Origin of the sequence: Thiomonas arsenitoxydans, from assembly GCF_000253115.1 — a bacterium.
Taxonomy (GTDB): domain Bacteria; phylum Pseudomonadota; class Gammaproteobacteria; order Burkholderiales; family Burkholderiaceae_C; genus Thiomonas; species Thiomonas arsenitoxydans.
Map to the genome: position 1 here is coordinate 2,218,791 of NC_014145.1, position 461,373 is coordinate 2,680,163.

Sequence of the window (461,373 nt, forward strand, 5' to 3'; positions counted from 1 at the left end):
CAGCACCTCTTCAAGCGGCGCGCGGGTCAGTTCCACCCGCCCGAAGCCTGCTTCGCTCAAGGCGCTGGCGATGCGCGGGTGGATGGCCAGCGCTCGCTGCGGGTGCAGCACGGCTGCGTCCAGCCCGGCCGGTTCGAGCAAGCGCTGCAGGTTATGCACGGCCTCAGTCGAGGAAAACAGCCACCAGCCGCCGCTACCCAGCGCAGTCTGCAGCAACGCCGCGGTCTGCGCGTTGTATTCGGGTGCCAGCCGACTGTAGGCCTCGATGACTTTAACCTTGGCGCCCGCCGCTTCGAGCTTGCGTTGCAGCAGGTCGCGGCCCGGCCCGCCCCGGAAGATCAGCGCATGGCGCCCGGCCCACGGAAAAGACGCCACCGGCCCCGGGGCGAAAGCGAGTTGCAGCGCGTTCCACAAGGCCTCGGAGTCGCCCTCGCCGCCCGGCTCATCGCCTCTCAAGGAAACGCAGGGCCGCCCCCAAGTTTCCTTGACCCCCTCGGGGGGCGGGCTGGGCGAAGCCCGGCCCTGGGGCGCTCTCAAGAAAACTCCGGGCCGCCCCAAGTTTTCTTGACCCCCTCGGGGGGCGGGCTGGGCGAAGCCCTGCCCTGGGGGCGCCGCGCCCGGCGCGATGAGCCGCGGCCACGGTACGTCGTCAGGCTGCGCGGTCAAAGCCCGGCGTACCGCGCGCAAGCTGCCCTCGCCGACGACGCCGATGGCGCAACGTGCGGGCCAGGGCTGGCGCAGCGCCGCGAACACCGCAGCCACCGCCGTAGGGCTGACGGGAATGGCAAGATCGGTCTGTGGCAAAGCGGCCAAGGCAGCGTGAAAACGGGGCAGATCGCCCGGCGGGCCGATGTGTTGCAGTGGAAAGTCGAGCATCTGCACACCGGCTGCGGCCAAAATCTCGTGCGCCCCTCCAGACTGCGAGGACGCCCGGGTGGAGATCAGCGTGGTGTTGAGCATCGTTGCCCCGCTTTGCCTGGAGCCATCAACCGGGAGAACTCAATGCGAACCGAGTTGCGCCAGCAGCGCGTCGGCGCCCTGTTCGCGCAACTGCCGCGCCACCTGCTGCCCCAGCGCCTCGGCCTGCGCCAGATCGGTGACGCGCCCACGCTGCTGCGCGTGCAGCGCCTGGCTGCCATCGGGCAGCCCCAACACGGCGCGCAGATGCATTGCCTCGCCCTCCAATGTGGCATAGGCGCCCATCGGCGTGGTGCAACTACCGCCCAGCCCCCGCGACACCGCGCGCTCAGCATGGGTGCACAAGGCCGTGGGCGGATGGTTGAGCGCAGCCAGCGCCTGCGCCAGATCGGGCCGGTCGGCGCGAATTTCGATACCCAGCGCCGCCTGCCCGACAGCCGGGAGCATGTCTTCAGGTTCGATGACAGCGCGCACCCGCTCGCCTAGACCCAGCCGCTTGAGCCCCGCTGCCGCCAGCAGGATGCCGGCATACTGCCCTTCGTCGAGCTTGCGCAGCCGGGTGTCGAGGTTGCCGCGCAGCGCCTGCACTTTCAGATGCGGATAGCGCGCGCGCAGTTGCGATTCGCGCCGCAAACTGGAGGTGCCGACCACCGCGCCCGCGGGCAGATCGGCCAGATTGGCGTAATGCGGGCTGACCCAGGCGTCTCGCGGGTCTTCACGCTCCATCACCGCGGTGAGCGCGAATCCGGTCGGCAGCACCATGGGCACATCCTTGAGCGAATGCACCGCGAGGTCGGCATGGCCCTGCTCCATGGCCACTTCGAGTTCCTTGACGAACAGCCCCTTGCCGCCGATCTTGGCCAGCGATTTGTCGAGAATCTGGTCGCCCTGCGTGGTCATGCCGAAAATCCGCACATCGCACTGCGGATACAGCCCCTTGAGCAGATCGCGCACATGCTCGGCCTGCCAAAGCGCCAGACGGCTTTCGCGGGTGGCAATGACGAGGGACGGTGGGGGAGTGAAAGTGGAAGTCATCGAATGATTCTAAAGAGCCGGTTCGCGCCGTGGCTGAATTCGGTGCCTGGAAGGCCACAGATCGGGGCATTGCAGTTCGATCGGCCTGCGGCAGCGCAATTCCGGAGTCGGTGCGGGCGCGCATCTTGCTTCGTTTTGTCTGGGCGCTGATAGCATCACTGCGCCCCAATTTCGTGCCCATTCAACCACTCTTCGCCATGTCGACACGCCCCTCAACCGCACGCAACGCCTCCGATCCCGACGCACCTCTGTTCGACGACATCCGCCTGCTCGGGCGTCTGCTGGGCGACCTGATCCGTGAGCAGGAGGGGCAGGAGATGTTCGACATCGTCGAAACCGTGCGCCAGCTCTCGGTGAAGTTTCACCGCGACGGCGACGCCAAGGACCGCCGCGCCCTCGACAAGCTGCTCAGCAGCCTCAGCCGCGACCAGGCGGTCAGCGTGATACGCGCCTTCAGCTACTTTTCCATTCTGGCCAATATCGCCGAAGATCACCATGTGCTGCGCCGCGCCGAGCAGGATGCCGAGCGTGGCGCCCCGCCGCAGCGCGACAGCGTGCGCGCCGCCCTGGAGACGCTCAAGGACTCCGGCGTGGATCGGCAACAACTCCTGCAGTTTTTCGACCAGGCGCTCATTTCCCCGGTGCTCACCGCCCACCCCACCGAGGTGCAGCGCAAGAGCGTGCTCGACGCCGAACGGGCGCTGGCGCGACTGCTGGTCGAACGCGACGCGACCCGTCTGCCGCAAAAGCGCGCCGACATCGAAGACGCCATGCGCGCCCGCGTGGTGCAGCTCTGGCAGACGCGGCTGCTGCGCTACGTCAAGCTGAAAGTGTCGGACGAAATCAAGAACGCGCTGTCGTTTTATGGCGCCACGTTTTTTTCGCAATTCCCGCGCCTGTATCGCAACCTGGAGCGCGACATCGAGGCGCTCTTTCCCGCAGGCGGGCAAGACCTTGCCAAGACCGATCTGCCGGCCTTTTTCCGCATGGGCCACTGGATCGGCGGCGACCGCGACGGCAACCCCTTCGTCACCGCCGACACCCTGAGCTACGCCTTGCGCATGCAGTCGCGCACCGCCATCGAGTTCTACATGGCCGAAGTGCACGCCATCGGCGGCGAGCTGTCGATCTCGGCGCTGCTGGCCAGCGCCAGCCCGGAACTGATGGCCCTGGCCGAGCAGTCGCCCGATCTGTCGGAACACCGCAGCGACGAGCCCTACCGGCGTGCGCTCATCGGCATGTACGCGCGCCTAGCCGCCAACCTGCGCAAGCTCGCCGGGGTGCAGGCCCTGCTGCCCGAAGTGGGCAGCGCCGAGCCCTATGCCAATGCCGACGAGTTCATCGCCGATCTGCGCATCATCCACGACTCGCTGCACCGGCATCATGCCGGGCCGCTGGCGCAGACGCGGCTCGACCCGCTGATCCGCGCCGCCGGGGTGTTCGGCTTTCGCCTGGCCACCATCGACCTGCGGCAAAGCTCGGATCAGCACGAAGCCGTGCTGCGCGAACTGCTCGCCGCCGCTGGCCTGTGCCCCGATTACAGTCATCTTGACGAAGCCGCCAAGCAGGCGCTGCTCATCCGCTGCCTCAACGACCCGCGTCCGCTGCGTCTGCCGCACCACGTCTATTCCGACTGGGCGCGCAGCGAACTGGCCGTGTTCGACCGAGCCTACAGCGCCCGGCGAGACTTCGGCCCACGCGCCATCCGCCAGTACATCATCTCGCACTCCGAGACCGTCAGCGATCTGCTTGAACTGCTGTTGCTGCAAAAGGAGGCGGGGCTGTTCCACGGCACCCTGGGCAGCCACGACAGCTACGCCGAGCTGCTGGTGGCGCCGCTGTTCGAAACCATCGAAGACCTGCGCAACGCCCCGGCCATCATGCGCGACTTCTATGCCCTGCCCGGCATCGCGGGGCTGGTGCAGCGCTCCGGCGGCGAGCAGGAGATCATGCTGGGCTATTCCGACAGCAACAAGGACGGCGGCTTCTTCACCTCCAACTGGGAGCTGTATTGCGCCGAGGTCGCGCTGGCCGAGCAGTTCGAGCAGCTCAAGGCCGAGCATGGCATCACCCTGCGGCTGTTCCACGGCCGTGGCGGCACGGTGGGACGCGGCGGCGGGCCGAGCTTCGACGCCATCCTCGCCCAGCCGCCGGGCACGGTGAATGGCCAGATCCGCCTGACCGAACAGGGCGAGGTCATCACCAGCAAATACGGCAATCCCGAGATCGGGCTGCGCAACCTCGAAACCCTGGTGGCCGCCACGCTGCAGGCCACGCTGCTGCCGCAGACCAAGACCGCGAGCAAGCCCCCGGCGCGCTTTCTCGACGCAGCTGCCGCCCTGTCCGAAGCCTCCATGGCGGCCTACCGCAAGCTGGTGTACGAGACCCCGGAATTCACCGATTACTTCTATAGCGCCACCCCCATTTCCGAGATCGCCGAGCTCAATATCGGCAGCCGTCCGTCCTCGCGCAAGGCCACCCGCGCCATTGCCGATCTGCGCGCCATTCCCTGGGGCTTTTCGTGGGGCCAGTGCCGCGTGGCGCTGCCCGGCTGGTATGGCTTCGGCAGCGGGGTGCAGGCCTTCCTCGACGCCAACCCCGACGGCCTCAAGCTGCTGCAGCGCATGGCCAAGCAGTGGCCCTTCTTCGCCACCCTGCTGTCGAACATCGACATGGTGCTGGCCAAGACCGATCTGCGCGTGGCGCAGCGTTATGCCGAACTGGTGGCCGACTCCAAGACGCGCCAGAAAGTGCTCAAGGCGCTGCTGCGCGAATGGCAACTCACCACCGACATGCTCACCGCGATCACCGGCAACACCGAGCGCCTGGCCGACAACCCCACGCTCAAGCGTTCGATCCGCGCCCGCTTTCCGTATATCGACCCGCTCAATCACCTGCAGATCGAACTCCTGCACCGCTTCCGCGAAGGGCAGACCGACGAGCGCACCAAGCGCGGCATTCACCTGAGCATCAACGGCATCGCTGCGGGGCTGCGCAATACCGGCTGAGGGCAGTTACGGGTTCCAGCCGCGCAGCGCCTGCATCGCCGCGTCGTAGCCGATTTCGATCGATTCTTCGGCGCGGCCGAATTCGAGAAAGCGGATGTCGCCCAGCGGCGGCCGAATGAGCAAGTCGGGCGGCTCGATGCGCAGACGGCTTTCGGTGATGTGCATTTCCATCACATTCACCGAAGCCAGCAGCACCTCGAACACATTGGGCAGCGGTTCCTCGCGGTCGGCCCAGCGCTCGAACTGATCTTTGGCCGGGGCGCTCGGGGCTTGCAGGCGCTGCTTGAGATCGGCCATCACCCGCCGATAGTCGGCCACCCAGCGGCCTGCCGGTTCTTCCACCGAAGTTTCGCTGCGCCGGAGTTTGGGCCGCAGCCGTCGCTTGAGCCGACCGTCCACCACGCCATGATTGAGATCGACCGCAATCACCTGGTCCGCCCCCATGGCACGCACCACGCTGATCGGCACCGGGTTGCTCAAGCCCCCGTCCACCAGCACCCGGCCATGCACGCGCACCGGGGTGAACACGCCCGGCACCGCAATGCTGGCGCGCACCGCCTCGATCACATCGCCTGAGCGCAGCACCACCTCGGCGCCGCTGTGCAGATCGGTGGCAATCGCGGCAAAAGGAATGGACAGCGCCTCGATCTGCGTCGCCGGCAAATGCTCGCGCACCAGCTCGGTGACCTTGGCGCCGTCGATCAGCCCGGAGCGAGGAAACACCACGTCGAAAAACGACAGGGTCTTGCGCCAGTCGAAGGTCTTGAACGTGGCCTCCAGCCCGTCGGTGCGCCCCGCTGCGGCAATGGCGCCAACCAGCGCGCCGATGCTGCACCCGGCGATGAAATCGATGCGCACGCCGGCATCGGCCAAGGCCCGCAGCACACCCAGGTGCGCCATGCCGCGCGCGGCGCCGCCGCCCAGCGCCAAGCCGAGCCGGGGTCTTGGCGCCGAGGTCGAAGGCTTGGAGACAGGCGCTGTTTGCATGGCGAAAGCATAAGTCCAGCGCTATGGGTGCGCTAAGACTGGCTCCCTAGAGTTCTTCTCACGCCAAACCGGCGTTTGTTCAACTTCTTCAGGGAGCTTCATCATGAAAATTCGCCAATCCATCCTCATCGCCACGCTCGCACTCGCTTCGGCGGCAGCCGGGGTCAGCGCTTTCGCCTCGAATGACGGGGGCAACGACGCCCGCATCATCCCCAACGCCAAGATCAGCCTGAGCCAGGCCGTCACCGCAGCCGAGCAGCATGTGGGCGGCACGGCCTCCAAGGCCGAAGTCGAGCAGCACGCGGGCAAGGCGGTGTATGACGTGGAAGTGGTCAAAGGCGCGCAGGTGTTCGACGTGAAGATCAGCCCGGATCAAGGCACGGTCATCGCCTCGACCCAAGACCGTAACGATCACGACGACCACGATCAGCAGGACTGATCGCTGCAACCGCCTCCTTTCATCCGGAAGCCCTCCGGGTGTCGCGGAGGCGGTGTTGTTTTGCAAACCCACTAAAACACCGCCACGCCATGCTGCATTTCCCTGCTTTCTGGAATGACCTCAATCTGGGGCTCTACACCCATTGGGCCGCCCACGGCACAGCGTCACAAGCCAGCATCGACGTGGCGCTGTTCTTTGCGGAATACGCCATCTACGCCGCGCCCCTGCTGTTGATCTGGGGCTGGCTGCGCCACCCGGACGCGCTGCGCCCGCCGCTGCTGCAAGCCGCGGTGGCGGCCCTCGTGGCGCTGGGCATCAATCAACTCATCGGGCTGGTGGTATTCGAGCCGCGCCCCTTCGCCCTCGGCGTCGGCCCTGCGCTGCTGGCGCATGCGCCCGACAGCGGCTTTCCCAGCGATCACCTCACCGTCATCGCTTCGGCCGCGGCGAGCCTGCTCTTCACGCCGACATGGCGCAGAGCCGGTCTGCTGCTGGCACTGCTGGGCCTGCCTGTAGCCTGGGCGCGGGTGTATCTCGGCGTGCATTGGCCGCTGGACATGGCGGGCGCCGCGCTGGTGGGATTGTTGGCCGCGCTCGTCGTCCATCTGGCGCGGCATCGTCTGCTGGAGCCCGCCATGCCCTTGCTCACGGGCCTCTATCGCAAACTGTTCGCACCGGCCATTCGTCAAGGCTGGGTTTTACGATGAAGCAAATTGTCACCCCACAGCCCACTGCCATGACGGTTCCCCATTTATCCCGCAGCGTTTTGCTTGCCGCTCTGCTTCTAGGCGGTTGCGCCAGCTATCACCCCGAGCCGCTGCCGACTTCCGCCGATCTGGCCGCATCGGCGAACAGCCTGGATGTGGCGCGCAGCAAAATCGCGCTGCCCGCGCTGACCCGCTACAACTTCGATACCGCCAAGCCGCTGGACGCCACCGGGCTGGCCATCCTCGCCGTGCTCAACAACCCGCAGCTCAAGGCCGAGCGCGCCCGGTTGGGCGTGGCCCGCGCGCAAGCCTTCGACGCCGGGCTGCTGCCCGATCCGCAACTCGGCCTGTCGCGAGACTTCCCCGGCAACAGCGCGGGAGCAACGACTTCGGCGTACAACCTCGGGCTGTCTTACGACATTGCCGCGCTCATCACTCACCACGCCGCGCAAAGCGCCGCCCAGCACGCCGCAATCCAGGTCAACCTGCAAGTGCTGTGGGCCGAATGGCAGACCGTGGCGCAAGCCCGCCAGCTCTACACCCAGATCACCGGCAACGCTGCGCGGCTGAAACTGCTGGAGCAGGAGCGCGCCTTGTTCGCGCAGCGCCTGCAGCGCAGCCAGGCCGCGCTGGCGCAGGGCAATGTCACCCGGCTCGACGTGGACGCCCAGCTCGTCCCGCTGCAAGCCCTCACCCAGACCATCCAACAGATCGAACGCCAGCAGCTCAGTCTGCAATCTCAGCTCCATGCCCTGCTCGGGCTGCAGGCCGATGTACCGCTGCCGCTGGCCGCGCCCTCTGAACAAGCCGCGCCCACTGCCGCGCAGGTGGCCGCAGCGCTCAAGCAACTGCCGCGCATCCGCCCCGATCTGATGGCGCTGCAGGCTGGCTATGCCGCGCAGGAGCAGAAGGTCTGGCAAGCCGTGCTCGGGCAGTTTCCGGCCTTCAATCTGGGCTTCACCCGCGCGCGCGATACCGCCGGGGTGAACACTGTGGGCTTCGGCGTGAGCATCAGCCTGCCGCTGTTCAACCGCAATCAGGGCGTGATCGCCACGCAGCGCGCCACCCGCGCGCAACTGCTGGCCGACTATCAGGCCCGGCTCGATCAGGCTGACGCCGATGTACGGCAGGCGCAGGCCGACATCGCGCTTCTGCAGCAGCAGCGTCAGACTCTGCAGGACGCGCTGCCCGCGCTGGAATCGGCCGATGCCGCCGCACAGCAGGCGCTGCAGCAGGGCGGCATGAGTCTGCTGGAATTCATCAACCAGCGCACCGCCCTGCTCGACCAGCGCCTGGCGCTGCAAGCCAACGCGCAACAGCGCGCCGAGCAAATTCTGGCCTTGCAATTGCTCACCGGTCTTGGCCCCTACCGTCAGACCGCCGCCCAAGTTTCCCCGTCCAAATCCAACGCCGCACCGCTATGACCTTGCCCACTCGTGCCAGTATCGCCCTTCTTGCCGCGCTGAGTCTGCCCTCGCTTTGCCTGACCCTTGGCAGCCTGCCGCGTGCGTTCGCTGCAGACAGCCCCATCTCCGCACAGGTACAGACCGCGCCGCTGCAACGCGGCGAGCTGCTGCATACCCTGCGCGCCTACGCCGTGGTGCAGGTACCTGCCAGCCAGACTCAAGCCATCACCTTCCAGCATGCCATGCAGGTGCAAACCGTGGCCGTGCATGTCGGCCAGGCCGTGCGCAAGGGTGCGGTGCTGGCCACGCTGCACAGCGACGCCAGCACCGCGTTGGCCTACAGCCAGGCGCAGACCGCCGTTTCTTTTGCGCAGGGCGAGTTGGGCCGCATGACCGCGCTCAAGGCGCAACAACTCGCGACGCAGGCGCAGGTCGATGCGGCGCGCAAGGCCCTGACCGACGCGCAGGCGCAACTGCACAGCCTGCAGCAACAAGGCGCAGGACAGGCGGCAACGCGGCTGCTGGCGCCGCAAGACGGCATCGTGCTGGCGGTAAGCGCCGCGCCGGGTGATCTGCTGGCCGCAGGCAGCCCGTTGCTGCAACTCGGGCGCAGCGGCAGCCTGCAAGCGCTGGCCGGCGTGCCGCCGGAAGACGCGCCGCGCCTGCAGCCCGGCCAAGCCGTGCGGCTGACCTCGGTGTTCGACCCGGCGCAGCACTGGCAGGGCACCATCCGCAGCGTTGGCGCGGCCATCAACCCCAAGACCCAGCGCCTGGACGTGCAGATCGCCCTGTCTGCTCAGGCCGGTCTTCCTCCGGCTGGAGCCAGCGTGCAGGCCGACATGGTGCTCGGCCGCTGGCGCGGCTGGGTGGTGCCGCGCGACGCCGTGTTGCAGGACGAGCGCGGCGCCTTCGTGTTTCAGGACGACCACGGCAAGGCGCTACGCATCCCCGTGCAGATCGCCATTGAAAGCGGCCTGCAAACCGGCATTACGGGCGCCTTGAACCCGGCCATGCCGCTGGTCGTCTCCGGCAACTATGAACTTCGCCCCGGCATGGCGCTGCGCGTGATGGGAGCCCAGCGATGAGCGGCGCCTCGGTCTGGCTGCAACGCCATCGACGCTCCGTCTTGTTTTTGCTCGCGCTGCTGGCGGTCGGCGGAGTGTTTGCCGCGTTCAAGCTGCCGGTGGGGCTGTTTCCCAATGTGGACTTCCCCCGCGTGGTGGTCAGCGCCGATGCGGGCGACCGCCCTGCCAGCCAGATGATGTTGCAAGTCACGCAGCCGCTGGAGCAGGCGGTACGCCGCGTGCCCGGCGTGGTGGATGTGCGCTCGACCACCAGCCGCGGCACCGCCGATATTTCGGTGAGCTTCGACTGGGGCACGCCCATGGCGCTGGCCGCGGTACAGGTCAACGAAGCGGTCACGCAGATGCTGCCGCAACTGCCGCCCGGCACCCAGGTGTCGAGCAAGCGCATGGACCCCACGGTCGACCCGGTCATCGCCTACAGCCTGACCTCCAAAACGCTCACCCCAACTCAGCTCTACGACCTGGCCGAATTCCAGTTGCGACCGCTGCTGTCCAGCATCGGCGGGGTGGCGCGGGTGCAGATTCAGGGGGGTGCGCAGGAGGAATATCACGTCACTCTCGACCCGCTGAAGCTGCAGGCGCTGGGGCTGGCGCTGCAGGATGTGAGCAACGCCGTCAGCGCCGCCAACGGCGTGCAGGCCGTGGGTCATCTGCAAGACCGCTACAAGCTCCTGCTCGCCCTGGCCGACTCGCGCCTGCATGATGCCGCGCAGATCGGCGACATCGTGCTGCGGGTCGGGCCGGACGGCGTCATTCGGCTCAAAGACGTGGCGCACATCTCGCGCAGCACCGTGCCCAAATGGGTGCGCATCACCGCGAACGGGCAGGACGCCGTGCTGCTCAACATCTACCAGCAGCCCGGCGGCAACACCGTGCAGATCGCCCGCCATGTGCGCGAACTGCTCGCCAAAACCCCGCTGCCGCCCGGCGCGCATCTGGCCAGTTGGTACGACCAGAGCACCCTGGTGGTGGACAGCGCGGCCAGCGTGCGCGACGCCATTCTGATCGGCGTGGCGCTGGCCGGGCTGGTGCTGCTGCTGTTTTTGCGCAGTCTGAAAATCACCCTCATCGCCATGATCACCGTGCCCGCCGTGCTGGCCGCCACCGTGGTGCTGCTCTACGCCCTGGGGATGAGTTTCAACATCATGACCCTAGGCGGCATGGCGGCCGCTGTGGGCCTGGTGATCGACGACGCCATCGTGATGAGCGAACACATCGTGCGGCGGTTGAGTGAGGCGCGCCATCGCGGCGAAGCGCAAGCGCGGCACAGCGGCATCCTGCATGCGGCGATGGAGTATTTGCGGCCGCTGGCCGGGTCGAGTGCGTCCACCGTGGTCATCTTCCTGCCGCTGGCCTTCCTATCCGGCGTCACCGGCGCTTTTTTCAAGGCGCTGTCGCTGACCATGGCCGCCGCCCTGGTCATCTCCTTTTTCGTCGCTTGGCTGGCCGTGCCGCTGCTGGCCGACAAGCTGCTCTCACCCAAGGACATCGCGCGCGAAGCGCAGCGTGAAAACGGCCGCTGGCTCTCTGCCGTGCAACGCGGCTATGCGCGGGTGCTGGGCGCCAGCCTGCGCCGCCCGTGGCTGGCCGCGCTGGGACTGGCGCCGCTGCTGCTCGCAGGCTGGCTGGCTTATGGGCAAGTGGGCAGCGGCTTCATGCCGCATATGGACGAAGGCGGTTTTATTCTCGACTACCGCACCCCGCCCGGCACCTCGCTGACCGAGACCGACCGCATCCTCGCGCAAGTGGAACAGATTCTGCGCACCACGCCCGAGGTGCAAACCTGGTCGCGCCGCACCGGGGCGCAGCTCGGCGGCGGCGTGACCGAAGCCAACGAAGGCGACTTTTTCGTGCGTCTCAAGCCCCCGCCGCGCAAGTCAATCGACGTGGTGATGGAGGAGGTGCGCCAGCGCATCGAAACCCAGGTGCCTGGCGTGAAAATCGAACTGGCGCAGTTGATGGAAGACCTGATCGGCGACCTCACCGCCGTGCCGCAGCCCGTGGAGATCAAAATCTTTGACGACAACCCGCAGCAGCTCGCCGAGCTTGCGCACCATACGGCGGCGGCCATCGGCAAGATTGCCGGCATCGTCGATGTGCGCAGCGGCATCAAGCCCGCGGGCGACGCGCTCGACATCCATATCGACCCCACCCGCGCCGCGCTCGAAGGCGTCGATCCGCAGCAGGTGCAGCAGCAGTTGCAAACCTTGATCGGCGGCAGTGTGGTGACGCAAATCCAGCAAGGCCCGAAGATGGTCGGCGTGCGGCTGTGGACCCCGCTGGCGCTGCGTCAAACGACCGACGACATCGCCCGCCTGCCGCTGCGTGCGCCCGACGGCCATGTGTTCACCCTGGGTCGCATCGCCAGCCTCAAGGTGCTCACCGGCCAGCCGGAAATCCACCGCGAAAACCTCAAGGCGATGGCCGCGGTCACCGCGCGCATCAGCGGGCGCGATCTGGGCTCGACCATTGCCGACGTCAAAAAAATCATCGATGCGCCCGGCTACTTTCCGCCCGGCGTCTATGCCCAGCTCGGCGGGCTGTACAAGCAGCAGCAAATCGCGTTTCAAGGCCTGATCAGCGTGCTCGGCGCGGCGGTGCTGCTGGTGTTTTTGCTGCTGCTTTTTTTGTATGAGCGTTTCAAGGTGGCGATCAGCATCCTGGCCATGCCGCTGCTCGCGCTGCCCGCGGTGTTCATTGGCCTGTGGGCGGCAGGCATCGAGCTCAACATCTCGGCCATGATGGGCATGACCATGATCGTGGGCATCGTCACCGAGGTCGCGATTTTCTACTTCAGCGAAGTGCAGTCCTTGCTGCACGAGCACCCTGAGCAGGGCCTGGACGCGGCGCTGGTGGCCGCCGGGCAGAACCGCATGCGCCCAATTGCCATGACCACGCTGGCGGCCATGCTGACGCTTGCGCCGCTGGCCCTCGCGCTGGGGCAAGGCTCGGCCATGCAACAGCCGCTGGCCGTGGCCATCATCGCGGGGCTGGCGGTACAGATGCCGCTGGTGCTGCTGGTCATGCCGGTGCTGTTCAAGCTGATGCGAGGCCGGCTGGACGACGCCAAGGCCGACGACAATCTGCCGCTGTCTGCAGTCTCTCCCCCTACCGAGTGAACCATGCGCATTCTCCTGGTTGAAGACGATCACATGCTGGGCGCCGCCACGCGCGAAGCCCTGCGCGACGCCACCCACGCGGTGGACTGGGTACTCGACGGCGCGTCGGCGCTGAGCGCGGCGCAAGGCGGCGAATACGAGCTGATGCTGCTCGATCTCGGCCTGCCCAAGCGCGACGGTCTGTCGGTGCTGCAGGCGCTGCGGCAGTCAGGCAGCAACCTGCCCATCCTCATCCTCGCTGCGCGCGACGCGCTCGAAGACCGGGTGCGCGGCCTCGACCTGGGCGCAGACGACTATCTGGTCAAACCCTTCGAGAGCGCCGAGCTGCTGGCGCGCATCCGCGCCGTGGCGCGGCGCCAGGGCGGGCAGGCGCAGCCTGTGCTGTCCAACGGTGTGCTCGAACTCGACCCCGTTTCCCGCGAGGTGCGGTTTCAGGGGCAGACGCAGCGTCTGACCGCGCGCGAATACGCCCTGCTCCACGCGCTATTGCTGCGCCCCGGCGCCATTCTGTCGCGCAGCGAACTCGAAGACCGCATCTACGGCTGGAACGAAGAGGTGGAAAGCAACGCGGTGGAGTTTCTCATCCACAGCCTGCGCAAAAAACTCGCGCCGGATGTCATCAAAAACGTGCGCGGGGTGGGCTGGCTGGCGCCGCGCGGCGATACGGACAAGGCGCCATGAATCCCCTGGCCGCACTGCGCCATTGGGGCGCGCAATCGCTGCTGCGTCGACTATGGCTGTGGATGACGGTGAGTGTGGTTGTCGTCGGTCTGGGCACGGCGGCGCTGTCCTACTTTTTCGGCTATCAGGAAGCCAACGAACTGCAGGACGCGCAACTGCGCCAAATCGCCAGCCTGGTGCACCGCTGGGGCCATCTTCCTGACAGCGCGCTCAACCCCGCCGGGGCCGATGTCGATAAAGACGCCCGCATTGTGGTGCAGCGGCTGGGAGCACCCGTGGGTGCGCACGGCCTGCAGCTCTCCAAAGACCTGAGCGACGGCATGCATGTGGTGCAAAGCGGCGACCATGCCTGGCGCGTGTTCGTGCAGCAGGGCGACAAAGGCCGCATCGCCGTGGCGCAGCGCACCGATGTGCGCACCGACGCCGCCATCGACAGCGCGCAGCGCACCCTGTTTCCGCTGCTGGCGCTTATCCCGCTGCTGGCCCTGCTGTCTGCTTGGGTGGTGCAGCGGGCGCTGCGGCCGCTGCGGCAAATGGCGCAGGGCGTGGACGCGCGCAGCGAAGCCGATCTGCAGCCCCTGCCGCAAACCGATGTGCCGCAGGAAATCCTGCCCTTCGTGCACTCCATCAACCGCCTGCTGCAACGTTTGAATGCCTCGATGGAACAGCAACGCCGCTTCGTCGCCGACGCCGCGCACGAACTGCGCACCCCCATCGCCGTGCTCAGCATGCAGGTGGACAACCTCAAACCGCTGCAGCTTGAACCGCAGGCGCGGCAGCGCATCGGCGCGCTGCAAGACGGCCTGCGTCGCGCCCGCACCGTGGTGGAACAATTGCTCAGCCTCGCCCGTTCACAAGGCGAGCAGACGACGCTGCGGCAGATGCTCGACCCGAGCGGGGTGATGCGCGAAGTGATCACCGATCTGCTGCCGCTGGCCGAGAGCCGCGGCATCGACCTGGGCATCGACCGCGCCGAGAAGGTGGAGATCGACACCGATCCCGCCCAGCTCTACACCCTGCTGCGCAACGCGGTGGACAACGCGCTGCGCTACACCCCGGAAGGCGGACGGGTCGATCTGCGGATGCGGGCCGAGGCCGACCGCGCGGTCATCGAAGTGCAGGACAGCGGCCCCGGCATTGCGCCCGAGCAGTTGCAGCGGGTGTTCGACCCCTTCGTGCGCCTGCCGGGCGCGCAAAGCGAAGGCAGCGGGCTGGGCCTGTCCATCATCCGCCAGATCGCGCAGCGCCTGGGCGGCGAGGTGACGCTGCGCAACGCCACCGAGGGCGGACTGATCCTGCGCTACAGCCAGCGCCTCACTTCGGCCAGATCCGGCTGAAGTCGAGGGCGATGCGGCACTTGCCGAGATCGAATTCCAGGGTTTCGTCCGCCACGTCCGCCAGCTTGATGTAGCGCCCCACATGCAGCGAAAAAAGGCGGAGGCCGTGCGGGTACTTATTGATCGGCCACATTGAAGTTTGAGACTGCGCCCCACCCCGACCCTCCCCACACGTGGAGAGGGAGTAAACACGCCCCCCCACGGCGTGGGGGAGGTTGGGAGGGGGAGAGGCCGTTGCATGGCGTTGCCCATGAACCCTTCATGCTTCTTCATTCTGGATCAATAGTCAGCGTCGCCCAGAGACAACAGCGCTTTCACACCGGCTGCAGCCGGTAAATCTTGGCCGACGCGCCGTCTGAAATCAGGTAGATCGCGCCATCCGGCCCCTGGCGCACGTCGCGGATGCGCTCGCCCAGATCGGTGAGCAGCGCCTCGCGCGACACCACCTTGTTGCCGTCGAGTTGCAGCCGCCACAGCGCCTGCCCGGCCAGCGCGCCGACGAACAGGTTGCCGCGCCATTGCGGAAAAACACTGGCGGTGTAGAACGCCATGCCGCAGGGCGCGATGGATGTGGGCACCCAATAGGTCACCGGCTGCTCCATACCGGGCGCGCTGGTGGCGCCGCCCACGGGCGGGCAGTTGCCCACCGGGGCGCCATATTCGCAGCCGTAGGAAATTTTCGGCCAGCCGTAGTTGCGCCCGGCGCGGGTGATGTTGACTTCGTCACCACCCTGCGGGCCGTGTTCGTGCGTCCACAACTCCCCAGTCACCGGATGGAGCGCCGCGCCCTGCACATTACGGTGGCCGTAGCTCCAGATCTCCTCGCGCACCCCGGCGCGGCCGACGAAAGGGTTGTCTTTCGGCACGCTGCCATCCGGGTGAATGCGCACCACTTTGCCCAGGGTGTTGGACAAATCCTGCACCGCGTCGCGTTGGCTGAAACGGTCGCCTAAGGTGATGAACAGGGTGCCGTCTGGCGCGAACACCAGCCGCGAGCCGAAATGCGCGGTGCTGTCGATTTTGGGCGTCTGGCGGAAGATCACCTGCACGTCGCTCAGCCGCGTGCCGTCGTTTGAGAGCACCCCGCGCGCCACTGCGGTGCCGTTGCGCCCGGCCTCGGCTCCCGTACCCGCTTCGGCATAGCTCAAATACACGCGACGATTCGCCGCAAAGGCGGGATCGAGCGCCACGTCGAGCAAGCCGCCCTGCCCGCGCGCGTCCACTGCGGGCACGCCGACAATCGGCGCTGCTGCCTTGCCGTCCAGACCGACGATGCGCAGCGCGCCGGTGCGCTCGGTCACCAGCATGCGGCCATCGGGCAGAAAGGTCAGCGCCCACGTCCGCGACAGACCGCTGACCACAATCACCGCCGCCGCTTTGACCGCGGGCTGCGTATCGATCGGCAACGGACTGGACGCCGCCGAGGCCGGGGTTTCGCCCCACACCAGCACCGCCCCGCCGCCGCAAGCGCCCAGCGCGGTGCTGCCCAGCCCTGCGCCCAGCCAGCGCAGGGTGTGGCGGCGGGTGGGTGAAGTCGGATGCGATGGCGTTTGCATGGTCAGCCTCCTGGGATAGCGATGGGGATGCGGAACAAAAACAGATTCAGGCGCTTTGCTGGGCGTCGGTGTCGTGATCGTCGCCGCCGCCGAACACCCGCTGCCGCAGCAGCCCGAGCTGGTCGCGCACCCGTGCGGCCTGCTCGAATTCGAGATTGCGCGCATGCTCAATCATGCGCTTTTCCAGACGCTTGATCTCACGCGCCACGTCCTGCGCGTTGTCGATCTGCAGTTCCGCAATTTCACGCTCCACGCTGCCCGCGCGCAAGCCCTTGCCCGGCGTCTGCACCACGCCATCGATCAGATCGCGCACCGATTTGTTGAGCGCGGTGGGCGTGATGCCATGTTCGGTGTTGAACGCAATCTGCTTGGCGCGGCGGCGCTCGGTTTCGTCGATGGCACGACGCATGGAGTCGGTAATGCGGTCGCCGTACAAAATGGCCATGCCGTTCACATTGCGCGCCGCGCGGCCGATGGTCTGGATGAGCGAACGGGTGGAGCGCAGAAAGCCCTCCTTGTCCGCATCGAGAATGGCCACCAGCGACACCTCGGGAATGTCCAGCCCCTCGCGCAGCAGGTTGATGCCCACCAGCACGTCGAACACGCCCAGCCGCAGGTCGCGCAGAATTTCCACCCGCTCCACCGTGTCGATGTCGGAGTGCAGATAGCGCACCTTCACGCCGTTTTCGTCGAGATAGTCGGTGAGCTGCTCGGCCATGCGCTTGGTGAGCGTCGTGATCAGCACGCGCTCGCCTTTGTTCACCCGCAGGCGAATCTCACCGAGCACGTCGTCCACCTGGCTGCTGGCCGGCCGCACCTCGATGAGCGGGTCCACCAGCCCGGTGGGCCGCACCACCTGCTCCACCACCTGATCCGCGTGCTGGCTTTCATAGTCTGCCGGGGTGGCGGAGACAAACACGGTCTGCCGCATCTTGCGCTCGAATTCGGCAAACTTGAGCGGCCGGTTGTCCAGCGCCGAAGGCAGCCGAAAGCCGTAGTCCACCAGGGTTTGCTTGCGCGCGCGGTCGCCGTTGTACATGCCGTTGAACTGGCCGATGAGCACATGGCTTTCGTCGAGAAACATGATGGCGTCTGGCGGCAGATAGTCCACCAAGGTAGGCGGCGGCTCGCCCGGCGCGGCGCCCGACAGATGCCTTGAATAGTTCTCGATACCCTTGCAATGGCCGATTTCGGTGAGCATCTCCAGATCGAAGCGAGTGCGCTGCTCCAGCCGCTGCGCCTCCACCAGCTTGCCCATGCCGGTGAGCTCTTTCACCCGCTCGCGCAACTCCTGCTTGATGCCCTCCGCCGCTTCAAGCACCTTTTCTCGCGGCGTGACGTAATGCGAACTGGGGTAGATGGTGAAGCGCGGAATCTTCTGCCGCACCACGCCGGTGAGCGGGTCGAACAGGGAGAGCGACTCGATCTCGTCGTCGAACAGTTCGATGCGCACCGCCAGCTCGGCGTGCTCGGCCGGAAAGACGTCGATCCGGTCACCGCGCACGCGGAAGGTGCCGCGAGTGAAATCGACCTCGTTGCGCTGGTACTGCATGCGCACCAGTTGTGCGATCACGTCGCGCTGGCCCATGCGGTCGCCGGTGCGCACCGTGAGAATCATGGCGTGATAGTCCGACGGATTGCCGATGCCGTAAATCGCGCTCACGCTCGCCACAATCACCACGTCGCGCCGCTCCAGCAGACTTTTGGTGGCCGACAGGCGCATCTGCTCGATGTGCTCGTTGATCGCGCTGTCTTTCTCGATGAACAGATCACGCTGGGGCACATAGGCCTCGGGCTGGTAATAGTCGTAGTAGCTGACGAAATACTCCACCGCGTTCTTTGGAAAAAACTCGCGGAACTCGCTGTAGAGCTGCGCGGCCAGCGTTTTGTTGGGCGCAAACACAATAGCGGGCCGCCCCATGCGGGCGATCACATTGGCCATGGTGTAGGTCTTGCCCGAGCCGGTCACGCCCAGCAGAGTCTGGTAGCTCAAACCGTCGCCCAGCCCCTCGGCCAATTGCGCAATCGCCGTGGGCTGATCACCCGCTGGCGGGTAGGGCTGATACAGGCGGAAGGGCGAGTCGGGATAGCTGACGAACTTGTCCGGGTCGAGCGAGGGAACGGGTTGCGGTGCGGACATGGGCGGAAGGTGGGAATCGAAAAAGCCGTCTGCACGGCGTCATAGCGCGCCTTCAAAGGGCGACGCGGGGCGTAAAATTGCGGTTTTTTGCGGCACCCATTGTCCCGCAAGCCCGGTTTTCCCGTCACCTCACCTCCCATCTCCCATGACCCAGTCGCTTTTTTCCCGCGTGGAAATGGCCCCGCGCGATCCCATCCTCGGCCTGAACGAACAATTTGCTGCTGACCCCAACCCCAACAAGGTCAACCTGGGCATCGGCGTCTATACCGACGCCGACGGCAAGCTGCCGCTGCTGGCCTGCGTGAAAGCGGGAGAAGCGCAGCTCATGCAGGCGCCCAAGCCGCGCGGCTATCTGCCCATCGACGGCATCGCCGCCTACGACAAAGCGGTGCAAGGACTGGTGTTCGGCGCCGACCACGAGGCCGTGACCTCGGGCCGCATCGCCACGGTGCAAGGCCTGGGCGGCACCGGCGGGCTGAAAGTGGGCGCCGACTTCCTCAAGCGCCTCAACCCCAACGCGCAAGTGCTGATCTCCGACCCCAGCTGGGAAAACCACCGCGCGCTCTTCGAAGCCGCGGGCTTCAACGTGGGCACTTATCCCTATTACGACGCCGCCAAGCAGGGCGTGAACTTCGACGCCATGCTCGCCGCGCTCAACGCCGCCGCCGCGGGCACCATCGTCGTGCTGCACGCCTGCTGCCACAACCCCACCGGCTACGACATCAGCCCGGCGCAGTGGGAACAGGTGATCGCCGCCCTCAAGGCGCGCAAGCTCGTGCCCTTCCTCGACATGGCCTACCAGGGCTTCGGCGAAGGCATTGCCGAGGACGGCGCGGTCATCCAGCAATTCCTTGCCGCCGGGCTCGACTTTTTCGTCGCCACCTCCTTCTCCAAGAGCTTCTCGCTCTACGGCGAGCGCGTCGGGGCGCTCAGCGTGGTTTGCGCCAGCAAAGAAGAAGCCGGCCGCGTGCTGTCGCAAATCAAGCGCGTCATCCGCAGCAACTACTCCAACCCGCCCACCCACGGCGCCCAGATCGTCGCCACCGTGCTGGGCTCGCCCGAACTGCGCGCCCAGTGGGAGCAAGAGCTTGCCGGCATGCGCGAGCGCATCCGCGCCATGCGCAGCACCCTGGTGGAAAAACTCGCCGCCGCCGGCGTGAAGGGCGACCTGTCCTACATCACGCGCCAGAAAGGCATGTTCAGCTACTCAGGCCTCTCCGCCGCCCAAATGGAGCGCCTGCGCACCGAATTCGGCGTGTACGGCGTCTCCACCGGCCGCATCTGCGTAGCCGCGATCAATCTGCACAACGTGGACTACGTCGCCAAGTCCATCGCGGCAGTGATGCAGTAAGGGAAACGAAAGTAGCGCGCACCTCTCAGCTCGCGACCCTGATCCAACAATCGGATGGACTTGAGCTCTGGCGTGCTGGAATTTCTGGCCCCGTTAGCACTGATCATAAGATCAGTTCTATGGCAAAACGCCAGCGTTCAAGCGCCGTTACACAACTCCCTTGCTGCCGTGTTAAGGCGACAGCGGCGATGTTAGGGAGACAAGAGCCTGTAACCCTATAACGAGTAAGGCTTCATCAACGACGTGAAAGGTTCATATGAGTCCCGGGTTTAGTGAGCGCACATTTGAGTTTTGCTACAACGCCGAGTACTGCCAGATCAATGCAGCTCTACTCGCCACCCACCCACACATCCCGTCCCAAAGAGCCGAGAGAGACCTTGGCTACGACGTAGAGTTCAGGATCAATAGCGGCCACTACACGAGGTCGCTCTTCCTGCAACACAAGGTTTCGTCGTTTGCGGAGGTCCGGGCGGGTCGGAACGTACAGTTCTACGCCGCTCATGGCCAACCCTACTTCCGCTTTCCTGTCGACAATGAGCAGCACAACGTGCTCTGCGAGTTGAGTAGGACCAGAGGCAATGCGTTCTACTGCGCGCCGAGGTTTCATTTGAGCCACGAACTCGAAACCAACTTCCGCGGTGCGTCGATCGCGCCAAACGCCATCCTCCTTGATCCTTTGGACATAGGAGACATCGCTGACAACGAGCGACACAACATCACGTATGACGCCTTTGGCCAAAATCCAACCCTGCATTCCGAGCCTCGTCGATTTCAACGCGCCTATGGCGGCGGCAAGGAGAACGCCCCTGAACTGAAGCAACAGCCCGTTACGGCTGCGTATGTCGAGGCTCTGAGTGAAGAACTGGTACGTCGAACCAGAGACTCAAAGTTCAGAGCGTCGGTCACGAAGGAGCTTGAACGCGGAAGCCCAACTGAAAGGGCGCAAGTGCTACTCGGCCGGGTCTATCAAGTCACGTGGCTGCTACTGCCGTGAAGCCTAACCATTCGGTCAAGCGGAATTGCCTCCGGCAAGCCCCGGCGCAACCGCAAAGGCCAGGAACTCAAGACCAACGTCACCGACCCCGACAGCGCCAAGATGGCCACTGGTAAAGGCGTGATCCAGGGCTATGCGGCGCAAGCCGCGGTGGACAGTGAGCACCAGATCATCGTGGCCGCCGAAGTGATCGGCTCAGGCTCGGAGCAGGCCATGCTGCTGCCCATGGTCAAAGCCAGCGAAGCGCTGAGAAGGCCGCAGACCCTGATCACCGCCGATGCGGGCTACCACAGCACCGAGAACCTGCAGGCGCTGGCCGAGCAGAACATCGACGCGCTGATCGCGGACAACCAGATGAGGCAACGCGACGAGCGCTTTGAAGCGCAGGGCAAACACAAGGCCAAGGGTGATCCGCTGTACGAGAAGAAGCCCACGGGGTCGCCACAGAAGATGCGGCTGTACCGGCCTGAGGACTTCAAGGTATCCGAGGATCAAAGCCATTGTCTCTGCCCAGCGGGCCGCAAGCTCTACAGCAACGGCAGCGGCTGCACGATCAACGGGCGAAGCTGCCACAAGTACACCGGCAGCAAAAGCGGCTGCGGGCCTTGCGAGCAAAGACACCGATGCCTGCGCCATCCGCAGCGCACGGCGGTGCGGCAGGTGGCGATCTTCAAGAAGAACCAGCGCAGTCCCAACGAGGTTCTCCAGGCGATGAAGCAGCGCATCGGCACGGTGGAGCCGGTGTTTGGCAACATCCGGCACAACAAGCGATTGAACCGGTTCACGCTGCGCGGCCAACACAAGGTGGGGGTGCAGTGGCGGCTGTATTGCCTGGTGCACAACATCGAGAAGCTGGCCGGGTGCGACCTGAAGACATAGTGGGTGGGATACGAGTCCTGTTCGGTGTCAGAATGAGCGCAGAGGCCTGATCAGACGGGTGGATCAACCGAGAACGAAATCAGGAGGGACCCATACCATGGCGATCCAGAAAACTGAACCCATGCGCCAGTCTGCGGCTGGACTTGGGGTTTTTGCACAGCCTCGTTATTCGGAGCAGGCTGCTGAAACTTTGCGGTACCTGGTCAGGTCTGGCCTCGTAGCACTTGTTTCGGTTTGCAGCGCACGCTGTTTGCTCTTTCCCGCCGAGAAGACGGGGTAGCAAAACCCCTGCTGCGCTAGCAGATCTACGCGAGTAAAATTTGTGCATCGCAACAAGAAAAGGTCGGAGTCCATCATGGTGTATGACCTGTATGAAACCCAGCGCTCACTGATGCGGCCGCTGGCTGATTTTGCCGAGGCTGCCGCCAAGTTTTACGCCAACCCGGTGTGGCCTGCGGTGCCGCACAACGTCACCCAGCGTGTCTCAGCCAGCTACGACCTGATGCACCGGTTGCTCAAGGACTACGAAAAACCCGAGTTCGGCATCAATAGCGTGCAGATCGAGGGCAAGACTGTCGCAGTGCAGCAACGGGTCGTGCTGGAAAAGCCTTTCTGTCGTCTGCTGCGGTTCAAGCGGTTTTCTGACGACGTCAGCCTGCTGGGCAAGCTCAAGGATGATCCGACCGTGCTCATCGTGGCGCCGCTGTCGGGCCATCATTCCACCTTGTTGCGCGACACAGTGAAAACCATGCTGCAGGATCACAAGGTGTTCATCACCGACTGGACCGACGCTCGCATGGTGCCCACCGAGCAGGGCCGTTTCAGCCTGGATGACTATGTTGCCTACATCCGCGAGTTCATTGCCACCATCGGCCCCGATGTGCATGTGATGTCGGTCTGCCAGCCCACGGTGCCGGTGCTGGGTGCCATTTCGCTCATGGCCAGTGCGGGCGAGATCGCGCCGCGCAGCATGATCATGATGGGCGGCCCCATCGACGCGCGCAAGTCGCCCACGGCGGTGAACAACCTGGCGATGAACAAGAGCTATGAGTGGTTCGAGAACAATGTGATCTACCGCGTGCCCGCCAACTACCCCGGCGCGGGTCGGCGTGTCTATCCCGGCTTTTTGCAGCACAGCGGTTTCGTGGCGATGAACCCCGACCGCCACCTCACCTCGCACTACGACTACTTTCTCGACCTGATCCGCGGCGACAACGATGATGCCGAGTCGCATCGCCGTTTTTACGACGAGTACAACGCCGTGCTCGACATGGACGCCGATTACTACCTCGACACCATCAAGCTGGTGTTCCAGGACTTCGGACTGGTCAACGGCACCTGGACGGTGGAAGGCGAGACGGTGCGCCCGCAAGACATCCACCGCACGGCGCTGCTCACCATCGAAGGCGAGCTCGACGATATTTCCGGCGCGGGGCAGACCGAGGCGGCGCACGACCTGTGCACCGGCATCGCTTCGGTCAGCCGTCAACATTACGTGGCAGAAGGCGCGGGGCATTACGGCATTTTTGCGGGACGGCGCTGGCGCGAAAAGGTCTATCCCGTCGTGCGCGATTTCATCGCCGCGCATCCTCAAGGGGCTGCGGGCGATCCGCCGCGCAAACCGACGCGATCCCACGCCTCCGCCTGAACCTGTTGACTCATGCCCGTTGCGACCGTCGCCCTGGCCGCGCAAATCGACGCCTTGCTGCCGCAAACGCAGTGCACCCGCTGCGGCTACCCCCACTGTGCCGCCTACGCGCAGGCCATCGCCGAAGGCCAGGCCGACATCAACCGCTGCCCGCCCGGCGGCGCGCAGGGTGTTGAAAAACTTGCTCATCTGCTGCAGCGCCCGGCTACCGCGCTCGACCCATCCTGCGGAACGGAAGGCCCGCGCGAGCGCGCCGTGATCGACCCGGCCCTGTGCATCGGCTGCACCTTGTGCATTCAAGCCTGCCCGGTGGACGCGATCGCCGGTGTTTCCAAGCGCATGCACACCGTCATCGAAGACTGGTGCACCGGCTGCGCCCTGTGCCTGCCGCCCTGCCCGGTCGATTGCATACGCATGGAAGCGCTGACCGACCCCGCTCTGGCCACCCGCAGCGGCTGGAATGCCTGGAGCCCGGCGCAGGCCGACGAAGCGCGCCAGCGCTATGCTCGGCACCTCGAACGTCACCCTCGCCCACTGGCGCAGACTGAGCCACCCGCCGCACCGGCTCCTGCGGCAGACCACAAGACCGCCCTGCTGCAAGCGGCTCTGGAGCGCGCCCGGCAGCGCCAGCGCAGTGCTCCTTGAATTCTGAATTTCAGCCAAATCGCAAGAAAATGACCACAAAACCCAGTAAATCCCTGCAAACCTTCCCAAACCCCGCCCCTGAGCGCGACTATCACATCCACATGCAGGTGCCTGAATTCACATGCCTGTGCCCGCTCACCGGTCAGCCGGATTTCGCCCGATTCGACATCGACTTCATCCCTGACAAGAAGTGCGTCGAGCTCAAAAGCCTCAAGCTCTATATGTGGAGCTATCGCGACGAAGGCGCCTTTCACGAAAAGGTCACCAACGCCATCCTCGACGATCTGGTAAAGGCCATGTCGCCACGCTTCCTGCGCGTGACGGCGCGCTGGTATGTTCGCGGCGGCATTTACACCAATGTGGTGGTCGAGCACCGCAAGCGTGGGTGGAAGCCAACGCCGCGCGTCGATCTGACGCAGTTCGACGCCGCCGAACCCGCAGCGAATTAAGAGGACTTAACGAAACTTGCTCAGGCCTTGAGCAGTTTTGACGGCTGAATGCGCAAAATGGCGTTCAGCCCCGTCACCAGCACCGAGCCATCGGCCAAGGCGAGCACGCCATAAGGTAGATGCAGCTCGGCGGGCAAGGCGCCCGTGGTCACCTTCTCGCCCGCACCGGTTCCGGCCAGGGTGGAAACTTCGCCTTGCGGCGATATGCGGCGCACCCGGTTATTGCCGGTATCGGCCACGATCAAGCTGCCATCTGGAGCGAACGACAGGGTTTGTGGGTGTAAAAACAGAGCCTCCCCCACGTTGCCATCGGCAAAACCGCCCTTGCCGGGTTTGCCTGCAAAGGTCGTTACCGTGCCATCGGGCGTGATTTTGCGAATGACATTGTTGAAGTATTCGCTCACGTAAATCTGCCCTTGCGCGTCCAGCGTCAGCCCGACCGGGGTGTTGAAACGTGCCTGCGCTCCCCGCCCATCGCGCCAGCCGGTATCGCCGGGTGAACCGGCCAGGGTGCTGACCACCCCTTTTGCGCTGATGCGGCGCACCGTGCTGTTGTAGGCATCGGCCACATACACCACGCCTTTTGCGTTCACGTCCAGCCCGACGGGGTGATTGAATCGCGCCTGCTGGCCAGTGCCATCGGCAAAGCCTTCGACCTCCAGCTTGCCAGCCAGAGTGCTCACCCTGCCCTCCCGGCTGATGCGGCGCACCGTATTGCTGCCGGAATCGCTCACAAACAGCGTGCCATCGGTGGCCACCGCCACGCATTCAGGCGAATAAAACCGCGCCTGCAGCGCCGGGCCGTTGCGGGCGTCGCGCTGCTCCACCTGCCCGGCGACAATGCTGACCTGGCCGTCAGTGCCCAGCTTGCGCACCACGCTGTTGACGTAGTCGGCCACAAAGATGTTGCCCTGCGCGTCCAGCGCCATGCCGCGCGGGTCGTGAAACCGCGCCTGGGCGAAGTCGCCGCCGTTGTACATGCCAGGGCCAATGGCACCTGCAAAGACCTCCAGCGTGCCTGCGGCCTGCATGGCAGCAAAAGCGGTTTGACTGATCAAAGGGGACAAGGCCGTGCCCAGCGCCAGGGCTCCGGCCGATTGAATGAAGTGTCGTCGCTGCATAAGAGTTCAGGGTAAGTGCCCGCGACGGTTGCGCGGTTCAGGCTCAAGCTTATGTCAGCAGATTTTTACTTGCAGGCGTGCCACTCAAGTGCCGCGCCGGTCGACCAGCGCCCGGGCGATGGTGCCGAGATCGACATACTCCAGCTCGGCCCCGGCGGGCACGCCGCGCGCCAGGCGGGTAACGCGCAGGCCGCGCGGACGCAGGGTTTCGGCGATGACATGCGCCGTCGCCTCGCCTTCGTTGGTGAAGTTGGTCGCCAGAATCACCTCTTCCACCGCGCCGTCGAGCGCGCGGGTCATCAGCCGGTCGAGGCCGATTTCCTTCGGCCCCAAGCCATCGAGCGGGCTGATGCGGCCCATGAGCACGAAGTACAGGCCGTGGTAGGTGAGCGTCTGCTCTACCGCGGCGAGATCGGCGGGGCTTTCCACCACGCAAAGCTGGCGGGCGTCGCGTCTGGGGTCGGCGCAGATGCTGCAGACCGCGTCTTCGGTGAGGGTGTTGCAGCGCGCGCAGCGTTGCACCGCGCCTAGCGCCGCGTCGAGCGCGCGGGCGATGTGCTGCGCTGCCTCGCGGTCGTGTTCGAGCAGGTGATAGGCCATGCGCGACGCCGACTTCGGCCCGACGCCGGGCAAATGCCGCAGGGCGTCGATCAGCGCGTCGAGCGCGGGCACATGGCCGGGCGCGGCCTCATGCATGACGTGTCGAGGTCAAGTTCGGGGCCACTTCAGTTCAACTTCGCCCGTCGCTCAGAACGGCAGCTTCATGCCGGGCGGCAGGGGCATGCCCGCGGTGGCGGCGCCCATTTTTTCCTGCGACGTGGCCTCGGCCTTGCGCACCGCGTCGTTGAAGGCGGCGGCCACCAGGTCTTCGAGCATGTCGCGGTCTTCGGCCACCAGGCTGGGGTCGATGTTCACGCGCTTGACGCCGTATTTGCAGGTCATCGTCACCTTCACCAAGCCCGCCCCAGACTGGCCTTCGACCTCGATCTGGCCAAGCTCGTCCTGGACGCGCTTGAGGTTGTCTTGCATCTGCTGCGCCTGCTTCATCAGGCCGGAAAGTTGTCCTTTGTTGAACATGGGGTGTCCTTCGATTGAGAAATGAAATCGCCGCGCGTGCAGCAACGCGGCATTGTCGGTCAGGCGGATGTCGGCTGCGCTGACGGGGGCATGGGTTTGAGGCTGCCGGGCACGATTTGCGCGCCCAGATCGTGCATGAGCTGCTGCACCAGCGGATCGTTGCGTATCGCGGCTTCGGCATCGGCCTGCGCCTGGGCCTTGGCGCGCGCGTCGCGCTGCATCACGCTGTCAGTCACTTCGCCGGCCTCGGCGCGCAGCACGATGTCTTGTCCCAAGGCCAGACGCACGGCGGTTTGCAGCTTGTCGAGCGAACCGGCACGGGTGAGCTGTTCGTTGGGCACGCGCAGCAGCCACTCCGTGCCTTGCATGGCCACCAGTTCGCTTTGCTGCGCCAGCGCGCGTGGCAGACCCGCGGGCACTTCCAGCCGCTGCACCAGCGCGGGCCAGTCGGTGTCGGGCGTGATTTGCAGGGGCGGCTTGATGTCGGCGGGGCGGGGTGATGAGGTGGGCTGCGGCGGGGTTTGCGGTTCGGGCTTAGCCGCATAGCTTGTCGCGGGCGCTTCCTCCGCGGCGAGCACGGGAGCGGCGGGCGCCAATGGGGCGCTCAAGGTCGCTGCGGTACGCGGCATGGCCTTGGCTGCGGTTTGCACCGGGGGCGCGGATTTGGTGGCCGGTTGCTCGCGCTGTGCAGCGACCTGCGCCGCAGCCGACTGTGACGGTGGCGAAGCCGGAGCCGCCGCCTTGGGCAGCGCCAGCCCGCCTGGCGGCAAGCTGGGCACGCTGCCCGCGATGACCGGGGCGAAGGCCAGCAGGCGCAGCAGGGTCATGGTGAAGCCGGTGCGGTCGTCCGGGGCGAGCGACAGCTCGTTGCGGCCATGCAGCACCGTGGTGTAGGCCAGTTGCACCAGCTCCGGGCTGAGTTGTGCGGCCAGGGCGACCAGCGCTTCATGCTGCGGGTCGTCGGCATCGGCGGCCTGCGGCACGAGTTGCAGCAGGGCGATGGTTTGCAGCAGCGCGGCCAGCTCTTCCAGCGCCGCGCCGAAAGACAGACCGCGCGCTTCCAACGCATCGGCCTGATGGATGAGCGCCACACCGTCCTGCGTGGCCAGCGCCTGCAAAATAAGCAGCAGATCGCTGCGATCGACCGTGCCCAGCATCTGCTGCACCGCCTCGGTCTCCACCCGCCCGGCGCAGTAGGCCAGCGCCTGGTCAGTGAGCGAGAGCGCATCGCGCATCGAACCGTGCGCGGCGCGGGCGATGAGCCGAAGCGCGGCGTCGTCTGCCGGCACGTTCTCGGCCTGCAGCACCTGCTGCAAATGGCCGACGATGGCGCCCGGCATCATCTGTTTGAGGTTGAACTGCAGGCAGCGCGACAGCACCGTGACCGGCACCTTCTGCGGGTCGGTGGTGGCGAGCACGAACTTCACATAATCGGGCGGCTCTTCCAGCGTCTTCAACATGGCGTTGAAGGCGTGGTTCGAGAGCATGTGCACCTCGTCGATCATGTACACCTTGAAGCGGCCGGCCGTGGGCTTGTAGACCGCCTGCTCCAGCAGCGTGGTCATGTCTTCGACCCCGCGATTGGAGGCGGCGTCGAGCTCGATGTAATCGACAAAGCGCCCGGCGTCGATCTCGGTGCACGCCGGGCACACGCCGCACGGCTGGCTGGTGACGCCGCCCTGCCCATCCGGCCCGGTGCAATTGAGCGCCTTGGCCAGAATGCGCGACACCGTGGTCTTGCCCACCCCGCGCGTGCCGGTAAACAAATAGGCGTGATGCAGACGGTCGTGGTCGAGCGCATGCGTGAGCGCCCGCACCACATGGTCTTGTCCCACGAGGGAGGCGAATGATTTAGGGCGCCACTTGCGCGCCAGCGCGACGGAAGTCATAGGCCGGATTCTAGGAGCCTGCATCATCCCCTCAGGCTGAATCCAAAACCCTCGTGGCGCCGTAGAGAGAACAAACCCCAATCCAAGCAGACCTGCCGCCCGCTGACACCTTGCTCCACGCCCCATGCGCCCTTCATTGCCGACCCTGACCCGACTTTGCCAGCGTCTCGCCCTGGCCTGCCTCGCCCCGCTCATGGTCGCCTGTTCGCCGGTCACCCTGATCAACCGGCTCACCCCGACCGACACCTACACCTTCAGTGGCGACATCGCCTACGGCCCCGCCCCGCGCGAAGCGCTGGACATCTACCGGCCCAACGCTGCCACGCTGCGCAAGCCCCAGCCCGGCGGTGCCCCGGTGGTCGTGTTTTTCTACGGCGGCAGCTGGACCAGCGGCAACCGCGCCATGTACCGTTTCGTCGGCGAGGCGCTGGCTGCGCGCGGCATCGTCACCGTCATTGCCGATTACCGCCTCTATCCCGAAGTGCGCTACCCCGACTTCCTGCGCGACAACGCCCGCGCCGTCGCCTGGACGGCGCAGCACATCGCCCATTGGGGCGGCAACCCGCACCAGATCTACCTGATGGGCCACAGCGCCGGTGCCTACAACGCCGCCATGCTGGCGCTCGACCCGCGCTGGCTGCACGCCGTCGGTCTGCGCCGCGCCGATCTGGCCGGGTGGATCGGGCTGGCCGGGCCCTACGACTTTCTGCCCATCACCGACCGAGAAGTCCAGCCGGTTTTCCACTTCCCCGACTACCCCGCCAGCTGCATGCCCATCGACTACGTTCACGACGCCCGCGTGCCGCGCACCTTCCTCGGCGCAGCGCGCGTCGACAGCCTGGTCAACCCGCAGCGCAACACTGTGCAACTCGCCCAGGCACTGAAGGCCGACGGCGCCCAGGTCACGCTCGACCTCTACCCAGGCGTCAACCACGAAACCCTCATCGGCTCCTTCGCCAGCCCGCTGCGCTGGATGTCGCCCGTGCTCGACGACGTGGTGGATTTCGTGCACCACGCGCCCCAGCCGAGCACGGCAGCTCTTGCTGCCACTCAAGCCACGCCTTGATCGACGGCCTTGCGCCGAGCTGGCGGAGCACCCAAAGTTGTCTTCCGTCCGCACCCGCGGGCGGTTGGGAGATCGCTCATGCCCACCCTCACCCGAGCCCTCGCGACCCGCAGCCCAACTCGCGGCCGCGCTCAGCCTGGCCGCCCCGCTATTCAGTGAGCTTGCCGATGATCTTCACCGCAATACCCCCGCCCGGCACCACCGCACCGGCCAATTCGCAACCCGCGTCGAGCAGCATCTCGCGGGTCATCACCTTGCTCAGCTTGTCCTTGAACCACTGACCGTTCTCACTGACCTCGCCAGTCAGGCCGTTCACCTCGATGACCCCGCGCTTGTCGGCGGTCGACCAGATGAACTCGAATGCGAACACCGGTCGCCAGTAAAGGTGCAGGCGCTCCACCACAATGGCGTCCGACTGGATGTGATGCGCGTTGATGCTGTTGCCGTTGAGCGCGGTGCTGGCGGCCAGCAGCGCCGCTTGCTGCGGCACCGTGGGCTTGATCAGTTCCTCGCGCTCGATCTGCTCGACCTCGGAAAACTTGTATTTGGTGCGATAGCCATCGAGCGTGCCCGGCTTGATGTCGCGCCCAAGACCATCGGAAAACTGGTCGAAAGCCATCTTGCGGTGACACATCTCGGTCACCGCCAGATCGATGCGCGCCTTGTCGCCCTGCCGCGTCACCTCGTATTGCTCGCCGTTGAGTTCAACTTTGTGCGCATAGGGGTTGTGCACCGGCACCGGGTAGGTCATCTGCGTGGTGTAGTCCACGCTGCGCGTGGCCGTCACATGCCAGAACGGCTCCAGCCGGAACTCCTTGCGGCTCAGGCGCACCGTGTCATCGCGCGGACGATTGAGCGGGTTGAACTTGGCCAGCATGCCGAACGCCGAGAGCTTTTTCTTCTCCGCCTGTTCCTCAGCGGCGCGGGCCGGGTACACCTCATCGAACAAATAGATGCGGATGGCGGATTCGTCGAGTTGCAAAGTCTGCTGCGGGAAGCTCATCGCGGGTGGTCCTGAGAGGGTGTCGCCTTGTTGGCGGTCGGGTTTCGGTGTTCAAAGTCTAAGCGCATGCCAGATCGCCAAGCTCACCCCCGCCAGCCCTGCCCTTCGCGCCGGGCGCGGCCCAGGGCTTCGAGGGTTTCGAGGATGCGGGGCAGGCTTTTTTTCCAGGGGCCGCGGCCTTTGAAGCGCGAGGTGAGCGCTTCGAGGTCGAGCGGCTGGGCGCTGGCGGCGAGCAGGTCGGCCACGGCGCGCATCTGTTCGGGCAGGGTGGACGGCCAGGGCTGGGCGGGCGGCTCGGGGCTGCGGGCCGGGTTGGCCGTGCCGATGGGGTGCGCGCCCACGACGCCCATGCCGAGCGTGGCCTGGGTGGGCCGGACGGGGTTGGTCTGCGGGTGCTGGAACGCCGGGCGCAGCCAGCGCACGGTGCCTGCGGCTTCTTCGGCAGCGCGGGCGTGGTTGAGGGCGAGCAGGCGGGTGAGCAGGATGAGGGTGGCAGATTGGGGGGCGACCGCGTCGCCGACCTCCCCTGCCCGGCCCTCCCCACAAGTGGAGAGGGGGCGAGGCGGCGCGGCGAGGTCGCTCCAGCCGTAGGCGGCCAGCACGGCGGCGTCGAGTTCGGCGTGCAGTTCGGCGAGCACGGCGACCAGGCCGAGTTGATGCACCGTGCGCTCCTTTGGGGTGAGGGCGCGGCCTGCGCGCAGGGCGTCGAGCACGTTGTAGAGCGCGGTGAGGGTGAGCGCGCCGGGGTGGGCGGCGAGCACTTGTTTGCGGTGGGCGTCGATGGCTTCGGAGCGTTCGGCGATGCGCTGGCGCAGCGCGGGAGTGAGGCCGGTGTCAGCGTCGGGGAAGGGGAAGGTTTCGAAGCAGCGGGTTTTGACGTAGACCGGACGATCCTCCAGCGTGCTTCCCTGCGCCAGTGCCCAGGTGACATGCGTACTGCTGGACAGCACGCCGAGGTAGAAGGCGTCGTCGAGGGCGATGGCAATCAGTTTGTTGTCGGGCAGGATGGACGCGTCGAGGAACTGGAAGGTGCGGTGCTTGGCGGTTTCGACGGTGGCGATATAGCGCGGCAGGCCGGCGAGTTGTTTGCGCAATTCGCGGCGGGGTTCACCGAAGATCCACCAGTTGTCGCGGTAAGTGGCGCGTTGGTTCTGGTCGCGTTCGGGCTTCACGCGTTCGAGCAGCCATTGATAGATGGCCGGGTAGCGGCTGCGCACTTGCTCGGCGTCGAGGCCGAAGAGGTCGATGACGAGCACGCCGCGCGGGGCGTCGGTGAGGTCGCGGCCGTTGCGGTAGGGGCGCACGATCTCCCCCTCCCAACCTCCCCCACGGGGTGGGGGAGGAGCAAGGCTGGCTGTGTTTGCTCCCTCTCCACTCGTGGGGAGGGCCGGGGTGGGCCTCTCCTTTCCAACATCTCCCCTGCGTGGGAGATGTGTGGTTGCTCCCTCTCCACTTGTGGGGAGGGCCGGGGTGGGGCGCAGCGCAGCGGCCTGCTCGGGGGTGACGATGAATCCAGCGCCAAAGAGTTGCACGCCGCGATTGCTCAAACCCAGATCGGCCCGCAAAGGCTGCGCTGACAACAGGTTCGGCCCCACCGTCAAATCCGCGTGAATCAGCCCGGTCTGCTCGCGCAGTTGCACGGTCATTTCGCCGTGTTCGCCGGGGGTCTCGGCGATGACGGTCTGCAGGCGGCCTTCGCCTGCGCCGGGTGCGGTCACGGTCATGGCGATGCGCACGGCGGCGCCGCTGGCGCTGTCCACCCAGGGGTGGTCGGGGATGGCGTAAACGAGGTGTAAATCTGCGTTGAGGGCGCTTTGCACCACGCGGCGGTTGAAGGTCTGGCGCAGGCTGTTGGTAGTGATGAAGCCGAAGCGCCGCGCCTGGCCCGCGGCCACTTTGCGCGCGGCGGCGTGCCACCAGTACATGACGAAGTCGGCGCTCTCGGGCATGTCGGGCCATACGCTGCGCAGGGCGTCCACATAACCGTCGCCCAGCGCGGCGCGCATGGCGGCGGCGCCGATGAAAGGCGGGTTGCCGACGATGTAGTCGGCCTGCGGCCAGTCGGCGGGGCGGGGCTGGTCGTAGGCCCATTGCGGCACTTGGGCGGCGGGGTCGGGGACAGGCTCGCCGGTGGCGGGGTGGGCGGTGTAGGTGCGGCCGTCCCAGCGGGTGCGGGGCTGGCCCTGGGCGTCGAGCAGGGGGCGCTGGGCGCTCCAGGCGAGCACGGCGTCGCGGCAGACGATGTTGCCGTAGTCGTGCACGACGGGTTCGGCCACGGCGCGGTCGCCGCGGGTGCGGATGTGCCATTGCAGGTAGCCGATCCACAGCACGAGTTCGGCCAGCGCGGCGGCGCGGGCGTTGACTTCGAGGCCGAGAAGCTGCTGCGGGGTGACGGTTTCGCCCTCTAACGCGAGTTTGTTCTGGGTTTCGCCAAGGGCGGCAAGCTGGTTGAGCACTTCGCCTTCGAGGCGCTTGAGGTGTTCGAGGGTGACGTAGAGGAAGTTGCCGCTGCCGCAGGCGGGGTCGAGCACGCGCAGGGTGCACAGGCGGTGATGAAAGCGGCGGAGTTCGGCGCGGGCGGCGTCCATCTTGGCGTCGCGCGGGCGGCCGTCGAGTTCGGCGGCTTCGTGGGCGAGCAGCAGCGCGGCGGCCTGGGCGTCGGCCCATTCGCGGCGCAGGGGTTCCATCACGGTGGGCAGCACGAGGCGTTCGACGTAGGCGCGCGGGGTGTAGTGGGCGCCGAGGGCGTGGCGTTCGGCGGGGTCGAGCGCGCGTTCGAGCAGGGCGCCGAAGATGGCGGGCTCGACTTCGCGCCAGTTGGCGCGGGCGGCGGCGAGCAGCAGATCGACCTGCGCGCGGTTGAGCGGCAGCGAATAAGCGTCGTCGGCCGCGCCTTTGAACAACTTGCCGTTGAAGCGCAGCACGGTCTGCGCCAGGGCGACGGAGAAGCCGCCGCGGTCCATGTCGGCCCAGAGGGCGGCGAGCATGCGCTGCAGGGTGACGGGGTCGTCGCGGTGGCGCTTGAGCAGGGTGACGAAGCCGCCTTGGTCGCCCTGCCCGCCCTGTGCACCTTGGCCACCCTGCCCGCCTTCGCCCGCGCCGGGCAGCAGGCCGACGTCTTCGGCAAACATGGAGAACAGGCAGCGGGTGAGGTAGGCGGCGACAAGCTGCGGCGCGTGGCCGCTGGCTTCGAGCGAGCGGGCCAGTTCGGCCAGTTGCGCGGCGACTTCGCGGGTGACGCGGGCGCTGGCGCGGGCGGGGTCGAGGCCGAGCGGGTCGAGCCAGATGCGGCGCAGGGTGTCGCGCACCTCGGCGAGGGCGAGGTCGGCGAGCGCGATGCGGTGGCTGCGCGGATCGGGAAACGGGGTGTAGGTGGCGCCGCTTCGGGTGAATTCGGCGTAAAGCTCGATCACCTGGCCAACATCGACCACGAGCAGAAATGGCGGACGGCCGCCCGCGGCGAGTTCGGCGGGTTCGAGCGCGCGGGCGTAGCCCTCCGCCTGGGCGCGGGCGCGCAGCAGAGCGTCGTCGAAGCGGCGGGTGTCGGCGCTGGCACGCAGCTTTTTGGCTTCGAGCACGAAGGCGCCGCGCCGGTAGCAGTCGATGCGGCCGGGGCTGCTGCTGCCGTCGCCGTGGCGAAAGGTGATGGGCCGCTCGAACATGTAGTCGAGCTCGGGCGTGGGGTGCGGCACAGGCACGCCGAGCAGCTCGCACAACTCGCGCACGAAGCTCTGCGCGGTGGAGAGTTCGGAGGCGGCAACGCCGCTCCAGCGGGCGATGAAGTCGGCGGCGCGGGCGGCGTCGGGGTGCGCGGCGGCAGTGAGGGCTGCGGAGGGATGATCGGTCATGGCGTGGGCGGCGTTTTGCGCGATGGTAGGGCGGCCGCGCGCTGCCCTTCGGACCGACGTTCGGCGGCTCAGTCGTGCCAGTTCAGCCACTGCAAGCCGGTCACGCGGGAGAATTCGCGTCCGTTGCGCGTAATCAGCGTGGCCTGATGTCGCAAGGCCGTGGCGGCAATCAGGGTGTCGTGCGGGCCGATGGGCGTGCCAGCGGCTTCCAATTCCACACGGATGCGGGCGGCCTGCGCGGCGCATTCGCTATCGAAGGGCAAGATCTGCAGCGGACGCAGCAAGGCGGTCAACGCCGCCAGACGGGGATGCGCCGCTTCTGCGGGCAGGCGCATGAGGCCGTAGCGCAGTTCGTATTCCACAATGGCCGGCACGCCGATGTCTGCCGGGGAAAGCGCCTGCAGACGGGGCACGACCTGCGGGTCGCCGCGAAAGTAATAGCTGATGGTGTTGCTGTCGAGCAAAAGCATGACGCGCGATCAAAAGCCCAGGCGCGGCACATCGGCGGGCTGCACGGAGCCGCCCTCCTCACGCAGCGGAAAATCAGCAAACCGGCCTGCCAGCGCGAGGCAGTCCTGCGGCCATTCCTGCGCGGCATATTTGCGGATGATGTCGGCCACCCAGCGACTTTTCGATACGCCGTTGGCCCGGGCGGCCTGATCGACCAGCGCTTGCGTGGCGTCGTCGAGATAGAGGGTGATTTGTGACATGGCGATCTCCCTACAGTCCGGTAAGTATATGTGGAATTATACTTATTTGAACAGCAGGGAGCGCCCGTTCACTTCAAGCCGCCACAGCCTGCACCGCGCTACGCGCCAGCCAGCGCTGCAGTCCGGCCAGCAGCAGGCCATAGAGCGGCAGCACGCCGAGCACGGCCATTGCCAGCTTGACCGCGTAATCCACCAGCGCGATCTCCACCCAGTGCGCGGCCATGAAGGGGTCGCTGCTGGCGTAGAAGGCGATGGAGAAGAACAGCACGCTGTCCACCAGATTGCCGAACACGCTCGACACCGAGGGCGCCAGCCACCAATGGCGGCTACCGGCCAGCGTGGCGCGCAGGCGCGAGAACACCAAAATGTCGAGCATCTGCCCCACGGCGTAGGCGATGAAGCTGCCCAGGGCGATGCGGAAAACGAACAGGTTGAACCCGCTCAGCGCCGCCCACCCGGCAAACGCGCCGTCGTGAAACAGCACCGAGATGGCGTAGGACAGTACGAGGGCCGGCAGCATCACCCAGCGCACCACGCGCCGCGCCGTGCCCGCCCCGAGCAGCCGGGCGGTGAGATCAGTCGCGACGTACACCAGCGGGAAGCTGAACGCCGCCCAGGTGGTGTGCAGGCCGAACAGGGTGATGGGCAACTGCACCAGATAGTTGCTGGCGATGATGATGGCGATGTGCAGCGCGGCCAGAGCGGCCACGACGGCGCGCTGGCGAGCAGCGCTCAAGTCAAGCGTGAACAACATGGACGACCTTTTTGCTTGGACGGTGGGTAAGGGAACCACCGGCGGCTGGCGCTCTATCGCGCAGCCTAGTTGTGAAAAAACGCAATTTTAAGCCACAGCGTCGTGCGCTCGCCGCGCGCCGCTCGCAAGCAACCCAAGGCCGTCCGAAGTTGGCTTGCCGCCCGCGTTGGCGCTCAGTATCGCCCGAGCACCGATTGACCGAAGCCCTGCAGCGGCCCCAGTGGATTGCGTGTGGTTTCCACCTCCGAGATTTCAGGCTGCCCGCCCCAGAGCTTATAGACCACGCGATCATCCACCACGAGCAAGAGCATGTTGAAACGCCAGCCGGTAGTGACGGTTTCGCGACGGAAGTCGAGAAAGTCGAGCCAGAAATTGCCCACCCGCTTGCGGTCGATATGGCGCTGGTCGATCTCAAAACCACGACAGGCGGTTTGCGCCTGCATGCAGTCGCGGATGCCGGGATCGAGGGCCAAGTCATTGCCCGAGGGCGGCAGCAGCCGCCGCACGATATCGGCGTAGTTCAGGATGGTGATATTGGGCGTGGTCAACGGGTCGATGCCCTCCTGATGCAACTGGGCGGTTGTGGTGCGGTAAGGCGTAATCCGTTCATACGCGGCATGCGCCTGGGAGAAGTTGCTCCAGGGCTTGCTGGTCTGCGCCTCGCCGCGCGGCAGCAATGCGGCGCAACCGCTGAGCGCTCCGGCCAGGCACAGACCAGATACCGCGGCCAAGAGGCCTCGCCAGAGCGAATACCTTGCGGAACGGCTGGAATCGGGACAAGACATTTATTGAGTGTAGAACGTCGCGACGCGCGCCCGTAAAATCGGGCGCTTTGCTTGGGCGTCGCGTCATTTGCCGCGCCCAGCGCATTTCATCCGAACCGCGACATGCCGCCGCGCACCCGCACATTCCCATGACCGAACTCGCCAAATCGTTTGAGCCCCACAACATCGAAGCCCGCTGGACTCAGCGCTGGGAAGAACTGGGCGTGTTCGCCCCCACGCTGGACGCCGCCAAACCGTCGTTCTGCGTGCAACTGCCGCCGCCCAACGTCACGGGCACGCTGCACATGGGCCATGCGTTCAACCAGACGGTGATGGACACCCTAGTGCGCTACCACCGCATGCGCGGCGACAACACCCTGTGGGTGCCGGGCATGGACCATGCGGGCATTGCCACGCAGATCGTGGTGGAGCGGCAATTGCAGGCTGCGGGACTGAGCCGCCACGACCTGGGGCGCGACAAGTTTGTCGAAAAAGTGTGGGAATGGAAGCAGCAGTCGGGCAACACCATCACCGGCCAGATGCGCCGCATGGGCGACTCGGTGAGTTGGGAGCACGAGTACTTCACCATGGACGACAAACTGTCGAAAGCCGTGGTGGAGACCTTCGTGCAGCTTTACGAACAAGGCTTGATCTATCGCGGCAAGCGGCTGGTGAACTGGGACCCGGTGCTCAAGAGCGCGGTGAGCGATCTGGAGGTGGAAAGCCAGGAGCACGACGGCTTCATGTGGCACATCCTCTACCCGTTCAGCGACGGGCCCATCGACGGCGTGCGCGGCATGCACATCGCCACCACCCGGCCCGAAACCATGATGGCCGACGGCGCGCTGGCGGTGCATCCAGAAGATGAACGCTACGCCAAGTTCATCGGCAAGTATGTCGATCTGCCGCTGTGCGACCGCAAGATTCCCATCATCGCCGATGGCTTCGTCGAGCGCGATTTCGGCTCGGGCTGCGTGAAAATCACCGGCGCGCACGACTTCAACGACTACGCCTGCGCGCTGCGCCACGACATTCCGCTGATCACCATCTTCACCGACGACGCCCGCATCAACGAAAACGGCCCTGCCGCGTATCAGGGGCTCGACCGCTACGCCGCGCGCAAGGCGCTGCTCAAAGACCTGGAAGCGCAGGGCTTTCTCGAAAAAGCGGTGCCGCACAAAAACATGGTGCCTGTTTGTGCGCGCACCGGCCAGATCGTCGAGCCCATGCTCACCGATCAATGGTTCGTCGCCACCACCAAGCCCGGCCCGGACGGCAAGAGCATTGCGCAAAAGGCCATCGACGCGGTGGCCGACGGCGAAGTGAAGTTCGTCCCCGAAAACTGGGTGAACACCTACAACCAGTGGATGGCCAATATTCAGGACTGGTGCATTTCGCGCCAGCTCTGGTGGGGCCACCAGATCCCGGCGTGGTACGGCGAAAACGGCGAAATTTTTGTGGCCCGCAGCGAAGCCGAGGCGCGCGACAAGGCGTCCGCCGCGGGCTACAACCGCTCGCTCACCCGCGACCCGGACGTGCTCGACACCTGGTATTCCTCCGCACTGGTGCCCTTCTCCACCCTGGGCTGGCCCGAACCGACGAAGGAGATGGACCTGTTCCTGCCCTCCTCGGTGCTGGTCACGGGCTTCGACATCATTTTCTTCTGGGTCGCCCGGATGATCATGATGACCACGCACTTCACCGGCAAGGTGCCGTTCAAGCACGTTTACATCCACGGTCTGGTGCTCGACGCGCACGGCAAGAAAATGAGCAAGAGCGAGGGCAATGTGCTCGACCCGGTCGATCTGATCGACGGCATCGAACTCGCCCCCCTGCTCGACAAGCGCACCACTGGCCTGCGCAAACCCGAAACCGCACCCGCAGTGCGCAAGGCCACCGAGAAAGAATTCCCGGGCGGCATTCCCGCCTACGGCGCTGACGCCCTGCGCTTCACTTTTGCCTCGATGGCCACGCTGGGCCGCAATATCAACTTCGACACCAAGCGCTGCGAGGGCTACCGCAATTTCTGCAACAAGCTGTGGAACGCCACGCGCTTTGTGCTGATGCAGGTCGATGGACTCGAAGCCTTCGACCGTGGCATGGATCAATGTGGCGGCGACTGCGGCCCCGACGGCTATATGCACTTCAGCGCCGCCGACCGCTGGATCGCCTCGCAACTGCAGCGCACCGAACAGCAGGTGGCGCAGGGCTTTGCCGACTACCGCCTGGACTTCGCCGCCCAGGCCATCTACCAATTCGTCTGGGATGAGTATTGCGACTGGTATCTGGAAATCGCCAAGACCCAGATCGCCCATGGCACGCCGCAGCAACAGCGCGCAGCCCGCCGCACCCTGGTGCGCACGCTGGAAACTGTGCTGCGTCTGGCCCACCCCATCATGCCCTTCATCACCGAAGAACTCTGGCAGACCGTCGCGCCGCTGGCCGGGCGCAGCGGCGCCAGCCTGGCCGTGGCGCCCTACCCGCTGGCGCAGCCCGAAAAGATCGACGCTGCTGCCGAAGCGGAAATCGCCGCCTTCAAGCAACTGGTCGACGCCTGCCGCAATCTACGCGGCGAACTGGGCGTTTCACCGGCGCAGCGTCTGCCGCTGCTGGCCTGCGGCGACGTGAGCTTGATCGAGCGCCACCGCCTCGCCCTGCAAGCCCTGGCCAAAGTGTCGGAGGTCAAGGTGTTCGCCGACGAGGCCGCCTGGAAAGCCGCCACGCAATCCGCGCCCACCACCGCGCTGGGCGCCACGCAGTTCGCCCTGTTCGTCGAGGTGGACGCCGCAGCGGAGCACGCGCGCCTGGGCAAGGAAGTGCAGCGTTTGCAAGCCGAAATCGCCAAGGCGCAAGGCAAGCTCTCCAACGCCAGTTTCGTCGATCGCGCTCCGGCCGCCGTGGTGGCGCAGGAGCAGGAGCGTCTAAGCGATTTCCAGGCGCTGCTGGTCAAGGTGAAAGAGCAGATCGCGCGTTTGCCGACTGCCCCATAAAAAAGTCCCGTGCCCTTCGCAGGGCACGGGACTAGGGTTCAGCCGTCAGAATCGACCGCTAAAGCACGCTCAATCGACGACGTTCTCGGGCTGGTTTCGCCCATCCACCTTGCGCTCTTCGGCCTGGTAATCCACCAGTTCGCGCAGAGTCTTGCCCGGCTTGAAATGCGGGATGCGCTTCTCGGGCACGGCCACCTGCTCGCCCGAGCGCGGATTGCGCCCGATGCGGGCCGAACGATGGCTGACGCTGAAGCTGCCGAAGCCCCGGATTTCGACACGATGCCCGTCATCGAGGGCCTGCGCCAACGCGTCGAGAATGGTCTTCACAGACAGTTCAGCGTCGCGGTGGGTCAGTTGAGGAAACTGAGCGGCCAGGATTTCAACGAGATCAGAGCGAGTCATAAGGGGTACAGGTGAAAACGGCGGCCCCGGTGAACACCGTAGGCCGCCGCACATCAGGACCGCGTAGGGTTTGCGCCGAGTTCGACGCTACCCAACACAGCAGCCCGCACGGGCGAGTCGATCAATGCAAACGAGCAACGCAACTGATCAGGAGCCTTTGTCCATCTTGGCGCGCAGCAGCGCACCGAGGTTGGTGGTACCGGCTTCGCGGGTGTCGCCCGCCAGACGGTCCATGGCTTCCTGCTGTTCGGCGGCGTCTTTCGCCTTGACCGACAACTGGATGTTGCGGGTCTTGCGGTCGATGTTGACGACGACCGCAGAGACTTGATCGCCTTCCTTGAGCACGTTGCGGGCGTCTTCGACGCGCTCGCGCGAGATCTCGGAAGCACGCAAATAGCCTTCGATGTCGCTGCCCAGATCGATGGTGGCGCCCTTGGGGTCCACCGCTTTCACAGTGCCTTCGACGATCTTGCCCTTGTCATTCAGCGCGGCAAACGACATGAACGGATCGTCGAGCATCTGCTTGATGCCCAGCGAAATGCGCTCGCGCTCGATGTCGATGGCCAGCACCACAGCCTCGACGTCCTGGCCCTTCTTGTAGTTGCGCACTTCAGACTCGCCGGTGTCGTTCCAGGACAGGTCGGATAGGTGGATTAGGCCGTCGATGCCACCGGGCAGGCCGATGAACACGCCAAAATCGGTGATCGACTTGACCGGGCCGGCAACCTTGTCGCCGCGCTTGTGGTTGGCGGCGAATTCGTCCCAGGGGTTGGCGCGGCACTGCTTCATGCCCAGGCTGATACGGCGACGGTCTTCGTCGATTTCCAGCACTTGCACTTCGACCTCGTCGCCCAGTTGCACCACTTTGCTCGGAGCGACGTTTTTGTTGGTCCAGTCCATTTCGGAGACGTGAACCAGGCCTTCGATGCCCGGCTCGATCTCGACGAACGCGCCGTACTCGGCGATGTTGGTGATCTTGCCGAACAGACGGGTGCCCGCGGGGTAACGGCGCGAAACGCCATGCCACGGGTCGTCGCCCATCTGCTTGAGGCCCAGGGAAACGCGGCCCTTCTCGGCGTCGAACTTGAGCACTTTGGCCGTGACTTCCTGACCGGGGGTGACCACTTCGCTGGGGTGACGCACACGACGCCAGGCCAGATCGGTGATATGCAGCAGGCCGTCGATGCCGCCGAGGTCGACGAAGGCGCCGTAGTCGGTGATGTTCTTGACCACGCCGGTGACCAGCGAGCCTTCTTGCAGGGTTTCGAGCAGCTTGGCGCGTTCTTCGCCCTGGCTGGCTTCGACCACGGCGCGGCGCGACAGCACCACGTTGTTGCGTTTGCGGTCGAGCTTGATGACCTTGAACTCCATGGTCTTGTTCTCGTACGGCGTGGTGTCCTTCACCGGCCGCGTGTCGAGCAGCGAGCCGGGCAGGAAGGCGCGAATGCCGTTGACCATGACGGTCAGGCCGCCCTTGACCTTGCCGGTCGTGGTGCCTTCGACGAATTCGCCGGTTTCCAGTGCCTTCTCCAGCGACAGCCAGGAGGCCAGGCGCTTGGCCTTGTCGCGCGACAGCACGGTGTCGCCGCGGCCGTTTTCCAGCGCGTCGATGGCAACCGAGACGAAATCGCCGACGTGAACGTCGGCTTCACCCTGATCGTTGTGGAACTCTTCGATGGGGATGTAGGCGTCGGACTTCAGCCCGGCGTTGACCACGACAAAGTTCTGATCGACCGCAACGACTTCGGCGGTAATGACTTCGCCGGTGCGCATGTCGCGTGATTGCAGGGATTCTTCAAACAGTGCGGCAAACGACTCGGTGGAAGCAGCACTTGGGGAGACAGAGGACATTGAGTTAAGACCTTCAAACCACGAAAGACCGTGGGGTTGGAGAGAGAAAAAACTGAGACGCGCAGGGCGCGCGTTCAGACGGATTGACGCCACAAAGCCAACACAGCTTCAACCGTTTGCTCAAGGCTCAGGTCGGTGCTGTCCAGCAGTTGGGCGTCTGGCGCGGGCTTCAGCGCAGCCACGTCACGCTGGGTATCGCGTGCGTCGCGCAGCTCAAGCTCCGCAAAAACGTCGGCAAGTATAGCGGGAATCCCTTGTGAAATCAATTGCTTATACCGGCGCTCGGCGCGACTGTGGGCACTGGCGGTGAGGAAGACCTTGAGGGGCGCGTCTGGAAAGACGACAGTGCCCATGTCTCGACCATCGGCCACGAGCCCCGGCGCGCGGCGAAAGCTGCGCTGCAAGGCAAACAAGGCTTCGCGCACGGAGGGAATGGCGGCGATGGTCGAAGCGGCTTGCCCGACGGCTTCGGTGCGAAGTTGTGCCGCGTCGAAAACGTGTCCGTTCAGAACGATGCCGCCCGCGGCAAAGGTCACGGGCAGATCGGCCGCGAGCCGGGTCAGCGCGTCGCTGTCGTCCAGCGGCACGCCCTGCTGCAATGCCTCCCAGGCGGTGAGGCGGTAGAGCACGCCCGAGTCGAGGCAAACGAAGCCCAGCGCCTCGGCCACGGCGGTGGCGATACTGCCTTTGCCGGAGGCGGTGGGGCCGTCGATGGCGATGACCGGCACGGGCCGGGCGATGCGGGCAAAGTCGTCGAAATAGCCGGGGTAGGTCTTGGCCACACAGCCCGGATCGAGAATGCGGATGTCGGCATGGCCGAAGCTGGCCAGCGAAAAACACATGGCCATGCGGTGATCGTCGTAAGTGGCGATGGCCGCACTGCGCCACTGCACTGCGGGCAAGGGATGCACACGCAGCCAGTCGGGGCCGGATTCGACCTTCGCCCCGAGCTTGGTCAATTCGGTGGCCATGGCGTGGATGCGGTCGGTTTCTTTCACGCGCCAACTGCCGATGGCGGTCAGCGTGGTGGGCGCGTCGGCGAACAGCGCGGTCATCGCCAGGGTCATGGCCGCGTCGGGAATGGCCAGACAGTCGATGTCGCCGCCGCGCAGCGCGGTCAATCCGGCTTGCAGGCCGTCGGTTTCGATAAAGTCGTCGCCCCACCGCACCTGGGCGCCGAGGTCTTCGAGCACGCGTGCAAACGCCACGTCGCCCTGAATGCTGTCGCGCCCCACGCCCTCCACCCGCACCGGCGCGCCCTTGCCGTGCCATTGACCCAGCACACCCGCCGCCAGAAAATAAGAGGCCGACGAAGCATCGCCCTCCACGGCGATGCGGCCAGGGCTGCGCAAACCGCTGCCCGCGGGAATGACAAACCGCTCCCACCCGGTGCGCCGCACCTGCACGCCAAAGCGCCGCAGCAGGTTGAGGGTGATCTCGATATAGGGTTTGGAAATCAGCTCGCCCTGCACCGCAATGGCGATGTCGTGATCGCTCGCCTTGAGCGGCAGCGCCAGCAACAGGGCGGTGAGAAACTGGCTGGAGACATCGCCGCGCACGGCCACGTCGCCATTCAGGCGGAAATGGCTGGCCCCGATGTGCAGCGGCGGATAGCCTTCCTGCCCGGTGTAGCGGATTTCGCAACCGAACTGCCGCAGCGCATCGACCAGATCGCCGATCGGGCGCTCATGCATGCGGGGCACGCCGTGCAGCGCATAGTCACCCCCCAGCAGCGCCAGCGCGGCGGTAAGCGGGCGGATCGCGGTGCCCGCGTTGCCCATGAACAGATCGGCCTGCGCTGCCGGAAAGCGCCCTGCCCCGCCCTGCACATGAGCCGTCTCGCCCTCGCGCCGCACGGCAATGCCCAGCGCTTGCAGCGCAGCGAGCATCACGCGGGTGTCGTCGGAATCGAGCAGGCCAGTGATCTCGGCCTGCCCCTCGGCCAGCGCGGCGAGCAGCAGGACGCGATTGGAAATGCTCTTGGAACCGGGCAGCTTCACCCGTCCGCCCGCGCCGATGAGCGGCGGCAGATCGCGCGCCTCAGACTTCATCATCGGACGACGCCGGAGCGTCCCAGCCCTGCCGCACCTGGCTGGCGCGGCGAATCAGCGCCTCGACCGCGCTCCAGTTGCCCTGCTGAATCTGCGCTTCAAAACCCGCCAGCGCCTGTTTGTAGAGTTGCAGTTGCCGCAGCACTTCGTCGCGATTGGCCTGCAGCACATCGCGCCACATGTGCGGATCGCCCCCGGCGATGCGGCTGAAGTCGCGAAACCCCGGTCCGGCCAGTTGCAAAAAGGCGCTGCCCTGCGGCTGGCTGGAGAGCGCATACACATAGCTGAACGCCAGCAGATGCGGCAGGTGGCTGACGGCGGCAAAGGCCGCATCGTGCTCTTCGGGCGACATCACCGAAACCACGCCGCCGATCGACTCCCACGCCTGGGTGGCGATGTCCACAAAGCTGTCGCTGTTGGCTGCAAGCGGCGTGATGACCACGCGCTTGCCGTCGAACAAACCGGCTTCGGCATGCAGCACCCCGCTCTTTTCCTTACCCGCTATTGGATGGCAGGGCACGAACTGGCTTTGCCGCGCGCCGAGTTGCGACTGCGCCGCCGCCACCACATTGCCCTTGGTGCTGCCGACGTCCATCACCAGGGCGTGGGGCTCCAGCCCGTGCCGCAACTGCTTGAGCAGATCGCCGGTTGACACTACCGGCACGGCCAGCAGCACGAGATCGGCGCCATGCACCGCACGCAGCGCCGAATCAGCCTCCTCGTCGATGATGCCGCGTTCCAGCGCGGTGCGGGTGGTCGTGGGCGACTTGCTGTAGCCCACGACGCGCCGCGCCAGCTTGGCACGACGCGCAGCCAGGGCGAACGAGCCGCCGAGCAGACCGACCCCGAGAATGGCCAGACGCTCGAATTGCACAGAGGCTTCGTCGCCGATCACAGTGTCCATGGCCTCAGCTTGCGGCATAGTGGTCGCGCAGTGCGGCGATGCAGGTAGCGTTTTCCGCCTCGGTACCCACCGAGATGCGCAGCCATTGGGGCAGTCCGTAGTTGTCCACCGGACGGGCGATCACGCCGCGCTGCAACAGCGCCAGATTCAATCGCGCGCCAGCCTTTGCGTCATCGCCCACCTTCACCAGAATGAAGTTGCCTTGCGAGGGGATGTAGCGCAGGCCCAGCGCCTCGAACGCCGCAGCCAGCTGCGCCTGACCGGCCCGGTTGACCGCATAGGCCTGATCGATGAAGGCCAGATCGTCCAGCGCGGCAAGCGCCGCGGCCTGTCCTAGCGTGCTGGTGTTGAAGGCCGAGCGCACCCGGTTGAGCACATCGGTCAGCGCCGGCTGCGACACGCCGTAGCCCATGCGCAGGCCCGCCAGGCCGTAAGCCTTGGAAAAGGTGCGCGAAACAATCAGATTGGGAAATTCGCGCACCCAAGCCATGCTGTCGTAACGCAGCGCGGGTTCGATGTATTCCACATAGGCTTCGTCGAGCACCACGGCGATGTGCGGCGGCACCTTGCGCAGAAAGTCGAGCAACTCGTCAGCCGGCAAAAACGTGCCGGTTGGATTGTTGGGGTTCGCCACGAAGATCAGCTTGGTCTGCGGGGTGATGGCGGCCAGCATGGCGGGCAGGTCGTGACCAAAATCGCGGTCGGGCACGATCTGATGCGTTGCCCCCACGCCCTGCACCGCTTGCGTGTAAACGATGAAGCTGTAGCGCGAATACATGCCGGCATCGGCGTCGGTCAGCAAGGCGCGCGCGGCCATTTCCAGCAGGTCGCTCGAACCATGGCCGAGGGTGATCCACTCGGCCGGCACACTCAGCTTGCTTGCCAGCGCCTGTTTCAGCGCGTAGCCGTCGTTGTCGGGGTAGCGGGTGCTATCGGCCATCGCGGCCAGGATGGCCTCACGCGCCTTGGGCGACATGCCCAACGGGTTTTCATTCGAGGCCAGTTTGACGATGCGCTCAGGCTGCAAACCAAACTGCCGCGCGACTTCAGCGATGGGCTTGCCCCCGACGTAAGGTGAAATGGCCTGGACGTAATCGGCGCCCCAGCGGGCTTGGGTGGCGTGTTGTTCTGACATGTTCAATCTCTCGGGAGATGCGAGCCGTGCTCAGTTGTCGCGTGGTTTTTTATCGATGGGGTAGGAGCCCAGGCACTTGTACATCGCGCACACTCCTTGCAGCTCGCGCAACGCGGTTGCCACCCGGGGTTCGTCTTGGTGCCCTTCGACGTCGATATAAAAAGCGTATTCCCATTCGCCCGAGCGCGCCGGGCGCGACTCGAACCGGGTCATGCTCACCCCATGCGCGGCCAGCGGTTTGAGCAGGTCGTACACCGCACCGGCGCGGTTGGGCACGGAGAGGATGAGGCTGGTGCGGTCGGACCCGGTAGGCTCGGGCTGCGCCGCGCCGAGCACGACAAAGCGCGTGGTGTTCTGCGCCTCATCCTGAATGGCGCGCGCGGCGATGTGCAGGCCGTAAAGCACCGCGGTCGCCTCGGCGGCGATCCCGGCGATGCTGGCGTCTTCCGCAGCCAGCCGGGCGCCCTCGGCATTGCTCGATACGGGACGAATTTCGGCATTGGGCAGATGCGCACGCAGCCAGCCTGCGCACTGGGCCAAAGCTTGAGGATGCGCAGCGACCGTCTGGATGCCCTGTAGATCGGGCATCTGCCGCATCAGGAAATGCCGCACCGGCAAACTGACCTCGCCGCACAGATGCACCGGATGCGCCAGCAGCAGATCCATGCTGCGCGCCACCGCACCTTCGGTACTGTTTTCCACCGGCACGATGGCGAACTCGCTCTCACCACTCAAATAGCTGCGGAACACATCGTCGATGGTCGCGCAGGGAAAGCCTTGCGCACTGGCACCGAAGAACCGCCGCGCCGCCTGCTCGCTGAACGTGCCCGCAGGGCCCAGATACGCCACGCGCTGCGGCGCCTCCAGCGCGCGGCAGGCCGACATGACTTCGCGCCAGATGGCGCTCACGCCGGCATTGCGCAGCGGCCCAGCATTGTGCTCATGCAGCTTTTCGATCACCTGACGTTCACGCTCGGGGCGGAACACGGGCATGTTCAAGCGCTGCTTGATATGGCCGATCTGCTGCGCGGCTTCGGCCCGCTGGTTAAGCAGCGCCAGAATCTGTTTGTCGAGGGCGTCGATCTGGTCACGCCAGGGGCTCAGGTCATCTTGGGAATCTTGGCTCATCGGATTTCAGCCGTGGCGTTTTTCAAAGTCTTGCAAGTAGTTCACCAGCGCCTGCACGCCTTCAAGCGGCATGGCGTTGTAGATCGAGGCCCGCATGCCGCCCACCGACTTGTGCCCCTTGAGTTGCAGCAGCCCCGCCGCCTCGGCGCCTTGCAGGAAAGCGGTGTTCAAAGCGGTATCACGCAGATGAAATGGCACATTCATGCGCGAGCGGCAATCGCGGGCCAGGCGGGTTTCGTAAAGCTGCGAGGCATCGAGCGCGTCGTACAGCAGATGCGCCTTGGCGATATTGCGCGCTTCCACCGCGGCCAACCCTTCAAGTCCATCGAAACGCTGGCGCTTGATCCACTGCAACACCAGTCCGGCGATATAGATCGCGTAAGTGGGCGGCGTGTTGAACATGGAATGGTTGGCCGCCACCACGGCATAGTCGAAGGCGCTGGGGCAATGCGGCAGGGCATGGCCCAGCAGATCGCGGCGAACGATGACCAATGTCAGCCCGGCGGGGCCGATGTTCTTCTGCGCGCCGCCATAGATGCAGGCGTAGCGCGACACCTCCACCGCACGAGACAACAGGTGCGAGGACATATCGGCCACCAGCGGCACGCCGCGGCTGTCGGGCACGAAGTGAAACTCCACCCCGTCGATGGTTTCGTTGGTGCAGACGTGCAGATATTGCGCGTCGGGGCGGATGCTCCAGGCGGCGTTGTCGGGAATGCTGCCGTAGCCTTGATCGTCGTGGGCGCTCGCGCTCAAGTGCACATCGCAGTATTTGCGCGCTTCCTGCTGGCTTTTTTGCGACCAGCTTCCGGTCACCACATAGTCGGCCTTGGCCCCGCGCGATAGATTCAGCGGAACAATGGCGTTCTCCGCAATCGCCCCGCCTTGCATGAACAGCACGGCGTAGTCCTCAGGGATCTGCAGCAACTCGCGCAGATCGGCCTCGGCCTGCGCGATGATGGACTCGAACTGCGGCCCGCGGTGGCTCATTTCCATCACGCTCATGCCGCAGCCGTGCCAGTCGAGCATCTCGGCCGCGGCCTGTTCCAACACCTCTTCAGGAATGGCGGCCGGCCCGGCGGAGAAGTTGTAGGGGCGTTGCTTGACCATCTCGGCTCACTCCGCGGCCGTGTCGGCGCCGCCGTCTTCCGCCGGGGGCAACTCAGTCGGGGGCAGCTCGTCGTCGTCCGCCTCCACCACCGGCTGCACCTGGATGAGATGCGCCTTGGCGTCGAGCGCGATCAGGGTGACGCCCTGCGTCGCCCGGCCCATTTCACGAATCTCTTCCACCCGCGTGCGCACCAGTACACCGGTATCGGTGATCAGCATGATTTCATCGCTGGTGCGCACCAGGCAGGCCGCCACCACCTTGCCGTTGCGCTCCGAAGTCTGGATGGCAATCATGCCCTTGGTACCGCGCCCATGACGGGTGTATTCGGTGATGGACGTGCGCTTGCCGTAGCCGTTTTCCGTGGCGGTGAGCACGCTCTGGGTTTCGTCTTCGGCCACCAGCAAGGCAATGACGGACTGATCGGCTTCAAGCTGCATGCCGCGCACTCCGCGCGCCTCGCGGCCCATCGGGCGCACATCGGCCTCGTCGAAACGCACCGCCTTGCCTGCGTCGGAAAACAGCATGACGTCGTGCTGACCATCCGTAATGGCCGCACCGATGAGGTAGTCGTCCTCGTCCAGCGCCACCGCGATGATGCCCGCAGTGCGCCGGTTGACGAACGCCGTCAGCGGCGTCTTTTTCACCGTGCCGCGCGCGGTCGCCATGAACACATAGTGCTGCTCGTCGAAGGCCTTGACCGGCAGTACGGTGGTGATCTTCTCACCCGCCTGCAACGGAAACAGATTGACCAGAGGTTTGCCGCGCGAGCCGCGTCCGCCCATCGGCGACTCGTATACCTTCATCCAGTACACCCGGCCCCGGTTGGAGAAGCACAGCAGCATGTCGTGGGTGTTGGCCACGAACAGTTGCTCGACCCAGTCGTCTTCCTTGGTGCCCGTGGCCAGCTTGCCCCGGCCGCCGCGGCGCTGCGCACGGTATTCCGCCAGAGGCTGGCTCTTGACGTAGCCCGAGTGCGAGATGGTGACCACCAGGTCTTGCGGGGTGATGAGGTCTTCGACATCGATGTCGTAAGCATTGACCTCGATGTGCGAGCGACGCGCATCGCCGAACTCGGCACGCAGGGCGCTCATTTCGGTGGTGATGATTTCGGTCATGCGCTCAGGCTTGGCAAGGATGTCGAGCAGATCGGCGATCTGTTCCATGACGTCCTTGTATTCGCCGACGATCTTGTCCTGCTCCAGGCCGGTCAGGCGCTGCAGCCGCATCTGCAGGATTTCCTGCGCCTGCGTCTCGCTGAGGTAATAACCGTCGGGTTTGAGGCCGTAACGCGCGTCGAGATCGTCGGGTTGGAACTGGGTGATGTCACCCTCCACGCGCGACAGCATGGCGCGCGCCTCGCCCGGCTCCCAGGCCTGCGCCAGCAGACGCTCTTTCGCCACCGGCGGCGTGGGCGCGGCCTTGATGAGTTCGATCATGCGATCGACATTGGCCAGCGCCACAGCCAGACCTTCGAGCACATGCCCACGTTCACGCGCTTTGCGCAGGTCGAACACCGTGCGGCGGGTGATGATCTCGCGGCGGTGCGACAAAAAGGCCGCGATCATCTGCTGAAGGTTGAGCAAACGCGGCTGACCATCCACCAGCGCCACCATGTTGACGCCAAAGGTGTCTTGCAACTGGGTCTGCTTGTACAGATTATTGAGCACCACTTCAGGCACTTCGCCGCGCTTGAGTTCGATGACCACGCGCATGCCCGACTTGTCAGACTCGTCCTGGATGTGGCTGATGCCTTCGATCTTTTTCTCTTGCACCAACTCGGCGATGCGCTCAAGCAAGGTGCGTTTGTTGACCTGGTACGGCAACTCGTCGACGATGATGGCCTGACGCTGACCCTTTTCAAGATCTTCAAAGTGGCAACGCGCCCGCATCACCACCCGTCCGCGTCCGGTGCGATAGGCGTCTCGCACTCCCGAAGTGCCATAGATGATGCCCGCTGTCGGGAAGTCGGGCGCAGGCACGCGCTCCATCAACTCCTCGATCGTCGCCCCAGGGTTGCGCAGCAAATGCAAACAGGCGTCGAGCACCTCGCCCAGGTTGTGCGGCGGAATATTGGTGGCCATGCCCACCGCAATGCCCGACGAGCCATTGATCAGCAGATTGGGCAGACGCGCAGGCAACAGCAGCGGCTCCTGCTCGGAGCCGTCATAGTTGGGGCCGAAATCGACGGTTTCCTTGTCGATATCGGCCAGCATTTCGTGCGCGATCTTCGACAGCCGGATTTCGGTGTAGCGCATGGCCGCGGCGTTGTCGCCGTCCACCGAGCCGAAGTTGCCCTGTCCGTCCACCAGCATGTAGCGCAAGGAAAAATCCTGCGCCATGCGCACGATGGTGTCGTACACCGACTGGTCACCGTGCGGGTGGTATTTACCGATCACGTCACCCACGATGCGCGCCGACTTTTTGTAAGGCCGATTCCAGGCATTGCTCAATTCGTGCATCGCATACAGCACGCGCCGATGCACCGGCTTGAGGCCATCTCGCACATCGGGAAGTGCACGACCCACGATCACGCTCATCGCGTAATCTAGGTAGGAGCGGCGCATTTCCGTCTCTAGGCTGATCGGCAGGGTTTCTTTGGCAAAAACGGACATGAGTGAGTGCTTCGCAGCAATAGATCAGACGTCGGAGCGACCAGACCGGGCCCGACAAACCGGGCGTCGCCCGTCTAGCAGACGCGCCCCCAGTCAAGCGAACGATGTTAGCAGCCCGTATTTCCTCGCTCGGTTTCAGCGCAGCAGCGAAATGGATGACGGAATGTGGAGCAGAAAAATCAGGCCAATGTTGCGAAACAGCAACGCCGGTATGCGCACCTCGGGGCAGAACGTAAACGAATCGTTTCAGCAATTGAACGTCACAGACGCTGTGGCACAATGTCTTCGGGTTTACTAGTAGTGAATGCGTCAGGTGTCGGGTTCTCGGGCAGTGAACGAGTTCAAGCGGCAATTGCTCACACCCCAAAGCATCCTGGCGCTTATTATGGCAACACGCAGTTCTGGCTGCGATGAACGATCAACGACCGAGAGGAAATAACATGATCCACCCCAAAAAAATCGCAAAATTGTTCGCAGCTGCGGTTCTCGCAACATCTTCGCTGGCGGCTGCCCATGCCGGTGAGGCTCGCAGCATCAACAACTGGCAAGACCCGTACGGTCTGACCTGGATGAACGGCGACAACAAGCTGTGCTGGCAAGACAACTTCTGGACGCCGGCAACCGCCTCCAGCGAAGCTTGTGGCCTGCCTGTCGTGGCCAAGGCTGAACCTGCTCCGGCACCTGCCCCCGCACCTGCTGCCGCGCCTGCGCCCGCCCCCGCCCCCGCTCCGGCCCCTGTGCCTGTGAGCGAAAAGGTCACCTACAACGCCGACGCCTTCTTCCAGTTCAACAAGGCTGTTCTGCTGCCCGCTGGCAAGGAAAAGCTCGATGATCTGGCTGGCAAGATCAAGGCCATCAATCTGGAAGTCGTGATCGCTACCGGCTACACCGACAGCTTCGGCAGCGTGGCTTACAACCAGAAGCTCTCCGTTCGCCGTGCTGAAGCCGTGAAGGCTTATCTGGTGAGCCAGGGTGTCCCGGCTGACAAGATCTACGTCGAAGGCAAGGGCAAGACCGACTTCCGCGTCGATCCCAAGAGCTGCAAGGGTTCCTTCAAGAGCCAAGTGGAATGCCAAGCCCCCAACCGCCGCACGGTGGTCGAGGTTGTCGGTACCCACATGGTCACCAAGTAAGCTGTTTCAAGAAAGCTGCCGACTTAGAGCTGACTGCTTCACCGAAAAAGCCCCGCCCTGCGGGGCTTTTTCTTTTTGGCGCGGTGTCGCTGCTTGACAACGCCTTCGCTATATTTAAGGGGGCACAGACCGAAACATCGGAGCCAAACATATTCCCGTTCACAGGAGAGTTTCATGGATCAAGCCGAACTTCAGCGTTCTGGCGCAATGACCGAGCTACCGTCGATGGACCAGCTCTGGATGCCGTTCACCGCCAACCGGCAGTTCAAGGCCGCCCCCCGATTGCTCGTCAGTGCGCAAGGCATGTATTACCGCTCTCACGACGGACGTCAAATTCTGGACGGCACATCGGGCCTGTGGTGCGTCAACGCGGGCCACGGCCGACCGGAGATCAGCGCGGCCATTGCCCATCAGGCGCAGGAGATGGACTATGCCCCCCCATTCCAGATGGGCCACCCTGTGCAGTTCGAGGCGGCAAATCTGCTGGCCGAAATCGCCCCCGCTGATCTGAAAAAGGTGTTTTTCACCAACTCCGGCTCCGAGTCTGTGGACTCGGCCCTGAAGATCGCCCTGGCCTATCACCGGGCGCGCGGTGACGGAACGCGCACCCTGTTCATCGGGCGTGAGCGCGGCTATCACGGCGTGGGATTCGGGGGCATCTCCGTGGGCGGTATGGTGGCGAATCGCAAGACCTTCCGCGGTTCGCTGCTGCCCAATGTGGATCATCTGCCCCACACTTACGCGCCTAACCATCAGGCGTTTTCGCGGGGCGTACCGGAATGGGGCGGACACCTTGCCGATGAGCTCGAACGCATTGTGGCGCTGCATGATGCGAGCAATATCGCCGCCGTGATCGTCGAGCCCGTCGCTGGGTCAACCGGTGTGCTTGTGCCGCCCAAGGGGTATTTGGAACGGCTGCGCGCGATATGCGACAAATACGGCATTCTGTTGATTTTCGATGAGGTCATCACCGGCTATGGTCGGCTGGGCACGCCGTTTGCCGCACAGTATTTCAAGGTCACGCCCGACATCATCACCACCGCCAAGGCGGTGAACAATGCGGCGGTGCCGCTGGGCGCAGTGTTCGTGCGTAATGGCATTTACGACACGGTCGTGAACGGATCTCCGGACGGCACCGTCGAATTTTTCCACGGTTACACCTATTCGGGCCATCCTCTGGCCATGGCCGCTGCCGTCGCGGCGCAAAAGATTTACAAGCGCGACCAGCTGCTCACCCGCGTGCAGGACGACGGCATTGCACACTACTGGCAGGAAGCGCTGCACGCCCTGCGAGACGTGCGGCACGTCAAAGACCTTCGCAATATCGGGCTGATCGGCGCCATCGAGCTGGAGTCGCGGCCTGCCGGCGTGGGCAAACGGGCCTTTGAAGCGTTTGTCGGCTGCTACGCACGCGGCCTGCTGGTGCGGTACACGGGCGACACCCTTGCGCTGTCGCCGCCGCTCATCATCGAGCGCGGCCAGATCGATCAGATCATGTCGACCCTTCGGGACGTTCTGCGCACCATCGACTGAACGGTTCGCCCACTTTGTCAACCCGGCCTCGCGCCGGGTTTTTCATGTCTTGTCGGCCTCTCGACCTCGAGACTGTCGCCGCGCGTTAAAGTGCGTGTCTTATCGCGAATTGCACTTTCTTTTTTCCCTTCCACACATGGACTCCCTGCTGCGTTGGTTCATACCCTGGGAACTGTCTCCAACGGCCCTCGTCCTGTTGGCGACTGCGGCTGTTCTCTATGTGCGCGGCTGCCGCAGACGGAAGATTTCAGTCTCGCGCCAGGTTCGGTTCTGGCTGGGATGGGTGCTGATGTGGCAGGCCTTCCAAACCCGCTGGGACTACTACGCCGAACATCAGTTCTTCGTGCATATCTCGCAGCAAATTTCGCTGCATGATTTCGCGCCGCTGCTCATGATGTGGAGCTATCCGCTCGCTGTGCTGCGAGCCGGCATTCCCGTGAGCATCAGGGTGCGCTGGCTGAAGCCTTTTCAGCGCAACGCAGTTGTACGGGCGACCAAGCTCGTGCTGTTCAACCCTTACTTTGCCGCGTTATTGTTTGGCGGCATGGCATTGCTCTGGCTGATTCCGTCTTTTCACCCCTTTGTCATGCTCAATGCGCCGACCTACCGGTTGATGAACTGGAGTATGGCGCTTGATGGTCTTTTGTTCTGGTGGCTGGTTCTCGATACCCGTCCCAATCCGCCTGCCCATCTCTCGCCGGGAAAGCGGGTTTTTCTACCTCTGCTGAGCATGCTGCCGACCATGGTATGGGGCGCGATCCTCGCTCTGAGCATGACCGACTACTACCCGATTTATGAAATTTGCGGACGCGCGCTGAGCCTAGACCCATTGACTGACCAACACCTTGGCGGCCTGATCCTGTGGATTCCGGGCTCTTTCCCCATGATCCTGGCCAGCATGATCGCGTTGCGCAGTTGGATGCGGCTTTCAGACCAAGGCCGACTCAAAACGCGGCCCAATAAGCGCGCCGTTGCTTCGGCTGCGCCCGCCGTACCACCCGTCGTTTGAGACTTTGCACCTGTCGAGTTCGAACGGCGCAGGTTGCAAGCGGCTCAGCGGGCCCGTTTGCGCGGGCTGGTCGACTTGCCAGTCTTGCGATCTGCGGACGATTTTCCCTTCGCTGCCTTGCCGTTGGCACTTGGCGCGGCCGCGGTTTTAATCGCGGCCTCCACGGGGCCCCGCTGGCTCTTGCCGCCCGATTTGGCCACTCCTTTGCCCACTCCGTTTGACGACGTCCGGGATTTGCGCACACCAGCCGACATTTGCGGATTCAGCGCAAACACATCTTCGTCGACGCCCTTGATCTCTCCGGAAGTCGGTAAAGGCTTGTTAGACGGGCTGGACTTGCCGCCTTCGCGCACCAGACGGAAGTCAATTTTGCGGCCATCCAGATCGACCCGGCTGACCTGCACGAGCAGACGCCCGCCCAAGGCGTAACGAATACCGGTGCGTTCACCGCGCAACTCGCCACGCGCTTCGTCGTAGCGAAAGTAATCCGCGCCAATTTCCGAGACATGCACTAGGCCTTCGACAAACAGGGCATCGAGTTGCACAAAAAGGCCAAAGCCGGTCACTGCGGTGATCGTGCCCGCGTACTCCTCGCCGAGCTTGTCGCGCATATACCAGCACTTCAACCAGCTCTCGACATCGCGGCTGGCCTCGTCGGCACGACGCTCATTGGACGAGCAATGCACCCCGGCCGCCTCCCAGATCGGCATGTCCTTAGCCTGCTCCTTGGATACCGGAGCAGCCGGAGCCACGCTTGCAAGCTGACGCTGCGGCGCGCGGCGCGCGTTCTGCTCGCCACGATTGAGTTCGATGCGTTCGCTGAACTTCGGGGTGTAATGCGTACCGTGCAGGATGGCCTTGATGCCGCGATGCGTGAGCAGATCGGGATAGCGACGGATCGGGCTGGTGAAATGGGTGTAGGCGGGATAGGCCAGGCCGAAATGCCCGCTGTTGTGCGGCGTATAAATGGCCTGCTGCATGGAACGCAGCAGAAGCGTCTGAATCTGTAGGGCGTCCGGCCGCTCCTCGATGGACTGCGCCAGCGCCTGATAGTCGGCGGGTTCGGGCGCACCTTTGCTGCCCAGCGTGAGCCCGAGATTGCGCAGCAGGGTGCGCAGTGTTTCGAGCTTTTCGGGCGTGGGGCCTTCGTGAACGCGATAGAGCGCAAGCTGTTTGTTGCGTTCCAGAAAATCGGCGGCACACACATTGGCTGCCAGCATGCATTCCTCGATCAGCCGGTGCGCGTCGTTGCGATGTCGCGGCACGATGGCCTCGATCTTGCCCGCGGCATTCACCACAATCTGCGTTTCGGGAATATCGAGATCGAGCGCCCCCCGAACCTGCCGCGACTTGAGCAAGGCGTGAAACACGGCATGCAGATTGAGCAGGTGCGGCACCAGCGGCGCACGCTCGCGCGCTAGCTTTCCTGCCGTGTTCGAAAGGATGTCCGCAACCTCCGTATAGGTCAGTCGCGCCTGCGAACGCATCACCGCCGGATAAAACTGATAGGCCTTGAGCTCACCCTGCGCGGTGATCAGCACGTCGCACACCATGCACAGACGATCCACCTGAGGGTTCAGTGAGCACAGGCCATTGCTCAGCTTTTCCGGCAGCATGGGAATCACGCGCCGCGGAAAATACACCGAGGTCGCACGCTCCAGCGCATCCGCGTCGAGCTCAGTCCCTTCGCGCACGTAATGCGAGACATCGGCAATCGCCACCAGCAAACGCCAGCCCTTGGCGCGACCGATCTTCGCGGGCTCGCAATACACCGCATCGTCGAAATCCCGCGCGTCCTCGCCGTCGATGGTCACCAGCGCCACATCGCGCAAATCGATGCGCCCAGCCGAGTCGGCATCGCGAACCGCGTCAGGCAAAGCCGCACTTTCGCGCGACGCGCCGCTCGAAAATAAATGCGGTACGCCGTATTTGCGCACCGCAATTTCAATCTCCATGCCGGGGTCATCGAGTTCCCCCAACACCTCCAGCACCCGCCCGACCGGCTGCACGTTGGGCAGCGGCGGCTGTGTGATTTCAGCGCTCACCACCTGACCAGCACGCGCCTTGCCAATGGCATCGGGCGATATCAGAATGTCCTGCACATAGCGCTTGTCCTCGGGCGCCAGCAACCACGTTCCGCCCTCTTGCAACAAACGCCCGATGATGGGTCGCGTGCTCCGCTCCAGAATGGCGATGATCTGCCCTTCCGTCCGCCCGCGCCGATCGGGCTTGCCCACACGTACTCGCACCCTGTCCAGATGCAGCACAGTGCGCATCTGCTGCGGCGGAAGATAAACATCGGGGCCGCCATCATCGGGCGTGACAAAGCCATGACCATCGCGATGACCGCGCACGATACCTTCAACAATCACGGAAGATCCTTTTCTTGACTGCAGACCACTGCAGAGTCGCGGCCTTGGTGCCGCATGGAGATGATGCCAAACATTGTTCTGACTACTGCATTATCACCGCGGACCCCGATCAGCCTCAAAAGCGCGGCCCAGTCTTTACAAGCACGAACTTTATGCTAAGATGCCCTGCTTCGTTGCCCAGATGGCGGAATTGGTAGACGCACTAGTTTCAGGTACTAGCGCTGCGAGGCGTGGAGGTTCGAGTCCTCTTCTGGGCACCAAAATTGCAGAAAGTACTGACGGGGGATTTCGATTCCCCGTTTTGCTTTCCGTCAGGCACAAATGCACGAATGCCTGATCTCCCAGCCGGGATGGCGGAATCGGTAGACGCACTGGATTCAAAATCCAGCGCCCTTAAAAGCGTGCGGGTTCGAGTCCCGCTCCCGGCACCAGAAGCACGTTTCAGGCGTTTCCGCAACGTCTCAGCGAAAGTAAAAACAGCCTATAAAATCATCAACTTGCAACGCAAACACGTTGCCTGATGTTGCAGGTCATTCCTTGCATTCTCAAGTGGTCTTCCAGTAACCTTGCCAGTAAGCGCAGCATGCGCGTTACCGGTTACTGGAAATGGCTTCCAACTTACTGTCAGACGCGGCCCTGCGCCGTGCAAAGCCCACAGACAGGCTTCAGCGCCTGCGCGATGGTGACGGGCTGTATCTCCTGCTAAGACCAGATGGCAAGCGCTGGTGGCGCTTTGACTACCGCCATGGTGGCAAGGACAAGACGCTCAGCGTGGGGGTCTATCCTGATGTGACGCTGGCGCGGGCTCGTCAGCGCGCGGATGAAATACGCCAGCAGTTACTGGACGGCATCGATCCCAGCGCCGCACGCAAGTCAAAAGTTACTGGCGTGGTTACTGGCGAAGTCTCCGATTCCTTCGAGATCATCGCCCGAGAGTGGCATGCTGGACGGGCGCCTACGTTGTCCGGCAACACCTCAAAAAATATCCTGCTGCGGCTGCAAAACAACGCATTCCCCTACATCGGCCAGAAGTCCGTGCGTGAACTGCGCGCGCCGGACGTGCTGGACGTCCTGCGCCGCATCGAAGCGCGCGGGCTGGGTGAAACGGCCAGGCGGGTGCATCAACTTATTGCCCAGGTGATGCGCTATGCCGTCGCCACGGGGCGCACGGACGCTGACCCTACTCCCGCCCTGCGCGGGGCGCTCAAGCCCGTCATGGTTCGGCACCATGCTGCGGTCATCGAGCCGGTTGAGCTCGGGGCGATGCTGCGCGCCTTCGAGGGCTACTCGGGCGGCGTGGTGGTACGAACTGCTTTGCAGTTGCAGGTCATGCTGTTCGTCCGCCCCGGCGAGCTGCGTCACATGGAATGGGCAGAACTCGATCTGGACGGCGCGCAGTGGCGCATCCCCGGCGAGAGGATGAAGATGCGCGAACCGCATATCGTGCCGCTACCCCAGCAGGCCGTTGCTCTACTCAAGGACTTGCAGCCGTTCTCCAGCCGCAGCCGGTATGTATTCCCCTCGCCGCGCAGTAAGGATCGCCCCATGAGTGAGAACGCGGTGAACGTCGCCCTACGGGCTTTGGGTTTCGACAGAGACACCGTGACAGGCCACGGCTTCCGCGCCACTGCCCGCACCATCCTCGATGAGCATCTGCGCTACCGGGTCGAGGTCATCGAAATGCAGCTTGCACACGCGGTGCGCGACCCGCTGGGTAGGGCCTACAACCGCACCAAGTACCTGGAGGAGCGCAAGGACATGATGCAGGCCTGGGCGGGCTACCTGGACAAGCTCAAGGCCGGCTGACACTTTCTTTGCCCCCGCCTTTGCCTTGGTGCCGCGCCAGCGGCATGCATTGGCTTTTCGTTCTTCCGCGACACCCCCGCCCCCGTGCCGCCCCGGCGCATATCTATGTGCCGGGTGCGGTTCGCGGATTTCCTGCGTTGCTCCTTTGCCGCGATTCGCGGGTGGTGCCGACGCACCCGGCCCCTTTTTCTGGAGCCAGGTATGCGTCTCATCATCGCCGAAAAACCTTCAGTCGCCCAAGCCATCGCCGGTGTCATCGGCGGTGCCAAACGCAGCGACGGATTCATTGATTGCCCGCAGGCCAAGACCCGCGTCACCTGGTGCTTCGGCCATCTGCTGGAACAGGCCAAGCCCGAGGACTATGTAGACGGCGGCAAGGTGCTGGCGTCGCACTTACCTGTCATCCCCACGACCTGGAAGCTGTCGCCGCGCGACGGTGGTGCAGGCAATCAGGTCAAGGTGATCCGTGATCTGCTCAAAGACGCCACCGAGATGGTCAACGCGGGTGATGCGGATCGCGAGGGGCAATTGCTGGTCGATGAGGTCTTGCTGTTCCTGAACTGGAAGGGTAAGACCTCCCGCCTGTGGCTGTCCAGCCTGGATGATGCCAGTGTGCGCAAAGCGCTCTCCAGCATCAAAGACAACGCCGCTATGCGCCCCGTCTACGAATCCGCCCTGGCGCGACAGCGGGCCGACTGGCTCATGGGCATGAACTGCTCCATCGCCTTGAGCCGCAACCTGCAAGCCTGCGGCATGCCGGGCGCCTGGAGTATCGGCAGGGTGCAGACACCGACCCTGGCGCTGCTGGTGGATCGCCAGCGCGAGATCGGCCACTTCAAGCCTCGCGACTTTTATCAAGTGGTCGCGCTTCTGGACGGCGGCATCAGGGCTGCATGGCAGACGCGGGACGATCTGGTGGATGAAGATGGGCGCCTACTGGACAAGGCTCGCGCTGATGCAACCTCGCATCAGATCACCGGCAAGGCTGCGAGGGTCACCCGATACACCCGCAAGACCGGCGAGCGCTCCGCCCCACTGCCCTACACGCTGGGCGGGCTGCAGAAGGCCGCCAGCAGCCGTCTGGGCCTGTCGGCCAAGGACACGCTGGCGGCGGCGCAGGAACTCTACGAGGCCAAGGTCACCACCTACCCGCGCACCGATTGCCCCTACCTGCCCATTGAGATGCATGGTGGGGCGGCGGGCATTCTGAAAGCCATCGGTGGCACGGACATTGCGGGGATCGACCCCGAGCGCAAGCACGCGGCCTGGAACACCGCCAAGGTCGAGGCGCACCACGGCCTCATTCCGACTGGGCAGAGCCCAGACGCGGCCGGTTTGTCGGCTGACGCCAAGCGGGTGTTCGGCCTGATCCGCGAGTCCTACATCCGCCTGTTCATTCCGCCCGAAAAATTTGAGACTCGCGAAGCGATCTTCGACATCGATGGGCTGACGTTCCGCGCTGCAGCGCGCGTGGTGTTGGATCCCGGCTGGACGAAGCTGGGCGGCAGGGACGAAGACGAGGGGCAAGAGCAAGGCGAAGCTCAAGGCGCGCTGCCCGATCTGCGCGAGGGTGAGGCCCGCACCTGTGAGCGCGGCGAGGTCGTCGCCAAGCGCACCACGCCACCGAAGCCCTACACCGACGGCACGCTGATTGCCGCCATGACTGGCGTGCATAAGCTGGTCACCGACCCGAAACTAAAGGCGCGCCTGAAGGAGACTTCGGGCTTGGGTACTGAGGCCACGCGGGCCTCAATGATTGAGACGCTGATCGCCCGCGAGTACGCCGAGCGCAGCAAGAAGGAAATCCACCCGACCGACCGGGGTGCGCAGTTGATCGACATGCTGCGCAAGGTGGCGCCTGAGGTGGCCGACCCTGGCTATACAGCACTGCAAGAGGATGCGCTGGCGGACATCGCAGCAGGACGAGCGCCGCTGGCTGCGTTCATGCGGGCGCAGGTGGATGCCACGCGGGAGTTTTCGCGGACGCTGCTGGACGGCAGGCTGACAGACCAATCCATCGCCATGCACGCCTGCCCGGCGTGCGGTGGTGCGCGCTGCGCCAAGCTGACCAGCAAAGCGGGGAATGCCTATCACCGTTGCATGGACTGCCAGGCCGCCTTCGGCGATGCCGGCGGCAAGCCGGGCAAGCGGTTCGAGGATAGACCGCAGGGCGATGGCGCACAGAAGACATCGAGCGCCGCCGCCACCGGCCCGAAATGCCCGATTTGCAAAAAGCCGACATTCAAGAACGAAACCAAGACCGGCAAGGCGTACTACCGCTGCGGCGGGTGCAGGGTCGCCTGGTGGCCGGAACGCAAGGATGAAAGCAAACTTGGCACGAAATGGGAGGCAATGAAATGACGCCAGTCACGATGCTTGAGCAATGCGCGCCCCAGATTGCGCCGGTGACGCTGGCGGCAATCGTGCAGCAGGAAAGTGGTGGAAATCCCTTGGCTCTGCACGACAACACCAGCGGCAAGTCCTATCGCCCAGCGACCGCGGCGGAAGCTGCGCGCCTGGCGCGGGAGTTGATCGCGCAAGGGCACTCGGTTGATCTGGGCCTGGCGCAAATCAATAGCAAGAACCTGCCCCGGCTGGGGATGGGCGTCGAGCAGGCTCTCAATCCATGCCAAAACCTGCACGCCGCGCAGGCGGTTCTGATGGAGGAGTGGAAGCGCTCGGGCGATCTACGCGCCACCTTGTCGGCGTACAACACCGGCAAACTCCGCAGCAACCCCATGGGAGCGACCTACGGGGCGCGGGTGTATGAAAAAGCTGGCGTTGTCGTACCGGCAATCCCTGGCGGCAGACTGGCGCAGTGGGTCACTGATGGCGCTGCGCTGCCGCCGCTCCGCCCTGTCGTCGCCTGGACGCCAAAGGCGAGCCCGCTGACGCCCAAGGGCGGCGGGCTCGAAGTGGCGCTGCGTGACGCGGCTGGTCAGGGATTAGACCCCGGCGAGTAGCACATCGCGCAGGCGCGGCATCAAACGCGCAACCTCATCGCCCAGATTTTTTGCTTTTATTGTTGAGAGAATTTCTTTTTTCCGCTGTGTTTTTTTGTTCCGCCAATGCCGCTCCGACGACCCGGTTGTCTCTTTCCATTCTTCCGCGGTGGTATCAAAAAGTGCAAAATCTTTTTCGCCGACCCCAATTTTTTTGAACAGATCCCGTATTGCATCGGCGTGGTCCGATTCGTTATCGTCCGCGACGTCGAAAAATGGGCTGGCGATTCCACCGCTGTCGTCGGCATCATCTTCAACTCCCCCATCCGCATACGCCACACTCGCGGGCGCGCTGTTGGCCTGTATAATGCCATCCAAGCAGTACCGCGCGACCTGATGGAAAAATGTGATTTGGTCGAGGTGGGGTTTTGGCGGCTCTTTTTTGAGCCGGGACAGTACGCGAACGATAATTTCCGCCGAGCGCTCCTCCTGGTTTGCATATAACCCCCCGGACTGCAGGCTCCCGTGGCTTTCGTGGAAAGCCGGGTTATTGCGCCAAAACAGCGCGGTGCGCCTGGCCTCGCGCATCAGGGCCTCTGGCGGCCATGCGTGCAAGGGCGTGGTGGAAAGGTGTTGGGTTGGAGTGTTCATGACCGATCCTTTGGTTGGTTGTAATCAATCCGAAAATGTGGAGAATGCAAATTCCAACTGCCCGCTATCACCGTTTTTTTTATTTCGCGGCGGACGAATGTCGAGCACCTGGGCCACGGCTCGCGCCGCCCACAATCCCAGCATAAAAACAAAATGGATAAAGTCGGCAACGATTTGGCTGCCTGCGGCTTTCGCTTTGCGCGCCAATTTTTCCAGTGCCAGGATTGCGTGCCGCGCGATTATGTAACCATGTGCCGCGCCGCGTGCTGCGGTTTTTTTGTTTTCCGCAGCGAGCATTGCCAGCCGCCTGCCGGCGCGGCCAAGCAACCATGTTTTCAGGAATGCCGTTGGCGAGTTGCAAAGCTCCCGCCAGCCGTACCCTGATTTTTTTTCTGGCAGACCGTTGATAATGTCCTGTGCTCGTTCTTCCGCGGTTTTGCGCATTTTGGTCACCCCTTATATCAAAGTGACCACAATTTTCTTTTCGACACCCATCCGTGTCGAATATCTACGAATAATCAACAAATGCGTCGCAGCCGCAACGCTGGGCTGAGCCTGCCGTCCGCAACTTGCCGCCTCGCGGCATATCCCTGTATCAACCAACAACAAAGGCAAGGGGCAAGAAATGAGCGGAGAACATCAAACATCGCGCGCGCGGCAGACCGAGGCCCTTCGCCGGGCCATGGGGCCTGAAATCCTCACCCCGCTTGACGACCCCAAGGTCGTCGAAATCATGCTCAACCCGGACGGCACGCTCTGGGTGGATCGCCTGGGCGAGGGCATGCGGCAGACCGGGCGCTCGACGCCGTGCGGTCGCTTACCATCGTCAACACCGTGGCGGCCATGCTCGATACCGTGGTGACACCGCAGCAGCCCATCCTCGAATGCGAGCTGCCTCTGGATGGCAGTCGCTTTGAGGCGCTGATCCCTCCCTTGGTCGAGTGTGCGAGCTTTGCGTTGCGCAAGAAAGCGACGCTGGTCTTTACCCTGGATGACTATGTCGCCAAGGGCATCATGACGCACGCCCAGCGCCAAGCACTCGAAGAGGCGGTCGCCGGTCGGCTGAATGTTTTGGTCAGCGGAGGAACCGGCACTGGGAAAACGACGCTAGCCAACGCCATCCTCGACGCCGTGGCCCGGCTTGACGGTGAACACCGCATCGTGGTGATCGAGGACACGCGCGAACTGCAGGTTAACGCTGAAAACGTCTTCTTCCTGCGCACCAGCGACAACTCCGACATGACCCGGCTGTTGCGCGCCACCATGCGGCTGCGCCCGGATCGCATCGTGGTCGGCGAAGTGCGCGACGGCAGCGCCCTGGCCTTGCTCAAAGCCTGGAATACGGGTCACCCCGGCGGGGTCGGAACTGTGCATGCGAACGACGCCAGCGCGACGCTGATCCGCATCGGTCAACTCATTCAAGAAGCTGGCGTGCCGCCCAACCCGGAACTGATCGCCGAAGCGGTAAATGTGGTCGTCTCCATCAAACGCACCGCCGAGGGCCGCCGGGTCGAAGAAGTGGCAGCCGTGCGCGGCTGGTCGGCCAGCGGCGGGTTTCACGTCGAGCGGCTGGCTTGAAAAGGCCGCCTGCTGCAAAATGCACCTATGGACAGCAAACTCGATCTTGCCGTCGGGCATTTGAACGCGGCGACCGGCCCGGTGGTTCGCCCGGCTGATCTTGCGCTTGCGCTGCGCGAAGGCACCGTTGCGCATATCGTTGCCGGACAGAAGACCCGCATCGTTCGGGGACTGCTGCACAGCCTTTTTACGGAAATCGACCCTGCGCTCATCCTGAGCTGCGCCCGCGAAGCGAAGACCGACTGGCGACACGCCCATCAGCTTTACGCCGAAACCCTGGCGGACGGCATGCCGCGTGTCAAGGCGTGGGAGCAACTGGTTGCCGATCGGACATGACCACGCGCGACGACGTGTCTCAGTTCAAGGCCAGCGGCCCGTGGCGCGAACTCGCCCGTGCTGCTGCCGAGATGGTGGCCGATGCGGAGCAACGCGCTGGGTCCAAGATGGACCCCAAGCTGGGTGGTGGAACGCGGCTCATGCTGGCCTTCGAACACCGGATCAGCGATGACATTGACCTGTTTATCCGTGATCCACAGTGGATCGGGTATCTCACTCCCCGGCTGAACGATCGCTTTGAGTCCGTCATGACGGGATATGAAGAGTCCGCCACAGCGCTGAAACTTCGACTCCCTGCCGGGGAAATCGACTTCATCGTGAGCATGTCGCTGCTTGGCTTGCCCGATGAGCATGCGTCCGATGTCGAGGTGCCTTTCGCACTTGAGCCGGTGGATGAAGTCCTCGCAAAGAAATTGTTCTATCGCGGATGGGCATTGACGCCCCGCGACCTGTTTGACTGGCGCGCGGTCGTCGCGCACAGCGCGGCTGGGCACGTCGCGAAGTCCATGCAGGTTTTTTTGCCTGGCGACCGGCTCGATGCGATTCGAGAGTCCTTGCATGCCATGACCACATCACGGGCGGCAGAAGCGGCATGGGATGCGATCCGCGCTCCCGACAAGCCAGCGTTCGATGCATCCATCAAGTGGGCGTTGGAACAGGCCGACCGCTACAACCGCTCAGCAGGCCGCAGCGCCGAGTCCCCGGCAAAACACCGGCAGGATCCAGACATTGTTCGTGCCGAACGAAAATTGACCCACTTTTGAAGGTTATGCCGACGCAAAATTGACCCGGGTGTTCCACCTACCCTGCTGCTTTTTTAGGCACGGGGAGCAGGAGTGATCACCATGGACATGATTGGCAAGATCCGGCGGATGCATTTCCGCCAGAACAAATCCGTTCGAGAGATTGCCCGCAGTACGGGGCTGTCGCGCAACACGGTGCGTACCTGGCTACGCCAGCCGGGCGATGTCGTACCGCGGTACGCGGCGCGGCGAACACAACCCTCGCGCAAGCTCGCGCCCTATGTGGAGTGGCTCCGGCAGGCCGTGGCCATTGATGCGCAGCGTCCTAAAGCGCAGCGGCGCACGGCCAGGGCATTGCATGCCGAGTTGAAGCGACAAGGCTATGACGGCGCCTACAGCCGCGTCACCGATTTACTGCGCGCTTGGCGACAGGCCGATGGCACGAGCGCTGTGCACGCCTTCGTGCCCTTGACGTTTGCGCTGGGCGAAGCCTTCCAGTTCGACTGGAGTGAAGAGAGCATGGTGGTGGGCGGCGTGCCGTACCGCGTGCAGGTTGCCCACGTCAAGCTGTGCGCCAGCCGTGCCTTCTGGCTGGGGGCCTATCCCAGCCAAGGTCACGAGATGCTGTTTGACGCCCATACCCAGGCGTTTGCCGCCTTCGGCGGAGTGCCGCATCGCGGCATCTATGACAACATGAAGACAGCCGTCGACAAAGTGCACCCGCGCAAGAAGCGCGACGTCAACGCGCGCTTTGCGGCGATGTGCAGCCACTACCTGTTCGACCCCGACTTCTGCAACGTCGCTTCCGGTTGGGAGAAGGGGGTGGTGGAGAAGAACGTCCAGGACAGCAGGCGACGTGTGTGGATTGAGGCCCTGTCGACGCCCTGGCGCTCCTTTGCCGAACTCAATGCCTGGCTGGCCATGCGCTGCCGTGGCTTGTGGCAGGAGATCTTCCATCCCGAGTTCAGCCAGTTCACCGTGGCCGAGATGCTCGAGCACGAGCAGCCGCACCTCATGCCCATGCCCACAGCGTTCGACGGCTATGTGGACAACACGGTCAAGGTCAGCAGCACCTGTCTGGTGGCCATGGCTGGCAATCGTTACTCCGTGCCCTGTGAACTCGCCGGGCGGCGGGTGAGCACCCGGGTGTATCCCACCGAGGTGGTCGTGGTGCATGACGGCGTGTGTGTGGCCCGCCATGCGCGGCTGGCCAACCGGGGACAGACCACCTACGACTGGCAGCACTATGTGCCGCTGATTCAACGCAAACCCGGGGCGTTGCGCAACGGCGCGCCGTTTGCCGATCTGCCCCAGCCCTTGCAGCAACTGCGCCAGGCGCTGCTGCGGCAAGACGGGGGCGACCGGCTCATGGCCCAGGTGCTGGCGCTGGTGCCCGCATCCGGGCTGGAGGCGGTCCTGGTGGCCGCTGCGCTGGTGCTGGAAGCCACGGCCCCGTCCGGGCGCATCAGCGTGGAGCATGTGGTCAACGTGATGGGGCGCTTGCAGACCGGCCCCCAGCCCGCCCAAGTGACCACGGCCTTGACGATGGCCGATCCACCCCGCGCCGACACGGCCCGCTATGACCGCCTGCGGGTGACTGACGAGGAGCGAGATCATGCGTGAGGTCATTGCGGAACTCAAGGCGTTGCGGCTGCACGGCATGGCCGGCGCCTGGGCCGATTTGCAAGGTCTGGGGACGAACGCCAGGCTGGATGCCGCGCAGTGGCTCGTCGAGCATTTGCTGCAGGCCGAGCAGGAAGATCGCGCCGTGCGCTCGGTACGCCATCAAATCCTCTCGGCCCGCTTCCCGGTGCACCGCGATCTAGCGGGGTTTGACTTTGATGCCTCAAGGGTTGATCGCACGCTGGTGGGGCAACTCGCCAGCATGGCCTTTACCGAAGCCGCGCACAACGTCGTGCTGGTGGGCGGGCCCGGCACGGGAAAGAGCCATCTGGGCACGGCCATCGGCGTGGCGGGCATCACGCAGCACGGCAAGCGGGTGCGGTTTTACTCCACCGTCGATCTGGTCAACGCGCTGGAGCAGGAGAAGGCGCAGGGCAAAGCCGGGCGGATTGCGGCAAGCCTCTTGCGTATGGACTTGGTCATTCTCGATGAGCTGGGGTATCTGCCCTTCAGTCAGGCGGGCGGGGCTTTGTTGTTCCATCTGCTGTCCAAGCTCTACGAGCACACCAGCGTGCTGATCACGACCAATCTGGCCTTCGGCGAGTGGTCCAGCGTGTTCATCGATGCGAAGATGACCACCGCCTTGCTCGACCGGCTCACACACCACTGCCACATTCTGGAAACCGGGAACGAGAGCTACCGCTTCCGTCACAGCACGGAAACCGCCAAGACCCGCATCAAGGCGCGGGAGCAAAGGCGTTCGGGCACAGCACAGGCACCCCAGCCCGCTGAGCCCGAGACACCGCTTTGACCCCCACAAGCCCTTGGGGCAAGCCGCTCTGGGCTACGCCCGACGCAGCTTGCCCCAAGGATCCAAACCCACCCACCAGGAGCCAACCCCACGCAAAAACCGTAGACTTATCCACACCCGACTGCGACGCAGTCGGCCTTAGACCCCGGGTCAAAATTGAATCGGCACGGTGGGTCAAAATTCCATCGGCACGAACACCCAAAGTTCTGCGGCGTGGTTTTGGCCGCGTTCGCGCAGCCATTGGGCGGGCCACGCATCGCCAAGGGTCTCGCGCAGTTGCCGGATGCGCGCGATGTCGTTTTTGCCGCTGGCCCCGACGAAGGCCAGTTCGGGGCTGGTCAGGCCAAGATCGAACAGACGGCACCCGTCTGGGTGCATGACGTAGTACTGTCGCTTCGGAGTGGCAAAGGCCAGAATCTGGATTTGCCGGGCGTTGAGCCCCACGCCCTCATACAGGGGGCGGATGTTCTCGGTCTCGGCCTCGGGGTTGGGCAGAAAAATTTTGGTCGGACAGGACTCGAAGATCACATCGGCGATGCCCGAGCGCACCAGATCGGTCAGGGACTGCGTGGCGAACACCACGGCGACGTTGGCCTTGCGCAGCACTTTGAGCCACTCGCGGATCTTGGCCTTGAAAGCGGGATGGCTGAGCATGATCCAGGCTTCATCGAGGATCAAAAGAGTGGGCTGCCCATTGAAACGCTGCTCGATACGGTGAAACAGATAGGTCAGCACCGGCAGCACGAGCTTGTCGCCCTTGTTCATCAGGTGCTCCATCTCGAAGACCTGGAACACGTCCTGCCCCAGGCTGTCGGTTTCGGCATCGAGCAGGTGGCCGGCCATGCCGCGCAGGGTGTAGGCCTGCAGGGCTTCGCGCAGGCTCTGATCCTGCAGCAGCACCAGGAAGTTGGTCAGGGTGCGCTGCGCCATCTTCTCGGTCGAGGCACCGAGCTGGGTGATCGCGCGGAACAGCTCCTGGCGATGGTGAGGCAACATCTTGACGCCCTGCAGCTCGCAGAGTTGCTCCAGCCATTCGGCAGCCCACACACGCTCAGCAGGCTCATCGACCCGGCCCAGTGGACAAAAGGCCAGATCACCCTGCTCGCCCGCGATGTCGTAGTGCTCGCCCCCGGCTGCCCAGCACAGCGGCAGCATCGAATAGCCCTTGTCGAAGGCAAAGACCTGTGCGCCTGGATAACGAAATTGCTGCGCCGCCACGAGGGCCAGCAGCGTGCTCTTTCCAGCGCCGGTCGGACCGAGGATGGCAGAGTGGCCCAGATCAGCAGCGTGAAGACAGAGGGTGAAGGGCGTGCCCCCGTCGGTCTTGGCCTGCAGCAGCGGCGGGCTGTTTGGCGGGTAGAACGGACACGGGTTGTGCTCCGGCCCGGCCCAGACGGCGGTCAGCGGCAACAGGTGGGCCAGATTGAGCGTATGAATGATGGGACGGCGCACATTGGCGGCGGTGTTGCCCGGCAACGTGCCCAGATAGGCCTCGACCGCGTTCACGTCCTCCACGCGGGCGCCGAAGCCGCGGTTCTCGATGAGCTTGACCATCTCGCGCGTGGATTCGTCCAGGACTTCCAGGTCTTCATGCGAGAGCAGCAGGACACTGGTGTAGTAGCCGAACAGCACCATGCCGCTGGACGCTTCGGCCAGCGCCTGCACCGCGTCGTTGGCCATGCGATCGGCGTCGGCGTTGATGTGGGTGGCCTGGCCGCCGGCGTTTTCGCGCAGCAGGTTCATCATGCTCTTGCGCTTTTGCGCCCACTTGCTACGGTATTTGTTGAGCGTCTTCTCGGCCTGGCCGGGATCGAGGTAGATGAAGCGGCTGCTCCAGCGGTACGACACCGGCAGCCGCGAGAGCATGTCCAGAATGCCGGGGAAACTCTCAGGCGGCAGACCGGTCAGCGCGATGCAGGACAGGCTGCGACGGTCGATACGGGGGATGAAGCCGGTCGTGAAATCGTGCTGGCCGAGCACAGCGTCCAGGTACATGGGCACTTGCGCCATGCGGAAGGGGCGGCGATCCGGCAACAGGCTCACGCACTGTTCCAGATGGGCCAGCAACGGGCTGGTGAGGACGCCGGTGCGAGGGTCGAAGTTGTCTTTGAGACGGTGGATCTCCAGCAGGGTCGAGAGGCGGGATTCCAGTTCCCGGATCTGTTCATTGAAGCGTTCAAGGTTGCGGCTGGCCGTGGCTTTGACCCGGCCCTCGACAAACAGATCGGCCGTTTTGCTCGCGGCGTCGGGCATGGGGAACCAGGTGACGGTGAGGATGAACCGGCTGCGGTAGCCCACGAAGCTGCGCTCGTGGCTGTTGCGGCGGACGTCGTCGATCAGTCGTGTGGTGCGGTCGGGGAAAGCGCCGGGCGGGACGTAGCCCGGTGCGGGCGCGCGCACCGCATCGCAGTGCAGCACCCAGCCGTCACCCAGCTTCAAGGCCGCGTTGACGCGGGCAGCCATCGCGCCGAGTTCTTCCCGCGTGGAAGAGTCCAGATCAGGGCCGTGGTACTCCCAGGCGGCCATCAGGCCCCCGCCCTTGGTCAGCACGACGCCGTTGTCCACCAGCGCTGCCCAGGGCAGCAGGTCCGTCAAGCCGTAGGCGGCAGAGCGGAACTCCCCCAGCGCCATCATGACCGCACCTCGCGATCCTTGGCGAAGGGGCTGGCCTGTGCCGGGTAGTAGCGGCGATATTTGAGCAAGCGTCCGCCGGTTTTTGACAGGATGGGGTCGTAGGCGGCCGCGCGGGACAGCGCCCACTGGCCGACCATCCACAGCGTGATGCCGATGACAGCGGCCCAGAGCTTGGCCAGCGAGAAGATAAAAATCCCGGCGATGATGGCCAGCAGCAGAACCAGCTGGCGTTCACCGCCCATCATCAGGATGGGGCGATTGAGCGAGTCATGGATCGGGGATTTGGTGTCGTTCATTGCGGAACTCCGGTCACGCGGTCAGTGAATTCAGTGAGGTCGGCCGTGTGGCGCAGCGCCGCCACGATCTGCGGCAACTCCCAGCCCTGCTCAACCAGGGCCTGCACCACGGCGATCAGGACTTCGGGCAGTTGGGGGCGGGGAGTTGCCTCCCCGCCTTGCCCGGCCTGTGAGAGGGCGGGGTGCATCTTCAGAACACCAGGGCGCCGGTCAGTCCGAGCACCTGGAGGAACTTGTTGCCCAGGACGATGAAGGCCACGCCGAGTACGACGTACAAGGCTTTCTTGGCAATGCCCCCGAGTTCTTCGCCGAACACCAGGGCGGCACCCGCAGCCAAAAAGGCAATGACGCTGATGGCTGTGGCCACCGGGCCGGTCAGGTCGTTCTGCAGGGTGCTGACCGCGCTGTCCCACGGCAAGCCGCCCGCGCCGGTGGCGAAGGCGTCGGCCATGGTGGCGGCGAATACGGCAGAGGCGAGCACGAGGCGCCGCACGACCGCAGCGCGCAGACGGTGGTGGATGGAAAGCGTTTTGAGATGTTTCATGAGGATGCCTTTCAGAATGGGGAACGGGACACCTGACGTTGGCGCCCTGCCCGGACTCTGCGGGGTGGGGACAACTGCATCAGCGGGTGATGCGGCGAATGTCATTTCGGGTGATCGGCCCCCAGTAGCGGCTGTCGAAACTCTGGGCGGCCATCGCTGGACGGGCGCCGCTGCCATACATCCAGAACTGATCGGGGCCGAGGGTGAACACGCCGTGCTGGTGAGGCAGATGCACCTCTGGAAAGCTCGGTGAGCCGGGAAGCTGGCCGCTGTGAGGGAGGGTCTTGCCGTTAATGGTCACGGCCTGAGGAGTGACGGTGATGCGGTCGCCGGGCAGACCGACGATCTGCTTGAACATCGGCATGCCGCCGCCCGGGCAGTCGCCTTTCATATAGAAAGGGAAGGCCTGCGGCGTCACCGAGGCCGGGGGACAGAACTCGGCGCGTTCGCCGCGGACGATGCGGGAATTTGCCGTGACGGGGAGCAGGCGATACAGGCCGAGCGGCTCGCTCTCGGTCCAGTTAACCCGCCAGCCGAGCCACCCCAGGAGGTTGATGGCCAGGGCGGTCGTTGCCAGCGCCGCGACGGGGATGAGGAGGCGATGCCAGTGCGGCGCGCGGCGGCGAGCGATCGCCTGTTCGATGGCGTAGGGAATGCTCATGCCAGTCTCCCCGTTGATGCCGCCGCGCCGAGCTTGATGCGCTCGGCCAGCGCTGCGTCTTGGTAATACTTGATTTTCTGGCAGTAAACGGGGGCGTGACCTGCGACGAAGACCAGCTCGTCGTCGGGCGGCAGGCGCATGCACTCGTCGGGGGTCAACAGCGGGCGCTGCACGATCTGCTCATTGGTGTTGACGTTCTGCAGCACCACCGCAAGCCGGTTGCCGCTGTATTGCCGCTGGGTGTGGCTGACGGTGGCCTGACCGGCCATCTTGCTCAGCAGCTCAGCCGTCTCGATCTTGTTCGGGGCATAGGCCACGCGGATGTGGCAGTTGCTGATGATGGATTCATCCTTGCCATAGGCGGCAAAGAGCTGGCTCAAGTCCTGCACGATCAACAGGGCCTTGAGTCCGTAGCCGGCGATGAAGGCAAGCGCCTCCTGGAAGATGTCGAGCTTGCCCAGACTGGGGAATTCGTCGAGCAGCAGCAGGAGACGATGGGGGTAACGACTCTTGCTCGCCCCGCCGGCATCGAAGTCCATGCCCTCAGTCAGTCGCCGCACGACCTGATTGATGACCAGGCGCAGCAGGGGCTTGAGGCGATCCTTGTCGCTGGGCGGCACCACCAGATACAGCGCCGTCTTCCTGGGTTCCGGCTTGCCGTCCACATCAGCGCCGCCCATGATGCTTTCCAGGGTGAAATCGGAGACGCGGGTGTTGTCGGCGACGATGGGGTCGCGGTAGAGGGAGAGAAAGGACAGCGCGGTGGACAGCACGCCCGAGGCTTCGTTCGGCGCCTTGTTCAGGAAGGACTGGCTGGCCTGCGCCACAGCGGCCCAGCCGGTACGTGCATGGGGATCGTCGGTCTGTGCGCCTTTCTCCAGGGCGACATCGCGGATGTAGGTCATCACGGCCTGCGAGCCTTCCATCGGCTCGGCGTCCTCACCTTGATTGCGCTCGGCCGCTTCACGGGCGATGTCGCGGATCGGGCCGCCGTCCGAGAGGATGGCCTGCACGGTATGCAGGCAACGCAGGCGAGCGTCTGGGCTATTGCCGTCCCAGTAGAGCAAGACAAACAGCACCACCCCGGTCATGAGGTCGAAGCCGGTCTTGGCCCAGTGGTCGTTCAGGCCCTTGCCGTCAGGATCGACGATCATGGTGGCGATGTTCTGCACATCCTTGATCAGGTTGCCGTCCATGCGGATTTCCTGCAAGGGGTTGAAGCGGGCGGAGTCGGGAGAGGTCGGGTCGAACTTGATGGCACGCTGCCCCAGCACTTTCTCGCGAAAGCCGCTGGTCAGCGCCCAGTTCTCGCCCTTGATGTCGTGCACCAGGACGGATTGATCCCAGTTCAGCAAGGTGGGGATGACGATGCCCACGCCCTTGCCGGAGCGCGTCGGCGCGAACACCATCATGTGTTCCGGCCCCTTGTGACGCAGATAGCGCACCTGCGGGCCGTCGTTCCAGGCGCCGAACAGCACCCCGCCCTTGTTTTTGTCGTCTGGCAGGATGGCTGTGGCGGCGACTTCCGGGGCTGTAGCCCAGTGCGCCGAGCCGTGCAGATCGTTGCGTTCGGCGTCGGCCTTGCGTGAGCGGCGGTAGGCGATGCCTACGGGCAGCACCAGGGAGAGGAAGCCGCCGACGCCCATGATGAGGTGGGCGCGTTCCAGGATGTCCAGCACGGCCTGGCCGTATTCGATGCGGTTGTATTTGAAGGTCCAGATCAGGATGTCGTAGGGGGCGTAGAGCCACGGCGGGATCATGGGCGCACCCAGTGCCGGGGTGAAACCGAAGGCCCAGGCGGCGTATTCGGTGGCCGCCCAGGTGGACAGCAGCACGATCATGATGAACAGGCCCAGACCCGTCCAGACGAAGCGGGTGATGTCTCTCTGCGCCTTGGGGATGTGGTAGATGGCTTCGGATGCGGTGCTCATGGTCGTGCTGCCTGGAAAGGTTTGGGGGCGGCCCGTGACGTGGGCCAGTCGGCGTGCGCCCCGGCAAGGATCGCCAACAGGGGGGAAGGAATCCGGTCGCGCGCTGCGGCGGTTTTGCGCCACCGGCCGCTGGGCGTGCTGGGTTCAGCGTTCCATCGCCGCGGCCTTGCGGTTCGACTGGCGCAGACGGGGACGGGCTGGGCGCTCGGGTTTGTCAGCCTCGGGCGGTTCGGAGGATTTCTCGGCGGATCGATCGGACGCGTTGGACTTGTCCTTGCCTGCTCCCTGCTCAGCCTGCTTCATCACCTGATACTCGGCTGCCTTGCGGTCCTCCTTGTCGAGAACCTTGCGGTTTTGTTCGGCGAGGATGTCGGCAGCCAGTTTGTCGGCGCCTACGGCGTCGGCGAAGCAGTGGAACGCCAGAGCATCGGCAAGCGCTTTGGGCGACACATCACCCGCCATCTCGCTGTCCAGGATGCGGCGCGCTTCTGGCTCCTTGCCGCCATTCGCAACAAAGTTCTGGACGGCTTTTTCGTAGGCGCTGGGTTCCGTCATCTCCCGGTACTCGGCTGCCTTTCGGTCTTCCTTGGCGAGCATCTGACGATGCTCTTCGATTGCCGGCGCGAACTTCTCTTTCAGATCGGGGTATTCGTCAAGTACCTGCTGAGGCGGCATGCTCTTTGGTTCCATGCCCGGCGGATGAACCGCATCAGGCATGTTGTCGTACAGCGCGTTGTTGACCCGGTTTTTGTGCATCATGCGCAGCGCATCGTTCGCGGTCGGGCCCTCGGCGTAGCCCATCAGTTCGCCGCGCTGCGCGCTGCCGTTGAACACGGCCCATTCCCGCCCATGGTTAGGGCCGAGTTTCTGCGCCGTGGCAACGGTGGCGAACTCGGCAAAGGTCAGTTCGTGAGGCTGCTTGGACAGCAATTCGTTTTCACGCAGAAGTGCCTCCTGCATCCTGTCGTGCGCCGGGGGCTCGGGTTGAACCTCTGGTTCACCCTTGCCGCGAATGGCCGTCACGCCCAGACTTTTTCCATGCTCAGCCATCAGAAGCTGTTTGGCCGCGTGGTCGAGTTCAGCGACGCGCTCCGTGGGCGACAAGCCGTCCATGACGGGGACGGGAATGTCGTCCCATCCCTGTGCAATCACAAACCCGCTGGACTGGGTGTTGACGTTCAGGATTTTCTCGACGGTTCCCTTGCCGTGCGTGAACTCGCCGCCTTTGTTTGGTTCCTTGTCCAGCAGGAAGGTCTTTTCATAGGAACCGCCCTGCGTGCGCTTCCACCCGCTGGCCTCCAGGGCATCATGCAGGGTTGGCGGTTTACCCGTGGGTTTGCCTGCATCTGGATTCAGCCCGCCGTCTACGCTCGGGCCGATGTCTTCGACGGTCTTGAGCTTGCCTTGCGCCGATTCTGGCTGCTGCGCAGGCTCTGCAGCCATCTCCGCTGCCCTTGCAGAAGCCTGTCGCTCCTGCGTGATCTGCAGGGACTGCTCTTTGGCGAGCACATAATCCACCGCCTTGCCCGCTTCCGCTGCGGCCCGGAAGATTTCGTTCTTGTCGTTCTTGAGCACCTTGGCCCAATCCTGAACGTAGGCGGCGTGACGTTCGGCGTCATGCGGGATGCCGGTCTGGGCGGCGGCGAACAGGCTGAACATCTCGGCGCGTAGCTCTTCCTTGGCGTAGCCCTCGGAGCCGAAGCGGTGACCGCCGGTGATTCCTTCACGATTCAGACGGTGCGCTGCGCCGGTGGCATGGCCGATCTCGTGCAGCAGCGTGCCGTAGTAGCGCGCCGCGCCCTCCTCCTTGCCCAACTCGGAATTGAAGGCGCCGCGTGGAGGCAGAACCACCTGGTCACGCTTGGGCGAATAAAAGGCGTGCTCGGGATGCTCGCCGTAGCTGAGTCCATCGCGCGCCATGGCCTCCTTGAGCGACTCGCCTCGCGTCACCGGGTCGAAGGTCGGGGTAGGTGCCAGGGGCTCCAGTTTCAGCCCCTCGCATTGCGCGACGTTGAACACGGTGTGAACGCGTGATGTCCAGGTGTCGAGTTCGCGCGCCTTGTCCCAGCTCAGATGTTGCGGGCCTTGTTCGGTGCGGCGCTGCACGCGCAGATCGGTGGTCTTGACGTGCAGGGTGGCGTCCTTGTCAGTCGGCATGCCGACCGCCGCCCGGCCGTTCTTCTCGCTGAACACCTTCACCCGCATGCCGTTGAGCGTGACGCTGATGTCCTTGCGGGCATAGAAGGGTTGTTCTTTCCACAGCTCGACGGGCAGACCGTGTTCGCCCTTTTTGATGCGCCCGCCCAGGGCGTTGATCTGCTTGACGGTGCCATAGCGCGGATCGGTGTAACCTCGATCGGCTTGCTCCAGCATCAGCATGAGGCGGTTGCCGCCACGGTATTCCCGGCCGGTTTCCATATTGCGCGGCAGACCTGCCCGCAACGCGGCAAAGGGCTTGTCCCAGGGAATCTGTCCCTGCTCCAAGGTCTGAACGAGTTTGTCGGTGAGTTCCTGGCGCAGGTCGCGCGGCGGTTTGACGGGGTGATCGGGTTTGATGTTCTCAGCCATGATCAGCCTCCGTTTGCGTGTCATCTTCGAAGTCCGCGCCGAGCGCTTCGGCCGTGGCGCGGTCAGGGACGAAGATGGACTCAAACTCGGGGGCGCCGTCCGCAGGGACGACGGCTGGGGTTTCGGGGTTTTGCATGACGGGCTCCTGTGAGATAGGCCGTGGCGCACGACGCGCCACGGAGAGACTCTGTGGAGTGGGGACAGGAGGCTCAGCCGCCCAGGCTCATGTCGCGGCTGGGTTGCCGCGGTCGGGAACGGACAGGCGCGCGCTGCGGCGCTTCGACCTCGCGTTCTTCGGCGCGCTCATGGGCGACGACTTCACGTTCCACGGCTTTTTCCTGCGCCTTTTCTTCGGTGCGCTCTTGCTTTTGTTCCTGCGCTTCGCGTTTTTTCAGCTCTTCGTCGATGTTGCGGGTGCGCAGTTGTTGCTGAAGCTGTTCCCGTTCGGTCTCGATCTTGGCCCACATGCGCTCGGTCACGCGCTCGCCCAGCGGGGTGAGGCGATCCTTGTCGTCGATCAGGCGGGTCTGTTCGTCATGGCCCTGCAGTTGGGTGCGCTGCTCTGGCGTGAGGGGCTGATCGCGCGAGGCGCGTTCGAGGGCGTCGAAGCCGTGGATGTCGAGCTTGCCGAGCAAGGCTTCGGCCTGCATGGCTTGTGCATCGACGGTGTAGGCGCGCCTGTCGCCGCCATGATCTGCGCGGGCCGCTTCGACGCTGCCCTTGCCGACTGCTGGCGCGGTGAGTCTTGTGTCTGCACCGAGTTCTTCGCTCTGCAGGGTTTGCAGGCGGCCGAGCTGCCAGGTCTGTTGCAGTTCGGGGTTCTGCACTTTCAGACCCATGCGACCGGCAATCTCGGCGGTGCGCTCCTGGAATTCGCGGCTGCCGTTGAGTTGCAGCCCTTTGTCCATGTCGTACTTCTGCTCGGCAAGACGCAGGGCGGCCTCGATCTCGCGGTCATCGACGTGGTAGAGATCGACCCGCTCGCCGCGGTCTGTCATCACCCGCTCGCCATCGCGCGCATAGTGAACGCACTTCGGCGGTCCGTCCTCGATGTCGTGGGTCAGGCCATCGAGCACTTCGGGTTCCATCGCGGCGGTGCGCCGGCCCCGGATGCTTTGCTGCGCGGGATCGCGGCGTTTTTCTTGTTCGAGCAGACGGGCGGCGGCGGGGTCGTGTTCGGCGCGAGGTTCCAGAAACTCGCGCAGGGTCGGAACGAGAGGTAGGCTGCTGGCCAGGGTCTTGCGCTCGGCGGCCTGCTGTTTCTGCAGATGCTCGATTTGCTTGGCGGCCTCGAACGTCTGCACATCGGGATCGCCCCCATTCTTGACGGTTTCGGCGCGTTGCTGAGCCAGACCGGAAAACAGGGATTCCCGCGCAGCTTGATGCTGCGCGTTCAGGTCATGCCAGGCCTTGGTGCGAATTTCGCGGGCGGGCTGGGCCGCTTCGCGCCAGGCATTCAACAAGGCGGCTTCTTTCTCTGCGTCGCTGACTTCCGCCACTTTTTGCTCTGGCTTCGGCTCCTTTTCGGACTCGACTTGCTCCAGGGCCGCGTTGAGGTCGGCGAACTCCGCTCGCTTCAGGTTCACAGCTTGCTGGAGAGGGGCGAGTTCATCGGGGGCGGGTTTCTGCTGCGGTTCGATTTCAGCTTGTGGTTCCATCGGTTTCTCCTGCTTGAGATAGGGAGTGGGGGACAAGGGCTGACGCCCCTGCCCGGCGGATGGCGCGAGGCCGGGATGGCTGCGCTGGAAAATCCACGGCGGGACCGCGCGATCCAGGGTGGCGCGGATCGCATCCGGGCCGCTGTCGCGGAGTTGGTCGCGGGCGTCGTAGCCGGGGGGTGTGACGCCGGAGATTTTTTCGGGAAGGGCGATAGCGGTGCGGGCGCTGCCGAGGATGCGGGCGGCTTTGAGGGCATTGATCTGTCCTTTGTGGGCAGCACGCTCGCCGTCGTTGTCGGCGTAGAGAGTCATGCGGCCCTGCATTTCGTCATGCAGGGCGCGGGCGACATCGGGCAGGTTTTGCGCCGAGAGCGCGGCAATGACGGGCAGGCCTGTGGCCTGATGGAGGGCCAGCGCGGTGCCGATGCCTTCGCACATCACGACATGCGGGGCGGTTTTGGCGGTCTCGAAGGCGCGCAGTGGCGCTTCGGCGTCCTGACCGTCGATGGGGATGACGGCGAAGGCGCCCTGTGTCGGCGTACCCGCGACGAAGCGTTTGTCGGCAGACTGGCCCGGTTCGGCCCAGGCGATGCGCTGTGTGCCAACCCAGCCGGGTTCACCGGCGGTGAGCTTGAGCATGGGCACGAGCAATTGCGCACTGTGCTGCCGCAGCCCAGCTGTGGGCAGTGCGGGGTTTTGAAGATAGGGAAAGTTCTGCGGCTCATGGCTGGCCTCCCAGCGCGCCAGGCTGTCGGAAATTGCGGCCTTTTGTCGCTCAGCTTGTTGCCGCAGCCAGGCGACGCGTTCGGCTTCAACCTTTTGTTGTTCTACAGGCGTGCGTTCCCGCGCCAGCTCCGGGCGAAAGGCGATGGGTTTGCCCTCGGCCTTGAAGTTGGTCACCCAGCCGGTGCCGTCCTCGCGCAGCAGATAGGCTGCGTCGTTCCTGCCATTCGGGCGGTCGCCCACGTCGGCGCGGTGAATACGGCCATCTACCTGCAGACGCTGCGGGTCGATGTGCACATCCTGCAGACGGGCGAAGTCGAGAAACTGGGTGAGCTGGGTCGTGTCCATGCCCTGACTCTGCAGGGTGGGGACGGATGGTGCGGCGTTTGATCAGACCCGCCGTATTTCCCGCTTCAACCCGTCGTCGCTTTCAATCGAAAGCCGCCACCGGCGGCGGCGTGTCGATCGGACGAGGCGGCGCGCTGGTGTTCGGGGTCGAACCGACTCTTTGGGGGACTGCTGATCGGCCTTAGCGCTCGGTCGGGCCGAGCGAAAGAAAGGCCGCTGTCGGCCATCTAATGCCGTTCGATGATTCTGGTGAGCCGCCATCTGACCATGGCAAACGAACTGCGTGCAGCGGCAGGCTTGAATTTCGGCGCTTTCCAATCGGCTCACGGCAAACCCGGCGCATGGCTCAAATCGGCGTCGGCGCTAATTCCCATCTAGGCGCGCAAGGGAAAGGGCCTCTTCCCATGAACACCCGGAACATCTAGCGCGTGACTTGAACGGTCACGTGGGAAAGATCGGAAAAGCGGGCGAGCAGGCGCTGGTAATGAACACAATCCCTTTCGCCGTCATGATTTTGCACGGCGAGGATCGCGCCCAAGTGGCCCGGGCCCAGGCGCCAGAGGTGCAGATCGCGGATGCTGTCACCCTGCGCCTTCACCAGCGTCGCGATGTCATGGCTAAGCCGACGGTCTGGATTCATGTCGAGCAGAATCGCACCCGTGTCGCGGACTAGGCCGAATGACCAATTGGCGATCACCAATGCCCCGACGATGCCCATGACCGGATCCATGAAATTCAAGCCGAAGAATTTGCCTGCGGCCAAGCCCAGGATCGCAAGGACGGAGACTGCCGCATCCGCCGCAACGTGCACAAACGCTGCACGCATGTTGTGGTCTCGGTGGTGCCCGCCATGTGTATGGGGTATGGGTTCTTCGTAATGCAGCGTGGCGCCGAACGACTCGAAGCGCGCCCCGAGCTTCACGTGCAGGCTGAAATCGTGTGGCTCGGGAATCTCCTCGACTGACTCCCAGCAGTCACCTACGTCACGCAAGGCAAAGCGCTGCTCTTCCCCGCCGGTGCGCACCGTGGTTAGCATGACATCAGCCGCCCAAAGGGGCTGCGCACTCCCTGGCTCTTGGAGAGAGCGCACCCGGAAGCGCGGAGGAACCCCATCCTCGAAGATGCTCAACTGCAGGCGTCCGGCCGGGGTGTCAATAACCTTCGGCTCGTCGTCATGTGCATGACCGGAGTGGTCGTGCGCATGGCCATTGCCGTGGTGGTGACCATGGTCGCCGCCACTGAGCATCCAGGCGCTGACAATGTTTACTATCAGTCCGAGGAAGGCGATCGCGATAGCCTCGTTGAAACCAATGCGCACAGGATGGAGCAGGCGGTCGACGGCCTCATAGCCAATTAGCAGCGCGATCATCGCCAGGATAATCGCGCTGGAAAAACCCGCGAGGTCGCCGACCTTGCCCGTGCCAAAGCTGAAACGCGTGTCGCGCGCATGCCGTCGCGCATAGGTGTAGGCCACGGCCGCAATGAGCATCGCTGCTGCGTGGGTGCTCATGTGCAGGCCGTCGGCGATCAGGGCGAGGGAGCCGAAGTGCAAGCCACCGACGATCTCAATCACCATCACGACGCTGCACAGGGCGATCACCCACCAGGTTTTGTGTGCGTTTCGGTCGTGGCCCTCGCCCAGGAAAACATGCTCGTGGTCTGGTACGGCAAGTTGTGGAATGGCGTTCATTTGAAATAGCTCCTGAACACGTCAGCAAGCTCCTCGGCCGCGTCGGCAGCCATCGGATTCTTGCCCTTCAACGGCTCGACAAGATGGCTCTGGATATGTTCCTGGACAACCTCGCCGAGCAGTCCATTGAGAGCGCCGCGGCAACCGGCGACGACATGCAGCACTTGCTCGCACCCGGCTTCCGACTCAAGTGCGCGCTCGATGGCGTCGACCTGCCCCCGGATACGACGCACCCGGTTCAGCAGCTTGGCTTTCTGGCGGATGGTATGGCTCATATCCCTATGATAGCCTACCCCCCTATCCGATAATGTTTAACGCATGCATCCTTTCCTCACATCAACCGTTCTGGTCGCCCTAGCTGAGATCGGTGACAAGACACAACTCTTGTCCCTGCTGCTGGCGGCCCGCTATCGCGCGCCCATTCCCATCATCCTGGGTATTTTGATCGCGACCCTGGCGAACCATGGGATCGCCGCCGGTGTGGGTGACATGCTCGCCCACACCTTGAAACCGTCGGTTCTGAACTGGGCCGTCGTCCTGTCCTTCGTCGTCATGGGGCTGTGGATACTGGTCCCTGACAAACTGGATGAGGAGAACCTGTCCAAACGCAGCGCGCGCGGCATCTTCCTGACGGCCGCGCTGTCATTTTTCCTCGCCGAGATGGGCGACAAGACCCAGGTGGCGACCGTCGCGCTGGCTGCGCGCTTCAGCGAATGGATTCCAGTGGTGGCTGGTACGACGCTGGGCATGCTGCTGGCGAACGTGCCGGCAGTGCTGTTCGGACACCGATTTGCGGATCGGCTGCCGAGCCGTTGGATCCATGCCGTCGCGGCCGTCATGTTCATCGTTCTAGGTGCACTCGCGTTGCGTACGGCATTACAGGCCCAGTAAGTAGCAGCAAGCTAACTCTCGACTCTACTGGCCGACGATCCGCTTTGACCAAGGTGCGCTTTATCGGTCAGAGCGCTGGACGTTCACTTTACGTAAATACTTGCAGGTGAAACACGAACTGCCCAATAGGCCAGCGTGGATCGACAGCACCTCTACGCTAGAAACGATGGTGGAAATTCGAAGCGTGCACAACACGAATGTCACCTATGTGTGACCTGAGCAGACGTATCGGTGCAATGGTCTGACTGATAGGAGGCTCTGGCCGATTTGCGGACACCCACGGGATCAAGTCCGGCGCATGGCCGGTGTCGGCCCGATACGGTCAATCTGTTGCTTGTTCCTCGAAATTCGAGATGTCGATGTTCTGTGCCCTGACGAGCGCCAGCTCCGATTTGTACCTCGACGAATTCATTGTTTGTGGTGCAAACGCACCTTCTCGACAAGCCAGGCCGTGAGTTTCTTACTGGCTGCCTTTCGCACTTCTTCATCTTGTGCTTCACGGAAGATGGCGTGATAGGACTCAGCCTCTGCTGCCTCAGCGCCGAAGCGGCTCAGATAGGCATTGAGGGGGCACGGTTCTGATCGATGCATTTGGTTCGGAGAGGCTCCGTGGGCGTCCATCCAGTGGTAAGCCAATGCGCCCAATGGCGTGGAAAACTGCAATGGTGCGGGATCCGAGCTGTTCGTTCTCCTGTGCATGGCGTGTTGTACCGCCCAGTCCTGCAACTGCTCACTCGGCATGGGGCGTGCGATGCCGTAGCCTTGACCGAATTTGGCGCCCAGCACCGTCACGGCCTCGATGATCCCGTCATTTTCGACGCCCTCGACCACAACTTCCTTCTCAAAATCTCGCCCGATCTGCACCACGGTGCGCACCAAAGTCAGTGCTTTCACCGGGTCGCGCTCGATGTCGAGAATGATGCCCTGATCGACCTTGATGACATCAAATGGAAGGCTGGCCAGCCGTTTCAGGCTGCTGAAACCAGAGCCAAGGTCATCAATGGCGAACTGAACGCCCAACTGCCCCAGCCTGGATATCGCTTCGTCACGCAAAATCTCATCGACCTCTTGCGATTCCAGCAGTTCCAAGACGAGATGATGCGGCGCGATGGCGTGCTCACGCAAAGATTGCTGGATCCATTGCATACAGTCCGGGTGCAAAAGCGTGGAAGGGGGCAGGTTGATGGACAGATCGATGTCCATATCTTGGGCCCGCCAATGCGCCAGCCGCTCCAAACTCTGGGACAGCCCCATGCGAAACAGCGCGTCCAAGTCGGCATCGCGCAGCGCAGGCAGAAACTGCCCCGGAGCGATGACCTTTCCCTCAGGCGAAACCAGCCGAGCCAGCGCCTCGACCTTGCTCAAACGACCGTCGATCAGATCAACCACGGGTTGCACAAACATCCTCAAACCATCCGCGTAAAGCCATTGGCGGTACTGAGCGGCTTCACGTTGCCCGACAACAGGCGACCGTTTGCGCAGCAGATCGTCAACCAGATTCCAGCGGTTTTGTAGTGCGGCAAGAAAGGTGTGGCCCTGCTGCGTATCGAACTGGTTTGGATAGGCGCCGTAAAGGACCAGTACCGAGTCGGTCTGTCCAGCGCGCATCAGCGGAATCGCCGCCATACTGCGAATATTCAAACGCGCTGCATACTCAACCCAGGGCGCCAAGCCCAAGCTGCTTTCGTAGTTTCTGGCCGTCAGAATCGATTCGTTACGCCATGCTTGCGCGGCCAATCCCATACCCGTTTGACTGTTCGCGTCCAACGATGGTTGCAACCTTGGCGTAGAGAGGACGTCGACGATTGAATTGGCAGCATCTCCTGCACTGCCCTGCGCCTGAAACTTCCCCATCGCATCTGGACGCAACAGGGTGCATCCACGCAAACCTGGTAGGGCCCCCAGGGCTTGAAGCTTGCCTTCTATCACGTCAAACCATGCCTGACCCGGGCGGGGCAACGGGCGGGCCAGATAAGCGTTGTAGGCGTTCTGTACGACCAGCATGGCATCGAGCTGGCTCTGCAGGTCGATTTGGACGCGGGCATCAAAGATCCGCTGCAATCGGCCGCGCTCCCGCGCACCTCTGTCGCTGGCGTCCAAGTGCCAATGCAGCAGGTCGCGATAGAGCTGCATCGAGACACTCAACCAAGACGATGCAACGCCAACCAATGCATGGACAGTGCCAAGATGACTTCCGCGCTCCTGAATCTGCGCAGCCGTCGTCGCTGAGTCCAGCAGGAAACGCAAGTGTGCCGCCTGCCGGGACTTCAGCCGCGCCAACTCTTGGTCGTTCAACGCGGAAAGAATGGCCGCCGTCTCGGCGCGTTGCGCGAGTTCGACATAGAAAGTCTCCACAAAATCTCGCTCGACCAACTCCAGCAGATCGTGGATCGGGTCAAGCAGCATCTGCGCATCGGAGCCAAAGGGGTCAAACGGCGGCTCCGGCGCATCATCCAAATGCTCCAGACTCACAAGCCCCCACCACTGAGTGCGCGAGGATTTGCGAGCTTTGATGCGATACATCGCAGCGTCCGCCAGGCGCAGGAGCGAGTCGGCGTTGCCACTGTCTTTTGGCGCCAGGGCCACCCCCATACTCATACCGACACTGGCAGAGCGTTCCTCCCCAAGGTCGAATGGCGTCTCGACGGTTTGATGGAGTCGCCCAAAAATGACGCTCAACTGCATCATGGCGTCTTCGGGATCAATATCTTCGATGACGAGCACAAACTCGTCGCCGCCCAGCCGGGCAATCAAGTCCGAACCCCGCGTGCACGCCAGAAGGCGCTCGCCGAGTTGTTTGAGCAGAACATCCCCCATCTCATGGCCATAGCGGTCGTTTACGGCCTTGAAGTCATCCAAATCGATCAGGCCGACCGCAACGGCGCAGCCCAATCGCGACGCGCGGTCGATCGCGCGATCCAGATGTTGTTCCAGCGCTCGCCGGTTGGGCAAGCCGGTTAGCGGATCTGCGCGACTGAGTTGTTCCAGTTGCCGCACCAGGTGCTGGCGTTCTGTGACATCAACCACCGTCCACACCACATGGGTTGAATCCCCAGGGTCCGATTCAAGTCGCCGACCGGAGATTGCAATGCAAGCCTGCTGACCATCGAGCCGCAAAATATCGAACGCATCCAGTGTGACTTGTCCCTCCTTGAGTGCCACCCTTGTCGCCTGAACCATGCGGTCGTCCAGCAAAGAGGGAGCGACATCCCCCACTTTGCGCCCCAATAGCTCTCGAACACTGGGGGCGCCGAAAATGCGGGCGACGGCCTCGTTCGCCTCGGCAATGATGGCCCCCGGATAACGAACCATCACCACACCCGCGACCGTATTGCCCAGCAGACTGGCGTGTTGCCGTTGCAGTCTGATCTGGCTGTGGCGCTGGTCAAGTCGATCGAGACCGTTAGACAGATCGTCGGCCAAATCCAGCAAGATCCGCTGCAGATCGGGAGTGACTGCCGCGGAATCCACGAAGTAAAGGTGCAACACCGCCCATACGGTTTTGCTGCGGCGCAAGGGCAGCGCGGCTCCGGCATTCAGGCCGAAGCGTTGCAGGCGTTCACGCCAAGGGCTCAGAGAAGCCGCGTGCTGTGCGTCACTCGTGAAAATCGCCCGATCTTCGCGCCAGGCCACACCCGCACTCCCCTGCCCCTCCGGCACCGAGGCATCGGAACTTAGGGTGAGATCTTTAACGTAATCGACTGCCGCACCGGCCTTGGCCAAAAAAACGAAGCGGCCCTGTGAATCGGGGCGACCAATCCAGGCCAGTGCAATGCCAGCATCGCGTACCGCGAGACGACAGGCTCTTTCCAGCAGATCGGACACATCACTGGCCTGTGCGATTGCTTGATTGATGTGCGCCAATAAGGCGTTGAACCTCGCAAAGCGAGCATTCTTCTCCAAAAGACGCTCTCTGCTGCGCAACAGGCGGCTGATGGCAAACGCCGCAAGAACGAAAAGGCCGAGAACAATGAAGCGCCCAAACAAACGTAACGCCAGCCCCTGGCGATAGAGCTGCCAGACCTTTGCTCTGGGCCAGGCCACCCTCACAAAAAGGGGCAACCCGTTGATGGGCTCCACGACACTGTGATCGCTCCAGTAGGCTGACTGCGGTACAGGCCCTGCCGTCGGACTTTTCATCAGACGACCATCGCGCTGATCCAGCACGCTCATCGTCCAGCCCTGGGGGGACAACCCAGCGAGCAGGGCATCGATGCGATAGGGCGTGCCAATGAAATACAAGGCCTGGCCGTGCGCATCTCGCATGCGATAGCGCATCGACATCACGTCGGCGTGAAAGCGCTTGGCATAGTGGTCTTGTCCCAGAAACTCATCGGGCCGGCCAGGCAGTGCCGTGAAATCCTCCGGGCGAAAGATCGGCTTGGTGGATTGCGCGTAACTCGACCAGGCGATACGTTCGCCATCGGAGGTCAGAACATTGATCGCGAGGATCTCAGGGTGATTTGCAACATAGCGTCGAAGCAGAGCCTGCGCCCGGGAGTTCAGTACTTCTGGCGCTTGTTCGCCCACAATGGCCTTGGCGACAAAGGCCAATTGTTGAAATTGCTGCATCAGCCGCAGTTGGATCACCTGTCCCTCGGCCAAAGCGGCATGCCGGGCTTGCTCGCTCACCACCTCACGCGCTTCCTCGAAATCCAGCCGCTCCTGGTTGATAAACCAGATCACCGTGAAAGCGACGGGCAGCCAGAGCAGCACGCGAACCGCGGTTTTGCGCAAGGACGCCTTCATAGGGGGTTGCTGCGCGTGATGCCTGCGCTGAATGAATGCAGGCCAGTTCGTCGGCCGGAAATGAGAATGCGCTGCATGGATGAAATGAAGGAATGCCCTGCAGGGGCTATCGAGTTGAATTTACGGGAGGCGCGCCGCAGTTTGTAAAGTCGATCACACAATCCTACACAGGCCCTGATCTTGAAGATGTCGCACTCTTGTGATGAATTTCCGGTTCGGCGCAGACTTTGGGGCGATGCTCCTTGATCCGGCAACCACCGCCATTTCATCTTGGAAGCGCCCGCATGACCAATTCGGCCTGAGCAACCAGGCTGCTAAAGCCCTCAAAACCCGCGGGAGTCAGGGGACGGCCAGAAGGTTTTCGGTCGGCATAAAAAAAGCCAACCGCTTTCTGGTCAATGGAGAACGTCCCTGTGAAACAGTCCAGGGTTTCACTGGCACGGGTCAAAAAATCCGGACCTGGCGTGTTGACGTCATGCCAGATGACCATCTGGGGTTTCAGCCAGGATTCCATCTCAGCCCCCCATTCCCATTGGAAGCGCTGCCGCAGGCTGTCTGTTGCGGGTCCAGTGGCCACCCTGGCTTGAAGTCGGGTCCGATCTGGAGACAAGAGGCAAAACACGCAGCGATCGAGACCGACCGCGCGGTACAACCCTTCCAAACAGGTTTCCAGCAATATGGGAAGGTCCTTTCGCGACGTGGCGACATGGCCCATTTCGGTGAGTACCCGCAACTGTTGGTGGATGACGGGCATGTGGAAATAGCCTTTCTCATCTGGGGCGAGTGTGTCCAGAATCTCCTCGCTGTGCTGTAGCTCTGCAGGAATCACTTGAGCCGCTTGGCGAGCTCCGAGTGCGGTCGCCAACGCGGCGGCTTCCGTCGCATTGGCTTGCAGGAATTCCAGCGTTTCGGCGTCCGGGGTTTTGAGCAGCACAGCGATGTCGCGCGTTGTTTGCCGCGTCGCTGAGATCAACCAGCCCTGAGGAGAAACCAGGCTGAGTTGGCGTGCCAAAGCGACTTCGGGGGAATCCTGAAGCACCGATGCCAGGCTCCAGTTTTGCAAAAGCTCGCGCCCCAATTGCGTCAGGGTGATCCCCAAAACCTTCGATTCGGCTTTGGCTGGTGCCGTGCCTGATTGCAGTTCACGCTCGAGCTGATCGGCCATCTCGTTTCCGAAACACCAGAACGCCATTTCACCAATGCCGCTCAGCAAGGCTTCGACGAACAAACGCTCCACGGCGTCCTTGTTCATCTGCTGGCGTCTGCCCAGGTCGCGTGCCTGCACCGCGGCATGCAGTGATCGGCCCAGCGCCTCTTGAACCCGGTGTCCGTACTGGCTTGCAGCGGAGAGTGTTTCAACCGTCAATGCAGAAATGCAGAGTGAGCGAATCGCATTGACCCCCAGAATGACAACCGCCCGGCTGACCGTGACGACCTTGGCATGGCCGCTATGGCCAAGGTGCGCTGCGTTGGCGGCGCGCAGCACCCGCGAGGTCAATGCCGGATCTCGCAGAATCACTTCGGCCATCTGGTGGCCTGACAAGACATCGCTGTCCGCTGCCGTCAATACTTCTTGCAAGGTCAAACCAAAAGCAGGAAGATCTTTTTCTGCGATGGATCGGATCAGGCGCTGGCTGGGTAAGGTTGGAGCTGCGGGCATGGATGGCTAACTTGAACCGTAATAGGGATGCCCCCCAGGTTGAATGGCAAACCTGAAAGTGCAATCGATGGATTGAGTCCGTTTCAACTGAAGAACTTGCCGAGCGCAATCGAGACCGAGGTGGCCCCTGTCAGACCGATGGACGGGTTCTGGTTGCAGACTTCGTCGTAAGGCTGCATGCTGCAAGATTGTTAGACACTCCAAGGCTCAACAAAAAGGTCCTACGGCTCAGCACTGAGTTGTCCAAGTTATCCATCTGTCTCTTCCATTTCCTGCAAGCGCAGTGATTCGAAACGACGCGTCTCGTCTTTTGAATATCGGCACGTTGGGTGAAAACTTGAGAAGGTCTGTGCTGACGCCTTCATCAGAAGCTACCGGGCGTACATGGCTGATCTCGCTGCTCGGCGCTGACCATTCAATCTGACGCGGCTTTTCCGCTTGCGCCAGCGCAGCCATTTCCTCTGATGAGAAAACACGTCCTGGATCCAGCAAAGTGACAAAGCCCACTTTGTCCAGTTTGGCCATGCCGAGAATGAAGTCTGAATGCACGGCCGCTCCGAATGTTGGAGAGGGTTCGATTTCCGCTGCCTCGAGTTCCAATACCGTGTTGACGGCGTCTACCAGGACACCGATCAATTGCGCGTCTTCCTGCCCCTGAGTTTCCATCGGCAACAACTGGTTATTGACCGTCGGCTTCCAGAGCCCGCGAACCAGCGTTCTCATCCTGACCGGCCGCCCGGGCGGCCAGGATTCCGACGGCCGATTTCTGAGCTCTGCAGTCACGAAGAGTCGGGGGCGTCGCAGCCACCGCTTTATGCTAGCGCGACCTCAATGTCGCGCACCAGCACATCGATAGCCTCGAGCGTGGCTGCCAGCTCACGGTCGATGTTTTGCATCAACCCTAACGCCCGGCGTCGGTCGTCGCCATGCAGTAGCGAAGCAAACTCGCGCACGAGGTCGTGCAGGCGGGCGTGCGGCGCTTCCAGCGCTCGGAAACTGGGCATTTGGCCAAGACTCGTCAAACGATTGGCTTCATACCATTCGCCTAAACCGCAGCTATGGTGCGTGGTCAGACCTTCGGGTTTAATCGTCGGCTGCTGGCGCTCCAAATCGCCCTGTACCCTGAAAACAAAGAGTTGATGCCCGCTTTTTGCGGCACGTAGGCTCGAAACATGCGACACGCGTCTCATCTGCATGACATTAGCGGTGGAATGTTCCAAGAGAACATGTGACGACTCGACCGACTGCATCGAGGCATGGCAGGCCGAGGCAATTCCGCTTGATACATCCCGAATTCCGGCAACAAGTTCGGTGATACTTTGTGTCGCAGCTTGTACTCGCTGTGATAACCCCTTGACTTCATCGGCCACGACCGCAAAACCTCGCCCAGCCTCCCCAGCGCGCGCTGCCTCGATGGCGGCGTTCAAGGCAAGCAGATTGGTCTGCGCAGCGATGGCACGGATATTCTGGGCAAGTGACGAAATGGATTTGACGTTATCAACCAGCGAACCCACGTGGTTTCTGTTGTCAATTTCACTCGTTTCTGTGGTGCGCAAGCCCTGCTCGACGCCCTCGATGATTGCAAAGATCTGATCTGCCGTTTGCCCTAGCACACGACCCGATCCGTTGACGATATTGATAACGTCCCGGGTAACAGTCTCTGCAAATCGGCGCGTGGTTAGATCAACAATCTGCATCAAACGCAGGTGTGGCGCGCTGGGCCAAGGCATGACGTGCACGCGGCAGGCGCGCGAACCGATCGTCAGTTCGGTGCTCACAGCCACGCGCGTCTGCTCTCCCAATGGATCACCTTTTGTTCCGGGAGCATCTGTTTCGGCAAGCCAATCTTGACGATTCCGGGACAGATCGATCCCAGCTAAGGCGGCAAAGTCTGCAGCAGCGGCGTTTTGGTCGCTTATACGCCAGCCCCCGCCTTCAATAGGTTCCAGTAAAAAGGTGGGCAGCACCCAGAGCGACAGATCGGGCGGTACTGATTCATGGATACGAGGCGGGGACAATGCGTTCATCAGGCGTGTTCCTTCTGGGTTAGTCGAGTCTGTATCTCTCTATCTCGCAACGCAACGATCTGGCCTACCGGGGGCATGTCCAAGCCGAGATAGGCGACCAAAATAGCGTGCGCTGCATCGCCTTCGCGGATTCCTGGGCGGAAATGTTTAACGATATAGCCGCGCGCCTGCTGTAATGATTGGCCGGGCTGCATCACCCAGCATCGATCTCCCACTTGCAACGGCGTATCGATGAGCACTGTGATCTGATGATCGGGACCTTGCCCAACGAGCTGAGCACGCAAAGGGCGTTGTCCCTCCTGCCCCAGGGGCAGGAGATCAAGTACCCGCTCTGGCTGCGGCGTGCGGGTGCGTTGATTCGACATGTACCGATTCCAGATTTCATAAGCGCCCATCCCCGCGAGCATGAACATGAAAAAAACCAAGCGATCGGGCTGAGCAGTCCCCAGGTTCACCAGTGCCGGCCCCGGGCAGATGCCACTTAGACCCCAGCCGATGCCAAAGATCATGCTGCCAAGGACCAGGCGTAATGTGATCTGAGAGGCCTTGGGCAGCTCCATCGGGCAATGCAGCAACACCGAGTCTTTGCGCCGCATGGCCAAGCGCATCGGAATCGTGTTAACGACAATTGCACCGAGCATCACAAAGGCCAGACTCGGGTCCCAGGAGCCTGCAATATTCAAGAATCCGATGACCTTCTCCGGATCAACCATGCCCGAAATAAGCAGGCCAAAACTGAAAAGCACACCGCAAACCATGGCAATCAGATTCATCATGGCAGGTACCTCAGATGATGTGATGTGTGATGAAGACTGTGAGCATGGCCGTACCGAAAAACAGCGCAACCGCCGCCAGTGAGCGCCGGGACAGGCGCGGAATACCGCACACCCCATGCCCACTGGTACAGCCAGAACCCAGGCGGGTACCAAAGCCGACGGCCAGGCCACCGAATGTGTAACCAAGCCACGGCATGGGCTGGTCGGCTCCGGCTATAGGGCCGAGTAGGCCGATCCATCCAACTGTGCCCAACAACACCCCCAGCAGAAAGGCCCAACGCCATCTCTGTGTGGGCACACCCTCGATCAGATCGTGCAAGTTGCCGCCGGCAATGCCACTGCAGCCCATGATCTTGCCACCCACGAGCGCCATGATGCCAGCAGCCGCTCCGATCAGCACTCCACCGCCCAGTGCGGGCCAGGGTGCGAACAATGCATGGTCGATTTGAAACATCTTCTCCTCCTGTTTGTGTGTTGGTATGGAGTCAGGCAATCTCTGGCCGCCCCCACAGATAACCTTGTCCCCAGTCGATGCCAAGATCGCGCATCAAATCGCTGGTGACCTGGTTTTCGATGCCTTCTGCAATAGTGCAAATGCCCAGCCGGAAAGCCATGGCTTGGATGGACTCGACCATGGCGCGTGCGCGAACATCATCCACGGCCCGACGAACCAGTTCGCCTTCGATCTTGAGATAGCGCACCGGAAGATCAAGCAGATACAGGAAGGATGAATAGCCGCTACCAAAATCGTCCACAGCAAGCTCAAAACCGAAGTCGAGCAAGGGCTGCAGCAACTGCCGTGTTTTTTTCGGATCGCCCAGCAGCTGGCGTTCGGTGACCTCAATAATCACCGGCTTGCTCTTGCCGTGCATCACATCACCGCAGCCTGCACAACTGCGCTGTGCAGTCTCGAGCAGGGTCTCGATGCAACCCGCACGGCCGAGAAAGTCTGCGGAGCAATTGATGAGATGGCGCTGCAGGGACTGGCCCTGGTGGGCGCGTGCCAGGCAATGTGCCAGAGCCTGGCGTGAGACGGCTTCATCGATACGCCATTCCATCCGCAGACGATGCGCGGCGCCAATGAACTCCCCCGCCGCCATGACCGTACCATCGGCCTTAACCAAGCGAGCCAGCGCCTCCTGCGCAACCACTTCACCGCTACGTAGGTCAATCAACGGCTGGTATGCGGCTCGGATCTGCTGGGTCTCCAGCGCCTCTTGAATCTGCGCCCCCAATGACAACGTTTCGCTGCCGCGACCATCGGCTCCACGTACCTGGTTGCGCCCCATGCGTTTAGCGTCATACAAAAACGAATCCAGCCGAGAGATCAACCGGTCCGGGGTGCAACTCTGGCCAGCCCAGGTGATGATGCCAAAGCTGGCAGTGAACTGGATGCGGCGCCCCTCGTGCTTGACATAGGCCGACTCGATCTCAAAGCGCAGACGTTCGGCAGTAGAAAAGACCTGATCGATGGTCTGATGCGGCAAAATGATGAGGAATTCCTCGCCTCCCCAACGTCCGACCCGATCTGTCTCTCGCACATGACGACGGAGCAGGCGAGCTGTTTCTTGCAACACCCGGTCGCCAGCCGGGTGCCCATAGGAATCGTTGATGAGTTTGAATCGATCCAGATCAAGCAGAATCAGGCCAAACCCATCCATGCTGGCGCGGGCGCGAATAAATTCGTCCTGCAGCGCCAGCTCCGTCGCATGTCGGTTGAGCGCGCCGCTCAGCGGATCTAACATATTTTGCAGTTGCAATCGTGAAATCAGCGTGGTTTGATGCGCAGCGACCTGCCCAAGCTTGGCCAACGCGACAAACGGTTGCATGCCGATGTCTTTGAAGTAACCCCGGGCATTGGAATAAAATACGGCTATGCCTTGCTGGCTTTCCGTACCGAGGTCGAACGGGACAGCCAGCATCTCCTCAAATCCATAGTCCGCAGCGGCACGACGCCAGGGTTTGTATGGACTGCGAGGCGAAATCGACATATAGGTCGTGCGGCGCGTCTGCAGGCACTGGAACACCGGGCAATGTGCGGTGAGCCGGGAACGCGAGAGTTGCAAGGTCTCTCCGAATGCGCGGGCCCGACCCGCCACGAATAGCGGGGTAATACTGTTGGCGTCGGTTGGGCCGATCCATACCCAGGCCAGCGCAATATGACTCGACACATGGACGAAGTCTTGGATGAGGCGTTGCATGACGTGATCACGCTCGCTGGAATCGATCAAGCCGCCGAGCGCTCCAGCCAGCGCCACGAGTAGGAGTTCGCGTTCTGGCGCTGCCGCCTGAATGCCCTGCGTGTGTTCGCATGGGAGAGCCAGTACCTGCCAGGTGAATGCCTCATCAAGCTCGCCGGCAATTGGCACGAGACGGATGGGTTCCGCAAAAAGCGGCTGCAATTGTTTCGTCATGGCTGCTCGACTCTCAGGATCTCCTTGATGTCGCCCCGCGGCCAGAAGCGGCGCGAGGGAGTGACGGATATACCCGGGCATACTTGGTGATTGGGCGCCGCCGCCTTGTCACTTTTCGCACGATACCCCCAATGAACGAACACCATGGTTTGCTGCTGAAGGGATCTTTTTTCATTGAGAATTATCAAAATAACAACCTAATAAGTTATTACGAATTGTATTTTCGTCAAATTTCAATCAATCTATCGCTGCTTCAAGATACAGGGCAAGGGTATTTGTCCCGTGGGGCAATAGATTTCTACAAACCCCGTGAAATTGTTCACGGTGGTGCTTGATTTGACAGATTGGGATTGGCGTGCATCAGCGCCCGCAGTCGATGTCTTGTCGCATGCGACGGTCATGCCCACGTTGCTTCAGGGGCGCTGTTGATCTCAGGACGAGTACCACTTGAGCGCCCCAAGGTCGGCTGTACCGGACACGGTATCTGGTTATGCAATTCTTCAGCAAGCTCAAGCAATATCGCAGCGTTGCCACCATCTACGGCAAGAACGCCCGCAACTTCCTCGGTGTTATTCGCTTCGCTGCTAGTGTGTTGTCTCAGTAACAGGTGGACAATGGCGATGCAATTTTTCAAGGATCAAATCGACCGTTGCGGTTAACTTGAAGGTCTGGCAGGTTGTGTTGTCGGCAGCGACGAAGTGGTCGATGCGCCACACGAGTTACTTGACGCTGGTGAACGAGCCGCGGCAGCCTGCGTGGAGGACATCAACTGGCGCGCCAGCCGCGGCCTCGACCGTCACCTCGTGGCCAACCTGGCCGGCGGCGACTGGCTGCGCCAGGCGCACAACGTGCTCATCACCGGCGCCACCGGGTGCGGCAAGACTTGGCTGGGTTGCGCCCTGGCGCATCAGGCCGCGCGTTCAGGCTTCTCGGTGCTCTACACGCGCTCGGCGCGCCTGTTCGGCGAACTGCAGGTCGCCCACGGCGACGGCAGCTATGCGCGGCGTATGACGCAACTGGCCAAGCTGGATTTGCTGCTCATTGACGACTTCGCCATCGCGCCCATGGGCGCTGCCGAGCGCAACGATCTGCTCGAACTGCTCGACGACCGCGTGGGCAGCCGCTCTACGCTGATCACCAGCCAGCTTCCGGTCAAGGCGTGGCACGCCTACCTCGACGACCCCACCCTGGCCGACGCCATCCTCGACCGCATCGTGCACAGCAGCCACAAGATCGAGCTCAAAGGCCCCTCGCTGCGCGAGAAGGACAAAGACCAATGATCCCCCAGAACCGCCGCCACCGCCGCGCCGAACACGCCTTATCCACCGCGGCGGCCGGTCCGTCGCAAGCGCCGTCCGCCGCCGTGGATAAGGCTGCGCAGCAGCCCCTCACCGACCGCTTCGCGACAACCGTTTCAGACGGATCGTGGACGATTGAGATACATTGAAACCCATCGCTTGCGCGCACCCCGGCGCGTCCACGATCACGCTGAAACGCCGTCCACGATCAGACTGAAACAGGCGTCCACGATCACTGAAATGCGCAGTGAGGGTTGTGTTCGCCGCGCCGCGTACTGCGGTACGACATCGCTAGGCTGGCGTAGCCAGGTACGCAGCGTGTCGCGCGACAGCCCCGTACTGCGGGTAATCTCTCGAACGGATTTGTGCTGGCGGAAATGCATTCGCTGAATCTTGCCAATCATGTCCATGGTGATCACTCCTGCCCCCATGCCTAAAAAAGCAGCAGGGTAGGTGAAACACCCGGGTCAATTTTGCGTCGGCATAACCTTCAAAAGGGGGGCAATTTTCGTTCGGCACGAACAGATCGGCGACTGCGCCATCGAAAACACGCTTCGTGTGGCGTCAGGCTTGAATTTCGGCGCGTTCCAACCGGCTTATGGCAAACCCGGCGCATGGCTCAAATCGGCACCGGCGCCAACACAATACCTACATGGCAGGTCGCAGCGATAGAGTTTTCAACCCGCGATAGGCTGGGTTTGCAAACCACTGTGGCTCGGCGCTTGCTAGGCGTAGATCGGGCCACCGGGCAAGCATTTGGCGGAATACCACGTCTGCCTCAATGCGAGTTAACGCGGCGCCGAGGCAGACATGAGGACCGGAGCCGAAAGATAGCGTGCCCCGGTCGGTGCGCCTGACATCCAGTTCCTCTGGATCAGCATGGCGCGCCGGGTCACGATTGGCCGCACCGATGAGGGGCAGAACCAGTTCTCCGCGGCGCAGCAACTGTCCATGGAACAAAAGATCCGAGATTACGCGCCTCCCCGTGTACTGCACCGGGCTGTCGTATCGAAGAATTTCACGGACCGCATCTGGCACCAGATTTGGATCCTTCACCAGAAGCTGCCATTGTTCGGTGTGGCTCAGCAGCGCCTGCATGCCATTGCCAAGGAGGTTTCGCGTAGTCTCATGTCCGGCGAACAACAACATGGCGCACTGAGCCAGTAGTTCAGCATCGTCATGAAGCGTGCCGCGTTCTCGCTGCAGCAGTAACGCGCTCAGTAAGTCATCGCCACGGGCCGTGCGCTTGGTCTCCAGTTGATCCTGAAGAAAGCGCGTCATCGCCAACAGGCTTGACTGAGCACGGCATGCCTGCTCTCGTGTTGGCGTTGGCGCACCGATGAAGTCGGCCAAGTCATCCGACCATATCGTGACCTCTTCGGTGTCCGCTCCAACAATACCGAGAATGTGCGAGATTACCCGCACGGGGAGCGGGCGCGCCACCTGAGCGATGAAATCGAAGGGCCCTACGCCATTCAGAGAGTCCAGAAGTTCATCTGCGATGCGCTCGATCTCGGGCCGCAAGCGCGTCAGCGCATCGGGGCGAAAGGCAGATTGCATCAAGTTGCGCAGGCGTGAGTGATCCGGCGAATCAAGAAAAAGAAGGGCGCGCCCAAACAGCCGCTGGAAGCGACTCAGTTCACCGCGCTCGTGCTCCAAGTCATTGACCCAGCCGCCGGTGCGTTTTGCCGAAAAACGTGCGTCGCGCAGTACCGTCTCGACGTCTTGATGACGTGTGAGGAGCCACGCTCCGCCGAAAAATTCCTCACTCCAATGCAGCGGACCGGCCTCGCGTAACGCCCGATAGGTCGGATACGGATCCGCGAGGAACGCGCGGTCGACGATCGAGCGCCCTAGTACGCACGGCGGCCGAATGGATACTTCATTCATCCGATCGGCTCTCACATTGCGCCGGATGTTCGCTCTGTACGCGCAATCCGAGGCGTGCCAGCAGCGAGCGGTCACGCTGGGTCTGTGGATTGCACGTGGTGAGCAGGCGGTCACCATAGAAAATGGAGTTGGCACCAGCAGCAAAGCACAGAGCTTGAAGTGCGTCGTCCATCTGCTCGCGCCCTGCGGACAGACGAACTTGGGTACGCGGCATGGTGACGCGCGCCACGGCAATGGTGCGCACAAACTCGAATGGATCGAGTGGCGCAGCCCCCTCCAATGGCGTTCCTTTCACGGCCACCAAGTTGTTGATCGGCACCGATTCGGGGTAGGGCTCCAAGTTGGCCAGTTGTGCAATCAATCCAGCGCGTTGTATCCGGCTTTCGCCCATGCCAACGATACCGCCGCAGCAGACGTTGACACCAGCTTCGCGCACGTTGACTAGCGTATCGAGTCGGTCTTGGTAGGTTCGCGTGCTGATGATGCTGCCATAAAATTCCGGCGCACTGTCTAGATTATGGTTGTAGTAGTCAAGGCCCGCATCCTTTAGCTCGCTCGCCTGTTCGGCATCAAGCATGCCCAGAGTCATACAGGTTTCAAGGCCGAGCGCGCGCACTTCACGCACCATCTCGGTCAAACTTTCCATGTCACGCTCTTTCGGACTACGCCACGCGGCCCCCATGCAGAAGCGCGTGGCTCCTTCTGCCTTTGCCGCTCTTGCCGCCTCCAGGACCTCGTCCAAGGGCATTAATTTGCTGGCTTGCACCCCCGCTTCGTGGTGCGCCGATTGCGGACAGTAGCCGCAGTCTTCGCTGCAACCGCCGGTCTTAATGGACAACAGGGTGGACAGTTGAATCATATTTGGGTCGAAGTTCTCCCGATGCACCTGCTGCGCACGGTAAAGCAGATCCATGAAAGGCATGGCGAACAGCGCGTCGACCTGCGCGACACTCCAGCGAGTCGAAGGACTGGGTTCGACGGCAGCGGGAGCGCGCAAGCCTGAGACGTTGATGGCGGTTATGGTGGTCATGTCAGGTCCTTTGGAAACAAGGGCAGTCGGTTCAGATAGGGAACACCCGTTGCAATTCAGCGTCGCTCAGGTGGGCCACTACAGCGGCGGCACTGAGATCGCCCAGCCACGGCACGATGCCGACGCAGTTCGCTTGATGCTGCTGCCACAGGCGCTCGCGCAGGCTGGCAATGGTGGCATCAGCCCAGAGCATGGCGGGGTCGATAGCATTGCCGACCCAGCCAGCCAGTCGAAGGCCGCGCGAGCGCACCACGTCGGCAGTAAGCAGTGCGTGGTTGATGCAGCCTAGGCGTAGGCCCACCACCAGGATCACGGGCAGACCAAGTTCCACGGCCAAGTCGGCAGCATCCCAATCCGGTCCGAGCGGTACCCTGAATCCCCCGACACCCTCCACAATCAATACCTCGGCACGCGCTGCTAAATCGTTCGCTGCTCGCAAAATCACCGTGCGCTCAATGGCGCGGCCCTCCATTGAGGCCGCAACCTGCGGTGCACACGCCGACTCGAACTGATACGGACCGACCTCGTCGTCGGTCAACGGGATCGAGCTGGCTTCGCGCAGTGCACGCACATCTGCGTTGATGTGCGCTCCGTTGATCAGCTCGGTCCCCGCTGCCACCGGCTTGAGGCCGGCACTGCGCCAGCCCTGCTGGGCGCACCAATGCAGCAACGCTGTGCTGACACAGGTTTTGCCGACCTCGGTGTCGGTTCCAGTGACGAAGCAGCCTCGCAATGGTGGCGAACGCATCATGCCAACGCCTTCGCCGCTTGACTCAAACCCGTAATCAGGCACTGCACGTCATCCACACTATGCGTTGCCCTGAGTGTGATGCGAAGCCGAGCCGTGCCGACAGGTACGGTGGGCGGACGGATCGCCGGCACCCACAGGCTCTTCGCGTCGAGAGCAGCGGCCAGCGAAAGCGCCGCAGCGTTGTCGCCTACGATCAGTGGCTGGATTGCGGTTTCTGAGACGCCCAACTTCCAGCCGAGCTCAGAGTGCCCTTCGATCAACGCGGACAGCGCAACACGCAATTGCGCGATGCGCTGCTGCAGATGCACACGGCGTTTTTCCCCTTCCTCACTACGGATCAGCCGCAGGCTCTCGCGCAACGCATGCGCAAGAGCCGGAGGCGTCGCCGTGCTGTAGATATAGGTGCGTGCCGCTTGTATGAGCCAATTGATGATGGTGGGATGCGCAGCGACAAAAGCACCCCCCATACCCGCGGCCTTTCCCATAGTCCCCATGTAGATGATGCGTTCGCTGTAGAGGTCGAAGTGCGCGAGAGTACCTTGACCATAAGGACCCAATACGCCAAAACCGTGCGCATCGTCCACAATCAGATAAGCGTCGTGTTGCTCAGCTAACGTCAACATCCCCGGTAGATCGGCCACATCACCGTCCATGCTGAAGACCGCATCCGTGACGATCAGTTTGATGGGGGTGCGACATGCTTCGAGTTGTTGCGAGAGGACTGTGAGGTCACGGTGCGCGAAACGACGCAAAGGCGCTTTCGACAGCAGCGCACCATCGATCAGGGAAGCATGATTCAGCTTGTCGGAGAAGATGGTGGTCTGCGCATCTGCTAGCGCGGTGAGCAATGCCAGGTTTGCCATGTAGCCTGTGCAAAACGTCAGGGCGCGCGCTCCCGGGATATGCGGTGCTAACCAGGCTGCGAGGTCATCCTCGAGCGCAGCATGCGCGCGCGAATGACCGCTGACCAAGTGGGAGGCGCCGCTGCCTGCGCCAAAAAGGCGTGCACCCTCGGCCAACGATTCAATCAGCACTGGATGATTTGCTAGTCCAAGGTAGTCATTGCTACAGAATCCCAGCAACTCCCGCGCGTTAGTGCCATCTGTTCGATGCCCAACACTGACTTGCTGCCGGGGCTCGCAGGGCGTTTCCGCCGTTCGGCGCTGGCGGCGCAGCCCGCGTGAAACACGGTCATGCAGTTGCTGGTTCAGATGGTCGATCAACATCGAGAAGGGGTCCTTGAAGAACGTCGTCCAGCGTGCTGCTTACCTGCTTTGCCAGCCAGGCCGACATACTGGCGTCAAGGAGATAGGGCGGCATCAGGTAGACGGTGCGACCGATCGGCCGGATCAGCAGTTCTCGAGCGCGGCCTGCCAGGTGGAAGCGCTCAGCAAATCGCGACCCGGCGAAAGCCTCGCGCACGTCAAACGCCCAGATCATCCCGGTTTGACGAAAATGTTGGATGCGTGGATCGTCACGAAGCGGTGTCAGGGCGTCCGAGAGTATGGTAGCACGCTGGCGATTGGCCTGCAGCACTTGGTCTTCTTCGAAGCGGTCAAGCACTGCCAGCGCTGCCCGACACGCCAGGGCGTTGCCCGTATAGGAGTGCGAATGCAAGAAACCGCGCGCCACATCGTCGTCGAGAAACGCGCCATAGACAGCATCTCGCGAGAGCACCAGAGACAGAGGCAGGTAGCCACCGCTAATGCCCTTGGACAAGCACAGCAAGTCGGGCCAAATGGGCATGTCGCCCGGCAATGCGGCCTGCTCAAACGCGAAAAACGTCCCGGTCCGCCCGTATCCCACCGCAATTTCATCAGCGATCAGGTGCACCTGATACTCGTCACACAGCGCGCGCGCAGCGCGAAGGTAGGCTGGATCGTGCATTGCCATGCCGGTGGCGCCTTGTACCAGAGGCTCCAGGATTAGGGCAGCAATCCGGTTGTGGCGTGTTTCGAAGAGGATCTTCAATTCCTGCGCAGCACGCAGCGCCACGTCGGTAGGCGACTCGCCTGGCGCTGCCTGTCGCGCATCCGGCGACATGACTTGATGGGCACGCATAAGCAATGGGTCGTAGACATCGCGAAACACAGCCACATCGGTAACGGCCAGCGCCCCCAGTGTTTCGCCGTGGTAGCTCTGGCGCAAACAAACGAACTCCTGCTTCGCGGGGTGGCCGCTATTGCGCCAGAAATGAAAACTCATCTTCAACGCAATTTCTACTGCTGACGCGCCGTCACTACCGAAGAAGCAGTGGCCCAGCACGCCACCTGTCAGCGTCGACAGGCGTTCAGCAAGTTCAACGGCAGGCGCGTGTGTGCAGCCTGCCAGCATGACGTGCGGCAGTCGGTCGAGTTGGTCCTTGAGCGCTGCGTTGATCCTTGCGTCGGCATGACCGAACAGATTGACCCACCAGGAACTGTTTGCATCGAAGTAACGGTGACCAGATTCGTCAAACAGCCAGGGGCCCTGGCCACTCAGGATTCCAAGCGGAGGATATTGCGCAGCACGCTGCATCTGCGTGCAGGGATGCCAGACAGCACGAAGACTTCGATGGGCAAGATCCACGGACATTCAGCAGTAGTAAGGAGGTCGCGCACTGCCATGCGCCAGCCGTCATGGCGGTCGTGGCGACCCCGATCCGGCAGAGCCAAAAGAGACAGCGCTCAAGAAAACCGCGTACTGTAGTCCATCCCAGGGTACAGAATCCGTCCTGAACAATGCGACCGTCAGACGACCCGTGGCGTTTGAATGACCGGTGCGGCGGCGAAGGCAGCCAACCCGTCCTGCAATGCAGGCCACGATTTGGGCGCAAAGAAGCCGCAGCTTCTTCAACAGCAGGCGAATGTTGTGCCCTGCGCCGCACAGTACGGCATGCAGCGCATCGCCCAGGGCGCCTTTGAGCGGATTACGGCCCAGGCGCCCGTCGGCCTTCATGTGCCCGATACTCGGCTCGATCGCGCTGCGCCGTTTGATCATCAAGTGCAAGGTTCGGGTCAATCCGCGCTTCTGCCCCGAGCGCAGGATGCGCACCCCGTCGATCTCGACGCCGCGGTAGCCCTTGTCGACGATAGCGATCTTCGGCTGGGCGTCGGCGAGGATGCCCACCTGCTCCAGCGTCTCGGCCAGCCCAGCCACCAATCGGGGCGAGAGCGCGGGGCGAGAGCGCGGGGCGACCCTGGCCCGAGTTGAAGTGAACAGCGAAGCGGCGGTGCAAACATAGGCATGGAATGTTCGAACGCAAGTCCGAATGTTTTAGGCAGGTGCCAAGCCAAAAATTGACACCACAGACAATAACAATAAGAATGATTCTTATTTTTGGAGTCTGTTCCATGCGCAATAGGTATTTTCGCGTCATTTTTCTCTTCACCCTGATCGGTTTGGGCTGCGCTCAGCGGGCATCCGCACAGGAATGGAACTGTGATGTGGACGACTACATCACCAAGGCCATCGGCATCGAAGAGCCTTGGCTGGAAAACGCCGGCTATCTGTTCTCACAGGTCACGAACGCGCAACCCGGCTCACTGACGCTGGCACCCGAGGTCGAAGCGAAGCTGAACGATCATGTCGGCATGGAACTCGATCTGCCGACCTACACCGCGAACACTCCCATTGGAAGCGCCCCTGCAACCTTCGGCCCTGCCGCGGCCGGGCTCAAGTTGGCAACCCTGCATACGTGCAATATGAGTCGGGGCATGGCCACGCTGCTCACGTTCGAGATTGAAGGGCAATACTGGGCCGATCCGCGCCGCTCAGTGCTGCCGGGCCAAGGCAATGCAGTGTCGGCGCAGGTGATGTGGGCGCAACTCTGGTATCCCTGGTTCACCCAGGGCGAGGCGGGCTATACCCAGCGGATCGGCACGGGGATCTCCAGCGGCTGGTTTGTCAACACCAGCCTGGGCAGATCAATCAGTACCGCTTACGCCGCCCAGTTGGAGGTCGAGGTGGACAATCAATTGATCCTGGATGACGGCAGACGCGGCATGGAAGGCTCGGTAATGCCGCAGGTCGCCTATCACGTCACCCCCGTTTGGCTACTGGCCGTCGGTGAGCAGGCATCGTTTCAGCAAAGCAGTTCGCAGCCAAAGTGGTCGACCTGGGTGATGGCCGAGCGTGACTTTTAAAGCGTTCTACGATGTCAGTTTGATGCGCCACCTCGATAGCACTTGCCGCCCGCAACTTTGCCCACCCGCCAACATGCCAGACACCACGTCGTCAAACTCCGCACCCGCCCGTGTGATGCTGCGAGCCAAGATTCATCGCGCCACACTCACCGGCGCAGACTTGCATTACGAAGGCTCTTGCGGCATCGACCAGGCGCTGCTTGATGCCTGCGACATCATTGCCGGCGAGCAGATCGAGATTTACAACGTGACCAACGGAGCGCGTCTGAGCACCTATGCCATAGCAGAGCCAAAGGGCAGCGGCAATATAACCTTGAATGGATCAGCCGCGCGCCATGCCGCCATAGGTGACCTGCTCATCATCTGCACCTATAGCCCGATGGCCGATACCACAGCGCGTAAATTTCGCCCGCGCATCGCCCTACTGGATGCCCGCAACGGCATCGCGTCGATGAAGGTATGAGGCAAAGGCGACAGTACCTCGGTTTACATTGCAAAGCGATGGCGCGTTGCCACGGTGATTGTTTTGGCGGATGAACGGTGAGTTGCATAGGGCTACCGACATCTCGGCACCAGTGGCGGCTTTGGATCAGGACGGGTGGCGGTTTCTCGCCGGAATACGCAAAGGTGGCATCAGGCGAGGCGCTCGACGTGGAACCCGCCGCTGGACGACCAGCCGCGTACCGCGGCCACTTCTTCTACCCGGCGGCCATCTGCAGTGCGCTTGATCGAGACGACCACATTCACCGCTTCGGCGATGAGTTCCGGGTTTGGCGGCACGCCAGCTTCTTGAATGAGTTGGCCAATGCGGATCAGCGCAGCGCTGGCATCATTGGCATGCACTGTGCCGACACCGCCAGGATGCCCGGTATTCCAGGCTTTGAGCAACGCCAGAGCGCTACCGTCGCGCACTTCACCGACCACGATTCTGTCTGGCCGCAGCCGCATGGTGGCGCGCAGCAGCCTGGTCATGTCGGTGTTGTCGCTGGTGCGCAGGAAGACGACGTTTTCAGCATTGACCTGCAGCTCGCGTGTGTCCTCGATCACCACGATGCGGTGTTCGCCGTCAAGCCGGGCCACGGCGTCGAGGATGGCGTTGGCCAAGGTGGTCTTGCCTGTGCCGGTGCCGCCGCTGACCAAAACATTCAGCCGGCAGGCGACCGCCTCTTCGAGCGCTTGGCGCTGGGCGTGCGTCATAATGCCCTTGGCAACATAGTCATCCAGGGTAAAGACCAGCGTCGCCTTCTTCCGCAACGCAAAGCTCGCACGCTCGACCAAGGGAGGAATCAGGGCTTCAAAGCGGCTGCCGTCCAGCGGCAGCTCGCATTCGAGGATGGGTTGCTGGGGCGTCACCACGGTATCGAGCATGGCCGCTACTGTGTTGACAATGGTCAGCGCCCGCACGGCGTCGATACGGCCGGTCTGTTGCATGCCTTCCCCCAGTCGATCCACCCACAAGGTGCCGTCCGGGTTGAGCATGATTTCGACAATCTTGGGGTCCTCGAGCGGGGTAAGGATTTCCGTACCCATCGCCCGGCGCAGGGCTTCGGATTGGCGGGCATGGGTGAGCTGTGCATTCACTCGCGCTCCCCGGTGCCGGGTTGATCCTCGAGCTCGGTGACCGTCACGTCGATGGGGCGCACGCCATTGCCGGCCAACTCCAGGATGTCGTCCTGGCTGGCCGGGCGGGTGTTTTCAAGGGTTGACTCGGTGAGGGATCGGATCAGGCCTTTGGCTGCGCCGCGCTGGGTGCACGCGCGCACGAGATAGTCTTTCCCGCCAAAGCCGACGACGTAGAGTTTTCCGGGGGTTGCCATGAATGCTCCAGGGTTGCGGCGCCAGACGTTGGCGCCCTGCCCTGGCTCTGCGGTGTGGGGACGAAAGGGGTGAAACGTTTCACCGCGGCGGCGGTGTAGCCACGACCCATATTCTGATCGAGGCGGTCTACCTGATCAGCGATCCAATCCCTTGGATTTCTTGCTCAGCGGCAAGGCCCGACGCATGCCCTCAATGGTCGAGGGCTCGTTGCCCTTGGCTCGCTCGGGAAGTGGACGTTCGGAGATCGTCTGCCCGAGCAAGCTGATTCGCTGCGTCAAATCTGCGGGCTTGAGCCCGTATTCAGACAGTCGGCTCTGAGGAACCTGCGATGCCCGGCGTTCCAGCTCGTCGTGATGAATCAGTTTGCTCTCCAGCATCACGCCCAGAAATTCCTTGTCCTTCTCTCTCCATGCAACAAGCTTGGAAACTGCCATGTCGGTCGGGTCCAAACAGAAGCCGTCTGCAAGCGTGATGGGATCGCGCACCTGATTGAGACGGTATTGCCACCCGTTAGGCAACACAGCGGTCTCTGGCCCGACCCCTTGTGCGTAGTATCCAAACGTCTCGTGGAACGGGGATCCTTCTCCGATTGATCCGTCGATCAAGTCAGCGAGTTCGGGTGCATCCAGTGGGTAGATGTCGGCTTCCGCGGAGTACCCCAAGACCCCTGGCGGGTCGGGCATGACGCCGACGATCGATTGAGAGCCGACGACGATGAATCGGCCTTGCTTGGTGATCGCCGATGCGGCACGAAGAATGTGCTCAAGCTGCTCCCTGTTCATGTTTCGCTTCCTTCAAGAGCGCCCACCTCTTGCGAGGCGGAACCAGCACGGAAAAGGGAGAGCTTTGCCGCAAACGTGTGGCGTATTCGTCTTCAGACACCATGACCTGCACGACCACAGATTGACCACGGGCAATCAACGACAACCACTCGTCCCAGTCACGGCACGCGTTGATGCCGTTGGACTGCTTCCAGCTCCGCAGAATTGCCTCGGCACGGCCCAACAACGCCTCATCGCGAGCGACTGCCCCCGCTGCCTCTCGATGCAACAGGAGGCTGAACCTGTCGTTTCGCGCATGGCTGTTGATCGCCCTCATCGAAAACAAGCTCCGGTTGGCCCCCCCCTTCAGGGAGGCAATTGAACTTGGGAGAGGCGTAACCTCTTCCGTGTTGTTTCGCCCGGACAGTCCGGGCGCGGATTGAAACGAACGCATGTTATCCCGTACAGAAATGACTATGCAGCCGACGGTTGATCAGTGATCAATCGTGGTTGCGCGACGATCACGATTCACCGGTCATGCCCTATGTCCCGCTGCCTCGCCAACCCGCCCACTTCCCGCATGAAGCCGGCATAGCGCTCGCCCAGCGCCTTGCGGGTGTGCGCGTTCGCTGCGGCGACATCCCCGCTCATTTTCTCGATGCGCTCCATGCCCCGCATCCAGTCCTGCACAGCGGGGGTGCGCGCTGCGTCGGTCTGGGCCTGCTGCCACGCCGTCAGCGCCGCATCGACTGCCCGCATTTCGGGCAGCGCAGCGGCGTCCTGCGGTTTCAAGGACTTGGCCGCATCGGGGGCCGACTTCTCCACAGCCGTTGGGGACAACTGGGGCGGGCGCTGCCTGCGCTGCTGCTCATCCTGCACGATGGCCTGCAAGTCGGCGTCCACGACTTCGATGCCCAGCCGCACCGCCTGCCGCGCCGCCCGTTCCCTGAACTCGGCGCTGCCGGTGATGTCCACCTTGCCGCCGTACTTCTGCGCCGCCATGCGCAGGGCCGCTTCCAGACTGTCATCGCTCTTGTCGTGCATCACGATACGCGGGCCGGTGTCAGTGAACTTGTCCCGCCCCTGTGCATCACGGTACAGCACGAGTTGCCGCTTGTGGTCAATCTGCGCATCCAGTCCGGCCAGGGTGAGCTTGCGCAGCGGATCGAGTTCCTCGCCCTCGATGCCGTCGATCTGCTGGTTTTTGTTGCGCTGCTCGCGATAGCGGATGCCGCGCAGCGCGGCCTGCGCCGCTTCGTCGCCCTGTGCCGCTTCGCGCTCAAGCCACTTGCACCACACGTCCTGTTTGGTCAGCTTGGCCGAGAGCGCCTTGCGCTGCGCCGCCTGACGCTTTTGCAGAGCTTCGCGCTGCTGCGCGGCCTTGAGCGCCCACAAGGACTGCAGCACGGCCAGCGGCTGGCCCTGCTGCCGGGCCTCCATGGTCAGTGCCTTGCGCTCATGGCGCATTTGCGCGGCGAGTTCCTGCCTTTCGCGCTGGTGTTGGCTGCGCAGCTCGGCGCGCTGCTGCGGTCGCTGTGCGCGCCCTGCAGCCTGTTCGGCATCGAAGCGGGCGGCGAGTACGGCGCGGGCGTCGGCCCGGGCTTGCCTGCGCAGGGCGCGGAGGTCGGGGTCACGGGCTGAGTTTTTTGCGGGCTCACGTTCCGGTTTATCGCTTTGGCTGCGGCTTGTCTTGACGTACTCCGCATAGGCGCGTGACGGTGCTGTTTCAGATTGCAGGGCGGCAACGAAGGGGCCGAGGCGCTTTTCCAGTTCGGCCTTGCTGGCCCAGCGTCCCAGCTGGGAGGCCTTGGCGGCCAGGATGCGGCCATCGTCGAGCTGGGTGGTGACGACCAGACCGGAGCCTTTGGACTGAAGGGTGACGCCGTGCTGCGCCAGGGCCTGATGGGCGTCGGCCCAGGTGGCGCCAGAGGTCTGCACGGCGGAGCGCAGGTCTTGGGCGGGCTGGCCGGCGACCCAGGACTGGAAGGAGTCGGCGCCGAGACGGTATTCGGCGGCGGCGGCCCCACGCGTCAAACGTGGCTTGCCCTCCTCCTTCAGCAGCCCTCGCGCGCGTCGTTCCGCACGGCTCATGCGCACGATGGTCGGCCCCTGGTCGGTATCCAGGGTGATGTAGGGGCCATTGGCACGGGCATAGCCGAATTCGAGTTCGAGTTCGCGCATGCAGCGGTCGAGGATGAAATAGTCCTTCTTGAACGGCGGCTGCACAGCGATCAGTTTTTCGGGATGCACGCGGTTGATGACCAGGTGCACATGATCGTTGTCGGTATCTCGGTGGGTGGCCCAGGCGGCCTGATGCGCACTGAAGCCGAGCGCATCCATGACGTGCTTGCAGGCGTGTTCGGCCTGCTGCGCCGTGGGGTGTTCGCCCTCCTGCCAGGTGATGGCGACGTGATAGACGGGGTTGCCTTTGAACCGGCCTTTGCGTTCGCAGTCTCGGACGACGCCGTCGCAGACGCCGGCAAGGTCTTCGGCGTAGGCCAGACGGTGTTCGCCAAGCGTCCAGTAGATCTGATCGTCGTCGATGTTGAAGTGGCCGCCGTCCAGGGTCTGTCCAGGCGGCAATTCTTCATTGCCGCGCATGACGTAGCGCATGACGTGGGCGAATCCCTTGCTGGGCGCGCCCGGTTTGAGTGTGATGACTTTGGCAAGCATCAGGGCGTCCTTCTCAGCATGGCGGCGGTGCGCCGGAGTTCTTCGACCAGTTGCCACCAGCGGCGGCGGTCATCGCCCGATGCCCAGCCCTTGTCTTTGGGGTAGAGATGTTTGAGCAGACGTCCGAGCTGGTCGATGCGCTGCGCGGTGGAGTCGTCGGCGTGGCTGATCACCGCTTGATGCGTGGCACGCAGGCGGATGAGTTCCGACATGCTTTTGTTGGCCGCCTGCGCCTGATTGCGCAGATCGGTGAGCTGGGCGGTGGTGAGGCGCACGCGCACGGTGTGGGGCTTGCGATCTTGAGAGTCCATGCCGTGACTCTGCGAGACAGGGACGGCACGGTCTGTCCGAGGCGTGGCACGTCTCTGATCGGTCGTGAGGCGGTTTGAGGCGGACGTGTGTCAGGCGTGTCTCAAACGTCCGATGCGTAAAAACCTTGCAAGGTAATGTTTCGTGGGACATTTCGGACGCCGCTGGACGCGGCATGCCGACGCCTGGCGGCGCCATGTCACACGAAACGCTTGGTCAGGGCTGCGCCCCGACACCCTCTTGGACAACTCCCGCCGCAGCGCGGACGCCGATGACGGTTCTCCGCGGTTCCCTTGTCGCACCCTGGCCCCGTCTCGCAGAGTCCGGGTAGGGCGCCGATGAAAGGCGCGTGTTCGTGCCGATGGAATTTTGACCCACCGTGCCGATTCAATTTTGACCCGGGGTCTAAGGCCGACTGCGTCGCAGTCGGGTGTGGATAAGTCTACGGTTTTTGCGTGGGGTTGGCTCCTGGTGGGTGGGTTTGGATCCTTGGGGCAAGCTGCGTCGGGCGTAGCCCAGAGCGGCTTGCCCCAAGGGCTTGTGGGGGTCAAAGCGGTGTCTCGGGCTCAGCGGGCTGGGGTGCCTGTGCTGTGCCCGAACGCCTTTGCTCCCGCGCCTTGATGCGGGTCTTGGCGGTTTCCGTGCTGTGACGGAAGCGGTAGCTCTCGTTCCCGGTTTCCAGAATGTGGCAGTGGTGTGTGAGCCGGTCGAGCAAGGCGGTGGTCATCTTCGCATCGATGAACACGCTGGACCACTCGCCGAAGGCCAGATTGGTCGTGATCAGCACGCTGGTGTGCTCGTAGAGCTTGGACAGCAGATGGAACAACAAAGCCCCGCCCGCCTGACTGAAGGGCAGATACCCCAGCTCATCGAGAATGACCAAGTCCATACGCAAGAGGCTTGCCGCAATCCGCCCGGCTTTGCCCTGCGCCTTCTCCTGCTCCAGCGCGTTGACCAGATCGACGGTGGAGTAAAACCGCACCCGCTTGCCGTGCTGCGTGATGCCCGCCACGCCGATGGCCGTGCCCAGATGGCTCTTTCCCGTGCCGGGCCCGCCCACCAGCACGACGTTGTGCGCGGCTTCGGTAAAGGCCATGCTGGCGAGTTGCCCCACCAGCGTGCGATCAACCCTTGAGGCATCAAAGTCAAACCCCGCTAGATCGCGGTGCACCGGGAAGCGGGCCGAGAGGATTTGATGGCGTACCGAGCGCACGGCGCGATCTTCCTGCTCGGCCTGCAGCAAATGCTCGACGAGCCACTGCGCGGCATCCAGCCTGGCGTTCGTCCCCAGACCTTGCAAATCGGCCCAGGCGCCGGCCATGCCGTGCAGCCGCAACGCCTTGAGTTCCGCAATGACCTCACGCATGATCTCGCTCCTCGTCAGTCACCCGCAGGCGGTCATAGCGGGCCGTGTCGGCGCGGGGTGGATCGGCCATCGTCAAGGCCGTGGTCACTTGGGCGGGCTGGGGGCCGGTCTGCAAGCGCCCCATCACGTTGACCACATGCTCCACGCTGATGCGCCCGGACGGGGCCGTGGCTTCCAGCACCAGCGCAGCGGCCACCAGGACCGCCTCCAGCCCGGATGCGGGCACCAGCGCCAGCACCTGGGCCATGAGCCGGTCGCCCCCGTCTTGCCGCAGCAGCGCCTGGCGCAGTTGCTGCAAGGGCTGGGGCAGATCGGCAAACGGCGCGCCGTTGCGCAACGCCCCGGGTTTGCGTTGAATCAGCGGCACATAGTGCTGCCAGTCGTAGGTGGTCTGTCCCCGGTTGGCCAGCCGCGCATGGCGGGCCACACACACGCCGTCATGCACCACGACCACCTCGGTGGGATACACCCGGGTGCTCACCCGCCGCCCGGCGAGTTCACAGGGCACGGAGTAACGATTGCCAGCCATGGCCACCAGACAGGTGCTGCTGACCTTGACCGTGTTGTCCACATAGCCGTCGAACGCTGTGGGCATGGGCATGAGGTGCGGCTGCTCGTGCTCGAGCATCTCGGCCACGGTGAACTGGCTGAACTCGGGATGGAAGATCTCCTGCCACAAGCCACGGCAGCGCATGGCCAGCCAGGCATTGAGTTCGGCAAAGGAGCGCCAGGGCGTCGACAGGGCCTCAATCCACACACGTCGCCTGCTGTCCTGGACGTTCTTCTCCACCACCCCCTTCTCCCAACCGGAAGCGACGTTGCAGAAGTCGGGGTCGAACAGGTAGTGGCTGCACATCGCCGCAAAGCGCGCGTTGACGTCGCGCTTCTTGCGCGGGTGCACTTTGTCGACGGCTGTCTTCATGTTGTCATAGATGCCGCGATGCGGCACTCCGCCGAAGGCGGCAAACGCCTGGGTATGGGCGTCAAACAGCATCTCGTGACCTTGGCTGGGATAGGCCCCCAGCCAGAAGGCACGGCTGGCGCACAGCTTGACGTGGGCAACCTGCACGCGGTACGGCACGCCGCCCACCACCATGCTCTCTTCACTCCAGTCGAACTGGAAGGCTTCGCCCAGCGCAAACGTCAAGGGCACGAAGGCGTGCACAGCGCTCGTGCCATCGGCCTGTCGCCAAGCGCGCAGTAAATCGGTGACGCGGCTGTAGGCGCCGTCATAGCCTTGTCGCTTCAACTCGGCATGCAATGCCCTGGCCGTGCGCCGCTGCGCTTTAGGACGCTGCGCATCAATGGCCACGGCCTGCCGGAGCCACTCCACATAGGGCGCGAGCTTGCGCGAGGGTTGTGTTCGCCGCGCCGCGTACCGCGGTACGACATCGCCCGGCTGGCGTAGCCAGGTACGCACCGTGTTGCGCGACAGCCCCGTACTGCGGGCAATCTCTCGAACGGATTTGTTCTGGCGGAAATGCATCCGCCGGATCTTGCCAATCATGTCCATGGTGATCACTCCTGCTCCCCGTGCCTAAAAAAGCAGCAGGGTAGGTGGAACACCCGGGTCAATTTTGCGTCGGCATAACCTTCAAAAGTGGGTCAATTTTCGTTCGGCACGAACACCTACCTCAACCCAACAGTCAAAGAACAGGCCAAAACCTATGACCCGGCGTGCGACGTAGCCGCCAGCGCTTACTACAAGCGAATGATGAATGCGAAAACCCAGCCGGGCGCGTTCTAACCATCGAGGTCACTCAGATGCAATCCGCCGGAATGACGTTCATCATCGCGATGATTGTTCTCTACGCCCTCTTCCACCTGTTCTGGATGGCGCCGATCTGGGCCAAACTGATCGTCTTGTCTCCCCTCCTCTGGTCGCTGGGGCGTCTGTTGTGGGCGGTCTACAAGCGGCTGGGCTGGGAGATCAAACGCCGTCGCATGGCCACGCGCTCTCAGCGTCTGTGATTGAACAGGAGGATGCCCCGTGCTCAACGATTTGCTCGAACTTCCCCAACGGGTGATCGCGTTCGCGCGCATCGGCCTGCGGACTTCTCCTGCTGACATTGAGGCGGCGATCCGCTGCCTCGATCAGGCGCAGAACAGCATGCGCAGCGCCGGACAGAGCGCGGTCGCGTTGCACCCCGCCCGTGCTGCGCTGGCCTCTTTGCGCTGGGGGCACCTGCCGCATCGGGATGTCTGCATTTCTGCGGTGTCGAGCCTGGGCGCTGTGATGGTCCTCGGTGAGTCGGTGGAGGAAACGTGATGCACCTGGACATCGGACACATGGCCGTCAGCTCTCTGGTGCATGGGCTGGTCTACGACGTGATTTTCAAGGCCACGAGGCATCTGACGGTCATGCAGACGGCTGGGCTGGCGGTTGTGGTGATCGCTGGCCTGTGGCTGGCAGCAAGAATGTTTGGAGGGAAGCGGCGATGACAAAACCACGGGTCTATCTGGCCGGGCCAGACTTGTTCTTTGAGGATCGTGATGCGCGCTATGCGCGCCTGCGTGCGGCTTGCGCAAATGCAGGTCTGGAGGCGGTGGCTCCGACCGACGGCCTCGAAGTGCATACGGAAAGGCCGCTTTCGGTGGCCGAGCAGATTTACCAGCACAACTTGCGTCTGCTGCGCGATTGCGACGGGGTGCTGGTGAATCTCAGCCCATTCCGGGGTGTTGAACCGGATAGCGGGACTGTCTTTGAGGCGGCTTTCGCCACCGCTATCGGCAAACCCGTAGCCGCCTGGATCGGTGACCACTGGAACACCCAAGAACGCTCTGCCGTGCTGCGCAAGGTCTGGCGTGATGCGGATGGCCGGGTGCGCGATAGTCACGACGGCGGACTGGTAGAGGACTTTGGACTGCCCGCCAATCTGATGTTGGCTTGTAGTTTTTCCGTCTCGCCTGCGCCATGGCAAGCGATCGAACGGCTGCTCATGGCTTTGCCGGTTATGGAAGGGGTCTGAAATGAGCTGCTCCGGCACTAGCCCACCAAGTCAACGACCGCGCGGTGGACACCGCCTATGGCTATAAAGGCGACCGCACCGTACTCCATGCGTGGCGTTTTTGTTCAGCCGGTATCAGCGGCTGAACAACCTGCTACCGCCCCTGAAAAAGCAGTATCGACACCGGGTGGTGCCCCAAGTGGTGATATGACCCGATCCGAACTGATCGACTGACTGCTGGAGAGCCACCCTCACCTAGCGCGCAAGGATGCCGAAGAGGCTGGAGAAGTCATTTTGAACGGCATCATGCGAGCGGTGGCCGAGGGAAAGCGGGTGGAAATTCGCAATTTCGGCGTTTTCAGCGCTTCGCTGCGCAAGGCTCATCTGACGCGCAGTCCGAAGACCGCCAAGCCTGTGCCGAAGGCCTCCGCCCGGTTTCCAAAGTTCAGGGCTGACAAACCGCTGCAGGCACTGGAGCCGATTGCCCTGAAGCAAACAGCCCTGAGTCCTGTTGCCCTCGATGCGGCGAGTGCGTCGCCCATTGTGACGTCGTTCTAAAAAGTTCAGCCCCGGCAATCCGGGCCATGCTCGCGCAATTCAGGGGTAGACCTGCTTCGTGATCAACGGCCTGCGCGAAATGGTCGGGGGTTTGACTAGAGGGTCAGAGATGGTGCGCTCGAATTCCGGCTCAAGCCGCGCTGAGCGCCTCGCACAATTCACGACAGAAATCACATACGGCTTTATCTTATTTTGATAATCGTCAATATGCGATCTTCTCGAAAATATTAGAGAAAAATCTCATACTTTATTTTTTGTGAGAAATAAATCACAGAATCAAGTTTTCCGTGTACCCCTGCAATAAGGGGATGGAAATTTCTGCCTGAAACCTGCTTAGGATGTCGTTTGTAAAGTCTGAAATTTACATTTCACCAACCTCCCATCCATGTTTTTCCCGGCGTTTGTTCCTTTGCGCCTGGCCCCTGCGCCGGCTCTGTCTCGCCACTTGAGGCACTTTTGCGTCAAGTTCTTGCATCGGGATAACACGCTTGGCTCGATGCCAGTCGCGCAGCACTGCGTTACCGGTTGACCCAACCCTACCCCGGAGAAAATGATGAGCTGGCTTGACTGGCTGCGCAAACAAGCGACCGCGAACGATCTGGGTCGCCAGACGCCCCACCCAACAACCGCCACGGCATCGTCTGCGGCAGAGGATCATCCATCCGACCTGCCCACGCCCGAAGAAGGCGACGTGCCGTCAGAACTGGCCGGTTTGGATTTCTATTCAGCCATCGCCACGCATCAGCGCTGGAAAAATCGTCTCAAAGATGTGGTCAGAGGGCAATCGCAAGAAACCCTGGACCCCGCCGTGGTGGGACGGTGCGATGTCTGTACCCTCGGCCAATGGCTGACCACGCAGGAGGGCGACCTGCGCATCGCGCCTGAGCTGATGACCCGCCTCAAAGAGGAACACGCGCACTTTCACAAGCTCGCGGCAGAGGTCATCCGCCTGTCTGATCAGGGGCTGCACCAGCAAGCGCTCGATGCCTTGCGCACCGACGCCCCCTATAACCGCTGCTCGCATCGCGTCACCAAGCTGCTGAGCCAAATCTATTTTGAGCTGAGCGAGTTTCATAAGCCCGATTCACGTTCATGACACGCCCATGGCACGCCTATGACAACCTCCAGCCCCTTCTCGATTGCAGTGCAGATGGAAGACCTGCTGCGCCATCTGCCCAGCGCCGTAGTGGCGTTTGATGCGGCAGGCCAGGTGGCGCAAATCAATCCCGCCTGCCTGGAGCTGTTTAGCCTGCGCCGGCATCCGGCAGAACTGATCGGCCTGGGGTGGCGGTCCTTTTTTGATCATCTGGCGCCGGCTTTTGAGGATTCTGAAGCGGAATTGGCCCGCATCAAGACACTGATCCAGCAGGACGCCCCAGACCAGGCGGAACTCCGCCTGCGCGACGGGCGGATTGTCTTACGCCACTACGTCCCTTTTGTGCATGAGGGCGAGATTCAAGGCGCGCTGTGGCAATTGCAGGACGTGACTGCCATCCAGGAGCAGCAAAAGCAGCTTGAATATCTCACTGAACGCGATCCGCTAACCGGGCTGCTGAATCGACGCGGCTTTGACCGTCGGCTCACCATGCTGGAGCGTCATCCATTGGGGCAACATGGCTTCACTCTGGCCTTGATTGATCTGGATGATTTCAAGCGGGTCAACGACACGCTGGGGCATCCTGCCGGAGATGCGGTGCTGGCCGAGGTGGCAGACCGGCTCAAGGCGCTGGTGCGCCTGACCGACATGCCCGCGCGCATCGGCGGAGACGAGTTCGCGCTCCTCATGCCGGAATGCCGCACGGAAGAGCAGGCCGTTCAGATTGGCGAACGCCTGCTGCGCGTGATGGCAAAGCCCATGCAGATCGCCGGAGTCGAACTCTGGCAGTCCTGCTCCATCGGCCTGGCGGTGCAACGGGGCTCGGGGCGCAGTTCGACGCCGATGTTTCAACGCGCCGATCTGGCGCTTTACGACGCCAAAACCGCCGGCCGCAATCGGTTCAAGCTGTTTTCGCAGCGGCTCAAACACCAGCATGACACCCTGCATCATCAAAGAGAGATGTTGCGCGACGCTTTGCAACAAGGCCGACTGCAACTCTTTTACCAGCCCATTCTCACGCTGGAACCGGAGCACAACGGATTTTTTGTCCACAAATTCGAGGCGCTGCTGCGGCTACACGATGAGCAGGACCAGTTGCGGCGCGCGGAAGAATTCGAAACCGCGCTGGCCGATCCGCAGTTGGGCATCGAAGTTGACCGATATGTGCTCGACGCAGCGCTGCAACAGTTGACCTTCTGGAAGCGGCAAGGCTCGCCGCTGCGTCTTGCCATCAACATTTCTCCGCATCATTTTTCGCATCCAGACTTCGTGGGCACGGTGCGCGAGCGCCTTCAGGCCTACCCCGAGGTGAGGCCGCAAGAACTCAGCCTGGAAATCACCGAGCACGGCCCCTCACTGAGTTCGCGCGTGGTGAATGCCACCATTCTTGAATTGCGGCGGCTCGGCCTGTCCATCAGCCTGGATGACTTCGGCACCGGCAACGCGAGTCTGGCGCATCTGCAACAGTTCGATGTCTCGGTCGTCAAAATCGATCGCAGTTTTGTGCGCGATCTGCTGCAGGACGGCATCGATCTGAGTCTGAGCTATGGCATGCTGCGCCTGGCGCGCATGCTGGGTATCAACGCCATTGCTGAAGGGGTGGAAACGCGCGCGCAGTGCGCAGCGTTGTGCCTGATCGGTTTCCGGCACCTGCAAGGCTACGCGTTTGCACGACCCATGCCTGCGGAACAGGTGATGGGCTGGCTCGACTCTTTTGAAACCGAACTGTCCTGGCTGGGCGTCCTGGCCAGACCGCAGGTGCTTGATGCCGAGCGAGCGGTTCAGGCGCTCGTGTCCCACCGCATGCGCGCACGCAAACTGCTCTCTCATACCCTGGATGACGCGGAGATGGCAGAACTGCGGCATCCACAAGCCACGCAGCGCTGCTATCTAGGGCGCTGGCTGGCGTCGCAGACCGATCTGTATGCGCAGCAGCCGCAGTTTCAACGGCTGGTGCAAGCGCATGCGCAGTTCCACCAGAGCTTGAGTGCCGCTATCGTCAAGACCGATGTCGATGTCGATGCCGACATGCAGCTCAGCCAGTGCAGCGATGAAGTGCATGCCGCGTTCTGGGACTGGGTGCTGCACGCGCCGCAATTGCAACCCGCCTGAGCTTGGAGCGGCTGCCATGAATAACAACCCCATGAAGGCTATGTGCAAGGGCCGCAGGCCAAGCGTTCAGCGAGATCACGGCTTCACGCTGATCGAATTGATGATCGTCGTGGCCATCATTGGCATACTCGCCGCCGTGGCCATACCCCAGTATCGCGACTACATGGTGCGCGCCCGAGTAACCGAAGGCATCAACCTGGCCTCCGGCATCAAAACCGCAGTGGCCGAGTATTGGGCCACGCACGGCAGCTTCATTTCTGACTGGCCCAGTACCGATCCCGTGTGCACCGGCGCCACCGCGGATTGCACTCGCGCCTACGGCGCCGAACCACCGTCCGGCACCTACAGCATCAGCGTCCTCGTGGGCTATGGCGGCACCATCATCATCGCCTACAACCAGCTTCTCAACCCCAACCAAGCCACTGGATACACGCTGGTGTTGCAACCGGCGCCCGGTGAAGGCAGCCTGCGCTGGGTGTGTTTTTCCGGGGGGCAGACCACCAAAGGCGGCGTGACCACCTATGCGACACCCACCCTGCCGTCTAAGTATGCCCCGCCACCTTGCCGTTGAATCATGAGCAAAATCCTGATCTTCCTGCCAGACGCAGTCAGCCATGCCATCGCGCTGCGCCAGCCCCGCCTGCACATCGGCCGACACCGCCACAACACCATTGCGCTGCCCGATCCGCATGTCAGCGGCGTCCATGCGGTTCTGCAGCAGACCGACGGTGACTGGTGGATCGAAGACCTCGGCAGCACCAACGGCACCTGGCTCAATGGCAAGCGCATCAACGCCTCGATCCTGCTTCCGCAAGACACGCTGCGCATCGGCGGCTGCACGCTGCGACTGCTGCCCTCCGCCCGCGAAAACCCCGACAAACCCTCCCGAAAAACCAACGATCAGTTCCATGAAGCGCTCACCGTGCCCGCTGATTTCGGGCCGACCGATTTGATGCGGTCGATTTGATGCTGCATGTGACATGAACAAGCGGACCAAACTCCAGCCACACACCAGTTTTCTGTCGCGTATCGCCCGATTCGTGCGTCATCCGACCACGGACTGGGCACAAACGCGGCTTCAGCAGGGTGAGGTTCTCGACAAAGCAAAACAAAAAACGCAACAGCGCGAGGCGCAATGGGCGGCGCAGGCGGCCATCCTGGTTCGCAATCGTGAGTTTGACATCCTGCGCCGCGAAATGCGCAATCGGCATGCCCTCAAGAGCGAGCGGCTCGAAGGACTGTCTTTGCCTTCCACGCTTCCGCCGCCCGCGCCTGCCGCCACCCGACAGCACACCCTGCACAAGATCGATGTCATCGAACGGCAGATGAAGAATGAACAAAGCCGGGAGAGTCGTTCCACCTTGCCCGGCGGCATGATTGAACACAGCGGTCTGGCGCATGTGGGGTTTGCCGCCTCCACGCTTCGTCCGGGTTCGTTGCGCCGCAGTCAGACACCGCGCTGGGCGCAAAGCCAACTCCTGCCTGCCTCCCGGCTGAAAACGTCTTCGGCGCCTGCCACACGACCGCAAGGGTTGTGGGGACAAACCGTGCTGCCCATCCCCGCCGTGATCGAGCTGGCCGCCTTCGATTTCGCCGAGGGGCGAGATGCGCAAGTGGAATCGCATCTCCTGACCAGCTTGCAGACTGAGCAGGAACTGTTTACGGTGCAGCAGCTTTTCCAAGCTTTGCTCGATTTTTACTGGGCCACCGGCCAACAGGACAAACTGCATTCGCGTTCGCTCGATTATGTGCAGCGGTATGGTCAGACGCCCCTGCCTCGGCCCGAACTGGACGCTGTGGCCGCCGCGCCCCTGCAAACCGCGAGCTTTCTCGCTGCCGAGCAGTTCGACATCCTGCAGTTGCACGCCTTCGAGCGTTTCGTGGCGGATCCCGCCCGGCATCTGGTGCTGGACTGGAGCGCGCTGATCGGCATTGCCGAACCGCTGCAGGCGGAGTTGGGCCAAGCGCTGCAAGTCCTCAATGATCGACCGGCCGAACTCGAGCTGCACGGCGAGGACAGGCTATTGGCCGCGACCCGGCTGCAGTCCAGTCCGGCGACTGCGGCGCAGAGTGCGCTGCGCCTGCAAGCCCTGCGGCTGGTCGGCGATGAAGCCGGATTTGCCGATCTTGCCGTGGAGTTGTCCATCGCCTGTGCTTGCTCCCCGGTGGACTGGGTTGCCCCGCGCTTCAAGCGCGTCGGCCCATCCGAGCGCGGCCTCACCACCTTGCACAGCGCGCACCAACCTTCCCGCATGGCCACCCAAGCAGGCGCCCTGGACGCCGGATCGATCCAGACCAGCGTGCGCCTGAGCGGAAAACTCTCCGGCAAAGACGCCACCTTCCTGCGCAATCTGAGAGCGCAGTCCTTGCGGGCCGATACAGTCTATGTGGACCTGCAGGCCGTGCAGCGCGTCGATTTTGCGGCGGCGACTGATTTGCTCAATTGGGTGGAAGCGCAGACACAGCTTGGCAAATCCATCGAGCTGCGCGGCGCGCACACCCTGCTCGTGCCCTTTTTGCAATCGGTCGGTCTGCAGGTGCAGGCTTGATCCACGCCCCTTGGGTTTGTATCTACGCTCATTTTTTCTTTTTTTTGACTGCGTTCCATGTCCATCGAACTCTATAAAGACGCCAACCACGCTTGCGTGCTGTTCACCGATCTCGTCCCCGACGAAGAAGCGGTTCAAGCCAACCAGTTCCTGATCGTTGACCACGGGGAAGGCGTCATCCTCGATCCGGGCGGAAACATGACCTACAACGAGCTCAGCTTGACCATGCGCAAATACATCGCGCCGAGCAAGCTCGACTACATCCTGGCCTCGCATGCCGACCCCGACATCATCGCCTCGCTCGACCGCTGGATGACCTCCACCCAGGCCAAGCTGGTGATTTCCTCCCTCTGGGCCCGGTTTGCCCCGCACTTCTGCAAACTGGGCAAGACCGATAACCGCGTCATCGCCGTCCCCGACGCGGGTGGCAGATTGCGCTACGGCCAGACCAGCCTGTGGCTGCTGCCGGCGCACTTCATGCATTCCGAGGGCAACTTCCAGTTCTATGACCCGGTGAGCAAAATCCTGTTCTCCGGCGATCTGGGCGTGTCGCTGCTCAGCGGGGAGAAAGCCGGGCACGCCCTCACCAGTCTGGACCCCTTTCCGCCGGGCATGGAGGCCTTTCACCGGCGCTATATGGTGAGCAATAAAATCCTCAAGCTCTGGGTGCGCATGGTGCGCCAGCTCGACATCGCCATGATCGCGCCCCAGCATGGCGCGCCGCTGGTCGGCGCGGCCATCGGCCAGTTGCTCGACTGGCTCGACGGCCTGTCCTGCGGCATCGATCTCATGGGGCCGGGGCAGTATCAGATTCCGTCGGGAGATTTGAGTGTTTGAGCGTTGTCCGCGCGCAGGCATCAAGACATCTACCGCGATCCAAACGGCCCATTGCCCGCAGAACATCACGCGCCGCAGCGATTTCCCTCCGCGGAGTCGCGCATGACGCTTCCTCAGCCCCGTCAAATCCTGCGCTGGGCGCTGCTGAGCGGCGCGCTGTTCCTGGGGTATGCCTTGCTGGGCACGCTGCCCGCGCAGATTTTCAGCGGGGTCTCGCCCTTCTGGCCGCCTGCGGCGCTGGCCGTGTTTGCCGCCCTGGTGTGGGGCTGGCGCGCGATGCCAGCGATTTTTCTGGGATCGCTGTGGGTAAACGTCACATTGTTCGACTGGAGTCTGGCGGGCGCGCTTTGGGTGTCCTTGGGCAATGTGCTCGCGCCGATGGTCGCAAACTGGGGTCTGCGACGCAGCACCGAGGTGAAGCCGCAGTTTTGGAACTCGCCTGCGGGCGTCATCTGGTTTTTGCTCTGGATGGGCGCTGTCCAGGGGCTGCTGTCGGGCTTGATCGGCGCGGTCGGACTGGTCGCGTTCGAAGGACAGGGGATGGAGCGACTCCTTCCAACCTGTTTGGGATGGGCCATCGGCGATGCTTCCGCAGCGCTGATGCTGGCGCCCGTGGCGCATTTGCTGTGGCTGCGCCGCGGCACAGGCACGGGCTGGTGGCGTTTGCTGTTGCATGCAGAAGGGCTGGCCGCGCTGGCCTTCAGCCTGATGGTTTGGGGCGTTGCGTTTTTTGCGCCGAGCCTGAGCCTGCCCGCGCGCCTTGGCGTCCTGGGCATGCTGCTGCTGCCGCCCATCTGGTCAGTGTTTCGATTGGATCAGTGGCTTACGCTCTTGCATCTGGCCGTCGCCTTTATTCTGGTTCTCGGCGCGACGATGGCAGGCTATGGCCCTTATGCGGGTTTGCCCATGACTGAGGCCGTCATCGGCGTGGAACTCCTCGGCATGGCGATGTCAGCGGCCATTTTGTTCGCCGGCGCCCTGCAAAGCCAAAGACAGGAGGCCATGACCGCACTGCGCGCGCTCAATAGGGATCTGGAAAGCCGGGCGCAGGAACGTGCCCAGGCCTTGTTTCGCAAGGAGCACAATTTCCGCGACATGATCGAGCGCCTGCCCGCGCCCATCGTGATGACCAGCCCGGACGCCGCGCAGGTGCTCTATGCCAATCCGGCGGCGCGCGAACTGTTTGCCCACGGTCAGACCGACCATTCCAATCTGGCCGACCTGTCCGCCTTGGCGCAATGGCTCGACCCCGACATGCGCCAGCTCCTGCTGGGCGAAGTGCGGCAACACCATGCCGCACAAAACCGTGAAATCGCCTTTCGCCGCCGCGATGGCACGGTGGTGTGGGTGCTCGCCTCGGTGATTCAAACCCAGTTCGACGAAGCGGACGCGCTGCTGTTCGCATTCAAGGACATTTCCGAGCGGATACAGCGTGAGGTGCTGCTGCAGGAGCAGGCCCTGACCGACGCGCTCACCGGCGTGCCCAACCGGCGTCACTTCATGGCGCAGGCCGCCGCGCGGCTGCGCGAACTGGTCGCGCAACAAAAAGCGGCGGCCTTGGTACTGTTCGATCTGGACGACTTCAAACTCGTCAATGACACCCGCGGGCATGCCTGCGGCGATCAGGTGTTGCAGCAAGTGGCCAGTCTGCTGCAGGCCAAGGTCCGGTCACAGGACGTGTTCGCGCGCCTGGGCGGAGAGGAGTTCTGCCTGCTACTGACTGACCTTGACGCGAACCAGGCGCTGCAACGCGCCGACGAGATGCGCCTGGAGATTGACGGCCAGGTGACCCAATGCCCCGATGGCCAAGCGCTGCCGCTGCCAACAAGCAGCATCGGCGTGGCGTGGTGTCCCGCGGCGGCGCTGCAGGGCGTCGATGACGAGACCCGGCTCGCCGTGCTGATGGACTGCGCCGACACGGCGCTGTACGCAGCCAAAGCCCAAGGAAAAAACCGCTGCGTTCTATTCGATGGCCCTCTGCCGACGACGGATGCCGCGCCTGCAGCCCCGCGCCACGGCGTCCCGCGCGCAAACGCACAGGCTTTGCTGCCGCTCTCCTTGTTGCGCTCGCTGGCGCGCGAAGTGCATTTCGGCCGATTCTTCGAACGCGCTGCGCAGGCCGCCGCGCATCTGGTCGGCGCCGATGGCGCGGCCTTCATCGAGCGCGACGACGACTCGCTGAGCTATCGCTTTTTTCACGGCCTGCCCGACGCTTACCAGCAACGATTCGCCGCCTATCGTTTCCCCGTTGAGGCCGGATCAGCAGGACAGGCGATCCGCGAAGGCCGCGAGATTTTCCAGCCGGACTACGCCTCAGACCCCCAAGCCCTGCCGGATTTCGTGGACAGCGGCCTCAAAGCCAATTACCTCGTTCCGGTGCGCGCTGGGAGCCAAACGCTGGCCATTCTGGCGCTGGCCTGGTTTTCTCGCCACCCGGCATACGCACCCGATGCACAGCAGGCCGAGAACGTCCGGCTGCTTGCCGATTTGATGGCAGGCGCGCTGCGGCGAGAACGTCTGGAACGCAAGTTGCGCCAGCGCGCCACCCGCGACGTGCTTACCCAACTGCCCAACCGCGCCGCCCTGGAACTGCATCTGTCGCGCGCCATCAGCCGGGCGCGGCGCCAGCAACAGATTCTGGCCGTGGGCATGCTCGATCTGGACGATTTCAAACCCGTGAACGATCAATGGGGGCACGCTGCAGGCGACGCCTTGCTGCGCGACTTTGCCCAGCGCATCCAGCAGGCTCTGCGCGATACCGATTTCATCGGCCGCCTGGGTGGTGATGAATTCGTTCTCGTGCTGGAAAATTTGACGCAGCAAGCGGATCTGGACACCGTGCTGTCGCGTCTGCACGAGGTGGTGCAAGCGCCGTTCGACTTGCCCGACGGTCAACGCGCCAGCGTAGGTCTGAGCCTGGGACTGGCGCTCTATCCCCAAGATGCCGCCGACGCCGATGCGCTGATTCGCGCCGCAGATGCCGCACTCTATGCCTGCAAGTCCAACAAGAGCGGGCGAGCGCGTTGGTGGCTACTTTATGACGAACTTGGGCAACACCCCGGGCAGGCGCCTGCCGATGCGATCTGGACTGAGGTCGCCTCGGGCGCCGTGCTGCCCTATGGCCCCGAGGCTGGGCGTCTGTTGGGCTTGCTGCAGCCGCAGGTCAGCGCCTTTGCCGCAGGTTTTGTGCAGCGGTTCTATGCTGACATGGCGCAGCAGCCCGACATGCAGGCCGTTTTGCAAACCCTCAGCGAGTCGGAGCTGGCGCATCTGCAGCAGATGCAGCAAACGCATCTGCTGAGCTTTTTCTCGGCGGATCTGGAGGAAGCGTCGCACCGCGAAGACGCCCGCAAACTGGGGCGCGTGCACGCCTTGACGGGAGTGTCCACCACGGCGCTGGTCGACGCCTTCGAGATGTATCTGCAACAGGCGATGACGCTCATCCAGCACAGCCCGCTGCGCGAGGCCGATCGCTTGGCGCTGCAACGCATCGCCACTAGCCGCTTGCGCGTCGAGCTGCGGGCGCAGGCGCAAGGCGAGCAGACCGTGCAGGAACACTACGCGACTTCGGTCCAGTCTCTCTGGCGGTCGCCCCAAGGCTTCACTAACCGCATCGACTTCCTGCGCTGGCTGCTCGACGAACTCACGCATCTGCCCGGCATGGTGGCCGCAGCCTTAGGGCGTCCGGATGAACAAGGGCGCATGGTGGTGGAATTCTCCACGCCACGCTTCGAGACCTATGTCGCGCATTTCCGGCGCCATCAGCAAGACTATCTGCCCGGGGTCGCGGACAGCGATCGTCTGGCGCAAGCCAGTCAAAGTCGCGCCTGGCGCAGCGAGCGCATCGAAACCGTGTTCAGCTTTGCCCGCGATGCGCGCGCCGAACCCTGGCGGGCGGCGGCCCAGGAGGTCGGGTTTCGTAGCGCCGCGTCGATACCCCTGCGCGATGGCGAAGACCGCATGGTCGCCATTCTCAGCGTGTATGGCGCTTATCCCAATCAGTTCGAATCGCACTGGATTCAGCGCCATCTCACGCTACTCGGGCAAGCGGTCGGGCAGGCCTTGGCCGGAATGCGGCAAGCGCCGCGCCAAGTGCTGTCCGATCAGCAGCGCCGACAATGGCGCGCTCGGCTGACGCCCGAGGGCTTGCACATGTGGGCGCAGCCGGTCATCGATTTGCGTCAAGGCTGCATCACGCGCGTCGAGGCGCTGGCACGGTTGCGCGCACCGGATGGACAGTGGGCCATGCCGGCAGCGTTCCTGCCTTGGTTTGGCGCGAGCGAAATCACCCGGCTGTTCACCCTCGGCCTGGACAAGGCGCTGCAACATCTGCGCACCTGGGAAGCTCAAGGCATGCGCACTGCGCTGTCGATCAATCTTCCGCCCGAAGTGCTGCTGCAGCCAGACTGCGCGCGCTGGATCACCCAGGCCCTCGAGCGCGCTGTAGTGCAACCGGGTCGGCTCCATCTTGAACTTCTGGAGAGCGCGGACTTCCCCGATCCACAGGCGCGGGACGCGGCGGTGCGCGCCCTGTCTGACCTTGGCGTGCATCTGGAAATGGACGATCTCGGGTCGGGATACTCCAGCCTGCTGCGCCTGAGGAGTCTGCCCTTCCAGACCGTGAAAATCGACCAGGGACTGGTGCGCGAAGCGGAAAAAGAACCGCGTCGCGTGATCGGCTTCATCGGCTCGCTCATCCGTCTGGCGCATACGCTTGAACTCGATGTGGTGGTCGAGGGGCTGGAATCACCCGGGCTGATCGAGGTGGCTGCCATCCTCGGGGCGGACCAGGGTCAGGGCTTCGCCTTGGCCCATCCCATGCCCGCTGATGGTCTGGCGGAGTGGAGCAAGACCTTCGCGCTGTCCATCGATCCGTTCCAGCCGCAGACCGTGCTGGGCGCTTTGGCGGCGCATTGGCGCTGGGAATACGGAGAACGCGACGCCCATATCACCGTCGCCGCACCAGCGCATGAGCAATGCCTCCTGGGCGGCTATCTGCGCCGCAAAGGTCTCGTGGACAGCGAGATTGGTCGTCTGCACGCGCAATTGCACGTCCTCGCCCGCGAACAAGACATTCATTCGCCGCAATACCGCGCGGCTACCGACCGCATGGTCGACTTGTTGATGAAAGCCGAGCATGAGCCACAAAGACCTTCGTATCTTCCCCTAGTCGGTTCAATTTCTGAAGAAAATGCAGACGTTGAACAGGCCGGTCGGGATGATGCTGGCAAGACTTAGGGCCATGGCGGTTTTGAATTTCAGAGCAGTCTAAGCCCGTGGGTCAGATAAGTGCTCCCGGCCGTTTTTTCGCTTCAACAAGACCGAACGGTAACTTAGGTAGACGCCACCGCCTTTCTGCGCGGCCCGCAAACCCGCATACGAGGAAGGTCCGATGCGATGAACGGAATGACTGACTGCAACTGGGTGGGTATCGATGTCTCCAAAGCCAAACTCGATGTGGCTCGGCTTGATGACAAAGGCAAACTCAAATCCCATGTGTTCAACAACGATGCCATAGGGTTCGCCGCTTTGCTGAACTGGTTGTCTCAACGTGGCTGCACGCAGCCGGACACCCAGATTTGCACCGAGGCCACCGGCCCCTATGGCGAAGCGCTGTGCACCTTTCTTTGTGATGAAGGCTGGACGGTCAGCGTGGTCAACCCCGCCAGGATCAAAGGCTTTGCGCAAAGCGGCATGGTGCGCAACAAGACCGACAAGGCCGATGCCGCCTTGCTGGCCCGGTTTGCCCAAACCATGCACCCCGAGCCCTGGACGCCACCGCCTCCCGAAGTTCGGGAACTGCGTGCTTTGGTGGATCGGCTTCAAGCGCTCAAAGACATGCACCAGCAAGAAGCCAACCGCCTGGAAGCGGCGCTGAATCAACCGAGCATGGTCGCGTTGATCGAAGGGCACATGCAATGGCTCAAAGACAGCATCAAGGAGCTGGAAAACCAGATCGACGACCACATTGATCGCCACCCCAAGCTCAGGGAAGACGCTTCGCTGATCACCAGCATTCCAGGCCTTGGCAACACCACGGCGGCCAAGGTGTTGGCGTATCTGGGCGACGTGAACAGATTCAAGAACGCCAAAGCGCTGGCGGCTTTCGTGGGCGTCACACCGAAGATCAAAGAGTCAGGGAGCTCGGTTAGAGGGCGCAGTGTGATTGCGCGCAGTGGCCACGCAGCTGTACGCCACGCCCTGTACATGCCAGCCATGGTGGCGCTGAGATACAACCCATTGATGAAAGTGTTCGCCGAGCGCCTCAAGAGCGATGGGCTGGCGCCCAAGGCAGTGATCGCGGCTTGCATGCACAAGCTGATCCGCCAGATTTACGGGGTGCTCAAGTCGCGCAACGCGTTTGACGCCACTATCTTGGGCAATCGACTTGACTTTCAAGACGGCATCTGACCCCACGCAGCGCCTCGTCGATGTTGACTGGAACAAACCCGAGCTGCAGGAGTTGCTGCGCAAAACGGCGCATTTGCATCTGGACAACCGCTACCCGGTCAACAAGCGCCCCGTCTTGCTGCGGCAGGGTTGGCATACCAGCGCGCCAGCGCAGGCTGCCATCTGGGTCGATCTCGGCCCCGACGCGGCGCAGCGCGTCCTGCTCACCACCTTTGCGCTGGAGCCCGGGGAACCCATCATGCTCGATCGACGCAAACCGGGCGCTGACGAACCCGACTGGATTTACGCCGAGGTGTCCTCTTGCCGCCAGGGGCAACGCGTCGGTGACGAAGGCCTGTTCGTCGTGACGCTGCGCCTCATCATTCGCCCTCCCGTGCTGGCGGCAAGGCCATAGCCCGCGCCGAGGCCAACGCCGCTCCAAATGCAGCCTGTCATGCTTGATACGCCGTGTGCAGCCCCTGCCGGAACCAGATCGCGCGCACTAAAAGTGGGGTGCGCATTTTTGTGAGACTCTCCTCCAAAATTCGATCTGGCGCAAAGACCGGCGCGGTCTGCGCCGTCAGAATCCAATCGATAGATTTGAGAAGTAGACGCCGCACACGATGAATGCTCACACCTCGCACTCGATTCGGCTGCCGCGAGCAGGCCAGGAGATCGTCCCGCTGCGTTTGCGACACTTCGCCACGCACCTGCTGCACAGTATGCGACGCGCGCAGAAAATCCATGTTGGGTCTTCGCCGCGACCGCCCGAACCCGCCAATCCCCACAGAATTCGCGCCCTTCCCTGCACCCCGCAATCGGCCGAGATGGATTTGCAGGACGTGATCGAAGACCACCAGCAATGGAGCGCCCGTTTGCGTCGATGCGGGTTGGGGGATCTGGGCGAGCGACTAGACGCAGAAACCGCCTGCCATCCCAACCGCTGTGCCTTAGGCCAATGGCTGAACCGCCACCGCCCGTTGGCTGCTGTGCATGCGCAAGATCTAGATCGCCTCCTGCAAGAACACGCTGATTTCCACGCCAAGGCCGCCGTCGTGGTTGCCTTGATTCAAGCCGGCGCAGCAGAGAGCGCCCTGCAATCCGTTCAGCACGGGGACTTTGCACAGATCTCCCAACGCCTCCTGCGCCATCTCACCGCCCTACGCGATGCCTTGGCTGGGTCAAATTCTTCGGACTGACGACGGTCCGCCTGTCCATGCGCCCCGCCCTGCCTGAGTGGCCAGCACCTCGTCGAATGCCCCGCTGGGCTGTTGGCGCCGCGTTCGCCCTGGTCGTGGGTGAACTGACTGCCGCCGTAGTGTGGCAGCATGTTTCCATCCTGGAGACTTTGATCCCGCTGCTGTCCATCCTCTGGGTGGCGGGCATGAAACAGGTTTTTGCGCGCTTGCCGCGTATCCAGGTCGGATTGGCTCTGTGTGTGCTTGTAGGGACGATGTTCCTGATTCACTGGGGGGCTGCACAAGATCCGCAAGCGCTGTTCTTCTTTGACTTCATCTTGCCTTTGGCGGTGACGGCTGTTTTTTGCTCTATCTGGACGCGCAAGCGGTATATCGTGCCGCCATGTGCGCAACGCTTGCGCGCACGGCGCCCCTGAGAGGACCTTTTCAGCAATGCCACCCTATCTTGACGCATCCGTACTGATCTCACGTCTCGAAGCCGCGCAGCGCGTGATAGCGATGGCGCGCCTGGGGCGCAAGCCGACCCGAGATGCGGCAAGGCAAACGCTCGATATGATCGATCTGGCGGAAAATCAACTCAAACGTCACAGCGGATCGGGCGTGTTCGATCTATCCGCCGCTCGCGCTGCGGCAGCGGTCCTCGCGCTGGATCATCTCCCCAATGAAGCGACCTGTATCGGCGCAGTCCGCGTGTTGGGTTGGACGATTTCCCAATTGAGGGAGAATGATCCCGCATGATTGCGTCGTCAGGCCGAGTCAGCGGTGCGGCTCTGCACGAAACCGACTGCGCGGAAAGATCTGCTCGCAGCGGCTCTCGCTGCCAAGGGTGCGCGGTACGCAACATCGCTCTGTTTTCAGCACTCCAAAGCGCAGACTTGGATGACTTGCCTCTGCCGATTGATGATCTGCAGTTCTCCAACGGCCAGGAACTGTTCCAGGAAGGTGATCGCCAAGGATGGCTTTACACCATCAAAATCGGACTGGTGAAACTTGATCGCGCCCCGATTGATGGCGCGCTACGCGTGGCGCGTCTTGCACAGAGGGGCGATCTGATCGGTCTGGAAGCCTGCATTTCCGCTCCCTATTTTTACCGAGCGACGGCGATCAGCTCCGTCCGGGTGTGCCGCATCGGGGTTGAGACCATCCGCCTTCTGGAACGCGATACACCGACATTGCGCCGGGATCTGATTGAGCGCTGGTGCCGTGCGCTGCGCGACACTGATGATTTCTCCACTCTGCTGGGCACGGGAACCCCCACCACGCGCTTGGCGCGCTTGTTGCTCAAAATGGCAGACCCGCTGTTCGGCGAGACGTTTGCCATGCCCAAACGGGAAGATCTTGGCGCGATAGCGGGCATGCGGCTAGAAACGGCCAGCAGGGTAATCGCCGCTTTGCTCCGGGACGGCCTGATCGAGAAAATCGGCCCCCGCTTCTATCGCCTGGATAGAGCGGCGATGGAGTTGCGCCTGTTGCCGCAGCCCGGGATGCGCTCCAAGGGGCGACGCGTGCAGCGCATTGCCCCGACGTCGCAGCACGGCCAAACATTGTGATGAGCCCTTAGAAAAACACGCAGTGAAATTTCCGGTGTTGTTCCCAGCACGGCATCAGCGGGCGACCAGTCGCGTTCAGTGTTCAGAAGCTTATATTAAGCACTATTTGGCGTGTCACTCCGCGTAAAACAAATCCAATTGGTTCTGGCTGCCTGGAAAGCGCACGGCCGACATCGCTCTCGATGGGAAATTTTCCGGTGTTTTCCACCTTTGTTTTTCGATCAGGTTCGATGAGGATCAATCCTCCGACTACAGGGCTTAACGGAACTCTGGATAAGTTATTCATGTCTCAAATATTCCCGAAAATTTTTGAAAGCGCAGACAGAATGACCCATCGAAAACCGCCCGAACTGGGGGTGTGTCACGCCTGCCAGCCCTCAGACGACTCCGCGCGCGGCCGCTCCACCAGAAAGCGCACATCGGGCGGCTGTCCGGCCTGTGGCGCCCGGCCGAAGTACAGCGCGCCTGCTGCGCGCAACACCGCGGCGCTGCGCGCTACCCGCACCACCACGCCAGACAGCCCATATTGCAGCCAGGTGCCGTTGCGGCTGAGGTCGGTCAGCGTGTAGTCGCCGCCGCACCACAGAATGACCGCATGCTGGCGCGATACCCCCTCGCGATCGATGCGCACCTCAGTGCTTGGGGCGCGGCCGATGCGAATCACCTCCCCCGGAGTCACAATCTGCTCGGCTCCCCTTTGGCGGGTTGCAGATGCAGCCACAAGGGATCGGTCGCCCGCGCGTCGTCTGCGGTCAAATCCAACCAGGCTTCGGTCAGGCCGAATTCCGGGTCCACTCGGTGCACATGTTGCAGAGACTGACGCAGCGCAACCGGCAACTGCTGCACCAGCGCCGCATCCAGCAGAATCTGCCCGCCTTCGGCTGCGGCGGCCAGCGTTTGCGCCTGCGTGAGAGTCGGCCCTTCGTAGTCGGGCGGATGGCCGTGGACCAGGCCCCAGCTCAGGCCGATGTCCACATGCACGTCCACCTCCTGCGCAATGGGGCGAACCCAGAGCGCCAGGTCCCGGCGCAAGGCGCGTGCGCAGCGTAAGGCTGCCTCGGCCTGCTCGAACAAGGCCAGCAGACTGGTCGAATCCGCGCGCATCACCATCCCGCCCTGTGCTGCGGCAAGATGCGCCAGACGCTGCACCCCGCGCTGCAGCACCTCCCTGGCTTTGCCCTCTCCCAAGGTCAAAAACAAGGTATGCACCGGCGGCACGTCGGCGCTGAGCGCGACCAGCGGGGGGCTGGAGCGGGCGGATTTTTTCCAGAAAGCGAGCATCAGTCTTGAGGGAAAGCCGTCGGCGCCACGCGCACTGGACTGAGGGTGTTGATCCAACGACGCGCCTCGGCGTCTTCGGGGCGCACGCCTTCGCGAGAGCTGTCGAGCACATAGACCGGTGTTGGCCGATCCGGTGGCCCCGAGACAGCGCGCAGGACGTACTCCACCCCGTCTGCGAGCGGCGCATCGGTGATCAGACGCACCCGGCCCTGCTCATCCTCACCCACCTGCATGACCACCTGCTCAGCGCTGGGGTCCTGCGCCAGGCACAGCAAGACCGGGCGAGGGCAGAACGCGCCGCGGGGATCGCGCAACAGCGCCTCCACCCGCGCCGTAAGCGACGGGGCTGGCGCTTTCGCATCGGGCAGGGAGTTGCTCATCGGGTTGCTTGGCCATGCAGATTCTGTGTGCTTGATGGTAGGCTGCTTGATGGTAGGCTGCTTGTGGCGTGATCTGAACCGAGCCCCGTGCCTGTTTTTTGCCTTTACGTGCACTATTTCACAATCTCGTGGGGTATTTCTTCTGCGGAATCGATGGGGCCGCAGAAGATTCGCTTCATTAAAAATAAATGGCCCGCCTGTACCGCACTCCCCGCTCATGCCCTCCCGTTCTACCGATCCGCTGCAGGCGCTAAAAACAATGCTGGACGACGCTCGCAAGGCGTATCTCGACACACTCCAGGCGTGTGATCGGGCCGTGCGGCGGGGCGACGACAGCGCGCTGGACGCGCTGCAGCGCGACGCCGCAAACCGCTTCGCCGTGCTGCAGCACCTGGCGCAACAGTGGCCGCTGCGTGCGGCCCGGCACACGCCCTGGACGATGCCCGACCCCGCAGCGCATCCCAGCGCGAAACAACCGCCTCATCAGTGAGCGCAGCCCTCCATGCCTCGCACCATAACCCAGTGCGTCCTGCGCTCGCGCTCTCTGCGCGGGGCCGTGTTGCTCCTGCCCTTGCTGTTGTTGCTGGCCTGGATTGGCGGGACAGAATTCAATGCGTATCACGCCACCCGTGACCGCATTCAGCAGCAGGCCCACACCGCCGCCGCCAACCTCGCGGGAGATATCGCCAGCCGGTTGCAGACCCAGTTCACCGAACTGCAATTCGCGGCCGTCGCCCTGCTCGGGCCGGATGCCGATCCCGCGCATCCCGCACCCCATGTGATGCAGACCCTGCGACGCTTCATGGCGTTGCACCCCAGTCTGTACGCCTTCAACATCCAGTCGGCCGACGGCAACACCATTGTGTGGTCGAGCCAGGCGCAAAGCAGCCAACCGATCACTGGGGGGGCGGGCTTTACCTCATTGCCCGGCGATCCTGATTTTCTGCTGGGCCAAGACCATTTTGCCGCGCGCGTCGGCACGCATGTGCTGACCATGCGGTATCGGGTACGCGGCCGCGGCGGCGCGACCCGCTACTTCGTCGGCACCCCGTACCGGCTCGATCAACTCCTGCAGCCGCCAAGCCCGCACGCATCCCACCCCTGGGTGCTTTCGGTGCGCGATACCCGCGATGGCAGCCTGCTGGGCGTGGTGGACCACGGCCAGGTGCGCCTGGCTCAACCCGCTTCGCTTGCGCACCGATCCTCTGATGCGGTGTCCGCGCCCATCGCCGGCTTTCCGCTCAGGGTGCAGGCGAGCTGGCCCGCCGCGCTGGCGTTACAGACTGACGCGCGCGGGGCGAAGCTGCGCTGGGGGTTCGAGCTCGGCTCCTTGCTGTTGCTCATTCTGGCCTGGGCAAGCATCGTGCGGCTGCTGGCGCAGCGAGAGCGGCAGGTCAAGCTGCTGCACCGCATGGGTGACTTGCAGGATTTTCTGGCGCAGGTCAACCAGGTTGCTGCTGAGAGCTTGGACCTGGATGTTTTTTTGCAAACCGTCTGCGACCTGGCGATCAGCCGGGGCCAACTGGCGCTGGCCTTGGTGGCGCGCCCGCAGGAGAGTGGCCTGCTCACGCCCGTCGCGTCAGCAGGCAAGACGGCCTATCTCGAGGGGTTAGTGCTCTGCACAGACCCCGGCATCCCGCAGGGACAGGGGCCGTCCGGACAGGTCTGGCGCCATGGCGGGCCAGTGTTCAATACCTCTTTCGATACGCCCGCCTTGGCCCCGTGGCGCCAGCGTGCGCAGGCTCTGGGGCTGCACGCCAGCGCGACGCTTGCCCTGCATCACCACAGGGCGCGTTTTGGGCTGTTGGTGCTCTACCGCAGTGACGACGTGGCCTTCGACACCCCGATGCAGTCCTTGCTCACTGAACTGGCGGAGGATGTCTCCCGTGGGCTTGATCGCATCGCACAGCGCCGCCAGATCAACCGCCTGAAGCGCCAGTACCAAGCGCTGATGCAGACCGGTGACGTGCTGATTCACGCGCACAACGAGCGCGACCTGCTCGCGCGTTTGTGCCAGCAGATGACCCACGACACCGCATTTCATGCCGTGTGGATCGGCCGCCCCGACGCCCAGCGGCAGATGCAGGTGTTGGCGCAAGTCGGCGAAGGTACTGAGGGTCTCGCTGATCTTCACATCAGGTTGCCGCAAGACGGCAACGGCCCACTGATCGTGCGCGCTTGGTTGACGCAAAGCACCGTGTTCAATAACGATCATCAGGCCGACCCCCAGCTTGCGCCCTGGCTGGAGTTTCTGCAGCGGCATCGCTGGGCAAGCGCCCTGGCGACTCCGGTGCGACGGGGCGGAGCGATCTGGGCCGTCTTGGCATTCGTGTCAGCCGAGCGCGGCGTTTTTGATGCCGATACCGTGACTTTGTGTACCCGGGTGGGCGACCTGCTCGGCCGGGGGCTTGATGCGCTCGATCTGCGTCACCAGTTGGCACAGCAGCAGAGCGACGAAGCCTATCGCGCCCGCCACGACGCGCTGACCGGCTTGCCCAACCGCTTCGCCCTGGAGCAGCACCTCCCCTTGGCGATCGAGCGGGCCCGGCGCCGCGGCACGCATCTGGCCGTGGGCATGATCGATCTGGACGATTTCAAGCCCGTCAACGACACCTTCGGCCATGCGGCGGGCGATGACCTGCTGCGGCAGTTGGCCGCGCGCCTGCGCGCGCAGTTGCGTCGCCCCGATCTGCTCACGCGTCTGGGGGGCGACGAGTTCGTCGTCATCCTCGAAGACCTCGACGCTGAAACCGTCATGGCGCAGTTGCAGACCGCGCTCGACCGTCTGCACACGGCGGTAGAGACGCCCTTCGACCTGGGCGAAGGGTGGCAGGCCACGGTGGGCATGACCCTGGGCGCGGCGCTCTTTCCCGGCGACGGGCAAGATGCCGACAGCCTGCTGCGCCAGGCCGACGCGGCCATGTACGTCGCCAAGGCGCACAAAGGCGACCGTGCCCGCTGGTGGACCCTCGACGCGAGCGCGCTGCAAGCCGCTGCGCCCGATGACGGGCAGCCGCTGGACGCCTACGGGCCGCAGGCGCAGGCGCTGCTGGAGCGTCACCGCGCCTTCTGGGAGGCGACGACCGACCGGTTTGTTGCAAGCTGGTACGCCGACATGGCCGCACATCCCGAGATGGAGGCCATTGTGCAGACCCTTGAGCCCGCGGAGTTCGCGCAGCTCAAGGCGCATCAGACGCAGCATTTGCGCTTCCTGCTCGACCCGGGCACCGCACAACAGGCCATCGTGTCTGCCGCGCAGCACATCGGGCAGGTGCATGCCCTCACCGGGGTGACCGCCTCGATGCTGTTGACCATGATGCGGGCCTATCAGCGCATCTTGGCCGAGCAGTGGCTTCAGTCCCTCTCTCAACCGGCACAGCGGAGTTTGCTGCTGCATCTGCTGCAATCGCGTCTGGACGATGACGTGGGCGCGCAACTCCAGGCGCACACCGACACCCTCAGTGTGCTCCTGGCGCCCTTGACCTCCCCCCTGCCCGATCACAGCACGCCCTGGGCGCAAGTGGTGCGCGACGAAATCAGCATGCTGGCCCGCTTGCCGGGGATCCTCGGGGTGACGCTCGCCCGCCCTGATGCACAGGGCGTGCTGCAACTCACCCATGCCGTGGGCACCGTCCCGATGGATGAGGTGCTGGCCGCGCTGCGTCAAGTAGAACTGATCTCCACGATCGATCCGCAGTCTGCGCGGGGCCAAGCGCTCATGGCGCGCGCCTGGCGCAGCGCCGAGGTGGAGCAGACCGGCGCCGTGTGGCGCGAGCCGGGCCTGCAGCCTTGGACGCAGTTCCATCACACGTATGGGGTGCGCAGTGTGGCCGCGGTGCCGGTCTGCGACGCGCAGGGGCGCAGCCAGGCGGTTCTGGCGCTGTATGGCACCTACCCCAACCAGTTCGCCGCTACCTGGATGCAGCAACTCTTGCAAGGCTTGCGACTGCGCTGGCAGTTGATGGCCAGCCGGGCCGCGTCCCCCACCTTCTTTGTGCCCATTGCGCAGGCCCAGCAGCGGCGTGCAGCGTTGTTTGATGGCGGCTTGCGCATGTGGATGCAACCGATCGTCGATCTGCGCACCGGCCAGGCGGCCAAGGTTGAAGCTTTGGCCCGTCTGCAGATGCCGAGTGGCGAGTGGCTCTCTCCGGGCGAATTCCTGCCGCTTCTGGGTGTGCCGGAACTGCGCCGTTTGTTTCAAGAGGGGCTGCGGCAAAGCCTGCAAGCGGTCAAATCCTGGGAGGATGACGGCCTGATCATCGATGTGTCGGTCAACCTGCCGCCGTCTCTGCTGGCTGAGGACGCCTGGCCCGGCAAGGTGCAGGCGCGACTACAGGACTACGCTCTGGCCCCGCAACGGCTGACGCTGGAATTACTCGAGACGGAAGCGCTGGACAGGCCCGAGCAACAGCAGACCCTGATGCAACTGCATGCCCTGGGGGTGAAGCTGGCGATCGACGATCTGGGCTCGGGCTACAGCAGCCTGACGCGGCTGCGGCAATGGCCGATCTCAACCCTCAAAATCGACCAGAATCTGGTGCGCGATGTGCAGCGCGATCCGTTGCGCGTGCTCTCAATGGTGGCCGCGCTGGTGCGTCTGGGGCGTGACCTGGATACGGAGGTGGTGGTCGAAGGGCTGGAGACGCCGGGATTGATCGAGATGGCCCAGGTGCTGGGCGCGCCGTACGGACAAGGCTATGGCCTGTCCCGGCCCATGCCCAGTGCCGATCTGCCCGCCCGGATACGGAACTTCCAACTGGGCAACGCGCGGCAGGCACTGCAAACGGCGCTGGGCGCGCTGACGTATCACTGGGACTACATGCATCGTGATGACAGCGCGCGCCCCACCGCCTTGTCTGCTTGCCCGTTGACGGCCTATCTGGAGCGCTGCGGCCTGACGGGCAGCGCGCTGGAGCAAGCGCATCGGCAGATTCATGCCGGAATCGATGTGCAGCGCAACAGCGAGGTGCTCCTGCAGGGTTTGCGCGAGCGGGTCAGGCAGGGGGAATGAAACGACCGGAATGGCCCGCACGAACACGCGCCGCAGACACAGGCCACGCGTCAACCAAAGCGGAGGAAATCGCCGGCTTTTCGCGCTGCGCGACTTGGCAACCTCACACGCTTGCGATTGGCGAGGATAATTCGCGCTGTCGATCCAGCCAATCCGCCCACCACTGCATCAGCCCCCGGCGCTGATCGAGATACTGCGCCCGGTTGTACGCCGCGCGAACCGCGTCCGTCTCCCGGTGCGCGAGCTGGCGCTCGATGACATCGTGTGCAAAGCCAGACTGCTCGTTGAGCACGGTGGACGCCAGAGCCCGGAATCCATGCGCCGTCATCCGGCCGCGATAGCCCAGTCGGTAAAGCGCGAACAGGAAAGTATTCTCAGATAGCGGATGCCCCGGGCGCAGGGGCGAATCCAGCACCAGATCGCGATCACCGGTGAACACCCGGAGTTGTTCGAGCACCGCGCGCGACTGCTGTGACAGCGGCACGACGTGCGGCAATCCCGCCTTCATGCGGTCTTCAGGAACCACCCAGACCGCGCCGTCCTCGCGCAGCTCAGCCCACCGCATGCCGCGCATCTCGCCGACGCGCACGAAGGTCAAGGCCAGCAACTGCAATCCCAGGCGGGTAACCGGTTCCTCATAGCCGTCGATCGCCGCGAGCAGCGCACCGGCCTCGTCTGGCGGGATACTGGCCATCGGTTTTTTCACCTTACGCGGCTGCAGCACGCGCACCAGGCCTCCGGCACCGTGGCTCTCGATGTAACCCACGTCCTGAGCGTAGTCGAACACCGCGGCGATGCGCCCGGCTACTCGGTGCGCGGTTTCCACACGGCCACCCTTCTGCACGGCCTGCACCACCTCGACGAGCTTCGTGCGCGGGATCTGGTCGATCGGCAGCGCACCAATCGCGGGGTACGCGAAGCGCTCCAGCGTCCCGGCGACCTGCCCCTGATGCTTGCCGTTGGAGAGGGAGGGCAGTTTGATTTTGAGCCACTGCTCAGCGATCGCCTTGAACGTCGGTGCGACCTTCGCGGCGGGCGTGGCAGCCTCTGCATCGTTTGGTGCGCTCTTGGCCTGCGCATGCGCCGCGCGGGCCTGCGCCAGAGACATGCTCGGGTAGCGGCCATAGGTCCGGGTGCGCTGTTTGCCGTTCTGCGCATAGTTGGCGCGCCAGCTCTTCAGCCCGGTGGGCGCCACAAAGAGCTACAGGCCGCCGCCGTCGGTGAGTTTGTAGGGCCGCTCCTGCGGCTTGGCTGCCTCGACAGCCTTCACGGTGAGACTCATGGTATCGCCCTTCTGGATGCCATGAACGATACCACGATTGGCGGCTGGCTGGCGTGGTATCGCCCCGGATGTCGTGGGACGATTATGGACGCTCTTCCCTATGAAAAAGCCCTGTCACAGAAACTGCGCGGGGCTCTTGGGGACTACTTTGGATCAATTCTGGCGGAGAGAGGGGGATTCGAACCCCCGAAGGGCTATTGACCCTTACACGCTTTCCAGGCGTGCGACTTAAACCGCTCATCCATCTCTCCGGTAACCCACGACTATAGCAGACGAGGGCTCCCGGCTTGGGGGCCTCAGGGTCAATGCGTTTTGCCGAGTTGGTCGAGGATGGCGGGATTTTCGAGCGTAGAGGTATCCTGGGTGACAGCCTCTCCCTTGGCCAGAGAACGCAAGAGGCGACGCATGATCTTGCCGGAGCGCGTCTTGGGCAGGTTGTCGCCGAAGCGAATGTCCTTCGGCTTGGCAATGGGGCCAATTTCCACGCCCACATGGTTGCGCAGTTCGGCCGCGATTTTCAGGGCTTCCTCGCCCTCAGGCCGGGGGCGTTTGAGCACGACGAACGCGCAGATGGCTTCGCCAGTGATGTCATCCGGGCGGCCGACCACGGCGGCTTCGGCCACCAGCGGGTGCGAAACCAGGGCGGATTCGATTTCCATCGTGCCCATGCGGTGGCCGGAGACGTTGAGTACGTCGTCGATGCGGCCGGTGATGGTGAAGTAGCCGTCATTGGCGTCGCGAATGGCGCCATCGCCTGCCAGGTAGTAGCCGCCCAGTTCTTCGGGGTAATAGCTTTTCTTGAAGCGTTCGGGATCGCCCCAGATGTTGCGGATCATGGCTGGCCAGGGCTTTTTGATGACCAGAATGCCACCGGTGCCCCAAGGCACATCGTGGCCGGTTTCGTCCACCACTTCGGCGGTAATGCCGGGCAGTGGCAGGGTGCAGGAACCGGGCACCATGGGCGTCGCGCCAGGCAACGGGGTAATCATGTGGCCGCCGGTCTCGGTCTGCCACCAAGTGTCAACAATGGGGCAGCGACCGCCGCCGATGTGCTCGTAATACCACTCCCAGGCCGCGGGGTTGATGGGCTCGCCGACGGTGCCAAGGATGCGCAGGCTGTCGAGCTTGTAGTTGCGCGGGTGCACGGCGGGGTTGGTCTCTGCAGCCTTGATGAGTGAGCGGATGGCCGTGGGCGCGGTGTAGAAAATGGTGACCTTGTGTTGCTCGATCATTTTCCAGAAGCGTCCGGCGTCTGGAAAGGTCGGCACACCCTCGAACATGATTTCGGTGGCGCCGCAAGCCAGCGGGCCGTAGGCGATGTAGCTGTGCCCGGTCACCCAGCCGATGTCGGCGGTGCACCAGAACAGGTCGTCCGGGCGGATGTCGAAGGTCCAGAGCATGGTCAGCTTGGCCCACAGCAGATAACCCGCGCTGGAATGCTGCACGCCCTTGGGTTTGCCGGTGGAGCCGGAGGTGTAGAGCAGAAACAGGGGATGTTCTGCCTCGACCCAAACCGGCGGGCAATCCGGGCTGTGGGCTGCGGACAGTTCGTGCATCCAGAGATCGCGGGGGGCGGTGAAGGCCACGTTGCCACCAGTTCGCTGATAGACCACGACATGACGGATGGTGTCGCAGCCGCCGAGCGCCAGCGCCTCGTCGACGATGGCTTTGAGCGGCAGCGATTTGCCGCCGCGTCGCTGTTCGTCGGCGGTGATCACCAGCACGGCGCCCGCGTCTTCGATACGGTCGCGCAGCGACTGCGCCGAAAAGCCGCCGAACACGACCGAGTGCGTGGCCCCGATTCGGGCGCAGGCCTGCATGGCCACCACGCCCTCAATCGACATGGGCATATAGATCACCACGCGGTCGCCCTTATTCACCCCGAGCGATTTGAGTGCGTTGGCAAAGCGGCCCACCCTGTCGAGCAATTCGGCGTAACTCACGCGGGTGACGGCGCCGTCATCGGTCTCGAACACGATCGCAGTCTTGTCGCCCTTGCCGGCCTGCACGTGCACATCCAGGCAGTTGAAGGACACATTGAGCCACCCATCATCGAACCATTTGTAGAACGGGGCCTGGCTGTCGTCGAGTGCGTGGGTAAAGGGTTGCTGCCATTGCAGGTTTTCTCGCGCCATGCGCGCCCAGAAGCCGGTGTAATCGCCCTCGGCCTCGGCGCAGAGGGCGCGATAGGCGTCCATGCCGGAAATACGGGCGGACTGCACGGCTTGCTGGGAGGGGTAATAAACTTTGCGTTCGTGCGGGTGTGTGGCGGTGTCGCTCATGACAGTCTCCTTCGTTTTGTGAAATCTCAGCGCAAAGGCGCAGGAAAAAACATTGCTATCTGAATTTTGCGCCCTTACGTAGCCCTGACGGCAGCCCTGACGCTGCACCTCGAGCATAGTGCGCAGCGCTGGCGTGGGGCTGAATTGGAGCGAGACGGTGCCCTTCTAGAATCGCGATTCAATCCCCGTCACCGGAACCGCCATGCCTCGTCCGCCCGACCTGCCGCACGTCCCCTTCATCCCCCGCCTGCTGTTCATGAGCCGCTGGTTGCAGTTGCCGCTTTATGTGGGGCTGATCCTGGCACTCGGGGTGTATGTCTTTCACTTCTGGGTGGAACTCACCGATCTGGTCGGCGCGGCATTCGGCAATCAGGCCTCGCTGGCACACCTGCTCGAAGCCATCGCCGTGCGCAATCCTCTGCCCGTGGAGGATGCGCAGGCTCTGGCGCATGGCGCCGCGCCCAAACTCACCGAGACGACCATCATGCTGGTGGTGCTAAGCCTGATCGACGTGGTGATGATCGCCAATCTGCTCATCATGGTGATCGTGGGCGGATACGAAACTTTCGTGTCGCGCATGTACCTCGAAGATCATCCCGATCAGCCGGAATGGCTGTCGCATGTCAACGCCTCGGTGCTCAAGGTCAAGCTGGCGATGGCCATCATCGGCATTTCTTCTATCCACCTGCTGCGCACCTTCATCAACGCCGACGCCTATAGCGTGAAAGCGTTGGTGGCGCAGACCACTATCCATGTCGTGTTCCTGCTTTCGGCCATGGCGATCGCCTACACCGACCGCATGATGACCCGCACCATGCTGCTGGGCCATGTCAAGGCGGACGAGGCTCATTAGGCCCGCCGCCTGTCAATCCCGGCGCCACCTGTTTCATCCACAACAAACCGTTCACACCATGACCACCGTTATCCGCGCCGCCGATTTGCGCGACAGCATCGCCGCAGCGCTGCAGTTCATCAGTTACTACCACCCGGCCGACTACATCAGCCATCTGGCTAGAGCGTATGAGCGCGAGCAGTCGCCTGCGGCCAAGGACGCCATGGCGCAGATTCTGACCAATAGCCGCATGTGCGCCGAAGGGCATCGCCCGATCTGTCAGGACACGGGCATCGTCAATGTCTTTCTCGACATCGGCCTGAACGTGCGCCTGGAAGGCTTTGACGACGGCCTCGATGCAGTGGTCAACGCCGGGGTACGGCAGGGGTATCTTGACCCCGACAACGTGCTGCGCGCCTCGATCGTGGACGATCCGATTTTCGCCCGCAAGAACACGCGCGACAACACTCCGGCCGTCATCAACATCAACCTCGTGCCCGGCAATACCGTGTCGGTGAAAGTCGCTGCCAAAGGCGGCGGCAGCGAGAACAAGAGCAAGTTCATCATGATGAACCCCAGCGACAACCTGGTCGATTGGGTGCTCGCCACCCTGCCGACCATGGGCGCCGGTTGGTGCCCGCCGGGCATGCTGGGCATCGGGGTAGGCGGCACGGCCGAGAAGGCCATGCTCATGGCCAAGGAAGCCTTGATGGACGATATCGACATGTCCGATCTGCTGGCGCGCGGCCCGCAAAACAAGCTGGAAGAACTGCGCATCGAGTTGTTTGAAAAGGTCAACGCGCTGGGCATCGGTGCTCAAGGTCTCGGCGGCCTGTCCACCGTGCTGGACGTGAAGATCAAGACCTACCCGTGCCACGCGGCCAGCAAGCCGGTGGCCATGATCCCCAACTGCGCCGCCACCCGTCATGCCCACTTCGTGCTCGATGGCAGCGGCCCGGCCTTTCTCGATCCGCCCAGTCTCGACCTCTGGCCCCAAGTGCACTGGCAGCCCGATGCCGCACGCAGCCGCCGCGTCAATCTCGACACCCTGACCCGAGAAGAAGTGGCGAGCTGGAAGCCGGGCGACACCCTGCTGCTCTCGGGCGAACTGCTCACCGGGCGCGATGCCGCGCACAAGCGCATTGCCGACATGCTGGCGCGTGGCGAAACACTGCCCGTCGATTTCACCAACCGGGTGATCTACTACGTCGGCCCGGTCGACCCGGTGCGCGATGAAGTCATGGGCCCGGCCGGCCCGACCACCGCCACCCGCATGGACACATTCACCGAGACCATGCTCGCACAGACCGGGCTGATTGCCATGATCGGCAAAGGCGAACGCGGCCCGGTGGCGATCGAGGCGATCAAAAAGCACCGCAGCGCCTCGCTCATGGCCGTGGGCGGCGCAGCGTATCTGGTGGCCAAAGCCATCAAAGCGGCGCGCGTCGTGGCGTTTGAAGACCTGGGCATGGAGGCGATCTATGCCTTCACCGTGCAGGACATGCCTGTGACCGTGGCGGTGGACGCGCAGGGCATCTCGGTGCATCAGACCGGCCCGGCACAGTGGAAAGCGCGCATCGCGCAAATGCCGCAAATTCCCATCACCTCCACCTAAATGCCCCCGTTGCCCGCAGACCGCCCCGCCTGCGACCCCGCGCGCTGCCCGCTCTGCGGTCAGCCCAATGCGTGCGCGCGGGCCGCGGGGAATGAATCGGCCACTTGCTGGTGCGTCAGCGTGCGCTTTGCGCCGCAAACCCTGGCACGCATTCCGCCCGCGTGCATCGGCCTGGCCTGTATCTGCCCGCAATGCGCGGATGCCGAGCCCGCTCAGCCAAACCGTCGCTCATGAGCCCAACCCCGAAGCTCGGCGTCTTCGATTCCGGCGTGGGCGGCCTCACCGTGCTGCGTGCGCTGCGGGCGCAGTTGCCGCAGGTCAGCCTGATCTATGTCGCCGACTCGGCCCACGCGCCCTACGGCGACCGGCCCGACGATTTTCTGCAGCAGCGCGCACGCCAGATCACCCGCTTTCTGATCGGGCAAGGCGCACGACTCATCGTCGTGGCCTGCAACACCGCCACCGCGGCAGCCATCACCGCTTTGCGCGCGGAATTCGATCTGCCCTTCGTGGGCATCGAGCCCGGCATCAAGCCCGCACTGGCCCGCAGCGATGCGCGGCGCGTCGGCGTGTTGGCCACCCCGTCCACCCTGCGCAGCGCCAAGTTCCGCGCGTTGTTGCACACCCATGCCGCCGCTGCCGAGCCGGTGCTGCAGCCCTGCCCCGGTCTGGCCGACGCGGTGGAGCGTGGTGATCTGCAGGCGCCGCAAGTGCAGCAGTTGATCCGTCAGTTCTGCGCGCCGCTGCGCACAGCCGGCTGCGACACCGTAGTGCTGGGTTGCACGCATTACCCCCTGCTGGCCGAGCAGATTCAGGCCGAGCTCGGCCCCCAAGTGCACCTGCTCGACACCGCCGAGCCCGTGGCGCGGCAAGCCGCGCGTCTGTGGCAACAAACAAGCGCACAGAGGCCCGAACTGCCGCAGATCTACACCAATGGCGATCTCGCCGTGCTGCGTCGCATGGCAGATCTTTGCGGGCTGCAAGACGCCGCCATCCATCGCTGGAACGAAGTCGCCGCTTGATCTCACCGCCCTGCCCTGCAGAAAACCGCTGATGCGGGGACAATGGAACGAGATGTTTTATCCCACGCCAGCCGCCCGTTGCAGCTGCTTGTCAGATTCTTCCGTTCATTGCCTATGTCGTCTCAACTCTTCTCCCCGTTTTCACTCGGCGCCCTCAGCCTGCGCAACCGCATCGTGGTCAGTCCGATGTGCCAATACAGCGCCGTGGAGGGCAATGCCATGCCCTGGCACCGCGTGCATCTTGGCCAGCTGGCGCAAAGCGGCGCCGGCCTGCTGTTCATCGAGGCCACCGCGGTCGAAGCCATCGGCCGCATCACCCCCGGCTGTCTGGGGCTGTATTCAGCCGACAACGTGGCGGCGCTGCGCGCCGTTCTTGACGAGGTGCGCAGCTTCAGCGACATGCCCATCGGCATTCAACTCGGGCACGCGGGGCGCAAGGCATCGAGCGCGCGGCCCTGGGACGGCGGTCAACTCCTACCGGTTTCGCAAGGCGGCTGGCCCACCGTGGCCCCTTCCGCCGTGCCACATGGCGCGCAGGAGGCTGCACCGCAAGCGCTGGACGCCAGCGGCCTGGAGCGCATCCGCAACGCCTTCGTCCAAGCCGCGCGACACGCCGCCGGCCTGGGCCTGCAAGCGGTGGAGCTGCACTGCGCGCACGGCTATCTGCTGCACCAGTTTTTGTCGCCGCTGTCCAATCAGCGCGACGACGGCTACGGCGGCAGCCTGATCCAGCGCATGCGCTATCCGCTGGAAGTGTTCGATGCCGTGCGCGCCGCCTTGCCCGCGAGCATTCCGCTGGGCGTGCGGGTCTCGGCAACCGACTGGGTGGAGGGCGGTTGGGATCTGGAGCAAACCCTTGCCTTCGCGCAAGCGCTCAAGGCGCGAGGTTGCGACTGGATCGACGTGTCTTCCGGCGGTTTGTCCCCCAAGCAGCAAATTCCCATCGGCCCCGGCTATCAGGTGCCATTGGCCCAGGCAGTGCGAGAGGCGACCGGGCTGCCCACGATGGCCGTCGGCCTCATTACCGAAGCGCAACAGGCCGAAGCCATCGTGGCTGAAGGCCGGGCCGATCTGGTCGCGCTGGCCCGCGCCCTGCTGTGGAATCCGCATTGGCCCTGGCAGGCCGCAGCCGCCTTGGGCGCGCAGGTCAAGGTACCGCCGCAATACTGGCGCAGCGAGCCGCGGGACGCCCGCGGCGTGTTTGCCAACGCCGCCATCGGCCAGCGCTGAGCTGCAGCCTCGCATCCAGCCCCCGCAACTGTGGCCCGTCTGCGTCAGATCAAATGAAACCGCGCTGACAGGCCCATGCCCCGGCGCGGATCAACGGTCCGCCCCAGCGAACGCAATTCGCGTAAACCCTGAATTTCTGCGACTTGCGGGCGGTTTGTGACCCCAGTCACTCACACATAGATAAACCTGCAAGTCTCAATTTGCAATTTGCGGTTGATCAAATCCCTACTGAGCTCCGCTCTCGATACTCCTGCCAGTAACAAAGTGTTGTCTTTTGCAACATTGCGGTGCAGGTCGCACCGAGACTAGGAGTCGAGATGGATTGGGTCGGGCTTTATCCCACTTGGTATGAACCGGGTGTGGGCAGTGGCTGGGTCGTCGGCATCATGGCCACCATTCATGTGCTGGCTTCGCACACTTCGGTGGGCGCGGCCATTTTGTTTGCGTATCTGGCGGTGCTCGCCTACCGGCGCAATCAGCCGCAGTTGCTGGATTACATCCGCAAATACGGCATGTTCCTGCTGGTGTTCTCGTATGTCATCGGCTCGATTACCGGGCCGGGCATCTGGTTCACCACCACCGTGGCCAGTCCGCGCGGCATTTCGGCGCTGATCCACAGCTTTGTGTGGAAATGGGCCACCGAATGGGTGTTTTTCGTCATCGAGGTGGTCGGCGTCTATCTGGTGATCTACCTGGTCGGCCGGGTCGATCAGCGCACGCATATGCGCATCGCCGTGATCTTCGGCATGGCGTCTTACACCACCATGCTCATCATCCTGGGCATTCTGTCGTTCATGATGGTGCCGGGCAAGGAGGTCTGGTTCACTGAGGGGGGCTACCTCAACGGCTTCTACGGCAGCAACACCTTCGCCCAGCTCGCCATGCGCACCGCGTTCATGTTCACCATGGCGGCGGTGGTCGGCGGCATCGTCGCGGCGCGTATCACCGATCCGGCGTTCAAGCGTGAGATTTCGCGCAAGCTGGCCTGGCTGGGCATCGTGTCGTCGATCACCGGCGCGGCGCTGTTCCAGTGGTATATCCGCACCCTGCCGGAAACCGCGCATCTGGTGATGGACAACCGCCTGCCGTCCTACTTCCAGCCGGCCATCATCACCGTGCTGCTGGGCATTCTGGCTTACTTCGTGATGACGCTGATTTCCTCGCGCACCCTGGTGGTGTGGGGGGCGTCGGTGGCCACCGTGAGCATTTTGCTGTTCGGGCTGTGGCCGGAGGAAGTGGCGCGCGAGTCCATCCGCAAGCCCTGGGTGGCCGGGCAGTACATCTATTCCAATCAGGTCGTCGGCCGCGATGTGCCGGGCATGAACATCAAGAGCGAGATTCCGCTGCTGGAGACGCATGGCTTTCTCAAGACGCAGGTGTTCGTTCCCAACGAGCTGCGCGTGGTCACGCCGGACAACATGCTCAAAGTGGGCGAGTCACTGGCGCTGACGACCTGCTCCAACTGCCACTCGCTGAGCGATACCGGCATGCGACCGCTGCATCGCTACTTCGGCGGCGCGACCAACGTGACCGAGGTGGAAAACTACCTGCGCGGCGCGCTCTCCACCGGAGCCACGATGTATATGCCGATGATTCCGCTCAAGCCCGAAGAAGCCGAGGCGCTTGCGGTATTCATCGTCAACATGAAGCAGCCGCAGGCCGCCATCGCCCACATCCAGCACAAGGCGGCACTGGCGCAGGCCGACCAAGCCGCTGCGCTGCCCGCAACCCTGACCCAAGAGGTGCGCTGACATGACTTCTGAAATGCTCTATGCCCTGCGCGACGTCGCCGGGGTTCCGTCTCACCCCATCGTCTTTCTGGTGCTGGGCGTGCTGACCTTTGCGCTGCATATCGCGGCGGTACAGGTCATGCTCGGCGGCACGGCGCTGGTGCTCGCCAACGCCTTCAGCCGCAACCCCATGCGCCGCCGCCTGGCCGCGGCCATGACCACCACCGCCAAGATCGCCGTCTCGGTGGCCGTGGTGCTCGGCGTGGCGCCGCTGCTGTTCGTGCAGGTGACCTATGACCCGTTTTGGTACACCAGCAATGTGCTGTCGGCCTGGTGGGTGGTGGGCTTTATCGTGCTGCTCATTGCCGGCTATATGGCGCTGTACTTTTTCTACAGTCGCAATCATCACCTCGACGACCCTCAGCACGACACGCGCTCGGGCTGGAGCCTGGTGGCCGCGCTGGCGCTGTTTCTGGTCGTGGGCTTCATCATGCATGTGCTCACCCAGCAAATGCTCAGCCCCGAGAAGTGGATGAGCTGGTACGCACCGGGCGGGGTGATCGAGCCGCGCGGCCGCACGCTGCACGACTACAACCTGTGGCGCTTCGGCTTTTTCATCGCCCTGGCCGCACCGGTGACGGGGGCTTGGTTGTTCGCCTATCGCCGCTACCTCAGCGCGGGGCAACTGGCCGAAGCGAACTACCTCCAGTGGGTCGGCGCCCTCGCCAGCAAGATGCTCAATGTCGGCGGGGTGATCGCCCTGGTGTTTCTCGGCGGCTGGATGGCCACCCTGCCTGCCAACATCGCCGGGTTTGCCACCTCGCCCATCGTGCTGCTCAGCGTGGCATTGCTGCTGCTCACCGTGGCGCTGCCCACGGTGCTGGGCCAGCGCACGCTGCACACCTCGCTCGGCTACGCCCCCTTCGCCCTCGGCGCAGTGGCGCTGATTGCCGTGGCGGCACTGCGCGAAGTGCTGCGCTGGACGGTGCTCAAGGGCATACACGGCTATGACGTGTTCACCTACCCCGTGCACCTCGACTGGTACAGCAACGTGCTGTTCTTCTCTACCTTCGCCCTCATTGGCGGCAGCACCCTGGCTTACTTTCTCACCATTGCCTGGAAGGTGGGGCAGACGCCCAAGGGCCAAATCTACACCCCATCGGCCGCCATCGACCGCATCGGCACGGTTTCAATGTGGCTGGTCGGCCTCTGGATCGTTCAGTTCTTCGTGGTCGGCTTCGTCGTCTGGGCGCGATAAGGATTTCGTATGCGACTTCATCACCTCACCCTCGTCCTGATCGGGCTCGTGTTCGCCATCGGCCTGCTCGGCGCGAATGCTCCCGCTTTTGCCGCGCCAGCCGCACCTGCAGCGGTCGGTACACCAGCCGCCGCAACCCTGCCGCCCGGGCCCAAAGCACCGCCCAGCGGCGCCGCCATGGCGCAAACCTGCGCCGGTTGCCACGGCACGGACGGACGGCTACACGCTGCCGCCTTCATGCCCCTGGCTGGCATGCCCAAAGCGCAGTTGGCGCAGGCCATGCGCGATTTCCGCGATGGCAAGCGCCCCTCCACGCTGATGGGCCATGTGGCGCAGGGCTTCAGCAATGGCGAAATCGACGCCATGGCGAGCTACTTCGCCGCCGTCAAACCCGAATAAGAGGCACTCCATGAACTCTCGTCGTCAATTTCTGCTCGCCAGTGCCACGGCATTGGGCGCTGTTGCCTTCCCCGCCATCGCCCGCGCCGGTCAGGCGTCTGCTCGCATCGTCATCGTCGGCGGTGGCGTGGGTGGCGCCACGGCGGCCAAATACCTCAAGCTGGCCGATCCCAGCCTGCAGGTCACGGTGATCGAAAAAAACCCGGTCTATATCCGCCCTTACGGATCGAGCGAGGTGCTCAACGCGCACGTCACGATGCAAGACCTGCGGGTGAGCTATGACGCGCTGCGGCACAAGCATGGCGTGGCCTTCGTGTTCGATGCCGCCAAAAGTCTCGACCCGGTGAACAAAACCGTCACCACGGCCAGCGGCAAGGTTTTGGGCTACGACAAACTCATCGTCTCGTCCGGCATCAAGCTGCGCTACGACAGCCTGCCCGGCTACAGCGAACAGTTGGCCGACAGCCAAGTGCCCAGCGGCTGGATTGCCGGGGCGCAGACCGCCCTGCTGGCCAAGCAGTTGCAGAGCATGCGCGACGGCGGCACCTTCGTGCTGGCCGCACCGCCCAACCCCTACCGCTGCCCGCCCGGCCCCTACGAGCGCGCCGCGCTCATGACGGAGTGGTTCAGCAAACACAACCCGCGCGCCAAGGTCATCATCGCCGACCCGAAGGACAGCTTTGTCACCGACGAAACCGCCTTGCTCGGCTGGAACCGGCTCTATGGTTTCCAGCCGCCGCAGGAGTACCGCACCAAGCTCGCGGCCAAACTCCAGCCCTCCACCCAACCCTGCGCGCTGGAGTGGATTCAGGCCAAGGCCGGCGGCACCCCGCATCGTCTGGACGCCAAGACCATGACCCTGCACACTGCGGGCGGCGCCATCAAAGCCGACGTGATCAACATCATCCCGGCCATGGTCGCCGGGCAGATCGCGTTCGACTTCGGCCTCACCAACGACAGCGGCTTTTGCCCGGTGCACCGCACCACGTTTGAATCGACCTTGCACAAAGACGTGTACGTGATCGGCGATTCCAGCATCGCCGATGTCATGCCCAAGTCGGGCTTCTCGGCCAACACCCAGGCCAAATGGGTGGCCCGGGTCATTACCGACGGTCTGGCGGGACGAGACCCCGGCACGCCCGTCTGGGAGAACACCTGCTACGCCCTGGCCGGCAAAGACTACGGTCTGTTCGTCGCCGACGTATTCAAGATCAAGGAAGACGGCAAGATCGGCCGCGTCAACAAAGCCCGCTACCTGCCGCTCGACGCCACGCCCGCGCAAATCCGCCTGTCCGCCGTCTATCAGCAAGCCTGGATTCAGGCCTTCACTCAGGACATCTTCGCATGATCACCGCCGCATTCCCCACTGCGTGGCGCACACTCGCCCTGGCCGCCGCGCTTCTCGCCAGCTCCCTTGCGCAAGCCAGCGAACACAACAAACCCGCGCCCAAGCCCTGGAGCCCCGTCACCCTGCAAACCGCGTTGGGCGATCTGCCCACAGGCAATGCCGCCGCGGGCAAGGCCGTGCACGATTCCATGATGTGCGCCTCTTGCCACGGCGCCGCTGGCAATGCCGCAACGATGAACTGGCCCAGCGTCGCCGGCCAGCGCTACGACTACACCGCCAAGATGCTGCTCGACTATCGCAGCGGCCTGCGCTTTGAGGACGAACGCGCCGGGCTGATGACCAGCATCGCCCGCCTGATGACCCCGCAACAGATCGCGGATGTCTCCGCCTACTACGCCAGCCTGCCCAAGCCCGTGGCGCCGCAGGCCCAGGCCGCCCTCGCAGCGCCCCTAACCGCCGCAGAGCACAAGCGGGTGGAGCAACTCGTGCGCAAAGGCGACGCCAACCGCCTCATCACCGCCTGCGCGTCGTGCCACGGCCTGCACGGCGAAGGCAAGGGCACGACGCCAGCCATCGCGGGTCAGACGACCGACTACTTCATCCGCACCATGCGTCTGTATCACAACGGCGAGCGCCAAAACGATGTGTACAAAGGCATGAGCCAGTTCAGCCAGCGCCTGAGCGACGCCGATACCTTGCTCATTGCGCGCTACTACGCCAGCCAGGGGCAAAGCCAAACCGCGAAAGCGGATTGACGGGCGGACTGAGCTGGTAATACCCCTTAGGCCGCAGCCGGTTCACGGCGCCTGGGTAGGGTCCAGGGCCGCGGCGCGCGCCTTGGCGATTTCAGCCGCCGTGCTGCGATACGCCTCGGGGTGCGGCTGGCCGAGGCGCAACGCGACCTCGATCGCCCCCTGCGCCGCCTTCCAGTCTCCCGCAGCGAGCAAGGCCTGCGCGAGGTTGTTCATCGGATCGCCGTCGGAAGGGTTCGCTCTTGCTGCCTCGGCGAAATGAATCGCAGCCCGCGGATAGTCCTTGCGCGCATAAGCCAGATTGCCCAGCCCCATCATGGCAATCCACGCCTTGGGCCAGCGCTTGAGCGCCGCCTCGTAAGCGGTGCGTGCCGCCTCAGGCGCCACGCCTTCGAGCGGGGCCACGGCGCGCAAATACGTCAATTCATCAATTCCAGGCGGAAACTGCCCCGGCTCGACGGCAATGAACGCCCATCTCCCGCCTGCAGCCCAAGACCGATCAAACTGCTCGATGGAAAGCTGCAGATCACGGGCCGTACTGGAACGCAGAGTCACGCGATCGCCCGGCAAGTCATACGCCACCAGCACGGCATAGTGCCAATCGCGCGCACCCAGCCCGACCTTCTGCAACACCACCACCGGAAAACCGGCAGCCACCTGCTCGAACACAGCGCCGAGCTTGGGAGGTAGAACGACAGGAATGCGCCCTGCCCGGCGCGACGCCCCGAGCAGATCGAATTGCAGGCTTCCTTCCAGACCCGGCGTGAACACCTGCGGGATCAACTGCTTCGGCGTGGTGCGCACCCCGCTGAAGACCAGCACAGAGGCCAGCGAAGCCGGTCCGCAGTAGTGACTGTCATCCGAAAAAAACGGCACTCCAGCCACATTCGCGGAGGCTGGCAAGCCAGCGGGCTCATCCACCAAGCGCCCCTGTTGAAATTGCAGCGGCGCCGTCGAAAAGACCCCAGGCGGCAAGGCGGCGCAACCGCCCAGCAACAGACTGAGCGCAAGAGTCAGTTGCGATGCGACGCGCAGGCGACGACCCGTCATGCACACCCCATCAAAGCGCCAGCACGACCAGAATCGCCACCAGCAGAATGATCACCATTTCCTGAAAACCGAGCGCGCCTGCGGCCGGCATGCTGTTGATCCTGCCAGCCAGCTGCGCCACTTCGGCATTGCTCAGCGCCGCCAGGCGTTGCTGCGTCACCTCTTGGCTCAACCCCATTTGCTCCAGCTTGGCCTGCACATCGGCCCGCGCCATGAAATGGTCAAGCGTCGACCGATCCGCGGCCAGCGTTGCCGCGTCCTGGCCGGACTGCGGCTGGGTGAGCTGCTGCGTGCCAATCAGTTCGGCACGCGCGGCGGGGGCAGCGGCCATCAGGCTCAGGCCCAATGCAGCCACCAGGAATTGACGGGAAATACGAGAAGGAAACATTCGTCGGCCCTTTCAATAAGTGAATTTTTCCAGACTCAACCGCCCGGAAACTGGGAATGTTGGCAGGCGACCAAGTTTAATCGCCTCCGGGTCGATTACCCACCGAACGCAATCAATGCGCCGATAAAAATCAGAAAAATCGAGAACACCCGTTTGAGCGCGTCGCCCGAAATGCGATGCGCCACGCGTACTCCATACGGTGCAAGCACCATCGAAGCGACAGCAGTCGCCGCAGCCGCAGGCAAAAAAACATAGCCAAACGCCCCTGGCGGAAGGGGATGGGCGGGCGCATGAACCGAGATCATGTAACTCAGCGCGCTGGACAGGGCGATGGCCAAGCCGCAAACCGTACTCGTCGCCACCGCCTTGACCGGCTGAACGCCCAGAGCCACCAACAAGGGCACCGTCATCGAACCTCCGCCGATCCCCACGACGGAGGACACAGCCCCGATGCCCACACCTGCCGGCAACAACCAGGGTGAACGCGGAATGTGCTCCTGACCTGGCACTGTCTTTTTGCGTTTACCAGCTGCCATCTGTACCGCCATAACGGCACAGAACCCGGCAATGACATAGCGCAGGACTGGGCCGCTGAGCATCTGCGCCAAATGCGCCCCGATGAAACCCCCGATCACCATACCTGGCGCCAGCCAGCGCCAACTCGGCCACAGCACGCCGCCGCGTCGGATATGCGCCGTGGCAGAGGAAATAAAGGTAAGCACGATACTGGCCATCGACGTCGCCACGGCCACATGAATGACCTCATCGGCTGGAATGCCCAAGGCGGGCAGCGCGAAGCTGAGTGCCGCCACCAGCAGCAAGCCGCCCCCGATGCCCAGCAATCCGCCCAGAAAACCTGCAGAGGCTCCGGCCAACAGAAAAATCGCAATGGAAAGCCACATCATCATTTCTCTTCGAGCGCCAATAACCCCTGGCAGCCTAACTGCTCAGGCCGGGTTCTGCCGCGAAGCAACCGACATGATCCCCACAAAAAAGCCCGCAGACCGTACAGCCTGCGGGCTCGAATGTGCAAGAGGGATCAGTCTTTGCGTTCGGGATGCAGCAAGCGCTCCATGCCGATGAGCTTCATCATGTATTTTTCGTAAATCGGCTCGGAGTTGCCCTTCTTCATCTTGCGGATGAAGTATTTTTCAAACGCGATCTTCGCCAAGTGCACCCACTTGCCTTCGCCGAACCAGTTGACGTTGCGTGGCGGAATCTGCGGAATGGCCACGAACGCCGCGCCGGTATTGCCGAAGTCGGCCAGGCAGATGGCCTGCCAGGTGCCGCGGTGCGAGGGTTGTTTGCCCGCGAGTTCCTCCTCGAGGTTGTGCACGATGGCCGTGACCATCGACTCGATCATGTAACCCGTTTTGGGCACGCCGCAGGCAACCGGCGTCGGGCCGGTCGGTGGAATGGCGATGCACACGCCAGCGGAGTAGATGTTCTTGTATTTCGGGCTGCGCTGATGTTGATCGACGATGACAAAGCCGCGCGGGTTGCACAGCCCCTCCACCGCAGCCACCGCGTCCACACCCTTGAAAGCGGGCAGCATCATGGAGTGCTTGAACGGCAGTTCGTGCTGTTTGACCAGATTGCCCTGCATGTCGAGTTCATCCACGAACATCTTGCCGTCTTCCACCTTGGTGGTCTTGGCATTGGTGATCCAGCGGATGTCATGGCTGCGGAAGGCGCTTTCCATGATGCCCTTGGAGTCGCCCACGCCATCCAGCCCCAGATGGCCGATGTAGGGCTCGGAAGTCACGTAAGTGATGGGCACCTTGTTGCGGATTTTTTTCTTGCGCAGCGCGGTGTCGAGCACCATGGTGTATTCGTAGGCCGGGCCGAAGCAGCTCGCTCCCGGCATTGCGCCCACAATCACCGGCCCCGGATTGGCCACCAGCTTTTCATAGTCGGCATAGCACTTTTCAGCATGGTCGATACTGCAGATCGAGTTGGTATACCCGCCATGCGGGCCGGAACCCGGCACCTCCTCGAAAGACAGCTTCGGCCCGGTGGTGATGATGAGATAGTCGTAATTGACCTTGGCACCGTCCTGCAGGGTCAAGGTATTGCTCTCCGGCTCGATCTTGGTTACCGACTTGGCGATGAAGTCGATCCCCTTTCGCTCCAGATACGGCTTGATCGCAAAGATCACCTCGTCTCGACTGCGCCAGCCCACGGCCACCCAGGGGTTGGAGGGCACAAACTGGAAATAGTCCACGGCATTGATGACCGTGATCTTGTGTGCTTTGCCGAGCGCTTCACGCGCTTCATAGGCGGCGGGCATGCCGCCAATGCCGGCGCCCAATACAACGATATGTGCCATACCCTGGTCTCCTGATGTGCAAGTGAGTGCCCGAATGCGCTCGGGCGGCGTTCAACAAATTCGGCCCCATCCAGCGGCAAGCGAGGGTTCGACTCCTGCAAAACAGTCAGCCTGTTGGTTGAGGATGAGAACCCGCAGCGGTACTGAACGTCACCGCTTCGCCAGCGAGTCTTTGCCTAGGTATTCAAGCATATCTATACAGCCCCTTTCATCTCGGGGATTCCTGTCACGCCCACCAAAAAAGCTTGATTAAACGCAAATTCAATGAGGCCGCATCAGTGTTAGTCCTAGTCTGGAAAAACCCTAATACTCCCGGAAGCATAATGAAATCTTTCCTATACTTGATTTGAGACAAGCTGATCGTTCGATCAGCACGCGGCCACACGCACGGATGTCGCCGCATCACCCCTGGAGGAAGCCTACTCATGCGCAATACACCTCGTCCACTCTGGAACCCCTACGTTGCCGGGGTTTTGTTGGGTTTGGGACTACTGGCCACGTTTCTAGTCACCGGAAATGGTTATGGCGTGACCGGTGCAACCACCCTGGCGACTGCAGCCGTAGCGGGCAAGGTCGATCCCAATACCGTTGCCGCCCACACCTATCTCCACAACCTGTTTGAAGTCGGTCTGAATCGCTGGGTCGTCTGGGAAGTCGTTGGCTTGGCCATCGGCGGCTTGATTGGCAGCGTATTGGCGGGCCGCTTCAAGCTGCAAATCGACGGCCCCACTCAAGCAGGGCGCAGCCTGCGACTCGTCCTCGCAGTCATTGGCGGCATCGCAGCAGGTTTTGGCGCTCGTCTCGCCCTGGGTTGCACCAGCGGCATGGGGCTCTCGGGCTCCGCAACGCTGGCCGCTGCGGGCTTCTTGTTCCTGATCGGATTTTTCATTGCTGGCGCCGTGTTCGGCCAACTCACGAAAGGACTCTGGAAATGAGCTTCCCTCTTGGATACACCGGCCCCGTATCGGGCATCATCCTCGGCCTGATTTTCGGCTACATCCTTGAAAACGCCGGCTTCGGCAGCGGTTGCAAACTCACCGCCCAGTTGCGCTTCAAGGACTGGGCCGTGTTCAAGGTTATGTTCACCGCCATTCTCGTGTCGGCCGGCGGCCTCTATCTGCTGCAAGGCCTTGGCGTGATTGCTGTCGACAATATGTTCGTGCCCTCGGTCTTCCTTTGGGGTAGTTCGCTGGGCGGCGTGCTGATTGGCGTCGGCATGGCCGTCGGCGGTTACTGTCCAGGCACGTCCATCGTGGCCTTGTTCTCCGGCAAGTTGGACGGCTTGATTTTTCTGCTGGGCATCGGCATCGGCACCCTGGGTTTCAACTCTGTGTTCAGTTCCATCGAGGGCTGGGCCTGGAAGCAGGTCGGCCCAGATGGACTGACCTTGCCGCAGTTGCTGCACCTTCCTGCCTGGGCTGTCTGGGGTCTGCTGTTCGCCGTGCTTGTAATTGTGGGCTACCTCACCCGAACCAATGCCTCTGCGCGCAAGACCAGCAACAAATCTTCCGGCTCGTTTGCACCGCAAAACAGCTAAATCGCATTGCGCTGTCAGCGCATGGCCCTGCACGCACGTTGATAGTGCGCAGGGCCGCAAGCAGTTGCCCTGGATTTTTTTCAACCACTCATCAGGAGTTCTACATGGCTAAAGCCCGCATCAAACTCTCGCAAGCCCTTCCCGCCCTGGCCCTTGCTGCGGCTGTAATCGCGCCCATGCCGCAGGCCCTGTCTAGCCTGTCCGCCACCGGCGTTGCGCAGGCTGCGAGCAATCCCTGCGCACCAAGCAATCCTTGCGCTCCGTCCAAGAAGATGGACAAAAAAATGGAAAAGAAGAGCAGCAATCCTTGCGCTCCTTCCAAGAGTAGCAATCCTTGCGCTCCGTCCAAATAAGCTGACTTGAACACATGGCGCAGTCTCTGCACTGCGTCATGTTTATCCATGCTCCAGTCCTCTTCCCTGTTGTCTGGCCACGCGCCCAAAGGTCGACGCTTTACCGCCGATCTTTTGCGCGCATTGCCTCCGCAAGAGCGAAGCGATCTGTATGCCTACGGTCTCAAGGCGCTTGAAGCCACGCAGTCGCTGCTGCAACAGGGCAAAACGGTGATCTCCGAAATCATTGGGAATGCCGCGTATGTCGAGTGGGAGCACTATCCGCAGCGCGATGCAAAAAGCCGCACCGGGGCTTTGTTTTATTACCACGCCCATGCAGCGAGCCAACGAATGTCGGCAGAGCATGGTCACTTCCATGTCTTTGCACCCAACGACCGTGCCGAGTGCCCGTCCGACCAGCGCTACACACATATCGCGGGCTTGTCGGTCGATGCGCGTGGCATGCCACTGCGCGTATTCACGACCAACCAATGGGTCACAGCCGAATGCTGGGAAGATGCCGAGCGCGTCTGCACCCTGGCGCGCCAGACCACGCTCAAAGATGCCAAGCCGCACAGGGTCGGGCAGTGGCTGGATGCCGTGTTTGCCTTTTTTCGGCCGCAGATCGATCTGATCGCCCACATGCGCGACGCGCGCGTCAAGGCGCTGCTGGCCCGCGGGCGCACCCAGTTGCTCGAAGACCGACGCACGCATATCCTGAGCCAGTGCCGTATTGATTTTTCGACGCAGATTTTTGCGTTGGAGGAGTTGGGCGCAGATGCGCCCTGAGTAGGTAGAGTCGGGCGGGTACACGCCCTGAAATGCAGTTACACCAATCCAAACGAGGAGCCAACATGAAACTGAAACACCTGATCGGCATGAGCATCATCGCTGTAGCCGCGGCGCAAACCGCCGGTGCAGCCACGCTGCCCGGCCCGCTGGTCACCCCCCAATGGCTGAATGCCAATAAAGACGCGGTCACCATTATCGACATCCGTGACGAGCCCAAGACCTTCACCGAAGCGCCGAAATTCGAGGTCGACCCCAAGACCAAGGTCAAGACCCTGGTGAAAACGGGCGGGCACATCGAAGGCGCCATTCCGGTGGACTTCGGCAAGATCCGCCAAGAACGCACGGTGGACGGCGTCAAGATCAAGGCCCAGCTGCCGACCGCCGAGTACTTCACCAAGGTCATGGACGACTCGGGCCTGAACAAGACCGACAAGCCCATCGTGATCGTGCCCACCGGCGAGAGCGTCGACTCCATGGACATGGCCACCCGCCTGTACTTCCAGCTGCGCTACTTCGGTGAGCCGCGCGACAAACTCGCCATCCTCAACGGCGGGGTCAACGCCTGGATTCAGGCCGGCTATCCCGTCTCGACCGACAAGGTAACGCCGACCAAGGGCAACTGGGCTGCCGGCGCTGAAGACAAGGCCATTCTGGCCTCGATGCAGCAAGTCAAGGAAGGTCTGCAAGGGGGCAAGGATCAGTTCATCGATGCCCGCCCGACTGCCCAGTTCCTGGGCATTGTGAAAAAGCCGATCAACAAGACCGCCGGTCACCTGCCGGGTGCGCGCTCCTTCCCGACTGACGCCATCGTCAAGCCGGTCGGCGCCGCGCATGAATTCATGAGCGCCGACGATTACAAGAAGATCTACGCCGAGTTCAACATCCAGCCCGACGCGCAGACCATCACCTACTGCAACACCGGCCACCTGGCCTCTGGTGCCTGGTTCGTCTCCCACGAGATTCTGGGCAACAAGAACTCCAAGCTCTACACCGGCTCGATGATCGAGTGGACCAACCTCGGCAATCCGACGGTCGGCCTGCCACAGTAAAGCAAAGCAGCAGCCAGCCGCCCTGTGCGGCTGTCATGACGACGCCCGGGCCTGCCCCGGGCGTCGTCGTTTTAATCCCCCGCGTTCGGGCGGGATAAACAGCTTGATGGATTCGCCCCCCTCTCAGCGCAGTGCGCCCATTCGAGGGGGATGCCCGTGATTCCCGAGGCAGACGTGAGATATTTCACAGGCAAACTCACCACAAAACCGATCAAATGAGGGCTTGAACCTCCTACACTGCCCATCCACAATTCCGTCGTTTTCATCCTTTCTCCGACATTACAGAGGTCGAGCATGTTGATCCGCAATTCCCGATTCAGTCTTTGGCGCATGGCCGCCGCCTCTATGGCAGCCCTCCTGCTTGGCGCCTGCGCCGCGAACAACTACCCGCCCGCGCCGGAAAAAATCACCCAGGGCGCCTATCACTACAAGGTGGGCGCTGGCGACACGCTCAATATCAACGTCTGGCGTAACCCGGATTTGTCTATGTCCATACAGGTCCGTCCGGACGGCAAAATCTCTACTCCGCTGGCGCCTGACGTTCAGGCGGCCGGCAAGACGCCGGGCGAAATCGGCCAGGAAATCGAGGCGCGGCTGTCGAAGTATGTCCGCGATCCGGTGGTGTCCGTGGTCGTGACCGGGTTTCATGGACCGTACAGCCAGCAGATCCGTATCGTCGGTCAGGCCGTGCGCCCCATCGCCATTCCCTACCGCGAAAACATGACCTTGCTCGACGTAATGATCGCCGCCGGTGGCCTGACCGAGTTTGCCGATGGCAATGCCGCTGTGCTGGAGCGCCATGGCAAAACCTACAGCATCAAGCTGGGCAACCTGCTCAAGCGCGGTGAAATGTCGGCCAACGTCCCGGTGGAGCCGGGCGATGTCATCATCATCCCGCAGAGCATGTTCTGACCTTGCCTGTCCTTTCATTCACCCCATCCGAATCCCGCCCCATGCAGACCTCTAGCCGCAAAGTCTTGTTCGCGCTGACCCCGCTGGCCTTTTGTCTTCTGCAGGCGGGATCGGCTTGTGCGCAAGCCATTCCCGGGCTCAATCTCGCCGTGCCCGGCGGTGGGGCACTGCCTCAGCAGCTCGAAGGCGGCGAAACGCAGGGTGGGCTGCTGACACCGCTGGGAACGGCCAGTGCACCGCTCCCAGCGCGTGGCAACTTCGTCCAGCCCTCTGTGGGCATGTCGGTCGTGCAGACCAGCAATGTCTATTTCGGCTCGAACAACCCCGCGCGCTCCGACACCATCGTGAGCGTCACCCCGGGCATTGCGTTTCAAACCCTCGGGCCCGACTTGCGCACTTTCGGCAACTTTGCGCTCAATGCCCAGTATTACGCTCGCAGTAGCTACAGCAACACGGTCCTGCCCTCTGGCACTTTGGGCCTGAATGCCAGGCTGGTCGATCAATGGCTGTATTTCGATGCCGGTATCAACTCGCAACAAAACGCGTTGCTCACCATCCCGGCTCAATCCACCGGCACCGCGACCTACACCACCACCCAATACAGCCTCAGCCCATACATCGACCATCGTTTCAACGATGATCTCCGATTGCGGGCGCGCAGCGAAAACGTCTGGACCCGCATCAGCGGCAATCAAACCGGCGCCGCTTTGAGCAACGGCCGCTATGGGAAGCAGAGCATCCGCCTAGATCGACGTCCCACCCCCCTGGGCTGGGGCCTCGATGCCAAACAAGAGGAAACGGTTTACACCGACAGCGGATCGCTTGCCGTGCGTGACGAAATCGCGCGTGCCCGGGTTCTTTATGCCTTCACGCCGCATTTTGAAGGCGGACTGATTGGCGGCTATGAGCATTACTCCACGGGCTATGCAAGCCTGGGGCACAGCATCTACGGCGCGCAGCTCAACTGGCGACCCAATGTCTTCACCCGCTTCGACGGCGTGGTGGAGCGGCGGTTTTTCGGCACGGGCTGGGATATCAGCGCCTCGCAGCAGATTCAGCGCCTGAGTCTGCGCCTGAACTGGAACCGGGCGCCCTCGTCCTACCTCGCTTCGCTGCAGACCATTCCGTCGGGGGTGAGTTTGTCCACCCTGCTGGGTGGCATGCTCGCCTCGCAGTACCCCGACCCTGCCGCTCGTGCGCAGGCGGTGCAAAACCTGCTGGCCGTCACCGGTCTGCCCGCCACCCTGCCCAACGCTGTCAACTATTACACCCAGTCTGCCACCCTGCAAGACACCCTGACCTTGACCGGGGTCTTGCTCGCGCAGCGCAACAGTTACACCGTCTCGGTGTTTCACACCAAAACGCAAGACCTGATCCTGCCCGGCTCACCCCCTTTGAACAATCTGCTGCTCGCCTCGGCTGACTATGTTCAAAACGGTATCGGCCTGAGCTACGGACGGCGCCTCACCCCGGTGATGAGTCTGAACGTCGGCCTGCTACGTGCTTTGAGCACAGGGTTTGGTCCCAATGAAGGGGTCAGCACCCGCCAGACCACATTCATCGTGCAACTCAGTCGGCGCCTTTCCCCGCAGACCATCCTGGTTCTCGGCGCACGCAGGCAACTGCTCGATACCGCCAATAGCGGCATCCTCAGCGCAAACGAATCGGCGGTTTATGCCGGTGTCACCCATCAGTTTTGAATCAGGCTCATGTACGCAGCGCACTTCGGCCTGAGCGCCCCGCCCTTCCAGCTCAACCCAGACCCCAGCTTTCTGTTCGAGAGCAAGGGACACAACTACGCCCACCAATATCTGCGCTTTGGCGCGATGCAGGGCGAAGGGTTCATCATCGTCACGGGAGAAATCGGCGCGGGCAAAACCACCCTGGTGCGCGCGCTTCTCAATGAGCTTGATCCGACCAAGGTCGCCGCGGCCCAGATCGTCAGCACCCAACTCGAAGCCGAAGATTTACTGCGCGCGGTGGCCAACGCCTTTGGCGTGCCGTCCAAAAACGCGTCCAAGGCCGAGTTGCTGGCCGCGCTCGAAGCGCATTTCACCACCCTGATGCTGCAGAACCGTCGTGCCCTGCTGGTCATCGACGAAGCGCAGAACCTGAATGCGGCGGCCATTGAAGAGTTGCGCATGTTGTCCAACTTCCAGTATGGCAACCGCGCGCTGCTGCAAAGCTATCTCGTCGGGCAACCTGAACTGCGCGAGGTGTTGCGCGCACCCAATCTGGAGCAACTGCGTCAGCGCATCATCGCCAGTTGCCACATCGGCCCGATGGACTCGGACGAAACCCGCGCCTACATCATCCACCGCCTCAAGCGAGTCGGCTGGACGGGGCGCCCGCAATTCGACGATGCCGCTTTCGCTTCGGTACACGACTGGACGGGCGGGTTGCCGCGGCGCATCAATATGTTGTGCAACCGCCTGCTGCTCTCGGCCTTTCTCGACAACACCGACCAGATCGACGCTGCGCGCGTCGACACCGTGGCCCGCGAAATTCGCGAGGAGATCGGCGGCCTGCTGCGCCCTGCCGATCCAACCGAACCGCAGGCCCCCACCATCACCGCGCCGGTACAGCGAACCGCTCCCGCCGCACCTGAGCCGCCCATCCAGACGGACACCGCTTCGAGTCTGCCCGTTTTGCGCGATGTCGCCGAAGCCCTCACCCGCGCACCTGCGCCACCCAAACCGGGCGAGCCCGGCCCGCTGCTCTGCATCGCCCAAACCCTGGAAGATCGCATCGCCCTGCACCCGCTGATGCAAAAAATGCGGGCCTATTCCGGCTTGCCCCAACCCGTGCTGGTCGGGCTGGAACAACTGTCTTCTTCCGCCATCGCCAACGACCCGGCACTGGCCGAAATCGATCTCGCCCTGCTGCCTGACGCGCAGGATGAGCGGCCCAGTCTTGCGGTCTGGGTGAATTGGCTCGATCAGATTTTCACCACCTACCGACCCGCCGCGGTGCTCACGTTCGCAGACAGCGATGCCGCCCTTGCGGCCGGCCTGATGGCCCAGCGCCAAAAGATCTCGCATGCGCATATCGAGTCCGGCCTGCGTCATGGCCAGCGTGCCGATGCGCAAGAAATCGACCGCATCGTCATTGATCAACTGACCGATCTGCATCTGACCCTGGGGACGGGCTGCGCCGATACGCTGACGCATGACGGCATTCCTCCCGCATCCATCCGCGTGGTGGGCAACCTGCGGATCGATGCCGTCGTGCAGGGCCTGGCCAGTGCACCAGACCCCAAGCTGTTCGCCACGGAAATCGGGGTGCCCAAGACCTATCTCTCCAACCCCCAGGGCTATGCGCTGCTGCTGCTCGAAGACGCTGAGTGGGCCACTTCGCGCGACAAGATGATCGACATGCTGGCCAACGCCAAGCGCCTGAGCCGCATCCTTCCTGTCATCTGGCCGATGCCGACCGCCCTGCACAGCCGCCTGCTGCAATACGGTTTGAGCAACTCCCTGCGAGGTTCGCGCGTGGCCTGCGTGCCCGAACAGCCTTTCGGGCAGACGCTGGCCCTACTCAGCAAGGCCACCTGCCTATTGACAGACCGCGCCAATCTGCAGGATGCCAGCTCCTATCTCGCCGTCCCCTGCCTGACCCTGAAAGACTACTGCGCGCGCACCCAAACCCTCAAGCAGGGCAGCAACCAGCTCGTCGGGCGAGATTTCCGTCGCATCTTCCAGGCCATGGGTGACATTCTGGAAGGCGACAAAAAAGCCCGTCCCAACCCGTTCGAGGACGATGGCAAAGCCTCCGAGCGCATCGCTCAGGCGCTTGAAACCTGGCTGATGACTCAGTGGGAAAACCAGGTGCTCGAAACCCTGGAGACCCAGGCATGACGCACATAACGCCACGAGTCCACAGCCGCACTTCACTCTGAAAAGCCACATCATGAACGATTTACTACGTCCCTTGTTCAACCTCCTGCCCGGCATGTGGGACAGGCGCTGGATCGGACTGCTCACCGCGTGGGTCATCATGGCGCTGGGCGGTATCGGCGTGGCCATGTTCCACGAGCGCTATATGGCGTCAGCGCGCGTTTATGTGGACACGCAAACCCTGCTCAAACCGCTGATGCAAGGCCTGACCGTGCAGCCCAATATCGACGATCAGGTCGCGATGGTGGCCCGCACCTTGCTCGCCCGCCCCAATCTGGAGCGGCTGGTGCGTGAAAAACATCTCGCGGTCGATGATGGTCAGCCCGAATCGGTCAACCGCACCGTCGATCAACTGCTCAAGAGCATCAAGCTCGGCATCAACGCGCGGGAGAATCTCTACAGCGTCAGCTATGTCAACAGCGATCCGCAGGTTGCGCTCGGCGTCGTCAAAGATCTGGTGAACATGTTCCTCACCTCGGGCATTGGCGGCAAGCAGCAAGACACCCAGCAGGCGCTCAACTTTCTCGATGCCCAGGTCGCCGACTATGGCCGCCAGCTCAGTGCCGCCGAACAAAAGCTCAAAGACTTCAAGACCCAGCATCCCGGCTATTCCGGTGCGGCGAATGTCGACTACTACACCCGAGTCAACCAGGCCTCCGACCAACTCTCCCAGCTTCAGGGCCAGCTCAGCGCCGCGATTGCCGCGCGCAATGCCATCAGCGGCCAGATGCGCGGCGAATCTCCCACCATCAGCGTGACATCGCCCTATATGGCTGCCGCCGCTGGCCCCGCGGCGCCCGGCGTTCCTGCGTCCGTGCTCGATGTGGACCGGCGCATTCAGGAGCAGCGCGCGCGGCTCGACGATCTATTGCAGCGCTACACCAACGATTATCCCGATGTCATTTCTGCGCGCCAAACCCTGGCCCGGCTGGAAGCGGAAAGAAAATCACGCTTGAAGGCCGCCGCGGAACATCCCGCGCAAGCCGCTGAACAAGCGCCGATGGCTGCCAACACCATCAGCACCGCCAACCCGGCCTACCAGCAGCTGCGCGTGCAGGTCGCACAGGCCGACGCCAACGTGGCCTCGCTTCAAGCCCAGGTGGGCGAGGCTCAGGCACGGTTGGCCGAGCTGCGCAGTCAGGCCAACAAAATGCCCGCGCTCGACCAGCAATATGCCGAACTCATGCGCGGCTACGACGTGATTCGCAAGAGCTACGACGATCTGGTGGCGCGACGTCAGTCTGCCGGGCTGACGCAAAGCGTCGATGCTTCTTCGCAGCTTGCCGTGTTCCGCGTGGTCGATCCCCCGCGTGTGGAGCAGCGTCCGCTGTTCCCGAGCAAGCCCATGCTCATCGCTCTGCTGGTGTTTTTTGCACTGGCCTGCGGAGTGGCGGCAAGTTTCATCGTCTCGCAGATCATGCCGACCTATCACAGCCCGCGCCACCTGCGCGAAACCATCGACCGCCCCGTGCTCGGCAGCATCTCCCTGCTGAACTCGCCCGAAATTCTCAGCCACGACAAACGGAACAATATCAATCTCGCGCTGGGTATCGCCGGACTCGTGCTGATCGGGCTGCTCTGGGCCATCTGGGCCCATTTCACGCGGCAGCCCGGCGTTTAAGGAAACACCATGAGCACCATTGAACAAGCCGTCAAGCGTCTCGAGGAACTCCGCACCGCCGGAGTCGATGTCCTCTGGAAGCCCGAATCCGCCGCTGAAGTCGCCCCAACTGCGCCCTCGCCCTCACCTTTTGCAACCGCGCCCGCTGGCGCCGCGAGTACGCAACCCCATACCGCCCCAACCCAGCCGACCGAGGCCGCCAAACACACGGCGAAGCCACAAGACATGGGCACGCGCTCGAAGCAGGTCGAGATCGACCTGAACAAGCTGGCGGCTCAGGGCTATATCGTGCCGCACGCCACCCGCTCGCTGCTGGTCGATGAGTTCCGCGTAGTCAAGCGGCCGCTGCTTGCCAACGTCACCGGGGCCGCCTCGGCCAAGATCGACCGGCCCAATCTCATCATGGTCACCAGCTCGCTGCCGGGCGAAGGCAAGACCTTCGTGGCGGCCAACCTCGCCATGAGCATCGCCGCCGAGCTGAACCACACGGTGCTGCTGGTCGACGCCGATCCTTCGCGCAGCAGCCTGCTCGAACGCCTGGGCATTCCCCCGGCGCAGGGTTTGATCGACAAACTGCTCAACCCCGAGCTAGATCTGTCCGATCTCATCCTCGCGACCAACGTCCCCAAGCTCGCCGTGCTGCCCGTGGGCACACCCAACGCGCAAGCCACCGAGCTGTTTGCCAGCGCCACCATGGACCTGCTGCTCGAAGAAATGGCGCACCGCTACCGCGACCGCGTCATCATTCTCGACGCACCGCCGCTGCTGCCCTCCGCCGAAGCACGCGCGCTGTCGTTGCACGCCGGGCAGATTCTTTTCGTCGTACAAGCCGGGCGCACCCATCAAGGCACGGTGCAGCAGTCACTCAGTCTGCTGCAAGATCATCCCATGGTCTTCACCCTGCTCAACCAGAGCCGCGGGCCAAAGGCCGGGTCGCCCTACGGGTACTACGCCTATTGATCGCTCGCGATATCCTGCACCGCGCCCCAAGACTCCCTCAGGTCTTGGGGCGTTTTTTTGACCTTCTTTTTTGCCTTTCAGGTGGAAAATTCACGCCTACCGTGATTGATTTCTCGCCCTCCCCTGCTTGGGTACTAGGCAAGCGGGCTCTGGCGCAGTGGAATATCACTCTATGGAAAAGCCTGTCGAACGGGGGGTTCGCGCAGCGTTTCCATTCTTGGTGGAAATCATGCACAGCCCTTCAAACAACGGCAGTCCTCATTCCCGGCTAGGCGATTTGACGGCAATCGTCCCGGAATCGCTGCGCAAACCCTTTCGTCTCGATTTGCCAATACAGGGCCTACCCTCCGAAATCGCGATGGCCGCAGCGGCCATCACACTGCAACGGCTGTGCGGCCCGGGCGCAGGTCTGCTGGTGCTGTCGCGGCAAGCCGCGCCCTTTCTCCTGGCCGCCTTGCCAGATGAGGCAGGCCTGCGCGTCATCGAGCGTGCGGGTGATGAACTCTCCGAGCGTTCCGCCCCACCAGTGCCGGAAGCGGTCGATCTGATCTGGCTCGCCGATCCAGCCGCGGAAGGCGACGCGGCCAGCCGCTACCCCTCCGCACTCATTCTGACTCTCGAACCGCAACAGCACGCCCTGCAGATCCTCTCCTCCGGGCTTTACCCCGAAGAATTCGTCCGGTCGTTACTCCACACCATCGACATCGTGGCGCGCGCTCTCCAAGCCGATCCGACCCAGCACGTCCAGCAGATCGCGCTGCTCGACGACGACCAGCACGCCGAACTCCTGGCGCTTAACCCCGACTTCCGCGCAGCCCCCGCCAGCCCCAGTGTGCAGGCCCGCTTCAGCGAGATGCAAGCCCGGCACCCTGAGGCGACCGCCGTGCGCTGGCATGACGGGCAATGGAGCTACGCCCAACTCAACGCCCAAGCCCGGGCCGTGGCGGCCGCGCTGCAGGGGCAGGGCGTGGCGCCGGGCGATGTCGTCGCGCTCTGTCTTGATCGATCGCCAGTCGCCATCGCCTCGGTGCTCGGCATGCTGATGATCGGGGCCGCCTATCTGCCTATCGACCCGAAATTCCCCCCGGAGCGCGTGGCCTTCATGGTGCAAGACGCGGGAGCGCGGCTCGCCCTGGTCCAGCCCGATACCGCTGCGCCGTTTCCAGCCAAGCTCCAGACCCTCGATCCCCAAGACCTGTTCGGCAACGCCAGCGCGCCTCAGCTGAGCGGCGACGTGCCGAGCGCGCCCGACGCGCTGGCCTATGTGATGTACACCTCCGGCTCCACCGGAGAACCCAAGGGCATCACCATTGCGCACCGCGCCATCCTGCGCCTGGTGGTCGATGCCACGTTCATGCCGCTCGACGCCTCGACCGTCATGCTGCACGCCGCGCCGCTGGGTTTCGATGCCTCCACGCTCGAAATCTGGGGGCCTCTGCTCAATGGCGGCTGCTGCGTGCTGCATGACGAGTCCATTCCCACCGGCCCCGGCATCGCCCGCAGCATCGCGCGTCACGGGGTGCGCAGCGCCTGGCTGACGGCGGCGCTGTTCAACGCCATCGTCGATGACGATCCCCACTGGTTCACCGGTCTGAGCCACCTGCTCACCGGGGGCGAAGCCCTGTCGGTCGCCCACGTTCGCCGTGCGCTCGAAGCACTGCCGCAGACCGCCCTGATCAACGGTTATGGCCCCACCGAGTGCACCACTTTCACGGCCACCTATCGCATTCCGCATGCGCTGCCGCCCGACACCCTGACCATCCCCATCGGCTACCCCATCCAGGACACGTATGTGCTCATCCGCTCGGCCACTGGCGCGCTGCTGCCCCGGGGCATGGTGGGCGAGCTGTGCGTGGGTGGGCGTGGCGTCGCTCGGGGCTATCTCAACCGGGCCGAGCTGAGCGCCGAACGCTTCGTGACCGACCCGCTCGATGCCCAAGGCAGGCTCTATCGCACCGGCGATCTGGTTCGCTGGCGCTCGGATGGCGCGCTGGAGTTCATCGGCCGCGTCGATGGCCAGATCAAGATTCGCGGCTACCGCATCGAGCTCGGCGAAATCGAAGCCGCCCTGGCCGCTCAGCCCGGCGTGCAAGCCTGCGCGGTCGCCCTGCATACCGACCCCGCGCTCGGCCCGCAGCTGGTCGGCTATGTCGTCGCCCAGGGCGGCGCGCCGCTTGATCTCGGCGCGGTACGCCGCGCGCTCGCCGCCCGGCTGCCCGATTACATGACCCCCGCGCACCTGATCGCGCTCGCACGTCTGCCCGTCACCCTCAACGGCAAGCTCGATCGCAAGGCCCTGCCCGCACCGACGCGCGCTGCCAAGGCGGGTACTGCAGCCCCGGCGGAATCACCCGGGGTGACCCAAGAAGTTGCCACGGTCTTCGCCGAGGTGCTGGGTCTGGATCGCGTTAGCCCGTCGGACAATTTCTTCACCCTCGGCGGCAATTCCCTGCTGGTTCTGCGTGCCCTGGCCGCGCTTCGCCAGCGCGGGCACGGCGAACTCAGCGTGGCCGCGTTTTTCGGCGATCCGACGCCGCGCGGCATCGCCGCACACATCGGCGGACAGGTCGGCATCGCGGCCAATCGTCTCACCGCCGCCCACTGCAGTGAACCTCAGGGCGAAACCCTGCGCGACGAGCCCATCGCCATCATCGGCATGGCCGGACGCTTCCCCGGCGCGCCGACGGTGGAGGCCTTCTGGGACATGCTCGACGAAGGCCGCGAGGGCATCCGCTTTTTCCACCCCGACGAACTCGACCCTTCCATTCCCGCCGCGCTGCGCGCCGATACGGCCTACGTCGCCGCGCGCGGCGTGCTGCAGGGCGTGGCCGATTTCGATACCGCCTTCTTCGGCATCAGCCCGCTCGAAGCCGAACTGATGGACCCGCAGCAGCGCGTGTTCCTCGAGCTGTGCTGGGAATGCATGGAGCGAGCGGGCCATGTGCCGGGCCAGACCGCCACGCCCGTGGGCGTGTTTGCCGGCATGTACAACGCTACCTATTTTCAGCGCCATGTCAGCGCCCATCCCGACAAGGTGCAACGCCTGGGCGAGTTCCAGGTCATGCTCGCCAACGAGAAGGACTACATCGCCACCCGCACCGCCAACCGGCTCGATCTCACCGGCCCGGCGGTCAGCGTGCATACCGGCTGCTCCACCTCGCTGGTGGCCATCGGCCAGGCGGTGGACAGCCTGCACAGCGGGCAGTGCGGCATGGCGCTTGCCGGCGGCAGCTCCATCACCTGCCCGCCCAACAGCGGCTATCTCTACCAAGAGGGCTCGATGCTCTCGCCCGACGGCCATACCCGTACCTTCGACGCGCAGGCGCAGGGCACGGTGTTTTCCGACGGCGCCGCCGTGGTGCTGCTCAAACCCCTGAGCGCAGCCCTGGCCGATGGCGACACCATCCACGCCCTGATCCGCAGCGTCGCCATCAACAATGACGGCGGCGGCAAGGCCAGCTTCACCGCGCCTAGCGTGGATGGGCAGGCTGCAGTAGCCGCTTCCGCGCTGGCCGCTGCCAACGTGCAACCCGAAGACATCAGCTACATCGAGACGCACGGCACCGCCACCCCGCTGGGCGACCCGGTGGAGGTGCAGGCTCTCACCCGGGCCTTCCGCCAATCCACCAAGCGCACGCAGTTCTGCCGCATCGGCTCCGGAAAGAGCAATGTCGGCCATACCGTCATCGCCGCCGGCGCCACCGGGGTCATCAAGACCGCGCTGTCGCTGCAGCACGAGCGCATCCCGGCCACCCTGCATTTCCACACGCCCAACCCCAAACTGGGGCTGGAAGACTCGCCCTTCATCGTCAACGACCGCCTCACGCCGTGGCCACGCGGCGCGCAGCCGCGTCTGGCCGGAGTCAACAGTTCGGGCGTGGGCGGCACCAACGCCCACGCCATTCTGGAAGAAGCGCCGCTGCGTACGCCCAGCAGCCCCGCGCAGGGGCCGTTCATCCTGCGCCTGTCCGCTCGCAGCGAAGGCGCCCTCGCCGCCTCCGCCGAGCAACTCGCCGCGCATCTCGCCACTCAGCCCGATACCCCGCTGGGCGATTGCGCCTACACCCTGCGTGTGGGCCGCAAGACTTTTGCCCACCGTCTGATCGTGGTGGCCGACGACGCGGCCGACGCCGCCCGCGCCCTGCGCGATGCGCAAGCCCTGCTGAGCGCGCGGCGCAAAGCGCCCGCCGCGCCGCCGCCTCTGGCCCTGCTGTTTCCCGGTCAGGGCGCGCAATACGCGGCGATGGGCAGTGGCCTTTACGGCTCCCTGCCCGAGTTTCACGACGCGCTCGACGCCGCCCTTGCCGCGTTTGCGCCGCACACCAAGTTCGACCTCAAGGCGCTGCTGTTCGGCGGCGATGCGGCCGCGCTGCAGCCCACCGCCGTCACCCAGCCCGCCACCTTCTGCATCGAATACGCCCTGGCGCAATGGTGGTTGCAGCGCGGTCTGCAGCCCAGCGTACTCATCGGCCACTCCGTGGGCGAGTTCGTCGCCGCCGTGCTGGCGGGGGTGTTCTCGCTCGAAGACGCGGCCGCTTTGGTGTCCTTGCGCGGCCAGCTCATGCAGGCCCGGCCGCTGGGCGCCATGCTGTCGGTGCGGCTCTCGGCCAGCGCGCTGCAGCCCTACCTCACGGACGAGTTCGACCTCGCCGGCGAAAACGGCCCGCAGGCCAGCGTGGTGGCCGGTTCGTTCGAGGCCATCAGCCGCTTGCAGGCCCGGCTCGACGCCGAAGGCCTCGTCAGCCGTCCGCTGCAGACCTCGCACGCTTTCCACTCCGCCATGATGGACGCCGCCGTCGCGCCCTTCGAAGCCGCAGTGCGGCGCGTTGCGCGCCACACCCCGCACCGCGTCATCATTTCCACCCGCACCGGCCAGGCCCTCAGCGCCGAGCAGGCCACCGACCCCGCTTACTGGGCAAGGCATCTGCGTGAAACCGTGCGCTTCTCCAGCGCAGTGAAGACGGCGCTAGGCACCCAGCCCGACCTGGTCTGCATTGAGTGCGGCCCGCGCGGTTCGCTCAGCACCCTGGTTCGACAGCACGCACGCGCAGGCCAGGCCGTGCCCATCGCCCTGCCCAGCCTGCACGACGCCGCAGACAACGAGCTACGCCAACTCGCCAGCGCAGTCGGGCAACTCTGGACGCTGGGGCACGACATCCCCTGGTTCGATGCCGCAGAAAAGCGCCAGCGCATTCTCTTGCCCACCTACCCCTTCGAGCGCAAGCGCTACTGGCTGGACGCCGCCGCGGCGCCCCAAACCAGCCCGCAGTTCAGCCCACACCCCGCCCCCACGCCCGCCGCCGCACCTGCCAGCGCGGCAATCAGCGCCGCCCCTTCCCTTCCCATTACGACGACCGCCGCCATGACCCAAGCCGCCTCTCGCCTGCCGACGCTCATCTCCCGCCTCAACGCCCTGTTCGAAGACAGCTCGGGCGTCGAGCTGGCCGATACCGACCCGACCGCCGCCTTTGTCGAACTGGGGCTCGATTCGCTCACCCTCACCCAGGCCGCGCTGCAGATCAAAAAAGACTTCCGTCTGCCCATCACCTTCCGCGACCTGATGGAACGCTACCGCAGCGTCGACGCCTTGGCCCGTCACATCGACAGCCAGCTCCCGCCCGAAGTGGCACAACCTGCTGCCCAGCCCGCCACTCAGCCAGCAATCGCGCCCCAAGCCGCACCGCAAGCCCCGCTCGCGCAACCCGCAGGAGGTTTCGCCATGACCCAGCCCGTCCCGAGCTTCGTCTCGCAGCCCATACCCGCCCCCTTGGCCCTGGCCGCGAATGCGCCCTTCATGCAGCAACTCATCGCCCAGCAGATGCAGCTCATGACGCAGCAGCTCGCGCTGCTGGGCAGCGCCCCGGCCACGTTCACCGTCCCGGCCGTGGCCGAAGCGCCCGCCGCCCCGCAAAATATTCAAGCCGCAGCGCCTGCGGCCGTTGCCACACCCGCCCCCGCACCAAGCCCTGCCCACGTCGAAGTGGCTGCCCCGACGGTCGACGAAGAAGGCCCGAACGCCAACGCCAAGTACGACGTGAAAAAGGCCTTCGGCGCCATCGCCCGCATCCACACCACGCCCACTGGCGAACTCAGCGCCCGGCAGCAGGCGCGGCTCGACGCCTTCATGCGCCGCTATATCGAGCGCACCAAAGAATCCAAGGCCTACACCGTGCGCCATCGCCCGCATCTGGCCGACCCGCGCGTGGTCAACGGCTTCCGCCCGCAGCTCAAAGAGATCATTTATCAGATCGTCATTGCCCGCTCCACCGGTTGCCATATGTGGGATCTCGACGGCAACGAGTATGTCGACGCCCTCAGCGGCTTCGGCATGAGCCTGTTCGGCTGGCAGCCGCCCTTCATCAATGACGCCGTGCGCAAACAACTCGACGACGGCTACGACATCGGCCCCCAGCACCCGCTGGCCGGCGAAGTGGCCGAACTCATCTGCGAACTCACCGGCGCCGACCGCGCCGCGCTGTGCAACACCGGCTCTGAAGCCGTCATGGGCGCCGTGCGTGTGGCCCGCACCATCACCGGCCGCAGCAAGATCGCCATCTTCGCCGGGGCCTATCACGGCATCTTCGACGAAGTCATCGTGCGCGGCACCAAGAAAGGCCGCTCCATTCCCGCGGCGCCGGGCATCATGCCCAACACTTCCGAAAACGTCGTCGTGTTCGACTACGGCACCCCCGAGACTCTGGCCGCGCTCAAAGAGCGCATGGATGAATTCGCCGCCATCGTGGTCGAACCCGTGCAGAGCCGCCGCCCCGACTTCCAGCCCCGCGAATTCCTCCACGCCCTGCGCGACATCACCGCCCAGGCCGGCACCCTGCTCATCTTCGACGAAGTGGTCACCGGCTTCCGCTCGCACCCCGGTGGCATCCAGGCCCTGTTCGACATCCGCGCCGATCTGGTGAGCTACGGCAAAGTCGTCGGCGGCGGCTTTCCCATCGGCGTCATCGCCGGCAAACGCGAGTACATGGACGCGCTCGACGGCGGCCAATGGCAATACGGCGACGACTCCGTGCCCACCGTGGGCGTCACCTACTTTGCCGGCACCTTCGTGCGCCACCCCCTCGCCCTGGCCGCGGCCAAGGCCGTGCTGCTGCACCTCAAGGCCGCAGGCCCCGAACTGCAGCACACCCTCACCACCTCCACCGCCGCCATGGTGGACGAACTCAATGCCTACTGCCGCGAAGTCGGCGCGCCCATCGTTCTCAAGTCGTTCTCCTCCGTGTGGAAAATCTTCTTCACCGAAGACCACCCCATGCAAGACCTGCTGTTCGCCATGATGCGCAGCCGCGGCGTGCACATCCTCGACAACTTCCCCTGCTTCTTCACCACCGCCCACACCCCGCAAGACATCGCCGTCATCAAGACCGCGTTCAAGGAAGCCGTGGCCGAACTGCAGGAAGCCGACTTCATACCCCGCCACGCCGATGCGGCCCCTGCCGCCTTTGACGCCAGCCACCCGCCCGTACCCGGCGCACGCATCGGCAAAGACCCCGGCGGCAACCCCGCCTGGTTCGTCCCCAACCCTGAGCAGCCCGGCAAGTACCTTCGCCTCGACGCCTAAAAAGCCATGGACACTCCCAACGCCAACGCCACCGCAGTCGATTACGACCCCTTCGCTGACGCTGAGCCCGTCGCCCGCGTCGCCCCCACCACCGAAGCCCAGCGCGAAATCTGGCTGGCCTGCCAGCTAGGCGGCGACGCCACGCTGGCGTACAACGAATCCATCACCCTGCATCTGCGCGGTGCGGTCGATCTGCCAGCGCTCAGCGCTGCGGTGCGCGCCCTGCCGGATCGCCACGACGCGCTGCGCGCCACCCTCAGCGCCGATGGGGAACAGTTGCTCATCGCTGAGCGTTTGAACCTCGACATCCCGCTGAACGACCTGCGCGGCCTGACCTCCGAGCAAGGCGATGACGCCCTGAAGCAAGCCGCCGCGCAAGCCGTCGCCACGCCTTTCGATCTGCAACAAGGGCCGCTGTTTCGCGCACGCCTGCTGCGCCTGGGCGACGATCACATCGCCCTGCTGCTCAGCGCGCACCACATCGTCTGCGACGGCTGGTCGTTCGGCGTCCTGGTGGACGAAATCGGTGCGCTTTACTCGGCCCGCAAAGGCGAAGCCCCTGAGCCCGAGGCGCCCGCGAGCTTCGCTTCGTTTGCGCAAGCGCTTTCCGCGCGACAAGGCACCGCCGAACATCAGGCCGATGAGGCGTACTGGCTGAACCGCTATGCCAGCATTCCCGCCGTGCTGGAGCTACCTTGCGACCACCCCCGCCCCGCCACGCGAGCTTTCGCCTCAAAGCGCATCGACCATGTGCTGCCCGCAAACGTGGTGAGCGCCGTGCGTCAACTCGGCGCCAAGTCCGGCGCCAGCTTGTTCTCCACCCTGCTGTGCAGCTTCGGCGCGTTGCTGCAGCGCCTTTCGGGCAATGATGAAGTGGTGGTCGGCGTACCCGCTGCGGGGCAAACGCTGCCGGGTTTCGAAACTGTCGTCGGCCACGGCGTCAATCTGCTGCCTTTGCGGCTGATGCCCGACGCCGCCGCCCCGCTGGCGCAGTCGCTGCCGGCCGTGCAATCGGCCGTGCTCGATGCCTTCGAACACCAGCATTACACCTTTGGCACTCTGCTGCAAAAGCTGTTGATCGAACGCGATCCATCGCGGGTGCCGCTCGCGCCGGTCATGTTCAATCTCGACCAAGCTATTGATCTGCGCAGCTTTGGCGATCTGCAGGTCAAGGTCGCATCCAACCCACGGCAGGCCGAAAACTTCGAACTGTTCGTCAACGCCGTTCCCCTGGCTGATGGCGGGCTGCAGCTTGAGTGCCAATACGCCACCACGCTGTTCGACGAAGCCACCGTGCGCCGCTGGCTGGCGAGCTACCAAGCCTTGCTGACGCATCTTTGCGCCGCCCCTGACAAGGCGCTCGGCGCCATCGACATCGTCACCGACGCCGACCGGCAGCAACTGGCGCAACTCAATGCCACTTCGTCGCCGCTGCCTCCCGGCCTGCTGCTGCACCAGCTGCTGCATGCGCAGGCCACGCGCACGCCAGATGCCACCGCGCAAATCTGCGGCGCTAGCCCGATGTCCTACGCCCAACTCTGGGCGCAGGCGCATCGCGTCGCCCACACGCTGCGCGCACGCGGCGTGCAGCGCGGCTCTCGCGTTGGCCTGTGCCTGCCCCGCGACGCCGACATGCTGCCCGCTTTGCTGGGCGTTCTGGTCGCCGGTGCAGGCTATGTGCCGCTGGACCCGAGCTTTCCCACCTCGCGACTGGCCGACATGGCCGAAGACGCCGACCTCGCCCTGCTGATCGCCAAGTCCACCTCAGCCGACGCCCTGCCCTGGCCGCGCGCGCAAAGCCTGTGGCTCGACGGCGATGCCTCTGAAGTAACCGCCCAGCCCGACGCGACGCCGGCCGCAGATGCCCAGCGCGACGCCACGCCCGAATCGCTGGCCTACATGATTTACACCTCGGGCTCCACCGGCAAACCCAAGGGCGTCATGCTGCCGCATCGCGCCGTGGTGAACTTTCTGCTCGCGGTCGCCCAACGCCCTGGCCTGACGTCCGGCGACATGCTGCTGGCCGTCACCACGCTCTCGTTCGACATTGCCGTACTCGAACTCCTGCTGCCGCTCGCCGTCGGCGCCACCGTGCTGCTGGCCAGCCGCGAACAAGCCGCCGACGGCTTCGCCCTGCGCGACCTGCTGCAAGCCCACCCGGTCACGGCCCTGCAAGCTACGCCGAGCACCTGGCGCCTGCTGTTCAGCGCAGGCTGGGAAGGCCAAAGCAAGCTCAAAGCCCTGGTCGGCGGCGAACCCCTGCCTGCCGACCTCGCCACCCAGTTGCAGCGCAGTTGCGGCGCGGTGTGGAATATGTACGGCCCTACGGAAACCACCGTGTGGTCCACCTGCTGGCCGGTGCAAGACAGCGCCGCAGGCATCGCCATCGGCACGCCGCTGGCCAACACCCAGGTGTGGGTGCTCGACCCTCGCGGCAATCTTTGCCCCGTTGGCGTGCCCGGCGAAATCCACATCGGCGGGGCCAGCGTTGCCCTGGGCTACTGGCAACGTGAAGCGCTCACGGCTGATCGTTTCGTGCCCGACCCCTTTTCCACCGAACCCGGCACGCACCTCTACCGCACTGGCGACCGTGGCCGCTGGCGCAACGACGGCCAGCTAGAACATCTCGGGCGGCTCGACTTCCAGGTGAAGCTGCGCGGCTTCCGCATCGAGCTGGGCGACATCGAAACCCACCTCACCAACCACCCCGAAGTCGCGCAGGCCGTGGCGATGGTGCGCGAAGACACCCCGGGCGATGCCCGGCTGGTGGCCTATGTCGTCCCCCGATCCGCGCAAGTGGAGTTGGACCCCGCGCAGTTGCGCAAGCATCTGCAGCAAGACCTGCCCGCCTACATGATTCCGCAGCACATCGTTGCGCTGCAGACGCTTCCGCTCTTGCCCAATGGCAAGATCGACCGCAAGCGCCTGCCTTCGCCCACCACCGGCGGCGGGCCGGTCGAGGCCGTGCGCAGACTTCCGCAGACGCCCACCCAAAAGCGGGTGGCCGCAGTGATGGAGCAGGTGCTGCGCCTGCCCGGCTTGGCACTCGATGACGACTTTTTCTCCCTCGGCGGGCATTCGCTGCTGGCGGCGCAGCTCGCGGCGCGACTGCGTGAGCAAACCGGTCTGGATGTGCAAATGCGCACCGTCTTCGATGCGCCCAGCATCGACGGTCTGTCGCGCTGGATCGACACCCACGCCCAGGACGATAGCGCCAAGGTCGAAGCCATTGCGCATCGCAGCGAGCAGACCGTCGCGCCCGCCTCGCTGCAGCAGGGGCGCATCTGGTTCCTCGAACAGCTCGACCCAGGGCTGCCAACCTACAACACCCCTTCCGCGCATCGTCTGCGCGGGGCGTTGGATGTCGTCGCCCTCGAGCGCGTGCTCAACGCCATGGTGGCACGCCAAGCCAGCCTACGCACAGTGATCGTGGAGCAAGACGGCGCGCCGCTGCAGGTCGTCGCCCCCGAACTGACCGTGAAACTGGGCGAGATTCACGACCTCTCCGCCCTGCCCCCTGCCGACCGCGAGGTCGAATTGATGAAAAGGCTGCAGGCCCGCAGCGCCGAGGTCTTCGATCTGAGCGAACTGCCGCTGTTCAAACTGGGGCTCTACCGTCTGGCGGAAGACGACCATGTGCTGTTTTTCATGCCGCACCACATCATCTGGGACGGTTGGTCGTTCGATCTCATTTACGACGAAATGGCGGCGCTCTACCCCGCCTTTGCAGAAGGCCGCGCGCCCGATCTGGCGCCGCTTCCCGTCACCTATGGCGACTACGCCGCCTGGCAGCGGCGATGGCTCGAAACGCCCGATCTTCAGCGCCAGCTCGGCTACTGGCGCGATCAACTCACCCCGTTGCCCGCGCCGCTGAATCTGCCCGCAGACCGCCCCCGCCCCAAGCGCATGACCGGTGGCGGCGACACCTTCTGGTTCAGCCACCCGGCCGATTGGTTTGCCAGCCTGCGCCAATTCGCGCTGCAACAAAACGCCACGCCCTACATGGTGTTGCTCAGCGCCTTCGCGGCGCTGCTGTGGCGGCAATCGGGCCAGACCGATCTGGTCATCGGCACGCCGGTACGCGGGCGGCCCACGGTGGAACTGGAGAAGGTGATGGGCTTTTTCGTCAACGCCTTGCCGCTGCGGATTCGCCCCGACCCGACGCAATCGTTCGCATCCTTGTTGCGTCAAGTGCGCGAAGTCGTACTCGCCGCGTTTGCCGCTCCCGACGCGCCGCTGGAGCAAATGCTGCATTTCTCATCGGTTCAGAGAGACGACAGCAGGAATCCGATCTATCAGGCCTTCTTCTCGTATCAGGATGTGCGACAGCGAAACACCCACTGGGGAACCCTGGAGCAGGAGAATCTCAAGGTCTATCAACCTGCCGCAGCCGAGGACGTTCGCCTGTGGTTCCTCAACACCCCCAGCGGCGTGATGGGTGGGTTGACCTATAACACCGACGTATTCGAGGCCCCTCGCGTGGCGGCGTGGATGGCGCAGTACAGCCAGTTGCTCGTCGACGCCATAGCGCACCCCGAGACCGCGCTCGCGGATTTGCCCGCCTTGCGGGGCACGGTGAGTGTCAGCAGCCCGGCTTCGACCGCATCGCCCGTCGCTTCGCCAAGGGCACCCGCCGCAGCCGCACCTGCTGCAGACCGCCTGCAAACCGAGACGGAGCGACAGCTCGCCGCCCTCTGGGCCGAGCTACTCGCCACCCCGCATATCGAGCCCGACGACAACTTCTTTGATCTGGGCGGCCACTCGCTGCTGGTCATGCAGGCCGTCTCGCGCATGGAGAAATTAACGGGAAAACGCCTCGGCCCCCGTCATTACGTATTCGATTCATTGCGGCAGATCGCCCTCGAATACGACAAAACAGAACAAGCCGCACCCAGTGGCAAAAAGAGTCTCTTCCAGCGCCTGTTCGGGAAAGAGACCAGCAGTTCGACACACTCAGCAAACTGACGCCGCCCAAAGAAGGCTGCCCATCATGCACATTTCCTGGAGTTCAAACCATGCAGCAAGCCACACCGATTGGAGGTGGACCTGATCGCGCACGCGCCCAGCCACTGCAAACCCGCCCGCCCCTCGCCATCGACGTGGTGCGGGCACAGGACCTGCCCTACAACGAGTTCCTGAACGAGTACGTTCGCAAGAATCGGCCCGTTGTCATCGCCGACTCGGTGCGTGAGTGGCCTGCATTGAACCGATGGACGCCCGGTTATTTCCGCGACAAGTTCGGCAACCAAACCGTGCAGGTGTCCTACACCAAACGCATGGCGATGCGCGACTTCGTCGATGCCGTTGAGGCATCGACCGTCGATGCGCCGGGGCCTTACCTCTATCGCCTGTTCATCCACGATCACCTGCCGCAACTGCTGGCCGATCTCCGTCCGCAAAATGCCTACGCCTTTGCGGGTCGCCATGCGAGCCCGCTGATTCCCGAGCGCTGGCGCCGTCCCGACGGCTTTCTCAAACTGCTGATGGGGGGTGTGGGCAGCAAGTTTCCGGTGATGCACTACGACCTGGAACACGCCCACGCGCAGATCACCGAAATCTATGGCGACAAGGAGTTCTATCTCTTTCCACCCGAGGACGGCGACAAGCTCTACCCGCGCCCCGGCCAGAAAAACTGGTCTCAGGTGGAGAACCCGGCCGCGCCGGATCTGAGCCGCTTTCCGCGCATGGCCGAAGCCACGGCTTACCGCGCAGTGCTCAAGCCCGGGCAGACTATTTTCATTCCCATGCTGTGGTGGCATGCAGCCCGGCCATTGTCCATTTCCATCTCGGTCTGCACGGCCTTGATGGATCGCTCTAACTGGCCCGGTTTTGTGGAGGATGTCTGCGACCGATCCAAGAACTCGGCGGCCAAGACGGCGCTCAAGCGCTTCTATCTCAAAGGGGCAGGCAGCGTCATGCAAGTCATGGAGAACCTGCAGACGGCAACACCGCTACTGGCAAAGCGCCTCAAATTCCCGTCGGCCCTTTCACCGGCATCCCCGGACTTCGCCAAAGACCCCTCAGAAACACCGATGAAGTTCCGGCTTTCAGTCGAGTGAATGGGCGTGGCGGCGCAGTGACCTACCCCCGCCCCGCCGCCTCCACGCCCTGGTTCGCCAGGGCGTCGGCCTGTTCGTTGCCGGGGTCGCCGGTGTGGCCGCGCACCCAGGTCCAGCGCAGGGTGTGGGGCGCGGCAGCCTTTTCGAGGCGCTGCCACAGATCGACGTTTTTCACGGGCTTTTTGTCGGCGGTGGTCCAGCCTCGGCGTTTCCAGCCGACGATCCATTCGGTCATGCCTTTGAGCACGTATTGCGAATCGGTGTGCAGCAGCACGTGGCTGGGGCGCTTGAGGGCTTCGAGCGCCATGATGGCGGCCATCAATTCCATGCGGTTGTTGGTGGTCTGCAGCTCGCCGCCGTGCAGGGTTTTTTCATGGGCGCCGCTGCGCAGCACCACGCCCCAGCCGCCGGGGCCGGGGTTGCCTTTGCAGGCGCCGTCGGTGTAGATAATGATCTCGTTGTCGGATTCGCTGGTCATAGGGTTCAGATTTTTGTTTTCGTCTGGCGCTGCGCAATGGGTCGCAGCGCCACGGCGCGACGCTGGGTGCGCATTTCCACCTTGCCGACCAGGCGCATGGCGGCCACGCGCTTGATTGCCGCAAGAAAATACACCGCGCCGAACACGGGCCACCAGCGGTCTCCCGCCTGGTCCATGAAGCGCCAGCGGTGCAGCCACAGCGGCGAGCACAGCGCGGGGCGGTAGCAGCCGAAGCGGCCTTGGGTGACTTCAAAGCTGAGCAGCCGCAGCCAGTCGCGCACGCGGCGCGGGGCGAGAAATTCGCCGTGCTGAGGCAGATACCAGCCGCCGCCCACACGCCCGACCAGTTGTCGCATGCCCCACAGGCTCCAGGTGTTGAAGCCGCTGATGACGATCTGCCCGCCGGGCACCAGCACGCGGTCCACTTCGCGCAGGCAGGCGTGCGGATCGTCCACCCACTCCAGCGTGTGCGGCAGCACGACCAGGTCGAGCGATTGGGCGGGAAACGGCAGCGCGGTGAAGTCGCATTGCAGATGCTCGGTATGAATGGCGTGGGCGTCGGCGGGCTGCGGCTCGGGGGGTAGCTGTGCGTTTTCCGCCGCCACGCCCACGGCGTCCACCAGACCGGGCTCGGCATAGACCGGCTCGCCGCCGTAATGCTCGGGCAACAGGCAGGCCGGGCGCACGCCGGGCAAATCGGGCTGGGCCGACTCGGCGCCGTCGAGCGCCAGCCAGCGATGCGGCATGCGGTTGTGCGCCAGCCCCTGCAAAGCCGGATTGCCGAGTTGCAGCGCGTGATAGCCGAAAATGTCGGTCACCACGCGGTCGATCTGGCTCTGTTCCCAAGCCAGGGCATAGCGACCGGGAGGCGTCTGCAACCAGTGCTGCAGGCTCATCAACGGCCACAGATCGGAGTCACCATGCATACAGAAGCGCTTGCTGCCTTTCGCGATAACTACATCTGGTTGATTAGGCCCGACGCGAACGATCCGCGCACTTTGGTGGTCGACCCGGGCGACGCCGCGCCGGTGATTGGCGCCCTGGAACGGGGCGGCCTGGAACTGCGCGGCATTCTAGTCACCCACCATCACAGCGACCATGTGGGCGGCATTCGCGAACTGCTGCAGTGGTGGCAGGCGAAGCACCCCGCCGATGAGCCGCCCGTCTGGGGGCCAGCCGCCGAGGCCATTCCCGCACGCACGCAGGCCATGCGCCAGGGCGATGGGTTCTCGCCGACGGGCTGGCCCCTGCGTTTGGAGGTGCTGGAAGTGCCGGGCCACACCCTGGGGCATATCGCCTATGTGGCCACCGCGCTGCAGGGTGAGGAGCCGCCGTCGCTGTTCTGCGGCGACACGCTGTTTTCCGCAGGCTGCGGTCGTCTGTTTGAAGGAACTCCGGCCCAGATGCACCATTCTTTAAACAAACTGTCGCAACTCCCTGAAAATACGACAGTAAATTGTGCCCACGAGTACACCCTCTCTAATCTACAATTCGCACGGGCTGCAGATCCCCTGAACGAGGCGGTGGTGGCGCACCAGAAACGGTGCCTGGCCTTGCGCGCCAAAGGGCTGCCCACCTTGCCGAGCCATATCGGCCTGGAGAAGCAGATCAATCCGTTCCTGCGCACCGACCAGCCCGGCGTGCTGCAGGCGCTGGAGCAGCACAAGGGCCAAAAGCCCGGGGACGCGGTGCAGGCGCTGGCCTGGCTGCGAGAGTGGAAAAACGATTTCAAGGGGTGAGAACCGATGCGGCAACTGAGACGACTGCGATTTTGGGCTTTGGGTGCAATGGTCGCAATGGCCGCCGGATGCGCCGCCGTCCCTCCCTCCGAAAAAACCGCCGCCTTGTCTCTAACCTCACCGCCCAGCAGTTCCACCGCCGCCGCTTCCGCAACCGCTGAACCCGGCACACCGCTCAAGGCCGAGGTGGTCGGCGGCGAAGCCATCACTCCCGCAGAGCAAACGGCGCTGCAAGACGACACCAAAGACATCACCCCGCAGTACAACGACATCTGGCAACGCATCCGCGCCGGTTTCGCCATTCCCAATATGGACAGCCCGCTGGTGGCGCAGGCCGCGCAGTGGTACACCACCCGGCCCGACTATGTCGCCCGCATGACCGAGCGCGCGCGCAAATACCTCTACTACACCGTGCAGGAAGTGCAAAAGCGCGGCATGCCCACCGAGCTGGCGCTACTGCCTTTTATCGAGAGCGCCTACAACCCCGACGCGCGCTCGGTGGCCCACGCTGTGGGCATGTGGCAGTTCATACCGTCCACCGGCAAGCACTACAACCTCAAGCAGAACATGTTCCAGGATGATCGCCGCAGCGTGCTGGCCTCGACCAACGCCGCGCTCGACTATCTGCAGAACCTCTACAACATGTTCGGCAACTGGCAGCTCGCCCTGGCCGCCTACAACTGGGGCGAAGGCAGTGTGCAACGCGCCATTGCCTACAACAAGGCGCATAACCTGCCGGTCGATTACCAAGACCTGCGCATGCCCAACGAAACCCGCAACTACTACCCCAAGCTGCAGGCGGTGAAAGACATCATTTCCGATCCGAGCAAGTACGGCATCACCCTGCCCGACATTCCCGATCATCCCTACTTCAAGGCGGTCACCATCACGCGCGATATCGACGTGTCGCTGGCTGCCAAACTGGCCGGGCTGACGCCCGACGAGTTCCGCTCGCTCAACCCCTCCTACACCAAGCCGGTGATCCTGGGGGCGACGAACCCGCGCATTCTCTTGCCCTACGACAACGCCACGCACTTTGCGCAAGCGCTGCAGGCTTACAACGGCCCGCTGTCCACCTGGACGGCCTACACCGTCAAAGCAACTCAGTCGCCGATGCAACTGGCGAGCGACCTCAAGGTCAGCGAAGCCGTGCTGCGCGAGACCAATGACATTCCGGCGCGGCAGCTCATCCGGGCCGGTTCGACCGTGCTGATTCCCAAGGCCGATGACGGCAGCAACAAAAACGTCAGCGCGGCCGTCGCCGAAAATGCGGTGCTGGCCTTTGCGCCCGAAGCCCCGCCGGGGCGTCGCATGGTGCTGCGCGTCGGCCGATATGGCGACTCGGTGCAGGGCGTAGCGCACCGCTATCACCTCAGCCCGCTGCAAGTGGCGCAGTGGAACCGCACGACCGAGCGCGGCATTTTCCGCAAAGGGCAGTTCGTGACCATTTACGTCACGCACACCCCGCGCATTTTCGTGGCTGAGCGCCAGGCGGACGAGCGGCGCATCGTGGCCGAGCGTAAGGTGGTCAAACGGCGCGTGGTGGCCGAACGCAAACCGCAGGTCAAGCGCCGCAACATCGTGCGCCAGCCTGTCAAGGTCGCCGAGCGTCAGCGCAAAGAACTGCACTACAGCGTGCAGACGCGGGACAAGAAGCTGATCGACGTCGCGCAGCAGTAAGCGCGATCACGCGTTCAGACCGCGCCGTCCTGCCGCAACGCGGCGATCTGTCCGGCGTCCAGACCCAGTTCGGCCAGCACCTCATCGGTATGCGCTCCCAGCGCCGGGCCGAGCCAGCGCGTGGCGCCGGGTGTGGCTGACAAGCGAGGCGCGGGCGCGGGCAAATCCACCGGCGTGCCGTCTGCCAGTGCGTGCGGCTCGATCATGCCGCGCGAGCGAAACTGGGCATCGGCCGCCACATCGGCAATGCTGTAGATGCGGGTGGCGGGCACCTCGGCCGCACGCATGGCCTGCACGATGGCTTCGGGCTCTTGTCCCGCAGCCCATTGCTGTATGGCCGCGTCGATCTCGTCGGCGCGCGCCATGCGGCCTGGATTGCGCGCCAGCCCGGCATCCTCGGCCATATCGGCGCGGCCGATGGCCAGCATCAGCCGCTTGAAAATCGCATCGCCATTGCCCGAAATCTGCACCCACTCGCCGCCCTTGCTGCGATAGACGTTGGATGGAGTGATGCCCGGAATGCTCGTTCCCGTGCGCTGCCGCACCGTGCCGTCGTAGCTGTATTCCATTAGCGTGCTTTCCAGCAGATTGAACACGCTCTCGGTCAGCGCCACATCGACCACTTGCCCTTCGCCGCCCTGCTCCCCGTTCCACCGCCCGCCGGTGGCGTCGCGGTGGCGCAGCGCTATGAGCGCGCCCATGGTGGCGTGCAAGGCGGCGATGGAGTCGCCCAGCGACAAATTGGCGCGCATGGGCGGACGATCCGGGTCGCCGGTGACATAGCGCATGCCGCCCATGGCCTCGGCAATGGCCCCGAAACCCGGCTGCAGGCGCATCGGCCCGGTCTGGCCGAAGCCGGAAATGCGCACCATCACCAGACTGGGGTTGACGGCACGCAGGTCGTCCCAACCCAGGCCGAGCTTTTCGAGTGCGCCGGGACGCATGTTCTCCACCACCACATCGGCCCGCGCCGCGAGCTGCAGCACGATGTCGCGGCCCTGCGGGTGTTTGAGATTGACCGTGATGCAGCGTTTGTTGCGCGCCTGCGCGGTCCACCAAAGCGACTCGCCTTTGTGCAGCTTGCGCCAACTGCGCAGCGGGTCGCCGCCCGGATCATCGCCGCGTGCGGGCGACTCGATCTTGATCACGTCCGCGCCGAACTCGGCCATCAGCCGGGTGGCAAACGGCCCGGCAATCAGACTGCCGAGTTCGAGCACGCGCAGGCCGTCGAGCGCACTGCGCGCAGGCTGTGTTGAAGCGACCGGCTTATCCATAGAACGGAGCAAACAACAGGGCGATGTTGACCAGCAGCGCCAGCCCCCACACCGCCGAGCGCAACGAGGCGCGGTCGTTGAGGTAGCACCAGAGATAAACCGCGCGCAACACCAGCCAGGCGACCAGCAGGCCGTTGATCAGTTCCAGCGGCGCTTTCAGATACAGGGCAAACAAGGCCGCCGCAAACAGAAAAGGCAAGGCCTCGAAGCTGTTGGCCTGCGCTGCGTTGGCGCGGCGTCTGCGCGGGTCGGTCTGCCGCTCCAGCCAGAGCCGGGGCTCGTTGTTGTCGTAGCGGTTTTCCTTGGAGCGAAACGTGCCCGACTTGGCCTTGCCCGCCGCGACGATGGGCAGTTGCGAGGCAATGAGCAGCAGGATGGCGGTGAGCAGCATGGGGGATCTCCGGGGTGAGTGCGCAGCATACAAAAACCAAGGGCCGACTGCTGTCGGCCCTTGGCACTACCGTCGCGTTCGGCCGGAATCAAACCTCCGGCGTGCGATCTTCAGGGAGCAGAAACTTGTCTCATGTCGTTAGCCCGCGTAGTCTGCGGCCACGGTTGCATCCTGCTTGTTGGCCATGCCCAAGGCGCCGATGACCAGGGTGGCGACGATGGCGACCACGAAGTTGATCACCAGGGCGTACAAGCCGATGTAAGCCGGAATCACCATGCCCGCAATGTGCAGCCCATAGCCCGAGGCCTTGAAGCCGCTGAGCGACGCCGCCCAGACGCCCCAGACCAGACCCGCCGCCCAACCCAGCAGCAGCGCCTTGGCGTCGAACCAGCGGGTGTAGATGCCTGAGACGATAGCCGGCAGGGTCTGCAAAATCAGAATGCCGCCCAGCAGTTGGAGCTGAATGGCATAGGTCAGCGGCAGGAACACGATGAACAGCAGCGCACCGAACTTGACCAGCAACGATACCAGCTTGGCCATCTCGGTTTCCTTGCGCGTGCTGCAGTTCGGATTGATATAGGGCTTGTAGATATTGCGGGTGAACAGGTTGGCCGCTGCGATCGACATGATGGCCGCGGGCACCAGCGCACCGATCGCCACCGCCGCAAAGCCCACGCCGACAAACCAGCTCGGGAAGTAGTGCAGCAGCAGACCCGGCATGGCGAACTGCGGGCCGTACTGCTTGAAGTAAGGCGCCAGATCAGGCAGCTTGGCAATGCCAGAGGCATAGGCCATATAACCGAGCAGCGCGATGAGGCCGAGCATGAAGGAGTACGCGGGCAGGAACACCCAGTTGCGACGCAGGGTGTTGGGGCCCTTGGCCGAGAGCACGGCCGTGGTGGCGTGCGGGTACAGCATCAGCGCCAGCGCCGAGCCAAAGGCCAAAGTCGGATAGAACGACTGCAGGCCCAGGTTGCCGTCTTTCACCGGCGGCAGCAGCAGATGCCCCTTCGGAATGGCTGCGAAGATGTTGCCGAAACCGCCGAGCTTGTACGGCACCACGATGATGAGCGCGATCACCGTGATGTAGACCAGCAAATCCTTGACCACCGCAATGGACGCCGGGGCGCGCAGCCCGCTGGTATAGGTGAACGCAGCCAGAATGACGAAGGCGATGACCAGCGGCACATCCCCCATCAGCCCCTGCGTGGAAAAACCCAGCCCGCCGATCACCACCTGAATGCCCACGAGCTGCAGCGCGATATAAGGCATGGTGGCGACGATGCCGGTCACGGCGATCGCCAGCGCCAGCGCCGGGCTGCCGTAGCGTCCGGCGACGAAATCGGACGCGGTGATGTAGTTGTGCTTTTTCGCCACGATCCACAGACGCGGCAGGATGGCGAACACCATGGGATACACCAGCACGGTGTAAGGCAGCGCAAAGAAACCCAGCGCCCCGGCACCGAACACCAGCGCGGGCACGGCCACGAAGGTGTAAGCGGTGTAGAGGTCGCCCCCGATGAGGAACCAGGTGATCCAGGTGCCGAAGCGTCGCCCGCCCAACCCCCACTCATGCAGATGATTCATATCCCCCTTGCGCCAATGCGCCGAGGCGAATCCCAGAACCGCGATACCGACAAACAACGCGACAAAAACAACGGTGGCAACGACATTCATGGCGTCAGTCTCCGCTTCCAGACGGCACGACCATCTTGTAGACGATGGCGATGAAAACCCCGGACAGCGGCACCCAGACGAGTTGCCACCAGTAGAAGAAGGGAATGCCGAACACGCTGGGTTCCAGCTTGTTGAAGTAGGGAATGGCGAGCACGGCAACACAGGGAATCGCCAGCAGAATGAACTGCAGCGGCCCCAGTTTTTTGGGTGTGGACATGGAACGGGTCTCCAGGCTCGGATGACGCGCCAGGGGCGGCCAACCTTCGGTTTTTTCACCGGCATCCATCGCCGGTGCGCTGACGTGTCGGAGATTAGCCCAGCCGTTTACAAATGCGGGTATCCGAATGTGTCATTCGCAAGCAGGAGAAAACGAACGAGCGTTCGTGAGGGTTTCTACTGAGAGCGAGCAAAAAAATCAGCGGATTTGTTCGGTCGATTCCCGCTTGATCAGGATGCGCGGAATGATCAGGGCATAACCCTGCTGCTGCCAATAGATCAACTCGGTCATGGCGTTCGGCACGATTTCGATGAAGTCCAGAAAATCCGCCGGGGTGTAGCCGAAATCGTGTGCCGCCTGTCCGCACACCTTGAACTTCACGCCCATCTGCGCGTAATAGCGCATGCGCTCGACGGCTTCACGATAACGGTCCTGATTGCGGATAACGGTGGCGGCAATCTCGGTGCCGTGCAGCACCACGACGGCCTGCACATCTTCGGGCGAAAAGTCATAGGGCGAGGCCTGCACCGTGTTGAACACCGAGCGCACCCAGAACAGCGCATTGGAAAGGGTTGCGGGGTCGTCGAGGTAAAACTCGAACACCACTTTCATCGGCGCCTTGTAGGGCGTTTGCACCACCTGTCCAGCCGCGTTTGCCGCGCCGCTGGCAATCGCGCAGAGCGCTGCGATCAATACCTGTCGTCTTGTGGCTTGCATGACATCCCCTCGCGAACCCAGATGTATCCGGGTGTAATAGATGGGACATCGAGCGCCTAGCGGGTCAACCCGAGGGCAACCCAGGGATGCTCAGCCGGCGTTGTCGGACTCGACGCCCCAACGGCGCAGCGCGGCGTCGTCGGATTCGCGGGCATCGACCCACTGACCGCCCTCGGGCGTGGTTTCCTTCTTCCAGAACGGCGCCTGAGTTTTGAGGTAATCCATCAAAAATTCGCAGGCGGCAAAGGCGGCGGCGCGGTGGGCGCTGGCCACCAGCACCAGCACGATGTCGTCGCCCGGCAGCAGGCGGCCCACGCGGTGAATCACCGTGACACCCAGCAAGGGCCAACGCGCCTGTGCCTCATGCACCATGTCGGCGATGGCGCGCTCGGTCATGCCGGGGTAATGCTCGAGTTCCATCGCCTGCACATGGCCGGGGTCGCAAACGCCCGGATGATGATCGCGGCAAAGCCCGACAAAACTGGCGATCGCGCCCACGTCCAGCCGCCCAGCCCGCAGCGCCTGCAGTTCTGCACCCAGGTCGAACGGCTCGGTCTGGATGCGAATGGTGATCGGCTCCATGCGTTCAGCCCCCGGTGACGGGCGGAAAAAACGCGACTTCGCAGCCGGGCTGCAGCGCTGTGTCGCCGTCGCACATGAGCTGATTGCACGCCATGCGCAGCGGTTTTTCAGCCGCCAGCGCCAGTGCGTAGCGCCCGCCCTGCGCCCGCAGCCAATCGCGCGCCTGCCCCACGGTGAGCACCGCTTCGGGCAGGTCGTGCGTTTCTTGTGACACACCGACGATTTCGCGCACGCTGGCGAAATACCGAATCTGAACGAGCATGGGTCAGCCCTGCAACAAGATGGAGAACGGAAGGTAGCGCAGCACATCGCCACGGGCGATGGGGTGCTGCGGCGGGTTGTCCACCAGGCCGTCGGCCCAGACGGTCGAGGTGAGCACCGCGGAATTCTGCGAGGCAAACAGCTCGGCCTCGCCTTGCGCATTGAGCCGAACGCGCAGATATTCGCGGCGCCTGTCGGGCTTGGGCCAATCGAACGCGGCGCGCACCGGCAGCGTCTGCACGGCGGTTTGCCCTGCGCCCTGCAAGGCGAGCAAAAAAGGCCGCACAAAAAGGAGAAAGGTCACGAAGCTCGACACCGGATTGCCGGGCAGACCGATGAAGGCGGCTTCGCCCTGTTCTTCGCTGCGGCGCAGATGGCCGAAGGCCAGCGGCTTGCCAGGCTTCATGGCGATCTGCCACAGATCGAGCGCGCCTTCGGCCTGCACCGCGGGCTTGACGTGGTCTTCCTCGCCCACCGACATGCCTCCGGTGGACACCACGAGGTCGTGGCCCAGCGCGGCTTGGCGCAGCACGGCGCGGGTGGCCTCGAGCTGATCGGGCACGATGCCGAAATCGGTCACCTCGCATCCCGCGGTTTCCAGCAGGGCGCGGATGACAAAGCGGTTGGAGTTGTAGATGGCGCCGGGGCGCAGCGGCTCGCCGGGCATGGCGAGTTCATCGCCGGTGAACAGCATCGCCACGCGCGGCTTGCGACGCACTCGCAGCGAGGCCACTCCCACGGAAGCGGCCAGCCCGAGATCCTGCGGCCGCAGCCGTTGCCCGGCTGCGAGCACCACACTGCCAGCCGCCACATCCAGGCCGCGTCGCCGCACCCAATCACCGGCCTTGGGCTGCGCGTTGATGCGCACCGCATCACCCTCGGCGGCGCATTGTTCCTGCATCACCACGGCGTCCGCGCCCGGTGGAATGAGCCCGCCGGTAAAAATACGCGCCGCCGTTCCCGGCTGCAGGGGCTGCGGTACGGCGCCGGCCGGAATGCGCTGGCTCACCGGCAGGCGGGCGCCCGCGGCAGACACCTCGGCGCTGCGCACGGCGTAGCCGTCCATCGCGGTGTTGTCAGCCGGGGGCACGTCGATGGTGGAGCGCACCTCTTGCGCCAACACCCGACCGAGAGCGGACGAGAGCGGCAGCGTCTCGGTCTCGCTGATCGCGCTCGCAGCAGCCAGCAGACGCTGCAAAGCGACATCGGGATCGATCAGAGGTGAAGCTGGCGCAGTCATGGCAGGTACTCGAATTTGGGGGCATTGTCCGTCAACCAGTCGGCCACGGCAGCCGGGGCGTTGATGTCGAGGACGGCGGCAGGGGCGGGCTGCGGGAGTTGCTGCGGCGAGTCGGTGGCGATGGCGAGAACCTGCGCATCCTCGGGGTAGCAGAGAGGCCGCCCGGTGCTGGCGCGCCACACTTCAACCTTGGGGAGCCGCGCCTGCTTGAAGCCTTCGACAAACACCCAGTCAGCGGCTGGATCGAGCATGAGCAGAAGCTCGGGCACCCCAAGCTCTTGCGGCTCAGGCAGACGGCGCTGCAGCGTGATCAGGCGGTCGGACGCGGCCAGCACCTCAAACGCGCCGGCCTCGCGGTGCCGCCAGGTGTCTTTGCCCGGATGATCGAACTCGAAGCGGTGATGCGCGTGTTTGAGTACCGACACCCGCAACCCCTTCTGCACGAACCGCTTGACCAGCGCCTCGACCAAGGTGGTCTTGCCGCTGCCGGAAAATCCGGCAAATCCGACGACCTTCATCAGGAGCCCGCCAGCCCCGCGCCGCAGTGCATCGCAATATAGGTCTTCACCGCCTCCACCTCGACCGGCATGACGGCAAAACGCTGCGGGCGGCGTTCGAGGTCTTCGAGTCCGGCCGGGCGCTGCGGGCAGGTACCCACGGCTTCCTGAATCGTTTCGGGGAACTTGGCGGCCAGCGCCGTTTCGAGCACCAGCATGGGCACGCCCGGCTCCAGGTGTTCGCGCGCCACTTTCACGCCGTCGGCGGTATGGGTGTCGATCAACCGTTCGCTGCCCTGCCACACGCTCCGGATGGTGGCGAGCCGGTCGGCATGGGTGCTGCTGCCCGAGGTGAAGCCGTAGTCGGTCGCACTCCTGGCAAACGCCGGGTCGGCCGAGAGGTCGAAAAAGCCCCTGCTCGGCAGTTCGTCCGCGAACAGCGCGTGCACGCGCGAAGCGTCGCGCCCGAGCAGATCGAAGATGAAGCGCTCGAAGTTCGAGGCTTTGGAGATATCCATCGACGGGCTAGAGGTGTGATGTGTTTCCGCCGATTTGCGCGGACGATAGACGCCGGTGCGGAAGAACTCGTCGAGCACGTTGTTTTCGTTGGTGGCCAGCACCAGCTTGCGGATCGGCAGACCCATCATGCGCGCCACATGCCCGGCGCAGATGTTGCCGAAGTTGCCCGACGGCACCGTGAAGCTCACCTGCTCGTCGTTGCTGCGCGTGGCCTGGAAGTAACCGGCGAAGTAATAGACGATCTGCGCCGCAAGCCGCGCCCAGTTGATGGAGTTGACCGTGCCGATGCGCCAGCGGCGCTTGAAGTCGAGGTCGTTGGACACGGCCTTGACCATGTCCTGCGCATCGTCGAACACGCCTTGCACCGCAATGTTGTGGATGTTGGCGTCGGCCAGCGAATACATCTGCGCGGTCTGAAACGCGCTCATCTTGCCGAAGGGCGAGAGCATGAACACGCGAATACCGCGCTTGCCGCGCATGGCATATTCGGCCGCGCTGCCGGTATCGCCCGAGGTCGCGCCGAAAATATTGAGTTCGCTGTGCTGGCGGGCCAGCGCGTACTCGAACAGATTGCCGAGCAACTGCATGGCCATGTCCTTGAACGCCAGCGTCGGCCCTTCGGACAAGCCCAGCAGCGCCATGCCCGGATCGCCTTTCAGCGGTTTGAGCGGCACGATCTCGGCATGGCCGCCGAACACCTCGGGCGTGTAGGTCTTGGCGATCAGCGCGCGCAGATCGTCCGCCGGAATGTCGGTGATGAAACGCGACAGAATCTCAAAAGCCAGATCGGCGTAAGACAGCCCGCGCCATTGCGCCAGCGTGGCGCTATCGATCAGCGGATAGCTTTCGGGCAGATAGAGCCCGCCATCGGGCGCCAGCCCTTCGAGCAGGATGTCGGAAAAACCTCGGGTCGCGGACTCGCCGCGGGTACTCAGATAACGCATCAGCGCAACTCCTCTTTACGAATGCGCACGATGGGCGCGTGCACGCTGGGTAGGGTCTGCATGCGGCCGATGGCCGCATTCATGTGCGCCTCGACGGTGTCATGCGTGAGGATGATGAGATCGGTCTGATGCTCGCCCTCCCCGGCTTCGCGCTGAATGAGACCGTCGATGGAAATACCCTCATCGGCCAGGATGCGCGTGAGGTCGGCCAGCACCCCGGTCTGATCGGCCACGCGCAGGCGCAGGTAATAGGCGGTGACCACCTGATCCATCGGCAGGATGGGCAAGTCGCTCATCGCATCGGGCTGGAAGGCCAGATGCGGTACGCGGTGCTCGGGATCGGCGGTGTGCAGCCGGGTCACGTCCACCAGGTCGGCGATGACGGCGGAGGCCGTCGGCTCGGAGCCCGCCCCCTTGCCGTAATACAAGGTCGGACCTACCGCGTCGCCCTGCACCACCACCGCATTCATCGCGCCTTCGACATTGGCGATCAGACGTGTGGCCGGTATCAGAGTGGGATGCACGCGCAACTCGATGCCCTCACCGGTGTTTTTGGTGATGCCCAGCAGCTTGATGCGGTAGCCGAGTTGCTCGGCGTAACGGATGTCGGCAGCCTGCAGCGCGGTAATGCCCTCGACATAGGCTTTGTCGAATTGCACCGGCACGCCGAACGCGATGGCGCAGAGAATGGTCGCTTTATGCGCCGCGTCCACGCCCTCGATGTCGAAGGTCGGATCGGCCTCGGCATAGCCCAGCGCCTGCGCCTGCTTGAGCACGGTGGCGAAATCCAGCCCCTTGTCGCGCATCTCGGACAGGATGAAATTGGTGGTGCCGTTGATGATGCCCGCGATCCATTCGATGCGGTTGCCCGCCAGCCCTTCGCGCACCGCCTTGATGATGGGAATTCCGCCGGCCACAGCCGCCTCGAAGGCCACGATCACGCCCTTGGCCTGTGCCGCGGCGAAGATTTCGTTGCCGTGAATGGCCAGCAAGGCCTTGTTCGCGGTGACCACATGCTTGCCCGCAGCGATGGCCGCCAGCACCAACTCGCGCGCCGGGCTGATGCCCCCCATGAGTTCGACCACGATGTCGATGTCGGGCCGGGTCGCCAACGCCATGAAGTCCGTTGTGATGGGCAGGGCGTCCCCTAAAGCGGCGCGCGCCTTGTCGGGGTTGCGCGCGGCAATCGCCGCGAGGGCAATGCCGCGCCCGGCGCGACGCTGCAGCTCTTCCTGGTTGCGCGCCAGCACCTTGACCACGCCGCTGGCAACGGTGCCCGCGCCGAGAAGGGCAATCTGTAAAGGTTTCATAGAGAACGGGACAGGAAATCAGGCCGAGGCCGAGGCAACAGCGCGGCTGCGCTTGCGGAGGGTTTCTAGAAAGCGCGCGATGCGGCCGATGGCTTCCGTCAGATCGTCGGCATTGGGCAGAAAAACGAGCCGAAAATGGTCGGGCTGCGGCCAGTTGAAGCCGGTACCCTGCACGATCAACACTTTTTCCTGCGCCAGCAGGTCGTAGGCGAACTGTTGATCGTCGGCGATGGGGTAAATCTCGGGATCGAGCCGCGGGAACATATACAGCGCCGCCTTCGGTTTCACCACGCTGACCCCCGGAATCTGCGTGAGCAGGTCGTAAGCCAGATCACGCTGCTTGGTCAGGCGCCCCTGCGGCGCGACCAGATCCTTGATGCTCTGATAACCGCCCAGCGCAGTTTGAATGGCCAGCTGGCCCGGCGTATTGGCGCACAGGCGCATCGAGGCCAGCATGGTCAGCCCCTCGATGTAGTCGCGCGCACACCGTTTGTTGCCCGACACCACCATCCAGCCCGAGCGGTAGCCGCAGGAGCGGTAGTTTTTCGACAGGCCGTTGAAGGTGATGAACAGCACATCGTCGGCCAGCGAGGCGATGCTGGTGTGGGTGTTGCCGTCGTACAGCGTCTTGTCGTAAATCTCATCAGCGAACACGATGAGTTCATGCTCACGCGCCACTTGCACGATCTCTTCGAGCAATTCGCGCGGGTACAGCGCACCGGTCGGGTTGTTGGGGTTGATCACCACGATGGCCCGGGTGTTGGGCGTGATCTTGCTGCGGATGTCGGCAATGTCCGGATACCAGTCCGACTGCTCGTCGCAGATGTAGTGCACCGGCTTGCCGCCCGAAAGGGCCACCGACGCGGTGTAGAGCGGGTAATCCGGCGCGGGAATCAGCACTTCGTCGCCATTGTTGAGCAGCGCGTTCATGCTCATATTGATGAGCTCGGAGGCGCCGTTGCCGATGAACACATCGTCGATGCTCACCCCCGCAATGCCCTTTTCCTGCGTGTAATGCACGATGGACTTGCGCGGCGCGAACAGGCCCTTGGAATCGGTGTAGCCGGCCGCACTGGGCAGGTTGTGGATCATGTCCTGCACGATCTCATCGGGCGGCTCGAAGCCGAACACGGCCAGATTGCCGATGTTGAGCTTGATGATCCGCTGCCCCTCCTCTTCCATCTGCCGCGCCTTGTCGAGCACGGGACCTCGGATGTCATAGCAGACATCGGCCAATTTGTCGGACTTCCGGAATTCGCGCACAACCACCTCACTCTCTACCTAGAAAAAAGCGTCCGCACAAACACCGTGCGTGCTGCCACCCTGGCCACTCATCCCGATCCTGAGCGCATCTCTTCAGGGTAGGGGATTCAGACCCGCGCCCGCCCGCCATGCGGAGGGCTAACCCTATAATTTACCTTGATCTGCACCTTCAACCCCTGCATTTCCCTCGGTTTGCGCCGTCTTTCCCCCACGCCCGCCCCTGCGCGAGCCTGATGTAGCGGCCCGCACCCGTCCAGTCATGAAACTCCAGCCCGACTTCTCCCCCGATACGCAGATGGTCTCCGCCTACGGGCCGGGCTATGTCGAAGTCAACGGCGTGCGCCACACCAGCGCCTGCGTGTTCGCCCCGCAGCAGGCGCCAAAGCCCTGGGGTGCCGAGCACGTCGGCGCGCTGTTGCCCGCGCACATCGACGCCCTGTTGCTCGATCCGCTGCCCGAGGTGGTGCTCATAGGCACGGGCCGCGAGCAGCATCTGCTGCCCGCCGCCTTGATGCGCCAGCTCATCTCGCGCCGCATCGGCTGGGAAGTCATGGACACCGCCGCCGCCTGTCGCACCTACAACATTCTGGCGGGCGAAGGTCGTCATGTGCTGGCCGCGCTGATGATCGAATGATCGGACCGGCGCGAACCGAGGCAAAACAGCGTGAACCGGCTCTGGTTCGCGCGGCAAGATAAAATAAGGTTTTACGTCCTTCCGTTTCCCTCAGCAGTGTCAACGACTGATCAGAACGAGGAGAAACGATGCAGCAGCCCAGCAGGAGACTTCATGGCTTTGGTCTTGAATAAAGTGGTTCCCGATTTCGAAGCCGCCGCCACCAGTGGCGTGCAGTTCAGCCCGAAAAACTATCTGGGCAAAAAAATTGTTCTCTACTTCTACCCCAAGGACATGACGCCCGGTTGCACCACCGAGTCCATGCACTTTCGCGACAACTTCGAAGCATTCGAGCAGGCCAATGCCGTGATTTTCGGCATCTCGCGCGACAACCTGCTGTCGCACGAAAAGTTCAAGGAGCACCTCGAACTGCCGTTCGACCTGATCGCTGATACGGAAGAAAAGCTCTGCCACATGTTCGGTGTGGTGAAGAACAAGATCATGTATGGCAAGAAGGTCAAGGGCATCGAGCGCAGTACCTTCGTCATCGATGCCGACGGCGTCCTGCGGCAGGAATGGCGCGGGATCAAAGTCGCGGGGCACGTTGACGAAGTGCTCGACGTCATCCAGAAACTCTGAACCCCAATCACCCCAACGCGGCGCTTTGTTTTGAACCTCAGACTCCGCAGCACCCTGGGCACTCAGCGCGGGTTGCGCATGCTCTGCATCGACAGCAGGCGCAGATCTCATCCTGAGGTGGCCAACCATGTGAAAGCCGCTGTACCGTCTCGCGATGGTCAGCGGTTTTTTTGTTGCGTTTTGCTGGTCTAGCCGCCCCTGAATCAGCATCTCCTACTCCATCCCCTTCCCACGTCTGCAAGCCTATCCATACGCCTCATGCCCCTGCCTCCCCCACCCAAGTCCATGGGCAGCCTGCTGACCCAAGCTGCTCCGTCGACCACACAGACGCCCTCCGCTTCGCGAAAAACCACGGCGCTCGACAAGGCCCGCCCAATACCTCAGGAGACCGCGCCGACGGTCGCAGTTGTGTCGGCGGCGACGCGGCCCGCGGCATCCACGCGCCAAACACGCCAGCCGATACCGCGTGAGGTCGCCCCCGCTGCTGCGGATCGCCCCGCCCAGAAGGCGGTGCAGCCCAAGCGGGCACCCATTGCCCAGCAACCCGCCAAGCTGTTCGTCCTCGACACCAATGTGCTGCTGCACGACCCGATGTCGCTCTACCGCTTTGAAGAGCACGACATCTATCTGCCAATGGTCACGCTGGAAGAACTGGACGCGCACAAAAAGGGCCTGTCGGAAGTGGCGCGCAATGGCCGCCAGGTCAGCCGTGAGCTCGATGCTTTGGTGGCCGATACCGGCAGCGGCATCGACCAAGGTATCGCGCTGAATCGCACCGGCCATGCGGAGGCCAAGGGACGCCTGTTCTTCCAGACCCGCGCGCACGATGTCGAACTGCCCATCGCACTGCCTCAGGGCAAGGCGGACAACCAGATCCTGGCGGTGCTGCAGGATCTCACGCACATTCATACCGAGCGGCCTGTGGTGCTGGTGTCCAAGGACATCAATATGCGCGTGAAAGCCCGCGCCCTGGGGCTGCATGCCGAGGATTACGCCAACGACAAGACGCTAGACGACGCCGATCTGCTCTACACCGGCATGATGGTGCTACCGCCCGATTTTTGGGATCGGCAGGCCAAGTCGGTGGAAAGCTGGCAGCAGGGCGGCAACACCTTCTACCGGGTGCAGGGCAAGTTCGTCGCACAGATGCTGGTCAATCAGGCGGTTTATTGGGAGAGCGGCAGCGCCCCGCCGCTCTACGCGCGAGTGAAGGAAATCCGCGCGAACACCGCCGTGCTGCAGGTCATGCGCGACCATACGCACCAGAAAAACGCCATCTGGGGCGTCACGGCGCGCAACCGCGAACAGAACTTCGCCCTCAACCTGCTGATGGACCCGGATGTGGATTTCGTCACATTGGCGGGACAGGCCGGTACCGGCAAGACCCTGCTCGCGCTGGCCGCGGGCCTGTCTCAGGTGCTGGACGCCCGGCGGTACAACGAAATCATCGTGACCCGCGTGACCGTTCCAGTGGGCGAAGACATCGGCTACCTACCGGGCACCGAAGAAGAAAAGATGGGCCCTTGGATGGGCGCGCTCGACGACAACCTCGAAGTGCTCAATCAGAGCGAAGGGGGCAACTCGGGCGGCGAGTGGGGCCGGGCCGCCACGCAAGATCTCATCCGCTCCAAGATCAAGATCAAGAGCATGAACTTCATGCGGGGCCGCACGTTTCTCAACAAATACGTCATCATCGACGAAGCTCAGAACCTCACGCCCAAGCAAATGAAAACCCTGATCACCCGCGCGGGCCCCGGCACCAAGCTGGTGTGCATGGGCAATATCGCGCAGATCGACACGCCCTACCTCACCGAAGGCAGCTCAGGCATGACTTTTGTGGTGGACCGTTTCAAGGGCTGGGGCCACAGTGGTCACGTCACCCTGGCCAGAGGCGAACGCAGCCGCCTGGCCGACTACGCCAGCGAAGTGCTGTAAGCGCGGGAGAAGCTGGCGCGCGATCAGAATTCGCGCGTCAGGTTTTCAAACCGCGTCAGCGGCTTGAGGAAGGCGAGATGCACCACGCCGATCGGCCCGTTACGCTGTTTGCCAATAATGACTTCAGCCACCCCGGCGTCTTTCGAGTCTTTGTTGTAGACCTCGTCGCGGTAGATGAACAGGATCACGTCGGCATCCTGCTCGATAGCGCCCGATTCTCGCAGATCGCTCATCACCGGTCGTTTGTCGGTGCGCTTTTCGAGGTCGCGATTGAGCTGCGACAGGGCAATCACCGGGCAATGCAGTTCCTTGGCCAGAGCCTTGAGCGAGCGTGAAATCTCGGAAATTTCAGTGGCGCGGTTCTCGCCGTCTCGCGACGACGACATAAGCTGCAGGTAATCGACCACGATCAAGCCCAGCCGCCCGCCGAACTGACGGGCCAGACGTCGCGAACGCGCCCGCAGTTCCAGCGGATTGAGCGCCGGGGTTTCATCGATGTGCATGTGCACGTCTTGCAAGCGTTCGATGGTTTCGGGCAGACGCGTCCACTCGTCCTCGGAGAGTTGGCCGGTACGCAGATGGCTCTGGTCGATCCGCCCCATCGAACCCACCACGCGCAACACCAGCTGCGACGCGCCCATTTCCATACTGAACACCGCCACCGGCAGTTGCTCATTGATCGCCACATGTTCGGCAATGTTCAGCGAAAACGCCGTCTTGCCCATGGAAGGACGGCCGGCAACGATGACCAGATCACCAGGCTGCAAACCCGCGGTCATCCGGTCCAGATCGGCAAAACCCGTGGGCACCCCGGTGGTATCAGCGCCGCCGCGCTCGGCCAACTCGCTCACCCGCTTGAGCAACTCACCCAGCAGGCCCTTCATCGACTGGAAGCCCGCGGCGGATTTGGCCCCCTCCTCCGAGATGGCGAAAATACGCGACTCGGCCTCGTCGAGAATTTGCTGCACGCCCCGCCCTTGCGGGTTGAGCGCGTTCTGTGCAATCTCGTCGCTGATGGTCACCAGTTGGCGCAGCACCGCGCGCTCGCGCACGATCTCGGCATATCGGCGAATGTTCGCAGCGCTGGGCACACACTGCGCCAGCGAATTCAGGTAGGGCAGTCCGCCGCATTCCTCGTGCTTGCCGATGGATTGCAGCGCCTCCAGCACGGTGATCACGTCGGCCGGTTTGCTCAGATTGATCAGGTCGGCGATGGCCTGGAAAATCGCCCGGTGCTCGAAGCGGTAAAACTGCGCCGCCACCAGCAGATCGGCCACCTTGTCGAAGGCCTGGTTGTCGAGCAACAGCCCGCCCAGCACCGACTGCTCTGCCTCGATGGAGTGCGGCGGCGTGCGAATGGCGTCTAGGGCTTGGTCTTGCATGGCGGTAGGCGGCAAATGCCATCCAAAAATAAAAAGCGATTTGGCATTGTGCCGCACGCAGCGGCACAAACCAGAAACAAAGCAGAGACAACAAGGGCCGCATTCGCGGCCCTTGTGTCCAGCGCGAAAACCCCGCGATTACATCGCTTCGGCTTTGACCTGCAGGGTGATGTCGGTAACGACATCGGTATGCAGGGCGATCGATACCGGATGCTCACCCGTGGTCTTGACGTGACCCGCCGGGAAGCGAACCTGCGACTTGCTCACTTCAATGCCTTGCTTGGCCAGGGCTTCGGCCACGTCGCCGTGGGTCACGGAGCCGAACAAGCGGCCATCCACACCGGCTTTCTGCACCAGGGTGATGACCAGGCCATTGAGCTTCTCACCGGCGGCTTGCGCCTGCATCAGCTTTTCAGCCGCCAGCTTTTCCATCTCGGCGCGACGCGCCTCGAACTCCGCCATGGCCGCGGCCGTGGCACGGCGCGCCATCTTCTTGGGGATCAGGAAGTTGCGGGCGTAGCCGTCCTTGACCTTGACCACGTCACCCAGATTGCCGACGTTCAGAACTTTTTCGAGAAGAATGATTTGCATGGTGTCGTCCCCGGATTAGCCCTTGTGCAGGTCGGTGTAGGGCAACAGCGCCAGAAAGCGCGCGCGCTTGATGGCGGTGTTGAGCTGGCGCTGGTAGTGCGCGCTGGTGCCGGTCAGGCGGGCGGGAATGATGCGAGCGTTTTCCGCAATCAGATCCTTGAGCACATCGACATCCTTGTAGTCGATCTGCTCAACCTTGGCGACGGTGAAACGGCAGAAGCGCTTGCGCTTGAACAGAGAAGACTGCTGGTTGCGACGAGCGCGCTTCGGGTCGTTCTTTTTGTCGAATTTGCGTGGTGGTGCCATGATTTAAACCTCAATGTATTGTGTGACGTGCAACTTCATCTGGCGCGAGCCGCGACGCGATGCACGCAGGAAACCGGAAACTTGTAACAGGACTCCAGGACTGAGACGGTGCATTTCGTGAGCAATCTTCCCAAACCCGACACAGCCGATCTGAAGCTGCACTTCGCAAGGCATGTCTGCCTCGGACTGGGTCGATTGATGCTGCAACACAAAATCCAGTGCTTCGATTCCGGCCGGCGTGTAGCGGAGTTCGCCCCGCTCGGCCAAAATGCCCTGAAGTTCGAGCCGATTGATCTGGCCGCTATTCAGGCCATTTTTCAGGCTGTTTGCTCCTGTTGGGCCTTGCGAGCCTCGTCGCGCTCGACCTGCTTCATCATGATGGAAGGCGCGGTTTCGGCCTTGTCCGTCTTGATCACCAGGCTGCGCAGCACGGCATCGTTGAACTTGAAGCTGTGCTCGAGTTCGCGCAGGGTTTCCAGGTCGCACTCGATATTCATGCAGGCGTAATGCGCCTTGGCAAGCTTCTGAATGGGATAGGCCAGTTGGCGGCGGCCCCAGTCTTCAACCCGGTGGATCTGGCCCGCCTTGGCGGTCACGGCGCTTTTGTAGCGCTCAATCATCGCGGGCACTTGCTCGCTTTGATCCGGGTGGAAAATCAACACAATCTCATAGTGACGCATGCAGATTCCTTCAAATGCGGCAGGGCGCAGCCCCCCTTAGGGTGAGGCCTACGCGCTGTCCTTGTGGATAGAAGCCGCCCGGAGCGCAAAAAGCGTCAATTCCGGCACAACCGGTGCGGCAAGGAACCAAGCATTATAGACGAATCGTCTTCGAGGCTCTCAATGTTTCGCCAACTGTTGCCAGGTGGCAATCACGGTGTCGGGATTGAGCGAGATCGACGAGATACCCTGCTCCATTAGCCATTGCGCCAAATCGGGGTGATCGGACGGCCCCTGACCGCAGATGCCCACATACTTGCCCTCGGCGCGGCAGGCGGCAATGGCTTGCGCCAGCAGCACCTTCACCGCCGGATCGCGTTCGTCGAAAGCCTGCGCCACCAAGCCGGAGTCACGGTCCAGCCCCAGGGTGAGCTGGGTCAGGTCGTTGGAGCCGATGGAGAAGCCATCGAAATATTGCAGGAACTCCTTGGCCAGCACGGCGTTCGACGGCACTTCGCACATCATGATGATGCGCAGGCCGTTTTCTCCGCGCTTGAGGCCGTGACGACCCAGCAGATTGATGACGCCCTCAGCCTCACCAAGCGTGCGAACGAAGGGCACCATGATCTCGACGTTGTCCAGCCCCATCTGTTCGCGCACCCGTTTGAGGGCGACGCACTCCATCTCGAAACTCTGCGCAAAGTCGGGTGAGACATAACGCGAAGCCCCGCGGAAACCCAGCATGGGGTTTTCTTCGTCCGGCTCATAGCGCGAGCCGCCGATGAGCTTTTTGTACTCGTTGGACTTGAAGTCAGACAAGCGCACGATGACGGGCTTGGGATAGAACGCCGCGGCTATGGTGGCGATTCCTTCGGCCAGTTTGTCCACATAAAACGCACGTGGGCTGACATGGCCGCGCGCCACGCTCTCCACCGCCTTTTTTAGATCGGAGTCGACATTCGGATACTCGAGCACCGCGCGGGGATGCACGCCGATGTTGTTGTTGATGATGAACTCCAAACGCGCCAGACCCACGCCCTGATTGGGCACCTGCGAAAAATCGAAGGCCAGGGTGGGATTGCCCACGTTCATCATGATCTTCGTCGGCACCTCGGGCATGGCGCCGCGGGCGACTTCGGTCACTTCGGTTTCGAGCAGGCCGTCGTAGATCTGGCCGGTATCGCCCTGCGCGCAGGACACCGTGATCAGCATGTCGTCCTTGAGCACGTCGGTCGCATGCCCGCAGCCGACCACAGCGGGAATGCCGAGTTCACGGGCGATGATGGCGGCGTGGCAAGTGCGCCCCCCGCGGTTGGTGACGATGGCCGAGGCCTTTTTCATCACCGGCTCCCAGTTCGGGTCGGTCATGTCGGTAACCAGCACATCACCCGCCTGAACGAGGTGCATATCGGTGATGGAATGCACCACCCGCACCGGTCCGGCGCCGATTTTCTGGCCGATGGCACGACCCGTGACCAGCACGGCACCCTTGCCCTTCAGGGTGTAGCGCTGTTCGGTACGCGTGTGTCCGTTGGACTTCACCGTCTCGGGGCGAGCCTGCAGGATGTAGAGGTGGCCGTCGATGCCGTCCTTGCCCCACTCGATGTCCATCGGACGCTGGTAATGCGCCTCGATGGTCATGGCAAAGCGCGCCAGCTCCTGCGCCTCGGCGTCAGTCAGGCAGTAGCGGTTGCGCAGTTCGGACGGAGTGTCGACCGTCTGCACCAGATGCGGCGAACCCGCGGGTGCAAACTCCATACGAATCAGTTTAGAGCCAAGATTGCGGCGGATCACCGCCTCCTTGCCCGCCTTGAGCGTGGGCTTGAACACGTAAAACTCATCAGGATTCACCGCCCCCTGCACCACCGTCTCGCCCAAGCCGTAGGACGCGGTGATGAACACCACATCCGGAAAGCCCGACTCGGTGTCGAGCGTGAACATCACGCCGGACACTGCCTTGTCGCTGCGCACCATGCGCTGCACACCGGCCGATAGCGCCACATCGCTGTGCACAAAGCCCTTGTGCACCCGGTAGGAAATCGCGCGGTCGTTGTAGAGCGAGGCAAAGACGTGCTTGATTTTTTCCAGCACCGCGTCGATGCCGCTCACGTTCAGATAACTTTCCTGCTGCCCGGCGAATGAAGCGTCGGGCAAATCTTCCGCCGTGGCTGAAGACCGCACCGCGAACGAAGCCTCTGGATTGCCCGCAGTGAGATCGGCATAGGCGCCGCGGATGGCCTGCTCCAGATCGGCCGGGAACGGCGTTTCGATCACCCACTGGCGGATCTGCGCGCCGCAGCGCTCCAGGGCGCGCACATCGTCGGCGTCCAACTCTTTGAGCATCGTCTCGATGCGCTCCCCCAGTCCCCCGGCACGCAGGAATTGCCGGAAGGCGTGCGCCGTGGTGGCGAACCCGCCTGGAACCCGAACCCCGCTGCCGGAGAGCTGGCTGATCATTTCTCCAAGCGACGCATTCTTGCCGCCGACCTGATCGATGTCGCTCATTCGCACATCATCGAGCTGCAAAATGAGCTCATTGCCGCTGTGGGCGGTGTTTTGCTGGGTCATGATGAAAGTCCTTCATAGAATGAAAAAACTGGGCTCGGCGTGATCGTGGCGAAAATGACAGGTCTTGTTCGAGTTGGTATCGCCGTCTTCGCAAGTCACACTGACAATGCGGCTCATTCTAGGTTTTGAACGCTGACACATGCCTAACCGCTCGGTCTTTTTCGTCTCGGACGGCACCGGAATCGCTGCCGAGACCTTCGGCAACTCTGTTCTGGCGCAATTCGACGTGCAGCCCCACCGCATTCGCCTGCCGTTTGTCGACACGGTGGAGAAAGCGGTGCATGCGGTCGAGCGCATCAACGAGGTCGAACGCGCCGAGGGCAAGCCGCCGATTGTGTTCGTCACCCTGGTGCACCCGGACGTGCTCGACATCATTCAGGGCGCACGCGCGCTGGTGCTCGACATGTTCAACAGCTTCGTGCAACCGCTCGAAGTGGCGTTCGGGGCCAAATCCAACCATCGCATCGGACGATTTTCCGATGCGGCCTACAGCCCGCAGTATCACAACCGCATCGACGCGATCAATTTTTCGCTCATGCACGATGATGGCCAGTCCACCCGAAATCTGACCGAGGCTGAAGTCATTCTGGTGGGCGTGTCGCGTTGCGGCAAAACACCCACTTCGCTCTATCTCGCCATGCAGCATGGCGTGAGGGCGGCGAACTATCCGCTCATTCCCGACGATTTCGAGCGCATGCGCCTGCCCGACGGGCTGAACGGTTTGCGGCACAAACTGTTCGGGCTGTCGATCACGCCCGAGCGTCTGAGCGAAATCCGCACCGAGCGGCGGCCCAACAGCCGTTACGCGGCGCTCGACAACTGCCGCTATGAAGTGAGTGAGGCGGAAAAACTCATGCGGCGCGAGGGCATCCGCTGGTTGTCGTCCACGCACAAGTCCATCGAAGAGATCGCCACCACCATCCTGCAGCAGATCCGCCCGGATCGGCTGGAATATTGAGCGCCATCCGCCATGCACGACGACGATAAAAACGCCTACCTACTGGGATTCGCCTCGACCCAACAAAAAATTCCCGAGCGCGAGGAAGCGCTGCCCATCGACCCCGACCGGGCGCAGATTCCGCTCACCGGGTTGATGGTCGATGCGGGCACCGATCTGTCGGGCACGATGGCGGCGGACCGGCGGGTGCGCATTCTGCCGCTGACCATCCAGTGGCCGGGCCGAACGCTGCTGGACAAAGGGACGGCAGAAGTCCGCACCGTTTCGCGCCAGCTCAGCCACGAGCGCATCCGCAGCGCCGAGGTCAGCGCGCCATCCGTCGAGGCGCTGAGCTACCGCATGCACCCGCATCTGGCGCTCAACTTCGACCGGCTGCTGCTGCTGGCCACCCATCCGGCCCTGGTGGAGGCCAGCCGCAGCGTGGAGCAGATGTTCAAAGATCATCAGGACGAAATCACCCACCTGCGCCGCGAACGCCACCTCCGGCCCGACTATGCCCTGGAGGTGATCAACACCCGTTCACTGCTAAGCGGCCCGGCCCTGCAGGCGCGCCTGCTGCTGAACTCTCCCGAGATGCGCATGGGCGATATCCCGGGTCTGCGGCGACTTGCCCAAACGCTGGCCGACCAGACCGAGGTGTGGCTGGCGCCGGGTCATCCCGCCGATGTCGCTTTCACGCTAGGGCGGCTTGAGCATCCCGATCTGTCTCCCTGGGTGCAGGCCTGCAGCACGCGGCTGACGCAAATCATGCACCGCTATCCGGTGCTGAGTTGCAAAGCCGGGGCGTTCGGTCTGGAAGCGCGGACGAGCAAGTGGAAATCGGCAGCGTCGCGGGTGATCGACGCGGCGGCGCAAGCCATCTGGACAAACGCGCTTGCGGCCCCGGTGATTCAGCTCAGCTTCGATGGCAGCATTCGCGAATTGCGCGACTGGCCCGAAATGCAAGCGCTGAAAAAAATGGCCGCTGAAAATGAAGTGAAGCTCCACGTCACCCACATGAGTCTGGGTGGCCGAGTCTGGGCCTCGGCCCAGTCGCTGTCGCTGGCGTTGCTGCGCAAGCCCGCGGGCTAAAACCTAGCTCAGCGTCTTGCTGAACTGAGACTGCCGCACGCCCTCGTAGAGGCAGATCGCCGCCGACGCGGCGACGTTGAGCGACTCCACGCCATCGGCCTGGGGAATGCGCACCAGCGCGGAACACTTGGCGACCAGGGCATCTGAAATCCCCTGTCCTTCGTTGCCGAAGATCCAGGTCACGGGTTCCTTCAAATCGAGTTCGTACAACACCGTGTCAGCCTGCATGTGCGTGGCATAGATCGGGCGCGGCACGATGTTGAGCACCTGCTCCCAGGGCGGATCTTCGAATACCGGAATGACGAAGTGCGCGCCCATGGCCGAGCGCAACACTTTGGGCGACCACACCCCGGCGCAACCCCGCAGCAGATACACCGCGCCGCAGCCCGATGCCGCGGCGGTGCGCAGCATGGTGCCCACATTGCCGGCGTCCTGCACCCGATCGAGGATGAGCGCGCTGCCCGGACGGGGCTTGGACGACTTGGGACGGGCGATCAGCATGCCCACCGGCGGGCCGTTCTCCACCGCAGTGATCCAGTTGAACAGGGCCTGATGCAAGACCACTGTCTGTGTGGTGCCGACGCGCTCGACCAGCGCCGCGATTTCCGGGTCGAGCAGGCCTGTATCGGTGGTGATCAGCGGCTCGGCGGCATGGCCTGCGGCAAGCGCGGCTTCGATGAGATGAATGCCTTCGAGCCAGACCTGGCCGAGCTTGCGCACCGCGCCCGGTTCGGTGGACAGGCTGCGCAGGGTTTTGATTAGCGGGTTTTCAGCCGAGGTAATACGCTTCACGACACGACGTCCTTCAACGTGGGAGGGCGGATAGACTGAGCCAACAGGCGGCGGATAGGGGCAAAGCTGCGGCGGTGTACGGCGCAGGGCCCCAGTGTAAGCAACGCCGCGCGGTGCGCCGCGGTGCCGTAGCCGCTGTGGCGCTCGAAACCATAACCCGGGTAGCGCTGCGCCAGCTCGGTCATCAGGCGATCGCGGTACACCTTGGCGATGATGGAAGCCGCGCTGATCGCAGGCTGCACCGCATCGCCGCCCACGATGGCGCGACAGGGCATGGCCACCTGGGGCGTCTGATTGCCATCGACGAGCAACAGGTCGATCTTGCAGGGCAGCGCCGCCACGGCGCGCTGCATGGCCAGCAGCGTGGCTTGCAGAATATTGCGCTGATCGATTTCTTCGACCGAGCTCTCGGCGATGCTCCAAGCCAGGCTGTACGCCCGGATGTGCGCATCGAGTTCCTCGCGACGGCGAGCGCTCAGCAGCTTGGAGTCGGCCAGCCCGGCAATGGGATGGGCGGGATCGAGCACCACGGCCGCGGCCACCACCGGCCCCGCCCACGGCCCGCGCCCGACTTCGTCGCAGCCGGCAATCAGGGCAACAGGAGCACCGTATTCTGCGGCGAATAAGGTGGCCTGCGTCATGCCGGAATCATGTCGAGAATGGCCTGCGAGGCCAGCGCGGCCGTATCGCGCCGCAAACTCAGGTGCATATCAGTAAAGCGGTCTTGCAGGTGCTGCAATTGCGCCGGGTGCTCCAGCAAGTCGCTGGCCGCATCGGCCAGGGCCAGCGGGGTGCAATCGTGCTGCAACAGCTCGGGCACCAGACGTTTGCCTGCGAGGATGTTGGGCAGCCCGACATCGGGCAGATAACCCCGGCCCGACATCATGCGGTAAGAGAGCGCCGACATGCGATAGCCGATCACCATGGGCCGCTTGAACAAGGCACATTCCAGCGTGGCAGTGCCACTGGCGACCAGGGCGAGATGGCAGGCTGCGAGAACGGTGTGCGACTGGCCGTCGATCAGGTGCAAGGGAAGGTCGGGATGAGCGGCCGCCGCCTGCAACACCATGGGTCGCAGGCCCGCATGAGCAATCGGCACAACCACCCGTGACATCAGGCCGCGCTGCACCAGCAAAGCGGCGGCGGCCAAAAACGGCGCGATGAGATGCTTCACCTCGGCTCGGCGACTCCCTGGCAACACGGCCAGACAACGGCCGTCTGCGGGCAGAGCCAGCGCCCGGCACGCCGCCTCGCGGTCGGGTTCCAGGGGAATGACCTCGGCCAGGGGGTGGCCGATGTAAGTCGCCTTCACGCCCGTATCGGCATAAAGCGCGGGCTCGAAGGGAAAAATACAGAGCATGTGATCCACAGCCTGGCGAATCAGTTCGATGCGCTCGCGCCGCCACGCCCAGATGGACGGGCTCACCAGATGCGCAACCGGTATACCCGCCTGCCGCAGGCGACGTTCCAACTGCAAATTGAAATCCGGCGCGTCCACCCCGACGAACACCGCCGGCGGTTCGGCCAGAAGGCGCCCGCGCAAACGCCGGCGCATCAGCAGCAGTTCGGGCAGGCGCGCCAGCACGTCGGCATAGCCATTCACCGCGAGCCGTTCGCTGGGCCACCAGGCATCGAAACCCGCGGCCTGCATGCGCGGCCCGCCGATGCCCACGCTGCTTAGACCAGGCGCCCGGTCGTGCAGGGCCCTGAGCAAATGCCCGGCCAGCAGATCGCCGGAAGCCTCACCAGCGACGAAGGCCAATGTCGCCGAAGCACGGGCGGTCATCATCCGCTCAGGGCCGGACGATGCCACGCCCAGCCTCGGCCAGGAACGCCTGCAGCGCGTTAACCGCCTCGGCCGCCTGCGGCCGCTCGGCCAGCAGATCGGCCAGCGCGGCGCGCGCCTGCTCCAGCGACAACCCTTGCCGATACAGCACACGGTAGGCGGCGCGCAGCGCGGCGATCTGATCGGGCGAATAGCCTCTGCGCCTCAGCCCTTCGGCATTGATGCCGTGCGGTTTGGCGGGATTGCCTGCCACCAGGGTGTAGGGCGGTACGTCCTGCAGGATGACCGAGCTGATGCCGGTCATCACATGGGCGCCGATGCGCACGAACTGATGCACGCCGGTATAGCCGCCCAGCACGGCCCAGTCGCCCACATGAACATGGCCGGCCAGCTGCGCATTGTTGGCAAAGATGGTGTGGTGGCCCACCTGACAGTCGTGCGCGATATGCACATAGGCCATGATCCAGTTGTCGTCTCCGACCCGGGTGATGCCGCCATCTTGTACCGTGCCGATGTGCAGGGTGCAGTATTCGCGGATCACATTGCGGTCGCCGATCTCCAGCGCCGTATCTTCGCCTTTGTATTTCTTGTCCTGCGGCTCGCCGCCGATCACGCTAAACGGATGCAGCCGGTTGTCGGCGCCAATACGGGTTCGCCCTTCGATGATGACATGCGCGCCCACGCGCGTGCCCGCACCGATGCGCACCTTGGGGCCGACCAGGGCGTAGGGGCCGATCTCGACATCGTCGGCGATTTCCGCGCCCGGATCGACCTGCGCCGTGGAATGAATCTTGGGCATGCTGGCCTTCAGGGCACGCTGCGCTCGGTGCACATCAATTCGGCCTGCGCGACCACGCGGCCCTCGACCGAAGCCTCTGCCGTGAACTTGTAGATGCCCCGCATATTGCGCGTCATCTCAACGTACAGATCGAGCCGGTCGCCCGGAATTACGGGCTGTTTGAAGCGCGCATTGTCGATGCCCACCAAGTAATACAGCGACCCCTGCGCCGGTGTTTTTCCCACCGAACCAAACGCCAGAATGCCCGAAGCCTGCGCCAGCGCCTCAAGAATGAGCACACCAGGCATGATGGGCTTCTGCGGGAAATGACCGGTGAAAAACGGCTCGTTGAAAGTGATGTTCTTGTAGGCCTTGATGTACTTGCCATTCACTTGCTCGACCACGCGATCGACGAGCAGCATGGGGTAACGATGCGGAAGCAGTTCAAGGATTTGCGTGATGTCTTGCGTGGTCGTCATGTCGATGGTTCTGTTTTCAAAGACTCGGTGTGTTGTTCTATATGTTGTTCCAAACGGCGGATGCGGTCTCGCAGTTGATGCAACTGGCGCACGGTCGCCGCATTGCGCTCCCAGTTGGCATGAGTGTCGAGCGGAAAAGCGCCGGTGTACATGCCCGGCTGACGCACGGAGCGCGAAACCAGCGACATGCCGCCGATGACCACGCCATCGGCAATGCTCAAATGCCCCGCAATGCCGACCCCTCCGCCGATAAAGCAGTAGGCGCCGATCTCCGCACTGCCCGATATGCCCACGCAACCCGCCAGCGCGGTATGCGCGCCGATGCGCACGTTGTGAGCAATCTGTACCAGATTGTCGATTTTCACGCCCAAGCCGATTTCGGTATTGTCGAGCGCACCGCGGTCGATGGTGCTGTTCGCTCCCACCTCTACATCGTCTTCCAACACGGCAATGCCGACCTGGGCGATCTTCACTCCGGCGCCGCTGGCATCCCGCGCATAACCAAAGCCATCGCTGCCGACCACCGCGCCCGACTGCAATACGCAACGCGCTCCGAGTCGACACCCCCAGGCCACGCTACTGCGCGGATGCAGCACCGAGCCGGCGCCGATCACGGCATCGCGCCCCACGAAGCAGCCTGCCCCAATATGCGCCGCTTCCCCAATTTGCGCACCCGCCTCGATGGCCGCAAAGGCGTCCACCCGTGCAGCGGGAGAAACCTGAGCCGCAGGATCGATCTGCGCGGTGGCATGACACCCCGGCTCAAACGGCGGCTGCCGCAAGGCCCAGAACCACTGCGACAGGTGTGCGTAATACAAATAAGGATCGCGGGCGACAATCGCATTGCCCGAGCGCGGCAACGCACCGCGAAGCGACTCGGGCAGGATGACCGCACCGGCTGCGGTCTCGGCCAGTTGCGGGCGCAGCTTGTCCCGGTTCAGGAAGGTAATGTCGGTTTCAGAGGCCGAGCCGATAGGCCGCAGGCGCTGAACGACCGCTTGCCCGTTTCCGATGAGTTCGCCGCCAAGCCGGGCTGCAATCTGCTCAAGCGTGAGGCCATCCATAGAGATGCCAGGCGTCGACACAGCCGACTGGCTCACTTGCCCGACTGAGCATCCAGCGCCTTGAGCACCTTGTCGGTGATGTCGATGCGCGGATTGACGTACACCGCTTCCTGGAAAATGATGTCGTAGTGATCTTTCAGGGCGATGTCGCGCACGACCTTGTTGGCCTTGTCGAGCACCGAGGCCAGCGCTTCGTTGCGGCGGGCATTGAGGTCTTCGGAAAACTCACGCTGCTTGCGCTGGAATTCGCGGTTCATGTCCACGAGATTCTGCTGCGCCTTGATGCGATCTGCATCCGACATGACCGGACCGTTCTTTTCCAGGCTCTCGTTGGCCGCCTTGATCTTGGCCGCCATGTCCTGCAGATCCTTATCGCGCTTGGAAAACTCGGCCTCCAGCTTCTGCTGGGCCGCCTTGGCCAGGGTTGAATCTTTCAGCACCCGTTCGGTGTTGATGAAGCCGATCTTGAAGGGTGCGTTGGCCGCCGCACCAGCCGCGGGAGCCGCCGTCTGCGCCATGACAGGCGTGCTGATCAAAAACGCGGTGGCACAAACCGCGGCCAGAAGAGTGCGAGATAGAGATGGGGTGTGGAATTTCATGGAAATTGTATGAGGTTAGAAACCGGCGCCAACCGTGAACTGGAAACTCTGGAGTTTATCGGTGGACTTGTAGCGAACCGCCTTGGCCACACTGAACTTCAACGGGCCAATGGGTGAAATCCAGGACACGCCGATACCAATGGACGAGCGCATATCGCTCAGGCTGACTTTCTGGTTCTCGCCCCACACATAGCCGTTGTCATTGAACACCGACATGCGAAGCGATTTGTCCGCGCCGGTGCCGGGGAAAGGAAACTGATACTCGAAATCGGCAATCAGCATTTTGGCCCCGCCCAGCGCATTGCCCTGAGCATCTTGCGGGCCCAGCGAACTTTGCTGGAAGCCACGCACGGTGCCGATACCGCCGGCGTACAAATTCTTGAACACCGGCAAGGGGCGGCCGTTCAAACCGTGGGCATAACCGATCAAGCCGTTGAACGCGAGATTGGTGGTTCGCGTAAGCGGCAGATACTGTTGGTATTGATAAGTGATGCGGTCGTAGCGCAGGGTGCTGAACGGACTGATCTCGAAGCTCAGGCGCTGATAGCGGCCATCGGTGGGCACCAGGGCGCTGTTGCGGCTGTCGCGCTGCCAGCCGATGGTCAGCGGAATGCCGCTTGATGTCTTGCCGAACTGGTTGACATAGGCGATGTAGGAGGCCGGCGCACCCGGAGAGAGGTCCAGGGTGTAGCGCTCATAACCGGCGCCGAAAAACACCCGGTCTTCTTCGGTGAACGGAATGCCGAACTGAAGGTTGAACCCCGGGGTGACGATCTTGTAATTGCTACCCTGGCTGGTGTATGGCTGGATGGTGCGGTAATACGCATTCACCGTGCGGCTGATGCCGTCTTCGGTGAAGTACGGATTGGTGCTCGACACCGACAGCGTGCGGTAGTAGCTCGACGTGTTGAAGTCGACCGCGAGGTTGTTGCCGCTGCCAAAAATATTGTCTTGGCTGATGCCGGCGTTGAACGACAGTTTGTCCGCACTCGAAAAGCCCACGCCCAGAGACAGACTGCCCGTAGGCTTCTCCTCCACGTTCGTGTCGAGATCGACCTGATCGTTGGTGCCCGGCACTTCACGCGGCTGCAGCGTGACTCCCTTGAAGTAACCCAGACGATCCACCCGATCGCGCGAGAGTTTGATGCGGTCGGAGTCGTACCAGGAGTCTTCGAATTGCCGGAATTCACGGCGAATCACTTCGTCCCGCGTGCGGGTGTTGCCCGCGATATCGATGCGGCGCACATAGATGCGCTTACCCGGATCGGCCGTGATGGTGAAGGAAACCTGATCCGTCTGACGATCGATCACCGGTTTGGCCTCGACCCGGGCGAAGGCATAGCCATACACGCCGAACTGATTGGTGATGGCCTTCACGCTCTCGTTGAGCGCCTGCGCACTGTAAGTCTCGCCCGGCTTGAGTTTGACCAGTGCGCGGAATTCATCGTCCTGCCCGAGATAGTTGCCCGCGAGTTGGTAGCCCGACACGGTGTACTTCGGCCCCTCGTGCACGTTGACGGTGATATAGATGCCGTCTTTATCGGGCGACAGAGCCACCTGCGTGGAGTCGATGCGAAAATCGAGATAGCCCCGGTCTTGGTAGTAGGAGCGCAGGGTCTCCAGATCGGTATTGAGCTTGGCCTTGGAATACTGATCGTCCTTGGTATACCAGCTCAGCCAACCCGGCGTGCTGAGGGTAAACAAGCCCAGCAACGTGCCTTCGCCGAACACCTTGTTGCCCACGACGCGGATGGAACGAATCTTGGCAATCTGCCCTTCGACTACGGTGAACAACACGTTCACCCGGTTGCGCGGCAGCGGCGTGGTCGTGACATTCACCTCGGTGCCATAGAAGCCCTTGGCCAGATATTGCTGCTTGAGTTCCTGCACGGCCTGATCGATGAGCGCTTGGTCGTAAGGCCGGGCTTCGGCAAGCCCCACGGAGGCGAGCGCCGTCGTCAAGGCCTTTTTGTCGAACTCCTTGGTTCCGGCGAACTCAACCCCGGCAATCGTCGGACGCTCCTCGACGATGAGGGTGACCACATCGTTGTCGGTTTCGATGCGAACATTTTTGAACAGCCCGGTGGCGAACAAGGCCCGAATGGCCGCCGCCCCACCCTCGGGCGTGTAGGTTTCACCGACCCGAAACGGCAGATAGCTGAACACGGTACCGGGTTCGGTTCTTTGCAGACCGTCAACGCGGATGTCCTTGATAGTGAACGATTCAGCTGCGTGTGCTTGCACGCCTGCAACAGCGATCACAACCGCCGTCGCACAACGAAGTGCGGGAGAAAACCTCAAATTGACCTCGAGCTGGATTAGTGCATCTGGCCGAGCAAGCGAACCAGATCGTTGTAGAGGGCGATGGCCATCATCATGGCGATGACCGCGAGACCGCCTTGCTGCAGCCTTTCTTGCCAGCGTTGCGAAACGCTGCGACGGGTCAATCCCTCGTACGCATAATACAGGAGATGCCCTCCGTCCAGAATGGGCAAAGGCAGCAGATTGAGCACACCCAGGCTGACGCTGACCACGGCCAGAAAGCTGAGATACGCCATCCAGCCCAGCTCGGCGCTTTTACCCGCGTAATCGGCAATCGTGACCGGGCCGCTCAAGTTTTGCAGCGAAGCCTGGCCGATCACCATGCGCCCGAGGGTCTTGAGGGTCAGGGCCGAAAGATCCCAGGTGCGCTGTACGCCGTCCTGCAAGGCCTGCAGCGGATTGCGCTCGATTTTCACTGTGGGAATTTCGCCGCCCAGCATGGCCTCGATGCGCCAGACTGACTGGCCATTGACCTGCACCGGTTTCGCCTGCAACTGGGTTTGGAAAGTACGGCCATCGCGACGCACCTCAAGCTGCATCGGCTTGCCACCCGATGTTTGAATGGAGCGCATCAGGGCGTCTGCCGTGACGATGGGTTTGCCGTCCACTGCGACGATCCGGTCGCCCGCAAGCAGGCCGCTGCGCTGCGCCGGGCCGCCTGCGGCCACTTCCCGAATCTCGGCCGGCGGGCTCTGCAGATGCAAACCGTAGCTGGTGAGAAACCCGGCGCTCTCCGCCGCTCGCATGCTCGAAGAAAAATCGAGAGCAATTTGGTGCATCGGGCCGTCCGTTTGTCGTTCGACGACGAGCGCGATGCGATCGCCGTTCATCGCAGCATTCAGCAGCGTCCAGCGCAGCCCCGTCCAACTCTGCACGGCTTCCTGCGAGCCGTCATGCACGACCGCCAAGACACGCTCACCGCCCTGCACTCCCGCTGCGGCAGCGGCGGAATGAACCGGCGGCGCGCCCAGTATGGCAACCGGCTCGCGCACGCCAGCGAACGCCACCACGGCAAACAGCAGGGTAGCGAGCAATAGATTGGCCGCCGGCCCTGCTGCAACGATGGCCGCGCGCTTGGACAGACTTTGTCGGTTGAACGCACGCGGCAGTTCGGCCTCGGCCACTTCGCCCTCGCGTTCGTCGAGCATCTTCACATAGCCGCCGAGCGGAATCCAGGCCAGGGTGAATTCAGTTTTGTCGGCGCCTCGCGTCCAGCGCAGCAAGGGTCTGCCGAAGCCGATGGAAAACCGCAGCACCTTGACGCCGCACGCCACGGCCACACGGTAGTGACCGAACTCGTGGATGGTGATGAGCACGCCGAGTGCAAAGGCAAACGCCAGCAGGGTGATGAGCAGGTTCATGGTTTCGCGTCAGGCCAGTTGCGCCGCGCCGCCCCGCCCGGAGGGAGAGAGTTGCGCGACGCGCTGTTGCGCTTGGAGTCGCGTATGGACGTCTAGTTCAGCCAGGGCCTCCAGGGAATCACAGCCCGCGCATTGTGCACTTGCCAGCAAATCCGCATTGATCCGGTGAATATCGGTAAACCGGATGCGCTGATGAAGGAAGGCGTCCACGGCCACTTCGTTGGCGGCATTGAGCACGGCGCAGGCGCCCACCGGCATGCGCAGAGCCTCGAAGGCCAAGGCCAGGCCCGGGAACCGCTGGGGATCGGGTTGTTCGAAATCGAGCCGTCCCACGCGCGCCAGGTCGAGCCACGGCGCGCCCGAGGCCATGCGGGCGGGATAGGACAGGCCGTAGGCAATAGGGGTGCGCATATCGGGCTGCCCGAGTTGGGCAATCACCGAGCCGTCGTGATAGTTGACCATCGAATGCACGATGCTCTGGGGATGGATCAGCACCTCGATCTGTTCGGGCCGCATGCCGAACAGATAGTGCGCCTCGATGACCTCCAGCGCCTTGTTCATCATGGTGGCGGAATCGACCGAGATCTTCGCGCCCATGCTCCAGTTCGGGTGGGCGCAGGCCTCCGTCGGCGTGACCGCCTGCAAGGTGTGCGCGGCACGCTGGCGAAACGGCCCGCCCGAAGCGGTCAGCACGATGTTGCGCACGTCCGCCTGCCAGCGGCTGCGATCATCGGGCAGACTTTGCTGAATGGCGCTGTGTTCGCTGTCGATGGGAATGAGATCGCCGCCGCCTTGCGCCAAGGCCTGCAACAGTAGATCGCCGGCGACGACCAGCGACTCTTTGTTGGCCAGCAGCAGCCGCTTGCCGGCACGGGCCGCGGCGAGGCTGGCCGACAGACCGGCGGCGCCCACGATGGCGGCCATGACCAGATCGACTTCGGGCGCGGCCGCCACGTCGTCGAGCGCCCGGGGGCCGCTCAATACTTCCGTCGGGCAATGCTCGGCGCGCAAACGTTGCTGCAGGCTGCTGGCCGCCTGCGCACTGCCGAGCACGGCGTAGTTCGGGCGAAATTCAAGACACTGAGCAAACAGTTTGTCGGCATTGCTGTGCGCGGCCAGGGCAAACACCCGAAACTGCTCTGGGTGCAGCGCCAGCACGGCCAGCGTATTGGTGCCGATCGAGCCGGTAGAGCCGAGAATGGTGACCGTTTTCATAACGCCAACAGCAGCAAGGCCAAAGGCAACACCGGCAAGAGCGCGTCGATGCGGTCCAGCACGCCGCCATGTCCCGGCAGCAACTTGCCGCTGTCTTTCAGCCCTGCCGCGCGTTTGAGCAAGGACTCGAACAGGTCGCCCGCAATGGCAAATGCCAGCAGCACGATGACCAGAATCGCGAGCCCGAATCCGCCGAACTGCGTGTTGAGTCGCGAAAAATAATTGGGGTATATCGGCGCCAGACTCGCGCAGACTGCAGCGTAGAACAGAGTGGCAGCCAGAGCCGTCCAGGCCCCGGCACGGGTCTTGCCAGGGCTGATCGACGGCGCGAGTTTGCTGCGCCCCCAGGCCCTGCCGCCAAAGTACGCCGCAATATCCGCCACCCAAACCAGCGCCAGCAAAGACAGCATGAAAAGCGCGCCCTGCACGCGCAGTTGGACCAGCGCCAGCCAGGCAGCCTGCAACAGCAAAAAGCCCAATAGAGTGAGCGCCAAAGGATGACGCAGCGCCGCGGGCAGGCGGGCCTTTGGCAGACTCAGCCCCAACGCGAGCAACCATGCCATGCTGCAGGCCAGCCAGAACCAGCGCCAGGCTGAAGCCATCTGCCAGGCCTGCTGTTGCAATAGCCAGAGCAAAGCCGCCGCAATCGCCGCCCAGAGCAAAGCCCAGAAAGACAACGCGCTAAAGCCTTGATAGCCAGCCAGCCGCGCCCACTCGCCCATGCCCACAGCACAAAACGCCAGCGCCAATAGCGCAAATGGCAGGGGATCGTGCCAGAACAAGGTAGGCAGCAAAAGTGCCATCAACACCAGGGCGGTCAGGACGCGCTGTCGCAACATGATGCAGATGCGCCGCTCGCCGCCTCAGGCCGCGGCGGGCGATTTGGCCTCGGGAACGCCACCGAAACGACGCTGGCGGCTGGCAAAATCGGCCAGCGCTGCGTCAAAGGCTTCGGCATTGAAGTCGGGCCAGAGAATATCGCTGAAATAGAGCTCGGTGTAGGCCAGTTGCCAGAGCAGGAAATTGCTGATGCGATGCTCGCCCCCAGTGCGGATCAGCAGATCCGGGTCGGGCGAGTGCGACAGGGCCAGATGCCGCGCCAGCGCTTGCTGCGTGGGGACCTCCTGCGCGGCAAAAAGGGCTTGTGCCGCCTGCGTCACGTCCCAACGCCCGCCATAGTTGAGCGCCACGTTGAGCACGAGCGTGTCATTTTGGCGGGTCAACGCCTCGGACTGGTCGATGAGCGCGCGCATCTCGACAGAAAAGGCCGACAGATCGCCCACCACATGCAACTGCACGCCTTGTCTGGCCAGTTCCGCAGACTCACGCTGTAGCGCCTTGACGAACAGGTCCATCAAGGTCTGCACCTCCTCTGCCGGCCGCGCCCAGTTTTCAGAAGAAAACGCGAACACCGTGAGGTGCTTCACACCGATCTCCGCACAGTGACGCACGATTTTTTTCAGCGCGTCAACACCGAATTTATGCCCGGAGGAACGCGGCAAGAACCTTCGCTGTGCCCAGCGTCCGTTGCCATCCATGACCACCGCCACATGGCGTGGCAGCGTGGAGGGGTCGCGCTTGGCGATGGTTTTCTTGCTCATGCCATCAATATGAGAAACACAGCTTGGAACGCCGATCAGAGCAGCGGAACAATCCGCTGGCTCCCGTCAGACCGCCATGATCTCCGCTTCTTTTTGCGCCAGTTGTTTGTCGATCTCGGCAATGCAGCGGTCGGTAATTTTCTGCACCTCGTCCTGCGCGCGGCGCTCGTCGTCTTCGGAGACTTCTTTCGCTTTGACGAGGTCTTTGAGGCTTTGGTTCGCATCGCGGCGCAAATTGCGCACGGCGACCTTGGCCCCCTCGCCTTCTTGCTTGATGACCTTCACCAGATCGCGGCGGCGCTCTTCGGTCAGCGCGGGCATGGGCACGCGAATGATGTCGCCCTGCGTCTGGGGATTCAGACCCAGATCGGACTCACGAATCGCCTTCTCGACGGCCTGGACCATTTTCTTTTCCCACGGCTGCACGCTGATGGTGCGGGCATCGACCAGATTCATGTTCGCCACCTGATTGATCGCCATCATGGTGCCGTAATAGTCCACCATCACATGGTCGAGCAAGCCGGTATGCGCGCGTCCGGTACGCACCTTGGCCAGATCGAGCTTGAGCGACTCGATCGACTTGTGCATTTTTTCTTCGGTGTTTTTCTTGATCTCTGCGATTCCCATGATGTACTCCAAAAACAGATCGGGAAAAAACAAAACCCGCTGCGCAAAAAGCAGCGCGGCGCGGGCCTCAAAGACTGCGATGGTAATCAGACGTAGACGTCCGTGCCTTCGTCCGCGCCTTGAACCACGCGCATCAGCGCCCCCGGCTTGAAAATGCTGAATACGCGAATCGGCATCTTCTGCTCACGGCACAGTGCAAAAGCCGTCGCGTCCATCACTTGTAAACGCCGCGCGATCGCCTCATCGAAGCTGATCCGCGCATAACGCTCGGCCTGCGGGTCTTTGGCCGGATCGGCGGTGTAGATGCCATCGACCTTGGTCGCCTTGAGCATGACCTCGGCGCCGACCTCGGCTGCACGCAGCGCGGCGGCCGTATCGGTGGTGAAGAACGGATTGCCCGTGCCGCCGGCAAAAATCACCGACTTGCCTTCCTCGAGGTACTGCAGCGCTTTGGGCCGCACATAAGACTCGACGACCTGGTCGATGGCAATGGCCGACATCACGCGCGGATTCAGCCCGGCGTGCTTCATGGCGTCGCTCAGCGCGAGTGAATTCATCACCGTCGCCAACATGCCCATATAGTCCGCCGTCGCCCGGTCCATGCCCACAGCGCCCCCCGCCACTCCGCGGAAGATGTTGCCGCCACCGATGACTATCGCCAGTTGCACGCCAGAATGCACCACCTCGGCGATGTCCCGCACCATGGCCTCGATGGTGACGCGATTGATGCCATAAGCATCATCGCCCATCAGGGCCTCGCCCGAGAGCTTGAGCAGAACACGTTTGTATCCGGACATGGTGACTCCTGGCGAGCGGTAGAAAGGTGAAAAGGCAGAGATGGCGATGCTGCAAAAGCGGGACGACAAGGTGCTAGGCGACCGGGCCCAATCGATCCAATTGGCCCCAATCGGCCCCGGTCAGCCGGGCGACAGCGCTCAACCTTGCTTGGCTGCAGCCATCTGTGCGGCCACCTCTTCCGCAAAATTCTCCGACTTTTTTTCGATGCCCTCACCCACCACGTACAGGGTGAAGCCGTGCACCGTGGTGTTGGCGGATTTCAGCATTTGCTCGACCGTCTGCTTGTCGTTCTTGACGAACACCTGATCGAACAGCGAAACTTCCTTGAGGTATTTCTGCACCGAGCCTTCAACCATCTTGGCGATGATCTCGGCGGGCTTGCCCGACTCGGCCGCTTTTTGCGAGGCGATGGAACGCTCTTTTTCGATCAGCTCAGCAGGCACCTGCGACGACGACAGCGCCACCGGCTTCATCGCGGCGATGTGCATGGCCACATCCTTGGCGGCCACTTCGTCGCCGGTGAACTCGACCATCACGCCGATGCGCGTACCGTGCAGATAGCTCACCAGCTTGTGATCGCCCGCAAAACGCTTGAAGCGGCGAATGGTCATGTTCTCGCCGATCTTGCCGATCAGCTTGCTGCGGCGCGCTTCGATGGTTTCGCCATCGAGCGTCAGTGTCGACAGCGCCGCCACGTCGGCAGGGTTCTGCGCCGCGATCAACTGAGTCAGGTCTTTGCCGAAGGCCAGGAAATCGTCATTTTTGGCCACGAAATCGGTTTCGCAGTTCAGCTCGATCATCGCGCCGGTCGTGCCGTTGATGTAGGCCGCCACGATGCCTTCGGCCGTCACGCGCGAAGCCGCCTTGCTGGCCTTGCTGCCGAGCTTGACGCGCAGGATTTCCTCAGCGCGATCCATATCGCCTTCGGCCTCGGTCAGCGCCTTTTTGCACTCCATCATCGGGGCATCGGTCTTGGCACGCAGTTCTGCCACCATGCTTGCGGTAATTGCCGCCATTGTTGAACTCCTTGAAATCGAAACTAGAAACGCAATTGAAAAAAAGGGGCTGTGTATCGCAGCCCCGGGGTGTTTCAGGCCGGTGAATCGGGCCGTTGCAGCAGGATCATCTTGGCCCCGTCAGGCGGCAGGCGCGTCTTCCTGAACTTCGACGAATTCTTCTTCGCCCTCGGAGACGGCTTGCACGACTTCATTGACCGCGTCGTTCTTGCCTTCCAGGATGGCATCGGCCATGCCCTGCGCGTACAGCATCACGGCTTTGGCCGAGTCGTCGTTGCCCGGAATGATGTGAGTCACGCCCAGCGGGGAATGGTTGGTATCGACCACGCCGATCACCGGAATGCCCAGCGTCTTCGCCTCGGCGATGGCGATCTTGTGGTAGCCCACGTCGATGACAAAAATCGCATCGGGCAGAGCCGCCATGTCTTGAATGCCGCCGATGGACTTTTCCAGCTTATCCATTTCGCGCTGGAAGGTCAGCGCTTCTTTTTTGCTCATCTGCTCGAGCACACCCTCGGCCGCCTGGGCCTGCATGTCCTTGAGCTTCTTGATCGAGGTCTTGACCGTCTTGAAGTTGGTCAGCATGCCGCCGAGCCAGCGCTGGTCGACATAGGGCATGCCGCAACGCTCGGCCTGTTCACGCACGATTTCACCCGCCTGACGCTTGGTGCCGACGAACAGAATGGTGCCGCGGCGCGCAGCAAGCTGGCGGGCGAACTTCGCCGCCTCCAAGTACATCGGCAACGTCTTTTCGAGGTTGACGATATGGATTTTGTTGCGATGGCCGTAAATGTACGGGGCCATCTTGGGATTCCAGAAGCGGGTTTGGTGACCGAAGTGCACCCCGGCTTCCAGCATTTGACGCATTGAGACTGACATGAAGTTTCCAATCCAAGTTGGGTCTGAAATCCGGCTCTGATTGGCACGCCGCCCAAATTCTCCAGTGCAAGCACCGGGTAACTTCGGCAGCGGCTCAACACCTGGTTGAGCCGGTTTGCGGGTGGTTTGCGCCACAGTTTGAGCCACACAATGACCTCGTGCTGAATTTTGAGCGATCCATCAAATCACTCCCTCATTCGCGTTGGTAGCATGGCGCGCTCTGTGCTTCTGTTTTGTGCTGCTTGATGCGGGCTAGTCACTTTTTGTTGCGCTGGCCCGGTGCTTTCTGAACGCTTTTTATGCGTTCATTCCGCACCGCACAAAACCCGAGCATCATAGCAGACTTCCGCCCACCCAGACCGACTGACGGGCTCGGCCCCGTCCTGCGTCCTCCACTCTTTCTTTTTCAGCTCGCCGCTCGTCTCTTATGTCCGAACATCCTTTACGTCAGCAGCTTCACAACGAGATTCACGCCCGCCCGTTCGAGCGAGTAGGTGCGCCGGCGCAGGTCAGCCATCAAGTGATGCTGGTCAGCCCGTCCGAGTCGCAACAGGCGTTCGAACACCTCAGTGAACTGCTCGGCAATCTGCACCTGCCGCCGCCAGCAATGGGCAGCATGTTTCACACGGAGCAGATCGGCCCGGTGCGCCTGCGCTGGGAGCGCCACGGCGAGTTCGTCAGCTACACCTTCATTACGCACGAGGCCCTCGGCCCGGAAGATCCGCTGTTTGAACGCTGCGCCTGCGACCGCGTTTCTGCGGAATGGCTGGCGCGCATTCCGGGGCAACGCCTGTGCGCCAACCACGTCGCCGTCATGCCCGAGGGCGAACTGGGCTGCGACACCCTGCCTGATTTTTCCGCGGTGCTGGACATTGATGCGCTGGTCGGGTCGGACGTGGCCGACGGTCATGCACAGGTCTTCACCGATCTGCGCATCGCACCCGACGGCTTTACCCGCTTCATTGTGTTGAGCAAGGCCATGTCGGCGCGGCGGCGCGGGCGACTGGTGCAGCGCCTGCTCGAAATCGAGACTTATCGCCTGCTGTCTTTGCTGACGCTACCGGTCGCTCGCGAACTCACCCCCCAACTCAACCGATATGAGCAGGATCTGGTGAGCATCATGGACGCCATCGGCAGCAACGGCGGTGCCGAAGACGCCGAGCCGAATCGCGACCACAAAACCCTGGATCGTCTGACTTTGCTGGCGTCTGCCGTGGAAGGCGTCTATGCCGCTTCTCACGGCCGGTTTACCGCGGCGAATGCGTACTACGACTTGGTCAACCGGCGTGTGACTGAACTGCACGAAAAACCGATTTTCGGCCTGCAGACCATCGGGCAATTCCTAGAGCGTCGGCTGGCGCCCGCGATGCAAACCTGCGCCTGGGCGGCACGGCGACAGCAGGCGCTTTCCGAGCGGGTTTCACGCTGCAGCAACCTGCTGCGCACGCGGGTGGAAGTGGCCATGCAGCAGCAAAACCGCAGCTTGCTGGCGTCGATGAACCGTCGGCAGTTCCTGCAACTCCGCCTGCAGCAGACGGTCGAGGGCCTGTCGGTGGCCGCGATCACGTACTACATGGCGTCACTGGTGGGCCATTTGTTCGAAGCGGCCGAACCCTGGCTACACATCAAGCCCAAGCTGGCCGAGGGCATTTCCATCCCGATCATCGCCCTGATTGTCTGGATTGCGCTGCAGCGCATGCATCACCGCTTGGAGCGCGCCAGCGAAGCCCGATAGATCAGGCTCAGGCGCGCCGTTGACGCACGGCCTCGTAAAGACAAACCCCGGCGGCGACGGAGACGTTGAGGCTCTCCACTGCGCCGAGCATGGGAATCTGCAGCAGCTGATCGCAGGTCTCGCGCACCAGACGGCGCATGCCGGCGCCCTCGGCGCCCATCACCAGCACCGCGGGCTGCGTCCAGTTTGCGGCGTAGACATCGTCGGTCGCGGCCTCGTCAGTGCCCATCACCCACAGGCCGCGATCCTGCAATTCGCCCAGGCTGCGCACCAAATTGGTCACCATGAGATAGGGCACGGTTTCCGCCGCGCCGCTGGCCACGCGAGCCACGGTGGGGTTGAGCCCGACCGCGCGATCTTTCGGCGCAATGACCAGATGCACCCCCGCCGCGTCGGCAGTACGAAGGATGGCGCCGAGGTTGTGCGGATCGGTCACGCCATCGAGCGCCAGCACCAGCGGCGCGCCCTCCACGGCATCGAGCACGGCGTGCAGGTCGTGCACAGTCGGCAAGTCATCGACCTGCGCCACCACGCCCTGATGACGGTCGGTGCCCGCCAGCGCAGTCAGGCGCTCGGCGCTGAGGGTTTTCAGCTCCACGCCCGAGGCCTCGACTTTGCGCAGAAACTGCTGCATGCGCGCATCGCGCCGACTGGCATCGACATACACCGCGTGCACCGACGCAGGGGCCGCACGCAGGCGTGCGCCCACCGCGTGAAATCCGTAGAGCGGCTTCATGCAGCCACCGCCTGGGGTTGTTCGGTCAAGTGACCGGCGTGCATGGTGCAAACGCGGTCGCAGCGAGCGGCCAGCGCCGGATCGTGTGTGACCAGTACCAGCGTTGCCTCCATTTCGGCGCGCAGCCGGAACATCAAATCCATGATGCGCTCACCCGTGGCCGCATCGAGATTGCCCGTCGGCTCGTCGGCCAAGACCAGCCGGGGCCGGCCCACGAAGGCGCGGGCCAGGGCAACGCGCTGTTGCTCACCGCCTGACAGCAAGGCCGGGCGATGATGCAGGCGCTCGCCCAGGCCCACGGCGTGCAGCAAGGTCGTTGCGGCGTCCACCGCGCCGTGAGCACGCCCGGAAATTTCCAGAGGCAGCACTACGTTTTCCAGCGCGGTGTAGTGGTCGATGAGCTGAAAATTCTGGAACACGAAGCCGATTTTCTGCGCCCGCAGATCGGCCCGGCCGTTCTCGTCGAGGCTTTCGAGATCAACGCCGTCGATCCACACCTGGCCTGTGCTGGGCCGATCCATGCCGGCGAGCAAAGCCAGCAGCGTGGATTTCCCCGAGCCCGAGGCGCCGGTAATGGCCACGCTCTGTCCCGCAGGAACTCGCAGTTGCACCGCGTGAAGAATGGTCAGGGCGTCGCCGACATCGGAAACAGTCTTGCCCAGATCCTGCGCGACAATCACATCGACCGTCATGGAAGCCTTGTTATGAAAAATGGAAAGCCGTTAATTGTAGAAAGCCCGCCCCCGCTGTCGCGGCGCAAGGTCTTGGGGCTTGTGGTGTCGGCGCTGACGGCGGGCATGGGGCTAGCGGACGCCGCTCGGGCCGCCATACCGCCTGTATCCACGCCCATAGCCACTCTGCTCGTGGTGGGCGACAGCCTGTCTGCCGGATACGGGCTGGAGACGGGAAAAGGCTGGGTCGATCTGCTGCGCCAGCGGCTCGAAGCCAAAGAGCCGCGCTGGACCGTGATCAACGCCAGCATCAGCGGCGACACCACTGCGGGCGGGCTGGCCCGGCTGCCCGCCCTGCTCGCGCGCGACAAGCCGCGCGTGGTCATCATTGAGCTGGGCGGCAACGATGCCCTGCGCGGTCTTTCCTTGCAGCAAACGCAGAACAATCTGAGCCGTATGGTCGCGCTGTGCAAAAAGGCGGGCGCGCATGTTTTGCTGGTCGGTATGCAAATTCCGCCAAACTACGGCCCGGCGTACACCGCGCGTTTTGCGGCCGTGTTTCCGGCGGTTGCAAAATCGCAGCGTGTGGCGCAGGTCCCGTTTCTGCTTTCTGGCGTCGTCGGCCATCCCGATTGGTTTCAGTCCGACAACATTCACCCCACCGCACAAGCGCAACCCACCATGCTCGATACCGTCTGGCCGTACCTCGCCCCTTTGCTGGCCCTGCCTGCCGCGAGATCGGCGCCATGAACCCCCGCGTCATGGATGCCGCTGAAGCACTGCAGAAGCTGCAGTGCTTCAGCGCCGTGATCGACGTGCGCAGCCCCTCAGAATTCGCGCTCGATCACATGCCGGGCGCCCAAAACTGGCCGGTGCTCGACGACGCCGAGCGCGCCGAAGTCGGCACGCTTTACGCCCAGGTCGATCCCTTCGTCGCCAATAAGCGCGGCGCCACGCTGATCGCCCGCAACATCGCCAACCACATCGAGGCGCATGCGGCCGAGTTGCCCAAATCCTGGACGCCTCTGGTGTACTGCTGGCGCGGCGGCAACCGCTCGGGCGCGATGGCCCACATCCTGGCACGCATCGGTTTTTCCGTGGTGCTGGTGCAGGGCGGTTATCGGTCTTTGCGCCGCGCCCTGCGCGCCGATCTGGAGCAACGGTCCGGGCAACTTCAATTTCACGTCATCTGCGGCCGTACCGGCTGCGGCAAGAGCCGTCTGCTTCAATCATTGCGTGAGGTCGGGGCGCAAGTGCTCGATCTCGAGGCGCTGGCACAGCATCGAGGTTCCGTGCTGGGACTGGAGCCGGGTGAAACTCAGCCCTCGCAAAAATTGTTCGAGACCCGCGTGTGGGCTGATCTGCGCCGCTTCGATCCGAACCGCCCGGTATTTGTCGAGGCAGAGAGCAAGAAGATTGGCGCCCTTCACGTCCCAGATGCGCTGATGGAGCAGATGCGACAGGGGCATTGCATCACCCTGGAGCTCGAAACCAGCCTGCGCGTTGCGCTGTTGCTGGCCGACTACGCCCAGTTGTCTGCCGATCGCCCCTTGCTGCTGCAGCGCCTAGCCAGCCTGCGCGCCTTGCGAGGCGCCGAAACCGTCGAACGCTGGCAGGAACTCATCACACAAGGCGAGCTTGCCGCTTTCACTGCAGACATCCTGCAGCACCACTACGACCCGAGCTACACCCGGTCGATGTCCAACCATTTTCGGGCGTTCGACGCCGCGCCTGTCATCGCGCTCAAGGGCATTGACGGAGAGTCTTTCCGCGACGCCGCGCTGAAGGTCGTGGCGCTGTCAACCGCAGAAATCCGTTCAGAATCGCACGCCAGGGCGAGCGTTCAGACGCAAGCCGAAGCCGTTAACGGTTGACCGAGTTGGCCGAGTTGGCTGGGTTGATTGCACTCCATCGCTTCGTCGCCTTCGGCCGACAGGCGGGCGCGTCTGGCAGTCGCGAATAGCTCAGGCACCGACAGCGTGGACAACAAACTCGAATCGCTCAACACTTGCCGCCAGCGACGCCCACCGGGTTGCCCCTTCCACAAATTGAGCATATGCCGGGTGATCGCCTGCGGATGCAAGCCCTTTGCCTTCCACGCCGCAATGTAGGCGCCCATTTGCTCTTCGACGATTTCGCGCTCAGGTGCAGCCGAATCGGCACTCCCCAGAAATTCTCGATCCCAAGTCGCCAGACTCCACGGGTCTTGATAAGCCGCCCGCCCCACCATCACGCCGGAAACCTGCGGCAACCACTCGCCGATCTGCTGCCCCGTCTTGATGCCGCCATTAAGCACGAAGGCAAGTGCTGGAAAGTCACGCCGCAACTGCAAAATAAACTCTGGTCGCAGCGGTGGAATATCGCGGTTTTCCTTCGGGCTGAGGCCATCAAGCCATGCGGAACGGGCATGCACGATAAACGTCTCACAACCGCCTTGCGACACCGTTCCCACAAAATCGCGCACAAAACCGTAACTATCCTCATGGTCGACACCAATGCGGTGCTTGACCGTAACCGGGATCGTGCCGGAAACCGCCTCCACCATGGCAGCAACCGAATCCCGCACCCGCGAGGGTTCAGCCATCAAACAAGCCCCAAATGCCCCACGCTGCACCCGAGGACTGGGGCACCCACAGTTCAGATTGATTTCGTCATAACCCCATTCAAGTGCCAGTCTCGCGCAACAGGCCAGATCAACTGGCTCACTACCGCCTAACTGCAGCGCAACAGGGTGCTCATGCGAACTGTAATCAAGATGCCGCGCCACGTCTCCATATAGCAACGCCCCAGTCGTCACCATTTCCGTGTAAAGCAAAGCTTGCCGTGTAATCAGACGATGAAAATAGCGGCAATGTCGATCCGTCCAATCGAGCATCGGGGCAATGGAAAGCGCTGAAAGCATCAGTGAAAAAATTCAGAAAAAGAACAGAAAAAATAATATCATCAAGATGAATATTAAAATCGTACGCCCAGCACATACAAAAACTTATCGCGCCCTCATCAACTTTGCGACACCTTGTCGCAATAGATTTCGCACCTGCCGGTCAAAAATAATAATCAAAGCACCATACACAAGCGCGCCGACAATAATTTGAGAAAAAATTCGAAAAGCCAGATCCGGCGGATCAATGTAAACCACCACAACATACATTATTAGAGTGAATGATCCATATTTTAATACATCAAACCACGGGATGTTTATTTTTACAACTTTGCGGCCATAATAAGCCGCCATGACAGTGTACAAGATGTAGCTGACCAGGGCAGCAAAAGCAGCTCCCTCAATACCAAATGGGCGAACAAGCAGAAATGTCAGTACAATATTTACGGCAGCGGCCGTCAATACCGAATACATGACGACTTTAGTTAGTTTATTGATGTAGATACCGGCACTAAAAATTGGAGTCCCGCCAGAAACCAGCATGCCCCCAACTATAAATACGATCAATGTTGCACTTACGTCATATTTTGAAGAGGCCAGAAGCCGGAGTAATTCAGGACCTACAGCAGCCATGCCACCCAATACAGGGAGTGCTAGCGCAATATAATATTTGAGGGCTTGTTGAATGAATTCAATAGTTTTCCCGCGTCCCTGTTGCTCCCACATCCTGAAGTACATCGGCACAACCGCCTGCGCAAAGGAAGCAGTCAACACCCCTTGCAAATAATCACTAAAATTAAACGCAGCGGAAAATGCCCCTAAAGGCTCTGGCCCGAGTTGATAATTTATGATGTAGCGCCCACCCATATTCAGCAGCAGCATAGAAAGCTCGCTAGCAAGCAAAGGCAATCCAAACACCAACATCGATATGAAGAGCGGCTTGTCAAACTGCCGCACATCAAAAACGTGCTGCCTCGCATAGTAAAAAATTATCACTGCTACAGCAATAAATTCACCCACCATGGAAGAAATAAAAAACCCTTCCAAAGTGCGTGAAACATAAAAAAGCACAAAAAATATCAAACCCAGCCCAAGATATTTCCTAACCGTGAAGTAGGTGCTGTAAATTCCGCTTTTTTGTTGAGCACGGAGCATGTTGTACATCGCACTATCCACCACACGGATAAAAATCAGTGGCGACGCCAATATAATCAAGTATTTTGTTTGCTCATTTGACAACCAGGCCGTGGGCACAAAACGGATCCCCAAAATACTGAGCAAGGTCACAGCCAACCCAACGACAATCATTCCAAATAATACGGTAGAAAAAAACTGCGTCGCAGTATTTTTCCTCGTCCCCGCCTCAACCTCGCTGTAATAACGTACTACCGAGTGTTGCAGGCCAAGTTTTCCTATTCCTACTAAAAATAGGATCGTAGAGGTAACCAATGCCATTGTTCCATATTCCGCAACCGAAAAAATCCGAGTGAGAATTGGAAAAGAGATGATGCTGGCCAACATAACCAGCACACTACCAATCGAATAATTTGAAGTATGCTGAAAAAGGCGTGCAAGTACTCCACGCTTTTCACCCTTTGCCCTAACCACGGCATCCTTACCGATTTGCATTGATTTTTGCCTTAGTCATTGGATGGCTCAGCGTAGCACTTGGCTGAGTGTAGACAGCTAAAAGCGATTGCATGACCGCTTCAGTAGAAAAGTATTGCTCAACAAATCGCCGGGCAGTTGCGCCCATCTCTTGCCTTAAGCTTGGGTTCTCAGCCAAATGACTAATCGCCGCCGCCAACTCATCGGCATGATTTGGACGCACAAGTAAGCCCGTCACGCCATGAGTGATCACATCTTCATGACCACTGATCTGGGTGGCAACCGTTGGCAGTCCATTTGCCATCGCCTCGAGAACCGCATTGGGTAGACCCTCCTGATGCGAGGCCTGCACGTACAAATTGTGCGAGGACAAAAGTGCCGGCACATCCTGCACCAAACCAGGGAAAGAAACACTGTTCTCAATGCCCAACTGCCGGGAAAGCGTCATCAACCTTTCTCTCTCCGGTCCATCACCGGCAAGAGTCAAGTGTGCATCAGGTGATTGCAAGGATACCCTCACCCAGGACTCCAGTAAGACATCCAGCCCTTTTACCGGGACATGGCGCCCGACAAACACAGCACGAAGTGAAGACTGATCTCTAGTCCCTTTGTATGCAAAGTGCACCAAATCCACTGCATTCGGCAGAAGATGCAGGCGCTCCTTGGCGAAGCCAGCTTCCAGCATGATTTTCACCGTCATCTTGCTGATGCATTGATAGGCATCGAGACGCTGGGCGCCTTTCCGCAAAATCCAGTGAACAGGCTTTGTCATTAATTTTGGGTCGAGAATGCCCCCTTGAAACTCCGCGGCGCCCGAAACTTTGACTATAAGATTTGGCTTCAGCCATCGATTAATCCATCCCGCCGCCCCGGCTAGATTATGCATCATATGAATGTGAATAGCATCAAATTCACCTTGATGCCTCAACAACCAGAGCGCAAAATTTAGATTGAGCAATATCGCACCAAGCCCCTTTATTTTCGGATATCCCAATCTTAGTACCGGAATACCATCGACCCGATCGGCGAACGGGAGCGAGCGGTCCAGCTGCGGCACCAGAACGCGCACCTCGTGACCGGCAGCGGCGAATGACCGACTAAGTAGCCGGGCCTGCATCTCTGCACCACCCGTTGCAGGATAGCGTCCGTCAACAACCATTAATATACGTATTGGGGCATGCATATTGAATGAAATGCCAATTTAGATAAACTGCATAAACTTTAAAAAAGAGAATCAATGACGCGATCTGGCACGTCTCTCAAAATCGAGAATCTCCATGAACAAAAAGTCCTTTAGTCGATTTTTGTGAAATGACCTTCGCAGGAATTCCACCGATAGTTGCATTACCCTCTGGAAAGCTTTTATTGACTACCGCATTGGCGCCCACTGCTGTATTGTCCCCAATCTCTATCGCACCAAAAATTTTTGCCCCTGGTGCAATATAACAATTGTGTCCTATCCTTGGCACTTCGTTTCCTCTGCCAAGCTGCGCTCCGATATTCACGCCTGTATGAATTCTGCAATTCGAACCAATTCTTGCCCCGGAATTCACGACGATCGTGCCGTAGTGCAAAATTGCAAGGCCTGGGCCAAAAACATTGATCGGTATCGAGAACCCTAGCTTGATCGAAAGCTTACGAAAACGATATACCGCAAGGCGGCGCCGAAAAGAATTTTTCTCACAGTTTGTGAGAAATTCGACTTTTCTAAGCAAGCGCTGAAATTGAAAAATTTCGTCAAACAGCCAGGCCCAGCGCGAATTCACCCCCAAAGCGATGCGGTCCGCCTCGAGATACCTTTGGTAGTCTGCGTACGATTTGATCAAGCTGCGCTCCCTTTTGCGATTTCAGTCGGTATCTATTTTTGCACTCAAATGTTGCCTTGCACTCCCCCAACTGAGCGACGCTGATCCAGTGCTGGATGGTGCTGCAAGAAAGCCCAAGCAGACCTGCGGAGGCGTAACGTCGAGCAGATGGGACGCGGCCCTTGCCCCCCCCGGAAAATGGGAGTTCTTGGTCACTACAGGGTCATTGCAGGGACAAATTGATGTCCGAAAGACGAAAAAAAGCCCACAGTGTTAGTGTGGGCCAATCCTGTAAGCTGTTGTTTTTACAGATATTTGGAGGCGGGGGTCGGAATCGAACCGGCATAGACGGCTTTGCAGGCCGCTGCATAACCACTCTGCCACCCCGCCGGGCGACTTGGCTGCGTAAAGATTAGAGATCGTACGCAAAACCGCAGGATGCTGCAGCGCTGACCCCGGCTTGATCTGCCATTGGTCAAACCCTGTGTCGTCACAGGAAAGCGACAACATGCACCGGACACAAAAAAGGGAAGCTTGGCTTCCCTTTTTTGCTGAGAATTTGGAGCGGGAAACGAGACTCGAACTCGCGACCTCAACCTTGGCAAGGTTGCGCTCTACCAACTGAGCTATTCCCGCGTAAAACAATTATTTTCGCAGCGCCTGAACCGCTTGTCAACACTCGCTCGTAAAAAGATTGATCAATGCAAGCCGCGTTCGTCAGGCTCGTCCACTGAGGTGGCGATCACGCTAACCGGGCGGCCCTTGAGACGATGCCACACATAGACGCCATAGCCGGACAATCCATATAGAACAAACAAGCCAAACAACACCAGCGGAGGCTGGTACGCGATCAGACCGATCAACAGCACGATGAGAAAGATGCTGATGAACGGCACGCTGCGGCGAAAGCTCACGTCCTTGAAGCTGTAGAACGGCACGTTGGTCACCATGGTGAGTCCGGCGAAAAGCGTGATGACAAAACTGAACCAGGCGACATGCGCGCCCTGCACACCGGCATCCGTCATGATCCAGAGAAAACCGGCCACCAGCGCGGCAGCTGCCGGACTGGGCAGGCCTTGAAAGTAGCGTTTGTCGATCACCGCAACATTGGTGTTGAAACGCGCAAGCCGCAGAGCCGCCCCTGCGCAATACACAAAGGCGGCCAACCAGCCCAGCTTGCCCAGACCGCGCAGCGACCATTCATAAATGATGAGCGCAGGGGCCGCACCGAACGACACCATGTCGGCGAGCGAGTCGAACTGGGCGCCGAATTCGCTTTGGGTATTGGTCATCCGCGCAACCCGGCCATCTAGGCTGTCGAGCACCATGGCGGCGAAAATGGCCGTGGCCGCGGAGTCGTATCGCCCGCTCATCGCCATCACGATGGCGTAGAAGCCGCAGAACAACGCGGCAGCGGTGAAGGAGTTGGGCAGAAGATAAATGCCGCGCCGACGACGGTGTGCAGGATCGTCGTCAGGCTCAGGCGGCTGATAGGTCATCTCCGGCGACCGAGGCGTATCGGCCTTTGGAGGCGCATCTGTCCGTTCCGTCAAACTGGCCTGCGGGGGAAATTGGGCCACATTTCGCGACATGCTCAACCTCTCTGAACGAATAGACGTCTTAAGAAAAGGACTTCAGGCAGCGAAATCGGCCAGCACGGTGCTGCTGGCGTAAACCTTGTCTCCGATCGAAACGCGCGACTGTGTGTCCAGCGGCAGATAGACATCGACACGCGAACCAAACCGGATGAATCCAAACCGTTGCCCGCGCTGCAGGGCATCGCCCGCCTTGACGTAGCAAAGGATGCGCCGGGCAATCAAGCCGGCGACTTGCACGGCAGTCACCACACGACCATCGCAATCGATCACCAGCGCATTGCGCTCGTTTTGCTCGGAGGCTTTGTCGAGATCGGCGTTCACAAATTTACCCGGGAAATATTGCACATCGCGCAAGGCGCCGTCCACCGGGGCACGGTTTGAATGCACGTTGAACACGTTCATGAACACGCTGATCTTGAGGGCATCGCGCCCGGCGTAAGGGTCGAACGCGTGCGTAATGGCCACGATGCGGCCATCGGCCGGGCTGAGAACGGCGAGCGGATCGCGAGGGATCGGACGGGCGGGATCACGAAAGAACTGCACCACGAAAATCGTCAGCAGCCAGATCGGCAATGACCACCAGAACCCGGCGAGCGCCCAAACGATCACGGAAAGCAGCACGCTGCTGGAAATAAAGGGCCAGCCTTCGCGAGCCAGAATGGGATGGGGATAGGTCATGGGTGGAGTTTAGTCGCCGGAAGGCCCGGCATGAAGCACAACACCCGGCATGGGCCGGGTGTTGTGAAAGTCAAAGGGTCGGAAGATCAGTTCTTCGATTTGTCCACCAGTTTGTTGGCCTTGATCCAAGGCATCATCGCACGCAGCTTCTCACCGACCTGTTCGATCTGATGGTCGGAGGTCAGACGGCGACGCGAGAGCAAGGTCGGCGCACCGGCGCGGTTTTCCAGAATGAAGCTCTTGGCGTATTCACCCGTCTGGATGTCCTTGAGGCACTGACGCATGGCGTTCTTGGTGTCCTCGGTGACGACCTTCGGCCCGGTGACGTACTCGCCGTACTCCGCGTTGTTGGAGATCGAGTAGTTCATGTTGGCAATGCCGCCTTCGTAGATCAGATCGACGATGAGCTTGAGTTCATGCAGACACTCGAAATAGGCCATCTCGGGCGCATAGCCGGCCTCGACCAGGGTCTCGAAACCGGCCTTGATCAGTTCGACCGTACCGCCGCACAGCACGGCTTGCTCACCGAACAGATCGGTCTCGGTCTCTTCGCGGAAGTTGGTTTCGATGATGCCGGCCTTGCCGCCGCCGTTGGCCACAGCGTAAGAAAGCGCCAGATCGCGCGCCTTGCCCGATTTGTCGGCATGCACCGCGATCAGATGCGGCACGCCGCCGCCCTGGGTGTAGGTGCTGCGCACGGTATGGCCGGGCGCCTTGGGGGCGATCATGATGACGTCGAGATCGGCACGCGGCTGAACCTGGCCGTAATGCACGTTGAAGCCGTGCGCAAAGGCCAGTGCAGCCCCCTTCTTCATGTTCGGCTCGACGGCATTGCGATAGACCTCGGCGATGTTCTCGTCGGGCATGAGCATCATCACCACATCGGCGCCTTCAACGGCCTTTTCGACCTCGGCGACCTTCAGGCCGGCTTTTTTGGCCTTGTCCCAGGATGCGCCGTTCTTGCGCAGGCCGACGGTGACCTTCACGCCGCTGTCATTCAGATTTTGGGCATGCGCATGACCCTGCGAGCCGTAACCCACGATGGTGACCTTCTTGCCTTTGATGAGGGAGAGATCGGCGTCTTTGTCGTAATAAACGTTCATATTGGCTCCTGAAGTTGAGGTTTTGTGTTCTTGGCGGGACGCTCCACGCCACAAAGAAAAAATATGCGCCGTCTTGGAATCAGGCGCGCAGGATACGCTCGGCGCGGCCAATTCCGCAGCTGCCGGTTCGCACGGTTTCCAGAATGGCCGTGGGATCGACCGCCTGGATAAAAGCGTCGAGCTTCGCGGCGTCGCCGGTCAGTTCGATGGTGTAGGACTTGTCGGTCACATCGATGATGTGGCCGCGGAAAATGTCGGACATGCGCTTGATCTCTTCGCGCTCCTTGCCCACGGCCCGCAGCTTGATCAACATGAGCTCGCGCTCGATGAAGGAAGCCTCGGTGAGATCGACGACCTTGACTACTTCGATGAGCCGGTTGAGGTGCTTGGTGATCTGCTCGATGACCTCTTCCGAGCCGCTGGTGACGATGGTCATGCGCGACAGCGAGGCGTCTTCCGTGGGCGCCACGACCAGCGATTCGATGTTGTAGCCCCGAGCGGAGAACAAGCCCACCACACGCGACAGGGCACCGGGTTCGTTTTCCAGCAGAACGGCAATGATGTGTTTCATGAATTCACTCCTCTACGCAGGCTTCGTGCGGCGCCGGTAAGCGTCGCCTGGCTGCTGCGAGATTGATGATGGAAGGGTGTGCAGCACTGCCGCACACGATAGGTCAAGGCACTTGCTGCAACTCCGCAGACCGCCGCGTCCGGTGAGACACGACCCCTGCAGAGCCGACAGCATTGCGCCTTTCAAAAATCAGAGATCCTCCGACCCAAGCAACATATCGGTGATCCCCCGACCCGCCTGCACCATGGGCCAGACGTTCTCTGTGGGGTCCACCGAGATGTCGAGGAAGACCGTGCGGTCTTTCATCGCAAACGCCTTCTCCATGGCGGGGCGCAGGTCTTCGGGCTTGTCCACCTTGATGCCCACATGACCATAGGCTTCGGCGAGCTTGACGAAGTCGGGCAAGGAGTCCATGTAGGAATGCGAATAGCGGCCTTCGTACTCGATCTCCTGCCACTGCCGCACCATGCCAAGATAGCGGTTGTTAAGCAGGATGATCTTCACCGCCGTGCCATACTGCAGGCAGGTGGCAAGCTCCTGAATGTTCATCTGGATAGAGCCGTCACCGGTGACGCAAACGGCTTCGGCTTCGGGCTTGGCCAGCTTGATGCCCATGGCGTAGGGCAGACCCACGCCCATGGTGCCGAGACCGCCCGAATTGATCCAGCGCCGCGGCTCGGGAAATTTATAGAGCTGCGCGGCCCACATCTGATGCTGTCCAACGTCGGAGCAGATATAGGTCTCGCGGTCTTTGGTCAGCTCGTACAGCGTGTCGATCACAGCCTGCGGCTTGATGACCTCGGTCGAATGCTCATAGGCGAGACAATCGCGCTTGCGCCACTCGTCGATCTGCGCCCACCAGGCCGCCAGCGCGCCGCCGTCGTTCTTGTTGCCCGCCTTGAAGGACTGTTCGAGCTGATCGATGAGTTCCCGCAGCACCTCGCCGACATCGCCCACGATGGGCACGTCCACCTTCACCCGCTTCGAGATAGAGGAAGGATCGATGTCGATATGCACGATCTTGCGCTGGTTTTGCGCAAAATGCCCCGGATTGCCGATCACCCGGTCGTCGAACCGCACGCCCACCGCGAGCAGCACGTCGCAATGCTGCATCGCCATATTCGCCTCGAAGGTGCCGTGCATGCCAGGCATGCCGAGAAACTTCGGGTCTTCACCGGGCATCGCGCCCAGCCCCATCAGCGTATTGGTGCAGGGATACTTCAGCAAATCGGCCAGCTTGCGCAGTTCGGGAGACGCATTCGCCAGCACCACGCCGCCGCCCGTATAGATGTAGGGCCGCTTGGCCGAGAGCAGCAGTTGCACCGCCTTGCGGATCTGGCCACCGTGGCCCTTGCGCACCGGGTTGTAAGAGCGCATCTCCACGGTCTTGGGATACTCGAACTGAGTGGTATGGCGCGACACATCCTTGGGCACATCCACCACCACCGGGCCCGGCCGACCCGAACGGGCGATGTGGAACGCCTTTTTCATCGTGGCCGCCAGATCGCGCACATCCTTGACCAGGAAATTGTGCTTGACCACCGGGCGGGTGATGCCCACGGTGTCGCATTCCTGAAACGCATCCAGCCCGATGGCCGTCGTCGGCACCTGCCCGGTGACGATCACCATCGGAATCGAGTCCATATACGCGGTGGCGATGCCCGTGATGGCATTGGTCGCCCCCGGCCCGGAGGTCACCAGGGCCACGCCGACCTCGCCCGTCGCGCGGGCATACGCGTCTGCGGCATGAACCGCAGCCGCTTCCTGCCGCACCAGTACATGCTGGATCGAGGTTTGCTTGTAGAGCTCGTCGTAGATGTAGAGCACGGCCCCGCCGGGGTAGCCCCACATGAATTCGACGCCTTCTTCCTGAAGGCATCGCACCAGGATTTCTGCCCCGGTGAGTTCCTGCGCGCTTGCCGCGCAGGATTTTGATGCAGCCGTTGCGGCCGACTTGTGTTCTGTGCGATTCATTTCCATGAGTTCACCTTGTGAATTTCTCTGACGAAAGACTTCAGGTCTCCCTCGGCACCCGCTTGTGGCCGGCCTTTGGGATACACGTGCGATCTGGAACGTTGTGGGCGCGGCAGATGATGCAAATCGCATTTCACCTTGTTGCTGCACTGAGGCTCAGACCAAACGGAGCTTGGCAGTGTAGTGCAGCGCAGCACTGCTGCACATGATCGTGGGGATTTTGGTCTCGCATCAGAACGGACTGACGCCCCAACGTCGCCCCAACGCCGGTCGGCTGGTTGAGCTTCCTGAGCCCGTCCTGTAGCCCATTTGGTGCAACGATGCGCCATTGCATAATGTGCAGTTGCCTCTCATCCTCACGGACCGCACGACGTCCGACTCGATGGCCACCGAACGAGAACTCAACGAATTCCTCGCCAGCATCGACAAGCGCGCTTTTTTGCGCGCCGCGTTCTCGACGCGCGACGACGACGCCGCGATGGATCTGGTGCAGGAGGCGATGATCAGCCTGGCGACCAAATACGCCGACAAACCGCGCCAGGAGTTGCCGCTGCTGTTCCAGCGCATTCTGACCAATGCCATTCTCGACTGGCATCGCAAGCGCAAGGTGCGCAGAGCGCTGTTCAGCAATCTGTCGGATTTTGAATCTCAGGAAAGCGAGGGCGAATTTGACCTGCTCGAAACACTGGAACTCGAAGCACTGAGCGAGCATCTCGAAAGCGCCGAAACCCAGGTTCAGCGCATGCAGATCCTGAAACATCTCGAAACTGAAATTTCGCGTTTGCCCGCACGTCAACGGGAAGCGTTTTTGTTACGTTATTGGGAGGAACTCGACGTTGCCGAAACCGCGCAAGCCATGGGCTGCTCGGAAGGCAGCGTCAAAACGCATTGCTCGCGCGCCATCCATTCGCTGGCACGCGTTTTGAAAGCCCAGGGCTACTCATGAAAAACGACGCAACCGATCCGCTGCGCCCCAAAGTCGAAGCCCGCCTTGCGCAGCAACTCGCCACACGGCTGCAACAGGCCGAGCGGCAGATCACGCCCGAACAGTCCGAGCGCCTCAAGGCCCTGCGGCTGATGGCGGTCGCCCAGATTCAGCCCGTTTCGGCAACTGCTGCCGTCGCGCAGGGCCGCGCCCTTTCGCTGGTGGGTCCCTCGCTCTGGAGGTCGTGGCTGTTTCGTTTCGGCGCCGTTCTGCCGCTGATCGTGCTGGTCGTCGGCCTGCTGGTCTTGCAAGACTATCAACAGGAACGGTTCATCCGCGTCACGGCCGACATCGACACCGCCCTTTTGCTGGGCGATTTGCCGCCAGCGGCCTACGCCGATCCCGGATTTGCCCGCTACCTCAAGCTGGAGCGCTGATGACTTTGCGCCCCTGTCCTCCACGCCTGATGGAGCGCCCCCTCCTGTTTCAGTCGGCTCTGTTTCAGTCCGCCTTGCTGCTGGGCCTGTTCGTGGCCCTGCTGTTCTGCGTCACTCCGACGCATGCGGCTGAAGCGCCGCCGAGCTGGCAACACCTCAGCGCGACGCAGCAGCACATTCTTGCCCCCCTGAAAGCCGATTGGAGCGAGTTCGATCACGACCGCAAGAAAAAATGGCTCGACATCGCCGCCCGCTATCCAGCAATGAGTCCGCAGCAGCAAAAAACCCTGCAGCAGCGGATGAATGAGTGGGCGCACCTCAGTCCGGAAAAACGTCGTCTGGCGCGCGAAAATTTTCTCTCCACCGGCAAGACGCCGCAGCAAAGCCGCCGCGAAGCCTGGGAGGCCTACCAAAAACTGCCTCAGGCCGAACGTGAACGGCTCAAGGAAGAAGCCCGGCATCCCAAACCCCACCCCGGACAGGTGGGCAAATATTTGCAGGAAAAACAGGCTGCTGCAAGCCACGCGCAGCCTGTCAAGCCACCTGTCAAGCCGCCCGTCAAACCCGCGCCCCAGCCGCCTCTCCCGGCATCGGCGCCGATACCCGCCAAAGTCGCTTCCGCCGCCCTGCCTTGTGCGGATGTGCTGCGCTGCCCGGCCCGCTAAGTTCGTACTGCGGGCGCACGTCTTCGCCCAAATCCATGCTTTCTCTAAACGCGCCCCCAATGCGCCGACGCCTGGCCTGTCTGTTCTATGAAGGGCTCATACTGCTGGGCCTGTCCCTAGTCACTGCGGCGGTCACGCTAGGGCTACTGCACTTATTGGGTTTGCCGCAGGCGTCCGCAACACACCGAGTCATCCTCCAAGTCGCAGAATTCGTTGCGCTCACCGGCTATGGCGCCGGGTTCTGGAGTGCAGGTCGACAAACGCTGCCCATGAAGGTCTGGAAAATCGCTCTGGTCACCCCATGCGGGGCGCCGCTCGGTCTTGGGCGGGCACTATGGCGCGCCGTTCTGGCTTGGCTCTGGGTCGTCCCCGCCCTGACCTTGGCTGCGGCCCTGCAACTTTCGCCGGAGGAGACCGGCTGGCTGCTCGCGGCGGGCATTTTGCTGTGGGCCGGCACCAGCCTGCTGCGTAAAGACCGTCAGTATCTGCACGATGTGCTCGCGGGCACGCGCCTGGTGCCCGCAAACGGATAACCGCCCATGAAACTCGACCCTCACGCCCTCTGGTACGCATGGGACGGCTGGAATGCCCGCCTATTCCTCGCCATCAATCACGCCGGAGACAACACGGTGTGGAACAACGCCGCACGCCTGGGCACCGCCTTGGGCGACCATCATCTGCTGCCGGTCTACCTCGGCCTGCTGCTGACCCTCGCGATGCGCTGGCCCCGGCTGATTTCTCTGCGCAGTGTGCTGGTCTATGCCTGGGCCAATCTGCTGTTGTTTGTCTCGATTTACGGCGTACTCCAACCCTGGGCCCACTTTCCGCGACCGCTTGAGGTTTTCGGGCCGCAGATGGTTCATGTACTTGGAGAACCCAAGTTTGCGCACAGCTTTCCCTCGGGTCACGCGGCATTTGCCATGGTGCTCGCCGCAAGTCTGGCCTTTTCGCTGCCCCGCCCCTGGAGCGTCGTGCTGTGGCTGTTCGCGCTTTGGGTGGCATGGTCACGCATCGCCGTCGGCGCGCACTTCCCGGCTGACGTGATCGGCGGGGCGTTCGTGGGCGCCCTGTGCGTCTTGGTGGCGTACGGGCTCGCTAGGTTGTGGATTCGGGGCGCGAAGCCCGCATAAGGCAGACGCCGTCTCATTCATCTGTTTCGCAGGGCGAGTGGCATGCCAAGCTGCAAACACCATCAGACCACCTCCCAGCCAGCCCGGTATCGTCATCTTCTCGCCCAGCAGAGCAACGCCAACCAACACGCCAAACAAAGGCTCGCTACCCATCAACAACGAGACCCGGCTGGGGCTCGTGCGAGACGCCGCATAGTTCTGCGCAAAGAAAGCAAATACGGTGCACAGCAACACCAGAAACGCCATCCCGGCCCAGAAACTGGCCCGCAGGGGAATGGACGGCCAGTGTGGCCCGCGCCAGACCCACACCAGGGCAGCCAACCCCACCGTCACCACGCCCGATTGAACGGCGGTCAAAGTCAGTGCGGGCAAGGCATGACGGGCTGCAAGCCGTCTGGTTTGAGTCACCATCACGGCCCTCAGCAAGGCAGCGAGAAGCACCAGCGCATCGCCCAAGCCCGGGCGGCCGATTCCCGATGTTGCCGACAGCAAGCCCGCTCCGATCACCGACAAACCCGCCGCCTGCCACACGCGCAAGGTGGGCGGCTGCCCCAATAGCGCCCATTCGACCAGTGGCGTCAGCGCGACACAAAGACTGATGAGCAGAGCAGCGTTTGCTGCAGTCGTCAACGTGACGCCGTAGGTTTCGCAGAGAAACACGGCCAGCAGGTTGAGTCCCAGTATCGAGCCGACCGCCAATCCGCCTCGCCATTGCGCCGTAAACAGGGGACGCAAGGTCGGCGACAGGATCAGAAAGGTCAAACCAAAGCGCAGGGCGAGCAAGTCGAGCACCGGCCACTGCTGAGCCAACAATTTGGTCACCCCATAACTGCCACCCCAAACTGCCGCAACCAGTAGAAGCAGCACTTCAGGCACACCCAGGTTGAGCGCATGAAATGCGGGCGCTGAGGCCGCGCGCTTGATAGGCGGATTTGTCATCGAAAGACCTGCATAAGATGGAGCGTTGTCCCATTGTTGGGCGTGCATCCCTGGCAAACCAGACCCTCCACCGGAACAGGACTATTGCGCCGTGAGTACAAATGCGTTTTTGAGCGTTCTGCCTGAAATGGTGACCTTCCTGCGAGTCGCCGAGTCCGGGAGTTTCTCCGCAGCCGCACGGCAGCTTGGCACCACGCCCTCGGCGGTGAGCCGTCAGGTCTCTCGCCTGGAAAAACACCTCGGCGTTCAGCTGATCCTGCGAACAACGCGACAACTCCGTCTGACCGCCGCAGGAGACGCGGCGCGCGTGCGCTGCGGCGAGTTGGTCGCCGCGGCGCACGCCGTCATGCAAGTGCCGCAACAAATAGCCGGAACGCCGAAGGGATCGATCTGCATCAGCGCCCCGAAGGCATTTGCCCGGCATGTGCTGCATCCCTTGCTCTTGCAGTTTCTGGCGCAATGGCCCCAGGTACAACTGCAATTGATCGCCACCGACCATGAGGTCGATCCCTTTCGCGAGGGTGTCGATCTGATGATCCGCGTCACGCGTCATCCGCCCGAAGGCTTTGCCGCGCGCGAACTGATGCAGGTAGAGCAAGTTCTATGCGCAGCGCCCGCGTATCTTGCGGCCCACCCGGCCATTACTCATCCATCCGATCTGGCGGTGCACAGCTGCCTTCCCCTGGGCGAAGATGCTCACGACAGGTGCTGGCGCTTTCGGCAGGGCGACACTGAGACTAAAGTCGTCGTGCAGGGTCGCTATGCCGTGAATCACAGCGCATTGCGGCTGGAGGCCATGCTGGTCGGTCTGGGGCTCTGCACCTTGCCTGACTATGTGGCGCGCCACGCACTGGAGAACAGGTCTGCCGTCCAGGTCTTGCCGGACTGGAATTTCCTGGGAAGTTATGGCGGCCGTGCCTACGCACTCTATCCGCCGAGCCGCTTTGTGTCGCCCACCTTGCGCGCACTGATCGACCATCTTGCCGCCGCCCTGGAATAAAAAAACGCCCCGACTTGCGGGGCGTTTTCATCAGACCACTTCTGCGCACATCAGGTGAATTTGCGCGTGGCCATGAAACGGTCGAACTCGTTGTCCGCAAAGCGGAACCAGAGAATGTCGTCGTTGCGGAACTTGGCCCAGTCGGTGTAGACCTTTTTCCAACGGGGATTGCTCGCTGAAAGCTCGTTATAAAGGTCGTTGGACGCCTTGAACGCCGCTTCCATCACGTCTTTCGGAAAGCCTTGCAGCTTGGCGCCTTTGCCCACCAATTCCTTGAGCGCGGGAGGGTTCTTGGCGTCATACATGGCCTGCATATTGATGTGCGCATGCGAGGCCGCCAGTTCCACCATGGCCTTGTATTCCGCCGACAAAGCGTTGTAGGCCTTCTGGTTCACATACAGGTCGAGCTGCGGGCCGCCTTCCCACCAGCCGGGATACAGGTAGTTTTTCGCCACCTTGTAGAAGCCCAGCTTCAGATCATCGTAAGGGCCGATCCACTCCGCCGCGTCGATGGTGCCCTTCTCCAGCGTGGGATAGATGTCACCGCCCGGAATATTCTGCGGCACCACGCCGATGCGCTCCATCACCTTGCCGCCGAAGCCGCCAATGCGCATTTTCAGGCCCTTCATGTCGGCCAGGCTCTTGATCGGCTTGCGGAACCAGCCGCCCATCTGCGCGCCGGTATTGCCCAAAGGAAAGCTGATGATGTTGTAGTTTGCATAAAACTCGCGCATGAGCTTGAGGCCATTGCCCTGATACATCCAGGCGCTCATCTGGCGGGAGTTCATGCCGAAGGGCACAGCACAGCCCAGGGCGAAGGTCGGGTCCTTGCCGAAGAAGTAGTACGGCGCGGTGTGCGCGCACTCCACCGTACCTTGTTGCACGGCGTCGACCACGCCGAAGGGTGGAACCAGTTCACCGGCAGCATGGATGCTGATTTCGAACTTGCCGCCCGAGGCTTCCTTGACCTTCTGCGCGAAGATGTTGGCCGCACCGAAGATGGTGTCGAGCGAATTGGGAAAACTTGACGCCAGGCGCCAGCGCACGGACTGCTGGGCCATGACAACGGCGGGTGCGCTACCCGCCGCGAGAATACCGGCCAGGCCGGCGTGTTTGACAAATGAACGGCGTTCCATAGGGTCTCCTGGTAAATAAGTCACTCTCGATACAGATGATTCATTTCATATCAAGATGATTCCAATTGTATTGACCCGTCCCAAACGCCCTGAAAAAAGCCCGCTTCGGCGGGCTTTTTTTGGCTAGGGCAGCGCGCTCAGGTGAGCTTGCGTGTGGACATGAAACGGTCGAACTCGTTCTCGGCAAAACGGAACCACAGAATGTCGTCGTTGCGGAATTTCACCCAGTCGGCGTAGACCTTGCGCCAATTCGGATTGTTTGCGGACAGTTCGCTGTAAAGATCGTTGGCCGCCTTGTACGCCGCTTCCATGACGTCTTTGGGGAAGCCTTGCAGCTTGGCACCCTTGCCCACCAGTTCCTTGAGAGCCGGGGGGTTCTTGGCGTCGTAGGCAGCCTGCATATTGACGTGGGCATAGGCCGTCGCGGCATCGACCGCCGCCTTGTAGTCGGCGGGCAGCGCGTTGTAGGCCTTCTGGTTGACGTAGAGATCAAGCTCCAGACCGCCTTCCCACCAGCCGGGGTACAGGTAGTTCTTTGCCACCTTGTAGAAGCCGAGCTTCAGGTCGTCATAGGGCCCGATCCACTCCGCCGCGTCGATGGTGCCTTTTTCCAGCGAGGGGTAGATGTCACCGCCGGGAATGTTCTGCGGCACCACGCCGATGCGCTCGATCACCTTGCCAGCGAAACCGCCGATGCGCATTTTCAGGCCCTTCATGTCGGCCAGGCTCTTGATCGGCTTGCGGAACCAGCCACCCATCTGCGCGCCGGTGTTGCCGCAGGGGAAGTTGAGGAAGTTGTACTGACTGTAGAACTCGCGCATGAGCTTGAGACCGTTGCCCTGGAACATCCAGGCCGTCATCTGGCGCGAGTTGAAGCCGAACGGCACCGTGCCGCCCAGCGCGAAGGTCGGGTCTTTGCCGAAGAAGTAGTACGGCGCGGTGTGGCAGCACTCCACCGTGCCTTGCTGCACGGCGTCGACCACGCCGAACGCCGGCACCAGTTCACCGGCGGCGTGCACCGAGATCTCGAACTTGCCGTTGGTCAGTTCCTTGACCTTTTGTGCGAACACATTGGCGGCGCCATAAATGGTGTCGAGTGAATTGGGAAAGCTGGAGGCCAGACGCCAACGTATCGATTGCTGGGCCATGACGGCCGGGGCGGTACCCGCAGCGAGGATGCCGGCGAGGCCAGCGTGTTTGACAAAGGAGCGACGTTCCATGGAGTCTCCGGAAGGGGAATAAGAAAGGATCGGGATGTGAGTTCTTCTGCTGTCGCGAGACGGCTTGACCCGACGTGACCATCGTAACTTCTGTAACCATTCGCATCATTGCGGGTAAGCGCGAAGGATTCCTGACTCTGGCGCGAATCAGCTTTGACTTGAAGTCACCAATGCGGACGTGCAAACGACAAGGCCGCCCGAAGGCGGCCTTGTGCGAGGGGCTCGGCAAACTCAGCCCGCGCCGCCCACCGTCATGCCGTCGATCAGGATGGAGCCCGTGGTCTTGCTGCCATAGGTGTGCGTATCCGCGCCCACGGCCACCACATTGCGCAGCATGTCGCGCAGATTGCCCGCGATGGTGATTTCCTGCACGGGATAGCGGATTTTTCCGCCCTCCACCCAAAACCCCATGACCCCACGCGAATAGTCGCCCGTCACATAGTTGACGCCGTGGCCCATGAGTTCGATGGCGAACAGCCCGGTGTCGAGCTTGCGCAGCATGGCGCGCAGATCATCCTTTGCCTGCGTGAGGCGGCTTTGCAGCAGCAGGTTGTGCGCGCCGCCGGCGTTGCCGGTGGTCTGCATGCCGAGCTTGCGTGCCGAATAAGTGCCGAGCAGATAGCCTTGCACCACGCCGCCGTCCACCAAACTGCGCTTGTGCGTGGCCACACCTTCGCTGTCGAACGGCGCGCTGCCGCGGCGTTTGGGCAGGGTGGGGTCTTCGATCAGGTCGATGTGATCGGCCCACACCTGCTGTCCCAGACTGTCCTGCAGAAAAGAGGATTTGCGATACAGCGCGCCGCCGCTGATGGCATGGGTGAAGCTGCCGATCAGGCCGGAGGCCAGCGGCGACTCGAACAACACCGGGCACTTGCGCGTGGACAGCTTGCGCGCCTTCAGCCGCGACAACGCTCGCTCTGCGGCGTAACGCCCCACCGCCTCGGGAGAAGCCAGGTCGGCGGGGTCGCATTCGGACGTCCACCAGTAATCGCGCTGCATGTCGTCGCCGCGGCCTGCAATGGGCGCACACGACAGACTATGCGACGAGGTAGCGTAGCCGTCGCAGAAGCCGCGGCTGTTGGCCAATACGAAGTGCGACTCTTGCGCGGATACGCTGGCGCCTTCGCTGTTGCGGATGCGTGGGTCCACGGCGAACGCGGCCTTCTCGGCGCGCAGCGCGATCTTGGCCGCGCTCTGCGGTGTCAGATCCCAGGGGTGATAGAGATCGAGCTGCGGCTGTTGCTGACCGATGGCCAGCATCTCCACCTCGGGCAGCCCGGCGCAGTCGTCTTCGGCGGTGTAGCGGGCGATGTCAAACGCCGCCTGCGCGGTGCGCGCAATGGCCTCTGCCGAAAAGTCCGACGTGCTGGCATGGCCGCGGCGCTGGCCATCGAACACGCTGATGGACAGACTCTTGTCGCGGTTGTGCTCCACGTTCTCGATCTGGCCGTTGCGCACGCCGACCGACATGCCCTGCCCTTCGGAGACTTCCACTTGAGCGTCCGAGGCGCCGACCTTGCGCGCCTGTTCGAGTGCCTGCTGGGCGAGAACCTGAAACTGCGATTTGTTGTAGGCGAAACGTCCCACGATATGGCATTCCTTTTTTGGCGGCCCGGCTCACTGTCCAGGATGGGCAGGTGGCCAAGGCGCGCATGAACTCAACGGATAATAAGAGCCATGAAATTCCCGCATCGCCCCACCGGCCCCGCCTTTGATCCACCCGACGACCGACCGCCGAGCAAAAGCCAGGTCAAACGCGACATGCTTGCGCTGCAAGAATTGGGCGAACAACTGATCAGTCTGCCAGCCCACACCATCCGGCAGGCCGATCTGCCCGAAGCCCTGCGAGATGCCGTGCTAGAAGCACAGCGCATCACCGCGCATGGCGGCCGCAAGCGCCAGACCCTTTATGTGGGCAAACTGATGCGCTCGACCGATGCCGACGCAGTGCGCGCGGTCATTGCCGCAGCCACCCAGGACGACCGCGCCAGCGTGGCCCGCATGCACGCGCTGGAGCGCTGGCGCGACGTTCTGCTGGCCGACGATCAGGCGCAGACCGAATTCCTCGACAAATACCCCAGCACCGACGCGCAACAATTGCGCCAGCTCGTGCGCGGCGCACGCGCCGAAGTCGGTGCCGACAAGCCGCCGCGACTCACCCGTCAACTTTTCCAGTTCGTCAAAGCGGCCATCGCCGCGCACGACACACCTCACCATCCCGCAGACGATGAACCCCTCCCCAGTTTCTGAAACGTCCGCCGCCGACCGTGTGCGCATCGGCCTGGTCTCCATCAGCGACCGCGCCAGCACCGGCATCTACCAGGACAAGGGCCTTCCCGCCTTGCGCGACTGGCTCGGGCGCGCCTTGCTCAACCCGGTGAGCTTTGTTGAACGGCTGATACCCGATGACCGCCTGCAGATCGCCAACACGCTGTGCGAACTGGTGGACTCCGAGCATTGCGACCTGGTGCTGACCACGGGCGGCACCGGCCCCGCTCCGCGCGACGTCACCCCGGAGGCCACGCTGGATGTGGCCGACAAGGAGATGCCCGGCTTCGGTGAACAGATGCGCCGCATCAGCCTGCACTTCGTGCCCACCGCCATTCTGTCGCGGCAGACCGCAGTGATCCGCGCGAAAACGCTGATCATCAATCTGCCGGGCCAGCCCAAGTCGATTGCCGAAACGCTCGAAGGCGTGCACGACGCCGCCGGTCAAAGCGTCGTGCCGGGCCTGTTCGCCGCGGTGCCGTATTGCGTCGATCTGATCGGCGGGCCGTATCTGGAAACCGACCCCGCAGTGTGCGTGGCCTTCCGCCCTAAATCGGCGCAGCGGCCGCCACGGGTTTCGTAACCCGCTGTCACCACCTTGCTTTCTGCGGGCACGACAAACGTCGGCCTTTCGCGTTATGCTCAAAATGCACAACGACAGGAGACTTGCAATGCACCCGATGAAAACACTCCCTCTCACCTTGAGCGCACTGGCGCTGGCAGCCGCCTGCACCACGGCCCAGGCTGAAACCCTGACCGTGTTCGCCGCGGGCACTCTCGGCAAATCGTTCACCACCCTGGCACGCGGCTTCGAGAAGCTGCATCCGGGCGTGACCGTGCAGCCGCAATTCGGCGGCAGCGTCAAAATGGTCAAGCAGGTCACTGTTCTGCACCAGCCGGCTGACGTAGTGGCTGTGGCCGACTATTCGGTCATCCCCAAGTACATGTTCAAGGGCGATGAGGGCAACAAACCCACGGCCGACTGGTCCATCGGCTTTCTGGGCAACGCCATCACCTTCATCTACACCCCCAAGAGCAAGGGCGCGAAGGAGATCAACGCCGACAACTGGTGGAAAATTCTCTCCGAACCCGGCGTGCAGATCGGGCGATCCAACCCCAACACCGATCCCTCGGGCTATCAAACCCTGCAGATGCTCGATCTGGCCGGCCGCTATTACAAACAGCCCGACCTTGAAGCCAAGGTGCTGGCCAACTCGCCCGAGAGCAATATGCGCGATACCGAGACCGATCTGATCTCGGCGCTGCAGCTCGGTCAAATCGACTATCTCGCCATCTACCGCTCCGATGCCGTGCAGCATCACATGGAGTCCATCGACCTGCCGCCGCAGATCAACCTCAGCGATCCCAAGTTCGACGCCGACTACGCCAAGGCCAGCGCCAAGACCAAGAACGGCGAACTTTCCGGCCGTCCCATCATTTACGCGGTCACGATCCCAACGACCGCCCCGCATCCCAAGCTGGCGCAGGAGTTCATCGCCTACCTGCTCGGACCAGCAGGGCAAAAGGTCATTGCGGCCAATGGCTTCATTCCGCTCAAGCAACCCTACGCCATGAACCGCGACAAAGTTCCTGCGGACCTGCGCAAGCTCACAGTGGCCTGGCCAAGATGAGCCCACCCCGAAAGCCTGCGCTACGCTTGGCTCTCCCCTCAAGGGGCGCCACGCCCTTGGGGCGGCCCGGCGGGCGTGTCACTGTGATCACCTCGCCGAGGAACGCAAACTATGTTCAGGCGTGAGGCGCGCAGCCCGATGTTCTGGGTGTTCTGGCTGATCGGCGCGACGCTGCTGGCCTTCATCGCCCTGCCCTTGCTGGCCCTACTGCTGCACCCCACGTTTGGCGATCTGCGGCAGGTGGCGGCGATGGCGGATGTGCGCAGCGCCATTGGCCTGAGTCTGGGCGCGGCGCTGTTTAGCACGGTGCTGGCTGCGATGTTCGCCGTGCCGCTGGCTTATGTGCTGGCTCGGCAGCAGTTTCGTGGCAAGAGCGCGGTGGAAGCGCTGGTCGATCTGCCGCTCACCATTCCGCACACCATTGCGGGCATCGCGCTGCTGCTGGTGTTCAGCCGGGGCGGCTGGCTGGGCGCACCATTGGCCCACATCGGCCTGGAGTTCTGGGGCAAGTTTGCCGGCATCGTGCTGGCGATGAGTTATGTCGGCCTTCCCTATGCGGTGAACGCCGCCCGCGGCGGATTCGAGGCGGTGGACCTGCAGATCGAGCGCGCCGCGCGCATTCAGGGCGCGGCGCCGTGGGAGGTATTTCGCCGCGTCACCCTGCCGCTGGCCCGTCAGGGCATTGGCACCGGGCTGACGCTGTGCTTCGCCCGCGCCATCGGCGAGTTTGCCGCTGTGGTGCTGCTGGCCTATTACCCGATGACCGCGCCGATACGCATCTACGACCTGTTCCTGCAGTCCGGGCTGCGGCAATCCGTGGCGGCTTCGGTGCTGTTTCTGCTGGTGGTCATGGCGCTGTTCTGGGGACTGAGGCTGCTCGCCTCGGTGCGCGCGCCGCAGCCCGCGCAAGACCGGCAAAAGGCATGGCTGCACTGACGCAACGCACCGTCCTGGCAACGCCCGCAGTCACCGGCTCGGCTCATGGCGCGCCCGGCGCCCTGCGTTTACGCGGACTGCAATGGGGCATCGGCGCCTGGCAGTCGGCCGTCGTCGATCTGCAAGTTCCGCGCGGCCAGACCCTGGTTTTGCTGGGCCACAACGGCGCGGGTAAGAGCGCCCTGCTCGACACCCTCGCCGGCTTCCTGCCCGCGCGCGCCGGGCAGGTGCAACTGGGCGCGCAAGACCTCACCGCCCAGCCGCCGGAGAAGCGCCGCATCGGCTATATGTTCCAGCGCGATGCGCTGTTTCCGCACTGGACGATTGCGCGCAATCTGCAGTTCGGCCGAGGCGCACAGACCGATCTCGATCCGCTGCTCGACGCGCTCGATCTACGGCCCTGGTTGAACCAGTACCCGCACCAACTCAGCGGTGGCCAGCGGCAGCGGGTTGCGCTGGCACGGGCGCTGGTCGGTGCGCCCGAATTGCTGCTGCTCGACGAACCCTTCTCGGCCATCGACCCCGAGGCCCGCCCTAGCTTGCGACGCACCCTGGCTGCACTGCTGCGCGAGCGCGCCATCACCACCGTGCTGGTGACGCACGACCCGGTGGACGCACACCTGCTGGGCGACCTCGTGGGCGTGCTCTATGGCGGGCGTCTGCTGCAAGCGGGCACGCCACAACAAGTCTTCGAGCGCCCGCCCGATCTGCCCACGGCGCGACTGGCGGGTGTGGACAATTTGTGGCCGCTTCAAGTGCTGGCACAGTCGCGGCTGGGCGCACAGGACGTGCTCTCGCTCGGCATCGAAGCGCAGCCCGTGCTGGACTGGCGCGGCACGCTGCCTGCTGGCGTCGAGTTGCAACCCGGCGCCCGAGTCACCCTGGCCGTTCGCGCCGAGGCGGTGCATCCCTGCCCGGCTTCGGCCTCGGCTTTAGTGACTCAAGACGACGACAGCCTCACCCTGACGGCCCGCCTGATCGAAGCCCGATGCGAAGGCCCGCTGTGGCGGCTGCGCTGTGCGCTGCCCTGCGGGCTGGAAGCCGAGACCTACGCCCTGCCGACGCTCTGGTGCGAACTCGCGCTGGAGATCGGCGGCACACTTGGCCTGCGTATCCGGCAGGCCAACCTGCATCTGCTGGTCTGAAATTCAGATCATTCAGATCAATTGCTCGCCGCCGCAGAGGAAGCAGTCGGCGCCAGACAAACCCGGTTGCGGCCCAGTCGCTTGGCCTGCAGCAAAGCCTGATCGGCGGCACGGATGAGCGATGCGGCGTCGGCAAAAGCCGCGGCGCCCAGAGCCACCCCCACGCTGACCGACAAGGGCGGCAAATCGGCTTGTGGGACTGCAATGGCGGCGCGGATGCGCTCGGCCACGCGCATCGCGGCCTCTTCGGTCGTTTGCGGGCAGAGCATCAAAAACTCCTCGCCGCCCACCCGCGCAACAAAATCCATGCCGCGCGACTGCTGGCGCAGCACACGCCCCACGGCACGCAAGGCCTGATCTCCCACATCATGGCCCAGCCGGTCGTTGATGCGCTTGAATTCATCGAGGTCGAACATCAGACACGCCAGCGGCTGACCCTCGGCTGCGGCCTGGGCAAAAAGCGGCGGCAAAAAAGCGTCGAGCGCGCGGCGGTTGCCCACGCCGGTCAGCTCGTCGGTACCCGCGGCCTGCAGCAACTCGGCGTTGCGCTGTTCCAGCGTGCGCAGGGTACGCAAGCCGTGGCTGCGCTCGGCCTCGGCAGCGGCGAGCACCCGCGTAGCGCGCGCTCCGGTCTGCACCTTGGCGATCAGCATTTGCGGCAAGACGGGGGCAAAGAGCACGTCGTTCGCGCCGGCATCGAGCGCGTTCAGCACCGCGTGCTGCTCCATATCGCGGGACAGGGCCAGCAAGTAGATACGCGGGCCGCGCTCGGTGCGCAGGCTGCGGCAGAGCGCCGCCGCGCTGTCGCCGTCGGCCCAATCGAGCACGACCACCCGCGGCCCCTGAATCTGCACGATCTCAAACGCCTCGGCCGGGGTGGCGGCTTCGACGACCGCATGGCCAGCCGCTTCGAGCGCCTGCCGCAGGCCAAGACGCAGCGCGGCGTCCTTCGACACAATCAGCACTTCGTCGGCAATGGGTTCGTCGAGCAGCGGCGGAGTGGCCAGAGCGCGGCGCAGACGGTCGAACTCGGCATCCACTTCGGCCTGTTCGAGCTTCATCTCGAATACCGCGGCCATGCCCGCCATGTCTTGCGCGGCGCTGGCGAGCACACCCTGCAGATCGCTTTCGCTGAGATGCAGATGTTCGGCCAGGCTGCGCATCTGCCCGGCATCGGGCGCCACACCATCGGGACGAAGCTGCAGGCTGCGGCTGAGCGCCACGCACTCGCCCAACTGCGCTTCGCGGCTTTCCGCAGCCCCCGGCGTCTGTGGCCGAATACGCACGGCCTGCGCCAGAACGACTGGAAAGCCCCAGTGCGCGAGCAACACTGCACTGGCGTCGCCCTGGTCGTAGCCATAACGCTGCATTTGCACTTGCGGATCTTGCAGCACCTGAACCGAACCCTCGGCGCCGATATAGACCGCCTGCGCGCCCAGACTGACGGCCATCGCGAGTTGTCCCACATCGGCGAGCAGGCCCAGGCTGAAGGCCTCGGCGCTGGGCATCTTGCCCACACGCTGCGACAGATACTGGAACACCAGACCGCGCTGGATCGAGGTCATCCAGAACCGGCGCAGATCGAAACCTTCGATATCCGTGACCTTGCTCGCCTGCATGAGCGACAGCGCAATGGCCAGCCGCGCCAGCCCGCCCGTGCCGATGCGCAGCACCGCCTCTTCAATGGCCACCGCGGGGCGCATGCCCGCGAAGATGGCCGAGTTGGCAAGCTGAATCATGCGCGCCACCAGGGCCGGGTCTTTGCGCGCGATGTTGGCGATGTCGCGCATACCCAGATCGCGCCGCTCCAGCGCGCGCATGAGTTCGAGCGCGACCGCGCTGGGCGACGGCAGGGGCCGGCTTTCGGCGGTCAGGGCTTGAAGAATCTCGGGATCGGTCAGTGGTGAGGCTGGCATGGGAACGATTTTTCTTGGAATGTCAAGTCATGTTACCGACTTGCCCAAGCACCGTCCCTCTGGAAATCTCCGGGTGTTGCGCCGAAGAATCGGAATCTCAACGATTGACCGCCTGCATCCCGGCTTCCGGGTAGCGCTCGCCGCTGGCCGCACCGGGCGGCACCGCCTGATGGATGCGAATGAGATCCGCCGTACTCAAGCGCACCCGCAATGCACCCATGTTTTCCTCCAGATACCGCCGCCGTTTGGTGCCCGGAATGGCGATGACATCATCGCCCTGCGCCAGCAGCCACGCCAGGGCGAACTGCGCCGGGGTGCAGTTTTTCGCCTCGGCCATCTGCCGCACGGTTTCAGCCAGACGCAGATTGCGTGCAAAGGTCTCCGGCTGAAAACGCGGTGAGCGACGGCGCCAGTCGTCTTCGGGCAGATCGTCGAGCGACTTGATCTGCGAGGTGAGAAAACCCCGACCCAGCGGGCTGTAGGCGACGAAAGCGATGCCCAACTCGCGCACCGTGTCGAGCAGCACGCCTTCGGGGTCGCGCGACCAGAGCGAATACTCCGACTGCAGCGCAGAGATCGGATGCACCGCGTGCGCGCGGCGGATGGTGGCCGGCGCGGCCTCGGACAGCCCGAGCCAGCGCACCTTGCCCGCGCGCACCAGATCGGCCATCGCGCCCACCGTCTCCTCGATCGGCACCTCGGGATCGACGCGGTGCTGGTAATACAGATCGATCACGTCCACGCCCAGCCGTTTCAGGCTGGCTTCGCAGCTCTGGCGCACATAATCGGGGCGGCCGTTTACCCCCAGAAACTCGCCATTCGGCCCGCGCATATTGCCGAATTTGGTCGCCAGGAAAACCTCATCGCGACGCCCGTTGATGGCGCGGCCGACTAACACCTCGTTACGTCCTACGCCGTACATGTCGGCCGTATCGAGAAAATTCACGCCGAGATCGAGTGCGCGGCGAAGGGTGGCGATCGATTCAGCGTCGTCGCCCTGCCCGTAAAACTCGGACATCCCCATGCATCCCAAACCGAGAGCCGAGACATCCGGCCCATCAGCGCCCAATTGTCGGTACTGCATCACTATTCCTCCTGCTCACCCAGCAAACATGTGGGCATCAAGACTTAGCCTATCGGTTCGCGCGGGCGTTCGCTGTTACCGTGGGTAAACCGGAAAAAGTTCACGTCAGCCGCAGTTTCCTGTTGTTTCAGCCCGCGCCTGCCTGAAGAACACTTCTTAAAATTTGCATCTCTCGATATCCCCGCACCTCGCCCGCCCATGACCGCCCCCACACTGCAGCCAGGCGAACTCGCCAATATGTTCGAACTCGCGCCGGTTTCGCTCTGGGTCGAGGATTTCAGCGCGGTACGCAGGCTGCTGTCCATGCTGCGCGAGCAGGGCATCACTGACTTCCCCACTTTCCTGCGCGTGCATCCGGAATTCATCGACCGCTGCATGCAGGAAATCCGCGTGCTCGACGTCAACCATCAGACCCTGAGCATGGTGGGCGCCAGCGACAAGCCGCGTCTGCTGCGCAACCTGCAGCATGTGTTCCGCGACGACATGCGGGTGCATCAATAGCGTTAACAGGCCCTGACCTGTGGAACGGCAAGCTCACCCAGCAGCGCGAAGTCATCAACTACAGCCTCAAGGGCCAGCCGATCAACGCCCACATGCAGTTCGCCGTCATGCCCGGGCATGAAGACGACTGGGCGCAGGTGCTGGTCTCGCTCACGGACATCACCGCACGCAAAAAGGCCGAGGCCTATCTCGAATTCCTGGGCAACCACGACGTACTCACCAGCCTGCGCAACCGCACCTTCTATGTCGACGAAATCAACCGCCTCGAACGCAAGGAGGCCTGGCCTGTGAGCGTCATCATGCTCGACCTCAACGGCCTGAAATCCGTCAACGACGAACTCGGCCACGCCGCGGGCGACGGCCTGCTGCGCCGCGCGGGCGAGGTGCTCGCCAAACTGGTGGACAAGCCGCAGGTCGCCGCTCGCGTAGGCGGCGATGAATTCGTGCTGCTGCTGCCCGACGCCGACGCCAGCGCCGCCAAAACGCTAAGCCAGCGCCTGCTCGAACTCGTCGACCTGAACAACCAGTTTCACCAGTCCCCGCGACTGAGCTTTTCCATGGGCATCGCCACCTGCATGCCCGGCGAACGCCTGGAAGCCGCCATCCACCGCGCCGACCAGCAGATGTACGCCGAGAAGCGCGCCTACTACCTGAAGTCAGACATCGACAGGCGACACGATTAGGGCACGATCACGCCATTTCCGCGCCCGAGCCGGGGCGCTTCAGACTGCTGCGCCGCCGCACCGTGTCGAGCCGCGCTCGATGCAACGGCCGCTGAGCAAGAGCTTTCTCGCAGGAAGGTCAGGATTTTTCAGCCTTTCGGACAGCAACTGCATGGCGTTGCGTCCGATGTCGTCTACCGGCTGCTCAATCACGGTCAGGCCCGGCTCCACAATTTCCGTCCAGCTCTCGTTGTCGAATCCCGCCACGGCGATGTCGCGCGCAATCTGCAGTCCGGCATGCCGAACCGCCCGGACCAAGCCCATGAGCAAAAGGCCGTTGCTTGCAATCAGCGCATCAGGCCGCGCCGTTTCGCGCAGCCAGTGCGCAACCGCCTCCTCTGCCGCCAGTGCCTGTGGCGGAACAAACGTGGAGCGCGGCGGCAACCCCAGGCGGAACATCGCCGCGACATAGCCGTCGTGGCGCTCCACGCCGCTGCTGCTGGCGTTGCCGAACACCCCGGCGATACGCCGACAGCCCTGCGCATGTAGGTGCTCAACCAGCAACGCGCTCGCCGCCGCGTTATCCAGCGCCACGGCGTCCTGGCCGCCCCGTGCGCCGACACGATCGATGAGCACGATCGGAAAACTCCAGTCTTGCGCATTGAGCTGATCCGCCGTCTGCCGCGTAGGCGCGAAGATCACGCCCGTCACGCGCTCCTCTTCCATCAGATTGAGGTACATAGCCTCTTTGTCCGGATTTTCATCGGTATTACACAAAATGACTCTCAACCCTGCGCTGTAAGCCGCATCTTCCACCGCGCGGCTGACCGCGGTGAAAAACGGGTTTCGAATGTCCGCGACGATCAGCCCGATGGTGCCCGAGTCTTGCGAACGCAGTCGGCGTGCGGACAGATTCGGGCGATAGCCCGTCTCCCGGATCGCCTGCTGAATGCGTTCGGTGAGCGCAGGGCTGACTGCCGCAGCGCCGCTGAGCGCGCGCGACACCGTCGCCACCGACACACCGGCGACACGTGCGACATCCTTGATGCTTGAACTCATATGTAAACGTCAACAAAATTTTGCGGAAATTCGCCTACCGAACATCGTCGCATCTTACAAAAAACACGCGACACTTGAGTTGAATCAGGGTTTTCACTCGGGAAAACCGCTTGAAGCTGCTGATGTAATCGTTATCATTTATTTCACGAAACGAGGAGATGAGAATGTCTGTCACCACACCGCAGGACCTGCTCACTGACGCACGCATCCGTCTTGGCGCCCGGCCAGAGACCAAAGAGGACGCCATCCGCGAAGCCTGCCAGTTGCTCATTGCCAGCGGTTGCGTCGCACCCGAATTCACTGCCAGCGTGCTGGAGCGAGAAAAAGTGGCCAACACCTTTCTTGGGCACGGTGTGTCGATCCCGCACAGCCTGGGAAAGGATCGCGACCTGATCCTGCGCGACGGCATTGCGGTGCTGCAAGTCCCACAGGGCGTGGACTGGAACCCGGGGCAGACTGCACGGCTGGTAGTGGCGATTGCCGCCAAGTCCGATAGCCACATCGCCATCCTGCGTCGTCTCACACGCCTGATGCAGGATGACATGCGCCTGTCCGCCCTGTTCAGCACCTTGAACCCCTCGGAGCTGGCGAGCGCCCTGAGGGACGACACCGCTTACTCTGCGACATCGCCTGCTGTGGACCTGGCGCAGACCCTGGACTGGGTGCTGCCCTATCCCGCCGGCCTGCATGCCCGTCCCGCCTCCGTCTGGGTGGAGGCCGCCCGCAAATCCGGTGTGCGACTCCAAGTGCGGCATGGCAATGACACGGCAGATCCGCGCAACCTGGTTGCTCTGCTGAGCCTGGGGCTGCGCCAGGGCGACCTGCTGCATCTCTCGGCCGATGGCGAACACGCCCGCGATGCGCTCGACCGCTTCCGCCAGTTGCTTGACAGCCTGACCCTGCAAGAGCGGGCGGATGCACAACGCGCGGCCGTGCAGACCGTCCCCACTGCGGGAGCCTGGGTACCGCCAGGCCAGCCCGTCGCAGTAACCGGCATACCCGCCAGCCCGGGTCTGGCCATCGGGGTACTGCATGTGCTGGCGAAGTCCCATGCGGAGATCCCCGATCTGCCCGTGCCGCTCGACCAGGGAGCAGACCAGCTCAACAACGCACTCATTGCCACCGATCAGCAACTTGCCGCACTGGCCGACGACACGGCGCGCCGCCTCGGTGAAGCCGAAGCACGCATCTTCAAGGCCCAGCGTGAACTTCTCAAGGACAGCGATCTCATCACCCTGGCTTGCCAGATCATGGTCGAAGGCCACGGCGTGGGCTGGTCGTGGAATAGTGCCATCGACCGCATGGCTTGCAAACTGGCCGCCCTGGGCAACCCGGTACTCGCCGGGCGAGCGACCGATCTACGCGATGTGGGCCGCCGCGTCCTGATGCTGCTGGAACCCACGCTACAACTCGGCAGCCTGCAGGATTTGCCCGACGCGCCGTGCATCCTCGTCTCCGACGACCTCAGCCCCTCTGACACCGCCGCCATCGACATGACCCGTGTCGTTGGACTGGCCATCGCGCAGGGCGGACCCACTTCGCATACGGCCATTCTTGCGCGCACCCTCGGGCTTCCCGCCATGGTCGGCGCGGGACCGGCACTGCAAGCTCTGCGCAGCGGCACGCAAGGCGTGATCGATGGTATTGGCGGCAAGCTTTATCTCGATCCGAGCGAGGCCGATCTCGCCTCGGCCCGCTCCTGGATGACCAGTGAGGCTGCGCGACGCGACGCGCAGAAGGCCGAACGCAGCCAGGCTGCGCGCCTGCTGGATGGCCACGTTGTCGCCATCGGAGCCAATGTCAACCTGCCTTCCCAGGTGCCCATGGCCATAGACGAAGGCGCGGAGGGTGTTGGCCTGATGCGCACCGAATTTCTCTTTCTGGAACGTGGCGAAACACCCGATGAGGCGGCGCAATTCGCCATCTACCGCGACATGATCAAAGCATTGGGCAATCGGCCGCTGATCGTGCGCGCACTGGACATTGGCGGCGACAAACAGGTGGCTCATCTGCATCTGCCGCAGGAAGCCAATCCATTTCTCGGTGTACGCGGCGCGCGCTTGCTGCTGCGCCGCGCCGATCTGCTGGAGCCCCAACTGCGCGCACTCTACCGCGCCGCCAAGCTCGGCGCAGACCTGTCCATCATGTTCCCGATGATCACCAGCGTTGACGAAGTATTGACCCTGCGCGCCGTATGCGAGCGCATTCGGGCCGAACTGGACGCGCCGCAAGTCCCGCTAGGCATCATGATCGAAGTCCCCGCAGCCGCCCTCCAGGCCGACGTGCTGGCGGCGCACGTCGATTTTTTCTCCATCGGCACCAACGATCTCACGCAATACACCCTGGCGATGGATCGGCAGAACCCCGAGCTGGCGCCGCAAACCGACAGTCTGCACCCCGCCGTGCTGCGCCTCATTCGCGCCACGGTGGAAGGCGCGGCGCGGCACGGCCGTTGGGTGGGCGTATGCGGCGGCATGGCTGGCGACCCGTTCGGCGCCGCGCTGCTCACCGGCCTGGGCGTGAACGAGCTGTCCATGACTCCGCGCGACATTCCGGCGGTGAAGGCACGGCTACGTGCCAGCGCACTGACAGAACTGCAACAGCTTGCCACGCATGCGCTCGCGGCCGAATCTGCACAGGCGGTACGCGCACTCAATGGGGAGGCTGCATGAACGCCCCTGTCATCACGGTCACGTTCAACCCTGCAATCGACGAGACCATTACTCTCGACGCGCTGCGCCCCGGCGAGGTGCACCGCGCCCGTTCGGTGCGCTTCGATGCGGGAGGCAAGGGTGTGATGGTCGCCGGCTGCCTGGCCGACTGGGGCCAGCCCGTGATCGCCACCGGACTTCTGGGCAGCGACAACACCGCCCTCTTCAACGACCTGTTCGCGGCCAAAGGTATCGAAGACCGTTTCATCCGCCACCCCGGACAGACGCGCACCAACATCAAGCTGCTTGATCCCCACGCCACCACCGACATCAATCTGCCCGGCGCCGACATTCCCGTCGCCCTGACGCGCCAAGTGCGTGAGACTGTGCTGCGCTATGCGGATGCAAAAACGCTTGTGGTGCTGTCTGGCAGCCTGCCCGCCGGATTTCCAGCGGAAACCTATGCAGAGCTGATCGGCGCACTGGCGGAGCATGGCATTCGCACGGTGCTCGACACCAGCGGCGCGCCGCTTGGCGCTGCGCTGCAGGCCCGCGTGCCGAGCGTCATCAAACCCAACCGCGAGGAACTCGAAGCCTGGGCAGGACATGCCTTGCCGACCCGCGGCGACCTGATCCGCACAGCCCAAGGTTTGTTGGCTCGCGGCGTGGAACTGGTAGCCATCTCCATGGGCGCAGAAGGCGCATTGTTTATCTCGCCCACCGCAGCCTTGCATGCCAGCCTGCCTCCCCTGCAGCCCATGAGCACCGTGGGAGCGGGAGATGCGATGGTGGCCGGCATCGTTGCAGCACTCGCAGAGCGCGCCACGCTTGAGCACATCGCCCGGCTGGGCAGCGCGTTCGCCCACAGCAAGCTCGGGCAGATCGGCCCCAATCTCGGTCCGCGCGATCAGGTGCAACACCTCGCGGCACAAGTGCAACTTCAGCTCGAGCGCTGAAAGCACCACACTACAGGAGACCCGTATGAGCCCGTTATTCGCATGTGTGGCGGCGCAAGACCGCACCGTGGCCGGCGTCCTCGCCGCCGAGGCCTTGCGCCTGGCAGCTGCCAAGCGACAGCAAGCCATCGACATTGAAGTCAACACCGCAGAAGGTGTGCTCAACCCGCTGACGCGCACGCAGACTGAGGCGGGCGGCACACTGCTGGCCGTAGGGCCGGTGAACGCCGCCGATCCACGCTTTGCAGGCTTGCGCGTCGTCTCTGCCTCAATTGAAGAGGTGCTTGCCAATGTCAACACGGTGCTGGACCACGCGCTCGCTCCCACCCCACCGGACAAGAGCCGATCCACTACGGCCAGGATCGTCGCGGTCACATCCTGCCCCACTGGCATCGCCCACACTTTCATGGCCGCAGAAGCCATCGAGCAGGCCGCCAAGGCGCTCGGCCACCTGGTGAAGGTCGAAACGCAGGGCTCGGTCGGTTCGCAGAACACCCTCACGGACGACGACATCGCACAGGCTGATGTGGTGCTCATTTCCGCAGACCGGCAGGTTGATTTATCGCGTTTTGCGGGTAAACGGGTACTGCAGGCCAGCACCAAACCCGCCATCCAGGACGGGCAGGCCTTGATCAGGCGCGCACTGGCCGAGGCACAGGTCCTGAGCCCTGCGGGCGATGCCAGCTTCGAAGCGTCTGGCAAGCGCGAAAAGGCCGCGGTGTTGCGCGCCGGGCCATACAAGCATTTGATGACCGGCGTGTCATTCATGCTGCCCTTCATCACGGCGGGCGGCCTGCTCATCGCGCTGTCTTTTGCACTGGGGGGCATCTACGTCTTCAAACCGGAGCACGCTGGCACACTGGGCTACGAACTGTTCCAGATCGGCGCCAAGGCGGCCTTTGCGCTCATCGTTCCCGCGCTTTCGGGCTATATCGCCTACTCCATCGCCGACCGGCCGGGGATCGCGCCGGGAATGATCGGCGGCATGATCGCCTCCTCGATTGGCGCTGGATTTCTTGGCGGAATCGTCTCAGGCTTCATCGCGGGTTACGGCACGGATTGGTTCAACAAGCATCTGAAACTCAATCGGCATGTGGAGGGGCTCAAGCCGGTACTGATCCTGCCTCTACTCGGCACCTTGCTAACCGGCCTGCTGATGATCTATGTGGTTGGCACGCCGGTGGCGCATGCCCTGGCCTGGCTCACCGATTGGCTCAAAAGCATGCAGGGCGCCAGCGCCATCCTGCTCGGTCTGATGCTGGGCGCGATGATGGCATTCGACATGGGCGGCCCGGTGAACAAGGCGGCTTACACCTTCGCCACCGGTCTGCTCGCCAGCCAGATTTTCACCCCCATGGCCGCCGTCATGGCCGCTGGCATGACCCCGCCCCTGGCGCTGGCGTTGGCCACGCGCGTCTTTCCGAGCCGATTCACCTTGGATGAGCGCGAGGCCTGGGGCGCCACCGGGTTGCTGGGCCTGTCCTTCATCACCGAGGGCGCCATTCCCTATGCCGCGCGCGATCCACTACGCGTCATTCCCGCCAACATGATCGGCTCGGCCGTCGCCGGCGCCATTTCGATGGTGGCTGCCGTGCAGTTGCGAGTGCCCCATGGCGGCGTCTTCGTCCTGCCCATTCCCAACGCGGTGTCGCATCTGGGGATGTATGTCCTTGCCATCGTCGCCGGCACTGTGGTCAGTGCGGTGTTGTTGGGCTTGCTCAAAAAACCTGTTGCCTGATCCCTCATCTTTTCCAGGAGACCTCCATGATGCTTTCCACTCTTTTTAAGCCCACCTGCCTGTGCGCTGCACTCTTGCTGATGAGCAGCGCCGCAGCGCAGGCCGCTCAGTCCACGCACACACCGGGCCAGTATGACCTGGGCAATGGCCTGACCTTCTCCGCCAATTACACCGGCGAAGCCGCAGCCAACACCACCGGCGGCCTGCGGCAGGGCTCAGCCTACGCGGGCCAACTCTTCCTGGGCGCGGATCTGGATTTGCAGAAGATGCTGGGGTGGAATGCCACCAGCGTGCACATCGCCGTCACGCAACGCCACGGCCAGAGCTTGTCAAACGAGGCGATTGGCAACAATACCTCGGTGCAGGAGATTTACGGGACGCAAAACCTGCACCTGGCCTACTTCACCGTTGAGAAAAAGTTTTTCGGTGGGCGGCTGGAAATTCAGGGCGGGCGGACGGTGGCGAATATCGACTTCCTCAACTCTCCGCTGTATTGCAACTTCCAGAGCAACTCGGCCTGCGGCAACCCAACTTTCGTTTTCAAGAACAGCAACTTCACTTACTTTCCAGCGTCGAGCTGGGGCGGCTACGCAAAGGGCTGGGTGACCGACAGGTTGTACACCAAAGTTGGAGCGTACGAAGTCAATCCGAACGACAAGCGCCCCAATGATCACGGCATCGACTGGAGCACCAAGGATGCCACTGGCGTCGTCGTGCCCTGGGCGATGGGCTATGCCACGACCTTCGCCAACGACACCCATCCGCGTGACTATGAGATCGGCGGCTGGTTTGATCGCTCCAAGTACACCGATCCCCTACTCGATGCCAATGGCGACTATGCCGTCCTCACGGGACAGCCCTACCGCACCGACCGCAACCGCTCCGGCGCCTATGTGCGGTTCAGCCAGATGGTGTGGCGCCCTGACATGAACTCCCAACGCGGCCTGACCCTTTTTGGCGTGGCGATGACCAATCTCACAGGCCGGGTCAATGAATCCAGCTTTCTGGAACTGGGCGCGGTCATGCAAGGGCCTTTCCCCGGTCGTGAACAAGACACACTTGGCTTTGTCATCAACCAGCAGCGATTCTCCAGCCTGGCCCTGCAGAATATTCGGGTGGCGCGCGCCTCGGTTGGCGCAAGCACCGATATACCGGGGAGCGAGACCATGATGGAACTGGCCTATGGCTATCAACTCAGCCCAGGAATCCGACTCTCCCCCAACCTGCAGTACATCCTCCATCCCGATCAGCAGGCCGAGCCTTTTCGCACCAGCAACATTCCCAACGCCTTTGTCATCGGGCTGAAATTCACGGTGGCACTTTGACCAAGCCGGGGGACGGCCGAATTAAAAACGGCTGCGATTGATCGCAGCCGTTTTTACGTCAACACCCGGCCGCGGGCCGAGAAGCAGAACTAGTGTTCACGCTATGCAATCAGCCGCGCGTCCTGCCAGTCATCGCGATCAGTTCGCGCGCCTCTTCCGGCTCGGGCAAGCCGCTGGCTACGGCGATGGCCATGATGGCGATGCTGATGATGACCACGACGACCATGCCCTGATAGAAGGTCAGCAATCCCGTGCCGCCGATGAGATCCTTCGGACCGAGATAGGTCACCAGCCACATGGCGAAGAAATACGGCGCCAGCCACCACGCGCCCTTCCATTGCAGATGGCTGAGTTTGCCGCCGTGGGTGATGGCCTGACCGATCACGAACAGCACAAAGATGATGGCCAGGCCGCCGAACAGGAAGTTGTCCGTGCCGGCGCCCGACCAGTAGATGATGAAGTTGGCCACGATGAAGGCCAGCGGCGCCCACAGGCTTGCGCCTTTCAAGGTGAAGGGGCGCGGATAAGTGCCCAGCGGCATGCTGCGGCGCAGGGTCATCAGCGCCACCGGGCCGATACCATAACCCAGCACGGTGGCCGACGAGATGAAGGTGACGATCTTCTGCCACGACGGAAACGGCAGGAAGAACAGAATGCCCACGATCCAGGTGATCCACAGCCCGGTGGACGGCGCGCCGTTTTTGTTCAGCTTGGCGAACCAGGGCGTAGACAGACCGTCGCGCCCGGTGGCGTACACCACGCGCGCTGTAGTGCCGCCGTACACCAGGCCGGTGCCCGCAGGCGAGACCACAGCGTCGATGTAGAGCAGGATGGCCAGCCAGCTCATGCCCAGAATCACGGCCAGACCGGCGAACGGACCCGACACCCCGGTGAAGTGAAGCTTGGCCCAGCCCTGCGCGATGTCGGAAGGATTGACCGCGCCGATGAGGGCCACTTCCAGCATGACAAAAATCGCCCCGGCGATCAGCACCGAGCCGATGATGGCAATGGGCACGTCACGCTGCGGGTTGGTCGCCTCGCCCGACAGCTCGATGGCTTGGCGAAAGCCCAGATAGCTGAACACGATGCCCGAGGTGGCGATGGCCGCGATCGTGCCTTTGGCGCCAAACGGGGCGAAGCCCTGCGCGGTGAAATTGCCCACATGAAACGAGGCGAGCATCAGCGCCACGATGGTCAGAATGGGGATGATGAGCTTCCAGATCATCAAGGTATTGCCCAGCCGCAGCAGGGCGCGCACGCCCCAGGCGTTGATGAGGATGAAAGCGCCGAGCAGCAAGATGCTGACGATCATGCCGGTGTCGGTCAGCAGCGAAGTTTTCGCATCGACCATGCCCGGCAGATAGTTGTTGGCGTAAGTCACCACCGCCAACACCTCGGCCGGAGCGACGGTCACGTAGCCGAGAAACACCACCCAGCTCACCACCGCCGCAGCCAGATGGCCGTGGCTCAACTTGGGAAAGGTGATGACCGCGCCCATGCCCGGAAACGAGCTGGTGAGTTCGGCATTCACAAAAGCCAGCACCAGAATGGCCGCGCCGCCGATGGCCCACGAAAGAATGCTGGCCGGCCCGGCCTGCGTGGCCGCCGTAAGCGGCGCGAACAGCCAGCCCGAGCCGATGATGGCCGTCAGGCTGGCGAACAACAGGCTCCAGATGCCAGCAGCCTTGCGGATGTTGCGCCCCGGCGTGCCAGCCGCCGCGGGGGTATCGAGGTGAATGCTTGCCATGATGTGCTCCTCATCGTTTTTTGATGTGAGGGTTTTAGGCGCATTTGCGGCGCAATGCCGTTTGAAAACGTAACGGCTGCGGCGCTGCGAAACATCTCGCGAAACATCCCTTTCCCGTTCAAACCGATTCGCTATGCTTGCCGCATGAACAAACAACGCCTTTTGCGCCATCAGCGCAGCCACCTCACCAACCGCAACTTTCCCAGCGCAGGCGAAGATGCGGCCATCGTCGCCGTCGAGCCCTCGCCCTACGACCAGCCGGGCAGCAGCTACAAACTGGCGTTCACCGACACCGAGTTCATCCTGCGTGAAGAAATGCGCGCGGTGCGCATGCAGCTCGAGCTGCTCAAGCCCGAGCTGATCCAGACCGAGCACGGCATCGAGTCCACCCTGGTGATCTTCGGCAGTGCGCGCATCCTGCCGCGCGACGTGGCGCAACAGCGCCTAGCCGAAGCCATTGCTAAAGGCAACGCCCAGGCCGTCGCGCGGGCGCGCATGCAGCTCGATATGTCGCGCTACTACGAGGAGGCGCGGCGCTTCGCCACCCTCGTCACCCGCGCCACCTGCGATGCCGACGAGCCGCTGGTGGTCGTCACCGGCGGCGGCCCCGGCATCATGGAGGCGGGCAACCGCGGCGCGTTCGAAGCCCAGGGCAAAAGCATCGGCCTGAACATCGTGCTGCAGCACGAACAGCGGCCCAACCCCTACATCACGCCGGAGCTGTGCTTCCAGTTCCACTACTTCGCGCTGCGCAAGATGCACTTTCTCATGCGCTCGGTCGCGCTGGTGTGCTTCCCCGGCGGCTTCGGCACGCTCGACGAGTTGTTCGAGGTGCTCACCCTCACGCAGGCGCGCAAGGTGCGGCAGCGCCCCATCGTGCTGTTCGGCGAGAGTTTCTGGCGCAAGCTGATCAATTTCGACTATCTGGTCGAAACCGGCATGATCGCCGCCGAAGACCTGGATCTGTTTCACTTCGTCGAAACCGCCGAGCAGGCGTGGGACGTGTTGGCGCGGGCCTTCGAGCTGAACGGTGCGGATGTCGGTGCAGAGGGCGACACAGAGGCTGAATCCGAGCCTGTTGCCCCATGAGTGCCAGCCCCGTCATTCATCTCATCGGCGCGCCCACCGACATCGGCGCTGCAGACCGTGGCGCCTCCATGGGGCCGGAAGCGCTGCGCGTGGCCGGCATCGACCGCGCCCTGCGCGCTCAGGGCCTGACGGTGCTCGATACCGGCAATCTCATCGGCCCGCACAACCCTTGGCAGCCGCCGGCCTGCGGCTATCGCCATCTGCCCGAAGTCATCGCCTGGAACACCGCGGTGCATCAGGCCGTGGGCGATGCCTTGCGGGCTCAAGCCCTACCCATCCTGCTGGGCGGCGATCATTGCCTGGCCATCGGCTCGCTCAGCGCAGTGGCGCAGCATTGCCGCGCACAGGGTCGCAAGCTGCGCGTGCTGTGGCTCGACGCCCATGCCGACTTCAACACCCACACCGTCACGCCCACCGGCAACCTCCACGGCATGCCGGTGGCCTGCCTGTGCGGCAAAGGCCCGCAAGCGCTCACCACCCTGGGCGGCCCGGCGCCGCAACTGCAACCCTCCTGCATCCGGCAGATCGGCATCCGCAGCGTGGACGCAGAGGAAAAACGGTTGGTGCATCAGGCCGGGCTCGACGTGTTCGACATGCGTTACATCGACGAATACGGCATGCGCGACGCCATGCGCCGGGCACTCGAAGGCGTGGACGCCGACACTCATCTGCATGTGAGTTTCGACGTCGATTTCCTCGACCCCGACATCGCCCCCGGCGTGGGCACCACCGTGCCCGGCGGCCCCACCTACCGCGAGGCGCAGCTTTGCATGGAAATGATCGCCGACACCGGCCTGCTGGCCTCGCTCGACGTGGTGGAACTCAACCCCGCTTTCGACGAACGCAACCGCACCGCCGAGGTGGCGGTCGATCTCATCGAGAGCCTGTTCGGCAAGTCCACGCTGATGCGCAGGTGAGGCTGTCGGCGCAGCGACAATAGCGTCCATGCCCAAGAAGTTTCCCTCTGCCCTGGACGCGCTGCAACACGTCTGGGGCTACCCCGCGTTCCGCAGTTTGCAAGCCCAGGCCATCGACCATGTGGTCGCGGGCCGCGACGCCCTGGTGCTCATGCCAACGGGTGGCGGCAAGTCGCTGTGCTTCCAGATTCCGGCCCTGCTGCGCGAGGGCGTGGGCATCGTGGTGTCGCCGCTGATCGCGCTGATGCAGGACCAGGTGGCTGCGCTGCGCGAGCTGGGGCTACGCGCCGCCTTTCTCAACTCCACCCTTGACGCCACAGAGGCCAGAGCGGTGCAGCGCGCGGCGCGCCAGGGCGAGCTGGACCTGCTCTACATGGCGCCCGAACGCCTGCTGAGCGAATCCGGCCAGGCTCTGCTCGACGATTTGCGCATCGCCCTGTTCGCCATCGACGAGGCGCATTGCGTCTCGCAATGGGGCCACGATTTCCGCCCGGAATACGGCCAGCTCTCGCTGCTGCGCGAGCGCTGGCCCGAAGTGCCGCGCGTGGCGCTGACCGCCACCGCCGACGAGCCCACGCGGCACGAAATCGTGCAGCGCCTGCTGCACGACGGCGCCGAGTTCGTCTCCAGCTTCGACCGCCCCAACATCCGCTACCGTGTGGTGGAAAAACGCGACGGCCGCGCCCAACTGCTGCAGTTCATCCGCAGCGAACATCCGCATGACTGCGGCGTGGTGTACGCCCTGTCGCGCAACACCGTAGAGGAAGTGGCCGAGATGCTCGCGGGCCACGGCCTGCGCGCCTTGCCCTATCACGCCGGCCTGCCCGCGGCCATACGCACGGCGCACCTGCGGCGTTTTCTCGATGAAGACGGCATCGTCATGGTGGCCACCATCGCCTTCGGCATGGGCATCGACAAGCCCGATGTGCGTTTCGTCGCCCACCTTGACATGCCCAAGTCCATCGAGGGCTATTTTCAGGAAACCGGCCGCGCCGGGCGCGACGGCCTGCCTGCAACCGCATGGATGGCTTACGGCCTGGCCGACGTGGTGCAGCAACGTCGGCTGATCGACCTGTCGGACGCCGACGACGCCTACAAGCGCCTGTCCACCGCCAAGCTCGACGCCATGCTGGCCCTGGCCGAAGCCGCCGACTGCCGCCGCGTGCGCCTGCTGGGCTACTTCGGCGAAGCCAGCGCGCCCTGCGGCAACTGCGACAACTGCCTGAACCCGCCGCAACTCATCGACGCCACCGAGGCCGCGCAAAAGCTGCTATCCACCATCTACCGCTGCCGCCAGGCCAGCGGCACCAGCTTCGCAGCCAGCCATCTCATCGACGTGCTGCGCGGCAAACGCACCGAGAAGACCGAGCGTCACGGCCACCATGCGTTGTCCACCTTCGGCATCGGCGCCGATCTGAGCGAGACCGACTGGCGCTTGCTGCTGCGCCAGCTCGTCGCACAACGACTGGTCGAAGTGGACGCCGCGCATTTCAACGTGCTGCACCTCACCGACGCCAGTCGCGCGGTGCTCAAGGGCGCGCAGCGCATCCACCTCAAGCACCGCGAGCCTGGCGCGGAGCGCCGTCGCCGCAGCACCAACGGCAGCACCACGTCGACCGGCACGCGACCGACCATGCAGGCCATGTCGAGCGCCGATGCCGAGCTGTTCGCCCACCTGCGCACCTGGCGCGCAGCCACCGCCAAAGAGCACGGCGTGCCCGCCTTTGTGGTGTTTCCCGACGCCACGCTGCAGGCCATCGCCCTGGCCCGGCCGGATAGCCTGGATGCGCTACGCGGCATTTCCGGCGTGGGCGACAAAAAGCGCGACACCTACGGCGCCGCGCTGCTCGAAGTCATTGCACAGGCCAGCGAGATGGGCTGATTCAGCACGCGCCGCAGACCCGGCCGCATCAGCCAGGAGATTTTGAACGCCAGACGCAACAGCCAACTTGGCTTGCGACAGGTTTGCTGATCGTCAGCCCCCAGCAGGCCTGCCTTCGCTTGCTGCGCCGCGCGTTTTCCACAACGAGAACAGCACGCCCGCGGCCAGCAGGCCAAAAGTCACGCTCAGGCTGATGGCCGAGGGAATCTTGCCGACCAGCTCGGCCGCGATGATCTTGCCGCCAATGAACACCAGCACCAGCGCCAGCGCGTATTTCAGGTAGGCGAAGCGGTACAGAATGGCTGCCAGCGCGAAGTACAGCGCGCGCAGGCCCAGAATGGCGAAGATATTGCTCGTATAGACCACGAAGGGATCGGCCGTGACCGCGAACACGGCGGGCACGCTGTCCACCGCAAACACCAGATCGGCCAGTTCCACCGTAACCAAGGCCATGAACAACGGGGTGGCGATGCGCCGCACCCGCCCGCGCGCGTCAGGCTGCTTCACCCAGAAGGCCTTGCCGTGCAACCGCTCCGTCACCGGCACCACGCGGCGAATGAGGCGCAGTATTGGGTTGCGCATCGGGTCGGGCGCATGGTCGGCGGCCCACAGCATTTTGATGCCGGTGTAGATCAGGAAAGCGGCGAACAGGTAGAGCACCCCGTGGAATTCCTGCACCAGCGTGGCGCCCGCGCCGATGAGCAGGGCGCGCAGCGCGATCACCCCCAGAATGCCCCAGAACAGCACGCGGTGCTGCAAAGCGCGCGGCACGGCGAAGGCGGTAAACACCAGCGAGATCACGAACACGTTATCGAGCGACAGACTTTTTTCCACCGCATAGGCGGTGAAGTAATCCATGCCCTGCTGGGGTCCCACCTGCCACCACAGCCAGCCGCCAAAAGCCACCGCCACGGCGATATAGCCCGCCGACAGCCACAGGCTTTCCGTCACGCTGATCTCGCCGCCCTCGCGGTGCAACACTCCGAGGTCAAGCGCCAGCAGGGTGACGACCACGCCGCAGAACACCAGCCAGAGCCACAGCGCATAACCCAGAAACGAAGCGTGCAGAAATTCCATGATCGAGTCAAAAAAGCGTAAAGGAAGGCGCAAAAAAGGGGGGCCGCAGCCCCCCAAGAAATGACACGGTTGGAGCGCAGTGTGTCAATCGAAATCAAACAGATCGGACAGCAGCGACTTGCGTTTTTTGTAGGGCTGCTGACCGTAGCGCGGATCGTAGGAACGCTGGCGAAAATCGCTGTCCTCGAAATCCGGCTGGCGGGTCGGCTGGGAGACAACGGGCTGGTGCGAGGTCGCTCGCGGGGCCGCCGCCTGTTCCGCCGCCGCGGCGCGCTCGATGATTTTGTCGAGCTCCCCGCGATCGAGCCACACGCCACGGCACTTCGGGCAGTAATCGATCTCGATGCCGTTGCGCTCGGCCATCACCAGCGTGATCTCTGCACAGTGCGGGCAGTTCATCGGGTGCTCCTTCAGTCGTCGCTGTTCATGAAGCCGAGCAACTGCAGCAAGCTGGTGAACAGGTTGAAGATGCTGACGAACAGGCTCACCGTGGCCAGGATGTAGTTAGTCTCGCCACCGTTCACGATGCGGCTGGTCTCGAACAGAATCATGCCCGACATCAGCAGCACTACCGCGGCCGAAACCGCGAGCGACAAGGCGGGCATCTGGAAGAACACGGCCGCCAATCCGGCCAGCAGCGCCACGATCATGCCGGCAAACAGAAAGCCGCCCATGAAGCTGAAATCGCGCTTGCTGGTGAGCACCCAGGCCGACAGCCCGAAGAAAATCAGCGCCGTGCCGCCGAAGGCCATGCTCACAATCTCGCCACCGCCGGTAATCGCCAGGTAATGATTGACGATGGGCCCCAGCGTGTAGCCCATGAAGCCCGTCAGCGCGAACACCGCGCCCAGACCCCACACGCTGCTGCTCAGCTTGTAAGTGGCGAACAGCAGGCCGAAATAGCCCACCAAGGTGAGAATGATGCCGGGATGCGGCAGCCTGAGCGCGGCGCTCACCGCCGCCACCGCCGCACTGAATGTCAGGGTCAGCGCCAGCAAGGCATAGGTATTGCGCAGCACGCGGTGCGCCGGCATAGAGGCGGAATCAGGAGTGGCAGCCGTGCCGGTGGAATACACCACGGCACTCTTGCCCCAGGCATTGCTCTCGTTCATGTTGAACTCCATAAAAGAATCAAGACAGCACGAACTTTAGAGATGTTGTCACTTCGCGTAAATTCGCATTTTCGACTTTTTTATTTCGACTTATTCGAAGTGATTGGGGATCGCACAAATGAATTTCAAGCACTTGCACTATTTCTGGGTCACAGCCAAGACGGGCGGCATCGTGCGGGCAGGCAAGCAGCTGCACCTCACACCGCAAACGCTCAGCGGGCAGATCAAACTGCTGGAGGAATACTTCAACAAACGGCTGTTGCGCAAAAGTGGCCGCAATCTGGAACTGACCGAGGCCGGCCAACTGGTGTTGCGTTATGCGGAGGAAATCTTCACCCTGGGCGCAGAACTGGAGGCCGCACTGCAACACGACCAACCCGCGCGCCCCACCGCGCCTCTGCGCATCGGCGTGACCGATGCCGTGCCGAAAGCCATTGCCTACCGCCTCATCGAACCCGCCCTGCAAGGCGGCGAGTCACCCCGGCTGGTGTGCGAAGAAGGCGAAATGGACGATCTGCTGGCCGATCTGTCGGTGCACCGACTCGATCTGGTGATCGCCGACGCCCCGCTGCCCGCGCACGTGAATGTGCGGGCGTTCAACCACCGGCTGGGCCGAACCACCTTGAGTTTCTATGCCAGCGCCTCGCTGCTGGAGCGCACCACGCAGCCTTTTCCGCAGTGTCTGTCAGAGCTGCCGCTGCTGCTGCCCGCCACGTCGTCGGCGGTGCGCGCGCAGATCGATCAATGGCTGGGGCAGAACAAAATCGCCGCCCACATCGCCGGGGAATTCGAGGACGGCGCACTGATGACCGCCTTCGGCCGCGAGGGCCGGGGCGCGTTTGCCGCTCCCAGCGTGCTGCAGGCCGACATCGCACGCGAACTCGGCGTGACGCTGCTCGGGCACTGCACCGACATGCACCAGGAGTTCTACGCCATCTCGGTCGAGCGGCGCATCACTCACCACGGCGTGGCGAGAATCACCCGCGTGGCCAAGGATCTGCTGGGCGACTGAAAACCCAGCGGATTACGGAAAAGCGGGAATGTCGTTGTCCATCCCCTCCGAGGCCACGTTCGGGCAGCACTCTTTCATGCGATGCATGACGGACTCCACCTGCTCGTGCGCCACGTCGGCCATCACCAGCACCTGGCCCGATGCGATCGCCTCCTTGAAGCGTTCAAGCCGGGTGCTGCTCACGCTCACCCCCACCATGCTGCTGGCCCAGCTGCCCACCAGCGCTCCTGCCGCGGCCAGCGCAATGACCAGCCCGCCACCGGGAATGATGGCCATGCCCGGGATCGCCACGGCCACCAACCCGGCCACCAGGCCGGTGGCGCCGCCCGCCGCCGCACCGCGCTCGATGGCGGGAATCAGGTCGGATCGCTGAGCCACGCCCGCCTCGGGCAAGTCGCCCATCGGCGTTCCCTCCCGCGCCAACACGTGGATGTGCTTGTCTGGAATACGGGCCAGCAGCAGGCTGTCGACCAAAGCGTGCGCGCTATTTACATCCGGCGCGAGAAAAAAGAGTCTGCGCATAAGTGTCTCCTGATCAATTGACCGCCTGCACCAAAGACGCCACTGTCTCCGTTTGGCTGAACTGACCACAAGCGTAAGGGGGAAATATGAAAACAGACTTAGGGTTTTGTCGTAGTTGGCGATAGTGCACCGCAAACCAGATAGAGCCTCAGGGCGGTCGCAGATCGGCTACAGTTCTAATTGACGTAAACGTCAATCAATCATGCCGCTGCGCCATGCACGCTGCGTCGAAGGAGACCGCGATGACCGACTTGTCCGAGGCCAAAGTGCTGGCCGCCTATTCGCCGCAGCAGCGGCTGCGTTTCGTTACGGCCGCCTCGCTGTTCGACGGCCACGATGCGGCCATCAACATCATGCGGCGCATCCTCATCAGCATGGGGGCCGAGGTCATTCACCTGGGCCACAACCGCTCGGTGGACGAGATCGTCACCGCGGCGATTCAGGAGGACGCGCACGCCATCGCCATTTCCAGCTATCAGGGCGGGCATGTGGAATTTTTCCGCTACATGATCGACCGGCTGCGCGAACAGGGCGCGGGGCATATTCAGGTGTTTGGCGGCGGCGGCGGTGTGATTGTGGCCGACGAAATCGAGGCGCTGCAGCAGTATGGCGTGGCCCGGATCTACAGCCCGGAAGATGGTCAGCGGCTGGGTCTGCAAGGCATGATCGGCGACATGCTGCAACGCGCCGACCGCCCCCTGCCCGCGCTGGACGCAATGCTGGCGACTGCCGCGCTGCCGAATTCGACATCCTTGCTCGCACGCCTGATCACGCAGATTGAAAACGGCACTGCCGACGCGGCGCTGATGCACAGCCTTCGCCAGCAGGCTGAAGGCGCACACGGCGTGGTGCTCGGGGTGACAGGCACCGGCGGCGCAGGCAAGAGCAGTCTGGTGGACGAGCTGATCCGCCGCACCCGGCTCGATCAGGACGACGCGCTGCGCATTGCCGTCATCAGCATCGACCCTTCCCGCCGCAAAAGCGGCGGTGCGCTGCTGGGCGACCGCATCCGCATGAACGCCATCGGGCCGTGGCGCAACAGTAATGAAGTCTTTTTGCGCAGTCTCGCCACCCGGCAATCGGGCGGGGAGATCAGCGCCGCCCTGCCCGAAGTCATCGCCGCGTGCAAGGCGGCGGGCTTCGATCTCATCATCGTCGAAACCTCGGGCATCGGCCAGGGCGATGCGGCCATCGTGCCGCACGCCGACGCCAGCCTGTACGTCATGACGCCGGAATTCGGCGCGGCCAGCCAGTTGGAGAAAATCGACATGCTCGACTTCGCCGACTTCGTCGCCATCAACAAATTCGACCGCAAAGGCGCGATGGACGCGCTGCGCGACGTGGCCAAGCAACTGCAGCGCAACCGCGAAGCCTGGACGGCCAAGCCCGAAGACCTGCCCGTGTTCGGCACCATGGCGGCGCGCTTCAACGACGACGGCGTGACGGCGCTCTTCCAGGCCATCAAACCCCGGCTGGCAGAGCATGGGCTCAAGCTTGCCGAAGGACGACTGCCCCCAGCCGCTACACGCCACAGCACCCATCAGACCCCGATCGTGCCGGCCGCGCGCAGCCGCTACCTGGCGGAAATCGCCGACGCGGTGCGTGGCTATCACCGCAATGTCGAGACGCAAGCGACCCTGGCGCGCGAGGCGCAGCAGTTGCGCGAAAGCGGCCGCATGCTGCACGCGGCCAACCCGCACAAAATCTCCGCAGTGCAGGCCGTGACCGATCTGGCCGAACAGCGCGAAGCCCGCATGCAGCCCGCCGCGCGCAAACTGCTGGCGATGTGGCCCGACATGCAGCGCGCCTACGCCGGTGACGAATATGTGGTGAAAATTCGCGACCGCGAAATCCGCACTCGCCTCACCCACACCACGCTGTCGGGCACCACGCTGCGCAAGGTGGTGCTGCCGCGCTATGCAGACCACGGCGAGGTGCTGCGCTGGCTGATGCGCGACAACGTGCCGGGCAGTTTTCCGTACACCGCGGGCACTTTTGCCTTCAAGCGGGAGAATGAAGATCCCACCCGCATGTTCGCCGGCGAGGGCGATGCCTTTCGCACCAACCGGCGCTTCAAGATGCTGAGCGAGGGCATGACGGCCAAGCGCCTGTCCACCGCGTTCGACTCCGTCACGCTCTACGGCGCCGACCCCGACCGCCGACCCGACATCTACGGCAAGGTGGGCAACTCGGGCGTGAGCATCGCCACCCTCGACGACCTGAAGGCGCTGTACGACGGCTTCGATCTGTGCGACCCCGCCACCAGTGTGAGCATGACCATCAACGGCCCGGCGCCCACGATTCTGGCGATGTTCCTCAACGCCGCCATCGACCAGCAGATGGCCAAATTCGAAGCCGACAACCACCGCCAACCCACCGATGACGAGGCGCAGAAAATCCGCGAATGGGTGCTGGAAAACGTGCGTGGCACGGTGCAGGCCGACATCCTGAAAGAAGACCAGGGACAGAACACCTGCATCTTTTCCACCGAGTTTTCGCTCAAGGTCATGGGCGACATTCAGCAGTATTTTGTGCAGCACCGAGTGCGCAATTTCTACTCGGTGAGCATCAGCGGCTATCACATCGCCGAGGCCGGGGCCAACCCCATCAGCCAGCTTGCCTTCACCCTGAGCAACGGCTTCACTTTCGTGGAGGCCTATCTGGCCCGCGGCATGCATATCGACGATTTCGCGCCCAACCTGAGCTTTTTTTTCAGCAACGGCATGGACCCGGAATACAGCGTGCTCGGCCGCGTGGCGCGGCGCATCTGGGCGGTCGCCATGCGCGACAAGTATGGCGCCAACGAACGCAGTCAGAAGCTCAAGTACCACGTGCAGACCAGTGGCCGCAGCTTGCACGCGCAGGAAATTGCGTTCAACGACATCCGCACCACGCTGCAGGCGCTGATCGCCATTTACGACAACTGCAACAGCCTGCACACCAACGCTTATGACGAAGCCATCACCACGCCCACCGAGGAAAGCGTGCGCCGGGCGATGGCGATTCAGCTCATCATCAACCGCGAGTGGGGGCTGGCGAAGTGCGAAAACCCGAATCAGGGCGCATTCGTCATCGAAGAACTGACCGATCTGGTCGAAGAGGCTGTGCTGAAGGAATTCGAAGCCATTGCCGAGCGCGGCGGGGTATTGGGCGCGATGGAAACCGGCTATCAGCGCAGCAAAATCCAGGAGGAAAGTCTGCACTACGAAATGCTCAAGCACACTGGCGAGTTGCCCATCATCGGGGTGAACACTTTCCGCAATCCGCACGGCGACGCCGCTCCTGCGCATCTCGAACTGGCGCGCTCCACCGAGGCGGAAAAAGAGTCGCAACTGCAGCGTCTGGCCGACTTTCACCATCGCCACGCGGCCGAGGCGCCCGCCCTGCTGCACCGGCTGCAGCAGGCCGTCATTCATAACGAAAATGTGTTTGCCGTGCTGATGGACGCGGTGCGGGTGTGCAGCCTGGGGCAGATCACCGCCGCGCTGTTCGAGGTAGGCGGCCAATACCGGCGCAGCATGTAAGACTTATCATTTCGCCACTCCGCTGCGCAGCGAGTCGTTGCCAATTTCGGTTTCCTGTTCTGCGCGGCGGTTTTTTATTTTCTGTCATGTCCACCTCCCCCGCCTCGCTCCGCGCCAGCGCCTTGATGCTGCTGGCTTCGCTCATCTGGGGCACGGCCTTCGTCGCCCAGACCGCGAGCATCGGCACGGTGGGGCCGTTCTACTACACCGGTCTGCGTTTCATGCTGGGCGCTGCCGTGGTGCTGGCGGTGATGGCCTTGCGTCGCCGTCCCGATCCGGCCGCACATCCTGCCTCAAATCCGCGCAGCCTGCTGCGCGACGGCGGCCTGCTCGGCGGGGTGGTGGCCATCTCCATTTCCCTGCAGCAGATCGGGCTGGAATCGACTACGGTGGCCAACGCCGGTTTCATCAGCTCGCTCTACGTCGTGCTGGTGCCGCTGCTGGGCCTGCTGTGGGGGCGGCGCGTCGGTGCTGGCGTCTGGCTGGGTGCCTTGCTGGCCGCAAGCGGCATGTACTTTCTCAGTGTGCGCCAGGGCTATAGCGTGCGGCATGGCGACTGGCTGGAGTTGGGCGGTGCGCTGTTCATCACCGTGCAGTTGCTGCTGCTGGGCCGCATGGCGCCGCGCCACGACCCGCTGCAACTCGCCGTAGTGCAGTTCGTCGTCTGCGGCCTACTGTGCCTGGGCGCCGGGGTGCTGGTGGAATCGATCAGTCTGGAAGCGCTGCAGCGCGCGGCCTGGACCATTTTCTACGGCGGCGCGCTGTCGGTGGGCGTGGCCTACACCCTGCAAGTGGTGGCGCAGCGGCACGCCGTGCCCGCGCATGCCGCGGTGATTTTCAGCATGGAAGGCGTGTTCGCCGCGCTCGCGGCGTGGCTGGTGCTGCATCAGTCGCTGGACGCGCGCGCCCTGTTCGGTTGCGCGCTGGTGTTCAGCGGCCTGCTGGTCTCGCAACTGCCGCTGCGCGAGCTGGCGAGCGGTTTGTTCACGCTGATGCGGCGCGTCCAGCCGGTTAACCCATAGACCCATGACGCCCAAACCGCGCCCCGCTTCCGTCTGGCCAGGACGGCCGCGCTCTTCCGAACCTGCGCCTCGGCGCAGCGCACCCGCCAAAACGATGGCTGCGCCCGCACCGCAGGGCGATCCCGCCGCCGAAGTGCGCCTGTCCAAGCGCATGTCCGAACTCGGCCTGGCCTCACGGCGCGAAGCAGACGACTGGATCGAGCGCGGCTGGGTGCTGCTCGACGGCACACCCGCGGTGCTCGGCACCAAGGTGGCGGGCAATCTGCCCGCCTCGCGCATCGTCATCCGCAAGGCGGCGCAGCACCGGCAGGCGGCGCAGGTCACCATCTTGCTGCACAAGCCGGTGGGCTATGTCAGCGCGCAGGCCGAGCACGGTTACACCCCGGCGGTCGCGCTCATCAAGGCCGAAAACCGCTGGGCCGAATGCGAAGCGCCGCAGCCGTTTTCACCCGCGCATTTGCGGCATCTGGCCGTGGCGGGTCGGCTCGACATCGACTCCACCGGCCTGCTGGTACTCACCCAAGACGGCCGCATCGCCCGTCAACTCATCGGCGAAGACAGCGCGGTGGAGAAGGAATATCTGGTGCGGGTCAGCCTGACCGATGCGCCAGCCCGCAACGGCGCCGAAGAAGACGTGCAGGCCGCCTTTACCGAGAGCCGCCTCGCCCTGCTGCGCCACGGTCTGAAGCTCGACGATCAGCCGCTGCGGCCGGCGCAGGTGGAATGGATCAACCCGCAGCAATTGCGCTTTGTGCTGCGCGAAGGCAAGAAGCGCCAGATTCGCCGCATGTGCGAGCTCGTCGGCCTGCGAGTTACCGGCCTCAAGCGCGTGCGCATCGGCGGCTTGCGCCTCGGTGCACTGCCGCTGGGGCAATGGCGCTATCTGCGCGAGGACGAAGGGTTTTAAGGCGCGAGCAGGGAAGCGCTCAAGCGTGAACCTGCTCGAACAGATCGAGCGCCTTCTTGACTTCGGCGATATAGGTCATCGCCGGGCCGCCGCCCATGACGATGGCCACCTTGCAGACCTCGACGATTTCGGCGTGGCTCACGCCCGCACGCAACGACTTCTCGACATGGATGCCGATGCAATAGACGCAGCGCGCGGTAATCGCCATGCCCAGGGCGATGAGTTCCTTGGTCTTGGCGTCGAGCACGCCATCGCCCAGGGCCTCGCCCATGAAGGCACCAAACGCCTTCATCGTGCTGGCGGCCTCGCGGTTCATCATGCCCATGCCCATTTTGAAATCGCGCATGGACACGTCCATGCCGTTGTGCACTGAATCGTTCATCTCGTTTTTCTCCCGGATTGATGCCTTCACTGTGAATGGGCGATGTGACGCTCTGATGTCACCACTTGGATTGACACAGGGCCGACACCTGCGCGTGGTAACAAGCGCACATGTCTGCCGTACCCACGCCCTCTCCTCCCCGCCTGCTGTACGACGCGGTCTCCGAATTACGCCGCGCCGCGCTCGCGTATGAGCAAGCCCACCAAGACCGCATCGACGCGCTGCCGCCGCAGCGCCGCGCTAGCGCCCGCAATCTGCTGCACTACATCGCCGTGCGCCAGGCCGATCTGCGGCCGTTGCAGACCCAGTTGGCTCAGATCGGCCTGTCTTCGCTGGGCATGCTGGAAACCCATGTGCTCGCCGCGCTCGACGCGGTGCTCGACCGGCTCGAAGACTTGCTCGGCCATGCCCGCAGCCAGCGCGCTGCGCCCCCCTGCACTTTCGACGAGGGCCTGCAACTGCTGCAGCACAACACCACCGCCCTGCTCAATCCGCCGCGGCCGGAGCGCGAGGTGCGCATCATGGTGACGCTGGCTACTGAAGCCGCGCAAGACGCTGCAGGGCTACGCGCCCTGACCGAGGCCGGCATGGACATCGCCCGCATCAACTGCGCGCACGACGATGCCGCCGTCTGGCAGCGCATGGCCGAGCTTGTTCATGGCACCGACGCTTCGCCGCAGCGCCGTCCGCTGGTGCAGATCGATCTGGCGGGGCCCAAGTCGCGCACGGGCGAGTTGCTGCCGCAGGGCCGCATCCTGCATCTGCGGCCCCGGCACGATGTGCGCGGGCAGATCATCGCCCCCGCGCTGCTGGCGCTATGGTGCGGTGAGGGCCCGCCACCGCAAGCTCCCGAGGGACAAATCCTGCTGCACGCCGGAGCGCTGCATCCGCCCCTGCCCGCACAGTTGCCGTCGTCCGCCCGGCTGCAGGTCACCGATCTGCGCTCGCGCGCGCGGCAAGGCAGACTGATTTCCCGCGAGGGCGCGCTGCTAGTGTTCGCCTTCGAGCGCTCGGCCTATCTGGCCGAAGGCATGCCGTTCAAGCTGACGAACGGCACCACCGAGATGGCCGCAGGCACGCTGCAAGGCATCGCCGAAGTTCCGGGCGAACTGCGGCTGTTCGTCGGCGACCCGCTGGTGCTGCTGCGCGAAGAACGCCCCGGCCATGCTGGGCAGCGCGGCGACGATGGCGCCTTCACCACGCCGCCGCAGGTGCACTGCACGCTCGATGCCGCCTTCACCTCCACGCAGGTCGGGCAAAGCGTGTGGCTGGACGACGGGCGAATTGGCGCGGTCATCGAAACCCGCACGGACGACACCCTGCAACTGCGCATCACCCACGCCGAGCCGAGCGGCAGTCGCCTCAAGGCGGAAAAGGGCATCAATTTCCCCGACACCCGCTTCGACCTTCCCGCGCTCACCGAAAAAGACCGCGACGATCTCGCCGCGATGGCCCGCCATCTCGATCTGGTCGCCCTGTCCTTTTTGCGCAGCCCGCAAGACGTGCGCCAGTTGCGCGCGGAACTCAGCGCACGACAGCGCGACGATGCCGGTGTGGTGCTCAAGATCGAAAACCGCCAAGCCTTCGATCACCTGCCCGCCATCCTGCTCGAAGCCCTGGCGCACCCGCGCCTCGGTGTCATGGTCGCGCGCGGCGATCTGGCGGTGGAACTGGGGTTTGAGCGGTTGTCCGAAGCGCAGGAGGAAATTCTCTGGATGTGCGAGGCCGCCCACCTGCCGGTGATCTGGGCCACCCAGATTCTCGACACCATGGCCCGCAGCGGCCTACCCTCCCGCCCCGAGGTCAGCGATGCCGCCCTGAGCATTCGCGCCGAGTGCGCCATGCTCAACAAAGGGCCGCACATCGTCGAGGCCGTGCGCTTTCTCTCCGGCGTGCTCGAACGCATGGAAGGCCATTACGCCAAGCGCATGACCTTGCGCCGCCCATTGTCGATCGCCGAGCTGCCCAACTGAACCCCAGCCTCACAAACGCCTCCAAGCAACATCGCGCCGCCGGTCGAACGGGTTTCACTTTGTTGCACCGCAGCACTTGCATGATTGATTTTTGTCAACGACAAACGTCCAAATCAGTGAGCGCTTATAGAGGGTTGTCCTAATGTCCAAGCGGTGCCGCGCAGGGAACAATGCGCCATCTTTCGCGGAGTACGGACATGGATTCAAAGCGTCGCACATGGTTGATTGCAACGGGTTGCGCCGGTTGCGTGGCAGCAGGAGGAGCGGCCGTGCCTTTTGTCGATTCGCTCGCGCCTTCCGCGAAGGCCCGCGCCGAAGGCGGGCCGGTGGATGTGGACATCAGCTCGCTGCGTCCGAGTGAAAAAATGACCGTGCTGTGGCGCGGCCAACCCGTGTGGATTTTGCACCGCACCCCGGCCATGCTGGAGTCGCTCAACGAAACCCAACCCCTCGTCGCCGATCCCGACTCCAAGCGCACCGCCTTCCCCACTCCGGCCTGGGCGCAAACGCAGTGGCGCTCGATCAAAAAAGAATATCTCGTGGTCGTGGGCATCTGCACCCATCTGGGCTGCTCACCGGTCGACCGCTTCACGCCGGGGCCGCAACCCTCCCTGCCCTCGGACTGGGATGGCGGCTTTCTCTGCCCCTGCCACGGCTCGATGTTCGATCTGGCGGGTCGCGTGTTCAAGAACATGCCCGCCCCCGACAACCTGGTCGTGCCGCCGTATATGTATGTGACCGACGCCAAGGTGCGCATCGGCGAACACGAGAAAGCCTGACCTCCCGCCCTTCCTCCCGATTTTCCTCCCGCTGCACCCTCCCCACAAAACAAACAGGAGACACCTCAATGGCCGATCAATCGCTGCACGGCGCGCACGCCGCCCCCGAACACGGCGGGCTGCGCGGCTGGGTGGACAAGCGCTTTCCCTTCTCCTCGCTGTGGAGCGCGCACCTGACCGAGTATTACGCGCCGAAAAACCTCAATTTCTGGTACTACTTCGGCTCACTGTCCATCGTGGTGCTGGCCATTCAGATCATCAGCGGCATTTTCCTGGTGATGAACTACAAGCCCGACGCCGCGCTGGCCTTCGGTTCGGTCGAATACATCATGCGCGATGTCAACTGGGGCTGGCTGATTCGCTACATCCACTCCACCGGGGCCTCGGCGTTTTTCATCGTGGTGTATCTGCACATGTTCCGCGGCCTGATTTACGGCTCCTACCGCACCCCGCGCGAACTCATCTGGATTTTCGGCTGCCTGATCTTTCTGAGCCTGATGGCCGAGGCCTTTTTCGGCTACCTGCTGCCGTGGGGGCAGATGTCGTTCTGGGGCGCGCAGGTCATCGTCAACCTGTTCTCCGCCATCCCCTACATCGGCCCCGATCTGGCGGTGTGGATTCGTGGCGATTACGTGGTGAGCGATGTCACGCTCAACCGCTTTTTCGCCTTCCACGTCATCGCCATTCCGCTGCTGCTCATCGGCCTGGTGGGGTCGCACATCATCGCCCTGCACCAGGTCGGCTCGAACAACCCGGACGGCGTCGAAATCAAGGACAACAAAGACGGCCGCGGCATTCCGCGTGACGGCGTGGCGTTCCACCCCTACTACACCGTGCACGATTTGTTCGGGCTGTCCGTGTTCCTGATGATTTTCTGTGCCGTGGTGTTCTTCGCGCCGCAGTTCGGCGGCTACTTCCTGGAGCACAACAACTTCATTCCGGCCAACCCGCTGAAAACCCCGCCGCACATCGCCCCGGTCTGGTACTTCACGCCGTTCTACTCCATCCTGCGCGCGACGACGAGCAACACCGTGCACATCTGGATGGGCGTGGTGGTCGTGGCCACGCTGTTTGCGCTATGGCGCAACCGCGGCAAACCCGGCCGCGCCGTTTCGTTTGCCGTGGGCGGCGGCCTGCTGTTCTGGGCCCTTGCCTCGGTAGACGCCAAGTTCTGGGGGGTGGTCAGCATGGGCGGCGCCGTGATCATCTTTTTCTTCCTGCCCTGGCTCGACAAATCGCCCGTCAAGTCGATCCGTTACCGCCCCACCTGGCACCGCGCCGTTTACACCCTGTTCGCCATCAACTTCGTAGTGCTGGGCTACTTCGGCATCCAGCCGCCCTCGCCCGTGGCCTACGCTGTGGCGCTCACCTGCACCCTGCTTTACTTCGGCTTCTTTTTCCTCATGCCGTGGTGGAGCCGCCTGGGGGAATTCAAACCCGTGCCGCAACGCCTGACCTACAAAGCCCACTGATGCCCGCCACCATGACCTCCTTCCTGCACCCGCTTCTGCGACGTCTGTGCCTGGGGTTGCTACTCGGGCTGATGCTGCAAGGCGCCGCCAGCGCCGCCTCGGAAGAGCAAGAAATTCCGCTCGATCATGCCCCCTACCGGGTCAACAATGTGCTGGCGCTGCAAAACGGCGCCCGCTTGTTCGTCAATTACTGCATCGGCTGCCATTCCGCCAAATACATGCGGTATGAAAGCCTGCGCGGCATCGGCCTTACAGACGACCAGATTCAGCACAACCTGATGTTCGGCGATGCGAAGATTGGCGACACCATGCGTGTGGCCATGACACCCGTTCAGGCGGAAAAGTGGTTCGGCATCGATCCGCCCGATTTGTCCATCATCACCAAGGCGCTGGCCTCTCATCGCGGCAGCGGCACCGACTACCTCTACACCTATCTGCGCACTTTTTACCGCGACGATACGCGGCCGACCGGCTGGAACAATCTGGTCTTCCCCGGCGTGGGCATGCCCAACCCGCTGTGGATGTTGCAGGGCGAGCGCGCCGCCAACTTCCAGGTCGGCCCCGACCCCGCCGATCCGGCCATCAAGCTCAAGACTTTCGTCGGCTACACGCAGCTGACGAAAGGGTCGGAATCGACAACCGAGTATGATTCGACGGTTGCCGACCTCGTCGCCTACATGCAGTGGATGGCCGAACCCGATCAACTGTTCCGCAAGCGCCTTGGCGTCATCGTGCTCATTTTCCTGGGATTGTTCAGCTTCATTACCTGGAAGCTGAAATCCGAATACTGGAAAGATGTCACCTAACTCTGGCTAGCGCCCGCACCCCGGGTGCGCAGCCCAATCCGTATCGCCGGGGTGGCACTGCCACCCCGTTTCGTCTTTCAGGAGTCTGCATTCATGATGGTGCTCTATTCCGGCACGACCTGCCCGTTTTCGCAGCGTTGCCGCTTCGTGCTGTTCGAAAAAGGCATGGATTTCGAAATCCGTGACGTCGACCTGTTCAACAAACCCGAAGACGTCAGCGTCATGAATCCCTACGGACAGGTGCCCATCCTGGTCGAGCGCGATCTCATCCTGTACGAATCCAACATCATCAACGAGTACATCGACGAGCGCTTCCCGCACCCGCAGCTCATGCCCGGCGATCCGGTGGCCCGCGCCCGCGTGCGGCTATTCCTGTTCAATTTTGAGAAGGAACTGTTCGTGCACGTGACGACACTCGAATCGCGCGCCACCAAGTCCAACGAAAAAGCGCTCGAAAAGGCCCGCAGCGCCATTCGCGACCGCCTGACGCAGCTCGCACCCGTATTCCTCAAAAACAAATACATGCTGGGCGAAGACTTTTCCATGCTCGACGTGGCCATCGCCCCGCTGCTGTGGCGCCTCGATCATTACGGCATCGATCTGCCCAAGTCGGCGCTGCCGCTGGCCAAGTATGCCGAGCGCATTTTCCAACGCCCCGCCTACATCGAGGCGCTCACGCCCTCCGAAAAGATCATGCGCAAGTAAGCAGTTCGGTGCACCGTGATGAACAGCGATTCGCAAAACATCGGCTCAACCAAGCCCTACCTCATCCGCGCCCTGTACGAATGGTGCACGGATAACGGCCTGACTCCCTACCTGGCCGTACAGGTTGGAGCTGGTGCGCGGGTACCGATGGAGTTCGTGAAAAACGGTGAAATCGTGCTGAACATCAGCTTTGACGCCACCAGCGCGCTGAACATCGGCAACGATGAAATTCGCTTCAAGGCGCGTTTCGGCGGTGTGGCCAGAGACATTCTTGTCCCCATCGGTCAAGTCTCAGCCATCTATGCACGGGAAAACAGCCAAGGCATGGCCTTTCCGGTCGAAACCGCTGACGAATCAGCCGAGATCGGTGAAGCCAACAACGCGCCCGCCGCAGAAGACCAGGACGAACCGGCTAAAGCCAGCAAGCCCACGCGACTGCAGCCGGTAAAATCCAAAGCATCGGAATCGGAAGAACCTTCCTCCGAACCGCCCCCCGGCGCCCCCCGCCCCGGCGGAGCGCATCTGACCCGCGTGAAGTAGTCCGGCGGCCTCAAGGTCACCGGATAACCGGCCCACGCAACCCGGCGCTCAGCAGCGCCTACGCCGACTTAGCTCAGCTGGTAGAGCAACCGCCTTGTAAGCGGTAGGTCATCCGTTCGATTCGGATAGTCGGCACCAAAAAACACAAGCAAAACAAGCACTTGCTGAACAAGCCCACTCTAATACTGTGGGCTTTTTTGTGCGTTTTGGGGGAACGATTCCCCCACAATTCCCCCAGATTTCCCCCACACCGCCCCGGAACGTCGCTTTGCTGGGCACCCCAGGATTCCCCCCGCAGGGGATGATCAGCGCCCCAACCCTTGCTCGCGCTTGCGCTGCCTCTCGATCAAAGCCATGAAACCGCCAAGGCTGGCGACGGCTCCCTCACCTCGCCGAGTAATCACACGATCCACCACCTCTGCAATCAGCGTGCGGCCGTTGGCTCCTTGGTGCGTGGCGCGGTCGTGTGCGGCGATGAACGCCTTGACCGGCGCGGCACTGCGGTCGCCGTCCAGCCATTGGTCGATTGCTTGATCCATCGCCTGTTTTTCCTGCCGGTGTGGAGGGTCCACGGGCGCCTGCTTTGTAGGCAACGCAGGCCACGCCTGCTCCGGTGCGGCTTTCGCCTGTGCAGTCGTCGGCTTGCCCACAGATTCTGTGGAGAGACCGCGCATGCTCTGCACTTCCGTCTTAGCGGCGCGGGCAAGGATGGCGGCCACGCGCTGCTCTCTCGCTCGGGCTTCCGCCTCGATCTGCTGCTGCGTCGTGCCTCGCAGCACATCCATGACGTGCGGGCGGGGCCGTGCCTGAACGTCCGGCGACACCACCCGGCTCACGGCAGGCACAGGTTGCCGGGGCGGTTGCCTGCGCCGCAGCTCATCCTGCACGATGGCCTGCAAGTCGGCGTTCACGACTTCGATGCCCAGCCGCACCGCCTGCCGCGCCGCCCGCTCCCTGAACTCGGCGCTGCCGGTAATGTCCACCTTGCCGCCGTACTTCTGCGAGGCCATACGCAAGGCGGCTTCCAGACTGTGATCGCTCTTGTCGTGCATCACAATGCGCGGGCCGGTGTCGGTGAACTTGTCCCGCCCCTGCGCATCACGGTACAGCACGAGTTGCCGCCTGCGGTCGATCTGCGTGTTGATTTCCATCCAGAACTGACCCAGTAACCCCCAGGATTTCCATCTAAATCTGACCCACGTACTAACCCTAACCTGCTGCTTTGTTTAGCAGCAGGAGACCAGGAGTGATAGACGTGGCAACACTGAGTGTTATCAGACGCTGGGCCCTGCGCGAGCAGATGTCCATCCGCGAGATCTCCCGCCGCACCGGCCTTTCTCGCAACACCATCCGCAAGTACCTGCGCGCAGGCGAGTCCGAACCGCACTACGCCAAGCGGGTTAGCCCCAGCAAGCTCGATCCTTTCGCTGGCAAACTCGCTGGCTGGCTCAAGGCCGAGGCTGGCCGATCACGCAAGCAGCGGCGCACCGTCAAGCAGATGCACGCGGATCTACAGACCCTGGGCTACCCGGGCTCCTACAACCGCGTCGCGGCCTTCGTCCGGCTTTGGCACGAGGAGCGCCTGGTGGCCCAGCAGACTACGGGCCGTGGCACCTTCGTGCCCCTGACCTTCGGCCCAGGTGAGGCCTTTCAGTTTGACTGGAGTGAGGACTGGGCGGTTATTGCCGGAGTGCGCACCAAGCTGCAGGTGGCGCACTTCAAGCTCAGCCACAGCCGGGCGTTCTACCTGCGCGCCTATCTGCTGCAGACCCACGAGATGCTGTTTGACGCGCACAACCACGCCTTTGCGGTGTTCGGTGGCGTGCCGCGCCGGGGTATCTATGACAACATGCGCACCGCTGTGGATCGGGTTCGCAGGGGTAAGGAACGTGATGTCAACGCACGCTTTGCGGCCATGGCCAGCCACTTCTTGTTCGAGGCCGAGTTCTGCAACCCCGCCTCCGGCTGGGAGAAGGGCCAGGTGGAGAAGAATGTGTGTGATGCGCGCCACCGGCTGTGGCAAGTCGTGCCGGCCTTCCCGGCCCTCGACGATCTCAACGTCTGGCTGGAACAACGCTGCCAGGCGCTATGGCGCGAGATTGCGCATGGCAAGCTGCCGGGTACCGTAGCTCACGTCTGGGCCCAGGAGCGGGCCGCCTTGATGCCGGTGCCACGGCCCTTCGATGGCTTTGTGGAACACACCAAGCGGGTCTCGCCCACCTGCCTGATCCACTTCGAGCGCAACCGCTACAGCGTGCCAGCGCCGTAGGCCAATCGGCCTGTGAGCCTGCGGGTCTACGCGGATCGCCTGGTTGTCGCGGCCGAGGGCCAGATCGTCTGTGAGCATCAGCGCCTGATCGAGCGCAACCACCATGGCGCTGGCCAGACCGTCTACGACTGGCGCCACTACCTGGCGGTGCTGCAGCGCAAGCCCGGGGCCCTGCGCAACGGTGCTCCGTTCCTGGAGCTGCCTGGAGCCTTCAAGCGACTGCAGGCTGCACTCGTGAAACAGCCGGGTGGAGATAGGGAGATGGTGGAGGTTATGGCGCTGGTGCTGCACCACGACGAGCAGGCTGTGCTGGCGGCGGTGGAACTGGCCTTGGAGGCCGGAGCCGCCAGCAAGACCCACATCCTGAATGTCTTGCACCGCTTGCTCGATGGCAAGCCGGCCCCGGCGCCTGTCACCTCTCCCCAGGCACTCAAGCTGTCTGTGGAACCCCAGGCCAACGTGCTTCGCTATGACCAACTGAGGGAGGTCCGCTATGCGTCATGACCCTGCCATCGCTTCCATCGTGATCATGCTGCGCGAGCTCAAGATGCACGGCATGGCCCAGGCGGTCACTGAACTGGCCGAGCAAGGTGCTCCCGCTTTCGAGGCAGCCCAGCCGATCCTGTCGCAGTTACTCAAAGCGGAGACCGCCGAGCGAGAAGTGCGCTCGGTGGCCTACCAGTTGAAGGGGGCAAGATTCCCGGCGTATCGGGACCTGGCAGGCTTTGACTTCTCGCACAGCGAAGTGAACGAAGCCCTGGTGCGCCAGTTGCATCGGTGCGCGTTCCTGGAGGATGCCAACAACGTGGTCCTCGTGGGCGGGCCCGGCACTGGCAAGACCCACATTGCCACAGCCCTCGGTGTGCAGGCCATTGAGCACCATCACCGCAGGGTTCGGTTCTTGTCCACGGTGGAGCTGGTCAATGCATTGGAGCAGGAGAAGGCCAACGGCAAGTCCGGACAGTTGGCCCACCGGCTGGCCTATGCCGATCTGGTGATTCTCGATGAGCTGGGTTACCTGCCGTTCAGCGCTTCAGGCGGTGCCTTGCTGTTTCACCTGCTGTCCAAGCTGTACGAGCGCACCAGTGTCGTGATCACCACCAACCTGAGCTTCAGCGAATGGGCCGGCGTGTTCGGGGATGCCAAAATGACCACGGCACTGCTAGACCGGCTCACGCATCACTGCCATATTCTGGAAACCGGTAACGACAGCTTCCGGTTCAAAAACAGCTCTGCACAGCAACCCCCACAGACGACCAAGAAGGAGAAGATACCCAAGAACTTATCCACAACGTGAGCTTCAAGTTCACAAACAAGGGTGGGTCAGATCGAGATGAAAATAGTGGGTCAGGTTTGCATGGAAATCAACATGCAGGCCGATGAAAGCCGGTCAGGGGAACCGGCACAGTGCGCCGGCGGTATGGCGGCCAAGGTAGCCCTTCAGTCCCCAGTTGAATCCGAGATGCCTCACCTGACTGCGGTCGTATTCGGCTGCGTGATCGATGGCTTGCGCTTCATGCCTGCGACTAGCCAGCGCGACGACGCACCGATCCCCAAAGTCGGAAGGATCCTTCGCTCGCTGTTCCGGATTCCGAGACGCGACGTGCAGGCGACGGCGCTCTCGTCGACTCGGAGGTGAGTATCCTCAGGTAGATCCCCGAATGCCCGGCGCTGTCGCCTCTAACGTTTCGAAAAGTGATCTAAGGAAGGTCTGCACAACCCGACTTATGCTCTTGGCCAACTGGCACTGTCTGAAGAGCGTAGTCCCGACCTCGCACTATTCGTGGAGGACGAGCAGGCTCAACTCATTCTCCAATCCCTTCTACGGCAACTGCTCGACTCAGACTTCCAGGGGTTAGCAAAGCCAGCCGTCGCGGTGGTTCCCGTTGGCGCCATCACGTCCGTGATCGCTTTCCTCCCTCGTGCCTCATCGCTGCTGCCGGACAATGTCCGCAAACACGCACTTCTTGACGAAGATGCGTATGGTGAGTTCGTGCAGCCGTTGCAAAACGCTGGCAATCACATTGAACTTGCCAAAATCCAGAGAGTGCAGGCCCAGATTGGCTTTCTGCCATGGACACCCGAAGTCGGGATGTGTCAGCAACTTGCCAGCGATCAAGATAGCGAGCGGCGTCTACGGGAATACTTTGGCGACACCCGCATCAGTTTTAATGCAACCGACTTCTCAAACCTTCCGACGCAAGCTGGGCCTGCTCAACGCCGGGAGGCAAAGTCGTTGATAGCCATACTGACCCAGCACATTTCCGAAGTGGTTCAGCGGACCCCCGAACGTGTCAAGCAGGATTTGGCTGACTACTTCGCGACGGCGTGTCTGTCGGGTCCGCAAGCAGGCAGCATCCGCGCCCTCCTGCTTCCCCTGTTGCGTTGACGCACCGGCAGAACCCATTCCGGCTGGGGTTGCAATAGTCCTGAGCTGTGACTGATTATCTGCCGGACGGATGAAGCAGTGCGGTCCTCGGGGGTAGTCCAGCAATGAACCTTCGTCACTGCAGTGAGGATGTCGTACCTTTTGCCGGCACTAAGCCGCGCAGCTTTGCTCAGGATCGTTGCTATTGGCCGCTTCCGGCCAATCGCGATCGGTTACCACGAACGTTGGCCAACGTCGGTTACAGGCGATGGCCAACGTTGGCGACCACAACCAGACTGTCCGCCACCCGTCTGAACCGGTCTCTCGGGCGAGGAAACTGAGAGACCGGTTCGGCCGACGAGCTGTCATCAGTCGGTCGAGTTGTACGACCGATCGAATCCGAACCAGCCGATGGAGCTTCAGCAAGCCCAGCGAATATTTCGAGTCGAGAGCACCAGCTCGCAGATCCTGGAGCATGCCATGCTGCCATCGGCTCCTTGAGTTCCTGCCAGCAGTGTTTGTACTTTGATTGGTGTCGTGCGTATTTTGTCAAGCAGCGACGGCCAATTCGCCAAAAGTTGCCTTGGCGCACAAATCGGGAATGTACAGTCCTTCATCCAGATCAGGCCAGTACAAATCATGCCCCGCGCCTTCGACCAGGACATTCGCGCGTTGTGTCGGATCAGCTTTCTCGATGGATGCAGGCAAGAGTGCGAAAGGGATGGCGATCTCCGCCCCATTCTCCAGATCGAGCACAAGGCGCTGCTTGCCGCCATCGACATGCACAGCCACGGCACGAGGCTGGATCAAGTCAAGCGCATTCCCGCGCTGCAGCGCGGATTGGATGGATTGCTCAAAAGTTGCCATGTGTTTCTCTCCAGGCATTGCACAAGCGGGTCAACTCGTTCTCGATTTCACGAACCAATCGCCGCAGGATCGCGGCATCCATGCCCCGAGCATGCTCGGGCACGGCAGGGCCGTCAGGGCAGTTCAGCAGGATTTTCGCTCGCCCCGCGCCTGATACCACATGGACATGTGATGGACGGTGATCCTGCGTGTAGATCATGACGCGCCATGCCCCGATGCGCAATACGGTTCCCATAGCGAATTATCCCAGCTTCTTTGCCAGCTTCTCCGCCTCGACGTGCGTGTACCGCTTGAGCATGGACAGACTCTTATGGCCGGTCATGCTGGCCACTTCCATGACGCCCAGACCCTTCTCAAATAACCGGGAAGTGGCCTCATGGCGCAGGTCATGAAAGTGCAGATCGTCAAGGAAGGGATCGGATCGCAGTTGCCCCCACAGCGCCACAGCGCGAGAGTCGGCTTCTCCAACGCAGGCAAATCAACGCACACGTCCAGCAAGCGCTCCAGTTCGACCTGGATGGCCGCAACGTCCATCACGCTGCAGCGGCATGATGATGGGTGAGATCCCCCACACCGGCAAGCAGCCCCTCGATGGAGATGTCTTCATCGAGTTCTTCCCAATGCAAGCCGCGTGTGCTGATGGTGTAGGCGACGCGTTGCGCGGGTGTGGCATGCAACAGGCGCGGGAACCAGGCCAGCGGTACGCCCAGCACGCGGCCATCGGAGAGACCAACCTGCATGCTGTCTTCGTCGAAAGCAATGGACTGCGCCCTAACCAAAGTGTTCATTCCAGGCCCTTTCGATGTCTTCAACGTGGCTCTCGATCACTTCGACAAGTCCACGCAGGGTTTTGGCATCAAAGCCGTCGTTATAGGCCAGGCGCACCGGGTGAATCCAGAACTTGGCATCGATGCAGTCCTTGACGGCGTGAATGTGCACCGGCTCACGCGGGTTGCCCTCGTTCGAGTAGAACAGAAAGCGAAATCCTTGGTGGCGAAAGACGACGGGCATGTCACGATGCTATCCCAACTTCTGCGCCAGCTTTTCCGCCTCGATGTGCGTGTATCGCTTGAGCATGGACAGGCTTTTGTGGCCGGTCATGCTCGCCACTTCCATGACGCCAAGGCCTTTCTCGAACAGGCGGCTTGTCGCCTCATGGCGCAGATCATGGAAGCGCAGATCGGCCAGGAATGCGGGATCGGGCTTTACCCCTTGCGCGGTGCAGTCGGCTTCGTAGAGCTTGCGCGCGCTGGCCTTGCAGCGCGTCCAGGTCTTTTCGAATGAGTCCGATGCAGCCCAACCAAACACCCGGCCATCAATGCGAAGCGGCAGGCTTTGCAGCGCCGCCACCGCTGCACTGGACAGCGCCACGGTGCGGCTCTCGCCGTTCTTGGTGTCCACCAGATGCGCCGTGCGCCGGGCGAGATCGACCCGCGACCATTCCAGGCCGAGCAGTTCGCCCAGGCGCATGCTGGACTCCACCGCCAGCGTTATGACCTGTGGCAGCCCGCCTATGCGGGCCCGAGCAGCCCGAGCAGCACGCAACAGGTAATCTAGCTCACCGGCAGTCAATCGCCGGTCACGCCCTCTTGGCTTGGCTGGCTTGCGAATCCCCCGCACCGGGTTGCCAACGGGCAGTGTAATGCTCAGTTCCTTCTCGGCGAAAGAGAACAGTCCGGACAGCGCGTTGAGATGGTGAATGACAGACTGCGCAGACAGGCCTTCGGCCAGCAGTTCATCACGCCAGGCCGCTACATCGACCGCGCGAATGGCGGACAGGAACAGCGGCCCGAACCGCGACGCCGCCGCCTGCAAGTAGGTCTTGCCGCTATGCGCGCGCTTGCCCGGCAGCACAGTTACCGCGTATCGCTCGGCCACCTGCGCGAGCGTGGTCTTGCCTGCGTCATCCCGCAGCACGGCGGCATTGCCGCGTTGCAATTCGCGCTCGACTTCGCGCGCCCAAACCTGGGCATCGGCCAGAAGGTCAAACGTCCGACTGATCGACGGCATACCCTTACGCCGAATTTGTGCCCGCCACCCGTTTTTGCGCTGCTCAAAGAAAGCCATGATTGTTCGTGCCGATGGAATTTTGACCCACCGTGCCGATTCAATTTTGACCCGGGGTCTAAGGCCGACTGCGTCGCAGTCGGGTGTGGATAAGTCTACGGTTTTTGCGTGGGGTTGGCTCCTGGTGGGTGGGTTTGGATCCTTGGGGCAAGCTGCGTCGGGCGTAGCCCAGAGCGGCTTGCCCCAAGGGCTTGTGGGGGTCAAAGCGGTGTCTCGGGCTCAGCGGGCTGGGGTGCCTGTGCTGTGCCCGAACGCCTTTGCTCCCGCGCCTTGATGCGGGTCTTGGCGGTTTCCGTGCTGTGACGGAAGCGGTAGCTCTCGTTCCCGGTTTCCAGAATGTGGCAGTGGTGTGTGAGCCGGTCGAGCAAGGCGGTGGTCATCTTCGCATCGATGAACACGCTGGACCACTCGCCGAAGGCCAGATTGGTCGTGATCAGCACGCTGGTGTGCTCGTAGAGCTTGGACAGCAGATGGAACAACAAAGCCCCGCCCGCCTGACTGAAGGGCAGATACCCCAGCTCATCGAGAATGACCAAGTCCATACGCAAGAGGCTTGCCGCAATCCGCCCGGCTTTGCCCTGCGCCTTCTCCTGCTCCAGCGCGTTGACCAGATCGACGGTGGAGTAAAACCGCACCCGCTTGCCGTGCTGCGTGATGCCCGCCACGCCGATGGCCGTGCCCAGATGGCTCTTTCCCGTGCCGGGCCCGCCCACCAGCACGACGTTGTGCGCGGCTTCGGTAAAGGCCATGCTGGCGAGTTGCCCCACCAGCGTGCGATCAACCCTTGAGGCATCAAAGTCAAACCCCGCTAGATCGCGGTGCACCGGGAAGCGGGCCGAGAGGATTTGATGGCGTACCGAGCGCACGGCGCGATCTTCCTGCTCGGCCTGCAGCAAATGCTCGACGAGCCACTGCGCGGCATCCAGCCTGGCGTTCGTCCCCAGACCTTGCAAATCGGCCCAGGCGCCGGCCATGCCGTGCAGCCGCAACGCCTTGAGTTCCGCAATGACCTCACGCATGATCTCGCTCCTCGTCAGTCACCCGCAGGCGGTCATAGCGGGCCGTGTCGGCGCGGGGTGGATCGGCCATCGTCAAGGCCGTGGTCACTTGGGCGGGCTGGGGGCCGGTCTGCAAGCGCCCCATCACGTTGACCACATGCTCCACGCTGATGCGCCCGGACGGGGCCGTGGCTTCCAGCACCAGCGCAGCGGCCACCAGGACCGCCTCCAGCCCGGATGCGGGCACCAGCGCCAGCACCTGGGCCATGAGCCGGTCGCCCCCGTCTTGCCGCAGCAGCGCCTGGCGCAGTTGCTGCAAGGGCTGGGGCAGATCGGCAAACGGCGCGCCGTTGCGCAACGCCCCGGGTTTGCGTTGAATCAGCGGCACATAGTGCTGCCAGTCGTAGGTGGTCTGTCCCCGGTTGGCCAGCCGCGCATGGCGGGCCACACACACGCCGTCATGCACCACGACCACCTCGGTGGGATACACCCGGGTGCTCACCCGCCGCCCGGCGAGTTCACAGGGCACGGAGTAACGATTGCCAGCCATGGCCACCAGACAGGTGCTGCTGACCTTGACCGTGTTGTCCACATAGCCGTCGAACGCTGTGGGCATGGGCATGAGGTGCGGCTGCTCGTGCTCGAGCATCTCGGCCACGGTGAACTGGCTGAACTCGGGATGGAAGATCTCCTGCCACAAGCCACGGCAGCGCATGGCCAGCCAGGCATTGAGTTCGGCAAAGGAGCGCCAGGGCGTCGACAGGGCCTCAATCCACACACGTCGCCTGCTGTCCTGGACGTTCTTCTCCACCACCCCCTTCTCCCAACCGGAAGCGACGTTGCAGAAGTCGGGGTCGAACAGGTAGTGGCTGCACATCGCCGCAAAGCGCGCGTTGACGTCGCGCTTCTTGCGCGGGTGCACTTTGTCGACGGCTGTCTTCATGTTGTCATAGATGCCGCGATGCGGCACTCCGCCGAAGGCGGCAAACGCCTGGGTATGGGCGTCAAACAGCATCTCGTGACCTTGGCTGGGATAGGCCCCCAGCCAGAAGGCACGGCTGGCGCACAGCTTGACGTGGGCAACCTGCACGCGGTACGGCACGCCGCCCACCACCATGCTCTCTTCACTCCAGTCGAACTGGAAGGCTTCGCCCAGCGCAAACGTCAAGGGCACGAAGGCGTGCACAGCGCTCGTGCCATCGGCCTGTCGCCAAGCGCGCAGTAAATCGGTGACGCGGCTGTAGGCGCCGTCATAGCCTTGTCGCTTCAACTCGGCATGCAATGCCCTGGCCGTGCGCCGCTGCGCTTTAGGACGCTGCGCATCAATGGCCACGGCCTGCCGGAGCCACTCCACATAGGGCGCGAGCTTGCGCGAGGGTTGTGTTCGCCGCGCCGCGTACCGCGGTACGACATCGCCCGGCTGGCGTAGCCAGGTACGCACCGTGTTGCGCGACAGCCCCGTACTGCGGGCAATCTCTCGAACGGATTTGTTCTGGCGGAAATGCATCCGCCGGATCTTGCCAATCATGTCCATGGTGATCACTCCTGCTCCCCGTGCCTAAAAAAGCAGCAGGGTAGGTGGAACACCCGGGTCAATTTTGCGTCGGCATAACCTTCAAAAGTGGGTCAATTTTCGTTCGGCACGAACAAGCCATGATTCCCCCTAGATTCCCCCAAATACAGAGTCGAATCTGTAGCTGATCAAGCATTCATGCGGGTTACAGAGGTTTTTATTTTCGCCTTGTAAGCGGTAGGTCATCCGTTCGATTCGGATAGTCGGCGCCAATCTCAATCTCCGTTTGGGATTCCATGCCACGCTGCCTAATGCAGGGCAGTGCGCATGCACGCCTAATTCCAGCATGAACAAGTCGGATAAAAAATTATCTGGACAACTCGTCTCAATTTGTATCAAATGGTGACTGAGCCTTTACTGGCTCTTTCAGGGAGTGTGCAATTCACCCAGGTCGACATCGGCCTGGGTTTTTTTTCGCCTCCGTTTTTCGTCTCTCTCTTTTTCTCTCATCTCTTCCTCACCTGAACCGCCCATGCCTGCCGCAGGGGGCAAATGCTGTTAGCGACTCTGAGAGACAATAGATTTATCTCGGTTCGGTATCTGCTCATGCCCTCTCCCACCCCTCGCACCGATTGGCCTCAGGCCATCGTTCTGCACAAGTTATCTCGCGTGCTCGAACTCACCTATGCCGACGGAACCCAATACCTGCTGCCGTTTGAGTTGATGCGGGTCTTTTCGCCGTCTGCCGAGGTGCGCGGGCACGGGCCTGGGCAGGAAACCTTGCAGACTGGCAAGCGTCTCGTCGAGATCGATAGTGTGATGCAGGTCGGGAACTACGCCATCCAGCCGCACTTCTCGGACGGCCATGACAGCGGCATCTACAGTTGGGACTATTTGCATTTCCTGGGGCAAAACCAGGAGTCGCTCTGGGCCGACTATCTGAACCGCCTACAGGCTGCCGGTGCCGACCGCGACGCGCCCATGCCCGAGGCTACGTCCAACGCACACCACTGCTCGTCTCACTGAGCCTTACTGACCCTCGCATTGAGCTTCCCATGTCCGATACCCAATCCACCTCTACCACCCATTTCGGCTACCAGCAGGTTGCCGAAGATGAAAAAGCTGCGCGCGTGCGGGGTGTGTTCGATTCGGTCGCGTCGCGCTATGACGTGATGAACGATTTGATGAGTGGCGGCCTGCACCGCGTCTGGAAGGCGTTCACCATTGCCCTCTCGGGTGTGCGCCCAGGTCAGCGCGTGCTGGATGTCGCTGCGGGAACCGGCGATCTGTCGCGCGCTTTCGCCCGCAAGGTCGGGCCCACTGGCCTGGTGGTGATGAGCGACATCAATGGCTCCATGCTGCGGGCGGGCCGAGACCGGCTCATCGACTCTGGCGTGCTGGTGCCGACGCTCTTGTGCGATGCCGAAAAGCTGCCCTTCCCGGACGAGCAATTCGATCTGGTGAGCGTGGCATTCGGCCTGCGCAACATGACCCACAAAGATGCGGCGCTGCGCGAGATGCAACGTGTGCTCAAGCCGGGCGGCAAATTGCTCGTGCTGGAGTTTTCCAAGCCCTGGGCGCCGTTGCGCGGGGCCTACGACCTCTACTCGTTCCAGGTTTTGCCGCGCCTGGGCAAGATGGTTGCGGGCGACCCGCAGAGCTACCAATACCTGGCCGAATCCATCCGCATGCACCCGGATCAGGAAACCCTCGCTGGCATGATGCGTGAAGCGGGTTTCGGTCATGTCGATTGGCACAACCTGACAGCTGGCGTCGTTGCGCTACATATCGGGCAGAAATTTTGAGCTGACGCAATGCAAAACGCGCGCATTGAACTTTTCCACCGATCTGGTAACAAAATGTCACTTCTTCTCGACTTTCTGGAAATTGCATGAAAACGACTGGTTTGCTTCGCACCCTTCTGACCTTCGGCCTGACGTTGACTCTCGCTCTGGGTCTCGCGCTGAGCGCTGTCGATGCGCATGCCAAACGTATGGGCGGCGGCAAGAGCATGGGGCGGCAAAGCAATGCCGTTACGCAGCGCGAAGCGGCACCGCCGCAACAAGCCGCGCCCGCCGCCACACGTCAGCAGGCCGCGGCCACACCGCCCGCCAAGCAGCCCAGCCGCTGGGGCGGCATTCTGGGGGGTCTGGCTGCCGGTCTGGGTCTTGCCGCGCTGTTCCACGCACTCGGCTTCGGCGGCGCGCTGGGCTCCTTCCTCGGCTCGGCGCTGATGATCGGTCTGCTCGCGCTGGCCGCGTTCTGGATTTTCAATCTGCTGCGTCGCAAGTCCAGCACTGACAAGTCCGCCCAGCCCATGCAATATGCAGGCGCTTCGCAGGGCTATGCGCAGGCTCCGCTGGGCGTCGAAACGCATATGCCGGCGCAGTGGACGCCTGGTGCCGGTTCGCAAACCGCAAGTGGGGCGGGCATTCCGGCCGATTTTGATCGCGACGGGTTTCTGGCGAGCGCCAAGCAGCACTACATCCGCTTGCAGCAAGCCTGGGATGCGGCTGATCTGAACAGCCTGAAAACCTTCGCCACCGCCGAGATGTACGACGCCCTGGCTGCCGATCTGCAACAACGCGGCATGACACCTAACAAGACGGAAATCGTGACCCTCGAAGCCTCGCTGCTCGCGTTGGAAGAAACCCCGACTGAATACGTTGCCAGTGTCGAGTTCTCCGGTCTGGTGCGCGAAGAAACCTGGGGTGGCGCGAGCCCGGTGCGCGAGGTGTGGAACCTGGTGAAACCTCGCGATGGCTCCAGCGGTTGGCAACTGGCCGGTATTCAGCAGTTGAATTGACGCACCGAATCTACCCTGCTGCGCTTTCACTCTACGCCGCAGCCGCGCAAGCGCTGCGGCGTTTTTCATGCAGCGCTTGCGCGACCAAACCTCTCAACGGAGGTAGGCTCCTAGAATGCGTCATTAAACGCCATTCCTCATGCGCATTCCCGACTTTCAGCCCTTGATTCCCGATCGCACTTCGCTGGTGCGCAGACTGCAATACTTGGTCTTGCCAGCGCTCAATCATCTGCTCGCATCCGACCCACGCGCTCAGGGCAAGCTTGGCGCCCATGCAGGCAAGACGGTGGTATTCACTGCTCTGGGTATTGATTTGCCTTGGGAGATCGAACCGCAAGGCTTGCTGCGCACTGCAACTTCTACAGCGCTCGGTAATGATGAGGCCGACCTGCACGTCACCCTCGATGTGGATGCCTTGCGTGAGGCCATCGCCAAGCGCGCGCCGCTGAATTTGACGGGCGCCCGCATCACCGGGGACGCCGAGCTGGCCCAGACGCTGTCATGGCTGATGGCGCATGTGCGCTGGGATGCTGAAGACGATCTCGCGCAACTCGTCGGCGATATTCCTGCGCACCGCATTTCCCGGGCCGGGCAAAAGCTGGCGGCACAGGGACAGCAAGCCTGGATGCGTACCCACGACGATGCGCGCGACTGGTTTGCCGCGACCCCGCGTGCTTTGGTCAGCCGCGGCGAATTGGCGCAAATGCAAGAACAAGTGCGCGAATTGCGCGATCAAGCCGCACGGCTGGAAAAGCGTCTTGCCCTGTTGCGCAAGCAATCGAGCGCCCGCGAGAACTGAACGACCGATGCGCCGCCTGCTCCGCCTGCTGAAGATTGTTTCCGTCATCCTGCGCCACGGCCTGGATGAAATGGCGCTGTCGAGCTTTCGCCATCCCTGGCTGCGCCGGCTCTCCCGGGTGCTCAGCTTCGGGCGTCCGCTCAATCGTCCACGCGGCGAGCGTTTGCGTCTGGCGCTGGAGAGTCTGGGGCCGATTTTTGTCAAATTCGGCCAAGTGCTTTCAACCCGCCGCGACCTGTTGCCGCCCGACATCGCCGACGAACTCGCCAAGCTTCAGGACAACGTGCCCCCGTTCGACTCCGAGGTCGCCGTGGCCATCATCGAGCGTTCGTTCGGTAGACCCATCGAAACCTTGTTCGCTACCTTCGAGCGCAAGCCGGTGGCCAGCGCCTCGATCGCACAGGTGCATTTCGCCACCTTGCCCTTGCAACAGGGCGGCGCCGAGGTGGCGGTCAAGGTGCTGCGTCCGGGCATGCACAAAGTCATCGATGAAGACCTCGCGCTGATGCACACCATGGCTGCCTGGGTAGACCGGCTGTGGAGTGAGGGCAAGCGACTGAAACCGCGTGAAGTGGTGGCCGAATTCGACAAATACCTGCACGACGAGCTCGACCTGGTCCGCGAGGCGGCCAACGGCACGCAACTGCGGCGCAATATGGCCTCGCTCGACCTGCTGCTGATTCCCGAGATGCACTGGGAGCTGTGCCGCAGCGACGTGATCGTGATGCAGCGCATGTACGGCGTGCCGATCGGCCGTGTCGACGCGCTGCGTGCTGCCGGTGTCGACTTCAAGCAACTGGCCAAGGCCGGGGTGGATATCTTTTTCACCCAGGTGTTCCGCGACGGGTTCTTTCATGCCGACATGCACCCGGGCAACATCATGGTCAGCCTGCAGCCCGAGACGTTCGGCCGCTATATCGCGCTGGACTTCGGCATTGTCGGCACCCTGTCCGACTTCGATAAAGACTATCTGGCGCAGAACTTCATTGCCTTTTTCCGCCGCGATTACAAGCGCGTAGCCGAACTGCATGTGGAGTCGGGCTGGGTGCCGGCCGATGCCCGCATCGACGAACTCGAAGCGGCGGTGCGCAGCGTTTGCGAGCCGCAGTTCGCCCGCCCGCTGAAAGACATTTCGCTCGGCCAGGTGCTGTTGCGGCTGTTTCAGGTTTCGCGCCGCTTCAAGGTGGAAATCCAGCCCCAGCTCGTGCTGCTGCAAAAAACCCTGTTGAACGTCGAAGGGCTGGGTCGCCAGCTCGACCCCGATCTCGATCTCTGGACGACAGCACAGCCCTTTCTCGAAAAATGGATGAAAAGCCAGGTGGGCTGGCCTGCCTTCCGCGACAAGCTCAAGAACGAATCGACCCGCTACGCACAATACCTGCCGGAAATCCCTCGTCTGCTGCATCAGGCCCTGCTGGCGCAGGAAAAGCGCGACGACCCCGTGCTGCGCGAGCTGCTGCAGGAACAGCGGCGGACTAATGCCCTGCTGCAGACGTTGATGGCGTTTGTCGTCGGCTTCATCGTGGCCGTACTGCTGCTCGCCGCGGTGGACAGCCACTGGCTGCAGCTACTGTTTTAAAGCTCTTCTGCCATGCTCATGCCACAACGCACATTACCCGACGGTAGCGCCATCCCCGCACTGGGTCTGGGCACTTGGCGTATGGGCGAACGCGCCGAGGCGCGTGCCGCTGAAATCCTTGCGGTACGCGAAGCGCTGCGCATGGGATACCGCCTGATCGACACCGCCGAGATGTACGGAGAAGGCGGCGCCGAGAGCATGCTGGGCGAAGCGCTGCGACAGGCGTTTGCCGCAGGCGAGGCGCAACGCGAAGACCTCACCATCGTCAGCAAGGTGTACCCGCATCATGCCAGCACCCGCGGGGTGGTCGAAGCCTGCGAACGCAGCCTGCAGCGCTTGAAGCTCGACCGCATCGATCTGTACCTGCTGCATTGGCGCGGCGAGTACGCGCTGGCGGAAACGCTGGCCGGGTTTGCCCAGCTCCAGAGCCGCGGCTTGATCCTTCACTGGGGCGTGAGCAATTTCGATGTGGCTGATCTGGAAGAGCTGTTCGCGCTGCCAGGCGGATCCGCCTGTGCCACCAATCAGGTCTATTACAGCCTGGGCGCTCGGGGCGTGGAATTCGATCTGCTGCCCTGGCAGGCGCGCCACCGGCTGCCGCTCATGGCCTACAGCCCTATTGATCAAGGCGCGCTCGGCGGCCACACCCCGCGTTGCAGACGATCGGCCAGCGGCTCGGCGTCAGCGCGGCTCAGGTGGCGCTGGCCTGGGTGCTGCGCCAGCCCGAGGTCATTGCCATCCCCAAGGCCGTGCGTACCGCGCACCTGCAAGACAATCTGGCCGCCGCCGAGTTGCGACTCTCGGCAAGCGATCTGCAAGCGTTGGACGCCGCCTTTGCCCCGCCGGGCCATAAACAGCCTCTGGCGATGATTTGACCGCTAGGTTTGAGCTGTATGCTTGCCGCGCCTGCCGCGTCTGGGCACAATGCTTTCGTCTCCTGCAATCAACTACATCATGTCTGATATACAAATCCGCGACACCCTGCAGCGCCTGCACACCGTGCTGCAATCGCAGCCCGCCATCGACCCCGAGCTCAAGAGCCTGCTGCAGACCCTGGATCGCGACATTCAGGCCGCACTCGAACGCAAGCAGACTGAATCGGCTCCCGCGCCGAACGACGATCTCGCGGAACAAGCGCAAACCCTGGCCACCCGTTTCGCCGCCGAGCACCCGAATGTCGATCTGGTCCTGCGCGAACTGCGCAGCCTGCTGCTCGGCCTAGGGCTGTAAAGACTCGCACCCGCCGCCGGGCTGAGTCTTTGCACGGCGTTTTTGAGAAAACGCAGAGGCGAGCGGGCCGGAGTGAAGTCCCCCGACAAGCGGCCTTTTTGATGCGCCGCGACAATGGTGTATTCGCAAAATTCACCATGTCTGCAAACGTCTCCGTCGTCGCCCCCCAACTCGCCGCACATCCGTCCCTATCGCGCCACTTCATTGCTTATATGGCGGTGGCCTGTGGGGTGTCGGTCGCCAATATCTACTACGCCCAGCCGCTGCTGGAGCAGTTCGCGCGGCAGTTTCACACCACCGTGGCTGGTGTGGCGGCCGTGCCCTCGGCCACGCAGATCGGCTACGCCGCGGGGCTGATGTTCCTCGGCCCGCTGGGCGACCGGCATGCGCGGCACCGGGTGATTCTCATCATGGCCGCGCTGCTCGTGCCCGCGCTGATCGGCGCTGCGCTGGCGCCCAGCGTGCTGCTGCTCGCCACCGCCTCGTTCGCCATCGGCATGCTATCCAGCATTGCGCAGCAGATCATTCCCATGGTGGCGCACCTCGCGCCGCCGCAGGCGCGCGGCAAGGCCATCGGCCTGGTGATGAGCGGTCTGCTCGTGGGCATTCTGGGGGGTCGGGTGCTGGCCGGCGGCATTGCGGCGCTGCTGAACTGGCAAGCGGTGTTCGCCTTCGCCACGCTGGTGAACATTGGCATGTGGATCATGCTCTGGCGCGTGCTGCCGCGTCTGCCGGTTGATGCCCACGCCACAGACCAGAGCTATGCCGCCCTGCTCGGCTCCACCCTGAAGCAGTTCGCCCTGCATCGCGATCTGCGCTTTGCCGGTATCACCGGCGGGCTGTTTTTCGCCAGCTTCAGCGTGTTCTGGGTGGGTCTCACGCCGCTGCTGCAGAGCCCGGCCTATGGCTTCGGCCCGGCGGTGGTGGGCGCCTTCGGCATTCTGGGCATCATGGGCGCGACGGTGGCGCCGATCTCCGGTCGCTATTCCGACAAGCCGGGCGGGCCGCGCCGCGTGCTGTTTATCGCGCTGGCGCTCACCGTGCTGTCGTGGGCCTTGTTCGCGCCGGGCACGCACGGGCTGTGGTGGCTGATCGCCGGGGTGCTGGTGCTCGACGCCGGGGTGCAGGGTTCGCAGATCGCCAACCAGACCCGCATCTATGCCCTGGACGCCGCCGCGCGCAGCCGCATCAACGCCGTGTACATGACGCTGTATTTCATCGGTGGCTCGGTGGGTTCATTCGTCGCCAGCCATGCGTGGACGGCGGGGGGCTGGCCCGCCGTGACGCTGGCGGGCGCAGGCTTCGCACTGGCGGCGTTGCTGCTGCACGCCGCCAGTGGAAACCGGCGCGGCTTAACCTCAAACGCTTAACGTCCGAGATCGTCGAGCACGGCCAGCGTGGCTTCGGCCTGGTTCAGGGTGTAGAAATGCAGCCCTGGCGCGCCGCTGGCGATGAGTTCTTCGCACAGGCTGCTGACCACCTCGCGGCCGAAGGCGCGGATACTCTCGCGGTCGTCGCCGTAGCTCTGCAGGCGCAGTCTGATCCAGCGTGGAATCTCGGCGCCGCACACTTCAGAGAAGCGCAGCAGCTGGCTGGAATTGGTGATGGGCATGATGCCCGGCACCACGGGCACGTCGAGGCCGAGCGCGCGCACGTCGTCGACAAAACGGCGATAGGCCGCAGCGCTGTAGAAGTACTGCGTGATGGCCGAGTTCGCCCCGGCGCGTACCTTGTCGGCGAAATGCTGCAGATCATCGAGCGGGCTTTTGGCCTGCGGATGCATCTCGGGATAGGCGGCCACTTCGATGTGAAACGCGCTGCCCATTTCGTCGCGGATGAACGCCACCAGATCGCGAGCATGGTGGAACTCGCCGCCGATGCCGTAGCCCGAAGGCAGGTCGCCACGCAACGCCACGAGACGTTTGACGCCCGCGGCCTGAAAGTCGCGCAGATGCCCGCGCACCGAATCACGGCTGGCACCGATGCACGACAGATGGGGCGCGGCGTCCACGCCTTCGGCGAGGATGTCGCGCACCGTCTGCAGCGTGCCTTCCTGCGTGGAGCCGCCGGCGCCGAAGGTCACGGAACAGAACTCGGGCTGACGTGCGTACAGACGTTGCCGCACCGCCCGGAGTTTGTCCGCACCCTCGGGCGTCTTGGGCGGGAAGAACTCGAAGCTCAGATTGACCCGAGGAGAAACCGATTGTGCGGAAGCCATGCGCATCAGTACCGGTAGTGGGCCGGCTTGTACGGACCGTCTTTGGGCACATTGATGTAAGCGGCCTGCTGGTCGCTCAGCGTGGTGAGCTGCACATTGAGGGTGCTGAGCTGCAGACGCGCGACATGCTCGTCGAGGTGCTTGGGCAAGGTGTAGACGCCCACAGGGTATTCGCCGGTCTTGGTGAACAGCTCGATCTGCGCCAGGGTCTGGTTGGCGAAGCTGGAGCTCATAACGTAGCTCGGATGGCCGGTGCCACAGCCCAGATTCACCAGACGGCCCTTGGCCAGCAGGATGATGCGTTTTCCGTCCGGGAAGATGATGTGATCGACCTGCGGCTTGATCTCTTCCCACTGGTACTTCTCGATGCCCGCGACGTCGATCTCGTTGTCGAAGTGACCGATATTGCAGACGATGGCCTGGTTCTTCATGCGGGCCATGTGATCGTGGGTGATGACGTGATAGTTGCCGGTGGCGGTGACGAAAATGTCGGCCTTGTCGGCGGCATAGTCCATGGTCACCACGCGGTAGCCTTCCATTGCGGCTTGCAGGGCGCAGATCGGGTCGATCTCGGTCACCCACACCTGGGCCGACAGCGCGCGCAGCGCCTGTGCTGAGCCCTTGCCCACGTCGCCATAACCGGCGACCACGGCGATCTTGCCGGCGACCATTACATCGGTGGCGCGCTTGATACCGTCCACCAGACTTTCGCGGCAGCCATAGAGGTTGTCGAACTTGCTCTTGGTCACGCTGTCGTTGACGTTGATCGCGGGAAACTTCAGCTCGCCGCGCTGGTGCATCTGGTAGAGACGATGCACGCCGGTCGTCGTTTCCTCGGTCACACCCTTGATCTGCGCCAGGCGGGTGGAATACCACTTGCCGTCCCTCGCCAGCTTGGCCTTGATGGCGGCAAACAGCACGCGCTCTTCTTCGCTGGTGGGATGGTTGAGCACGGCAGCGTCGGTCTCGGCGCGTGCGCCCAGATGCAGCAGCAGGGTGGCATCGCCGCCGTCGTCCAAAATCATGTTGGAGTAGCCGCCATCGGTCCACTCGAAAATGCGGTGGGTGTATTCCCAATAGTCTTCGAGCGACTCGCCCTTCACCGCGAACACCGGCGTGCCGTTGGCGGCAATGGCCGCGGCGGCATGGTCTTGGGTGGAAAAAATATTGCACGACGCCCAGCGCACCTGCGCCCCCAGCGCCTGCAGGGTTTCAATCAGCACGGCCGTCTGGATGGTCATGTGCAGACTGCCGGTGATGCGCGCGCCGCGCAGCGGCTGGCGGGCGGCGTATTCCTCGCGGATGGCCATGAGCGCGGGCATCTCGCTCTCGGCAATGGCGATCTCGCGACGGCCCCAGTCGGCCAGGCCGATGTCGGCAATTACATAATCAGGGGAAATTTTCATATCGACCACAGCGTTCATACAAACTCCGAACAAAGTGGCCGGGAACGGATGCGCACCGCATCCCGCGCCCGGCACGGGTTGGGTGAGCGCCGTTGAAGGAAAGCCGCCAGCAAGGTGTAGCGGCCTGCGATCAAAGACCCGAGCCTGGCGACGGCGGCGAACAACTCGCCCCGTGCGTTGCAACGCTCCTCGGGAAGCTGCGCATTCTATCGGTTTGCCGCAGGTTTGCCACGCGCGCGCCACGGCCCATAAGATGACCACTCCAGCCCCGCGCGCCCTTCGCCCTGCCCCACGCCATGCGTCCTTCGCCACGCCGCTTTCCAGCACCCACTCTCGCTGGGCTGCGCCCGCTGTTGCTGTGTGGCGTGCTGCTGACGAATCTGCCCTGGGCGCAGGCCGAAGCGCCCAGCCCGCCACCCCCGGCTCTGTTGCTGGCCGAAACCGCCTCAAGCCAGCTCGATCCGGCGCCCTACTGGGTGAGCGAAAAACTCGACGGCGTGCGCGCCTTCTGGGACGGTCGGGTGCTGCGTTTTCGCAGCGGCAACCCGGTGCCCGCTCCGGCGTGGTTCACCGCCGCGCTGCCCTCGCAGCCGCTGGACGGCGAGCTGTGGATCGCCCGCGAAAGCTTCGACCAGGTCTCGGGCATCGTTCGCAGCAACCCGCCCAACGACCGCGACTGGAAGCAGGTGCGTTACATGGTGTTCGAGTTGCCCAATGCGCCGGGCAGCTTCACCGAGCGCATCGCCCGCATGCGCACGCTGGTGGAACGGGCGCAGGCACCCTGGCTGCAAATGGTGCCGCAGTTCCGCGTGCCCAACTCCGCCGCGCTCAAGCAGCAGCTCGACAAAATCGTGAAGGCAGGCGGCGAGGGCCTGATGCTGCACCGCGCCGATGCGCCGTATCAAACCGGCCGTCAGGATGTGCTGCTCAAGCTCAAGCCCTGGCAGGACGCCGAAGCCACCGTCATCGGCTACACGCCGGGCAAAGGCAAATATGCGGGGCTGACCGGCGCCCTGAACATGCAGATGCCCGACGGCAAGATCTTTCGCATCGGTTCCGGCCTGAGCGACGCCCTGCGCCGCAACCCGCCGCCCATCGGCGCCCAGATTACCTACCGCTACCAGTCGCTCACGCCCTCGGGCCTTCCACGTTTTGCGCGCTACCTTCGCGTGCGCGAGAAAGAATGAGACAGCCTGGACCGGCCCGCGCTACACCCGCGACGCCAAAGCCAGACGCAGCCCCAGACCGACGAAGACGACGCCGGTCAGCCGCCGCACCCAAAGCGCCAGGCGCTGCATGCGCCCCAGAGGGCGCGCCCGCGCCGCCACCCAGGCCACGCCCAGATTGAATAGCGTGCCATTGACGGTGAACACCACGCCGAGCAACAGAAACGCCCAGCCCTGCCCGCGCGTCGAAGTGCCAACGAACTGCGGCAAAAAGGCCAGAAAAAACAGCACGATCTTCGGGTTGAGCACATTGGTCAGCACGCCTTGCCAGAACACCGCCCGCAAGGGTGCGGCGGCCATGGGCGCTGAAACCGCTGGCGCCTGCGTCCTTGCACGCAGCAGACCCACCCCCAGCCACACCAGGTAGGCCGCTCCCATCCACTTGACCACGTTGAACGCCAGATCCGACGCGGCAATCAGCGCCGACAGCCCCACTGCGGCCGCGGTGACATGCACCAGACAACCCGCCCCAACCCCCAGCGCCGCCATCGTCCCGGCCCTCACCCCCTGCCCAGCACTGCGCGACACGATGAACAACATATCCGCGCCGGGGGTCATATTGAGCAGCAGGCCCGAGAGCAGGAACAAGGCGAAGTGGTGGATGTCGGGCATGGGCGGCAAGCTCTAGTGGCAAAGGCGCAATAGTTTGGGTTTGGGGTGGGGCGAACCCTGGCTACAACCAGCGAGAGCGCTTGAGCCAGTAGTACAGCCCGCCGCACAAACCCAGTGTGAAGACGAGCAATGCCGGGTACGACCAGCGCCAGTCCAACTCCGGCATGTGCCGGAAGTTCATGCCGAACCAGCCGGTGAGCAGCGTGGGCACGGCCAGCAGCGCGGCCCAGCCGGCCAGCCGCTTGACCACCTCGTTCTGCTCCAGCGTCACGAGAGAGACCGAGACGTTCATTGCCGCCGAGAGCATTTCGCGCAGCGCGCCCACCGTATCGTTGATCCGGTTGGCATGGTCGTTCACGTCGCGGAAGTAAGGCCGCATGGCCTCGGGCATCACGTCGCCCGGCAGGCGCTGAAGCTGCGCCAGCACATCCTGCAAAGGCGCCACCGCCAGCCGCAGGCGCGTGAGTTCGCGCTGCATGGCGTACAGCCGCTTGAGCGTGCCGCGCCGCCATTGGCGCGCGAAGATCTCGCCTTCCAGCTCCTCCAGCTCGGCCCGATAGGCCTCGACGATGGGCAGGTACCCGTCGACGATGGCATCGAGCACCGCGTACAGCGCATACCCCGGCCCCTGCGCGAGCAGCGCGGGCGTCTGCTCGACATTGCGACGCACCGTCGCGTAGCCGGTCGAATCCCCATGCCGGATGGTGAGGATGTAGTTGCGGCCCATGAACACATGCGTCTCGCCGAACCGCACATGCGCGCCGCTGCGCGAGGCCGTGCGTGCCACGACAAAAAGCGATTCGCCATAGGCCTCCAACTTGGGGCGCTGGTGCGCCTTGGCGGCGTCTTCCACCGCCAGCGGGTGCAGGCCAAACTCGTGCTGCATCTGCGCCAGCAAGGCCGCATCCGGCTCATACAGCCCCACCCAGACAAACCGGTCGGACAAAGCGAGCATGTCGCTGATCGCCTCCAGCGCGATATCGCCCACCCGCCTCCCGCTGCGGTCATAGGCCACACAGGCGCGAACGGGGTTTTCGGCGTTGGGGGTGTCAGAAAGAGGCATGGGATGGTTTCATTCGTTGGCCTAATGGGGCGAATCGTCAGCGGACAAATGCGCGTGATTTTGCATTGCCGAACGAGCCGACATGCTGGAACGACAGTACCGCCCGTCCTTCCGGCGTCATGCAGCACATTGCCAGCTAAGCAAACTCGGGATGCTGCAAGGCCTGCGCAGGCGTGAGGATGCGCAACCCGATTGGAGGCGGATTCACCCCCAACAGGTCTTGGTCGCCGGTGACCAGCCATAAGGCTTGCGCCACCTCGGCGGCGTGAATAAACGCGTCATCGTCGAGATCGCGGCTGAACATCTGTGCAGCCAGCCCGGGCGGAACATCCACCCAAATCGCTGCGGCGCTCAGATCGTGTAGAAGTTGCTGCCGGACCTCGATGGACAGATACGGGTCGAACTTAGGCTTCCACAAGCGAGTCTCAAGTTCGGCAAAGGTGTGCGTCGTCAGCACGACCAGACCGTGCTGCAGAACGCGGCGCACCACTTGCGCGGGCGCACCCGGCGGTGAAAGCGCGGCGCTGATCCAGACATTGGTGTCGATCACGAAACGCCGCGAATCGCGCTCAACTTTCATCAGCCAAGAGATCGTTCAATGCCTGTTCGGTCAGCCCGCCCTGCTGTGCCAGCGCCGCGCTGTTTTCCAGCGTGTGCTGCAGGCGGTTGGCGTAGAAGGCGCACATGGCCTCGAAGTCTTGCGCGCTGACCATCACCCCCACGACGCGGTCGTGCCGCATGACGCGCACGGGCTCACGTTGCACCCGGTCGAGAAATTCGCCGAAGCGCGTCTTGGCTTCATTCGCGGTGTAGGTCTGCATAGGCACCCCCTTTTCGATCAATGCGGGAATGCCCCATTCTACCGCTCGATTCGTTCGATTCGCGCGGTCTGTGGGGCGAATGGCTCGTCCGCTCACCCAAACACTGTTCGCGCATATCAGGGTTGCGCCCCAGCATGGACCGCTGCGAGCTTAGCCTCGTCCCAAACCCGAGTCCTCGCTGATCTGCTCTCAAAAACAGTCGGAAATCATGCGGAACCTGACAAATAATCAACCCAGTGCATGACTGAACAAATTCGGGTCGATTTGTCCCAATCCCTCAAATACCGGTCGAGAAAAATAGAACCCCTGAAACAAATTGATTCCCATACGCTCAAGGCACAGATATTCCTCTCGCGTTTCTACGCCCTCGGCGATGACCCGGATATTCAGATCTATGCAGGTCTGAATAACCCCACGGATAATTGAGGCCTTGATGCGGTCTTCGTTAACGTTGCGCACCAATGCCATGTCCAGCTTGACAATATCCGTTTGCAATTCGGCAAGCAGATTCAGCCCTGCAAAACCGGCGCCAAAATCATCAATCGCCGTCAGAAAACCTCTGCTTTTATAGTCGTTAATGATGGACTTCAAGTGCCCGACATCTTCAACACGCTCGCTCTCGGTGACCTCAAACAGCAGGCGATCTGGCGGAAAACTGTACTGTTCCGCTGCGGCCAAAGTGGCGCGAATACAGAGCTCAGGTTTGTAAACCGCATTCGGAAGAAAATTGATGCTCAGATAGCCTTTCAATCCCAACCGGGCGGCAAGCGCTACCGCCTTGACGCGGCAAGTCTGATCGAATCGATAGCGATTATCGTCGTTCACCTTCTCAAAGATGGTGCTTGCGGGCTCACCCTGCAAACCACGCGCCAAGGCTTCATGTGCAAAAATTGTTCCGCTGCGTGAATCCACAATGGGCTGAAACGCCATGGTGAAATCAAAATCCAGTGGAGGCGAATCGAAACACAGCTTGCAGCCCGTCGCCGCCAATGAATTGATATTCAAAATAGTTCTCCTCGGGGGATAATCAACCTCATGGTGATAGGGGAGAGAGAAGATCAGGAGTCATGCATGACCAAGAACACAGGCATCTGCTGCCTCACTCCCCCTTCTCCCCTTCCAAACGCAGCATACTCGCGCCCTCGCCCAGCGAAATCAGCCCGGTCTTGGCGTAGATGCCGAGCTTGGCGCGGGTGTCGGTGATGTCGAGGTTGCGCAGGGTCAACTGGCCGATGCGGTCCAGCGGGCTGAACGGTGCGTCTTCCACCTTTTCCATGCTCAGGCGCTCGGGCGCGTAGGTCAGGTTGGGGCTCTCGGTGTTGAGGATGGAGTAGTCGTTGCCGCGGCGCAGTTCCAGCGTGACTTCGCCGGTGACGGCGCGGGCCACCCAGCGCTGGGCGGATTCGCGCAACATCATCGTCTGCGGGTCGAACCAGCGGCCCTGGTACAGCAGGCGGCCGAGCTTGAGGCCGCCCATGCGGTACTGCTCAATGGTGTCTTCGTTGTGGATGCCGGTAACCAGGCGCTCGTAGGCGATGTGCAGCAGCGCCATGCCAGGGGCCTCGTAGATGCCGCGGCTCTTGGCTTCGATGATGCGGTTCTCGATCTGGTCGCTCATGCCCAGGCCGTGGCGGCCGCCGATTTCGTTGGCTTTGAGGAAGAGCGCAACCGCGTCGCTGAAGGTCTGGCCGTTGAGGGCGACCGGCTGGCCTTCCTCGAAACGAATGGTGACTTCTTCGGCTTTGACTTCCACTTCGGGCTTCCAGAACGCCACGCCCATGATGGGGTTGACGATGCGGATGCCACTGCTCAAATGCTCCAGGTCTTTGGCTTCGTGCGTGGCGCCGAGCATATTGCTGTCGGTGCTGTAGGCCTTTTCCACCGACATCTTGTAATCGAAGCCGTTGGCAATGAGAAACTCGCTCATTTCCTTGCGGCCGCCAAGTTCGTCGATGAAGCGCTGATCCAGCCACGGTTTGTAGATTTTCAGCGCGGGGTTGGTGAGCAGGCCGTAGCGGTAGAAGCGCTCGATGTCGTTGCCTTTGAAGGTGGAGCCGTCGCCCCAGATGTTGACGTCGTCTTCTTTCATGGCGGCCACCAGCATGGTGCCGGTGACGGCGCGGCCCAGCGGGGTGGTGTTGAAGTAGGTGACGCCGCCGGTGCTGATGTGAAACGCGCCGCACTGGATGGCGGCAATGCCTTCGTGCGCCAGTTGCACGCGGCAGTCGATCAGGCGGGCCTTTTCAGCGCCAAAGCCCATGGCCTTGCGCGGAATGTCGTCGTAGTCGCTCTCGTCGGGCTGGCCGAGGTTGGCGGTGTAGGCGTAGGGCTGGGCGCCCTTTTTTTTCATCCACAGCAGGGCGGCGGAAGTGTCGAGGCCGCCGGAGAAGGCGATGCCGACTTTTTGCCCGGTGGGCAGGTTTTGCAAAATGGTAGCCATGAGTTTGAGCGCCGATTAGCCGAAATGGCAGATGTAGTGATAGGCGGTTTCGCCTTCCGACACGCGAATCTCGAAGCGGGTATTGCCGGGTACGCTGAAACGCTCGCCCACCCCGGATTTCACCCAAACGTCGCTGCCCGGCAGTTTGTATTCGCAGGCCCCGGCCACGCATTCCATGATTTCCGGCGCGCCGGTGTTGAAGGTCAGCGTGGCGGGCAGGATGACACCGACTGATTTTTTCGTACCGTCAGCCAGGGTGATGCCGTGGCTGACGCATTTGCCGTCGAAGTACACATTGGCCTGCGTGTTGACGGTCACGCCGCCGATCTGGGTGGTGCTCATGGATAGGTTCGGGCAGGGGGAAAAGAGACCCGCTATTCTGCCATTCCCATGAACTTACGCACTTATTACCCACCCATCGAACCCTTCAAAACCGGCGTGCTCGACACCGGCGAAGGTCACCAGATCTACTGGGAACTCTGCGGCAATCCGCAAGGTCGGCCTGCCGTCTTTCTGCACGGCGGACCGGGCTCGGGCTGTTCGCCGGATCATCGCCGGCTGTTCGACCCGCAGCGCTACTGCGTGCTGCTGTTTGACCAGCGCGGCTGCGGACGATCGACCCCGCACGCCTCGCTGGAGAACAACACCACCTGGCATCTGGTGGCCGACATCGAGCGGCTGCGCACCCTGCTGGGCGTGGATCGCTGGCTGGTGTTCGGCGGCTCGTGGGGCAGCACCCTGGCTCTGGCCTATGCCCAGACGCACACCGCGCGAGTGTCGGCGCTGATCCTGCGCGGCATCTTCACCCTGCGGCGGGAGGAGCTGCTGTGGTTCTACCAGGAGGGTGCGTCGTGGCTGTTTCCTGATCTGTGGGAGGGCTTTCTGGCGCCCATTCCCGAAGCGGAGCGCGGCGATCTGATCGGCGCTTATCGCAAACGGCTGACGGGCGCCGACCCGGCAGCGCAACTGGCCTGCGCCCGCGCCTGGAGCGTGTGGGAAGGGCAAACCATCCGTCTGCTGCCCGATGCGGTCAACGCCGCACATCATGCGCAGGATGCGTTCTCGCTGGCCTTCGCTCGCATCGAGAACCACTACTTCGTGCATGAAGGCTGGATGGAGCAAGGCCAGTTGATCCGCGACGCAGGCAAGCTGGCCGAGGTGCCCGGCGTCATCGTGCAAGGCCGGTACGACGTGTGCACCCCGGTACGCAGCGCCTGGGACTTGCACCGCGCCTGGCCGCAAGCCGACTTTCAGCTCGTGCCCGACGCCGGGCACGCCTACAACGAGCCGGGCGTCCTCTCGCGTCTGATCGAGGCGACGGACCGATTTGCGGGGTAAGGGCCCACCCCGAAATCGCCTCTTGCGCGGCGATCTGCCCTCTCCAGGAAACGCAGGTCCGCCCCAAGTTTCCTTGCCCCCCGTGGGGGGCGGGCTGGGCGCAGCCCGGCCCTGGGGGCACTCATGAGGCCGGAAACCCTTGGGGCGGCCCGGCGGGTTTCCTTCAAATGCGCTTACGCCGTGGCTGGGGTGCGCAGTGCGCCCAGTCCGGCGTCGTCGCGCAGCTTGGCGGCTTTGTCGGTGGCCTCCCAGCTGAACTCGGGTTCGTCGCGGCCGAAGTGGCCGTAGGCGGCGGTCTTGGAATAGATGGGGCGACGCAGATCGAGCATTTCGATAATGCCGCGCGGACGCAGATCGAAGTGACGGCGCACCAGTTGTTCCAGCTTGGCGTCGTCGATCACGCCGGTGCCCTGCGTCGTCACCATGATGCTGGTGGGCTGGGCCACGCCGATGGCGTAGGAAATCTGCACCAGGCATTTCTTGGCCAACCCGGCAGCCACGATGTTCTTGGCCACATGGCGCGCAGCGTAGGCGGCCGAACGGTCGACCTTGGTCGGGTCTTTGCCGCTGAAGGCGCCGCCGCCATGCGGGGCCGCGCCACCGTAGGTATCGACGATGATCTTGCGCCCCGTCAGGCCGCAGTCGCCCTGCGGGCCGCCGACGACGAAGCGGCCGGTCGGGTTGATGAGGTACTTCACCTCGCCGCGCATGAACTCCGCGGGCAGCACGGGTTTGATGATGTGCTCGATGACCGCTTCGCGCAGATCGGCCAGCGCGATCTCAGGCGCGTGCTGGGTGGACAGCACCACCGTGTCGATGGCCACGGGATAGCCGTTTTCGTAGCGGAAGGTGATCTGGCTCTTGGCATCCGGGCGCAGCCAGGGCAGACGGCCGTCACGGCGCAACTGGCTTTGGCGCTCGACCAGGCGGTGCGCGTAGTAGATCGGCGCGGGCATGAGCTCGGGGGTTTCGTCGCAGGCGTAGCCGAACATCAGCCCCTGGTCGCCGGCGCCGATGTCGAGTTCGTCGTCGTGCGCCTTGTTCACGCCTTGGGCGATGTCGGGGCTTTGCTTGTCGTAGGCGACGAGCACCGCGCAGCTTTTGTGGTCGATGCCGAAATCGGCGTCGTCGTAACCGATGCGTTTGAGCGTATCGCGCGCGACCTGGATGTAATCGACCACGGCCGTGGTGGTGATCTCACCCGCCAGCACGATCAGGCCAGTGTTGGCCAGGGTTTCGGCGGCAACGCGGGAGGCCGGGTCTTGCGCCAGATTGGCGTCGAGAATGGCGTCGGAAATCTGATCGGCCACCTTGTCGGGATGACCTTCGGAAACGGACTCGGATGTAAACAGGAAGTGGTTTGCCATGACGGACCTTTCTTTGAACGGTTGGATCGACGCCACCGTTTGGGTCTCGCACGGCGACGCTTTAGCGGACATCTACGCAGCCGCCCCGAAGGTCGCCTGCCCCTGCCACCCCGCAAGTTGTCATTAACTCGGTGGCAATGTCATGGATTCTATGCGCGCCCTTTGTTCAGCGGCGCTTCGTAACATGGCACCCTTTGCACCTCAGGGAAATCCTTCATCGTGCTGCTTCGCGTGTTCCGCTGGCTGTCTGTCTTGCCGCTGGGTTTGCTCCAGTCGCTCGGGGCGGCGCTCGGCCTGCTGGTTTATGCCGCCTCAAGCGTGTATCGCCAGCGTCTGCGCGCCAACATGCAACAGGCGGGCTACGCGCCAGAGCAGCTTGCGCGCAAGGCGGCCGCGCAAGCCGGACGCATGGTCGGCGAATTGCCCGTGGTCTGGTTTCGGCGCGGCGCTACGGCGCCCGTGCACCGGGTGCAGGTGATCGGCAAGGAGCATGTCGATGCCGTTCGCGCCCAGGGCATGGGCGTGCTGTATCTCACGCCGCACCTGGGATGCTTTGAAATCTCGGCGCAGGCGGCCGCGCTCTGGAGCCCGATCACGGTGATGTTCCGCCCGCCGCGCAAGGCCGTGCTGCTGCCGCTGGCCCTGGCCTCGCGCCAGCGCCACAATCTGGCCACCGCCCCGGCCAATCTCGCCGGGGTGCGGCAATTGCTGCGCGCCCTGCGCGCGGGGGAGTCCGTCGGTCTGTTGCCCGATCAGGCGCCGGGCAGCGGCGAAGGCGTCTGGGCCGACTTTTTCGGCCGCCCGGCCTACACCATGACTCTGCCCGCGCGCCTAGTGCAACTGGGCAACGCCCGCATCATTCTGGCCTCGGCCCTGCGCCTGCCCGGCGGACGCGGCTACACCCTGACGCTGGAGCCGTTTCCCGAAGCCTTGGACGCCGATCCGCAACGCGCCGCCACGCAGATCAATCGTGCGCTGGAAGGTTTGATCCGGCGCTGTCCCGAGCAATATCTCTGGGCCTACAACCGCTACAAAACCCCCTCGGGCGCACCGCCGCCCCCCGCGCCGACTATCGCCGAGGAAAGCGCGTCATGAAGTCGCTGTTCGCCCGTCTGAGCATCGGCCTTGTCTGGCTGCTGCATCTGCTGCCCTACCCGCTGCTCGCTGCGCTGGGCACGGCGGTGGGCTGGCTGCTGTGGCCGCTGGCCCGCTCGCGTCGGCGCATCACCCTGCGCAATCTGCAACTGTGTTTTCCCGACTGGACGGCTGCGCAGCAGCGCGCCGTGGCGCGGCAGCATTTCGTTTTTGTCGCCCGGGCGTTTCTCGAACGCGGCGTGCTCTGGTACGCCAGCCCGAAGCGCCTGCAGCGCCTGCTGCATCTCGAAGGCCCGGTGGAGGAAGCGCTGAACGGCAGCCGCAACACCCTGCTGCTGGGTTTTCACTTCGAGGGGCTCGACGCGGGATGGACGGCGCTCAGCTTGGTGGCGCCGCGTCCGGTTTCGGGCATGTACACCCCGCAGAAAAACAAGGTACTCGACGATTGGGTGGTGGCGCGGCGCAGCCGCTTTCACACCGCCGCCATCGTCTCGCGGCATGACGGCGCGGCGGGCATGTTGCGACAACTCAAAGCCGGGGTGCCGTTCTACACCCTGCCCGACATGGACTTCGGCCTGCGCAGCTCGCGCTTCATCGACTTTTTCGGCGTTCCCGCAGCCACCCTCGACGTCGCGCCGAGGCTGGCGGCTTCCGCCGACGCCCGGGTCTACGCCGTGGTTACCCGCATCCTGCCCGGTGCGCGCGGCTACGCCATCACCGTGCATCCCGCCTGGGGCGATTTTCCCGCGCTGGACGCCCGGGGCAAGCCCGCCGACATCGACGCCGATCTGCGGCGCATGAACCGTTTCATCGAAGAGCAGGTGCGCACCATGCCCGCGCAATACCATTGGGTGCACAAGCGCTTCAAGAACCGCCCCGAAGGCGAGCCCTCTCTTTACTGACCCATGCAAGTCGCGTTCACCAAAATGCACGGCGCCGGAAACGACTTTGTCGTGCTCGACGCCACCCGCGCCCCGCTGGCCCTCAGCGCGGCGCAACTGCGCCTGCTGGCCGACCGGCACTTTGGCGTGGGCGCTGACCAGATTCTGCTGGTCGAAGCCGCACCCTCGCCCGAAGTCGATTTCGGCTATCGCATTTTCAACGCCGACGGCGGTGAGGTGGAGCAATGCGGCAATGGCGCGCGTTGCTTCGTCGCCTATGTGCACGGCAAGGGGCTCACCGCCAAAAGACGCATTCGGGTGCAGACGCTCTCCGGCCTCATCGAACCCGAGCTGCAGCCCGACGGCCGCGTCACCGTGGACATGGGCGCGCCGGTTTTCGATCTGCCGCGCGTGCCTTTCGAGGCCCACGGCCTGAGGCCGCGGCAGGTGGATGGCTGGGAGCAATGGCCGCTGGACCTCGTAGGGGCCACCGCCTGGGTGAGTGTGCTGTCGATGGGCAACCCGCATGCGGTGCAACGGGTGGATGATGTGGACACCGCGCCCGTCCTCAGCCACGGCCCGCTGATCGAGCATCACCCTCGTTTTCCGCGCCGGGTCAACGCCGGTTTCATGCAGATCGTCGATGCCCAGCACATCCGCCTGCGCGTCTGGGAGCGCGGCGCGGGCGAAACCCTGGCCTGCGGCACTGGCGCCTGCGCCGCCGTGGTGGCCGGGCTGCGCCACGGCTGGCTGCAAGGCGCGGTGGACGTGCAGACCCACGGCGGCGAGCTGACCATTTCATGGGCGGGAGCAGGCCAGCCCGTGCGCATGACCGGCCCCGCCGCTTTTGTTTTTGACGGCACGATCGACCTTCCCGATCTGCCCTGATGGAGAACACCCGATGGAACTGAGCGAACACGATCTGGCCGCCTACCTGGCCGCCAACCCCGAATTTTTCGAGCGCCACGCCGAACTGCTCACCACCGTGCAATTGCAGAGCCCGCACGGCAACCGCGCCGTCTCGCTGCAGGAGCGGCAGATGGAAATGCTGCGCGACAAAATGCGCACTCTGGAACATCGCCTGGCCGCGATGATGCGCAACGCGGTGGACAACGAAACCCTGGCTGGCAAGCTGCTGTTGTGGGCCCGCGATGTCATGCTGGCGCAACAGGGCGCACCGGAGCAATTGCCGCAAACGCTGCAAGACACCCTCAAGTCCGCCTTCGACCTGCCCATGACCGCGCTCAAGCTCTGGCCGGTGCGCGAAGCGTTCGCCGCGCTCGACTTCGCCACCGGGGTGAGCGAAGACGCCAAGACCTTCGCCGCCAGCCTGGCCGCACCCTTCGTCGGCCCCAACCCCGGCTTCGAGGCCGCGCACTGGCTGCCGGACGCGCAAATGGCGCAATCGCTCGCGCTCATTCCGCTGCAAAACCCGCATACCAGCATGTGCATGGGGCTGCTGGTGCTGGCCTCCCCCGACAGCCAGCGTTTCACCGCCGATATGGGCACTGACTTCCTCAACCTCATCAGCCAGTTGGCCAGCGCCGCGCTCGTCGGCCTGCTCGCGCACTGAGCCCGCCTGGGCCGTTCTCCGCCCCGCTGTTTGCCCCTCAATTTGCTCATATGGCCGCGCCCGGCTCACTCCTGCCCTGCAGCCCGCTCAATAGCCCGACCTTGCGTCAGTTGGCGGCGGACTATCTCGCACACGCGCAAACCGAACGCCGTCTGGCTGAGGGCACGTTGGTCAACTATCGGCGCGATCTCGATGACCTGCTGCAGCGCGCCGAAGCGCTGGGCGCAGCGCCAATCGAGTCGCTGCACATCCGCCGCTGGGCCGCGCAGCTTCACGCCGGCGGCATGAGCCCGCGCGCCATCGCGGCGCGGCTATCGGCCTGGCGCAGCTTTTTCCGCTGGATGGGGCGGCTCGGCTTCGTCGCCGCCAATCCGGTGCAGGACGTGCGTGCGCCCAAGGCCGCCAAGCCGCTGCCCAAGGCACTTTCGGTCGATCAGGCCGTGGCGCTGGCGGCTTACACCCCGCAAGAATCGACGCCCGCATCGCACCCGCACCGACGCCCGCACCAAGCCGAACCCTTCGCCACCCGCGGCGCGCGGGTGCATGCCATCGCCGAACTGCTTTATTCCTGCGGGCTGCGCGTCTCCGAGCTCACCGGGCTGGACGTGCGCGCCAGCAAGACCGCGCGCGGCTGGATCGACTGGGACGCCGCCGAAGCCACCGTCACCGGCAAGGGCAACAAGCGGCGCAGCGTGCCCATCGGCCGCCCCGCCCTGCTGGCGCTGCGGCAATGGCTGGAGCAGCGCCCCGCCCTGCTCCGCTGCGATGCCGACGCCGACGCGCAGGTCGCGCTGTTTCTCGGCGCACGCGGCGCGCGCCTCACGCCGCAACGAGTCTGGCTGGAGCTGCGCGAGCACGCCCGCGCCGCCGGGCTCGATGCCCGCGTGCATCCGCACATGCTGCGCCACTCCTTCGCCTCGCATGTGCTGCAGTCCAGCGGCGATTTGCGCGCGGTGCAAGAATTGCTGGGCCATTCCAGCATTGCCACTACACAGGTCTACACCCGCCTGGACTTCCAACATTTGGCCAAGGTCTACGACGCCGCCCATCCCCGGGCGCGCAAAAAACCCTAAGGCCCCTCCATGAAAACCATCCGCCTTCATCCGGGCAAGGAACGCTCCTTGCTACGCCGCCACCCCTGGGTGTTCGCCAGCTCGATCGCCAAGGGCAGCGCCGACAGCGGAGAAACCGTCCGCGTGGAATCGCACGATGGCCAGTTTCTCGCCTGGGCCGCGTTCAGCCCCGCTTCGCAAATCCGCTTGCGGGTCTGGAGCTTCGAGGCCACGCAGCGCATCGACGCCCGCTTTTTCACCGAACAACTGCGCGCGGCCATCGCCCGCCGCCAAGCGCTCGGACTGGATCTCACCGCCTGCCGCCTGGTACACGGCGAGAGCGACGGTCTGCCCGGCTGCATCGTCGATCGCTACGCCGACATCATGGTGCTGCAAGCGGGCAGCGCGGGGATTGAGCGCTGGAAATCGGTGATCGTCAGCGCCCTGCACGCCCTCATGCCCGAAACCCGCGTTTACGAACGCTCGGACGCCGCGCTGCGCGAACGCGAAGGCCTGCCCGCGGCCACCGGCTGGCTGCTGGGCGAAGGGCAAACGCAGGTCGAGATCCGTGAAAACGGGCTGCGGCTGCAGGTCGATGTCGCCACCGGCCACAAGACCGGCTTCTACCTCGATCAGCGCGACGCCCGCGCCCGCTTTGCCGACACGTTGCGCGCGCACGGCCTGCAGCGCGTGCTCAACTGCTTCAGCTACACCGGCGGCTTCTCGCTGGCCGCCCTGGCCGGCGGGGCGCAGCAAGTCACCTCGGTCGATTCCTCCGCGCCCACGCTGGCGCTGGCGGCCGAGCATGTCGCGCTCAATGGCTTCGATCCGGCGCGGGCGCAATTCATCGACGCCGACGTCAACGCCACTCTGCGCCGCCTGCGCGAAGAAGGCGCGCAGTTCGACGCCATCGTGCTCGATCCGCCCAAATTCGCCGCCAGCCCGCAGCAAGTCGAACGCGCCGCGCGCGCCTACAAAGACATCAATCGCCTGGCCTTCCATCTGCTGCCGCCGGGCGGCTGGCTGTTCACCTTTTCTTGCTCAGGCGGCGTCAGTGCCGAGCTGTTCCAGAAAATCGTCGCTGGCGCCGCCCTCGACGCGGGCGCAGACGCTCAGATCGTCGCCCGTACCGGCGCGGGGCTCGACCATCCCTTGAGCCTGCATTTCCCCGAAGGCGAGTATCTCAAGGGGCTGCTGCTGCGCCGCAGTTGAACTTCCGGTTGATTTTTCGTTGATCGCCCCGATCTGAATGGGCGTTGCCTCTTTCAAGGAATCCCACCATGGCCTCCCTCATTCCCGCCACCATCGTCACCGGCTTTCTCGGCAGCGGCAAAACCACCTTGCTCAAGCGCGTGCTGCACGAAGCGCATGGCTCCAAGATTGCCGTGATCGAAAACGAGTTCGGCGAAGAGAACATCGACAGCGACATCCTGGTGCAGGAAGCGGGCGAGCAGATCGTGCAGATGTCGAATGGCTGCATCTGCTGCACCATTCGCGACGATCTGCGCGCCACGCTGGCCGATCTGGCCGCCAAGCGCCGCAAGGGCGAGCTGGTGTTCGACCGCGTGGTCATCGAGACCACCGGCATCGCCGACCCTGGCCCGGTCGCGCAGACCTTTTTCATGGACGACGAGGTCGCCAGCCAGTACATGCTCGACGCCATCCTCACCCTGGTCGATGCCAAACACGCCAACCAGCAGCTCGACAGTCGGCAGGAAGCGCGCCGCCAGGTGGGTTTCGCCGACCAGATTTTCATCAGCAAGGCCGATCTGGTCAGCGCCGACGAACTCGCCGCCCTGCAGCACCGGCTCGCCCATATGAATCCGCGCGCCAAGCAAAGCGTGGTGCATTTCGGCGAGGTGCCGCTGTCGCAGGTGCTCGACCTCAAGGGTTTCAACCTCAACGCCAAGCTCGACATCGACCCCGACTTCCTCAAGGCCGATGATCACGATCATCACGACCACGACCATGATCACGACCACCATGACCATGATCACGAGCATGGCGAACACTGCAATCACCCGCACCATCACCACCACGACGATGATGTGAAATCCTTCGTTTACCGCGCCGACAAACCCTTCGATCCGGCCAAGCTCGAAGACTTCCTCGGCGCCATCGTGCAGGTCTACGGCCCGCGCATGCTGCGCTACAAGGGCGTGCTGAACATGCAGGGCATCGACCGCAAAGTGGTGTTCCAGGGCGTACACCAGCTCATGGGCAGCGATCTCGCCGCGCCCTGGGGGCCGCAAGAGCAGCGGCAGAGCAAGATGGTGTTTATCGGCATCGATCTGCCGCGCGACATCCTCGAAAAAGGTCTGCAGCAATGCTTGATCGGATGATGCATTTGCCTTGCCACCCGAAATGAATAGAATCGGGCGGTTTTGGCAGTGGCCAGCCCGGGCAGTGGCTAACCTGAATGACAGCTCGCCCGACAAACCGCAGTCATGGTGGAATTGAGGAGCGGTTGGGTTGCGTTGGGTTGGGTTGCGGTGGGGCTAACCTGCGCCTCGGCACAGCAAAGGCATGATGCCAAGAGTACGGCAAAGAGCGCGGTCAAGAGGGGTGGAAAGTCGAGGGGTGGAAAGTCCGGGGGCGAGTCCAGCGATGGGCGGCTCCACACGTTCAAATCAGCGCGGTCAGCGCACGACGAATTCACCTCGTCCGTGCCCGGCCATGCAGCAAATCAGGCGGCAATGGGCCGTCGGATGGGAAAGTTCGGGAGGATTTTCGTGGTCAAGTCGTCTCAAAAAGCGGTCGCAGCCCCAGGCAAGAGCAAGCCTGCGGCGGCAGACAAAAAACCCGCAGTCAAACCAGTGGCAGCCAAGACCAAGGTCGAGCCAGCCGTTCAGGTGGCGCCAGTAGTGCCCGACAAAGTTGTGCCCGCCAAGTCAGCCGCTAAAGCTACAGCGGCGCAAACCGCGCCAGCCGTCTCTGCCGCACCTGCCAAAAAAGTCACCGCTTCCCCGGCGCTTCGGCGCTCATCCTCGTCTGGCGTGAGTAAACTCCACGCCTCAAAACCCTTGTCGGCGGCCATGGGGTCGCCGGAACCTATCCGACTCGACAGAAGTTCCATGAGCAGCACAACCATCGAACCCACCCCCAGAAAATCCGATCCCAAGCATGCCAATGCCTGGAAGCACAAGACTGCCTCCGAACTGACCGAGCAAGAATTGCTGGCCATGCCCGAGTCGGAATACATGAACGAAGTCCAGCTCGACTACTTCAAGCGTCTGCTCAGCACCATGCGCGACGATCTGATCAAGAGCGCGGGCGAAACTACCGAGCATCTGCGCGAAGACACGCTGCTAGTCCCCGACCCGGCCGATCGCGCCACCATTGAAGAAGAGCACGCGCTAGAGTTGCGCACCCGCGACCGTGAGCGCAAGCTGTTGAAAAAAATTGACCAGTCGCTGCAGCGTATCGAAAGCGGCGAATATGGCTGGTGCGAAGAAACGGGCGAGCCCATTGGCATCGGCCGTCTGCTGGCCCGGCCGACGGCCACCCTGTCGCTCGAAGCGCAGCAACGCCGCGAGCTTAAGCAGAAAATGTTCAACGATTGATTGAAGATCTGTCGCCTCCCTGCGGCAGGCGCGATTTGCGGGCATCTCAGGCATGAGCAGTTCTGACTCAGGCGGTTTCTGGAAGCGAGTGGGTTCTTTTGTCAAGAACCCGACCCGCGACTGGTCGCTAACCGACGAACAGGCCCTTCAAGAGCATGAAAACCTCGCCCGGGTCAAGGCCCGCGAGGACCAGAAGCGTCAGGACGATTTCATCCGCAAGCGCGAACTCGACGGCCTGCGCAAGCTACGCAGGCGCGAGGCCACTGATCTGGGCATGGATGACAGCCTGCAGACCAATGTTCCGGATCTGACGTCCCAGCCCACCCCGGTACACGACCGGGACGAAACCCTGCGAAAAATCAACGAGATCGAAAAATCGATGGCGGGTGATCACGCCTCTGCCGCAACCCGCAGTCGCGCGCCGGTCACGCGGCAGATGCCTGCGCCCACGACCCGATCTCTTCCCCAAAGTCTGCCCCCCCAAAGCCACCAGCCATCACAGGCCAAACCGCCACTCACCTTCGCGCCCCCATCCCTGACGGCGGGGACGCTATCGCCCGAGTCGCAGACGACTGGAACGATGCACTTCAAGGTGGATACGGCCTATGCCGATACCACTCTGATCACCAAGCCGGGCGGTCTGACAACGCAACCCGCAACCGGTGTGCCGTCGCAGTCCGGCCCGACCACGGCGCCGGGTGAGCCGCCTACGCTGCCGCCTGTTGGCTACGCCCCCACTGTCCCCTTCGTGCCCAGCGCGCCGCCAGCGCAGGTGCGCAAGTCGCAACCGGCTGCCGTGTCGTTCGACGAGCAGCCTACGCTAGCGGCAGCCACCCGCCTGAGCGCCGACGCCCTACCGCCGCACACCTCGGCGCCCTCGGGCGACAGTTGGCTGCGATCGAGTAATGACTTCATGCCCAGCGCCTTCTTCGCCGTGGAAGTGCACGAGGCTTTGAGCTCCAATCCCTTGTTCGATCAGGCGGTGATGGACTTCGCCAATGGCGATGATGTCGCCGCAGAGTCGGCCTTGCGCGACGCCATTTCCAACTCGCAGGATCTGGATTCGGAGAAAGAGCTCTGGCTGGCGCTGTTTGACCTATTCCGCGCCTCGGGGCAGATCGACAAGTTCGAAGCCCTGGTGACCGATTTCGTCAGCCGATTCCAGACCTCGGCGCCGATGGCCGAAGACGGCCTGCCTGCGCCCGCTGCGGCGCCCGCGCCAGCGTCAAACCACTTCAAGCCCTCGCTGGTTTTTTCTGCATCGGTCGATGCCGTCCAAACCGAGCGTTTGCGCAAGCTGCTGCTCAATGCGCCGTCGGCGCTTGAATTGAGCTTCGAGGAGGTGCGCACCATCACGCCAACCGCCTTGTCCGCACTGGTTGAGTCGCTGAAAAAGATCAACAGCACCGCCTGCACCGTCACTCTGAACGGCGCGAATACCCTGCTGTCCCTTTGCCAAGTGCAGGCGCCCGCCATGCAGCGCGAGGCCGATCCGCAATGGTGGGCCTTGCGTCTGGAGTTGCTGCGCTTGGTCAACCAGCAGGACGATTTCGACGCCATCGCGCTCGACTACTGCGTGACCTACGAAATCTCTCCTCCGACCTGGGAAGCCAGCCGCGCCAGAGTCGAACTCGTCGGCGTGGACGGCAACGCGGCGCCTGAGGCATCCACACAGCCAGTTGCGTTTCAGAACTCGGGGATCAGCCCGAATTCCGTTTTGGGCAATGGCGGCTCGCGCTCGGCACAGTTGCATCTCAGCGGCGAGATTCTCGGCAGTTCAAGCGACTTTCTGAACCCGCTGGAGCAGGCAGCCAAAACGCATGAACAGATGAGCATTTCCCTGCGTCAGTTGCGCCGTATCGATTTTTCGAGCGCAGGCGCCCTGCTCAACTGGGCCATGATGCAACACGATCAGGGCAAGACCCTGCAGTTCACCGGCGTACACCGGCTGATCGCCGGTCTGTTCAGCATCCTCGGCCTGCACGAGCACGCCCTCATTCAGCTGCGTCGCGACTGAGGTTCTGCTCGGCGCCGTCCGGCTGCGGCAAAGCGGCGCTTGCACTGCCAGGTTGCCACACTGCCGCCTCTTGAGTTTTCTACTCCCACCCTTACATCCCGGCATGGATCAATATCACGGCACCACCATTCTGAGCGTGCGCCGCGGCGCTACCGTGGCCCTGGGCGGCGACGGGCAAGTGACGCTTGGCAATATCGTCGTCAAATCCACTGCGCGCAAGGTGCGCAGGCTCTACAACAACCAGATTCTGGCTGGCTTCGCCGGGGGAACGGCCGATGCCTTTACGCTGTTCGAGCGCTTCGAGGCCAAGCTGGAGAAGCACCAGGGACAGTTGTTGCGCAGCGCGGTCGAACTGGCCAAGGACTGGCGCACCGACCGCATGCTGCGCCGGCTGGAGGCCATGCTCTCGGTGGCCGATGCCGAGCACTCGCTCATCATCACCGGCAATGGCGATGTGCTCGAACCCGAGTACGGCATCGTGGCCATCGGCTCGGGCGGAGCGTATGCGCAGTCGGCGGCAAGGGCCCTGCTCGAACACACCGCGCTGAGCCCGCGCGAGATCGTCGCCCAATCGCTGAAGATTGCGGGCGACATCTGCATCTACACCAACCAGTCGCACACCATCGAAACCCTGGGTGAGTAAGACCATGAATATGACTCCCCGAGAAATCGTCTCCGAGCTCGACCGTTTTGTCATCGGCCAAGCCAAGGCCAAGCAGGCGGTGGCCATCGCCCTGCGCAACCGCTGGCGCCGCCAGCAGGTCGCCGAGCCGCTGCGGCACGAAATCACCCCAAAAAACATTCTGATGATCGGCCCCACCGGCGTGGGCAAAACAGAGATTGCGCGCCGTCTGGCCAAGCTGGCCGACGCGCCGTTCATCAAGGTCGAGGCTACCAAGTTCACCGAAGTGGGCTACGTCGGGCGCGATGTGGACACCATCATCCGCGACCTGATGGAGGCTGCCGTGAAGCTGGCGCGCGAAACCGCCATGCGCCAGCAACGCACCCGCGCCGAAGACCGCGCGGAAGACCGCATTCTCGACGTGCTGCTGCCCGCGCCGGCGGACTCCAGCGGGCATACCCCATCGGTCACCGAGAACAATCCCACGCGCCAAATGCTGCGCAAGCGCCTGCGCGAGGGCCAGCTCGATAACAAGGAAATCGAGATCGACCTTGCGGTACACCCAGCCAGCGTGGACATCATGGGCCCGCCCGGCATGGAGGACATGACCGAGCAGATCCGTTCCATGTTCGCCAATCTGGGCCAGACGCGCCGCAAGACGCGCAAGGTGACGGTGCGCGAAGCGCAGAAGCTGCTGATCGACGAAGAGGCCGCCAAACTGGTCAACGAGGACGAGATCAAGGCGGGCGCGCTGCGCGCGGTGGAGCAGAACGGAATTGTGTTCCTCGACGAGATCGACAAGGTCGCCTCGCGCAGCGACACCCAGGGCGCCGATGTGTCGCGCCAGGGCGTGCAGCGCGATCTGCTGCCGCTGGTGGAAGGCACCACGGTCAGCACCAAATACGGCATGGTGCGCACCGATCACATTCTGTTCATCGCCAGCGGCGCGTTTCACGTCGCCAAGCCTTCCGACCTGATTCCCGAACTACAGGGGCGCTTTCCCATCCGGGTGGAACTGGAGTCGCTCTCAGTCGCAGATTTCGAGGCCATTCTCACCAGTACCGACGCCAGCCTCACCAAGCAGTACGCCGCGTTGCTCGCCACCGACGGCGTGCAAGTCGAGTTCACCGCAGACGGTATTCGCCGCATGGCAGAAGTGGCGTTTCAAGTGAACGAAAAGACCGAAAACATCGGCGCGCGGCGGCTGCACACGGTGATGGAGCGGCTGCTTGAAGAGGTGTCGTTTCACGCCGATGGCGCGCAGCACAGCACCGTGAAAGTCGATGCGGCGATGGTCAACGAACGTCTGGGCGACATTGCCCGCGACGAAGATCTGTCGCGCTACGTGCTTTGATCCATCTGCGGCTGCGCGTTCCCCGCAATGCACAGCAAGCCTTCGAACACCAGATGTTCGACATGCTGATGCGGCAGCCCCAGGGCGTCGCGCAGCTTGGGTGCCGCGCCGCCGGTCAGCAGCACAACCACCTCGCCCGCTTCCCGCGCTTGCAGACGCGCATGCATCTGCCGCGCCGCGCCCGAGATGGCCAAGGCGCCACCGGTCATCAAGGCATCGCTGGTATTGGTGGGAAATTCCGCGATGTCGCCTTCGGGCACGCGCAGCCCAGCAGTGCCCATCTCCAGCGCCTTGAGCATCAACCCAAAGCCGGGCAGGATGATGCCGCCGATGAACACCCCTTCGCGGCTGAGGCAATCGACGGTGACGGCCGTCCCCACGCTGATGACCATCGCCGCCTGATCGGGCACGCGCTGGCGCGCGCCCAGTTGCGCCGCCCAGCGATCCGCACCCAGCAATGAGGGCACGGCATAGCTGTTGCGCAGCCCGCATTGCGCGGCCTGCGCGCTGATCCAGTTGCAGCGCAGCCCAAGCGCATCAAGCTCGGCACACACCCGCGCGGTAACCACCGCACCGGCCACGGCACAACCGATCACCCGCTCGGCGCGAGGCTGTGCGGCCAGCACACGGCTGAGTTGATCGACCTCTTCCAGCAGCATGGCCCCACCGGCGAGCAACTCCGCGTTGCGTTGCGCTCGCGCATACAGGCCCCATTTCAGCCGGGTATTGCCAACGTCGAGAACGAGAAGATGCATCCGGGTAACGTGTCAGGGATTGTGGTTTCCTGAACCATAGCAGAGCAATCCCGCGAATCTGCAGCCAGGGCTGCGCGGGCCATCAGCGCAATTTGGCCCCGTCTTCTGCCGCGTGTTCCCGATCCCGAAGGCCCTTGGCATCCAGGGTGCCGAACCCGTTGAAGTAGGCATTGAGCAAAAACGCCACCACGGCGGTGAGCAGAATGCCGCTGTGCAGCATGGGCGCGAGAACTTCAGGGAAGTGGATGAAAAATTGCGGCGCCACCAGAGGAATCATGCCAAAGCCGATGCCCAGTGCGACGATGAGCAGATTGTTGCGATTGTTCTTGTAATCAACCTCGCTGAGGATGCGGATGCCCGTAGCCGCTACCATGCCGAACATGGCGATACCGGTACCGCCGAGCACAGGCTGGGGGATCGCCGCCACCAGCGCACCCAGTTTGGGCATCAGCCCAAGCAGCAGCATGATGACACCGCCGGTCACCGTCACCCAGCGGCTGCGCACGCCGGTCATGCCCACCAAGCCGATGTTCTGCGAAAACGAGGTGGTGGGAAAGGTGTTGAACATGCCGGCCAAAATGGTGCCCAAAGCATCGACCCGCAGACCGCGCCCCAGCTCGGTGCGACCCACCTTGCGCCCGACAATGTCGCCCAGCGCGAAAAACATGCCGGCCGATTCGACGAACACCACCAGCTCCACCACGCACAGGGTCACGATCGGGCCGATGGCGAATTGCGGCGCACCAAACTGAAACGGCATGACCAGATGGAAAGCATCGGCCTTGGCGACCTGATCGAAATGCATCAGCCCCAGCAAGGCGGCCGCCACGCTGCCGAGCACCAGACCGATCAGCACCGAAATGTTTTTGAGGAAGCTGCGGCCGAATTTGCTGATGAACAGAATGACCACTAGCACGAACAGGGCGATGCCCAGATTTTCCATCGAGGCATACGCCGGGTTGGGCACCAAGCTGCCCGCGGCCGCGTGCGGTGAGGTATCGGCAATCATGGGTTTGAGCCAGGCGCCGCCGACGGCCCACTGAATGCCGACCTGCATGAGCGAAATGCCGATGATGGTGATGACCGAGCCAGTGACCACAGGCGGGAACATGCCCATCAGGCGGCAGGCAAAGGGCACGATCAGTAGCCCGAATACGCCTGCGGCGATGATGGCGCCGAAGATGTCCTGCAGGCCCATACCGGGCGTGGTGGCGATGGCGATCATCGGCGTGACCGAGGCGAAAGTCATGCCCATCATCACCGGCATGCGAATGCCGAACCAGGGAGTGAGTCCGAGCGACTGAATGATGCTGGTCACCCCGCAGATGAACAGGTCGGCCGTGATGAGCAACGCGATCTGCTCCACCGGCAGCTTCAGCGCCGAGCCGATGATCAGCGGCACCGCCACGGCGCCCGCGTACATCACCAGCACATGCTGGATGCCCAGCGCGACCAGCTTGCCAGCAGGCAAAACTTCATCAACCGGATGCGGTGCGTTTTCAGATACCGCCGGTGCGATGGCTGGGTTCATGGTGGTCTCCTGTTGATTGTTTTGTGTCGTGGTGAACGTCGTCGCGATGTCTCAGGGCTTGGCGCCGTCTTTGATCCACTGCCCGATTTCGGCGCGCTCCAGATCGGTCATCTGCGTAGCGTTGTTCAGCGGCATGGCCTTGAGCACCACCACCTGCTGATAAATCGCCTGCGCGTGGCTGACGATGTCCGGCGCCGAATCCAGACGCACGCCTTTGCTAGCTGCGGCTCCGGCATGGCAGAGCAAGCAGCGCTCCTGCACGATGTGCTGCACCTGCGCGAACGTGATCGGTTTCGCGTTTGCCAACGAGGGCTGCGGCTTGGGCGCGAGCGCCACCGCCACGGCCAGAATGAGGCCGCCACCCACGATCCAGTATTGCCACTTCCAGGCGCCTTTGTGTTTGAGCACGAAGAACTGGCGGATAAGCGCGCCGGCCAACATCATCAGCACCAGCACCAGCCAGTTGTTCGGCGCGTCATACACGAAGCTGTAATGGTTGGACAGCATGGCGAACAGCACCGGCAGGGTGAAGTAGGTGTTGTGCACACTGCGCTGCTTGCCGCGCTTGCCATCCATCGGGTCGGGCGTTTGGCCAGCGCGCATGGCCGCCACTACCCGGCGCTGACCGGGGATGATCCAGAAAAACACATTGGCACTCATCGAGGAACCGAGCATGGCGCCGATGATCAGAAACGCCGCCCGCCCGGCAAACAAATGGCAGGCCAGCCAGGCCGCAATGAGCACATACACCGCGACCAGAATGCCCACGGTGAGGTCGCCCTTCTTGCCTTGGCCGAACACGCGGCAGATGCCGTCATAGACCAACCAGCCGACGACGAGAAAGCCCAGCATGGCCGCCACCGCGTACCCCGGCGAACTCCAGGCAAACACCCGCGGATCGACGATGAAAATGCCGGCGTGATAGAAGTAAAGCACGCAGAGCAGAGCAAACCCCGACAGCCAGGTGGAATAGCTCTCCCAATAAAACCAGTGCAGATGCTGCGGCAGGTTCTTCGGCGCGACCCTGTATTTCTGCGGGTTGTAGAAGCCCCCGCCATGCACCGCCCACAGTTCCCCATCCACTCCCCTGGCCTTCAACTCCGGGTCGGTAGGTTTTTCAAGGCTGTTGTCGAGCCAGACGAAATAAAACGAAGAACCAATCCAAGCAATCGCCACAATGACGTGCAGCCAACGCAGCAGCAGGTCGGCCCAGTTCATGGCGTAGGGCAGGATGGTGGTCATCAAGTCGCTCATCATGACGTCTCCTAAAGGGTCATATGAAGTCGACTTCCGCCACGGCAGGCTCTGCGAAAGTCATCAAGGTCGCGTGCCAAAAGGCGCGATGCCTTTGGCGTGTTGGCCGCTGCGACGAAGGGTTGATTTCAAAAATTCATGCTGAGGCCCAATGCGATGCCTGTGGAAGCAGCCCCCGAACCACTGGCGGCCGTAGGTGCGTTGTTGTTGCCGAAGGCATCGACTTCGTTCACAAAGTAGTGGTAGTTCGTCGCACGCGCATACATGGCATAGAGTGAAGTGCGTTTGGATAAGGCATAGCGCACGCCCAGATTGACCATGCGGGTATTCGGACGCGCTATGGTCTTGTCGCTCTGCAAGGCGAATTCGCCAATGAAGGTCGCCGCGCCGTAAGGCACACTTGCCGTCACAGCGTAGGCGTTCAAGCTGGGATTGCCGCTGCTAGGGTCAGGCCTGTTACGTGCCACATAAGCGCCAATACGAACCACCTTGAAGTCATAGGCTGCAGCCAGCATGGTGTGCTTGAGTGCTGTGACATCATTCGGGCCTTTCTGATTCTCGTAGTCCAAGCCGATAAACAATGGTCCCTGCGCATAGCCCAAATGCAGGTTGTAGGCGCCAGTCGTTTTGTTGAGGCCGATGCCATCGCCAAACTGGTACATAGCCGCGGCATTGAAGCCGTTGAGGCTGGGCGAGTAATAGGCAATTGCCTGGCTGTACCAGACGGGCTCGCCGATAGTGGCGACATTGGTATTGCCGAACGGACTCAGGCTATCGCTGTGCAAGGGATCGATAACGTAGAAGTCGCCATTGCTGAGAGTAAACATGCGCCCCATCTGGAACGTGCCATAGTCACCTTTCAATCCGACGATACTGGTGCGGCCCATAAAACCCGGGCCGCAGAATTGCGCGCTGGCATTGGTGGCCCCCGGGGCGGCGCCATTGGCACAGAACGAAGTCTCGGTCTGAAAGAACACCGAAGTACCGCCACCCAAATCTTCCTGGCCTTTGAGCCCGATGACGCTGGGGTTGAGGATGCCGTTGCCTAGCTTGTTGACGCTTCCAGCACCGTTGTTGAAGTGCTCAATACCTAGATCAACGGTTCCGTAGAGTTGGACGCTGGATTGGGCGTGGGCCACAGCACTCAGACCCAAGCCCAAAGCGATGGTCATGATGGCGAGTTGTTTATTCATTTCTTGTCCCTTGATGATTGTGGAAATAAAACAGCAAACAGTCGTCCGTGATGTCTAACTGCCACGGTAAGTCGAATAACTCCAGGGCGACACCAGCAAGGGCACGTGATAGTGCTGCTGCGCATCGGCCACGCCGAACTCCAGGGGAATCTGATCGAGAAAAGGCGGCTGCGGCAAGGCCAGCCCGAGCGCCCTGAAATAGGCGCCGATCTGGAACACCAGCCGGTATCTTCCGGGCTGCAGATCGGCGCCGTGCAGCAGCGGCGCATCGCAACGACCATCGGCATTGGTCTGCACGGAACGCAGCAGCGCCCACTCTGCGCCTTGCTCGGCATACAGATCGATCTGCACGGCAGCGGCCGGCCGTCCATGCGCGGTGTCGAGAATGTGTGTGGTCAAGGCGCCCATTGTGGTCATCGATCCATTCGTTGATTTCGGTCTACATTTTTTGCATACAATCGCAATTTAAGTTGTATGCTATTGCAAGTCAAACAGAATCACAACAATGCAAACGCTGCAAGTGAACACGCCCTGGAGACAGCAAACACCGTCCCGGAAAACATCGCAAGGAGTGAAGCCATGACAGCAAGCCGCAAAAAAACCTCGAAGGCCCAACAAACCCCAGCTGGAACGATCGTGAGTGCGGTGGCCGCTGCCGAAAGCTCGCTGCCTGACTCGACGCAGATCATCGTCGCAGCCATCACCGCAGCCATCATCGAACACCGTCTGGCGCCCGGCGCCAAGCTCACCGAGCAAAAGATTGCGGCGATCTACGGGGTGTCGCGCACCATCGTGCGGCAAGCCTTGTTCCAGCTCGCGCGCGATCATTTGGTCACGCTGGAGCCCGCCCGGGGCGCCTTTGTCTCGCAACCTTCAGTCGAGGAAGCGCAGCAGGTGTTCGCGGTGCGACGAATGCTCGAACAGCATCTGGTCGAGGAGTTTTGCGAAAAGGCCGTGGCGAGCGATTTCCGCGCCCTCCGTGCCCACCTCAAGCAGGAGCAGGCCGTGGTCAGCCGGGTGGATGTGACGGGTCGCACGCGGCTCTTGGGCGATTTTCATGTGCTGATGGCCGAGCGCATCGGCAACCATGTGCTGGCGCAGATTCTGTCGGAGCTGATCTCGCGCTGCGCCCTCATTACGCTGATGTATCAGTCGTCGCGCGCGGCGCAGCATTCGTCAGACGAACACGTCAACATCCTCAAGGCCCTGGAGGCGCGCGACGTTGCCAAGGCCAAGGCTTTGATGGAGGCCCATCTTCTGGCCACCGAAAGCAGTCTGCTCTATCACCCGAGAACCAGCAGCGCCGATCTCGCGCAGGCGTTGGGCAGCTACGCGGCCTGAGAGTTAACTATGTCGACCCATCCCTATCCCCGCGACCTCGTCGGCTACGGCCGCAACCCGCCACAGGCCAACTGGCCGGGAGAGGCCCGCGTGGCGCTGCAGTTCGTGCTCAACATCGAAGAAGGCGGCGAGAACTGCGTGCTGCATGGCGACGCGGGCAGCGAGCAGTTCCTCTCCGAACTGTTCAATCCCGCCGCCTACCCGGCGCGGCACCTCAGCATGGAGAGCATTTATGAATACGGCTCGCGCGCCGGTGTGTGGCGCATCCTGCGCGAGTTCGAGCGCCGTGGCTTGCCGCTGACGGTCTTCGGCGTGGGCATGGCCTTGCAGCGCACGCCCGACCTGGCCCGCGCCTGCGTGGAACTCGGCCATGAAATCGCCTGTCACGGCTGGCGCTGGATTCATTATCAAAACCTCGACGAAGCCACCGAGCGCGAGCACATGCGGCTGGGCATGGAGGCGATTGAAGCCGTCTGCGGCGTGCGTCCTCTGGGCTGGTACACCGGCCGCGACAGCCCCAACACCCGCCGCCTGGTAGCCGACTTCGGCGGCTTCGCCTACGACAGCGACTATTACGGCGACGACCTGCCGTTCTGGCTGCAGGTGCGCAAGACCGACGGCAGCCTTGCGCCCCATCTGGTCGTGCCCTACACCCTCGACAGCAACGACATGCGCTTCGCGCTGCCCCAGGGTTTCGCGCAGGCCGAAGACTTCTACATCTACCTGCGCGACAGTTTCGACGCGCTCTACGCCGAGGGTGAAGATCAGCCGAAAATGCTCAGCATCGGCATGCACGCGCGCCTGCTCGGCAGGCCCGGCCGCATCCGCGCGCTGCAGCGCTTTCTCGACCATGTGCAACGCCACGACCGGGTGTGGATCGCGCGCCGCATCGACATCGCACACCACTGGCGCGCCGAACATCCCTTCGATGCGGCCACCGCTTTTGTCTGGGAGTGATCATGCCCACTCTGGCTGAACTCAACGCCGCGTCGGCGTCGGCTTTCACCGACCTGCTCGACGGCGTCTATGAACACTCGCGCTGGATTGCCGCGCGCACCTGGGCGGCCCGCCCTTTTGCCACCCTGGCCGCCCTCAAGGCGGCGCTGGTGCAGACGGTGCGCCAGGCCAGCCGCGATGAACAGCTCGGGCTGATTCGCGCTCACCCCGAGCTGGCGGGCAAGGCGGCCGTAGCGGGCCAGCTCACAGCCGAATCCACGGATGAACAATCGCGCGCCGGCCTGTCGCACTGCACCCCCGATGAGTTCGCCCGCATCAACGCGCTCAACGCCGAATACACCGCGCGCTTTGGCTGGCCCTTCATCCTCGCAGTGCGCGGTCCGCGCGGCGCCGGGCTGAGCCGGGCACAGATCATCGCCACGCTGGAGCGCCGCACCGACAACCCGCCGGACTTCGAGTTTGCCGAAGCCCTGCGCCAGATCCACCGCATTGCCGAACTGCGGCTGAACGACAAATTCGGCTTCGTGCCGGAACAAGGCAACCGCGTGTGGGACTGGTGTGAGCACCTCGCCACGCACAGCGAACCGGCGTGGAAAGAACGCGGCGAACTCACCACCACCTACCTCACCGACGCACACCGCGCCGCGGCCGCCGAGATTGCCGCCACCATGCGCGAATGCGGCTTCGATACGGTGGACATCGACGCCGTCGGCAATGTGGTCGGCGTCTACCCAGGCAGCGACCCCGCAGCCCCGCGCCTACTCACCGGCAGCCATTACGATACCGTGCGCAACGCCGGCAAGTACGACGGCCGCATCGGTCACTTCATCCCCATGGCCTGCGTGCGCGCCATGCACCGCGCGGGTCGGCGCCTGCCCTTCGGCCTCGAAGTCGTGGCCTTCGCCGAAGAAGAAGGCCAGCGCTACAAGGCCACCTTCCTCGGATCGGGCGCGCTCACCGGCGCTTTCAATCCGGCCTGGCTCGACCAGCAAGACCGCGACGGCATCTCCATGCGCGACGCCATGCGACACGCCGGACTACCCGCAGACTTGCCCGCCATTGCGGCGCTGCGCCGCGACGCGGCGCGTTACCTCGGCTTCGTCGAAGTGCACATCGAACAGGGCCCGGTGCTGGGTGCGCTCGACCTGCCGCTGGGCATCGTCACCTCGATCAACGCCAGCGTGCGCTGTGTGGGCGAGATCATCGGCATGGCCAGCCACGCTGGCACCACGCCGATGAACGCGCGCCGCGATGCCGCCTGCGCCGCCGCCGAACTGGCGCTGTTTCTCGAGCGCCGCGCCGCCGCCGATGGCGACAGCGTCGGCACCGTCGGCCTGCTTGAAGTGCCCGGCGGGTCGATCAATGTGGTGCCCGGGCGCTGCCGCTTCAGCCTCGACATCCGCGCGCCCAACAATGCCCAGCGCGACGCCGTACTGGCCGACACCCGCACCGAGCTGGCCGCCATTTGTGCCCGCCGCAAGCTGCGCTTCACCCTCGAACAAACCATGCGCGAGCAGGCCGCCACCAGCGACCCGGCACTGCAACAACACTGGGAACGCTCAGTCGCCGCACTCGGCCTGCCGCTGCATCACCTGCCCAGCGGCGCCGGACACGACGCCATGATGCTGCACACCGTCATGCCGCAGGCCATGCTGTTCGTGCGCGGCGAAAACGCCGGCATCAGCCACAACCCGCTCGAATCCAGCACGGCCGACGATCTCGACCTCGCCTGCGCCGCCTTCCAACATCTCCTCGACACCCTCGCCGCATCATGACCGACACCACTCGCGACTCAACGACCTACGCCGCCCTCGACCGATGGGTCGATACCCACTTCGACGAACAGACCCGCATGCTGCAGGAACTGGTGCGCGTGCCCACCGACACCCCGCCTGGCAACAACGCCCCGCACGCCGAACGCACCGCCGAGCTGCTGGCCGACTTCGGCCTGATGGCCGAAAAAATAGCCATTCCCGCCGAAGCCTGCAAAGAGCAGGGCCTGGAGTCCATCACCAACCTCATCGTGCGGCGCAACTATGGCGCGGGCGGCCCGGTCATCGCGCTCAATGCCCACGGCGACGTGGTGCCACCGGGCGAAGGCTGGACGCACCCCCCCTACGGCGGCGAGATCGAAGACGGCAAGCTCTACGGCCGCGCCGCCGCCGTGAGCAAATGCGACTTCACCACCTACACCTTCGCCGTGCGCGCCCTTGAAGCGCTGGGCGTGCCGCTCAAGGGCGGCGTCGAACTGCACTTCACTTACGACGAAGAATTCGGCGGCACCCTCGGCCCCGGCTGGCTGCTGGAGCATGGTCTCACCAAGCCCGACCTGGAAATCGCCGCCGGTTTCAGCTATCAGGTGGTTAACGCCCACAACGGCTGCCTGCAACTCGAAGTGACGGTGCACGGCGTCATGGCGCACGCCGCCATTCCGCATACCGGCGTGGACGCACTGCAGGGCGCCGTGGCCATTCTGAACGCCCTCTATGCCCAGAACACGGTCTACCGCAAGATGCATTCGCAGGTGCAAGGCATCGACCACCCGTATCTCAACGTCGGGCTGATCGAAGGCGGCACCAACACCAACGTGGTGCCGGGCAAGGTGGTGCTCAAACTCGACCGCCGCATGATCCCCGAAGAAGACCCGGCCACGGTCGAAGCCGAGTTGCGGCGCGTGATCGAACAGGCTGCCGCCACGGTTCCCGGCATCACCGTGGACATTCGCCGCATGCTGCTGGCGCGTGCGCTCAAACCCATTCCCGGCTTCGAGCGCCTGGCCACGCCACTGCAGCGCCATGCGCAAACCGTGTTCGGCGAACCCGTCCCGGTGATCGGCACCCCGCTCTACACCGATGTGCGGCTTTACGCCGAACACGGCATTCCCGCCGTGATCTACGGCGCGGGCCCGCGCACCGTGCGCGAGAGCAATGCCAAGCGCGCCGACGAACACATCGTGCTCGAAGACCTGCGCCGCGCGACCAAAGTGGTAGCGCGCACCTTGTTCGATCTGCTGCACTGAGTCTGCCTGCCGCAGGCGACCGAATCGACGCCAAGCCCTATATAGTCCGCGTAGTTTCGTATTCGCCTGAAGGACGCCGCCATGCGCCAAGACAGCGTGTTATTCAAAACCGAAAAGGGCCAGGACGAGATCGCCAAGCGGGCGGTTCTGCAATCGCGTGTGTTGCGCAATGTGCTGCTTCTGGTGGACGGCAAACGCAACGTACAAACCCTGCGGGAGTTGATGCAGGCCATCTCCGCTCCAGAAGACGCGCTGGAGCAACTGCTCGCCCTCGAACTGATCGCAGCACCCACAGTTGAGGAGGAGGCTGACTCATTTCTGCACGATGACGATGAACTGTCCTCCGAACTGGCGCTGGAGCCCCTCGACGTGCAGTCCGCAAAGGTCAACACCACTGCCGACTTTTCCAGTCTTTACGAGCAGATCAACGGCCTGGTGAGCAGCCATCTGGGCATGATCAAGGCCTACGGACTGCAACTCAGAATCGAGCAATGCCAGACGACCGACCAGTTGCTCGCTTTGCTCCCGGAAATCAAGGCTGCACTGGTCGCCAAACATGGAGAGCCCAAGGCCATCAACCTGCTGCGCCAACTCGGACGGTAGCGCAGCAAGCGCTCAATGCGGCGCGAAGAACCACGCGCACACCGCGATCGAGGCCACCACTCCGGCCAGATCGGCCGCCAGTGCGCAACCCACGGTGTGGCGCACGCGTTTGATGCCCACCGCACCGAAATACACCGCGACCACGTAGAACGTCGTCTCGGTGCTGCCCTGCATCGTCGCGGCCAGCAGCGCCGGGTAGCTGTCCACGCCGTAATGCTGCATGGTCTCGATCAGCATGGCACGCGCGGCACTACCGGAAAACGGCTTGACCAGCGCCGTCGGCAGCGCCGCGACGAAATCGGTATTCATGCCCAGCCCGTGCACCACCCAGCGGATGCCCTCCAGCGCATAGCCCAGCGCGCCCGAGGCGCGCAACACGCCTACCGCGCACAGCATGGCCACCAGATAGGGCAACAGGTCGCGCGCCACGCCAAAGCCGTCCTTGGCGCCTTCGATGAAGGCCTCGTACACCGGCACCCGTTTGATCGCGCCCGCCAGCAGGAAGGCGAGGATGACGCCGACCAACACTAGGTTGCCAACCAGCGCCGAAACGCTGGCCAGCGCCGCCGCGCTGAGCGTGGCCAGCCCCGCGAGCAGCGCGCCCAACAGCAGCGCACCGCCGCCCAGATAGGCCAGCGCCACCGGGTCCCAGAGTTTGAGCCGCTGCATCCACGCCACGCTGAGCAGCCCCGTTAGCGTGGACGCGCTGGTGGCGATGAGAATGGGCAGAAACACCAGCGTCGGGTCGGGCGCGCCCTGCTGCGCGCGGTACATGAAAATGCTCACCGGCAGCAGCGTCAGCGACGAGGCATTGAGCACCAGGAACAGGATCTGCGCATTGCTCGCCGTGTCCGGACTGGGGTTGAGCGTTTGCAATTCGCGCATGGCGCGCAGGCCGATGGGCGTGGCGGCGTTGTCCAGCCCCAGCACATTGGCGGCGAAGTTCAGGGTGATCAGGCCGATGGCCGGATGGCCTTGCGGCACTTCCGGCATCAGCCGCCGGAACAGCGGGCCCAGTGCCCGCGCCAGCACCTCCACCAGCCCCGCGCGCTCGGCGATGCGCAGCAGCCCCAGCCACAAGGTGAGCGTGCCGAACAGCAGCACCATCACCTCGACCGACAGCTTGGCCATGGCGAACAGGCTGTCGGTGATCGCGGCGAATACCGCCGCATCGCCCAAGGCCCAACGCGTCAGAGCCGCAACGGCGGCCACCAAAAAGAAGCCGAGCCAGAGTCGGTTGAGCATCCGTTTTGCCGACGCCGCGCTTTCAGGCCCCTGCTTCGTCCCGCCGCGTCAAGGCTTGCGCTTGAACGACTTGGTGCCGGGCATCGGCGCGGCGCGGCGCTTGGGCGCGGGCGACGTGTCGCCCGAATCGAAACGTCGCGCGGGCGCTCGGGTCGCCGGACGTTCCCGGGCGGTATCGCGCACCGGCTCGGCTTTGGTGAGCTGCAGTTGACGCCCACTCACCCAGGTTTTTTGCAGGGTGCGGAACACATCTTTGGGCATGCCTTCGGGCAGCTCGACAAAGCTGTGGTCGCCGCGAATGGCGATATTGCCGATGTGCTTGTTTTCAAGCCCGGCCTCGTTGGCGATGGCGCCGACCAGATTGCGCACTTCCACGCCATGATCGCGTCCGACTTCCACCCGGTAGGTCTCGAAGCGCACATCGCTGGCGGTATGCGGGCCTCGCGCGGTGCGCTCGCTGTGCGCCGGATGTTCGGCAGACGCGGCCTCGCGCGGCGCCGAATGGGGCGCCGCATCGGCCGCTTCACGCGCCTGCATCAGGGTTTGGGTGAAATCGTCGAGATCCCGGGGCTTGGCGCGCTCACGCGGCGCACGCGCCGCAGGGACCTCCTCGCGTGTGGCCCGCGCGGGGCGTGGCGCGCGCGGTTCGCGGCCCTCACGCGGTTCGCGCTCGCGGCGTGGCGCGCGGCTCTCCTCTCGGGTATCAGCGTTGTAGGACGGTTCGCTGCCCGGGCGCATGAGCAGCGGCTTGTTGCCTTGCACCATACGTGCCAGCGCGGCGGCAATCTCGATGGCCGGAATGTCGAATTCCTGCTCGTAGCGCTCGACCAGGCGCTGGTAATCTTCCAGCCCTTCCTGCTCGCGTGCCTCGGTGATGCGCTCCATGAAGCGGCTGATGCGGCTGTCATTCACCGCTTCGGTGCTGGGCAACTGCATCTGCGTGATGGGCTGGCGCGTGGCCCGCTCAATGGCGCGCAGCAAATGCCGCTCGCGCGGGGTAACGAACAGAATGGCGTCGCCGCTGCGCCCCGCACGACCGGTGCGGCCGATGCGGTGCACATAGCTTTCGGTATCCGTCGGAATGTCGTAGTTCACCACATGGCTGATGCGCTCCACATCCAGCCCGCGCGCCGCCACATCGGTGGCGACAAGGATGTCGAGCTGCCCGTCCTTGAGCCGCTGCACCATGCGCTCGCGCAGCGCCTGCGGCACGTCGCCATTGAGCGCCGCTGCGGTGAATCCACGCGCTGCCAGCTTCTCGGCCAATTCCTCGGTGGCCTGCTTGGTGCGGGCGAAGATGATCATGCCTTCGAACGGCTCGACCTCCAGAATGCGGGTGAGCGCATCGAGCTTGTGCAGACCGCTGACCATCCAGTAGCGCTGCTGAATGTGCGTGGCGGTAGTCGTGGCCGCCTTGATGGTGATCTCCTGCGGATCGCGCAAATAGGTTTGTGCAATTCGCCGGATGGCCGAGGGCATGGTGGCCGAAAACAGCGCCACCTGACGCTGCGGCGGGGTCTTTTTCAGGATGGACTCGACGTCGTCGATGAAGCCCATGCGCAGCATCTCATCCGCCTCGTCGAGCACCATGTGCGCGAGCTGGTCGAGCTTGAGCGTGCCGCGCTCCAGGTGATCGATGATGCGCCCCGGGGTGCCCACCACGACATGCGCGCCCCGCTTGAGCGAGGCGAGCTGCGGCACGTAGCTTTGCCCGCCATAGATCGGCAGCACATTGAAACCCGGCAGATGCGCGGCATAGCGCGCAAAGGCTTCGGCCACCTGGATGGCCAGTTCGCGCGTAGGCGCCAGCACCAACGCCTGGGTGTGGCGTGCATTGCAATCGATCTTGGCCAGGATGGGCAGCGCAAACGCCGCCGTCTTGCCCGTGCCGGTCTGCGCCTGGCCGAGCACATCGCGCCCAGCCAGCAGCGGCGGAATGGTGGCCGCCTGAATGGGCGACGGGGTTTCATATCCCACATCGCGCAGGGCTTGCAGCAACGGTTCGGGCAAGCCGAGTTCGGCAAAGGGGGAGTTTTCTTGGGAAGTCATGATGAGGGCCTTGAAGACGGCTAAACCTCCATTGTGCGCGCTATAGCAATTTTTACACCGAACCTGAGGATGGGAACCGGACGAGGCGGCCTGTTCGCTGCGTTGAGCGCAGACGAATCCGGCTGCTGACGCACGGCAGCCGGATTCGAGCCTCTGTCAGCTTGGGAAATTGGCCCTTCTTGCATCTTTTATAATGCGAGGAAAATCAAAAACCCCTTGAAATATCCTTTTTCTGCTCCCTTACCCCATGTCCGAGTCTGTCGTTCCATCCCAATCCGCCGAGCCCGCCTTCATTCTTGACGTGGCACAGATCATGGTGAACGCGCTCGGTCTGGATGTCGAGGCCGCTGACATCGATCCAGATGCACCGCTCTACGGAGATGGACTGGGGCTGGATTCCATCGACATTCTCGAAATCGCCCTGGTGATCTCCAAGAAATATGGCGTGCAGTTGCGCGCAGATGACGCAGACAATCAGCGCATCTTCAGTTCACTGCGCCACTTGGCAGACCACCTCGCCGCCATGAGAAGCGCCTGATGACCGCGTTCTCCCGCGCCGGAGTGCTGCGCGGCGCCTTGATCGGGGTTTTGTGCGTGGCGTATCCGGTGATGTCGTTCATTGGCGCGCGCCTGCCCCAGCCCAATCCGATCGGCGCGGTCGTGGCATTTGCCCCCTCCCTCCTCATGCTGACCTGGCTGGCGTGGCAGTCGCCCCGGCGTCTCCTGCTGCTCGCACTGATCGCCCTGCTGCTTGCCATACTCTGGGACCAGCGCGCCCTGCTGTTGCACCACTATGCCCTGGCCTACCTTGCCGAGCATGCCGGCATGATGGCCTTGCTGGCCTGGGTATTTGGCCGCACCCTGGACGGCGGGCAAACGCCCTTGGTCACGCGCTTTGCGCTGCTGGCGCATGGCACTCTTTCGGCACTCGTCACCCGGTATACCCGCAGCGTGACTTTGGCCTGGACGCTGTTCTTCAGCCTGATGGCCGGCAGCTCCTTGCTGCTGTTTGCAACGACACCCTTGTCGGTCTGGGCGGTATTTGCCAATGTTGCCAGTCCGCTGCTGGTGCTGGGCATGTTCGTTGCTGAGTATCTGGTGCGCCTGCGCACCGTGCCCGCAGACGAGCGCGCAGGGCCCATCCAGGCCTTCCGCTCCTATCTGCGCTACAACGCCAATCGCAAAGCTCCAGCCCCCGAGACGGCGGACAGCGTCTCTCCGCCCGTCCTCGTCAATCGGCGCTAAGCCGCGATTGCGCTGTTCCGTGATGTCGCACCTGCCCCTGCTCTCGCAGTCTTCCCCCGAGGCCATCTTCGCCTGGCGTCGCGGCCGGCCCGTGCTCGTCCAGGAGTTTCTGGCCGACGTCGAGCACCTTGCCGTCGCCCTGCCCGAGGCCCGGCATGTGCTCAATACCTGCTCAGACCGTTACGAGTTCTGCGTCGGTTTCGCAGCTACCGTGGTGAGTGGCCGCACCAGCCTGTTGCCCTCTTCCCGCGCACCCGACACCGTGGCGCAACTTCGCGCCCTTGCTCCTGATCTGCTCCATTTGGGTGATGCTCCAGGGGAGCTCGACCTGCCTTTCCTGCAGTATCCGGTACGGCGCAACGCGGTGTCTGGCGCCCACTTTGCCATGCCCATGATTCCGGCAGATCAGTGCGTTGCACAAGTCTTCACCTCAGGCTCTACCGGCACACCGCTCGCCCACGGCAAAACTTGGGGCGCGTTGGCGCATTGCGTGCGGGCTGGGGCCGCCAGACTCGGCCAGGCCGCCGACTGTGGCCCCTTGCATCTCGTGGGCACGGTGCCGCCGCAGCATATGTATGGCTTCGAGTCCACCTTGCTGCTGGCGCTGCAGGGCGGCGCCGTGCTCAGCGCGGCACATCCGTTCTATCCGGCGGATATTGCCACCGCCCTAGCCGATGTGCCGACGCCGCGCCTGCTGGTGTCCACCCCGGTGCATCTGCGCGCCTTGCTGGCCTCGGGCGTGACTCTGCCGCCCATTGCGTTGGTGCTGTGTGCCACTGCGCCGCTCGGTCATGACCTCGCGTGCGCTGTAGAGCAGCACCTCGGTGCGCCATTGCTCGAAATCTATGGGTCCACCGAGACCGGTCAAATTGCCAGCCGCCGCACCGCGCAGACCGATGTCTGGACACTGTTCCCCGAGGTCTTGCTGACCGCGGCCGCCGACGGCACGTTGCAGGCTCAGGGCGGGCACTTGGCTGCGCCAGTGCCGCTGAGCGACGACGTCGACCGCATCGACACCCAGAATTTCCGCCTGATCGGGCGCCATGCGGACATGGTCAACATCGCTGGCAAGCGCAGTTCCCTGGCCCACCTCAATCACCAGCTGCTGTCCATTCCGGGGGTAGACGACGGCGCGTTCCACATGCCCGATGACCGCAGCGCCGGCGTACCCAGGCTCATGGCTTTCGCCGTCGCTCCGACGCTACCGCGTCAAGCGCTGATCGAGGCGCTGCGACAGCGCGTCGATCCCGCCTTCCTGCCCCGCCCGCTTGTGCTGCTGGACTCTCTTCCGCGTAACGCCACGGGCAAGCTGCCGCGCTCCGCGCTGGTGGCCTTGGCGGCAGAATGGGGCAGCCAGGCGGAGGCGCGTTCATGACCCGCATCGAAAACCTGCCGACGTACGACGCAGAGCATCCCGCTTTCGCCGGACATTTTCCCGCACACCCCATCGTGCCCGGCGTGCTGCTGCTCGACGCTGCGCTACACCATATCTGCGTCAGCCACGGACTGTGCGCCAGCAGCTGCCGCGTCGCGGCCACAAAGTTTGTCAGCGCCGTCAAGCCTGGAGAAGCCCTGCAACTCCGTCATACCCCAGACGAGCAAGGCGGCGTGCGCTTCAGTCTGCATGCCGGCCGTGAGGCTCGCCTGGCAGCCTCTGGACTGATTCAGTGCAATGCAGCGCAGCCCACTGCGCCTGTGGACGCATGACCTCGCCTTTCCCCGCCCAGACTCCGGAACGGTCTGCGGAGATCGCCGCCACCGCGTCCCTCTCCGCCGCCGAATGGGCGCAGACGGAGGAGCGCAGCAACCACCATATTCTGCGTGTCATGACCTGGATTTCGTTGCGACTCGGGCGGCGTATCGGGCGTGTCGTCCTTGCGGGAATTGCGGTGTATTTTGTGCTGTTTGCACCTGGCGCGAGGCGCGCCTCGCGCCAGTATCTCAAGCGCGTGCTCGGACGCGACGCGAACTGGGCCGATGGCTACCGCCACGTGTTCAGCTTCGCCTCCACCATTCACGACCGCGTCTATCTGCTCAATGATCGATGGGATCTGTTCGATCTGCGCGTGCAAGGCGCAGACGTGCTGGACGCCGTTCTGGCACAAGGTCGAGGCGCGTTTCTCATGGGGGCGCATTTCGGCAGTTTCGAGGTGTTGCGAGCGCTTGCCCGGCGCGACGCGGCGCCGCGCGTTTCGTTGCTGATGTATCCCGACAATGCGCGCAAGATCAACGACGCGCTGCACGCCATCAACCCCGCTGCCGCGCAGGACATCATCCCCCTGGGACGGCTCGACTCCATGCTGAGATTGCAGGACCGGCTGGACGCGGGCGGCGTAGTCGGCTTTCTTGCCGACCGGTCCCTGCACGATGACAGCACGGCGACCCTGCCCTTTTTCGGCCAGCCCGCGCCCTGGCCGCGCGGACCATTGCGCATCGCCGCCCTGCTCAAGCGCCCCGTGGTGCTGATGTTCGGCATCTACCGCGGCGGCAACCGTTACGACGTGCACTTCGAGCGCCTGGCCGACTTCACCAGCCTCCCCCGCAGCCAGCGCGCCGTCGCCATTGACATCGCGCTGGAAAGCTATGTGCAACGCCTTGAGATGCGCTGCACCGATGCACCCTATAACTGGTTCAATTTCTACGACTTCTGGAAGGGCCCCGAAGCGGAAGCAGCCGGGCCGACCGAGCCATGACACTGTCCACACGCCGATTCGCCCTGCGCGCCCTGCTGCTCGCCAGCGCGCTGCTCGTTCCAACGCTGTCCCAGGCGGCCGACTGGACGCTCGATACCCTGATGCAGGCTCTGGCCCGTCATCCGGCAAACCGCGCCACCTTTGTCGAGACCAAGACCCTGGCGATGCTCGACGCCCCCATCGAGTCGTCCGGAGAATTGCGATTTGCCGCACCCGACTTTCTTGAGATGCGCACCCTCAAACCCAAGCGGCAAACCCTGATCCTGCAGGCCAATCAGGTGACTCTCGAAATGGATGGTCGCAGCCATCAGTTCGACCTGCGCGATCATCCAGACGTTGCCGTATTGATCAACAGCATCCGGGCCACCCTCAACGGCGACCGCAAGGCGCTGCAGCGCGACTACACCACCACCCTCGATGGCACGGCGGCAAGCTGGGAACTCACCCTGTCTCCCGTGGACGCGAAGGCGCGTGCGCGGGTGCGCCGCATCCAGATCGGGGGCAGGCAGGGTCAGGTGCAGACGATCGCCGTGCTGCAGGCCGACGGCGACAGCTCACTGATGACCATTCACGAGCAACCCGTGCAATGACCGTCGGGTGGAACCTCACTTTGTTGGGCGTGCACGGATGATGCGGCGGCGCTTCACCCCGGTTCTGCTTTGGCTGGGCGCACTCGTCGCCTGCCTAGCCGTCATCCTGCAAAGCCGCTATACCGCCGATATGTCGGCCTTCCTGCCGAGCAAGCCCACAGCCCAGGAGCAGGTGCTGGTCGATCAGTTGCGCGACGGCCTGATCTCTCGCCTCATTCTGGTGGGAATCGACGGCAGTGACGCGCGCACCCGCGCTGCCTTGTCGCGCGCACTGGCGGCGCGGCTGCGCCAGCAGGCAGCGTTCGTCTCGGTCAACAATGGCGAACCGGTCGATACGCACGCTGACGAAGCCCTGCTGTTCAAGTACCGATACCTGCTCAGCCCCGCCACCACACCGCAGACCTTTTCAGCCTCCGGCCTTCGCCAAGCCATTGCGACCAGCATTGACACCCTCGCCTCGCCCCTGGGCGGCAGTCTCAAATCCCTGTTCCCCGCCGACCCCACAGGCGCCTTGCTGCAATTGCTGGACAACATGGCAGCAGGCGCACAGCCGCACAAGGACGATGGCGTGTGGGCTGCGCCCGACATGCCCCGCGCCTTGCTGCTGGTACAGACGCGCGCTGCAGGCACGGACACCGATGGCCAGCAGGCCGCCATCGAGGCCGTGCGCGCCGCCTACTCTGCCGCGCAGCAACAGATCGAACAGGAACAAAGCTCGCCAGCAGCCCGCAGTGCCAGCCTGGTAATCAGCGGCACAGCGGTCTTTGCGGTGCAAGCGCGCGCCACCATCAGGCATGCGGTCGAGCGTGTGTCGCTCATCGGCGGCGTGCTCATCGTCGGCCTATTGCTGCTGGTCTATCGCTCACTGCCCGTGCTGCTGCTCGGGCTCCTGCCCGTGCTGTCCGGCGTATTGGCCGGCATCACCGCCGTCAGTCTGGGATTCGGTGTGGTCCAGGGCATCACCCTCGGGTTTGGCACCACCCTGATCGGCGAAGCGGTGGACTACTCCATTTATTTGTTTGTCCAGTCCAGGCGCGCCAGGACGCCAGGCACGGCGCCAGACACCGCGCGCAGCGACTGGCTGCACCGCTTCTGGCCCACCATCCGCCTGGGCATGCTGACCTCGGTGGTCGGTTTTGCCACCCTGCTGCTCTCGGACTTTCCCGGGCTGGCCCAACTTGGGGCTTACTCCATAGCCGGCCTGGTGGCGGCGGCTCTGGTCACGCGCTTCGTGTTGCCACAACTCCTGCCCACCAACTTCGCCGTGCGCGACCTCAGCCGCACCGGGCAGCGCCTCAAGCTATTGGTTGCACGCCTGCGCAGCTTGCGCTGGCTGGTCGCATTGCTTGCGCTTGGCGCGATCGCCGTGGTGCTGGCCCATCGCCACACCCTCTGGAACACACAACTCTCCGCGCTCAGCCCCATCACCCCGCAAGCCCTTGCACTGAACTCGCAACTGCGCGAACAACTGGGCGCGCCCGATGCCGTTGATCTGGTGGCCGTTCACGCCCCCAGCCTCGAGGCCGCACTCGCTGCGGCAGAGCGCATCGCACCCCGGTTGCAAACCCTCCAGCAACAAGGCGTAATTGCCGGTTTTGACAGCCCGGCGCGTTATCTGCCCAGTCTAGCCACGCAGCGGATCAGGCAGTCCGCCCTGCCTGACGCTGCCGTGCTGCAAGCCCGGCTAGATGCCGCCTTGCACGGCCTACCCGTCAGGCCCGCAGCATTTGCCCCCTTCCTGCACGATGTCGAGGCGGCGCGCCATCTCCCGCTGCTGACCCGGCCCGACCTGGCGCATACCGCCTTCTCCCTGGCACTCGATGGCATGTTGCTGCACCAAGCTACGGGAGGCTGGACCGCCTTGCTGCCCCTGCGAGCGCCCCCTCGCGCCAGCATTGACGACGCCCGCGTGCAGGCCGCTCTGCACGGCAGCGACGCACTGATCATCAATCTGGGCACCGCAAGTACCGGCTTGTACGACGGCTATCTGCGCACGGCGTCGGAGCTGTCGCTCGCTGGTATTGTCGCCATCGCAGTGTTGCTGCTGGTCGTACTGCGCTCGGCAACGCGCACCGTTCGGGTGCTCGCACCGCTCCTGTCCGCCGTGGTCGTGGTCGTGGCCGGGCTGCTGCTGTCGGGCGTTCAACTCACCCTACTGCATCTGGTGGGCATGATGTTGATCGTCGCCGTGGGCTCGAACTACGCCCTGTTCTTCAACCAGGGACAGGACGAGGTCGGCGGCATCGAACCGTCCACCCTCGCCTCTTTACTGTTCGCCAATCTCACCACCGTGGCGGGGTTCGGCCCTTTGCTGCTGTCGGGCGTGCCCGTATTGCAGGCCATGGGAGCGACCGTCGCGCCCGGCGCCCTGCTCGCCCTGCTTTTTTCGGCCATGCTCTCGGCGCCTGACAAGACCACCGAGACCTCGCCAGGATCCTGAACCATGCCTGACGACTGCGCCACCGTCCTGCCACCCGTTCCGGCTTGGCAGCCCACGCCCCTGATCCTGGCATCCATCGCCCTGCATGCCCTGGCGCTGGGCGCTGTGCTGTGGCAGTTTGACCTCTGGCCCTGGGCGCTGACGGCGCTGGTGCTCAACCACTCCGTGCTCACCGCGACCGGCCTGTGGCCGCGCAGCCAGGCGCTGGGCCCCAACCTCACGCGCTTGCCCGAAGCCGCCGCACGACGCGGCGAAGTGGCGCTCACCATCGACGATGGTCCCGATCCCTTGATCACCCCCGCCGTGCTCGATCTGCTCGACGCCCACGGCGCGCGCGCCACGTTCTTCTGCATCGCCGAGCGCGCCCGATCCCACCCCGAGCTGTGCCGCGCCATCGTGCTGCGCGGCCATGCGGTCGAGAATCACAGCGATCGCCATCGCCACAGTTTTTCGCTGCTGGGACCGCGTGGCTACGCCCGCGAATTGCAAGCCGCACAAGTCGACCTGCGTCACATCACCGGCGTCACGCCGCGCTTTTTCCGCGCCCCCGCCGGACTGCGCAATCCTTTCCTCGGGCCGATCCTGGCGCGACATCAACTCCTGCTTGCCAGTTGGACCCGCCGAGGCTTCGATACCCGCGAATCTCGCCCTGCCGTGGTGCTGCATCGTCTGGTGCACAAGCTGGGCCCGGGCGACATCCTGCTCCTGCATGACGGCCACGCCGCGCGAACCGCGCAGGGCCGGCCGGTCATCCTCGAGGTGCTGCCCGCCTTGCTCCACGCCATCCGCACCGCCGGCCTGACGACAGTCACCCTGCGCGTTGCCTGCGCCACCCCCGACACCCCTGCGGCTCCAGCCCGGCCTCAATGAACGCAAACGCCCCCCCTTCCTCCTCACACGCCACCGCAGCGTGGCTCGCCGACCTGATCGATGCCGCCGCCGCGCCTTACCGGCCAGCCGGGCGCTTCGCCTGGCATTTTGCACGCGGCAAACTGGCGGGCGATCCGGCATTCGCCGGGCTGCTGCAATTCGGCCTCATTCCTGCAAGGGCCCGCGTGCTCGACCTCGGATGCGGCCAGGGGCTGCTGGCGTCGTGGCTGCTTGCGGCGCAGCGCTCCCATGCGGCGGGCAACTGGCCGCAAGCCTGGCCCGCACCGCCCCAAACCACCGCACTGCGCGGCGTTGAATTGATGGCCAGCGATGTCTCGCGCGCCAACGCCGCCCTTGGCGATGCCGCCCGTTTCGAGCAGGGAGACATCCGCAGCGCACCCTTCGGCAACGCCGACGCCGTGGTCATTCTCGACGTGCTGCACTACATCGACAGGCCCGCGCAGGACGTGGTGTTGCGCCGCGTGCGCGACGCCTTGACTCCCGGTGGCGTGCTGCTGCTACGGGTGGGCGACGCCGCAGCCGGACTGCCCTTTCGCATCAGCAACTGGGTGGACTTCATCGTGACCCGCGCTCGCGGCCACCGCACGGCACATCTGTATTGCCGCAACCTGGAAGAATGGATGCAAGCCCTGCAGGCATTGGGCTTCACGGTCAAGCCCATGCCCATGAGTCAGGGCACGCCATTTGCTAATGTGTTACTCGTGGCGACCGTCGACGCGCCCTGAACCACTTCTTGTCCTCTCCTCAGCACATGCCTCTTTCTCCCCTCACGTTGCCGCACCTGCAACTCGGCGCAGCCACCGCCACCAGTTGCCTGGGCGCCGGGCTGGACGCGCAACTCCAGGCCCTGCGCAACGGCCGCAGCGGCCTCTCGCCCTGTAGTTTCGACACCGTGGATCTGCCCACCTGGGTCGGCGAGATCGCCGGTGTGGACGACGTGCGCCTGCCGCCAGAACTGGCTGCATTTGACTGCCGCAACAACCGTCTCGCTGAACTCGCCTTGCAGCAGGACGACTTCATTCAGGCGGTGCAAGCCGCCATTTCCCGCCACGGTGCGCAGCGTGTGGGGGTCGTGCTCGGCACCAGCACCTCGGGCATTCTGCAGACGGAACTGGCCTATCGCGAGCGCGATGCCAGCGGCGCCCTGCCCGTCAGTTATCACTACGCCCAGACGCACAACACCTTCTCACTCGCGGCCTATGTGCGCGCCCGCTTCGGCCTGCTCGGCCCGGCCATGGTGGTGTCGTCCGCGTGCTCCAGCAGCGCCAAGGTCTTCGGCAACGCGCAGCGCATGATCGCCGCCGGACTGATCGACTGCGCCCTGGTGGGTGGCGTCGACAGCCTGTGCCTGACCACGCTGTACGGTTTCAACTCGCTGGAACTGCTCTCCACCCAACCCTGCCGCCCGTTTGACGCACAGCGTCACGGCCTGTCCATCGGAGAGGCCGCCGCCTTCGTGCTGCTTGAAGCCGCCCCTGCACGTCCGGCGGACGACGCCGTGCTGCTGCTGGGCGTCGGAGAGTCGAGTGACGCGTATCACATGTCATCGCCACACCCGGACGGCCTGGGCGCACGCAGCGCCATGCAGGCGGCGCTGGCGCAAGCCGGTCTGCAGGCTGACGAGATCGACTACATCAATCTGCACGGCACCGCCACGCCCAGCAACGACAACGCAGAAGGCCGCGCAGTGGGCGCGCTGTTCGGCCCCACAACGCCCTGCAGTTCGACCAAGGGCGCCACCGGCCATACGCTGGGCGCCGCTGGCGGTTTGGAAGCCGTGTTCTCCCTGCTCGCGCTGCGCCACGGCGTGCTGCCCGGCGGCGTGGGCGCCACTGCGCTCGACCCGGCCATCGCCAGCGTCGCGCCGCTGAACTACCTGCTGGAAGCACGCCCTTCTGCGCCACGCCGGGTGCTGAGCAATTCCTTCGGGTTCGGCGGCACCAATTGCAGCCTGGTGCTGGCACGAGGAGATGCCCAATGAGCCCGCCCAAGCTGCTCAGCGCCTGCGTGGACGGCATCGGCCTGCTCGGCCCCGGCTTGCGCGACTGGCCGCAGGCGCGCGCCGTGTTGACGGACGAAGCGCCCTATGTGCCGGAACCGACCGTGCTGCCGACGCCGCAAATTCTGCCGCCGGCCGAACGCCGCCGCGCAACCGCCGTCATCAAGCTCACCCTGGCCACGGGACTGGAGGCCGTGGCGGCAGCCGGAATGCAGGCCGCCGATCTGGCCACCGTGTTTTCTTCCTCCAGTGGCGACGGACGGAACTGCCACGAGATCTGCGACGCCCTCGCATCAAGCGACCGGCTGATTTCGCCGACCCGCTTTCACAACTCGGTGCACAACGCAGCCTCAGGCTATTGGGGCATCGCCACCGGGGCCATGGCCCCGTCCGCAGTGCTGTGTGCGTTCGATGCCAGCTTTGCTGCCGGGCTGCTCGAAGCACTGGTGCAAGTCACGCTTCTGCGCCGGCCCGTGCTGCTGCTGGCCTACGACACCTGCTATCCCGAGCCGCTGCACAGCGCCCGCCCCATCCCCGACAGCTTTGGCGTTGCACTGGCCCTCGCGCCAGAGGCGGGGGCGCACACCCTGGCCCGGCTCAGCCTGGATCCGAATCTGCCCTTCACCCGCACCCCCGCAAACCGGCTGACCGATGCCGGGCTGGAAACCCTGCGTCGCTCCATCCCCGCAGCCCGCTGCCTACCGTTGCTGCAAGCCCTGTGCAAAAGACAGAGCGACACCGTGGTACTTGAACAGTTTCCTGGTCAACCATTTGAAGTGCACCTCGCTCCATGCTGAACCCCGACCAACCTGACGAGAGCGCACGCGATCACGCCTGGATCGCCGCGCACATTCCGCATCAGGGTGCCATGTGTCTGCTCGACCGGGTGCTGGCGTGGGACGCGCAGCGCATTGTCTGCAGCGCCAGCAGCCACTGCGACGCGAACAACCCCTTGCGTCAGTTCGACCGGCTCGGAGCAGCTTGCGGGATCGAATACGCCGCTCAGGCCATGGCAGTGCACGGCGCCTTGGCCGCGCCGCTGGAAGCACCGCCGCGACCCGGCATGCTGGTCAGCGTGCGCGCGGTGCAACTGCTTGCCACCCGCATCGACGACATCGCCGCCGATCTCGCTGTGCATGCCGAGCGCATCAGCGGCGATGCCAGCATGCTGCTCTACCAGTTCAGCGTGCACGCTGCAGACCGACTGCTGCTGGAAGGCCGCGCGTCGGTCCTGTTGGGCGACGCCGGAGATCAAACCGATGAATGACACCACGCCACAAGCACGACGCGCCTTGGTCACCGGCGGCAGCGGCGGCATAGGCGCCGCGATCTGCCGTCGCCTAGCCGCTGATGGTTTTGCCGTATTCATCCACGCCAACAGCGGCTTGCTGCGTGCCCAGTCCTTGGCTGCAGAACTGCGCGGCCAGGGCCACACCGCGCAGGCACTGGCCTTCGACCTGAGCGACCCGGCGGCCACCGCGGCAGCCGCCGAGGAGCTCCTGGCCGGCGGACCGATCCAGGTGCTGGTCAACAATGCCGGTCTGCATGATGACGCGGTGTTTCCCGGCATGCGTGCCGACCAATGGCAACGGGTCATCGACGTCAACCTCAACAGCTTTTTCCACCTCACCCGGCCGTTGATGCTGCCCATGATCCGCACCCGTTGGGGGCGTGTCATCAACATCACCTCGGTAGCCGCCATCACGGGCAACCGTGGCCAGGTGAACTATGCCGCCGCCAAGGGTGCGCTGCACGCCGCCACCAAATCACTGGCGCTGGAAGTGGCCAGCCGCGGCATCACCGTGAACGCGGTGGCTCCCGGCATCATCGCCACACCGATGAGCGCGGACAACTTCGACGCTGACGCCGTGGCGCGGCTCGTGCCAATGAAGCGCGCGGGCCAGCCCGAGGAAGTGGCCGATCTCGTCGGTTTCCTTGCGTCCGATCAAGCGGGCTACATCAGCGGCCAGATCATTTCCATCAATGGCGGCATGATCTGATCTCGGTCCGCCCTGCCCACCCCGCCATTGCCTATGAGCGTCAACACGCCCCTCTCCGTCCACGCTGCCGAAACCCTGCTGTTCTTCACCCTGCTGCAGCTCACGGTCATCGTGCTGACCGGACGCTTCGGCGGCGCGCTGGCGCGGCGGCTTGGACAGACGGCTGCAGTCGGCGAGATCGTGATCGGTATTCTGCTCGGGCCTTCTCTGTTCGGCCTGCTTGCTCCTGATGTGTTCCATGTCGTCTTTCATTCCGCCTCGGGAACGCCGCTGCAAATCCTGTCGCAGATCGGCCTGATCCTGTTGATGTTCCAGATCGGCCTGGAGTTTGACTTTGCGCACCTCGGCGCGCGCAGCAACCGCCGCGCCGTGCTGTGGATCGGCATCGCCAGTATGCTGGCGCCCTTCGCACTCGGCCTGGGGTTCGGCGCCTTCAGCGCCGCCACGCTGTCACCGCAGGCTGGAGGCGAGATCAGCGCGCTGTTCATCGCCACGTCGTTCTCCATCACTGCCCTGCCCATCCTGGGCCGAATTCTGGTGGACTTCAACCTGCACCGCACCCCGCTGGGAGTCATTGCCATCAGCGCCGCGGCCTTCAACGACGTGGTCGGCTGGCTGTTGCTGGCCTTGGTCACCACCTTGGCGGTGAGCCATTTCGAGCCGGCCGCCTTCGGACTGAAGGTGCTGTTGGTGCTCGGCTTTGCACTGCTCTGGCTGTATGTCGCTCGGCCGCTGATGCACCGCGCCATCCGTCACTTTCAGGCGGGTGGCGACGATCTGTCGCCGAATCTGCTGGGCGTGGTGCTGGCGGCCATATTCATCTCGGCCATGTGCACCTATCAAATCGGTATTTTCGCCATCTTCGGCGGCTTCATGATGGGCGTCATCCTGCACGACCAGGTCCGGCTGGTTCAGGCCTGGAAAGCGCAGATCAGTCCCTTCGTCCTCGTGTTTTTCCTGCCGATCTTTTTCACCTATACCGGCCTGCGCACCGACATCGGCGGCCTGTCCAGCGCCACCTTGTGGGCCTGGTGCGCGCTGCTCGTCGCCCTGGCGACGCTAGGCAAGTTCGGCGGGGCCTATCTGGCCGCACGCTGGTGCGGTATGAGCCGCCCCCAAGCCGGTGTAATGGGCGCCCTGATGAACACCCGTGCGCTGATGGAGCTCATCGTCATCAACGTGGGCTACGACCTGGGCGCCATCTCGCGCAATGTATTCACCATGCTGGCGCTGATGGCGATTTTCAGCACCGTGATCACCGCGCCGATGCTGCGGCTGTGGCTGCCGCGTCTCGCGACCACAGAGCCCACCGAGCAAGGCTGCGTCGACTCGGCCAAGGCCTGATCAGCCGACGCCCGGCGTTCCGCGCACGCGTTGCCATACCAGCAGGGGCAGCCGAAGTACGAAGCCGAGGAACAGCCGGGTGTGCATCCAGGTCAGCAGGACGTTGTCGCGCAGATAACTGAAGTGCGACACGCCGCCTTCCTCGGGGCGCAGGTAGCGCACCGGAGCTGGCAGGTTAACGGCAGGCACGCCGCGCCAGCTCAGACGCACCACGGCTTCGGGGTCGAAGTCGAAGCGACGCATCCAGTGCTGGCGCTGCATCACCGCGCGCAGTGGCGCCACCGGGTAGACACGAAAGCCGTAGAGTGAATCACCGATGCCGGCCCACAGGGTTTCGAGATGCGCCCAGGCGTTGGAGACCTTGCGGCCCTGCACGCGCAGATTGGGCGCGTTGGCGTCGAACACCGGCACGCCGAGCACCATGGCCTGCGGCTGCCGCTGTGAAGCGGCCATGAAGGCGGGGATGCGTTCGGCCGGATGTTGGCCGTCGGAATCCATGGTCAGCGCGTGGCTGTAGCCCGCAGCCGCAGCGGCGTCAAGACCGTGGAGCACAGCCGTACCCTTGCCACTGTTTTGCGGCAGCACGAAAACGCGCAGCTGCGGGTCTTCGTCGGCCATCTCGCGCAATCCTTGTGCCGTACCGTCGGTGCTGCCGTCGACCACCACCCACACTGGCGCCCACTGCGCGCGTGCCGCTCGCACCGTGTCATAGACCTGGGCGCCCGGGTCATAGCTGGGAATCAGGACGAGGTGCGTCGCGCTGGGAGACGGGCCGCCTGGGGCAACTTGGGGCTCAGTCATCCGCGGAGGGCACCACGAGAGGATCCGGCAATGTGGCACCGGCCAGCGCATCGCGGTAATAGGCGTCGAGCTTGGCGATGAAGACCTGCGCATCCTGAGGCGGATCGAAGCGCTTGCCCAGGCGCACCCGGTAGGTGATGGGCAATTGCGGTCGGCGCGTCAGGGGCCAACCTTTGGCGAGGAAGGGCGAATCGGTCTCGATGAACACAGTCTGCACCGGTACCCGCGCCTGCTTGGCGATGAGCGCCACGCTGCCGCGCAGGGCTCCGATGGGTCGGCTCGTACTGCGCGTGCCTTCGGGAAAGAGCAGCAGATGATGCCCCGATCTCAGATCGGCCACAGCAAGGTGAATCATGCTGCGCAGCGCGTCGTTGCGGATATAGCGCGCAAGCCGTGCGCCCGCACCCAACGAGGGGTTGTCCACAATGCTGGCCTTCATGATGCAGGCCAGCCCAGGCAAGCGTGAGATCACCAGCACGGCGTCGATCAACGAAGGATGGTTGGGTGCGATGATCATGGGCGGCTGGCCGCGCAGGGAGTCGAGCGCCGAAAGGTCGAAGTTGCAGGCGCCGATCAGCGCCAAAATACGCAAATACACGCGGAACGCCGAATGAATCAGCCAGCGTCCGACCACGAGGCCCGCTCGGCGCGGCAGCAGGTAGTACAGCGGGATGGCCAGCAGAGACCAAAGCAGCCCCATCACGCCCAAGAGGCCGAGCCCGAAAAACACCCGCGCCATATCCCAGCCATTGCGCCATGTTGACGCTGAGACGGCCTCCGGCACGATCACGTCCTCATTCATGACTGTCCACCATTCTGGATGACTGGCCGAGTATCCACGCGATGCCGAAGCCGAGCGACAGGTTCTGGCTGCGACGCATCAGCGGACTGTCGGCAAAGACGGCCCCGGCCAGATTGTCGTAGCGGGCAAAGGCGCCCGCCCAGAAACCGGAAAATCGTTTGCTCAAAGCAACTGTGAACTGGCTACCCGAGTAGCCGCCGCACGCCGCGTAGGCGGGGCGTGCGGCAGTGGCGTAAGCGCTGTCCACGCCATAGAACGTCTGGTTGTACTGTCGGTCAGCGAACACCGGGCCGGTCTGCATGCCCAGGTTCCAGCCCGGCAGCCCCTCCACGCCGCCCATGTCGAGATTGAGCACCGGAGCCAGCACCCATCCCACCTGCTGCGGTCGCGTCTGCACGGTGTAGGCGGTGCGCAATGGCATGCGGAAATCGAGCCGCATGCGCTGCGCGGCGGACTGCCACAGATGCACTTCGAGCGCGGGACCAAACTCGACCATGGGCTTGAGATCGGGCATGCCGCTGCGCGCCCCATTGGAGGAACTGTTGACTGGAGGCGAGGCACTGAAGCTGAAATAGGACTCGACCCGATCGGTATCGAACAGGCGCGCCTGCACCCCGTCGCGGTCAGCCTTGATGAACTCGCCGCAGTACACGATATACGGCACAGGCACCGCATAGTTGCGCTGTGCATCCGAGCCCGGATAAGCCGGGAAGCTCACCCCGCCCACCCCCAGACCGAATTCCCACAGGGGCTTCTGCTCCGCCGAAGCCGCTCCAGGCAAGGTAGAAAACGCCAGCGCGACGGCGGCGGTGACAAGCAAACGATGCCTCATGCGCGAAGATCCTGATTTGTGGTTTGCAAGCCGGTCGCCTCGATTTCCACCAGCAGATCGGAGCGGCAGACGTCAGCCTGCAAGGCGATGGCGTGCACCGCTGCGCCCGCGGCACGCTGCAGTTCGGCGCGGATGACCGGCCAGTCTGCCGGGTGCCGCACATAGACCTTGTAGTACAGGTTCGCAAGCCCGATGCCCGCAACGCCCTTCGCATGCGCCTGCTGCAACACAGCCTCGACATTGCGCAAGGTTTCACGCGTCTGCTCCGCCACGTCCTCGGCGTGCAGGGTGCGATGTCCCACGATGCTGGCGGTGCCCGAGATGAAGAGCAGGTGCTGCGGTCCGAAAGTCGCCAGACTTGCGCGCGAAAACGTGGGGCTGCGCGGGCCATAGTCTTGCGGATAGTGATAGGCGCTGAGCTGCCGCGGATTTTCAATCGCCACAGCGGGCTGGCGCGCGGCTATGCAATACACCAGCAGCGGCGCGTTAGCCGCTGCACCCAGGGCGCTGGCCGCGGGCACGTTGGCGCCGGACACAGTACGCCCGTGGGCCAGAAAGGCGTCTTGCCTGCCAATGTTGAACAGCCGATAGCGCTCGACTCCTGCGCTCTCACCATTGATATCGGGCACATGATTCCAGACCCGCAACAAATGCGGGTAGCCCAACGCATCAAGCGCGGTGAACAGATCGGCATAAGCCGCGCGCGACGCCGCCTGCAACGGCGGCACTCCCGCCGCGTTTGCGGTCACGGCCTCTGCTACCTGCAGCACGGCGAATAACACGTCACCGTTACTGCACCAATGTACGCACCCCGTCTTGCCCGGCTGCAGCGGCCCTTGTGTCGACCAGGCTTCGCACAAGGCGGGCTCGCTCGCCAGCGGTTCGACCTGAACGCTGGCCAGCGGAAAAAGAGGGTGCGGAATCGGGCCTGCGCCTGCGCCAAAACAGGCGGCGCCGAGCAGGGGAGAAGACGCGTCGCGCGCGGCTTGGGCCAGCGCGCTTGCAGGCAGGTGCAGCAGTTGCAGCATGAACGAGGGCGGCGTCAGCCGTGGTGAGTCTCAGGCTGGGGGTCGTCGTGAATCTGGATCTGGCGCTTGCGCTGCACCCGCGCCGCCCAACTGCGGCCAAACTGCCTGAGCGAAGCGGCGTAGAAAATGCCCTTCAGGATGCGCACCGAAGTCCAGATCGGGGTTTTGCCGAATATGTCGCCCGCCAGCACCGATAGCAGAGCCTCCTTCACCCGCAAGACGTTGCGCGGCCCCATGAACATGTCTCGCATGGTCGGATGGTTGACGCGGTAGATGAACCAGGAGAACTCACGCGGGCCACGCTGCATTTCACGGTCGAAACGGGCCAGCGCCTTGGCGACGCGCGCAGGTTGACGCAGGCAGGTTTCAAGAGCGTCTGCGGCGAAAAATCCGCCCTGCATCGCCAGCATCACCCCGGATGAAAAAACCGGATCGATGAACGCGTAGGCATCCCCGATCAACAGGTAATTCGGGCCGTAGGTATGGCCGCAGCTATAAGAAAAATTCCCCGCGGCCTCTACCTCGGACACCCGTGTGGCACCTGACAGCCTCTCGCTCAACTGGGGCGACATAGCGATGGTGTCGGCGAAAAATTCGTCCAGCGGCTTGTTGCGGGTCTTGAGGTAGTAGGGCCACACCACCGCCCCCACGCTGGTCGCACCGTCCGCCAAGGGGATGAACCAAAACCAGCCATGATCAAACCAGAAAATGGTGATGTTGCCTTGCGCCTGACCTTCCAGGCGTTTCGCCCCGGTGAAGTGGGCGTAGATCGCCGCGCTGTTGTGTTTGGGATTGCGCTTCTTGGTTTTGAAGCGGCTGCCAAAAAACGTGTCGCGCCCAGAGGCGTCGACCACATAGCGCGCGGCCCAACTGGCGCGACGACCATCCTCATGCTGCGCTGAGATGATCGCGCCTTGTCCGTCCGGCAGGAACTGCACGTCATCGACCTTGCAGCCCTCCTGCACTTCTACTCCCTTGCTTGCGGCATTTCGCATCAAGAGCGCATCAAATTCCGAGCGCCGGACCTGGTAGGCCATGGGCATCGACTTGTCCCAGGCGTCTGCGAACGCAAACATCTGCGTCTTTTGTTCATGCCAGGGCGAGACGAATTCCGCCCCCCATTTTTCCATCGCCATCGCTTTCACCGCTTCGGCCACCCCCAACTTCTCAAGCAAGGGCAGATTGGCCGGCAGCAAGGATTCGCCGATGTGAAAGCGGGGATGATGATCCTTTTCGAGCAGAGTGACGCGGAAGCCGCGCTCCTGCAGCAAGGTAGCTGCCGTGGTGCCTGCCGGACCACCGCCGATCACCAGCACATCCACTGCATGCGGTGCGGTTGTGTCGCCAGACACAATCTGTCGTTCTGTCATCAAATTCCTCGCATCTTCATTTCAGACCAGCCAAATTTCCCACCCGCTAACGCATGAATAGTTCATTCAAGTGGATTTTTTGCCACATTGTAGAGAGCCGAGTGGCTAGGTCCGGTCGAGAGCGCTGATCAGTATGTCGGCACCCGCCGAGGATACTGCACGGAGTTTAATTTTCGACGCGCACCACGCCTGAACAGCGCTTAGTAGCAGCTTGACGCCTGTGTGCAGATGCAACGATTGCCTTCAAAGGCTGTCACGCAATTCAAAAAATTTCACTATAAAGCCGCCTGCAGCGGCAAAAGTTCCTGCCGCCGCATCCCGGGGAACAACGACAAACATGGAGTCATGAATGGCATCTTCTCTTAGCACACCCCTCTCAAAACCGGGCCTGCTCGACCGCGAAAGCACGGTTGCAGGTCCCAATTTCAACCGCTGGCTGGTGCCTACCGCCGCGCTTGCGATTCATCTGTGTATCGGCATGGCCTATGGCTTCTCCGTGTTCTGGCTGCCGATGAGCAAGCTGCTTGAAGGCACCGATCCTGCCGTATGCGGCTCGATGGGTTTCTGGGGCCATCTCACCACCACGACTTGCAACTGGACCGTGCCGTCGGTGACGCACATCTTCGAAGTATTCATCGCCTTTCTGGGTATTTCGGCCGCCATCTGGGGCGCCTGGCTGGAACATGCGGGCCCGCGCAAGGCCGGTTTCATCGCCGCGCTGTGCTGGGGCGGCGGCCTGGTGCTCGGCGGCATCGGCGTTTACATCCATCAGCTCTGGCTGGTGATCCTCGGGGCCGGCGTGCTGGGAGGCATTGGTCTGGGGTTGGGTTACATATCGCCCGTCTCGACCCTCATCAAATGGTTCCCGGATCGTCGCGGTCTGGCCACCGGCTTTGCCATCATGGGATTTGGCGGTGGCGCGATGATCGGCGCACCGCTAGCTGTGGCGCTGATGAAGTATTTCAGCGCCTCGGGCACCCTGGGCGTCGCTCAAACGCTGATCATCATGGGCGTGCTCTATTTCGTGGTGATGTCGGCGGGGGCGTTCGGCTTCCGGGTGCCGCCCACTGGCTGGAAGCCGCGGGGATGGACGCCCAAGGCCAAGGGCGGCAATGCCATGATCACCGACCATGAAGTGCATCTGAACAAGGCGATGAAAACGCCGCAGTTCTGGCTGGTCTGGTGGATTCTGTGCCTGAACGTGACGGCCGGCATCGGCGTGATCGCCATGGCCAGCCCGATGCTGCAGGACGTGTTCGGCGGCCGTCTCATCGGCCTCGACAGCGGCGCAGCACTCGATGCGGCGCAGAAGGCCGCGCTGGTCGCGGCAGCCGGTGGCCTGGTCGGTTTGATCAGCCTGTTCAACAGCGGTGGACGTCTGTTCTGGGCCGCGCTGTCTGATTACATCGGCCGCAAGGCGACTTATGCGGTGTTCTTTGCGCTGGGCGTGGCGCTTTACGCCAGCCTGCCCGCGCTGGGCCATAGCGGCGCGGCAGGTCTGTTCATTCTGGTGGTCTGCGTCATCATGACCATGTACGGCGGCGGCTTTGCCACTGTGCCAGCCTATCTGGCCGACTTGTTCGGCACGCAGATGGTGGGCGCGATTCACGGCCGTCTGCTCACTGCGTGGTCGGTTGCCGGTGTGGCCGGGCCCTTCCTCATCGCCGCCATCCGCCAGACCCAGATCGACGCTGGTGTGGCGAAGAACCTGGTCTATGATCGCACGCTCTATATCCTGGCCGGACTGCTGCTGGTGGGCTTCATCCTCAACCTGCTGGTGCGCCCGGTGGCGGCCAAGTACCGCATGACGCCAGAAGAACTCGCCCGCGAACGCGCCCTCAAGCACGAGGACCGCATTGCCGGTGACGCCGAACACGCGGCACGCGGCAGCTTCGGCATTGTTGGCGTGCTGGCCTGGGCTGCGGTCGGTATTCCCTTCTTTATCGGCGTCTATATCGCCCTACAGAAGGCAGCCGTACTGTTCTGAGCTTGCGGCAGGGGGCTGATTGCTCAGCCCCCGTTCAGCGCCGGGTGCGAAGCCCGGCGCCGCACGCATCGACCAGGGCGATCTGGTGCTGACCGGGCAGCGGAAACCAGGGCAAGCGCGGGCCACGGCCCAGAGGGCGACCATCGCCCTGCCAGCGCGCATCGGCCGTGGAAGCGGCGGTCAGCCCAACGCGCGGCAGACCGCTCGGCGGCGCCTGTTGGCGGCTTGGCGGCTTGGCGTTTTGGCGTGCAGAGCCCGCATCACCGCAGCCCAGACGAGCGCAGCGCCGACGTCATCGCGCTTGGGAGCGCCTGGCATCAATCCCAGAAACAGGCTAAATGCGGCCCACCAGCGTTCGTAACCCATCTCTCACCCTCATCGCCTGCAAAGTTGTGACTGTATGCGATGAAGATGGCAAAAAATGACAACTTGTTTGGCTACAAACCGTGAAACTGCGCGAGGAAGTCGGCCCGCTGCCAGAATTTCCAGCCTTGCGGACGGCGGATCTGCAGGGTGCGCCAGCGCAGCTCGCCCGCGAGGGTGAGACGCACGCCGCCCGTCTGCTGCACCGCCTGCGCAATGGCGGCGGAAAGGCTGGCATCGAGCTGACGCAGACCGGCTGCGGGGTCATCGGCCAGCAGCGCGCGGGCGTCGAAAATACGCAGGATGTCAAGCGGCCCGTTGCGCGGGCGCAGCGCCAGGCCGCGCAGCGCGGCGGCGAGGGCCGGATCGCTCACCGCATCGCCGTCGTGGGCCTGTTCGGCAAGGCGCATCGGGCTGCGCCAATCGGCCGCCAGGGGGCCGCAACCGTGTATCCAGAGGGTATTGATGTCGGGCAGGCCGCGCTGATCGCGCGCTTCGTTGACGGCATGGTGCTGCCAGGTCATCTGCACTTCGGTGAGCAGTTGCCGCCAGGGTCGGGCCGCCGGGCCGCCGGGCATCCACGCCGCCACGCCGCGGCCAAGAGCGCGCGCCACGCCCGCCGTCACCACTGCGCTCAGGCTGGGGTGGGCGGCATACCAGCGCAGCGGCGTGACTCGGCGCAGCGTCCATCCCGCGCTGGCAAACAAGGGCTCGACGGCGGCGAAGAGCGGCTGAGCTTCATCCGCCCTGAGATCGAGCGTGGCAGGATCGGTGAGCGACAGGCTGTCGCGTCCCAGCCGCAGATGCGCCGGGGTGAGCAGGCACAGCGCCTGATCTGCTGGAAAAGCGTCCGACACGCCATCGGCCAGCGCGGCCAGACGCGCCCAGGGCGCCTGCTCGGCCCCTGTGCCATCCAGACGCAGGGCGTGCAGCAGCCAGCGCTCGGCGGGCGTCAGCCAGGCGGCTTGGGCATCTTCTCGAGGGGCTTCCTGCTCCAGCACTACGGCCTGGCGGCAAAGAGCGGCGGTTGCAGGCAAGCCGGGCTGCGCCAGCAGTTGCGCAAGCGCCGGTGAGGTCGGGGGCAGATCGGACAGCAGCAGATGTTCACTCATAGCGCAAAGCCTGCGCCGGTTGCACCCGCGAGGCGCTCCAACTGGGATAAAGCGTGGCCAGCAGCGATAAGACCAGCGACGCTGCGGTGATGGTGGCGATGTCTGAAAAGCGCGGATCGCTGGGCATGGTGTGGATCAGGTACACGCTGCGCGGCAGGAACTGGGTGTGCAGCACGGTTTCGAGGAACGAGACAATGGGGTCGAGATTGAACGCAATCAGACAACCCAGCGCGACACCGGCGAAGGTGCCGAGAAAACCCGTCACCGCGCCCTGCAGCAGAAAGATGGACATGATGGAGCCGGGGCTCGCACCCTGCGTGCGCAGAATAGCGATATCGGCCAGCTTGTCGGTCACCGTCATGACCAGGGTAGAGACGAGGTTGAACGCCGCCACCGCCACAATCATGGTGAGGATGATGAACATCATGCGCTTCTCGATCACCACGGCCTCGAACCAGGTGCGGTTCTGCTCGGTCCAGGGTTGGGCCACGAGTTCGGGCGGCAGCACGCGCTGCAAGTCTTGCGCAATCTGCGGGGCGTCATTCATATTTCGCGTCTGCACGCGCAGCCCGGTGGGGCCTCCGGTGCGGAACAGCGCCGATGCGTCTTGCAGATTCACCAGCGCCAGAGTGCTGTCGTACTCGTAGTGCCCGACATTGAAAATGCCCACCACCCGCAGGGTGCGCAGACGGGGAATCATGCCCGCCGGGGTGATGGAGCCGCTGGGCACCACCATGGTGATCTGGTCGCCCACGCCAACCCCCAGCGCATTGGCCAGCTCGTTGCCCAGTACCACACCGAAGTCGCCCGGCTTGAGCGCGGCCAGACTGCCCGCCACCATGTGCTCGGGGATCTGCGACACCTGGGTTTCTTCGCTCGGCTCCACCCCCCAGACCAGCACGCCCTGCAACTGACTGCCCTGCGCCACCAGCGCCTGACCTTGCACAAACGGCGCCACCCCGGTCACTGCCGGATTGCTTTTGACCTGCTGCGCCACGCCGCGCCAGTCGGGCAAGGCCTGACCATTGACATTGAGAATCTGGATGTGCGGAATGACGTTGAGCATGCGGTCTCGCACCTCCTTCTGAAACCCGTTCATCACCGAGATGACCACGATCAGCGCGGCCACCCCGAGGGCGATGCCGCCGACGGAGACCGCAGAAATAAAGGAGATGAAGCCGTTGCGCCGACTGCGCCGCCCGCTGCGGGTATAGCGCCAACCGATAAGCAGCTCAAAAGGCCAGGAGAAGGATGCAAACATAACTTCGCAGTGTAGGCGACGGCCGCAGGCAAGGCGGCGCGCGGGACATGTGGATTCGTGATGCCGGGCAAAGGCACAATGTCGGTTTATCGCGTTTGCCTATCGCATCCCATGTTGCACGCCACCGCCCTGTCCGCCCTGCTCTGCTGGCTGGGATGCGCCGCCCTCATCGTGCTTGGTCGGCGCAGGCATTTCGGCCTGGACGAAACCCAGGGCGTGCAGAAATGGCATCGCCACCCCACGCCGCGCACCGGCGGCTTCGCCCTGGCGCTGGGCCTGATGGTGGGCCTGCTGTGGCTCATGCACCTTACCTATGTCAGCGCGCCCGTCACAATCCGATTGGCTGTCGCCATTGCGCCGGTGCTGCTCGCCGGGGTGGTGGAAGACCTGCGCCGCCATGTGCCCCCCTTGTGGCGGGCGCTGGCCACGGTGATCGCCGCGGGGCTAGCGGTCTGGCTGCTTGAGGCCAGCGTCACCCGTCTGGGGCTGTGGCCGCTGGACGCTTGGATACACGCCTGGCCGGTGCTGGGTTGGCTCATCGCGCTCGTCGCCATCAGCGCCCTGCCGCATGCGGTCAATATGATCGACGGCTACAACGGCCTGGCCGGCATGGTGAGCTTTATGATTTTTGGCGCCATCGGCTATGTGGCGTTCAAGGTCAGCGACCCGCTGATCATGGCGCTCAGCCTCGCCGCCATCGGCGCGCTGCTGGGCTTTTTGTTCTGGAACTGGCCGCGCGGCCAGATCTTCCTGGGCGATACCGGCGCTTATCTGCTCGGCTTCTGGATGGCGCTGCTCAGCGTATTGCTGGTGGCGCGCAACCCAGCCGTCTCACCCTGGTTCGCCCTCATGGTGCTGGCCTACCCGGTGTGGGAGTTGCTGTATTCGCTGTGGCGGCGCAAGTTTCGCCAACGCGCGGGCACAGCGCCCGATACGCTGCATCTGCATCATCTGGTCTACTGGCGGCTTACCCGCCTGCTCGACGAGGACGATCATCCTGATCCGCGGCAACGCCGCAATGCGGCCACCTCGCCTTATCTCTGGGCCGTCGCGGCTTTCAGCGTGGGCCCGGCCATGCTGTGGTGGGGCAGCACCCCCCTGCTCATGGCCTGCTGTGTGGGCTTCGTCACCCTCTATCTGCTGGCCTATCGCCTGCTGGTTCAGCGCCGCATCTGAGAGCTACAGCGTCAGGCCACGTCCTGCCAGTCGAAGTTCCAGGTGTTTTGCAGCAGTTTTTCCAGCCAGAACGCGCCGATCACGGTCTTGACGTCGGTGATCTGGCCATTGCGCACCCAGTCGAGGGTGTCTTGCGGGCTGGCCTCGAAAACATCGAGCAGTTCGTTGTCGTCGAGCGATTGGCGACCTGCGACCAGGCCGCGCGCGAAAGCGAGATGAATGGTTTCGTCGGAGTAGGAAATCGCGTTGTTGATCGGTCCGATATAGGCCCACTGCTTCGCGCTGTAGCCGGTTTCCTCGCGCAGTTCGCGCTGGGCACAAGCCAGCCAGCTCTCACCCGCGTCGAGTTTGCCCGCGGGAAACTCCACCATGACCCGCTGCATCGGCGTGCGGAACTGGCGCTCCATCAGCACCTTGCCGTTATCGAGCAGGGGAATGATCATCACCGCGCCGGAGTGGCGGATGTATTCGCGGGTCACCTGCGCGCCGTTGGCCAGCCGCACAAGATCGCGCGAAATATTGAGGAAGGTGCCGCGAAACACCATCTCGCTGTCGAGCGTATGTTCGCGCAAGGCCGCTGCCTGCGGCACACGCGCCGGATCGCCGCTCATGTGCGACTCGGGGCCGGATGACGCTTGACCATGTAACGCAGCACATAACCCGGAAAGGCCAGCACCAGGAACATGGCGACAGAGACGGCATAGAACTCCCAATGCTGTGGATAGTTCTGGCCGATCCGCGCTTCGAGCGCCATTCCAATAAAGCCGACGACAAAGAACAGAATCAGCAGCTCAAGCAGACGTAGCCAGATCGACTTGGGGGTTTTTTTGAGCGGAATGACCAGGAAGAAGCGGTTGGAAACAAACGGTAGGTTGGCGGCGACGAACGCCAGAACGATAACCAACCAGATTGCGGAATTCTGCATAGGGAAACGCTTTCAGTGCAGGGTATTGGCGATGGCCTGATAACACAAGGTCATCAAACCACCGGGCATCAACCCAAGAAATAAAACCGCCAGACCATTGAGCGACAGCAGAGCACGCGCTCCGCCCACTCCACTTGCGCGCGAGGCCGAAAGCGCCGTGGGTGCATCAAAATACATCACCTTGATCACACGAATGTAGTAATACGCACCGATGACCGAGAGGATGACCGAGTACACCACCAGCCAGACCCGCCCGGTATTGAGCAGAATGGTGAGCACTTCGAGCTTGGCATAAAAACCAGCGAACGGCGGTATGCCAGCCAAAGAGAATAAAAGAAACGTCATGACACCTGCCATCCAGGGGTCAGTTTTGGCCAGACCGGCAAAATCGCGGATGTCTTCGGCCTCGAAACCTTCGCGCGCCAGCAGCAGAATCACGCCGAAGGTGCCCAGCGTGGTGAGCACGTAAATGACCATGTAGAACATCGCGCCGCTGTAGGCGGTGGAGGCGGAGAGCCCATTGCCGTTGAGCATGCCTGAGAGCAGCGCGAGGAGCACGAAGCCGATCTGGGCGATGGTGGAATACGCCAGCATGCGCTTGAGGTTGGTCTGCGCAATGGCTGCCAGATTACCCAGACCGATGGACAGCACCGCCAGCACCACCAGCATGCCCTGCCAGTCCATGGCCAGCGGGAACATGCCTTCCACCAGCAGACGAATCGCCATGGCGAAGGCCGCCAGCTTGGGGGCCGCGCCCACCATCAGCACCACCGCCGTGGGCGCGCCCTGATAGACGTCGGGAATCCACATGTGGAAGGGCACAGCTCCGAGCTTGAACGCCAGACCTGCAACGATGAACACCACCCCGAGCACGAGCACGGCGCGGTTGATCGGCTCGACCGCGATCATGCGGAAGATGGTGACCAGATCAAGCGAACCGGTGGCGCCATACAGCATCGACATGCCATAGAGCAGGAAACCCGAAGCCAACGCGCCGAGGATGAAATATTTCATCGCCGCCTCGGTGGACTGCGTGTGATCGCGGCGCAGCGCGACCAGGGCGTAGAGCGCGAGCGAGAGCAGTTCCAGCCCCAGATAGATGGTCAGCAGGTTGTTTCCCGAGATCATGATGAACTGCCCGAGCAGAGACAGAAGCACCAGGCTGAACAACTCGCCGCCCCACATGCCGCGATCCAGGGCGTAGCGCCGAGAGTAAACCAAGGTGACGATGGTGGCGATGACCGTGAAAAGCTTGAGCAGCATGGCCATCGGATCGACGATGAGTGCACGCGCCATGGCGAACTGCTGCATGCCCGAGGCGTAGTAAAGCCCGCAAAGCGCGCCGATGCCCACCAGTCCCAGCAGCGTCAGCCAATAGCTCACTCGGTGCTGCGCATCTTTGACGAACAGGTCGACGAGCATGACCACGCAGGCCAGCACGAGCAGGAGAATTTCCGGATAAATGGCGATCCAGTTCATGGCGGTTGTTGTCACTGCAATTTGGAAGACGCCGCAAACTGCAGCAGATGTTGCACCGAAGCCTGCATCGGATCGGTGAAGAATTTGGGATACACGCCCATCCACAGCACCGCGCCGACCAGCACGGCGAGCATGAAGAATTCACGGGCGCCGATGTCCTTGAGCGCGGCTACATGGTCATTGCCCACCGGCCCGAAATACACCCGCTTGATCATCCACAAGGTATAGCTCGCAGCCAGAATGAGCGTGGTCGCGGCCAGCAGGCCGATCCAGAAATTGAATTTCACCGCAGCCAGAATCACCATCCACTCGCCGACAAAACCGCTGGTGCCCGGCAAGCCGGCGTTGGCCATGCCGAACAGCACGGCCAGCGCGGCGAACTTGGGCATGGTGTTGGTCACTCCGCCGTAATCGGCAATCTGGCGGGTGTGCATGCGGTCATACAGCACCCCGATGGTCAGGAACATGGCGCCGGAAATGAAACCATGCGAGATCATCTGCACCAACCCGCCCTGCACACCCAGGTCGGAGAACAGGAAAAAGCCCAGAGTGACAAACCCCATGTGCGCGATGGATGAATACGCCACCAGCTTTTTCATGTCGGCCTGCACCAGAGCGACAAAACCGATGTAAATCACCGCAATGAGCGACAAGGCGATCATGACCGGCGCGAGCGCATGGCTGGCATCAGGCAGCATGGGCAGAGAGAAGCGGATGAAACCGTAGGCGCCGAGCTTGAGCATGATGGCCGCCAGAATCACCGAGCCGCCGGTGGGCGCTTCAACGTGCGCATCCGGCAGCCAGGTGTGCACCGGCCACATCGGAATCTTCACCGCGAAGGCGAAGAAAAAGGCGATGAAAATGAAAATCTGCGCCGTCATCGACAGCGGCACGTGGTACCAGTTGGCGATGTCGAAACTTCCGCCCGACTGCAGGTAAAGATAGATCAGCGCCACCAGCATGAGCAGCGAACCAGCCAGGGTGTAGAGGAAGAACTTGAACGCGGCATACACCCGCCGCGGCCCGCCCCAGATGCCGATGATCAGATACATCGGAATGAGCGTGGCCTCGAAGAACACATAGAACAGCAGGGCATCGGTCGCGGCAAACACGCCGATCATCAGGCCCGACAGAATGAGGAAAGCGCCGAGATAAAGGCTGACGCGATCTTTGATGACCTCCCAGGCGCTGATGATCACGATCACAGTCATCAAAGCGGTCAGCGGCACGAACCACAGCGACACACCGTCGATACCCAGCGCGTAATTGATGTTGAAAGGCCGAATCCAGGGCACGGACTCGACAAACTGCATGCCCGCCTGGGCGTTGTCGAAGCCGGTGATCAGCGGCAGGGTGATGAGAAAGGAGATCAGCGAGCCGATCAGCGCCAGCCAGCGCGCCGCCGCAGCGCGTTGCTCGCCCTGAACAAAGAGCAGCAAGACACCGAAGGCGATGGGAATCCAGATGGACAGACTGAGCAAAGGGAGAGATTGCATGCTTGTATCGCGCTTCGCTGTTATCGGATGAACCAGCCGGACAACAGCTTGCCCGGAACAAAATAGCCCATGAACACCACCACGCCGGCAATCATCGCCAGGGCGTAGTAATAGATGTAGCCGGTCTGCAGCAGGCGCACCACCCGTGCTGTCCAGCCGACCACGCGCGCCGTACCGTTGACCAGCAGACCATCGATCAGACCCACATCACCGCCTTTCCACAGGCCCGTGCCCAGCAGCCGCATGCCAGACGCCAGCACGTTCTGGTTGAACCAGTCGAAGAAGTAATTGTTTTCGAGCACGGTATAGATCGGCCCCAGCATGCGCCGCACAGCCTGCGGGAAGCGCAGGTTCACCATATAGCCGTAGTAGGCCGTGGCAATGCCGGCAAGCGCCAGCCACAGCGGCATCGACAACAAGCCGTGAATCATCATCTGAATCTGGCCGTGCCAGTGCTCAGCGAGATCCCGCATGGCCGGATGGGCCGCCGCGTTGACAAAAATAGAGTTCCCGAAAAAGTGCCCGTACAGCAGCGGCTGAATGAAAAGATAGCCTGCGAGGACGGACGGAATGGCCAGCATGATGAGCGGCACCGTCACCACCCACGGCGACTCGTGCGGCTCGTGAGCGCCATCGTGTCCGTGATCCTGCGCATGATCATGTCCATGCGCATCGTGCGCCACGTGCCGGAAGCGCTCTTCGCCATGGAACACCATGAAATACATGCGGAAGGTGTAGAGCGCGGTAACGAACACACTGGAGAGCACGGCGAAGTAAGCAAAGCCCGCTCCCGGCAGATCGCTGGCATGCACCGCCTCGATGATGCTGTCTTTGGAGAAAAAGCCAGCGAACGGCGGAATGCCGCTGAGCGCCAGACCGCCGATCAGGAAGGTGATCCAGGTGATGGGCATGTATTTGCGCAGACCGCCCATATGGCGCATGTCCTGGTCATGGTGCATGCCGATGATCACCGAGCCCGCCGCGAGGAACAGCAAAGCCTTGAAGAACGCATGGGTCATCAGGTGGAAAATCGCTACCGAGTAGGCCGAAGCCCCCAGCGCCACGGTCATGTAGCCGAGCTGCGATAGGGTGGAGTAGGCAATGACCCGCTTGATGTCGGTTTGCACCACGCCCAGGATGCCCATGAACAGCGCGGTGATGGCGCCGATGACCAAAATGAAAGACAGCGCAGTGTTCGACAACTCGAACAGCGGCGACATGCGCGCCACCATGAAAATACCCGCCGTAACCATGGTGGCAGCGTGGATGAGCGCCGAGATCGGCGTCGGGCCTTCCATCGAATCGGGCAGCCAGACATGCAGCGGGAACTGCGCGCTCTTGCCCATGGCGCCGATGAACAGAGAGATGCACGCCACCGTGATCAGCATCCAGTCGGTGCCCGGCAGATGCAACAGCGCCAGCTCCGGCCCCTTGGCGAAAATTTCGGTGTAGTTCAGGCTGCCGGTGTAGGCCGCCAGCAGACCAATGCCCAGAATGAAGCCGAAGTCGCCCACGCGGTTGACGATGAAGGCCTTCATATTGGCGAAAACCGCCGTGGGCCGCGTGTACCAGAAGCCGATCAGCAGATAAGACACCAGGCCCACCGCCTCCCAGCCGAAGAACAACTGCAGCATGTTGTTGCTCATCACCAGCATCAGCATGGAGAAGGTGAAGAGCGAGATGTAGCTGAAAAAGCGCTGGTAGCCGTCGTCATCGGCCATGTAGCCGATGGTGTAGATGTGCACCGCGAGCGAGACGAACGTGACGACAGCCATCATCAGCGCCGACAGGCCGTCGATCATGAAACCGACTTCCATGTGCAACTTGCCCACCACCATCCACTCATAAATCGTGGCGTTGAAACGGGCACCGTTGATGACGTCGTTGAGGACGATGAGCGACAGCACGAAAGACAGGCCGACCGAGAGCGTGGTCAGCCAGTGCGAAGCCGATCGGCCGATGCTTCGGCCGAACAGACCGACGATGATGGACGAGACGAGAGGCGCCAGTGCGATGACCAGCAGCAAGGTGGGATTCAGCGTGGCTTGCATCGATCAGCCCTTGAGTTGGTCGAGATCCTCGACGTCGATGGTGTTGAGGTTGCGGAACAGCACCACCAGAATGGCCAGACCGATGGCCGACTCCGCCGCAGCGACGGTGAGGATGAAGAACACGAACACCTGTCCGCCAAAATCCTGCAGGTAGTGCGAGAAGGCGATGAAATTCAGGTTCACCGCCAGCAGCATGAGCTCAATGGCCATGAGGATGACGATGAGATTGCGGCGATTGAGAAAAATGCCGACGACCGAGATAGCGAACAGAATGGCGCCGAGCACCAGGTAATGCGCCAGGGTGAGTGAACCGAGCATGGCTTACTCCTTGGGTTGGGCGGGCATGGATACAAGCCGCACGCGGTCTGCGCGGCGGGCCTTGATCTGCTCGGAAGCCGGCATATGCCGCACATCCTTGCGTCGGCGCAACGTGAGCGCGATGGCCGCGATGATGGCCACGAGCAAAATGACCGCCGCAATTTCCACCGCGAACAGGTATTGCGAATACAGCACCACGCCCAGCGCGCGGGTGTTGGACAGATGGGTGAGGGGATTGTCGGCAGAGGCCGCTGCCCCGACCTGCGCAGCGCGCGTCATGCCGCCAATCTGGAAGCCCTGCATCAGCACGGCGGCCATTTCCAGCACGATGAGCACGCCCACGAGCGCTGCGACTGGAAAGTAACGCCAGAACCCCTTGCGAATGCTGTCGAGGTTGATGTCGAGCATCATCACCACAAAGAGGAACAGCACCATCACCGCGCCGACGTACACCAGCACCAGCACGATGGCGAGAAACTCGGCGCGCAGCAGCAGCCAGATAGCCGACATCTGGAAGAACGCCAGCACCAGATAAAGCGCGGAGTGCACCGGGTTACGCGCCGTGATCACTCGCAGCGCGGCAAACAGCAGCACGGCGGAGAACAGGTAGAACAGGATGGTTTGAACGTCCATGGTCACAACAAGGGCCTTGCCGCAGCGCAAGCCGTCGGCCTAGAAACAGTGGGGACAATCGCCAGAGCCCGCCCATGACTTGCGGCGGGCTTCAGCGATCAGCGGTATGGGGCGTCGGCCTCCTTGGTGGCGGCGATGTCTTTTTCATAGCGGTCTCCCACGGCCAGCAGCATCTCTTTGGTGAAGTAGAGATCGCCACGCTTTTCACCGTGGTATTCAAAAATCGAGGTTTCGACGATGGAGTCGACCGGGCAGCTTTCTTCGCACAGCCCGCAGAAAATGCACTTGGTCAGATCGATGTCGTAGCGGGTGGTGCGGCGGGTGCCATCGTCACGCTGCTCCGATTCGATGGTGATGGCCAGCGCCGGGCACACCGCTTCGCACAGCTTGCAGGCGATGCAACGCTCTTCGCCATTGGGATAACGGCGCAGCGCATGCAGGCCACGAAAACGCGGCGACAGCGGCGTCTTCTCTTCGGGATACTGCACCGTGATCTTGCTCTTGAAGGCGTATTTGCCCGTCAGAGCCAGACCCTTGAAGAGTTCGACCAGAAAAAAGCTGTTGAAGGTGTCACGCAAAGCGGCCATGGTTCTGCCTCACTTCCAGATATTCCAGGGGGTTTGCATCCAGGCGGCCACCACGACAAGCCAGATGAGGGTGACGGGAATGAAAATCTTCCAGCCCAGGCGCATGATCTGGTCGTAGCGATAGCGCGGGAAGGTGGCCCGCAGCCAGAGAAACATGCTGACCACGACAAAAGTCTTTATGCCCAGCCAGATCCACCCCGGAATGAAACCGAGGAAGGCCACCGGTGCATCCCATCCGCCCAGGAACATGACCGTGGTGAGGATGGAGATCAGGATCATGTTGGCGTATTCGGCCAGGAAGAACATGGCGAAGGCCATGCCCGAATACTCGACCATGTGGCCGGCAACGATTTCCGATTCGCCTTCCACCACGTCAAAGGGCGCACGATTGGTCTCGGCCACACCGGCAATGAAATAGACCACAAAAATGGGCAGCAGCGGCAGCCAGTTCCAGGAGAGGAAGTTAAGGCCCATGGAGGCAAAAGTGCCATGGGTCTGCCCCATCACGATTTCGGTCATGTTCAGACTGCCGGACACCATGAGCACGATGACCATGGCGAAACCCATCGCGATCTCGTAGCTCACCATCTGTGCCGAAGCGCGCATGGCGCCCAGGAAGGCGTATTTGGAGTTCGACGCCCAACCGGCGATGATCACGCCATAGACCTCAAGAGAAGTGAGCGCCAGCAGCAGGAGCAGTCCGGCGTTCACATTGGCCAGGGCGACGTCCGGCCCGAAGGGTATGACCGCCCAGGCGGCCAAGGCCGGCATGATGGTCATCACCGGCCCCAGCAGGAACAGACGCTTGTTCGAGCGAAACGGGATGACGATTTCCTTGAGCAGCAGCTTGAGGCCATCGGCGATGGGCTGCAGCAGGCCGAACGGGCCGACGCGGTTGGGGCCGATGCGGATCTGAATCCAGCCGATCAGCTTGCGCTCCCAGAGCGTTAGGTAAGCGACGGCTCCCATCAGCGGCGCGACGATGACGATGATCTTGATCAGGTTCCAGACGATCGGCCAGGCTATCGGCCCGAGCAGGGATAGTCCGCCTTGGTTGAAGGATTCGAGCATGGTCAGCAGGATGCGTAGGATCGCGCCAGGCGCGCTTCATTCCCCTTGGGAGAGGGAAAACTTTGCGAACATTGTGAGGGCCACGAGTATTTCATCTCAGACCCTTTCAGGGCTTGCAGGGGCGGTGGGAACTGCGGCGGCAGGAACGGCAGCCACGGCGCTCACCCGCTCGACCTGAACCGCACCAGACATCGCTCCGAGCGAACCCAAAGGCGCCGCCTCGGCCCAGGCCGCAGCAATGCTGACCACGGTGGGGGCCAGCGCGTCGTCACAGCGCGCGGGCAACACCACGCTTTGCGCATCAACCGTATCAACCTTCACGCGCACCGAATCGCCGTTCTGCAGGCCGAGTTGCTCCCACAATGCGGTGGACACGCCCACCATGCGGGCGTTGCGCGCATCGCGCGTGCGTTGCAGGCTAGGCGCGCGACGCACGATGGTGTCGCTCGAATAGATCGGCACCGGGGCAAAACGCTCGATCGCAGGGGCCACCGAGGCAGGCAACTCAGATGGCAAGTCCAGGGGCGTGGACTGCGCCAGACGGGCGGCGATCTGGTCGGCGCCGCCTTGATCAACGCCACCCAGGCCCGCGAAGGCCTCAGTGCGAACCTCCGCAGCACTCTGGTAGTCGAAGCCCTGCAGCTCGAACAAATTGCCCAGCACGCGCAGCACTTTCCATCCGGGACGAGTCTCACCCAGAGGCTGTACGACGGGATTGAAACTCTGCAGCCGACCTTCGGCATTGACCAGGCTGCCCGCCGTTTCGGTAAAGGGTGCGATCGGCAGCATGACGTGCGCGTAGCCCTCAGCCGCGTCAACAAAGGGGCTGAACGAGACAATGAACTCGGCCTGCTCCAGCGCTTTGTGCAGGGCGACCGGCTCAGCGCTGTCTTCCTCCGGTTCGACGCCGAACAGCATCATGGCGCGCGGCGGCTGAGCGATGATTTTGGCGACATCACGGCCAAGAGCCAGGGGCGATACCCCCAGCAGCGCGGCGCCCACCGTGTTGCCCGCCTCAGTCAGATCACCGCAGATGCCGCCGACCTCACGTGCGATCCACTGCGCGAGGGCGCGCAGCGTCGCAGTCTGCGGATGTTGCACGGCTGAATCGCCGAGGAACACGGCCTTGTGTTCGCCGCCGAGCAGGCTGGCCGCGATCGCCTGAGCCTGAGCACTCGGCGTCGCCACGGCCTGAAGACCGGCCGGCGCCTCGATGCCCTTGACCTGAGCCACGGCACGCGCCACCCCAGCCAACTCGGCAACCCATAGACTGGGCGCAGCGGCAATGCGTGCGTGCAGGGGCATGAGCCAATCGTCGTTTGCCGCGTGCAGGGTGGAAATTTTGGCCCCGGCCTTGGCCGCTTGCCGCACGCGCGCCGACAGTAGCGGCTGCTCCTTGCGCAAGGTGCTGCCGATGAACAGAGCGGCCTGCAACTGCCCCATGTCGGCAATCGGCATGCCCAGCCAGGGAATGGCCGCTGCGTTGGCGTCACCGGAAAAATCGCTCTGGCGCAGACGAGTGTCCAGGCTGTTGCTGCCCAGCGCGGTCAGCAGTTTTTTCAGCAAATACAGCTCTTCCACCGTGCTGGTGGGCACGGCCAGGGCCGCCAGCGCGGCGCCGCCCTCCTGCCCCATGGCACGACGCAAGCCTTGCACGGTAAATTCGAGCGCGGTTTGCCAGTCGATTGACTTCCACTGCCCGTTTTCGCGGATTTGCGGCGCGGTCAATCGTTCTTCGCTGTTGAGCCCTTCGTAGGCGAAACGATCGCGGTCGGAGATCCAGCATTCGTTGACGGCTTCGTTCTCTTGCGGCACCACGCGCATCACGCGGTCGCCCTTGACCTGCACGATGAGATTGGCGCCCACGCTGTCGTGCGGGCTGATGGAAGCGCGGCGCGACAGTTCCCAGGTGCGGGCGCTGTAGCGGAACGGCTTACTGGTGAGCGCGCCGACCGGGCAGATGTCGATCATATTTCCCGACAGCTCGGAATCGACCGTGCTGCCGACGAAGGTCATGATCTCGGAATGCTCGCCGCGGTTGGCCATGCCGAGTTCCATGATGCCGGCAATTTCTTGGCCGAAGCGCACGCAGCGCGTGCACTGGATGCAGCGGCTCATCTCTTCCATGGCGATGAGCGGGCCCGCGTCCTTGTGGAAGATGACGCGCTTTTCCTCGGTGTAGCGCGAGGCCGAGCCGCCATAGCCCACGGCCAGATCCTGCAATTGGCACTCACCGCCCTGGTCGCAGATCGGGCAATCGAGCGGATGGTTGATGAGCAGAAACTCCATCACCCCTTTCTGCGCCTGAAGCGCACGCTCGGAATGGGTGCGCACGACCATGCCCTGCGCGGCCGGGGTGGCGCAGGCCGGCAGCGGCTTGGGCGCCTTTTCCACATCGACCAGACACATGCGGCAGTTGGCGGCGATGGTCAACTTGTGGTGATAGCAAAAATGCGGCACATAGATGCCGAGTTGCGTGGCCGCATCCATGACCATGGCGCCCTCGGGCACCTGGACTTTTTGACCGTCGATTTCGAGTTCAACCATGATGGTGCGTCCTGTGCAGAATCGGGACAAAGAGCGGCTCAAACATAGGCTGGCACGAGGCAGGTCTTGTGGGTGATGTGATGCTCGAACTCAGGCCGAAAGTGCTTGACGAACGACTTCACCGGCATGGCCGCCGCATCGCCCAGCGCGCAAATGGTGCGCCCGGCGATGTTGTCGGACACCGAGTTGAGCAGGTCGAGGTCTTCCATCCGTCCCTGGCCGTTTTCGATGCGGTGCACTACGCGGTACAGCCAGCCCGTGCCTTCGCGACACGGCGTGCACTGCCCGCAGGACTCATGCTGGTAGAAGTAGGACAGACGCATCAGCGACTTCACCATGCAGCGGGTATCGTTGAGCACAATCACCGCCCCCGAACCCAGCATGGAGCCTGCCTTGGCGATGGAGTCGTAATCCATGGTGCAGTCCATCATGATGCTGGCGGGCAGCACCGGAGCCGATGATCCGCCGGGAATCACAGCCTTGAGCTCGCGCCCTTCGCGCATGCCCCCGGCGAGTTCGAGCAATTTGGCAAACGGCGTGCCCATGGGCACTTCGTAGTTGCCCGGTTTGGCGACGTCACCCGACACCGAGTAAATTTTGGTGCCGCCGTTATTGGGTTTGCCCACTTCGAGATAAGCCTGGCCGCCGTTGCGGATGATCCACGGCACCGCGGCAAAGGTCTCGGTGTTGTTGATCGTGGTGGGTTTGCCATACAGGCCAAAGCTCGCGGGAAAAGGCGGCTTGAAGCGTGGCTGGCCCTTCTTGCCTTCGAGCGATTCGAGCAGCGCGGTTTCCTCGCCGCAGATGTAGGCGCCAAAACCATGCGCGGCGTGCAACTGGAAGCTGAAGTTGCTGCCCAGGATGTTGTCGCCCAGATAACCTGCATCGCGCGCCTGTCGCAGCGCTTCTTCGAACCGGTCGTAATCCTCGAAAATCTCGCCGTGGATGTAGTTGTAGCCCACGGTGATGCCCATGGCGAAGGCGGCGATGGTCATGCCTTCGATCACTGCATGCGGGTTGAAGCGCAGGATGTCACGGTCTTTGAAGGTGCCCGGTTCGCCCTCGTCGGAGTTGCACACCAGGTACTTCTGCCCCGGAAACTGACGCGGCATGAAACTCCACTTCAGCCCGGTGGGAAAACCAGCGCCACCTCTGCCACGCAAGGCCGAGGCCTTGACTTCCGCAATAACTTGTTCGGGCGTCCAGCCCTCGGTGAGAATTTTGCGCAGCGCCTGGTAGCCATCGCGCGCCAGGTAGCCCTGCAGATCCCAATTCTCGCCGTTCAGCCCGGCGAGGATCTGCGGCTGCAGATGACGGCCGTGAAAACAGCTTTCCTGCCCAGTGCTTTGTCCGAATGGCCGACTCATTTCGACTCTCCCTTGGCCGCCTCTGCGCGCAGTTCTTCCACCAGCGCATCCAGACGCTCGGGGCGCATGAAGCTGCACAGCCGACGATCGTTGACCAGCATGGCCGGGGCATCGCCGCAGGCGCCCAAGCATTCGGACTCTTGCAGGGTGAAAACTCCGTCGGGCGTGGTTTCGCCCAGCGCCACACCCAACTTTTCGCTCAAATACTGAGCCGCCGCTTCGCCGCCGCTCAGGGCGCACGGCAGATTGGTGCAGACGTTGAGCTTGAAGCGTCCGACCGGCCGGGTGTTGAACATGTTGTAGAAGGTCACCACCTCATGCACGGCGATCGGCGGCATGCCGAGGTAGTCGGCCACCGCCTTCTCGGCCTCGGGCGACACCCAGCCCTGCTCCTGCTGGACGATGGACAGCGCCGCGATGACCGCCGACTGCTTCTGCTCGGGCGGATATTTGGCCACTTCCAGGTCGATGCGCTGGCGGGTGGATTCGGACAACATCATGCGTTGCATTTCACAAGTGACAGGCGAGCGGTCCATCAGCGGTCGATCTCCCCGAAAACAATGTCGAGCGTGCCGATGATGGCCACGACGTCGGCGATCATGTGGCCGCGCGACATTTCATCGAGCGCAGCCAGATGGGCGAAGCCGGGCGCGCGGATCTTGAGACGATAAGGCTTGTTCGCCCCATCGGACACGAGATAGATGCCAAACTCGCCCTTGGGATGCTCGACAGCGGCATAGGCCTGGCCTTCAGGCACGCGCATGCCTTCGCTGAACAGCTTGAAATGATGGATCAGCGCTTCCATGCTGGTCTTCATTTCCTCGCGCGCGGGGGCCGCAACTTTATGGTTGTCAGTAATCACCGGGCCGGGGTTGGCCCGCAGCCAGTCCACGCATTGCTTGATGATGCGATTGGACTGGCGCATTTCTTCCATGCGCACCAGATAGCGGTCATAGCAGTCGCCGTTCTTGCCCACGGGAATGTCGAAATCCATGCGGTCATAGACGTCGTAGGGCTGGGTCTTGCGCAGGTCCCACACCACTCCGGAGCCGCGCAGCATCGGGCCGGTCATCCCCAGATTCATCGCCCGCTCCGGAGAGACCACGCCGATTCCCACCGTGCGCTGCTTCCAGATGCGGTTGTCAGTCAGCAGGGTTTCGTATTCATCGACATAGGCCGGGAAACGCTGGGTAAAGTCGTCGATGAAATCGAGCAGCGAGCCCTGGCGCCCGGCGTTGCGGGCCTCGACGGCTCGGGCATTGCGAATCTTCGACTCACCGTATTGCGCCATGCTGTCGGGCAGATCGCGGTAAACGCCGCCCGGGCGAAAATAGGCCGCATGCATCCGCGCACCCGACACCGCCTCGTACATATCAAACAAATCTTCGCGCTCGCGGAAGGCGTAGAGGAACACGGTCATCGCGCCGCAATCCAGCCCATGCGCGCCCAGCCACATGAGGTGGTTGAGCAAGCGGGTGATTTCGGCAAACATCACCCGGATGTATTGCCCACGCAGTGGAACCTCGACACCCAGCAGCTTTTCAATCGCCAGGCAGTAGGCATGCTCGTTGCACATCATGGACACGTAGTCCAGACGATCCATATACGGCAGCGCCTGGATGTAGGTCTTGTGCTCCGCCAGTTTTTCGGTCGCCCGGTGCAACAGGCCAATGTGCGGATCTGCCCGCTGCACCACCTCGCCGTCGAGCTCAAGCACCAGACGCAGCACGCCGTGCGCAGCCGGATGCTGCGGGCCGAAGTTGAGGGTGTAGTTTTTAATGTCAGCCATATCAGTGCCCTAAGCAGTACCCCGAGCTCAGCGCCCCAGACCTGCGCGACTGACACCGCCCAGACCCCCATAGCCCGTCTCGCGAATGACACGCGGAGTGATCTCGCGGGGTTCAATGGTGACAGGCTGGTAGATCACGCGCTTGCTGTCGGGGTCGTAGCGCATTTCCACCGTGCCGGAAAGCGGGAAGTCTTTACGGAAGGGATGGCCAATGAAGCCGTAATCGGTAAGGATGCGGCGCAAATCCGGGTGGCCTTCAAAAATGATGCCGTAGAGATCGAAGGCCTCGCGCTCGAACCAGTTGGCCGAGTTCCAGATGTCGTTGATCGAGGCTACCAGCGGCAGATCATCGTCGGCACAGCGCACGCGCACACGCAATCGCCAGTTGTGCTTGAGCGACAACAGGTGCACGACCACCATGAAACGGCCAGCCTCGTCGCGCACGGCATTGCCATATTGCGCGTAATCGACGCCGCAAAGATCGATGAGTTGCTCGAAATGCAGTTCGGCGTCATCGCGCAGAGCCAGACAAACGTCGCGGTAATGTGCCGGAGCAACGTCCAGGGTGAGTTCGCCCACGCTGGCCTGCAAGGCCACAATGCGCTCGCCCAATGCGGCGCGCAGCGCGGTGTCGAGTTGTTCGAGCTTGCTGGTCATGGCATCGATTTGCGAAGTGAATGAGGGCGCGTTTTAGAAGGCAGTTCAGCGCGCGATCGTTTCGGTTCTGCGGATCTTGTTCTGCAACTGGATCAGCCCGTAAAGCAGCGCTTCGGCAGTCGGCGGGCAGCCCGGCACATACACATCCACCGGCACGATGCGGTCACACCCACGCACCACCGAGTAAGAGTAGTGGTAATAGCCGCCGCCGTTGGCGCAAGAGCCCATGGAGAGCACCCAGCGCGGCTCGGCCATCTGGTCGTAGACCTTGCGCAGTGCGGGGGCCATTTTGTTGCACAGCGTGCCGGCCACGATCATCAAGTCGGACTGACGCGGACTGGGGCGAAACACGATGCCAAAGCGGTCCAGGTCATAGCGCGCAGCACCTGCATGCATCATTTCCACCGCGCAGCAGGCCAGACCGAAGGTCATGGGCCAGAGCGAGCCGGTGCGCGTCCAGTTGATCAGCTTGTCTGCGGAAGTCGTGATGAAACCTTCCTGCAGAACGCCTTCAATGCTCATGATGCTTTACTCCTCATCGATTCAGATTAGCGCTGTAGGGCAAGCCCAACCACGAGTCTATGTCGCAGGGACTCATTCCCAATCGAGCGCTCCCTTTTTCCATTCGTAAATGAAGCCTATCGTGAGGATGGCGAGAAAAATCATCATCGCCCAGAAACCAATCTGGCCAATGTCTTTCAGGGCGACGGCCCAGGGAAACAGGAAGGCGATTTCAAGGTCGAACAGGATGAAGAGAATAGCGACGAGGTAGTAGCGCACGTCGAACTTCATCCGCGCGTCTTCGAACGCTTCGAAGCCGCACTCATAGGGGGAGTTTTTCTCGGCGTCGGGATGACGCGGAGCGATCAGGTAACCGAGCAGTTGGGGCACCACGCCCACACCAATGCCCACCAGGATGAACAACAACACCGGCAGATACTGCTCAAGGTTCATCGCACTCCATCTCCTGTTGTTATTCGGGCGGATTCACACCCTGCCCTTCAATCTTTTGGTGCCGACGGCGAGACTCGAACTCGCACAGCTTTCGCCACTACCCCCTCAAGATAGCGTGTCTACCAATTCCACCACGTCGGCTCAAAACCGGATACCACCTGAACACCACCGCTTGACCTGCACGGCGAAAGTGGCCCAGCGCAACAAAACTTTTTACGGACAGTCCACAGCGATCATGAGGATCATCGCCGTTGTGTGGCCTATCTTCAGCGCGGCAGCTTAAAGCGCTTCATAAGGCGCGCTTACCTTACCCTTGCCGCCCCGTATCTTGTTTGTTACCGGATTTGCAAAACAAAAGAATCTTACATGCTTCCAATACAGCGAAGCAACACGCAACGGTCGGATATTGCTCTAACGCAATGCTCAACTACAGATCAGATTGACAAGTCGCAGAGCCTGTGTTTGCTGCGATGCACCATCAATGATGAGCGATGGTGCATGACACGCGAATTTACCGGCTCGCGGACGCCGCAGACGCGGCCGTCTTGGGCTGCGTGGTGGCTTGCGAAGCCTTGCTCACCGCGCTCGGCACCCCAGGAATTTCGCTGATCGGGCCCGCTGGTTTCGCGGGCGCTGCAACCGAGGCAACGGGCGCGGGCGCAGCGAGTTTTTCCATCAGTCCGCCATCGCCGGAATTGGCGCGGTTGCCGAAATACGCCATCATCAGCGTGGTAACGAAAAACAGTGTGGCGGCAACCGCTGTGCTGCGGCTCAAAAAATTCGCCGAACCGGTTGCCCCGAACAGGCTGCCCGACGCACCAGAGCCGAAAGAGGCGCCCATATCGGCGCCCTTGCCGTGCTGCATCAACACCAGAACGATCATCACCAGCGCAGACAGGATCTGCACCACCAGAGTCAAGGTCAAAAGAATTTGCATTTGTGCACTCATCCGCGCCAGGCGCGATTTACAACTTCACTTCACAAAGCAGGACGAACCTGCGAATCAATCAGTCTTGGCGCGTTGCCGCGGCGATCGCCAGAAAATCGGCCGCCTTGAGCGACGCCCCACCGATCAGGCCGCCATCGATGTCGGCCTGCGAAAACAACACCGCCGCATTGTCGGGCTTCACACTGCCGCCGTACAGAATCCGCACACCCGCAGCGGCTTCGCTCACCGTGCGCAGATGCTCCCGCAGCACAGCGTGCACTTCTTGCGCCTGCTCCGGGGTCGCCGTGCGGCCCGTGCCGATCGCCCAGACGGGTTCGTAAGCCACGACGATGCGCGATGTCTGCTCTCGCAAAAGATGGGTGACCGCCAGCAACTGACGCAGCACCACGGCACGGGTCAGCCCCGACTCCCGCTCAGCCAGTGTTTCTCCCACGCAAACGATAGGCGTCATACCCGCTTCGAGCGCACGCTCGGCCTTGGCCGCGACGAGCACATCGGATTCATGATGATCGGCACGGCGCTCGGAGTGGCCGACGATGACATAGCGGCAGCCAAAATCCTGCAGCATGCTCACGGACACTTCGCCCGTGTGTGCGCCACTTTGATGCACCGAACAATCCTGCGCCCCGAGCGCAACCTGGCTGGTCTGCAGCAGTTGTTGCACTTGAGAGAGATAGGGATAGGGCACGCAGATCGCCACTTCACAACGCGCGGTTCCTACGCCGGCAAGAACCTCGGCCAGCAGCGCGGCATTGCTCGCCAGGCTGCCATGCATTTTCCAGTTTCCTGCGACGAATTGCTGACGCATGCTTTGCTCCTGTCTGATGTCGTTTTACGGCGCGCGGTTCAAGACCAGCGCAGCACGAGTTTGCCAATGTGTTGCCCTTGCTCCATGCGCTGGTGCGCCTGCACGATGTCCTCGGCGGGGAATACCGCGTCGATCACAGGTCGCACACGACCTTGCTCGATCCAGGGCCAAACTGTTTTTTGCAAGGCCTGCGCAACGGCGCTCTTGAAGGCCACGCTGCGCGCGCGCAAAGTCGAGCCGGTAAGGGTCTGACGCCTGCGCATCAGCAGACCGGCATCGATTTCGGCCTTCACGCCCCCCTGCACGGCGATGACCACGAGCCGCCCCTCTTCTGCAAGGCAACGCTGCTCACGGGCGAGATAGCTGCCCGCCACCATGTCCAGAATGACGTCGGCGCCACGCTCTGCTGTGTGCGCCTGTACGGCCTCGACAAAATCCTGCGTGCGATAGTTGATGGCCAGTTCAGCGCCGAGTTGGAGGCAGGCGGCACATTTTTCGTCAGAGCCAGCCGTGGCGACGACGCGAGCGCCGCTAGCCACAGCCAATTGAATGGCCATCGTGCCAATCCCGCTGCTACCCCCCTGCACCAGCAGCATCTCACCGGCTTGCAAGCGCCCACGCTCGAACACGTTGTGCCAGACGGTGAATGCAGTTTCCGGCAGGGCAGCGCCCTCCTCCGCACTCAGCCCGTCCGGCAAGGGCAGGCACTGGCCAGTGGGCGCCACGCAATATTCGGCGTAGCCTCCCCCGGCGACGAGCGCGCAGACGAGATCGCCCTGGTGCAAATCGGTTCCCGCCAGATCGCCCGAGACGATTTCACCGCAGACTTCCAGCCCCGGAAGGTCGGGCGCACCCGCAGGCGGCGGGTACAGACCGCGCCGCTGCAAGGCATCGGGTCGGTTGACGCCGAACGCTCGCACGCGCAGCAACACCTCGCCCGCGCCGGCTTGCGGCATGGGCCGCTCGCAAAAACGCAGGACTTCAGGTCCGCCGGGCTGGGAGATTTCGATGGCGCGCATGAAACCCGTAGCAATCAGACGCCCGGCTCAAGGTCGGCCTCGGCGGCAGCGGGTGCCACGACCGGCTGCGCAGGCGCTGAGGAGGAATCCTCACCCAGCAGTGCCTTGATCGACAGACGGAAGCGGCCCTTGTCATCGGTTTCGATGACCTTGACGCGAACCTTCTGGCCCTCTTGCAGGAAGTCGCTCACCTTGTTGATGCGCTCGTTGGCGATCTGCGAGATGTGCAGCAGACCATCCTTGCCCGGCAGCACGTTCACCAGGGCGCCGAAATCGAGAATCTTGACCACGGCGCCGTCATACACCTGACCGACTTCCACTTCGGCAGTGAGGTCGATGATGCGCTGCTTGGCGATAGTGGCCTTGTCGGCGTCGGTCGAGGCGATGGTGATGGTGCCGTCCTCGCCGATGTTGATCTGCGTGCCGGTTTCTTCGGTGAGCGCACGAATGGTGGCGCCGCCCTTGCCGATGACATCGCGGATGCGCTCGGGATTGATCTTCAGGGTGTAGAGACGCGGCGCGAACTGCGAAACCTCTTCACGCGCACCGCCGACTGCCTGCTGCATGACGCCCAGGATGTGCATGCGGGCTTCGCGCGCTTGTGCCAGCGCCACCTGCATGATCTCGCGGGTGATGCCCTGAATCTTGATGTCCATCTGCAGCGCGGTCACGCCCGAAGCCGAACCCGCCACCTTGAAGTCCATGTCGCCGAGGTGATCTTCATCGCCCAGAATGTCGGTCAACACCGCAAAGCGGTTGCCTTCCTTGATCAGGCCCATGGCGATGCCGGCCACATGCGCCTTCAGCGGCACACCGGCGTCGAGCAGTGCTAGGCAGCCGCCGCACACCGAGGCCATGGACGAAGAGCCGTTGGACTCGGTTACTTCCGACACCACGCGCATGGTGTAGGCGAAGTCTTCTTTTTTCGGCAGCACCGCCAGCAACGCGCGCTTGGCCAGGCGACCATGGCCGATTTCGCGGCGCTTGGGCGTGCCCACACGGCCCGTCTCGCCCGTGGCGAACGGCGGCATGTTGTAGTGCAGCAGGAAGCGGTCGCGGTATTCGCCGCCCAGCGCATCGATGATCTGCGCATCCTGGTCGGTGCCCAGCGTAGCCACGGCCAAAGCCTGGGTTTCACCGCGGGTGAACAGTGCGCTGCCATGCGTGCGCGGCAACACCGAAGTACGGATGCTCAAAGGACGCACGGTGCGGGTGTCGCGACCATCGATGCGCGGCTCGCCCGCGAGAATCTGGTCACGCACGATGCGCGCTTCCATGTCGAACAGGATGCCGTCGACCTTGGCCGCATCAGCGGCGATACCCGCCTCGGCCAAACCGGCATGCACCTTGGCCGCCGCTTCGCGCAAGGCCTGCGTGCGCGCCTGCTTCTGGGTGATTTTGTAGGCGGCGCGGATATCGTCACCAGCCAGCGCCTGAATGCGGTCGATCAGCGCCTGATCTTTCTCGGGCGCGGCCCAGTCCCAGGCGGGTTTGCCGCCATCGCGCACCAACTCGTGGATGGCGTTGATCGCCGTCTGGAACTGCGCATGGCCGAACATCACGGCTTCGAGCATGACCTCTTCAGACAACTGATCGGCCTCGCTCTCGACCATCAGCACGGCCGATTCCGTACCCGCCACCACCAGTTCGAGGCGACTGTCGGCCAGTTCGGCGCGGCTGGGGTTGAGCACATAGTTGCCGTTGACATACCCCACGCGGGCGGCGCCCACCGGGCCATTGAACGGCAAGCCCGACACCGCCAGCGCGGCGCTCGAAGCCAGCAGGGCCGGAATATCGGCTTCGACCTCCGGGTTGATGGACAGCACATGCACCACCACCTGAACCTCGTTGAAAAACCCCTCAGGAAACAAGGGGCGGATCGGGCGATCGATCAAACGCGAGGTCAGCGTTTCGTTTTCGCTGGGGCGGCCCTCCCGCTTGAAAAAGCCACCGGGAATGCGGCCCGCCGCATAGGTCTTCTCGATGTAATCGACGGTCAGGGGGAAAAAATCCTGCCCCGCCTTGGCCGTACGCGCGCCCACCACCGTGGCGAGCACCACGGTATCGTCCATATTGAGCAGCACCGCACCGCTGGCCTGGCGCGCAATCTCGCCCGTTTCCATCGTGACTTGATGGCGTCCCCACTGGAAGGTTTTGACGACTTTGTTGAACATGGCTAACTCCTTGATCAAGGCGCAACTGCGGTCTTCGTCCTGAGGGTCGAAGATCGCCACGAGCAGCGCCCGTTAAAAACCTGGCGGAGTGATGCCATTCCAGCGACGCCCGGCTACCCGGCGCGTCGGTGGAATGACACGGGTCACACCGCCCCCTTGAAACCCACGCCGCACCCCATCAGAGGCGCGACGCTTCAAACCTTGCAAACCACAACGCCCATACAAAAAACGCCTGTGCCGACAAACTCACACAGGCGTTCTTGCAAAGCAGGCACTTACTTACGCAGACTGAGCTTGGCGATCAGGGCGCGATAACGATCAGCGTCCTTGTCTTTCAGGTAGTCGAGTAACTTGCGACGGCGGCTCACCATCTTGAGCAGGCCACGACGACCATGATGATCTTTGGCGTGCGTTTTGAAGTGATCGGTCAGATGATTGATGCGCGCGGTCAGTAAAGCGACCTGCACTTCCGGAGATCCGGTATCACCCGTACCACGGGCATTGTCGGCGACGATTTGCGCCTTGTTGATTTCTGCAACAGACATGTCAGTTTCCTAGTAGAGAACACGCGAACGCAGAAGAAACCATCCCGCGCCGTGAAGATGAAAAGCCGCTGATTCTAACCTGAACTGAAATCGCCACAACTTGAATCGACGCACAGCCTGACCTACAACCTCGCAGCACTCATGAGAACACGCAGGGCCGCCCCCAAGTTTTCTTGTCCACCTCACAGCTTGCAAGCCGCTCGGATTCGGCTCCGTCCAAGCTGCCACAGGGCAGCTTGGAGCCGCGGGCCTCATCCCCCTCGGGGGACCTGACGCGAACGCGGCAGATCTGGGGCGCGATTGGGGAACTTGAAAACTGTCACACTGGCGGCATATCCTGGTTATCGGGGCTTCGATCCCCTATTTCTTAAGGAGAATCCTCATGGCTTATTCCATTACTACCCCATCCAGCCGTTCTTCTCTCTATAGCAGCGGTTTGGAGCCTGTTTTTGGTCGGCTGTTCGATCAGGCATTCCGCGACTTTTTCGCCGCGAGCGACAGTCCTGATCAGGCCTTGAAAAAGCTCAGCATGGATGTGACCGAGACCGACAAGGGCTATACCGTCCACGCCGATCTTCCGGGTATCGAAAAAGACGCGGTCAAAATCCAGATTGATGGCCCGCGCGTCACCATCTCGGCCGAGTCGAAGAAGGAAGACGAGAAGACTGAGGGCGGCAAGGTGATCTACCGCGAACGCAGCGCAAGCCAGTTTTATCGCTCTTTTGAACTGCCCGCCGAGCTAGACGCCGCCGCTGCAGAAGCGAAGCTGGAAAACGGCGTGCTCACCCTCACCCTGCCGCGCAAAGCACAAGCCGTAATTCAGCAAATTGCGGTGAAGTAAGTCGCCCGTTGGGAACGGCAGCGCACCGCCGCTCCCAACGGTCAAGCGCTTGCAGCGCCAGCACGCAGGCTGTGGATTTGTTCACAGCCTGCGTATTTTCGTGGCGCTTCGGCGCGGGCAAACGGCGCGAACGGGTTTACAGTGCGTTAATAAACCCATCAACGCACCGATCACCGCGCTATGCGCCTTCAACTTCTGTCCGATCTGCATCTGGAAACCGAGACCTTCGCGCCGCAACCCGCGCCCGATGCCGATCTGTTGGTTCTTGCGGGCGATATCGATGCCCATCACACCCAGATCGACCTGTTCCGCGACTGGCCGGTACCGGTCATTTACGTGCCTGGCAACCACGAGCATGACCACAAGGATTTTGATCAAGCCCTGGACGCGTTGCGCGAGCGCTGCGACCGTCTGGGCTTCACCATGCTGCACCGCGAGCAGACTCGAATCGAACACCAGGGACGCACCATCCGGGTGCTGGGTACCACGCTGTGGAATGATTTCGAGCTGTTCGGCGCCGAGGGCATCGAGCGCTGCATGCGCGCAGCTCGCTACTTTGCCGAACAGGTGCAATGCGCCACACGCCACGGCAAACCCATGGGCGTGGCCGAGCTACGCGAAGAAGGGCTGGTTTGCCGTGACTGGTTGCGCGATCAACTGACCAATCCCGCCCATCTCTCGGATGCAGACGACGCCACTCTGGTCATCACCCATTTCGCGCCCAGCCTGCGCAGCAACGACGCGCGCTATCCCGTCAACGCCTCGACGGCGAGTTTCTGCAACGCCTATGACGATCTGATTCCACACAGCACACTGTGGCTGCACGGCCATCTGCACTGTCGGCACGACTACCGGGTGGGCGCTTCGCGAGTGGTGTGCAACGCCCGCGGTCTGGCGAGCAAGGGCGAGGACAGCGACTTTCAGCCGCAAGGCGTGTGGGAAATCTAGCCCGAAACGGCTTTTAGGCCGCCCCGATCTGCGTCAAATCCCAGCGCGGCAGCACATCGAACGGCCCGGCCGCACGGGCCGCTTCCGGGTGCGCCTGCAAGCGCAGGGCGCCGGCCAGGGCAATCATCGCGCCGTTGTCGGTGCACCATTCCAATTCGGGAAAAAACAAGGCCACACCGCGCGCCGACAGCGTCGCAGCCAGTTTCTCCCGCAATTGCCGGTTCGCGCCCACGCCGCCCGCGACGACCACCGACCTTCTTTTTGTCGCTTGCTGCGCGCGCGCGGTTTTGTGCACCAGCACATCGGTGATCGCTTCTTGCGCGGCTGCGGCCAGATCGGCCCGAGCCTGTTCGCACAGATTCGAGCCCAGGCCGCGCACCCGCGTAAGCACGGCGGTTTTCAAACCAGCAAACGAAAAGTCGAGATCCGGGCTGTGCATTTTCGGTCTCGGAAGATCGAACGCGGCCGGATTGCCGAAGGCTGCGAGCCGGGCCAGTTCCGGCCCGCCGGGATAACCCAGCCCGAGCAATTTCGCCGATTTGTCGAAAGCCTCGCCGGCCGCATCATCGACCGTCTCGCCCAGCAGGGCGTACTGACCGAAGGCCTGCACATCGAGCAGCATGGTGTGCCCGCCAGACACCAGCAGCGCGAGGAAGGGGAAGGCAGGCGGCTGCTTCGAAAGCAGGGGAGACAACAGATGCCCTTCGAGGTGATGAACCCCGATCAGCGGCTTGCCCAGCGCCATGCCCAAAGCCGAGGCCACGCCCGCCCCGACCAGCAGCGCCCCTGCCAGCCCCGGCCCGCGGGTGTAGGCGATGGCGTCCACCTGATCCAGCCGCACCCCGGCCTGCTTGAGAGCCAGGTCGGTCAAAGGCAGTAGGCGGCGGATATGGTCGCGCGAGGCCAGCTCAGGCACCACCCCTCCATAGGCCTGATGCATATCGACCTGCGAATGCAGCGCGTGACCGCGCAGACCCGCATCGGTGTCGTACAGTGCGGCGGCGGTTTCATCGCACGACGTTTCAATTCCAAGAACCAGCATGCCCGGCAGTCTAGCCTTCCCAACCACCTTCCGCTCCTCCGCATCTCATCAGCCCCGCTTCGACGCCGTCATCATCGGTGCGGGCGCAGCCGGGCTGCTCTGCGCCGCACTGGCCGGACACCGTGGGCGGCGCGTGCTGTTGCTCGACCATTGGCCCAAGGTCGCCGAGAAAATCCGCATCTCCGGCGGCGGGCGTTGCAACTTCACCAATCTGCACACGCGCCCTGAAAACTTCCTTTCAGGCAACCCGCATTTCTGCAAATCGGCGCTCTCCCGATACGGGCCGCAAGACATCATCGCGCTGCTGCGCAAGCACCGCATCGGCTTTCACGAAAAGCACAAGGGACAGCTGTTTTGCGATGACTCGGCGGAGCAACTCATCACCGCACTGCTTGAAGAATGCGCAGCAGGCCAGGTGACACACTGGCAACCGTGCGCGGTGGAAGCGGTCGAAGCCGCCGCCCCCGGCTTTCGCGTGCGCACCGCAAAAGGCTGGGTGAGCACTGACGCCCTGGTTGTCGCCACCGGAGGGTTGTCGATTCCGCAGATTGGCGCCAGTCCGTTCGGCTATCAACTCGCCGAGCAATTCGGCCTGCCGATCGTCCCGCCCCGCCCTGCCCTGGTGCCGCTGGCATTCGATCCGGCATTGTGGGCCCCGTTTGCCGACCTCAGCGGCGTCTCGCTCGAGGTGGACATTCAGACGGACTACGAGCATCGCACCGTCAATTTCCGCGAAGACTTGTTGTTTACCCACCGCGGACTCAGCGGCCCGGCGATCCTGCAGTCTTCGAGTTACTGGCAAGCGGGCAAACCGCTGCGGATCAACCTGATGGGCGAAGTCTCCGAAGCGGCGTGGATTCAATCCAAGCAGGGCAATCGGCGCACCCTCGCAGGCGAACTCAGCCAACACCTGCCGCAACGCCTGGCCCACGCCCTGTGCGCACAGACCGGCGACGCTGACCGTCGCATGGCTGATTTCAGCGACAAAGCGCTGCGAACCCTCTGGCAACACTGGCACGCCTGGCCCGTGCTGCCCAGCGGCACGCTGGGCTGGCGCAAAGCCGAGGTCACCGCCGGAGGCATCGATACCCGCGCACTCTCGTCATCGACTCTCATGGCGATGGATGTCCCGGGGCTGCATTTCATCGGCGAAGTCGTCGACGTCACCGGGTGGCTTGGCGGCTACAACTTCCAGTGGGCCTGGAGTTCCGCCGCCGCCTGCGCGCAGGCGCTCTGATGCCGTCTTGTGGCTGGGTATTTGTTGCCTTCAAAATTAGGGCATATAATCTTTAGGTTTTACTCCTCGACACGGCAGGCCACACTAGGCTTGGCTGCTGCGAGTTTGGCCCACGCAGCCCAGTACCCAAGCAGTTGAACCGCGTCGTTGAAACGTCTAGTACGACAACGACAGCGGCAGCACGACAAACCCACCTGGCCTGCCTACATTGGATTGAAGCTCATCAATGACCACCATTCGCGTTAAAGAAAACGAGCCGTTCGACGTCGCACTGCGTCGCTTCAAGCGCACCATCGAAAAACTCGGCCTGCTCACCGAACTGCGCGCTCGCGAGTTTTATGAAAAGCCGACCGCAGAGCGCAAGCGCAAGAAGGCCGCCGCGGTCAAGCGCCACTACAAGCGTATCCGCAGCCAAACGCTGCCCGAGCGCAAATACTGATTCCACCCGCCTGATTTTCCGCTGATTTTTTTCGTTTCCGCGCGCTGACTTTTGTTTTGTCTGGCGCCCGCAACGGAATGCGCAAGGCAGCAACGCGCATCTGCAGCTCGCCTCATAGCCCGCCCATCGATGCGGGCTTTTTGCATTGGACTCACCATGACAATCAAAGACCGTATTCAGGATGACATGAAGGCCGCCATGCGCGCCAAAGATGCGCCGCTGCTTGGCGCCATTCGCCTGCTGATGGCCGCGATGAAACAGAAAGAAGTCGACGAACGCATCGAGTTGGACGACGCGGCCATCGTGGCGATCATCGACAAAATGATCAAGCAACGCCGCGACGCGATTGCGCAATTCACCCCGGCCGGGCGCCAGGATCTGGTGGACAAAGAGGCCGCCGAAATCGTCGTTCTCGAACGCTACCTGCCCGCACGCCTGGACGCCGCCGCCATTGACGCCGAGATCCGCGCGCTGATGGCGCAAACCGGCGCCAGCGGCCCGCAAGATTTGGGCAAGCTCATGGGCCCGCTCAAGACGCAGCTTGCCGGTCGGGCCGACATGGCTTTGGCTGCAGCCCGCGCCAAAGCCCTGCTCAGCGGCGCCTGATTCCGGGTACGGCGCCGTGAAGCCAAGCTCCGACGCCAGTTCGCGCCCTTTGTTGGTGTTCTCCCACGCCAACGGCTTTCCCGCTCCGGTGTATCGCAAGCTGTTTCAGGCGCTCGAACCGGCATTTCGGGTGCGCGCCGTGCCCATTTACGGTCACGACGCCCGGTATCCCGTGCGCGATGGCTGGAAGCCGCTGGCGCAGCAACTGATCGATTACCTGCAGCGCGATTGCCACGGCGAGCCTGCCGTACTGGTCGGGCACTCGCTGGGGGGCTATTTGAGTCTGATGGCCGCACATGCCCGCCCCGAACTGGCGCAGCAGGTCATTCTGCTCGACTCGCCCGTGGTGTCTGGCTGGCGCGCGCGGCTGCTCTGGCTGTCCAAACGCACCGGGCTGGGCGAGCGATTCTCGCCCGCTGCGGCGGCCAAACGACGGCGCACGCGCTGGCCCGACGTTGACGCCGTGCGCACCCATTTCTCCTCGAAAACCGCCTTTGCACAATGGGACCCGGAAATGCTGGGCGACTACTGCGCGTTCGGCACCCGGGCCGATCCGCAGGGCCGGGCGTTGGCCTTCGAGCGCGACATCGAATACCGTATCTACAAAACCCTGCCGCACCAGCTCGGCGCCCTGGCGCGCGAGCCCTTTCCCGTGCCGGTGAGTTTCATCGGTGGACGATCATCGCGCGAAATCCGCATGGCCGGAATGCAGACCACGATGCGCTTGGCGCAAGACCGGCTGCAGTGGATCGATGGCTCGCACCTGTTCCCGTTCGAGGCGCCGCAGCAGACCGCACGCCTGATCGAGCGGGCTTTCGACCTTGCCAGCAACGCCTGTCATCCAGGTCTCAAAACCTGCTCCCTATAATGCACTTTTACCGGCATTCGTCGCGGCTATGACCAAATATGTGTTCGTCACCGGCGGAGTGGTGTCCAGCTTAGGCAAGGGCATCTCATCCGCATCTCTTGCCGCGATTCTCGAATCGCGCGGCCTCAAAGTCACCCTCATCAAACTCGATCCCTACATCAACGTCGATCCAGGGACCATGAGCCCCTTCCAGCACGGCGAAGTCTTCGTCACTGAAGACGGCGCCGAGACCGATCTCGATCTGGGGCATTACGAGCGCTTCATCACCACCCGCATGCGGCGGGTGAACAATTTCACCACCGGCCAGATTTATGACAGCGTGCTGCGCAAGGAACGTCGCGGCGAATACCTCGGCAAGACGGTGCAGGTGATTCCGCACATCACCAACGAAATTCAGGATTTCGTTCGTCGCGGCGCTGGCGAGGGCACCGCTGACGCGGTGGATGTCGCCTTGGTGGAAATCGGCGGCACGGTGGGCGACATCGAATCCCTGCCTTTTCTCGAAGCCGCGCGGCAGATGAGCCTGCGCATGAAGCGGGGCGACTGTGCCTTTGTTCACCTCACCCTCGTGCCCTACATTCCGGCCGCTGGCGAACTCAAGACCAAGCCCACGCAGCACAGCGTGCAAAAACTGCGCGAGATCGGCATCTCGCCCGACGCCTTGCTGTGCCGCGCCGACCGCCCAATTCCCGACGATGAGCGTGCCAAGATTTCCATGTTCTCGAACGTGCGCGAAGACGCGGTGATTTCGGTGTGGGACGTGGACACGATCTACAAGATTCCGCAAATGTTGCACCAGCAGCATCTCGACGACATCATTTGTGAAAAGTTGGGCATCACGGCGCCTCCTGCCAACCTCAAGGTCTGGAACGATCTGGTGCAGGCGCTCGAACATCCGCAGCACACCGTGCGCATCGCCATGGTGGGCAAGTACGTCGATCTGTCGGACTCGTACAAGTCGCTCAACGAAGCCTTGCGCCACGCCGGCATCAAGACCAGTTCGCGCGTCGAGATCAGCTATCTCGACTCGGAAACCCTAGAGCCGACCAACATCGCTCAGCTCGACGGCTATGACGCCGTGCTCGTGCCCGGCGGATTCGGCAAGCGCGGCGTCGAGGGCAAGATTCTTGCCGCGCAATATGCGCGCGAGCACCGCATTCCCTACCTGGGCATCTGTCTGGGCATGCAGGTGGCCACCATCGAATTCGCCCGCCACGTCGCTGGGCTGCCGCAAGCCAACAGCACCGAGTTCGAGCCCGACACCCCGCAGCCCGTGATCGCGCTGATCGACGAGTGGCTCGACCGCGACGGCAGCGTGCAGAAGCGTCACGCCGGATCCGATCTCGGCGGCACCATGCGGCTGGGCGCCCAAAGCTCCGATGTGAAACCGGGCACCCTCGCTCACAGCATCTACGGCAATGTGGTGACCGAACGTCATCGCCATCGCTACGAGGCCAACGAGCACTATCTGGCTACCCTGCAAAAAGCCGGGCTGGTCATCTCGGCCATCACGCAGCGCGAGCACCTCACCGAAATCATCGAGTTGCCGCAAACCGTGCATCCGTGGTTCGTCGGCGTGCAGTTCCACCCGGAATTCAAATCGACGCCCTGGGGCGGCCACCCGCTGTTCACGGCCTTCATTCAGGCCGCCCTGCAACGCCACGCCGCAAACGCCTGATCCGCACGCCTCGCCATGCCCACTCCACAAACTCTTTGCGGATTTCCCGTCGGCCTCGATCAGCCGTTCTTTCTCATCAGCGGCCCCTGCGTGGTCGAGTCCGAGCAGTTGCAAATGGATGTAGCCGGGCAGTTGCGCGACATCTGCCGTTCCCTCGACATCCCGCTGATCTTCAAATCGAGCTACGACAAGGCCAATCGTTCGAGCGGAGCGTCGTTTCGCGGCCCCGGCATGGAGCAGGGTCTGGAAATTCTGTCCAAGGTGCGGCGCGACATCTGCGTGCCCGTTCTCACCGACGTACATACCGCCGAAGAGGCCCCGCGTGTGGCCGAGATCGTCGATGTGCTGCAGACGCCGGCCTTCCTCTGCCGCCAGACCGATTTCATTCATGCGGTCAGCAGCCTGGGCAAGCCGGTGAACATCAAAAAAGGCCAGTTTCTCGCGCCGGGCGACATGAAAAACGTCATCGCCAAGGCGCGCGCCGCCGCCGCACAGGCGGGGCATCCTGACACCTTGTTCATGGCCTGTGAACGTGGCGTGAGCTTTGGCTACAACAATCTGGTCTCTGACATGCGCTCGCTGGCCATCATGCGCGAAACGCAAAGCCCCGTCGTCTTCGACGCCACCCATTCGGTGCAACTGCCCGGCGGCCAAGGCACGAGTTCCGGCGGACAGCGCGAGTTCGTTCCGGTGCTCGCCCGCGCGGCCATTGCCGCGGGTGTGGCGGGCGTTTTCATGGAGACCCACCCCGATCCGGCCCATGCGCTGAGCGACGGCCCCAACGCGGTGCCGCTGCACCACATGCGCGCCCTGCTCGAAAGCCTCAAAGACATCGACGCCGCAGTCAAGCGCCGCGGCTTCCTCGAAACCCACTTCAACTAATCCCCATGAGCGCCTACATCATCGCCGACGTCGATGTGACCAACCCCCAGCAGTACGAGCAATACAAGGTGTTGTCGTCCCAGGCCATCGCGGCGCATGGCGCAGAGATCTGCATCCGCGGCGGCGCGGTCGAGGTACTCGAAGGCGACTGGTCGCCTACTCGCATCGTGCTGCTGAAGTTTCCAGACCTTGCAGCGGCGCGCAGTTTCTACGACAGCGCCGAGTATCTGCTGGCGCGGCAGGCGCGTGCCGGTGCCGCCACCATGCGCATGATCGCCGTGCAAGGCGTCTAAAACCTATCTTTGTTCCCATCTTTTCTCACATTCCCTGACAGGAGTCTCCATGAGTGCCATCGTTGACCTCACCGCCCGCGAAATCCTCGATAGCCGCGGCAATCCCACAGTCGAATGCGACGTGGTGCTGGAAACCGGGTTTATCGGCCGCGCCGCCGTGCCGTCGGGCGCTTCCACCGGCACGCGCGAAGCCATGGAGCTGCGCGACGGCGACAAGTCGCGCTTCGGCGGCAAAGGCGTGCTGCGCGCGGTTGAGCACATCAACACCGAAATCACCGAAGCGGTGATGGGCCTGGACGCCACCGAGCAAACCTTCCTCGACCAGACTCTGATCGACCTCGACGGCACGCACAACAAGTCACGCCTGGGCGCCAATGCCATCCTGGCCGTCAGCATGGCCGTGGCCAAGGCGGCGGCCGAAGAAGCCGGCATGCCGATCTACCAGTATCTCGGCGGCTTTTCGGCGCGCGAGCTGCCGGTGCCGATGATGAACGTGATCAACGGCGGCGCCCACGCCAACAACAGCCTGGACATGCAAGAGTTCATGATCATGCCGGTGGGCGCGCCCAACTTCCACGAAGCGCTGCGCTACGGCGCCGAGGTGTTCCACGCGCTCAAGGGCATCCTGAATGATCGCGGCCTGCCGACCACCGTGGGCGACGAAGGCGGCTTCGCGCCCAACGTGGCCAACCATGAAGCCGCGCTGCAACTCATCGTCGAAGCCATCGAGAAGGCGGGCTACCGCCCGGGCGAGCAGATCGCCATCGCCCTCGACCCGGCTTCGAGCGAGTTCTACAAGGACGGCAAGTACCACCTCGAAGGCGAAGGCCTGGTGCTATCCACCGAGGAAATGGTCGATTTCTACAACAACTGGCTGGGCAAATATCCCATCGTGTCCATCGAAGACGGCCTGGCCGAACAAGACTGGGACGGATGGAAGCTGCTCAACTCCCGTCTGGGCAAGAAGGTGCAGTTGGTGGGCGATGACATTTTTGTCACCAACACCTCCATCCTGAAAAACGGCATTGCCGACAAGCTGGCCAACTCCATTCTGATCAAGGTGAACCAAATCGGCACTCTGACCGAGACCTTCGCCGCCATCGAAATGGCCAAGCGCGCAGGCTGGACCGCCGTGATCTCGCACCGCTCCGGCGAAACCGAAGACAGCATCATCGCCGACATCGCCGTGGCCACCAATGCCGGGCAGATCAAGACCGGCTCGCTGTCGCGCAGCGACCGCATCGCCAAGTACAACCAGTTGCTGCGCATCGAAGAAAACCTGGGCGAGACCGCCCGCTTCCTCGGCCGCGACGTGTTCTACAACCTGCGCTGATTTCACCGCACGCGGCCGATCGTCATGCGCTGGGTCACCGTTCTGCTCGTGAGTTTGCTGCTGTTGCTGCAGTGGCCGCTGTGGTTCGGCGAGCGGGGCTGGTTCGCGGTGCAGCGGCTGGAAAATCAGCTGAGCCAGCAAGAGCAGGCCAACGCGCTGGCCCAGCAGGACAACGACCGCCTGGCCGCCGAGGTCCACGACCTGAAAGCCGGTCTTGGCGGTGTTCAAGACCAGGCCCGTCGCGAAATGGGCATGGTCAAGCCCGACGAGATTTTTGTGCAGATCGTGCCGCCCGCGCGGGCGGCCAGCGCCAGCGCCCGATAAAAAGGGGCCCGGCGCAGCCCTCTCTGTGACGCATCAATGACGTATTGAAGCCACCGGCGGTTGAACCAGGGTGTTGACAAACACCTGAGCCGCATCGATGGCATCAAAGGCATAGCCCTGACCGCAGAATTCGCAGCGAACATCCACCTCGCCGCGCTCCGCGATAATCGACTCCACCTCCTCGCGCCCCAGCATGCGCAACATGCCCACAACGCGATCACGCGAACAGGTGCAGTGAAAACGCGGGGTCTTCGGCTCGAAAACCCGGGCATCCTCTTCCCAAAACAGGCGCCTGAGCACTTTCTCGGGCGCGAGCTGCAACAGTTCATCGGAAGTCAAGGTTGCCGCCAGATGGCGGGCACGCTGAAAGTCTTCGTCGGGTTGTTCCGCCCCCTCGGCGGTCTGTTTCTCACCGGGCATACGTTGCAGCAGCAAACCGCACACAGCCTCATCGTTGCTGGCCAGCAGAAGCAGCGAGTCGATCTGCTCCGATTGCGCCAGATACTGTTCCAGCATGGCAGCGAGCGACGGCAGCGTCTGGCCCTGCTCATCGGTCAGCGCCACGATGCCTTGGTAGGGCTGCAGGCCGGATTCGGGATTGCGCGGATCGAGGGTGATGGCGCAGCGTCCTTTGCCATCTGGATTGACCAGCGACGCCAGGTCTTGGGGCAAGGCCACAGCCTCCTGCAAATCGTCGGCCATCTTGGCCGTTGCCCGCAACCCGAAGTCGGGCTGACACTCGGCGACAGCGAGCTTAAGCGGCCCGTCGCCCTGAATCTGCAAAATCAAGGCGCCATCGAATTTCAGGCTGCCCGCGAGCAAGGCGCTGGCTGCCGCCATCTGCCCCACCAGTGCGGCGACCTCCTGCGGATAGGTGCGGCGCCTCTGCAACTCGGCCCAGGTGGACTCCAGACGGACGAGGACGCCGCGCACATGGCCCGTGCCCAGCATGAATTTGACGAGTTGATCGCTCATGAATGCATTAGTTGAAGTTCTTGGGCAAAGCGCTGGGCGCGCTCAACGTAGTGTTCGGCACTGCCTTTCAGCGCGGCAATGGCCTCGGGCGTGAGTTCGCGCGCCACGCGTGCGGGCGCACCCAAAATCAGCACCCCATCGGGAAACACTTTTCCCTCGGTGACCAAGGCGCCGGCACCCACCAGGCTATTGCGGCCAATCTGCGCGCCATTCAAGACCACCGCGCCAATGCCGATCAGGCTGCCCTCGCCGATGGTGCAGCCATGCAGCATGGCCTGATGGCCGATGGTGACGCGCGGCCCTACCGTGAGCGGATAGCCGGGGTCGGTGTGGAGCACCGAACCATCCTGCACATTCGAATCCTCTCCGATCTCGATGAGTTCGTTGTCACCGCGCAGCACGGCCGAAAACCACACGCTGGAACGCGGTAGCAGCCGCACTTTGCCCATGACCTGCGCGCCCGGCGCCACATAGGCATCGGCGGCGATCTCGGGGCGCCAGCTGGCGAATTGGTAAATTGGCATGATGGATCACTCCAGAAAAATCAGGCCATGAACTGGCAAATCCCCCGGCTTGAACCGGGCGATGACTTTCCGCCCGCATCGCAGGCGCTCCCCGCATTGTCGCCGTTCCCCGGCCTGCTTGCCGCGGGCGGACAACTCGACGCCGACACCCTGGAGCGAGCCTACCGGCAGGGTATTTTCCCCTGGTTCAGCCCGGGCGAGCCGCTGCTGTGGTGGAGTACCGATCCGCGCATGGTGCTGCGGCCCGAGCAGTTGCATGTGACGCGCTCGCTGAAAAAATCGGCACGTCGGTTCGGTCGCAGCGCCGATTGGCATCTTCGGATCGACACCGCCTTCCCCCGCGTGATGCAGCAGTGCGGCGCGCAGCGCGCCGACACCGGCACCTGGATCACCCCCGACATGCTTCAGGCCTACACCACCCTGCACGCGCGCGGCCTGGCCCACAGCTTCGAGCTGTGGGAGGGCGATGCGCTACGCGCCGGTCTGTACGGCGTGTGCATCGGCCGCATGTTCTACGGCGAATCCATGTTCACCGAGGTGAGCGATGGCTCGAAAACCTTGCTGATGGCGCTGTGCGGGTTTTGCCTGCGCCAGCGCATCGACCTGATCGATTGCCAGCAGCAGACCGACTATCTGGCGCAGATGGGCGCTGCGCCGATCGCACGCGATGCGTTTTTGCACCATGTGGCGCAAGCCACAAGGCAATCGGCCGTACCGGGCTGGCAGTATGATGATTCAACCTTTCTCACCGACTGCGCGCGCTGGCTGTGACCCATCCCAAAGAACTTCCACTCACGACCCTGCAGTTCTACGCCACGGCAAGTTACCCGTGCAGTTACTTGCCGGGCCGCATGGCGCGCTCGCAGGTGGCCACGCCCAGCCATCTGATCAATGCCGATGTGTACTCCGATCTGGTGCGCGCCGGCTTTCGTCGCAGCGGCCTGTTCACCTACCGCCCGCAGTGCGAAGACTGCCAGGCCTGCCTGCCCATCCGCGTGCTGGCGGCGCAGTTTTCGCCCAACCGCACGCAGCAAAGAGCCTGGAGGCGACATGGCGATCTCTCGGTGCGAGTGCTCAAGCTCGGCTTCATCCCCGAGCACTATCAGCTTTATCTGCGCTATCAGGCCGCACGCCACACCGGCGGCGGCATGGATCACGACAGCATCGACCAGTACGCTCAATTTCTGCTGCAAAGCCGGGTGAACACCCGGCTGGTCGAGTTTCGAGCCCCCGCGCAGGCTGGCGCAGAGCTTGGCGCCCTCAAGATGGTCTCGGTGGTCGACGTGCTGTCCGACGGCCTTTCAGCGGTGTACACCTTCTTTGAAACGGCGGACGCCGGCACCAGCTACGGTACCTACAACATCCTCTGGCAGATCGATCAGGCGCGCTCCATGCAGTTGCCGCATGTGTATCTGGGCTACTGGATCGCGCACAGCCGCAAGATGGCCTACAAATCCAATTTCACGCCGTTTGAAATCTACCGCGACGGCGGCTGGTTCAACCCGCTGTCCGCAAGCGTTTGACCTCCGCAGTCACCCCGCCGCCTTGCCCTTGGCGCGCTGTGCGAACTGCTGTTTGAAGGTTACCTGCGACGGCACGGGCAAATCGCGGTAGGCCGTCCACCCCGAGGCGCCTGGCAGGTTTTGCACCCGCCTGCGCTCGCCACCCATCAGCCGCAAGACCCTCGACGCCAGTCGCACACTAGGCCGATACAGCCAGGCATGCCGCGCGGCATAGCTCCACAGCCTCAAGGCCCAGCGCTCCATGCCCGGCCGCATTTCGCGCTCGAATTGCTGTTCGCGCATTTTGCGCAGCAGATCGGGCAGCGGGATTTTCATCGGGCACACGACCTGACATTGCCCGCATAGCGTGGCGGCCTGCGGCAAATCCTGCGTGCTTTCAAGCCCCTGGTAACTCGGCGTCAGCACCGACCCCATCGGCCCCGGATACACCCAGCCGTAGGCGTGCCCGCCAATTTTCTGATAGACGGGGCAATGGTTCATACAGGCGCCGCAGCGTATGCAGCGCAGCATCTCGGCAAACGCACCGCCCACCAGACTGGTGCGTCCGCCATCGAGCAGCACCACATACATATGCTCCGGGCCGTCACGGTCGCCCTCGCGCCTCGGCCCGGTGAGCACGGAGAAGTAGTTGCTGATGGTCTGCCCCGTCGCCGAACGGGGCAGCAGGCGCATCACCGCCGCCAGGTCTTCGAGCGTGGGCAGCACCTTCTCCACCCCGGTCACCGCCACATGCACCCGCGGCAGGATGGTGCACATGCCCTCGTTGCCCTCATTGGTGACCAGGGCGACGGAGCCGGTTTCAGCCACCACGAAATTGCCCCCGGTAATGCCCATATCGGCCGACAGAAACTTCGCCCGCAGCACCTCGCGGGCCTCACGGGTCATCTCGGGGATGTCGGTCTTGCGCGGCGTGTGGTGCGTGCGCGCGAACAGATCGGCGATCTCCTCTTTGTCCTTGTGCACCACGGGCGCAATGATGTGCGAAGGGGGCTCGTTACCATTGATCTGCAGGATGTACTCGCCCAGATCGGTCTCCGTCACCTGCACGGCTGCGGCTTCCAGCGCCGCGTTCAAGCCCATCTCCTCCGACACCATCGACTTCGACTTGATGGCCTGCTTGCAATCGTGCTTTCGGGCGATCTGCACCACCAGATCGGCGGCTTCCTGCGGGGTTTGCGCCCAGAGCACCGTGGTGCCGCGGCGCTGCGCTTCGGCTTCGAATCGCTCCAGCCAGACATCGAGCGTCTTCAGCGCCACGTTGCGGCGGTTCACCGCAGCGTCTCGAATCTGCTCGAACCCGTCCAGCGCAGCGATGGCCGCTGCCCGGCCGGTCACAAACTTGGTCGAGAGCTTCTTGAGGTTTTGCTGCAAACGCTGATCAGCCAGCTTCTGGCCGGCGCGCGCCTTGAAGTGCAGAGTCTGTGATTCCATGATCAGCGCTTTCCACTCAGCACTTCAGCGATATGAAGCACCTGAGTTGTGTTGTCTCCCTGCCGCCGCAGCCGTCCTTCGATTTGCATCATGCAGCCCAGATCGCCCAGCACCACGGCACGCGCCTTGGTCGCCTGGATGTTGGCGCACTTGTCGTCGGCAATGGCGGCGGAAATATTGCCGTACTTCACCGCGAAGGTACCCCCAAAGCCGCAGCACTGCTCGCATTGCTCCATTTCGCACAGACTGAGTCCGGGCACGAGCGACAGCAGTTGACGGGGCTGTTGCTTGATGCCCAATTCGCGCAAACCCGAGCAGGAATCGTGATACGTCACCTCCCCCTCGAACGCGCCGGGCACCTCGGTCAGATGGGCCACACGCACCAGAAAGTCGGTAAGTTCAAACAGACGCGGCTGTATGGTGGCGAAACGACGCAGCAAATCAGGCTGGTCTTTGAGCACATCCGGATAGTGCGTCTTGATCGTGCCCATGCAGGAGCCGGACGGGGCGACCACGTAGTCGAACGACTCGAATTCGTCGAGAAACTTTTCCGCCAGCGCCAGAGTCGTTCGGTGGTCGCCCGAGTTGTGGGCGGGCTGCCCGCAACAGGTCTGCGCCATGGGCACATGCACCTCGAAATGCGCCGATTCCAGCAACTCGACGGCCGCCATCGGAATGCTCGGCCGCATGACATCGGCCAGACAGGTAATGAAGAGACCTACGCGTTTTTTCATGCCCGCATTATCAGTCGTCTGACTGGTGACTGGCTGACGAGTCGCGCTGGCTGAACTACGAAACGAACTGCAAGGCCTCGCGTTTTTCCGATATACAAAAGTCTGTTCCAGCATATAAAATTTTTGCGATGCAGCATTCTTCTGTTTCCCGCAAATCCGAACCGCTCGCAGCACCCGCCGAACCCACCATCCAGGTGCTCGGGCGAGTCTTTGCGCTGCTGGACGTTCTGGCGCAAAACCCCGATCCGATGCAACTCAAAGACATCGGCGCCGCAACCGGCCTGCACCCATCCACGGCTCACCGCATCCTCAACGATCTGGTCGTTGGTCACATGGTCGAGCGAGTTGAAGCCGGCACCTACCGCCTGGGCATGCGGTTGCTCGAATATGGCAATCTGGTCAAGGCGCGTCTGAGCGTGCGCGACGCCGCGCTCGGCCCCATGCGCGAACTTCACCGACTGACCCATCAACCGGTCAATCTGAGCGTGCGGCAAGGCGACGAAATCGTCTATATCGAACGCACCTACAGTGAACATTCCGGCATGCAGGTCATTCGCTCGGTGGGCGGGCGGGCGCCCCTGCATCTGACCTCGGTCGGCAAACTCTTTCTGGCAGCCGACGAGGTGGCCCGCGTCAAGGCCTACACCCTGCGCACCGGCCTGGCCGGGCAGACGCGCAACAGCATCACCAACCCCCAATTGCTGGAGCGCGAATTGAGCAAAGTGCGCCATGACGGTTTTGCGCGTGACAACGAAGAACTCGAACTCGGAGTGCGCTGCATGGCGGCCGGCATTTACGACGACAGCGGCGCTCTGGTGGCCGGTCTGTCGCTCTCTGCGCCAGCCGACCGGCTGATGGAAGACTGGCTGGAAAAGGTGCAGCTGACGGCGCAGCGCATTTCGGCCGCGCTCGGCTACAAAGGCGCGCGGCGCTGATTCGGCGACCGCGCCCCAAAACGCGCGGTGTTGAACTCACTCGCCAAGGTCGGCGGATGACGGCTTTTCCACAAGGGCCGTCCGCACCAAGGCCGCGGCGTTTTCCGGCCCTCGGGCAGGCAACGCCCCTGTACGGGCGACCGGATCATGCAGGGCGTCGAAGCCCTTGGCTTCCAGCCAAGTACGGATGCGCTGGGCATCGCCAAAATGCGAATACTTACCCCACGCATCGAGCAGCACCACAATCACTCGGCGCCCTTCAAATTTGGTCTGCAGCACCAGGCAATGCCCCGCTTCGTTGATGTAACCGGTTTTCTGCAACAGGATGTCCCACCCGCGGTTGAAAACCAAATGATCGGTATTTCGGAATTGCAGTGTGCGCGGACCGACCTCCACCTCGCTCTCGGGATGGGTGGAAAATTCGCGGATCAGGGGATAGTGATACGCCGCCTTGACCAGCAGCGCGAGATCATGTGCGGTCGATTCGTTCTGCGGCGACAGGCCGGTCGGCTCCACGTAACGCGTGGTATTCATGCCCAAAGAGCGCGCCTTGGCATTCATTGCAGGTATGAAGGCGGCCAAGCCCCCGGGATAGTTGCGCGCCAAAGCATGCGCGGCCCTGTTTTCAGAGGACATCAGGGCCAGCTTGAGCAGTTCTTCCCGCGTGAGTTTCGTGCCCGGGCGCAACCGCGAGGAGCTCCACTTCAGGGTGTCGATATCGGCATCGGTGATTTCGATGACCTGATCCATCGGCTGATGCGCGTCGAGAATCACCGCGGCGGTCATCAGCTTGGTGAGTGAGGCAATCGGGCGCGCAGTATCGGCGTTCTTGCTCAAGAGCACGCGATCCGTACCCTCGTCAACGACCAAAGCGGAACCCGAACGCAAACTCAGCGGGTCATCGTTCGCTGCCGTGGACCTCGGCGAGATCTGCAATTCATCCGTCGCGCGCACCACGGATGAGGCCGCCCCGGTCATCAGGGCTGCTTTCAGAACGAGCGGATCCGGACGGCGTTTCTCAGCGGCAATCCGCGTAGCTGGCAATTGACCTGTGCGCGCCTCCTTGTTGCGCACAGTCACAGCGATACGCCTGGAAGCCGCGCCCTGACGCATCTTGACCACGATCGGTCGGGCACTGGGATGCGCGCGCTTATCCACCGCAACCCGCCGAGCCTCTTGCTCTTTCGCTGTGACTTTCCTGACCGGCTCAGTCTTCGCCTCGGCTTTGCCGCGTTTCTTTGAAAGACCAGCTGATCGCACTTGATGAGTTGATCGTGTCGCTGGTTTCTTGGCGACCTGCTTCTGAGCAGTCGGCCGTTCGGTCGTTTCTTTGCTGATCGCAGCGAAAGCGGGCGTCGCGATCAAGGACAGGGCGAACAACGCCGCCACCAGAACGCCCGGCCAGTACAACAGAGCGCCCCCGAGTCTCCCCTTCGGCGTCCATCTTCCCAAGAAGGTGAGAAACCCTTGGGAAGGCCCATCGTGTTTCTCAGGAGAGTAAAAAAAGGAAGACTGCATGATGACCGCAAGGCAAGATGAAAATAATGTGACCAGCCTATCAAAGGCTGCAATAACAAGCAAGATCAAAAACTTGGCTTGTGTTTCTCAAGTGGCGGCTAAACGCAGCACGTTCGCAGCCAAAGCAAACGGCCCGCTGCATTGAGCGGGCCGCTTTTATGCGCTGCAATCAGCGCGTTCAGAACATCTTGTTGTAGTTCGCCAGGCCCGGATTGCCCTTCACGCCGATGAGCTTGGGCTCATTCACCTTCAAGGGCTTGATGACCTTCTGGTGCTTGAGATACTCCTCGACAATATCCCAGATCGGCGGGTTGTCGGGTGTTGCGCTGGCCTGCTGAACCGGCGCCCATCCCGCGACCTTGTAGGTCTTCTTGGGATCGAGCGGCTTGCCGCCCAGACGCATGTCCTGAATGCGGTTGCCCATTTTTTCTTTCGGGGCACAGCTGTACTCCAACGCGCCCAGACGCACCATGTCACCACCCTGCTGGTAGTAGGGATCCGGATTGAACAGGTTGTCGCAGACGTCTTCCATCACGTTCTTGACCGTCTCGCCCGTCATCTCGGACAGGGTGCAGTACGGGTAGGTGATGGCCAACTGCGTCATCATGTCTTCGCGGGTGATGGGCGCACCTGGCAGCAGGCTGCCGCCCCAGCGGAAACCCGGCGAGAACGCGAGATCGCCGCCACGAACGGCCAGCATCGCATCGACCACCAGTTGGTCCCACGTACCGTTGAAATTGCCACGGCGATACAGCAAACCTTCGGTGTGCGCAAGCACTTCGGTCAGTTTGCTTTCGTACGGCGCGCGCACCTTGGTGATCAAGGCCTCCATTTCAGGGTCGGCTGGCAACAACTCGGAGAACACCGGCAGGAGCTTGTACTTGTAGCCCACCATCTTGCCACCGCGAACATCGAAGTCCATGACGCCCATGAACTTGCCGTGAGAGCCAGCGTTGGTCACCAGGGTCATACCGCCAGAAGGACGACGGATTTCCACCGCGACGGCCTCGCCATCATGGGTATGTCCACCGAAAATGCAGTCGATGCCCTCCACCAGACTGGCCATCTTGCGGTCGACGTCCATACCGTTGTGAGAGATCACCACAACCAGTTGGGCGCCCTTCTGCTTCACTTCCTTGACCACTTTTTGCATGTGGTCGGTATCAATGCCGAAAGTCCAGTCGGGGATCAGATAGCCGGGATTGGCGATTGGCGTGTAGGGGAAAGCCTGCCCGATGATGGCGACCTGTACGCCATTCATCTGCTTCATCACATAGTTCGGGAAAACCGGGTCGCCGAAGTCCGCCGTTTTCACGTTCTGCGCGACAAAATCGATCTTGCCCTTGAAATCCTTATCGACGATCTCTTTCACGCGGTCTTGGCCGTAGGTGAATTCCCAGTGCGCCGTCATCACGTCCACACCCAGTTTCAACTGAGCGTCGACCATGTCCTGTCCCTTGGTCCACAGCGATAGGGCTGTGCCTTGCCAGGTATCGCCGCCGTCGAGCAACAAGGCGCCCGGCCGCGAAGCCTTCAATTGCTTGACCAGGGTCGCGATATGGGCATAACCACCCATCTTGCCGTACTGCTTGGCCGCGCGTACGAAATCGAGATAGGTGAAACCATAAGACTCACGGGTATTCGGCTTGAAGCCGACCCGCTTCAAATAATTCGTGCCCACAAGGTGGGGCAGGTGCCCTTCCATTCCGGCAATACCGATATTCACATTCGGCTCACGGAAATACACGGGATGCAAATGCGCGTGACTATCCGTCATGTGCAGAAAATGCACATTGCCACTCTTGGGCGGGTTGTACAGGCTTTTGACTTCCGCGGCGGTTGCCTCGCGGGTCATGGGAAAACCGGTGGCCGCAGCAGCTGCCAATACACCCATAAATTCACGACGGGTCAGGCTCATTCAAATATCCTCATCAAAAAAATAAAAAGCCCGCCAAATCAATAGCGATCAGGCGGGCGCCACTCAAATTAAGTTTCTTATTATTAGTTGGCGTTAACGGGAGACTTCGGATCCATCAGAAGCGCCATTACGTCCTTCATCTGCTGCTCAGTCAGAATATGGTGCGCACCAAATGAAGGCATCCAGCTGCATGCGTTGTAAGCTGCAGAGTCATAAATCCGACCCCAGGTGTATTTCAGGATGGCCTCGCTATTGCCGCGAAGTTTCCCGTAGTCCACCAGTGATGGGCCGATATTGCCTTGCGAAGGATCATTCTTGACCATTTCATGGCAGGCCAGACAATTTCCGCCGCTAGGCTTGTCAGGATTGTCACTCCATTGCTTGCCCTTGCCGTCCTCAGCAATCTTCAGGCCCGCCTTCCAGTCTCCAAGGAATTTACCATCCTTGGGATAGACGATACCCGCCATAGCCTCAGATTCGAGTTTCTTGCTCATTTCAGCAGGCATGGGTTTTCCGAGATACTCATACTTAGAGCACTCATACTGCTGCTTGGTCTGAACCAGACGATCTAGTTTAGCTTGTCCCTTCGGGGCAAAGTCATTTTTCAGAATGCTCTGAAAGGAGGCTGTCGCAAACGGGTTGCCCCCCTCAGAGGCGGATTGATTCATGCCTGCGCAGCCGCCAAGAACTCCGGCCGCTGCCGTCATGAGTACGAACAAAGTGGTTCTTTTCATGTTGTCTCCTCAGGTCTCAGCGCTTGAACGAAGGCGTGTGCAGGGTCGCGCCATTCGAATTCACACCCATGTAGGTAATCAGGTCGATGACCGCATTCGAAGTCATCTTGGGCATGGGGAAGCGTTGTTGACGGAAGCAAGCCAGCATGCGCCATTCAAGCGTACGAGCTACGCCTTGCGAGTTGGGGTAAGCTGGCCATGTCGCGTAAGACACTGCAGCGCCCTTGGGCCCAGTGTCAATGAGATCAGGCAATGCGGAGATTTTGATCCGCTTATCCTTCTCGGAGTGACAGGTGGCGCAAGAAAAACTGAAGGGCCCGCCACGATAGAAGAACAGCTTTTTACCATTCTCATACGCCAATTTTTCTTCCGGCGTGTTTTGCGGAATGGCGATTTTCATATTGTCAGATTCATGAGCAACATACATCGCCATGTTGACCAGCGGAGTCGCATTGCCGCTTTCTTTGGCGAAAGCATCATGTTCAGCTTGCTGATCAGTAAAGCCTTGCAGGGTTTCCATGCAGGTAATCAGGCGGGACTCCAGATCTTGCACCTTGCCGGTGTCCGCAAAGTAACGCGGAAGCTGGGCATACGCACCCTTCAGCACCCCGGGACCAAGGCCCAGATTGCATTGTTCCATCGAGGCATTTTTCGGGCCGCGTTTTTCGGTCCAAAGTTTTTTGCCGTCATCGATATTGAAATCAGCGGGGTTACCGCCCATTTCGTTCATCAGGGCTAGATATTGATTGCCCTCATTGGTCAGTGAAGCCGCATTTGCCTGTGCGGCAAATCCTCCGACCCACAGCATGGCGGGTAGCGCAACCCCGGCCAAGATGGCCGTCTTTTTTGTACGGTTTCTCATAGTCTCCTCGCAGCGGTGAATAAACCAGAATGCGCGAAGCCGTTCGACTTCGCGCATGAGATGCATCAAGACACCGTGGTGTCTGCAGTGGACGTATCGCCCTTATTGTCGATCCAGGACACAGTCACTTTGTCACCGGCTTTACCGCCCTTGAAACGGAACTCCAGGAACGGGTTTTTCGAGATGGCCGTGCCCCAGTCGCAGGTCATCACGGTCTTGTCCCCATTTTTGCAGGTGACGGACTGGATGAAGTGGGCGGGAATGATTTGGCCAGCTTTGTCTTTCAGCAGGCCGGTCTCTTCGGGGTGGGTCATCAGAACGCGAACGACCACAGCGTCGCCTTCGACGTTCGCCCGCATACGCATCGGAAATGCCATCGTGTTACTCCTTAAATAGGTGTGTTGCTGGAATCAGCAAAATTCAAAACGGTATCAATAGATCGGGTTGCTGGATCGCGTGGGATCGGGTTGCCGCAGGCTAATCAGCCGCCGCAACCACCCAGCGTGACCTTGATCTCTTTTTTGCTGAACAGCAGCTTGTCGCCAACCTTGGCCACGGCATAGACGTTGGAGGTCTGCGCCATCTTGACGCGGGTAGCCACATTGGGCACTGAAGCGTCGGTCATGTTGAACAAGGCGGCCAGGGAAGTAGGGTTCTTTTCGATCACGATACCCAGCGCGGTGGTACCGGCTGCATTGCTCTTCAAACCTACAGGCACCACAGCGCCGTTTTCGGCAATGTCCGGGCCGATGATGGTGACATCGGTGCTCTCGGTAGGAGTTCCGCCCCAGATTTTCGCCACATCGGCAAACGACTTGGCTTCGAACAGGGGCGCATTCCAACCCGGAGCGTCAGCAGCCAGGGCAATATTGGGCATGAGACCAGCGGTTGCAGCAACGCCCAGGGCGGCCGCGCCTGCACCAATCTGCATGACCTGGCGACGAGTTTGATTCATCAGTCTTCTCCTTAAAGTGAACAGGACAGTACCTGTATCTTGATAACGTATTACTGCTTCGCGCCGTCGACAATCCACTGCGCAATCATCTTGGCATCGCCTTCGCTGATGGTTTGCGGCGGCATGGGGATAGAGCCCCAAACACCTGAACCGCCCTTGATGATCCGTGTGGTCAACTCGGCGACCATATCTTTTTTGCCGGCATACTTGCCAGCGACTTCCTTGTAACCTGGGCCGACCAGCTTGTTGTCACCCAAGCTATGGCAGGCCAGGCAGGACTTGTCTTTCAAAAGAGCAACCACCTTGGCGTCAGGATTGCTGTCCGCCGCGGCTTTTTCCTTGGCTTTCTTTTCCTGCTCTGCCGCTGATTCGGTCATCATGCCGCGGATCGGGCCCCAGGTACGGTACTGATCTGCCAGATTGCCGTTATTGTTCAGCGCAAACTCAGGAATGAAGCTGGTGATTTTGGGAGCTGGAGCGCAGTTTTTCATGCAATCCGTGTTGTGGGTATCCGGGATACCCCCATTCCCGATCTCTTTGCCGGGCCACATGCCGTGGTTCCAGATCATGCCATTGCGGTTAGGCAGCATGTCCTGAACTTGTTGCACGTTGTCACGGGTCAGCACGAAGTTGCCGGGCACCACGTTGGCGAGGTTCAACAGGTAGGCCACCAGCGCATAAGTGTCGTCCCAGGTCAGCGAGCCCGGCTCATTCCAAGGCATGGCGCGGTGGATGTAGTCGAACAGCGTGGACAGCGTGGACAGCTTTTCAATGGTGGTTGCACCATCATTGGTATTCGCCAACTTGGCGACACGACCCGTCTTGATGTCCTGCTTGGTGGCCTGGTAGGCACCGACCAGAGGCGGGAACACCGCGTTGGAATCGGCAAAGTCACCGTGGCACGAAGCGCACTTGGCCTCCCACAGCTTGGTGCCGGTTGCCACGCTGCCTTGACCGACCGGCAGGCCGGCGAAATCAGGGCGAACGTCGATGTTCCAGGCCTTGATTTCATCGGGCGTTGCCGTACGACCCAGGGTGGCATCGAGCTTCAGGTCCTTTGCGGGGACTTGGGGATGGACGGGCATGCCCGCCGCCGAGGCCACCGTGGCGCCGCCGACAAACATTCCTCCCAGAATGACCGCCAGCGCGGCTTTACGAATTCGCGAGTTGGACATTGCGAACATCTCCATTTTCTTCAACTTGCCAAGTTTGGATTGCGTTGTTGTGATAGACGGACCGAGTACCGCGCACTTTGCGCAGTTCTTCATAGGTGGGCTGCACCATGCCGGTTTCGTCAATCGCGCGACTTTGCAGGAAGGCGACCTGCCCCTTCCAAACCCAAGGCACATTGAACCGAGTGAATGCCTTGCTCTGGATCGGCCCTTCAAGACGCGCGGGCTGCCAGTTCACGCCGCCGTCGAACGAGACATCGACACGCTTGATTTTGCCGCGGCCCGACCAAGCCAGACCCGAGACGTTGTAAAGCCCTTTGTCCAACAACACCTGACCACCGGACGGCGAGGTGATCACCGACTTGACTTCCATGACCGAGGTGTATTGACGCAGACGGCCATCGGGCATCAGATCGACGTAGCCCACGGTTTCGTCCTTGGTGGCGAAAGGCTGGGTACCGAGCTTGATGCGGCGCAGGTACTTGATGTTGGAAACGCCTTCGACCCCCGGCACCACCAAACGCAGCGGGTAGCCGTTTTCCGGGCGGAGCATTTCACCGTTCTGGCCGTAGGCCACCAGCACCTCGCCCGACAGCACGAGCGACATCGGGATGGTGCGGTTTTCGGTCGAGCCGTCAGCGCCTTCCGCCATGATGAAGCGAACACCCTTGAGGTCGGCGCCGCAGTCTTCAAGAATGTCGATGAGCGGCACACCGGTGAACTCGGAGCAGGACACCATGCCGTGCGTATATTGCACGGTCGGCAGGGCCACGTTACCCCATTCCATTGCGGAGTTGGCGCCGCATTCGATGAAGTGGAAGCGCGACACCGGCTGCATGCGCATGATGTCGCCCACGGTATAGACCTTGGGGTTTTTGATGAGATTCTTCTCACCCATCACCATGAAGCGGAAGTCTTCCGGGTTGATGTCGTACCAGCCCTGGTGCGAGCGGTTGAAGTGCAGACCCGCCGGCGTGACGATACCGAACATGCCTTGCAGCGGCGCAAAGGCCACGTTGGCCTGATTCACCGCAGCCAGACCCGGACTGATGCGGCGCACCAAGTCTTTTTCGTACTTGGACGGCATGCCGTAAGGCGGCTCGTTCACCGGAGCGCCCAGAGTGGTGCGCCACTCCTGCTCTTTCAGGATGAACTTGCTGCCCTTGTCACCCTCCCAGTCTTTGCGATCGGCTGCGTAGACGTTCGCTGCACCGCCAGCGGCCATGGTGGCGCTGGCCGTCAGAAACGCTTTACGCAAAAAGTCGCGGCGACCTCCCTGAACCTGGGCGATCTGCTCAGCGCTCAGGAAGTTTTCCGGTGCTTTACGCAGCCGGCCTAGCTTTTTTGTGTAGTCACTCATCCTCTTTCTCGCTTAGTAGGCACGTCGGGCCAGGCGATCCGTCTGCGAAACCGATTCAGGATCGTCGAGCTCGATGGCAATTTGAGTACACACGGTCCGGCACAACTGCACTGCCTTCTCGCTCTGCACACGGTAATAAACCAGATTACCGACGCGGCGCTTGGCGACCACACCGGCTTGATACAACACCTTGAGATGCTGGGACACATTGGGCTGGGTCGAATCGACCGAGTCCATGATTTCTGTCACGCTTTTTTCGCCTGTACAGATGGAATTGAGGATGCGCAAGCGCAGGGGGGTGGCGAGGACGCCGAAGAGCTCGGCGGCGGAATCGAACACCCGATCCGCGTCGACCGAGAGATCATCTGCGGGCGACGTCACCAGTTCCGGGAGCGTGTCAGTTTGTGGCATATGAATTTGCTTATAAGCAAGCACTGATATTTTTCAAACCCTGACGGGGCTTGTCCACCCTTGGCGGCTAGGAGTTTCCCTAGTCAGGGACGCGCAATTGCATCAGGAATTTGCTGAAGGGCAAGCGGGTCTTCCAGTGTAGTGAGGTCGCCGGGGTCACGGCCTTCGCAAATCGCCTGGATCGCGCGACGCAACATTTTTCCTGAGCGGGTCTTGGGCAGTGCCGTCACCAGGCAGATGCGCTGGGGTCGAGCGACGGCGCCAAGTTGGGCGTCGACGTGGGCGGCGATGGAGGCCTGACTGGCCTGCGCAGTCACATTATCCTGCCCCGGACGCAGCACCACGAAGGCCCAGGCGGCCTGTCCTTTGAGCGCATCCTGCACGCCCACGACGGCCACCTCGGCCACTGCGGGATGCGCGCTGATGCTCTCTTCGATTTCGCGCGTGCCGAGCCGGTGTCCGGCCACATTGATGACATCGTCGGTGCGGCCGAGGATGTAGAGATAGCCGTCGGCGTCCTGACGGCCCCAGTCGAAGGTGGAATACACCTGCCGGTTCGGGTATGTACTCCAGTAGGTATCCACAAAACGGGCGTCGTCGCCCCAGATGGTTTGCAGGCAACCGGGCGGCAGCGGCCAGTCGATCGCCACCACGCCTTTTTCGCCGGGAGCGACCGGCTCGCCGTCTGTTTCGTTGCGCAGGCAGACTTTGTAACCCGGCATGGAAACGCCGGGGGAGCCCATGCGAGAAGCCACGTCGGGAAATCCCAGCGGAGTTGCCAGAATGGGCCAGCCAGTTTCGGTTTGCCAATAGTTGTCGATCACCGGCTTGTTCAGCGATTCGGCCGCCCAGCGGCCGGTGGGTTCGTCCAGCGGCTCGCCCGCGAGAAAAATGGCACGCAGACTCGACAGGTCGTGCCGCTGCAACAGCGCGGGGTCATGGCGCTTGAGCACGCGCATGGCGGTTGGGGCGGAGAACATCTGATTGACGCGATACTGCTCGACGATGCGCCAGAACACAGCGGCATCCGGGCGGATGGGGGTGCCCTCGTACAGAATGGTGGTCATGCCGGAGAGCAAAGGCGCATACACGATGTAGCTATGCCCCACGACCCAGCCGATGTCGCTCGTACAGAAAAACGTCTCCCCGGGCTGGCCGCCGAAAATCACGCGCATGGACAGTTGCAGCGCCACGGCATAGCCCCCGGTATCGCGCTGCACGCCCTTGGGTTTGCCCGTCGTGCCCGAGGTATAGAGGATGTAGCTCGGATGGGTGGAATCGACCCAGACGCAGGGCACTTCCGCCCGGGCATGCCGGGTACGCAAATCGGCGTAGGAAACATCGCGCGGCTGCTGCCGGGCCCAATCCGCCAGCCCGCGATCGACCACGATGACCTGCTCGGGCGGATGCTGCGACAGACGCAGCGCTTCGTCGAGCAAGGGTTTGTACGACACGACCTTGCCCGCGCGCGATCCAGCGTCGGCGCTGACGATGACTTTGGGTTGCGCATCATCGATACGCGCCGCAAGGCTCACCGACGCGAACCCGCCGAACACCACCGAATGCACCGCACCCAGACGCACGCAGGCCAGCATGGCGAACACCGCCTCGGGAATCATCGGCATATAGATCAGCACCCGGTCGCCCTGGGTGACGCCCAGACTCTGCAGACTGGCCGCCATGATCTGCACTTCGCGGTGCAGCTCGGCGTAGCTGTAACTGACCTCCTGCCCCGTTTCGGTGGACACATACACCAGCGCGGCTTGCCCGGCGCGCTCCGGCAGATGACGGTCGACCGCGTTGTGACAGAGGTTGGTCAAGCCCCCCGAAAACCAGGCGGAGAATGGCGGCCTGCTGCGGTCGAGCACACTGTTCCACGGTTTTTTCCAATCGATGGCCTGCGCCTGCTCGGCCCAGAAAGCTTCGGGTGAATCGACGCTGCGGCGGTAAAAATCGGCGTAAGACGCATCAATCATCGCACTGTCTCCTGTTTTGTATGAATGCGGTCCAGCCTAGGAATGGGCGCTGACGCCGAACTGACTCATCGATGAGCTGAGGGAAACCGCGATCAAATCTTCACCACAAGCCGACCCCGCACTTTGCCGTCGAGCAATTCTTGCGCGGCCGCTTGAGCCTGATCGAGCGGGATGTCGTGAGCGATCTGATCGAGCATCGGCGCATCGATCAGATCGGCCAGCTTCTGCCAGGCTTTGCACCGAGCCGACTGGGGCTGCATCACGCTGTCGATTCCCGCCAGTGTCACGCCCCGCAGAATGAAGGGCGCCACCGTGGTCGGGAAATCCATGCCTCCCGCCAGACCGCACGCGGCCACCACGCCGCCCCAGCGGGTTTGCGCGCAGGCGTTGGCCAGGGTGTGGCTGCCCACCGTATCCACCACCGCCGCCCAGCGCTCTTTCTGCAACGGTTTGCCGGGCGACGAAAGCGTGTTGCGGTCGATCACTTCAGCAGCCCCGAGCGCACGCAAATAGGCTTCCTCCTGCAATTTCCCGGTTGACGCCACGACCTTCCATCCCATTTTGGCCAGCAGTGCCACAGCCACGCTGCCTACGCCACCGCTTGCCCCCGTCACCAGCACGCTGCCCTGCGCGGGAAGCGCGCCATGCCGCTCGATCGCCAGCACGCACAGCGCCGCGGTATAACCGGCCGTACCCAACGCCATAGCCTGTCGCGCGGTGAAGGCCTTGGGCAGCCGGATCAACCAGTCTCCATTGAGCCGCGCTCGCTGGCTCAGGCAGCCCCAATGCGTTTCGCCCACGCCCCAGCCGTTGAGCACCCAGCGGTCGCCAGGCTGCCAGTCGGCATGCGTGCTTTCAAGCACCGTGCCTGCGCCGTCGATGCCCGGCACCATGGGCCAGCGCCGCACGACCGGGCCGCGGTTGGTCAGCGCCAGCGCGTCTTTGTAGTTCAGGGTGGAATATTCCACCGCGACGGTCACGTCTCCCGCAGGGAGTTCTTCGTCTGGCCATGCCGCCAGGGTGGCACTGAAGCCTTGATCGGTCTGATTGAGTTTCCAGGCAGTGAACATCGTGTTTTCCCGTTGAGGCGGCAATGCTTCTTGCACTGCACAATGATTGACACATTCAAGCGTTCTATCTAAATTGACGCGATTATGCGTGTCAACCCCTTGTTCGCCCAGATTGCCTTGGCCTGTTGCCTGTTAGGACCATGCGGCATCACCTCAGTCTGGGCCGGCCCGCGTGTGCTGCCCCAGATCGACCCGGCGCAGCCCTCTGAAAAAGCGGTGCAAGACGTGCAAAACGCCCAGCGCGACGACGCCTCGCTGCGCCAATGGTTGACGCAAAACGGCTTTGTGCATCAGGTCTCCACCCGGGCTTCCGATCTGGTGGTCAATGCGCTGAGCTTTCTGGGCGTGAAATATCGCTACGGCGGCGACTCTGCGCGCAGCGGCTTCGATTGCTCGGGTTTTGTGCGCTACGTCTATCAGGAAACGCTGGGCACGGTACTGCCGCACAACGCCGCGGAGCAGGCGCACGAAGGCGAAAAGATTCCGGAAAGCCAGCTCAAACCGGGCGATCTGGTGTTTTTCAACACGCTGCGCCGAGCCTTCTCGCATGTGGGCATTTACATCGGCGATGGTCAGTTCATTCACTCTCCCCGACCAGGCCAGACTGTGCGCGTCGAAAATCTCGATTCGCCTTACTGGGCCAAACGCTTCGACGGCGCGCGCCGCATCATGACGAGCCCGCAGACCGAAGTCGCGCAAGACGACCCAGGCAGCAGCCCGAGCGACACGGCGGCACAGGCGGGGCAATAAGCGAGCTCGGCACCCGCTTCTGAGCAGCTAAAAAACGGGCCGAGGCCCGTTTTTTATCGCCGTGGCGGCGGCAGATCGGTACAGCTGCCCTCTGCCGCCTCAGCCGCCAGACCCACGGATTCGCCCAGTGTGGGATGCGGATGGATGGTGCGGCCGATGTCCACCGCGTCCGCCCCCATCTCGATCGCCAGGGCGATTTCGCTGATAAGGTCGCCCGCGTGGGTGCCGACAATACCGCCGCCGACGATGCGGTGCGTCGCCTTATCGAACAACAGCTTGGTGAAACCCTCATCACGCCCGTTGGCGATGGCCCGACCCGATGCCGTCCACGGAAACAGCCCCTTGGTCACGGCGATGCCTTGCGCTTTGGCTGCGTCTTCGGTCAGGCCGACCCAGGCGATCTCCGGATCGGTATAGGCCACGCTGGGAATCACCCGCGCGTCGAAGGCCGACTTCGCCAGCACGTCGTCGCCTTTGAGTTCGCCCGCGCACACCTCGGCGGCGACATGGCCCTCGTGCACCGCCTTGTGCGCCAGCATGGGCTGGCCGACGATGTCGCCAATGGCATGGATATGCGGCACGTTGGTGCGCAACTGCGCATCCACCGGAATGAAGCCGCGCTCGTTCACCGCCACGCCGGCCTTGTCGGCCGCGATTTTGCGGCCATTGGGCGCGCGGCCCACGGCTTGCAGCACCAGGTCGTAGCGCTGCGGCTCGGTAGGAGCACCTTCGCCCTCAAACGTCACCCAGATGCCGTCGGGCTTGGCTTGGGCGGCCACCGTCTTGGTCTTGAGCATCATGCGGTCGAAGCGCTTGGCGTTGAGCTTCTGCCAGACCTTCACCAGATCGCGGTCGGCGCCGAGCATGAGGCCGTCGAGCATTTCCACCACATCCAAGCGCGCGCCCAGCGTGGAATACACCGTGCCCATCTCCAGCCCGATGATGCCGCCGCCGACGATGAGCATCTTCTTCGGCGCCTGCTCCAGGGTGAGCGCACCGGTGGAATCGACGATGCGCGGGTCATCGGGCAAGAAGGGCAGGCGCACCGCCTGCGAACCTGCGGCGATGATGGCGCGCTGAAAGCCCACCGTCTGCGTGGCGCCGGTCTTGTTTTGACCCTCGCCCTCGGTGAGTTCGACCTGCACATGGTGCGCGTCGATGAACGCCCCATAGCCGCGCACGACGGTGACCTTGCGCATTTTCGCCATGGCCGCCAGACCGCCGGTGAGCTTGCCCACCACCTTGGCCTTGTGCGCCGCCAGCTTGGCGCGATCGACCTTGGGCGCGCCGAATTCCACGCCGAGGTCGGCGAAATGCGCCGCTTCGTCCATGACCGCGGCCACGTGTAGCAGCGCCTTGCTGGGTATGCAGCCGACGTTGAGGCACACGCCCCCCAAAGCGGCGTAACGCTCGACCAGCACCACCTTCAGGCCCAGGTCGGCGGCGCGAAATGCGGCGGAATATCCCCCGGGGCCAGCGCCGAGCACCAACACGTCGCACTCCACATCGACCTTGCCAGAGAACGCGTCGGCAGCCTGCGGCGCGGGTGAGGTTTGTGGCGCCGTGTTTGTCGGCGCGGCAGCAGGCGCGGGCGGCGCGGGCGGCGCGGGCGTAGTCTCGGCGATTGCCTGCGCACCCGCAGCGTCAAGTTCCAGCAAAACCGTGCCTTCGTTTACCTTGTCGCCCAGTTTCACGCGCAGCGCCTTCACCACGCCAGCGGCGCTGCTGGGGATCTCCATGCTGGCCTTGTCACTCTCCACCGTGACCAGCGATTGATCGACCGCGATCTGGTCTCCGGCTTTCACCAGAACCTCGATCACTTCCACATCCTTGAAGTCCCCGATATCGGGAACCTTGACTTCGATGATGGCCATATCGCGCTCCCGGTCAGATCAGCACACGCCGCAGGTCGGCGAGCAACTCGCCGAGCACGGTGGTGAAGCGCGCGGCCATCGCCCCGTCGATGACGCGGTGGTCGTACGACAGCGACAGCGGCAGCATCAGCCGTGGCTGGAATGCGGCGCCGTCCCAGACCGGTTTGATCTGCGATTTGGACAGCCCCAATATGGCCACTTCCGGCGCATTGATGATGGGCGTGAAGGCCGTTCCGCCCACACCGCCCAGGCTGGAAATGGTGAAGGTCGCACCCTGCATGTCTGAAGGCTTGAGCTTGCCTTCGCGCGCCGTCGCGGCCAGCTCGCCCATTTCCTTGGCGATTTGCGCCAGGCCCTTCTTGTCCACATCCTTGAGCACCGGCACGACCAGGCCTTGCGGCGTATCGGCCGCGAAACCCAGGTGGATGTAGTCCTTCAGAATGAGGTTCTCGCCGCTTTCATCGAGCGAACTATTGAATGCGGGCATTTGCTTGAGCACCGTCACGCAGGCTTTCATCACAAAGGCGAGCATGGTGAGCTTCACGCCTTGCTTGGCCATGCGTTCGTTGCTGCTCTTGCGGAAGTCTTCCAGCTCGGTGATGTCGGCCTCGTCGAACTGGGTGACATGCGGAATCATCGCCCAGTTGCGCGCCAGATTGGGGCCCGAGAGCTTTTTGATGCGCGACAACGGCTGGCTGCTGACCGGGCCGAACTTGGCAAAATCCACCTTGGGCCACGGCAGGAGCGTGAGCCCGCCCAGGCTGGCGGCGCCCTTGCCCGCACCGACTCCCGCGACAACCGCGGCCTGAGTCACGGTCTGGCCTGACATCACCGCCTTGACGAAGGCTTGCACATCCTCCGCGGTGATGCGGCCCTTGCTGCCGCTGCCCTTGACTTCCGCCAGAGGCACGCCGAGTTCACGCGCCAGCTTGCGCACACTTGGCGAAGCGTGCGGCAACAGCGCAGTGGTTGCTGCAGGCTCGTGCACCGGCAACGCGGCGGTGGGCGGGGTGTGCTGACGCGGCTCGGAGGCGAAACCCACGCCAACCGCCGCGGGAGGCAGCGCGACCGGCGGCGATGCCTCGGGCTGCGCAGGCTCGGCTGCTGCCGGAACGACCGGAGCGGACGGAGCTTCTGCGGCGGGCAGTGCGTCGGCGGCGCCTGCGGCGTCGAGTTCGAGCAAGACCGAGCCTTCGCTCACCTTGTCGCCCAGCTTCACCCGCAGCGCCTTCACCACGCCGGCGGCGCTGCTGGGGATCTCCATGCTGGCCTTGTCACTCTCTACCGTGACCAGCGATTGATCGACCGCGATCTGGTCTCCGGCCTTCACCAGAACCTCGATCACTTCCACATCTTTGAAGTCCCCGATATCGGGAACCTTGACCTCGACGACGGCCATGTTGGGTGTCTCCTGTTGTGTGTGCGTTCGGCGGTCGTTCAGGCGTAGAGCGAGAACACCTTCTCCGTGTCGATGCCGTACTTGGCAATGGCCTCGGTGAGCTTGGACGCAGGCAGCGCGCCCTCATCGACCAGACCGCGCAGCGCAGCCAGCACGATGTAGTGGCGATCGACCTCGAAGTGGCGGCGCAGCTCGGTGCGGGTATCCGAGCGGCCGAAACCGTCGGTGCCCAGCACCCGGTAGTTGCGTCCCTTGGGCAGGAAGGGACGGATTTGTTCAGCGAACAGGCGCACATAGTCGGTGCTGGCCACCACCGGGCCTGCGTGCTTGTCGAGCTGCTGCGTGACGAAGGGCACGCGCGGCTTGTCGGTCGGGTGCAGCAGATTCCAGCGTTCGGCGGCCTTGCCATCACGCGCCAGCTCGTTGAAGCTCGGGCAGCTCCACACGTCGGCGGCGACGCCCCAGTCGCTTTCCAGCAGTTGCTGCGCCGCCAGACTTTCGCGCAGGATGGAACCAGAGCCGAGCAACTGCACGCGCTGCTTGACCTCGGCCTTGCCCGGCTTGCACAGATACATGCCCTTGAGAATCTGCTCTTCGGTGCCCGGCTGCAGCCCGGGTTGGGCGTAGTTTTCGTTGAGCAGGGTCAGGTAATAGAACACGTTTTCCTGGTTCTCGACCATGCGCTTGAGACCCGCATGTAGGATGACGGCCACTTCGTGGGCGAAGGTCGGGTCGTAGCTGATGCAGTTGGGCACATTGGCCGCCATGACCTGGCTGTGGCCGTCTTCGTGCTGTAGGCCCTCGCCGTTGAGGGTGGTACGCCCGGAGGTGCCGCCCAGCAGGAAGCCGCGCGCCAGCATGTCGCCCGCGGCCCAGATCAGGTCGCCGATGCGCTGGAAGCCGAACATCGAATAGAAGATGTAGAACGGAATGGTGATGCGGTTGCTGTGCGAGTAGCTGGTGGCCGAGGCGATCCACGAGCACATGCCGCCCGCTTCGTTGATGCCTTCCTGCAGGATCTGGCCCTGTTTGTCTTCGCGGTAATACATCACCTCGCCACGATCGACCGGGGTGTATTTCTGTCCTTCCGGCGCGTAGATGCCAATCTGCCGGTACAGCCCTTCCATGCCGAAGGTACGGGTTTCATCCACCAGAATGGGCACGACGCGCGGGCCCAGCGTCTTGTCGCGCAGCAACTGGTTGAGGCAGCGCACATAAGCCTGGGTGGTGGAGATTTCGCGACCCTCAGCCGTCGCCTCCAGCATGGGCTGGAAAATCTCTTTCAGATCGGGCACGGGCAGATGTTCGTCGGCCTTTTCGCGGCGCTGCGGCAGCGGGCCGCCCAGGGCCTTGCGACGCTCCATCAGGTACTTCATTTCCGGCGTGTCGTCGGCCGGCTTGAAGAACGGCAGCTTGGGCAGTTCGCTGTCGGGCACCGGGATGTTGAAGCGGTCGCGGAATTCGCGAATGTCTTCATCGGTGAGTTTTTTGACCTGGTGCGCCACATTGCGCGCCTCGGCCGCGCGGCCCATGCCATAGCCCTTGATGGTCTTGACCAGCAGCACCGTGGGGCCGCCCTGATGGTTGGCTGCGGCGTGGAAGGCGGCATAGACTTTTTGCGGATCGTGGCCGCCGCGGTTCAGGCGCCAGATGTCTTCGTCGCTCATGTGCTCGACCATCTTGAGCAGGCGCGGGTCGCGGCCGAAGAAATGCTTGCGCACGAAGGCGCCGTCATTGGCCTTCATCGCCTGATAGTCGCCGTCGAGCACATCCATCATCACCTGACGCAGGATGCCGTCTTTGTCGCGCGCCAGCAGCGGGTCCCAGTAAGAGCCCCAGATGAGTTTGATGACGTTCCAGCCCGAGCCGCGGAACTCGGCCTCGAGCTCCTGGATGATCTTGCCGTTGCCGCGCACCGGGCCGTCGAGGCGCTGTAGATTGCAGTTGATGACGAACACCAGGTTGTCGAGCTTTTCGCGCGCCGCCAGCCCCACGGCGCCGAGCGCCTCGGGCTCGTCCATTTCACCGTCGCCGCAGAAAGCCCAGACCTTGCGCTTGGAGGTATCGGCAATGCCACGGGCGTGCAGATACTTGAGATAGCGCGCCTGGTAGATCGCCATGATCGGCCCCAGCCCCATGCTCACCGTGGAGAATTGCCAGAAGTTCGGCATCAACTTGGGATGGGGGTAGCTCGACAGCCCTTTGCCGCCGACTTCCTGGCGGAAATGCAGGAGCTGCTCTTCCGTCAACCGCCCTTCCATATAGGCGCGGGCGTAGATGCCCGGCGCGCTATGGCCCTGAAAGTAAATCAGATCACCGCCGTGCTCGGCCGTGGGCGCGTGCCAGAAATGGTTGAAGCCGGTGCCATACATGGTGGCCAGCGAGGCGAACGAGGCCATGTGCCCGCCCAGATCCCCTCCATCGGCCGGATGCAGACGGTTGGCATGAACCACCATCGCCATGGCGTTCCAGCGCATGTAGGCGCGCAGCCGCTCCTCGATCTCAACATTGCCCGGGCTGCGCACCTCGTCGTCGGTGGCAATGGTGTTGACGTAGGCGGTGTTGGCCGAGAAGGGCACGTCCACGCCGTTCTGCCGCGCTTCGGCGATCAGCGATTCGAGGACGAAATGCGCCCGCTGCGGGCCTTCGGCGGCGATCAGCGCGTCCAGCGCATCCAACCACTCTCGGGTTTCCTGTGGGTCGGCATCTCCCGCGGCGGCGGAAAGTGAGCTGGGTTGCATCTCGGGTAAGGCGGCCATCATGTTCTCCTCATGAATTTGTGGCGCAGTATCGCAAACAATTTTTCAAATCACAAGATTTGATTTCGCATCGTGAAATTAGAGGCGCGGTTTTGCCCGATTTCTTTCATCCATCTGCCTCGTTTGAAGATCGAACTGCGTCAACGCAAAATCTGCTGGTCAACTCAACTACCGGGCGGTTCTCGACAAAACGCAGGGCCGACATTTGAGGGCCCTGTGTTCCAGACACTCTAGACTGCTCCTGTGAATCCTTCAAAGCACGTTCCCACTTTCCGCCGCCGCAGTTGGCCGCAGCGCTTCGGGCTGTTGCGCGCGCGCGCGCTGCTGCGGCGCATGCAGTCCGACCGTGTGCTGCTGGTGCTGCCTCTTGTCGTCTTCATTCTGTTTCTGGCGGCCATGGCCGCGCTGGTGAGCTATTCGCAGCAGGCCGACCTGCAACGCGACAAAGACAATTTGCAGCGCGATAGCGAATGGGCGCAGCAACGCATCAGCCTCGACCTCACCCTCGCCCAGGACCAAGTGCAGGCCATCGCCAACAACCTCTCCTTGCATGAAGACCGACCCGGGCCGTTCGACGTGCAGGCGCTGCGCTTGCTGCGACGCTATCCGCAGTTGCTTTTGGTGTATTACGCACATCCCGATGGCGCCGTGGTGTTCAAAAAAGGCAACCCCAACCTCGCCACCGAGCAGATCGCCACCTTGGTAGGCAAGACCCTCAAGCGCGCCAACAGCCTGCAACTCATGCAGCAGGCGCTGGTCAGTCAGCGCACCGCGTACTCAACACCCTTCAAAGGCGCCGACAACGGCTGGCTGCTCGAAACCGCCACGCCGGTGGTGCGCAACGACCAGCTCGCCGGCGTGGTGGGCGTGGTGTACTCCGTCGATGGCATCTTGCGCAACTCGGTGCCGGAAGACCTCAATGCCAGCTATGCCGTTTCACTGCTCGGCCCCGACAACCAGTTGCTCGACAGCGCTTCAAGCCAGCCCATACGCGACAAGGCGCTGCAGTACCGCGCGCCCCTGCCCCCGTTCGAGCCCGGGCTGGTGCTGCAGGTCAGCAGCTATCGCAGCAGCCCGAGCTGGACGACCAAGGGCCTGTACTGGAGCGTGTTCCTGCTGTCGGCGCTCACCCTGTGGACGCTATTGACGAGCTGGAACCAGCTGCGCCAACGCCTGAGCGCACAAGAGGCGCTCACCCGCGAAACCGCCTTTCGCCGCGCCATCGAAAACTCGCTCTCCACCGGCATGCAGGCGGTGGACATGCAGGGCCGCATTCAATATGTCAACCTGTCGTTCTGCCGCATGACCGGCTTTGAAGACAGCGACCTGATCGGCAGCCAGCCGCCCTACCCCTACTGGCCCGCGCAACAAGGCGCTGAAATGGCCCTGGCCATTCAGCAAAGCCTCGACGGCCTGGCGCCGCCCTCGGGATTCGCGCTGAAAATCCGCCGCAAGAACGGCAGCGAGTTCGACGCGCGGGTCTATGTCTCGCCGCTGATCGACGTGCGCGAGAAGCAGACGGGCTGGATCATGTCGGTTACCGACATCACCGAGCCCACCCGCATCCGGCAGGAGCTCGCCGCCTCGCACGAGCGTTTCGTCGCCGTGCTCGAAGGGCTGGACGCCGCGGTCTCGGTGATCTCGCTGGGCACCGAAGAGCCGCTGTTCGCCAACAAGCTCTACCGCCAGTGGTTCGGCGCGTCGGTGCATGGCCACCTCATGCTCAATGGCGGGCAGATGACCTCGGTGGCCGACGACGATCATGTCGACACCGTCGACTCGTTTGCCGGCCTGCCCGCCGACGAAATCCTCGACGGCCACTCCAACGCGCATGAAACCCACGTCGAAGCACTCGACCGCTGGTTCGACGTGCGCCAGCGCTATATGCAATGGGTGGACGGCCGGGTGGCCCAGTTGCTGATCGCCACCGACATCACCCCCCGCAAGCGCGCCGAAGAGACCGCGCGCAAGCAGGAAGAAAAGGCCCAGATCACCAGCCGACTGATCACCATGGGCGAGATGGCCTCGTCGCTGGCGCACGAGCTCAACCAGCCGCTCACCGCCATCAGCAACTATTCCTCGGGCATGATCGCCCGCGTCAAGACCCACGGCATGACCCAGCAGGAATTGATCGATGCGCTGGAAAAAACCGGACGGCAGGCGCAGCGGGCCGCCGGGGTCATCAAACGGGTGCGCGACTTTGTGAAAAAGAGCGAGCCCGCGCGGGTGTCGTGCCGCGTGCAGGACATTGTGCGCAATACCCTGGAACTGGCCGAAATCGAGCTCACCCGACGCAATGTGCGGCTGCTCAACTTCGTCGCCCCCGGCATTCCCACGCTGTACGCCGATCCGATTCTGATCGAGCAGGTGCTGCTCAACCTGCTGCGCAATGCGGCCGAATCGGTGGACAAGGCCGGGCGGCAAGGCAATCTGCGCAGCATCGAACTCAAGATCATGTCGGATGCCGAGCGGGTGACTTTCACCGTCAAAGATCACGGCACCGGCATCGATGAAGCCGTGATGGAGCGACTGTTCGAAGCCTTCTACACCACCAAGGCCGAAGGCCTGGGCATCGGCCTGAACATCTGCCGCTCGATCATCGAGTATCACCAGGGCCGTCTCTGGGCCGAGAATTATTACAATCAATCGGTGATTGCCGGCTGCCTCTTCAGCTTCACCCTGCCGCTCGGAGCCCCCAAAGAGCGGCCTCGGCCACCGGCTCCCTCCGGCGATTCCGCGCATCCCGACTTCCTTCCGTCCCGCTTGTGATCCCCGGCCACTGAAGCCCCACTTCTCATCACTTCCCCATCCTTCTCGATTGCTCATGAAAACAGCCAACAAAGGTACCGTGTATGTGGTGGATGACGACGAGGCCGTGCGCGATTCGCTGCAGTGGCTGCTCGAAGGCAACGACTACCGCGTGCGCTGCTTCGAATCCGCCGAAAGTTTCCTCACCCGTTTCGACCCGCGCGAAGTCGCCTGCCTCATCGTCGACGTGCGCATGCCCGGCATGAACGGCCTGGAGCTGCAAGATGAATTGCTGCATCGTGGCTGCAGTATGCCGCTGGTGTTCATCACCGGTCATGGCGATGTGCCGATGGCGGTGGATACCATGAAAAAGGGCGCGATCGACTTCATCGAAAAACCGTTCAACGAAGTCGTGCTGCGCGATTTGGTCGATCGCATGCTGCAGAAAGCGCGTCTGACCGCCGATCAGCAGCAGGCCGAAGCCAGCCGCGGCGCCCTGCTGGGCCGACTCACTGCGCGCGAGTCGCAGGTGCTCGAACGCATCGTGGCCGGACGGCTGAACAAGCAGATCGCCGACGATCTCAACATCAGCATCAAGACCGTTGAAGCGCACCGTGCCAACATTATGGAAAAGCTCAACGTCAGCACCGTGGCCGATCTGCTCAAGATTGCGCTCGGCGCACCGAAATAAATCCATCCCCTCCCCATGCACCACGCCCGCACCACGCGGGCGTGGTGCATTTTTCCAAGCCCATTCCCATGACAGCCCAACGCATCGACGGTCTCGCCCTCTCCGCCCAAATCCGCCAGCAGGTCGCGCAGCGCGCGCAGACCTGCACCGCTGCGGGACATCGCCCCGGCCTCGCCGTCATTCTGGTGGGCGACAGCCCGGCCAGCCAGGTCTATGTGCGCAACAAAATCAAGGCCTGCGAGCAGACCGGCATCCATTCGGTGCTGGAGCAATACGCCGCCGACCTGCAAGAAGCCGCGCTGCTGCAGCGCATCGCCGCGCTCAACGCCGATCCGGCGATCCACGGCATCCTGGTGCAATTGCCCCTGCCCCGCCACATCGACGCCAACAAGGTGATCGAAGCCATTGCACCGACCAAGGATGTGGACGGCTTTCACGTCGCCAGCGCAGGTGCGTTGATGGTGGGACAGCCCGGCTTCAAGCCCTGCACGCCCTATGGCTGCATGAAAATGCTCGAATCCATCGGCCTGCGCGATCTGCGCGGCAAGTCGGCGGTGGTGGTGGGCCGCTCGAACATTGTCGGCAAGCCGATGGCCTTGATGCTGCTGGCGGCCAATGCGACGGTCACCATCGCGCACAGCGGCACGGCCGATCTGGCTACGGTGTGCCGCCAGGCCGATATTCTGGTGGCCGCCGTCGGGCGTGAAAACCTGATCACCGCCGACATGGTCAAGCCCGGCGCCGTGGTGATCGACGTGGGCATGAATCGCAACGCAGCGGGTAAGCTCTGCGGCGATGTGGACTTCGACGGTGTCAGCGAAGTCGCCGGCTGGATCACCCCGGTGCCCGGCGGCGTCGGGCCCATGACCATTGCGATGCTGCTGGTCAATACCCTGGAGTCGTGCGAGCGGGCCCACGCCCGCCCATAATTTCAGCTTCGTCCCCGACCCGACTTGATGCACCGACCGACGCCATGACGCTTGCTCTGCCCGCCAACAACCCGCTGTGTGATTTTCGCGATCTTCCCGACTATGCCGCAGTAAAACCCGAGCACATCGAGCCGGCGCTCGACGCGCTGATTCAGGCGGCGGAACAGACGCTGGATCAGGTCACCGCAACTACCACTGCCCCCACCTGGGCCGCCGTGGTGGAGCCGCTGGAGCGCGCCACCGAACATCTGGGCCGTGCCTGGGGTGTCGTCGGCCACCTCAACGCCGTGGCCGACACCCCCGCCCTGCGCGCCGCCTACAACGCCATGCTGCCCAAGGTCACCGAGTTCTGGACCCGGCTGGGCCAGAATGAGGGGCTGCTGCGGCAATATCAGGCGCTGCGCGACAGCGCCGAGTTTTCCCGCCTCAGCCCGACGCGCCAGCGCATCATCGAGCACGCCTTGCGTGACTTCCGCTTGAGCGGTGCGCTGCTCGAAGGCCCCGCCCGCAGCCGCTACGCCGAAATTCAGGAGCGCCTGGCCGCACTCAGCCAAACCTTCTCCGAACATGTGCTCGATGCCACAGCGGCCTATGCCGAATACGTCGGCGAAGAACAGACTGCTGGCATTCCGGCCGACGCCCTGCAGGCCGCGCGCGAAGCCGCCGAGCGCGACGGCAAACCCGGCTATAAATTCACCCTGCACTATCCGTCGTACATGCCCGTGCTGCAGCACGGCGAACACCGCCCACTGCGCGAACGCCTCTACCGCGCCTACGTCACCCGTGCCAGCGAGCTGGGCGATGCAAAGTTCGACAACTCCACCGTCATGGCCGAAATTCTCGCCCTGCGCGACGAAGAAGCCCGTCTGCTCGGATACGCCAACTACGCCGAAGTCTCGCTGGTGCCCAAAATGGCCGACACCCCGGAGCAGGTGCTGCACTTTCTGCGCGACCTCGCCGCCCGCGCCCGTCCCTTCGCCCAGCGCGACCTCGACACCCTGCGCGCCTTCGCGCAAACAGAGCTTGGCCTGGCCCCGCTCGAAGCCTGGGACATCGCCTGGGCCTCCGAGAAACTGCGGCAGTCGCATTACGCCCTGTCGGAGCAGGAAGTGCGGCAATATTTCACCCTGCCCACCGTCATCGCCGGGCTATTCCGCGTGGTCGAAACCCTGTTCGGCGTGAAGCTGCGGCGGGTGGAGGGCGACATTCACGCCTGGCATCCAGACGCCGAGCTATATCGCATCGAAAACACCGAGGGTCGCAGCGTCGGTCTGTTCTACCTCGACCTGTACGCCCGCGACGGCAAACGCTCGGGCGCGTGGATGGATCATGTGCGTTCGCGCTGGCTGCGCGCGGATGGCACGCTGCAAACCCCGGTCGCCACCCTCACCTGCAACTTTCCCTCGCCCGTGGGCGGAAAGCCCGCCCTGCTCAGCCACGACGACGTGCAGACCCTGTTCCACGAGTTCGGCCACGGGCTGCACCACATGCTCACCCAGGTGGACGACATCGCCGTGTCGGGCATCTCTGGCGTCGAATGGGACGCGGTGGAGCTGCCCAGCCAGCTGATGGAAAACTTCTGCTGGGAATGGGAAGTGCTGCGCTTTCTCACCCATCATGTGGAAACCGGCCAAGCCATGCCGCGCGCCTTGTTCGACAAAATGCTGGCCGCGAAAAACTTCCAGTCCGGCATGCAGACCCTGCGTCAGGTCGAGTTTTCGCTGCTCGATATGCGCCTGCACCACGACTTGCGCACTTTCACCCCCGAAGCGATTGAAGCGCTGGTGGCGGAGAACCGCAACGAGATCGCCGTGCTGAAGCCACCGGCGTTCAACCGCTTCGTCAACAGTTTCTCCCACATCTTCGCCGGGGGCTATGCAGCGGGCTACTACAGCTACAAATGGGCTGAAGTGCTGTCGGCCGACGCCTTTGAGCGCTTCGAACAAGAAGGTCCGCTCAATCCGCAAGTGGGCAAGAGCTATCAGCAAGCCATTCTCGCCGTGGGCGGAAGCCGCGATGCCATCGACTCGTTCAAGGCCTTCCGTGGCCGCGAGCCGCGCATCGATGCCCTGCTCCGCCACAGCGGTATGACGGCTGAAGCGGCTGAAGTCGCCTGAGCGCACGCGATGGCCCCGAACCCGTCCCGCCGCCTGTGGCGAAAACACCGCGCTCGCAGCCCAGCCTGGGCGCAGCCGTGGCACACTTGCAGCTTGTCTTGGCCCTTGCTGCACAGAACGATGAAACGACTGACGAAACGAACTTCGCGCCACGCCCTCGTGTTTTCCGCCGCACTGGCGCTCGGCCTGACAGCGGGCACGCCGGCCTGGGCGATCTACAAGATAGTCGGCCCGGACGGCTCGGTCACCTTCAGCGATGTACCGCCCAGCAGCACCCAGGGCAAGGCCGTGCAGTCGTTGTCGGCCAACGGCAGTGCGACGCCCAGCAGCTTTGCCGGCTTTCCCGCCGCGTTGCGTGAAGCGGCGCGCAAATACCCCGTCACGCTCTACACCGCGCCGCAATGCGAGGCCTGCGATGCCGCACGCGACTACCTGCAACAGCGCGGCATTCCCTTCGCCGAAAAAACCATCACAACCAATGCCGACATCAAGGCCTACAAGGCTTTGTCGAACGGCAGCGACCAGCTCCCGCTGGTGATCATCGGCAGCACCAAACTGAGCACCGGTTTCAGTTCCAGCAATTGGGACATCGCGCTCGATGCTGCAGGCTATCCGAAGAAGAGCGAACTGCCGCGCGACTATGTGCGTCCGCAGCCCGTGGCGCTCGTGCCGCCCCCGGCCCAGAAAGCTTCGGCCCCCGAACAAAAGCGCGTGCCGACCGAACCTTCCGTACTGCCACCGCCAAACCCGAACGCCCCCAAGGGCTTTCAGTTTTAGTCAGAGAATTAGTCAAACAAAATCGCGCCGCTGCACACCCTCGGCAGTGCCGATCAGGGCGACGTTGGCAGCGCGCAGTGCGAACAGGCCCACGGTCACCACACCCGGAATCTGGTTCACACGGGTTTCAAAGTCGCGCGGCTGCGCAATCTCCAGGCCGTGCACGTCCAGAATCAGATTGCCGTTATCGGTCACGTAGCCTGAACGCTCGCGCGGATCGCCCCCCAGGGCGCGCAACCGGCGCGCCACCAGTTCCCGCGCCATCGGCACGACTTCGACTGGCAAAGGAAATTGACCCAGCACCGGCACCAGCTTGCTTTGATCGACGATGCAGATGAAGCGCTCTGCGGCCTCGGCGATGATTTTTTCGCGCGTCAGCGCGCCGCCGCCGCCTTTGATCATCGCGCCCGAGGCGTCGATTTCGTCGGCGCCATCGACATAGACCGAAAGCTGCGCCACCTCGTTGAGGTCATACACCGTGATGCCATGCGCGCGCAGGCGCTCGGTGGAACGCTCGGAGCTCGACACCGCGCCTTTGATCTGGTGCTTGATGCCAGCCAGGGCGTCGATGAAAAAATTCACCGTCGAGCCCGTGCCAACTCCGATGATTTCGCCCTGCGGCACCTGAGTGAGCGCGGCCGCGGCGACCTGCTGTTTGAGTTCGTCTTGCGTCATGTCGGGTCTTCACGAAAAATGTCAGTCTTCATTATCGCTGCGCCGCCCTGTGCTCAGCGACCTCGTCTGCTCTCCATGCCGCTCTCCTATCCGCTGATTCGCCCTATTTTGTTCCGCCTCAATCCAGAATGGGCGCATCACCTCACGCTGAGCGGCATCCGCATGGCGCATTCTGCCGGTCTGTCGATTCTGTACGCTCATGCGCCGGTACACGATCCGGTAGAGTTGCTGGGCTTGCGCTTTGCCAATCGCGTCGGTCTGGCCGCCGGGCTCGACAAAAATGGCGAGGCAATCGACGCTCTCGCGGCGATGGGTTTTGGTTTTGTCGAGGTCGGTACGGTCACTCCCCGCGCGCAGCCCGGCAACCCCAAGCCCCGCATGTTCCGGCTGCCGCAGGCGCAGGCGTTGATCAATCGCATGGGGTTCAACAATGCCGGGCTGGAGGCTTTTTTGCGTCATGTGCGCCGCAGCCATCGCCCCGTGCCCATCGGCCTGAACATCGGCAAGAACGCCAGCACCCCGGTCGAGCAGGCGCTCGACGACTACCGGCTGGGCCTGGAAGGGGTGTACACCCAGGCCGACTATGTCAGCATCAATATATCGTCACCCAACACCCGCAACCTTCGCCAGTTGCAAACCGACGCCGCCCTGCAGGGCCTGCTGCAAGGCCTCGCCGCCACGCGCGAGCAACTGCGGCAGCAACATGGCCGCCATGTGCCCATGCTGCTGAAAATCGCCCCTGACCTTGAAGACGCCGACATCGACGTCATCGCCGATCAGTTGCTGACGCATGGCCTCGATGGCGTCATCGCCACCAACACCACGCTGGCGCGCGACGCCGTGGCCGGGCTGACCCATGCGCATGAAGCGGGTGGACTGAGCGGGGCGCCGGTGCGCGCCGCCTCGACCCGGGTGATTGCGCGGCTGCGCCAGCGTCTGGGCCACAATGTGCCGATCATCGGTGTCGGCGGCATTATGAGCGGGGCCGACGCGGTCGAAAAACTGCGCGCGGGCGCCGATCTGGTTCAGCTCTACACCGGCTTGATCTACCGCGGCCCGGAACTGGTGGGCGAGTGCGCCAAGGCGCTCGCGCTTGAAGCCAGCCGAGGGGAGTAAGCCTGAACCTCTGATCCCGAGAAAGCGCCCAAAATAAAAGCGCCTGCAAAGTCGATTGCAGGCGCTTTTATTGGAAAAGTTTGGCGCGAAAAAGCACCAAAAAAGAAAAGCGATGAAAAAGCGCTTATTTTTGCTTCAGGCGGGTTTTGTTGGCGGTGATGTGCTCATAGATTTCGCGCGACCGCTGGGAGAGCGGTCTGCCAAACCCTTCACGCCAGGGTGAAGACACTTTCACTTGAGGCCGCTTGCGGAATGTGGAGGCCACTTCCTCGGCGTTCTGCATCATCAAATCCCAGGGATCTGCCGATTTTGTGGTGGTGGAGGAGTTTGACTCTTCGAGTTCAACACCGTTGGTTTTGCCTGTGGTCGTCGCTTTTGCCACGTTTACCCCTCTGATGGAACTGTGGGACAACACTGTCTGCCGCATACCACATGCAACAGAAAAATTGCCCCGTTAAACACCCAACAATTATAACCGGAAGTAAGCTTCAGCGCCTACTTTGACCCGGCAACCGGATTGAATCAGCCGAGATATTTTTCGAGGCGCTGCACGACGGTGTCCCGTCCGAGCAAGGCCAGCACCGCGTCAACAGCGGGGGTCTGCTCTCGGCCGGTGACCATCAAGCGCACGGGCATGGCCAGTTGCGGCATTTTCAGGCCGTGCTGTTTGAGCACGCTCTTGAGGGCTGCACTGATCGCTTCGCGCGACCAGTCGTGAAGGGCGGTGAGCTGGGCCAGAAAATCCGCCGCGGCCGCCTTTCCCTGCGCACCGAGATGCTGCTCAAGCGCAGCGGCGTCGGGCGCGGTGGGGCGATAGAACAACAGGGTTTGCTGGGCCAGTTCGGGTAGCGTCTGGGCGCGGTCGTGCAGCAGGGCGCAAACCGCCGCGAGATCAGGCGTTTGGTGGGCAATGCCGTCCTTGTCCAGCAAGGGACGCACGAGTGCGGCCAGTTCCTCCGCAGGGGTGTGCTTGATGTAATGCGCGTTCACCCAGCGCAGTTTGGCCTCGTCGAACTGCGCCGGCGAGCTGCCCAGGTGGTCGAGATCGAACCACTCCAAAAACTGGGCGCGCGAAAAAATCTCCGCATCGCCATGTGACCAACCCAGCCGCGCCAGATAGTTCACCACCGCATCGGGCAGATAGCCTTCGTCGCGGTACTGCAGCACGCTCTTGGCGCCATTGCGTTTGGAGAGTTTCTCGCCCTGCTCGTTGAGCACGGTGGGCAGGTGGGCATAGCGCGGCGGCTTGGCGCCCAAGGCCTGGAAGATGTGCAACTGACGCGGCGTGTTGTTGACGTGATCATCGCCCCGGATCACATCGGTGATCTGCATGTCGATGTCGTCCACCACCACGCAGAAGTTGTAGGTCGGTGTGCCGTCGGGGCGGGCAACGACGAGATCGTCGAGTTCTTCGTTGCGAATCTCGACCCGGCCTTTGACAAAATCATGCCAGGCCACGACGCCAGTGGTCGGCGTCTTGAAGCGCCACACCGGCTGCACGCCTTCGGGAATCGTCGGCAGCACCTTGCCGGGCTCCGGGCGCCAGGTGCCGTCGTAGCGGGGCTTTTGCTTGGCGGCGAGTTGCTGCTCGCGCAGGGCATCGAGCTCGGCGGTGGACATATAACAGGGATACACCATGCCAGACTGGCGCAGTTGATCGAGCACCTCGCGGTAACGCGGCATGCGCTGCATTTGATAGAACGGGCCTTCGTCATAATCGAGTCCGAGCCAGTCCATCGCCTGCAGGATGACTTGCACGGCTTCTTCGGACGAACGTTCGGTATCCGTGTCTTCAATGCGCAGAATGAAGTCGCCGCCGTGGTGCCGCGCGTATGCCCACGGGTAAAGCGCCGATCGGATATTGCCCAGATGGATGAATCCGGTCGGGCTGGGAGCGAAGCGGGTACGAACGCGGTGCGGCTGGGTGGTCATCGTCGAATTCGGAAAGTGAAAAAAAGGACAAGAAGACGCGCTCAGCTCAGGATCTGCAGACCCCGGCTGAGATCGCGCTGAAGATCACCCACATCTTCCAATCCCACGGCCAGGCGGATCAGCCCCTGGCCGATGCCTGCGGCCTGCCGCTGCGCTTCGCTCAGGCGGCCATGCGTGGTCGTCGCCGGGTGGGTGATGGTGGTCTTGGTGTCGCCCAGATTGGCGGTGATGGAGCAAATGCGGGTGTGGTCGATGAGTTGAAAGGCCCGTGCTTTGGCCTGTTGCGCATTGTCGGCCTTGAGCTCGAACGACAGCACGGCACCCCCGGTCTTTTGCTGACGCATGGCCAACGCATGCTGCGGATGGGTATCGAGGCCGGGATAGAACACCCGGCCGATAGCAGGCTGCGCCTGCAGCCATTGCGCCATGGCGAGCGCAGCAGCGCTATGCGCCATCATGCGCACGCCCAGGGTTTCCATGCCCTTGAGCACCACCCAGGCATTGAAGGGCGAGAGCGACAGGCCAATGGTGCGCTGCACGGGCAGCAGCTTGTCGTGGATCGGCGCGGCTTTGCCGCACACGGCGCCTGCGATCACTCGCCCCTGTCCGTCGAGGTATTTGGTGCCGGAATGAATCACCCAGTTGGCGCCGAAATCGAGGGGACGCTGCAAGGCCGGTGAACAAAAGCAGTTGTCCACCACCAGTTGGGCGCCAGCGTCGTGCGCCAGATCCGCCAACGCGGCGATGTCGCAGACCTCGGTCAGCGGGTTGGACGGCGTTTCGGCAAACAGCAGCCGGGTATTGGGCCGCAGGGCCGCCGCCCATTGCGTCACGTCGGTTTGCGAAACGAACGTGGTCTCCACGCCGAAGCGGGCCAGTTCGCGACCGAACAGATTGATCGTGGAGCCGAACACCCCTTGTGAGCAGATCACATGATCGCCCGCCTTGAGCAGCGCCATCGCCAGCAGCAAAATGGCGGCCATGCCACTGCCCGTGGCCATGCAGCCTTCCGCCCCTTCGAGCGCGGCAAGCCGCTGCTCGTAGCTGGAGACAGTGGGATTGGAAAAACGCGAATAGACAAAACCGTCCTGCTCCCCGGCAAAACGGGCGGCCGCGGTCGCCGCATCGGGATGCACGAAGCTGCTGGTCAGGAACAGCGCCTCGCTGTTCTCGCCGTATTGCGAACGCGGCAAGGCCTCGCGCACGGCCAGCGTATCGAGCGCGAGGTCAGGGGCGCTTCGGTCTTGCCCGGTCATGACAGCTGCCCCTGCTCCTCGGCCCCTTGCAGGCTGAGCCGGCCGGTGTTGGGTGCCACGCCTTCGCCCCGGTTCTTGCCTTCATCGGGCGGCAAGGTGCCGGCGATGTAGCAGCCGTCGAAACACGACGCCTCAAACTCGACGATCTCGGGGTTGATCTCGCGGATCACCCGCTTCATGGCGTCGAGATCCTGGTAGATCAGCACATCGGCGCCGATGATCTGGCGGATTTCCTCGACACTGCGGTTGTGCGCCACCAGCTCCGAGGCCGTGGGCATGTCGATGCCGTAGATGTTGGGATAGCGCACCGGCGGTGCGGCAGACGCCAGATACACCTTGCGCGCCCCGGCCTCACGCGCCATCTGCACGATTTCGCGCGAAGTGGTGCCGCGCACGATGGAGTCATCCACCAGCAGCACGTTGCGACCGGCGAATTCCTGGCCGATGGCGTTGAGTTTTTGCCGCACCGACTTCTTGCGTACCGCCTGTCCGGGCATGATGAAGGTTCGCCCCACATAACGGTTCTTGACGAAACCTTCGCGGTACGGCCGACCCAGCCTGTGCGCGAGTTGCATGGCCGACGGCCGACTGGATTCGGGTATGGGAATGACCACATCGATCTCGCTGGGCGGCAGCACCGAGATCACCCGCTGCGCCAGCGTTTCGCCCATGCGCAAACGGGCGCGGTAGACCGACACGCCGTCGAGCGCAGAGTCTGGGCGGGCCAGATAAACGTACTCGAAGATGCAGGGATTGCGCTGCGGCTCGGCCGCGCACTGCTCGCTGTGCAACCGGCCTTGCAGATCGACAAAAATCGCCTCGCCCGGCGCGATGTCGCGCTCGAACTTGTAGCCCGTGCCTTCCAGCGCGACCGACTCGCTCGCCACCATCACCTCACCGCTCTCGCCCGCCGTACCGAAGCACAAGGGGCGAATGCCGAAGGGATCGCGAAAAGCCAGCAGGCCGTGCCCGGCAATCAGCGCCACTACGGCGTATGAACCGCGCAAGCGAAGGTGCACCGCGCGCACCGCGGCGAAAATATCGTCGACTGAGAGCGGCAACCCGTGGGTGCGGCGCTCGATCTCGTGCGCCAGCACGTTGATCAGCACCTCGGTGTCCGACTCGGTGTTGATGTGACGGTGATCGTTAGTGAACAGCTCGCGCTTGAGCGCCACCGCGTTGATCAAATTGCCGTTGTGCGCCAGCACCAGACCAAACGGCGCATTGACGTAGAACGGCTGCGCCTCCTCCTCGCTTTCGGCGTTGCCCGCGGTTGGATAGCGCACCTGGCCGATACCGTAATCGCCCGGCAGCGCGCGCATATTGCGAGTGCGAAACACATCGCGCACCATGCCGCGCGCCTTGTGCATATAGAGCTTGGAGCCCGAGCCGGTGACGATGCCCGCAGCGTCCTGACCCCGATGCTGCAACAGCAGCAGCGCGTCGTACAGAAGCTGGTTCACGGGTTGCTGCGAAATGACGCCGACGATGCCGCACATGGGAGTGGTCTTTCAGGAAACGAGGGGAGAGCCAAACATTTCAGCCTTGCGGCAAATGGGTGACGAAAGCGGCGGGCAGCCAAGGGCGAATGACCAGCAACAAAGACTGCGCCGGCGGAATGAGCACCGCCGTTTTCCACATCGCGCTCTGCGCCAGCGCCGTCTGCGCGCCAAGGGCGACGAGCAACAACGACAACGCCGCGCCCTTCACCAGACCGATCAGCGCGCCCATGCTGCGGTCAAAAATACCCAGTCCGCTTGCACGCAACAGCAAACGCAGCACCGAGGCGAGTATGCCCGCGCTCAGCACCACCACGATGAAACACATCGCATAGGCCGCCAACAGGCGCATATAGATATTGTCGATGGCCTGCAAATACCTTGCACCCAGGCTGGGCGCGAAGTGCGCCGCAAACCAGACGCCCCCGATCCAACCCAGCAAGGTGACGATTTCATACACGGCGCCGCGCAACAAGCTGATCAGCACGCTCAAACCCATGACGACGAGCAGGAACCAGTCCAGAGGACTCACAGCGTCAGCACCGCACCGCTGAGACCCAGCGCCTGCAATTTGTGCAAGGCCCGCTCGGCTTCATCGCGCGTGGCAAAGGGGCCGATGCGCACCCGAACCCGCTTGCCCTGCGCGGTATCGACCACCTGGGTATAGGTCTTGAATCCGGCTTTTTCAATTTTGGCCCGCACGGACTGGGCGGCATGCGCGTCGGCAAACGCGCCAGCCTGCACCACAAATCGCGCCTTCGAGGGGGCTGCGTCTTCCTGCGTCGCGTGCTGTTTATTCGCCAGCGCCGCCTCGGCCTGCGCGGTGGAAATCTGGTCGGGCGATTTGCCTTCGAGCGCCGCAAGGGCCTGGCGCGCACTGGCCAGTTGCCGTGCCTGCTCGGGTGTCGGGGCGGGTGGCTTGGGTGCTGGCGGGGGGACAACCGGCTCCGCCTGCTGCACCGGACTGGGTTTGGGTGCTGCGGGTATTGGCTGGGGCGCCGGTTTCGAGGCCACCACCGGCTCGGGTGGAACTGGCGCGGTGGCCGCGGCCACCGCGCTCGCCGCATGCGCCACGGCCGCGCGTTCGCCCGAGGGCACGGCCACGCTGGACGCCGCGGGCAGCATGGGCGCGGAAGCGGGCACCGCCAGGCCCGGCGCCTTGCTCTGCGAGGGAATATCAAGCGCGATGTTCGACGGCACCGGTTTGGGCTTGGAGTCGAACACCAGCGGAAACACGATCACCCCGAGCAGCACCAGCGCCACTGCGCCGATCAGACGCCGACGCGCGCGCGCTCGCAGACTGTCCTGGCTTTGCGAACCGGAGTCATCGCCTCTGGAGGAGCGACGGGCGGAATTACGGGGAGCGCCAAAGGTCATTGCGGGGAGGAAACGAGATGCTTGCCGTGAAGTCGGGGCAGCCCCTCCTGCATCACACCGCCCACGGTGTAGAAGGAGCCGAACACCACGATTCTATCGGTCAGCTCCACGGCAGCCGCCGCGGCGCGCAGCGCCTGCAAGGGGTCGGGATGCTGGGCGATGCGGGCGTCTGGCTTCAAGGCGAGCAGGTGAGCCGCCAGCTCTTTTGCCGACGCGGCTCGCGGCGTCGGCAAGTCGCAAAGATGCCAGACGTCGATCAGCGGCAACATGCGGCGCAACATGCCGGGGATGTCTTTGTCGGCCATGGCGCCAAACACCGCGTGGGTGACGGGAAAGTAGCCCATGCTGTCGAGGTTTTCCGCCAGCACGGCGATGGCGTGCGGGTTGTGGCCCACATCGAGCACCAGCGTGGGCTGACCCGCCAGCACCTGAAAGCGCCCGGGCAGCTCCGCTCGCGCAAACCCTTCGCGCACCGCCTGCGCCGCCACCGGCAGGGCGGCCTGCAAGGCCTCCAGCGCGGCGAGCACGCCGCTGGCGTTGAGCAGCTGATTGGCGCCGCGCAGCGCCGGAAACGCCAGGCTGTGCCGACGCTGCGCGCGCCCCTGCCAGCCCCATTGCTGCGGCAGGTGGGTGTAGTGAAAGTCGCGTCCGGCCAGCCAGAGATCGGCGCCGATGTCCTCGGCGTGATCCTGCACCGACTGCGGCGCCTGCGGGTCGCTGACGATGGCGGGCTTCGCGGCCCGCATGATGCCCGCCTTCTCGCGGCCGATGGACTCCCGATCCGGACCGAGAAACTCCATGTGATCGAGGTCGATGCTGGTGATGATGGCGCAGTCGGTGTCGATGATGTTCACCGCATCGAGCCGCCCGCCCAGCCCGACTTCGAGAATGACGGCGTCGAGCCGCTGACTGGCGAGCAGCGACAGTATGGCCAGGGTGGTGAACTCGAAATAGCTCAAACTCACCGCCGCGGCGCCCACGCCTGCGGTCAGCCGGGCCTGCTCGACAGCGGCGAAATGCGGCAACAAGTCCTGCGCATTCACCGTCTGCCCTGCGATGCGGCAGCGTTCCTCGAAATGCACCAGATGCGGCGAGTTGTAGACGCCCACGCGGTAGCCCGCCGCCATGAGAATGGCTTCGAGCATGGCGCAGGTCGAGCCCTTGCCATTGGTGCCCGCCACGGTGATGACCGGGCAGGTGAATTGCAACTGCATGGCCGCGCGCACCGCCTGCACGCGCTCAAGCCCCAGGTCGATCACGCGGGCATGCAGCAACTCGGCGTGCGCTAGCCAGCCGTCCAGAGTGTGGGGTGTGGGAGACATACGCAAAGCCCGTCGCCCGCGGCTGCGAACGACGGGAAAGTCTGAGGAAATCAGGAAGCGATCGCGTCGGCAGGCTGACGCAGCAGCATGGCCAGCATTTGCGCGAGTTCGCCGCGCAGTTCACGGCGGTCAACGATACGGTCAACCGCGCCCTTTTGCAGCAGAAACTCAGCGCGCTGGAAACCCTCGGGCAGCTTTTCGCGCACGGTGTTCTCGATCACCCGCGGGCCGGCAAAACCGATCAGCGCCTTGGGTTCGGCCAGCACCACATCGCCGATGAAGGCAAAACTGGCAGACACCCCGCCCATAGTCGGGTCGGTGAGTACGCTGATGAACGGCAGCCCGGCTGCGGACAGTCGGGTGAGCGCGGCATTGGTCTTGGCCATCTGCATCAGGCTGAGCAAGCCTTCCTGCATGCGTGCGCCGCCCGTGGCGGTAAAACAAATGAAAGGCACCTTCTGCTCGATGGCCGCCTGCACCCCGCGCACGAAACGCTCGCCGACCACGGAGCCCATGGAGCCGCCCATGAACTCGAACTCGAAACAGGCCACCACCACCGGCAGGGTCTGGATGGCGCCGCCCATGACGATCAGCGCGTCGGTCTCCTGGGTGTTTTCCAGCGCCTCCTTGAGGCGATCGGGATATTTGCGGCTGTCCTTGAATTTCAGCGGATCGATGGGCAGCACTTCCTGACCGATCTCGTACCGGCCTTCGGGATCAAGCAACGCGTCGAGCCGCGCCCGTGCACCGATGCGCAGGTGGTGGCCGCACTTCGGACAGACGTTCTGGTTGAGCTCCAGATCCGATTTGTAGAGCACCGTTTCGCACGACGGGCACTTGATCCACAGGCCTTCGGGCACCTGGCGCCGATCCTGCGGGCTGGTCTGTTGAATTTTGGGAGGGAGGAGCTTTTCCAGCCAACTCATAGGGTCTCCTTAAGCGTCGAGCGCCTGGCGAATGTCTTGGATGAAGCCGCGCGCAACCTCTGCCGCCTGTTCTGCGGGCTGCGCCTCCATCAATTCGATCAGTCGCGAACCAATGACAACGGCATCGGCCAGCTGGCCGATCGCGCGCGCAGTCTGCGCATCGCGAATGCCGAATCCTACTCCCACGGGCACCTGCACATGAGCGCGGATGCGGGGCAGCATGGCCGCCACGGCTGAAGTGTCGAGATGGCCCGCGCCGGTCACGCCCTTGAGCGAGACGTAATACACATAGCCGCTGGCGATACGGCCCACGTCGGCCATACGCGCGTCCGTGCTGGTGGGGGCGAGCAGAAAAATGGGGGCGATGTCTGCGGCCTTGAGCGCCGCGGCAAACGTCTCGCTTTCCGCGGGCGGGTAATCGACGATGAGCACGCCATCCACGCCCGCAGCCTTGGCCGCAGCCACAAAGGCCTCCACGCCGTAGCGCTCCACCGGGTTGGCGTAACCCATCAGCACCACGGGGGTGACGGTATCGGTCTGGCGGAAATCGCGCACGAAATCGAGCACCTGGGGCAGCCCGATGCCTTTTGCAATGGCCCGCTCGGTGGCGCGCTGTATCACCGGGCCGTCGGCCATGGGATCGGAAAACGGTACGCCGAGTTCAATCACATCGGCCCCGCCCTGCACCAGGGCGTGCATCACCTCGACGGTGACTGAAGGCGCAGGGTCGCCTGCGGCGATGTAGGGAATGAGCGCCTTGCGATTCTGGGCGCGAAGCTGGGCGAATCGTTGGTCGATGCGGTTCATGTCGGTTCCGCCCGGCCGCCCCGAAGGAACCGACACCCCCTCGAGGGGAGATGAGCGCAGCGAGTCAGGGGGCTGTTTCATTTTGTGGCTCCAGGCTGGCGGGCGAACAGGGTGTCGAAGTTCACGCCTTCGCGCTCGGCCACGGTGTTGATGTCTTTGTCGCCGCGCCCCGAGAGATTGACCAGAATGATCTGGTCAGGACGCATTTGCGGCGCCAACTTGATGGCATGCGCCAGTGCGTGGCTGGATTCCAGTGCCGGGATGATGCCCTCGATGCGGCACAGTTCGTGGAAGGCTGCCAGAGCCTCGTCGTCGGTAATGCCGACGTACTCGGCTCGCCCGAGATCTTTGAGCCAGGCATGCTCGGGGCCGACACCAGGGTAGTCGAGCCCAGCGGATACGGAATGCGTTTCGATGATCTGTCCGTTGGCGTCCTGCAGCAGATAGGTGCGGTTACCGTGCAGCACGCCCGGCGTGCCTGCAGAAAGCGAGGCGGCATGCTTGCCCGTGTCCAGCCCCAGACCGGCGGCTTCAACCCCGATGAGCCGCACCGATTCATGGGGAATGTAGGGATAGAAAATGCCCATGGCATTGCTGCCCCCGCCCACGGCGGCGATCACCGCATCGGGCTGGCGGCCGGTCATCTCGGGCATCTGCTCCAGGCATTCGTCGCCGATGACCCGCTGGAAATCGCGCACCATTTGCGGGTAGGGATGCGGCCCCGCGACGGTGCCGATGATGTAGAAGGTGTCTTCGACATGCGTGACCCAGTCGCGCAACGCTTCATTGAGCGCATCCTTGAGCGTCTTGCTGCCCGATTCGACCGGCACCACGCGCGCGCCCAGCAGATTCATGCGATAGACATTGGGCGATTGGCGCTTGACGTCTTCGCTGCCCATATACACCACGCATTCCATGCCATAACGTGCGGCAATAGTGGCCGTAGCCACGCCGTGCTGTCCCGCGCCGGTTTCGGCGATGACGCGCGGTTTGCCCATGCGGCGGGCCAGCATGGCCTGGCCGATGGTGTTGTTGATTTTGTGCGCGCCGGTGTGATTGAGGTCTTCGCGCTTGAGGTAAATGCGCGCGCCCCCGAGTTTGTTGCTCAGGCGAGCGGCGTGATAAACCGGGCTGGGACGGCCGACGAAGTGCTTGAGTTCGTAGCGGTATTCGGCCAGGAACTGCGGGTCGTTTTTGTAATGGTCGTAAGCCGCCTGGAGTTCTTCCAGCGCGTGGCTCAGGGTTTCGGCAATGAAGCTGCCGCCGTAGGGGCCGAAATGGCCGCTGGCGTCGGGATAGGCATAGTCAAACATGGTGGGGTCTCGTCTGGCGCCGGGCGGAAGCTGAGCCCGGGCGCGATCATCTACAGGTCTGCAGCGCGAACCGCGGTGATGAACTCGGCGATGCGCTGCGCGCTCTTGATGCCCTTGGACGCTTCGACGCCGGAACTGACGTCAACCGCCCACGGGCGCACCTGCCGGATGGCATGCGTCACATTTGCAGCATGCAACCCACCAGACAAAACGAGGGGAAGCGCGACGTTTGCGGGAATGCGTGACCAATCGAAAACCTCGCCGCCCCCGCCGTATCCGGGCTGATCCGTGTCCAGAACGAGGGCGTGTGATGTGGAAAAACGAGAGGCAAAGTCTAACAAATCCAGCCCTTCTCGCATGCGCGCCGCTCGAATGTAGGGGTGGCGATAGCGGGTACAGTCTTGCGGGGTTTCATCGCCGTGGAACTGCAACAGCGCGGGACGAATCTGGTCGATCACCTCTTCGACAAGGTCCGGCGCGGCATTCACAAACAGGGCGACGACCGAGACAAAAGGCGGCAGGCTGAACGCGATGTCACGCGCCTGCGCGACGCTCACGTTGCGCGGGCTGGGCGGATAAAACACCAGACCGATGGCATCTGCGCCGCTGCTCGCGGCTGCCTGCGCGTCTTCCACCCGGGTAATGCCGCAGATTTTGATGCGGGTTCGGTGGCGCGGGGCGGGCGAGAGCGACAGCGGGGGCGGCGTTTCGGACATCGGAGATCAGATCGTCAGGCCGATCTGAGTGGGTGGCGAGGGAAGGTTGAATTCTGCCGGGTAATCCGGGCCGAGGAAATAAAGCCCGTCGGGCATGAAGGTCGGCGCCGCCAGGCGGCGGTCGCGGCTGGCCAGAACTTCGGCGAGCCAACTCACCGGCTTGGAGCCATTGCCCACGGCCAGCAGGCTACCCACGATATTGCGCACCATGTGGTGCAAGAAGGCGTTGGCACGCAGGTCGAGCACCAGGGTGTGACCATGACGCGCAATCTCAATCGCATGCAGCGTCTTGACCGGGCTCAGCGCCTGGCATTCGCTGGAGCGAAATGCGCTGAAATCATGCTCACCGAGCAGGCACTGCGCAGCAAGGCGCAAAAGGTCGAGATCGAGTGGGCGATGCGTCCAGCCCACCTTCGCGAAATCGAGCGCCGGGCGCACGGGATGGTTGCGCAGCACATAGCGATACCGGCGTTGGTAGGCACTGCGGCGGGCGTCAAAAGTCTGTGGCAGATCGGTTCGTGCCCATTGCACCGCCATGTCGCGCGGCAGAAAGGCATTGACCCCGCGCACCCAGGAGGACGGCTCACGCTGCAAAGGCGTATCGAGGTGCACCACCTGGCCGAGGGCATGCACCCCGGCGTCGGTGCGTCCGGCGCAGACGGTGCGAGTCGGAAAGCCCAGAAACTGCGCGAGCGCCCGCTCCAGAAAGTCCTGCACACCGCAGCCGCCCGGCTGACTCTGCCAGCCGCAGTACGAGGTACCTCCGTAACTCAGGCCCAACGCGACTCGGAGCAGAGGACGCCCGACTTGCGGGCCGGAGGAGGCAGAGGACGAATCAGCGGCCAATCTTGTCCAGCATATCCTGCGCACGTTTCTTAAGTTGCGGGTCGCCTTCGGCAATCACCTCACCCAGCAGGTTGCGCGCCGACTCGTTATCGCCGATGGCCATGCTTTCTGCCGCGAGTTCCAGGCGGAGATCGAGCGAGGGCCTGGACTCGCTGAACTGCGGCTCCAGCTTGGGCGGTTCGGTGTGCGATTCCTCGAGCGATTTGACTTCGTTGTCCTGCAGGGAAATGCTGCTCAGATCGAACTCAAGCGCGTTGTCATGTGCGGCAGCCTTCGTGGTCTCAGCGGCAGTCTCAGCGGCGCCGAGCGTCGAGGCGGGCGCGCCAAAATCGGACGGCATATTGAAGTCCAGGCCGCCCGACAATAGGAAATCAGCATCCGCAGCTTTGCCGGGCTCTTTTTCGGGGGTCGGCGGCGCGCTGGAGAATGCCGAGGGCACCTCGATTTCGGGCAGAGAAGGAACGGCGGCTGACGCAGTCGCCGCTGCTGAAGCCGGTTCGCCCATCGGCAAGCTCAGATCCAGGTCCAGATGCTCGGGCATCGGCGTCTTGGCCGCGGCCGTTTCCACGCCCGAAAGCATTTCGGTGCTGGGTAAGGTTTGCGGAGTCAGCGCAGCCAAAGCGGTGGGGGTGGCCACCGGGAACTCTGTCTGCGGCATGGTCGACGGCGCACCCAACGTGCTGGGGAGCACGGTGTTGTGATACAGCGGGTTGACCGGGTCGAGACTGCGACCGAGATCCTGAGCGCGTTTCCAGTCTTCGCCCACGCCCTGCGTCAACGCAAAGAGTTCTGCGGCGCCCACTTCGAAGGAGCGGGAATCCTTGCGTTTGGCATAGATTTCCAGCAGTTTGAGCCGCGCTGCCAGACGGTCGGGATTGGTCTTGACGGCCTCCTTGAGGATTTCTTCGGCCTGCAGATCGCGGCCGTAGGCCAGATACACATCAGCCTCGGCCACCGGATCGACGTCATTGGTGTCGAGCTGGCTGGAGGAGAAGGTGGAGCTCATATTGCCATTGCGCGTATCGACGCGCTCGCCACCCGTGCCGCCAAAAAAGCTGTCGGCCACACTCATGCGACTATCGAAGACCGACACGTCGCGCTGAGACTTTGCCGCCTTCTTGCGCTGCGCCAGCCAGGCGAGCAACAGCAGCAGAATCACCAAAGCGCCGCCCACGGGCAACAGCAAGGGGTTTGAAAGCAGACTGCTGAAGAAACTCTCCTGCTCGACAGGGGCGGGCTTGACGACCTTCGGGGGCACAGGCTTCGCCACCGGCGCGGGCGCAGGGGCGGATGCGGGAGCCGAAGCGGCCACAGGCGCCGACGCCGATGTGGCAGCCGATGCGGCATGCGCCGCCGAAGCGGTTGCGACGGCAGCGGCTGCCGCGCTGGGTGCCTCGGCCGGTTTCGCAGATGCCGAGGCAGCAACCACCGGCGCGGGCACGGGGCTCTTCACCGGTACGGTCAGCGCCGCGGCAGCCTTACTTGCCACGGGGGCCACGGTTGCCGCAGGTGCGGCGGCTTGCGGTTTGGCCGCTGCGACGGTCTGCGCCTGCTTGGACAGCGCGCTGAGTTCGTCGACATTTTTTTGCAACTGCTTGATCTTCTGTTCGTCGAGCGCTTCCTGCTTCTTGTCGGCGATCTGCTGGGCCTTCTGCGTGCCAGCCACCTCGGCCTTGCTCAATTTGAGCTTGCTTTCAGCCTGCGCGCCCGCGGCAGCAGGCTCCTGTACCTGGGCTTGGACTTTGCCCGTCACCTCGCGCTGCGACTGCGGCTTGGCCTGCCCGCCCATTTCTGCCAGACGACGGCGGTAGGCGTTGAAACTCTCGCTCTGAGCCAGAACGAAACGGCGCGCTTCGGGCTGCGAAACAGCCTGCGCCTGTTCAGCGGTGGGCATTTGCAGCACGCTGCCCGTCTTCACCAGATTGATGTTTCCGTCGATGAAGGCCGACTGGTTGGCGCGATAAATGGCCGTGAGCATCTGGTCGAGCGAGACGGACTGCACACCCGATGCGTTGGCGATTTTGCTCAGGGTGTCGCCCCGCTTGACCACATACTGGCCGGGAGCCGCAGCGGACTTGGTGGACGATTTTTTCGCATTCACCGAAGACGGCGGCGTTTGCAGCGCGGGCGCAACCGGCATCGCCGGGGTCGGGATATTGGCTGCATTAGCGGCATTCGACACCGAGGGTGCCACCGGCATGGCGGGCGCGGGCGACGGTGCGGCAGTCTGAACCGGCACCTGAGTCGGTGTGGGAGCGCTCTGGAAATTGGGCGGATCGAGCAGCAGGGTGTAATCGCGGCTCAACTGGCCATTGGCCCACTGCGCACGGATCAACAGATCGAGAAAGGGTTCGTTGATCGGGCTGTTGGACGTGACGCGCAGGTAGGCGCGGCCTTCCGGGCTGCGCTCAAGCTTGATCCGCACGCCCGACAGCGCACTGCTGTAATGCAGCTTGGCGGCCTGAAACGCATCGGGCGGCGCAACGCCCACCTGCAGTGAAGACGCCTCGTCAGCGCTGATCTGGGTAATGTCGATTTCCGCCCTCAGGGGCTGGCCCAAGGCGGACTGCACCTTGATACCCCCGAGGCCGAATGCATAGGCCTGACCAGCAGTTGCGCCCAAGGCAATTGCCAGGGCCAGACGTCGAGTGTTCTGTCGCAGCATGTCGGCTGCCCCCCAATTTTTGATCATGTCGAATGCGCGAATTTCTCTGCGGCTGCAGAACTAAATTGCGTCAAATTTCACCATATCATCAACAAATTAGGCTGACAAGTTGATGCGCCAAGACAGGCCGATGCAAGCCCGGCGACTGTGGCATTCCGGCGATTTCGGCTGACTTGCCGTGCAAACCCGGCAGTCAACGACGCTCAAGCAGAATGCGCAGCATGCGACGCAGCGGCTCGGCCGCGCCCCACAACAATTGGTCGCCCACGGTGAACGCGCCCAGATAGTCTGGCCCCATGGCCAGCTTGCGTAGCCGCCCCACCGGGATCTGCATCGTGCCGGTCACCGCCACCGGGGTGAGTTGCTGCATGGTCGCTTCGCGCTCGTTGGGGACGACCCGAACCCAGTCGTTATCGGCCGCGATCATGTCTTCAATCTCGTCGAGCGGAACGTCTTTCTTGAGCTTGAAGGTCAGCGCCTGACTGTGGCAGCGCATGGCGCCGACGCGCACGCAAAAACCATCGACCGGCACTGCAGGCGAGCCGAACCCGGCGCCCTGCCCGAGGATCTTGTTGGTCTCCGCCCCGCCCTTCCACTCTTCGCGCGACACGCCATTGCCCAGGTCCTTGTCGATCCAGGGAATCAGATTGCCGGCCAAGGGCACACCGAAGTGCTGGGTCTGCGCGGCGTCGAGCGCCTTTTGCCGGGCCAGCACATCGCGGTCGATGGCCAGAATGGCCGAAGCCGGGTCGTCCAGCAGCGCCCGCACCGACGCGTTGAGCGTGCCGAACTGCGTGAGCAATTCGCGCATGTGCTGCGCGCCGCCGCCCGAGGCTGCCTGATAGGTCATGCTGGTCATCCACTCCACCAGTCCGGCCTTGTAAAGCGCGCCCACGCCCATGAGCATGCAGCTCACGGTGCAGTTGCCGCCGATCCAGTTGTTGCCGCCCTTGCTCATCGCCGCATCGATGACGGGGCGGTTGACCGGGTCGAGAATGATGACGCAGTCGTCGCGCATGCGCAGGGTGGAGGCGGCGTCGATCCAGTGCCCCCTCCAGCCGGAGGCGCGCAGCTTGTCGAACACCGCCGAGGTGTAGTCGCCGCCTTGCGCGGTGAGGATGATGTCGCAGCGGCGCAGTTGCTCCAAGTCATGCGCGTCCTGCAGCGTGGTTTCGTTTTTCGCTTCCGCCGGGGCCTTGCCGCCCGCGTTGCTGGTGCTGAAGAACAGCGGTTCGATCAGGTCGAAATCGCCCTCTTGGCGCATACGTTGCATCAGCACGGAACCCACCATGCCGCGCCATCCCACCAAACCCACCAAAGTCGTTGCCATCATCCGTTCCGTTATGTGTTGTCTTTCCAATGCTGCGCTCAACCCAGCGCGGTGACCACCGCGTCGCCCATTTGCGCGGTGCTGACTTTTTGCGTGCCCGGCGCGTGAATGTCGGGTGTGCGCAAGCCCTGCGCGAGCCCCTTCTGCACGGCGGCCTCGATGCGGTCGGCCTGCTCCGGCAATCCGAGCGAATGCCGCAGCATCATGGCCGCACTGAGAATGGTCGCCAGCGGATTGGCGATGCCTTGCCCGGCGATGTCGGGTGCGCTGCCGTGGCTTGGCTCATACAGGCCCTGTCCCTTTTCGTTCAGCGACGCCGACGGCAGCATGCCGATGGAGCCGGTGAGCATCGACGCCTCGTCGCTGAGAATGTCGCCGAACATATTGCCGGTGACGATGACGTCGAATTTTTTCGGCGCCTTGACGAGCTGCATCGCAGCGTTGTCCACATACATATGGTCGAGCTGCACGTCCGGGTATTGCTGGCCGACTTCGGTGACGATGTCTTTCCAGAACTGGAAGGTCTCCAGCACATTGGCCTTGTCCACGCTGGTCAGTCGCTTGTTGCGGCCCTGCGCCGCCTTGAACGCCACATGCGCAATGCGCTCGATTTCCGGGCGGCTGTAGCGCATGGTGTCGAAGGCTTCGGGCTGGCCGACGAAGGCGCCGTCGGGCGCGGTGCGGCGCCCGCGCGGCTGGCCGAAGTAGATGTCGCCGGTCAGTTCGCGCACGATGAGAATGTCCAGGCCTGAAACCACTTCGGGCTTCAGGCTGGAGGCATCGGCCAGCTCGGCGTAGAGGATAGCTGGCCGCAGATTGGCGAACAGGCCGAGGTTTTTGCGCAAACCCAAAATGGCCTGTTCGGGGCGCAGGTGCCGCTCCAGAGTGTCGTACTTCCAGTCGCCCACCGCGCCGAACAGCACCGCGTCGGCCGACTTGGCCAGACTCAGGGTGGCCTCGGGCAACGGATGGCCGCTGGCGGCATAGGCCGCGCCACCGACCGGCGCGAATTCGAAGGTGAAGTCGAATCCGTCTTGCGCAATGCGCTGGAGCACCTTGACGGCTTCGGCAATGATTTCGGGCCCGATTCCGTCTCCGGGCAATACGGCAATTTTCATGTGTGGGGGTTGCGTGGGGGTTGCGTTAAAGGATGCGGTTGTCGAGCCAGGGCATGCGCGCCAGGCGCTGGGCCTCATAGGCGCGGATCTCTTGCGCATGGCCGAGGGTGAGGCCGATGTCGTCGAGCCCGTTGATCAGGCAGTGCTTGCGGAAGTCACCCACCTCGAAAGCCAGCTCGCTGCCATCGGGCTTGACCACCACTTGCCGCGGCAGATCGATGGTGAGCGTGTAGCCGACGAAACCATAGAGTTCGTCGAACAGCCGGGCCACCTGCGCTTTCGACAACACAATCGGCAGCACGCCGTTCTTGAAGCAGTTGTTGTAGAAAATGTCGGCGTAGCTGCTGGCGATCAGGGCGCGAAAGCCGTATTGCTGCAATGCCCAGGGCGCATGTTCGCGGGACGAACCGCAACCGAAGTTGTCGCGCGTGAGCAGAATGCTCGCCCCCGCATAGCGCGGCTGGTTGAGCGCGAAGTCGGGGTTGGGTTTGCGCGTGGCAGGGTCTTGCCCCGGTTCGCCGTGATCGAGATAACGCCACTCGTCAAACAGATTCGGGCCGAAGCCGCTGCGACGGATCGACTTCAGGAACTGCTTGGGAATGATGGCGTCGGTATCGACGTTGTCGCGATCCATTGGCGCGACCAGTCCCTTGTGGACGACGAATTTTTCCATGGTGTCTTTCCGCGTTGCCGCGGCGTTCGGGGTGTTATTTCGACTTATCAGCCGCGTTGGTGATGGCCTGACCACCTGCCTTGAGGTCCTGGCCCACGCCAGCCACGGTATTGCAAGCGGTCAGGGATAGCAGCGTGGCGGCAAGCAAAAGAATGGACAGCAGAGGTTTCATTTCAATCTCCTGAAAAAGTAGCGCAAATCATGACAGCTTGCGCACATCGACAAAATGACCGGCAACTGCCGCGGCCGCGGCCATCGCCGGACTAACCAGATGGGTTCGACCGCCCGCCCCCTGCCGACCTTCGAAATTGCGATTGGAGGTGGAGGCGCAGCGCTCGCCCGGCTCCAGGCGGTCGGCGTTCATCGCCAGACACATGGAGCAGCCGGGCTCGCGCCATTCGAAACCGGCGGCCTTGAAAATCTTGTCCAGCCCTTCGGCTTCGGCCTGCGCCCTCACCAACCCCGAGCCCGGCACCACCAGCGCCTGCCGCACATTCGCGGCGATATGCCGCCCGGCCAGCACCTGCGCCGCATCGCGCAGGTCTTCGATGCGCGAATTGGTGCAGGAGCCGATGAACACCTTGTCGATGCGGATATCTGTAATCGCCTTGTTCGGCTCCAGGCCCATATAGGTCAGTGCGCGTTCCATCGCCGAGCGCTTGTTGGCATCTTTTTCTTTGTCGGGATCGGGCACGCGGGCGTCGATCGGCAGCACCATTTCGGGCGAAGTGCCCCAAGTGACTTGCGGCACGAGTTCGCGGGCGTCGAGCGTGACCACGCGGTCGAACTTCGCGTCGGCGTCGGAATGCAGGCCGCGCCAATATTGCACTGCCATGTCCCAGGCCACGCCGGTGGGCGCGAAGGGACGGCCGCGCACATAGTTGATGGTCGTGTCGTCCACGGCCACCAGCCCGGCGCGGGCGCCGGCTTCGATGGCCATATTGCACAGCGTCATGCGGCCTTCCATGCTGAGCGCGGCGATGGTGCTGCCGCCGAACTCGATGGTGTAGCCGGTGCCCCCGGCAGTGCCGATCTTGCCGATGACGGCCAGCGCGATGTCTTTGGCGCGGCAGCCCACGGGCAGCGGCCCATCCATGCGCACCAGCAGGTTCTTCATCTTGGGCGCGAGCAGGGTTTGCGTGGCCAGCACATGCTCGACTTCACTGGTGCCGATGCCGAAGGCCAGCGCGCCGAACGCGCCGTGGGTGCTGGTGTGCGAATCGCCGCAAACCACGGTCATGCCGGGCAGGGTGGCGCCCTGCTCCGGGCCGATGACATGCACGATGCCCTGGCGGCGGTCGTTCATGCGGAACTCGGTGATGCCATTGGCGGCGCAGTTGGCGTCGAGCGTATCAACCTGCAGCTTTGATATCGGATCGGAGATGCCCTCGGCGCGGTCGGTCGTGGGCACGTTGTGATCGGCCACTGCCAGATTCGCGCTCACCCGCCAGACCTTGCGACCCGCGAGTTGCAGCCCTTCAAAGGCCTGCGGGCTGGTGACTTCATGCACCAGATGGCGGTCGATGTAAAGCAGCGCGGTGCCATCTTCTTCGGTGCGCACCACATGCTCGTCCCACAATTTGTCGTACAGCGTTCGGCCCATCGGCATCTCCTGCGTCTTGTTCGCGGTGTGCGCAAGACTTGTCATGAAAGGTTGATTTTAGTTGGCGCGCTTCACGCCGTGCTCGGCTGAGTTTGCAGCCATGCCACGGACAGATCGAACGATCCATCCGGCTGAACGCGCATCGCCTCGCGCGCCTCCTGCGGCGCCTGCGCCCACACGTCGCGAATGGCCTGCACGCGCAGCTCCGGGGTGCGCATGCGCGCCACCCACGAGGCGAATTCCATGGTCAGACTCCAGCCCTCCATACTCGGCGCGGCAAAGCCCGCCTGCTGCAGCAGGGTGCTCCACTCCGAGACGCGGTAATCGCGCACATGCGAAGCGTCGCGCAAGATCTCCACCGTCTGCAGCAGGGTGTCGCACAGCGGCGACTCCAGGGCCACGACATCGATGATGACCAGCGTTCCCTGCGGCTTGATAACCCGGCGCATTTCGCGCAATGCGGCAGGCACATCAGGCCAGTGGTGCGCGGAAAAGCGGGTGACCACCAGATCGAAGCTGGCATCGGCGAAGGGCAGTTTGTCGGCCGGGCCCTGGCTAGTCTGCAGATCGTGCAGGCCGCGAGTTGCCGCCTCTTGCGCCACGATGGCGAGCATCGCGGGCGACAGGTCCAAGGCGGTGACCTGCGCGCCCGCGGCCGCCAGGGCGAAGCTGGCGTGTCCGGCCCCGCAACCGAGGTCGAGCGCCCGGCAGCGGTGCTCTTTCTGCACCATCGCAGCTAGACACTGCAGATCGCGCCCCTGCGCATGAACGGCGCTGGTGAGGTAGGCGGCGGCGCTAACGCCGAACTGATGCGCGGCCAAAGCGGGCTGTTTCAAGAGGATGCTCCAAGACGATGCAAAGACGACGGAGCAAAAGATAGCCCAGCATTTTTCCTGGTACAAGATGACAAAACATCCTGGTATAAAAACCTACCAGCCTGGGAACCTACCGTCGTCCTCACCTTCGCCTTCATCTTCTTGAAAGACCATGTCGCTGCCGTCATCCTCCATGCCCTCCGATCCGCACCAGGGCAGCCGCCTTCTGGGCGAGTTCATCCGTCTGCACCGCAACCGTCTGTCGCCTGCCGCAGCGGGCTTGCCTGCGACGGGGCGGCGACGAGCGCCCGGACTGCGCCGCGAAGAGCTCGCCTCGCTCTGCGGCGTCAGCGCCACCTGGATCACCTGGCTGGAACAGGGGCGGCCGGTCGCGCCCTCAGCCAAGACGCTTGAGCGTGTGGCGCACGCGCTGCAACTGACCCCTGCGGAGCGCGCCTATCTGTTCGAGCTGGCGCAGCGGCGCGACCCGAGCGAACCCGCGACACCGACAAAAGCGGTCGATGCCGTTCTGCGCAGCGTGCATGCCATAGTCCATCCCGCCTATGTGCTCAATCAGCGATGGGACGTGGTGGCGGGCAACGCTCAGGCGCTGGATCTGTTTCTCGGCTGGCAGACATCCCCCGCCACACCACACACCGAACCAGCCACTGAGGGGCCGCCCAACCTGTTGCGCTTTCTGTTTTTCAACCCGCAGGCGCGCGGGCTGATCGAAAATTGGCCGCTACGTTCGCAGCGGCTTGTGGCGGAATTCCGGGCGGACTGCGGCGGGCGCCTGCACACCTCGCCCTTGCGCGCCTTGATCGATGAACTGAGCGCGCTCAGCCCCGAGTTTGACGCGTTCTGGAAACTCAATGATGTGCAGGAGCGCGAAGGCGGCGAAAGAGGCTTTGTCCATCCCCGGCACGGCCGCCTGGTGTATGAACAACTCACCCTGCGGGCGGCGCTGCACCCGGAGTACAAATTGGTGATGCTGCTCCCGGTCGCGACACCGGAATAAACAAATCTTCGAGCGAAAAAAGACCGCGCCTAGCGCGGTCTTTACAGGCAATGGATGAATGCCGACCGATCAGCCGCGCTCCGCGATGGGCTTGACATCGCGGCGCACCGACCCGGTGAACAGTTGGCGCGGACGGCCGATCTTGTACTCGGGATCGGTGAGCATTTCGTTGAGCTGCGCGATCCAGCCCACGGTGCGCGCCAGCGCGAAGTTGGCGGTAAACAGCGACACCGGCACGCCGATGGCCTTCTGGACGATGCCCGAATAAAAATCGACGTTGGGATAGAGCTTGCGCTGGATGAAGTAGTCGTCTTCCAGCGCGATTTTTTCCAGCGTCATCGCCAGCTTGAACAGCGGGTCGTTGTGCAGGCCCAGGGCGTCGAGCACTTCGTGGCAGGTCTCGCGCATGAGCTTGGCACGCGGGTCGTAGTTCTTGTAAACGCGGTGGCCGAAGCCCATCAGCCGCACCGAGGAGTTCTTGTCTTTGACTTCGCTGATGAACTCGCCGATCTTCGCCACGCCGCCCTTGGCCTGGATGTCGTCGAGCATGTTCAGACAGGCTTCGTTGGCGCCGCCATGCGCCGGCCCCCACAGGCAGGCCACGCCGGCCGCGATGGCCGCGAAGGGGTTGGTACCGCTGGAGGCGCACAGCCGTACCGTCGAGGTGGACGCGTTCTGTTCGTGGTCAGCATGGAGGATGAAAATGCGGTCGAGCGCGCGCTCGATCACCGGGTTGGGCACGTAATCCTCGCAGGGCGTGGCCCACATCATGCGCATGAAGTTGGCCGCATAGCTCAGGTCGTTGCGCGGGTACATATAGGGCTGGCCTTGGTTGTACTTGTAGGCCATGGCCACCAGCGTGGGCATCTTGGCGATGAGGCGGATGGCCGAAATGTCGCGCTGCTCGGGATCGTTGACGTTGATCGAATCGGGATAGAACGCCGACATCGCCCCCACCAGCCCGGTGAGCACCGCCATCGGATGGGCGTCACGGCGGAATCCGCGCAGAAAGAACTGCATCTGCTCGTGCACCATGGTGTGCTGGGTCACGCGATCGGAGAAGGCCTTTTTCTGTTCGGCGTTGGGCAGTTCCCCGTAGAGGATGAGGTAGCAGGTCTCCATGTAATCGCACTGCACCGCGATCTGGTCGATGGGATAGCCGCGGTAGAGCAGCTCGCCCTTGTCGCCGTCGATATAGGTGATGGCCGAGCTGCAAGAGGCGGTGGACAGAAAGCCCGGGTCGTAGGTGAATTTGCCGGTCTGGCCGTAGAGCTTGCGGATGTCGATCACGTCCGGGCCGATGGTGCCTTTGTAAATCGGCAGGTCGACGCTCGGTGCTCCGTCGCTGAACGAGAGCGTGGCTTTATCGCTTGAAGGGGTCATTTTGAAATCTCCGGGGACTGTGTAGTGAGGCTCCCGGAGGCAGACCCCGGGGAAGGAATGACGCAAGCCCGTACCTGCGGGCTCACAAGCGCTGCAAAGTGTCAAGCAAGCCCCGGATCTGCGGTGTATCCAGTTCTTCCGGGAGCGGGGTTTTACGCATGAAAAGATCTAAAAGCGTGTTGTCGTCCAGTGCGAGCAGGGCGCCCAGCGCCGCCACCTCTTCGCTGCTGAGCGGCGTTTCGCGTTGGGCAAAGTAGCGCTGCAGAATCAGATCGTTCTCCAGCATGCCGCGCCGCGCGCGCCAGCGCAGCCGGGACAGGTCGGCGGCGTCGGCAGGGGCGTTCGCGTGCAGCATGGCAGACTCAGACGGCGCGGCGCACCATCATTTCCTTGATCTTGCTGATGGCCAGCGTGGGATTGAGCTCTTTCGGGCACACGTCCACGCAGTTCATGATGGTGTGGCAGCGGAACAGGCGGTAAGGGTCTTCGAGATTGTCGAGGCGCTCGCCGGTGGCTTCGTCGCGGCTGTCGGCGATGAATCGATAGGCCTGCAAAAGCCCTGCGGGACCGACGAATTTGTCGGGATTCCACCAGAAACTCGGGCAACTGGTGCTGCAACTCGCGCACAAAATGCACTCGTAAAGACCGTTGAGCTCTTCGCGTTCGGCTGGGCTTTGCAGACGCTCTTTTTCCGGCGGCGGCGTGTTGTTGACCAGATAGGGCTTGATCGAGTGGTACTGGTTGAAGAACTGGGTCATGTCCACGATCAGGTCGCGGATGACAGGCAGGCCGGGCAAGGGCTTGAGCACCACCGGTTCCTTGAGGGTGAGCAGGTTGGTGATGCAGGCCAGGCCGTTTTTGCCGTTGATATTCATCGCATCCGACCCGCACACCCCTTCGCGGCAGGAACGGCGGATGGACAGCGAATCGTCGAGTTCCCACTTGATGCGCTGGATGGCGTCGAGCAGCATCTTGTCGGTGTGCTGCAACGTCACCTCATAGTCCTGCATGTAGGGCTTGGCGTCTTTATCCGGGTCGTAGCGGTAGATCGAAAACTTCATCTTGCGCGTGTCATTCATATGCGCTCCTCATGCCTGCCGTGCGCAGGCTGTTGATCCATCAGAAAGTGCGTGCCTTGGGCTTGAAGGACTCGACGGTCAGCGGCTTGAGCTTCACCGGCTTGTAGCTCAGGCGGCTGCCCTCGCGCCACCACAGGGTGTGCTTGAGCCAGTCCTGGTCATCGCGTTCGGTGTGATCGTTGTGATAGTGCGCGCCTCGGCTTTCCTGGCGGGCTTCGGCCGAGACCATGGTGGCCTTGGCGACTTCGATCAGGTTGTCGACCTCCAGCGCCTCGATGCGCGCGGTGTTGAATACCTTGGATTTGTCTTTGAGGTGGATGCGGTCAACCTGCCCCGCGATGTCGGCAATCGCCTGCACGCCCTCGGCCATGAGCTTTGCGTTGCGGAAGACGCCGCAATGCGTCTGCATCGCCGCGCGGATGGCGTCGGCCACCACATGGCTGCCGTCCCCGCTCTTGGAGGCGTCGAGCTGGGCCAGGCGCGCCAATGAGCGGTCGGCGGCGTCCTTGGGCAGGGGTTTGTGGCTGCGCTGATGAATGCCGCTGTTAACGATATGGTTGCCCGCCGAGCGGCCAAATACCAGCAGGTCGAGCAAAGAGTTGGTGCCCAGGCGGTTGGCGCCATGCACGCTCACGCAAGAGCATTCGCCGATGGCGTAGAGCCCGCCCACCACGGCCGCAGGATCGTCGCCCTGCGGCATGACCACTTGGCTGTGGATGTTCGCCGGAATGCCGCCCATCTGATAGTGAATGGTCGGCACCACCGGAATGGGCTCCTTGATCGGATCGACGTTGGCGAAGCGGATGGCGATTTCGCGGATGGAGGGCAGCCGCTTCATGATGGTTTCGGCGCCCAGGTGATCGAGCTTGAGCAGCACATGATCCTTGCGCGGCCCGGCGCCACGACCTTCCTTGATCTCCTGGTCCATCGAGCGCGAGACAAAGTCGCGCGGCGCCAGGTCTTTGTAGGTCGGGGCGTAACGCTCCATGAAGCGCTCGCCGTTGGCGTTGAGCAGAATGCCGCCCTCGCCGCGCACGCCCTCGGTGATCAGCACGCCCGCACCCGCCACGCCGGTGGGGTGGAACTGCCAGAACTCCATGTCCTGCAGCGGCAGCCCGGCACGCGCGGCCATGCCCAGGCCATCACCCGTGTTGATGAAAGCGTTGGTCGAAGCGGCAAAGATGCGCCCTGCCCCGCCGGTGGCCAGCACCGTGGCCTTGCCCTCGAAAACCGTCACGTCGCCGGTTTCCATCTCCAGCGCGACCACGCCGAGCACGTCGCCCTTGGCATCGCGAATCAGATCGAGCGCCATCCACTCCACGAAGAAATGGGTGCGGGCTTCCACGTTTTGCTGATAGAGCGTATGCAGCATGGCATGGCCGGTGCGGTCCGCCGCGGCGCAGGCGCGCTGCACCGCTTTTTCGCCGAAGTTGGCGGTATGGCCGCCGAACGGTCGCTGGTAAATGGTGCCGTCGGGGTTGCGGTCGAAGGGCATGCCGAAATGTTCGAGTTCGTACACCGCGCTGTTGGCCTCGCGGCACATGAACTCGATGGCGTCCTGGTCACCCAGATAGTCCGACCCTTTGACGGTATCGAACATATGCCAGTACCAGTCGTCTTCACTCATATTGCCCAACGCAGCGGAGACCCCACCTTGCGCCGCCACCGTGTGCGAGCGGGTGGGAAACACCTTAGAGAGCACCGCCACGTCCAGCCCGGCACGCGTGAGCTGCAGCGCGCAGCGCAACCCGGAGCCGCCCGCACCCACCACCACCACATCGAATTTTCGGTTACTGACCTGCATTTACGCTCTCCACAACACTTGCAGGGCCCAGCCCGCGCAAGCCAATAGCCACAAAATGGTGCCGATCTGCAGCAGCAGTCGCACGCCGACCGGTTTGACGTAATCCATCCAGATGTCGCGCATGCCCACCCAGACGTGGTAGATCAGCGCCAGCACCGTCACGAAGGTCAGCAGCTTCATCCACTGCTGGGCGAACAAATCGTGCCAGCGCTCGAAGCTCAGCGGGCCGGGCGCGAGAAAATACACCAGCAACACCAGGGTGAACACCGCGATCACGGCGGCGGTGACGCGCTGCGCCATCCAGTCGCGCAGGCCGTAGTGCGCGCCGACGACCAGGCGCTTGTTTCCAATCTTGTCGGCAGCCATGTCAGTACACCCCCAGCAGCTTGAGGCCGAACAGCGCGGTGAGACCGAGCGACACCGCAAAAGTGATGAGGGCCAGTTGCAGGCCCTGCGCCTTGCTCACGGCATGAAACGCATCCATCCACAAATGCCGCACCCCGGCCACGAGGTGATGCATCAGCGCCCAGAACAATCCGAGCAGAATGAGCTTGACGAACCAGTGCGAAAGAAATTGCGTGATGGCCGCATGACTGTCGGCGCTGCGCAGACTGTCGTCGAAAGCCCAGAGCACCAGCGGCAGCGCCAGGAACATCACCGCGCCGCTGATACGGTGCAAGATGGACACCAGGCCCGCCAGCGGCAGGCGGTAGCCCACGATCTGGCTGATGTGGATGTTGCGGTAAACCGGCCGGGCCGGTGGCGAAGCAGGTTTTGTCATGACACTGTCCTCGTTGTGATCGGTTGTTATCGCAGGTTTTCGGATCGGCACATCAACCCGGCAAGAGGTAGATGCACGAACAAATGCTGCTTTTTGTTTTGAAGTCTATTGCATCGCAGCAAAACAGCCGGACGGCAGGGCTGGCAACTGCGATGCTTTCGGGGTCACTAATTCAACTCATTGCGATAGTGATGATGCCTCGTGTTGTACAGCCCGCGGCGGTATTCCGCAGGCAGTTCACCATAACTGAATGACAGCCGTTCGACGAGTAGCAGGGCTTCGGCCTCGCGCACCCGCAGAAGCTGCGCCTCCTGCGCGCTGGCATTCACCGCACGCAGCTTTTCTTCCGCCCGCACCATGCGGGTGGAAAACTCGGATTCGAACAAAGCGTAAAGCGGGCCGCGGTAACTTTCCAGCCGCTCCGCGGTCAATCCGCGAAACGCCGGGCCGGGCAGATAAATATCTTCGTACACCACAGGCTCGCCCGCCAGCAGCAGCAAGCGGCGAATCTGCGTCACGCTCTCGCCGACTTTGATGCCCAGGGTGCGCGCCACCTCTTGTGAGGCGCGGGAGCGCTTGCATTCCAAAAATTGCCGCTCCATGGGCTGCGGCACAGGGCGAGCGCCATCACCTGCGGCATCGCGCACGATGCGCAGGAAGCGGAATTTCACCCGCTCTTCATGGTGCGTGGAGACAAAGGTGCCGCGCCCTTGGCGTCGCAGCAGCAGACCTTCGGCCGCGAGTTCATCCACCGCCTTGCGCACAGTGCCCTGGCTGACGCCGAAGCGCCGCGCCAGATCGGCTTCGCTGGGGATGAGTTCTCCCGGCTTCCAGTCCCCCTGTTGCAGGCTGCGCGTAATCAAACCCTTGATCTGCCGATATAAAGGGCTGAAACTCGGGTTGGACGCCAATTTGGATGCCGATTCGGACACATGGGCGGCCTGCAACTCGGGCGCTGGAGTGGGGGCGGGGCGGGAAGCCATCATGTCGTGCATTGCAGCATAGGCTGCCCCGCCTTGTCCAGCTTATGATAAAAAACATCTTATATAAGATAGAAGAGTGATTGACGCCCGAACGACCTCGGCCTACACTTCTTTCGCATACTGCGGCGCACAAAGAGCCGCAAAGAATCACTACCCTGAGCTGTCCCGCTGTGTTGTTCTGCTGAGTTCTATTCACGCAGGGCGCCTGCTCCATCAACCCCTACCGACCAGGAGTTTCCCCATGTCCAAAGCCCCCGTACGCGTGACTGTCAGCGGAGCCGCTGGCCAGATCGGCTATGCCCTGCTGTTTCGCATCGCCTCTGGCCAAATGCTGGGCGCCGACCAGCCGGTGATTCTGCAACTCCTGGAGATTCCCGACGAAAAGGCCCAGAAGGCGCTGGGCGGGGTGATGATGGAGCTTGAAGATTGCGCCTTTCCGCTGCTGGCGGGCATGAGCGCGCACGGCGACCCCATGACCGCCTTCAAGGATGTGGACTATGCCCTGCTGGTGGGCGCCCGCCCGCGCGGCCCCGGCATGGAGCGGCGCGACCTGCTGTCGGCCAATGCGCAGATTTTCACGGCGCAGGGCAAGGCGCTCAACGCCGTGGCCAATCGCACGGTCAAGACGCTGGTGGTCGGCAATCCGGCCAACACCAATGCCTATATCGCGATGAAATCCGCGCCTGATCTACCGGCAAAAAATTTCACCGCCATGCTGCGCCTGGATCACAACCGCGCACTAAGCCAACTCGCTGCCAAAACCGGCAAGGCAGTGGGCGAAATCGAGAAGGTCTGCGTCTGGGGCAATCACTCCCCGACCATGTACGCCGATTACCGCTTCGCAACCGTCGGCGGCCAGTCGGTGAAAGACATGATCCATGACGACGCCTGGAACCGCGACGTCTTCCTGCCCACCGTCGGCAAGCGCGGTGCGGCCATCATCGAAGCACGCGGCCTGAGTTCCGCCGCGTCCGCCGCCAACGCCGCCATCGACCACATGCACGACTGGGCGCTGGGCACCAACGGCAAGTGGGTGAGCATGGGCATTCCATCGGACGGGTCTTACGGCATCCCCGAGCAGACGATATTTGGCTTCCCGGTCACTTGCGCGGGTGGCGAATACCAACTGGTGCGCGATCTGCCCATCGACGCGTTCTCGCAGGAGCGCATCAACAAAACCCTGGCCGAGCTCGAAGAAGAGAAGGCTGGCGTGCAGCATCTGCTCTGAACGGCCATGACGACCCAAACTGCAGGCGAGCGCTTCCGTCTCGCACTCCAACAGGAAAGCCCGCTGCAGATCGTGGGCGCGATCAACGCCAACCACGCCTTGCTGGCCCAGCGGGCGGGCTTCAAGGCCATCTATCTCTCAGGCGGCGGCGTGGCGGCCGGCTCGCTGGGCATGCCCGATCTGGGCATCAACACCCTGGACGACGTGCTCACCGACGTGCGCCGCATCACCGATGTCTGCGACCTGCCCTTGCTGGTGGACGTGGACACCGGCTTCGGTCCCAGCGCCTTCAATATTGCGCGCACCGTCAAAAGCCTCATCAAATTCGGCGCCGCAGCGCTGCACATCGAAGACCAGGTGGGCGCCAAGCGTTGCGGCCACCGGCCCGGTAAAGAAATCGTCAGCAGCGGCGAAATGGTTGATCGCATCAAGGCCGCGGTGGACGCCCGTACCGATCCCGCCTTCTACCTCATCGCCCGCACCGACGCCATCGCGGTCGAGGGACTCGACGCGGCCATAGCCCGCGCCCGCGCCTGCGCCGAAGCCGGGGCCGACGCCATCTTCGCCGAAGCCGCGCTCGATCTCGACACCTACCGCAAGTTCGGCGCCGCCGTGGGCGTGCCCTTGCTGGCCAATATCACCGAATTCGGCGCCACGCCGCTGTTCACCGTGGAAGAGTTGCGCAGCGCCGGTGTGGCCATGGCGCTCTACCCGCTCTCGGCGTTTCGCGCCATGAACAAGGCCGCGCAGACGGTGTATGAAACCCTGCGGCGCGACGGCACGCAAAAGGCGGTGTTGCCGCTGATGCAGACCCGCGCCGAGTTGTACGAGAGCATCGGCTACCACGCCTACGAGCAGCGGCTGGACGCCATTTTTTCCGGCAAACCCCAATCCTGAAGCAGGCGTGAACCGATTCGCAAGCTGCTAACTGAATTGAATACCGAGGAGACAAACCCATGAGCGATGACGCAGCCCCCGCTGGCATGACTTTCAAGCCGAAAAAATCGGTGGCGCTTTCCGGGGTGACCGCAGGCAACACGGCCCTGTGCACCGTCGGCCGCACCGGCAACGATCTGCACTACCGCGGCTACGACATTCTCGATCTGGCCGAGGCTTGCGAATTCGAAGAGATCGCCCACCTGCTGGTACACGGCAAACTGCCCAACACCGCCGAACTCGCGGCCTACAAGACCAAGCTGCGCCGTCTGCGCGGCCTGCCCGCCGCGGTGAAAGCCGCGCTGGAGCAACTGCCGCCTTCGGCCCACCCGATGGACGTGCTGCGCACCGGCGTTTCCGTGCTGGGCTGCGTCATGCCCGAGAAAGACGATCACAACGTCGCCGGTGCCCGCGACATTGCCGACAAGCTCATGGCCTGCCAGGGTTCGATACTGCTGTACTGGTGGCATTACGCTGCCAACGGCCGCCGCATCGAAGTCGAGACCGATGACGACTCCATCGGAGGCCACTTCCTGCATCTGCTGCACGGCCACAAACCCAGCGCCTTGTGGGAACGGGCGATGCACACCTCGCTCATCCTCTACGCCGAGCATGAGTTCAACGCTTCCACCTTCACCGCCCGCGTCATCGCCGGAACCGGCAGCGACCTGTTCAGCGCTATCGCCGGGGCCATCGGCGCCCTGCGCGGCCCCAAGCATGGCGGCGCCAACGAAGCGGCGCTCGACATTCAGCGGCGCTACGCCAGCCCCGATGAAGCCGAGGCCGACATCCGCAGCAGGGTCGCCAACAAGGAAGTGGTCATCGGCTTCGGCCATCCGGTCTACACCATCGCCGACCCGCGCAACAAGGTCATCAAGGAAGTCGCCCGCAGGCTTTCAGCCGATCAGAAAAACATGCACCTGTTCAACGTGGCCGAGCGTCTGGAGACGGTGATGTGGGACGTGAAAAAAATGTTCCCCAATCTCGACTGGTTCAGCGCCGTGAGCTACAGCCTCATGGGCGTGCCCACCGCCATGTTCACCCCGCTGTTCGTGATTTCGCGCACCAGCGGCTGGAGTGCGCATGTGGTGGAACAGCGACAGGACAACAAGATCATTCGACCCAGCGCGAATTACACTGGCCCGGAAAATTTGCAGTTCGTGCCGCTCGCACAGCGTCCTTGACTCGTCCCGCGCACTTCTCGCCATGCCCACGCGCCCGGCTTGTCGCTCGCCTCGTCCTGGAGCGGTTTTTTTCCGTGTTCCAGTTCGTGGAGTGTTCAAGATGAAACGTCAGTTCTTTTTCCTGTCCGGAGTGGTCGGTCTGTCCTGCGCGCTTGCGCTGCCTGCTCATGCGCAAACGCAGGCCAGCAAGGAAAAAACGGCGGATGCCGCAACCGCCGTCGCGCACGGCACCACCAAGGCCGAGCCGACGGTGGTGGCAACCGCCGACACCGCCACCCCGGCCCTGCTGACCAGCAATGCCCCCGGCGCCCGCGTACCCGGCACGGAAAACGGCTTTCCCGATGTAAACCCGGTGTTCGCACTCAGGGCCGGTCGCATGGTGTGTGGCAGCCGCCGCCTGCCGATGGACGTCAAGATCGAAGGCGCCGACGACCAGGCCGTGCTGCTGACCTGGAACCGGAAAAGCTACATCCTCAAGCGCAAGCCCACCTCCACCGGCGCTTACCACTTCGACGATGCCAAGGCTGGCTTCGTCCTCATTCAGATCCCGACCAAGAGCATGCTGTTCGACAAAAAGAACATGACGCGACTGGCCGACGACTGCGTTCCCTCGCCCTGACGGGCTCTCCCTTACCCACGATCCATGTCCTCAGCGATTTCCAACGTCCGCCCCGCCCCCGACCAAGTTCTGGCTGACATAGCCGACTACGTCCTCAAAACCGATCTGCAAAGCGCACTGGCTTATTCCACGGCGCGAAACTGTCTGATCGACACCCTGGGCTGCGGACTGGAAGCGCTGGAATACCCGGCCTGCACCAAGCTGCTCGGCCCCATCGTGCCCGGTACCGTGGTGCCGCACGGCGCCAAGGTGCCCGGCACCCAGTTCCAGCTCGATCCGGTGCAGGCCGCGTTCAATATCGGCGCGATGATCCGCTGGCTGGACTTCAACGACACCTGGCTGGCGGCCGAATGGGGCCACCCGTCCGACAATCTGGGCGGCATCCTGGCTGTGGCCGACTGGCTCAGCCGCAACGCCGTAGCCGCGGGCAAGCCGCCGCTGACCATGCGCGACGTGCTCACCGCCATGATCCAGGCGCATGAAATCCAGGGCGTGATCGCGCTGGAAAACAGCTTCAACAAGGTCGGCCTCGATCATGTGGTGCTGGTCAAGGTGGCCACCACCGCCGTGGTCGCGCGCATGCTGGGTCTGTCGCGCGACGAAATCATCAACGCCGTGTCACTGGCCTGGGTGGACGGGCAGAGCCTGCGCACCTACCGCCACGCGCCCAACACCGGCAGCCGCAAGAGCTGGGCCGCGGGCGACGCCACCAGCCGCGGCGTGCGTCTGGCGCTCATCGCCAAGACCGGCGAAATGGGCTACCCCAGCGTGCTCACCGCCAAGACCTGGGGTTTTTACGACGTGAGCTTCGGCGGCAAGCCGTTCAAGTTCCAGCGCCCCTATGGCAGCTATGTGATGGAGAACGTGCTGTTCAAGATCAGCTTCCCGGCCGAGTTCCACAGCCAGACCGCGGTGGAGGCGGCCATGACGCTGCACCAGCAACTTCGCGCTGCGGGCAAGAGCCCGGAAGACATCGCCAGCATCGTCATCCGCACGCATGAGGCCTGTATCCGCATCATCGACAAGAAGGGCCCGCTGAACAACCCGGCCGACCGCGACCATTGCATTCAATACATGGTGGCGGTGCCGCTGCTGTTCGGCCGCCTCACTGCGGGCGATTACGAAGACACGGTCGCCGCCGACCCGCGCATCGATGCCCTGCGCGAAAAAATCGTCTGCGTCGAAGACCCGCAATACACCCGCGACTACCACGACCCGGAAAAGCGCTCCATCGCCAATGCCCTGACCGTGACCCTGAAGGACGGCTCGGTGCTGCCCGAGGTGGCCGTGGAATATCCCATCGGCCACAAGCGCCGACGCGCCGACGGCATCCCTCTGCTCGAAGCCAAGTTCCGCACCAACCTGGCACGGCGCTTTCCGGGCAAACAACAAAAAGCCATTCTCGACGTGTCGCTGGATCAGAACTTGCTCGAATCCATGCCTGTGCACGACTACGTTGATCTGTACGTCATCTGACCTCGGAGACCTCCATGCCCACCAAACCCGCCAGCGCCGCGCCCGCCCACGCCCACGCCCACGCCTACGCCAAAACGCGCAAAACCTTCAAGACCGCTTCGGGCAAGTCCGCATCGTTCTATTCCCTGCCGCAACTCGCCAAAGAACTGGGCACGGATCTGTCTCGGCTGCCGGTGTCCATCCGCATCGTGCTGGAGTCGGTGCTGCGCAACTGCGACGGCAAGAAAGTCAGCGCCGAGCATGTGAAACAGGTCGCAAACTGGAAGCCCAACGCCGCTCGCACCGATGAAATTCCCTTCGTCGTCGCCCGCGTGGTGCTGCAAGACTTCACCGGCGTGCCGCTGCTGGTCGATCTGGCCGCGATGCGCAACGCCGCCGCGCAACAACACAAAAACCCCAAGTCCATCGAACCGCTGGTGCCAGTCGATCTGGTGGTCGATCACTCGGTCATGGTCGACAACTACGGCACCAAAAAGGCGCTCGACCTGAACATGCAGATCGAGTTCCAGCGCAACCGCGAGCGCTACCAGTTCATGAAGTGGGGCATGCAGGCGTTCGACACCTTTGGCGTCGTGCCTCCGGGCTTCGGCATCGTGCACCAGGTCAACCTCGAATACCTCGCCCGCGGTGTGCATCAAACCAAGGACGGCGTCGCCTACCCCGATACCCTGGTGGGCACCGACAGCCATACCACCATGATCAACGGTATCGGCGTGGTGGCCTGGGGCGTGGGCGGTATCGAGGCCGAAGCTGCCATGCTCGGTCAGCCGGTCTACTTCCTCACCCCCGACGTGGTGGGCGTGGAACTCAAGGGCCAGCTGCGCGGCGGCGTCACCGCCACCGATCTGGTGCTCACCCTCACCGAAATGCTGCGCAAGGCCAAGGTGGTCGGCAAGTTCGTCGAGTTCTTCGGCGAAGGCACGGCCAGCCTGTCGGTCACCGACCGCGCCACCATCGGCAATATGGCGCCTGAATACGGCGCGACCATGGGCTTTTTCCCGGTGGACGACAAGACCCTCGACTACTTCAAGGGCACCGGCCGAACCAAAAGCGAAATCGAACTGTTCGAGGCCTACTTCAAGGCGCAAAAGCTGTTCGGCGTGCCCAAGGCCGGGCAGATCGATTACTCGCAGACCCTCACCCTCGATCTCGGTACGGTCGAGCCCTCGCTGGCCGGCCCCAAACGGCCGCAAGACCGCATTGCCCTGAGCGAAGTCAGCCATCAGTTCGACAAACTGTTTTCGGCGCCGGTGGCCGACAACGGCTTCAACCAGCCTGCAGACCGCCTGAGCCGCACCTTCAAAACCAGTGAAGGCATCGAAATCGCCGATGGCGACGTGCTCATCGCCGCCATTACCTCCTGCACCAACACCTCCAACCCCAGCGTGCTGCTGGCCGCCGGGCTGCTCGCCAAAAAGGCCGTCGAAGCCGGGTTGAAGGTGAAAAAACACGTCAAAACCTCGCTGGCCCCCGGCTCGCGCGTGGTGACCGAGTATCTGGAAAAAGCCGGCCTGCTGCCCTACCTCGAAAAACTGGGCTTCTACCTTGCGGGCTACGGCTGCACCACCTGCATCGGCAATGCCGGGCCGCTGGCGCCCGACATCGAGACCACCATCACCGCCAATAATCTGGTGTGTACCGCTGTGCTGTCGGGCAACCGCAACTTCGAGGCGCGCATCCATCCCAATATCAAGGGCAACTTCCTCGCCAGCCCGCCGCTGGTGGTGGCCTATGCCATTGCCGGCACGGTGCGCCGCGACCTGATGACCGAACCCGTGGGCTATGGCAAGGGCGGCAAGCCGGTCTACCTGGGCGACATCTGGCCGAGCAGCGAAGAAATCGACAAGCTGATGAAATTCGCCATGAACCCCAAGGTGTTCCGCGAGAACTACGCGCAGGTCGCCACGCAGCCGGGCAAGCTGTGGAAGAAGATCGAAGGCGTCAAGGGGCAGGTGTACGACTGGCCCAAGAGCACCTACATCGCCGAGCCGCCGTTCTTCGCCGGGTTCGGCATGCAGCCTGCGGCCACATCGCTGCAGGTGCAGGGCGCACGCGCGCTGGCGCTGTTCGGCGACTCGGTGACGACCGATCACATCTCGCCCGCAGGCCCGATCAAGGAAACCTCGCCCGCCGGGCAATGGCTGCAAGCCAACGGGGTGCTCAAGGCCGACTTCAACTCCTACGGCTCGCGCCGCGGCAACCACGAGGTGATGATGCGCGGCACCTTCGCCAATGTGCGCATCAAGAACCTGATGATTCCGGCCGGGGCCGACGGCTCGCGTGAAGAAGGCGGCGTGACCCTGTTCCAGCCGTCTGGCAAGAAGATGTTCATCTTTGATGCCGCGATGCAGTACATCGCCGAAGGCACGCCCACGGTCATCTTCGCTGGCGAGGAATACGGCACGGGTTCCAGCCGCGACTGGGCGGCCAAGGGCACGCAGCTTCTGGGCGTGAAGGCCGTGGTGGCGCGCAGTTTCGAGCGCATCCACCGCTCCAATCTGGTGGGCATGGGCGTGTTGCCGCTGCAGTTCCTCGGCAATGATTCGTGGGAGTCGTTGGGCATCAAGGGCGACGAGACCTTCGCCATCGATCTGGGCGATACCCTGCGGCCGCAACAGGACGCCCTGCTGACCATCACCCGGGCGGACGGCAGCAAGCAGCAGGTCAAGCTCAAGCTGCGCATCGACACGCCGATCGAGGTCGATTACTACCGCAACGGTGGCATCCTGCCCTTCGTGCTGCGGCAGTTGCTGGCGGCTTGAGCGCTCTCGCCACAGCGCACCCGCATGACAGACGCCGCACCGATCCCCGACGTTCTCGTGGTCGGATCGGGCCCGGCGGGCGCCATGGTGGCGCGCGATTTGGCCCGCGCCGGTGCGCGGGTGCGCATTCTGGAACAGGGCTCGGGGCCGCCTCCCGGCACCAACTTGCTTAAGCTGCTGCGCCGCAAGGAGGCGATGCACATCGCGCCCGGCGTGGTGCTGCTGCGCAGCCTGCGGGTGGGCGGCGGATCGGTCACCTTCTATCACACCGCCACGCCTCCGCCGCTGGCGATGTTTGCCCGTCACGGCATCGACCTTGCCGGAGCGCTCGAACGGGTGCAGTCCGAACTGCCGCACGCCCCTTTGCGCGACGATCTGCTCACGCCGATTCCTTCCCTGCTGATGCAGGCCGGAGAGTCTCTGGGTCTGCCCTGGCAGCCGCTGCCCAAGATGATCGACCAATCGCGCTGCGCACAGGGCATCTGCCCGCCGGAGGCCTTCTGGTCGGCGCAGACGCTGTTGCAGCAGGCGATCCGCCACGGCGCGGATCTGCAGACCGGCGTTCGGGTCACGCGCGTGCTGTTCGACCAGGGCCGGGCCATCGGGGTGGAAGCGCAACACCAGGGCGGCGCGGCGCAAATCTTCCGCGCGGGACGGGTGATTCTGAGTGCGGGCGGCATTGCCAGCCCGGCCATCCTGCAGCACAGCGGCGTGGAGCAGGCGGGTGACGGTTTTTTCTGCGACCCGCTGCGCATTGTCATGGGCCATGTGCCGGCCATGAGGCGCGCGCACGACATCTCCATGTCGGCGGGCTATTTCAACGCTGACGCGGGCTACATGCTGTCGGACATCACCATTCCGGCCAATTTTTTCCGCGCCTTCACCTGGGCGGCCGGTCGGCCCGATCAGTTGCTCAGCTACGGCCACACGGCGATGATCATGGTGAAAATCCGCGACGACATCGAAGGCCGCATCGACCCGCACGGGCGCCCCTGGCGGCGCTTCGGGCCGGGCGATCGGCTGAAAATGCGCGCG

The 461,373-nt window shown here is 63.2% G+C and carries 413 protein-coding genes, 7 tRNA genes, 9 pseudogenes and 1 riboswitch (2 of these 430 running past the window's edge); of the genes and pseudogenes, 192 read left to right on the top strand and 237 right to left on the bottom strand.

What is annotated here, in order from left to right:
• Both THI_RS10410 and hemC read right to left on the bottom strand, forming a co-directional pair.
• Positions 1–960, bottom strand: partial view of a uroporphyrinogen-III synthase gene (locus tag THI_RS10410; RefSeq protein ID WP_013106214.1) — the 5' portion only. The gene continues 48 nt to the left of window position 1, outside the view; 960 of the gene's 1,008 nt are visible here — the first part of the coding sequence; the start codon lies at positions 958–960; its stop codon lies beyond the left edge, outside the window.
• Positions 961–999: 39 nt separating this feature from the next.
• Positions 1,000–1,953: a hydroxymethylbilane synthase gene (hemC, locus tag THI_RS10415; protein ID WP_013106215.1), complete on the bottom strand. Its 954-nt coding sequence runs from the start codon at positions 1,951–1,953 to the stop codon at positions 1,000–1,002.
• A gap of 197 nt (positions 1,954–2,150) precedes the next feature.
• Here hemC and ppc point away from each other — a divergent pair, with 197 nt between their 5' ends.
• Entirely contained in the window at positions 2,151–4,961 is a 2,811-nt protein-coding gene (gene ppc / locus THI_RS10420; protein ID WP_041609248.1) for a phosphoenolpyruvate carboxylase, read from the top strand.
• Positions 4,962–4,967: 6 nt separating this feature from the next.
• Here ppc and THI_RS10425 read toward each other — a convergent pair whose 3' ends face one another.
• Positions 4,968–5,948: a patatin-like phospholipase family protein gene (locus tag THI_RS10425; protein ID WP_013106217.1), complete on the bottom strand. Its 981-nt coding sequence runs from the start codon at positions 5,946–5,948 to the stop codon at positions 4,968–4,970.
• 103 nt (positions 5,949–6,051) lie between these two features.
• Between THI_RS10425 and THI_RS10430 the strand changes: the two genes are divergently transcribed.
• The 7 genes from THI_RS10430 (at position 6,052) to THI_RS10460 (ending at position 14,722) form a co-directional block, all read left to right on the top strand.
• Positions 6,052–6,387 (top strand): PepSY domain-containing protein, encoded by a 336-nt coding sequence (locus THI_RS10430; protein ID WP_013106218.1) that lies wholly within the window; start codon positions 6,052–6,054, stop codon positions 6,385–6,387.
• An 89-nt stretch (positions 6,388–6,476) separates the two neighbouring features.
• Entirely contained in the window at positions 6,477–7,094 is a 618-nt protein-coding gene (locus THI_RS10435; RefSeq protein ID WP_013106219.1) for a phosphatase PAP2 family protein, read from the top strand.
• A gap of 29 nt (positions 7,095–7,123) precedes the next feature.
• Positions 7,124–8,518, top strand: coding sequence for a TolC family protein (locus tag THI_RS10440; RefSeq protein ID WP_231836160.1), 1,395 nt, complete (start codon positions 7,124–7,126; stop codon positions 8,516–8,518).
• Positions 8,515–9,585, top strand: coding sequence for an efflux RND transporter periplasmic adaptor subunit (locus THI_RS10445; RefSeq protein WP_013106221.1), 1,071 nt, complete (start codon positions 8,515–8,517; stop codon positions 9,583–9,585). The genes THI_RS10440 and THI_RS10445 overlap by 4 nt, the downstream gene beginning before the upstream one ends.
• Positions 9,582–12,704 carry an efflux RND transporter permease subunit gene (locus THI_RS10450; protein WP_013106222.1) on the top strand — a complete coding sequence of 1,041 codons (3,123 nt, stop codon included), beginning with the start codon at positions 9,582–9,584 and terminating at the stop codon, positions 12,702–12,704. Before THI_RS10445 ends, THI_RS10450 begins: the two co-directional genes overlap by 4 nt.
• A gap of 3 nt (positions 12,705–12,707) precedes the next feature.
• A complete protein-coding gene (locus tag THI_RS10455; protein WP_013106223.1) occupies positions 12,708–13,385 on the top strand; it encodes a response regulator transcription factor in 678 nt (225 codons plus the stop codon).
• A complete protein-coding gene (locus THI_RS10460) occupies positions 13,382–14,722 on the top strand; it encodes an ATP-binding protein (RefSeq protein WP_013106224.1) in 1,341 nt (446 codons plus the stop codon). Before THI_RS10455 ends, THI_RS10460 begins: the two co-directional genes overlap by 4 nt.
• On the opposite strand, the gene THI_RS18860 is transcribed toward THI_RS10460, so the two are convergent.
• The 3 genes from THI_RS18860 to uvrB all read right to left on the bottom strand — a co-directional run bounded on the left by THI_RS18860 (position 14,700) and on the right by uvrB (position 18,418).
• Entirely contained in the window at positions 14,700–14,855 is a 156-nt protein-coding gene (locus THI_RS18860) for a hypothetical protein (RefSeq protein WP_156515510.1), read from the bottom strand. The genes THI_RS10460 and THI_RS18860 overlap by 23 nt on opposite strands.
• Positions 14,856–15,036: 181 nt before the next feature.
• Positions 15,037–16,278, bottom strand: coding sequence for a PQQ-dependent sugar dehydrogenase (locus THI_RS10465; protein WP_013106225.1), 1,242 nt, complete (start codon positions 16,276–16,278; stop codon positions 15,037–15,039).
• Between the two features lie 46 nt (positions 16,279–16,324).
• Positions 16,325–18,418 (bottom strand): excinuclease ABC subunit UvrB, encoded by a 2,094-nt coding sequence (gene uvrB, locus THI_RS10470; protein WP_013106226.1) that lies wholly within the window; start codon positions 18,416–18,418, stop codon positions 16,325–16,327.
• 145 nt (positions 18,419–18,563) lie between these two features.
• Here uvrB and THI_RS10475 point away from each other — a divergent pair, with 145 nt between their 5' ends.
• From THI_RS10475 to queF, 6 genes are all read left to right on the top strand, one after another.
• A complete protein-coding gene (locus THI_RS10475; RefSeq protein ID WP_013106227.1) occupies positions 18,564–19,769 on the top strand; it encodes an amino acid aminotransferase in 1,206 nt (401 codons plus the stop codon).
• Between the two features lie 607 nt (positions 19,770–20,376).
• The gene (locus THI_RS19340; protein WP_231836162.1) at positions 20,377–20,763 is read left to right on the top strand and encodes a hypothetical protein; all 387 of its coding nucleotides are present in this window, start codon (positions 20,377–20,379) and stop codon (positions 20,761–20,763) included.
• 24 nt (positions 20,764–20,787) lie between these two features.
• Entirely contained in the window at positions 20,788–21,642 is an 855-nt protein-coding gene (locus THI_RS10485; protein WP_331437134.1) for a transposase, read from the top strand.
• A gap of 355 nt (positions 21,643–21,997) precedes the next feature.
• Positions 21,998–23,290, top strand: a complete 1,293-nt coding sequence (locus tag THI_RS10490; protein WP_013106229.1) for a polyhydroxyalkanoate depolymerase — start codon at positions 21,998–22,000, stop codon at positions 23,288–23,290.
• A 12-nt stretch (positions 23,291–23,302) separates the two neighbouring features.
• On the top strand, positions 23,303–23,935 hold the full coding sequence (locus THI_RS10495) for an RnfABCDGE type electron transport complex subunit B (protein WP_013106230.1): 633 nt from the start codon (positions 23,303–23,305) through the stop codon (positions 23,933–23,935).
• A gap of 29 nt (positions 23,936–23,964) precedes the next feature.
• The gene (gene queF / locus THI_RS10500) at positions 23,965–24,384 is read left to right on the top strand and encodes a preQ(1) synthase (RefSeq protein WP_013123453.1); all 420 of its coding nucleotides are present in this window, start codon (positions 23,965–23,967) and stop codon (positions 24,382–24,384) included.
• Between the two features lie 20 nt (positions 24,385–24,404).
• Here the strand turns inward: queF and THI_RS10505 are convergent, their stop codons facing one another.
• The 4 genes from THI_RS10505 to dnaX all read right to left on the bottom strand — a co-directional run bounded on the left by THI_RS10505 (position 24,405) and on the right by dnaX (position 28,471).
• Positions 24,405–25,505, bottom strand: coding sequence for an NHL repeat-containing protein (locus THI_RS10505; protein WP_013106232.1), 1,101 nt, complete (start codon positions 25,503–25,505; stop codon positions 24,405–24,407).
• Between the two features lie 84 nt (positions 25,506–25,589).
• Positions 25,590–26,201, bottom strand: a complete 612-nt coding sequence (recR, locus tag THI_RS10510) for a recombination mediator RecR (RefSeq protein ID WP_013106233.1) — start codon at positions 26,199–26,201, stop codon at positions 25,590–25,592.
• Positions 26,202–26,252: 51 nt separating this feature from the next.
• Positions 26,253–26,582: a YbaB/EbfC family nucleoid-associated protein gene (locus THI_RS10515; protein WP_013106234.1), complete on the bottom strand. Its 330-nt coding sequence runs from the start codon at positions 26,580–26,582 to the stop codon at positions 26,253–26,255.
• A 59-nt stretch (positions 26,583–26,641) separates the two neighbouring features.
• Positions 26,642–28,471: a DNA polymerase III subunit gamma/tau gene (gene dnaX / locus THI_RS10520; protein ID WP_013106235.1), complete on the bottom strand. Its 1,830-nt coding sequence runs from the start codon at positions 28,469–28,471 to the stop codon at positions 26,642–26,644.
• Between the two features lie 124 nt (positions 28,472–28,595).
• Between dnaX and THI_RS10525 the strand changes: the two genes are divergently transcribed.
• Entirely contained in the window at positions 28,596–29,537 is a 942-nt protein-coding gene (locus THI_RS10525; RefSeq protein WP_013106236.1) for an alpha/beta hydrolase, read from the top strand.
• A gap of 148 nt (positions 29,538–29,685) precedes the next feature.
• Here THI_RS10525 and THI_RS10530 read toward each other — a convergent pair whose 3' ends face one another.
• The 6 genes from THI_RS10530 to THI_RS10555 all read right to left on the bottom strand — a co-directional run bounded on the left by THI_RS10530 (position 29,686) and on the right by THI_RS10555 (position 36,583).
• A complete protein-coding gene (locus THI_RS10530) occupies positions 29,686–30,540 on the bottom strand; it encodes a hypothetical protein (RefSeq protein ID WP_013106237.1) in 855 nt (284 codons plus the stop codon).
• Between the two features lie 83 nt (positions 30,541–30,623).
• The gene (locus THI_RS19345) at positions 30,624–34,388 is read right to left on the bottom strand and encodes a class I SAM-dependent DNA methyltransferase (protein ID WP_013106238.1); all 3,765 of its coding nucleotides are present in this window, start codon (positions 34,386–34,388) and stop codon (positions 30,624–30,626) included.
• A 68-nt stretch (positions 34,389–34,456) separates the two neighbouring features.
• The gene (locus THI_RS10540) at positions 34,457–34,858 is read right to left on the bottom strand and encodes a type II toxin-antitoxin system VapC family toxin (protein ID WP_013106239.1); all 402 of its coding nucleotides are present in this window, start codon (positions 34,856–34,858) and stop codon (positions 34,457–34,459) included.
• A gap of 9 nt (positions 34,859–34,867) precedes the next feature.
• Positions 34,868–35,098: a ribbon-helix-helix domain-containing protein gene (locus tag THI_RS10545; protein ID WP_013106240.1), complete on the bottom strand. Its 231-nt coding sequence runs from the start codon at positions 35,096–35,098 to the stop codon at positions 34,868–34,870.
• Positions 35,099–35,171: 73 nt separating this feature from the next.
• Positions 35,172–35,852, bottom strand: a complete 681-nt coding sequence (locus THI_RS10550; protein WP_013106241.1) for a 7-cyano-7-deazaguanine/7-aminomethyl-7-deazaguanine transporter — start codon at positions 35,850–35,852, stop codon at positions 35,172–35,174.
• 173 nt (positions 35,853–36,025) lie between these two features.
• The gene (locus THI_RS10555) at positions 36,026–36,583 is read right to left on the bottom strand and encodes a hypothetical protein (RefSeq protein ID WP_231836166.1); all 558 of its coding nucleotides are present in this window, start codon (positions 36,581–36,583) and stop codon (positions 36,026–36,028) included.
• 182 nt (positions 36,584–36,765) lie between these two features.
• Here THI_RS10555 and THI_RS10560 point away from each other — a divergent pair, with 182 nt between their 5' ends.
• Entirely contained in the window at positions 36,766–39,606 is a 2,841-nt protein-coding gene (locus tag THI_RS10560; protein ID WP_013106243.1) for a valine--tRNA ligase, read from the top strand.
• 69 nt (positions 39,607–39,675) lie between these two features.
• Here THI_RS10560 and THI_RS10565 read toward each other — a convergent pair whose 3' ends face one another.
• The 8 genes from THI_RS10565 to gyrA all read right to left on the bottom strand — a co-directional run bounded on the left by THI_RS10565 (position 39,676) and on the right by gyrA (position 50,800).
• Complete coding sequence (locus THI_RS10565; protein WP_013106244.1) at positions 39,676–40,008, bottom strand: integration host factor subunit beta; 333 nt, start codon at positions 40,006–40,008, stop codon at positions 39,676–39,678.
• A 147-nt stretch (positions 40,009–40,155) separates the two neighbouring features.
• Positions 40,156–41,859, bottom strand: a complete 1,704-nt coding sequence (rpsA, locus tag THI_RS10570; RefSeq protein WP_013106245.1) for a 30S ribosomal protein S1 — start codon at positions 41,857–41,859, stop codon at positions 40,156–40,158.
• Between the two features lie 74 nt (positions 41,860–41,933).
• Positions 41,934–43,913, bottom strand: coding sequence for a bifunctional 3-phosphoshikimate 1-carboxyvinyltransferase/cytidylate kinase (locus tag THI_RS10575; RefSeq protein WP_013106246.1), 1,980 nt, complete (start codon positions 43,911–43,913; stop codon positions 41,934–41,936).
• Positions 43,900–44,814 carry a prephenate dehydrogenase gene (locus THI_RS10580; protein WP_013123467.1) on the bottom strand — a complete coding sequence of 305 codons (915 nt, stop codon included), beginning with the start codon at positions 44,812–44,814 and terminating at the stop codon, positions 43,900–43,902. Before THI_RS10580 ends, THI_RS10575 begins: the two co-directional genes overlap by 14 nt.
• A gap of 4 nt (positions 44,815–44,818) precedes the next feature.
• A complete protein-coding gene (gene hisC, locus THI_RS10585; protein WP_013106248.1) occupies positions 44,819–45,949 on the bottom strand; it encodes a histidinol-phosphate transaminase in 1,131 nt (376 codons plus the stop codon).
• Between the two features lie 30 nt (positions 45,950–45,979).
• On the bottom strand, positions 45,980–47,077 hold the full coding sequence (gene pheA, locus THI_RS10590; RefSeq protein WP_013106249.1) for a prephenate dehydratase: 1,098 nt from the start codon (positions 47,075–47,077) through the stop codon (positions 45,980–45,982).
• Between the two features lie 6 nt (positions 47,078–47,083).
• The gene (gene serC, locus THI_RS10595; RefSeq protein ID WP_013106250.1) at positions 47,084–48,187 is read right to left on the bottom strand and encodes a 3-phosphoserine/phosphohydroxythreonine transaminase; all 1,104 of its coding nucleotides are present in this window, start codon (positions 48,185–48,187) and stop codon (positions 47,084–47,086) included.
• Positions 48,188–48,193: 6 nt separating this feature from the next.
• Positions 48,194–50,800 carry a DNA gyrase subunit A gene (gene gyrA / locus THI_RS10600; protein ID WP_013106251.1) on the bottom strand — a complete coding sequence of 869 codons (2,607 nt, stop codon included), beginning with the start codon at positions 50,798–50,800 and terminating at the stop codon, positions 48,194–48,196.
• Positions 50,801–51,240: 440 nt separating this feature from the next.
• Between gyrA and ompA the strand changes: the two genes are divergently transcribed.
• From ompA to THI_RS10615, 3 genes are all read left to right on the top strand, one after another.
• Positions 51,241–51,933, top strand: a complete 693-nt coding sequence (gene ompA, locus THI_RS10605) for an outer membrane protein OmpA (RefSeq protein WP_013106252.1) — start codon at positions 51,241–51,243, stop codon at positions 51,931–51,933.
• A 174-nt stretch (positions 51,934–52,107) separates the two neighbouring features.
• Positions 52,108–53,466 carry an omega-aminotransferase AptA gene (locus tag THI_RS10610; RefSeq protein ID WP_013106253.1) on the top strand — a complete coding sequence of 453 codons (1,359 nt, stop codon included), beginning with the start codon at positions 52,108–52,110 and terminating at the stop codon, positions 53,464–53,466.
• Between the two features lie 136 nt (positions 53,467–53,602).
• On the top strand, positions 53,603–54,475 hold the full coding sequence (locus THI_RS10615; RefSeq protein ID WP_013106254.1) for a cytochrome c oxidase assembly protein: 873 nt from the start codon (positions 53,603–53,605) through the stop codon (positions 54,473–54,475).
• A 44-nt stretch (positions 54,476–54,519) separates the two neighbouring features.
• Here THI_RS10615 and rnr read toward each other — a convergent pair whose 3' ends face one another.
• Positions 54,520–56,847, bottom strand: coding sequence for a ribonuclease R (gene rnr, locus THI_RS10620; protein ID WP_013106255.1), 2,328 nt, complete (start codon positions 56,845–56,847; stop codon positions 54,520–54,522).
• A gap of 175 nt (positions 56,848–57,022) precedes the next feature.
• Here rnr and THI_RS10625 point away from each other — a divergent pair.
• The 5 genes from THI_RS10625 (at position 57,023) to THI_RS18110 (ending at position 61,616) form a co-directional block, all read left to right on the top strand.
• A tRNA-Leu gene (locus THI_RS10625) sits at positions 57,023–57,107 on the top strand.
• An 84-nt stretch (positions 57,108–57,191) separates the two neighbouring features.
• Positions 57,192–57,278: transfer RNA gene (locus THI_RS10630), tRNA-Leu, on the top strand.
• Between the two features lie 175 nt (positions 57,279–57,453).
• The gene (locus THI_RS10635) at positions 57,454–58,653 is read left to right on the top strand and encodes a tyrosine-type recombinase/integrase (protein ID WP_013106256.1); all 1,200 of its coding nucleotides are present in this window, start codon (positions 57,454–57,456) and stop codon (positions 58,651–58,653) included.
• Positions 58,654–58,854: 201 nt separating this feature from the next.
• Positions 58,855–61,014, top strand: coding sequence for a DNA topoisomerase 3 (locus THI_RS10640; RefSeq protein ID WP_013106257.1), 2,160 nt, complete (start codon positions 58,855–58,857; stop codon positions 61,012–61,014).
• On the top strand, positions 61,011–61,616 hold the full coding sequence (locus THI_RS18110) for a lytic transglycosylase domain-containing protein (RefSeq protein ID WP_013106258.1): 606 nt from the start codon (positions 61,011–61,013) through the stop codon (positions 61,614–61,616). The genes THI_RS10640 and THI_RS18110 overlap by 4 nt, the downstream gene beginning before the upstream one ends.
• Here THI_RS18110 and THI_RS10650 read toward each other — a convergent pair.
• A complete protein-coding gene (locus tag THI_RS10650; protein WP_013106259.1) occupies positions 61,599–62,246 on the bottom strand; it encodes a hypothetical protein in 648 nt (215 codons plus the stop codon). The two genes, THI_RS18110 and THI_RS10650, sit on opposite strands and share 18 nt — an antisense overlap.
• Positions 62,247–62,270: 24 nt before the next feature.
• The gene (locus tag THI_RS10655; RefSeq protein ID WP_041608986.1) at positions 62,271–62,690 is read right to left on the bottom strand and encodes a hypothetical protein; all 420 of its coding nucleotides are present in this window, start codon (positions 62,688–62,690) and stop codon (positions 62,271–62,273) included.
• 181 nt (positions 62,691–62,871) lie between these two features.
• Here THI_RS10655 and THI_RS19650 point away from each other — a divergent pair, with 181 nt between their 5' ends.
• The 6 genes from THI_RS19650 to istB (THI_RS10680) all read left to right on the top strand — a co-directional run bounded on the left by THI_RS19650 (position 62,872) and on the right by istB (THI_RS10680) (position 67,337).
• Positions 62,872–63,108: a hypothetical protein gene (locus THI_RS19650; protein ID WP_456154933.1), complete on the top strand. Its 237-nt coding sequence runs from the start codon at positions 62,872–62,874 to the stop codon at positions 63,106–63,108.
• Positions 63,054–63,824: a P-type conjugative transfer ATPase TrbB gene (gene trbB, locus THI_RS10660; protein WP_013106261.1), complete on the top strand. Its 771-nt coding sequence runs from the start codon at positions 63,054–63,056 to the stop codon at positions 63,822–63,824. The genes THI_RS19650 and trbB (THI_RS10660) overlap by 55 nt, the downstream gene beginning before the upstream one ends.
• A 27-nt stretch (positions 63,825–63,851) precedes the next feature.
• Positions 63,852–64,160: a hypothetical protein gene (locus tag THI_RS10665; protein ID WP_013106262.1), complete on the top strand. Its 309-nt coding sequence runs from the start codon at positions 63,852–63,854 to the stop codon at positions 64,158–64,160.
• Positions 64,157–64,924, top strand: coding sequence for a nucleotidyl transferase AbiEii/AbiGii toxin family protein (locus THI_RS10670; RefSeq protein ID WP_013106263.1), 768 nt, complete (start codon positions 64,157–64,159; stop codon positions 64,922–64,924). Before THI_RS10665 ends, THI_RS10670 begins: the two co-directional genes overlap by 4 nt.
• Positions 64,925–65,005: 81 nt before the next feature.
• Entirely contained in the window at positions 65,006–66,526 is a 1,521-nt protein-coding gene (istA, locus tag THI_RS10675; protein ID WP_013104226.1) for an IS21-like element ISThsp2 family transposase, read from the top strand.
• A complete protein-coding gene (gene istB, locus THI_RS10680; RefSeq protein WP_013104225.1) occupies positions 66,519–67,337 on the top strand; it encodes an IS21-like element ISThsp2 family helper ATPase IstB in 819 nt (272 codons plus the stop codon). The genes istA (THI_RS10675) and istB (THI_RS10680) overlap by 8 nt, the downstream gene beginning before the upstream one ends.
• Positions 67,338–67,511: 174 nt before the next feature.
• On the opposite strand, the gene THI_RS10685 is transcribed toward istB (THI_RS10680), so the two are convergent.
• The 11 genes from THI_RS10685 to THI_RS10730 all read right to left on the bottom strand — a co-directional run bounded on the left by THI_RS10685 (position 67,512) and on the right by THI_RS10730 (position 80,665).
• Complete coding sequence (locus THI_RS10685; protein ID WP_013106264.1) at positions 67,512–69,971, bottom strand: VirB4 family type IV secretion/conjugal transfer ATPase; 2,460 nt, start codon at positions 69,969–69,971, stop codon at positions 67,512–67,514.
• On the bottom strand, positions 69,968–70,267 hold the full coding sequence (trbD, locus tag THI_RS10690) for a conjugal transfer protein TrbD (protein WP_013106265.1): 300 nt from the start codon (positions 70,265–70,267) through the stop codon (positions 69,968–69,970). Before trbD ends, THI_RS10685 begins: the two co-directional genes overlap by 4 nt.
• Positions 70,264–70,455: a hypothetical protein gene (locus THI_RS10695; RefSeq protein WP_013106266.1), complete on the bottom strand. Its 192-nt coding sequence runs from the start codon at positions 70,453–70,455 to the stop codon at positions 70,264–70,266. Before THI_RS10695 ends, trbD begins: the two co-directional genes overlap by 4 nt.
• Positions 70,456–70,457: 2 nt before the next feature.
• Entirely contained in the window at positions 70,458–70,811 is a 354-nt protein-coding gene (locus tag THI_RS10700; protein ID WP_013106267.1) for a TrbC/VirB2 family type IV secretion system protein, read from the bottom strand.
• Between the two features lie 79 nt (positions 70,812–70,890).
• Positions 70,891–71,472 carry a S26 family signal peptidase gene (locus THI_RS10705; RefSeq protein ID WP_013106268.1) on the bottom strand — a complete coding sequence of 194 codons (582 nt, stop codon included), beginning with the start codon at positions 71,470–71,472 and terminating at the stop codon, positions 70,891–70,893.
• Positions 71,469–73,403 carry a type IV secretory system conjugative DNA transfer family protein gene (locus THI_RS10710; RefSeq protein WP_013106269.1) on the bottom strand — a complete coding sequence of 645 codons (1,935 nt, stop codon included), beginning with the start codon at positions 73,401–73,403 and terminating at the stop codon, positions 71,469–71,471. Before THI_RS10710 ends, THI_RS10705 begins: the two co-directional genes overlap by 4 nt.
• Before the next feature lie 144 nt (positions 73,404–73,547).
• On the bottom strand, positions 73,548–75,971 hold the full coding sequence (locus THI_RS10715; RefSeq protein ID WP_013106270.1) for an ArdC family protein: 2,424 nt from the start codon (positions 75,969–75,971) through the stop codon (positions 73,548–73,550).
• On the bottom strand, positions 75,964–76,107 hold the full coding sequence (locus THI_RS18870) for a hypothetical protein (protein ID WP_156515511.1): 144 nt from the start codon (positions 76,105–76,107) through the stop codon (positions 75,964–75,966). The genes THI_RS10715 and THI_RS18870 overlap by 8 nt, the downstream gene beginning before the upstream one ends.
• A gap of 73 nt (positions 76,108–76,180) precedes the next feature.
• Entirely contained in the window at positions 76,181–78,700 is a 2,520-nt protein-coding gene (locus THI_RS10720) for an LPD7 domain-containing protein (protein WP_013106271.1), read from the bottom strand.
• A 421-nt stretch (positions 78,701–79,121) separates the two neighbouring features.
• Positions 79,122–80,390, bottom strand: coding sequence for a CDF family Co(II)/Ni(II) efflux transporter DmeF (gene dmeF, locus THI_RS10725; RefSeq protein ID WP_041608987.1), 1,269 nt, complete (start codon positions 80,388–80,390; stop codon positions 79,122–79,124).
• Positions 80,387–80,665 carry a metal/formaldehyde-sensitive transcriptional repressor gene (locus tag THI_RS10730; RefSeq protein ID WP_041608988.1) on the bottom strand — a complete coding sequence of 93 codons (279 nt, stop codon included), beginning with the start codon at positions 80,663–80,665 and terminating at the stop codon, positions 80,387–80,389. Before THI_RS10730 ends, dmeF begins: the two co-directional genes overlap by 4 nt.
• A 43-nt stretch (positions 80,666–80,708) precedes the next feature.
• On the opposite strand from THI_RS10730, the gene THI_RS10735 reads away from it, so the two are divergent.
• A complete protein-coding gene (locus THI_RS10735) occupies positions 80,709–81,281 on the top strand; it encodes a TMEM165/GDT1 family protein (RefSeq protein WP_013106274.1) in 573 nt (190 codons plus the stop codon).
• A 408-nt stretch (positions 81,282–81,689) separates the two neighbouring features.
• Here the strand turns inward: THI_RS10735 and THI_RS10740 are convergent, their stop codons facing one another.
• The 8 genes and pseudogenes from THI_RS10740 to THI_RS10770 all read right to left on the bottom strand — a co-directional run bounded on the left by THI_RS10740 (position 81,690) and on the right by THI_RS10770 (position 92,907).
• Positions 81,690–86,030: an EAL domain-containing protein gene (locus THI_RS10740; protein ID WP_013106275.1), complete on the bottom strand. Its 4,341-nt coding sequence runs from the start codon at positions 86,028–86,030 to the stop codon at positions 81,690–81,692.
• Positions 86,031–86,295: 265 nt separating this feature from the next.
• Positions 86,296–87,690: an HDOD domain-containing protein gene (locus tag THI_RS10745; RefSeq protein WP_013106276.1), complete on the bottom strand. Its 1,395-nt coding sequence runs from the start codon at positions 87,688–87,690 to the stop codon at positions 86,296–86,298.
• 228 nt (positions 87,691–87,918) lie between these two features.
• Entirely contained in the window at positions 87,919–88,413 is a 495-nt protein-coding gene (locus THI_RS18115) for a chemotaxis protein CheW (protein WP_050985944.1), read from the bottom strand.
• A gap of 89 nt (positions 88,414–88,502) precedes the next feature.
• The gene (locus tag THI_RS19620) at positions 88,503–88,940 is read right to left on the bottom strand and encodes a CZB domain-containing protein (protein WP_407830080.1); all 438 of its coding nucleotides are present in this window, start codon (positions 88,938–88,940) and stop codon (positions 88,503–88,505) included.
• 6 nt (positions 88,941–88,946) lie between these two features.
• Positions 88,947–89,153: pseudogene (locus THI_RS19625) on the bottom strand (methyl-accepting chemotaxis protein); the annotation flags it as partial.
• Between the two features lie 563 nt (positions 89,154–89,716).
• Positions 89,717–90,493: a YeeE/YedE family protein gene (locus tag THI_RS19510; RefSeq protein WP_013106278.1), complete on the bottom strand. Its 777-nt coding sequence runs from the start codon at positions 90,491–90,493 to the stop codon at positions 89,717–89,719.
• 10 nt (positions 90,494–90,503) lie between these two features.
• Positions 90,504–90,947 (bottom strand): YeeE/YedE family protein, encoded by a 444-nt coding sequence (locus tag THI_RS10765; protein WP_013106279.1) that lies wholly within the window; start codon positions 90,945–90,947, stop codon positions 90,504–90,506.
• Between the two features lie 31 nt (positions 90,948–90,978).
• On the bottom strand, positions 90,979–92,907 hold the full coding sequence (locus tag THI_RS10770; protein WP_013106280.1) for a putative bifunctional diguanylate cyclase/phosphodiesterase: 1,929 nt from the start codon (positions 92,905–92,907) through the stop codon (positions 90,979–90,981).
• Positions 92,908–93,038: 131 nt separating this feature from the next.
• Between THI_RS10770 and THI_RS18880 the strand changes: the two genes are divergently transcribed.
• Both THI_RS18880 and istB (THI_RS10780) read left to right on the top strand, forming a co-directional pair.
• Positions 93,039–93,242, top strand: a complete 204-nt coding sequence (locus THI_RS18880; RefSeq protein WP_013106281.1) for a hypothetical protein — start codon at positions 93,039–93,041, stop codon at positions 93,240–93,242.
• A 402-nt stretch (positions 93,243–93,644) separates the two neighbouring features.
• Positions 93,645–94,187, top strand: a pseudogene (gene istB / locus THI_RS10780) (IS21-like element helper ATPase IstB); the annotation flags it as partial.
• Between the two features lie 242 nt (positions 94,188–94,429).
• Here istB (THI_RS10780) and THI_RS10785 read toward each other — a convergent pair.
• The 7 genes and pseudogenes from THI_RS10785 to THI_RS18465 all read right to left on the bottom strand — a co-directional run.
• Positions 94,430–94,615 (bottom strand): annotated as a pseudogene (locus tag THI_RS10785) (IS21 family transposase); the annotation flags it as partial.
• A gap of 238 nt (positions 94,616–94,853) precedes the next feature.
• Entirely contained in the window at positions 94,854–96,095 is a 1,242-nt protein-coding gene (locus tag THI_RS10790; protein ID WP_013106283.1) for a cytochrome P450, read from the bottom strand.
• Positions 96,088–97,125, bottom strand: a complete 1,038-nt coding sequence (gene bioB / locus THI_RS10795; RefSeq protein WP_013106284.1) for a biotin synthase BioB — start codon at positions 97,123–97,125, stop codon at positions 96,088–96,090. Before bioB ends, THI_RS10790 begins: the two co-directional genes overlap by 8 nt.
• 31 nt (positions 97,126–97,156) lie before the next feature.
• The gene (gene bioD / locus THI_RS10800) at positions 97,157–97,876 is read right to left on the bottom strand and encodes a dethiobiotin synthase (protein ID WP_013106285.1); all 720 of its coding nucleotides are present in this window, start codon (positions 97,874–97,876) and stop codon (positions 97,157–97,159) included.
• Entirely contained in the window at positions 97,873–99,102 is a 1,230-nt protein-coding gene (gene bioF / locus THI_RS10805) for an 8-amino-7-oxononanoate synthase (protein WP_041608990.1), read from the bottom strand. Before bioF ends, bioD begins: the two co-directional genes overlap by 4 nt.
• Positions 99,068–100,450 carry an adenosylmethionine--8-amino-7-oxononanoate transaminase gene (bioA, locus tag THI_RS10810; RefSeq protein ID WP_013106287.1) on the bottom strand — a complete coding sequence of 461 codons (1,383 nt, stop codon included), beginning with the start codon at positions 100,448–100,450 and terminating at the stop codon, positions 99,068–99,070. Before bioA ends, bioF begins: the two co-directional genes overlap by 35 nt.
• A gap of 216 nt (positions 100,451–100,666) precedes the next feature.
• Positions 100,667–101,005 (bottom strand): annotated as a pseudogene (locus THI_RS18465) (IS5/IS1182 family transposase); the annotation flags it as partial.
• A 203-nt stretch (positions 101,006–101,208) separates the two neighbouring features.
• On the opposite strand from THI_RS18465, the gene THI_RS10820 reads away from it, so the two are divergent.
• Positions 101,209–102,000, top strand: a complete 792-nt coding sequence (locus THI_RS10820; protein WP_013106288.1) for a hypothetical protein — start codon at positions 101,209–101,211, stop codon at positions 101,998–102,000.
• A 115-nt stretch (positions 102,001–102,115) separates the two neighbouring features.
• Positions 102,116–102,463: an aspartate 1-decarboxylase gene (gene panD / locus THI_RS10825; protein WP_013106289.1), complete on the top strand. Its 348-nt coding sequence runs from the start codon at positions 102,116–102,118 to the stop codon at positions 102,461–102,463.
• A gap of 170 nt (positions 102,464–102,633) precedes the next feature.
• On the opposite strand, the gene trbB (THI_RS10830) is transcribed toward panD, so the two are convergent.
• From trbB (THI_RS10830) to istA (THI_RS10865), 8 genes are all read right to left on the bottom strand, one after another.
• A complete protein-coding gene (trbB, locus tag THI_RS10830) occupies positions 102,634–103,581 on the bottom strand; it encodes a P-type conjugative transfer ATPase TrbB (RefSeq protein ID WP_013106290.1) in 948 nt (315 codons plus the stop codon).
• Positions 103,578–103,817, bottom strand: a complete 240-nt coding sequence (locus tag THI_RS10835; protein WP_013106291.1) for a hypothetical protein — start codon at positions 103,815–103,817, stop codon at positions 103,578–103,580. The genes trbB (THI_RS10830) and THI_RS10835 overlap by 4 nt, the downstream gene beginning before the upstream one ends.
• A gap of 135 nt (positions 103,818–103,952) precedes the next feature.
• Positions 103,953–104,600, bottom strand: a complete 648-nt coding sequence (locus THI_RS10840) for a DUF6036 family nucleotidyltransferase (protein ID WP_013106292.1) — start codon at positions 104,598–104,600, stop codon at positions 103,953–103,955.
• A complete protein-coding gene (locus tag THI_RS10845) occupies positions 104,581–104,916 on the bottom strand; it encodes a hypothetical protein (protein ID WP_013106293.1) in 336 nt (111 codons plus the stop codon). The genes THI_RS10840 and THI_RS10845 overlap by 20 nt, the downstream gene beginning before the upstream one ends.
• 191 nt (positions 104,917–105,107) lie before the next feature.
• Entirely contained in the window at positions 105,108–107,252 is a 2,145-nt protein-coding gene (gene traI / locus THI_RS10850; RefSeq protein ID WP_013106294.1) for a TraI/MobA(P) family conjugative relaxase, read from the bottom strand.
• Positions 107,252–107,563 carry a plasmid mobilization protein gene (locus tag THI_RS10855; RefSeq protein ID WP_013106295.1) on the bottom strand — a complete coding sequence of 104 codons (312 nt, stop codon included), beginning with the start codon at positions 107,561–107,563 and terminating at the stop codon, positions 107,252–107,254. The genes traI and THI_RS10855 overlap by 1 nt, the downstream gene beginning before the upstream one ends.
• A gap of 545 nt (positions 107,564–108,108) precedes the next feature.
• A complete protein-coding gene (istB, locus tag THI_RS10860; protein WP_013104225.1) occupies positions 108,109–108,927 on the bottom strand; it encodes an IS21-like element ISThsp2 family helper ATPase IstB in 819 nt (272 codons plus the stop codon).
• The gene (gene istA / locus THI_RS10865; protein ID WP_013104226.1) at positions 108,920–110,440 is read right to left on the bottom strand and encodes an IS21-like element ISThsp2 family transposase; all 1,521 of its coding nucleotides are present in this window, start codon (positions 110,438–110,440) and stop codon (positions 108,920–108,922) included. The genes istB (THI_RS10860) and istA (THI_RS10865) overlap by 8 nt, the downstream gene beginning before the upstream one ends.
• Before the next feature lie 251 nt (positions 110,441–110,691).
• On the opposite strand from istA (THI_RS10865), the gene THI_RS10870 reads away from it, so the two are divergent.
• From THI_RS10870 to THI_RS10930, 14 genes are all read left to right on the top strand, one after another.
• Positions 110,692–110,898, top strand: a complete 207-nt coding sequence (locus tag THI_RS10870) for a hypothetical protein (RefSeq protein WP_157096574.1) — start codon at positions 110,692–110,694, stop codon at positions 110,896–110,898.
• 19 nt (positions 110,899–110,917) lie between these two features.
• Positions 110,918–111,196, top strand: coding sequence for a hypothetical protein (locus THI_RS10875; protein WP_013106297.1), 279 nt, complete (start codon positions 110,918–110,920; stop codon positions 111,194–111,196).
• Positions 111,196–111,369, top strand: coding sequence for a hypothetical protein (locus THI_RS18885; protein WP_013106298.1), 174 nt, complete (start codon positions 111,196–111,198; stop codon positions 111,367–111,369). The genes THI_RS10875 and THI_RS18885 overlap by 1 nt, the downstream gene beginning before the upstream one ends.
• Entirely contained in the window at positions 111,366–111,896 is a 531-nt protein-coding gene (locus tag THI_RS10880) for a nucleoside 2-deoxyribosyltransferase (protein WP_013106299.1), read from the top strand. Before THI_RS18885 ends, THI_RS10880 begins: the two co-directional genes overlap by 4 nt.
• A 216-nt stretch (positions 111,897–112,112) precedes the next feature.
• Positions 112,113–112,433 carry an HU family DNA-binding protein gene (locus THI_RS10885; protein ID WP_255356491.1) on the top strand — a complete coding sequence of 107 codons (321 nt, stop codon included), beginning with the start codon at positions 112,113–112,115 and terminating at the stop codon, positions 112,431–112,433.
• A 553-nt stretch (positions 112,434–112,986) separates the two neighbouring features.
• The gene (locus THI_RS18125) at positions 112,987–113,529 is read left to right on the top strand and encodes a CZB domain-containing protein (protein WP_013106301.1); all 543 of its coding nucleotides are present in this window, start codon (positions 112,987–112,989) and stop codon (positions 113,527–113,529) included.
• An 18-nt stretch (positions 113,530–113,547) separates the two neighbouring features.
• Positions 113,548–115,641, top strand: coding sequence for a putative bifunctional diguanylate cyclase/phosphodiesterase (locus THI_RS10895; protein WP_013106302.1), 2,094 nt, complete (start codon positions 113,548–113,550; stop codon positions 115,639–115,641).
• 40 nt (positions 115,642–115,681) lie between these two features.
• Entirely contained in the window at positions 115,682–116,212 is a 531-nt protein-coding gene (locus tag THI_RS10900; protein ID WP_041608994.1) for a pilin, read from the top strand.
• Between the two features lie 3 nt (positions 116,213–116,215).
• The gene (locus THI_RS10905; protein ID WP_013106304.1) at positions 116,216–116,608 is read left to right on the top strand and encodes an FHA domain-containing protein; all 393 of its coding nucleotides are present in this window, start codon (positions 116,216–116,218) and stop codon (positions 116,606–116,608) included.
• A gap of 13 nt (positions 116,609–116,621) precedes the next feature.
• Complete coding sequence (locus THI_RS10910) at positions 116,622–118,190, top strand: STAS domain-containing protein (RefSeq protein ID WP_013106305.1); 1,569 nt, start codon at positions 116,622–116,624, stop codon at positions 118,188–118,190.
• 57 nt (positions 118,191–118,247) lie between these two features.
• A complete protein-coding gene (locus THI_RS10915; protein WP_013106306.1) occupies positions 118,248–119,027 on the top strand; it encodes an oxygen-binding di-iron domain-containing protein in 780 nt (259 codons plus the stop codon).
• Between the two features lie 102 nt (positions 119,028–119,129).
• Complete coding sequence (locus THI_RS18130) at positions 119,130–124,265, top strand: diguanylate cyclase domain-containing protein (protein ID WP_079668493.1); 5,136 nt, start codon at positions 119,130–119,132, stop codon at positions 124,263–124,265.
• 159 nt (positions 124,266–124,424) lie between these two features.
• A complete protein-coding gene (locus THI_RS10925; RefSeq protein ID WP_013106308.1) occupies positions 124,425–125,438 on the top strand; it encodes an IS110 family RNA-guided transposase in 1,014 nt (337 codons plus the stop codon).
• Positions 125,416–125,832, top strand: coding sequence for a hypothetical protein (locus tag THI_RS10930; RefSeq protein ID WP_013106309.1), 417 nt, complete (start codon positions 125,416–125,418; stop codon positions 125,830–125,832). Before THI_RS10925 ends, THI_RS10930 begins: the two co-directional genes overlap by 23 nt.
• Positions 125,833–125,869: 37 nt before the next feature.
• Here THI_RS10930 and THI_RS18890 read toward each other — a convergent pair whose 3' ends face one another.
• A complete protein-coding gene (locus tag THI_RS18890; protein WP_013106310.1) occupies positions 125,870–126,163 on the bottom strand; it encodes a hypothetical protein in 294 nt (97 codons plus the stop codon).
• An 81-nt stretch (positions 126,164–126,244) separates the two neighbouring features.
• On the opposite strand from THI_RS18890, the gene THI_RS18895 reads away from it, so the two are divergent.
• The 4 genes from THI_RS18895 (at position 126,245) to THI_RS10950 (ending at position 128,166) form a co-directional block, all read left to right on the top strand.
• Complete coding sequence (locus tag THI_RS18895) at positions 126,245–126,616, top strand: CZB domain-containing protein (protein ID WP_013106311.1); 372 nt, start codon at positions 126,245–126,247, stop codon at positions 126,614–126,616.
• 56 nt (positions 126,617–126,672) lie between these two features.
• Positions 126,673–127,032 carry a hypothetical protein gene (locus tag THI_RS10940; RefSeq protein WP_041608995.1) on the top strand — a complete coding sequence of 120 codons (360 nt, stop codon included), beginning with the start codon at positions 126,673–126,675 and terminating at the stop codon, positions 127,030–127,032.
• 16 nt (positions 127,033–127,048) lie between these two features.
• A complete protein-coding gene (locus THI_RS10945; RefSeq protein WP_041608996.1) occupies positions 127,049–127,354 on the top strand; it encodes a hypothetical protein in 306 nt (101 codons plus the stop codon).
• 137 nt (positions 127,355–127,491) lie between these two features.
• Positions 127,492–128,166 carry a Crp/Fnr family transcriptional regulator gene (locus THI_RS10950; protein WP_176140485.1) on the top strand — a complete coding sequence of 225 codons (675 nt, stop codon included), beginning with the start codon at positions 127,492–127,494 and terminating at the stop codon, positions 128,164–128,166.
• A gap of 82 nt (positions 128,167–128,248) precedes the next feature.
• Here the strand turns inward: THI_RS10950 and THI_RS19370 are convergent, their stop codons facing one another.
• The 4 genes from THI_RS19370 to THI_RS10965 form a co-directional block, all read right to left on the bottom strand.
• A complete protein-coding gene (locus tag THI_RS19370; RefSeq protein WP_156515513.1) occupies positions 128,249–128,452 on the bottom strand; it encodes a hypothetical protein in 204 nt (67 codons plus the stop codon).
• Positions 128,453–128,527: 75 nt separating this feature from the next.
• The gene (locus tag THI_RS19185) at positions 128,528–128,887 is read right to left on the bottom strand and encodes an FHA domain-containing protein (protein ID WP_269450345.1); all 360 of its coding nucleotides are present in this window, start codon (positions 128,885–128,887) and stop codon (positions 128,528–128,530) included.
• Complete coding sequence (locus THI_RS19190) at positions 128,842–129,447, bottom strand: nucleotidyl cyclase domain-containing protein (protein ID WP_013106316.1); 606 nt, start codon at positions 129,445–129,447, stop codon at positions 128,842–128,844. The genes THI_RS19185 and THI_RS19190 overlap by 46 nt, the downstream gene beginning before the upstream one ends.
• Positions 129,447–129,827: a hypothetical protein gene (locus THI_RS10965; RefSeq protein ID WP_013106317.1), complete on the bottom strand. Its 381-nt coding sequence runs from the start codon at positions 129,825–129,827 to the stop codon at positions 129,447–129,449. Before THI_RS10965 ends, THI_RS19190 begins: the two co-directional genes overlap by 1 nt.
• A 217-nt stretch (positions 129,828–130,044) precedes the next feature.
• Between THI_RS10965 and THI_RS10970 the strand changes: the two genes are divergently transcribed.
• Positions 130,045–130,317 (top strand): hypothetical protein, encoded by a 273-nt coding sequence (locus tag THI_RS10970; protein ID WP_013106318.1) that lies wholly within the window; start codon positions 130,045–130,047, stop codon positions 130,315–130,317.
• A gap of 12 nt (positions 130,318–130,329) precedes the next feature.
• Entirely contained in the window at positions 130,330–134,838 is a 4,509-nt protein-coding gene (locus tag THI_RS10975; protein ID WP_013106319.1) for a bifunctional diguanylate cyclase/phosphodiesterase, read from the top strand.
• A gap of 103 nt (positions 134,839–134,941) precedes the next feature.
• Here THI_RS10975 and THI_RS10980 read toward each other — a convergent pair whose 3' ends face one another.
• The 3 genes from THI_RS10980 to acs all read right to left on the bottom strand — a co-directional run bounded on the left by THI_RS10980 (position 134,942) and on the right by acs (position 138,402).
• On the bottom strand, positions 134,942–136,033 hold the full coding sequence (locus THI_RS10980; protein WP_231836170.1) for a tyrosine-type recombinase/integrase: 1,092 nt from the start codon (positions 136,031–136,033) through the stop codon (positions 134,942–134,944).
• Positions 136,034–136,280: 247 nt separating this feature from the next.
• Positions 136,281–136,371 (bottom strand) — tRNA-Ser (locus THI_RS10985).
• A gap of 51 nt (positions 136,372–136,422) precedes the next feature.
• The gene (gene acs, locus THI_RS10990; protein WP_013106320.1) at positions 136,423–138,402 is read right to left on the bottom strand and encodes an acetate--CoA ligase; all 1,980 of its coding nucleotides are present in this window, start codon (positions 138,400–138,402) and stop codon (positions 136,423–136,425) included.
• Between the two features lie 202 nt (positions 138,403–138,604).
• Between acs and THI_RS10995 the strand changes: the two genes are divergently transcribed.
• From THI_RS10995 to THI_RS11035, 10 genes are all read left to right on the top strand, one after another.
• The gene (locus THI_RS10995) at positions 138,605–139,255 is read left to right on the top strand and encodes a YqhA family protein (protein WP_013106321.1); all 651 of its coding nucleotides are present in this window, start codon (positions 138,605–138,607) and stop codon (positions 139,253–139,255) included.
• A 58-nt stretch (positions 139,256–139,313) separates the two neighbouring features.
• Positions 139,314–140,849, top strand: coding sequence for a fumarate hydratase (locus THI_RS11000; protein ID WP_013106322.1), 1,536 nt, complete (start codon positions 139,314–139,316; stop codon positions 140,847–140,849).
• On the top strand, positions 140,850–141,083 hold the full coding sequence (locus THI_RS18480; protein ID WP_013106323.1) for a cysteine-rich CWC family protein: 234 nt from the start codon (positions 140,850–140,852) through the stop codon (positions 141,081–141,083).
• Positions 141,080–141,871, top strand: a complete 792-nt coding sequence (gene murI, locus THI_RS11005) for a glutamate racemase (protein ID WP_013106324.1) — start codon at positions 141,080–141,082, stop codon at positions 141,869–141,871. Before THI_RS18480 ends, murI begins: the two co-directional genes overlap by 4 nt.
• 114 nt (positions 141,872–141,985) lie before the next feature.
• The gene (locus tag THI_RS11010; protein WP_013106325.1) at positions 141,986–143,101 is read left to right on the top strand and encodes an NADH:flavin oxidoreductase/NADH oxidase; all 1,116 of its coding nucleotides are present in this window, start codon (positions 141,986–141,988) and stop codon (positions 143,099–143,101) included.
• Between the two features lie 317 nt (positions 143,102–143,418).
• Positions 143,419–144,852, top strand: a complete 1,434-nt coding sequence (locus tag THI_RS11015) for a cytochrome c (RefSeq protein ID WP_013106326.1) — start codon at positions 143,419–143,421, stop codon at positions 144,850–144,852.
• Position 144,853: 1 nt separating this feature from the next.
• Positions 144,854–146,089, top strand: a complete 1,236-nt coding sequence (locus THI_RS11020) for a hypothetical protein (RefSeq protein WP_013106327.1) — start codon at positions 144,854–144,856, stop codon at positions 146,087–146,089.
• Between the two features lie 9 nt (positions 146,090–146,098).
• Positions 146,099–146,488 carry a c-type cytochrome gene (locus THI_RS11025; RefSeq protein WP_013106328.1) on the top strand — a complete coding sequence of 130 codons (390 nt, stop codon included), beginning with the start codon at positions 146,099–146,101 and terminating at the stop codon, positions 146,486–146,488.
• Positions 146,489–146,498: 10 nt separating this feature from the next.
• The gene (locus tag THI_RS11030) at positions 146,499–147,836 is read left to right on the top strand and encodes an FCSD flavin-binding domain-containing protein (RefSeq protein ID WP_013106329.1); all 1,338 of its coding nucleotides are present in this window, start codon (positions 146,499–146,501) and stop codon (positions 147,834–147,836) included.
• A complete protein-coding gene (locus THI_RS11035; RefSeq protein ID WP_013106330.1) occupies positions 147,833–148,591 on the top strand; it encodes a c-type cytochrome in 759 nt (252 codons plus the stop codon). Before THI_RS11030 ends, THI_RS11035 begins: the two co-directional genes overlap by 4 nt.
• Before the next feature lie 42 nt (positions 148,592–148,633).
• Here THI_RS11035 and THI_RS11040 read toward each other — a convergent pair whose 3' ends face one another.
• From THI_RS11040 to THI_RS11055, 4 genes are all read right to left on the bottom strand, one after another.
• Positions 148,634–149,638, bottom strand: a complete 1,005-nt coding sequence (locus THI_RS11040) for a PA2778 family cysteine peptidase (protein WP_013106331.1) — start codon at positions 149,636–149,638, stop codon at positions 148,634–148,636.
• 10 nt (positions 149,639–149,648) lie between these two features.
• On the bottom strand, positions 149,649–150,026 hold the full coding sequence (locus THI_RS11045) for a PA2779 family protein (RefSeq protein WP_013106332.1): 378 nt from the start codon (positions 150,024–150,026) through the stop codon (positions 149,649–149,651).
• A 95-nt stretch (positions 150,027–150,121) separates the two neighbouring features.
• Positions 150,122–150,928, bottom strand: coding sequence for a sulfite exporter TauE/SafE family protein (locus tag THI_RS11050; RefSeq protein ID WP_013123654.1), 807 nt, complete (start codon positions 150,926–150,928; stop codon positions 150,122–150,124).
• A gap of 137 nt (positions 150,929–151,065) precedes the next feature.
• Positions 151,066–152,355, bottom strand: coding sequence for an NAD(P)/FAD-dependent oxidoreductase (locus tag THI_RS11055; protein WP_013106334.1), 1,290 nt, complete (start codon positions 152,353–152,355; stop codon positions 151,066–151,068).
• Between the two features lie 425 nt (positions 152,356–152,780).
• On the opposite strand from THI_RS11055, the gene THI_RS11060 reads away from it, so the two are divergent.
• Positions 152,781–153,290 (top strand): YeeE/YedE thiosulfate transporter family protein, encoded by a 510-nt coding sequence (locus THI_RS11060; protein WP_013106335.1) that lies wholly within the window; start codon positions 152,781–152,783, stop codon positions 153,288–153,290.
• Complete coding sequence (locus THI_RS11065) at positions 153,287–153,892, top strand: YeeE/YedE thiosulfate transporter family protein (protein ID WP_013106336.1); 606 nt, start codon at positions 153,287–153,289, stop codon at positions 153,890–153,892. Before THI_RS11060 ends, THI_RS11065 begins: the two co-directional genes overlap by 4 nt.
• Positions 153,893–153,992: 100 nt before the next feature.
• Here the strand turns inward: THI_RS11065 and THI_RS19375 are convergent, their stop codons facing one another.
• Positions 153,993–154,295 carry a hypothetical protein gene (locus THI_RS19375; RefSeq protein WP_041608443.1) on the bottom strand — a complete coding sequence of 101 codons (303 nt, stop codon included), beginning with the start codon at positions 154,293–154,295 and terminating at the stop codon, positions 153,993–153,995.
• On the opposite strand from THI_RS19375, the gene THI_RS11075 reads away from it, so the two are divergent.
• The 10 genes from THI_RS11075 to THI_RS11120 all read left to right on the top strand — a co-directional run bounded on the left by THI_RS11075 (position 154,294) and on the right by THI_RS11120 (position 177,089).
• Positions 154,294–155,013: a DUF6969 family protein gene (locus THI_RS11075; protein WP_013106338.1), complete on the top strand. Its 720-nt coding sequence runs from the start codon at positions 154,294–154,296 to the stop codon at positions 155,011–155,013. The genes THI_RS19375 and THI_RS11075 overlap by 2 nt on opposite strands.
• A gap of 65 nt (positions 155,014–155,078) precedes the next feature.
• A complete protein-coding gene (locus THI_RS11080; protein ID WP_013106339.1) occupies positions 155,079–156,065 on the top strand; it encodes a sulfurtransferase in 987 nt (328 codons plus the stop codon).
• Positions 156,066–156,359: 294 nt separating this feature from the next.
• Positions 156,360–156,977, top strand: coding sequence for an XrtA/PEP-CTERM system exopolysaccharide export protein (locus THI_RS11085; protein ID WP_013106340.1), 618 nt, complete (start codon positions 156,360–156,362; stop codon positions 156,975–156,977).
• Positions 156,978–157,018: 41 nt separating this feature from the next.
• Positions 157,019–158,677 carry a TIGR03016 family PEP-CTERM system-associated outer membrane protein gene (locus tag THI_RS11090; protein WP_013106341.1) on the top strand — a complete coding sequence of 553 codons (1,659 nt, stop codon included), beginning with the start codon at positions 157,019–157,021 and terminating at the stop codon, positions 158,675–158,677.
• A gap of 9 nt (positions 158,678–158,686) precedes the next feature.
• Positions 158,687–160,834: an XrtA/PEP-CTERM system-associated ATPase gene (locus tag THI_RS11095; protein WP_013106342.1), complete on the top strand. Its 2,148-nt coding sequence runs from the start codon at positions 158,687–158,689 to the stop codon at positions 160,832–160,834.
• A 52-nt stretch (positions 160,835–160,886) separates the two neighbouring features.
• Positions 160,887–162,494, top strand: a complete 1,608-nt coding sequence (locus THI_RS11100; RefSeq protein WP_013106343.1) for an XrtA system polysaccharide chain length determinant — start codon at positions 160,887–160,889, stop codon at positions 162,492–162,494.
• Positions 162,495–162,503: 9 nt separating this feature from the next.
• Entirely contained in the window at positions 162,504–163,454 is a 951-nt protein-coding gene (locus tag THI_RS11105) for an XrtA-associated tyrosine autokinase (protein ID WP_013106344.1), read from the top strand.
• Positions 163,455–163,626: 172 nt separating this feature from the next.
• The gene (locus THI_RS11110; RefSeq protein ID WP_050985950.1) at positions 163,627–171,030 is read left to right on the top strand and encodes a type I polyketide synthase; all 7,404 of its coding nucleotides are present in this window, start codon (positions 163,627–163,629) and stop codon (positions 171,028–171,030) included.
• 6 nt (positions 171,031–171,036) lie between these two features.
• Entirely contained in the window at positions 171,037–175,995 is a 4,959-nt protein-coding gene (locus tag THI_RS11115; protein ID WP_013106346.1) for a non-ribosomal peptide synthetase, read from the top strand.
• A 50-nt stretch (positions 175,996–176,045) separates the two neighbouring features.
• Positions 176,046–177,089, top strand: coding sequence for a cupin-like domain-containing protein (locus THI_RS11120; RefSeq protein ID WP_013106347.1), 1,044 nt, complete (start codon positions 176,046–176,048; stop codon positions 177,087–177,089).
• 22 nt (positions 177,090–177,111) lie between these two features.
• Here THI_RS11120 and rnhA read toward each other — a convergent pair whose 3' ends face one another.
• Positions 177,112–177,567: a ribonuclease HI gene (rnhA, locus tag THI_RS11125; RefSeq protein ID WP_013106348.1), complete on the bottom strand. Its 456-nt coding sequence runs from the start codon at positions 177,565–177,567 to the stop codon at positions 177,112–177,114.
• Between the two features lie 5 nt (positions 177,568–177,572).
• Positions 177,573–178,463 carry a class I SAM-dependent methyltransferase gene (locus THI_RS11130; protein WP_013106349.1) on the bottom strand — a complete coding sequence of 297 codons (891 nt, stop codon included), beginning with the start codon at positions 178,461–178,463 and terminating at the stop codon, positions 177,573–177,575.
• Positions 178,464–178,487: 24 nt separating this feature from the next.
• Between THI_RS11130 and gloB the strand changes: the two genes are divergently transcribed.
• Together gloB and THI_RS11140 are read left to right on the top strand one after the other, a co-directional pair.
• Entirely contained in the window at positions 178,488–179,306 is an 819-nt protein-coding gene (gloB, locus tag THI_RS11135) for a hydroxyacylglutathione hydrolase (protein WP_013106350.1), read from the top strand.
• A gap of 105 nt (positions 179,307–179,411) precedes the next feature.
• Positions 179,412–180,986, top strand: a complete 1,575-nt coding sequence (locus tag THI_RS11140) for a transglycosylase SLT domain-containing protein (RefSeq protein ID WP_231836174.1) — start codon at positions 179,412–179,414, stop codon at positions 180,984–180,986.
• Between the two features lie 14 nt (positions 180,987–181,000).
• Here THI_RS11140 and THI_RS11145 read toward each other — a convergent pair whose 3' ends face one another.
• The 12 genes from THI_RS11145 to THI_RS11200 all read right to left on the bottom strand — a co-directional run bounded on the left by THI_RS11145 (position 181,001) and on the right by THI_RS11200 (position 191,878).
• Positions 181,001–182,260: a CaiB/BaiF CoA transferase family protein gene (locus THI_RS11145; RefSeq protein ID WP_013106352.1), complete on the bottom strand. Its 1,260-nt coding sequence runs from the start codon at positions 182,258–182,260 to the stop codon at positions 181,001–181,003.
• The gene (locus THI_RS11150; RefSeq protein ID WP_013106353.1) at positions 182,253–182,651 is read right to left on the bottom strand and encodes an MAPEG family protein; all 399 of its coding nucleotides are present in this window, start codon (positions 182,649–182,651) and stop codon (positions 182,253–182,255) included. Before THI_RS11150 ends, THI_RS11145 begins: the two co-directional genes overlap by 8 nt.
• 138 nt (positions 182,652–182,789) lie before the next feature.
• The gene (gene mctP, locus THI_RS11155; protein WP_013106354.1) at positions 182,790–184,328 is read right to left on the bottom strand and encodes a monocarboxylate uptake permease MctP; all 1,539 of its coding nucleotides are present in this window, start codon (positions 184,326–184,328) and stop codon (positions 182,790–182,792) included.
• A 4-nt stretch (positions 184,329–184,332) separates the two neighbouring features.
• Positions 184,333–184,545 (bottom strand): DUF3311 domain-containing protein, encoded by a 213-nt coding sequence (locus tag THI_RS11160; protein ID WP_013106355.1) that lies wholly within the window; start codon positions 184,543–184,545, stop codon positions 184,333–184,335.
• A 198-nt stretch (positions 184,546–184,743) separates the two neighbouring features.
• Positions 184,744–185,262 carry a DsrE family protein gene (locus tag THI_RS11165; protein WP_013106356.1) on the bottom strand — a complete coding sequence of 173 codons (519 nt, stop codon included), beginning with the start codon at positions 185,260–185,262 and terminating at the stop codon, positions 184,744–184,746.
• Between the two features lie 90 nt (positions 185,263–185,352).
• Positions 185,353–185,844: a molybdopterin synthase catalytic subunit MoaE gene (moaE, locus tag THI_RS11170; RefSeq protein ID WP_013106357.1), complete on the bottom strand. Its 492-nt coding sequence runs from the start codon at positions 185,842–185,844 to the stop codon at positions 185,353–185,355.
• A 4-nt stretch (positions 185,845–185,848) separates the two neighbouring features.
• The gene (gene moaD / locus THI_RS11175; protein WP_013106358.1) at positions 185,849–186,106 is read right to left on the bottom strand and encodes a molybdopterin converting factor subunit 1; all 258 of its coding nucleotides are present in this window, start codon (positions 186,104–186,106) and stop codon (positions 185,849–185,851) included.
• Between the two features lie 3 nt (positions 186,107–186,109).
• Positions 186,110–187,345, bottom strand: a complete 1,236-nt coding sequence (locus THI_RS11180; RefSeq protein WP_013106359.1) for a molybdopterin molybdotransferase MoeA — start codon at positions 187,343–187,345, stop codon at positions 186,110–186,112.
• Entirely contained in the window at positions 187,342–187,863 is a 522-nt protein-coding gene (mobB, locus tag THI_RS11185) for a molybdopterin-guanine dinucleotide biosynthesis protein B (protein WP_013106360.1), read from the bottom strand. Before mobB ends, THI_RS11180 begins: the two co-directional genes overlap by 4 nt.
• Positions 187,863–189,305 (bottom strand): threonine synthase, encoded by a 1,443-nt coding sequence (thrC, locus tag THI_RS11190; protein ID WP_013106361.1) that lies wholly within the window; start codon positions 189,303–189,305, stop codon positions 187,863–187,865. The genes mobB and thrC overlap by 1 nt, the downstream gene beginning before the upstream one ends.
• Positions 189,305–190,615, bottom strand: a complete 1,311-nt coding sequence (locus tag THI_RS11195; RefSeq protein ID WP_013106362.1) for a homoserine dehydrogenase — start codon at positions 190,613–190,615, stop codon at positions 189,305–189,307. Before THI_RS11195 ends, thrC begins: the two co-directional genes overlap by 1 nt.
• Positions 190,616–190,633: 18 nt before the next feature.
• Positions 190,634–191,878 carry a pyridoxal phosphate-dependent aminotransferase gene (locus THI_RS11200; RefSeq protein WP_041609266.1) on the bottom strand — a complete coding sequence of 415 codons (1,245 nt, stop codon included), beginning with the start codon at positions 191,876–191,878 and terminating at the stop codon, positions 190,634–190,636.
• 259 nt (positions 191,879–192,137) lie between these two features.
• Between THI_RS11200 and THI_RS11205 the strand changes: the two genes are divergently transcribed.
• From THI_RS11205 to THI_RS11215, 3 genes are all read left to right on the top strand, one after another.
• Positions 192,138–192,512: an Mth938-like domain-containing protein gene (locus tag THI_RS11205; protein ID WP_013106364.1), complete on the top strand. Its 375-nt coding sequence runs from the start codon at positions 192,138–192,140 to the stop codon at positions 192,510–192,512.
• 153 nt (positions 192,513–192,665) lie between these two features.
• Positions 192,666–193,130, top strand: a complete 465-nt coding sequence (locus THI_RS11210) for a peroxiredoxin (protein ID WP_013106365.1) — start codon at positions 192,666–192,668, stop codon at positions 193,128–193,130.
• Positions 193,131–193,388: 258 nt separating this feature from the next.
• Positions 193,389–195,065 (top strand): PhoH family protein, encoded by a 1,677-nt coding sequence (locus tag THI_RS11215; RefSeq protein WP_013106366.1) that lies wholly within the window; start codon positions 193,389–193,391, stop codon positions 195,063–195,065.
• Between the two features lie 23 nt (positions 195,066–195,088).
• Here THI_RS11215 and dnaB read toward each other — a convergent pair whose 3' ends face one another.
• The 6 genes from dnaB to ppsA form a co-directional block, all read right to left on the bottom strand.
• A complete protein-coding gene (gene dnaB / locus THI_RS11220) occupies positions 195,089–196,447 on the bottom strand; it encodes a replicative DNA helicase (protein ID WP_041608999.1) in 1,359 nt (452 codons plus the stop codon).
• A gap of 138 nt (positions 196,448–196,585) precedes the next feature.
• Positions 196,586–197,038 (bottom strand): 50S ribosomal protein L9, encoded by a 453-nt coding sequence (gene rplI, locus THI_RS11225; protein WP_013106368.1) that lies wholly within the window; start codon positions 197,036–197,038, stop codon positions 196,586–196,588.
• 15 nt (positions 197,039–197,053) lie between these two features.
• Positions 197,054–197,344 (bottom strand): 30S ribosomal protein S18, encoded by a 291-nt coding sequence (rpsR, locus tag THI_RS11230; RefSeq protein WP_013106369.1) that lies wholly within the window; start codon positions 197,342–197,344, stop codon positions 197,054–197,056.
• Positions 197,345–197,347: 3 nt separating this feature from the next.
• Entirely contained in the window at positions 197,348–197,665 is a 318-nt protein-coding gene (gene priB / locus THI_RS19630) for a primosomal replication protein N (RefSeq protein ID WP_370512656.1), read from the bottom strand.
• Positions 197,662–198,024, bottom strand: coding sequence for a 30S ribosomal protein S6 (gene rpsF / locus THI_RS11240; RefSeq protein ID WP_013106371.1), 363 nt, complete (start codon positions 198,022–198,024; stop codon positions 197,662–197,664). The genes priB and rpsF overlap by 4 nt, the downstream gene beginning before the upstream one ends.
• A 159-nt stretch (positions 198,025–198,183) precedes the next feature.
• A complete protein-coding gene (ppsA, locus tag THI_RS11245; protein WP_013106372.1) occupies positions 198,184–200,571 on the bottom strand; it encodes a phosphoenolpyruvate synthase in 2,388 nt (795 codons plus the stop codon).
• Positions 200,572–200,710: 139 nt separating this feature from the next.
• On the opposite strand from ppsA, the gene ppsR reads away from it, so the two are divergent.
• Positions 200,711–201,529 carry a posphoenolpyruvate synthetase regulatory kinase/phosphorylase PpsR gene (gene ppsR / locus THI_RS11250; protein ID WP_013106373.1) on the top strand — a complete coding sequence of 273 codons (819 nt, stop codon included), beginning with the start codon at positions 200,711–200,713 and terminating at the stop codon, positions 201,527–201,529.
• A 12-nt stretch (positions 201,530–201,541) separates the two neighbouring features.
• The gene (locus THI_RS11255) at positions 201,542–202,600 is read left to right on the top strand and encodes a DegV family protein (RefSeq protein ID WP_013106374.1); all 1,059 of its coding nucleotides are present in this window, start codon (positions 201,542–201,544) and stop codon (positions 202,598–202,600) included.
• 3 nt (positions 202,601–202,603) lie between these two features.
• Here THI_RS11255 and THI_RS11260 read toward each other — a convergent pair whose 3' ends face one another.
• The 16 genes from THI_RS11260 to rpsB all read right to left on the bottom strand — a co-directional run bounded on the left by THI_RS11260 (position 202,604) and on the right by rpsB (position 217,917).
• Positions 202,604–203,392, bottom strand: a complete 789-nt coding sequence (locus THI_RS11260) for a TrmH family RNA methyltransferase (protein WP_013106375.1) — start codon at positions 203,390–203,392, stop codon at positions 202,604–202,606.
• Entirely contained in the window at positions 203,389–204,033 is a 645-nt protein-coding gene (gene rnhB / locus THI_RS11265) for a ribonuclease HII (RefSeq protein ID WP_013106376.1), read from the bottom strand. The genes THI_RS11260 and rnhB overlap by 4 nt, the downstream gene beginning before the upstream one ends.
• Positions 204,030–205,181 carry a lipid-A-disaccharide synthase gene (gene lpxB / locus THI_RS11270; RefSeq protein ID WP_013106377.1) on the bottom strand — a complete coding sequence of 384 codons (1,152 nt, stop codon included), beginning with the start codon at positions 205,179–205,181 and terminating at the stop codon, positions 204,030–204,032. The genes rnhB and lpxB overlap by 4 nt, the downstream gene beginning before the upstream one ends.
• A 4-nt stretch (positions 205,182–205,185) precedes the next feature.
• Positions 205,186–205,977 carry an acyl-ACP--UDP-N-acetylglucosamine O-acyltransferase gene (lpxA, locus tag THI_RS11275; protein WP_013106378.1) on the bottom strand — a complete coding sequence of 264 codons (792 nt, stop codon included), beginning with the start codon at positions 205,975–205,977 and terminating at the stop codon, positions 205,186–205,188.
• Positions 205,978–205,985: 8 nt separating this feature from the next.
• Positions 205,986–206,435 carry a 3-hydroxyacyl-ACP dehydratase FabZ gene (gene fabZ / locus THI_RS11280; RefSeq protein ID WP_013106379.1) on the bottom strand — a complete coding sequence of 150 codons (450 nt, stop codon included), beginning with the start codon at positions 206,433–206,435 and terminating at the stop codon, positions 205,986–205,988.
• On the bottom strand, positions 206,432–207,499 hold the full coding sequence (lpxD, locus tag THI_RS11285; RefSeq protein ID WP_013106380.1) for a UDP-3-O-(3-hydroxymyristoyl)glucosamine N-acyltransferase: 1,068 nt from the start codon (positions 207,497–207,499) through the stop codon (positions 206,432–206,434). The genes fabZ and lpxD overlap by 4 nt, the downstream gene beginning before the upstream one ends.
• 32 nt (positions 207,500–207,531) lie before the next feature.
• Positions 207,532–208,098 (bottom strand): OmpH/Skp family outer membrane protein, encoded by a 567-nt coding sequence (locus THI_RS11290; RefSeq protein WP_407830067.1) that lies wholly within the window; start codon positions 208,096–208,098, stop codon positions 207,532–207,534.
• Positions 208,099–208,113: 15 nt separating this feature from the next.
• Positions 208,114–210,417, bottom strand: a complete 2,304-nt coding sequence (gene bamA, locus THI_RS11295) for an outer membrane protein assembly factor BamA (protein ID WP_407830069.1) — start codon at positions 210,415–210,417, stop codon at positions 208,114–208,116.
• Positions 210,417–211,781 carry an RIP metalloprotease RseP gene (gene rseP, locus THI_RS11300; protein WP_013106383.1) on the bottom strand — a complete coding sequence of 455 codons (1,365 nt, stop codon included), beginning with the start codon at positions 211,779–211,781 and terminating at the stop codon, positions 210,417–210,419. The genes bamA and rseP overlap by 1 nt, the downstream gene beginning before the upstream one ends.
• A 9-nt stretch (positions 211,782–211,790) precedes the next feature.
• A complete protein-coding gene (gene ispC, locus THI_RS11305) occupies positions 211,791–212,996 on the bottom strand; it encodes a 1-deoxy-D-xylulose-5-phosphate reductoisomerase (protein WP_013106384.1) in 1,206 nt (401 codons plus the stop codon).
• Positions 212,993–213,835, bottom strand: coding sequence for a phosphatidate cytidylyltransferase (locus tag THI_RS11310; protein ID WP_013106385.1), 843 nt, complete (start codon positions 213,833–213,835; stop codon positions 212,993–212,995). The genes ispC and THI_RS11310 overlap by 4 nt, the downstream gene beginning before the upstream one ends.
• Positions 213,836–213,859: 24 nt before the next feature.
• Entirely contained in the window at positions 213,860–214,597 is a 738-nt protein-coding gene (gene uppS / locus THI_RS11315) for a polyprenyl diphosphate synthase (protein ID WP_013106386.1), read from the bottom strand.
• Positions 214,598–214,663: 66 nt separating this feature from the next.
• Positions 214,664–215,224: a ribosome recycling factor gene (frr, locus tag THI_RS11320; protein ID WP_013106387.1), complete on the bottom strand. Its 561-nt coding sequence runs from the start codon at positions 215,222–215,224 to the stop codon at positions 214,664–214,666.
• Positions 215,225–215,310: 86 nt separating this feature from the next.
• The gene (gene pyrH / locus THI_RS11325) at positions 215,311–216,021 is read right to left on the bottom strand and encodes a UMP kinase (RefSeq protein ID WP_013106388.1); all 711 of its coding nucleotides are present in this window, start codon (positions 216,019–216,021) and stop codon (positions 215,311–215,313) included.
• 138 nt (positions 216,022–216,159) lie between these two features.
• Positions 216,160–217,038, bottom strand: coding sequence for a translation elongation factor Ts (tsf, locus tag THI_RS11330; protein ID WP_013106389.1), 879 nt, complete (start codon positions 217,036–217,038; stop codon positions 216,160–216,162).
• Positions 217,039–217,158: 120 nt separating this feature from the next.
• Positions 217,159–217,917, bottom strand: a complete 759-nt coding sequence (rpsB, locus tag THI_RS11335; protein ID WP_013106390.1) for a 30S ribosomal protein S2 — start codon at positions 217,915–217,917, stop codon at positions 217,159–217,161.
• Between the two features lie 427 nt (positions 217,918–218,344).
• On the opposite strand from rpsB, the gene THI_RS11340 reads away from it, so the two are divergent.
• Positions 218,345–219,652 carry a DUF3422 family protein gene (locus tag THI_RS11340; RefSeq protein ID WP_013106391.1) on the top strand — a complete coding sequence of 436 codons (1,308 nt, stop codon included), beginning with the start codon at positions 218,345–218,347 and terminating at the stop codon, positions 219,650–219,652.
• Positions 219,653–219,659: 7 nt separating this feature from the next.
• Here the strand turns inward: THI_RS11340 and rlmB are convergent, their stop codons facing one another.
• Together rlmB and THI_RS11350 are read right to left on the bottom strand one after the other, a co-directional pair.
• Positions 219,660–220,388: a 23S rRNA (guanosine(2251)-2'-O)-methyltransferase RlmB gene (gene rlmB / locus THI_RS11345; protein ID WP_013106392.1), complete on the bottom strand. Its 729-nt coding sequence runs from the start codon at positions 220,386–220,388 to the stop codon at positions 219,660–219,662.
• Positions 220,385–221,080: an ABC transporter ATP-binding protein gene (locus THI_RS11350; protein WP_013106393.1), complete on the bottom strand. Its 696-nt coding sequence runs from the start codon at positions 221,078–221,080 to the stop codon at positions 220,385–220,387. Before THI_RS11350 ends, rlmB begins: the two co-directional genes overlap by 4 nt.
• Positions 221,081–221,185: 105 nt before the next feature.
• Here THI_RS11350 and THI_RS11355 point away from each other — a divergent pair, with 105 nt between their 5' ends.
• Positions 221,186–221,809, top strand: coding sequence for an arylesterase (locus tag THI_RS11355; protein WP_013106394.1), 624 nt, complete (start codon positions 221,186–221,188; stop codon positions 221,807–221,809).
• Positions 221,806–222,933, top strand: a complete 1,128-nt coding sequence (mnmH, locus tag THI_RS11360) for a tRNA 2-selenouridine(34) synthase MnmH (RefSeq protein WP_013106395.1) — start codon at positions 221,806–221,808, stop codon at positions 222,931–222,933. Before THI_RS11355 ends, mnmH begins: the two co-directional genes overlap by 4 nt.
• Here mnmH and dusA read toward each other — a convergent pair.
• The 11 genes from dusA to THI_RS11410 form a co-directional block, all read right to left on the bottom strand.
• On the bottom strand, positions 222,903–223,961 hold the full coding sequence (dusA, locus tag THI_RS11365) for a tRNA dihydrouridine(20/20a) synthase DusA (protein ID WP_013106396.1): 1,059 nt from the start codon (positions 223,959–223,961) through the stop codon (positions 222,903–222,905). The two genes, mnmH and dusA, sit on opposite strands and share 31 nt — an antisense overlap.
• Positions 223,962–224,045: 84 nt before the next feature.
• Entirely contained in the window at positions 224,046–225,569 is a 1,524-nt protein-coding gene (locus tag THI_RS11370) for a lipopolysaccharide biosynthesis protein (RefSeq protein ID WP_013106397.1), read from the bottom strand.
• Positions 225,556–226,707: a glycosyltransferase family 4 protein gene (locus THI_RS11375; protein ID WP_231836176.1), complete on the bottom strand. Its 1,152-nt coding sequence runs from the start codon at positions 226,705–226,707 to the stop codon at positions 225,556–225,558. The genes THI_RS11370 and THI_RS11375 overlap by 14 nt, the downstream gene beginning before the upstream one ends.
• A 100-nt stretch (positions 226,708–226,807) precedes the next feature.
• On the bottom strand, positions 226,808–227,374 hold the full coding sequence (locus THI_RS18490) for a serine O-acetyltransferase (RefSeq protein WP_013106399.1): 567 nt from the start codon (positions 227,372–227,374) through the stop codon (positions 226,808–226,810).
• Positions 227,375–227,669: 295 nt separating this feature from the next.
• Positions 227,670–227,743, bottom strand: a tRNA-Cys gene (locus THI_RS11380).
• A gap of 170 nt (positions 227,744–227,913) precedes the next feature.
• Positions 227,914–227,989, bottom strand: a tRNA-Gly gene (locus THI_RS11385).
• A 62-nt stretch (positions 227,990–228,051) separates the two neighbouring features.
• On the bottom strand, positions 228,052–228,945 hold the full coding sequence (gene pssA / locus THI_RS11390; RefSeq protein ID WP_041609001.1) for a CDP-diacylglycerol--serine O-phosphatidyltransferase: 894 nt from the start codon (positions 228,943–228,945) through the stop codon (positions 228,052–228,054).
• Positions 228,946–228,987: 42 nt separating this feature from the next.
• Positions 228,988–229,629, bottom strand: a complete 642-nt coding sequence (locus THI_RS11395; protein ID WP_013106401.1) for a phosphatidylserine decarboxylase — start codon at positions 229,627–229,629, stop codon at positions 228,988–228,990.
• A gap of 86 nt (positions 229,630–229,715) precedes the next feature.
• Positions 229,716–230,843 carry a ketol-acid reductoisomerase gene (ilvC, locus tag THI_RS11400; RefSeq protein ID WP_407830066.1) on the bottom strand — a complete coding sequence of 376 codons (1,128 nt, stop codon included), beginning with the start codon at positions 230,841–230,843 and terminating at the stop codon, positions 229,716–229,718.
• Positions 230,812–231,303: an acetolactate synthase small subunit gene (ilvN, locus tag THI_RS11405; protein ID WP_013106403.1), complete on the bottom strand. Its 492-nt coding sequence runs from the start codon at positions 231,301–231,303 to the stop codon at positions 230,812–230,814. Before ilvN ends, ilvC begins: the two co-directional genes overlap by 32 nt.
• A gap of 189 nt (positions 231,304–231,492) precedes the next feature.
• Complete coding sequence (locus THI_RS11410; protein ID WP_013106404.1) at positions 231,493–233,283, bottom strand: acetolactate synthase 3 catalytic subunit; 1,791 nt, start codon at positions 233,281–233,283, stop codon at positions 231,493–231,495.
• 376 nt (positions 233,284–233,659) lie between these two features.
• On the opposite strand from THI_RS11410, the gene THI_RS11415 reads away from it, so the two are divergent.
• The 5 genes and pseudogenes from THI_RS11415 to THI_RS19380 all read left to right on the top strand — a co-directional run.
• The gene (locus THI_RS11415; RefSeq protein WP_013106405.1) at positions 233,660–234,223 is read left to right on the top strand and encodes an RNA polymerase sigma factor; all 564 of its coding nucleotides are present in this window, start codon (positions 233,660–233,662) and stop codon (positions 234,221–234,223) included.
• Positions 234,220–234,639 carry a DUF3619 family protein gene (locus tag THI_RS11420; RefSeq protein WP_013106406.1) on the top strand — a complete coding sequence of 140 codons (420 nt, stop codon included), beginning with the start codon at positions 234,220–234,222 and terminating at the stop codon, positions 234,637–234,639. The genes THI_RS11415 and THI_RS11420 overlap by 4 nt, the downstream gene beginning before the upstream one ends.
• 29 nt (positions 234,640–234,668) lie before the next feature.
• Positions 234,669–235,304, top strand: a complete 636-nt coding sequence (locus THI_RS11425; protein ID WP_013106407.1) for a DUF3106 domain-containing protein — start codon at positions 234,669–234,671, stop codon at positions 235,302–235,304.
• 59 nt (positions 235,305–235,363) lie between these two features.
• Positions 235,364–235,837 carry an RDD family protein gene (locus tag THI_RS11430; protein ID WP_231836179.1) on the top strand — a complete coding sequence of 158 codons (474 nt, stop codon included), beginning with the start codon at positions 235,364–235,366 and terminating at the stop codon, positions 235,835–235,837.
• A gap of 183 nt (positions 235,838–236,020) precedes the next feature.
• Positions 236,021–236,338, top strand: a pseudogene (locus THI_RS19380) (phosphatase PAP2 family protein); the annotation flags it as partial.
• Here the strand turns inward: THI_RS19380 and THI_RS11435 are convergent.
• Positions 236,309–237,373 carry a DMT family transporter gene (locus THI_RS11435; protein WP_013106410.1) on the bottom strand — a complete coding sequence of 355 codons (1,065 nt, stop codon included), beginning with the start codon at positions 237,371–237,373 and terminating at the stop codon, positions 236,309–236,311. The pseudogene THI_RS19380 and the gene THI_RS11435 sit on opposite strands and share 30 nt — an antisense overlap.
• Before the next feature lie 91 nt (positions 237,374–237,464).
• Here THI_RS11435 and THI_RS11440 point away from each other — a divergent pair, with 91 nt between their 5' ends.
• Positions 237,465–238,373, top strand: coding sequence for a LysR family transcriptional regulator (locus THI_RS11440; RefSeq protein WP_013106411.1), 909 nt, complete (start codon positions 237,465–237,467; stop codon positions 238,371–238,373).
• Positions 238,374–238,423: 50 nt separating this feature from the next.
• On the opposite strand, the gene THI_RS11445 is transcribed toward THI_RS11440, so the two are convergent.
• The 3 genes from THI_RS11445 to pmbA form a co-directional block, all read right to left on the bottom strand.
• Positions 238,424–239,509, bottom strand: coding sequence for a TRAP transporter substrate-binding protein (locus THI_RS11445; RefSeq protein WP_013106412.1), 1,086 nt, complete (start codon positions 239,507–239,509; stop codon positions 238,424–238,426).
• A 137-nt stretch (positions 239,510–239,646) separates the two neighbouring features.
• Positions 239,647–240,729, bottom strand: a complete 1,083-nt coding sequence (locus tag THI_RS11450; RefSeq protein WP_013106413.1) for a TRAP transporter substrate-binding protein — start codon at positions 240,727–240,729, stop codon at positions 239,647–239,649.
• Between the two features lie 231 nt (positions 240,730–240,960).
• Complete coding sequence (gene pmbA, locus THI_RS11455) at positions 240,961–242,316, bottom strand: metalloprotease PmbA (RefSeq protein WP_013106414.1); 1,356 nt, start codon at positions 242,314–242,316, stop codon at positions 240,961–240,963.
• A 90-nt stretch (positions 242,317–242,406) separates the two neighbouring features.
• Here pmbA and yjgA point away from each other — a divergent pair, with 90 nt between their 5' ends.
• The 5 genes from yjgA to THI_RS18135 all read left to right on the top strand — a co-directional run bounded on the left by yjgA (position 242,407) and on the right by THI_RS18135 (position 246,709).
• Entirely contained in the window at positions 242,407–242,979 is a 573-nt protein-coding gene (yjgA, locus tag THI_RS11460; RefSeq protein ID WP_013106415.1) for a ribosome biogenesis factor YjgA, read from the top strand.
• Positions 242,957–243,580 (top strand): molybdopterin adenylyltransferase, encoded by a 624-nt coding sequence (mog, locus tag THI_RS11465; RefSeq protein WP_050985951.1) that lies wholly within the window; start codon positions 242,957–242,959, stop codon positions 243,578–243,580. Before yjgA ends, mog begins: the two co-directional genes overlap by 23 nt.
• A gap of 97 nt (positions 243,581–243,677) precedes the next feature.
• Entirely contained in the window at positions 243,678–244,628 is a 951-nt protein-coding gene (locus tag THI_RS11470; RefSeq protein ID WP_231836181.1) for an extracellular solute-binding protein, read from the top strand.
• Positions 244,629–244,739: 111 nt separating this feature from the next.
• The gene (locus THI_RS11475; protein WP_013106418.1) at positions 244,740–245,564 is read left to right on the top strand and encodes an ABC transporter permease; all 825 of its coding nucleotides are present in this window, start codon (positions 244,740–244,742) and stop codon (positions 245,562–245,564) included.
• Positions 245,552–246,709, top strand: a complete 1,158-nt coding sequence (locus tag THI_RS18135; RefSeq protein ID WP_013106419.1) for an ABC transporter ATP-binding protein — start codon at positions 245,552–245,554, stop codon at positions 246,707–246,709. Before THI_RS11475 ends, THI_RS18135 begins: the two co-directional genes overlap by 13 nt.
• Positions 246,710–246,726: 17 nt before the next feature.
• On the opposite strand, the gene THI_RS11485 is transcribed toward THI_RS18135, so the two are convergent.
• Complete coding sequence (locus THI_RS11485) at positions 246,727–248,625, bottom strand: sensor domain-containing diguanylate cyclase (protein WP_013106420.1); 1,899 nt, start codon at positions 248,623–248,625, stop codon at positions 246,727–246,729.
• 97 nt (positions 248,626–248,722) lie between these two features.
• Positions 248,723–249,709 (bottom strand): aldo/keto reductase, encoded by a 987-nt coding sequence (locus THI_RS11490; protein ID WP_013106421.1) that lies wholly within the window; start codon positions 249,707–249,709, stop codon positions 248,723–248,725.
• Between the two features lie 237 nt (positions 249,710–249,946).
• Between THI_RS11490 and THI_RS18900 the strand changes: the two are divergent.
• Positions 249,947–250,893, top strand: a pseudogene (locus THI_RS18900) (diguanylate cyclase domain-containing protein); the annotation flags it as partial.
• Between the two features lie 39 nt (positions 250,894–250,932).
• On the opposite strand, the gene THI_RS11500 reads toward THI_RS18900, so the two are convergent.
• Entirely contained in the window at positions 250,933–251,931 is a 999-nt protein-coding gene (locus tag THI_RS11500) for a LacI family DNA-binding transcriptional regulator (RefSeq protein WP_013106425.1), read from the bottom strand.
• A 164-nt stretch (positions 251,932–252,095) separates the two neighbouring features.
• Here THI_RS11500 and ptsP point away from each other — a divergent pair, with 164 nt between their 5' ends.
• Genes ptsP through THI_RS11520 form a run of 4 tightly spaced genes read left to right on the top strand, consistent with a single transcriptional unit; the run spans position 252,096 to position 258,601 of the window.
• Positions 252,096–254,603: a phosphoenolpyruvate--protein phosphotransferase gene (gene ptsP / locus THI_RS11505; protein WP_013106426.1), complete on the top strand. Its 2,508-nt coding sequence runs from the start codon at positions 252,096–252,098 to the stop codon at positions 254,601–254,603.
• Positions 254,600–255,538: a 1-phosphofructokinase gene (gene pfkB, locus THI_RS11510; RefSeq protein ID WP_013106427.1), complete on the top strand. Its 939-nt coding sequence runs from the start codon at positions 254,600–254,602 to the stop codon at positions 255,536–255,538. The genes ptsP and pfkB overlap by 4 nt, the downstream gene beginning before the upstream one ends.
• A 25-nt stretch (positions 255,539–255,563) precedes the next feature.
• Complete coding sequence (locus tag THI_RS11515) at positions 255,564–257,276, top strand: PTS fructose transporter subunit IIC (RefSeq protein WP_013106428.1); 1,713 nt, start codon at positions 255,564–255,566, stop codon at positions 257,274–257,276.
• Between the two features lie 26 nt (positions 257,277–257,302).
• Positions 257,303–258,601, top strand: coding sequence for a carbohydrate porin (locus THI_RS11520; protein ID WP_013106429.1), 1,299 nt, complete (start codon positions 257,303–257,305; stop codon positions 258,599–258,601).
• A 109-nt stretch (positions 258,602–258,710) separates the two neighbouring features.
• Here the strand turns inward: THI_RS11520 and THI_RS11525 are convergent, their stop codons facing one another.
• The gene (locus THI_RS11525; RefSeq protein WP_013106430.1) at positions 258,711–260,348 is read right to left on the bottom strand and encodes an APC family permease; all 1,638 of its coding nucleotides are present in this window, start codon (positions 260,346–260,348) and stop codon (positions 258,711–258,713) included.
• 144 nt (positions 260,349–260,492) lie between these two features.
• On the opposite strand from THI_RS11525, the gene THI_RS11530 reads away from it, so the two are divergent.
• The 3 genes from THI_RS11530 to recQ are packed head-to-tail and all read left to right on the top strand — an operon-like array spanning position 260,493 to position 264,236.
• Positions 260,493–261,437, top strand: coding sequence for an LOG family protein (locus THI_RS11530; RefSeq protein WP_013106431.1), 945 nt, complete (start codon positions 260,493–260,495; stop codon positions 261,435–261,437).
• Positions 261,434–262,354 carry an arginase gene (gene rocF, locus THI_RS11535; RefSeq protein WP_013106432.1) on the top strand — a complete coding sequence of 307 codons (921 nt, stop codon included), beginning with the start codon at positions 261,434–261,436 and terminating at the stop codon, positions 262,352–262,354. Before THI_RS11530 ends, rocF begins: the two co-directional genes overlap by 4 nt.
• Before the next feature lie 28 nt (positions 262,355–262,382).
• Entirely contained in the window at positions 262,383–264,236 is a 1,854-nt protein-coding gene (recQ, locus tag THI_RS11540) for a DNA helicase RecQ (protein ID WP_013106433.1), read from the top strand.
• Positions 264,237–264,329: 93 nt separating this feature from the next.
• On the opposite strand, the gene THI_RS11545 is transcribed toward recQ, so the two are convergent.
• The 3 genes from THI_RS11545 to THI_RS11555 form a co-directional block, all read right to left on the bottom strand.
• Entirely contained in the window at positions 264,330–265,313 is a 984-nt protein-coding gene (locus THI_RS11545) for a TerC family protein (RefSeq protein WP_013106434.1), read from the bottom strand.
• Positions 265,314–265,397: 84 nt separating this feature from the next.
• Entirely contained in the window at positions 265,398–265,712 is a 315-nt protein-coding gene (locus tag THI_RS11550; protein ID WP_013106435.1) for a TFIIB-type zinc ribbon-containing protein, read from the bottom strand.
• 11 nt (positions 265,713–265,723) lie between these two features.
• Positions 265,724–266,425: a Bax inhibitor-1/YccA family protein gene (locus tag THI_RS11555; RefSeq protein ID WP_197535425.1), complete on the bottom strand. Its 702-nt coding sequence runs from the start codon at positions 266,423–266,425 to the stop codon at positions 265,724–265,726.
• Positions 266,426–266,543: 118 nt separating this feature from the next.
• On the opposite strand from THI_RS11555, the gene nhaR reads away from it, so the two are divergent.
• Entirely contained in the window at positions 266,544–267,437 is an 894-nt protein-coding gene (gene nhaR / locus THI_RS11560) for a transcriptional activator NhaR (RefSeq protein WP_013106437.1), read from the top strand.
• A 12-nt stretch (positions 267,438–267,449) separates the two neighbouring features.
• Here nhaR and THI_RS11565 read toward each other — a convergent pair whose 3' ends face one another.
• A complete protein-coding gene (locus THI_RS11565) occupies positions 267,450–267,959 on the bottom strand; it encodes a hypothetical protein (RefSeq protein ID WP_013106438.1) in 510 nt (169 codons plus the stop codon).
• 242 nt (positions 267,960–268,201) lie between these two features.
• On the opposite strand from THI_RS11565, the gene icmF reads away from it, so the two are divergent.
• The 3 genes from icmF to THI_RS11580 all read left to right on the top strand — a co-directional run bounded on the left by icmF (position 268,202) and on the right by THI_RS11580 (position 273,412).
• On the top strand, positions 268,202–271,483 hold the full coding sequence (gene icmF / locus THI_RS11570) for a fused isobutyryl-CoA mutase/GTPase IcmF (RefSeq protein WP_013106439.1): 3,282 nt from the start codon (positions 268,202–268,204) through the stop codon (positions 271,481–271,483).
• A gap of 86 nt (positions 271,484–271,569) precedes the next feature.
• Positions 271,570–272,505 carry a DMT family transporter gene (locus THI_RS11575; RefSeq protein ID WP_013106440.1) on the top strand — a complete coding sequence of 312 codons (936 nt, stop codon included), beginning with the start codon at positions 271,570–271,572 and terminating at the stop codon, positions 272,503–272,505.
• Positions 272,506–272,509: 4 nt separating this feature from the next.
• Entirely contained in the window at positions 272,510–273,412 is a 903-nt protein-coding gene (locus tag THI_RS11580; RefSeq protein ID WP_013106441.1) for a pseudouridine synthase, read from the top strand.
• Between the two features lie 19 nt (positions 273,413–273,431).
• On the opposite strand, the gene THI_RS11585 is transcribed toward THI_RS11580, so the two are convergent.
• The gene (locus THI_RS11585; protein ID WP_013106442.1) at positions 273,432–273,794 is read right to left on the bottom strand and encodes a carboxymuconolactone decarboxylase family protein; all 363 of its coding nucleotides are present in this window, start codon (positions 273,792–273,794) and stop codon (positions 273,432–273,434) included.
• A 110-nt stretch (positions 273,795–273,904) separates the two neighbouring features.
• Here THI_RS11585 and THI_RS11590 point away from each other — a divergent pair, with 110 nt between their 5' ends.
• From THI_RS11590 to THI_RS11620, 7 genes are all read left to right on the top strand, one after another.
• The gene (locus tag THI_RS11590; RefSeq protein ID WP_013106443.1) at positions 273,905–275,767 is read left to right on the top strand and encodes a pyruvate kinase; all 1,863 of its coding nucleotides are present in this window, start codon (positions 273,905–273,907) and stop codon (positions 275,765–275,767) included.
• 197 nt (positions 275,768–275,964) lie between these two features.
• A complete protein-coding gene (gene petA / locus THI_RS11595; protein ID WP_172979002.1) occupies positions 275,965–276,546 on the top strand; it encodes a ubiquinol-cytochrome c reductase iron-sulfur subunit in 582 nt (193 codons plus the stop codon).
• 68 nt (positions 276,547–276,614) lie between these two features.
• Positions 276,615–278,018: a cytochrome b gene (locus THI_RS11600; RefSeq protein WP_013106445.1), complete on the top strand. Its 1,404-nt coding sequence runs from the start codon at positions 276,615–276,617 to the stop codon at positions 278,016–278,018.
• Positions 278,018–278,824 carry a cytochrome c1 gene (locus tag THI_RS11605; protein ID WP_013123749.1) on the top strand — a complete coding sequence of 269 codons (807 nt, stop codon included), beginning with the start codon at positions 278,018–278,020 and terminating at the stop codon, positions 278,822–278,824. Before THI_RS11600 ends, THI_RS11605 begins: the two co-directional genes overlap by 1 nt.
• Before the next feature lie 93 nt (positions 278,825–278,917).
• Complete coding sequence (locus THI_RS11610) at positions 278,918–279,529, top strand: glutathione S-transferase N-terminal domain-containing protein (RefSeq protein WP_013106447.1); 612 nt, start codon at positions 278,918–278,920, stop codon at positions 279,527–279,529.
• Positions 279,530–279,547: 18 nt separating this feature from the next.
• Complete coding sequence (locus THI_RS11615; RefSeq protein WP_013106448.1) at positions 279,548–280,069, top strand: ClpXP protease specificity-enhancing factor; 522 nt, start codon at positions 279,548–279,550, stop codon at positions 280,067–280,069.
• A gap of 62 nt (positions 280,070–280,131) precedes the next feature.
• Positions 280,132–280,207: transfer RNA gene (locus THI_RS11620), tRNA-Thr, on the top strand.
• 167 nt (positions 280,208–280,374) lie between these two features.
• Here THI_RS11620 and THI_RS19385 read toward each other — a convergent pair.
• On the bottom strand, positions 280,375–281,220 hold the full coding sequence (locus THI_RS19385; RefSeq protein WP_013106449.1) for an LPD7 domain-containing protein: 846 nt from the start codon (positions 281,218–281,220) through the stop codon (positions 280,375–280,377).
• 95 nt (positions 281,221–281,315) lie between these two features.
• On the opposite strand from THI_RS19385, the pseudogene istA (THI_RS11630) reads away from it, so the two are divergent.
• From istA (THI_RS11630) to THI_RS11645, 3 genes and pseudogenes are all read left to right on the top strand, one after another.
• Positions 281,316–282,842, top strand: a pseudogene (gene istA / locus THI_RS11630) (IS21-like element ISThsp10 family transposase).
• The gene (gene istB, locus THI_RS11635; protein WP_013104582.1) at positions 282,832–283,635 is read left to right on the top strand and encodes an IS21-like element ISThsp10 family helper ATPase IstB; all 804 of its coding nucleotides are present in this window, start codon (positions 282,832–282,834) and stop codon (positions 283,633–283,635) included. Before istA (THI_RS11630) ends, istB (THI_RS11635) begins: the two are co-directional and overlap by 11 nt.
• Positions 283,636–284,121: 486 nt before the next feature.
• Positions 284,122–284,727: a hypothetical protein gene (locus THI_RS11645; protein WP_013106451.1), complete on the top strand. Its 606-nt coding sequence runs from the start codon at positions 284,122–284,124 to the stop codon at positions 284,725–284,727.
• 528 nt (positions 284,728–285,255) lie between these two features.
• Here the strand turns inward: THI_RS11645 and THI_RS11650 are convergent.
• The 8 genes and pseudogenes from THI_RS11650 to istA (THI_RS11680) all read right to left on the bottom strand — a co-directional run bounded on the left by THI_RS11650 (position 285,256) and on the right by istA (THI_RS11680) (position 290,172).
• Positions 285,256–285,573 (bottom strand): DUF2442 domain-containing protein, encoded by a 318-nt coding sequence (locus THI_RS11650; protein ID WP_013106452.1) that lies wholly within the window; start codon positions 285,571–285,573, stop codon positions 285,256–285,258.
• On the bottom strand, positions 285,560–285,808 hold the full coding sequence (locus THI_RS18500) for a DUF4160 domain-containing protein (RefSeq protein WP_013106453.1): 249 nt from the start codon (positions 285,806–285,808) through the stop codon (positions 285,560–285,562). The genes THI_RS11650 and THI_RS18500 overlap by 14 nt, the downstream gene beginning before the upstream one ends.
• Before the next feature lie 6 nt (positions 285,809–285,814).
• A pseudogene (locus THI_RS11655) lies at positions 285,815–285,982 on the bottom strand (tyrosine-type recombinase/integrase); the annotation flags it as partial.
• Between the two features lie 124 nt (positions 285,983–286,106).
• Positions 286,107–286,361 (bottom strand): DUF2442 domain-containing protein, encoded by a 255-nt coding sequence (locus THI_RS11660; RefSeq protein ID WP_013106454.1) that lies wholly within the window; start codon positions 286,359–286,361, stop codon positions 286,107–286,109.
• Positions 286,345–286,584, bottom strand: a complete 240-nt coding sequence (locus tag THI_RS11665) for a DUF4160 domain-containing protein (protein WP_013106455.1) — start codon at positions 286,582–286,584, stop codon at positions 286,345–286,347. The genes THI_RS11660 and THI_RS11665 overlap by 17 nt, the downstream gene beginning before the upstream one ends.
• A 9-nt stretch (positions 286,585–286,593) precedes the next feature.
• Positions 286,594–287,640, bottom strand: coding sequence for a tyrosine-type recombinase/integrase (locus THI_RS11670; protein ID WP_013106456.1), 1,047 nt, complete (start codon positions 287,638–287,640; stop codon positions 286,594–286,596).
• 200 nt (positions 287,641–287,840) lie between these two features.
• Positions 287,841–288,659: an IS21-like element ISThsp2 family helper ATPase IstB gene (gene istB, locus THI_RS11675; protein WP_013104225.1), complete on the bottom strand. Its 819-nt coding sequence runs from the start codon at positions 288,657–288,659 to the stop codon at positions 287,841–287,843.
• Positions 288,652–290,172 carry an IS21-like element ISThsp2 family transposase gene (istA, locus tag THI_RS11680; RefSeq protein WP_013104226.1) on the bottom strand — a complete coding sequence of 507 codons (1,521 nt, stop codon included), beginning with the start codon at positions 290,170–290,172 and terminating at the stop codon, positions 288,652–288,654. Before istA (THI_RS11680) ends, istB (THI_RS11675) begins: the two co-directional genes overlap by 8 nt.
• A gap of 585 nt (positions 290,173–290,757) precedes the next feature.
• Between istA (THI_RS11680) and THI_RS11685 the strand changes: the two genes are divergently transcribed.
• The 8 genes and pseudogenes from THI_RS11685 (at position 290,758) to THI_RS11720 (ending at position 297,935) form a co-directional block, all read left to right on the top strand.
• Positions 290,758–291,177, top strand: a complete 420-nt coding sequence (locus THI_RS11685) for a gamma-butyrobetaine hydroxylase family protein (protein ID WP_013106458.1) — start codon at positions 290,758–290,760, stop codon at positions 291,175–291,177.
• A 29-nt stretch (positions 291,178–291,206) separates the two neighbouring features.
• Positions 291,207–291,956, top strand: coding sequence for a bifunctional demethylmenaquinone methyltransferase/2-methoxy-6-polyprenyl-1,4-benzoquinol methylase UbiE (ubiE, locus tag THI_RS11690; protein WP_013106459.1), 750 nt, complete (start codon positions 291,207–291,209; stop codon positions 291,954–291,956).
• An 86-nt stretch (positions 291,957–292,042) separates the two neighbouring features.
• Positions 292,043–292,957 carry a Tim44 domain-containing protein gene (locus tag THI_RS11695; protein ID WP_013106460.1) on the top strand — a complete coding sequence of 305 codons (915 nt, stop codon included), beginning with the start codon at positions 292,043–292,045 and terminating at the stop codon, positions 292,955–292,957.
• A gap of 139 nt (positions 292,958–293,096) precedes the next feature.
• Positions 293,097–293,756, top strand: a complete 660-nt coding sequence (locus tag THI_RS11700; protein WP_013106461.1) for a ubiquinone biosynthesis accessory factor UbiJ — start codon at positions 293,097–293,099, stop codon at positions 293,754–293,756.
• A 7-nt stretch (positions 293,757–293,763) separates the two neighbouring features.
• The gene (gene ubiB, locus THI_RS11705; RefSeq protein ID WP_013106462.1) at positions 293,764–295,335 is read left to right on the top strand and encodes a ubiquinone biosynthesis regulatory protein kinase UbiB; all 1,572 of its coding nucleotides are present in this window, start codon (positions 293,764–293,766) and stop codon (positions 295,333–295,335) included.
• 12 nt (positions 295,336–295,347) lie between these two features.
• A pseudogene (locus THI_RS11710) lies at positions 295,348–296,210 on the top strand (aldo/keto reductase).
• Between the two features lie 79 nt (positions 296,211–296,289).
• Complete coding sequence (locus THI_RS11715; protein ID WP_041609271.1) at positions 296,290–296,565, top strand: DUF4404 family protein; 276 nt, start codon at positions 296,290–296,292, stop codon at positions 296,563–296,565.
• 137 nt (positions 296,566–296,702) lie between these two features.
• Positions 296,703–297,935, top strand: a complete 1,233-nt coding sequence (locus THI_RS11720) for an MFS transporter (RefSeq protein ID WP_013106465.1) — start codon at positions 296,703–296,705, stop codon at positions 297,933–297,935.
• Here the strand turns inward: THI_RS11720 and metF are convergent.
• Positions 297,932–298,783 carry a methylenetetrahydrofolate reductase [NAD(P)H] gene (gene metF, locus THI_RS11725; RefSeq protein ID WP_013106466.1) on the bottom strand — a complete coding sequence of 284 codons (852 nt, stop codon included), beginning with the start codon at positions 298,781–298,783 and terminating at the stop codon, positions 297,932–297,934. The genes THI_RS11720 and metF overlap by 4 nt on opposite strands.
• A gap of 5 nt (positions 298,784–298,788) precedes the next feature.
• The gene (gene ahcY, locus THI_RS11730) at positions 298,789–300,207 is read right to left on the bottom strand and encodes an adenosylhomocysteinase (protein WP_013106467.1); all 1,419 of its coding nucleotides are present in this window, start codon (positions 300,205–300,207) and stop codon (positions 298,789–298,791) included.
• 59 nt (positions 300,208–300,266) lie between these two features.
• Positions 300,267–300,386: riboswitch (S-adenosyl-L-homocysteine riboswitch) on the bottom strand.
• 99 nt (positions 300,387–300,485) lie between these two features.
• On the opposite strand from ahcY, the gene THI_RS11735 reads away from it, so the two are divergent.
• On the top strand, positions 300,486–301,376 hold the full coding sequence (locus tag THI_RS11735) for a DNA ligase (protein ID WP_013106468.1): 891 nt from the start codon (positions 300,486–300,488) through the stop codon (positions 301,374–301,376).
• 21 nt (positions 301,377–301,397) lie between these two features.
• On the opposite strand, the gene THI_RS11740 is transcribed toward THI_RS11735, so the two are convergent.
• From THI_RS11740 to ppnP, 7 genes are all read right to left on the bottom strand, one after another.
• Positions 301,398–302,027 carry a LysE family translocator gene (locus tag THI_RS11740; RefSeq protein WP_013106469.1) on the bottom strand — a complete coding sequence of 210 codons (630 nt, stop codon included), beginning with the start codon at positions 302,025–302,027 and terminating at the stop codon, positions 301,398–301,400.
• Between the two features lie 61 nt (positions 302,028–302,088).
• On the bottom strand, positions 302,089–303,090 hold the full coding sequence (gene corA, locus THI_RS11745) for a magnesium/cobalt transporter CorA (protein ID WP_013106470.1): 1,002 nt from the start codon (positions 303,088–303,090) through the stop codon (positions 302,089–302,091).
• 136 nt (positions 303,091–303,226) lie between these two features.
• Positions 303,227–303,670: a putative toxin-antitoxin system toxin component, PIN family gene (locus THI_RS11750; protein WP_013106471.1), complete on the bottom strand. Its 444-nt coding sequence runs from the start codon at positions 303,668–303,670 to the stop codon at positions 303,227–303,229.
• Complete coding sequence (locus tag THI_RS11755) at positions 303,660–303,911, bottom strand: type II toxin-antitoxin system Phd/YefM family antitoxin (protein ID WP_013106472.1); 252 nt, start codon at positions 303,909–303,911, stop codon at positions 303,660–303,662. Before THI_RS11755 ends, THI_RS11750 begins: the two co-directional genes overlap by 11 nt.
• Positions 303,912–304,139: 228 nt before the next feature.
• On the bottom strand, positions 304,140–304,916 hold the full coding sequence (locus THI_RS11760) for an EAL domain-containing protein (RefSeq protein WP_013106473.1): 777 nt from the start codon (positions 304,914–304,916) through the stop codon (positions 304,140–304,142).
• 94 nt (positions 304,917–305,010) lie between these two features.
• Positions 305,011–306,351, bottom strand: coding sequence for an argininosuccinate synthase (gene argG, locus THI_RS11765; RefSeq protein WP_013106474.1), 1,341 nt, complete (start codon positions 306,349–306,351; stop codon positions 305,011–305,013).
• Between the two features lie 15 nt (positions 306,352–306,366).
• Entirely contained in the window at positions 306,367–306,693 is a 327-nt protein-coding gene (gene ppnP / locus THI_RS11770; RefSeq protein ID WP_013106475.1) for a pyrimidine/purine nucleoside phosphorylase, read from the bottom strand.
• A 48-nt stretch (positions 306,694–306,741) separates the two neighbouring features.
• Here ppnP and pip point away from each other — a divergent pair, with 48 nt between their 5' ends.
• Positions 306,742–307,689, top strand: a complete 948-nt coding sequence (gene pip, locus THI_RS11775; protein ID WP_013106476.1) for a prolyl aminopeptidase — start codon at positions 306,742–306,744, stop codon at positions 307,687–307,689.
• 173 nt (positions 307,690–307,862) lie between these two features.
• Here the strand turns inward: pip and metK are convergent, their stop codons facing one another.
• Positions 307,863–309,056, bottom strand: coding sequence for a methionine adenosyltransferase (gene metK, locus THI_RS11780; RefSeq protein WP_013106477.1), 1,194 nt, complete (start codon positions 309,054–309,056; stop codon positions 307,863–307,865).
• A 219-nt stretch (positions 309,057–309,275) separates the two neighbouring features.
• Here metK and THI_RS11785 point away from each other — a divergent pair, with 219 nt between their 5' ends.
• From THI_RS11785 to hslU, 11 genes are all read left to right on the top strand, one after another.
• Positions 309,276–310,151, top strand: a complete 876-nt coding sequence (locus tag THI_RS11785) for a lysophospholipid acyltransferase family protein (protein ID WP_013106479.1) — start codon at positions 309,276–309,278, stop codon at positions 310,149–310,151.
• Positions 310,148–311,053, top strand: a complete 906-nt coding sequence (locus THI_RS11790) for an LpxL/LpxP family acyltransferase (protein WP_013106480.1) — start codon at positions 310,148–310,150, stop codon at positions 311,051–311,053. The genes THI_RS11785 and THI_RS11790 overlap by 4 nt, the downstream gene beginning before the upstream one ends.
• Before the next feature lie 3 nt (positions 311,054–311,056).
• A complete protein-coding gene (gene dapF, locus THI_RS11795; protein WP_013106481.1) occupies positions 311,057–311,920 on the top strand; it encodes a diaminopimelate epimerase in 864 nt (287 codons plus the stop codon).
• Between the two features lie 13 nt (positions 311,921–311,933).
• Positions 311,934–312,605 carry a DUF484 family protein gene (locus THI_RS11800; RefSeq protein ID WP_013106482.1) on the top strand — a complete coding sequence of 224 codons (672 nt, stop codon included), beginning with the start codon at positions 311,934–311,936 and terminating at the stop codon, positions 312,603–312,605.
• A gap of 50 nt (positions 312,606–312,655) precedes the next feature.
• Entirely contained in the window at positions 312,656–313,678 is a 1,023-nt protein-coding gene (locus THI_RS11805) for a tyrosine recombinase XerC (protein WP_013106483.1), read from the top strand.
• Between the two features lie 9 nt (positions 313,679–313,687).
• Complete coding sequence (locus THI_RS11810) at positions 313,688–314,869, top strand: class I SAM-dependent rRNA methyltransferase (protein ID WP_013106484.1); 1,182 nt, start codon at positions 313,688–313,690, stop codon at positions 314,867–314,869.
• 68 nt (positions 314,870–314,937) lie between these two features.
• The gene (locus tag THI_RS11815) at positions 314,938–315,999 is read left to right on the top strand and encodes a CobW family GTP-binding protein (RefSeq protein ID WP_013106485.1); all 1,062 of its coding nucleotides are present in this window, start codon (positions 314,938–314,940) and stop codon (positions 315,997–315,999) included.
• A gap of 732 nt (positions 316,000–316,731) precedes the next feature.
• The gene (gene dksA, locus THI_RS11825) at positions 316,732–317,220 is read left to right on the top strand and encodes an RNA polymerase-binding protein DksA (protein WP_013106486.1); all 489 of its coding nucleotides are present in this window, start codon (positions 316,732–316,734) and stop codon (positions 317,218–317,220) included.
• 52 nt (positions 317,221–317,272) lie between these two features.
• Positions 317,273–319,237: an STAS domain-containing protein gene (locus THI_RS11830; protein ID WP_013106487.1), complete on the top strand. Its 1,965-nt coding sequence runs from the start codon at positions 317,273–317,275 to the stop codon at positions 319,235–319,237.
• Positions 319,238–319,340: 103 nt separating this feature from the next.
• A complete protein-coding gene (gene hslV, locus THI_RS11835; RefSeq protein WP_013106488.1) occupies positions 319,341–319,880 on the top strand; it encodes an ATP-dependent protease subunit HslV in 540 nt (179 codons plus the stop codon).
• 4 nt (positions 319,881–319,884) lie between these two features.
• Positions 319,885–321,213, top strand: coding sequence for an ATP-dependent protease ATPase subunit HslU (hslU, locus tag THI_RS11840; protein ID WP_041609008.1), 1,329 nt, complete (start codon positions 319,885–319,887; stop codon positions 321,211–321,213).
• Here hslU and THI_RS11845 read toward each other — a convergent pair.
• The 5 genes from THI_RS11845 to uraH all read right to left on the bottom strand — a co-directional run bounded on the left by THI_RS11845 (position 321,201) and on the right by uraH (position 326,354).
• Positions 321,201–321,968 carry a type III pantothenate kinase gene (locus THI_RS11845; protein ID WP_013106490.1) on the bottom strand — a complete coding sequence of 256 codons (768 nt, stop codon included), beginning with the start codon at positions 321,966–321,968 and terminating at the stop codon, positions 321,201–321,203. The genes hslU and THI_RS11845 overlap by 13 nt on opposite strands.
• A gap of 82 nt (positions 321,969–322,050) precedes the next feature.
• Positions 322,051–323,499, bottom strand: coding sequence for a nucleobase:cation symporter-2 family protein (locus THI_RS11850; RefSeq protein WP_013106491.1), 1,449 nt, complete (start codon positions 323,497–323,499; stop codon positions 322,051–322,053).
• A 51-nt stretch (positions 323,500–323,550) separates the two neighbouring features.
• Positions 323,551–324,756, bottom strand: a complete 1,206-nt coding sequence (locus THI_RS11855; protein WP_013106492.1) for a urate hydroxylase PuuD — start codon at positions 324,754–324,756, stop codon at positions 323,551–323,553.
• A 125-nt stretch (positions 324,757–324,881) separates the two neighbouring features.
• On the bottom strand, positions 324,882–325,946 hold the full coding sequence (locus THI_RS11860; protein WP_013106493.1) for a porin: 1,065 nt from the start codon (positions 325,944–325,946) through the stop codon (positions 324,882–324,884).
• Positions 325,947–326,000: 54 nt separating this feature from the next.
• Positions 326,001–326,354, bottom strand: coding sequence for a hydroxyisourate hydrolase (gene uraH, locus THI_RS11865; protein ID WP_013106494.1), 354 nt, complete (start codon positions 326,352–326,354; stop codon positions 326,001–326,003).
• A 171-nt stretch (positions 326,355–326,525) separates the two neighbouring features.
• Here uraH and THI_RS11870 point away from each other — a divergent pair, with 171 nt between their 5' ends.
• The 5 genes from THI_RS11870 (at position 326,526) to THI_RS11890 (ending at position 331,866) form a co-directional block, all read left to right on the top strand.
• On the top strand, positions 326,526–327,287 hold the full coding sequence (locus tag THI_RS11870) for a GntR family transcriptional regulator (RefSeq protein ID WP_141130588.1): 762 nt from the start codon (positions 326,526–326,528) through the stop codon (positions 327,285–327,287).
• Between the two features lie 9 nt (positions 327,288–327,296).
• Positions 327,297–328,244, top strand: a complete 948-nt coding sequence (gene puuE, locus THI_RS11875; RefSeq protein WP_013106496.1) for an allantoinase PuuE — start codon at positions 327,297–327,299, stop codon at positions 328,242–328,244.
• Between the two features lie 2 nt (positions 328,245–328,246).
• Complete coding sequence (uraD, locus tag THI_RS11880; RefSeq protein WP_013106497.1) at positions 328,247–330,019, top strand: 2-oxo-4-hydroxy-4-carboxy-5-ureidoimidazoline decarboxylase; 1,773 nt, start codon at positions 328,247–328,249, stop codon at positions 330,017–330,019.
• Positions 330,016–331,263, top strand: coding sequence for a M20/M25/M40 family metallo-hydrolase (locus THI_RS11885; protein ID WP_013106498.1), 1,248 nt, complete (start codon positions 330,016–330,018; stop codon positions 331,261–331,263). The genes uraD and THI_RS11885 overlap by 4 nt, the downstream gene beginning before the upstream one ends.
• A gap of 81 nt (positions 331,264–331,344) precedes the next feature.
• Positions 331,345–331,866 carry a hypothetical protein gene (locus THI_RS11890; protein ID WP_013106499.1) on the top strand — a complete coding sequence of 174 codons (522 nt, stop codon included), beginning with the start codon at positions 331,345–331,347 and terminating at the stop codon, positions 331,864–331,866.
• Positions 331,867–331,878: 12 nt separating this feature from the next.
• Here the strand turns inward: THI_RS11890 and THI_RS11895 are convergent, their stop codons facing one another.
• Positions 331,879–333,111, bottom strand: a complete 1,233-nt coding sequence (locus tag THI_RS11895; RefSeq protein ID WP_013106500.1) for a spore maturation protein — start codon at positions 333,109–333,111, stop codon at positions 331,879–331,881.
• A gap of 48 nt (positions 333,112–333,159) precedes the next feature.
• Positions 333,160–335,160 carry a DEAD/DEAH box helicase gene (locus THI_RS11900; protein WP_013106501.1) on the bottom strand — a complete coding sequence of 667 codons (2,001 nt, stop codon included), beginning with the start codon at positions 335,158–335,160 and terminating at the stop codon, positions 333,160–333,162.
• Positions 335,161–335,407: 247 nt separating this feature from the next.
• Here THI_RS11900 and THI_RS11905 point away from each other — a divergent pair, with 247 nt between their 5' ends.
• The 14 genes from THI_RS11905 (at position 335,408) to THI_RS11970 (ending at position 348,362) form a co-directional block, all read left to right on the top strand.
• Positions 335,408–335,698 carry a phosphopantetheine-binding protein gene (locus THI_RS11905; protein WP_013106502.1) on the top strand — a complete coding sequence of 97 codons (291 nt, stop codon included), beginning with the start codon at positions 335,408–335,410 and terminating at the stop codon, positions 335,696–335,698.
• Entirely contained in the window at positions 335,698–336,405 is a 708-nt protein-coding gene (locus THI_RS11910; RefSeq protein ID WP_013106503.1) for a COG4648 family protein, read from the top strand. Before THI_RS11905 ends, THI_RS11910 begins: the two co-directional genes overlap by 1 nt.
• A 22-nt stretch (positions 336,406–336,427) precedes the next feature.
• The gene (locus THI_RS11915) at positions 336,428–337,780 is read left to right on the top strand and encodes an AMP-binding protein (protein ID WP_013106504.1); all 1,353 of its coding nucleotides are present in this window, start codon (positions 336,428–336,430) and stop codon (positions 337,778–337,780) included.
• Positions 337,777–338,112: an ApeI family dehydratase gene (locus tag THI_RS19390; RefSeq protein WP_013106505.1), complete on the top strand. Its 336-nt coding sequence runs from the start codon at positions 337,777–337,779 to the stop codon at positions 338,110–338,112. The genes THI_RS11915 and THI_RS19390 overlap by 4 nt, the downstream gene beginning before the upstream one ends.
• 119 nt (positions 338,113–338,231) lie before the next feature.
• On the top strand, positions 338,232–339,098 hold the full coding sequence (locus THI_RS11925) for a lysophospholipid acyltransferase family protein (protein ID WP_231836519.1): 867 nt from the start codon (positions 338,232–338,234) through the stop codon (positions 339,096–339,098).
• On the top strand, positions 339,095–339,688 hold the full coding sequence (locus tag THI_RS11930; protein ID WP_013106507.1) for a LolA-related protein: 594 nt from the start codon (positions 339,095–339,097) through the stop codon (positions 339,686–339,688). Before THI_RS11925 ends, THI_RS11930 begins: the two co-directional genes overlap by 4 nt.
• A gap of 37 nt (positions 339,689–339,725) precedes the next feature.
• Entirely contained in the window at positions 339,726–342,128 is a 2,403-nt protein-coding gene (locus THI_RS11935; RefSeq protein ID WP_013106508.1) for an MMPL family transporter, read from the top strand.
• 3 nt (positions 342,129–342,131) lie between these two features.
• Positions 342,132–342,998 (top strand): polysaccharide deacetylase family protein, encoded by an 867-nt coding sequence (locus tag THI_RS11940; RefSeq protein ID WP_013106509.1) that lies wholly within the window; start codon positions 342,132–342,134, stop codon positions 342,996–342,998.
• A complete protein-coding gene (locus THI_RS11945; RefSeq protein ID WP_013106510.1) occupies positions 342,995–343,744 on the top strand; it encodes a class I SAM-dependent methyltransferase in 750 nt (249 codons plus the stop codon). Before THI_RS11940 ends, THI_RS11945 begins: the two co-directional genes overlap by 4 nt.
• A 26-nt stretch (positions 343,745–343,770) precedes the next feature.
• Positions 343,771–345,000, top strand: a complete 1,230-nt coding sequence (locus THI_RS11950; RefSeq protein WP_013106511.1) for a beta-ketoacyl-[acyl-carrier-protein] synthase family protein — start codon at positions 343,771–343,773, stop codon at positions 344,998–345,000.
• Positions 344,997–345,815 (top strand): beta-ketoacyl synthase chain length factor, encoded by an 819-nt coding sequence (locus THI_RS11955; protein ID WP_013106512.1) that lies wholly within the window; start codon positions 344,997–344,999, stop codon positions 345,813–345,815. Before THI_RS11950 ends, THI_RS11955 begins: the two co-directional genes overlap by 4 nt.
• Positions 345,809–346,285 carry a hotdog family protein gene (locus THI_RS11960; protein ID WP_013106513.1) on the top strand — a complete coding sequence of 159 codons (477 nt, stop codon included), beginning with the start codon at positions 345,809–345,811 and terminating at the stop codon, positions 346,283–346,285. Before THI_RS11955 ends, THI_RS11960 begins: the two co-directional genes overlap by 7 nt.
• Complete coding sequence (gene fabG / locus THI_RS11965) at positions 346,278–347,018, top strand: 3-oxoacyl-ACP reductase FabG (protein ID WP_013106514.1); 741 nt, start codon at positions 346,278–346,280, stop codon at positions 347,016–347,018. The genes THI_RS11960 and fabG overlap by 8 nt, the downstream gene beginning before the upstream one ends.
• 33 nt (positions 347,019–347,051) lie before the next feature.
• Positions 347,052–348,362, top strand: coding sequence for a cation:proton antiporter (locus THI_RS11970; protein WP_013106515.1), 1,311 nt, complete (start codon positions 347,052–347,054; stop codon positions 348,360–348,362).
• Here THI_RS11970 and THI_RS11975 read toward each other — a convergent pair whose 3' ends face one another.
• The 5 genes from THI_RS11975 to THI_RS11995 are packed head-to-tail and all read right to left on the bottom strand — an operon-like array spanning position 348,363 to position 353,195.
• A complete protein-coding gene (locus tag THI_RS11975) occupies positions 348,363–349,163 on the bottom strand; it encodes a glycosyltransferase family 2 protein (protein ID WP_013106516.1) in 801 nt (266 codons plus the stop codon).
• On the bottom strand, positions 349,156–349,965 hold the full coding sequence (locus THI_RS11980) for a lysophospholipid acyltransferase family protein (RefSeq protein WP_013106517.1): 810 nt from the start codon (positions 349,963–349,965) through the stop codon (positions 349,156–349,158). The genes THI_RS11975 and THI_RS11980 overlap by 8 nt, the downstream gene beginning before the upstream one ends.
• Positions 349,958–350,797, bottom strand: a complete 840-nt coding sequence (locus THI_RS11985; protein ID WP_013106518.1) for a MipA/OmpV family protein — start codon at positions 350,795–350,797, stop codon at positions 349,958–349,960. Before THI_RS11985 ends, THI_RS11980 begins: the two co-directional genes overlap by 8 nt.
• Positions 350,794–351,825, bottom strand: coding sequence for a chorismate transformation FkbO/Hyg5 family protein (locus THI_RS11990; protein WP_013106519.1), 1,032 nt, complete (start codon positions 351,823–351,825; stop codon positions 350,794–350,796). The genes THI_RS11985 and THI_RS11990 overlap by 4 nt, the downstream gene beginning before the upstream one ends.
• Positions 351,826–351,839: 14 nt before the next feature.
• Positions 351,840–353,195, bottom strand: a complete 1,356-nt coding sequence (locus THI_RS11995) for an NAD(P)/FAD-dependent oxidoreductase (protein WP_013106520.1) — start codon at positions 353,193–353,195, stop codon at positions 351,840–351,842.
• Between the two features lie 349 nt (positions 353,196–353,544).
• Here THI_RS11995 and THI_RS12000 point away from each other — a divergent pair, with 349 nt between their 5' ends.
• The gene (locus THI_RS12000; protein WP_013106521.1) at positions 353,545–355,182 is read left to right on the top strand and encodes an OFA family MFS transporter; all 1,638 of its coding nucleotides are present in this window, start codon (positions 353,545–353,547) and stop codon (positions 355,180–355,182) included.
• 437 nt (positions 355,183–355,619) lie between these two features.
• Here THI_RS12000 and THI_RS12010 read toward each other — a convergent pair whose 3' ends face one another.
• The gene (locus THI_RS12010; RefSeq protein WP_013106523.1) at positions 355,620–356,657 is read right to left on the bottom strand and encodes a hypothetical protein; all 1,038 of its coding nucleotides are present in this window, start codon (positions 356,655–356,657) and stop codon (positions 355,620–355,622) included.
• Positions 356,650–357,918 (bottom strand): lipoprotein-releasing ABC transporter permease subunit, encoded by a 1,269-nt coding sequence (locus tag THI_RS12015; RefSeq protein ID WP_013106524.1) that lies wholly within the window; start codon positions 357,916–357,918, stop codon positions 356,650–356,652. Before THI_RS12015 ends, THI_RS12010 begins: the two co-directional genes overlap by 8 nt.
• A 111-nt stretch (positions 357,919–358,029) precedes the next feature.
• Between THI_RS12015 and THI_RS12020 the strand changes: the two genes are divergently transcribed.
• Complete coding sequence (locus tag THI_RS12020; protein ID WP_013106525.1) at positions 358,030–359,094, top strand: glycosyltransferase family 4 protein; 1,065 nt, start codon at positions 358,030–358,032, stop codon at positions 359,092–359,094.
• An 11-nt stretch (positions 359,095–359,105) separates the two neighbouring features.
• On the opposite strand, the gene THI_RS12025 is transcribed toward THI_RS12020, so the two are convergent.
• The 22 genes from THI_RS12025 to rpsO all read right to left on the bottom strand — a co-directional run bounded on the left by THI_RS12025 (position 359,106) and on the right by rpsO (position 380,463).
• Positions 359,106–359,705: an NUDIX domain-containing protein gene (locus THI_RS12025; RefSeq protein ID WP_013106526.1), complete on the bottom strand. Its 600-nt coding sequence runs from the start codon at positions 359,703–359,705 to the stop codon at positions 359,106–359,108.
• Positions 359,702–360,019 (bottom strand): DUF2818 family protein, encoded by a 318-nt coding sequence (locus tag THI_RS12030; protein ID WP_013106527.1) that lies wholly within the window; start codon positions 360,017–360,019, stop codon positions 359,702–359,704. Before THI_RS12030 ends, THI_RS12025 begins: the two co-directional genes overlap by 4 nt.
• A gap of 12 nt (positions 360,020–360,031) precedes the next feature.
• On the bottom strand, positions 360,032–361,498 hold the full coding sequence (gene nuoN, locus THI_RS12035; protein WP_013106528.1) for an NADH-quinone oxidoreductase subunit NuoN: 1,467 nt from the start codon (positions 361,496–361,498) through the stop codon (positions 360,032–360,034).
• Between the two features lie 11 nt (positions 361,499–361,509).
• A complete protein-coding gene (locus THI_RS12040) occupies positions 361,510–362,994 on the bottom strand; it encodes an NADH-quinone oxidoreductase subunit M (protein ID WP_013106529.1) in 1,485 nt (494 codons plus the stop codon).
• A 20-nt stretch (positions 362,995–363,014) separates the two neighbouring features.
• Positions 363,015–365,045, bottom strand: coding sequence for an NADH-quinone oxidoreductase subunit L (gene nuoL / locus THI_RS12045; RefSeq protein WP_013106530.1), 2,031 nt, complete (start codon positions 365,043–365,045; stop codon positions 363,015–363,017).
• Positions 365,046–365,048: 3 nt separating this feature from the next.
• Entirely contained in the window at positions 365,049–365,363 is a 315-nt protein-coding gene (gene nuoK, locus THI_RS12050) for an NADH-quinone oxidoreductase subunit NuoK (RefSeq protein ID WP_013106531.1), read from the bottom strand.
• Positions 365,364–365,366: 3 nt separating this feature from the next.
• Positions 365,367–365,996 (bottom strand): NADH-quinone oxidoreductase subunit J, encoded by a 630-nt coding sequence (locus tag THI_RS12055; RefSeq protein WP_013106532.1) that lies wholly within the window; start codon positions 365,994–365,996, stop codon positions 365,367–365,369.
• 98 nt (positions 365,997–366,094) lie between these two features.
• Positions 366,095–366,583, bottom strand: coding sequence for an NADH-quinone oxidoreductase subunit NuoI (gene nuoI, locus THI_RS12060; RefSeq protein WP_013106533.1), 489 nt, complete (start codon positions 366,581–366,583; stop codon positions 366,095–366,097).
• 9 nt (positions 366,584–366,592) lie between these two features.
• Positions 366,593–367,654, bottom strand: a complete 1,062-nt coding sequence (gene nuoH / locus THI_RS12065; protein WP_013106534.1) for an NADH-quinone oxidoreductase subunit NuoH — start codon at positions 367,652–367,654, stop codon at positions 366,593–366,595.
• Between the two features lie 96 nt (positions 367,655–367,750).
• Positions 367,751–370,201: an NADH-quinone oxidoreductase subunit NuoG gene (gene nuoG, locus THI_RS12070; RefSeq protein WP_013106535.1), complete on the bottom strand. Its 2,451-nt coding sequence runs from the start codon at positions 370,199–370,201 to the stop codon at positions 367,751–367,753.
• A 38-nt stretch (positions 370,202–370,239) separates the two neighbouring features.
• Positions 370,240–371,568: an NADH-quinone oxidoreductase subunit NuoF gene (nuoF, locus tag THI_RS12075; RefSeq protein WP_013106536.1), complete on the bottom strand. Its 1,329-nt coding sequence runs from the start codon at positions 371,566–371,568 to the stop codon at positions 370,240–370,242.
• A complete protein-coding gene (nuoE, locus tag THI_RS12080) occupies positions 371,565–372,065 on the bottom strand; it encodes an NADH-quinone oxidoreductase subunit NuoE (protein WP_041608708.1) in 501 nt (166 codons plus the stop codon). Before nuoE ends, nuoF begins: the two co-directional genes overlap by 4 nt.
• A 38-nt stretch (positions 372,066–372,103) precedes the next feature.
• Positions 372,104–373,357 (bottom strand): NADH-quinone oxidoreductase subunit D, encoded by a 1,254-nt coding sequence (locus THI_RS12085; protein ID WP_013106538.1) that lies wholly within the window; start codon positions 373,355–373,357, stop codon positions 372,104–372,106.
• A gap of 27 nt (positions 373,358–373,384) precedes the next feature.
• Positions 373,385–374,014, bottom strand: coding sequence for an NADH-quinone oxidoreductase subunit C (locus THI_RS12090; protein ID WP_013106539.1), 630 nt, complete (start codon positions 374,012–374,014; stop codon positions 373,385–373,387).
• Between the two features lie 45 nt (positions 374,015–374,059).
• Complete coding sequence (locus tag THI_RS12095; RefSeq protein ID WP_013106540.1) at positions 374,060–374,536, bottom strand: NuoB/complex I 20 kDa subunit family protein; 477 nt, start codon at positions 374,534–374,536, stop codon at positions 374,060–374,062.
• A 72-nt stretch (positions 374,537–374,608) separates the two neighbouring features.
• Positions 374,609–374,968, bottom strand: a complete 360-nt coding sequence (locus THI_RS12100; protein WP_013106541.1) for an NADH-quinone oxidoreductase subunit A — start codon at positions 374,966–374,968, stop codon at positions 374,609–374,611.
• A gap of 56 nt (positions 374,969–375,024) precedes the next feature.
• Positions 375,025–375,109: transfer RNA gene (locus tag THI_RS12105), tRNA-Leu, on the bottom strand.
• Positions 375,110–375,479: 370 nt separating this feature from the next.
• Complete coding sequence (gene secG / locus THI_RS12110) at positions 375,480–375,905, bottom strand: preprotein translocase subunit SecG (protein WP_013106542.1); 426 nt, start codon at positions 375,903–375,905, stop codon at positions 375,480–375,482.
• 70 nt (positions 375,906–375,975) lie between these two features.
• Positions 375,976–376,725 (bottom strand): triose-phosphate isomerase, encoded by a 750-nt coding sequence (tpiA, locus tag THI_RS12115; protein ID WP_013106543.1) that lies wholly within the window; start codon positions 376,723–376,725, stop codon positions 375,976–375,978.
• Positions 376,726–376,763: 38 nt separating this feature from the next.
• Positions 376,764–377,744: an NAD(P)H-quinone oxidoreductase gene (locus THI_RS12120; protein ID WP_013106544.1), complete on the bottom strand. Its 981-nt coding sequence runs from the start codon at positions 377,742–377,744 to the stop codon at positions 376,764–376,766.
• A gap of 14 nt (positions 377,745–377,758) precedes the next feature.
• The gene (pnp, locus tag THI_RS12125) at positions 377,759–379,918 is read right to left on the bottom strand and encodes a polyribonucleotide nucleotidyltransferase (RefSeq protein WP_013106545.1); all 2,160 of its coding nucleotides are present in this window, start codon (positions 379,916–379,918) and stop codon (positions 377,759–377,761) included.
• A 275-nt stretch (positions 379,919–380,193) separates the two neighbouring features.
• Positions 380,194–380,463, bottom strand: a complete 270-nt coding sequence (rpsO, locus tag THI_RS12130) for a 30S ribosomal protein S15 (protein WP_013106546.1) — start codon at positions 380,461–380,463, stop codon at positions 380,194–380,196.
• Positions 380,464–380,845: 382 nt separating this feature from the next.
• Between rpsO and THI_RS12135 the strand changes: the two genes are divergently transcribed.
• Both THI_RS12135 and THI_RS12140 read left to right on the top strand, forming a co-directional pair.
• Positions 380,846–381,304: an Hsp20/alpha crystallin family protein gene (locus THI_RS12135; protein ID WP_013106548.1), complete on the top strand. Its 459-nt coding sequence runs from the start codon at positions 380,846–380,848 to the stop codon at positions 381,302–381,304.
• A gap of 180 nt (positions 381,305–381,484) precedes the next feature.
• Complete coding sequence (locus THI_RS12140) at positions 381,485–382,252, top strand: metallophosphoesterase (RefSeq protein WP_013106549.1); 768 nt, start codon at positions 381,485–381,487, stop codon at positions 382,250–382,252.
• A 13-nt stretch (positions 382,253–382,265) separates the two neighbouring features.
• Here the strand turns inward: THI_RS12140 and tsaD are convergent, their stop codons facing one another.
• Entirely contained in the window at positions 382,266–383,294 is a 1,029-nt protein-coding gene (gene tsaD / locus THI_RS12145) for a tRNA (adenosine(37)-N6)-threonylcarbamoyltransferase complex transferase subunit TsaD (RefSeq protein ID WP_013106550.1), read from the bottom strand.
• On the opposite strand from tsaD, the gene THI_RS12150 reads away from it, so the two are divergent.
• From THI_RS12150 to ftsB, 9 genes are all read left to right on the top strand, one after another.
• Positions 383,293–384,531, top strand: a complete 1,239-nt coding sequence (locus THI_RS12150; protein ID WP_013106551.1) for a BaiN/RdsA family NAD(P)/FAD-dependent oxidoreductase — start codon at positions 383,293–383,295, stop codon at positions 384,529–384,531. The two genes, tsaD and THI_RS12150, sit on opposite strands and share 2 nt — an antisense overlap.
• Positions 384,532–384,757: 226 nt before the next feature.
• Positions 384,758–384,970, top strand: a complete 213-nt coding sequence (rpsU, locus tag THI_RS12155; protein WP_013106552.1) for a 30S ribosomal protein S21 — start codon at positions 384,758–384,760, stop codon at positions 384,968–384,970.
• A 156-nt stretch (positions 384,971–385,126) separates the two neighbouring features.
• Positions 385,127–385,576, top strand: a complete 450-nt coding sequence (locus THI_RS12160) for a GatB/YqeY domain-containing protein (protein ID WP_013106553.1) — start codon at positions 385,127–385,129, stop codon at positions 385,574–385,576.
• A 16-nt stretch (positions 385,577–385,592) separates the two neighbouring features.
• A complete protein-coding gene (locus THI_RS12165; protein WP_013106554.1) occupies positions 385,593–386,444 on the top strand; it encodes an alpha/beta fold hydrolase in 852 nt (283 codons plus the stop codon).
• A gap of 28 nt (positions 386,445–386,472) precedes the next feature.
• Entirely contained in the window at positions 386,473–388,122 is a 1,650-nt protein-coding gene (locus tag THI_RS12170; protein ID WP_013106555.1) for a CTP synthase, read from the top strand.
• A gap of 15 nt (positions 388,123–388,137) precedes the next feature.
• On the top strand, positions 388,138–389,004 hold the full coding sequence (kdsA, locus tag THI_RS12175; protein ID WP_013106556.1) for a 3-deoxy-8-phosphooctulonate synthase: 867 nt from the start codon (positions 388,138–388,140) through the stop codon (positions 389,002–389,004).
• Positions 389,005–389,009: 5 nt separating this feature from the next.
• On the top strand, positions 389,010–389,297 hold the full coding sequence (locus THI_RS12180) for a DUF1330 domain-containing protein (protein ID WP_013106557.1): 288 nt from the start codon (positions 389,010–389,012) through the stop codon (positions 389,295–389,297).
• A 49-nt stretch (positions 389,298–389,346) separates the two neighbouring features.
• Positions 389,347–390,630, top strand: a complete 1,284-nt coding sequence (gene eno, locus THI_RS12185) for a phosphopyruvate hydratase (protein ID WP_013106558.1) — start codon at positions 389,347–389,349, stop codon at positions 390,628–390,630.
• 24 nt (positions 390,631–390,654) lie between these two features.
• Positions 390,655–390,954 carry a cell division protein FtsB gene (gene ftsB / locus THI_RS12190; protein WP_013106559.1) on the top strand — a complete coding sequence of 100 codons (300 nt, stop codon included), beginning with the start codon at positions 390,655–390,657 and terminating at the stop codon, positions 390,952–390,954.
• Positions 390,955–390,987: 33 nt separating this feature from the next.
• Here the strand turns inward: ftsB and hslO are convergent, their stop codons facing one another.
• Together hslO and THI_RS12200 are read right to left on the bottom strand one after the other, a co-directional pair.
• On the bottom strand, positions 390,988–391,929 hold the full coding sequence (gene hslO, locus THI_RS12195; RefSeq protein ID WP_013106560.1) for an Hsp33 family molecular chaperone HslO: 942 nt from the start codon (positions 391,927–391,929) through the stop codon (positions 390,988–390,990).
• The gene (locus THI_RS12200) at positions 391,926–392,453 is read right to left on the bottom strand and encodes a gamma carbonic anhydrase family protein (protein WP_013106561.1); all 528 of its coding nucleotides are present in this window, start codon (positions 392,451–392,453) and stop codon (positions 391,926–391,928) included. The genes hslO and THI_RS12200 overlap by 4 nt, the downstream gene beginning before the upstream one ends.
• 27 nt (positions 392,454–392,480) lie before the next feature.
• Here THI_RS12200 and aat point away from each other — a divergent pair, with 27 nt between their 5' ends.
• Positions 392,481–393,224: a leucyl/phenylalanyl-tRNA--protein transferase gene (aat, locus tag THI_RS12205; RefSeq protein ID WP_013106562.1), complete on the top strand. Its 744-nt coding sequence runs from the start codon at positions 392,481–392,483 to the stop codon at positions 393,222–393,224.
• The gene (locus THI_RS12210; protein WP_013106563.1) at positions 393,221–393,976 is read left to right on the top strand and encodes an arginyltransferase; all 756 of its coding nucleotides are present in this window, start codon (positions 393,221–393,223) and stop codon (positions 393,974–393,976) included. The genes aat and THI_RS12210 overlap by 4 nt, the downstream gene beginning before the upstream one ends.
• 9 nt (positions 393,977–393,985) lie before the next feature.
• On the opposite strand, the gene THI_RS12215 is transcribed toward THI_RS12210, so the two are convergent.
• Positions 393,986–395,407, bottom strand: a complete 1,422-nt coding sequence (locus THI_RS12215; protein ID WP_013106564.1) for a LutB/LldF family L-lactate oxidation iron-sulfur protein — start codon at positions 395,405–395,407, stop codon at positions 393,986–393,988.
• A gap of 2 nt (positions 395,408–395,409) precedes the next feature.
• Positions 395,410–396,141 carry a (Fe-S)-binding protein gene (locus tag THI_RS12220; protein WP_013106565.1) on the bottom strand — a complete coding sequence of 244 codons (732 nt, stop codon included), beginning with the start codon at positions 396,139–396,141 and terminating at the stop codon, positions 395,410–395,412.
• A 128-nt stretch (positions 396,142–396,269) separates the two neighbouring features.
• Between THI_RS12220 and THI_RS12225 the strand changes: the two genes are divergently transcribed.
• Positions 396,270–397,076: an IclR family transcriptional regulator gene (locus THI_RS12225; RefSeq protein ID WP_013106566.1), complete on the top strand. Its 807-nt coding sequence runs from the start codon at positions 396,270–396,272 to the stop codon at positions 397,074–397,076.
• Positions 397,077–397,112: 36 nt separating this feature from the next.
• Here THI_RS12225 and pbpG read toward each other — a convergent pair whose 3' ends face one another.
• The gene (gene pbpG / locus THI_RS12230) at positions 397,113–398,594 is read right to left on the bottom strand and encodes a D-alanyl-D-alanine endopeptidase (protein ID WP_064135069.1); all 1,482 of its coding nucleotides are present in this window, start codon (positions 398,592–398,594) and stop codon (positions 397,113–397,115) included.
• On the opposite strand from pbpG, the gene THI_RS18910 reads away from it, so the two are divergent.
• Positions 398,593–398,739: a hypothetical protein gene (locus tag THI_RS18910; protein ID WP_155816278.1), complete on the top strand. Its 147-nt coding sequence runs from the start codon at positions 398,593–398,595 to the stop codon at positions 398,737–398,739. The two genes, pbpG and THI_RS18910, sit on opposite strands and share 2 nt — an antisense overlap.
• Positions 398,740–398,772: 33 nt before the next feature.
• On the opposite strand, the gene soxB is transcribed toward THI_RS18910, so the two are convergent.
• The 10 genes from soxB to acuI form a co-directional block, all read right to left on the bottom strand.
• Positions 398,773–400,512 carry a thiosulfohydrolase SoxB gene (soxB, locus tag THI_RS12235; protein ID WP_013106568.1) on the bottom strand — a complete coding sequence of 580 codons (1,740 nt, stop codon included), beginning with the start codon at positions 400,510–400,512 and terminating at the stop codon, positions 398,773–398,775.
• 83 nt (positions 400,513–400,595) lie between these two features.
• A complete protein-coding gene (soxX, locus tag THI_RS12240; RefSeq protein ID WP_013106569.1) occupies positions 400,596–401,246 on the bottom strand; it encodes a sulfur oxidation c-type cytochrome SoxX in 651 nt (216 codons plus the stop codon).
• Positions 401,247–401,262: 16 nt separating this feature from the next.
• Positions 401,263–402,165 carry a sulfur oxidation c-type cytochrome SoxA gene (soxA, locus tag THI_RS12245; protein WP_231836184.1) on the bottom strand — a complete coding sequence of 301 codons (903 nt, stop codon included), beginning with the start codon at positions 402,163–402,165 and terminating at the stop codon, positions 401,263–401,265.
• A gap of 8 nt (positions 402,166–402,173) precedes the next feature.
• Positions 402,174–402,485 (bottom strand): thiosulfate oxidation carrier complex protein SoxZ, encoded by a 312-nt coding sequence (soxZ, locus tag THI_RS12250; RefSeq protein ID WP_013106571.1) that lies wholly within the window; start codon positions 402,483–402,485, stop codon positions 402,174–402,176.
• Positions 402,486–402,589: 104 nt separating this feature from the next.
• Positions 402,590–403,063, bottom strand: a complete 474-nt coding sequence (soxY, locus tag THI_RS12255) for a thiosulfate oxidation carrier protein SoxY (RefSeq protein ID WP_013106572.1) — start codon at positions 403,061–403,063, stop codon at positions 402,590–402,592.
• A 50-nt stretch (positions 403,064–403,113) separates the two neighbouring features.
• Complete coding sequence (locus THI_RS12260; protein WP_013106573.1) at positions 403,114–404,238, bottom strand: c-type cytochrome; 1,125 nt, start codon at positions 404,236–404,238, stop codon at positions 403,114–403,116.
• A complete protein-coding gene (gene soxC / locus THI_RS12265; protein ID WP_013106574.1) occupies positions 404,216–405,595 on the bottom strand; it encodes a sulfite dehydrogenase in 1,380 nt (459 codons plus the stop codon). The genes THI_RS12260 and soxC overlap by 23 nt, the downstream gene beginning before the upstream one ends.
• A gap of 12 nt (positions 405,596–405,607) precedes the next feature.
• Positions 405,608–406,006 carry an ArsR/SmtB family transcription factor gene (locus THI_RS12270; protein WP_013106575.1) on the bottom strand — a complete coding sequence of 133 codons (399 nt, stop codon included), beginning with the start codon at positions 406,004–406,006 and terminating at the stop codon, positions 405,608–405,610.
• An 83-nt stretch (positions 406,007–406,089) separates the two neighbouring features.
• The gene (locus THI_RS12275; RefSeq protein ID WP_013106576.1) at positions 406,090–407,982 is read right to left on the bottom strand and encodes a propionate--CoA ligase; all 1,893 of its coding nucleotides are present in this window, start codon (positions 407,980–407,982) and stop codon (positions 406,090–406,092) included.
• Between the two features lie 92 nt (positions 407,983–408,074).
• On the bottom strand, positions 408,075–409,052 hold the full coding sequence (gene acuI / locus THI_RS12280; protein WP_013106577.1) for an acrylyl-CoA reductase (NADPH): 978 nt from the start codon (positions 409,050–409,052) through the stop codon (positions 408,075–408,077).
• An 84-nt stretch (positions 409,053–409,136) separates the two neighbouring features.
• Between acuI and THI_RS12285 the strand changes: the two genes are divergently transcribed.
• A complete protein-coding gene (locus tag THI_RS12285; protein ID WP_013106578.1) occupies positions 409,137–409,802 on the top strand; it encodes a C40 family peptidase in 666 nt (221 codons plus the stop codon).
• Between the two features lie 53 nt (positions 409,803–409,855).
• On the opposite strand, the gene lpdA is transcribed toward THI_RS12285, so the two are convergent.
• Genes lpdA through aceE form a run of 3 tightly spaced genes read right to left on the bottom strand, consistent with a single transcriptional unit; the run spans position 409,856 to position 415,834 of the window.
• Positions 409,856–411,676 carry a dihydrolipoyl dehydrogenase gene (lpdA, locus tag THI_RS12290; RefSeq protein ID WP_013106579.1) on the bottom strand — a complete coding sequence of 607 codons (1,821 nt, stop codon included), beginning with the start codon at positions 411,674–411,676 and terminating at the stop codon, positions 409,856–409,858.
• A gap of 13 nt (positions 411,677–411,689) precedes the next feature.
• A complete protein-coding gene (aceF, locus tag THI_RS12295; RefSeq protein ID WP_255356476.1) occupies positions 411,690–413,117 on the bottom strand; it encodes a dihydrolipoyllysine-residue acetyltransferase in 1,428 nt (475 codons plus the stop codon).
• A complete protein-coding gene (gene aceE / locus THI_RS12300; protein ID WP_013106581.1) occupies positions 413,114–415,834 on the bottom strand; it encodes a pyruvate dehydrogenase (acetyl-transferring), homodimeric type in 2,721 nt (906 codons plus the stop codon). The genes aceF and aceE overlap by 4 nt, the downstream gene beginning before the upstream one ends.
• Positions 415,835–416,077: 243 nt before the next feature.
• On the opposite strand from aceE, the gene THI_RS12305 reads away from it, so the two are divergent.
• The 5 genes from THI_RS12305 to THI_RS12325 all read left to right on the top strand — a co-directional run bounded on the left by THI_RS12305 (position 416,078) and on the right by THI_RS12325 (position 423,096).
• Positions 416,078–418,603: a PAS domain-containing sensor histidine kinase gene (locus THI_RS12305; RefSeq protein WP_013106582.1), complete on the top strand. Its 2,526-nt coding sequence runs from the start codon at positions 416,078–416,080 to the stop codon at positions 418,601–418,603.
• A 55-nt stretch (positions 418,604–418,658) separates the two neighbouring features.
• The gene (locus tag THI_RS12310) at positions 418,659–419,273 is read left to right on the top strand and encodes a response regulator transcription factor (RefSeq protein WP_013106583.1); all 615 of its coding nucleotides are present in this window, start codon (positions 418,659–418,661) and stop codon (positions 419,271–419,273) included.
• 68 nt (positions 419,274–419,341) lie between these two features.
• Positions 419,342–420,202, top strand: coding sequence for a bifunctional methylenetetrahydrofolate dehydrogenase/methenyltetrahydrofolate cyclohydrolase FolD (gene folD / locus THI_RS12315; RefSeq protein ID WP_013106584.1), 861 nt, complete (start codon positions 419,342–419,344; stop codon positions 420,200–420,202).
• 44 nt (positions 420,203–420,246) lie between these two features.
• The gene (locus THI_RS12320; RefSeq protein ID WP_013106585.1) at positions 420,247–422,319 is read left to right on the top strand and encodes a M3 family metallopeptidase; all 2,073 of its coding nucleotides are present in this window, start codon (positions 420,247–420,249) and stop codon (positions 422,317–422,319) included.
• A gap of 120 nt (positions 422,320–422,439) precedes the next feature.
• The gene (locus tag THI_RS12325; protein WP_013106586.1) at positions 422,440–423,096 is read left to right on the top strand and encodes a glutaredoxin family protein; all 657 of its coding nucleotides are present in this window, start codon (positions 422,440–422,442) and stop codon (positions 423,094–423,096) included.
• A 12-nt stretch (positions 423,097–423,108) separates the two neighbouring features.
• Here the strand turns inward: THI_RS12325 and rpiA are convergent, their stop codons facing one another.
• The gene (gene rpiA, locus THI_RS12330) at positions 423,109–423,771 is read right to left on the bottom strand and encodes a ribose-5-phosphate isomerase RpiA (protein ID WP_013106587.1); all 663 of its coding nucleotides are present in this window, start codon (positions 423,769–423,771) and stop codon (positions 423,109–423,111) included.
• A gap of 75 nt (positions 423,772–423,846) precedes the next feature.
• Here rpiA and THI_RS12335 point away from each other — a divergent pair, with 75 nt between their 5' ends.
• Entirely contained in the window at positions 423,847–424,887 is a 1,041-nt protein-coding gene (locus tag THI_RS12335) for a quinone-dependent dihydroorotate dehydrogenase (protein WP_013106588.1), read from the top strand.
• Between the two features lie 124 nt (positions 424,888–425,011).
• Here THI_RS12335 and THI_RS12340 read toward each other — a convergent pair whose 3' ends face one another.
• The 19 genes from THI_RS12340 to THI_RS12430 form a co-directional block, all read right to left on the bottom strand.
• Positions 425,012–425,269: a hypothetical protein gene (locus THI_RS12340; RefSeq protein WP_013123851.1), complete on the bottom strand. Its 258-nt coding sequence runs from the start codon at positions 425,267–425,269 to the stop codon at positions 425,012–425,014.
• 140 nt (positions 425,270–425,409) lie between these two features.
• Positions 425,410–426,819: a glutamate--tRNA ligase gene (gene gltX / locus THI_RS12345; RefSeq protein ID WP_013106589.1), complete on the bottom strand. Its 1,410-nt coding sequence runs from the start codon at positions 426,817–426,819 to the stop codon at positions 425,410–425,412.
• A gap of 41 nt (positions 426,820–426,860) precedes the next feature.
• Positions 426,861–428,075, bottom strand: coding sequence for an O-succinylhomoserine sulfhydrylase (locus THI_RS12350; RefSeq protein ID WP_013106590.1), 1,215 nt, complete (start codon positions 428,073–428,075; stop codon positions 426,861–426,863).
• Entirely contained in the window at positions 428,072–429,574 is a 1,503-nt protein-coding gene (purF, locus tag THI_RS12355) for an amidophosphoribosyltransferase (protein WP_013106591.1), read from the bottom strand. Before purF ends, THI_RS12350 begins: the two co-directional genes overlap by 4 nt.
• A gap of 40 nt (positions 429,575–429,614) precedes the next feature.
• Positions 429,615–430,106, bottom strand: coding sequence for a CvpA family protein (locus THI_RS12360; protein WP_013106592.1), 492 nt, complete (start codon positions 430,104–430,106; stop codon positions 429,615–429,617).
• A complete protein-coding gene (locus THI_RS12365; RefSeq protein ID WP_013106593.1) occupies positions 430,103–430,951 on the bottom strand; it encodes an SPOR domain-containing protein in 849 nt (282 codons plus the stop codon). The genes THI_RS12360 and THI_RS12365 overlap by 4 nt, the downstream gene beginning before the upstream one ends.
• Positions 430,948–432,273, bottom strand: coding sequence for a bifunctional tetrahydrofolate synthase/dihydrofolate synthase (gene folC, locus THI_RS12370; protein ID WP_013106594.1), 1,326 nt, complete (start codon positions 432,271–432,273; stop codon positions 430,948–430,950). The genes THI_RS12365 and folC overlap by 4 nt, the downstream gene beginning before the upstream one ends.
• Positions 432,274–432,323: 50 nt before the next feature.
• Positions 432,324–433,199, bottom strand: a complete 876-nt coding sequence (accD, locus tag THI_RS12375; protein WP_013106595.1) for an acetyl-CoA carboxylase, carboxyltransferase subunit beta — start codon at positions 433,197–433,199, stop codon at positions 432,324–432,326.
• Between the two features lie 9 nt (positions 433,200–433,208).
• Entirely contained in the window at positions 433,209–434,006 is a 798-nt protein-coding gene (trpA, locus tag THI_RS12380; protein WP_013106596.1) for a tryptophan synthase subunit alpha, read from the bottom strand.
• A 77-nt stretch (positions 434,007–434,083) separates the two neighbouring features.
• Positions 434,084–435,319 carry a tryptophan synthase subunit beta gene (gene trpB / locus THI_RS12385; RefSeq protein WP_013106597.1) on the bottom strand — a complete coding sequence of 412 codons (1,236 nt, stop codon included), beginning with the start codon at positions 435,317–435,319 and terminating at the stop codon, positions 434,084–434,086.
• A gap of 50 nt (positions 435,320–435,369) precedes the next feature.
• The gene (locus THI_RS12390; protein WP_013106598.1) at positions 435,370–436,035 is read right to left on the bottom strand and encodes a phosphoribosylanthranilate isomerase; all 666 of its coding nucleotides are present in this window, start codon (positions 436,033–436,035) and stop codon (positions 435,370–435,372) included.
• Positions 436,036–436,041: 6 nt separating this feature from the next.
• Complete coding sequence (gene truA, locus THI_RS12395) at positions 436,042–436,815, bottom strand: tRNA pseudouridine(38-40) synthase TruA (protein WP_013106599.1); 774 nt, start codon at positions 436,813–436,815, stop codon at positions 436,042–436,044.
• Between the two features lie 55 nt (positions 436,816–436,870).
• On the bottom strand, positions 436,871–439,573 hold the full coding sequence (locus THI_RS12400) for a motility hub landmark protein FimV (protein WP_013106600.1): 2,703 nt from the start codon (positions 439,571–439,573) through the stop codon (positions 436,871–436,873).
• Between the two features lie 166 nt (positions 439,574–439,739).
• Positions 439,740–440,876, bottom strand: coding sequence for an aspartate-semialdehyde dehydrogenase (gene asd / locus THI_RS12405; RefSeq protein ID WP_013106601.1), 1,137 nt, complete (start codon positions 440,874–440,876; stop codon positions 439,740–439,742).
• A 38-nt stretch (positions 440,877–440,914) separates the two neighbouring features.
• Positions 440,915–441,994: a 3-isopropylmalate dehydrogenase gene (gene leuB, locus THI_RS12410; protein WP_013106602.1), complete on the bottom strand. Its 1,080-nt coding sequence runs from the start codon at positions 441,992–441,994 to the stop codon at positions 440,915–440,917.
• A 25-nt stretch (positions 441,995–442,019) separates the two neighbouring features.
• On the bottom strand, positions 442,020–442,667 hold the full coding sequence (gene leuD / locus THI_RS12415; protein ID WP_013106603.1) for a 3-isopropylmalate dehydratase small subunit: 648 nt from the start codon (positions 442,665–442,667) through the stop codon (positions 442,020–442,022).
• A gap of 34 nt (positions 442,668–442,701) precedes the next feature.
• Positions 442,702–442,839 carry an entericidin A/B family lipoprotein gene (locus THI_RS12420; protein WP_013106604.1) on the bottom strand — a complete coding sequence of 46 codons (138 nt, stop codon included), beginning with the start codon at positions 442,837–442,839 and terminating at the stop codon, positions 442,702–442,704.
• Positions 442,840–442,866: 27 nt separating this feature from the next.
• On the bottom strand, positions 442,867–444,270 hold the full coding sequence (leuC, locus tag THI_RS12425; RefSeq protein ID WP_013106605.1) for a 3-isopropylmalate dehydratase large subunit: 1,404 nt from the start codon (positions 444,268–444,270) through the stop codon (positions 442,867–442,869).
• Positions 444,271–444,341: 71 nt separating this feature from the next.
• Positions 444,342–445,106, bottom strand: a complete 765-nt coding sequence (locus THI_RS12430) for a class I SAM-dependent methyltransferase (protein WP_013106606.1) — start codon at positions 445,104–445,106, stop codon at positions 444,342–444,344.
• Positions 445,107–445,257: 151 nt separating this feature from the next.
• On the opposite strand from THI_RS12430, the gene THI_RS12435 reads away from it, so the two are divergent.
• Positions 445,258–446,103, top strand: a complete 846-nt coding sequence (locus tag THI_RS12435) for a helix-turn-helix domain-containing protein (protein ID WP_013106607.1) — start codon at positions 445,258–445,260, stop codon at positions 446,101–446,103.
• Positions 446,104–446,172: 69 nt separating this feature from the next.
• On the opposite strand, the gene gltA is transcribed toward THI_RS12435, so the two are convergent.
• The 7 genes from gltA to THI_RS12470 form a co-directional block, all read right to left on the bottom strand.
• Positions 446,173–447,486 (bottom strand): citrate synthase, encoded by a 1,314-nt coding sequence (gene gltA / locus THI_RS12440; RefSeq protein WP_013106608.1) that lies wholly within the window; start codon positions 447,484–447,486, stop codon positions 446,173–446,175.
• A gap of 82 nt (positions 447,487–447,568) precedes the next feature.
• Positions 447,569–447,841: an FAD assembly factor SdhE gene (locus THI_RS12445; RefSeq protein ID WP_013106609.1), complete on the bottom strand. Its 273-nt coding sequence runs from the start codon at positions 447,839–447,841 to the stop codon at positions 447,569–447,571.
• Positions 447,842–447,848: 7 nt separating this feature from the next.
• Positions 447,849–448,565 (bottom strand): succinate dehydrogenase iron-sulfur subunit, encoded by a 717-nt coding sequence (locus THI_RS12450; protein ID WP_013106610.1) that lies wholly within the window; start codon positions 448,563–448,565, stop codon positions 447,849–447,851.
• Positions 448,566–448,605: 40 nt separating this feature from the next.
• Positions 448,606–450,369 carry a succinate dehydrogenase flavoprotein subunit gene (gene sdhA, locus THI_RS12455; protein WP_013106611.1) on the bottom strand — a complete coding sequence of 588 codons (1,764 nt, stop codon included), beginning with the start codon at positions 450,367–450,369 and terminating at the stop codon, positions 448,606–448,608.
• Positions 450,370–450,735, bottom strand: coding sequence for a succinate dehydrogenase, hydrophobic membrane anchor protein (sdhD, locus tag THI_RS18915; protein WP_013106612.1), 366 nt, complete (start codon positions 450,733–450,735; stop codon positions 450,370–450,372). It abuts the gene before it with no gap.
• A gap of 1 nt (position 450,736) precedes the next feature.
• Positions 450,737–451,150, bottom strand: a complete 414-nt coding sequence (gene sdhC, locus THI_RS12465) for a succinate dehydrogenase, cytochrome b556 subunit (RefSeq protein ID WP_013106613.1) — start codon at positions 451,148–451,150, stop codon at positions 450,737–450,739.
• Between the two features lie 167 nt (positions 451,151–451,317).
• Entirely contained in the window at positions 451,318–452,145 is an 828-nt protein-coding gene (locus THI_RS12470) for a GntR family transcriptional regulator (RefSeq protein WP_013106614.1), read from the bottom strand.
• 229 nt (positions 452,146–452,374) lie between these two features.
• Here THI_RS12470 and THI_RS12475 point away from each other — a divergent pair, with 229 nt between their 5' ends.
• The 7 genes from THI_RS12475 to THI_RS12505 all read left to right on the top strand — a co-directional run.
• Positions 452,375–453,361 (top strand): malate dehydrogenase, encoded by a 987-nt coding sequence (locus THI_RS12475; protein ID WP_013106615.1) that lies wholly within the window; start codon positions 452,375–452,377, stop codon positions 453,359–453,361.
• A gap of 6 nt (positions 453,362–453,367) precedes the next feature.
• The gene (gene prpB / locus THI_RS12480; RefSeq protein WP_013106616.1) at positions 453,368–454,258 is read left to right on the top strand and encodes a methylisocitrate lyase; all 891 of its coding nucleotides are present in this window, start codon (positions 453,368–453,370) and stop codon (positions 454,256–454,258) included.
• Positions 454,259–454,317: 59 nt separating this feature from the next.
• Positions 454,318–455,481 (top strand): bifunctional 2-methylcitrate synthase/citrate synthase, encoded by a 1,164-nt coding sequence (prpC, locus tag THI_RS12485; RefSeq protein ID WP_013106617.1) that lies wholly within the window; start codon positions 454,318–454,320, stop codon positions 455,479–455,481.
• 100 nt (positions 455,482–455,581) lie between these two features.
• A complete protein-coding gene (locus tag THI_RS12490) occupies positions 455,582–456,100 on the top strand; it encodes a hypothetical protein (protein ID WP_013106618.1) in 519 nt (172 codons plus the stop codon).
• Between the two features lie 24 nt (positions 456,101–456,124).
• The gene (locus THI_RS12495) at positions 456,125–457,576 is read left to right on the top strand and encodes a bifunctional 2-methylcitrate dehydratase/aconitate hydratase (RefSeq protein WP_013106619.1); all 1,452 of its coding nucleotides are present in this window, start codon (positions 456,125–456,127) and stop codon (positions 457,574–457,576) included.
• 14 nt (positions 457,577–457,590) lie between these two features.
• The gene (acnA, locus tag THI_RS12500; protein WP_013106620.1) at positions 457,591–460,338 is read left to right on the top strand and encodes an aconitate hydratase AcnA; all 2,748 of its coding nucleotides are present in this window, start codon (positions 457,591–457,593) and stop codon (positions 460,336–460,338) included.
• 24 nt (positions 460,339–460,362) lie between these two features.
• On the top strand, positions 460,363–461,373 hold the 5' portion of the coding sequence (locus THI_RS12505; protein ID WP_013106621.1) for a GMC family oxidoreductase N-terminal domain-containing protein. 243 nt of this gene lie beyond the right edge of the window; the window shows 1,011 of its 1,254 coding nt (coding positions 1–1,011); its start codon is at positions 460,363–460,365; its stop codon lies off the right edge, out of view.

Coding starts and splice junctions, on each gene's coding strand:
- THI_RS11355 (WP_013106394.1), top strand. CDS start 221,186: ATGGGGCTAGCGGACGCCGCTCGGGCCGCCATACCGCCTGTATCCACG.
- puuE (WP_013106496.1), top strand. CDS start 327,297: ATGTCGACCCATCCCTATCCCCGCGACCTCGTCGGCTACGGCCGCAAC.
- THI_RS12310 (WP_013106583.1), top strand. CDS start 418,659: ATGAAAACAGCCAACAAAGGTACCGTGTATGTGGTGGATGACGACGAG.
- THI_RS11520 (WP_013106429.1), top strand. CDS start 257,303: ATGATGCTTTCCACTCTTTTTAAGCCCACCTGCCTGTGCGCTGCACTC.
- THI_RS12020 (WP_013106525.1), top strand. CDS start 358,030: ATGTTGCACGCCACCGCCCTGTCCGCCCTGCTCTGCTGGCTGGGATGC.
- THI_RS10790 (WP_013106283.1), bottom strand. CDS start 96,095: ATGAATGAAGTATCCATTCGGCCGCCGTGCGTACTAGGGCGCTCGATC.
- mnmH (WP_013106395.1), top strand. CDS start 221,806: ATGAACCCCCGCGTCATGGATGCCGCTGAAGCACTGCAGAAGCTGCAG.
- THI_RS10425 (WP_013106217.1), bottom strand. CDS start 5,948: ATGCAAACAGCGCCTGTCTCCAAGCCTTCGACCTCGGCGCCAAGACCC.
- THI_RS11065 (WP_013106336.1), top strand. CDS start 153,287: ATGAGCTTCCCTCTTGGATACACCGGCCCCGTATCGGGCATCATCCTC.
- THI_RS18910 (WP_155816278.1), top strand. CDS start 398,593: ATGATGACCGCAAGGCAAGATGAAAATAATGTGACCAGCCTATCAAAG.
- THI_RS18880 (WP_013106281.1), top strand. CDS start 93,039: ATGAACGAACACCATGGTTTGCTGCTGAAGGGATCTTTTTTCATTGAG.
- THI_RS10820 (WP_013106288.1), top strand. CDS start 101,209: ATGCGCAATAGGTATTTTCGCGTCATTTTTCTCTTCACCCTGATCGGT.
- trpA (WP_013106596.1), bottom strand. CDS start 434,006: ATGAACCGCATCGACCAACGATTCGCCCAGCTTCGCGCCCAGAATCGC.
- soxC (WP_013106574.1), bottom strand. CDS start 405,595: ATGAGTGACTACACAAAAAAGCTAGGCCGGCTGCGTAAAGCACCGGAA.
- THI_RS11895 (WP_013106500.1), bottom strand. CDS start 333,111: ATGCTCAACCGACTCTGGCTCGGCTTCTTTTTGGTGGCCGCCGTTGCG.
- uraH (WP_013106494.1), bottom strand. CDS start 326,354: ATGGGCGCCTTGACCACACACATTCTCGACACCGCGCATGGACGGCCG.
- soxY (WP_013106572.1), bottom strand. CDS start 403,063: ATGAATCAAACTCGTCGCCAGGTCATGCAGATTGGTGCAGGCGCGGCC.
- THI_RS12100 (WP_013106541.1), bottom strand. CDS start 374,968: ATGAACCTTGAGCAGTATCTGCCGGTGTTGTTGTTCATCCTGGTGGGC.
- THI_RS18110 (WP_013106258.1), top strand. CDS start 61,011: ATGACGCCAGTCACGATGCTTGAGCAATGCGCGCCCCAGATTGCGCCG.
- pfkB (WP_013106427.1), top strand. CDS start 254,600: ATGAACGCCCCTGTCATCACGGTCACGTTCAACCCTGCAATCGACGAG.
- THI_RS12270 (WP_013106575.1), bottom strand. CDS start 406,006: ATGCCACAAACTGACACGCTCCCGGAACTGGTGACGTCGCCCGCAGAT.
- THI_RS11525 (WP_013106430.1), bottom strand. CDS start 260,348: ATGGCAAGCATTCACCTCGATACCCCCGCGGCGGCTGGCACGCCGGGG.
- THI_RS11130 (WP_013106349.1), bottom strand. CDS start 178,463: ATGAGCCTGCAGCACTGGTTGCAGACGCCTCCCGGTCGCTATGCCCTG.
- thrC (WP_013106361.1), bottom strand. CDS start 189,305: ATGCGTTATCTGAGTACCCGCGGCGAGTCCGCGACCCGAGGTTTTTCC.
- THI_RS19345 (WP_013106238.1), bottom strand. CDS start 34,388: ATGACCGATCATCCCTCCGCAGCCCTCACTGCCGCCGCGCACCCCGAC.
- THI_RS10845 (WP_013106293.1), bottom strand. CDS start 104,916: ATGAGGGCGATCAACAGCCATGCGCGAAACGACAGGTTCAGCCTCCTG.
- THI_RS10745 (WP_013106276.1), bottom strand. CDS start 87,690: ATGCCCGCAGCTCCAACCTTACCCAGCCAGCGCCTGATCCGATCCATC.
- THI_RS11530 (WP_013106431.1), top strand. CDS start 260,493: ATGAACAAACAACGCCTTTTGCGCCATCAGCGCAGCCACCTCACCAAC.
- THI_RS11960 (WP_013106513.1), top strand. CDS start 345,809: ATGCTGAACCCCGACCAACCTGACGAGAGCGCACGCGATCACGCCTGG.
- moaE (WP_013106357.1), bottom strand. CDS start 185,844: ATGGAGCCGATCACCATTCGCATCCAGACCGAGCCGTTCGACCTGGGT.
- THI_RS11515 (WP_013106428.1), top strand. CDS start 255,564: ATGAGCCCGTTATTCGCATGTGTGGCGGCGCAAGACCGCACCGTGGCC.
- istB (WP_013104225.1), bottom strand. CDS start 108,927: ATGCGTGAGGTCATTGCGGAACTCAAGGCGTTGCGGCTGCACGGCATG.
- acs (WP_013106320.1), bottom strand. CDS start 138,402: ATGAGCGACACCGCCACACACCCGCACGAACGCAAAGTTTATTACCCC.
- pnp (WP_013106545.1), bottom strand. CDS start 379,918: ATGTTCAACAAAGTCGTCAAAACCTTCCAGTGGGGACGCCATCAAGTC.
- THI_RS12260 (WP_013106573.1), bottom strand. CDS start 404,238: ATGTCCAACTCGCGAATTCGTAAAGCCGCGCTGGCGGTCATTCTGGGA.
- THI_RS11060 (WP_013106335.1), top strand. CDS start 152,781: ATGCGCAATACACCTCGTCCACTCTGGAACCCCTACGTTGCCGGGGTT.
- secG (WP_013106542.1), bottom strand. CDS start 375,905: ATGCAAATTCTTTTGACCTTGACTCTGGTGGTGCAGATCCTGTCTGCG.
- THI_RS10905 (WP_013106304.1), top strand. CDS start 116,216: ATGAGCAAAATCCTGATCTTCCTGCCAGACGCAGTCAGCCATGCCATC.
- THI_RS12390 (WP_013106598.1), bottom strand. CDS start 436,035: ATGTCCGAAACGCCGCCCCCGCTGTCGCTCTCGCCCGCCCCGCGCCAC.
- nhaR (WP_013106437.1), top strand. CDS start 266,544: ATGAATTTCAAGCACTTGCACTATTTCTGGGTCACAGCCAAGACGGGC.
- THI_RS10925 (WP_013106308.1), top strand. CDS start 124,425: ATGAACGGAATGACTGACTGCAACTGGGTGGGTATCGATGTCTCCAAA.
- THI_RS18130 (WP_079668493.1), top strand. CDS start 119,130: ATGACGCTTCCTCAGCCCCGTCAAATCCTGCGCTGGGCGCTGCTGAGC.
- THI_RS11055 (WP_013106334.1), bottom strand. CDS start 152,355: ATGGCACATATCGTTGTATTGGGCGCCGGCATTGGCGGCATGCCCGCC.
- THI_RS11215 (WP_013106366.1), top strand. CDS start 193,389: ATGCCCCTGCCTCCCCCACCCAAGTCCATGGGCAGCCTGCTGACCCAA.
- THI_RS10610 (WP_013106253.1), top strand. CDS start 52,108: ATGGATCAAGCCGAACTTCAGCGTTCTGGCGCAATGACCGAGCTACCG.
- hisC (WP_013106248.1), bottom strand. CDS start 45,949: ATGTCAGAACAACACGCCACCCAAGCCCGCTGGGGCGCCGATTACGTC.
- nuoH (WP_013106534.1), bottom strand. CDS start 367,654: ATGCTCGAATCCTTCAACCAAGGCGGACTATCCCTGCTCGGGCCGATA.
- uraD (WP_013106497.1), top strand. CDS start 328,247: ATGCCCACTCTGGCTGAACTCAACGCCGCGTCGGCGTCGGCTTTCACC.
- THI_RS11970 (WP_013106515.1), top strand. CDS start 347,052: ATGAGCGTCAACACGCCCCTCTCCGTCCACGCTGCCGAAACCCTGCTG.
- rnhA (WP_013106348.1), bottom strand. CDS start 177,567: ATGACCAGCGAATCCGACAACGAGATCATTATCTACACCGACGGCGCC.
- eno (WP_013106558.1), top strand. CDS start 389,347: ATGAGTGCCATCGTTGACCTCACCGCCCGCGAAATCCTCGATAGCCGC.
- THI_RS11490 (WP_013106421.1), bottom strand. CDS start 249,709: ATGCAGTACCGACAATTGGGCGCTGATGGGCCGGATGTCTCGGCTCTC.
- THI_RS10995 (WP_013106321.1), top strand. CDS start 138,605: ATGCCTCGTCCGCCCGACCTGCCGCACGTCCCCTTCATCCCCCGCCTG.
- THI_RS11980 (WP_013106517.1), bottom strand. CDS start 349,965: ATGAATGAGGACGTGATCGTGCCGGAGGCCGTCTCAGCGTCAACATGG.
- bioF (WP_041608990.1), bottom strand. CDS start 99,102: ATGTTGATCGACCATCTGAACCAGCAACTGCATGACCGTGTTTCACGC.
- soxA (WP_231836184.1), bottom strand. CDS start 402,165: ATGCGCGAAGTCGAACGGCTTCGCGCATTCTGGTTTATTCACCGCTGC.
- tsf (WP_013106389.1), bottom strand. CDS start 217,038: ATGGCGGCAATTACCGCAAGCATGGTGGCAGAACTGCGTGCCAAGACC.
- THI_RS11955 (WP_013106512.1), top strand. CDS start 344,997: ATGAGCCCGCCCAAGCTGCTCAGCGCCTGCGTGGACGGCATCGGCCTG.
- uvrB (WP_013106226.1), bottom strand. CDS start 18,418: ATGTCCGCACCGCAACCCGTTCCCTCGCTCGACCCGGACAAGTTCGTC.
- THI_RS10970 (WP_013106318.1), top strand. CDS start 130,045: ATGCCCTCCCGTTCTACCGATCCGCTGCAGGCGCTAAAAACAATGCTG.
- THI_RS11860 (WP_013106493.1), bottom strand. CDS start 325,946: ATGAATAAACAACTCGCCATCATGACCATCGCTTTGGGCTTGGGTCTG.
- ppsR (WP_013106373.1), top strand. CDS start 200,711: ATGCCTAACCGCTCGGTCTTTTTCGTCTCGGACGGCACCGGAATCGCT.
- THI_RS12090 (WP_013106539.1), bottom strand. CDS start 374,014: ATGACCAGCAAGCTCGAACAACTCGACACCGCGCTGCGCGCCGCATTG.
- rpsU (WP_013106552.1), top strand. CDS start 384,758: ATGACCACCATTCGCGTTAAAGAAAACGAGCCGTTCGACGTCGCACTG.
- bioD (WP_013106285.1), bottom strand. CDS start 97,876: ATGATGCGTTCGCCACCATTGCGAGGCTGCTTCGTCACTGGAACCGAC.
- THI_RS12420 (WP_013106604.1), bottom strand. CDS start 442,839: ATGAAACCTCTGCTGTCCATTCTTTTGCTTGCCGCCACGCTGCTATCC.
- THI_RS10550 (WP_013106241.1), bottom strand. CDS start 35,852: ATGTTGTTCACGCTTGACTTGAGCGCTGCTCGCCAGCGCGCCGTCGTG.
- gltA (WP_013106608.1), bottom strand. CDS start 447,486: ATGACCCCTTCAAGCGATAAAGCCACGCTCTCGTTCAGCGACGGAGCA.
- THI_RS11165 (WP_013106356.1), bottom strand. CDS start 185,262: ATGCAAGCCACAAGACGACAGGTATTGATCGCAGCGCTCTGCGCGATT.
- THI_RS10895 (WP_013106302.1), top strand. CDS start 113,548: ATGACAACCTCCAGCCCCTTCTCGATTGCAGTGCAGATGGAAGACCTG.
- THI_RS10640 (WP_013106257.1), top strand. CDS start 58,855: ATGCGTCTCATCATCGCCGAAAAACCTTCAGTCGCCCAAGCCATCGCC.
- THI_RS11450 (WP_013106413.1), bottom strand. CDS start 240,729: ATGGAACGTCGCTCCTTTGTCAAACACGCTGGCCTCGCCGGCATCCTC.
- THI_RS12025 (WP_013106526.1), bottom strand. CDS start 359,705: ATGAGCGGCGATCCGGCGCGTGTGCCGCAGGCAGCGGCCTTGCGCGAA.
- soxX (WP_013106569.1), bottom strand. CDS start 401,246: ATGAAAAGAACCACTTTGTTCGTACTCATGACGGCAGCGGCCGGAGTT.
- THI_RS10685 (WP_013106264.1), bottom strand. CDS start 69,971: ATGATGGCGCTGGGGGAGTTCCGCTCTGCCGCCTACGGCTTGACGGAC.
- mog (WP_050985951.1), top strand. CDS start 242,957: ATGAACCCCTCCCCAGTTTCTGAAACGTCCGCCGCCGACCGTGTGCGC.
- THI_RS10525 (WP_013106236.1), top strand. CDS start 28,596: ATGCGCCCTTCATTGCCGACCCTGACCCGACTTTGCCAGCGTCTCGCC.
- THI_RS11025 (WP_013106328.1), top strand. CDS start 146,099: ATGCGACTTCATCACCTCACCCTCGTCCTGATCGGGCTCGTGTTCGCC.
- THI_RS11685 (WP_013106458.1), top strand. CDS start 290,758: ATGCCCTCTCCCACCCCTCGCACCGATTGGCCTCAGGCCATCGTTCTG.
- prpB (WP_013106616.1), top strand. CDS start 453,368: ATGACGACCCAAACTGCAGGCGAGCGCTTCCGTCTCGCACTCCAACAG.
- THI_RS12285 (WP_013106578.1), top strand. CDS start 409,137: ATGCGTGTCAACCCCTTGTTCGCCCAGATTGCCTTGGCCTGTTGCCTG.
- recQ (WP_013106433.1), top strand. CDS start 262,383: ATGCCCAAGAAGTTTCCCTCTGCCCTGGACGCGCTGCAACACGTCTGG.
- folC (WP_013106594.1), bottom strand. CDS start 432,273: ATGTCTCCCACACCCCACACTCTGGACGGCTGGCTAGCGCACGCCGAG.
- trbD (WP_013106265.1), bottom strand. CDS start 70,267: ATGAACGACACCAAATCCCCGATCCATGACTCGCTCAATCGCCCCATC.
- hslV (WP_013106488.1), top strand. CDS start 319,341: ATGGATCAATATCACGGCACCACCATTCTGAGCGTGCGCCGCGGCGCT.
- THI_RS12320 (WP_013106585.1), top strand. CDS start 420,247: ATGACGCTTGCTCTGCCCGCCAACAACCCGCTGTGTGATTTTCGCGAT.
- rpsA (WP_013106245.1), bottom strand. CDS start 41,859: ATGTCCTCTGTCTCCCCAAGTGCTGCTTCCACCGAGTCGTTTGCCGCA.
- THI_RS11600 (WP_013106445.1), top strand. CDS start 276,615: ATGGCCGATCAATCGCTGCACGGCGCGCACGCCGCCCCCGAACACGGC.
- THI_RS11890 (WP_013106499.1), top strand. CDS start 331,345: ATGCGCCAAGACAGCGTGTTATTCAAAACCGAAAAGGGCCAGGACGAG.
- THI_RS12365 (WP_013106593.1), bottom strand. CDS start 430,951: ATGACCTTTGGCGCTCCCCGTAATTCCGCCCGTCGCTCCTCCAGAGGC.
- THI_RS11665 (WP_013106455.1), bottom strand. CDS start 286,584: ATGCCCGTCGTCTTTCGCCACCAAGGATTTCGCTTTCTGTTCTACTCG.
- THI_RS10730 (WP_041608988.1), bottom strand. CDS start 80,665: ATGAGCCATACCATCCGCCAGAAAGCCAAGCTGCTGAACCGGGTGCGT.
- THI_RS11180 (WP_013106359.1), bottom strand. CDS start 187,345: ATGACTGCGCCAGCTTCACCTCTGATCGATCCCGATGTCGCTTTGCAG.
- bioA (WP_013106287.1), bottom strand. CDS start 100,450: ATGTCCGTGGATCTTGCCCATCGAAGTCTTCGTGCTGTCTGGCATCCC.
- ispC (WP_013106384.1), bottom strand. CDS start 212,996: ATGAAAACGGTCACCATTCTCGGCTCTACCGGCTCGATCGGCACCAAT.
- metK (WP_013106477.1), bottom strand. CDS start 309,056: ATGGCAAACCACTTCCTGTTTACATCCGAGTCCGTTTCCGAAGGTCAT.
- THI_RS11000 (WP_013106322.1), top strand. CDS start 139,314: ATGACCACCGTTATCCGCGCCGCCGATTTGCGCGACAGCATCGCCGCA.
- THI_RS18135 (WP_013106419.1), top strand. CDS start 245,552: ATGGCTGCACTGACGCAACGCACCGTCCTGGCAACGCCCGCAGTCACC.
- THI_RS11475 (WP_013106418.1), top strand. CDS start 244,740: ATGTTCAGGCGTGAGGCGCGCAGCCCGATGTTCTGGGTGTTCTGGCTG.
- THI_RS11035 (WP_013106330.1), top strand. CDS start 147,833: ATGATCACCGCCGCATTCCCCACTGCGTGGCGCACACTCGCCCTGGCC.
- THI_RS10560 (WP_013106243.1), top strand. CDS start 36,766: ATGACCGAACTCGCCAAATCGTTTGAGCCCCACAACATCGAAGCCCGC.
- THI_RS11990 (WP_013106519.1), bottom strand. CDS start 351,825: ATGCTGCAACTGCTGCACCTGCCTGCAAGCGCGCTGGCCCAAGCCGCG.
- THI_RS10695 (WP_013106266.1), bottom strand. CDS start 70,455: ATGCACCCCGCCCTCTCACAGGCCGGGCAAGGCGGGGAGGCAACTCCC.
- THI_RS12170 (WP_013106555.1), top strand. CDS start 386,473: ATGACCAAATATGTGTTCGTCACCGGCGGAGTGGTGTCCAGCTTAGGC.
- THI_RS10765 (WP_013106279.1), bottom strand. CDS start 90,947: ATGTTTCAAATCGACCATGCATTGTTCGCACCCTGGCCCGCACTGGGC.
- THI_RS10455 (WP_013106223.1), top strand. CDS start 12,708: ATGCGCATTCTCCTGGTTGAAGACGATCACATGCTGGGCGCCGCCACG.
- pyrH (WP_013106388.1), bottom strand. CDS start 216,021: ATGTCCGGATACAAACGTGTTCTGCTCAAGCTCTCGGGCGAGGCCCTG.
- dmeF (WP_041608987.1), bottom strand. CDS start 80,390: ATGAACGCCATTCCACAACTTGCCGTACCAGACCACGAGCATGTTTTC.
- THI_RS12135 (WP_013106548.1), top strand. CDS start 380,846: ATGGCTTATTCCATTACTACCCCATCCAGCCGTTCTTCTCTCTATAGC.
- THI_RS11660 (WP_013106454.1), bottom strand. CDS start 286,361: ATGAACACTTTGGTTAGGGCGCAGTCCATTGCTTTCGACGAAGACAGC.
- THI_RS10465 (WP_013106225.1), bottom strand. CDS start 16,278: ATGCAAACGCCATCGCATCCGACTTCACCCACCCGCCGCCACACCCTG.
- THI_RS11830 (WP_013106487.1), top strand. CDS start 317,273: ATGAGCAGTTCTGACTCAGGCGGTTTCTGGAAGCGAGTGGGTTCTTTT.
- THI_RS10855 (WP_013106295.1), bottom strand. CDS start 107,563: ATGGACTCTCAAGATCGCAAGCCCCACACCGTGCGCGTGCGCCTCACC.
- THI_RS11045 (WP_013106332.1), bottom strand. CDS start 150,026: ATGTTTCCTTCTCGTATTTCCCGTCAATTCCTGGTGGCTGCATTGGGC.
- dnaX (WP_013106235.1), bottom strand. CDS start 28,471: ATGACTTCCGTCGCGCTGGCGCGCAAGTGGCGCCCTAAATCATTCGCC.
- THI_RS11075 (WP_013106338.1), top strand. CDS start 154,294: ATGCTCCAGTCCTCTTCCCTGTTGTCTGGCCACGCGCCCAAAGGTCGA.
- THI_RS11805 (WP_013106483.1), top strand. CDS start 312,656: ATGGCCGCGCCCGGCTCACTCCTGCCCTGCAGCCCGCTCAATAGCCCG.
- THI_RS12055 (WP_013106532.1), bottom strand. CDS start 365,996: ATGGACGTTCAAACCATCCTGTTCTACCTGTTCTCCGCCGTGCTGCTG.
- THI_RS11310 (WP_013106385.1), bottom strand. CDS start 213,835: ATGTTGCGACAGCGCGTCCTGACCGCCCTGGTGTTGATGGCACTTTTG.
- THI_RS11950 (WP_013106511.1), top strand. CDS start 343,771: ATGCCTCTTTCTCCCCTCACGTTGCCGCACCTGCAACTCGGCGCAGCC.
- THI_RS10720 (WP_013106271.1), bottom strand. CDS start 78,700: ATGGACACGACCCAGCTCACCCAGTTTCTCGACTTCGCCCGTCTGCAG.
- THI_RS11925 (WP_231836519.1), top strand. CDS start 338,232: ATGACCTGGATTTCGTTGCGACTCGGGCGGCGTATCGGGCGTGTCGTC.
- THI_RS10705 (WP_013106268.1), bottom strand. CDS start 71,472: ATGAGCATTCCCTACGCCATCGAACAGGCGATCGCTCGCCGCCGCGCG.
- THI_RS11580 (WP_013106441.1), top strand. CDS start 272,510: ATGACGCCCAAACCGCGCCCCGCTTCCGTCTGGCCAGGACGGCCGCGC.
- THI_RS10490 (WP_013106229.1), top strand. CDS start 21,998: ATGGTGTATGACCTGTATGAAACCCAGCGCTCACTGATGCGGCCGCTG.
- THI_RS11870 (WP_141130588.1), top strand. CDS start 326,526: ATGACAGCAAGCCGCAAAAAAACCTCGAAGGCCCAACAAACCCCAGCT.
- THI_RS10635 (WP_013106256.1), top strand. CDS start 57,454: ATGGCTTCCAACTTACTGTCAGACGCGGCCCTGCGCCGTGCAAAGCCC.
- THI_RS11565 (WP_013106438.1), bottom strand. CDS start 267,959: ATGCGCAGACTCTTTTTTCTCGCGCCGGATGTAAATAGCGCGCACGCT.
- THI_RS10735 (WP_013106274.1), top strand. CDS start 80,709: ATGCATCCTTTCCTCACATCAACCGTTCTGGTCGCCCTAGCTGAGATC.
- THI_RS10770 (WP_013106280.1), bottom strand. CDS start 92,907: ATGACGAAACAATTGCAGCCGCTTTTTGCGGAACCCATCCGTCTCGTG.
- THI_RS12030 (WP_013106527.1), bottom strand. CDS start 360,019: ATGCAGAATTCCGCAATCTGGTTGGTTATCGTTCTGGCGTTCGTCGCC.
- THI_RS11085 (WP_013106340.1), top strand. CDS start 156,360: ATGTTGATCCGCAATTCCCGATTCAGTCTTTGGCGCATGGCCGCCGCC.
- THI_RS11050 (WP_013123654.1), bottom strand. CDS start 150,928: ATGTGGCTTTCCATTGCGATTTTTCTGTTGGCCGGAGCCTCTGCAGGT.
- THI_RS10450 (WP_013106222.1), top strand. CDS start 9,582: ATGAGCGGCGCCTCGGTCTGGCTGCAACGCCATCGACGCTCCGTCTTG.
- THI_RS11160 (WP_013106355.1), bottom strand. CDS start 184,545: ATGTCCACACCCAAAAAACTGGGGCCGCTGCAGTTCATTCTGCTGGCG.
- pssA (WP_041609001.1), bottom strand. CDS start 228,945: ATGTCGCGAAATGTGGCCCAATTTCCCCCGCAGGCCAGTTTGACGGAA.
- THI_RS10940 (WP_041608995.1), top strand. CDS start 126,673: ATGCCCCGCTGGGCTGTTGGCGCCGCGTTCGCCCTGGTCGTGGGTGAA.
- THI_RS10495 (WP_013106230.1), top strand. CDS start 23,303: ATGCCCGTTGCGACCGTCGCCCTGGCCGCGCAAATCGACGCCTTGCTG.
- THI_RS11605 (WP_013123749.1), top strand. CDS start 278,018: ATGCCCGCCACCATGACCTCCTTCCTGCACCCGCTTCTGCGACGTCTG.
- THI_RS10540 (WP_013106239.1), bottom strand. CDS start 34,858: ATGCTTTTGCTCGACAGCAACACCATCAGCTATTACTTTCGCGGCGAC.
- THI_RS11430 (WP_231836179.1), top strand. CDS start 235,364: ATGCGCCGACGCCTGGCCTGTCTGTTCTATGAAGGGCTCATACTGCTG.
- THI_RS11750 (WP_013106471.1), bottom strand. CDS start 303,670: ATGAAAGTTGAGCGCGATTCGCGGCGTTTCGTGATCGACACCAATGTC.
- THI_RS12095 (WP_013106540.1), bottom strand. CDS start 374,536: ATGAGCATTGAAGGCGTTCTGCAGGAAGGTTTCATCACGACTTCCGCA.
- THI_RS11695 (WP_013106460.1), top strand. CDS start 292,043: ATGAAAACGACTGGTTTGCTTCGCACCCTTCTGACCTTCGGCCTGACG.
- lpxB (WP_013106377.1), bottom strand. CDS start 205,181: ATGATGACCGCCCGTGCTTCGGCGACATTGGCCTTCGTCGCTGGTGAG.
- kdsA (WP_013106556.1), top strand. CDS start 388,138: ATGCCCACTCCACAAACTCTTTGCGGATTTCCCGTCGGCCTCGATCAG.
- THI_RS12160 (WP_013106553.1), top strand. CDS start 385,127: ATGACAATCAAAGACCGTATTCAGGATGACATGAAGGCCGCCATGCGC.
- THI_RS12085 (WP_013106538.1), bottom strand. CDS start 373,357: ATGGCTGACATTAAAAACTACACCCTCAACTTCGGCCCGCAGCATCCG.
- istA (WP_013104226.1), bottom strand. CDS start 110,440: ATGGACATGATTGGCAAGATCCGGCGGATGCATTTCCGCCAGAACAAA.
- nuoK (WP_013106531.1), bottom strand. CDS start 365,363: ATGCTCGGTTCACTCACCCTGGCGCATTACCTGGTGCTCGGCGCCATT.
- THI_RS10440 (WP_231836160.1), top strand. CDS start 7,124: ATGACGGTTCCCCATTTATCCCGCAGCGTTTTGCTTGCCGCTCTGCTT.
- bioB (WP_013106284.1), bottom strand. CDS start 97,125: ATGACCACCATAACCGCCATCAACGTCTCAGGCTTGCGCGCTCCCGCT.
- THI_RS11445 (WP_013106412.1), bottom strand. CDS start 239,509: ATGGAACGCCGTTCATTTGTCAAACACGCCGGCCTGGCCGGTATTCTC.
- THI_RS11905 (WP_013106502.1), top strand. CDS start 335,408: ATGTCCGAGTCTGTCGTTCCATCCCAATCCGCCGAGCCCGCCTTCATT.
- THI_RS11395 (WP_013106401.1), bottom strand. CDS start 229,629: ATGACCTATCCCCATCCCATTCTGGCTCGCGAAGGCTGGCCCTTTATT.
- THI_RS10460 (WP_013106224.1), top strand. CDS start 13,382: ATGAATCCCCTGGCCGCACTGCGCCATTGGGGCGCGCAATCGCTGCTG.
- THI_RS10435 (WP_013106219.1), top strand. CDS start 6,477: ATGCTGCATTTCCCTGCTTTCTGGAATGACCTCAATCTGGGGCTCTAC.
- istB (WP_013104582.1), top strand. CDS start 282,832: ATGCGTCATGACCCTGCCATCGCTTCCATCGTGATCATGCTGCGCGAG.
- THI_RS10575 (WP_013106246.1), bottom strand. CDS start 43,913: ATGATGAAGTCTGAGGCGCGCGATCTGCCGCCGCTCATCGGCGCGGGC.
- THI_RS10445 (WP_013106221.1), top strand. CDS start 8,515: ATGACCTTGCCCACTCGTGCCAGTATCGCCCTTCTTGCCGCGCTGAGT.
- istB (WP_013104225.1), bottom strand. CDS start 288,659: ATGCGTGAGGTCATTGCGGAACTCAAGGCGTTGCGGCTGCACGGCATG.
- THI_RS18870 (WP_156515511.1), bottom strand. CDS start 76,107: ATGCAAAACCCCGAAACCCCAGCCGTCGTCCCTGCGGACGGCGCCCCC.
- THI_RS10700 (WP_013106267.1), bottom strand. CDS start 70,811: ATGAAACATCTCAAAACGCTTTCCATCCACCACCGTCTGCGCGCTGCG.
- THI_RS11975 (WP_013106516.1), bottom strand. CDS start 349,163: ATGACTGAGCCCCAAGTTGCCCCAGGCGGCCCGTCTCCCAGCGCGACG.
- THI_RS12325 (WP_013106586.1), top strand. CDS start 422,440: ATGAAACGACTGACGAAACGAACTTCGCGCCACGCCCTCGTGTTTTCC.
- moaD (WP_013106358.1), bottom strand. CDS start 186,106: ATGCTCGTTCAGATTCGGTATTTCGCCAGCGTGCGCGAAATCGTCGGT.
- pheA (WP_013106249.1), bottom strand. CDS start 47,077: ATGAGCCAAGATTCCCAAGATGACCTGAGCCCCTGGCGTGACCAGATC.
- mobB (WP_013106360.1), bottom strand. CDS start 187,863: ATGAAGGTCGTCGGATTTGCCGGATTTTCCGGCAGCGGCAAGACCACC.
- THI_RS11095 (WP_013106342.1), top strand. CDS start 158,687: ATGTACGCAGCGCACTTCGGCCTGAGCGCCCCGCCCTTCCAGCTCAAC.
- uppS (WP_013106386.1), bottom strand. CDS start 214,597: ATGAGCAAGAAAACCATCGCCAAGCGCGACCCCTCCACGCTGCCACGC.
- THI_RS10840 (WP_013106292.1), bottom strand. CDS start 104,600: ATGAACAGGGAGCAGCTTGAGCACATTCTTCGTGCCGCATCGGCGATC.
- THI_RS18115 (WP_050985944.1), bottom strand. CDS start 88,413: ATGAGAACGCTGGTTCGCGGGCTCTGGAAGCCGACGGTCAATAACCAG.
- nuoN (WP_013106528.1), bottom strand. CDS start 361,498: ATGAACTGGATCGCCATTTATCCGGAAATTCTCCTGCTCGTGCTGGCC.
- rpiA (WP_013106587.1), bottom strand. CDS start 423,771: ATGACGCAAGACGAACTCAAACAGCAGGTCGCCGCGGCCGCGCTCACT.
- serC (WP_013106250.1), bottom strand. CDS start 48,187: ATGGTCAAGCAACGCCCCTACAACTTCTCCGCCGGGCCGGCCGCCATT.
- THI_RS11700 (WP_013106461.1), top strand. CDS start 293,097: ATGCGCATTCCCGACTTTCAGCCCTTGATTCCCGATCGCACTTCGCTG.
- THI_RS10565 (WP_013106244.1), bottom strand. CDS start 40,008: ATGACTCGCTCTGATCTCGTTGAAATCCTGGCCGCTCAGTTTCCTCAA.
- THI_RS12200 (WP_013106561.1), bottom strand. CDS start 392,453: ATGCCAATTTACCAATTCGCCAGCTGGCGCCCCGAGATCGCCGCCGAT.
- THI_RS18500 (WP_013106453.1), bottom strand. CDS start 285,808: ATGGGAACCGTATTGCGCATCGGGGCATGGCGCGTCATGATCTACACG.
- THI_RS11885 (WP_013106498.1), top strand. CDS start 330,016: ATGACCGACACCACTCGCGACTCAACGACCTACGCCGCCCTCGACCGA.
- fabZ (WP_013106379.1), bottom strand. CDS start 206,435: ATGACGACCACGCAAGACATCACGCAAATCCTTGAACTGCTTCCGCAT.
- THI_RS12445 (WP_013106609.1), bottom strand. CDS start 447,841: ATGCTGCACGCGAACGCCCCTGCCGACGCCGCCGACCTGTCCCGGCTG.
- THI_RS11370 (WP_013106397.1), bottom strand. CDS start 225,569: ATGCAAATCGGTAAGGATGCCGTGGTTAGGGCAAAGGGTGAAAAGCGT.
- yjgA (WP_013106415.1), top strand. CDS start 242,407: ATGAAATTCCCGCATCGCCCCACCGGCCCCGCCTTTGATCCACCCGAC.
- THI_RS12225 (WP_013106566.1), top strand. CDS start 396,270: ATGCAGCATTCTTCTGTTTCCCGCAAATCCGAACCGCTCGCAGCACCC.
- asd (WP_013106601.1), bottom strand. CDS start 440,876: ATGGCAACGACTTTGGTGGGTTTGGTGGGATGGCGCGGCATGGTGGGT.
- hslU (WP_041609008.1), top strand. CDS start 319,885: ATGAATATGACTCCCCGAGAAATCGTCTCCGAGCTCGACCGTTTTGTC.
- THI_RS10505 (WP_013106232.1), bottom strand. CDS start 25,505: ATGCAGCGACGACACTTCATTCAATCGGCCGGAGCCCTGGCGCTGGGC.
- THI_RS11850 (WP_013106491.1), bottom strand. CDS start 323,499: ATGAACCCAGCCATCGCACCGGCGGTATCTGAAAACGCACCGCATCCG.
- THI_RS11735 (WP_013106468.1), top strand. CDS start 300,486: ATGCGTCCTTCGCCACGCCGCTTTCCAGCACCCACTCTCGCTGGGCTG.
- THI_RS19190 (WP_013106316.1), bottom strand. CDS start 129,447: ATGCTCGCTTTCTGGAAAAAATCCGCCCGCTCCAGCCCCCCGCTGGTC.
- nuoF (WP_013106536.1), bottom strand. CDS start 371,568: ATGAGTCGGCCATTCGGACAAAGCACTGGGCAGGAAAGCTGTTTTCAC.
- THI_RS11940 (WP_013106509.1), top strand. CDS start 342,132: ATGCCTGACGACTGCGCCACCGTCCTGCCACCCGTTCCGGCTTGGCAG.
- traI (WP_013106294.1), bottom strand. CDS start 107,252: ATGCTTGCCAAAGTCATCACACTCAAACCGGGCGCGCCCAGCAAGGGA.
- THI_RS11855 (WP_013106492.1), bottom strand. CDS start 324,756: ATGATGAGCGACTTGATGACCACCATCCTGCCCTACGCCATGAACTGG.
- THI_RS12450 (WP_013106610.1), bottom strand. CDS start 448,565: ATGAATGACACGCGCAAGATGAAGTTTTCGATCTACCGCTACGACCCG.
- THI_RS12275 (WP_013106576.1), bottom strand. CDS start 407,982: ATGATTGATGCGTCTTACGCCGATTTTTACCGCCGCAGCGTCGATTCA.
- soxB (WP_013106568.1), bottom strand. CDS start 400,512: ATGAGCCTGACCCGTCGTGAATTTATGGGTGTATTGGCAGCTGCTGCG.
- THI_RS11195 (WP_013106362.1), bottom strand. CDS start 190,615: ATGAAACCTTTACAGATTGCCCTTCTCGGCGCGGGCACCGTTGCCAGC.
- trpB (WP_013106597.1), bottom strand. CDS start 435,319: ATGTTTGACTATGCCTATCCCGACGCCAGCGGCCATTTCGGCCCCTAC.
- ubiE (WP_013106459.1), top strand. CDS start 291,207: ATGTCCGATACCCAATCCACCTCTACCACCCATTTCGGCTACCAGCAG.
- THI_RS10515 (WP_013106234.1), bottom strand. CDS start 26,582: ATGTTCAACAAAGGACAACTTTCCGGCCTGATGAAGCAGGCGCAGCAG.
- THI_RS10910 (WP_013106305.1), top strand. CDS start 116,622: ATGAACAAGCGGACCAAACTCCAGCCACACACCAGTTTTCTGTCGCGT.
- THI_RS11090 (WP_013106341.1), top strand. CDS start 157,019: ATGCAGACCTCTAGCCGCAAAGTCTTGTTCGCGCTGACCCCGCTGGCC.
- THI_RS19510 (WP_013106278.1), bottom strand. CDS start 90,493: ATGATGAATCTGATTGCCATGGTTTGCGGTGTGCTTTTCAGTTTTGGC.
- THI_RS10965 (WP_013106317.1), bottom strand. CDS start 129,827: ATGAGCAACTCCCTGCCCGATGCGAAAGCGCCAGCCCCGTCGCTTACG.
- nuoI (WP_013106533.1), bottom strand. CDS start 366,583: ATGGCCGCTTTGCGTGACACCTTCAACAGCTTTTTTCTGGTCGAACTC.
- ppnP (WP_013106475.1), bottom strand. CDS start 306,693: ATGAGCACCACCCAGATCGGCGGCGTGACCGTCAACACGCAGGCCAAT.
- THI_RS11020 (WP_013106327.1), top strand. CDS start 144,854: ATGACTTCTGAAATGCTCTATGCCCTGCGCGACGTCGCCGGGGTTCCG.
- THI_RS18895 (WP_013106311.1), top strand. CDS start 126,245: ATGGATTTGCAGGACGTGATCGAAGACCACCAGCAATGGAGCGCCCGT.
- ppc (WP_041609248.1), top strand. CDS start 2,151: ATGTCGACACGCCCCTCAACCGCACGCAACGCCTCCGATCCCGACGCA.
- nuoG (WP_013106535.1), bottom strand. CDS start 370,201: ATGGTTGAACTCGAAATCGACGGTCAAAAAGTCCAGGTGCCCGAGGGC.
- THI_RS10880 (WP_013106299.1), top strand. CDS start 111,366: ATGACAAAACCACGGGTCTATCTGGCCGGGCCAGACTTGTTCTTTGAG.
- tpiA (WP_013106543.1), bottom strand. CDS start 376,725: ATGCGTCAGCAATTCGTCGCAGGAAACTGGAAAATGCATGGCAGCCTG.
- ftsB (WP_013106559.1), top strand. CDS start 390,655: ATGCGCTGGGTCACCGTTCTGCTCGTGAGTTTGCTGCTGTTGCTGCAG.
- THI_RS11930 (WP_013106507.1), top strand. CDS start 339,095: ATGACACTGTCCACACGCCGATTCGCCCTGCGCGCCCTGCTGCTCGCC.
- THI_RS10615 (WP_013106254.1), top strand. CDS start 53,603: ATGGACTCCCTGCTGCGTTGGTTCATACCCTGGGAACTGTCTCCAACG.
- THI_RS10655 (WP_041608986.1), bottom strand. CDS start 62,690: ATGCGCAAAACCGCGGAAGAACGAGCACAGGACATTATCAACGGTCTG.
- THI_RS10715 (WP_013106270.1), bottom strand. CDS start 75,971: ATGGCTGAGAACATCAAACCCGATCACCCCGTCAAACCGCCGCGCGAC.
- THI_RS11205 (WP_013106364.1), top strand. CDS start 192,138: ATGAAACTCCAGCCCGACTTCTCCCCCGATACGCAGATGGTCTCCGCC.
- THI_RS10430 (WP_013106218.1), top strand. CDS start 6,052: ATGAAAATTCGCCAATCCATCCTCATCGCCACGCTCGCACTCGCTTCG.
- THI_RS12220 (WP_013106565.1), bottom strand. CDS start 396,141: ATGAAAAAACGCGTAGGTCTCTTCATTACCTGTCTGGCCGATGTCATG.
- dusA (WP_013106396.1), bottom strand. CDS start 223,961: ATGCTTTCAGCGCTTTCCATTGCCCCGATGCTCGATTGGACGGATCGA.
- THI_RS19375 (WP_041608443.1), bottom strand. CDS start 154,295: ATGGATAAACATGACGCAGTGCAGAGACTGCGCCATGTGTTCAAGTCA.
- THI_RS12400 (WP_013106600.1), bottom strand. CDS start 439,573: ATGATCAAAAATTGGGGGGCAGCCGACATGCTGCGACAGAACACTCGA.
- rpsF (WP_013106371.1), bottom strand. CDS start 198,024: ATGCGTCACTATGAGATTGTGTTGATTTTCCACCCGGATCAAAGCGAG.
- THI_RS10900 (WP_041608994.1), top strand. CDS start 115,682: ATGTGCAAGGGCCGCAGGCCAAGCGTTCAGCGAGATCACGGCTTCACG.
- THI_RS11590 (WP_013106443.1), top strand. CDS start 273,905: ATGTCTGCCGTACCCACGCCCTCTCCTCCCCGCCTGCTGTACGACGCG.
- hslO (WP_013106560.1), bottom strand. CDS start 391,929: ATGAGCGATCAACTCGTCAAATTCATGCTGGGCACGGGCCATGTGCGC.
- ompA (WP_013106252.1), top strand. CDS start 51,241: ATGATCCACCCCAAAAAAATCGCAAAATTGTTCGCAGCTGCGGTTCTC.
- rseP (WP_013106383.1), bottom strand. CDS start 211,781: ATGAACCTGCTCATCACCCTGCTGGCGTTTGCCTTTGCACTCGGCGTG.
- rpsB (WP_013106390.1), bottom strand. CDS start 217,917: ATGTCAGTCTCAATGCGTCAAATGCTGGAAGCCGGGGTGCACTTCGGT.
- THI_RS19390 (WP_013106505.1), top strand. CDS start 337,777: ATGACCCGCATCGAAAACCTGCCGACGTACGACGCAGAGCATCCCGCT.
- THI_RS11545 (WP_013106434.1), bottom strand. CDS start 265,313: ATGGAATTTCTGCACGCTTCGTTTCTGGGTTATGCGCTGTGGCTCTGG.
- THI_RS11420 (WP_013106406.1), top strand. CDS start 234,220: ATGAAAAACGACGCAACCGATCCGCTGCGCCCCAAAGTCGAAGCCCGC.
- THI_RS12215 (WP_013106564.1), bottom strand. CDS start 395,407: ATGGAATCACAGACTCTGCACTTCAAGGCGCGCGCCGGCCAGAAGCTG.
- gltX (WP_013106589.1), bottom strand. CDS start 426,819: ATGACCACCCAGCCGCACCGCGTTCGTACCCGCTTCGCTCCCAGCCCG.
- THI_RS11800 (WP_013106482.1), top strand. CDS start 311,934: ATGGAACTGAGCGAACACGATCTGGCCGCCTACCTGGCCGCCAACCCC.
- THI_RS10665 (WP_013106262.1), top strand. CDS start 63,852: ATGGACAGCAAACTCGATCTTGCCGTCGGGCATTTGAACGCGGCGACC.
- nuoL (WP_013106530.1), bottom strand. CDS start 365,045: ATGCAAGCCACGCTGAATCCCACCTTGCTGCTGGTCATCGCACTGGCG.
- THI_RS11375 (WP_231836176.1), bottom strand. CDS start 226,707: ATGGTTGTTGACGGACGCTATCCTGCAACGGGTGGTGCAGAGATGCAG.
- THI_RS11415 (WP_013106405.1), top strand. CDS start 233,660: ATGGCCACCGAACGAGAACTCAACGAATTCCTCGCCAGCATCGACAAG.
- THI_RS12120 (WP_013106544.1), bottom strand. CDS start 377,744: ATGCGCGCCATCGAAATCTCCCAGCCCGGCGGACCTGAAGTCCTGCGT.
- THI_RS18885 (WP_013106298.1), top strand. CDS start 111,196: ATGCACCTGGACATCGGACACATGGCCGTCAGCTCTCTGGTGCATGGG.
- prpC (WP_013106617.1), top strand. CDS start 454,318: ATGAGCGATGACGCAGCCCCCGCTGGCATGACTTTCAAGCCGAAAAAA.
- THI_RS11550 (WP_013106435.1), bottom strand. CDS start 265,712: ATGAACTGCCCGCACTGTGCAGAGATCACGCTGGTGATGGCCGAGCGC.
- rnhB (WP_013106376.1), bottom strand. CDS start 204,033: ATGACGCAGGCCACCTTATTCGCCGCAGAATACGGTGCTCCTGTTGCC.
- THI_RS19370 (WP_156515513.1), bottom strand. CDS start 128,452: ATGAATAACTTATCCAGAGTTCCGTTAAGCCCTGTAGTCGGAGGATTG.
- THI_RS18125 (WP_013106301.1), top strand. CDS start 112,987: ATGAGCTGGCTTGACTGGCTGCGCAAACAAGCGACCGCGAACGATCTG.
- THI_RS11030 (WP_013106329.1), top strand. CDS start 146,499: ATGAACTCTCGTCGTCAATTTCTGCTCGCCAGTGCCACGGCATTGGGC.
- THI_RS11585 (WP_013106442.1), bottom strand. CDS start 273,794: ATGAACGATTCAGTGCACAACGGCATGGACGTGTCCATGCGCGATTTC.
- THI_RS10670 (WP_013106263.1), top strand. CDS start 64,157: ATGACCACGCGCGACGACGTGTCTCAGTTCAAGGCCAGCGGCCCGTGG.
- ilvN (WP_013106403.1), bottom strand. CDS start 231,303: ATGAAACACATCATTGCCGTTCTGCTGGAAAACGAACCCGGTGCCCTG.
- THI_RS11100 (WP_013106343.1), top strand. CDS start 160,887: ATGAACGATTTACTACGTCCCTTGTTCAACCTCCTGCCCGGCATGTGG.
- THI_RS11945 (WP_013106510.1), top strand. CDS start 342,995: ATGAACGCAAACGCCCCCCCTTCCTCCTCACACGCCACCGCAGCGTGG.
- gloB (WP_013106350.1), top strand. CDS start 178,488: ATGCATACAGAAGCGCTTGCTGCCTTTCGCGATAACTACATCTGGTTG.
- soxZ (WP_013106571.1), bottom strand. CDS start 402,485: ATGGCATTTCCGATGCGTATGCGGGCGAACGTCGAAGGCGACGCTGTG.
- corA (WP_013106470.1), bottom strand. CDS start 303,090: ATGCCTCTTTCTGACACCCCCAACGCCGAAAACCCCGTTCGCGCCTGT.
- THI_RS11715 (WP_041609271.1), top strand. CDS start 296,290: ATGTCTGATATACAAATCCGCGACACCCTGCAGCGCCTGCACACCGTG.
- THI_RS11720 (WP_013106465.1), top strand. CDS start 296,703: ATGTCTGCAAACGTCTCCGTCGTCGCCCCCCAACTCGCCGCACATCCG.
- queF (WP_013123453.1), top strand. CDS start 23,965: ATGACCACAAAACCCAGTAAATCCCTGCAAACCTTCCCAAACCCCGCC.
- istA (WP_013104226.1), bottom strand. CDS start 290,172: ATGGACATGATTGGCAAGATCCGGCGGATGCATTTCCGCCAGAACAAA.
- THI_RS11670 (WP_013106456.1), bottom strand. CDS start 287,640: ATGGCTTTCTTTGAGCAGCGCAAAAACGGGTGGCGGGCACAAATTCGG.
- THI_RS11915 (WP_013106504.1), top strand. CDS start 336,428: ATGTCGCACCTGCCCCTGCTCTCGCAGTCTTCCCCCGAGGCCATCTTC.
- tsaD (WP_013106550.1), bottom strand. CDS start 383,294: ATGCTGGTTCTTGGAATTGAAACGTCGTGCGATGAAACCGCCGCCGCA.
- THI_RS11935 (WP_013106508.1), top strand. CDS start 339,726: ATGATGCGGCGGCGCTTCACCCCGGTTCTGCTTTGGCTGGGCGCACTC.
- THI_RS11110 (WP_050985950.1), top strand. CDS start 163,627: ATGGAAAAGCCTGTCGAACGGGGGGTTCGCGCAGCGTTTCCATTCTTG.
- THI_RS18860 (WP_156515510.1), bottom strand. CDS start 14,855: ATGTGGCCGATCAATAAGTACCCGCACGGCCTCCGCCTTTTTTCGCTG.
- sdhD (WP_013106612.1), bottom strand. CDS start 450,735: ATGGCTGCCGACAAGATTGGAAACAAGCGCCTGGTCGTCGGCGCGCAC.
- THI_RS10740 (WP_013106275.1), bottom strand. CDS start 86,030: ATGAAGGCGTCCTTGCGCAAAACCGCGGTTCGCGTGCTGCTCTGGCTG.
- ubiB (WP_013106462.1), top strand. CDS start 293,764: ATGCGCCGCCTGCTCCGCCTGCTGAAGATTGTTTCCGTCATCCTGCGC.
- aat (WP_013106562.1), top strand. CDS start 392,481: ATGAACTGGCAAATCCCCCGGCTTGAACCGGGCGATGACTTTCCGCCC.
- fabG (WP_013106514.1), top strand. CDS start 346,278: ATGAATGACACCACGCCACAAGCACGACGCGCCTTGGTCACCGGCGGC.
- THI_RS11350 (WP_013106393.1), bottom strand. CDS start 221,080: ATGACGGTCGATGTGATTGTCGCGCAGGATCTGGGCAAGACTGTTTCC.
- THI_RS12140 (WP_013106549.1), top strand. CDS start 381,485: ATGCGCCTTCAACTTCTGTCCGATCTGCATCTGGAAACCGAGACCTTC.
- THI_RS11435 (WP_013106410.1), bottom strand. CDS start 237,373: ATGACAAATCCGCCTATCAAGCGCGCGGCCTCAGCGCCCGCATTTCAT.
- THI_RS11410 (WP_013106404.1), bottom strand. CDS start 233,283: ATGGAAATGAATCGCACAGAACACAAGTCGGCCGCAACGGCTGCATCA.
- THI_RS11500 (WP_013106425.1), bottom strand. CDS start 251,931: ATGAGTTCAAGCATCAAGGATGTCGCACGTGTCGCCGGTGTGTCGGTG.
- THI_RS11015 (WP_013106326.1), top strand. CDS start 143,419: ATGGATTGGGTCGGGCTTTATCCCACTTGGTATGAACCGGGTGTGGGC.
- petA (WP_172979002.1), top strand. CDS start 275,965: ATGGATTCAAAGCGTCGCACATGGTTGATTGCAACGGGTTGCGCCGGT.
- THI_RS10580 (WP_013123467.1), bottom strand. CDS start 44,814: ATGGACACTGTGATCGGCGACGAAGCCTCTGTGCAATTCGAGCGTCTG.
- THI_RS11080 (WP_013106339.1), top strand. CDS start 155,079: ATGAAACTGAAACACCTGATCGGCATGAGCATCATCGCTGTAGCCGCG.
- panD (WP_013106289.1), top strand. CDS start 102,116: ATGCTGCGAGCCAAGATTCATCGCGCCACACTCACCGGCGCAGACTTG.
- THI_RS11105 (WP_013106344.1), top strand. CDS start 162,504: ATGAGCACCATTGAACAAGCCGTCAAGCGTCTCGAGGAACTCCGCACC.
- THI_RS10475 (WP_013106227.1), top strand. CDS start 18,564: ATGACCCAGTCGCTTTTTTCCCGCGTGGAAATGGCCCCGCGCGATCCC.
- THI_RS11210 (WP_013106365.1), top strand. CDS start 192,666: ATGGCTTTGGTCTTGAATAAAGTGGTTCCCGATTTCGAAGCCGCCGCC.
- THI_RS19385 (WP_013106449.1), bottom strand. CDS start 281,220: ATGGAAATCAACACGCAGATCGACCGCAGGCGGCAACTCGTGCTGTAC.
- pbpG (WP_064135069.1), bottom strand. CDS start 398,594: ATGCAGTCTTCCTTTTTTTACTCTCCTGAGAAACACGATGGGCCTTCC.
- hemC (WP_013106215.1), bottom strand. CDS start 1,953: ATGACTTCCACTTTCACTCCCCCACCGTCCCTCGTCATTGCCACCCGC.
- THI_RS18480 (WP_013106323.1), top strand. CDS start 140,850: ATGCCCCCGTTGCCCGCAGACCGCCCCGCCTGCGACCCCGCGCGCTGC.
- THI_RS11575 (WP_013106440.1), top strand. CDS start 271,570: ATGTCCACCTCCCCCGCCTCGCTCCGCGCCAGCGCCTTGATGCTGCTG.
- sdhC (WP_013106613.1), bottom strand. CDS start 451,150: ATGACAAAACCTGCTTCGCCACCGGCCCGGCCGGTTTACCGCAACATC.
- THI_RS11145 (WP_013106352.1), bottom strand. CDS start 182,260: ATGGATAAGCCGGTCGCTTCAACACAGCCTGCGCGCAGTGCGCTCGAC.
- THI_RS11900 (WP_013106501.1), bottom strand. CDS start 335,160: ATGACTTCCCAAGAAAACTCCCCCTTTGCCGAACTCGGCTTGCCCGAA.
- rplI (WP_013106368.1), bottom strand. CDS start 197,038: ATGCAAATCATTCTTCTCGAAAAAGTTCTGAACGTCGGCAATCTGGGT.
- THI_RS10945 (WP_041608996.1), top strand. CDS start 127,049: ATGCCACCCTATCTTGACGCATCCGTACTGATCTCACGTCTCGAAGCC.
- THI_RS11340 (WP_013106391.1), top strand. CDS start 218,345: ATGTCCGAACATCCTTTACGTCAGCAGCTTCACAACGAGATTCACGCC.
- THI_RS12495 (WP_013106619.1), top strand. CDS start 456,125: ATGTCCTCAGCGATTTCCAACGTCCGCCCCGCCCCCGACCAAGTTCTG.
- THI_RS11120 (WP_013106347.1), top strand. CDS start 176,046: ATGCAGCAAGCCACACCGATTGGAGGTGGACCTGATCGCGCACGCGCC.
- THI_RS11755 (WP_013106472.1), bottom strand. CDS start 303,911: ATGCAGACCTACACCGCGAATGAAGCCAAGACGCGCTTCGGCGAATTT.
- lpxA (WP_013106378.1), bottom strand. CDS start 205,977: ATGCCCAAGATTCATTCCACGGCGCAGGTCGATCCGGGCGCGGAAATC.
- THI_RS11615 (WP_013106448.1), top strand. CDS start 279,548: ATGAACAGCGATTCGCAAAACATCGGCTCAACCAAGCCCTACCTCATC.
- THI_RS19650 (WP_456154933.1), top strand. CDS start 62,872: ATGAGCGGAGAACATCAAACATCGCGCGCGCGGCAGACCGAGGCCCTT.
- THI_RS12335 (WP_013106588.1), top strand. CDS start 423,847: ATGCCGCTCTCCTATCCGCTGATTCGCCCTATTTTGTTCCGCCTCAAT.
- THI_RS19620 (WP_407830080.1), bottom strand. CDS start 88,940: ATGCAGTCGGTCGAGTCGTCACATGTTCTCTTGGAACATTCCACCGCT.
- accD (WP_013106595.1), bottom strand. CDS start 433,199: ATGAGTTGGCTGGAAAAGCTCCTCCCTCCCAAAATTCAACAGACCAGC.
- THI_RS11040 (WP_013106331.1), bottom strand. CDS start 149,638: ATGACGGGTCGTCGCCTGCGCGTCGCATCGCAACTGACTCTTGCGCTC.
- mctP (WP_013106354.1), bottom strand. CDS start 184,328: ATGAATGTCGTTGCCACCGTTGTTTTTGTCGCGTTGTTTGTCGGTATC.
- THI_RS11810 (WP_013106484.1), top strand. CDS start 313,688: ATGAAAACCATCCGCCTTCATCCGGGCAAGGAACGCTCCTTGCTACGC.
- THI_RS11425 (WP_013106407.1), top strand. CDS start 234,669: ATGGAGCGCCCCCTCCTGTTTCAGTCGGCTCTGTTTCAGTCCGCCTTG.
- THI_RS11470 (WP_231836181.1), top strand. CDS start 243,678: ATGAAAACACTCCCTCTCACCTTGAGCGCACTGGCGCTGGCAGCCGCC.
- lpxD (WP_013106380.1), bottom strand. CDS start 207,499: ATGGATGGCCTCACGCTTGAGCAGATTGCAGCCCGGCTTGGCGGCGAA.
- ptsP (WP_013106426.1), top strand. CDS start 252,096: ATGTCTGTCACCACACCGCAGGACCTGCTCACTGACGCACGCATCCGT.
- THI_RS11995 (WP_013106520.1), bottom strand. CDS start 353,195: ATGACAGAACGACAGATTGTGTCTGGCGACACAACCGCACCGCATGCA.
- rpsO (WP_013106546.1), bottom strand. CDS start 380,463: ATGTCTGTTGCAGAAATCAACAAGGCGCAAATCGTCGCCGACAATGCC.
- THI_RS11010 (WP_013106325.1), top strand. CDS start 141,986: ATGTCGTCTCAACTCTTCTCCCCGTTTTCACTCGGCGCCCTCAGCCTG.
- ahcY (WP_013106467.1), bottom strand. CDS start 300,207: ATGAACGCTGTGGTCGATATGAAAATTTCCCCTGATTATGTAATTGCC.
- gyrA (WP_013106251.1), bottom strand. CDS start 50,800: ATGTCCGTTTTTGCCAAAGAAACCCTGCCGATCAGCCTAGAGACGGAA.
- murI (WP_013106324.1), top strand. CDS start 141,080: ATGAGCCCAACCCCGAAGCTCGGCGTCTTCGATTCCGGCGTGGGCGGC.
- THI_RS12040 (WP_013106529.1), bottom strand. CDS start 362,994: ATGCAATCTCTCCCTTTGCTCAGTCTGTCCATCTGGATTCCCATCGCC.
- THI_RS11255 (WP_013106374.1), top strand. CDS start 201,542: ATGCACGACGACGATAAAAACGCCTACCTACTGGGATTCGCCTCGACC.
- THI_RS18890 (WP_013106310.1), bottom strand. CDS start 126,163: ATGGATTTTCTGCGCGCGTCGCATACTGTGCAGCAGGTGCGTGGCGAA.
- leuB (WP_013106602.1), bottom strand. CDS start 441,994: ATGAAAATTGCCGTATTGCCCGGAGACGGAATCGGGCCCGAAATCATT.
- THI_RS10650 (WP_013106259.1), bottom strand. CDS start 62,246: ATGAACACTCCAACCCAACACCTTTCCACCACGCCCTTGCACGCATGG.
- aceE (WP_013106581.1), bottom strand. CDS start 415,834: ATGGCCGCCTTACCCGAGATGCAACCCAGCTCACTTTCCGCCGCCGCG.
- THI_RS11555 (WP_197535425.1), bottom strand. CDS start 266,425: ATGAACGAGAGCAATGCCTGGGGCAAGAGTGCCGTGGTGTATTCCACC.
- THI_RS11290 (WP_407830067.1), bottom strand. CDS start 208,098: ATGAAATTCCACACCCCATCTCTATCTCGCACTCTTCTGGCCGCGGTT.
- sdhA (WP_013106611.1), bottom strand. CDS start 450,369: ATGCAGGTCAGTAACCGAAAATTCGATGTGGTGGTGGTGGGTGCGGGC.
- THI_RS12180 (WP_013106557.1), top strand. CDS start 389,010: ATGAGCGCCTACATCATCGCCGACGTCGATGTGACCAACCCCCAGCAG.
- THI_RS10975 (WP_013106319.1), top strand. CDS start 130,330: ATGCCTCGCACCATAACCCAGTGCGTCCTGCGCTCGCGCTCTCTGCGC.
- THI_RS10530 (WP_013106237.1), bottom strand. CDS start 30,540: ATGAGCTTCCCGCAGCAGACTTTGCAACTCGACGAATCCGCCATCCGC.
- THI_RS11910 (WP_013106503.1), top strand. CDS start 335,698: ATGACCGCGTTCTCCCGCGCCGGAGTGCTGCGCGGCGCCTTGATCGGG.
- THI_RS12475 (WP_013106615.1), top strand. CDS start 452,375: ATGTCCAAAGCCCCCGTACGCGTGACTGTCAGCGGAGCCGCTGGCCAG.
- dksA (WP_013106486.1), top strand. CDS start 316,732: ATGAGCAGCACAACCATCGAACCCACCCCCAGAAAATCCGATCCCAAG.
- metF (WP_013106466.1), bottom strand. CDS start 298,783: ATGGCTTCCGCACAATCGGTTTCTCCTCGGGTCAATCTGAGCTTCGAG.
- THI_RS12470 (WP_013106614.1), bottom strand. CDS start 452,145: ATGCACGACATGATGGCTTCCCGCCCCGCCCCCACTCCAGCGCCCGAG.
- rpsR (WP_013106369.1), bottom strand. CDS start 197,344: ATGGCACCACCACGCAAATTCGACAAAAAGAACGACCCGAAGCGCGCT.
- acnA (WP_013106620.1), top strand. CDS start 457,591: ATGCCCACCAAACCCGCCAGCGCCGCGCCCGCCCACGCCCACGCCCAC.
- THI_RS11985 (WP_013106518.1), bottom strand. CDS start 350,797: ATGAGGCATCGTTTGCTTGTCACCGCCGCCGTCGCGCTGGCGTTTTCT.
- THI_RS11815 (WP_013106485.1), top strand. CDS start 314,938: ATGGCCTCCCTCATTCCCGCCACCATCGTCACCGGCTTTCTCGGCAGC.
- rlmB (WP_013106392.1), bottom strand. CDS start 220,388: ATGAAGCCGCTCTACGGATTTCACGCGGTGGGCGCACGCCTGCGTGCG.
- THI_RS10710 (WP_013106269.1), bottom strand. CDS start 73,403: ATGAGCACCGCATCCGAAGCCATCTACCACATCCCCAAGGCGCAGAGA.
- THI_RS11740 (WP_013106469.1), bottom strand. CDS start 302,027: ATGCCCGACATCCACCACTTCGCCTTGTTCCTGCTCTCGGGCCTGCTG.
- frr (WP_013106387.1), bottom strand. CDS start 215,224: ATGGGAATCGCAGAGATCAAGAAAAACACCGAAGAAAAAATGCACAAG.
- ppsA (WP_013106372.1), bottom strand. CDS start 200,571: ATGACCCAGCAAAACACCGCCCACAGCGGCAATGAGCTCATTTTGCAG.
- rocF (WP_013106432.1), top strand. CDS start 261,434: ATGAGTGCCAGCCCCGTCATTCATCTCATCGGCGCGCCCACCGACATC.
- dapF (WP_013106481.1), top strand. CDS start 311,057: ATGCAAGTCGCGTTCACCAAAATGCACGGCGCCGGAAACGACTTTGTC.
- THI_RS12150 (WP_013106551.1), top strand. CDS start 383,293: ATGCCCGGCAGTCTAGCCTTCCCAACCACCTTCCGCTCCTCCGCATCT.
- THI_RS10835 (WP_013106291.1), bottom strand. CDS start 103,817: ATGGCAACCCCCGGAAAACTCTACGTCGTCGGCTTTGGCGGGAAAGAC.
- THI_RS12435 (WP_013106607.1), top strand. CDS start 445,258: ATGTCGCTGCCGTCATCCTCCATGCCCTCCGATCCGCACCAGGGCAGC.
- THI_RS10545 (WP_013106240.1), bottom strand. CDS start 35,098: ATGTCACAAATCACCCTCTATCTCGACGACGCCACGCAAGCGCTGGTC.
- folD (WP_013106584.1), top strand. CDS start 419,342: ATGACAGCCCAACGCATCGACGGTCTCGCCCTCTCCGCCCAAATCCGC.
- lpdA (WP_013106579.1), bottom strand. CDS start 411,676: ATGGCCATCATCGAAGTCAAGGTTCCCGATATCGGGGACTTCAAGGAT.
- THI_RS11610 (WP_013106447.1), top strand. CDS start 278,918: ATGATGGTGCTCTATTCCGGCACGACCTGCCCGTTTTCGCAGCGTTGC.
- THI_RS11115 (WP_013106346.1), top strand. CDS start 171,037: ATGGACACTCCCAACGCCAACGCCACCGCAGTCGATTACGACCCCTTC.
- THI_RS11845 (WP_013106490.1), bottom strand. CDS start 321,968: ATGCATCTTCTCGTTCTCGACGTTGGCAATACCCGGCTGAAATGGGGC.
- leuC (WP_013106605.1), bottom strand. CDS start 444,270: ATGGGCCGAACGCTGTACGACAAATTGTGGGACGAGCATGTGGTGCGC.
- THI_RS12490 (WP_013106618.1), top strand. CDS start 455,582: ATGAAACGTCAGTTCTTTTTCCTGTCCGGAGTGGTCGGTCTGTCCTGC.
- purF (WP_013106591.1), bottom strand. CDS start 429,574: ATGTGCGGCATCGTCGGCGTCATTTCGCAGCAACCCGTGAACCAGCTT.
- THI_RS12010 (WP_013106523.1), bottom strand. CDS start 356,657: ATGAGTGAACATCTGCTGCTGTCCGATCTGCCCCCGACCTCACCGGCG.
- THI_RS10915 (WP_013106306.1), top strand. CDS start 118,248: ATGTCCATCGAACTCTATAAAGACGCCAACCACGCTTGCGTGCTGTTC.
- THI_RS12350 (WP_013106590.1), bottom strand. CDS start 428,075: ATGACCGGGCAAGACCGAAGCGCCCCTGACCTCGCGCTCGATACGCTG.
- istB (WP_013104225.1), top strand. CDS start 66,519: ATGCGTGAGGTCATTGCGGAACTCAAGGCGTTGCGGCTGCACGGCATG.
- THI_RS11485 (WP_013106420.1), bottom strand. CDS start 248,625: ATGCCAGCCTCACCACTGACCGATCCCGAGATTCTTCAAGCCCTGACC.
- pip (WP_013106476.1), top strand. CDS start 306,742: ATGAACTTACGCACTTATTACCCACCCATCGAACCCTTCAAAACCGGC.
- dnaB (WP_041608999.1), bottom strand. CDS start 196,447: ATGCAAGACCAAGCCCTAGACGCCATTCGCACGCCGCCGCACTCCATC.
- THI_RS10870 (WP_157096574.1), top strand. CDS start 110,692: ATGCAATCCGCCGGAATGACGTTCATCATCGCGATGATTGTTCTCTAC.
- THI_RS12015 (WP_013106524.1), bottom strand. CDS start 357,918: ATGTTTGCATCCTTCTCCTGGCCTTTTGAGCTGCTTATCGGTTGGCGC.
- recR (WP_013106233.1), bottom strand. CDS start 26,201: ATGCATGAGGCCGCGCCCGGCCATGTGCCCGCGCTCGACGCGCTGATC.
- THI_RS11150 (WP_013106353.1), bottom strand. CDS start 182,651: ATGCTGCTCACCGCCATCCTGCTGCTCATTGCCTCGCAACTGCCCATC.
- argG (WP_013106474.1), bottom strand. CDS start 306,351: ATGGCTACCATTTTGCAAAACCTGCCCACCGGGCAAAAAGTCGGCATC.
- leuD (WP_013106603.1), bottom strand. CDS start 442,667: ATGGAAAAATTCGTCGTCCACAAGGGACTGGTCGCGCCAATGGATCGC.
- THI_RS11650 (WP_013106452.1), bottom strand. CDS start 285,573: ATGGCAACTTTTGAGCAATCCATCCAATCCGCGCTGCAGCGCGGGAAT.
- nuoE (WP_041608708.1), bottom strand. CDS start 372,065: ATGTTGTCCGAATCCACCCGCCAGCGCATCGACCTGGAAGTGGCCAAA.
- acuI (WP_013106577.1), bottom strand. CDS start 409,052: ATGTTCACTGCCTGGAAACTCAATCAGACCGATCAAGGCTTCAGTGCC.
- istA (WP_013104226.1), top strand. CDS start 65,006: ATGGACATGATTGGCAAGATCCGGCGGATGCATTTCCGCCAGAACAAA.
- icmF (WP_013106439.1), top strand. CDS start 268,202: ATGACCGACTTGTCCGAGGCCAAAGTGCTGGCCGCCTATTCGCCGCAG.
- THI_RS12000 (WP_013106521.1), top strand. CDS start 353,545: ATGGCATCTTCTCTTAGCACACCCCTCTCAAAACCGGGCCTGCTCGAC.
- THI_RS11790 (WP_013106480.1), top strand. CDS start 310,148: ATGAAGTCGCTGTTCGCCCGTCTGAGCATCGGCCTTGTCTGGCTGCTG.